The organism is Microbulbifer sp. MCCC 1A16149 (genome assembly GCF_050368945.1).
Lineage (GTDB): Bacteria > Pseudomonadota > Gammaproteobacteria > Pseudomonadales > Cellvibrionaceae > Microbulbifer.
Genome location: NZ_CP185959.1, coordinates 1,206,460 through 1,666,437 on the forward strand (window position 1 = coordinate 1,206,460; position 459,978 = coordinate 1,666,437).

At 57.7% G+C, this 459,978-nt stretch carries 417 protein-coding genes, 10 tRNA genes, 2 pseudogenes and 1 riboswitch (2 of these 430 cut by a window edge); of the genes and pseudogenes, 259 read left to right on the forward strand and 170 right to left on the reverse strand.

Annotated features, from left to right (window positions below; all coding sequences use genetic code 11):
- Positions 1-69, reverse strand: the beginning of a protein-coding gene (recQ, locus tag ACONT6_RS04960; protein WP_428820686.1) for a DNA helicase RecQ. The gene continues 1,812 nt to the left of window position 1, outside the view; 69 of the gene's 1,881 nt are visible here — the first part of the coding sequence; its start codon is at positions 67-69; its stop codon lies beyond the left edge, outside the window.
- A 142-nt stretch (positions 70-211) separates the two neighbouring features.
- Here recQ and ACONT6_RS04965 point away from each other — a divergent pair, with 142 nt between their 5' ends.
- Entirely contained in the window at positions 212-676 is a 465-nt protein-coding gene (locus ACONT6_RS04965; RefSeq protein WP_428820687.1) for a hypothetical protein, read from the forward strand.
- Between the two features lie 24 nt (positions 677-700).
- Here the strand turns inward: ACONT6_RS04965 and ACONT6_RS04970 are convergent, their stop codons facing one another.
- The gene (locus tag ACONT6_RS04970) at positions 701-1,468 is read right to left on the reverse strand and encodes a glutaminyl-peptide cyclotransferase (RefSeq protein WP_428820688.1); all 768 of its coding nucleotides are present in this window, start codon (positions 1,466-1,468) and stop codon (positions 701-703) included.
- 52 nt (positions 1,469-1,520) lie between these two features.
- Here ACONT6_RS04970 and ACONT6_RS04975 point away from each other — a divergent pair, with 52 nt between their 5' ends.
- Positions 1,521-2,135, forward strand: coding sequence for a DUF502 domain-containing protein (locus ACONT6_RS04975; protein WP_428820689.1), 615 nt, complete (start codon positions 1,521-1,523; stop codon positions 2,133-2,135).
- 35 nt (positions 2,136-2,170) lie between these two features.
- Here the strand turns inward: ACONT6_RS04975 and mnmC are convergent, their stop codons facing one another.
- From mnmC to ACONT6_RS04995, 4 genes are all read right to left on the reverse strand, one after another.
- Positions 2,171-4,204, reverse strand: a complete 2,034-nt coding sequence (gene mnmC, locus ACONT6_RS04980) for a bifunctional tRNA (5-methylaminomethyl-2-thiouridine)(34)-methyltransferase MnmD/FAD-dependent 5-carboxymethylaminomethyl-2-thiouridine(34) oxidoreductase MnmC (RefSeq protein WP_428820690.1) — start codon at positions 4,202-4,204, stop codon at positions 2,171-2,173.
- A gap of 9 nt (positions 4,205-4,213) precedes the next feature.
- Complete coding sequence (fldB, locus tag ACONT6_RS04985; RefSeq protein WP_428820691.1) at positions 4,214-4,735, reverse strand: flavodoxin FldB; 522 nt, start codon at positions 4,733-4,735, stop codon at positions 4,214-4,216.
- Positions 4,736-4,753: 18 nt separating this feature from the next.
- Positions 4,754-5,221: a tRNA (uridine(34)/cytosine(34)/5-carboxymethylaminomethyluridine(34)-2'-O)-methyltransferase TrmL gene (gene trmL / locus ACONT6_RS04990; RefSeq protein WP_078083954.1), complete on the reverse strand. Its 468-nt coding sequence runs from the start codon at positions 5,219-5,221 to the stop codon at positions 4,754-4,756.
- Between the two features lie 226 nt (positions 5,222-5,447).
- Entirely contained in the window at positions 5,448-5,978 is a 531-nt protein-coding gene (locus ACONT6_RS04995; protein WP_428820692.1) for a glycine cleavage system protein R, read from the reverse strand.
- A 207-nt stretch (positions 5,979-6,185) separates the two neighbouring features.
- On the opposite strand from ACONT6_RS04995, the gene ACONT6_RS05000 reads away from it, so the two are divergent.
- The 3 genes from ACONT6_RS05000 (at position 6,186) to ACONT6_RS05010 (ending at position 8,031) form a co-directional block, all read left to right on the forward strand.
- Positions 6,186-6,992 (forward strand): class I SAM-dependent methyltransferase, encoded by an 807-nt coding sequence (locus tag ACONT6_RS05000; RefSeq protein ID WP_428820693.1) that lies wholly within the window; start codon positions 6,186-6,188, stop codon positions 6,990-6,992.
- A 152-nt stretch (positions 6,993-7,144) separates the two neighbouring features.
- The gene (locus ACONT6_RS05005; protein ID WP_428820694.1) at positions 7,145-7,375 is read left to right on the forward strand and encodes a YheU family protein; all 231 of its coding nucleotides are present in this window, start codon (positions 7,145-7,147) and stop codon (positions 7,373-7,375) included.
- Positions 7,375-8,031 carry an alpha/beta fold hydrolase gene (locus ACONT6_RS05010; RefSeq protein ID WP_428820695.1) on the forward strand — a complete coding sequence of 219 codons (657 nt, stop codon included), beginning with the start codon at positions 7,375-7,377 and terminating at the stop codon, positions 8,029-8,031. Before ACONT6_RS05005 ends, ACONT6_RS05010 begins: the two co-directional genes overlap by 1 nt.
- On the opposite strand, the gene ACONT6_RS05015 is transcribed toward ACONT6_RS05010, so the two are convergent.
- A complete protein-coding gene (locus tag ACONT6_RS05015; RefSeq protein ID WP_181253755.1) occupies positions 8,009-8,293 on the reverse strand; it encodes an antibiotic biosynthesis monooxygenase family protein in 285 nt (94 codons plus the stop codon). The two genes, ACONT6_RS05010 and ACONT6_RS05015, sit on opposite strands and share 23 nt — an antisense overlap.
- A gap of 181 nt (positions 8,294-8,474) precedes the next feature.
- Between ACONT6_RS05015 and tusA the strand changes: the two genes are divergently transcribed.
- On the forward strand, positions 8,475-8,720 hold the full coding sequence (gene tusA, locus ACONT6_RS05020) for a sulfurtransferase TusA (protein ID WP_428820696.1): 246 nt from the start codon (positions 8,475-8,477) through the stop codon (positions 8,718-8,720).
- An 84-nt stretch (positions 8,721-8,804) separates the two neighbouring features.
- Here tusA and ACONT6_RS05025 read toward each other — a convergent pair whose 3' ends face one another.
- Positions 8,805-9,491 carry a hypothetical protein gene (locus ACONT6_RS05025; RefSeq protein ID WP_428820697.1) on the reverse strand — a complete coding sequence of 229 codons (687 nt, stop codon included), beginning with the start codon at positions 9,489-9,491 and terminating at the stop codon, positions 8,805-8,807.
- 547 nt (positions 9,492-10,038) lie between these two features.
- Between ACONT6_RS05025 and ACONT6_RS05030 the strand changes: the two genes are divergently transcribed.
- The 5 genes from ACONT6_RS05030 to ACONT6_RS05050 are packed head-to-tail and all read left to right on the forward strand — an operon-like array spanning position 10,039 to position 14,866.
- Positions 10,039-10,596 carry an elongation factor P hydroxylase gene (locus ACONT6_RS05030; RefSeq protein WP_428820698.1) on the forward strand — a complete coding sequence of 186 codons (558 nt, stop codon included), beginning with the start codon at positions 10,039-10,041 and terminating at the stop codon, positions 10,594-10,596.
- Positions 10,593-11,546 carry a 5'-3' exonuclease gene (locus ACONT6_RS05035; RefSeq protein ID WP_428820699.1) on the forward strand — a complete coding sequence of 318 codons (954 nt, stop codon included), beginning with the start codon at positions 10,593-10,595 and terminating at the stop codon, positions 11,544-11,546. The genes ACONT6_RS05030 and ACONT6_RS05035 overlap by 4 nt, the downstream gene beginning before the upstream one ends.
- Positions 11,543-12,694: a 4-phosphoerythronate dehydrogenase gene (locus ACONT6_RS05040; protein ID WP_428820700.1), complete on the forward strand. Its 1,152-nt coding sequence runs from the start codon at positions 11,543-11,545 to the stop codon at positions 12,692-12,694. Before ACONT6_RS05035 ends, ACONT6_RS05040 begins: the two co-directional genes overlap by 4 nt.
- A complete protein-coding gene (locus tag ACONT6_RS05045; RefSeq protein WP_428820701.1) occupies positions 12,691-13,896 on the forward strand; it encodes an ATP-NAD kinase family protein in 1,206 nt (401 codons plus the stop codon). The genes ACONT6_RS05040 and ACONT6_RS05045 overlap by 4 nt, the downstream gene beginning before the upstream one ends.
- A 19-nt stretch (positions 13,897-13,915) precedes the next feature.
- The gene (locus ACONT6_RS05050) at positions 13,916-14,866 is read left to right on the forward strand and encodes a class I SAM-dependent methyltransferase (protein WP_428820702.1); all 951 of its coding nucleotides are present in this window, start codon (positions 13,916-13,918) and stop codon (positions 14,864-14,866) included.
- On the opposite strand, the gene ACONT6_RS05055 is transcribed toward ACONT6_RS05050, so the two are convergent.
- Positions 14,863-15,258: a hypothetical protein gene (locus ACONT6_RS05055; RefSeq protein ID WP_428820703.1), complete on the reverse strand. Its 396-nt coding sequence runs from the start codon at positions 15,256-15,258 to the stop codon at positions 14,863-14,865. The genes ACONT6_RS05050 and ACONT6_RS05055 overlap by 4 nt on opposite strands.
- Positions 15,259-15,281: 23 nt before the next feature.
- Positions 15,282-16,496, reverse strand: coding sequence for a pyridoxal phosphate-dependent aminotransferase (locus tag ACONT6_RS05060; RefSeq protein ID WP_428820704.1), 1,215 nt, complete (start codon positions 16,494-16,496; stop codon positions 15,282-15,284).
- 261 nt (positions 16,497-16,757) lie between these two features.
- On the opposite strand from ACONT6_RS05060, the gene msrB reads away from it, so the two are divergent.
- From msrB to queF, 9 genes are all read left to right on the forward strand, one after another.
- Positions 16,758-17,159, forward strand: a complete 402-nt coding sequence (gene msrB, locus ACONT6_RS05065) for a peptide-methionine (R)-S-oxide reductase MsrB (protein ID WP_181253745.1) — start codon at positions 16,758-16,760, stop codon at positions 17,157-17,159.
- A gap of 85 nt (positions 17,160-17,244) precedes the next feature.
- Entirely contained in the window at positions 17,245-18,111 is an 867-nt protein-coding gene (locus tag ACONT6_RS05070) for a DUF1499 domain-containing protein (protein WP_428820705.1), read from the forward strand.
- Positions 18,112-18,318: 207 nt separating this feature from the next.
- Positions 18,319-18,394, forward strand: a tRNA-Glu gene (locus ACONT6_RS05075).
- A 2-nt stretch (positions 18,395-18,396) separates the two neighbouring features.
- A tRNA-Gly gene (locus ACONT6_RS05080) sits at positions 18,397-18,472 on the forward strand.
- Positions 18,473-18,480: 8 nt separating this feature from the next.
- A tRNA-Glu gene (locus ACONT6_RS05085) sits at positions 18,481-18,556 on the forward strand.
- Between the two features lie 76 nt (positions 18,557-18,632).
- Positions 18,633-18,708: transfer RNA gene (locus ACONT6_RS05090), tRNA-Gly, on the forward strand.
- A gap of 137 nt (positions 18,709-18,845) precedes the next feature.
- On the forward strand, positions 18,846-19,790 hold the full coding sequence (locus ACONT6_RS05095) for an ABC transporter ATP-binding protein (protein ID WP_428820706.1): 945 nt from the start codon (positions 18,846-18,848) through the stop codon (positions 19,788-19,790).
- Positions 19,791-19,792: 2 nt separating this feature from the next.
- Positions 19,793-20,566 (forward strand): ABC transporter permease, encoded by a 774-nt coding sequence (locus tag ACONT6_RS05100; protein WP_428820707.1) that lies wholly within the window; start codon positions 19,793-19,795, stop codon positions 20,564-20,566.
- 54 nt (positions 20,567-20,620) lie between these two features.
- A complete protein-coding gene (gene queF / locus ACONT6_RS05105) occupies positions 20,621-21,451 on the forward strand; it encodes an NADPH-dependent 7-cyano-7-deazaguanine reductase QueF (protein WP_428820708.1) in 831 nt (276 codons plus the stop codon).
- Positions 21,452-21,475: 24 nt separating this feature from the next.
- Here the strand turns inward: queF and ACONT6_RS05110 are convergent, their stop codons facing one another.
- Positions 21,476-22,870, reverse strand: coding sequence for an adenylate/guanylate cyclase domain-containing protein (locus tag ACONT6_RS05110; RefSeq protein WP_181253740.1), 1,395 nt, complete (start codon positions 22,868-22,870; stop codon positions 21,476-21,478).
- A 320-nt stretch (positions 22,871-23,190) separates the two neighbouring features.
- Here ACONT6_RS05110 and ACONT6_RS05115 point away from each other — a divergent pair, with 320 nt between their 5' ends.
- From ACONT6_RS05115 to ACONT6_RS05125, 3 genes are all read left to right on the forward strand, one after another.
- Entirely contained in the window at positions 23,191-23,751 is a 561-nt protein-coding gene (locus ACONT6_RS05115) for a nitroreductase family protein (RefSeq protein ID WP_428820709.1), read from the forward strand.
- Between the two features lie 190 nt (positions 23,752-23,941).
- Positions 23,942-24,029 (forward strand) — tRNA-Ser (locus ACONT6_RS05120).
- Positions 24,030-24,275: 246 nt separating this feature from the next.
- Complete coding sequence (locus ACONT6_RS05125; protein ID WP_428820710.1) at positions 24,276-25,442, forward strand: GGDEF domain-containing protein; 1,167 nt, start codon at positions 24,276-24,278, stop codon at positions 25,440-25,442.
- Here the strand turns inward: ACONT6_RS05125 and ACONT6_RS05130 are convergent.
- Both ACONT6_RS05130 and ACONT6_RS05135 read right to left on the reverse strand, forming a co-directional pair.
- Entirely contained in the window at positions 25,432-25,713 is a 282-nt protein-coding gene (locus tag ACONT6_RS05130) for a putative hemolysin (RefSeq protein WP_428820711.1), read from the reverse strand. The genes ACONT6_RS05125 and ACONT6_RS05130 overlap by 11 nt on opposite strands.
- 71 nt (positions 25,714-25,784) lie before the next feature.
- Entirely contained in the window at positions 25,785-26,171 is a 387-nt protein-coding gene (locus ACONT6_RS05135; protein ID WP_428820712.1) for a DUF2750 domain-containing protein, read from the reverse strand.
- A 241-nt stretch (positions 26,172-26,412) separates the two neighbouring features.
- Between ACONT6_RS05135 and ACONT6_RS05140 the strand changes: the two genes are divergently transcribed.
- Positions 26,413-28,254 carry a cation:proton antiporter gene (locus ACONT6_RS05140; protein ID WP_428820713.1) on the forward strand — a complete coding sequence of 614 codons (1,842 nt, stop codon included), beginning with the start codon at positions 26,413-26,415 and terminating at the stop codon, positions 28,252-28,254.
- A gap of 145 nt (positions 28,255-28,399) precedes the next feature.
- A complete protein-coding gene (locus ACONT6_RS05145; RefSeq protein WP_428820714.1) occupies positions 28,400-29,704 on the forward strand; it encodes a carbohydrate porin in 1,305 nt (434 codons plus the stop codon).
- A 12-nt stretch (positions 29,705-29,716) separates the two neighbouring features.
- On the opposite strand, the gene ACONT6_RS05150 is transcribed toward ACONT6_RS05145, so the two are convergent.
- Positions 29,717-30,271 (reverse strand): NlpC/P60 family protein, encoded by a 555-nt coding sequence (locus ACONT6_RS05150; protein ID WP_428820715.1) that lies wholly within the window; start codon positions 30,269-30,271, stop codon positions 29,717-29,719.
- A gap of 195 nt (positions 30,272-30,466) precedes the next feature.
- Positions 30,467-30,958 (reverse strand): arsinothricin resistance N-acetyltransferase ArsN1 family B, encoded by a 492-nt coding sequence (locus ACONT6_RS05155; RefSeq protein WP_428820716.1) that lies wholly within the window; start codon positions 30,956-30,958, stop codon positions 30,467-30,469.
- Between the two features lie 109 nt (positions 30,959-31,067).
- Here ACONT6_RS05155 and ACONT6_RS05160 point away from each other — a divergent pair, with 109 nt between their 5' ends.
- Positions 31,068-32,255 carry a PilT/PilU family type 4a pilus ATPase gene (locus tag ACONT6_RS05160; RefSeq protein ID WP_428820717.1) on the forward strand — a complete coding sequence of 396 codons (1,188 nt, stop codon included), beginning with the start codon at positions 31,068-31,070 and terminating at the stop codon, positions 32,253-32,255.
- A gap of 59 nt (positions 32,256-32,314) precedes the next feature.
- Here ACONT6_RS05160 and ACONT6_RS05165 read toward each other — a convergent pair whose 3' ends face one another.
- The 3 genes from ACONT6_RS05165 to ACONT6_RS05175 all read right to left on the reverse strand — a co-directional run bounded on the left by ACONT6_RS05165 (position 32,315) and on the right by ACONT6_RS05175 (position 34,264).
- A complete protein-coding gene (locus ACONT6_RS05165) occupies positions 32,315-32,644 on the reverse strand; it encodes a hypothetical protein (RefSeq protein ID WP_428820718.1) in 330 nt (109 codons plus the stop codon).
- A 110-nt stretch (positions 32,645-32,754) separates the two neighbouring features.
- Complete coding sequence (locus ACONT6_RS05170) at positions 32,755-33,702, reverse strand: glutathione S-transferase family protein (protein WP_428820719.1); 948 nt, start codon at positions 33,700-33,702, stop codon at positions 32,755-32,757.
- Between the two features lie 70 nt (positions 33,703-33,772).
- A complete protein-coding gene (locus ACONT6_RS05175) occupies positions 33,773-34,264 on the reverse strand; it encodes a DoxX family protein (protein WP_428820720.1) in 492 nt (163 codons plus the stop codon).
- A gap of 148 nt (positions 34,265-34,412) precedes the next feature.
- On the opposite strand from ACONT6_RS05175, the gene ACONT6_RS05180 reads away from it, so the two are divergent.
- Complete coding sequence (locus tag ACONT6_RS05180; protein WP_428820721.1) at positions 34,413-35,327, forward strand: LysR family transcriptional regulator; 915 nt, start codon at positions 34,413-34,415, stop codon at positions 35,325-35,327.
- A gap of 92 nt (positions 35,328-35,419) precedes the next feature.
- Positions 35,420-35,914 carry a BLUF domain-containing protein gene (locus tag ACONT6_RS05185; protein WP_428820722.1) on the forward strand — a complete coding sequence of 165 codons (495 nt, stop codon included), beginning with the start codon at positions 35,420-35,422 and terminating at the stop codon, positions 35,912-35,914.
- A 12-nt stretch (positions 35,915-35,926) separates the two neighbouring features.
- Here the strand turns inward: ACONT6_RS05185 and ACONT6_RS05190 are convergent, their stop codons facing one another.
- From ACONT6_RS05190 to ACONT6_RS05205, 4 genes are read right to left on the reverse strand one after another with little or no spacing between them, the layout of a single operon-like run.
- Positions 35,927-37,300, reverse strand: coding sequence for a hypothetical protein (locus ACONT6_RS05190; RefSeq protein WP_428820723.1), 1,374 nt, complete (start codon positions 37,298-37,300; stop codon positions 35,927-35,929).
- A 42-nt stretch (positions 37,301-37,342) separates the two neighbouring features.
- Positions 37,343-38,116 carry an SIMPL domain-containing protein gene (locus ACONT6_RS05195; RefSeq protein WP_428820724.1) on the reverse strand — a complete coding sequence of 258 codons (774 nt, stop codon included), beginning with the start codon at positions 38,114-38,116 and terminating at the stop codon, positions 37,343-37,345.
- Positions 38,117-38,165: 49 nt separating this feature from the next.
- Complete coding sequence (locus ACONT6_RS05200; protein WP_428820725.1) at positions 38,166-38,624, reverse strand: hypothetical protein; 459 nt, start codon at positions 38,622-38,624, stop codon at positions 38,166-38,168.
- 51 nt (positions 38,625-38,675) lie between these two features.
- Entirely contained in the window at positions 38,676-39,116 is a 441-nt protein-coding gene (locus ACONT6_RS05205; protein ID WP_428820726.1) for a GFA family protein, read from the reverse strand.
- Between the two features lie 333 nt (positions 39,117-39,449).
- Here ACONT6_RS05205 and ACONT6_RS05210 point away from each other — a divergent pair, with 333 nt between their 5' ends.
- Positions 39,450-40,379: an SGNH/GDSL hydrolase family protein gene (locus tag ACONT6_RS05210; RefSeq protein ID WP_428820727.1), complete on the forward strand. Its 930-nt coding sequence runs from the start codon at positions 39,450-39,452 to the stop codon at positions 40,377-40,379.
- An 87-nt stretch (positions 40,380-40,466) separates the two neighbouring features.
- Here the strand turns inward: ACONT6_RS05210 and ACONT6_RS05215 are convergent, their stop codons facing one another.
- Positions 40,467-42,122, reverse strand: a complete 1,656-nt coding sequence (locus ACONT6_RS05215; RefSeq protein WP_428820728.1) for a thioredoxin domain-containing protein — start codon at positions 42,120-42,122, stop codon at positions 40,467-40,469.
- A 647-nt stretch (positions 42,123-42,769) separates the two neighbouring features.
- On the opposite strand from ACONT6_RS05215, the gene ACONT6_RS05220 reads away from it, so the two are divergent.
- Positions 42,770-44,836: a hypothetical protein gene (locus ACONT6_RS05220; RefSeq protein ID WP_428820729.1), complete on the forward strand. Its 2,067-nt coding sequence runs from the start codon at positions 42,770-42,772 to the stop codon at positions 44,834-44,836.
- Between the two features lie 90 nt (positions 44,837-44,926).
- Here ACONT6_RS05220 and ACONT6_RS05225 read toward each other — a convergent pair whose 3' ends face one another.
- The 11 genes from ACONT6_RS05225 to ACONT6_RS05275 form a co-directional block, all read right to left on the reverse strand.
- Complete coding sequence (locus ACONT6_RS05225) at positions 44,927-45,400, reverse strand: YcxB family protein (protein ID WP_428820730.1); 474 nt, start codon at positions 45,398-45,400, stop codon at positions 44,927-44,929.
- Between the two features lie 77 nt (positions 45,401-45,477).
- Positions 45,478-46,527, reverse strand: coding sequence for an oxidoreductase (locus ACONT6_RS05230; protein ID WP_428820731.1), 1,050 nt, complete (start codon positions 46,525-46,527; stop codon positions 45,478-45,480).
- Positions 46,528-46,549: 22 nt separating this feature from the next.
- Entirely contained in the window at positions 46,550-47,230 is a 681-nt protein-coding gene (locus tag ACONT6_RS05235) for a zinc metallopeptidase (protein ID WP_428820732.1), read from the reverse strand.
- Between the two features lie 10 nt (positions 47,231-47,240).
- A complete protein-coding gene (locus ACONT6_RS05240) occupies positions 47,241-47,957 on the reverse strand; it encodes an NYN domain-containing protein (protein WP_428820733.1) in 717 nt (238 codons plus the stop codon).
- A 72-nt stretch (positions 47,958-48,029) separates the two neighbouring features.
- Positions 48,030-48,734: a methyltransferase family protein gene (locus ACONT6_RS05245; RefSeq protein ID WP_428820734.1), complete on the reverse strand. Its 705-nt coding sequence runs from the start codon at positions 48,732-48,734 to the stop codon at positions 48,030-48,032.
- Between the two features lie 208 nt (positions 48,735-48,942).
- Complete coding sequence (locus tag ACONT6_RS05250; protein ID WP_428820735.1) at positions 48,943-49,530, reverse strand: class I SAM-dependent DNA methyltransferase; 588 nt, start codon at positions 49,528-49,530, stop codon at positions 48,943-48,945.
- A 200-nt stretch (positions 49,531-49,730) separates the two neighbouring features.
- The gene (locus ACONT6_RS05255; protein WP_428820736.1) at positions 49,731-51,233 is read right to left on the reverse strand and encodes an AAA family ATPase; all 1,503 of its coding nucleotides are present in this window, start codon (positions 51,231-51,233) and stop codon (positions 49,731-49,733) included.
- A gap of 299 nt (positions 51,234-51,532) precedes the next feature.
- On the reverse strand, positions 51,533-52,804 hold the full coding sequence (locus ACONT6_RS05260; RefSeq protein ID WP_181253715.1) for a ribonucleotide-diphosphate reductase subunit beta: 1,272 nt from the start codon (positions 52,802-52,804) through the stop codon (positions 51,533-51,535).
- Positions 52,805-53,060: 256 nt separating this feature from the next.
- Positions 53,061-56,000, reverse strand: coding sequence for a ribonucleoside-diphosphate reductase subunit alpha (locus ACONT6_RS05265; protein ID WP_428820737.1), 2,940 nt, complete (start codon positions 55,998-56,000; stop codon positions 53,061-53,063).
- Positions 56,001-56,887: 887 nt separating this feature from the next.
- Entirely contained in the window at positions 56,888-57,802 is a 915-nt protein-coding gene (gene argF, locus ACONT6_RS05270; RefSeq protein WP_181253713.1) for an ornithine carbamoyltransferase, read from the reverse strand.
- 18 nt (positions 57,803-57,820) lie between these two features.
- On the reverse strand, positions 57,821-59,008 hold the full coding sequence (locus ACONT6_RS05275) for an aspartate aminotransferase family protein (RefSeq protein WP_428820738.1): 1,188 nt from the start codon (positions 59,006-59,008) through the stop codon (positions 57,821-57,823).
- Between the two features lie 247 nt (positions 59,009-59,255).
- Here ACONT6_RS05275 and grxD point away from each other — a divergent pair, with 247 nt between their 5' ends.
- Complete coding sequence (grxD, locus tag ACONT6_RS05280) at positions 59,256-59,588, forward strand: Grx4 family monothiol glutaredoxin (RefSeq protein ID WP_078085447.1); 333 nt, start codon at positions 59,256-59,258, stop codon at positions 59,586-59,588.
- 105 nt (positions 59,589-59,693) lie between these two features.
- Here the strand turns inward: grxD and bfr are convergent, their stop codons facing one another.
- The 3 genes from bfr to ACONT6_RS05295 all read right to left on the reverse strand — a co-directional run bounded on the left by bfr (position 59,694) and on the right by ACONT6_RS05295 (position 62,227).
- Complete coding sequence (gene bfr, locus ACONT6_RS05285; RefSeq protein WP_181253712.1) at positions 59,694-60,176, reverse strand: bacterioferritin; 483 nt, start codon at positions 60,174-60,176, stop codon at positions 59,694-59,696.
- 307 nt (positions 60,177-60,483) lie between these two features.
- Positions 60,484-61,800, reverse strand: a complete 1,317-nt coding sequence (locus ACONT6_RS05290) for a DUF2254 domain-containing protein (protein WP_428820739.1) — start codon at positions 61,798-61,800, stop codon at positions 60,484-60,486.
- A gap of 214 nt (positions 61,801-62,014) precedes the next feature.
- On the reverse strand, positions 62,015-62,227 hold the full coding sequence (locus ACONT6_RS05295) for a bacterioferritin-associated ferredoxin (protein WP_078085444.1): 213 nt from the start codon (positions 62,225-62,227) through the stop codon (positions 62,015-62,017).
- Positions 62,228-62,599: 372 nt separating this feature from the next.
- On the opposite strand from ACONT6_RS05295, the gene ACONT6_RS05300 reads away from it, so the two are divergent.
- The 8 genes from ACONT6_RS05300 to ACONT6_RS05335 all read left to right on the forward strand — a co-directional run bounded on the left by ACONT6_RS05300 (position 62,600) and on the right by ACONT6_RS05335 (position 70,726).
- Complete coding sequence (locus tag ACONT6_RS05300) at positions 62,600-63,202, forward strand: peroxiredoxin (protein ID WP_078085443.1); 603 nt, start codon at positions 62,600-62,602, stop codon at positions 63,200-63,202.
- A 451-nt stretch (positions 63,203-63,653) separates the two neighbouring features.
- Positions 63,654-64,850, forward strand: coding sequence for a serine hydrolase domain-containing protein (locus ACONT6_RS05305; protein WP_428820740.1), 1,197 nt, complete (start codon positions 63,654-63,656; stop codon positions 64,848-64,850).
- A 132-nt stretch (positions 64,851-64,982) separates the two neighbouring features.
- On the forward strand, positions 64,983-66,914 hold the full coding sequence (htpG, locus tag ACONT6_RS05310; RefSeq protein WP_428820741.1) for a molecular chaperone HtpG: 1,932 nt from the start codon (positions 64,983-64,985) through the stop codon (positions 66,912-66,914).
- A 270-nt stretch (positions 66,915-67,184) separates the two neighbouring features.
- A complete protein-coding gene (locus tag ACONT6_RS05315) occupies positions 67,185-68,234 on the forward strand; it encodes an NAD(P)H-dependent glycerol-3-phosphate dehydrogenase (protein ID WP_428820742.1) in 1,050 nt (349 codons plus the stop codon).
- Positions 68,235-68,271: 37 nt separating this feature from the next.
- Entirely contained in the window at positions 68,272-68,550 is a 279-nt protein-coding gene (locus tag ACONT6_RS05320) for a DUF4389 domain-containing protein (RefSeq protein WP_428820743.1), read from the forward strand.
- A gap of 102 nt (positions 68,551-68,652) precedes the next feature.
- Positions 68,653-69,264 (forward strand): DUF4389 domain-containing protein, encoded by a 612-nt coding sequence (locus tag ACONT6_RS05325; protein ID WP_428820744.1) that lies wholly within the window; start codon positions 68,653-68,655, stop codon positions 69,262-69,264.
- A gap of 46 nt (positions 69,265-69,310) precedes the next feature.
- Positions 69,311-69,769, forward strand: a complete 459-nt coding sequence (gene sixA / locus ACONT6_RS05330) for a phosphohistidine phosphatase SixA (RefSeq protein WP_428820745.1) — start codon at positions 69,311-69,313, stop codon at positions 69,767-69,769.
- A 93-nt stretch (positions 69,770-69,862) separates the two neighbouring features.
- A complete protein-coding gene (locus ACONT6_RS05335) occupies positions 69,863-70,726 on the forward strand; it encodes an alpha/beta fold hydrolase (protein ID WP_428820746.1) in 864 nt (287 codons plus the stop codon).
- Positions 70,727-70,755: 29 nt separating this feature from the next.
- On the opposite strand, the gene ACONT6_RS05340 is transcribed toward ACONT6_RS05335, so the two are convergent.
- Both ACONT6_RS05340 and folE read right to left on the reverse strand, forming a co-directional pair.
- Positions 70,756-71,112: a 5-carboxymethyl-2-hydroxymuconate Delta-isomerase gene (locus ACONT6_RS05340; protein WP_428820747.1), complete on the reverse strand. Its 357-nt coding sequence runs from the start codon at positions 71,110-71,112 to the stop codon at positions 70,756-70,758.
- A gap of 28 nt (positions 71,113-71,140) precedes the next feature.
- Positions 71,141-71,680, reverse strand: coding sequence for a GTP cyclohydrolase I FolE (gene folE / locus ACONT6_RS05345; RefSeq protein ID WP_078085435.1), 540 nt, complete (start codon positions 71,678-71,680; stop codon positions 71,141-71,143).
- A 199-nt stretch (positions 71,681-71,879) separates the two neighbouring features.
- Between folE and prmB the strand changes: the two genes are divergently transcribed.
- On the forward strand, positions 71,880-72,812 hold the full coding sequence (prmB, locus tag ACONT6_RS05350; protein ID WP_428820748.1) for a 50S ribosomal protein L3 N(5)-glutamine methyltransferase: 933 nt from the start codon (positions 71,880-71,882) through the stop codon (positions 72,810-72,812).
- A gap of 242 nt (positions 72,813-73,054) precedes the next feature.
- Entirely contained in the window at positions 73,055-74,155 is a 1,101-nt protein-coding gene (aroC, locus tag ACONT6_RS05355) for a chorismate synthase (protein ID WP_428820749.1), read from the forward strand.
- A gap of 90 nt (positions 74,156-74,245) precedes the next feature.
- Here the strand turns inward: aroC and ACONT6_RS05360 are convergent, their stop codons facing one another.
- Both ACONT6_RS05360 and ACONT6_RS05365 read right to left on the reverse strand, forming a co-directional pair.
- Positions 74,246-74,983, reverse strand: a complete 738-nt coding sequence (locus tag ACONT6_RS05360) for a TIGR04219 family outer membrane beta-barrel protein (RefSeq protein WP_428820750.1) — start codon at positions 74,981-74,983, stop codon at positions 74,246-74,248.
- A gap of 149 nt (positions 74,984-75,132) precedes the next feature.
- A complete protein-coding gene (locus ACONT6_RS05365; protein WP_181253695.1) occupies positions 75,133-76,011 on the reverse strand; it encodes a LysR family transcriptional regulator in 879 nt (292 codons plus the stop codon).
- Positions 76,012-76,138: 127 nt separating this feature from the next.
- Here ACONT6_RS05365 and leuC point away from each other — a divergent pair, with 127 nt between their 5' ends.
- The 21 genes from leuC (at position 76,139) to ACONT6_RS05470 (ending at position 102,818) form a co-directional block, all read left to right on the forward strand.
- On the forward strand, positions 76,139-77,587 hold the full coding sequence (leuC, locus tag ACONT6_RS05370; protein WP_428820751.1) for a 3-isopropylmalate dehydratase large subunit: 1,449 nt from the start codon (positions 76,139-76,141) through the stop codon (positions 77,585-77,587).
- A complete protein-coding gene (gene leuD, locus ACONT6_RS05375; protein WP_428820752.1) occupies positions 77,587-78,234 on the forward strand; it encodes a 3-isopropylmalate dehydratase small subunit in 648 nt (215 codons plus the stop codon). The genes leuC and leuD (ACONT6_RS05375) overlap by 1 nt, the downstream gene beginning before the upstream one ends.
- A gap of 27 nt (positions 78,235-78,261) precedes the next feature.
- On the forward strand, positions 78,262-79,335 hold the full coding sequence (gene leuB / locus ACONT6_RS05380) for a 3-isopropylmalate dehydrogenase (RefSeq protein ID WP_428820753.1): 1,074 nt from the start codon (positions 78,262-78,264) through the stop codon (positions 79,333-79,335).
- A 79-nt stretch (positions 79,336-79,414) separates the two neighbouring features.
- Positions 79,415-80,530, forward strand: a complete 1,116-nt coding sequence (gene asd / locus ACONT6_RS05385; RefSeq protein ID WP_428820754.1) for an aspartate-semialdehyde dehydrogenase — start codon at positions 79,415-79,417, stop codon at positions 80,528-80,530.
- 286 nt (positions 80,531-80,816) lie between these two features.
- Positions 80,817-81,821 (forward strand): Asd/ArgC dimerization domain-containing protein, encoded by a 1,005-nt coding sequence (locus ACONT6_RS05390; protein WP_428820755.1) that lies wholly within the window; start codon positions 80,817-80,819, stop codon positions 81,819-81,821.
- Between the two features lie 301 nt (positions 81,822-82,122).
- Entirely contained in the window at positions 82,123-85,293 is a 3,171-nt protein-coding gene (locus ACONT6_RS05395) for a FimV/HubP family polar landmark protein (RefSeq protein WP_428820756.1), read from the forward strand.
- A gap of 148 nt (positions 85,294-85,441) precedes the next feature.
- Complete coding sequence (gene truA, locus ACONT6_RS05400; protein WP_428820757.1) at positions 85,442-86,332, forward strand: tRNA pseudouridine(38-40) synthase TruA; 891 nt, start codon at positions 85,442-85,444, stop codon at positions 86,330-86,332.
- A 130-nt stretch (positions 86,333-86,462) separates the two neighbouring features.
- Positions 86,463-87,116, forward strand: coding sequence for a phosphoribosylanthranilate isomerase (locus tag ACONT6_RS05405; protein WP_428820758.1), 654 nt, complete (start codon positions 86,463-86,465; stop codon positions 87,114-87,116).
- A gap of 3 nt (positions 87,117-87,119) precedes the next feature.
- Positions 87,120-88,340 carry a tryptophan synthase subunit beta gene (gene trpB, locus ACONT6_RS05410; RefSeq protein ID WP_428820759.1) on the forward strand — a complete coding sequence of 407 codons (1,221 nt, stop codon included), beginning with the start codon at positions 87,120-87,122 and terminating at the stop codon, positions 88,338-88,340.
- Positions 88,341-88,351: 11 nt separating this feature from the next.
- Positions 88,352-89,164: a tryptophan synthase subunit alpha gene (gene trpA, locus ACONT6_RS05415; protein ID WP_428820760.1), complete on the forward strand. Its 813-nt coding sequence runs from the start codon at positions 88,352-88,354 to the stop codon at positions 89,162-89,164.
- A 178-nt stretch (positions 89,165-89,342) separates the two neighbouring features.
- Positions 89,343-90,197 (forward strand): acetyl-CoA carboxylase, carboxyltransferase subunit beta, encoded by an 855-nt coding sequence (gene accD, locus ACONT6_RS05420; protein ID WP_181253684.1) that lies wholly within the window; start codon positions 89,343-89,345, stop codon positions 90,195-90,197.
- Positions 90,198-90,357: 160 nt separating this feature from the next.
- On the forward strand, positions 90,358-91,626 hold the full coding sequence (gene folC, locus ACONT6_RS05425; RefSeq protein WP_428820761.1) for a bifunctional tetrahydrofolate synthase/dihydrofolate synthase: 1,269 nt from the start codon (positions 90,358-90,360) through the stop codon (positions 91,624-91,626).
- On the forward strand, positions 91,610-92,335 hold the full coding sequence (locus ACONT6_RS05430; protein ID WP_428820762.1) for an SPOR domain-containing protein: 726 nt from the start codon (positions 91,610-91,612) through the stop codon (positions 92,333-92,335). Before folC ends, ACONT6_RS05430 begins: the two co-directional genes overlap by 17 nt.
- Before the next feature lie 216 nt (positions 92,336-92,551).
- The gene (locus tag ACONT6_RS05435) at positions 92,552-93,049 is read left to right on the forward strand and encodes a CvpA family protein (protein ID WP_078083264.1); all 498 of its coding nucleotides are present in this window, start codon (positions 92,552-92,554) and stop codon (positions 93,047-93,049) included.
- Between the two features lie 68 nt (positions 93,050-93,117).
- Entirely contained in the window at positions 93,118-94,605 is a 1,488-nt protein-coding gene (gene purF / locus ACONT6_RS05440; protein WP_428820763.1) for an amidophosphoribosyltransferase, read from the forward strand.
- Between the two features lie 307 nt (positions 94,606-94,912).
- Complete coding sequence (locus tag ACONT6_RS05445) at positions 94,913-96,097, forward strand: O-succinylhomoserine sulfhydrylase (protein ID WP_428820764.1); 1,185 nt, start codon at positions 94,913-94,915, stop codon at positions 96,095-96,097.
- A gap of 104 nt (positions 96,098-96,201) precedes the next feature.
- Positions 96,202-97,113: an AAA family ATPase gene (locus tag ACONT6_RS05450; RefSeq protein ID WP_181255797.1), complete on the forward strand. Its 912-nt coding sequence runs from the start codon at positions 96,202-96,204 to the stop codon at positions 97,111-97,113.
- A 10-nt stretch (positions 97,114-97,123) separates the two neighbouring features.
- Positions 97,124-98,149, forward strand: coding sequence for a DUF58 domain-containing protein (locus ACONT6_RS05455; protein ID WP_428820765.1), 1,026 nt, complete (start codon positions 97,124-97,126; stop codon positions 98,147-98,149).
- On the forward strand, positions 98,146-100,245 hold the full coding sequence (locus tag ACONT6_RS05460; RefSeq protein WP_428820766.1) for a transglutaminase TgpA family protein: 2,100 nt from the start codon (positions 98,146-98,148) through the stop codon (positions 100,243-100,245). Before ACONT6_RS05455 ends, ACONT6_RS05460 begins: the two co-directional genes overlap by 4 nt.
- A gap of 120 nt (positions 100,246-100,365) precedes the next feature.
- Complete coding sequence (locus tag ACONT6_RS05465) at positions 100,366-101,619, forward strand: MFS transporter (protein WP_428820767.1); 1,254 nt, start codon at positions 100,366-100,368, stop codon at positions 101,617-101,619.
- Positions 101,620-101,624: 5 nt separating this feature from the next.
- Complete coding sequence (locus ACONT6_RS05470) at positions 101,625-102,818, forward strand: MFS transporter (protein WP_428820768.1); 1,194 nt, start codon at positions 101,625-101,627, stop codon at positions 102,816-102,818.
- A 61-nt stretch (positions 102,819-102,879) separates the two neighbouring features.
- Here the strand turns inward: ACONT6_RS05470 and ACONT6_RS05475 are convergent, their stop codons facing one another.
- From ACONT6_RS05475 to arsC, 7 genes are all read right to left on the reverse strand, one after another.
- Complete coding sequence (locus ACONT6_RS05475) at positions 102,880-104,634, reverse strand: sugar phosphorylase (protein WP_428820769.1); 1,755 nt, start codon at positions 104,632-104,634, stop codon at positions 102,880-102,882.
- Positions 104,635-104,692: 58 nt separating this feature from the next.
- Positions 104,693-105,916 carry a glycosyl transferase gene (locus ACONT6_RS05480; protein ID WP_078084604.1) on the reverse strand — a complete coding sequence of 408 codons (1,224 nt, stop codon included), beginning with the start codon at positions 105,914-105,916 and terminating at the stop codon, positions 104,693-104,695.
- Between the two features lie 27 nt (positions 105,917-105,943).
- Positions 105,944-106,822, reverse strand: coding sequence for an HAD-IIB family hydrolase (locus ACONT6_RS05485; RefSeq protein WP_428820770.1), 879 nt, complete (start codon positions 106,820-106,822; stop codon positions 105,944-105,946).
- Between the two features lie 326 nt (positions 106,823-107,148).
- Positions 107,149-109,017: a signal peptide peptidase SppA gene (gene sppA, locus ACONT6_RS05490; RefSeq protein ID WP_428820771.1), complete on the reverse strand. Its 1,869-nt coding sequence runs from the start codon at positions 109,015-109,017 to the stop codon at positions 107,149-107,151.
- 33 nt (positions 109,018-109,050) lie between these two features.
- Entirely contained in the window at positions 109,051-109,434 is a 384-nt protein-coding gene (locus tag ACONT6_RS05495) for a DUF2069 domain-containing protein (RefSeq protein ID WP_428820772.1), read from the reverse strand.
- Entirely contained in the window at positions 109,427-110,059 is a 633-nt protein-coding gene (gene wrbA / locus ACONT6_RS05500; RefSeq protein WP_428820773.1) for an NAD(P)H:quinone oxidoreductase, read from the reverse strand. The genes ACONT6_RS05495 and wrbA overlap by 8 nt, the downstream gene beginning before the upstream one ends.
- Entirely contained in the window at positions 110,059-110,403 is a 345-nt protein-coding gene (gene arsC, locus ACONT6_RS05505; RefSeq protein WP_428820774.1) for an arsenate reductase (glutaredoxin), read from the reverse strand. The genes wrbA and arsC overlap by 1 nt, the downstream gene beginning before the upstream one ends.
- 183 nt (positions 110,404-110,586) lie before the next feature.
- Between arsC and ACONT6_RS05510 the strand changes: the two genes are divergently transcribed.
- From ACONT6_RS05510 to ACONT6_RS05545, 8 genes are all read left to right on the forward strand, one after another.
- Positions 110,587-111,966 (forward strand): YihY family inner membrane protein, encoded by a 1,380-nt coding sequence (locus ACONT6_RS05510; RefSeq protein WP_428820775.1) that lies wholly within the window; start codon positions 110,587-110,589, stop codon positions 111,964-111,966.
- On the forward strand, positions 111,923-112,465 hold the full coding sequence (locus ACONT6_RS05515; protein ID WP_428820776.1) for a TlpA family protein disulfide reductase: 543 nt from the start codon (positions 111,923-111,925) through the stop codon (positions 112,463-112,465). The genes ACONT6_RS05510 and ACONT6_RS05515 overlap by 44 nt, the downstream gene beginning before the upstream one ends.
- A gap of 97 nt (positions 112,466-112,562) precedes the next feature.
- Positions 112,563-113,921: an L-cystine transporter gene (locus ACONT6_RS05520; RefSeq protein WP_428820777.1), complete on the forward strand. Its 1,359-nt coding sequence runs from the start codon at positions 112,563-112,565 to the stop codon at positions 113,919-113,921.
- A 164-nt stretch (positions 113,922-114,085) separates the two neighbouring features.
- Entirely contained in the window at positions 114,086-114,670 is a 585-nt protein-coding gene (locus ACONT6_RS05525) for a glycine zipper 2TM domain-containing protein (RefSeq protein ID WP_428820778.1), read from the forward strand.
- 41 nt (positions 114,671-114,711) lie between these two features.
- Positions 114,712-115,074 (forward strand): PepSY domain-containing protein, encoded by a 363-nt coding sequence (locus tag ACONT6_RS05530; protein ID WP_158078606.1) that lies wholly within the window; start codon positions 114,712-114,714, stop codon positions 115,072-115,074.
- A 36-nt stretch (positions 115,075-115,110) separates the two neighbouring features.
- Positions 115,111-115,788 carry a response regulator transcription factor gene (locus ACONT6_RS05535; RefSeq protein WP_181253665.1) on the forward strand — a complete coding sequence of 226 codons (678 nt, stop codon included), beginning with the start codon at positions 115,111-115,113 and terminating at the stop codon, positions 115,786-115,788.
- Between the two features lie 4 nt (positions 115,789-115,792).
- On the forward strand, positions 115,793-117,232 hold the full coding sequence (locus tag ACONT6_RS05540; RefSeq protein ID WP_428820779.1) for an ATP-binding protein: 1,440 nt from the start codon (positions 115,793-115,795) through the stop codon (positions 117,230-117,232).
- Positions 117,233-117,309: 77 nt separating this feature from the next.
- The gene (locus ACONT6_RS05545; RefSeq protein ID WP_428820780.1) at positions 117,310-118,125 is read left to right on the forward strand and encodes a polysaccharide deacetylase family protein; all 816 of its coding nucleotides are present in this window, start codon (positions 117,310-117,312) and stop codon (positions 118,123-118,125) included.
- A gap of 40 nt (positions 118,126-118,165) precedes the next feature.
- Here the strand turns inward: ACONT6_RS05545 and ACONT6_RS05550 are convergent, their stop codons facing one another.
- The 6 genes from ACONT6_RS05550 to ACONT6_RS05575 form a co-directional block, all read right to left on the reverse strand.
- Entirely contained in the window at positions 118,166-119,986 is a 1,821-nt protein-coding gene (locus ACONT6_RS05550; protein ID WP_428820781.1) for an acyl-CoA dehydrogenase, read from the reverse strand.
- A 144-nt stretch (positions 119,987-120,130) separates the two neighbouring features.
- Positions 120,131-121,252: an MJ1255/VC2487 family glycosyltransferase gene (locus ACONT6_RS05555; protein WP_428820782.1), complete on the reverse strand. Its 1,122-nt coding sequence runs from the start codon at positions 121,250-121,252 to the stop codon at positions 120,131-120,133.
- Positions 121,253-121,358: 106 nt separating this feature from the next.
- Complete coding sequence (locus tag ACONT6_RS05560) at positions 121,359-121,886, reverse strand: phosphatase PAP2 family protein (protein WP_428820783.1); 528 nt, start codon at positions 121,884-121,886, stop codon at positions 121,359-121,361.
- Positions 121,887-121,998: 112 nt separating this feature from the next.
- Entirely contained in the window at positions 121,999-123,066 is a 1,068-nt protein-coding gene (locus ACONT6_RS05565; RefSeq protein WP_428820784.1) for a saccharopine dehydrogenase family protein, read from the reverse strand.
- A gap of 69 nt (positions 123,067-123,135) precedes the next feature.
- On the reverse strand, positions 123,136-123,348 hold the full coding sequence (locus ACONT6_RS05570; RefSeq protein ID WP_078084587.1) for a DUF1653 domain-containing protein: 213 nt from the start codon (positions 123,346-123,348) through the stop codon (positions 123,136-123,138).
- Positions 123,349-123,382: 34 nt separating this feature from the next.
- On the reverse strand, positions 123,383-123,703 hold the full coding sequence (locus ACONT6_RS05575; RefSeq protein ID WP_181253658.1) for a DUF3301 domain-containing protein: 321 nt from the start codon (positions 123,701-123,703) through the stop codon (positions 123,383-123,385).
- A 57-nt stretch (positions 123,704-123,760) separates the two neighbouring features.
- Here ACONT6_RS05575 and ACONT6_RS05580 point away from each other — a divergent pair, with 57 nt between their 5' ends.
- The gene (locus ACONT6_RS05580) at positions 123,761-124,456 is read left to right on the forward strand and encodes an SDR family oxidoreductase (protein WP_428820785.1); all 696 of its coding nucleotides are present in this window, start codon (positions 123,761-123,763) and stop codon (positions 124,454-124,456) included.
- Here the strand turns inward: ACONT6_RS05580 and ACONT6_RS05585 are convergent.
- On the reverse strand, positions 124,429-124,740 hold the full coding sequence (locus ACONT6_RS05585) for a GIY-YIG nuclease family protein (protein WP_428820786.1): 312 nt from the start codon (positions 124,738-124,740) through the stop codon (positions 124,429-124,431). The two genes, ACONT6_RS05580 and ACONT6_RS05585, sit on opposite strands and share 28 nt — an antisense overlap.
- A gap of 14 nt (positions 124,741-124,754) precedes the next feature.
- Positions 124,755-125,843 (reverse strand): PA0069 family radical SAM protein, encoded by a 1,089-nt coding sequence (locus ACONT6_RS05590; RefSeq protein WP_428820787.1) that lies wholly within the window; start codon positions 125,841-125,843, stop codon positions 124,755-124,757.
- Positions 125,844-125,976: 133 nt separating this feature from the next.
- Here ACONT6_RS05590 and ACONT6_RS05595 point away from each other — a divergent pair, with 133 nt between their 5' ends.
- Both ACONT6_RS05595 and ACONT6_RS05600 read left to right on the forward strand, forming a co-directional pair.
- Entirely contained in the window at positions 125,977-127,521 is a 1,545-nt protein-coding gene (locus ACONT6_RS05595) for an FMN-binding glutamate synthase family protein (RefSeq protein ID WP_428820788.1), read from the forward strand.
- 20 nt (positions 127,522-127,541) lie between these two features.
- Positions 127,542-128,783 (forward strand): cation:proton antiporter, encoded by a 1,242-nt coding sequence (locus ACONT6_RS05600; protein ID WP_428820789.1) that lies wholly within the window; start codon positions 127,542-127,544, stop codon positions 128,781-128,783.
- Positions 128,784-129,120: 337 nt separating this feature from the next.
- On the opposite strand, the gene tdh is transcribed toward ACONT6_RS05600, so the two are convergent.
- Complete coding sequence (gene tdh, locus ACONT6_RS05605) at positions 129,121-130,146, reverse strand: L-threonine 3-dehydrogenase (RefSeq protein WP_428820790.1); 1,026 nt, start codon at positions 130,144-130,146, stop codon at positions 129,121-129,123.
- Positions 130,147-130,155: 9 nt separating this feature from the next.
- Entirely contained in the window at positions 130,156-131,355 is a 1,200-nt protein-coding gene (locus ACONT6_RS05610) for a glycine C-acetyltransferase (RefSeq protein WP_428820791.1), read from the reverse strand.
- 250 nt (positions 131,356-131,605) lie between these two features.
- Between ACONT6_RS05610 and ACONT6_RS05615 the strand changes: the two genes are divergently transcribed.
- A complete protein-coding gene (locus tag ACONT6_RS05615) occupies positions 131,606-131,905 on the forward strand; it encodes a hypothetical protein (protein ID WP_428820792.1) in 300 nt (99 codons plus the stop codon).
- A gap of 29 nt (positions 131,906-131,934) precedes the next feature.
- Positions 131,935-132,050: riboswitch (SAM-I-IV-variant riboswitch) on the reverse strand.
- 65 nt (positions 132,051-132,115) lie between these two features.
- Here ACONT6_RS05615 and ACONT6_RS05620 read toward each other — a convergent pair.
- Together ACONT6_RS05620 and ACONT6_RS05625 are read right to left on the reverse strand one after the other, a co-directional pair.
- Positions 132,116-133,546: an aldehyde dehydrogenase family protein gene (locus ACONT6_RS05620; RefSeq protein WP_428820793.1), complete on the reverse strand. Its 1,431-nt coding sequence runs from the start codon at positions 133,544-133,546 to the stop codon at positions 132,116-132,118.
- 101 nt (positions 133,547-133,647) lie between these two features.
- Positions 133,648-135,273 (reverse strand): 5-guanidino-2-oxopentanoate decarboxylase, encoded by a 1,626-nt coding sequence (locus ACONT6_RS05625; RefSeq protein WP_428820794.1) that lies wholly within the window; start codon positions 135,271-135,273, stop codon positions 133,648-133,650.
- Between the two features lie 269 nt (positions 135,274-135,542).
- Here ACONT6_RS05625 and pdxH point away from each other — a divergent pair, with 269 nt between their 5' ends.
- Positions 135,543-136,181, forward strand: coding sequence for a pyridoxamine 5'-phosphate oxidase (pdxH, locus tag ACONT6_RS05630; protein WP_428821477.1), 639 nt, complete (start codon positions 135,543-135,545; stop codon positions 136,179-136,181).
- A 91-nt stretch (positions 136,182-136,272) separates the two neighbouring features.
- Here pdxH and ACONT6_RS05635 read toward each other — a convergent pair whose 3' ends face one another.
- Both ACONT6_RS05635 and ACONT6_RS05640 read right to left on the reverse strand, forming a co-directional pair.
- Entirely contained in the window at positions 136,273-137,394 is a 1,122-nt protein-coding gene (locus tag ACONT6_RS05635) for an acyl-CoA dehydrogenase family protein (RefSeq protein ID WP_428820795.1), read from the reverse strand.
- Between the two features lie 15 nt (positions 137,395-137,409).
- Positions 137,410-138,609, reverse strand: a complete 1,200-nt coding sequence (locus tag ACONT6_RS05640) for an acyl-CoA dehydrogenase family protein (RefSeq protein WP_428820796.1) — start codon at positions 138,607-138,609, stop codon at positions 137,410-137,412.
- 649 nt (positions 138,610-139,258) lie between these two features.
- Between ACONT6_RS05640 and ACONT6_RS05645 the strand changes: the two genes are divergently transcribed.
- Together ACONT6_RS05645 and ACONT6_RS05650 are read left to right on the forward strand one after the other, a co-directional pair.
- Entirely contained in the window at positions 139,259-141,541 is a 2,283-nt protein-coding gene (locus ACONT6_RS05645; RefSeq protein WP_428820797.1) for a TonB-dependent receptor, read from the forward strand.
- A 104-nt stretch (positions 141,542-141,645) separates the two neighbouring features.
- Entirely contained in the window at positions 141,646-142,623 is a 978-nt protein-coding gene (locus tag ACONT6_RS05650; RefSeq protein ID WP_428820798.1) for an NAD(P)H-quinone oxidoreductase, read from the forward strand.
- A gap of 235 nt (positions 142,624-142,858) precedes the next feature.
- On the opposite strand, the pseudogene ACONT6_RS05655 reads toward ACONT6_RS05650, so the two are convergent.
- The 3 genes and pseudogenes from ACONT6_RS05655 to xseA form a co-directional block, all read right to left on the reverse strand.
- A pseudogene (locus ACONT6_RS05655) lies at positions 142,859-144,979 on the reverse strand (transporter substrate-binding domain-containing protein); the annotation flags it as partial.
- Complete coding sequence (locus ACONT6_RS05660; RefSeq protein ID WP_428820799.1) at positions 144,904-147,276, reverse strand: transporter substrate-binding domain-containing protein; 2,373 nt, start codon at positions 147,274-147,276, stop codon at positions 144,904-144,906. The gene ACONT6_RS05660 and the pseudogene ACONT6_RS05655, both read right to left, overlap by 76 nt.
- A 93-nt stretch (positions 147,277-147,369) precedes the next feature.
- Entirely contained in the window at positions 147,370-148,725 is a 1,356-nt protein-coding gene (gene xseA, locus ACONT6_RS05665; protein WP_428820800.1) for an exodeoxyribonuclease VII large subunit, read from the reverse strand.
- Between the two features lie 160 nt (positions 148,726-148,885).
- Between xseA and guaB the strand changes: the two genes are divergently transcribed.
- Positions 148,886-150,370, forward strand: a complete 1,485-nt coding sequence (gene guaB / locus ACONT6_RS05670) for an IMP dehydrogenase (protein WP_428820801.1) — start codon at positions 148,886-148,888, stop codon at positions 150,368-150,370.
- Between the two features lie 123 nt (positions 150,371-150,493).
- Positions 150,494-152,071 carry a glutamine-hydrolyzing GMP synthase gene (gene guaA, locus ACONT6_RS05675; protein WP_428820802.1) on the forward strand — a complete coding sequence of 526 codons (1,578 nt, stop codon included), beginning with the start codon at positions 150,494-150,496 and terminating at the stop codon, positions 152,069-152,071.
- A 170-nt stretch (positions 152,072-152,241) separates the two neighbouring features.
- Here guaA and ACONT6_RS05680 read toward each other — a convergent pair whose 3' ends face one another.
- Together ACONT6_RS05680 and ACONT6_RS05685 are read right to left on the reverse strand one after the other, a co-directional pair.
- Complete coding sequence (locus tag ACONT6_RS05680) at positions 152,242-153,273, reverse strand: hypothetical protein (RefSeq protein WP_428820803.1); 1,032 nt, start codon at positions 153,271-153,273, stop codon at positions 152,242-152,244.
- Between the two features lie 58 nt (positions 153,274-153,331).
- The gene (locus ACONT6_RS05685) at positions 153,332-154,855 is read right to left on the reverse strand and encodes an adenylate/guanylate cyclase domain-containing protein (protein ID WP_428820804.1); all 1,524 of its coding nucleotides are present in this window, start codon (positions 154,853-154,855) and stop codon (positions 153,332-153,334) included.
- 435 nt (positions 154,856-155,290) lie between these two features.
- Between ACONT6_RS05685 and ACONT6_RS05690 the strand changes: the two genes are divergently transcribed.
- The 5 genes from ACONT6_RS05690 to ACONT6_RS05710 all read left to right on the forward strand — a co-directional run bounded on the left by ACONT6_RS05690 (position 155,291) and on the right by ACONT6_RS05710 (position 161,740).
- On the forward strand, positions 155,291-157,081 hold the full coding sequence (locus ACONT6_RS05690) for a hypothetical protein (RefSeq protein WP_428820805.1): 1,791 nt from the start codon (positions 155,291-155,293) through the stop codon (positions 157,079-157,081).
- A gap of 215 nt (positions 157,082-157,296) precedes the next feature.
- Positions 157,297-158,118, forward strand: coding sequence for a hypothetical protein (locus tag ACONT6_RS05695; protein ID WP_428820806.1), 822 nt, complete (start codon positions 157,297-157,299; stop codon positions 158,116-158,118).
- A gap of 33 nt (positions 158,119-158,151) precedes the next feature.
- Entirely contained in the window at positions 158,152-159,189 is a 1,038-nt protein-coding gene (locus ACONT6_RS05700; RefSeq protein ID WP_428820807.1) for an extracellular solute-binding protein, read from the forward strand.
- Entirely contained in the window at positions 159,186-160,712 is a 1,527-nt protein-coding gene (locus tag ACONT6_RS05705; RefSeq protein WP_428820808.1) for an ABC transporter permease, read from the forward strand. The genes ACONT6_RS05700 and ACONT6_RS05705 overlap by 4 nt, the downstream gene beginning before the upstream one ends.
- Positions 160,713-160,720: 8 nt before the next feature.
- Positions 160,721-161,740 carry an ABC transporter ATP-binding protein gene (locus ACONT6_RS05710; protein WP_428820809.1) on the forward strand — a complete coding sequence of 340 codons (1,020 nt, stop codon included), beginning with the start codon at positions 160,721-160,723 and terminating at the stop codon, positions 161,738-161,740.
- 530 nt (positions 161,741-162,270) lie between these two features.
- Here the strand turns inward: ACONT6_RS05710 and ACONT6_RS05715 are convergent.
- From ACONT6_RS05715 to ACONT6_RS05750, 8 genes are all read right to left on the reverse strand, one after another.
- Positions 162,271-163,392, reverse strand: coding sequence for an OmpA family protein (locus ACONT6_RS05715; RefSeq protein ID WP_428820810.1), 1,122 nt, complete (start codon positions 163,390-163,392; stop codon positions 162,271-162,273).
- Positions 163,393-163,790: 398 nt separating this feature from the next.
- Positions 163,791-164,561, reverse strand: coding sequence for a TrmH family RNA methyltransferase (locus ACONT6_RS05720; protein ID WP_428820811.1), 771 nt, complete (start codon positions 164,559-164,561; stop codon positions 163,791-163,793).
- The gene (locus tag ACONT6_RS05725) at positions 164,558-165,475 is read right to left on the reverse strand and encodes a Rossmann-like and DUF2520 domain-containing protein (protein WP_428820812.1); all 918 of its coding nucleotides are present in this window, start codon (positions 165,473-165,475) and stop codon (positions 164,558-164,560) included. The genes ACONT6_RS05720 and ACONT6_RS05725 overlap by 4 nt, the downstream gene beginning before the upstream one ends.
- A complete protein-coding gene (locus tag ACONT6_RS05730; protein WP_428820813.1) occupies positions 165,476-166,231 on the reverse strand; it encodes a pyridoxine 5'-phosphate synthase in 756 nt (251 codons plus the stop codon).
- Positions 166,228-166,899, reverse strand: coding sequence for a peptidylprolyl isomerase (locus ACONT6_RS05735; protein ID WP_428820814.1), 672 nt, complete (start codon positions 166,897-166,899; stop codon positions 166,228-166,230). Before ACONT6_RS05735 ends, ACONT6_RS05730 begins: the two co-directional genes overlap by 4 nt.
- 123 nt (positions 166,900-167,022) lie before the next feature.
- On the reverse strand, positions 167,023-167,706 hold the full coding sequence (locus tag ACONT6_RS05740; RefSeq protein ID WP_428820815.1) for a TIGR04211 family SH3 domain-containing protein: 684 nt from the start codon (positions 167,704-167,706) through the stop codon (positions 167,023-167,025).
- Positions 167,707-167,774: 68 nt separating this feature from the next.
- Positions 167,775-168,074, reverse strand: coding sequence for a YciI family protein (locus tag ACONT6_RS05745; RefSeq protein WP_181253624.1), 300 nt, complete (start codon positions 168,072-168,074; stop codon positions 167,775-167,777).
- Between the two features lie 107 nt (positions 168,075-168,181).
- Positions 168,182-168,958, reverse strand: coding sequence for a VC0807 family protein (locus ACONT6_RS05750; protein ID WP_428820816.1), 777 nt, complete (start codon positions 168,956-168,958; stop codon positions 168,182-168,184).
- 353 nt (positions 168,959-169,311) lie between these two features.
- Between ACONT6_RS05750 and ACONT6_RS05755 the strand changes: the two genes are divergently transcribed.
- The 5 genes and pseudogenes from ACONT6_RS05755 (at position 169,312) to rluB (ending at position 174,266) form a co-directional block, all read left to right on the forward strand.
- Entirely contained in the window at positions 169,312-170,238 is a 927-nt protein-coding gene (locus ACONT6_RS05755) for a PHP domain-containing protein (protein WP_428820817.1), read from the forward strand.
- A gap of 37 nt (positions 170,239-170,275) precedes the next feature.
- Positions 170,276-170,899 (forward strand): L-threonylcarbamoyladenylate synthase, encoded by a 624-nt coding sequence (locus ACONT6_RS05760; RefSeq protein ID WP_428821478.1) that lies wholly within the window; start codon positions 170,276-170,278, stop codon positions 170,897-170,899.
- 222 nt (positions 170,900-171,121) lie between these two features.
- A pseudogene (locus tag ACONT6_RS05765) lies at positions 171,122-171,943 on the forward strand (segregation and condensation protein A); the annotation flags it as partial.
- 317 nt (positions 171,944-172,260) lie between these two features.
- Positions 172,261-173,295 carry an SMC-Scp complex subunit ScpB gene (gene scpB / locus ACONT6_RS05770; protein WP_428820818.1) on the forward strand — a complete coding sequence of 345 codons (1,035 nt, stop codon included), beginning with the start codon at positions 172,261-172,263 and terminating at the stop codon, positions 173,293-173,295.
- A complete protein-coding gene (gene rluB, locus ACONT6_RS05775) occupies positions 173,292-174,266 on the forward strand; it encodes a 23S rRNA pseudouridine(2605) synthase RluB (RefSeq protein WP_428820819.1) in 975 nt (324 codons plus the stop codon). Before scpB ends, rluB begins: the two co-directional genes overlap by 4 nt.
- A gap of 89 nt (positions 174,267-174,355) precedes the next feature.
- On the opposite strand, the gene ACONT6_RS05780 is transcribed toward rluB, so the two are convergent.
- From ACONT6_RS05780 to ACONT6_RS05790, 3 genes are all read right to left on the reverse strand, one after another.
- Positions 174,356-175,054: an SRPBCC family protein gene (locus tag ACONT6_RS05780; RefSeq protein WP_428820820.1), complete on the reverse strand. Its 699-nt coding sequence runs from the start codon at positions 175,052-175,054 to the stop codon at positions 174,356-174,358.
- A 208-nt stretch (positions 175,055-175,262) separates the two neighbouring features.
- Positions 175,263-176,636 carry an ATP-binding protein gene (locus ACONT6_RS05785; RefSeq protein WP_428820821.1) on the reverse strand — a complete coding sequence of 458 codons (1,374 nt, stop codon included), beginning with the start codon at positions 176,634-176,636 and terminating at the stop codon, positions 175,263-175,265.
- A gap of 5 nt (positions 176,637-176,641) precedes the next feature.
- The gene (locus ACONT6_RS05790) at positions 176,642-177,346 is read right to left on the reverse strand and encodes a response regulator (RefSeq protein ID WP_428820822.1); all 705 of its coding nucleotides are present in this window, start codon (positions 177,344-177,346) and stop codon (positions 176,642-176,644) included.
- Between the two features lie 243 nt (positions 177,347-177,589).
- On the opposite strand from ACONT6_RS05790, the gene ACONT6_RS05795 reads away from it, so the two are divergent.
- The 3 genes from ACONT6_RS05795 (at position 177,590) to ACONT6_RS05805 (ending at position 179,355) form a co-directional block, all read left to right on the forward strand.
- On the forward strand, positions 177,590-178,084 hold the full coding sequence (locus ACONT6_RS05795) for a Spy/CpxP family protein refolding chaperone (RefSeq protein ID WP_428820823.1): 495 nt from the start codon (positions 177,590-177,592) through the stop codon (positions 178,082-178,084).
- Positions 178,085-178,419: 335 nt separating this feature from the next.
- A complete protein-coding gene (locus ACONT6_RS05800) occupies positions 178,420-178,971 on the forward strand; it encodes a flavodoxin (RefSeq protein ID WP_428820824.1) in 552 nt (183 codons plus the stop codon).
- A 6-nt stretch (positions 178,972-178,977) separates the two neighbouring features.
- Complete coding sequence (locus tag ACONT6_RS05805) at positions 178,978-179,355, forward strand: hypothetical protein (RefSeq protein WP_428820825.1); 378 nt, start codon at positions 178,978-178,980, stop codon at positions 179,353-179,355.
- Positions 179,356-179,429: 74 nt separating this feature from the next.
- Here the strand turns inward: ACONT6_RS05805 and dapE are convergent, their stop codons facing one another.
- The 7 genes from dapE to map form a co-directional block, all read right to left on the reverse strand.
- Complete coding sequence (gene dapE / locus ACONT6_RS05810) at positions 179,430-180,560, reverse strand: succinyl-diaminopimelate desuccinylase (protein ID WP_428820826.1); 1,131 nt, start codon at positions 180,558-180,560, stop codon at positions 179,430-179,432.
- A gap of 415 nt (positions 180,561-180,975) precedes the next feature.
- Positions 180,976-182,007, reverse strand: coding sequence for a 2,3,4,5-tetrahydropyridine-2,6-dicarboxylate N-succinyltransferase (gene dapD, locus ACONT6_RS05815; RefSeq protein ID WP_428820827.1), 1,032 nt, complete (start codon positions 182,005-182,007; stop codon positions 180,976-180,978).
- Between the two features lie 73 nt (positions 182,008-182,080).
- Positions 182,081-182,425 (reverse strand): ArsC family reductase, encoded by a 345-nt coding sequence (locus ACONT6_RS05820; RefSeq protein ID WP_428820828.1) that lies wholly within the window; start codon positions 182,423-182,425, stop codon positions 182,081-182,083.
- Positions 182,426-182,465: 40 nt separating this feature from the next.
- Entirely contained in the window at positions 182,466-183,134 is a 669-nt protein-coding gene (gene nth, locus ACONT6_RS05825; protein ID WP_428820829.1) for an endonuclease III, read from the reverse strand.
- Positions 183,135-183,158: 24 nt separating this feature from the next.
- Complete coding sequence (dapC, locus tag ACONT6_RS05830; RefSeq protein ID WP_428820830.1) at positions 183,159-184,334, reverse strand: succinyldiaminopimelate transaminase; 1,176 nt, start codon at positions 184,332-184,334, stop codon at positions 183,159-183,161.
- Between the two features lie 53 nt (positions 184,335-184,387).
- Positions 184,388-187,123, reverse strand: a complete 2,736-nt coding sequence (locus ACONT6_RS05835; RefSeq protein WP_428820831.1) for a [protein-PII] uridylyltransferase — start codon at positions 187,121-187,123, stop codon at positions 184,388-184,390.
- Between the two features lie 134 nt (positions 187,124-187,257).
- A complete protein-coding gene (gene map / locus ACONT6_RS05840) occupies positions 187,258-188,028 on the reverse strand; it encodes a type I methionyl aminopeptidase (RefSeq protein WP_428820832.1) in 771 nt (256 codons plus the stop codon).
- Positions 188,029-188,611: 583 nt separating this feature from the next.
- On the opposite strand from map, the gene rpsB reads away from it, so the two are divergent.
- The 15 genes from rpsB to rnhB all read left to right on the forward strand — a co-directional run bounded on the left by rpsB (position 188,612) and on the right by rnhB (position 204,126).
- Positions 188,612-189,358 carry a 30S ribosomal protein S2 gene (gene rpsB / locus ACONT6_RS05845; protein WP_181253607.1) on the forward strand — a complete coding sequence of 249 codons (747 nt, stop codon included), beginning with the start codon at positions 188,612-188,614 and terminating at the stop codon, positions 189,356-189,358.
- A 133-nt stretch (positions 189,359-189,491) separates the two neighbouring features.
- Positions 189,492-190,355 (forward strand): translation elongation factor Ts, encoded by an 864-nt coding sequence (gene tsf, locus ACONT6_RS05850; protein ID WP_078084826.1) that lies wholly within the window; start codon positions 189,492-189,494, stop codon positions 190,353-190,355.
- A gap of 291 nt (positions 190,356-190,646) precedes the next feature.
- Positions 190,647-191,384: a UMP kinase gene (gene pyrH / locus ACONT6_RS05855; protein ID WP_078084825.1), complete on the forward strand. Its 738-nt coding sequence runs from the start codon at positions 190,647-190,649 to the stop codon at positions 191,382-191,384.
- Positions 191,381-191,938: a ribosome recycling factor gene (frr, locus tag ACONT6_RS05860; protein WP_428820833.1), complete on the forward strand. Its 558-nt coding sequence runs from the start codon at positions 191,381-191,383 to the stop codon at positions 191,936-191,938. The genes pyrH and frr overlap by 4 nt, the downstream gene beginning before the upstream one ends.
- On the forward strand, positions 191,938-192,699 hold the full coding sequence (gene uppS, locus ACONT6_RS05865) for a polyprenyl diphosphate synthase (RefSeq protein WP_428820834.1): 762 nt from the start codon (positions 191,938-191,940) through the stop codon (positions 192,697-192,699). The genes frr and uppS overlap by 1 nt, the downstream gene beginning before the upstream one ends.
- Before the next feature lie 87 nt (positions 192,700-192,786).
- The gene (locus ACONT6_RS05870) at positions 192,787-193,632 is read left to right on the forward strand and encodes a phosphatidate cytidylyltransferase (protein ID WP_428820835.1); all 846 of its coding nucleotides are present in this window, start codon (positions 192,787-192,789) and stop codon (positions 193,630-193,632) included.
- A 124-nt stretch (positions 193,633-193,756) separates the two neighbouring features.
- The gene (gene ispC / locus ACONT6_RS05875) at positions 193,757-194,989 is read left to right on the forward strand and encodes a 1-deoxy-D-xylulose-5-phosphate reductoisomerase (protein ID WP_428820836.1); all 1,233 of its coding nucleotides are present in this window, start codon (positions 193,757-193,759) and stop codon (positions 194,987-194,989) included.
- Between the two features lie 9 nt (positions 194,990-194,998).
- Positions 194,999-196,357, forward strand: a complete 1,359-nt coding sequence (rseP, locus tag ACONT6_RS05880) for an RIP metalloprotease RseP (protein WP_428820837.1) — start codon at positions 194,999-195,001, stop codon at positions 196,355-196,357.
- Positions 196,358-196,440: 83 nt separating this feature from the next.
- On the forward strand, positions 196,441-199,011 hold the full coding sequence (bamA, locus tag ACONT6_RS05885) for an outer membrane protein assembly factor BamA (RefSeq protein WP_428820838.1): 2,571 nt from the start codon (positions 196,441-196,443) through the stop codon (positions 199,009-199,011).
- Between the two features lie 182 nt (positions 199,012-199,193).
- On the forward strand, positions 199,194-199,709 hold the full coding sequence (locus ACONT6_RS05890) for an OmpH family outer membrane protein (protein WP_428820839.1): 516 nt from the start codon (positions 199,194-199,196) through the stop codon (positions 199,707-199,709).
- Between the two features lie 30 nt (positions 199,710-199,739).
- On the forward strand, positions 199,740-200,837 hold the full coding sequence (gene lpxD, locus ACONT6_RS05895) for a UDP-3-O-(3-hydroxymyristoyl)glucosamine N-acyltransferase (protein ID WP_428820840.1): 1,098 nt from the start codon (positions 199,740-199,742) through the stop codon (positions 200,835-200,837).
- A gap of 94 nt (positions 200,838-200,931) precedes the next feature.
- A complete protein-coding gene (gene fabZ, locus ACONT6_RS05900; protein ID WP_428820841.1) occupies positions 200,932-201,369 on the forward strand; it encodes a 3-hydroxyacyl-ACP dehydratase FabZ in 438 nt (145 codons plus the stop codon).
- Positions 201,370-201,543: 174 nt separating this feature from the next.
- Positions 201,544-202,323 (forward strand): acyl-ACP--UDP-N-acetylglucosamine O-acyltransferase, encoded by a 780-nt coding sequence (gene lpxA / locus ACONT6_RS05905; RefSeq protein ID WP_428820842.1) that lies wholly within the window; start codon positions 201,544-201,546, stop codon positions 202,321-202,323.
- 39 nt (positions 202,324-202,362) lie between these two features.
- Positions 202,363-203,490 carry a lipid-A-disaccharide synthase gene (lpxB, locus tag ACONT6_RS05910; RefSeq protein WP_428821479.1) on the forward strand — a complete coding sequence of 376 codons (1,128 nt, stop codon included), beginning with the start codon at positions 202,363-202,365 and terminating at the stop codon, positions 203,488-203,490.
- Positions 203,491-203,511: 21 nt separating this feature from the next.
- Complete coding sequence (gene rnhB, locus ACONT6_RS05915; RefSeq protein ID WP_428820843.1) at positions 203,512-204,126, forward strand: ribonuclease HII; 615 nt, start codon at positions 203,512-203,514, stop codon at positions 204,124-204,126.
- 48 nt (positions 204,127-204,174) lie between these two features.
- Here rnhB and ACONT6_RS05920 read toward each other — a convergent pair whose 3' ends face one another.
- On the reverse strand, positions 204,175-205,446 hold the full coding sequence (locus tag ACONT6_RS05920) for an HlyC/CorC family transporter (protein ID WP_428820844.1): 1,272 nt from the start codon (positions 205,444-205,446) through the stop codon (positions 204,175-204,177).
- Positions 205,447-205,514: 68 nt separating this feature from the next.
- A complete protein-coding gene (locus tag ACONT6_RS05925) occupies positions 205,515-206,345 on the reverse strand; it encodes a cytochrome C assembly family protein (protein WP_428820845.1) in 831 nt (276 codons plus the stop codon).
- A gap of 130 nt (positions 206,346-206,475) precedes the next feature.
- On the opposite strand from ACONT6_RS05925, the gene ffh reads away from it, so the two are divergent.
- The 14 genes from ffh to ACONT6_RS05995 all read left to right on the forward strand — a co-directional run bounded on the left by ffh (position 206,476) and on the right by ACONT6_RS05995 (position 219,651).
- The gene (ffh, locus tag ACONT6_RS05930; RefSeq protein ID WP_428820846.1) at positions 206,476-207,903 is read left to right on the forward strand and encodes a signal recognition particle protein; all 1,428 of its coding nucleotides are present in this window, start codon (positions 206,476-206,478) and stop codon (positions 207,901-207,903) included.
- Between the two features lie 214 nt (positions 207,904-208,117).
- On the forward strand, positions 208,118-208,357 hold the full coding sequence (gene rpsP / locus ACONT6_RS05935; RefSeq protein WP_078084810.1) for a 30S ribosomal protein S16: 240 nt from the start codon (positions 208,118-208,120) through the stop codon (positions 208,355-208,357).
- 34 nt (positions 208,358-208,391) lie between these two features.
- The gene (gene rimM / locus ACONT6_RS05940) at positions 208,392-208,952 is read left to right on the forward strand and encodes a ribosome maturation factor RimM (RefSeq protein WP_428820847.1); all 561 of its coding nucleotides are present in this window, start codon (positions 208,392-208,394) and stop codon (positions 208,950-208,952) included.
- The gene (trmD, locus tag ACONT6_RS05945; RefSeq protein WP_428820848.1) at positions 208,952-209,719 is read left to right on the forward strand and encodes a tRNA (guanosine(37)-N1)-methyltransferase TrmD; all 768 of its coding nucleotides are present in this window, start codon (positions 208,952-208,954) and stop codon (positions 209,717-209,719) included. Before rimM ends, trmD begins: the two co-directional genes overlap by 1 nt.
- A gap of 78 nt (positions 209,720-209,797) precedes the next feature.
- On the forward strand, positions 209,798-210,148 hold the full coding sequence (gene rplS / locus ACONT6_RS05950) for a 50S ribosomal protein L19 (protein WP_066965310.1): 351 nt from the start codon (positions 209,798-209,800) through the stop codon (positions 210,146-210,148).
- A 90-nt stretch (positions 210,149-210,238) separates the two neighbouring features.
- Positions 210,239-211,141, forward strand: a complete 903-nt coding sequence (xerD, locus tag ACONT6_RS05955; RefSeq protein ID WP_428821480.1) for a site-specific tyrosine recombinase XerD — start codon at positions 210,239-210,241, stop codon at positions 211,139-211,141.
- Between the two features lie 140 nt (positions 211,142-211,281).
- Positions 211,282-212,031 (forward strand): DsbC family protein, encoded by a 750-nt coding sequence (locus tag ACONT6_RS05960; protein ID WP_428820849.1) that lies wholly within the window; start codon positions 211,282-211,284, stop codon positions 212,029-212,031.
- A 286-nt stretch (positions 212,032-212,317) separates the two neighbouring features.
- On the forward strand, positions 212,318-213,625 hold the full coding sequence (locus ACONT6_RS05965; RefSeq protein ID WP_428821481.1) for a homoserine dehydrogenase: 1,308 nt from the start codon (positions 212,318-212,320) through the stop codon (positions 213,623-213,625).
- Positions 213,626-213,711: 86 nt separating this feature from the next.
- Positions 213,712-215,103 carry a threonine synthase gene (gene thrC, locus ACONT6_RS05970; RefSeq protein ID WP_428820850.1) on the forward strand — a complete coding sequence of 464 codons (1,392 nt, stop codon included), beginning with the start codon at positions 213,712-213,714 and terminating at the stop codon, positions 215,101-215,103.
- Positions 215,104-215,200: 97 nt separating this feature from the next.
- A complete protein-coding gene (gene recJ / locus ACONT6_RS05975; protein WP_428820851.1) occupies positions 215,201-216,931 on the forward strand; it encodes a single-stranded-DNA-specific exonuclease RecJ in 1,731 nt (576 codons plus the stop codon).
- A 73-nt stretch (positions 216,932-217,004) separates the two neighbouring features.
- The gene (locus tag ACONT6_RS05980; RefSeq protein ID WP_428820852.1) at positions 217,005-217,916 is read left to right on the forward strand and encodes a DMT family transporter; all 912 of its coding nucleotides are present in this window, start codon (positions 217,005-217,007) and stop codon (positions 217,914-217,916) included.
- A 25-nt stretch (positions 217,917-217,941) separates the two neighbouring features.
- Complete coding sequence (locus tag ACONT6_RS05985; RefSeq protein WP_428820853.1) at positions 217,942-218,568, forward strand: LysE family translocator; 627 nt, start codon at positions 217,942-217,944, stop codon at positions 218,566-218,568.
- 87 nt (positions 218,569-218,655) lie between these two features.
- Positions 218,656-219,180, forward strand: a complete 525-nt coding sequence (locus ACONT6_RS05990; protein ID WP_428820854.1) for a hypothetical protein — start codon at positions 218,656-218,658, stop codon at positions 219,178-219,180.
- 81 nt (positions 219,181-219,261) lie between these two features.
- Positions 219,262-219,651 (forward strand): MerR family DNA-binding protein, encoded by a 390-nt coding sequence (locus tag ACONT6_RS05995; protein ID WP_428820855.1) that lies wholly within the window; start codon positions 219,262-219,264, stop codon positions 219,649-219,651.
- 28 nt (positions 219,652-219,679) lie between these two features.
- On the opposite strand, the gene ACONT6_RS06000 is transcribed toward ACONT6_RS05995, so the two are convergent.
- Positions 219,680-220,867 (reverse strand): pectinesterase family protein, encoded by a 1,188-nt coding sequence (locus ACONT6_RS06000; protein WP_428820856.1) that lies wholly within the window; start codon positions 220,865-220,867, stop codon positions 219,680-219,682.
- A 230-nt stretch (positions 220,868-221,097) separates the two neighbouring features.
- Here ACONT6_RS06000 and prfB point away from each other — a divergent pair.
- A protein-coding gene (gene prfB, locus ACONT6_RS06005; RefSeq protein WP_428820857.1) for a peptide chain release factor 2 occupies positions 221,098-222,193 on the forward strand; the annotation gives its coding sequence in 2 pieces (ribosomal slippage) (positions 221,098-221,169 and positions 221,171-222,193; 1,095 coding nt in all).
- A gap of 257 nt (positions 222,194-222,450) precedes the next feature.
- The gene (gene lysS, locus ACONT6_RS06010) at positions 222,451-223,944 is read left to right on the forward strand and encodes a lysine--tRNA ligase (RefSeq protein WP_428820858.1); all 1,494 of its coding nucleotides are present in this window, start codon (positions 222,451-222,453) and stop codon (positions 223,942-223,944) included.
- A 107-nt stretch (positions 223,945-224,051) separates the two neighbouring features.
- Here the strand turns inward: lysS and ACONT6_RS06015 are convergent, their stop codons facing one another.
- From ACONT6_RS06015 to ACONT6_RS06030, 4 genes are read right to left on the reverse strand one after another with little or no spacing between them, the layout of a single operon-like run.
- The gene (locus ACONT6_RS06015) at positions 224,052-224,900 is read right to left on the reverse strand and encodes a PDZ domain-containing protein (protein WP_428820859.1); all 849 of its coding nucleotides are present in this window, start codon (positions 224,898-224,900) and stop codon (positions 224,052-224,054) included.
- Between the two features lie 39 nt (positions 224,901-224,939).
- Positions 224,940-225,548 carry a TPM domain-containing protein gene (locus tag ACONT6_RS06020; RefSeq protein ID WP_428820860.1) on the reverse strand — a complete coding sequence of 203 codons (609 nt, stop codon included), beginning with the start codon at positions 225,546-225,548 and terminating at the stop codon, positions 224,940-224,942.
- Positions 225,549-225,577: 29 nt separating this feature from the next.
- A complete protein-coding gene (locus ACONT6_RS06025) occupies positions 225,578-226,333 on the reverse strand; it encodes a TPM domain-containing protein (protein ID WP_428820861.1) in 756 nt (251 codons plus the stop codon).
- A gap of 15 nt (positions 226,334-226,348) precedes the next feature.
- Complete coding sequence (locus ACONT6_RS06030) at positions 226,349-226,978, reverse strand: LemA family protein (protein WP_428820862.1); 630 nt, start codon at positions 226,976-226,978, stop codon at positions 226,349-226,351.
- Positions 226,979-227,074: 96 nt separating this feature from the next.
- On the opposite strand from ACONT6_RS06030, the gene ACONT6_RS06035 reads away from it, so the two are divergent.
- The 5 genes from ACONT6_RS06035 to ung all read left to right on the forward strand — a co-directional run bounded on the left by ACONT6_RS06035 (position 227,075) and on the right by ung (position 230,637).
- On the forward strand, positions 227,075-227,611 hold the full coding sequence (locus ACONT6_RS06035; RefSeq protein WP_181253579.1) for a YaeQ family protein: 537 nt from the start codon (positions 227,075-227,077) through the stop codon (positions 227,609-227,611).
- A gap of 78 nt (positions 227,612-227,689) precedes the next feature.
- Positions 227,690-228,172: a YajQ family cyclic di-GMP-binding protein gene (locus ACONT6_RS06040; protein ID WP_428820863.1), complete on the forward strand. Its 483-nt coding sequence runs from the start codon at positions 227,690-227,692 to the stop codon at positions 228,170-228,172.
- Between the two features lie 98 nt (positions 228,173-228,270).
- Positions 228,271-229,230 carry a hypothetical protein gene (locus ACONT6_RS06045; protein WP_428820864.1) on the forward strand — a complete coding sequence of 320 codons (960 nt, stop codon included), beginning with the start codon at positions 228,271-228,273 and terminating at the stop codon, positions 229,228-229,230.
- A 37-nt stretch (positions 229,231-229,267) separates the two neighbouring features.
- Positions 229,268-229,852 carry a uracil-DNA glycosylase family protein gene (locus ACONT6_RS06050; protein ID WP_428820865.1) on the forward strand — a complete coding sequence of 195 codons (585 nt, stop codon included), beginning with the start codon at positions 229,268-229,270 and terminating at the stop codon, positions 229,850-229,852.
- 59 nt (positions 229,853-229,911) lie between these two features.
- Positions 229,912-230,637: a uracil-DNA glycosylase gene (gene ung, locus ACONT6_RS06055; RefSeq protein ID WP_428821482.1), complete on the forward strand. Its 726-nt coding sequence runs from the start codon at positions 229,912-229,914 to the stop codon at positions 230,635-230,637.
- A gap of 20 nt (positions 230,638-230,657) precedes the next feature.
- On the opposite strand, the gene ACONT6_RS06060 is transcribed toward ung, so the two are convergent.
- Positions 230,658-231,710, reverse strand: a complete 1,053-nt coding sequence (locus ACONT6_RS06060) for a YgfZ/GcvT domain-containing protein (protein WP_428820866.1) — start codon at positions 231,708-231,710, stop codon at positions 230,658-230,660.
- 116 nt (positions 231,711-231,826) lie between these two features.
- On the opposite strand from ACONT6_RS06060, the gene ACONT6_RS06065 reads away from it, so the two are divergent.
- Both ACONT6_RS06065 and ACONT6_RS06070 read left to right on the forward strand, forming a co-directional pair.
- Positions 231,827-232,072, forward strand: coding sequence for a succinate dehydrogenase assembly factor 2 (locus ACONT6_RS06065; protein WP_078084276.1), 246 nt, complete (start codon positions 231,827-231,829; stop codon positions 232,070-232,072).
- On the forward strand, positions 232,047-232,553 hold the full coding sequence (locus ACONT6_RS06070) for a protein YgfX (protein ID WP_428820867.1): 507 nt from the start codon (positions 232,047-232,049) through the stop codon (positions 232,551-232,553). The genes ACONT6_RS06065 and ACONT6_RS06070 overlap by 26 nt, the downstream gene beginning before the upstream one ends.
- 16 nt (positions 232,554-232,569) lie before the next feature.
- On the opposite strand, the gene nadB is transcribed toward ACONT6_RS06070, so the two are convergent.
- Positions 232,570-234,204, reverse strand: coding sequence for an L-aspartate oxidase (gene nadB / locus ACONT6_RS06075; protein ID WP_428821483.1), 1,635 nt, complete (start codon positions 234,202-234,204; stop codon positions 232,570-232,572).
- A 219-nt stretch (positions 234,205-234,423) separates the two neighbouring features.
- Between nadB and rpoE the strand changes: the two genes are divergently transcribed.
- From rpoE to ycjG, 5 genes are all read left to right on the forward strand, one after another.
- Complete coding sequence (gene rpoE / locus ACONT6_RS06080; RefSeq protein WP_428820868.1) at positions 234,424-235,038, forward strand: RNA polymerase sigma factor RpoE; 615 nt, start codon at positions 234,424-234,426, stop codon at positions 235,036-235,038.
- Between the two features lie 212 nt (positions 235,039-235,250).
- On the forward strand, positions 235,251-235,940 hold the full coding sequence (locus tag ACONT6_RS06085) for a sigma-E factor negative regulatory protein (RefSeq protein WP_078084273.1): 690 nt from the start codon (positions 235,251-235,253) through the stop codon (positions 235,938-235,940).
- An 84-nt stretch (positions 235,941-236,024) separates the two neighbouring features.
- On the forward strand, positions 236,025-237,074 hold the full coding sequence (locus tag ACONT6_RS06090) for a MucB/RseB C-terminal domain-containing protein (protein ID WP_428820869.1): 1,050 nt from the start codon (positions 236,025-236,027) through the stop codon (positions 237,072-237,074).
- 37 nt (positions 237,075-237,111) lie between these two features.
- Positions 237,112-237,597, forward strand: a complete 486-nt coding sequence (locus ACONT6_RS06095) for a SoxR reducing system RseC family protein (protein WP_428820870.1) — start codon at positions 237,112-237,114, stop codon at positions 237,595-237,597.
- Between the two features lie 170 nt (positions 237,598-237,767).
- Complete coding sequence (gene ycjG, locus ACONT6_RS06100; RefSeq protein ID WP_428820871.1) at positions 237,768-238,715, forward strand: L-Ala-D/L-Glu epimerase; 948 nt, start codon at positions 237,768-237,770, stop codon at positions 238,713-238,715.
- A 24-nt stretch (positions 238,716-238,739) separates the two neighbouring features.
- Here ycjG and mpaA read toward each other — a convergent pair whose 3' ends face one another.
- Positions 238,740-239,474, reverse strand: coding sequence for a murein tripeptide amidase MpaA (gene mpaA, locus ACONT6_RS06105; protein WP_428820872.1), 735 nt, complete (start codon positions 239,472-239,474; stop codon positions 238,740-238,742).
- Positions 239,475-239,684: 210 nt separating this feature from the next.
- On the opposite strand from mpaA, the gene ACONT6_RS06110 reads away from it, so the two are divergent.
- The 7 genes from ACONT6_RS06110 (at position 239,685) to recO (ending at position 246,905) form a co-directional block, all read left to right on the forward strand.
- Positions 239,685-241,085: a DegQ family serine endoprotease gene (locus tag ACONT6_RS06110; protein WP_428820873.1), complete on the forward strand. Its 1,401-nt coding sequence runs from the start codon at positions 239,685-239,687 to the stop codon at positions 241,083-241,085.
- A gap of 178 nt (positions 241,086-241,263) precedes the next feature.
- Positions 241,264-243,069 carry a translation elongation factor 4 gene (gene lepA, locus ACONT6_RS06115; RefSeq protein ID WP_428820874.1) on the forward strand — a complete coding sequence of 602 codons (1,806 nt, stop codon included), beginning with the start codon at positions 241,264-241,266 and terminating at the stop codon, positions 243,067-243,069.
- A gap of 80 nt (positions 243,070-243,149) precedes the next feature.
- Positions 243,150-243,926: a signal peptidase I gene (gene lepB / locus ACONT6_RS06120; protein WP_428820875.1), complete on the forward strand. Its 777-nt coding sequence runs from the start codon at positions 243,150-243,152 to the stop codon at positions 243,924-243,926.
- Positions 243,927-243,995: 69 nt separating this feature from the next.
- Positions 243,996-244,442 (forward strand): DUF4845 domain-containing protein, encoded by a 447-nt coding sequence (locus ACONT6_RS06125; protein ID WP_428820876.1) that lies wholly within the window; start codon positions 243,996-243,998, stop codon positions 244,440-244,442.
- A gap of 3 nt (positions 244,443-244,445) precedes the next feature.
- Entirely contained in the window at positions 244,446-245,126 is a 681-nt protein-coding gene (rnc, locus tag ACONT6_RS06130) for a ribonuclease III (protein WP_428820877.1), read from the forward strand.
- Positions 245,127-245,216: 90 nt separating this feature from the next.
- On the forward strand, positions 245,217-246,128 hold the full coding sequence (gene era, locus ACONT6_RS06135) for a GTPase Era (RefSeq protein WP_181253562.1): 912 nt from the start codon (positions 245,217-245,219) through the stop codon (positions 246,126-246,128).
- An 18-nt stretch (positions 246,129-246,146) separates the two neighbouring features.
- Entirely contained in the window at positions 246,147-246,905 is a 759-nt protein-coding gene (gene recO, locus ACONT6_RS06140; RefSeq protein WP_428820878.1) for a DNA repair protein RecO, read from the forward strand.
- An 18-nt stretch (positions 246,906-246,923) separates the two neighbouring features.
- On the opposite strand, the gene ACONT6_RS06145 is transcribed toward recO, so the two are convergent.
- On the reverse strand, positions 246,924-249,857 hold the full coding sequence (locus ACONT6_RS06145) for a response regulator (protein ID WP_428820879.1): 2,934 nt from the start codon (positions 249,855-249,857) through the stop codon (positions 246,924-246,926).
- A 189-nt stretch (positions 249,858-250,046) separates the two neighbouring features.
- Here ACONT6_RS06145 and cysM point away from each other — a divergent pair, with 189 nt between their 5' ends.
- From cysM to ACONT6_RS06200, 11 genes are all read left to right on the forward strand, one after another.
- The gene (gene cysM / locus ACONT6_RS06150) at positions 250,047-250,949 is read left to right on the forward strand and encodes a cysteine synthase CysM (RefSeq protein WP_428821484.1); all 903 of its coding nucleotides are present in this window, start codon (positions 250,047-250,049) and stop codon (positions 250,947-250,949) included.
- A 46-nt stretch (positions 250,950-250,995) separates the two neighbouring features.
- Positions 250,996-253,248: a GTP diphosphokinase gene (gene relA, locus ACONT6_RS06155; protein WP_428820880.1), complete on the forward strand. Its 2,253-nt coding sequence runs from the start codon at positions 250,996-250,998 to the stop codon at positions 253,246-253,248.
- A 21-nt stretch (positions 253,249-253,269) separates the two neighbouring features.
- Positions 253,270-254,073, forward strand: coding sequence for a nucleoside triphosphate pyrophosphohydrolase (gene mazG / locus ACONT6_RS06160; RefSeq protein ID WP_428821485.1), 804 nt, complete (start codon positions 253,270-253,272; stop codon positions 254,071-254,073).
- A gap of 219 nt (positions 254,074-254,292) precedes the next feature.
- Positions 254,293-254,946: an adenylate kinase gene (gene adk, locus ACONT6_RS06165; RefSeq protein ID WP_428820881.1), complete on the forward strand. Its 654-nt coding sequence runs from the start codon at positions 254,293-254,295 to the stop codon at positions 254,944-254,946.
- A gap of 352 nt (positions 254,947-255,298) precedes the next feature.
- A complete protein-coding gene (gene hemH, locus ACONT6_RS06170) occupies positions 255,299-256,306 on the forward strand; it encodes a ferrochelatase (protein WP_428820882.1) in 1,008 nt (335 codons plus the stop codon).
- A gap of 486 nt (positions 256,307-256,792) precedes the next feature.
- On the forward strand, positions 256,793-257,626 hold the full coding sequence (locus ACONT6_RS06175) for a hypothetical protein (RefSeq protein ID WP_428820883.1): 834 nt from the start codon (positions 256,793-256,795) through the stop codon (positions 257,624-257,626).
- Between the two features lie 283 nt (positions 257,627-257,909).
- Positions 257,910-258,629, forward strand: coding sequence for a tRNA (adenosine(37)-N6)-threonylcarbamoyltransferase complex dimerization subunit type 1 TsaB (tsaB, locus tag ACONT6_RS06180; protein ID WP_428820884.1), 720 nt, complete (start codon positions 257,910-257,912; stop codon positions 258,627-258,629).
- A gap of 69 nt (positions 258,630-258,698) precedes the next feature.
- Positions 258,699-259,499 (forward strand): undecaprenyl-diphosphate phosphatase, encoded by an 801-nt coding sequence (locus tag ACONT6_RS06185; RefSeq protein ID WP_428820885.1) that lies wholly within the window; start codon positions 258,699-258,701, stop codon positions 259,497-259,499.
- A gap of 72 nt (positions 259,500-259,571) precedes the next feature.
- The gene (locus tag ACONT6_RS06190) at positions 259,572-260,468 is read left to right on the forward strand and encodes an NAD(P)-dependent oxidoreductase (protein ID WP_428820886.1); all 897 of its coding nucleotides are present in this window, start codon (positions 259,572-259,574) and stop codon (positions 260,466-260,468) included.
- 69 nt (positions 260,469-260,537) lie between these two features.
- The gene (locus tag ACONT6_RS06195; protein WP_428820887.1) at positions 260,538-261,653 is read left to right on the forward strand and encodes a tRNA-queuosine alpha-mannosyltransferase domain-containing protein; all 1,116 of its coding nucleotides are present in this window, start codon (positions 260,538-260,540) and stop codon (positions 261,651-261,653) included.
- An 84-nt stretch (positions 261,654-261,737) separates the two neighbouring features.
- The gene (locus tag ACONT6_RS06200; RefSeq protein WP_428820888.1) at positions 261,738-262,745 is read left to right on the forward strand and encodes a tryptophan--tRNA ligase; all 1,008 of its coding nucleotides are present in this window, start codon (positions 261,738-261,740) and stop codon (positions 262,743-262,745) included.
- 45 nt (positions 262,746-262,790) lie between these two features.
- Here ACONT6_RS06200 and ACONT6_RS06205 read toward each other — a convergent pair whose 3' ends face one another.
- The 5 genes from ACONT6_RS06205 to ACONT6_RS06225 all read right to left on the reverse strand — a co-directional run bounded on the left by ACONT6_RS06205 (position 262,791) and on the right by ACONT6_RS06225 (position 266,650).
- Entirely contained in the window at positions 262,791-263,807 is a 1,017-nt protein-coding gene (locus ACONT6_RS06205; protein WP_428820889.1) for a mechanosensitive ion channel family protein, read from the reverse strand.
- Positions 263,808-263,834: 27 nt separating this feature from the next.
- The gene (locus ACONT6_RS06210) at positions 263,835-264,296 is read right to left on the reverse strand and encodes a hypothetical protein (RefSeq protein WP_428820890.1); all 462 of its coding nucleotides are present in this window, start codon (positions 264,294-264,296) and stop codon (positions 263,835-263,837) included.
- Between the two features lie 115 nt (positions 264,297-264,411).
- Positions 264,412-265,209 carry an esterase/lipase family protein gene (locus tag ACONT6_RS06215; protein ID WP_428820891.1) on the reverse strand — a complete coding sequence of 266 codons (798 nt, stop codon included), beginning with the start codon at positions 265,207-265,209 and terminating at the stop codon, positions 264,412-264,414.
- A 46-nt stretch (positions 265,210-265,255) separates the two neighbouring features.
- Positions 265,256-266,002 carry a PPC domain-containing protein gene (locus ACONT6_RS06220; RefSeq protein ID WP_428820892.1) on the reverse strand — a complete coding sequence of 249 codons (747 nt, stop codon included), beginning with the start codon at positions 266,000-266,002 and terminating at the stop codon, positions 265,256-265,258.
- Positions 266,003-266,122: 120 nt separating this feature from the next.
- Positions 266,123-266,650, reverse strand: coding sequence for a PH domain-containing protein (locus ACONT6_RS06225; protein ID WP_428820893.1), 528 nt, complete (start codon positions 266,648-266,650; stop codon positions 266,123-266,125).
- A gap of 165 nt (positions 266,651-266,815) precedes the next feature.
- On the opposite strand from ACONT6_RS06225, the gene gndA reads away from it, so the two are divergent.
- The gene (gene gndA / locus ACONT6_RS06230; RefSeq protein ID WP_428820894.1) at positions 266,816-268,336 is read left to right on the forward strand and encodes an NADP-dependent phosphogluconate dehydrogenase; all 1,521 of its coding nucleotides are present in this window, start codon (positions 266,816-266,818) and stop codon (positions 268,334-268,336) included.
- 16 nt (positions 268,337-268,352) lie between these two features.
- Here gndA and ACONT6_RS06235 read toward each other — a convergent pair whose 3' ends face one another.
- From ACONT6_RS06235 to ACONT6_RS06270, 8 genes are all read right to left on the reverse strand, one after another.
- Positions 268,353-270,275, reverse strand: a complete 1,923-nt coding sequence (locus ACONT6_RS06235; protein ID WP_428820895.1) for a DUF3857 domain-containing protein — start codon at positions 270,273-270,275, stop codon at positions 268,353-268,355.
- Entirely contained in the window at positions 270,272-271,426 is a 1,155-nt protein-coding gene (locus tag ACONT6_RS06240; RefSeq protein ID WP_428820896.1) for a hypothetical protein, read from the reverse strand. The genes ACONT6_RS06235 and ACONT6_RS06240 overlap by 4 nt, the downstream gene beginning before the upstream one ends.
- Before the next feature lie 172 nt (positions 271,427-271,598).
- Complete coding sequence (gene rdgC, locus ACONT6_RS06245; protein ID WP_428820897.1) at positions 271,599-272,591, reverse strand: recombination-associated protein RdgC; 993 nt, start codon at positions 272,589-272,591, stop codon at positions 271,599-271,601.
- A gap of 132 nt (positions 272,592-272,723) precedes the next feature.
- Positions 272,724-273,035 carry a YceK/YidQ family lipoprotein gene (locus ACONT6_RS06250; protein ID WP_428820898.1) on the reverse strand — a complete coding sequence of 104 codons (312 nt, stop codon included), beginning with the start codon at positions 273,033-273,035 and terminating at the stop codon, positions 272,724-272,726.
- Between the two features lie 43 nt (positions 273,036-273,078).
- Entirely contained in the window at positions 273,079-273,717 is a 639-nt protein-coding gene (locus ACONT6_RS06255; protein ID WP_428820899.1) for an HAD hydrolase-like protein, read from the reverse strand.
- Between the two features lie 29 nt (positions 273,718-273,746).
- A complete protein-coding gene (ybaK, locus tag ACONT6_RS06260; RefSeq protein ID WP_428820900.1) occupies positions 273,747-274,214 on the reverse strand; it encodes a Cys-tRNA(Pro) deacylase in 468 nt (155 codons plus the stop codon).
- Positions 274,215-274,315: 101 nt separating this feature from the next.
- On the reverse strand, positions 274,316-275,785 hold the full coding sequence (locus ACONT6_RS06265) for an aminoacyl-histidine dipeptidase (protein WP_428820901.1): 1,470 nt from the start codon (positions 275,783-275,785) through the stop codon (positions 274,316-274,318).
- A 136-nt stretch (positions 275,786-275,921) separates the two neighbouring features.
- Complete coding sequence (locus tag ACONT6_RS06270) at positions 275,922-277,871, reverse strand: VacB/RNase II family 3'-5' exoribonuclease (protein WP_428820902.1); 1,950 nt, start codon at positions 277,869-277,871, stop codon at positions 275,922-275,924.
- Between the two features lie 372 nt (positions 277,872-278,243).
- Between ACONT6_RS06270 and ACONT6_RS06275 the strand changes: the two genes are divergently transcribed.
- The 3 genes from ACONT6_RS06275 to ACONT6_RS06285 all read left to right on the forward strand — a co-directional run bounded on the left by ACONT6_RS06275 (position 278,244) and on the right by ACONT6_RS06285 (position 283,873).
- A complete protein-coding gene (locus ACONT6_RS06275) occupies positions 278,244-279,332 on the forward strand; it encodes a Glu/Leu/Phe/Val dehydrogenase (RefSeq protein WP_181253538.1) in 1,089 nt (362 codons plus the stop codon).
- A 201-nt stretch (positions 279,333-279,533) separates the two neighbouring features.
- Positions 279,534-282,380: a M16 family metallopeptidase gene (locus tag ACONT6_RS06280; RefSeq protein ID WP_428820903.1), complete on the forward strand. Its 2,847-nt coding sequence runs from the start codon at positions 279,534-279,536 to the stop codon at positions 282,378-282,380.
- 170 nt (positions 282,381-282,550) lie between these two features.
- Positions 282,551-283,873, forward strand: a complete 1,323-nt coding sequence (locus ACONT6_RS06285) for an amidohydrolase family protein (RefSeq protein WP_428820904.1) — start codon at positions 282,551-282,553, stop codon at positions 283,871-283,873.
- A gap of 98 nt (positions 283,874-283,971) precedes the next feature.
- Here ACONT6_RS06285 and ACONT6_RS06290 read toward each other — a convergent pair whose 3' ends face one another.
- Both ACONT6_RS06290 and ACONT6_RS06295 read right to left on the reverse strand, forming a co-directional pair.
- The gene (locus tag ACONT6_RS06290; RefSeq protein WP_428820905.1) at positions 283,972-284,694 is read right to left on the reverse strand and encodes an SIMPL domain-containing protein; all 723 of its coding nucleotides are present in this window, start codon (positions 284,692-284,694) and stop codon (positions 283,972-283,974) included.
- 100 nt (positions 284,695-284,794) lie between these two features.
- Complete coding sequence (locus ACONT6_RS06295; protein WP_428820906.1) at positions 284,795-285,895, reverse strand: hypothetical protein; 1,101 nt, start codon at positions 285,893-285,895, stop codon at positions 284,795-284,797.
- 168 nt (positions 285,896-286,063) lie between these two features.
- Between ACONT6_RS06295 and ACONT6_RS06300 the strand changes: the two genes are divergently transcribed.
- From ACONT6_RS06300 to ACONT6_RS06375, 16 genes are all read left to right on the forward strand, one after another.
- Positions 286,064-286,504, forward strand: a complete 441-nt coding sequence (locus ACONT6_RS06300) for a VOC family protein (protein ID WP_181253534.1) — start codon at positions 286,064-286,066, stop codon at positions 286,502-286,504.
- Between the two features lie 48 nt (positions 286,505-286,552).
- Complete coding sequence (locus ACONT6_RS06305) at positions 286,553-287,671, forward strand: hypothetical protein (RefSeq protein ID WP_428820907.1); 1,119 nt, start codon at positions 286,553-286,555, stop codon at positions 287,669-287,671.
- 53 nt (positions 287,672-287,724) lie between these two features.
- Complete coding sequence (locus ACONT6_RS06310) at positions 287,725-288,399, forward strand: GntR family transcriptional regulator (RefSeq protein ID WP_181253532.1); 675 nt, start codon at positions 287,725-287,727, stop codon at positions 288,397-288,399.
- Positions 288,399-288,707 (forward strand): DUF6122 family protein, encoded by a 309-nt coding sequence (locus ACONT6_RS06315; RefSeq protein ID WP_181253531.1) that lies wholly within the window; start codon positions 288,399-288,401, stop codon positions 288,705-288,707. The genes ACONT6_RS06310 and ACONT6_RS06315 overlap by 1 nt, the downstream gene beginning before the upstream one ends.
- A 136-nt stretch (positions 288,708-288,843) precedes the next feature.
- Complete coding sequence (locus ACONT6_RS06320; protein WP_428820908.1) at positions 288,844-290,259, forward strand: Type 1 glutamine amidotransferase-like domain-containing protein; 1,416 nt, start codon at positions 288,844-288,846, stop codon at positions 290,257-290,259.
- Positions 290,260-291,017: 758 nt separating this feature from the next.
- Complete coding sequence (locus tag ACONT6_RS06325) at positions 291,018-293,885, forward strand: TonB-dependent receptor plug domain-containing protein (RefSeq protein ID WP_428820909.1); 2,868 nt, start codon at positions 291,018-291,020, stop codon at positions 293,883-293,885.
- Between the two features lie 81 nt (positions 293,886-293,966).
- Positions 293,967-295,493: a putative basic amino acid antiporter YfcC gene (gene yfcC / locus ACONT6_RS06330; protein ID WP_428820910.1), complete on the forward strand. Its 1,527-nt coding sequence runs from the start codon at positions 293,967-293,969 to the stop codon at positions 295,491-295,493.
- A 16-nt stretch (positions 295,494-295,509) separates the two neighbouring features.
- Complete coding sequence (iadA, locus tag ACONT6_RS06335) at positions 295,510-296,682, forward strand: beta-aspartyl-peptidase (protein WP_428820911.1); 1,173 nt, start codon at positions 295,510-295,512, stop codon at positions 296,680-296,682.
- Between the two features lie 25 nt (positions 296,683-296,707).
- Entirely contained in the window at positions 296,708-297,109 is a 402-nt protein-coding gene (locus ACONT6_RS06340; RefSeq protein WP_428821486.1) for a helix-turn-helix domain-containing protein, read from the forward strand.
- Positions 297,106-298,446 (forward strand): cyanophycinase, encoded by a 1,341-nt coding sequence (locus ACONT6_RS06345; RefSeq protein ID WP_428820912.1) that lies wholly within the window; start codon positions 297,106-297,108, stop codon positions 298,444-298,446. Before ACONT6_RS06340 ends, ACONT6_RS06345 begins: the two co-directional genes overlap by 4 nt.
- Before the next feature lie 356 nt (positions 298,447-298,802).
- A complete protein-coding gene (locus tag ACONT6_RS06350) occupies positions 298,803-300,152 on the forward strand; it encodes an aspartate aminotransferase family protein (protein ID WP_428820913.1) in 1,350 nt (449 codons plus the stop codon).
- A 68-nt stretch (positions 300,153-300,220) separates the two neighbouring features.
- Positions 300,221-301,606, forward strand: a complete 1,386-nt coding sequence (locus ACONT6_RS06355) for a glutamine synthetase family protein (RefSeq protein WP_428820914.1) — start codon at positions 300,221-300,223, stop codon at positions 301,604-301,606.
- Positions 301,607-301,974: 368 nt separating this feature from the next.
- On the forward strand, positions 301,975-302,787 hold the full coding sequence (locus tag ACONT6_RS06360) for an OmpW/AlkL family protein (protein WP_428820915.1): 813 nt from the start codon (positions 301,975-301,977) through the stop codon (positions 302,785-302,787).
- Between the two features lie 244 nt (positions 302,788-303,031).
- Positions 303,032-304,453, forward strand: coding sequence for a glycosyltransferase family 4 protein (locus ACONT6_RS06365; protein WP_428820916.1), 1,422 nt, complete (start codon positions 303,032-303,034; stop codon positions 304,451-304,453).
- Positions 304,453-305,229: a methyltransferase domain-containing protein gene (locus ACONT6_RS06370; RefSeq protein WP_428820917.1), complete on the forward strand. Its 777-nt coding sequence runs from the start codon at positions 304,453-304,455 to the stop codon at positions 305,227-305,229. Before ACONT6_RS06365 ends, ACONT6_RS06370 begins: the two co-directional genes overlap by 1 nt.
- Positions 305,226-306,344, forward strand: coding sequence for a prenyltransferase (locus ACONT6_RS06375; protein ID WP_428820918.1), 1,119 nt, complete (start codon positions 305,226-305,228; stop codon positions 306,342-306,344). The genes ACONT6_RS06370 and ACONT6_RS06375 overlap by 4 nt, the downstream gene beginning before the upstream one ends.
- Here the strand turns inward: ACONT6_RS06375 and ACONT6_RS06380 are convergent.
- A complete protein-coding gene (locus tag ACONT6_RS06380; RefSeq protein WP_428820919.1) occupies positions 306,270-306,902 on the reverse strand; it encodes a class I SAM-dependent methyltransferase in 633 nt (210 codons plus the stop codon). The two genes, ACONT6_RS06375 and ACONT6_RS06380, sit on opposite strands and share 75 nt — an antisense overlap.
- A 164-nt stretch (positions 306,903-307,066) precedes the next feature.
- Between ACONT6_RS06380 and ACONT6_RS06385 the strand changes: the two genes are divergently transcribed.
- The gene (locus tag ACONT6_RS06385; RefSeq protein WP_428820920.1) at positions 307,067-307,789 is read left to right on the forward strand and encodes an acyltransferase; all 723 of its coding nucleotides are present in this window, start codon (positions 307,067-307,069) and stop codon (positions 307,787-307,789) included.
- Positions 307,790-307,843: 54 nt separating this feature from the next.
- Positions 307,844-308,353 carry a shikimate kinase gene (locus tag ACONT6_RS06390; RefSeq protein WP_428820921.1) on the forward strand — a complete coding sequence of 170 codons (510 nt, stop codon included), beginning with the start codon at positions 307,844-307,846 and terminating at the stop codon, positions 308,351-308,353.
- Between the two features lie 71 nt (positions 308,354-308,424).
- Here ACONT6_RS06390 and ACONT6_RS06395 read toward each other — a convergent pair whose 3' ends face one another.
- Positions 308,425-308,895 carry an Lrp/AsnC family transcriptional regulator gene (locus ACONT6_RS06395; RefSeq protein ID WP_078085981.1) on the reverse strand — a complete coding sequence of 157 codons (471 nt, stop codon included), beginning with the start codon at positions 308,893-308,895 and terminating at the stop codon, positions 308,425-308,427.
- 257 nt (positions 308,896-309,152) lie between these two features.
- On the opposite strand from ACONT6_RS06395, the gene ACONT6_RS06400 reads away from it, so the two are divergent.
- Positions 309,153-312,704, forward strand: coding sequence for an indolepyruvate ferredoxin oxidoreductase family protein (locus ACONT6_RS06400; protein WP_428820922.1), 3,552 nt, complete (start codon positions 309,153-309,155; stop codon positions 312,702-312,704).
- Between the two features lie 141 nt (positions 312,705-312,845).
- Here ACONT6_RS06400 and ACONT6_RS06405 read toward each other — a convergent pair whose 3' ends face one another.
- Together ACONT6_RS06405 and ACONT6_RS06410 are read right to left on the reverse strand one after the other, a co-directional pair.
- The gene (locus ACONT6_RS06405) at positions 312,846-314,087 is read right to left on the reverse strand and encodes an OprO/OprP family phosphate-selective porin (RefSeq protein ID WP_428820923.1); all 1,242 of its coding nucleotides are present in this window, start codon (positions 314,085-314,087) and stop codon (positions 312,846-312,848) included.
- A 330-nt stretch (positions 314,088-314,417) separates the two neighbouring features.
- Positions 314,418-315,338: a TraB/GumN family protein gene (locus ACONT6_RS06410; RefSeq protein WP_428820924.1), complete on the reverse strand. Its 921-nt coding sequence runs from the start codon at positions 315,336-315,338 to the stop codon at positions 314,418-314,420.
- A gap of 264 nt (positions 315,339-315,602) precedes the next feature.
- Here ACONT6_RS06410 and ACONT6_RS06415 point away from each other — a divergent pair, with 264 nt between their 5' ends.
- Positions 315,603-316,751, forward strand: coding sequence for a glycosyltransferase (locus tag ACONT6_RS06415; protein ID WP_428820925.1), 1,149 nt, complete (start codon positions 315,603-315,605; stop codon positions 316,749-316,751).
- On the opposite strand, the gene ACONT6_RS06420 is transcribed toward ACONT6_RS06415, so the two are convergent.
- The 4 genes from ACONT6_RS06420 to ACONT6_RS06435 form a co-directional block, all read right to left on the reverse strand.
- Positions 316,730-317,743 (reverse strand): glycosyltransferase family 4 protein, encoded by a 1,014-nt coding sequence (locus ACONT6_RS06420; RefSeq protein WP_428820926.1) that lies wholly within the window; start codon positions 317,741-317,743, stop codon positions 316,730-316,732. The two genes, ACONT6_RS06415 and ACONT6_RS06420, sit on opposite strands and share 22 nt — an antisense overlap.
- A gap of 217 nt (positions 317,744-317,960) precedes the next feature.
- A complete protein-coding gene (locus ACONT6_RS06425; RefSeq protein ID WP_428820927.1) occupies positions 317,961-318,566 on the reverse strand; it encodes an acyloxyacyl hydrolase in 606 nt (201 codons plus the stop codon).
- Between the two features lie 148 nt (positions 318,567-318,714).
- Positions 318,715-319,866 (reverse strand): sigma-70 family RNA polymerase sigma factor, encoded by a 1,152-nt coding sequence (locus tag ACONT6_RS06430; protein ID WP_428820928.1) that lies wholly within the window; start codon positions 319,864-319,866, stop codon positions 318,715-318,717.
- Between the two features lie 315 nt (positions 319,867-320,181).
- Complete coding sequence (locus ACONT6_RS06435; protein WP_428820929.1) at positions 320,182-320,643, reverse strand: hypothetical protein; 462 nt, start codon at positions 320,641-320,643, stop codon at positions 320,182-320,184.
- Between the two features lie 162 nt (positions 320,644-320,805).
- Here ACONT6_RS06435 and ACONT6_RS06440 point away from each other — a divergent pair, with 162 nt between their 5' ends.
- Positions 320,806-321,144 carry a hypothetical protein gene (locus tag ACONT6_RS06440; RefSeq protein WP_428820930.1) on the forward strand — a complete coding sequence of 113 codons (339 nt, stop codon included), beginning with the start codon at positions 320,806-320,808 and terminating at the stop codon, positions 321,142-321,144.
- A gap of 123 nt (positions 321,145-321,267) precedes the next feature.
- Here the strand turns inward: ACONT6_RS06440 and murQ are convergent, their stop codons facing one another.
- The 5 genes from murQ to ACONT6_RS06465 all read right to left on the reverse strand — a co-directional run bounded on the left by murQ (position 321,268) and on the right by ACONT6_RS06465 (position 326,088).
- On the reverse strand, positions 321,268-322,203 hold the full coding sequence (gene murQ / locus ACONT6_RS06445) for an N-acetylmuramic acid 6-phosphate etherase (RefSeq protein ID WP_428820931.1): 936 nt from the start codon (positions 322,201-322,203) through the stop codon (positions 321,268-321,270).
- A 185-nt stretch (positions 322,204-322,388) separates the two neighbouring features.
- Entirely contained in the window at positions 322,389-323,144 is a 756-nt protein-coding gene (locus tag ACONT6_RS06450; protein WP_181253505.1) for a YciK family oxidoreductase, read from the reverse strand.
- Between the two features lie 64 nt (positions 323,145-323,208).
- Complete coding sequence (locus ACONT6_RS06455) at positions 323,209-323,877, reverse strand: HAD family hydrolase (RefSeq protein ID WP_428820932.1); 669 nt, start codon at positions 323,875-323,877, stop codon at positions 323,209-323,211.
- Positions 323,878-323,895: 18 nt separating this feature from the next.
- A complete protein-coding gene (gene ubiG / locus ACONT6_RS06460; RefSeq protein ID WP_428820933.1) occupies positions 323,896-324,600 on the reverse strand; it encodes a bifunctional 2-polyprenyl-6-hydroxyphenol methylase/3-demethylubiquinol 3-O-methyltransferase UbiG in 705 nt (234 codons plus the stop codon).
- A 120-nt stretch (positions 324,601-324,720) separates the two neighbouring features.
- On the reverse strand, positions 324,721-326,088 hold the full coding sequence (locus tag ACONT6_RS06465) for a TRZ/ATZ family hydrolase (protein WP_428820934.1): 1,368 nt from the start codon (positions 326,086-326,088) through the stop codon (positions 324,721-324,723).
- 246 nt (positions 326,089-326,334) lie between these two features.
- Here ACONT6_RS06465 and gyrA point away from each other — a divergent pair, with 246 nt between their 5' ends.
- The 14 genes from gyrA (at position 326,335) to ACONT6_RS06535 (ending at position 343,557) form a co-directional block, all read left to right on the forward strand.
- Positions 326,335-328,914: a DNA gyrase subunit A gene (gene gyrA, locus ACONT6_RS06470; protein ID WP_428821487.1), complete on the forward strand. Its 2,580-nt coding sequence runs from the start codon at positions 326,335-326,337 to the stop codon at positions 328,912-328,914.
- Between the two features lie 220 nt (positions 328,915-329,134).
- Positions 329,135-330,214, forward strand: a complete 1,080-nt coding sequence (gene serC, locus ACONT6_RS06475; RefSeq protein WP_428820935.1) for a 3-phosphoserine/phosphohydroxythreonine transaminase — start codon at positions 329,135-329,137, stop codon at positions 330,212-330,214.
- 33 nt (positions 330,215-330,247) lie between these two features.
- Positions 330,248-331,351 carry a prephenate dehydratase gene (pheA, locus tag ACONT6_RS06480; RefSeq protein WP_428820936.1) on the forward strand — a complete coding sequence of 368 codons (1,104 nt, stop codon included), beginning with the start codon at positions 330,248-330,250 and terminating at the stop codon, positions 331,349-331,351.
- Complete coding sequence (locus ACONT6_RS06485) at positions 331,352-333,643, forward strand: bifunctional prephenate dehydrogenase/3-phosphoshikimate 1-carboxyvinyltransferase (RefSeq protein ID WP_428820937.1); 2,292 nt, start codon at positions 331,352-331,354, stop codon at positions 333,641-333,643. It abuts the gene before it with no gap.
- Between the two features lie 69 nt (positions 333,644-333,712).
- Positions 333,713-334,399 carry a (d)CMP kinase gene (cmk, locus tag ACONT6_RS06490; protein ID WP_428820938.1) on the forward strand — a complete coding sequence of 229 codons (687 nt, stop codon included), beginning with the start codon at positions 333,713-333,715 and terminating at the stop codon, positions 334,397-334,399.
- A 181-nt stretch (positions 334,400-334,580) separates the two neighbouring features.
- Positions 334,581-336,260: a 30S ribosomal protein S1 gene (gene rpsA, locus ACONT6_RS06495; RefSeq protein WP_078086000.1), complete on the forward strand. Its 1,680-nt coding sequence runs from the start codon at positions 334,581-334,583 to the stop codon at positions 336,258-336,260.
- Between the two features lie 140 nt (positions 336,261-336,400).
- Positions 336,401-336,709: an integration host factor subunit beta gene (ihfB, locus tag ACONT6_RS06500; RefSeq protein ID WP_181253496.1), complete on the forward strand. Its 309-nt coding sequence runs from the start codon at positions 336,401-336,403 to the stop codon at positions 336,707-336,709.
- 157 nt (positions 336,710-336,866) lie between these two features.
- Entirely contained in the window at positions 336,867-337,094 is a 228-nt protein-coding gene (locus ACONT6_RS06505; RefSeq protein WP_428820939.1) for a LapA family protein, read from the forward strand.
- A gap of 1 nt (position 337,095) precedes the next feature.
- Entirely contained in the window at positions 337,096-338,286 is a 1,191-nt protein-coding gene (gene lapB, locus ACONT6_RS06510; RefSeq protein WP_428820940.1) for a lipopolysaccharide assembly protein LapB, read from the forward strand.
- Positions 338,287-338,340: 54 nt separating this feature from the next.
- Positions 338,341-339,057, forward strand: coding sequence for an orotidine-5'-phosphate decarboxylase (pyrF, locus tag ACONT6_RS06515; protein ID WP_428820941.1), 717 nt, complete (start codon positions 338,341-338,343; stop codon positions 339,055-339,057).
- Between the two features lie 189 nt (positions 339,058-339,246).
- Entirely contained in the window at positions 339,247-339,549 is a 303-nt protein-coding gene (locus tag ACONT6_RS06520; protein WP_428820942.1) for a ComEA family DNA-binding protein, read from the forward strand.
- Between the two features lie 98 nt (positions 339,550-339,647).
- The gene (locus tag ACONT6_RS06525; RefSeq protein WP_428820943.1) at positions 339,648-340,580 is read left to right on the forward strand and encodes an NAD-dependent epimerase/dehydratase family protein; all 933 of its coding nucleotides are present in this window, start codon (positions 339,648-339,650) and stop codon (positions 340,578-340,580) included.
- Positions 340,580-341,473, forward strand: coding sequence for an MraY family glycosyltransferase (locus ACONT6_RS06530; protein ID WP_428820944.1), 894 nt, complete (start codon positions 340,580-340,582; stop codon positions 341,471-341,473). Before ACONT6_RS06525 ends, ACONT6_RS06530 begins: the two co-directional genes overlap by 1 nt.
- An 80-nt stretch (positions 341,474-341,553) precedes the next feature.
- Positions 341,554-343,557 carry a polysaccharide biosynthesis protein gene (locus ACONT6_RS06535; protein WP_428820945.1) on the forward strand — a complete coding sequence of 668 codons (2,004 nt, stop codon included), beginning with the start codon at positions 341,554-341,556 and terminating at the stop codon, positions 343,555-343,557.
- A 158-nt stretch (positions 343,558-343,715) separates the two neighbouring features.
- Here the strand turns inward: ACONT6_RS06535 and ACONT6_RS06540 are convergent.
- Positions 343,716-343,791: transfer RNA gene (locus ACONT6_RS06540), tRNA-Asn, on the reverse strand.
- A gap of 95 nt (positions 343,792-343,886) precedes the next feature.
- Positions 343,887-343,962 (reverse strand) — tRNA-Asn (locus ACONT6_RS06545).
- Positions 343,963-344,200: 238 nt separating this feature from the next.
- Between ACONT6_RS06545 and uvrB the strand changes: the two genes are divergently transcribed.
- From uvrB to ACONT6_RS06575, 6 genes are all read left to right on the forward strand, one after another.
- The gene (gene uvrB, locus ACONT6_RS06550; RefSeq protein ID WP_428820946.1) at positions 344,201-346,210 is read left to right on the forward strand and encodes an excinuclease ABC subunit UvrB; all 2,010 of its coding nucleotides are present in this window, start codon (positions 344,201-344,203) and stop codon (positions 346,208-346,210) included.
- A 103-nt stretch (positions 346,211-346,313) separates the two neighbouring features.
- Positions 346,314-346,997, forward strand: coding sequence for an ABC transporter ATP-binding protein (locus tag ACONT6_RS06555; RefSeq protein WP_428820947.1), 684 nt, complete (start codon positions 346,314-346,316; stop codon positions 346,995-346,997).
- Positions 346,985-347,941, forward strand: a complete 957-nt coding sequence (locus ACONT6_RS06560; protein ID WP_428820948.1) for an HlyD family secretion protein — start codon at positions 346,985-346,987, stop codon at positions 347,939-347,941. The genes ACONT6_RS06555 and ACONT6_RS06560 overlap by 13 nt, the downstream gene beginning before the upstream one ends.
- Positions 347,938-348,954, forward strand: a complete 1,017-nt coding sequence (locus tag ACONT6_RS06565; RefSeq protein ID WP_428820949.1) for an HlyD family secretion protein — start codon at positions 347,938-347,940, stop codon at positions 348,952-348,954. The genes ACONT6_RS06560 and ACONT6_RS06565 overlap by 4 nt, the downstream gene beginning before the upstream one ends.
- Entirely contained in the window at positions 348,951-350,174 is a 1,224-nt protein-coding gene (locus tag ACONT6_RS06570; RefSeq protein WP_428820950.1) for an efflux RND transporter periplasmic adaptor subunit, read from the forward strand. Before ACONT6_RS06565 ends, ACONT6_RS06570 begins: the two co-directional genes overlap by 4 nt.
- On the forward strand, positions 350,171-351,493 hold the full coding sequence (locus ACONT6_RS06575) for an ABC transporter permease (protein WP_428820951.1): 1,323 nt from the start codon (positions 350,171-350,173) through the stop codon (positions 351,491-351,493). Before ACONT6_RS06570 ends, ACONT6_RS06575 begins: the two co-directional genes overlap by 4 nt.
- A 54-nt stretch (positions 351,494-351,547) precedes the next feature.
- Here ACONT6_RS06575 and ACONT6_RS06580 read toward each other — a convergent pair whose 3' ends face one another.
- From ACONT6_RS06580 to ACONT6_RS06600, 5 genes are all read right to left on the reverse strand, one after another.
- Positions 351,548-352,258, reverse strand: a complete 711-nt coding sequence (locus tag ACONT6_RS06580; protein WP_428820952.1) for a peptidase — start codon at positions 352,256-352,258, stop codon at positions 351,548-351,550.
- Positions 352,259-352,325: 67 nt separating this feature from the next.
- Complete coding sequence (locus tag ACONT6_RS06585; protein WP_428820953.1) at positions 352,326-353,153, reverse strand: transglutaminase family protein; 828 nt, start codon at positions 353,151-353,153, stop codon at positions 352,326-352,328.
- The gene (locus tag ACONT6_RS06590) at positions 353,150-354,085 is read right to left on the reverse strand and encodes an alpha-E domain-containing protein (RefSeq protein WP_428820954.1); all 936 of its coding nucleotides are present in this window, start codon (positions 354,083-354,085) and stop codon (positions 353,150-353,152) included. The genes ACONT6_RS06585 and ACONT6_RS06590 overlap by 4 nt, the downstream gene beginning before the upstream one ends.
- On the reverse strand, positions 354,079-355,512 hold the full coding sequence (locus tag ACONT6_RS06595; RefSeq protein ID WP_428820955.1) for a circularly permuted type 2 ATP-grasp protein: 1,434 nt from the start codon (positions 355,510-355,512) through the stop codon (positions 354,079-354,081). Before ACONT6_RS06595 ends, ACONT6_RS06590 begins: the two co-directional genes overlap by 7 nt.
- A gap of 235 nt (positions 355,513-355,747) precedes the next feature.
- Entirely contained in the window at positions 355,748-356,740 is a 993-nt protein-coding gene (locus ACONT6_RS06600; protein WP_428820956.1) for a DMT family transporter, read from the reverse strand.
- A gap of 443 nt (positions 356,741-357,183) precedes the next feature.
- Between ACONT6_RS06600 and ACONT6_RS06605 the strand changes: the two genes are divergently transcribed.
- From ACONT6_RS06605 to ACONT6_RS06650, 10 genes are all read left to right on the forward strand, one after another.
- Positions 357,184-357,260 (forward strand) — tRNA-Val (locus ACONT6_RS06605).
- Between the two features lie 131 nt (positions 357,261-357,391).
- The gene (gene thrS / locus ACONT6_RS06610; protein ID WP_181253480.1) at positions 357,392-359,338 is read left to right on the forward strand and encodes a threonine--tRNA ligase; all 1,947 of its coding nucleotides are present in this window, start codon (positions 357,392-357,394) and stop codon (positions 359,336-359,338) included.
- Between the two features lie 55 nt (positions 359,339-359,393).
- Complete coding sequence (gene infC / locus ACONT6_RS06615; RefSeq protein ID WP_078086019.1) at positions 359,394-359,921, forward strand: translation initiation factor IF-3; 528 nt, start codon at positions 359,394-359,396, stop codon at positions 359,919-359,921.
- Between the two features lie 141 nt (positions 359,922-360,062).
- Positions 360,063-360,257 carry a 50S ribosomal protein L35 gene (gene rpmI, locus ACONT6_RS06620; protein WP_010131383.1) on the forward strand — a complete coding sequence of 65 codons (195 nt, stop codon included), beginning with the start codon at positions 360,063-360,065 and terminating at the stop codon, positions 360,255-360,257.
- 36 nt (positions 360,258-360,293) lie between these two features.
- Complete coding sequence (gene rplT, locus ACONT6_RS06625; RefSeq protein WP_010131381.1) at positions 360,294-360,653, forward strand: 50S ribosomal protein L20; 360 nt, start codon at positions 360,294-360,296, stop codon at positions 360,651-360,653.
- A 193-nt stretch (positions 360,654-360,846) separates the two neighbouring features.
- Complete coding sequence (pheS, locus tag ACONT6_RS06630) at positions 360,847-361,860, forward strand: phenylalanine--tRNA ligase subunit alpha (protein WP_181253479.1); 1,014 nt, start codon at positions 360,847-360,849, stop codon at positions 361,858-361,860.
- 80 nt (positions 361,861-361,940) lie between these two features.
- Positions 361,941-364,328 (forward strand): phenylalanine--tRNA ligase subunit beta, encoded by a 2,388-nt coding sequence (gene pheT, locus ACONT6_RS06635; protein ID WP_428820957.1) that lies wholly within the window; start codon positions 361,941-361,943, stop codon positions 364,326-364,328.
- Positions 364,329-364,458: 130 nt separating this feature from the next.
- The gene (ihfA, locus tag ACONT6_RS06640) at positions 364,459-364,764 is read left to right on the forward strand and encodes an integration host factor subunit alpha (protein WP_043315900.1); all 306 of its coding nucleotides are present in this window, start codon (positions 364,459-364,461) and stop codon (positions 364,762-364,764) included.
- The gene (locus tag ACONT6_RS06645; protein ID WP_428820958.1) at positions 364,745-365,110 is read left to right on the forward strand and encodes a MerR family transcriptional regulator; all 366 of its coding nucleotides are present in this window, start codon (positions 364,745-364,747) and stop codon (positions 365,108-365,110) included. The genes ihfA and ACONT6_RS06645 overlap by 20 nt, the downstream gene beginning before the upstream one ends.
- 137 nt (positions 365,111-365,247) lie before the next feature.
- Positions 365,248-365,324: transfer RNA gene (locus ACONT6_RS06650), tRNA-Pro, on the forward strand.
- 176 nt (positions 365,325-365,500) lie between these two features.
- On the opposite strand, the gene ACONT6_RS06655 is transcribed toward ACONT6_RS06650, so the two are convergent.
- From ACONT6_RS06655 to ACONT6_RS06725, 15 genes are all read right to left on the reverse strand, one after another.
- Positions 365,501-365,908 carry a hypothetical protein gene (locus ACONT6_RS06655; protein ID WP_428820959.1) on the reverse strand — a complete coding sequence of 136 codons (408 nt, stop codon included), beginning with the start codon at positions 365,906-365,908 and terminating at the stop codon, positions 365,501-365,503.
- A gap of 61 nt (positions 365,909-365,969) precedes the next feature.
- The gene (locus tag ACONT6_RS06660) at positions 365,970-366,749 is read right to left on the reverse strand and encodes an HNH endonuclease (protein WP_428820960.1); all 780 of its coding nucleotides are present in this window, start codon (positions 366,747-366,749) and stop codon (positions 365,970-365,972) included.
- A gap of 106 nt (positions 366,750-366,855) precedes the next feature.
- On the reverse strand, positions 366,856-367,596 hold the full coding sequence (locus tag ACONT6_RS06665) for a hypothetical protein (protein ID WP_428820961.1): 741 nt from the start codon (positions 367,594-367,596) through the stop codon (positions 366,856-366,858).
- Between the two features lie 41 nt (positions 367,597-367,637).
- Positions 367,638-369,335 (reverse strand): DUF2326 domain-containing protein, encoded by a 1,698-nt coding sequence (locus ACONT6_RS06670; RefSeq protein WP_428820962.1) that lies wholly within the window; start codon positions 369,333-369,335, stop codon positions 367,638-367,640.
- Positions 369,307-369,555 (reverse strand): ABC-three component system middle component 6, encoded by a 249-nt coding sequence (locus tag ACONT6_RS06675; RefSeq protein WP_428820963.1) that lies wholly within the window; start codon positions 369,553-369,555, stop codon positions 369,307-369,309. The genes ACONT6_RS06670 and ACONT6_RS06675 overlap by 29 nt, the downstream gene beginning before the upstream one ends.
- Entirely contained in the window at positions 369,542-370,090 is a 549-nt protein-coding gene (locus ACONT6_RS06680; RefSeq protein WP_428820964.1) for a hypothetical protein, read from the reverse strand. The genes ACONT6_RS06675 and ACONT6_RS06680 overlap by 14 nt, the downstream gene beginning before the upstream one ends.
- 1 nt (position 370,091) lies before the next feature.
- The gene (locus ACONT6_RS06685; RefSeq protein ID WP_428820965.1) at positions 370,092-370,379 is read right to left on the reverse strand and encodes a hypothetical protein; all 288 of its coding nucleotides are present in this window, start codon (positions 370,377-370,379) and stop codon (positions 370,092-370,094) included.
- A gap of 175 nt (positions 370,380-370,554) precedes the next feature.
- A complete protein-coding gene (locus ACONT6_RS06690) occupies positions 370,555-372,210 on the reverse strand; it encodes a replication endonuclease (RefSeq protein WP_428820966.1) in 1,656 nt (551 codons plus the stop codon).
- A gap of 617 nt (positions 372,211-372,827) precedes the next feature.
- On the reverse strand, positions 372,828-373,214 hold the full coding sequence (locus tag ACONT6_RS06695; protein ID WP_428821488.1) for a DUF6988 family protein: 387 nt from the start codon (positions 373,212-373,214) through the stop codon (positions 372,828-372,830).
- Positions 373,178-373,486, reverse strand: a complete 309-nt coding sequence (locus tag ACONT6_RS06700) for a DUF6988 family protein (RefSeq protein WP_428820967.1) — start codon at positions 373,484-373,486, stop codon at positions 373,178-373,180. The genes ACONT6_RS06695 and ACONT6_RS06700 overlap by 37 nt, the downstream gene beginning before the upstream one ends.
- A gap of 30 nt (positions 373,487-373,516) precedes the next feature.
- Complete coding sequence (locus ACONT6_RS06705) at positions 373,517-374,761, reverse strand: tyrosine-type recombinase/integrase (protein WP_428820968.1); 1,245 nt, start codon at positions 374,759-374,761, stop codon at positions 373,517-373,519.
- A gap of 375 nt (positions 374,762-375,136) precedes the next feature.
- On the reverse strand, positions 375,137-375,790 hold the full coding sequence (locus tag ACONT6_RS06710) for a hypothetical protein (protein ID WP_428820969.1): 654 nt from the start codon (positions 375,788-375,790) through the stop codon (positions 375,137-375,139).
- Between the two features lie 8 nt (positions 375,791-375,798).
- Positions 375,799-376,380, reverse strand: a complete 582-nt coding sequence (locus ACONT6_RS06715) for a hypothetical protein (protein WP_428820970.1) — start codon at positions 376,378-376,380, stop codon at positions 375,799-375,801.
- 369 nt (positions 376,381-376,749) lie between these two features.
- The gene (locus ACONT6_RS06720; protein ID WP_428820971.1) at positions 376,750-377,229 is read right to left on the reverse strand and encodes a hotdog fold domain-containing protein; all 480 of its coding nucleotides are present in this window, start codon (positions 377,227-377,229) and stop codon (positions 376,750-376,752) included.
- 368 nt (positions 377,230-377,597) lie between these two features.
- Positions 377,598-378,635, reverse strand: a complete 1,038-nt coding sequence (locus tag ACONT6_RS06725; RefSeq protein WP_428820972.1) for a fumarylacetoacetate hydrolase family protein — start codon at positions 378,633-378,635, stop codon at positions 377,598-377,600.
- A 286-nt stretch (positions 378,636-378,921) separates the two neighbouring features.
- Here ACONT6_RS06725 and ACONT6_RS06730 point away from each other — a divergent pair, with 286 nt between their 5' ends.
- The 8 genes from ACONT6_RS06730 (at position 378,922) to ACONT6_RS06765 (ending at position 390,097) form a co-directional block, all read left to right on the forward strand.
- A complete protein-coding gene (locus ACONT6_RS06730; protein WP_428820973.1) occupies positions 378,922-379,974 on the forward strand; it encodes an AraC family transcriptional regulator in 1,053 nt (350 codons plus the stop codon).
- Positions 379,975-380,548: 574 nt separating this feature from the next.
- On the forward strand, positions 380,549-381,541 hold the full coding sequence (locus tag ACONT6_RS06735; RefSeq protein ID WP_428820974.1) for an MBL fold metallo-hydrolase: 993 nt from the start codon (positions 380,549-380,551) through the stop codon (positions 381,539-381,541).
- A 206-nt stretch (positions 381,542-381,747) separates the two neighbouring features.
- Positions 381,748-384,075: a TonB-dependent receptor gene (locus tag ACONT6_RS06740; RefSeq protein WP_428820975.1), complete on the forward strand. Its 2,328-nt coding sequence runs from the start codon at positions 381,748-381,750 to the stop codon at positions 384,073-384,075.
- 231 nt (positions 384,076-384,306) lie between these two features.
- A complete protein-coding gene (locus tag ACONT6_RS06745; protein ID WP_428820976.1) occupies positions 384,307-385,134 on the forward strand; it encodes an alpha/beta fold hydrolase in 828 nt (275 codons plus the stop codon).
- Positions 385,135-385,139: 5 nt separating this feature from the next.
- Positions 385,140-386,084 carry an alpha/beta fold hydrolase gene (locus ACONT6_RS06750; RefSeq protein ID WP_428820977.1) on the forward strand — a complete coding sequence of 315 codons (945 nt, stop codon included), beginning with the start codon at positions 385,140-385,142 and terminating at the stop codon, positions 386,082-386,084.
- Between the two features lie 8 nt (positions 386,085-386,092).
- The gene (locus ACONT6_RS06755) at positions 386,093-387,682 is read left to right on the forward strand and encodes an FAD-dependent oxidoreductase (RefSeq protein WP_428820978.1); all 1,590 of its coding nucleotides are present in this window, start codon (positions 386,093-386,095) and stop codon (positions 387,680-387,682) included.
- Positions 387,672-388,610, forward strand: coding sequence for a DMT family transporter (locus ACONT6_RS06760; RefSeq protein WP_428820979.1), 939 nt, complete (start codon positions 387,672-387,674; stop codon positions 388,608-388,610). Before ACONT6_RS06755 ends, ACONT6_RS06760 begins: the two co-directional genes overlap by 11 nt.
- Before the next feature lie 125 nt (positions 388,611-388,735).
- Positions 388,736-390,097 (forward strand): MFS transporter, encoded by a 1,362-nt coding sequence (locus tag ACONT6_RS06765; protein WP_428820980.1) that lies wholly within the window; start codon positions 388,736-388,738, stop codon positions 390,095-390,097.
- Positions 390,098-390,424: 327 nt separating this feature from the next.
- Here ACONT6_RS06765 and ACONT6_RS06770 read toward each other — a convergent pair whose 3' ends face one another.
- Entirely contained in the window at positions 390,425-391,777 is a 1,353-nt protein-coding gene (locus ACONT6_RS06770; protein ID WP_428820981.1) for an amidohydrolase family protein, read from the reverse strand.
- Here ACONT6_RS06770 and ACONT6_RS06775 point away from each other — a divergent pair.
- From ACONT6_RS06775 to ACONT6_RS06795, 5 genes are all read left to right on the forward strand, one after another.
- Positions 391,763-392,851, forward strand: a complete 1,089-nt coding sequence (locus tag ACONT6_RS06775; RefSeq protein ID WP_428820982.1) for a LysR family transcriptional regulator — start codon at positions 391,763-391,765, stop codon at positions 392,849-392,851. The genes ACONT6_RS06770 and ACONT6_RS06775 overlap by 15 nt on opposite strands.
- Positions 392,852-393,955: 1,104 nt before the next feature.
- A tRNA-Gln gene (locus ACONT6_RS06780) sits at positions 393,956-394,033 on the forward strand.
- Positions 394,034-394,050: 17 nt separating this feature from the next.
- Complete coding sequence (locus ACONT6_RS06785; RefSeq protein WP_181253446.1) at positions 394,051-394,341, forward strand: hypothetical protein; 291 nt, start codon at positions 394,051-394,053, stop codon at positions 394,339-394,341.
- Positions 394,342-394,655: 314 nt separating this feature from the next.
- Entirely contained in the window at positions 394,656-395,864 is a 1,209-nt protein-coding gene (locus ACONT6_RS06790; protein ID WP_428820983.1) for an RtcB family protein, read from the forward strand.
- Between the two features lie 22 nt (positions 395,865-395,886).
- Complete coding sequence (locus tag ACONT6_RS06795) at positions 395,887-396,090, forward strand: hypothetical protein (protein WP_428820984.1); 204 nt, start codon at positions 395,887-395,889, stop codon at positions 396,088-396,090.
- Positions 396,091-396,111: 21 nt separating this feature from the next.
- On the opposite strand, the gene ACONT6_RS06800 is transcribed toward ACONT6_RS06795, so the two are convergent.
- Positions 396,112-397,086, reverse strand: a complete 975-nt coding sequence (locus tag ACONT6_RS06800; RefSeq protein ID WP_428820985.1) for an alpha/beta hydrolase family protein — start codon at positions 397,084-397,086, stop codon at positions 396,112-396,114.
- A gap of 200 nt (positions 397,087-397,286) precedes the next feature.
- On the opposite strand from ACONT6_RS06800, the gene ACONT6_RS06805 reads away from it, so the two are divergent.
- Positions 397,287-397,991: a hypothetical protein gene (locus ACONT6_RS06805; protein WP_428820986.1), complete on the forward strand. Its 705-nt coding sequence runs from the start codon at positions 397,287-397,289 to the stop codon at positions 397,989-397,991.
- 63 nt (positions 397,992-398,054) lie between these two features.
- Here the strand turns inward: ACONT6_RS06805 and ACONT6_RS06810 are convergent, their stop codons facing one another.
- From ACONT6_RS06810 to ACONT6_RS06825, 4 genes are all read right to left on the reverse strand, one after another.
- Positions 398,055-398,864 carry a hypothetical protein gene (locus ACONT6_RS06810; protein WP_428820987.1) on the reverse strand — a complete coding sequence of 270 codons (810 nt, stop codon included), beginning with the start codon at positions 398,862-398,864 and terminating at the stop codon, positions 398,055-398,057.
- Between the two features lie 63 nt (positions 398,865-398,927).
- On the reverse strand, positions 398,928-399,794 hold the full coding sequence (locus ACONT6_RS06815; RefSeq protein ID WP_428820988.1) for an NAD-dependent epimerase/dehydratase family protein: 867 nt from the start codon (positions 399,792-399,794) through the stop codon (positions 398,928-398,930).
- 98 nt (positions 399,795-399,892) lie between these two features.
- Complete coding sequence (locus tag ACONT6_RS06820) at positions 399,893-400,666, reverse strand: hypothetical protein (RefSeq protein ID WP_428820989.1); 774 nt, start codon at positions 400,664-400,666, stop codon at positions 399,893-399,895.
- A 66-nt stretch (positions 400,667-400,732) separates the two neighbouring features.
- The gene (locus ACONT6_RS06825; protein ID WP_428820990.1) at positions 400,733-401,617 is read right to left on the reverse strand and encodes a hypothetical protein; all 885 of its coding nucleotides are present in this window, start codon (positions 401,615-401,617) and stop codon (positions 400,733-400,735) included.
- 102 nt (positions 401,618-401,719) lie between these two features.
- Here ACONT6_RS06825 and ACONT6_RS06830 point away from each other — a divergent pair, with 102 nt between their 5' ends.
- The 7 genes from ACONT6_RS06830 to ACONT6_RS06860 all read left to right on the forward strand — a co-directional run bounded on the left by ACONT6_RS06830 (position 401,720) and on the right by ACONT6_RS06860 (position 410,262).
- Entirely contained in the window at positions 401,720-403,156 is a 1,437-nt protein-coding gene (locus ACONT6_RS06830; protein WP_428820991.1) for a 3-isopropylmalate dehydratase large subunit, read from the forward strand.
- Positions 403,153-403,803, forward strand: coding sequence for a 3-isopropylmalate dehydratase small subunit (leuD, locus tag ACONT6_RS06835; protein ID WP_428820992.1), 651 nt, complete (start codon positions 403,153-403,155; stop codon positions 403,801-403,803). The genes ACONT6_RS06830 and leuD (ACONT6_RS06835) overlap by 4 nt, the downstream gene beginning before the upstream one ends.
- Positions 403,800-405,161, forward strand: a complete 1,362-nt coding sequence (locus tag ACONT6_RS06840) for an MmgE/PrpD family protein (RefSeq protein WP_428820993.1) — start codon at positions 403,800-403,802, stop codon at positions 405,159-405,161. The genes leuD (ACONT6_RS06835) and ACONT6_RS06840 overlap by 4 nt, the downstream gene beginning before the upstream one ends.
- Positions 405,154-406,548 carry an MmgE/PrpD family protein gene (locus ACONT6_RS06845; RefSeq protein WP_428820994.1) on the forward strand — a complete coding sequence of 465 codons (1,395 nt, stop codon included), beginning with the start codon at positions 405,154-405,156 and terminating at the stop codon, positions 406,546-406,548. The genes ACONT6_RS06840 and ACONT6_RS06845 overlap by 8 nt, the downstream gene beginning before the upstream one ends.
- 76 nt (positions 406,549-406,624) lie before the next feature.
- Positions 406,625-408,025: a phenylacetate--CoA ligase family protein gene (locus tag ACONT6_RS06850; RefSeq protein ID WP_428820995.1), complete on the forward strand. Its 1,401-nt coding sequence runs from the start codon at positions 406,625-406,627 to the stop codon at positions 408,023-408,025.
- Positions 408,026-408,053: 28 nt separating this feature from the next.
- Positions 408,054-409,418 carry an amidase gene (locus ACONT6_RS06855; RefSeq protein ID WP_428820996.1) on the forward strand — a complete coding sequence of 455 codons (1,365 nt, stop codon included), beginning with the start codon at positions 408,054-408,056 and terminating at the stop codon, positions 409,416-409,418.
- A 22-nt stretch (positions 409,419-409,440) separates the two neighbouring features.
- Positions 409,441-410,262 (forward strand): enoyl-CoA hydratase/isomerase family protein, encoded by an 822-nt coding sequence (locus ACONT6_RS06860; RefSeq protein WP_428820997.1) that lies wholly within the window; start codon positions 409,441-409,443, stop codon positions 410,260-410,262.
- Between the two features lie 5 nt (positions 410,263-410,267).
- Here ACONT6_RS06860 and ACONT6_RS06865 read toward each other — a convergent pair whose 3' ends face one another.
- The 4 genes from ACONT6_RS06865 to ACONT6_RS06880 form a co-directional block, all read right to left on the reverse strand.
- On the reverse strand, positions 410,268-410,663 hold the full coding sequence (locus ACONT6_RS06865) for a hypothetical protein (RefSeq protein WP_428820998.1): 396 nt from the start codon (positions 410,661-410,663) through the stop codon (positions 410,268-410,270).
- Positions 410,664-410,701: 38 nt separating this feature from the next.
- Complete coding sequence (locus ACONT6_RS06870) at positions 410,702-411,889, reverse strand: class I SAM-dependent methyltransferase (RefSeq protein ID WP_428820999.1); 1,188 nt, start codon at positions 411,887-411,889, stop codon at positions 410,702-410,704.
- Between the two features lie 155 nt (positions 411,890-412,044).
- Complete coding sequence (locus ACONT6_RS06875) at positions 412,045-412,734, reverse strand: Crp/Fnr family transcriptional regulator (RefSeq protein ID WP_428821000.1); 690 nt, start codon at positions 412,732-412,734, stop codon at positions 412,045-412,047.
- Positions 412,735-412,807: 73 nt separating this feature from the next.
- Positions 412,808-414,019 (reverse strand): CaiB/BaiF CoA transferase family protein, encoded by a 1,212-nt coding sequence (locus tag ACONT6_RS06880; protein ID WP_428821001.1) that lies wholly within the window; start codon positions 414,017-414,019, stop codon positions 412,808-412,810.
- Between the two features lie 142 nt (positions 414,020-414,161).
- Between ACONT6_RS06880 and ACONT6_RS06885 the strand changes: the two genes are divergently transcribed.
- Positions 414,162-415,115: a hydroxymethylglutaryl-CoA lyase gene (locus ACONT6_RS06885; RefSeq protein ID WP_428821002.1), complete on the forward strand. Its 954-nt coding sequence runs from the start codon at positions 414,162-414,164 to the stop codon at positions 415,113-415,115.
- Positions 415,116-415,258: 143 nt separating this feature from the next.
- Here the strand turns inward: ACONT6_RS06885 and ACONT6_RS06890 are convergent, their stop codons facing one another.
- From ACONT6_RS06890 to ACONT6_RS06905, 4 genes are all read right to left on the reverse strand, one after another.
- Positions 415,259-415,792: a flavin reductase family protein gene (locus ACONT6_RS06890; protein ID WP_428821003.1), complete on the reverse strand. Its 534-nt coding sequence runs from the start codon at positions 415,790-415,792 to the stop codon at positions 415,259-415,261.
- Positions 415,782-416,753 carry a hypothetical protein gene (locus ACONT6_RS06895; RefSeq protein WP_181253425.1) on the reverse strand — a complete coding sequence of 324 codons (972 nt, stop codon included), beginning with the start codon at positions 416,751-416,753 and terminating at the stop codon, positions 415,782-415,784. Before ACONT6_RS06895 ends, ACONT6_RS06890 begins: the two co-directional genes overlap by 11 nt.
- Positions 416,754-416,865: 112 nt before the next feature.
- Positions 416,866-418,317, reverse strand: a complete 1,452-nt coding sequence (locus ACONT6_RS06900; protein ID WP_428821004.1) for an FAD-dependent oxidoreductase — start codon at positions 418,315-418,317, stop codon at positions 416,866-416,868.
- A 142-nt stretch (positions 418,318-418,459) separates the two neighbouring features.
- Positions 418,460-419,104 carry a hypothetical protein gene (locus ACONT6_RS06905; protein WP_428821005.1) on the reverse strand — a complete coding sequence of 215 codons (645 nt, stop codon included), beginning with the start codon at positions 419,102-419,104 and terminating at the stop codon, positions 418,460-418,462.
- Positions 419,105-419,215: 111 nt separating this feature from the next.
- Between ACONT6_RS06905 and ACONT6_RS06910 the strand changes: the two genes are divergently transcribed.
- Both ACONT6_RS06910 and ACONT6_RS06915 read left to right on the forward strand, forming a co-directional pair.
- Positions 419,216-420,022 carry an SDR family NAD(P)-dependent oxidoreductase gene (locus ACONT6_RS06910; protein ID WP_428821006.1) on the forward strand — a complete coding sequence of 269 codons (807 nt, stop codon included), beginning with the start codon at positions 419,216-419,218 and terminating at the stop codon, positions 420,020-420,022.
- 36 nt (positions 420,023-420,058) lie between these two features.
- Complete coding sequence (locus ACONT6_RS06915; RefSeq protein WP_428821007.1) at positions 420,059-420,730, forward strand: hypothetical protein; 672 nt, start codon at positions 420,059-420,061, stop codon at positions 420,728-420,730.
- Positions 420,731-420,812: 82 nt separating this feature from the next.
- Here ACONT6_RS06915 and ACONT6_RS06920 read toward each other — a convergent pair whose 3' ends face one another.
- A complete protein-coding gene (locus ACONT6_RS06920) occupies positions 420,813-422,138 on the reverse strand; it encodes an MFS transporter (RefSeq protein ID WP_428821008.1) in 1,326 nt (441 codons plus the stop codon).
- A gap of 199 nt (positions 422,139-422,337) precedes the next feature.
- Between ACONT6_RS06920 and ACONT6_RS06925 the strand changes: the two genes are divergently transcribed.
- From ACONT6_RS06925 to ACONT6_RS06995, 15 genes are all read left to right on the forward strand, one after another.
- Positions 422,338-424,059: a nitrilase-related carbon-nitrogen hydrolase gene (locus ACONT6_RS06925; RefSeq protein WP_428821009.1), complete on the forward strand. Its 1,722-nt coding sequence runs from the start codon at positions 422,338-422,340 to the stop codon at positions 424,057-424,059.
- A gap of 106 nt (positions 424,060-424,165) precedes the next feature.
- Positions 424,166-424,912: a hypothetical protein gene (locus ACONT6_RS06930; RefSeq protein WP_428821010.1), complete on the forward strand. Its 747-nt coding sequence runs from the start codon at positions 424,166-424,168 to the stop codon at positions 424,910-424,912.
- Positions 424,913-424,980: 68 nt separating this feature from the next.
- The gene (locus tag ACONT6_RS06935; protein ID WP_428821011.1) at positions 424,981-426,255 is read left to right on the forward strand and encodes an acyl-CoA dehydrogenase family protein; all 1,275 of its coding nucleotides are present in this window, start codon (positions 424,981-424,983) and stop codon (positions 426,253-426,255) included.
- A 6-nt stretch (positions 426,256-426,261) separates the two neighbouring features.
- Positions 426,262-427,704 (forward strand): aldehyde dehydrogenase family protein, encoded by a 1,443-nt coding sequence (locus ACONT6_RS06940; RefSeq protein WP_428821012.1) that lies wholly within the window; start codon positions 426,262-426,264, stop codon positions 427,702-427,704.
- The gene (locus ACONT6_RS06945) at positions 427,668-428,534 is read left to right on the forward strand and encodes an alpha/beta fold hydrolase (RefSeq protein ID WP_428821013.1); all 867 of its coding nucleotides are present in this window, start codon (positions 427,668-427,670) and stop codon (positions 428,532-428,534) included. Before ACONT6_RS06940 ends, ACONT6_RS06945 begins: the two co-directional genes overlap by 37 nt.
- Positions 428,535-428,584: 50 nt before the next feature.
- Positions 428,585-429,205: an isochorismatase family protein gene (locus tag ACONT6_RS06950; protein WP_181253416.1), complete on the forward strand. Its 621-nt coding sequence runs from the start codon at positions 428,585-428,587 to the stop codon at positions 429,203-429,205.
- Positions 429,206-429,251: 46 nt separating this feature from the next.
- A complete protein-coding gene (locus ACONT6_RS06955; protein WP_428821014.1) occupies positions 429,252-430,466 on the forward strand; it encodes an FAD-dependent oxidoreductase in 1,215 nt (404 codons plus the stop codon).
- Positions 430,467-430,534: 68 nt separating this feature from the next.
- A complete protein-coding gene (locus ACONT6_RS06960; RefSeq protein WP_181253414.1) occupies positions 430,535-431,368 on the forward strand; it encodes a maleate cis-trans isomerase family protein in 834 nt (277 codons plus the stop codon).
- 51 nt (positions 431,369-431,419) lie between these two features.
- Positions 431,420-432,628, forward strand: a complete 1,209-nt coding sequence (locus tag ACONT6_RS06965; protein ID WP_428821015.1) for an MFS transporter — start codon at positions 431,420-431,422, stop codon at positions 432,626-432,628.
- Positions 432,629-432,701: 73 nt separating this feature from the next.
- Positions 432,702-433,478 (forward strand): maleate cis-trans isomerase family protein, encoded by a 777-nt coding sequence (locus ACONT6_RS06970; RefSeq protein ID WP_428821016.1) that lies wholly within the window; start codon positions 432,702-432,704, stop codon positions 433,476-433,478.
- A gap of 236 nt (positions 433,479-433,714) precedes the next feature.
- Complete coding sequence (locus ACONT6_RS06975; RefSeq protein WP_428821017.1) at positions 433,715-436,318, forward strand: TonB-dependent receptor; 2,604 nt, start codon at positions 433,715-433,717, stop codon at positions 436,316-436,318.
- 176 nt (positions 436,319-436,494) lie between these two features.
- Positions 436,495-437,463 carry a hypothetical protein gene (locus ACONT6_RS06980; protein WP_428821018.1) on the forward strand — a complete coding sequence of 323 codons (969 nt, stop codon included), beginning with the start codon at positions 436,495-436,497 and terminating at the stop codon, positions 437,461-437,463.
- A gap of 185 nt (positions 437,464-437,648) precedes the next feature.
- Entirely contained in the window at positions 437,649-438,848 is a 1,200-nt protein-coding gene (locus ACONT6_RS06985) for a CaiB/BaiF CoA transferase family protein (protein WP_428821019.1), read from the forward strand.
- A gap of 54 nt (positions 438,849-438,902) precedes the next feature.
- Complete coding sequence (locus tag ACONT6_RS06990) at positions 438,903-439,820, forward strand: hydroxymethylglutaryl-CoA lyase (protein WP_428821020.1); 918 nt, start codon at positions 438,903-438,905, stop codon at positions 439,818-439,820.
- 62 nt (positions 439,821-439,882) lie between these two features.
- Positions 439,883-440,329 carry a DUF2141 domain-containing protein gene (locus ACONT6_RS06995; RefSeq protein WP_428821021.1) on the forward strand — a complete coding sequence of 149 codons (447 nt, stop codon included), beginning with the start codon at positions 439,883-439,885 and terminating at the stop codon, positions 440,327-440,329.
- Positions 440,330-440,356: 27 nt separating this feature from the next.
- Here the strand turns inward: ACONT6_RS06995 and ACONT6_RS07000 are convergent, their stop codons facing one another.
- From ACONT6_RS07000 to ACONT6_RS07020, 5 genes are read right to left on the reverse strand one after another with little or no spacing between them, the layout of a single operon-like run.
- Positions 440,357-441,829 carry an aldehyde dehydrogenase family protein gene (locus ACONT6_RS07000; RefSeq protein WP_428821022.1) on the reverse strand — a complete coding sequence of 491 codons (1,473 nt, stop codon included), beginning with the start codon at positions 441,827-441,829 and terminating at the stop codon, positions 440,357-440,359.
- 13 nt (positions 441,830-441,842) lie between these two features.
- Positions 441,843-442,709, reverse strand: a complete 867-nt coding sequence (locus tag ACONT6_RS07005) for an isocitrate lyase/PEP mutase family protein (RefSeq protein ID WP_428821023.1) — start codon at positions 442,707-442,709, stop codon at positions 441,843-441,845.
- Between the two features lie 33 nt (positions 442,710-442,742).
- Positions 442,743-443,555, reverse strand: coding sequence for a hypothetical protein (locus ACONT6_RS07010; RefSeq protein WP_428821024.1), 813 nt, complete (start codon positions 443,553-443,555; stop codon positions 442,743-442,745).
- A gap of 9 nt (positions 443,556-443,564) precedes the next feature.
- On the reverse strand, positions 443,565-444,899 hold the full coding sequence (locus ACONT6_RS07015; RefSeq protein WP_428821025.1) for an MFS transporter: 1,335 nt from the start codon (positions 444,897-444,899) through the stop codon (positions 443,565-443,567).
- 53 nt (positions 444,900-444,952) lie between these two features.
- Positions 444,953-445,750: an SDR family NAD(P)-dependent oxidoreductase gene (locus tag ACONT6_RS07020; RefSeq protein WP_181253397.1), complete on the reverse strand. Its 798-nt coding sequence runs from the start codon at positions 445,748-445,750 to the stop codon at positions 444,953-444,955.
- Positions 445,751-445,881: 131 nt separating this feature from the next.
- On the opposite strand from ACONT6_RS07020, the gene ACONT6_RS07025 reads away from it, so the two are divergent.
- Both ACONT6_RS07025 and ACONT6_RS07030 read left to right on the forward strand, forming a co-directional pair.
- Entirely contained in the window at positions 445,882-447,579 is a 1,698-nt protein-coding gene (locus ACONT6_RS07025; RefSeq protein WP_428821026.1) for a nitrilase-related carbon-nitrogen hydrolase, read from the forward strand.
- Complete coding sequence (locus ACONT6_RS07030) at positions 447,576-448,325, forward strand: hypothetical protein (protein WP_428821027.1); 750 nt, start codon at positions 447,576-447,578, stop codon at positions 448,323-448,325. The genes ACONT6_RS07025 and ACONT6_RS07030 overlap by 4 nt, the downstream gene beginning before the upstream one ends.
- A 6-nt stretch (positions 448,326-448,331) precedes the next feature.
- Here ACONT6_RS07030 and ACONT6_RS07035 read toward each other — a convergent pair whose 3' ends face one another.
- The 4 genes from ACONT6_RS07035 to ACONT6_RS07050 form a co-directional block, all read right to left on the reverse strand.
- Positions 448,332-449,114: a GntR family transcriptional regulator gene (locus tag ACONT6_RS07035; RefSeq protein ID WP_181253391.1), complete on the reverse strand. Its 783-nt coding sequence runs from the start codon at positions 449,112-449,114 to the stop codon at positions 448,332-448,334.
- A 70-nt stretch (positions 449,115-449,184) separates the two neighbouring features.
- Entirely contained in the window at positions 449,185-450,129 is a 945-nt protein-coding gene (locus ACONT6_RS07040; RefSeq protein WP_428821028.1) for a polysaccharide deacetylase family protein, read from the reverse strand.
- Positions 450,126-451,121: a polysaccharide deacetylase family protein gene (locus tag ACONT6_RS07045; protein WP_428821029.1), complete on the reverse strand. Its 996-nt coding sequence runs from the start codon at positions 451,119-451,121 to the stop codon at positions 450,126-450,128. Before ACONT6_RS07045 ends, ACONT6_RS07040 begins: the two co-directional genes overlap by 4 nt.
- Positions 451,121-451,786 (reverse strand): isochorismatase family protein, encoded by a 666-nt coding sequence (locus tag ACONT6_RS07050; RefSeq protein WP_181253387.1) that lies wholly within the window; start codon positions 451,784-451,786, stop codon positions 451,121-451,123. The genes ACONT6_RS07045 and ACONT6_RS07050 overlap by 1 nt, the downstream gene beginning before the upstream one ends.
- Positions 451,787-452,004: 218 nt before the next feature.
- On the opposite strand from ACONT6_RS07050, the gene ACONT6_RS07055 reads away from it, so the two are divergent.
- The 10 genes from ACONT6_RS07055 to ACONT6_RS07100 form a co-directional block, all read left to right on the forward strand.
- A complete protein-coding gene (locus ACONT6_RS07055; RefSeq protein ID WP_428821030.1) occupies positions 452,005-452,670 on the forward strand; it encodes a hypothetical protein in 666 nt (221 codons plus the stop codon).
- Between the two features lie 16 nt (positions 452,671-452,686).
- On the forward strand, positions 452,687-453,343 hold the full coding sequence (locus ACONT6_RS07060) for a glutathione S-transferase family protein (RefSeq protein WP_428821031.1): 657 nt from the start codon (positions 452,687-452,689) through the stop codon (positions 453,341-453,343).
- Positions 453,344-453,574: 231 nt separating this feature from the next.
- Positions 453,575-453,886 carry an REDY-like protein HapK gene (locus ACONT6_RS07065; RefSeq protein WP_181253381.1) on the forward strand — a complete coding sequence of 104 codons (312 nt, stop codon included), beginning with the start codon at positions 453,575-453,577 and terminating at the stop codon, positions 453,884-453,886.
- 26 nt (positions 453,887-453,912) lie between these two features.
- The gene (locus tag ACONT6_RS07070) at positions 453,913-454,767 is read left to right on the forward strand and encodes an SDR family NAD(P)-dependent oxidoreductase (protein WP_428821032.1); all 855 of its coding nucleotides are present in this window, start codon (positions 453,913-453,915) and stop codon (positions 454,765-454,767) included.
- Positions 454,768-454,792: 25 nt separating this feature from the next.
- Positions 454,793-455,692: a polysaccharide deacetylase family protein gene (locus tag ACONT6_RS07075; protein WP_428821033.1), complete on the forward strand. Its 900-nt coding sequence runs from the start codon at positions 454,793-454,795 to the stop codon at positions 455,690-455,692.
- A complete protein-coding gene (locus ACONT6_RS07080; RefSeq protein ID WP_428821034.1) occupies positions 455,692-456,525 on the forward strand; it encodes an HpcH/HpaI aldolase/citrate lyase family protein in 834 nt (277 codons plus the stop codon). Before ACONT6_RS07075 ends, ACONT6_RS07080 begins: the two co-directional genes overlap by 1 nt.
- 19 nt (positions 456,526-456,544) lie before the next feature.
- A complete protein-coding gene (locus ACONT6_RS07085) occupies positions 456,545-457,063 on the forward strand; it encodes a MaoC family dehydratase (RefSeq protein WP_428821035.1) in 519 nt (172 codons plus the stop codon).
- A 28-nt stretch (positions 457,064-457,091) separates the two neighbouring features.
- Positions 457,092-458,264, forward strand: coding sequence for an acyl-CoA dehydrogenase family protein (locus tag ACONT6_RS07090; protein ID WP_428821036.1), 1,173 nt, complete (start codon positions 457,092-457,094; stop codon positions 458,262-458,264).
- Positions 458,264-459,457, forward strand: a complete 1,194-nt coding sequence (locus ACONT6_RS07095) for a CaiB/BaiF CoA transferase family protein (protein WP_428821037.1) — start codon at positions 458,264-458,266, stop codon at positions 459,455-459,457. The genes ACONT6_RS07090 and ACONT6_RS07095 overlap by 1 nt, the downstream gene beginning before the upstream one ends.
- Positions 459,458-459,497: 40 nt before the next feature.
- Positions 459,498-459,978, forward strand: partial view of a CaiB/BaiF CoA transferase family protein gene (locus ACONT6_RS07100; protein WP_428821038.1) — the start only. 635 nt of this gene lie beyond the right edge of the window; the window shows 481 of its 1,116 coding nt (coding positions 1-481); the start codon lies at positions 459,498-459,500; the stop codon falls past the right edge of the window.

A 459,978-nucleotide genomic window follows, 5' to 3' on the forward strand; every position in this document is an offset into this window, starting at 1 on the left:
TTCGAGTATGTAGTGGGGTCTGCGGTCGTCTCGGGTATTGGCGACCGGGGATGCGGTTGTGTCTGTCATGGGCGGCAGTATACCCCCCGAGGCTCGCCAGCGGCGAACTGGTACGGGCAATCTGCTGTCCAATTCTTGGCGTATGATTCGTTATAAAGTCGTGACGATGATCTATAATCCCACCACCGCAGACATAGACAGGGATAAAGCTATGTGCGTAAAGACAATGAAGTCTGTGCTGATCTTCAATACGCTGCTATCCGGTGTATTGCTCTTGCTTGCGGGCTGCACTTCCCAAGCGCCGGAACCCATCAATCCCCGCAATCTCGCCCAGTCCGCCGTAGCGGACACCCACCTGGGGTGGAAGCCGGCGCCTGCCAACCAGCTCAATTATTCCCTCGCCACTTCCAGCGGCATCGCGCGTATGGAAATGCGGGAGTTGCCCGTCGATTTACAGGCAGTGACCATCGAGTTACCGGGTATGCGCAATATCGAGGGTATCCAGTGGCGTGGTACTGGCGGTGACAATGCCATGCTGTTCGATGGTGTGGAGGGCATGGACGGGGTAACGGTAGAGCGCCAGCACCGGGGCTATCTGTTGCAGGTCCGAGGGCGTGCCCTGGAGTCCATTCGCAGCGGCGGTTTTCTCACAGTGATCGATTACTATCGGAACTAGTGTGAATCACAGTGGGGCGGGGCGCTAAAACCCCAACCCCTCGGGGCGGATCAGGTAGAGTTTCGGCCAGAGCTTCCCGGTAACCCAGAGTCCATTGCGCGCCTCATCCCAGGCGATGCCATTGGCCACCGCATCCACATGCCGGCGCCCCTGCAGGCTGTCTCTGCGCAACTTTTCCAGGTCCAGTACCCCCTTCACCGCGCCACTCTCCGGGTCGATGGCGATGATCCTCGGATCCTGCCAGATATTGGCCCAGATGAGTCCGTGCACATATTCCAGTTCGTTCAGGCGCGACCATTGCTCGCCACCACCTGTGACGGTCAGCTGTCGGGTGACGGCGAAGGTGTCCGGGTCGCGAAAGGTCAGCGTGTCGCTGCCGTTGCTCATGATCAGCTGCTGCCCGTCACTGGTGAGTCCCCAGCCTTCTCCCCGGTAGCTCAACACCTTTTCCAGGGAGAATGCTTTGCGGTGGTAGATCTGGACCTCGCCCGCGCGATAGGTGAGCAGATACAGTTTGTCCCCCAGAACTGCGAGCCCTTCCGCAAAGCGGTCGCCCGCCAGCCATTTGCGCCTTACGGGATTGCCCCCGGGGTCGGTATACTCCGCGAGCCAGGAGCGGCCGTAGAGTCCGCTGCTTTCCAGCCAGCGTTCGCCGTCAAAATAGAGCCCTTGGGTAAAGTGGTCGGCGGGCCGGGCCTTGCTGTCCAACAGCTCGTACTCCACGGGGACTGTGGCACAGGCAGTACTGCAAGCCAGCAGTAGGGACAGGAAGGTAGTGATGGCAGTTTTCATGGCGGGTTAGCGGTATCCCTGTTCAACGCGAATAAGATCAGTGCAGTAATTTATGACCAGAATAAAAGCCTTTGTCACTCTGACACTACTCGGTGGCCTGGCAGTGGTGTTGCCCATCGTCATTTTTTTCTTGCTGTTTCAGTGGCTGTTTGGCCAGATCAGCGAGATGGTGGCGCCGGCGACCCAGTGGATGCAGGCACATACACAATTCAAGGATAACTTTGCGCGCCTTGTGGTGATAGCACTGATCCTCGGCTTGTGTTTCCTGATTGGTCTGCTGGTGAAAACCAGTGTTGGCCGCTGGGCGCACCGGCATCTGGATTATTGGCTGGGCAAGCTGGCGCCGGGCTACACCACGATCAAGGATCTGGTGCTGCAGTTTATCGGCGGCGCTGGCAGTGAGGGTGTATTGTCCGGACCGGTTGCCCGTGCGCGCATTCACGGAAAGGACAACCCGCTCTCGGTAACCGCGATTGTTACCTCCCAGCATGCCAACGGAGATTACACGGTGTACGTACCCACCGCGCCGGTACCGACCTCGGGCTTTGTTTACCACCTGCCACCGGATTGCGTTGAGATCCTCCCCCATGTGACCGTGGAAGCGGCGATGAAATCGATCGTGGCCTGTGGTTCCGGCAGCGGTCCGCTGTTGGCCGGGCCGGGCTGAAGGCTGGTTTATTCCTCAGCCGTTCTTCGACAGGATCAGTCCATTATTGCCCGGTTCTTGCCCAGTGCGCGGATGGCAAAGCGCATTGGGTGCAGCGCCTTCACCAATTCTTCCGAAACCGGCATCACCTCTCCGGCAATCCATCCCGCAAGTACTTCCGCGGCCAGCGGCGCATAGGTGAATCCCCGCGAGCCCAGCCCTGCGAGTACGTAGAGGTGTGGCTGATAGGGCGTGCGCCGGTCAATCCGTTGCTTACGGTTCTTGCGCAGCGCCTGATAGGTGCCTTCCAGCTGATCCCAATCCGCGACCGGGCCGGCCATGGGCAGATAGTCCGGCGTCGCCGCACGCAGGGCGGCACGCCCCTCGAGAGGCTGATCCTCGAACGACTGCGCGATCTCCGGGAGCAGGGAGGCCAGTGTGTGCAGGTTTTCCCGGTGTTCTTCTGCGCGAAGCTCTGTATCGGTCTGCTTCAGTTTGAAAGTGGCCCCGAAGCTGTGGCGCGGGCTGCCATCGCGCGCCGCGGCGGGGGCGATATAGCCTTCGCCGCACAGGGCCAATTTGAGCTTCCGTGATTCCTCGGTTGCTTGAGCAAAGGACACCTGGCCGCGTATGGGCTGCAGGGGCAGGGGCGAGGTCTGGGGGAAATGGCGATTGAAATTGGCGGTGCACATTATCAGCGCATCAAATGAAGCCGCTGCACTGCTTCCCGCGACTGCCAGTTGCCATTGATCGGCGGTATAGCGCGCGTCTTTTACCGGCGTGTTAAAGCGGGTTTCAATATTGGGGTGTTGCAGCAATGCAGAACAGACCTGCCTTGGTTGCAGCCAGCCCGCGCTGGGGAAAAACAGCCCGGGCGCCTGTAGTGGTACGCCGGCCAGTTCACTGGCCTGTGCGGCCGATACCGGTTGCGCAAGCGCGGCGTCCCCATCCAGCGAGAGCTGCTCGACTATCTGTTGTTGTAGTTGCTGTTCTTTTTCCGTCTGGGCCAGTTGCAGCAGTCCATCAAAGTGTACCGCCTCCGGACATGCCGCCGGGTAAAAACGCTGGGCAAACTGCAGCGCAAGCAGGTTGAAGTCTCCGTTAGGTCCCGGTTTGGGGGAGAGCTTCGCATAGAGGATGCCCTGGTCATTGCCGGAGGCGCCGCTGCCCGGGGCCTCGCCCTGTTCAAATACGGTAACGCGGATGTTCCGTTCCGCCAGCGCACGCGCGGCTGCGGCGCCGGCGATGCCCGCGCCGACAATCGCAACGGTGTCTGGTGTTTTGTGTGTGACGGGAGGCAGGTGCCACGGGGTGACACGATGTGTGTGCGGGTGGGCTACTGGCGAGGGGGTGAATTCGCCCCGCAGCATTTCCCGTTTGCGCCCAAACCCGGGCACTTTCTGTAAGGTAAAACCCGCGGATTTCAGGCCGCGCTTGACGATGCCCGCGCAGGTAAAGGTTGCGAAGGTCGCATTTGCAGCGCTCAGCCTGGCCATTGCCTGAAACAGGTCTTCGCTCCACATGTCCGGATTTTTCGACGGGGCGAATCCATCCAGAAACCACGCGTCGACCAGGCTGTCCCTATCTGGATCGTCGAGCTGCAACTGTTCGAAGCCGCGGCTGGCTTCATCGATCACCAGTGTCAGGTAAACGCCGGCGGAAAAGCGCAGCCTATGCACCCCGGGTGCCAGGTAGGAGGGGTACTGAGCGATCAGCTCGCGGCTCAGCTCGGCCAGTTCCGGCCACATCGCCAGGGCCCGGGCCAGGTCGCGAGGGTGCAGTGGGAATTTTTCTACGCTGATGAAATGCAGGCGGGCGTTTTCCGGGGCGCACTGCCGCCACAGTTGCCAGGCCGCGAGAAAGTTGAGTCCGGTACCAAAGCCGGTTTCGCCGATGGTAAAACAGGCGCCGGGCGACAGGCTGGCCCAGCGCTCTGGCAATCGGTTTTCGCCGAGAAATACGTGGCGCGTTTCCTCAAGGCCGGAGGCGGTGGAAAAGTAGATGTCGTCAAACGCACTGGAAACTGGCTGGCCGTTTTCGCGCCACTCCAGCTCGGCGTGATGAATCGATGACCTGTTCTGTTCAGGCATGGGCGCGGCTCACTGGAGCCCGAACTCGCGCATGATCTGTGCGCACCATTGGTCCAGGCGCTCGTCACTGCGGTCAAATTCGTTTTCTTCATCCAGGGCGAGGCCGACAAACTGGCTGCCATCTGGCGTCAGGCCTTTGGATTCCTCGAACTGGTAACCATCTGCGGACCAGTAGCCCACCGCTTTGGCGCCAACCGCGACCATCTGCGCGTGCAGGTAGCCAAGGGCATCCTGATACCACTGGGGATAACCTTCCTGGTCACCCAGGCCATACAGGGCGACGGTTTTTCCGCTCAGGTTCAGTTGCGCCAGCTGGTCCCAGCAGTTTTCCCAGTCCTCCTGCAGTTCGCCGTAGTCCCAGGTGGGGATGCCGAGGATCAGGAAATCGTATTCCTGCATCTGGGTGATATCGTCGTCGGCGACATTGTGCAGGTCTACCCATTCTTCTCCGAGACGATCGCGGATTTTTTCCGCCGCCATTTCGGTGTAACAGGTGCTGGATCCGTAGAAAAGTCCGATAGGTGCGCGCATAACGTATTGAGAGTTGATTCAGCCTTGGGCGTTGACATAGCCAAGCTGTCGCCAGGCTTCATAAATAACGATGGCCGCAGCATTGGAAAGATTGATGCTGCGGCTATTGGCGCACATGGGGATGCGCAGGGTGTGCTCCTGGCCCGTCCGGGCGAGAAATTCCGCGGGCAGGCCGCGGGTCTCGGGGCCAAAGACGATGGCGTCGTCGGCGCGGAATTCAATCTCCGAGTGCCTGCGACTGCCCTTGGTGGAAAGTGCCAGTACCCGCTTGGGCTGTTCCGTTTCCACAAACGCATCCCAGTCCCGGTGACGTACCACGCGGCTGTATTCCGCATAGTCCAGTCCCGCCCGGCGCAGGCGCTTGTCATCCATGGTGAACCCGAGGGGTTCAATCAGATGCAATTCGGCACCGGTATTGGCACATAGGCGGATGATATTGCCGGTGTTGGGGGCAATTTCCGGCTGGTAGAGCACGATTTTGAACATAGTTGTGGTAACTGAGCCATAGAAGGCGAACACATTGGTTTGCCTGCATAGGTTTGGGCGAAGGTGTCGATACCGGGTACTGCCTTGTGAGACCTTCTGCGAGAGGGACCTCGCTGAAGAGCCCCCATGGATGGGTGCACGGCGTGTCTCACAAGGCGGTACCCGGTAGCGGCACCGCCTCTGAACTGTCCGTGCCCAACCTCTCGGCTCGGCAAATTGGCGGGGATTATAGCGCGGAGGAGGTTTCTTCGCAGTCGATCTCGACTCCCAGTTCGTCGGCGATCTCATCCAGCTCGTCGTGCAGGCCGTCGATACTGACATCTTCGGAGACACTGATGGTGCACTCGGCAGTAAACAGGGGCTCCCCACTCCAGGGAGTGCTGCCGTAGCGGGTATCCAGGGTTTCCACGTTGATCCGGCGGGCGGCCAGGGCGCGGGAGATTTCCTTGACGATCCCGGGGCGGTCGTTGCCTACCAGTTTGAGTTGCAGGGTCTGGCGGCCGTCGGCAGCCACCGCGAGCGCATCCTCGATCTGAAGCTTGAAGTCGCTACCGGCAAGGCTTTGCAGGGCGTCCTTGAGGCGAGCACTGTCTTCTGCAGCCACGCTGAGACGCAGGATACCGGCGAACTTGCCGGCAAAATGTGCCATGCGGCTGTCTTCCCAGTTGCCACCATTTTCCGCTACTGCGGACGAGAGCATTTCCACCACACCGGGCTTGTCGTCGCTGATAATGGAGATGACGAGGTGCTGTTGCATGAGGGCTTCCTTACTGACGCTACTGAACCTGTTATAGGTCGGGGTGTGCTGAATTGTAGCCAGTGTGGTGCCCGCTGGGCAAAATTCTCGTTAATGGGATACGTGGAACCCAGATACCGTCGAGCTGTCTTTACAAGACGATTCTCGCGGTGTTGAATCAATGGTCGGAGAACATAATTCTAAGCAGTCTCTCATAAGGAGAAACCCATGAAATTGACCCATTGGCTGGCCGGTATGGCCTGCACTGTGGCCTTTGCCGGCGCGGTACAGGCGGATCCTTTGAAAAATGCCGTTGCGGACGAGCACCGCACCGAAGCTTACGCAGAGCGTGACCAGTATCGTCACCCTGCGGAAACCCTGGCATTTTTCCAGGTGCAGCCGGACATGACCGTGGTGGAAATCTGGCCGGGCGGTGGCTGGTATACCGAAATTCTGTCCCCGCTGCTGAAGGCTGAGGGCACCCTGTATGCGGCGCATTTCCCCAAGGACTCCGAGGTGGGCTATTTCAAGCGCTCCCGGGAAAACTTTGAAAAGTGGCTGAAGGAAGAGAAAGATACCTACGGCGGTATCAAACTGACCGAATTTGCACCGGGCAGTGACAGCGAAATTGCGCCGGAAGGTTCTGCGGATGCGGTACTGACTTTCCGCAATGTGCACAACTGGATGCGCGGGGAAAAAGAACAGGCGGCGTTCGAGACTTTTTACAAAGCGCTGAAGCCGGGCGGTGTGCTGGGGGTGGTAGAGCACCGGGCGAAGCCGGGCACCAGTCGCGAGGATATGATGAAGAGCGGTTATATGACCCAGGCCTACGTCATTGAGCTCGCCAAGAATGCGGGCTTCGAGCTGGAGGAAACCAGTGAGGTCAACGCTAACCCGAAAGACACTGCGGATCACCCAAAGGGTGTCTGGACCCTGCCGCCGTCCCTGGCGCTCGGTGAAGAAGATCGGGAAAAGTACAAGGCGATCGGCGAAAGCGACCGTATGACCTTGCGGTTCCGCAAACCCAAGTCCTGATATTTTCGCCCGAGCGAAGTTAGAATGCCCCGGAATTCCCGGGGCATTTTTTTTCGGGGGTTGAAAATTTATGCGCAGTGCTCGACTTTCGATTCAAGAGTTTGTGCTCTTTATACTAACGCTTAACCCGTAATTACTTGTTATAGGTCCCCATGATCATCCCTCATCGCCAAATAGATCCGGAAGCCCTGCAAAACCTGCTGGAAGAATACGCTACTCGCGACGGTACTGATTATGGTGAACGCGAGGTAAGCCTGGAGGACAAGGTGGCGAGCCTGCGCCGTCAGCTCGAAAACAAGACGGTGGTGATCTGGTTTGAGCCCGGCGAGGAATCGGTCAACCTGATTCTTTCGGAAGATATTCCCGCGGATGGCGAAGTCTGATGGGGGCCGGTCAGGACTGGATTGTCGACACCCCCGAGCAGGAGCCTGTCGCCTGGTTTCTGTTCGCCCACGGCGCCGGTGCGCCGATGGACAGTGACTTTATGCAGGCACTGGCAACTATGCTGTCGGGGCAGGGCATAGGTGTGGTGCGCTTCGAGTTTCCGTATATGGCGGAGCGGCGAGAGTCCGGCAAGCGGCGTCCGCCGAACAAGATGGACGTATTGCTGGCGTCGTTTCAGGAACAGATCGACCGAGTGCGTGCGGAATTACCTGAGGCTCCGCTGTTTATCGGCGGCAAGTCCATGGGCGGGCGGGTGGCGAGTATGCTCGCTGAGGAAAACTTTGCGCAGGGAAAGGTTGCCGGCGTCGTGTGTCTCGGGTACCCGTTCCATCCACCGGGCAAGTCGGAAAAGTTACGCACCGAACATCTGTTGTCCCTCGCCTGTCCCGCGCTCGTTGTGCAGGGTACGCGCGATAAACTGGGGGATGCAGATGAGGTGGCAGGGTACGGGCTGTCGTCGGCAATCCAGGTTTACTGGCTGGAGGACGGCGACCACGACTTCAAGCCGCGCAAGGCCAGCGGCTACAGCCAGCAGCAACACTGGCGCACCGCCGCTGACCAGATAGCGGCGTTTATGCGCGCTCGAGAATCGTGATGCGTTCTTCGTGCGCGAGCATGGGGGCCAGTTGCGCCATCTGATCGCGGCGTTCTTCGCTGTTGTACCACTGCTGCCAGTGCAGCACGGACTTCCACTTGGACAGGGTGAAGCGGCGGCGACGGTTGTCCAGTTCGGTATAGGTGTGGCCGTCCACAAATCCGGTGGTCTGGTAGGCGTTGGTCAAGAGCCTGCGGGCGGCTTCTTCGTAGGTGGTCTCCAGATCTTCAGCAACTTCTCTTTCGATCAATACGTAAATCATTACTGCTTTCTCGCTTCTACTCGATCGCAATCGCGGGTGCTACCCGTGTCTGCAGTTTAGTCTTTCCGTGGACGTCTGCGGTGGACCGAGCGCTTACCGGTGCCATTGCGGTGGCCGCATGGTCCACTTTAAAGATGACGAATCGTGACAAATCTCCGACAATGTCGACACTAAGAATCTCATGAAAGGTACTATGAAGTCACACCACACGCTCGATGCCCGCGGCCTGCTGTGCCCGGAGCCCGTCATGATGCTCCACGCTGCAGTGCGCAAGGTAGCTGCGGGAGAGGTATTGCAGATGTTTGCCACAGACCCCTCGACCCAGCGGGATGTACCGAAATTCTGTCAGTTTCTCGGTTACGAACTGGTGAAGCACGCGGAGGAGAACGATGAGTTTGTGTACTGGATCCGCAAGGCGGATGCCTGATTAGTGTGTGTGATTTTCACGGGCTGGAATGTAACAAGGGCGACCACTGGTCGCCCTTGTTGTGTGTGATATTGAAGGAAATATTCAGGGCGAAGTGACAAGCGCCGCGATCGCAGCGAGGGCCTCCGGGTCCTCAGATTTGATCTTGTTGGCGATGTGGTGTTGGAAGAAGTAACGGAAACATTCCGACTCCTGTGCCGGGTACAGGCAATCGTCCCCGGGAAGAACCGGTGTGGTCTCGACACTATTGTGATCAATCAGCATGCCGTGGATCTCACCGCTGGCAAAAAGGCGCCAGCTCACCACTTCGGTAAGGGTCAGGTTCTCCTTGCCAGCATCCATAAATACCGCGTGGGTACCAATGGTGTCGGGGATCTCCTGGACAACCTCATCCGCCTGATTGCTTTCGTACTCGAAATATTCCGCCGCAGTCTCCAGCTCGACGATTTTATGGATGGGGGCCTCGTGGAAAATTTCCTCGATACCCGGGTCATAGTAGCCTTCGAACCGTCCATCCAGGGGATCCTGGATATCCGGGCAGGCCACAATTGAGTTCAACCAGGGAACCAGTCCGACAATCTCACCGTTGGCACGGAGGCCCCAGCATAGGATTTTCAGACTGTAGAGGTCAGTTCCACTCGAATTGTTGGAGTAGAGCATTTCCAAGCCATCCAGCTCCGGAGACAGACGGATAAACCGCAGATTCTCTGAAGTTTCGATTGGCTTGCCGGTGAAGAGGTCAACCACGTTGCTGGTACTGTGGTCGGTCATGGAGCACCTCCTTGCAGGGCCGGTAGTAGGGCGGGAAGGTCTTGTACTACTTATGAAGTGCAACCGGCGTAGGGATGCCGAGCGAGGGCCGGGCGGCCAATCGCCGAATCCAGACTCCGGGAGCGCCTTTTTGCCTCCCTGGGAAGCCGGTACCGCAACCGAAAACAACCACTCACAGCTCTCGGGACGATGGCGCTGAGCGGCAGCTGGTTTCCGGTATCCCTATGTTCAAAGGTATATTCTGATCCGCAGAAATACAACCAGCGGAATAGGGTTCTTTGCCTGGAAGTTCCTCCTTATTGGTTGAGTTGGGTGAGATCAGCACAAACGCTGGCCACAACCTGTCGCAGCCGGCGCCGGGGCTGGTCTTGATCCCCCCGCGCCCGCTGTTATAGTCCGCGCCAGCCGGGCACCGGCGGCGAGTATCGCCTCCGGGTGCCAAACCCCGTTGCAGGAGCCTGTGGTGTCAGATACAGCGCCGATCTCATTTCAAGAAGAGCAAGTTCCGTACCATCTTGCTCGCGTCCACGTCGACTCAGGCAGTTCGGTGACTGAACGTATAGTCACGGTCTTCGAACGCTGCTTTTCTGATGCCGAGGGACTGAATACGCGCCTTGTCGGGGGGCACGAAGAGCCTTATTACCGCCCCGCAGACGACGCACCGGGCAGCGTTCACCAGATCGAGTTCACCCGCGACTATGCCGCCAGCGCCCTGCACGAGGCCGCACACTGGTGTGTGGCCGGAGCCGAGCGCCGCCGTCAGCCGGATTATGGCTACTGGTACGCTCCCGATGGCCGCAGCGCCGCCCAGCAGGTGGAGTTTGAACGGGTAGAGGTAAAACCCCAGGCGCTGGAGTGGATTTTCTCCGTCGCCTGCGGTCTGCGCTTCCGGGTGAGCGCGGACAACCTGGATGCCGGCCTCGGCCCCAGCCCGGCCTTCAAACGCAATATCTGGCAGCAGGTGCAGCGTTACTGTGAGTGTCCGGGAGTGGGGAAACCTGCAATCAACCACCGCGCCATCACCTTTGCGCGCGCGCTGGCCCGCGCCTTTGGCTCCCCCGATCCGCTGCGTGCAGAACGCTACCGTCTGGAGGACCTGGGATGAGCGATGTCTACCTGGTCGATGCCTCGGTCTATATTTTCCGCTACTACTTTGCCCTGCCTCCCAACTGGGAGAGCCGCTCCGGCTACAGTACCGAAGCGGTATACGGTTTCAGCAATTTCCTGCTGGACCTGCTCGCCCGCCAGCCGGGGCATATTGCCTGTGCTTTTGACGAGTCCCTCGGCAACTGTTTCCGTAACGACATCTATCCGGACTACAAATGCAGTCGTGCACTGCCTGATGAGCCCCTTGCCTACCAGCTCGCCGCTTGTCGTGAGATGGCCGAGGCGCTGGGGATAGCGAGTTACGCCAGTGATCGCTACGAGGCCGACGATATCCTTGCGACTCTGACCGCGCGTTGTGTGCGCAGTGGTCTGTCGCCGGTGATCGTCACCCGGGACAAAGACCTGGGGCAGTTACTGGATCGCGGCGCTACCAGCCTGTGGGATTTTGCCGCGGACCAGTATCTCGGGCGCGCCGAAATACAATACAAGTTTGGTGTGCGTCCTGCGCAGATTGCCGACTATCTGGCGCTGGTGGGGGATGCCATCGACGATATACCGGGCGTCCCCGGAATCGGCGCCAAGACGGCCGCGCGCCTGCTGGCTGAATTTGACAGTATCGAAGCGCTGATTGCCGGAGCAGGTGAGATAGCTGGCCTGAAAATCCGTGGCGCCGCCGGTATCGCTGCCAAGGTCACGACCCATGCCGAACAGATGCGCATGGCCCGCCGTCTTGCTGAGCTTGAATATGCGGTGCCGCTAGCAGGTGAGACCGGCGACGCGGCCATTCCCAGTGCGCTGGTGCGCAAACCGGTACAGCCCGAGCTGGCCATTGCCCTGGCGGAAGAATTCGGTATCGGCGGACTCGCCGGAAAAATTCGACGCACCCTGGAAATTGGCCAGAAAAATTCCCAGGAAAGTTCCGCAGAAGTGAGTATCGCGACCCCATGACAACCGACTCCGGTGTAACACCCCCTTTGAATATCGTTGCCGACGAAAATATCCCCGGGCTCGAAACCTGGTTTGCTGACCTGGGTACCATTACCCGGGTTCCCGGTCGCAACATGAATCGCGCACAACTGGCTCAGGCGGATATTTTGCTGGTGCGCTCGGTGACCGAAGTAAACCGGTCTCTGCTCGAAGACACACCGGTGCGTTTTGTGGGCAGCTGCACCATCGGTACCGATCACCTGGATATCCACTGGCTGGAGCAGCAGGGGATCTCCTGGAGCGCCGCGCCGGGCTGCAATGCGAATTCGGTGGTCGAGTACGTGTTCTGTGCGCTGGCGGCACTCAATGTGGACTGGCGGGATCGCAGTTTCGGTATCGTGGGGTGTGGCAACGTGGGCGGCTCACTTCAGCGGAAACTGCGTGCCCTGGATATTCCCTGCAAAATTTACGACCCGTGGCTGACGGATAATCCGGACGCGGCGGAACTGCACAGTGTCCTGCAGCAGGATGTGATCTGCCTGCACGCACCGCTGGTTAAGGGTGGGCCGCACCCGAGCCTGTATATGTTAGATAAAAACACGCTCGCGGCAATCAAGCCCGGCGCTGTACTTATCAGTGCCGGGCGCGGCTCGGTGATCGATAACGCTGCATTGTCAGAACTGCTCCATGACCCGAAACCGTTTACCACCGTGCTGGATGTGTGGGAAAACGAGCCCGACATCAATCTGGAACTGCTCGCAAAAACTGATCTGGGCAGTCCGCATATTGCCGGATACAGCCACGACGGCAAGCTCGCGGGAACCCGTATGATTCGCGAGGCGGTGGATACGGCGTTGTCATTGCCTGCAACAAACAAATCCGAAGCTGGGGAGGTCGCAGACACACAACCTCGCCATCTCACAACGGCAGCCACTGGCTACGCCGCCATACGCGAGCTGTTACTGGCTATGTACGATCCGCGGGCCGACGATCAGCGGCTGCGCACGGCGGCAGACGCTGCCCGCAGCGGCACACAAACCATGGCGGAATCATTCGATCTGCAGCGCAAGCGGTATCCCAAACGCCTCGAATTTTCGCACTACCGTATGCAGGCACCGCAACTGGATGCGGCGACGCGCAAGCAACTGGAGATACTGGGGCTCAAGTGAAACTCAAGAAACTTGGACTGATTATCAATCCCTGGGCGGGAATTGGCGGGCCGGCGGGGCTCAAGGGCAGCGACGGGGAAGAAACCGTCGAGCGCGCGTTAGAGGCGGGGATTCAGCCGCAGTCACACAAGCGCGCAGCGATTGCACTGCAGGCATTGATTCCGTTTGCCGGCGAACTGGAAATCGTCACCTTTGCTGGCGACATGGGCGAAGCGCTGGCGTGCGAGCTCGGCTTTACCGTCAGCGTGGTAGGTGCTGCGGCATCCGGACGCTCCACCCCGGCGGATACGGAGACTGCGGCGCAGTCTATCCGTGACGCAGGAGCAGATCTGATTGTATTCGCCGGAGGCGACGGTACCGCGCGCAACATGGTCAATGCACTGGGGGATACTTTCCCGGTTCTCGGAATTCCCGCCGGTGTCAAAATGCACTCCGCCTGTTTTGCCATTTCCCCGAAAGCCGGCGGCGAAGTGTTGCGCCGGCTGATGTCCGGTGAGCTGGTAGACCTGCATCAGCGCGAAGTGCGCGATATCGATGAAAAGTCCTTTCGCGAGGGGCGTGTGAGCACCCGCTACTACGGCGAATTGCTGGTGCCGGAAGAAGGGCACTTTCTGCAGGCGGTTAAAAATGCCGGTCGTGAAGTGGAAGAGCTGGCGGTGGCCGATATCGCGGCGCAGATTGTTGAAGACATTGAAGAGCAGGATCCGCAGACCCTGTATATTGTCGGCCCGGGTTCAACCACCCTGGCAGTACTGTCTGAGCTCGGCGCCGACGGCACGCTGCTCGGGGTGGACCTGTGGCAGGACGGTGAACTGCTAGCGGCGGATGTGAATGCGGTACAGATCGCTGAGGCGATTCAGCAGCATCGCAGCAAAACGCAGGATGTCCCGGTAAAAATTATCCTTACCGCGATTGGTGGCCAGGGCCATTTGATTGGCCGCGGCAATCAGCAGCTGACGCCGGATGTTCTGCGGGCAGTAGGGCGCGCACAACTGATGGTGGTGGCAACCAAAACCAAAATTACCGAGCTGGGTGGGCGGCCGTTACTGGTGGATAGTGGTGATCCTTCACTGGATGCCGCCTGGAGCGGGTTTATTCCCGTGGTCACCGGTTATCGCGATGAAATTCTTTACCCGCTGTCAGGGGATGGCAGTGGCGAATCCCCGGCACCCGTGACAGCAACCCCCGCGCCCTCAGCGTAGAAAACAGGCGAGCATTACATTGAATTGGGAATCCCTGCTGCAGGTTGTGCGCAGCAAAGTTGAAGAGGCGCATGCCGCGGAAAACTGGCTGGACAGCCGCCGTCTGTTCCATGGCCGCGGTAATTGTTATCCGGGGTTCGAGCGCGTCTGTGTGGATAGCTATCACCCGGCAATTCTGGTGACGCTGTTCGAAGAATACGAAGCGGAAGACGAGCTTGCACGGCAACTGTGGGCGTTGCTGCAGCCGTTCGGCTATACCGGGCTTGCGGTGCAGCGCCGATACCAGCCGCGCGCGCCCATTGTGTGGGAGTGTGGTGAGCTGGTGGAGGCGCCGGTTGCGCGCCGTGGCACACTGCAGTTTCCACTGACCTTTGATCGCCAGAATGTGGGTTTTTTCCTGGATATTGAATCCGGGCGGCGCTGGCTGGAGCAGCAGGTACGGGACAAGGCCGGGCAGCTGGATAACCTCAAGCTCCTTAACCTGTTCTCTTTTACCTGTGCGTTTTCGGTGGTCGCGCGGGCGGCGGGTGAGCTGGAGATCCTGAATATCGATCTCAACAAGGGCGTTCTGAAGCGCGGACAGGCGAACCATCAGTTTAATCAGTTGCCCATGAAGGGCGTCCGCTTTGTCGCCCGGGATGCATTGCGGGACTTCAAGCGATATGACCGCAGTGGTCCCTTCCAGCTGGCAGTGGTGGATCCGCCCACACGGCAGCGCGGTGCGTTTGAGGTCGAGACGAACTATGCCAAGTTGCTGGAAAAACTTCCGGCGTGTCTCGCCAATGAAGCAGACCTGTTATTGGTACTGAATTCACCGGCACACAGTGAGGCGTATTTCCGCGAAATGGTTGCTGCGGCCAACTCGGGGTATAGCGTGGTAGAGCGCCTGCCGCAGAATCCGGACTTCCCTGACAGTGACCCGGATGGGGCACTGAAGATGTTGCACGTGCGGTTTAACCGCAGCGGTTAATGTTCGAGGCGCTTCATCAGCGCCACCATCAGCTCTTCGAGTTGGGGCGACGAACCCTCACGTACTATCCGATCCAGTTTCTCCGCATTACTGACACCGTCCTCACCGCGGGTGACCATCAACAAAAAGCTGTGGTGGGAGAGGGCCGCCTCTTCCACCGCTTCCTGGCGAACCAGTTGGGAAAAACGGATATAACCGCACTCCTTGAGCCAGGTCATGGCGCCAAGGCAGGCGAGGTGGCGGGGGGAATGCAGGCCGAATTCATCCGGCGTGTCCGGCCCCGCGATATCCTCCACGTACAGCGTGGCAGGTGCGGGGAACTGCTGGAACAGCGCCAGCAGAATACGCCCCGCATCGCGGTAGAAGTCGTGGATATGTAAATCGTCCAGCATGCTCTCTTTTCGTCGCCTGGGGTTTACTGCGTGTAGCGCTCGAGGAAATTGCCGAGGCGATCGATCGCATGGGAGAGATCGTCGGCGCGGGGCAGGAATACGATCCGCAGGTGATCCGGGGCATCCCAGTGGAAGGCACTGCCCTGTACCAGCAGGATTTTTTCCTGGCGCAGGAAGTCGAGCACGAACCGTTCGTCGTTCTCGATCTTGTGCCGGTCCAGGTCAATGCGCGGGAACAGGTAAATGGCGCCCTGCGGTTTGACACAGCTCACCCCGGGAATCTCGTTCAGCATACGGTGTGCGAGATCGCGCTGCTGGCGCAGTCGGCCGCCGGGCAGTACCAGGTCGTTGATGCTCTGGTAGCCGCCGAGGGCGGTCTGTACCGCGAACATGGCCGGGACGTTGCCGCACAGGCGCATCGAGGAAAGAATATCCATGCCCTCGATAAAGCCCCGCGCGCGATGCTTTGCGCCGCTCACAACCATCCAGCCCGAGCGGAATCCGGCAAGGCGGTAGGACTTGGACAGGCCATTGAAGCTCAGGCAGAGCACATCTTCGGCGAGGGTGCCCATGGGGGTAAACACGGCGTCGTCGTACAGGATCTTGCTGTAGATCTCGTCGGCAAAAATGACCAGGTTGTGCTGGCGTGCGACTTCCACGATCTGTTGCAGCAGTTCCTTCGGATAGACTGCACCGGTGGGGTTGTTCGGGTTGATCACCACAATGCCGCGAGTACGGGGAGTGATCTTGGATTTGATATCTTCGATATCCGGCAGCCAGCCCGCCTGCTCGTCGCAGCGGTACAGTACCGGCTTGGCTCCGGTGAGATTGGTGGCCGCCATCCACAGGGGATAGTTGGGCATCGGCAACAGCATTTCATCGCCGGTGTTCAGCAGCGCCTGGGTGGACATGGAAATGAGTTCGGACACCCCGTTACCCAGGTAAATATCGTCGATATCCACTCCGGGAATACCCAGTGTCTGGCACTCCTGCATGATCGCCTTGCGCGCAGCAAACAGACCTTTGGATTCCACATAGCCCTGTGCCTGGGACAGGTTGTAGATCACGTCCTGCAGGATTTCATCGGGCGCGTCGAAGCCGAAGGGCGCCGGGTTGCCGATGTTCAGCTTCATGATCCGGTGGCCTTCTTCTTCCAGGCGGGTTGCCTGCTCCATGACGGGCCCGCGAATCTCGTAACAGACGCCGTGGAGTTTTTCCGACTTGTGAATATCCTTCATTGCTGTGTTCTTTAAATAGGCTTTCAACAGTAAACCGGATGTCTGTCTAGACAAACCAGTGGGCAAATTCTTCTAATTGGTGCCTGACTTTTAGTAGGCTTTGCTACCAGTCATGGAACCGGGTTGGCCAACGTCCGGTTTTTAGGGCCGGTCACGATGGGTATGACACCATGGGTAAGAGAAGGTGCTGCCGCTAAGCGTTGTGCCGGGCAGGGTAATGCCGCTGGATACTGACTTATCAGGCGAAAAAGGAGTCACAGTATGTCAAAAGAAAAAGACGATAACTACTGGCGCGAGCGCCTGACCGATGAAGAATTTCGTGTTTGTCGCGAGGCCGGTACCGAACGTCCGTTTAGTGGCGAGTACTGGGACCTGTTCGAGGATGGTACCTATCGCTGTCGCTGCTGCGGCGAGCCCCTGTTCCACTCCTCGACCAAATTTGATGCCGGCTGCGGCTGGCCGAGCTTTCACAGCGAGGTGGAGAAGGGAGCTATCGAAGAGCGGGTCGACAATAGCCTGGGAATGCGTCGTATCGAGATCCTCTGCGCCAATTGCGGCTCTCATCTGGGGCACGTGTTTCCGGACGGGCCGGCGCCCACCGGCTTGCGCTATTGTGTAAATTCCCTGTCGGTAAAACACGACCCGGACGAAGGCGCCGACTGAGAGGCGCAGCCGGGTCACAGAATGCCGGATACCGTCCGGCAGCTGCACGCTGACAGTTCCACTAACCCTAGCGTGGAGATCTGTAATGATTCGATCCGGGCGACCGCGCCACTGGAGCCGCTGGCTGTACCGTGTGCAGTGGCTGCTGCTGTCTCTCATCGGTCTCGGTGTGGTCGGTGTGCGGGTGGGGCTGCTGGACCTGGATTCCGCCTATGCGCTGTTTGGTGCGCTGGGGCTGGCAATGATCGCCGTGGCGCTTTTTTCTATGCTGGTATTCCTTTGGGGGCTAGTGCGACGGCACGGGGAGGCGCGCACAGCGGCCCTGTGGGCGATGGTGCTGGGGCTTGTGCCGGTGGCGCTGCCCCTGTTTACCGTGGGCCAGCACAACCTGAATTCCCCGGCGTTGTACGACATCACTACCGATACCGTCGATCCCCCCCAGTTCGACCTGTTGCTGTCCCTGCGCAGGGAGGGTGACCACAGCCCAGACTATCCGGGCCCCACCTCGGCGAAGGTGCAGCAGGCTACCCCGGCCTACAGCGACATCCAGCCGCTGATTCTGTCCTTGCCGGTGTCCGACGTACTGACCCATGCGGAGGCGGTGGCGCGGGAGCTGGGTTGGCGTGTCATTGCGGTCAAGGCGGGGCAGGGGCGCCTGGAAGCGGTGGACAGCACCCCGATCCTGGGGATTACCCAGGACATTGTGGTGCGGGTCAGGCCGGTAGGGGAGAGCACAAAGCCAGACTCCTCAGGCACGGGCACAGAGACCGGGGCCAAGGACGCAAAAGGCGCCGATGCGAAAGAGGCGGCGGCAGGGGAGGCCGGCAGCGCTGATGTGCGGGTGGATATGCGGTCTGCTTCCCGTATCGGCAACCGCGATCTGGGAAGCAATGCAGCCAGAATCCGCAAATTCATGCGGAGACTGGAGAGGCGTGCCGAAGGGGCGCGCTAATCTACGTCCGCATCGTCAGCTGGATTCCGGGGGCGCGAGCGGTCGTTTTGTCGGCGGCTTTGTAAGTGCCTGTATGCAAAGGAAAAATTTCTTAATATTTTTTCATTCGGGTGTTGACAGCCCCCCGGGGTCTCCATAGAATGCGCCCCACTTCGACGCAGTACTGACTTACGGAAACGTGGTTGGCAACGCTGAGAAGGATTCTGGGTCCCCATCGTCTAGAGGCCTAGGACACCGCCCTTTCACGGCGGTAACAGGGGTTCGACTCCCCTTGGGGATGCCATTGCGGGAATAGCTCAGTTGGTAGAGCGCAACCTTGCCAAGGTTGAGGTCGCCGGTTCGAACCCGGTTTCCCGCTCCAGTTCCTATGTCCCCATCGTCTAGAGGCCTAGGACACCGCCCTTTCACGGCGGTAACAGGGGTTCGACTCCCCTTGGGGATGCCAATACAGCAGGGTCGCAACGTAACGACGATCTTGCAAAACCGGGCCGGAAGATTTAACTTCTGGCTCGGTCAAATTCGCGGGAATAGCTCAGTTGGTAGAGCGCAACCTTGCCAAGGTTGAGGTCGCCGGTTCGAACCCGGTTTCCCGCTCCAAATAAAGAAAGCTGCTCAATTGAGCGGCTTTTTTTATGCCTGCTATTCGGCGCCGGGCAAATATCCCCAATTTCTGTGCGGTTGCAATATCTGGGGCGAGGGCGTTGAATAAGCGCCCTTACCGTCTGGAGGAAGTAATGACAGCTGCACTGTCCATTCGCAATCTCGAAAAAACCTACGATAACGGTTTCCAGGCACTGAAGGGCATTAGCTTTGATGTGCAGCCGGGAGACTTCTTTGCTCTGCTGGGGCCCAATGGCGCCGGCAAATCCACCACTATCGGCATCCTGTGTTCCCTGGTGCGCAAGACCGCCGGGGAGGTGTCGATCTTTGGGATCGATATCGACAAGGACTTCCCCAAGGCCAAGCAGATGCTCGGTGTTGTGCCTCAGGAGTTCAACTTCAGCCAGTTTGAGAAGGTCTTCGACATTGTCTGCACCCAGGGCGGCTTCTACGGTATGCCGCGCAGTCTGGCGGAAGAGCGTACGGAGAAGTACCTGCGCAAGCTGGGGCTGTGGGACAAGCGCAACACCCAGGCGCGGATGTTGTCCGGCGGTATGAAGCGGCGCCTGATGATTGCCCGCGCACTCATCCATGAGCCCAGGCTGTTGATTCTGGATGAGCCCACCGCAGGTGTGGATATCGAGCTGCGCCGCTCCATGTGGGAATTCCTGCAGGAGATCAACAAGCAGGGCACCACTATCATCCTCACCACCCATTATCTGGAAGAGGCGGAGAGCCTGTGTCGCAATATCGCCATCATTGACCAGGGCGATATTGTGGAAAACACCTCGATCAAGTCCCTGATCAAAACCCTCAGCCGGGAAGTATTTATTCTCGATGTGCGCGAGTCACTCGGCGAGGCGCCGGACTTCGGCGAGTTTGATGGGCGGCTGGTGGACGAGCACAGTCTGGAGGTGACTGTGGAAAAGGGGCAGTCACTGAGTGACCTGTTTACCCTGCTGAGCGCGCAGAACATTGCCGTGACCAGCATGCGCAACCGCGCCAACCGGCTGGAGGAGCTGTTTGTCTCCCTGCTCACTGAGAACAAGAAACAGAAAGCCGATGGAGAGGAGGGGTAGTTATGAGCCTGCAATTAATCTGGACCGCCTTCTCGACCATTTTTCGCCGGGAAGTGCGTCGTTTTATCCGTATCTGGCCGCAGACCCTGGTGCCGCCAGTCATCACCATGTCGCTGTATTTCGTGATATTCGGCTCCCTGATTGGCAGCCGTATCGGTGAAATGGGCGGTTATTCCTATATGGAGTTTGTGGTGCCCGGTCTGATCATGATGGCCGTGATTACCAACTCTTATGGCAATGTGGTGTCATCCTTCTACAGTGCCAAGTTTCAGCGCAGTGTGGAGGAATTGCTGGTATCACCCACGCCCAACTGGGTGGTGATGGCGGGCTATGTACTCGGCGGTGTTGCCCGCGGGCTGATCGTTGGGCTGGTGGTTACTCTGATCGCTCTGGTTTTCACTTCGCTGACGGTCCAGCATATCGGGCTGACGGTGCTGATCGTATTCCTGACCTCGGTGCTGTTCGCGCTGGCCGGGTTTATTAATGCGATTTTTGCCAACAGCTTTGACGATATCTCTATTATCCCCACCTTTGTACTGACGCCGCTGACCTATCTCGGTGGGGTGTTTTATTCCATCGAGCTGTTGTCGCCCTTCTGGCAGGGGCTGTCCAAGCTGAACCCCATTCTCTATATGGTCAACGCCTTCCGTTACGGTGTGCTCGGCGTGTCCGATATCAGCGTGGGCTGGGCATTCGCAGGTGTGCTGGTGTTTATCGCTGCACTGTCCGCCTGGGCGCTGCACTTGATGCGTCACGGCAAACGCCTGCGGCACTGATTGAATATTGATGGTTCGCCTGCATGGCAGGCGAACAAATGCGTGAGTCAACACATGAATCGAGAAGACTGGCAAAACCTGCCCCTGGGGCAGGAGACCCGCTACGAATCCAGCTATAACCCCTCCCTGTTGCATCCGATCCCGCGCTCGGTATCCCGGGCCCAGTTGGGGTTGGAGGAGGACGCGCTGCCGTTCAGTGGTGCGGATGAATGGTGGGGCTTTGAATTGTCGTGGCTGAACCCGAAAGGCGTGCCGCAGGTAGCGGTGGCGCGCTTCCGGTTCGCCGCCAGCAGTCCGTTCATGATCGAGTCAAAGTCCTTCAAGCTATACCTGAACTCCTTTAACCAGAGTCAGTTTGGTACTGCCGATGACGTGCGCGCAGTACTCGAGAAAGACCTCAGTGCCGCTGCGGGCAGCGACGTGGCAGTAACGTTATACGACGTTGAAGACGCAGCGCTGGATGTGCACAAGCCGGTCGGAACCTGTATTGACCAGCTGGATATCCAGGTGCAGACCTATCAGCCGGATGCGGAGCTGCTGAAGTTGCGCGAGGGCAATGACGTCGTAGAGGAGGTGCTCTACAGCCACCTCTTGCGCAGTAACTGCCCCGTCACCGGGCAGCCTGACTGGGCAACGGTTTCCATTGATTACCGGGGGCCGGCGCTGGAAAGGCAGGGGTTGCTCGCATACATCATTTCATTCCGCGAGCATCAGGATTTTCACGAGCACTGTGTGGAGCGGATGTATTGCGACCTGCAGAAGCTCGCGGACTTCGAGAAGCTGACGGTGTGCGCCCGCTATACCCGTCGCGGAGGGCTGGATATCAACCCGCTGCGGACGTCTGCGGGTGAGATTGAGTTTCCGGGAAGGTTTGCGCGGCAGTAAGCCGCGCCTTACTGTACCGGATATCTAGATGATGACCTTGCTCTTGAGGCGTGCCTGCGCCTTTTGCAGGGCCTGCAGCACTTTTTCCTTGTCGTAGTTGCGCACCTTGTCCAGATCCAGATGCATGGCGAATCCGGGAGCATGTTCTTCCAGGTAGCTCTGCTGGCCGCCGAGGTTCTTGCGCAGGTCGGTCACCGAGTACACCTTCACCGGAGTGCTGAATCCTTTCACGCTAACGTGGCCCTTGTCGCGGCACATGACCGTCTGTTTGATCATCGCCCAGGTTTCGTGGCTAATCAGTACCTCGCCCGGCTCCGCAGCGCTTTCCAGGCGGGCCGCCAGGTTCACGTGGGTACCCATCACCGTGTAAGTCTGGTGGTCTGCAGTGCCGAACACCCCGACCGTGCAGTAGCCGGTATTGATGCCCATACGGATCTGCAGCGGGTGGGAGATCCCCTGGTCGTACCATTCCTGCATCATCTCCCGCACGCGTTTGCGCATTGCCAGCGCCATGGCTACGCAGCGCAGCGCGTCGGATTTGGGGCCCTTGCTCTGGTCATCCCCGAATACCACCATCACCGCGTCGCCGATAAATTTGTCGATGGTTCCGCCGTAGTGGGCCACGATGCGCGACATTTCAGTGAGGTAGTTATTCAACAGGCCGGTGAGGGTTTCCGCCTCCATCTCTTCGGTGAGCTGGCTGAAGTCCTTGATGTCGGAGAAAAATACCGTGAGCAACTTGCGCTCGGTGACGATCTCTTTGTCCTTGCCTGTCGTCACCGCGCGCCACAGGCGTTTGGGCAGGTAGCGGGAGAGCTTGTAGCTGGCCAGGTTGGCTATGCGCTGTTCTTTTTCCAGCTTCTGGTTTTGCTCCCTAAGGCGCGCAAGCTGTTTGTGGGTGTAGAAGGCGTAACAGCAGAAGTAAGTAAACACCCCGATCAGGCTGGCAGCGCTGATATTGAGATCGGCATTGACCACCAACGCAGGGCGGTGCACTACATAGCCGAGGCCTACGCCCATTAGCATGGCGGTGTTGTGTTCAAACCAGCAGCGGCCGCCGCCCTGGGTGAGGGCATTGAACTGGATCATGGTCAAAAACAGCAGGCTGGGCAGCAGGCTGAAATTGGCCATGGCCATAGCCATGCCGATCAGGAGGGCGTCGGTAAAGGAGAGCCAGCGGCGAACCTGTTCAGCGGTTTCCGGTACGCTGCGGCGGGAAATCTGGTGTGCAACAGGGATGTACGCCAACAGCAGCGCTGCCATCGCCAGCTGCAACAAGGTGCTCTGGGTGATAAGCGCCGACCAGTTGATGCTGTTGAGCAGCGTGCCGGAAGCTGCAAAACAGATCAGGGCGCGGAAATAGAGCGGATACCGGGAATCTTGCTGGCGGCCGCGGGTTTCTTCTGGCTGATTCTGCATGAACGCGGGTCTTATCGATAACTGTATTGATCCGGGAGCATTTTGTTCTCATCTCGTCCCCGTCAATTACTGGCGGACATCAACTTCTATTGCCGTGCGAAGGGAAGTACCGCCAGAGCCTCAGCTTTTTTCATTATAACGAGGCCTGGATCACTGACAGGCGCAAAGTTTAACCTCTTGCCGCAGTGAAAGCGACGGCATTTGAGGATAAGGTTCTAAGTGGTACGTTCGTACAGCATTTGCAGCTAACACATTTGGGGTAGAATCCCCGTCCCCCTCGGGGGAGTTATTTCGTACCGTTCAATATCAGGAGGCAATGGATGGACGCGCTGGAGGCACTGCACAACCGGGTATCAATTGGGGTTTTGGGCGAACCAGCACCGAATAGTCAGCAGCGGGAGGCCATTTTCCGCTCAGCCCTGCGCGCCGCCGATCATGGCAACCTGCGCCCCTGGCGCTTTCTGGTGGTAGAGGGCGAGGCGCGCGCCCGCATGGGGGAGATTTATCTCGAGGCCAGTCAGTCTGGCGAGCCCCTCAGCGAAGCCCAGCGCGAACGCACCCTGGCCATGCCCCTGCGAGCACCGCTGGTGGTAGTTGCAATCACTCGCCTGCAAGAGCATCCCAAGGTACCTTACAACGAGCAGCGCATGTCTACCGCCGGTGCGGTACAGGCCATGCTGACCGCTGCCTTTGCCGAGGGCGTCGGCGCATACTGGCGCACCGGCGCGCTGGCCGAGAACCGGGCGGTCGCCGAAGGCCTCGGCCTCGCTGAAAATGAAGAGATCAGCGGCTTCATCTATATGGGCACCCCACAAAAGCCCCCGAGACCGGCACCAGACCTGGCTGTAGCGGACTTTTTTGCCGACTGGACCGGCGAGTGAGTCAAACCCGGATGTGCGGCTGGCGGGATTTTTTGCGAAATGCACTTGCACCCGCCGCTGCCTTTCTGTAAAGTTCGCGCTCGCTGATCGGGAGCTATGTTACTGATTAGCAAGGCAAAACGCCGACGAGCCCGCAGGCGTGCGGATGAGGCTCGCTAAACAATTCACAAACAACGCAACAATCAGTTTCGGTGAGGTGTCCGAGTGGCCGAAGGAGCACGCCTGGAAAGTGTGTATGTCGAAAGGCATCGAGGGTTCGAATCCCTCCCTCACCGCCATTAAACAAAAAAGCCCGGCTAAAAGCCGGGCTTTTTTGTTTAACGACGATGAGGTCGGGTGAGAACCCTCGCGGGGTTCGATCAACTCGCCAAAGCGAGTTGAGACCGAGGCGAAGCCGAGCCCGCAGGGGCAAAACATGCACTAGCGTGTTTTGAGTCAATCCCTCCCGGTTTTTGAATTAGCTTCACAAGTGCAACGAAGCCAACCCCTTCCTCATCTCCACCCCCTCCCAAAAAAATAAAAAAATGAACACGCAAAAGCCAACCCTCGCACAACAAGTCCGAGCCCAAAAAATTGCCAGTGTGTACCGACACACCTGGACACTTTCTATCAGCCACCCGATCGCCGGCGCCTTGCTGGTTGCCAATTTCTGGGACGTTGCCCACCCGTTACCGCTCCTGGTGTGGCTCGCGGCCGTGATTCTGGTGGCAGTAATACGGGTGCCGCTTTACTGTCACTACCGCAAGAACGAAAAAGATGTCGCCCAGTGCCGGCGTTGGGGGTATTACTTTGCCGCCATGTCGGCACTACAGGGACTGCTTTACGGGGTCGCCTGGGTTGCTTTTGTTCCAGCGGGAGACCCGTTTTATTTGTCAGTGGTATGCCTGTGGGTGATGGGGTTGAGCGCCTGTGCGGTCGTGGGGTATGCGGCGGAACCGAAGACGCTGCTGGCATTTTTTATCCCGGTGGTGGTGCCGGGCGCCGTGCTGCTGGTGCTCGATGGAAGTGAGCGCATGCAAATCCTCGCGGCCGCAATAGTACTGTACGGCGTGGTGATCTTGCTGGCGTCGGCACCGGTATATCGTTCCATCGTACGCTCGATAGAGTTGAATATCCGCCTGCGGGAACTTTCCGAGCAGGACGGTCTTACCGGCCTCGCTAACCGACGGCATTTCGATGAAACCCTGCAAAAAGAGCTCGACCGCGCTGCACGGCGCGATCAGCCGCTGTCACTGCTATTGCTGGATATCGATCACTTCAAGGCGTACAACGATCACTACGGGCATGTTGCCGGGGATCACTGCCTGCGCCTGGTGAGTGATGCCATTGCCGGATGCGTTCGCCGCAGCGGCGAACTGCTGGCGCGTTACGGTGGGGAGGAGTTCGCGCTGCTGTTACCGGGTACCGACAAGGCTGAACTTGCGGTTACCGTCGAGCGGCTGCAGCAGGCTATTCGGGAGTGTGCCATTCCTCACCAGGGTAGAAACGATGGGAAAGGTATTGTTACCGCCAGTATCGGCGGAACTACCGTGGAGGGCATACACGGGGGATATCCGGCGAGCCCGGAGCGCTTGATCGACAACGCCGATACGGCGCTGTACATGGCGAAAAATCACGGCCGCAACCAGTATCACTTTTTCTGCGGAAGATCCGGGCAATTGGCCGAGGCAGAGCCCGGTACTATTGCGTAGTGTCCACCGCTTCGCAGCGCTTTTCCTTCATCAGAATCCAGGCATCGCATTCTTCGCCATCCGGTGAGATACAGGTGGCGACCTGGTCTCCGGAGGGCAGTGTCCTGGTCTTTGGAATACCGCCCATTTCCGCACAGTGTTCCGCAGCGGGGTTTGGCATGTCGACGGGCTTGCCTTTGCCACTGCCGCCCTGTGGGATGCCATCGCACGCTACCAGACAGGAGAGTGCGAAGGCGGAGATTCCTACAATAATGTAGCTCTTTCTGTTCATACCAGCAGGCTTCCTTGCATCGCTTGGTAATACTCTAGTCCGCAGACCACCGGTGTCGGCAATGGGGTGGCTTAAAACCGGTCCAGTTCGTCGCGCAGATCCTGCTCGAGATCCTTTGAATCGGTGATCCACACGCTGTTGTCGGCTCCCGGAAACACGCCTACTTCGATTCCGTCTTTATCCAGTCCCGGCAGCCAGCGATTGAGGAACTGGGGCAGGGGAATACTGCGGGTGGTGAGATCGCTCTCTCCCTCGGCATAGGCCTCGGCGAATGCCTGTGACGGCCACAGGGGCAGGTACTCGAAGCCGCCCTGTTCGTCGGAATGCAGTTTCAGGAAGTGCTCATCGCTGTTGATCAGAATCCAGACTTCACGCTCTTCTCCGGTGACATCCAGAAAGTATTCGTAACGGGCTTCGCAATCCAGTTCGAGAATTGCCTGTAGTTCTTGTGCGCTCATGGTTTGCCCTTTTGGTAAATCTTGGCTGGTGGTGCAAGCGGCTGGCACGGAAGTGATTTGGCGCCATTGCTGCCTCCCGGGTTCCAGGGGGCTCTCTACACCGGTATTCACTTTATACGGGATTGTACAGAACCGATAGCCGTCCGTTCCCTCGTGTAATTATGAGTCATTGAATTCCGGAGACGATTCGTTAACTTAGCATCAGCGCTCGAATAATTATCTCAATCGGCAAGCCATCTCTATGCAAGAACTGATATCGAACCCAATGGCCCTGTTAGTAATGGTGGGGATCGTGTCGATTGCGTGCCAGTATCTGGCGTTTATGCTCAAGTTGCCGGCGATCCTGCCGCTGCTGCTGGCGGGGATTGTACTGGGGCCGATGACCGGGGTGCTCGATCCCGACGCGCTGTTTGGCGATCTACTGTTCCCGCTCGTATCGCTGGCGGTGGCCATCATCCTGTTTGAGGGGGCGCTTACCCTCAAGTTTTCCGATATCGCCGGGCACGGCACCATGGTGCGCAACCTGTGCACACTGGGCGCCCTGGTAACCTGGGTAATCGCCACACCGGCCGCTCATTATGTGCTCGGCATGCCCCTGCATCTCGCGGCGCTATTTGGCGCCATTGTCACCGTAACCGGGCCAACGGTGATCGTTCCCATGTTGCGCTCGGTGCGCCCCAACACCCGTATTTCCAATATTCTGCGCTGGGAAGGCATTGTTATTGATCCCATCGGAGCGCTGCTTGCGGTGCTGGTGTACGAGTACATCGTGGCGTCGCAAAATGCCGTCGAGCACACCCTGGTCATACTGCTGAAGGTTGTGGCCATCGGTTTTGGCCTGGGTTCGCTGATGGGCTACTTCCTTGGCACGCTGCTCCGGAACAACTGGGTACCGCACTACCTGCGCAATACCGCCGTCCTCACCCTGATGCTGGGCGCCTACGCCGCATCCGATCTGATGGCCCACGAATCCGGCCTGCTCACGGTAACCGTGATGGGTATCTGGATGGCCAATATGAAGAACCTGGACGTCGACGATATTCTCGAGTTCAAGGAAACCCTCAGCGTATTGCTGATTTCCGCGCTGTTTATTCTGTTGGCAGCGCGGGTGGAATTCTTCACCCTGGCACAGCTGGGGTGGGGCGCGCTGCTGGTGCTCGCGGCGATTATGTTTGTCGCCAGGCCGCTCTCTGTATTTCTGTCTTCTCCGGGTTCTGGTCTCAACTGGCGCGAGCTGGCAATGCTCAGCTGGATCGCCCCGCGGGGTATCGTTGCCGCTGCGGTATCCGCGCTGTTTGCCCTGAAACTGGAACCCTTCGGATTGCCAAAATCGGAACTGCTGGTACCGATGGTCTTTCTGGTGATCATTGCCACTGTCGTCCTGCAAAGCCTGACTTCCAAGCCGATCGCCAAGTTGCTCGGGGTGCGCGCCCCTTATCCCAATGGGTTCCTGATATTTGGGGGCAGTAAGTTTGCGCGCATGCTGGCGAAAGATCTGATGGAAAAGGATATTCCGGTCAGGATTGCCGATACCAACTGGGATGCCATAAGCGAGGCGCGCATGGAAAATATCCCCACTTATTACGGCAACCCGATCTCGGAACACGCGAGCCTGACCATGGACCTTTCAACCATTGGCAAGGTTCTCGTCCTGTCGCCTTACAAGCAGTTGAATCCGCTGGTCACTTATCACTTCGAACATGTGCTTGGCGAAGGGGCGGTGCTGGGGTTGAGCCATGGCGGCCAGGAGGGGCGGGCCAGCCACCGGGTTTCGGATGACTACGCGAAGAAGCTGGCGCTGTTTTCAGAGAATGCCACCTATAGCCGCATCGCCAGCCTGGTAGCGAGAGGCGCAACCATAAGGACAACACGCATTACCGAGGCTTTCACTTTTGACGATTACAAGGAAACCTACGGCAATCGTGCGACAAAGCTTTACGCCTTAGACCCCCAGGGCAGAGTGCATATTTACACCGTTTCACACGATATTGCGCTCAAGGAGGATTGGCAGATTGTCAGTCTGATTGCACCCGAAAAGGTGGTGGAGCAGGCAGCTGACAGCGCCCCACTGGCAATCAGTTAGCGGGCTCTGACGGACTGGCGCCGTCAGGTTCCAAGGTGCCCACCGCTGCGTCGAAACCCATAGCGCGAAAACTGACTACACTCTGTCCGGGATGCTACCAGTTAAGCTGTTGAGCTAATCAAGGGTAAGTGCGCGAGAGGCTGCTATGGGACGGAGTTTAAAGCGGGTAATTGCAGTAACCATGGTTACCTGCATTGTCTTTTTGCCGGAGGTTTTTGCGCAAAACGTTGACCAAGCCGACAACGGGACGTCTCTTTGCTCTCGTCCAGCCTTGTTCGACTGTCCCGGCGGGGCGAGGCAAACCTTGCGAGATCGCGGGGTAAACATCGATGCCAGGCTCACACAGTTTTCCCAGGGCGTCCTCGATGGTGATGGCAGTAAAAGTTGGCAGTACGGCGGCAAGGGAGACCTGATCGTAAATCTTGATATGTCGAAGCTGGGATTGTGGCGCGGCTTTTCTGTCAATGTGCACCAGGAATGGATTTACGGGGAAGATGCCAACAACCCGGGGAATGGAGAGCTGTTTCCGTTCAATACGGCGCTCGCCTATCCGCGACTGGGGGGGAGCGATAGTGAAACGGCACTTACGCTGAGACAGCAATTCGGGGACAGTACATCGTTAAGCTTTGGCAAGTTCAATATGTTGAGCTTCGCCGCCAAAAAACCTCTCGCCGGCGGTGGTGGCCTCGATACGTTCATGAATATCGGGCTCGCTGCTCCGATTAGTGGCGTGACGCCGCCATACCTATTTGGCTTTATTGGCGCGCACAAAACCGAGCACGCAGCCTTCACACTCATGGTCTACGATCCGCGCAATTCACAGGATCAGGAGGTCATCAAAAACCCTTTTTCGGAAGGCACAACCACCAGTATCTCGGCGACGTTCCCGGTGAAAGTCGCGGACAACAAGGGTTTCTACAGTGTGCGCGGCGTCTACAGCTCAAAATCGGGGTTTGACCTTAATTTGATACCGGCCCTGCTTGATCTTCCGCCCGAGTCTGAATCTCTGCTGGCGAAAAAAGGCTACTGGTATTTAAGCGCCGCTGCGCAGCAATATCTCTACCACACGCCAGGTAATCCGGATGCCGGTTGGGGGCTTTTTTTAGAAGCGGCTGCATCCGATGGCAATCCCAACCCGCTTAAATGGCATTTCCTGGTTGGTCTGGGCGGTCAGGGGCTGCATCCTGACCGACCGCAAGACCGGTGGGGAGTCGGTTATTTTAAATACGGTTTGAGCAAAAAACTGGTCGATGGGCTGGCAATCATCGGCAATACCATTCCATTCGATCCTACCTTTTTCATCCGTGACGAACAGGGCGTAGAAATTTTCTACAATCTGCACGTAACACCCTGGCTGCGTATTACCGCTGACCTGCAAAGGGTTAAGCCGCACGAGCAGGGACGCCCCGATGTAACTGTTGGTGCGGTGCGAGCGCAAATTCGCTTCTGACTGGGGCGGAGGTTAACTACGACCATCTATATCCAGCCTGCGCGCGCGCCAGTAGCGACTGTTCCAGTAGTGTTCCGATAAGTGGGAAATGGTCACGCCCCTGGAAACAGAGGCGTGAAGGAACTGCCCATTCTCGATATATATCCCCACATGCCGACCCCGGCGACCGGTCTTGAAGAACACCAGGTCTCCCGTGCGCAGCTGGTTGCGTTTGATGGCCTTGCCGGCCTGGGCCTGGTATCTGGTGGTACGGGGAAGCTGGATGCCCATGTGATCGCGGTAGGTGAGCAATACCAGTGCCGAGCAATCGATGCCGCGCTTGCTCATACCCCCGAATTGATACCGGGTGCCCTTCCACTCTTGATACTGCTTGTAGAGGCGTGTTTTGACTAACTCAGAGGGCGAGGGGGATGGTTTGGGCTTGGATTGAGGGCGTTTGGCTTGGGGGAGAGGGTGTTCTTGTGAGGCGCGGGGCGTGTCTTGCGGCGAATGCTGGTAGGGAGCCATGCTGCATCCGGCGGTGGTGATGATCGCAGTTATATGGAGTAATAGCAGTCTTCTTTTCATTGGGGGTACATCTGTGCGATCACGGCAATCGACGCGGAGGGGTGGCGCCCGGATTGAATTCTTCTAATGCACTATCGTACCAGTTGAAACTGAATAGACGCTGAACTCTGTTTTGGGTAAAAATTAACCAGTTTTGCTGTCTTGTTGAAGTGTCGACCAGGCCCGCATCGGGCCAAGCTGTTCGTGCAAACGACCTCAAGATTGCAGTAGGCACTGCCAGTAACCCACATCTACCCACTGATCGAACTTTCGCCCCACTTCTTTGAAGTGTGCCACTTTCTGCATACCAAATTTCTCGTGCAGCGCCACACTCGCTGCATTCGGCAGTGCGATACCGCAGATCACCGCGTGAATGCCGCGCGACTTTAGTTGTCCAAGTAACGCCTGATACAGTGCGGAACCCCAACCTTTAGCGGTAGCGTTCGGATCCAGGTAGACGGTGGCTTCCACTGAATATCTGTACGCGTTGCGGCTTTTCCATTTCGTTGCGTAGCAGTAACCAATTAACTGGCCATCGTTTTTGGCCACCAGCCACGGCAGTGCATTGCTGCCACATTCTTCGATACGGCGCGCTATCTCGTCAGCAGATACCGGCTCTATTTCGAAGGTAATACAGGTATGTTTGACATAGTGGTTGTATATCGACGCGATATTTTGAGCATCTTCTATATGCGCGTTTCGTATCATTCTTCGCTCCCTGCTCCGCTTCACATTCACAGTGTTTTTCTTTGCCGCATGTCACAGTTTTCGATAAGCTTTGCGCTCGATGATTTTCGCGCCAGCAGGAACTGTATCAATGGATTTTACCGGTTATCTCCGTGTACTCGCCAAAAATGATGGCTCTGATCTCTATTTGAGCACCGGCGCGCCGCCCTGTGCCAAGTTCCAGGGGGTACTGAAACCCCTTAGTAAAGAGCCCCTTGGCCCCGGGGAGATCGAAAAGATCGCCATGGATATCATGGATGACGAGCAGCGCGATGAGTTCAAGCGCGAGCTGGAAATGAATCTGGCGATGACCATCCCCAATGTGGGTCGCTTCCGGATCAATATTTTCTGGCAACGCAATCAGGTCTCCATTGTTGCGCGAAATATCGTCACCGAGATTCCCAAGTTTGATGACCTCAAGCTGCCGCCGATCCTAAAGGACGTGGTGATGGCCAAGCGTGGCCTGGTGCTGTTTGTGGGGGGGACCGGCTCCGGTAAATCCACCTCGCTGGCAGCGCTGATCGATCACCGCAATACCAACAGCGGTGGCCACATCATCACCATCGAAGACCCGGTGGAGTATGTGCACCGACACAAGAAGAGCGTGATCAACCAGCGCGAGGTAGGTGTGGACACCCGCAGCTTCCATGCCGCGCTGAAGAATACCCTGCGCCAGGCACCGGATGTGATACTGATCGGCGAGATCCGCGATCGCGAGACTATGGAGCACGCCATCGCCTTTGCCGAAACCGGCCACCTGGCAATTTCCACCCTGCATGCCAACAACGCCAACCAGGCCCTCGACCGGATCGTAAACTTTTTCCCTGAAGAGCGTCGCCCACAACTGCTGATGTCACTGTCGCAGAATATCCGCGCCTTCGTATCCCAGCGCCTGGTGCCCACGGTGGACGGCAAGCGCTGTGCCGCCGTCGAGATCCTGCTGGGAACACAGACCATCAACGAGCTGATCCTGAAAGGCGAGTTCCACAACATCAAAGAAATGATGGAAAAGTCAGAAAACCTCGGTATGCAGACGTTTGACGGCGCGCTGTTCAAACTCTACGTGGAAGGCCGTATCAGCCACGACGAGGCGATCAAGAACGCGGACTCTGCCAATAACCTGCGTTTGCGGATCAAGATGTATGAAGAAGGCAAGAAACCAAAAGTGGTGGCCGCGGAAGCAGAAGGGGAAAGCAGCGGCAGCACAAAATCCGGCGGCGGCCTGTCGTTGTCTCTGGAGTCCATAGAGGACGAAGAGGAAGAGGTGATGCAATTCTGAAGGGGCGAGGGATCCGGAGAGTGCAAAGCCGGTAGATCATAGTGCCCCGTGGCAGCGAATCAGATCGCTGCCACAACGCCACCGAGTAACAGGGTAAGTGCAATGGTGAGAAGGCCCTGAATAATTGCGATCAGAATGCCTTTAAGAAACCCGGTTCCCAGCACCAGCATATAGGCGATGGCGGCGAGGGGGATGGTGATCAGCAGGCCGAGCTCTTCAGTGACGCCGGGAATCATCCCTCCGACGAAATGTTGGATGATTACTGCCAGCAGCAGGGCAAACAGACAGGAGAAAACCCCAGTATTACGCGCTCCCAGCATGCCGGCGGCCATTTTCAGTGGCAGCACCAGGATTGCCACCACAACGATGAGGAGGATCAGAAATTCCATAGACTATCCCGCGGATGTTTAGGGTGAATGTGTCCTGACTATAGCGCGACAGTATCCCCTTAGCACCCGTTCTTCCGTGAAGTCCCTGCGGAACAGTTCTCCAGGTTCCATCAAATACGGCGCGGCCCCTCCGGAACAATCCCTGTGGGATTGAGCGCTTTGATCGAATAGTAGCCCGCCTTGATATGCGCCAGCTTCACCGTTTCCTGTACGCCCTCTAATTCGAGCACCCGGTGCATATAGCGGTGCAGGTTTGGCATTTCCTTGAGCGTATTGCGATTGCACTTGAACAGGCCGAAATACGCAGCATCAAATCGCACCAGCGTGACAAACAGGCGGATATCGGATTCGGTGAGGTCATCGCCGAACAAAAATTGTCGGCCGTCGGCGAGTCGCGATTCCAGCTCATCCAGTGTGGCGAATACACGGTTATACGCCTCTTTATAGGCAAATTGGGTAGTCGCAAAGCCGGCCTGGTAAACGCCGTTGTTCAGGTTTTCGTAAAGGTAACCGTTTAACGCGTCGATATCCTCTGCCAGTACGGCGGGGTAGAGGTCGGGTCCGTGGTTACCCAGATGGCTGAAGGCGCTGTTGAGCATACGCACGATATCAGCGGACTCATTGTTGACGATGGTCCCGGTGTGCTTGTCCCACAGCACCGGTACCGTGGCGCGCCCGGTAAAGTTGGGATCGGCGCGGGTGTAGAGTTGATGCATGTAGTGCGCGCCATTCAGTGTGTCCTCGTCGGCGCCACTAAAGCCGCCGAACGCCCAACCCTGATCGGTAAGCACCGGGTTGACCACCGACACACTGATGACCTCCGTCAGGCCCTTCAATTGACGCGCCATCAGGGCGCGGCTCGCCCAGGGGCAGATGTAGGCCACGTACAGATGGTAGCGGCCGGCCTCTGCCTTGAAGCCTGCTCGGCCCGTGACACCGGCTGAGCCGTCAGCGGTCACCCAGTTGCGAAAGGATGACGTCTGCCGAATAAAGCGGCCATCGTCGTCTTCCTGTTGCACCGGTTGCCAATTTTCCTGCCAAACGCCATTTACTAACATGCTGTCACCACTTCTCGATATGTGTGCGCCCCCGGCTGGGGGCGCAAGAGGGGATTGTCAACGTTTGCTATCAGGCAGTGTGGCCTGTGGCTTGCGCCACTTGCAGATCGCGATCGTCGGCCAGGAGGTTGCTCAGGCCGTTATCCACCGAGAAAGCGCCGCCACCCTGGATGGCCAGGGCCAAGGTCGCCCCGAACAGGGCCAGAGCATATTCATAGCCGTTGTTGGTCAGGAAGAAGCCGTTGCTGATATGGGCGCTGAAGATCGCCACCAGCATGGTGACGGCACTTACCGCAGCGGCCGGGCGGGTAAGCAGGCCGAGTATCAGGGCGAGGCCACCAAAGAATTCCGCACTGCCGGCCAGCAGGGCCATCAGGTATCCGGGCGCCAGGCCGATGCTTGCCATCCATTGGCCGGTGCCTTCCAGCCCGTATCCGCCGAACCAGCCAAACAGTTTCTGGGCGCCGTGGGCGGCGAGGATGATCCCCACCGGTAAACGCAGGGCGAGCGCGCCCAGTCCAGCGTTAGAGTTCAAAACCTTGTTGATCACTTGCGTAGTCATAACCGTTCTCCGAGTTGTTGGGTTTGGGCTTGGTGTACAAACCTCACCAGCTTGGAAATCAGTTTAATGGCAACGTGGTGGGGTATAAACGTGCAGTTTGTTGGTCTACTATCAACATATTGTTGGCAATATGGTTGGTTATGCTGCTATGGACCGGATTACCGCGCTGAACGCCTTTGTGGCGGTCGCTGACGAAGGGGGCTTTAAAAAGGCCGCAGACAAGTTGGAGCTGTCGAACCAGCTGGTCAGCAAGTACGTGTCACAGCTCGAAGAACACCTGAAGGTGCGCCTGTTCAACCGCACCACGCGGCGGGTGCATCTGACAGAGGAGGGAGAGCAGTGCTACCAGTTCGCCGCGCAGATCCTGGAAAGCCTCACAGACATGGAGAGCCAACTGGGACAGATGCAGAGCGAAGCCCAGGGACTGCTGCGCATCAGCGCCCCGGTCACTTTTGCCACACGCCACCTGGCACCGCTGATTGGGGAATTTAAACAAGACCACCCGTCAGTAGGCATCGAACTGCAGCTTAATGACCGCAAGGTAGATGTGGTGGAGGAGGGGTTTGATCTGGCGCTGCGTATCGGCAACTTGAAAAGCTCTTCGCTGATCGCCCGGCGGCTGGCGCCAATACGCCTGGTGGTATGTGCATCCCCTGAATACCTGGCGCGGGAGGGCGTACCGGAGACCCCGGAAGACTTAAATCCGGAACACTACCTGCGCTACAGCTATATGGAGTCGAGCCGGGGGGATTCCCGGCTGATGACCGCGCTGAAAAGAAGCCAGCCTGTTGGTGCGGCGGGTATCGCGTGCAATAACGGTGAAATCCTTATGCAGGCCGCTATTGCCGGACAGGGTTATGTATTACAGCCCACTTTTATTGCGGGCGAAGCGATCAAAGCGGGTAAGCTGCAAATCATCCTGCAGGAGTTTGAACCCGAGCCGCTGGCACTGTATGCGGTATATCCCCACAGGAAACTGCTGGCCACCAAGCTTCGGGTGTTTATCGATTTTATCAGCAGTTACTTTGGTGATCCGCCGTACTGGGATGGGTTTGATGGCTAGCCGCCCAAGCGCGGTCGGTATTTAAAACTGATCCAGGATCCAGTTGGCGGCGTAGTAAGGGCGAATACATCTCGAATAAATTGGGCCGAACTATGAGCGAACTTATCCGGCTGGTCTATGCCAGCCGTGCCGCCTTTGAACCTGTGCCGGTAAAGCAGGGCGTTGAACCTTCCGTGGGGCGTATCCTGATGCAGAGCCGCAGGAACAATGCACATGCCAATATTGGTGGCGTGCTGTATTTCGGCGATGGTTACTTCTTTCAGGCGCTGGAAGGCGAGCGCCAGGCCGTCAATCAGGCTTACCAGCGCATTGCGGCGGATTCGCGACATCGGGACGTGACGATTCTGTCATTGAAGACGGTATCGAAGCGGTTCTTTGCCGACTGGTCGATGAAGTATGTCCCGGCGGAAGACGCGGTAAAGCAGTTTATCCGCAGTAGTAACTACCAGCGCTTCGAGCCCCTAAAATTCCAGGAGGCTGAGGCCGAAGCGCTGATCGAACTTTTCCACGAGTATGGCGATGCTGGTGCCAAGACAAAGAAAAAGGGCAGTGGCTGGTTTGGCTGGCGAAGGCTGTTTGCGTCGTAAACCGAAGCCCGTTCACAGAATATCGTCAAGCACGGCCTGCATCACCAGATCCTCGCGGTTCAGGTAGGCTTCCCAGGTATTTTCCACCGGCAGGTCTACCTCGAACGAGCCGATCTCCTCCAGAAAAAGCTTGTTCGGTGGCCAGCAGTCGTCAAACCAACCGCATCCATCAGCGAGATCCGTCCACGCCTTGGTCAAATACAATTGAATGCCAGATTTTGGCAGCGTTGGATAGAAACCCTCGGCGCGAAAGCGCAGCGCGTCTCCGATTTCACTACCCACCACTGTCAGCCGCTCGGGCAGGTACCGCTTGAACTGGCTGGCGGCGATAATGCCAGCAGAAAAAGTATTGGGCCCCACCAGCAGATAGAGCCTGCCTTCTGCGGGCACCGCGGCGGATAGCGATCGGACGATAGGTAGAACCTTGGTGTAGTCACCGCCCCTGTTATAGCGAAAATCCACAATGATATTGCTCGGCCGCTCTTCGGCTACAAGATTGGCAATACGCTGCTCGAACTGATCGAGAGACTCCGATTTGTCGGCAAAGCTCGCATTCATGCGCACATAGACTGCCTCGTGCTCGGGGACTTTCCGCAGTATGTGGAGCTTCTCCGTTTCCTGCAGGTATAACGGCAGTTCCTGGTCACTATGTAACAGCGAAACCCACCCCTCGGTATTGAAGTGCTCGTCGTCCGGGAAAATATTGCGAAAGTCCCAGAAGGGATCGCCAGGCATGGTGTTCTCGTCTGCGGCAAGTTCGATGCTGGTTTTATTTCCCAGCGTATCCACGGTACGGATTTCGGTGGACTGAAGTTCCGCTTCCGCGCCCAGAAAGGAAAGAGCACTGGGGGCGGAAAACAGGAACTGACTGCGGTAGCGCTGCCAGCCCGGCGTACCGCCACCGGTCAATTTGACGGTATCTTCAAGCATGGTCTCGGGCGTCTTGCCGCCGAGGGAAAGCACCCGCTGGCCGAGAAGGTGGGCGTACTCCGGTCGTGACTTGATGACAATCAGGCCATCAGCGGTCCAGTGAAAGCGCAGCGGCAGCCGGTACATTCTGGTGGTCAGTACCGTCGTGTGGGCGTTGTCGAAAACCGCCAGCGCCTTTAGCGCGGTGAGCGTCAGGTCATCCTCGGTCGTTGGTGTGGGGGCAGTCTCGATAATACTGGAGAAGCGTGCCGCCTGCTCAGGGGTAATATCCTTTTCATTAGCGAGAACGACGTCGTGAAAAAATTCCAGGTCAGACTGCAGTGTTGGCTCGGAAGCCGTCGGTGGAATCTCCGGCTTTTGCAGCATTTGCCAGCCACCGACAGAAATAAAAACTGCGGCCAGTAGCAGGTTGAACAGAATATACCCGGCTAAAATTTTTACTAGGATACGCTTCATTTTCTGGCCGCTCTCTAAGATTGTCCGTGGGGGATCGAGTATTTATTGTTCTTTGATTCTAAAATCCACATACAGGTCTGCTTCGTACTTAACCTCATCGAATGAGGGTGTGGCGGTAGAGATGGCTGGTTCCGAAGCATAATCACTTTGTGGCTTTCGAATACCTGTCACCACGACTTCCTCAAGCATCATGGCGCCGCGGGTAGCGTGTTGACGGATTTCGGCAGTACGGATACCCACTGGAGTCAATTTGATCCCGAGAACCTGTTCATAGTCAGCCTTTTGCGCCATGACCTTGGCGAGGGCTTCCGCTTTGACTTTCTTGTTGAATTCCTCCTTTAACGAATGTTCGAAGGTGGTATCCGACAGGTTTACTTCCTCATTCTGATCCGCCAGTCGCGCAATGGTCTCGAGCTGGTCCTCATGCTCAATGGTGACCGCCACCCGGTTGATTACCTTGTAACTACTCGGCGTCTTTCCAAGCCAGCTGTACTGGGGGGAGGAGGAAAATTTCGAGTTCTTGATGTTGTCCTGGATGATCCCCGAGCTGTTCAGCGCTTTTGCGAGCTGATCCCGCAAGGCACTGTTTGAGGCAATGGCATCTGCCAGTTGATCTTCCTCTGTGGTCACAACCATGCTGACGATGGCACGATCGGAGTAGGCAGTTTCTTCGGCGCTGGCACGTATGGTGACGATCTTTTCTTCAGGATGCAGCAGGCTTCTCAGGTCTTGCGGGGTCCCCTTCAACTCAGGCAAAGCGAAACTAATACTGGAAAAAGCGAAGACAGATATGAATAAAAGTGAGCGTTTCATCATTGGGATCCTTGTCGTTATATTTATGTTGTTTTCGTGATAAGTCGTGGGCTCATCCTGTGCGAATTCGGTACAGGGCAACGCGGGCTTGAGTAAACTCCCCAGCCTCAATTCCGCCCTTGTTAAATTCCCTGGTCATTTCCGCCAGTAGCTCGTCTCGCGGCAGAGCAGAAAAGAGGTTGAAGATCACATGACGGTTCGCGGGGGTGGATTCCCGCAAGGCCAGATTGACGACCCAGGGGATATCGCTGCTGCTCAGGTGTGGCGAAAGGGCATCTACAGCAGCCGTGATGGCTCCCCAGCGGGCACGTAGCTTCGACAGGGTGGTGAGAAAAGTCTTCAGTTTCTCCTGTGACCGTGCATCTCCCCAGGCGCCGAGTGTCTTTGCGGCACAGACCTGTATCCCTTCGTATTTGGACTGTAGTGCCTCTTCGACCTCTTGAATATAAATAGTTTTCGGCTTCTTGGTGGAAAGTACACTCAGGCGGTAACTGGTTTTCTGCAAATCCATAGGCTAGGTAGACTCCAAAATCTTTCGCGTGCAGGCGCTGCTGACCGGATTTTACTCGTCGTGGCTGGTCTCTCTCACTTTCTCGTGAGAGCCAGGAAATTCGTCGTGCTGGGGAAGGGTATCGGGTATCTCATACCATGGCGATTTGGAGCCCACAAAGAAATGCCCCTCGACCTTGTTGCTCGGCGCCTGATCCAGGCCGCCCAGCGGGATGCCAATCTTGTCCGGGCTCTCGTCGTATGTACTGATCAGGCTGGAGCCACAGATCGAACAGAAAGTTTTGACGGTGTTTTCCGATGAATGGTAGCCGGATAAATACTCTTCGCCCTTGATCCATTTGAACTGGCTGGACTTGATGGTGGCCCTGGTTCGGAACGCGGCACCGTGCCAGCGGCGGCATTTCGAACAGTGGCAATTGAATATGGGGCCGAGCTCACCCGTAATTTCGTACTCAATTGCTTCGCACAGGCAGCGGCCGGTTAATTTCTGCATGTTCCCAATCCCTGGATGATAAGCGTCGTTTGGAAACGATTGAATTTACCACAAGTTCTGGTAAATCCGTTGAAGGTCTATTGTCAGCCTCACGGGAAGGCTCGATTCGCGATCAGTAACCGTGACGAGTTGTTCACGGGTTTTGAGTCCCTGATCACTGCGTGATCGCAGCTGTGTGAGGGGGCGCTTTGGGCGACAGGACTGAGATTTACATCTCAGACTGGATAAGACGGCATGTAACCCATCCGCGGATAATAGCGTGACCAACTAACCTGTCTCCGTTCACCGCATTAAAAAAATAAAGTCATAAATATGATGATCGGAGAAAACACAATGCATAAAGCCAGTCTTTTTGTTTCCCTCGCCATTACCTCTGCGCTGTGGTCCATGAGTACCCTGGCCGCGCCAGCCAAAGGCACGGCCGCGGGTGACAGCATCACCATGGGGTTTGCGGCCGACTGTACCGGCAATACGTTCTTTACTGGCGGTTTTTTCTGCCTGTTGGGCGGCGACCAGCCGGAGCACAGCTGGTTCGATGGTTGGGACGGTAGTGTCAACAGTGTCCACGACAAATACAAAGCCATAGACCCGAATGTTGCCGCCAACAAGAATGCCGCCCGTTCCGGTTCGGAGATGCGCGGCGGCAGTGACAATTTCAGTGTGCAGGCGGACCGGATCCTTGCGGATACGCTGGTTGCCGATCACGTGGAAGTGGTGCTCGGCGGCAATGATATCTGCAATCGCGACTGCGTCGATCCGGCCAACTGTTCGGACCCGCTGTTGACGGAAAACCAATGGCGCGGGGCGGTGAAAGCCGGGCTCGACAAACTGGTGGGTGGCCTGCCCAGCGGCTCGACGGTAGTGCTCGGTTCGGTACCCCGGGTGCAGGATCTGCGCGCGGCGGGTGTCGCCAAGCAGAGCGGTAACTGGCGGGTTAACTGTGAAAGCGTCTGGTCCACCTTCGGTATCTGCCGGATCGCCACCAACGGCGGCACCATGAACGGCGAATCCTTTGCCACACGTTACGCCGGCATCAATGCTGCACAGCGCCTGTATAACGAGGTCCTGCAGCAGGAGGCCGCGGCCTACAACGGCACCAATGGTGTGGAAGTGGTTGCGGAATACTCCGGGGCGAACCAGACCAATGTGGGCACCTTCACCTTCGGCAAAGATGATATTGATGGTGGGGACTGCTTCCATCCCAGCGTGCGCGGCCAGAACACGGTAGCGAACCTGATGTGGAACGGTAACCCGGACAAGTAAATCGCGGGCGGTGAACAGGGCTCCACACGGAGCCCTCAACATTTATCGCCGCAAGTTAGCCCGGCGTCAGGCCTCGGCCCGTCGACGCTAGTCGGAATCTTTATCTTCGCCGCTGTTGTCCTGGCCGTTGTCCTCGCTACTCTCCTGCTCGAAATAACTCTCTTCCTCGACAACGTATTGCACCCGCTCGGGTAATCCGTTGCGCATGAAGGTCACATCGACCACCTCGCCACTGGTCAGTGCATCCCAGAGCTGGTTCTGGCCGCTGTGAACCCAGGTGTCATTCACCCGCACCACCACATCGCCTTCCTCGAAGCCCAGTGCAGTGAAGAACTCGCTATCTGCGATGCCCTCGAGTCGCAACAGGTTGTGCCCGTCGACCACGTGCTCCGCGGGGACGAATTTCTTTTCCAGCTCGGCGCGGTTCTGCAGCTGCTCTTCCAGCCACGCCTGCCCCAGGGTCAATACGCCGGAAGGCGGGATCAGTTTGCGGGATTCACCGTCCGGTTGCTCAATGCGTCGCATGGTGGCCTCGTCCCGCTGTGCCGTGGTGGTCATGGGCACCCGCACATAATCGCCATCCTCTCCGCGCAGGGTCAATCGCTCCAGGTGGTCGCTGACCTGCAGGATGGCGTAGCGCTCGTGTACTCGCTTGAGGGTGACGCCGTCCATCAGTGTATCTCCGGGGGAGAATTGCCCGGCAGAGGCATCGCGGATGCGAATCAGGGCAGTGGACTGTTCGGGCTGGGAGGAGACACTGGTGCCGTTTAGCCGCAGCGGCAATTCGGTCTCGGCGATCCGCTCGCCGGACTGTCGCCAGCGGGCGGCATCGGCATGGACGCTCGCCGGATCGTGTCCCAGGCGTTGCAACTCCTGGTCAATCCACATGGCGTAGTGTTCCAGGGGCCGCGGGCCTTTGACGTAGAGCCCGTTCACAAACACCACCGGCACGCTCTGCAGGCCCAGGGAGCGGGCGAGGGTGGTATCGGCGGCAACCCGATCACTACCTTCGGGATCGTCGAGGCAGCGGTTGAACGCATCCTGTGACAATCCCTGCTGTGTCGCGAGCTGGCTGAAGGTCTCCCCGTCCATTGTTTTCGCCTGCGTGTAGAGACCATCCGCGTAGGCCCAGGGTGTATCCTGCAGGCCGGCGCAGTGCACTGCCGCTGCGGCCTGCGCGCCCTGCCGGTGGTAGTGCATGGGGAAGTCAAAAGGCACCACGGCAATCCAGCCGGCATAGCGATCCAGCAATTCCCGCAGCACCAGATTGGTGGTGGCGCAGTGCACCGACTGGTAGGAGCAGAATACCGCGAGGGTTACCGGGGCTTCGGGGTTGCCGCGCAGGCGGCGGTCGCCACTATCGATGTCCAGTCTGGGAGGTTGGGGATGGGGCAGCAGCCACTCCACCGTGGGTGCGTCTCCACCGGAGGCCTGCGACGGGCGCTGTGCTTCCACCATGGATTTGAGCGTATTGAAGCGCAGCTGGTACTCGGCCAGTGCCAGGTCGTGCCGTTCCAGGCGGATTTTTTGATCCACCTCTCGCAGGGTGATCGCGCTATCGCCGACGCGCGCCACTATTTTTTGGTCTTTTTGTTGTTGATCGTATTGTCGATCTTCCTGATGTTCGCCGCTGTCGGATCCGGGCTCCCTATCCGTATCAAAGCTGCAGGCGGAGAGTAGCGCGGCCAAGCATATCGGCAGCAGCCGGGCAGGGTGGTTATACCGCTTATCCAGTTCATCCATGGCGTTCGATCCACTCGTTATTATTCTGTGAGCATTTCTAGCACATGGGCTCTTGAGTCTCTACCAACCCCGTAGCGCACAGCGCATTGTGGCGGGGAAGATAACGCCGCCTATCTGGTGCCGGGTGAAAAAGATCCGCTTCTGCATACTTGTGTCGCGAGTACAGCGAGTGAAACGATAGTCCCACCTAATAATCGAATCGCGAACTCTATTGCATAAATAACCCGATATGAATCACTAATTTTTCAGGCCTAAAAAATATTCCGTTAAGACTAAATTCTAATGCCGTATTTACTGCCAGTATTTCCTCTGCGCGATAGAGAATAAAAACCGCGTGGACTATAAAAAGGGCTCGCATTTCCGTTTTTCAATTTTTCACCCACGGCATCAAAACCATAATCTGACTTGTGCTGGATAGCCGAGTCACCGGAGGGACGACAATGAATAAACACCTGGAAAATGTCTTACCACGCATTAACAAAACCTCGATATTCTCTCTTTTCTTATTTGTCGTAATTGGATTTTTTCCACTCAATAGCACGGCACTGGAAATCAATCTGGTATTTGATCCCGATGGGCCTGGTGCCGTTGATCCCTGTGATGATGGGCTTGCCGCATGTGGGCATACGGAAGAGCTTATTCAAATCGTGGGGTCAGTAGCGGATCATTTTGAGAGCATTATTCAAGATGAGCACGAGATGACCATCCGCTTCTGGTGGCTGGATCCCGCCCTGGGCGCCCCGGATGCGTTGATTATCGAGAGGGACGAAGACGGCAAACCGATTGAAGCGAGAATCCGGATTTCGGCGGACCTCGATTATTACTACGACACCTTTCCGGATTTCGACTCTGAATTCGTTATGCGCCCAAAGCTGGCCAGAACGGTACCGGATTTCGAGGTGGCGGAAGCCTTTTCCGGTGTGGCTCCGGAAATTTACGAGGTCGCGTATAACGGTAAGGAGATCGACCCGATAGGCGGCCTGGATCTGGTAACTGTTGTGTCACACGAAATGGCACACACCCTCGGTATCAGTTCGGACGTGAGTACCGCCTGCAACGAGGCAGACAATCCACCTTTTTACCTCGTCGATCCGGAATTTGACGGCAGTGCATCACTGGGCGTCAAGGCCTATGAATTTCTGAACGAGGGGGAAACAGACTTCGACTGTGCACATCTGGCACTCGGCGGCCTGAACATGTGTAAGCCGGCAGACCAGCAGGATCAATCGGTCGGTGAACTATTCGACGACCCCAGCACCGTTGAGGGCCTGACGGTCGGGGAATGCGCCTCCCACCAGGCGTTGAACTGGTTTGCGTTTTATCCGAAATCGCGCGCCCGGCCTTCCATCAACGGTATTCTTGTGATGCAACAGGGGGGGAACTGGGAGCAGATCAATCTGCCGCGCCTCTACAGTCTCACCGGCGGGGACTGGTCAACCCCATCCAATTGGCTGGGTAGTGAAGTGCCCAACGAAACGGACGAGGTGTTTATTGTCAATCAGTTGCCCCTGTTCTTCGTGACCGAGATAGAGGTCACCGACAGCCGCAATGCAAAGAGCCTGTATATCGCTGATGAAAATAAACTGACCATTCACGGCAGCTCGGAACTGGCGGTTGCTGGCCCCGTTACCGCTGCCGGCCCCAATTCCACCACCGGCCCCCTGAGGCCGATTATCCCGCCGATGGGCGGTGAGCCGCCCATCGGCACCGAGGGCCCCTTCACCACGGTTGAGGTGGAAGCTACCGGGGTGTTCAACGCATTCGATCTGAATATCGAACCCGAGGCCAGGTTCCTGGTAAATACCAGCAGCGAGACCAACCTCGGCAACCTGGAAAGCTTCGGCCTGATACGCGGGGCCGGTGTCATCAACGTGTTTGTCCTTGAAAACGCCAGAAGGATAACCGCTGACTCCGGTACGCTGATCTTCGCAATCCCGGAAGGAGATCCCGACGACACCGTCGTGGTCGGGCCGCCGCGGCTGGATCTTGACGGCCCCAGCTTTGTTGGCGATGCCGATGCCGCCTTGTCTGCTATCAATGGCGACCTGATTTTCGATGGCGCCATTGCAGACAGCGTACAGGCGCAAATTACTGTGGGCGCGGGGCGCTTTATCGAGTTTGTCGACGGATGGGAGCAGGGCTTTTCCGGAAATGGATTCCCCAAGCATGCGCTGATACTGGACGGCGGCCCCAGCGGAGCCGAAGTGCGCGGTGAAACCTCGCTCGGAGGGCGCGTACAGGTCAATGGCCTGGGTGTTTTCACTGACGATGCGACATTCGAATCCCTTTCAGAAACGGATTTGGATATCGGCGGCCTTGCTCCGGGGCTCGAGCACGACCAGCTGAATATGCAGAACGTCCAGTTCAATGGCACGCTCAACGTCGAGTTTAACGAGGGCTTCGCGCCCGGCTTCCAGGACAGCTTTGCGCTGATCACCTACGCGAGTCACCTGGGCGAATTCAGCAGCATCGAGGGAATCGATCTCGACATGGCGCTGGAGGGTGGGCTCAAGCTGTTTCTGGAATATGGCGACACCGAACTGTCTCTGCTTGTGGGACTCGATGGTGGTTCGCCCGGCGAACCCAATTGCTCAGGCCAGAGCATTGCCACACAGGCAGCCATACACGGTGGCATCGCGGCAGCGGCGGCCTTCCATGGCTTCGCCAGCGTAAAGGCCTTTAAAGACGCGATTAAGGATTTTTGCAATATGTAAGTGACCAGGTGCGCACGTGTCACCCGATGGATAGTCTAAGCGCAGATCCAGCCGTGGCGCTGGTCTGCGCAGGTTTTACGGAGCCTGAATCTATTGATTGCGTGCCACAATCTCGCTTACCAGCTCGGCAGGAAATAAGGATTTGGAAAGATACTGCTGGCCTCCGGACTTGGTGACCAGAATCAGCCCCAGATCGGTTTCAACAACTCGCTCGATTTCTGACCACGAGAGCGTTGTTTGTGTGTGGGTGCTCTTTGTGGTTATTCCATCGTCATCAATCGTTAATGCCACTTCCGTATTGGCACTTCTCCCCAACATCTGACGAGCCAGCCACCAGGCGCGCCGGAATCGAATATGCAGCAGCTCCAGAATGCCGAGGGCGACCAGCAGGTAGCCCAGGACTTTGGGTTGCTCGGTAAACATCAGTGACCCGGAGCCCGTTGCAAGTAATAGGGCCGGCAACAGGTAATTGGGCTTTGCTCCTTTGCCGTGGGGGAGAGACTGATCAAAACACTCGGCGAGGTATTCTCGAGATAGGGTGAACTGTGTCTTGAATGGATGCATAGAGACCGCTTGTTTGGGTGGTTACTTGTATGGCTGAGGCAAATCGGGTCGAGCTTTCAGCGGGAAGCGAGTGGCCGCTAACGATCGCTATCAATCTGAATGGTTTGTCCACTGGCCGCACTTTGCCGCGCCAGATGGATCAGGCGGATATTCCACAGGGCCTGCTCCGCGCTCACCGGTACTTCGCTACCGTCCAGAATGGCACCGGCCAGCTGATGATAGTAATGCTGATAGCCGCCGGTTTCCGTGGGGATTGTGGTCACTTCGTCGGCCGCGTACAACTCACCGTATTGTTCGGGGCGCTCTTGCGCCCAGTCGGCGGATAGCGGCAGCTCGCCGGATTTCAGGCGGTCTTCCTGCGGGTCCAGGCCGTGCTTGATAAAACTTCCGGCCTCGCCCTGTACCTCAAAGCGCAGGTTCAGCGCCGCGCAGAAAGGGCTGCTGCGCAGCACGGCTATATGCTCCGGGTAGTGCAGGGTCAGGTGGAAAAAATCATCCACTTCCGCCTGTGGGCGCAGCGTCTTAACCTGTGCGGTGATCGCCGTGGGTGGGCCAAACAGCTGCAGCGCCTGATCCAGCATATGCGGCCCCAGATCGAACAGGATGCCGCCACCCTCTACATCGGACTCGCGCCAGCGCTTGCGCACCTCGGGGCGGAAGCGGTCGAAGTGGCTTTCAAAATAGCGCACCGCGCCCAGGCGGTTTTCGGCAATCAGTTTCTGTACCGTGAGGAAGTCACCATCCCAGCGGCGGTTGTGGTAGACGCTCAGTACCCGCTGCTGCTGCCGCGCCAGCGCGATCAGCTCCTCGCCCTGTTCGACACGGGTAACAAAGGGCTTCTCCAGCACCACATGCTTGCCCTGCTGCAGGGCGAGCTTGGCCAGGGCAAAGTGCGCTTCATTGGGGGCGGTGATGATCACCAGGTCGGCATCGCACCGGGTTAGCAGTGTTTCCGCATCGGTATAGACCTCCACCTCCGGGTGCTGCTGTTGCACCTGCTCACCCTTGGAGGTGCTGACCGCGGTGAAGCGGAAGGGCGGCAGGTTGAGGATAAACGGCAGGTGGAAGGTGGTGGCGGAAAAACCGTAGCCGATGATGGCGGTTTTGATTCCGGTTGTGGTGGTCATGGGAAAGCGGGCTCCATGGTGCTTATCTGAGAAATCGTATCCAGCGCCACAGTCTCAGTACATCCAGCAGCGCGCCGGCCACGTAGGTGAGGGCGCAGGCCTTGAGTACACTGTGAGCCTTGCTCAACAGGTGTTCCGGCAGGTAGCCCTCCCTGAGTATCGGCAGGGCCTTGTTGAAGCTTGCATCGTACTCTTCCGGCAGTATCGCCACATACATCAGCGCGGACGCGAGCATGGTAATCACCGCCACCACGCCAATCCACAGGAATATCACCGGTGACTTGATCAGCAGGGTGAGAATAGGGGCGGCGATCAGGATAGAACCGCCTATTTTCTGGATTTGCCCGGCCCGGCTCAGATACTTGTCCCGCAGTTTGGAGATGGGCTCCCCGCGACAGAACTGCATCGCATGGCCCACTTCATGGGCGGCCACCGCCACTGCGGTTACCGACTTGCCGTGGTAGACCTCCGGGCTCAGCGCCACGATCTTCTCCGCCGGCGAGTAGTAATTCTGGTCCTTGCCGGCCTCGATCACCTTAACGCCGTCGAGCTGGTAGCGCTCGATCAGGTGCTTGGCCAGTTCCGCGCCGGAGCCGGGCATATCGCCGATTTCGGTGGAATGCCGCCACAGTACAAAGCGTACCCACAGTTGAGGGCCGACAATGAGGGCGACTATGGCCAGGGTGATCAGTACGTAAATCATGGGTTCTAAATCAGCTCTTTTTACTTCTTCGAATATCCCTGACCAAGTATGACTTACCCTGACCTCGCTTCAACTCGAACAGATCAATGGCTCGGAACAGGCTGCTCAGATTCTTGAAACCGTAGTTACGGCAGTCGAATGACGCCCGGTTGGAAATATTGGAGCCGACGGCACCGAGATCGGCCCAGCCGTCATCGTCCTCGGTGGCCTCAAGGGCCTGCCGCAGCAAGGTGATCAGTTTGGTGTCCGATTTGATGTTCTTGCGCTTTTCACCGTTAGTTTCCTTGACCGTTTCTTGCTGGTCGAGGAAGAGGAACTTGGAGCAGGCATTCACGAACGGCGGCGGTGTCTTGCGCTCGCCAAACCCGAGTACCACCTTGCCCTCCGCCAGCGCCCGGGTCACCATCGGGGTAAAGTCACAATCCGAGGAGATAAAGCACATCACGTCGATATCTTTGGTGTACATCACATCCATCGCATCGATGACCAGGGCGATATCGGAGGCGTTCTTACCCTTAGTCAGATCGTACTGCTGCACCGGCTGGATGGCGTGTTCGTGCAGCAGTTCTTCCCAGCCCCTGAGGGTGGGTGACTTCCAGTTGCCATAGGCCTTGCGAATGGTGACCACGCCGTATTTCGCGACCTCGCTCAGGACGTCCTCAAACTTCGCCGCCGGGGCATTGTCCGCGTCGATGAAAAGGGCAATCTTCTGCTTTATTTCGTCCATCTTACTTCCATGATTGTCCTGCAGTTAGGGCGACATATGTGTCAAAAATTTGATATGACCCCAATTATTTTCTCAGTATATCCCGGGGATCAACCGATAGCGCACGCGCCGTGCATAGTCCCGGTAGCCGGGCAATTCTTCCTGTAGCGTCTGGTCTTCAAGTGCGGTTCTAATCACCGTGATGATTGTTGCCACCGCCGCAGGAATCAGTGCCCACACCGAGCCCAGCGCAAGAACAATACCGAGCAGCGGAAAAATATTTCCAGCATAACCCGGGTGCCTCACAAACCGGTACGGGCCACTGTCACACACATCGTGCCCTCGATCTGCCCGAATGCACACCACGCTGAAGAAAAAGCGGTTCTCTGCCAGTGCCCATGCCGCGAACGCGTATCCGAGCAAGATTAACGTGAAGCCGATCACGATGAGCCATAGCGGGAATTCGGGGGACCAGTGATAGCGGTGGTCCAGCCCTGCCACTATGACCATAGGGAACACGAGACTCACCGCCATCAGCGGAGCAAGTACTTTGTCCCAGGCTTTTGCGTTGTGGAAATTTTCACTATTTTGCCGTTCGGCTATCAATCCGGGATGTCGCTGTTCCGCCCATATGCGCCCCCCTATACCAGCGGCAAAGATCAGTAGGGAATAGAGCCACGCCTGCCACCAACCGAGATCCCCACCGCATATCAGTAAAACCAGCGGGATAAGGAGGTACACCACAACCAATCTGACCCACTGGCGAGGGGATACTGTTTGCGCTGCCTCTTCATTCACTGTCTTCTCTGACATGTCATTCCCCAAAACTAAACGTGGGTAAGTCTTTCACCTAATGCCCATGGTAGGAGCAGCCGAGGCACAGTGTAGGCTGTCTCGCGGAGGCGGCGCTATTTTGCGGTCTGAGCGCAATAAGTGGGGAGCAATCTTTGCGGGATGTTGTTCTGGTTAGTGCACCGGAAAATTCTTGCTCAGAGCCCACATAGTCTTATGGGTAGGTCCCCGTGCCCATTACAACGTCCATCCGGTTTTCACCTGTTCCCATGGAGAAGGGTAGGGTTACCTGGATGTCGGACAGGCCTGCGGCCCTGAAAGCGGCTGCGATGTCCTCACGGGTAAATCCGGTATCTTCGTTACCGTCCTCCCTGAGCCAATCCCACTGAACCAGGCGCCCATTGCTATTCAGTAGCTCAGCCAGCAGTCGTACTGTGTCCGTGTAGTTCGGGACAAAAGCGAGTGCGGAGGAAGCGACGATCAGGTCGAACTTGTCCTGCAGGTGCCTGTTCTTGTCGATCAGCTCCCGAGTCAGGCTGGATTGTATGGTAGTCACATTGCCCAGTTGCTTGGCCTCCAGTACGGCAAGCATTTTCCCTGCTGGATCGAGGGCGACGATGCTGCTTGCCAGTGGAGCGAGACGTTCCGTCAGCAGGCCCGTGCCGCAGCCGAAATCCAGGATTCGGGCGCCTTTGCAGTCCAGGGTGTCGGTAAGGGACCGGAAGGCGCGCTCCGAATAGGTGATGACATCGCTATTACTGTCCCATCCTTCGGCATAACTATCCCAGCTGTTGTCGGTCATTGCGGGTTACTTCTCCAGTGAACAGTGCGAGCTCAGGGGCGTCGGTAGCCGGTCAAGTGTGGGCAGGTGAAGCTATTGGCACATCTTTGTATTGGGTGGTTCGATGCCAAAAGGTTGATCTGACCCCAATTATTCCTTTCCGTGAAGCTAATGCTTTGTTTCAGACGCTCGGCGTCGGAGCGTCGCTCTGTAGGCGCCTGTTAAGCACCACCTTCGGCCTCTCTCAAGACTTCGACCCTCGGCTCTAACCAATCCACCAATGGGCGCACAAAGTTCTCCCAATTCGCTGAATTTGAGAAAATCTCAGCGATGCGGGAGAGGCCGACTCGGTCATCTAGGCCAAGTCTAGTCAAAATTTCGCTTAGATAATGATGGTCGTTTGCAACAACTCCAACTTCCTGCGCGGCTTCAATAATTTCGTTGTGAGCCTCATTTTCTGTCGCAGGCTGTTGACAAAGCGAAGCGTGAAAGTACCTTTCTGGTTGCTGCCCCTCGGGAAGGTCAAAACTCAATATGAGAGCTTTGGCTGCGTGCCTGATTTCATCAATATTATCCCCATGTCCGGTAACGACACGGTTTACTTGGGCTTCTATATCTTCTTCGCTGCGATAGAGGTCGCCGTCTAATACGAAGCACACGTTTTGGCAGTTTTCACCTCTCAGGAGTAACCCTCCAGCCATACTAAAAGAGTTTATTGCAGCACCAAATTTCCCAACAGAAACCCATTTGTTCGCTTTCAATCTCCCTAGGATTACGCGAACGATTGCGGAAGCGAACTCATCTTCCACAAAGATTTCAATGGGCTTTGGTTGTGTGCCAGTCAGTCTTGCAATCGCGTCCGGTTTCGTCTGCTCGAAGCAATAGGTTTTTTGTGGTCCGGTAAACAGATGACGAATATTTACCTCTCCCTCAAAGTCAACCAAACTTTCACGGTGAGTTGAAAAGACAACTTGAAGATTCTTCGCTCTAGCCCGTTCATTTATGACAATTACGAGCCTTTTTAAAGATTTTTCATGCAATAGCAAATCTAGTTCATCAAGAAGTATCAGAGAATAGTTTGGCGCCTTAAAAACTTTCTCTAAAACATAGAAAACTTTCTGCTCACCTGCACTCATGCTAAGCGCAGAGTATTGAACACCTTCTAGACCTACACCGATGAATTCCTTCCCCTGGGCGTTGTGCCGGTTGAAAGCGGTGTAGTGTCGGTCGAGAACATAAGAAGCTTTTTCTAGGATGGCTATAACGATTGCTTCGGTGATTTGTGTCGTTTGATAGTTAATTCGCACTTGACGATTTTCTGATTCGATCATTGGGACACACTTATCAATACCAATATAGATCAAGTCTCTTTTTGGCCTGTTTGCATACCTCGGTGTCCAGCGATCACTCGCCTTAGAATATATTCGAGTGCTATTGTTATGGACAACTTGACCATCGCGATAAGAGTGCGTCAGGGTCATCTTGCTTCCTTCCCAAAGCGCGTCAGTGCTCGGAAGAAAAAAACTACTGAATTTGTACCCTTCTCCTTGATCTGTATTTGGTTCGAAAGCACAAGCTAACGCATGGAGTACCGTCGACTTGCCGCTACCATTTGGCCCCAATATCGCAGTTAGTGGGTGGTCGACAAATGAGATATTTACATCTTTCAGGACTTTAAGTTGCTCGATTTCTAGACTTATCAACCGTTGTTGTGTGATTGGCATTATTTTCTCAAATCTCCGACGGCTGTTCGTGGTGCATTACGTTTATATCTTGGGCCCGGAGACCGATATCATTGCGACTGATATCCTGGCCAGTTGTGGTCCTGATGATTGCGGCTGGCCAGCTGATTTTGTTGAGATCCTTGGCTATGTACCCATAGGGTTGGTAATGGCATTCTGCGGGGCGGTTTTCCTGACGGACAAACAAAAAAAGCGGGCTTTCGCCCGCTTCAATACCTCTCTTCCTGTGAGCGACTCTTTGTTGTAGTAAATCCTTTTCTACAGTCGATGTGTCTGGTGTTTTACCACTGCAGCGCACCGCCGGTCTGGTATTCGATAACCCGTGTTTCGAAGAAGTTCTTCTCCTTGCGCAGGTCCATGATCTCGGACATCCACGGGAAGGGGTTCTGGGCGCCCGGGAACTGTTCTTTCAGGCCCAGCTGGCTCAGGCGACGGTTGGCGATGAAGTGGAGGTATTCCTCCATCATGGCCGCGTTCATGCCGAGTACGCCGCGGGGCATGGTGTCGCGGGCGTAGGCCACTTCCAGTTCCATACCTTCCAGGATCATCTGGGTCACTTCCTGCTGGAACTTTTCGGTCCACAGGTGCGGGTTTTCCAGTTTGATCTGGTTGATGACGTCGATGCCGAAGTTCAGGTGCATGGACTCGTCGCGCAGGATGTACTGGAACTGCTCGGCAACGCCGGTCATCTTGTTGCGGCGGCCCATGGACAGGATCTGGGTGAAGCCACAGTAGAAGAAGATGCCTTCGGTAACCGCGTAGAAGGCGATCAGGTTGCGCAGCAGTTCCTGGTCGGTTTCCACGGTGCCGGTCTTGAAGTTGGGATCGCTGATGGAGCCGGTGTGCGCAAGGCTCCAGGCGGCTTTCTTGGCGACGCTCGGTACTTCGCGGTACATGTTGAAGACTTCGCCTTCGTCCATCCCTAAGGACTCTACACAGTACTGGTAGGCGTGGGTGTGGATGGCTTCTTCAAAGGACTGACGCAGGATGTACTGGCGGCATTCCGGGTTGGTGATGTGGCGGTAGATGGCCAGCACCAGGTTGTTGGCTACCAGGGAGTCGGCGGTGGAGAAGTAACCCAGGGAGTATTCCACGATGCGACGCTCGTCCTCGGTCAGACCGTTGGGGTCTTTCCACATGGACACGTCTTTGTTCATGTTGACTTCCTGCGGCATCCAGTGGTTGGCACAGCCGTCGAGGTATTTCTGCCAGGCCCAGTCGTACTTGAACGGTACCAGCTGGTTCAGGTCGGCGCGGCAGTTGATGATGCGCTTCTCGTCTACCTGGATACGGGCGGCGCCCATTTCCAGTTCTTCGAGGCCCGGGGCCGGGTCCAGATCGCTGACTGCGGCGCGCGCGGCTTCTACTGCAGAAGAGGAGCCCGCCTGGGCCGCGGTCGATGCCGGGGCACTGCTGGCGCTATCTACCTGGTAGTTAGCGCCGGGTTCGGTGACTGCCTGCTGCTCGGATTGCAGTGCGCCCGGCACCGGTTGCGGTTCGGCTTTTTTGGGTTCGGGTTTGGCTTGAGTGTCGATATCGTCCCAGCTCAGCATGAGTGCTCCCCTTGTCTTTTGTGCGATTCCCCGTCTAAACGGGCAATCCAGCGAGTGTTTGGTGTGCGGCCTGCACCCGGCGCGGACGTTTACTCTTGTTGGGAGTAATTCGCCCGGTACCGGGGCGGCGCTTATGGTCTTGGTTGCGTGGGGCCGCTGTTGTCGGCGGCTCCACGCGGTGCTCTCCCCCGAGAGTCTTTTCGAATCAATTCCGCGAGCTTGGCTCGCGGTTCGCCTGCAGGCAGGCTCGTACCTGTTACTGGCAGGCTTCGCAGTCCGGATCGTCCAGCGAGCAGGCCGCGGGTACGGCTGCAGGTGCTGGCTCGGCTTGCGGTGCCGGGGCTGCGCTGGCAGCCGGTGCGCCGCCGGCGCTCACTGCATTCAGGGTGCCACTGGTCACGGTGGATTTTTCCGTAGAGGTGGCGGCCAGTGCGCGCAGGTAGTAGGTGGTCTTCAAGCCGCGGTACCAGGCCATGCGGTAGGTCAGGTCCAGCTTCTTGCCGTTGGCGCCGGCGATGTAGAGGTTCAGGGACTGGGCCTGATCGATCCACTTCTGGCGGCGGCTGGCGGCGTCCACGATCCAGCGCGGCTCCACTTCAAATGCGGTGGCGTACTTGGCTTTCAGGTCTTCCGGGATACGGTCGATCTTCTGTACTGAACCTTCGTAGTACTTGAGGTCGTTGACCATTACCTTGTCCCACAGGCCGCGGGCTTTCAGGTCGTGTACCAGGTAGGGGTTCACCACGGTGAATTCGCCAGACAGGTTCGATTTCACGTACAGGTTCTGGTACGTGGGCTCGATGGACTGGGAAACGCCGGTAATGTTGGCGATGGTTGCCGTCGGGGCGATGGCCATCACGTTGGAGTTACGCATGCCCTGGCTGGAAACCTTCTTACGCACCACGTCCCAATCCAGGGTGCTGCTGGTGTCCTGGTCGATGAACTGCTCGCCGCGGTTCTTGGCCAGGATTTCGATGGAGTCGATCGGCAGGATGCCCTGGCTCCACAGGGAGCCTTCGTAACTGCCGTAGCTGCCGCGCTCTGCCGCCAGGTCACTGGAGGTGGAGATGGCGTAGTAGCTGATCGCTTCCATGGTGGTGTCGGCGAACTGTACGGCTTCATCGCTGGAGTAGGAGATGCCGGCCTTGTACAGCGCGTCCTGGAAGCCCATCAGGCCCAGGCCCACCGGACGGTGACGCATGTTGGACTGACGCGCGGTTTCCACGGAGTAGTAGTTGATGTCGATAACGTTATCGAGCATACGCACGGCGGTCTTCACGGTGCTTTCCAGCTTGCCCATGTCGAGCTTGCCGTCTTCGCCGATGTGCTGGGACAGGTTTACGGAGCCCAGGTTACATACCGCGATTTCGTCGTTCGCCTTGGTGTTCAGGGTGATCTCGGTGCACAGGTTGGAGCTGTGTACCACACCGGCGTGCTGCTGCGGGCTGCGCAGGTTACAGGCGTCCTTGAAGGTGATCCAGGGGTGGCCGGTTTCAAACAGCATGCCCAGCATCTTGCGCCACAGGTCGAGTGCGCGCACTTTCTTGAACAGCTTCAGCTTGCCTTCGGCAGCCAGTTTTTCGTAGTGGGTGAAGCGCTCTTCAAAGGCATCGCCGAACAGGTCGTGCAGGTCCGGGCAGTCTGCCGGGGAGAAGAGGGTCCACTCCTTGTCTTCGAATACGCGCTTCATGAACAGGTCCGGCACCCAGTTGGCGGTGTTCATGTCGTGGGTACGGCGACGGTCGTCACCGGTGTTCTTGCGCAGCTCGAGGAATTCCTCGATGTCCAGGTGCCAGGTTTCCAGGTACGCACACACGGCGCCCTTGCGCTTGCCGCCCTGGTTCACTGCTACCGCGGTGTCGTTGGCCACTTTCAGGAAGGGCACAACACCCTGGGATTTACCGTTGGTACCTTTAATGTAGGAACCGAGAGAGCGCACCGGCGTCCAGTCGTTACCCAGGCCTCCGGCCCACTTGGACAGCATGGCGTTGTCCTGGATGGCACCGTAGATGCCGTGCAGGTCGTCCGGCACGGTGGTCAGGTAGCAGGAGGACAGCTGCGGACGCAGGGTGCCGGCGTTGAACAGGGTCGGGGTGGAGCTCATGTAGTCGAAGGAACTCAGCAGGTTGTAGAACTCTACGGCGCGCTCGTTCGGCTTCTCTTCATTGATGGCGAGGCCCATGGCAACGCGCATGAAGAACAGCTGCGGCAGCTCGAAGCGGACTTCGTCGGAGTGCAGGAAGTAGCGGTCGTACAGGGTCTGCAGGCCGAGGTAGGTGAACTGGTGATCGCACTCGGGCTTGATCGCATCGCCGAGTTTTTCCAGGTCGAAGCTGGCCAGTGCCGGGTCCAGCAGTTCCAGTTCGATACCTTTTTCCACGTACGCGGCCAGTGCCGGCTTGTACAGGGTTTTCATTTCCTGCTGGGTGGCGGACTCGGCCACACCCAGGAAGCGCAGGGCTTCGGCGCGCAGCTTGTCCAGCAGCAGGAAAGCGGTGGCGTAGGTGTAGTTGGGCTCCTGCTCAACCAGGGTACGCGCGGTGATCACCAGTGCGGTATTGATGTCGGTTTCGGAAACGCCGTCGTACAGGTTCTTCAGCGCTTCGTTCAGGATCAGGCTGCCGTCTACGTCGGTCAGGCCTTCACAGGCTTCGCTGACGATGGTGCGCAGGCGCTCCATGTCCAGGGCGACCAGGCTGCCGTCTTCCATTTTCACGCGGATACTCGGGTGGGTATCGGCGGCAGGCTCGTCGGCGGCCGGCTTCTCTTTTTCTTTTTCTGCACGCAGGCGGGCGTGCTCTTCGCGGTAGAGCACGTAGTCGCGGGCAATCTTGTGCTCGCCGGCACGCATCAGTTCCAGTTCTACCTGGTCCTGGATTTCTTCAATATGGATGGTGCCGCCGGAAGGCATGCGACGCTTGAAGGTGGCGCTGATGTGGGACACCAGGTCGGCCACGCGTTCGTGGATGCGGCTGGAAGCAGCGGCGGTGCCGCCTTCTACCGCGAGGAACGCCTTGGTAACGGCCACGGAGATTTTGCTGTCCGCGTAAGGCACGACGGTGCCATTGCGCTTGATGACGCGGATCTGACCGGGGGCAGTGGCAGCCAGTGAAGTATTGCTGCTGGCCTGGTCTGTTACCGATTCCTTGGTAGTGCCGTTTGGCACAGACTTAGAGCGCCCTGTCTCTGTGTGCATGAATTTCTCCGTAAAGTTTGCGCGCGTGTCTGGTCGACTTGCTTTGGTTTTTGCTTTGGTTTTTTTGCGATCAATCGGCTTGTGGCCGTAAAACCTTTGTGCCGTACCGGAAGCATCGGTTCAGAGGTTCAGCAGGCGCAAGCGCTGACGGCGAAGCCTGGGCTCCGCTCGGATAACACTTGAGGGGTACTGCTTGATACTGCGTCTGAACATGGATGCCGTCCCGTCGCCGGATTGCCTCGCTGGGGAGGGCAGTTGGTGGATATGTGTACTGGCGACTGCATTCGCGCGAACTTATCCACCGTTCCGGCGCCAGCCTGTGGGCTGGCTTCAGCTTGAAGCTTGTTGGTACGGACGAGGGCAAACACAACATATTGTGGTTCGGTGGGGGCGCGGTGCGCCGGCTTCCCTGGGGATATTAGTCCCTTTTTTCTGCCAGAACCCTATATGTTGGGGTATGACCTCGGATGAGCAACAAGATAATGCGATTGAGGGGCTAATTCAAGGCGGATAACTTTGGGGTTACTTGTGGATAAAGTGTGGGTAGCAGGGGCGACGTGGATTTTTCCCCTCGCCAGCGCCCGCCATTACTGGCCGGGTATAAAAAGTGAACAGGGGGTAGGGGCTGTGGGCCGTTTTAAGAATATTTTTTAATAGTAAACAGGTCTCAAATTAAGCGGGGCAATAACAAAATGCGGTTGATTATTCCCTGATCAAACCGGCACCTGCTGGTCAATCCGGTTGCCGGAAAGTGGTGCATTTTCCCGCCTGCCGCGCGCCGTTTGTGGGCGCTCGCCTTTTACCGGTCTGGAAGTAAAAAAGGGCGCCAGAATGGTGGCTTCCGGCGCCCTTTGTGGATATCGCCCCGCCGCGCACGGGGCGCGATATCAGTTGCTGCTGTCCTGCAGGAACTCCATCAGGGCTTTCTGTGCGTGCAGGCGGTTTTCCGCCTCGTCCCAGACCACCGAGATCTTGTCGTCTTCCAGCAGCTCGCCGCTGACTTCCTCGCCGCGGTGGGCGGGCAGGCAGTGCATGAACACGGCGTCGCTGTTGGCGTGGCTCATCAGCTCGTGGTCGACGAGGAAGCCTTCAAATGCTTTCAGGCGAAGCTGCTGTTCGGTTTCCTGACCCATGGAGGCCCATACGTCGGTGGCAACCCAGTCAGAACCGCGCACCGCATCCACCGGGTTGCGCAAAATGGAAACGCGGTCGCCGGCGGCGGCCACAATGCTCTCGTCCGGGTCGTATCCTTCCGGGCAGGCAATGCGCAGCTCGAAGTCGTACTGACGTGCAGCATTAATATAGGAGTGACACATGTTGTTGCCGTCGCCGACCCAGGTCACCACTTTGCCTTCGGGGCTGCCGCGGTGCTCGACATAGGTCTGCAGGTCCGCCAGCAGCTGGCAGGGGTGGTAGCTGTCGGACAGCGCGTTGATCACCGGCACCTTGCTGTATTCGGCAAAGCGCTCCAGCACGTTGTGGCCGAAAGTGCGGATCATCACCATGTCCACCATGCGCGAGATGACCCGCGCACTGTCTTCGATGGGTTCGCCGCGGCCAAGCTGGGTGTCGCGGGGGGACAGGAACAGGGCGCTGCCGCCCATCTGTGCCATACCGGCTTCAAAGGAAACCCGGGTGCGGGTGGAGGATTTTTCGAAAATCATCCCCAGCACCTTGTTGCGGAACGGCTCGCTGGCCACACCCTGGTTGCGCAGGGCCTTGAGCTCGATCGCGCGCTCAATAATACCGTGCAGCTCTTCCTTGCTCAGGTCCAGGAGGGTAAGAAAATGTCTGACTGCCATGGGTTATTCCTCCGTAGGTCAGGCGGCCTGTTGGGCGAAGTCGCGCACCAGGGCGGCGACAGTGGTGGAGATCTGGCTGCACTCGGCGTCGGTCAGGGTCAGCGGCGGCAGCAGGCGTACTACATTGCCGGCGGTGACATTGATCAACAGGCCTTGCGCGCGCGCCAGATCCACCAGTTCGCCACAGGGGCGGTCGAGTTCAATACCGATCAGCAGGCCGAGGCCGCGGATCTCTTTTACGTGGGCGCAGCCCGCCAGTTCGCTACCCAGCTGGTCCAGCAGTTGGGTGCCCAGCTGTTGCGCGCGTTCGATCAGCCACTCGCTTTCCAGGGTATCCAGTACGGCGAGGGCGGCGCGGCAGGCCAGCGGGTTGCCACCAAAGGTGGAGCCGTGGCTGCCAGCGGAAAACAGTTCTGCGGCCTTGCCGCGCGCCAGGCAGGCGCCGATGGGCACGCCATTGCCCAGCCCCTTGGCGGTGGTGACCACATCCGGCAGCAGGCCGTCGCAGTGCTGGTAGGCGAACAGCTTGCCGCTGCGGCCGTTGGCGGTCTGGATTTCGTCCAGCATCAGCAGCCAGTCCTGTTGGTCACACAGTTTGCGCAGGCGCGGCAGGTAATCGGCATCGGGAATGCGGATACCGCCTTCGCCCTGCACCGGTTCTACCAGGATGGCGACGATGTCGTTGTGCGTGTCGATCAATTGCTCGATGGCCGCGACATCATTGTACGGGACGCGCAGGAAGCCTTCCGGCAGCGGCGCGAAGCCCTGTTGTACCTTGGGGTTGCCGGTGGCGGTGAGGGTGGCGAGGGTGCGACCGTGGAACGCACCTTCGGTCACAATAATCTTGGGGCAGGCCAGGCCGCGCTCGTTGCCGAGCTTGCGCGCCAGTTTGATGGCTGCCTCGTTGGCCTCTGCGCCGGAATTGGAGAAAAACACGTTGTCCATACCCGACAGGGATACCAGCTTTTCGGCCAGTTGCTCCTGGGGCGGGATGTTGTACAGATTGGACACGTGCAGCAGGGTGTTGGCCTGCTCCTGGATGGCCAGGGTGACTGCCGGGTGGCAGTGGCCGAGGCCGCACACGGCAATTCCGGAGAGGGCGTCGAGATAACGTCGGTCACTGTCGTCCCACAGGTAGTTGCCTTCACCTCTGACCAGGGTCAGGGTTCTGTTACCGTAGTTTTGCATTAATGCGGGACTGGCCACGTTAAATCTCCTCTGTAAGTGGGCCATGGATTGGGAAACCGCAGAAAATACGTCTTTGACGTAATCTGACCGCGCTTTTCCCGGGAAGCCGGCCAATATAGGGCCTGTTAATCCTAAAGTCGATAGGGGGTAGTACCACCTCCGAGGCGTGCGCGCGGGGCGGAATCGGGTACAATGCGCGCTTTCGAGACGGATTGGCGCCGAGCGCCTGTGCCGGAAATTTCCCAACCCGAGGTTTGCTTCCACTATGGATACTCTGGAAAACATCAAGCAGCAGATCGCCGACAACGACATTCTGCTTTATATGAAGGGCAGCCCGAACGCGCCCCAGTGCGGCTTTTCCATGCGCGCATCCCAGGCCGTGATGGCCTGCGGTCAGCGCTTCGCCTATGTGGATGTACTGTCCAACCCGGATATCCGCCAGGAACTGCCGAAGTACGCCAACTGGCCGACTTTCCCGCAGCTGTGGGTAAAGCAGGAGCTGGTCGGTGGCTGCGACATCATCATGGAAATGCATGAGAGCGGCGAGCTGAAGACCCTGATCGAAGAAGCGTCCAAGGGTGCTGGCGAAGGCGAGTGATTCACTCTCCCGGCCCACAAAAAAACCGCGGCATTGACCGCGGTTTTTTTATGCCCGGAATTTCTTCCGGGCTTTCGGTAGCAGGCTGGCTGCTGCAGCTCGGCGTTATTCTTCCGAGGCGCTGGCCATCTGGGTCTGCAGGTAATTCTGGATGCCCACCTTGTCGATCAGGCTCAGCTGGGTTTCCAGCCAGTCCACGTGCTCTTCTTCAGAATCGAGGATTTTTTCCAGCAGCTCGCGGCTGCCGTAGTCGCGTACGGATTCACAGTAGGCGATGCCGTCGCGCAGGTCTGGAATGGCTTTCTGCTCCAGCTTCAGGTCGCACTTGAGCATTTCCTCGGTGTTCTCACCGATAAGCAGCTTGCCCAGGTGTTGCAGGTTGGGAATGCCTTCCAGGAACAGGATACGCTCGATCAGCCAGTCGGCGTGTTTCATCTCATCGATGGACTCGTGATATTCCTTGTCGGCCAGTTCCTTGAGGCCCCAGTCTTTGAACATGCGCGAGTGCAGGAAGTACTGGTTGATGGCGATGAGTTCATTACCCAGTGCTTTGTTCAGATGTTCGATGACTTTGGGATCGCCCTTCATGGTTGTCTCCTTGAGCCGGATGGCTGTGTCCTGTGCGGGATTTTATTAATTGGTATTTGTCGGTAATCAATTAATCGGCCGCGAAAACTCGGTCGGTACCAATAGTTGGGCACCTTTGAAATTGTAGAGTCGCCGCGCGAGATTGGAGGGAGTTTGCGTTGCAGAAAACCACAAGTCAAGCGCCGAATGTCGGCGATCTTGCGTGAAAAAAGCGGGAAAATTAACGGGAAAAAGGCAGAAAACTACAACGAGAACGATTGCCGTTTAGATTGTTCGTGGAGTCGCAGGTCTTGAGGCAGTTGAGGCGTCAGCTCAGGTTTTTTCGCATGGCGGAAAGCTGTTTCTGCAGGGCGGTGTTATCGAATTTGTCATCGACGCTGTTTGCGCAGTCTTCCATCAACCGCTGGATCAGAAATTTCATTGCGTGGCGGTCCTCCCGTTGGGTGCAGAGCTCCGCCAGTGCATTGAGCGAGTTCAGCAGGTGGCGCATCACCACGCCGCTATCGCGACCGTACTCGCGGATTTCATCCAGTGCCGCCGCCAGCACATCGGCAAAATCCAGTTCGCTGGTCACCAGGCGCAAGGTTTCTTCATCGTCGTAGAAGCAGTTTGGCAGGGGCGGGCGCTGCAGGATGACGCCGATACCATCGATGAGCCTGTCGATACAGGTGTAAGCGGTAAACGGGTCGTTGATGCCGGGAGACAGGGCGCGCACCGCGATCTGTGCCAGCTGGCGTACGGAAAAAATGACATCCTGTTCCGCGGTTGGCTGCGGTCCCAGGGTGATGGCACCCTGAATGGCGTCGGAGATACGCTTGCTGTCGATCTCCCGCGGTGGATCAAAAACCCGTGCGACACAGCTCCAGTGAAAAAGGAAGGTACCCGGGTGGCATTCCATACGAATACTGCAATGGTGTTCCGTGGCCCAGTCGATCAGTTTCTGGCGATCGATACGTTGCACGTATCCCCCGCTTTTTGCTGGTACACAGATACAGTCCTCGCCTAGATTGACCTCGCGCAGATCCTTGCGGTGATTGCGCGGATCCCTGCACTCTTCCGTCGGGTAGATCGCGTCCAGCGCACTGCGGAACTCCTTATTGATCTGAAACGTAATGTTGTCGACCTGGATCGACTGGGCGACGTTGTGAATGAAGTAAATAAGGTAGGCGATACACGCCAGCGCCAGCAACAGGGCGAAGCTCACCACCAGGGTCTGGCGGTTGTCTGGTCCGCGGGCGTCGACACCGCGCATGACCAGCAGCGCGTACACAAAGGTCGAAAGGAATATCCCCAGCGAAACCTGAGTGCGGCGGTCGCGGATAAAGTTGCGTACCAGGCGGGGCCCAAACTGGTTGGAGGCGAGGGTCAGCGCCACGGTGGTGATGGAAAAAACCGTACCGGCGACGGTAATGGTGGAGCCGGCGATGGTGGAGAGCAGGGCGCGGGCACTGTCCGGGTCGCGCAGGCGCAGCCAGCTCAGGCCGGGAATATGGTGAATATCCCAGCGCTGGTCGATGGCGAGGAACGCCTGCGCCAGGATAATCGCGGCGATCATCATCAACGCCGGGATCACCCAGAAGCTGGCGCGCAGGCGTTCGGAAAGATGCAGCAGCTGTTGTCTCATGACGCCCCGGAACAATTGGCAAGCGATAGCCGGCAGTGACTTTGCGGCAGTGGCTTTAAAGATAGGTCAGGGCTGCGGGGTTGCCAGAGAGTTGCCAGAGACAGGCAGTGGGGATAAGTACGGTTTGGTTTGGAGAAAATAAAAAGGCACCGGAGAGATCGGTGCCTTCAGGGGCGCGTCGTGCGTTTCAGATCCGTGTCTGTACGGAAGCGACTTAGCCCGCGGAATAGAAGAGGGCGCTGTTGGCGCTCGCCATAACACCGGCGGTCATGGTCTCGTCGATGATTTCCTGGGTCAGCTCGGCACAGCGGCCACACTGAGAGGAAACACCGAGATGGCGGCGCAGGGCTTTCACGGAAGTAGATCCGTCGTAGACGGCTTCCTTAATCTGGCTGTCGGTGATGCCTTTACAGATACATACGTACATCGCGGGTAACCCTGGCGCAAAAATCAATGTTCAATGAAACGTGCGAGTGATCTTATTGTTAATGAGAATAAGTGTCAATAAGATTCTTCGGTTGTTCAGTAAATATTCTAGTTGTTGATCGCGCAGTCAGTAGTGGTTTGCCTGACTCGCTGGTCGATTGCATTTGTTGCGTGAAAACGGGGCTGAAATGGCGGTGTCTGCGGTGGGAGGGGGTGTGGCGCCTGCTATCGCCTTTATATAAAAATTTAATGGGACTGGCATAGGCGCCTGTGTATCATAGCGGCCCCCTATCAAGCTTTTATCAATCTATAGCCGAAGGTTATAAATTGAACAATTCCATAGTAAATCATATATCTCATTGAGGAGGTTCTCATGGCCGTATTAGTAGGCAAGCCCGCTCCGGATTTCACTGCAGCTGCAGTACTGGGCACCGGCGAGATCGTTGACACCTACAACCTGGCGGAAACCATCAAGGGCAAGAAAGCGGTTATCTTCTTCTACCCGCTGGACTTCACCTTTGTATGCCCGTCTGAGCTGATCGCCTTCGATCACCGCCTGGAAGAGTTCCAGAAGCGCGGTGTAGAGGTTATCGGTGTTTCCATCGATTCCCAGTTCTCCCACAACGCCTGGCGTAACACCCCGGTGAACGATGGCGGCATCGGTCCGGTCAAGTACACCCTGGTTGCCGACACCAAGCACGAAATCTGCCAGGCCTACGACGTTGAGTCCGAAGGCGGTGTTGCTTTCCGTGGTTCCTTCCTGATCGACGAAGAAGGTGTTGTTCGTCACCAGGTAGTAAACGATCTGCCGCTGGGCCGTAACGTTGACGAAATGCTGCGCATGGTTGACGCGCTGGCGTTCCACCAGGAGCACGGCGAAGTTTGCCCGGCTGGCTGGCAGGAAGGTGACAAAGGCATGAACGCTTCTCCGGAAGGCGTTGCTGCTTACCTGAGCGAGAACTCCGACAAGCTGTAAGGCCTGTTTGTGAAGGAGGGCAGTTGCTGCCCTCCAGCGCTCGAAAAACCGCCGCGAGGCGGTTTTTTTGTGCCCGCAGAATCTGCTGCAAGCGAGCCCTGTGGGGGGCGATGAGCATTGGCGTTTTGTGACGGGAGACGGGTACGAATTGCGTAACAGTGCGCGTTTGTGCCAGTTTTATTACAATGTGCGCGCAGCTGCGACAGGACCTGCGGGCGCCGGCGGCTGAGGTGTGGAATAAGTGGCGTTCGCGGGCCCGGCAAAAAGGTGCGATCGCCAAGAATTTTTTCCGGGGCTGCTAGTCTTAATACAAGTTCCACGACAAATATTCGGCAGGGCCGCTTCCTCTTAACGGGTAGCTGCCGCCGGGCAGTCTGCAGTACGGCACATGGTGTTTTTCACGGTGATTCAGGGTATATCCAGCAGTTTCCGGGTCCTCCGGGGTAGATTGATGCCGTTTCTGGCGATGTTGTCGCTGCTGGCTGCGGGCCAGGCGGTGGCAGATGCTGCGCGCCAGGAAAAAACCGCGCGCACCGCAGGCAAGGCGGTAAGCAAGGATGTTCAGGCCAGCGCCAAGGAGTTTGATCGCTACTTCCGCCAGTTGCTGGAGCAGCACGGGATTCCCGGTGCCGCCTACGTGATCGTCGATCATGACCAGGTGGTGGCGATGAATACCTACGGGGTGCGGGTAAAGGGCAAGCACGCCAAGGTCACTACCCACACGGTGTTCCGCCTGGCTTCGGTGTCCAAAACCTTTGCCGCCAGTATGGCTGCGGTGCTGGAGCACGAGCAGAAGTTCAGCTGGGGCGACAAGGTGGTGCGCTATGTGCCCAAGCTCAGCTTCAAGACGCCGGCGCTGTCCATGCAGCTGCAGGTGCAGCACCTGCTGAGCCATTCCTCCGGGTTGACGCCCAACGCCTACGACAATTACCTGGAAGACAATCGGCCGCTGTCCAAGATCCTGCCGATGTTTGCCACCATCGATCCCCACTGCAAGCCGGGCAAGTGCTACGGCTACCAGAATGTACTGTTCAGTCTGATTGAGGATGTGATCCAGAAGGCCACCGGGGTACCTTACAGTCGCCAGCTCAAGGATCGCTTCTTCACGCCGCTGGAAATGGAAGACGCCTCCCTGGGTTGGGAGAGCTTTATGGCGGCCAACAATCGCGCCGCCCCCCACGTGCAGACCGGGCGCGGCTGGCGCCCGGTGAAAGTGGAGAAGGAATACTATCTGGCAGCACCGGCCGCGGGTGTGAATGCCAGCATCAGCGATATGGGGCAGTGGCTGAAGGCGCAGATGGGCTACTACCCGGATGTGCTGTCCCACGACGTTATTGATGATCTCACCACCGAACGTGTGGAAACCCGCCGCCACCTGCGTCACCGGATCTGGCGTGACTATATCGACCACGCCGGTTACGGCCTCGGCTGGCGGCTTTACTCCGTGGGCGATGACCGCATCATCTTCCACGGCGGCTGGGTTGCTGGCTTCCGCGCCGCGGTGGCTTACTCCGAGAAGCGCAAGGTTGGTATCGCGATCCTGATGAACGCCGAGTCTCGCGTTATCTCAGACCTGACCGGCAATTTCATTGCCGATATCACCGGTCGTGGCAAGCTGGTCCAGGCGATCGCCGCGGCGAAAAAGTAGACGTCACCTCCCCAACGACTCCCTCCCCGACAGGTGGGCCGCAATCAGCGCTTGAATTGGCTGATTGTGGCCCAATATCACCTCTCCTGACCTGATCTGCTGTAGATGATTTAAATAGGGGAGAACCGATTCATGACAGTTGAGGCGCATAAAGAAAGCCACGGCTTCCAGACAGAAGCCAAACAGCTGCTGCACCTGATGATCCACTCGCTGTACTCCAACAAGGAGATTTTCCTGCGCGAGCTGGTTTCCAATGCATCCGACGCCGCGGACAAGCTGCGTTTTGAAGCCCTCTCCAAGCCGGAACTGCTGGCGGAAGATCCGGATCTGCGTATCCGCATCGAGTTCGACAAGGACGCCGGCACCCTCACCATCAGCGACAACGGTATCGGCATGAGCCGTGACGAGGTGATCGAAAACCTCGGCACAATCGCCCGTTCCGGCACCGCCAGCTTTATGCAGAACCTCACCGGCGACCAGAAAAAGGACGCCCACCTGATCGGCCAGTTCGGGGTTGGTTTCTACTCCGCATTTATCGTCGCCGACAAGGTGGACGTCTTCACCCGCCGCGCGGGCTCCGATGCCAGCCAGGGTGTGCACTGGGAGTGCAGCGGTGAAGCCGAGTACGCCGTCGAGAACGTCGAATGGCCAAACCGCGGTACCCGCGTGGTGCTGCACCTGAAAGATGAAGCCAAAGAGTTCGCCGACGACTGGCGCCTGCGCTCCATCATCAAGAAGTATTCCGATCACATCGCCATCCCGGTGGAGATGCTGAAGCAAGCGCCTGCGGCGAGTGAAGAGTCGCCGACCGGGGAAGACGACAGCAAAGAGGACAAGGCCCCTGAGTTTGAAGCGGTAAACGCCGCCCAGGCCCTGTGGACCCGCCCGCGCTCCGAGGTGAAATCCGAGGAGTACAAGGAGTTCTACAAGCACATCTCCCACGACTTCGACGATCCCCTGACCTGGAGCCACAACCGTGTGGAAGGCAAACTGGACTACACCAGCCTGCTGTACATCCCCGCGCGCGCGCCGTTCGACCTGTACCAGCGCGATGCCGCCCGCGGTCTCAAGCTGTACGTACAGCGCACTTTCATCATGGACGACGCCGAGCAGTTCCTGCCGCTGTACCTGCGCTTCGTCAAAGGGGTGCTGGACTCCAATGACCTGCCGCTGAACGTTTCCCGCGAGATCCTGCAGAAAGACCAGAACACCGATGCCATCAAGAGTGCGCTGACCAAGCGTGTGCTGGATATGCTGGACAAACTGGCGAAGAAAGACGCGGACCAGTACCAGCAGTTCTGGGACCTGTTCGGTTCGGTGATGAAAGAAGGGCCGGCGGAAGATTTTTCCAACAAGGAAAAAATCGCCAAGCTGCTGCGCTTCTCCACCACCCACACCGACAGCGACAAGCAGGACCAGTCCCTGGAAGATTACGTGGGCCGCATGAAGGACGGTCAGAAGCACATTTACTACGTGTGCGCGGATAATTTCGCTACCGCCAAATCTTCCCCCTACCTGGAAGTCTTCCGCAAGAAAGGTATCGAGGTACTGTTGCTGACCGACCAGGTGGATGAGTGGTTCGTCGGCCATATGCAGGAGTTTGACGGTAAGCAGTTCCAGGACGTGGCCAAGGGCGCGCTGGATCTGGGCGAAGCCGAAAACGAAGACGACAAGGCCGAGCGCGAAAAGGTAGAGAAGGAATCCGGTGCGCTGGTAGAGCGTGTGAAGGAAGTACTGGAAGCGCGCGTGGAAGACGTGCGTGCTACCACGCGCCTGGTGGACTCCCCGGCGTGTCTGGTGGCCAGCGACAACGATATGGGGCTGCAAATGCGCCGTATCCTGGAGCAGGCGGGCCAGTCCCTGCCGGATGCGAAGCCGATTTTCGAGCTGAACCCGAGCCACCCGCTGGTGCAGCGCCTGGACCAGGAGCAGGATGAGGATCGCTTTGCGGATCTCACCAATATCCTGATGGACCAGGCCAATCTGGCGGCCGGCAACCAGCTGGCGGATCCGGCGGATTACGTGCGTCGCCTGAACGCGCTGCTGCTGGAACTCAATCGCTAAGCGATACGTTAACGCCCGGCTGGCGCTGTCCGGCCGGGCGTTTTTCTGACTCTTCCCGTCTGTTTCCGGGTTCTTATACCCGCGCAGCCCGTGTACTCTGGGCTATATTTCCCTCATCAATTTCTTGCCGGTTTTTTGCACGAAATGGCCGTTATCAGGCGGTATTTGATGGTTAACTTGGCAAAAATGACCAATTTGTTACCGAGCCGTTGGGCCCCGCCGCGAGGCTCCGTATAATCCCCTGCTGCACAGCAAACAACACAGAGTGTTATGACCCAGAGAGACGTATCCTCGAGCGCCCCGGAATCTCGTAAATCCATCGCTATCCTCGGTGGCGGCAGCTTTGGTACTGCCATCGCGAATATCGTTGCCGGCAATGGCCACGATACCCGTCAGTGGATGCGCGACGCGGAGCGTGCGGCCACCTGTATGGCCCAGCGCGAGAACCAGTACTACCTGCCGGGCGTGGCCCTGCACCCGGACCTGAATGTAACGGCGGACCTGGAGCAGGCCGTCTGCGGCTGCCAGATTGTCTTTGTCGCAATCCCCAGTAAATCTTTCCGCGAAGTGGTGCACCGTGCCGCGCCGGTACTGGACCCGGGCACCATGCTGATTTCCCTTACCAAGGGCGTCGAGCACGACAGCTTTCACCTGATGAGCGATATCCTGCGCTCTGAAACCGAGGGCATGCGTGTGGGGGTGCTGAGTGGCCCCAACTTTGCCAAGGAAGTCGTCGCCGGCCACTACACCGCGACGGTGATTGCCAGTGAAGATGAATCCCTGTGCACCACCATTCAAAAGGTTCTGCATTCCGAGACTTTCCGCGTCTACTCCAGCAACGATGTATTCGGTGTAGAGCTGGCGGGTGCGCTGAAGAATATTTATGCCATCGTCACCGGTATGGCCGTGGCTCTGGGGCGGGGGCAGAACACCACCAGCCTGCTGATCACCCGCGCCCTGGCGGAAATGATGCGCTTTGCCGAGGCGGTGGGTGCGGACCCGATGACGTTTATCGGCCTGGCGGGGGTCGGCGACCTGATCCTCACATGCTCGTCCGATCTCAGCCGCAACTACCGGGTGGGTTACCTGGTGGGCAAGGGCAAAAAGCTCGACGAAGCCGTGTCTGAGATCGGCCAGGTAGCGGAAGGGGTAAACACCGTTCGTCTGATTAAGGCGAAAGCCGATGAATTAGGCGTCTACATGCCCTTGGTTTCTGCAATTCACGCCATATTATTTGAAGGTACCCCGATTCCTACGGTCATCCGCGAGCTGATGTCTGGCGAGCAGACGTTTGACGTGGCCTATTCGGCCAAGCCCTGAATCGCACAGCTCAAAATTTCTACTGATAGGACGTACCATGAATAACGAACAGCTGAAGCACAATCTCACCTCTGCCGACCACTGGCTGCGGTTGCTGTTTATGGTGTTGTTTGTGATCCTGCTGGAAGTCGCCGGGGTAGTGATGCTCGCCGCGATCGTACTGCAATTCCTGTTTTCGATCGTATCTGGCGGCCCGAACGACAACCTCCGACATCTCGGCAACCAGATTGCATCCTATATTTATCAGATCCTGCAATTCCTGATTTACAACACTGAAGAGAAGCCATTCCCGTTTGCGGAGTGGCCACAGCCCTGACATTTTTCCGATCTATGATCGGCCCTTTAACGTAGTACCCGCGGCCGGCAGCTGCCGGCCAATCCATTTTGTGGTGCCCAACAACGGACTGGTGATCGCCCAATGAGTAATGAAGAACTGAAACAGAACCTGACCTCCTCCAACCAGTGGATGCGCCTGCTTTATATGGTGCTGTTTGCCGTACTGCTGGAGATTGCCGGCTTTGTCATGCTGGCAGTGGTTATTGCGCAATTCCTGTTTGCCATCGTCTCCGGTGGTGCCAATGACAATCTGCGTCGCCTGGGTGACCAGATTGCCTCTTATATCTATCAGACCCTGCAATTCCTGATTTACAACTCCGAAGAGAAGCCGTTCCCGTTTTCCGAATGGCCCGAGTCTGAGGAAGAAGATCTTTCCACCTACGAAAGCGCCGAGGAGCTCGATGGCGAAGTCATCGCCGAGGAAGAGCAAGCGGAGGTTGCCGAAGAGGCAGCCGATGTAGCGGCGGAGGCAGAAGAGGCAACCGCGGAAGCGGAGTCCGTCGTGGAGTCGGAAAAGACAGAAGAAAAGCCCGCGAAGCGCAAATCCGCCAAAGCCAAAAAATCTGAGAAAGCCGAGAAAGCCGAAGATGAAACCGTGATCGAGCTGGGCGCTGACGCGTCAGAGGATACCGCCGAGGCAACCGAGACGGCATCTGCAGAGGGGGAAGACAAACCCTCCGGTGAGCGCAAGTAATCGGGTCGCTTTTGGTCCGCTGTATATGAATTGACGGGAGACGGTAGTGCTGTTGTTTGTCATGCGTCATGGCCATGCGGAGCCTTTGAGCAAAAGCGATGAAACCCGGGCGCTGACCGAAGAGGGGCGTGCGGAGGTCGCCGCGGTGTGTAAGGAGCGGGCATCGGAACTGGCGCAGGTGAAAACCATCTGGGCTAGCCCGTTTGTGCGTACCCGGCAGACCGCCAAGATAGTCGCCGAGACTTTCGGTCTCGAGATCGAGTTTCAGGAGCTGCTCACCAGCGAAACCCCGCTAAGTGCCTTGCTGGAAGCGCTCGGGCAAGCGGATGAATCCCTGTTCCCGATGATGCTTGTCAGTCACCAGCCTCTCGTCGGTAGCCTGGTTAACGGTCTCTGTGGCAGCGGCAATGAGCACCCCATGGGCACTGCCAGTCTCGCCTGCCTGAGGGCCGATGTCTGGGCGCGGGACTGCGCCGAGCTGGAATGGCTGCAACACCGGCCGTAAATCGCGGCCACTCAATCTGAACCCTGCGGCCATTGAGGTCGCGGGGCGCCGCTGTCAGCATTTATGCCAACGTCAGACAGTGCTGTATTCCCCATGAACCAGTCTCCGCGCGAAATCACTCTCGATATCCAGGGCAACACCATTGCCGGCCGCCAGTGGGGTAATCCCGACGGTGTGCCAGTACTGGCGCTGCACGGCTGGCTGGACAACTGCGCCAGCTTTGATGCCATGGCCCCGTATCTGGATCGCCTCAATCTGGTGGCGGTGGATCTCGCCGGCCACGGCCAGAGCTATCACCGTCACCGGGATGCCAATTACAACATCTGGACGGAAATCGAAGATGTTTTCGGTATTGCCGATGCCCTGCAGTGGGAGTCGTTCTCCGTACTGGCCCACTCTCGCGGTGCGGTTATTTCCACGATTGCCGCAGCGACTTTCCCGGAGCGCATACATCGCCTGGCACTGATCGATGGGCTGGTGCCACCTCCCACCACCGATGCCGAGGCGCCGGAGACGTTGCGCCGGGGTATTGAGCAGCGCGCGCGTTATCGGGGACGAAAGTCAAAGGTGTTCGAATCGCTGGAAGTGGCGGTGGCTGCGCGCAGAAACGGCCTGTTCAAGCTGACCGATGACGCTGCCCGGCGCCTGGTTGCGCGGGGCGTGTGTCAGTGTGAGGGGGGCTACACCTGGAGTAATGACCCGCAACTGATGGCCAGTTCACTGGCCAAATTGAATGAGGCGCAGGTGCGGGCCTTTCTGGAGCGGGCCACCATGCCAATTTATCTGGCATTGGGTGAGGACGGGATTCAGGGAATGATCGAGCGTATCCGTCCGCTGGCGGAGTTGCATGCGAATATCACGATCCGCGAATTTCCCGGCGGTCACCACCTGCATATGGAGGATGGGGCCGAGGCAATTGCACACTGGTTTCTGCCGTTCCTGGAGGGGACTGGTTAGCAGGTTAACCCGGTTAAAAGGGAACCTGGTTAAAAGGGAACCCGCTTGGAGTAGCTCGCCTTTTCCATCTCACGAATTTCCACTGAAATTTCCGGCACTTCCGGTGCCGCTTCGCACAGGTAGTTGAAGATGGCCGCACTCAGGTCTTCTTTCTGCTTCAATGTGCGTCCTTCCAGAATTCGCACTTCCGCGTGGATAAACAGGTCGCTGGAACCCTCGTGGCTCTTGCCGAGCACGAAATCCCGGTAGGGCAGGGCGCGGGTTTTGATCGCGCCCGCGTTGAAGAGTCCGGTATCGCTCATCGCCTGTTGGCCATTGCTGACCAGGGCGGGGATGGAAATGCTGTCTTCCAGTTTTTGCGAATACTCAATCACCAGATGTGGCATTGCCGGACTCTCCTTGCGTACGTGAAGGTTAGCGGATCAGGGACAGGAACTCGTTGCGGGTGGCCTGCTGGCTGCGGAAGGAGCCCAGCATGGCAGAGGTTTTCATCACCGAGTTCTGCTTTTCCACGCCGCGCATCATCATGCACATGTGTTTCGCTTCGATGATCACACCCACGCCGGCGGCACCGGTTACCTGCTGGATGGTTTGCGCAATTTGCACAGTCAGTTGCTCCTGAATCTGCAAACGGCGGGCAAACATGTCTACAATGCGCGCCACCTTGGACAGGCCCACTACTTTGCCATCGGGAATATAGGCCACATGGGCCTTGCCGATAAATGGCAGCAGGTGATGTTCACACAGTGAGTACAGTTCGATGTCTTTGACCAGTACCATCTCGCTGCAGTCAGAGGGGAAGAGGGCGTCATTAACGACCTCGTCCAGGGTCTGCTGATAACCGCGGGTGAGGTACTGCATGGCCTTGGCGGCGCGCAGGGGAGTGTCTTTCAGACCCGGACGATCGAGGTCTTCACCAATGGCTTCGATAATTTGCGCGTATTGTTCTTTCATGTCTGTCAGCTTCCAACGTCTCGCCCCGGGACTAACATAGCGTTGCCAGCTCGCCAGGCACACAGACACTGGAGATGATGGGGCGTCGATATCGCCGGTAACCCGGCGGCACAGAGGAGTCACGGAGACTCCGAAGGGTGCGCTACCCTAAGCCTTTGTGTAGCGGTAGTAAAGCGCCAAAATTCGAGGAATCAGGCTAATGATAGAGAAACGTGAGTCCAATCTGCACGAATTGTGCACCGTGTTGGACTATGTACGCTGGGGCGCCAGCCGCTTTAATGAGGAAAACCTGTGGTTTGGTCACGGAACCGACAACGCCTGGGACGAGGCAGTGTTGCTGGTTACCCATGCGCTGCACCTGCCGGTAGATAGCAAGCCGGAGATCCTGCAGGCACGCCTGACCATGGACGAGCGCCGTACAGTGATGGAATTGCTGGATAAACGGGTAGAGCAGCGCCTGCCGTCTCCCTATCTCACCAATGAGGCCTGGTTCTGTGACCTGCCGTTCTATGTGGATGAACGGGTGCTGGTGCCCCGTTCCCCCATCGGCGAGCTGATCCGCCATCGCTTCGAGCCGTGGTTGCAACAGGAGCCGCTGGCGATCCTCGATCTCTGCTGTGGCAGTGGCTGCATTGGCATCGCCTGTGCGGAGACATTCCCCGGCGCGCGGGTAGACCTCAGCGATATCTCTCCCGATGCCATTGAAGTGGCCCAGATCAATATCAACAACCATCAGCTGAATGATGAGGTGCGGGCGGTACAGTCGGATCTTTTTGCGGGCCTGAAGGACTGCAGCTACGACCTGATTGTCAGTAACCCTCCTTATGTGGATGCCCGGGATCTGGCGGAGATGCCGGCGGAATACCACGCGGAGCCTGGGTTGGCGCTGGGTTCCGGCGACGACGGCCTCGACTTCACCCGCCGCCTGTTGCTGGAGGCACCGGACTATCTGCAGCCGGAAGGTGTGCTGGTGTGCGAGGTGGGCAACAGCTGGGAAGCACTGGAGGAGGCCTATCCGCGAGTGCCGTTCTTCTGGCCGGAGTTGGAGGACGGAGGCCACGGGGTGTTTGTGCTGACGCGCGAAGATCTGCTGGCCTGTCGTGAAATGTTTGAGGCGGGTGCGTCTAGTTAGGTTGCTTCTCCAGCAAGATGGGTGGCGGTGATGCTACCGGGCGCAGCCTTGTGAGACACGCCGTGAACCCATCCCTGGGGGCTCTTCTAAAACATCCCTGTTTTAGAAGGTCTCACAAGGCTGCGCCCGGTATCATCACCTTCGTGTCCAGTTCTCTGTTTTACCCCAAGCCTAAGCCCACGGAATCCTCTATAATGCGCCCCCTTCAACGAATAATTGACTAGAGGTAGGGAATACCGGATATGTCGGGCAACACTTTTGGCAAGCTGTTTTGTGTAACCACGTTTGGCGAGAGCCACGGCCCTGCGCTGGGTTGTATTGTGGATGGTTGCCCTCCGGGACTGGAGATCACCGCCGAGGAAATCCAGCTGGAGCTGGATCGCCGCAAGCCGGGTACCTCTCGCTACACGACTCAGCGCCGCGAAGCCGACGAGGTCAAAATCCTTTCCGGTGTATTTGAAGGCAAAACCACAGGTACGCCCATCGGCCTGCTGATCGAGAACACCGATCAGCGCTCCAAAGACTACGCCAATATTGCCGAGCAGATCCGCCCGGCTCACGCCGATTACACCTACTGGGCCAAATACGGCCTGCGCGACTACCGCGGCGGCGGTCGCTCCTCCGCGCGGGAAACCGCCATGCGCGTCGCGGCCGGCGCGATTGCCAAGAAATGGCTGAAGCAGCAGTTTGGCATCGAAGTGCGTGGATACCTGTCCCAGCTGGGGCCGATCAAGGTTGAGAATCTCGACTGGTCCCAGGTAGATCAGAATCCTTTCTTCTGTCCGGATGCCGCCAAGGTGCCGGAGATGGAAGAATATATGCAGGCGCTGATCAAGGAAGGTGATTCCATCGGAGCGCGTATCTCCGTGCATGCCAGCGGCGTGCCCGCGGGTCTCGGCGAGCCGATCTTCGATCGCCTGGATGCCGACCTGGCCCACGCGCTGATGAGTATCAATGCGGTAAAAGGTGTAGAGATCGGTGCAGGCTTTGCCTCGGTGGAGCAGAAGGGCACCGAGCACCGCGATGAAATTACCCAGGAAGGTTTTCAGTCCAACAATGCCGGTGGCGTACTGGGCGGTATTTCCAGTGGTCAGGAGCTGATCGCACATATTGCACTCAAGCCTACCTCCAGCCTGCGTATCCCCGGCAAGAGCCTGGATACCAATGGCAACCCCATTGAGGTGGTCACCAAAGGGCGTCACGATCCCTGCGTTGGTATCCGCGCAACGCCGATCGCCGAGGCAATGATGGCACTGGTGCTGATCGACCATGTGATGCGTCAGCGCGCGCAGAACGGTGACGTGGATTTTGGTCTCAAGATTCCCGCTGGCCAACCCGAGTAAACAGCGTCTGATTGCGGAATTGCTTCCGACAAATAAAAAAGGCGGAGCGCCGAAAGCGCTCCGCCTTTTTTTGTATCTGCTCGTCTGTAATTACAGGTGCAGATTCAGGCCCAGGTAGGGACCTTTGATTTCCAGATCGCTCTGGAAGGAATCCAGTTCTTTCACATCCAGAGTCATGGAGCGATAGCCGGCTTCGATGGCGAAATCCAGTGCAGGAACAAAGTCCCAGCGCACTTTGGCGGTCAGATCAGTGTGGCTGTCGCCGTTGTAGCTGGTGCCGTTGCCCTGCGCGATGATGGACCAGCCGGTGAACGGCAGGTCGAAACGGGCCTGGCCGTAGACCATGGGCAGAACACCGGAAAGTTCGATGTCTTCAGACTGGAAGTCGCTGGTTACGGACATGTCACCACTGTACATACGGGCTGTCAGGCCGACATCCAGGTTTACCCAGTTGTCCAGGATCTCGTAGTAGAGGGTGGCGTCGGTGTGGGTGAGGTTGATATCACCATTGATTTCGGAGCCAACCAGAAAGGTCTCGTCGCCAAAGGTGACGCTCTCGCTCAGCATGGCCTCGCCGTTGGTTTCGATGCTGCTGTGGGCCACGAGGATATTCGGGACCAGCGGGATCGGATGTTCCAGGGCCGCCTGGATGAAGGTGACGTTGTCTTCAGCGAGGGTGAACTCGTCCACGTTGAAGTCGTCCACGCCCACGGCGCCACTGTAGGCGGGTTTCCAGGCGCCCAGGGTGGCGTCAAAGCCGAGGATGGTGTCAGCGCTGGCGGAAACGGAAGCCAGTGCGGTGCAGATAGCCAGGGTTATTTTTTTCATTTGGAGTCGCTCCGGTTGAATTCTGCGGCAGATTCTACAGGGATTTCATGAAATTTCCCTGAACCTGATGCGGTTTGGTCCTGTTTTGGGTCGATTTTGCGCACTGCTTGGCGTTCTGGCGGAACCTGAGGCCTCTTATCGATCGGTAATTAGAGGCCCCGCGCCTCTTTGAACAGCAGTTGCTGCAGGGCATTGGCGGCATTGCTGAGCGTGCGGTTGCGGTGGTAGATGATGCCCAGGTTGCGCACGATGCTCAGCTGCGGCATGGGCAGTTCGGCAAGGCTGTCGTCGATCAGGGTCTTCGGCAGCACGCTCCAGCCGAGGCCGACGCCGGCCATCATTTTGATGGTTTCGAGAAAGTTGGTGGCCAGTTTGGCGGTGAGTTTGAGGCCGTGGGCGTCGAACTCGCGCTTGATCAGACGCCCGGTATAGGTGTTCAGATCCGGCAGAATGGCCGGGTAGCGGGCGAGTGCGGGCAGGTCCAGTTCCGGCATCTGGGCCAGGGGGTGGTCCGGCGCGGCTACCACCACGCAGGGGTCGGGCCAGATGATCTGGGCATTGAGGTTGGGATAGTCCTTGAGGGCGAGGGTGACCACGGCGAGCTCGTATTCACCCGCCATCAGGGCCTCGTAGGCCTGCTCGGAATCGACAAAGTCGATATCCAGGGCGACGTCGGGGTAGAGGTTGCTGAATTCTCGCAGTACCGGCGGCAGGTGGTGCAGGCCGACGTGGTGACTGGTTGCGATACGCAGGCTGCCGCCGATGGTTTCCCCCAGGCTGCGCAGCTCGTGTTCGGCATCGCTCACCTCATTGAGGATGTGACGGGCGCGGGGCAGCAGGGCGCGGCCGGCGTTGGTCAGCTGCAGCTTGCGGCCGATGCGGTCGAACAGCGGTGTACCAAGTTGCTGCTCGAGGGAGGCGAGGCGTTTACTGACGGCGGGCTGGGTCAGGTGCAGCTGCTCGGCGGCCTCTGAAACGGAGCCCTGTTCGGAAATGGCAAGGAAGGCTCTGAGCCACTGGATTTCCATGATGCTTTCTCTGTAGCGCTGCTCTCAGGTATTCCAAAAGCGAATGCGCCATATAATAAATATAAATTGATGTTATTCAATGCCCCCCATAGACTCCGGCATGTTATCCATAGAGGAGATGGGGCTAATGGGCCAGCAAGAGCACAATAAACAGACGCTTTACGACAAGCTCTGGGAAGACCATTTGGTCAAGAGCCGCGATGACGGCACCGCACTGATTTATATCGATCGTCACCTGATTCACGAAGTGACCTCGCCCCAGGCCTTCGAGGGACTACGTCTGGCCGGCCGTAAGCCCTGGCGCACGGATTCCGTGGTTGCCACGCCGGACCACAACGTACCGTCCGACGCCGCCGAGCGTGCAGGTGGTATCGCTGGGATCCAGGATGAGGTTTCCCGTATCCAGGTGCAGACCCTGGACGAGAACTGCAATGAGTTCGGCATCGTCGAATTCGGTATCAACGATCCGGGGCAGGGCATCGTGCACGTGATCGGACCGGAGACCGGTGCGACTCTGCCGGGTATGACCGTGGTTTGTGGTGACTCCCACACTTCCACCCACGGCGCCCTGGGTGCGCTGGCACACGGTATCGGCACGTCCGAGGTGGAACACGTGATGGCCACCCAGTGCCTGATCCAGAAGAAAATGAAAAACATGCTGGTGCGCGTGGACGGTGAACTCGGTCCGGGCGTAACAGCGAAAGATGTGGTGCTGGCGATTATCGGCAAGATAGGCACCGCGGGCGGCACCGGCTATGCCATTGAGTTTGGTGGTGAGGTGATTCGCAATCTGTCCATGGAAGGTCGTATGACCGTCTGCAACATGGCCATCGAAGCCGGCGCGCGTGCGGGCATGGTGGCGGTGGACCAGATCACCCTGGACTATGTAAAGGGCAAGCCCTACGCGCCCAAAGGTGAGATGTGGGACAAGGCAGTGGAAAACTGGAGTCGTCTGCACTCAGACGATGGTGCCCAGTTTGATGAAGTTGTCGAGCTGCGCGGTGAAGAAATTGAACCGCAGGTGAGCTGGGGTACTTCCCCGGAGATGGTGGTGCCGGTCAGTGCGCTGGTGCCGAGCCCAGCGGACGAGGGCGATGCAACGAAAAAAGCCGGTATCGAACGCGCGCTCGAGTATATGGGCCTCAATGCCGGCCAGAAGATTACCGATATCAACCTGGATCGTGTGTTTATCGGTTCCTGCACCAACTCCCGTATCGAAGACTTGCGCGCGGCGGCAGCGGTGGCCAAGGGCCACAAAAAAGCTGACAGCGTAAAACAGGTACTGGTGGTGCCGGGTTCCCAGTCTGTAAAGGCGCAGGCGGAAAAAGAGGGGCTCGACAAGGTATTTATCGAAGCCGGTTTCGAATGGCGCGAGCCTTCCTGCTCCATGTGTCTGGCGATGAATGCCGACAAGCTGGGGGCTGGTGAGCACTGCGCTTCCACTTCAAACCGCAACTTTGAAGGGCGCCAGGGCTACGGCGGCCGTACGCATCTGGTGAGCCCGAGCATGGCGGCGGCTGCGGCGATTGCCGGTCATTTTGTGGATGTACGTGATTTTCAGAAGGAGGCGAGCTGATGAAAGCTTTTACCCAGCACAAAGGTATTGCCGCTCCGATGGACCGCGCCAATGTGGACACGGACCTGATTATTCCGAAGCAGTTCCTGAAGTCCATCAAGCGCTCCGGCTTCGGCCCCAATCTGTTTGATGAGCTGCGTTACCTCGACGAGGGCCAGCCGGGGCAGGATCACAGCAAGCGCCCGGTGAACCCGGAATTTCCGCTGAACCACCCCCGTTATCAGGGCGCGTCAGTGCTGCTGGCGCGCAAGAATTTCGGTTGCGGTTCCAGTCGTGAGCACGCCCCCTGGGCGCTGGACGATCATGGCTTCCGCGCCATCATCGCGCCGAGCTTTGCGGATATTTTCTTTAATAACTGTTTCAAGAACGGGCTTTTGCCGATCGTTCTGGAAGAAGAAATCGTCGAGCAGTTGTTCCAGGAGATGTATGCCGAGGAAGGCTATGAGCTGACGGTCGACCTGGAAGCGCAGGTGGTGATCAAGCCCAACGGCGAAACCCATGCCTTTGAGGTGGACACTTTCCGTAAGCACTGCCTGTTGAACGGCCTCGATGATATTGGCCTGACGCTGGAAGATGCAGACGATATTCGAGCCTACGAAGCCAAGCGCCGCGAGCAGGCACCCTGGCTGTTTGATGCAGTGAAATAAGCGGCCAACAGAATAACTGGAAGAACGATGAGCAAGAAAATCATGATCCTCCCGGGCGACGGTATTGGCCCGGAAATTGTCGAGCAGGCGGTTGCGGTACTGAAAACCGTCGACGAAAAATTTGGCCTCAACCTGGAGTTCAGCGAAGGCCTGATCGGTGGTGCGTCCATCGACGCCCACGGTGAACCCCTGACCGACGCGGAACTGGCCAAGGCCGGCGAGTGCGACGCGGTGCTGCTGGGTGCGGTGGGTGGCCCCAAGTGGGATACCCTGGATCGCGCCATTCGTCCCGAAAAAGGCCTGCTGAAAATTCGCAGTGGCCTGGGTCTGTACGCCAACCTGCGCCCCGCGATTCTGTATCCGCAACTGGCCGATGCCTCTTCCCTGAAGCCGGAAGTGGTATCCGGTCTCGACATTCTGATCGTGCGTGAACTTACCGGCGGTATCTATTTCGGTGAGCCGCGCGGTATCAAAACTCTGGAGAATGGCGAGAAGCAGGGCTACAACACCTACGTTTACAAAGAATCCGAAATCGAGCGCATTGCCCGCACCGCGTTCGAGGCTGCCCAGAAGCGCGGCGGCAAGTTGTGCTCCGTGGACAAGGCTAACGTACTCGAGGTCACCGTGCTGTGGCGCGAAGTACTGGACCGCCTGGCACCGGAATATCCGGATGTAGAGCTGTCTCACATGTACGTGGATAACGCAGCCATGCAGCTGGTACGTGCGCCCAAGCAGTTTGATGTCATGGTGACCGGCAACATGTTCGGCGACATCCTGTCTGACGCCGCCGCCATGCTCACCGGCTCCATCGGCATGTTGCCGTCCGCGTCCATGAACGAAAGTGGCTTTGGCCTGTACGAGCCCTGTCACGGTAGCGCACCGGATATTGCAGGGCAGGGTATTGCCAACCCGCTGGCCACCATTCTTTCTGCCGCCATGATGCTGCGCTATTCCCTCGACATGGGAGAGGCAGCCGAGGCGATCGAAGCAGCTGTCAGTAAAGTGCTGGATCAGGGACTGCGCACCGCGGACATCTACACTGAAGGCTCGAAGAAAGTCTCTACCGCAGAAATGGGCGCAGCAGTGGTGGCCGCTTTCTAGTAACTCTGCTTGCCACATCGCTGCATTTGCCCCCGGTTGTCCGGGGGCCAGAAACTCACAGATTTAACAGGGTAATGAAATGAACAAGGTAGGATTCGTAGGCTGGCGCGGTATGGTCGGCTCCGTTTTGATGGGCCGCATGCTGGAAGAAAACGACTTCGCACATATTGCCGAGCCGGTATTTTTCTCCACGTCCAACGCCGGTGGTAAAGCGCCGGAGATTGGAAAAGAGGTTGCGCCACTGAAAGACGCCTACGACCTCGACGCACTGGCCGAGCTGGATGCGGTCGTCAGCTGTCAGGGCGGTGACTACACCAAGGAAGTTTTCGGCAAGCTGCGTGAAAAAGGCTGGGACGGCTACTGGATCGACGCGGCCTCCAGCCTGCGTATGAATGACGACGCCATCATTGTGCTGGACCCGGTCAACCGCGACGTAATCGATCGCGGTATCGATGCCGGCGTGAAAAATTATATCGGCGGTAACTGCACCGTGAGCCTGATGCTGATGGGCCTGGGCGGCCTCTTCAAGGAAGGCCTGGTGGAGTGGGTTACTGCGCAGACCTACCAGGCAGCCAGCGGCTCCGGTGCCAAGCACATGCGCGAGCTGATCTCCCAGATGGGCAGCATCCGCGACGGCGTTGCTAGCGAACTGGCAGACCCGGCGAGCGCGATCCTTGAAATCGACCGCAAGGTGGCTGAAAACATGCGCAGTGCTGACTTCCCTACCGCGCAATTCGGCGAGCCGTTGGCGGGCAGCCTGCTGCCCTGGATCGATACCCAGCTGGAGTCCGGTCAGAGCCGTGAAGAGTGGAAGGCCCAGGTAGAGGCGAACAAGATCCTTTCTACCGAGAGCACCGTACCGGTCGATGGCACCTGTGTACGTATTGGCGCGATGCGTTGCCACAGCCAGGCGTTCACTGTGAAGCTGAAGAAGGATCTTCCTCTGGATGAGATCGAGAAGCTGATAGGTTCCGCCAACGACTGGGTGAAAGTAGTGCCCAACGACCGCGAAGTAACCCTGAAAGAGCTGACCCCGACCGCCGTTACCGGCAAGCTGGACATCCCGGTAGGCCGTCTGCGCAAGCTGAGTATGGGTGGTGAATATCTGAACGCATTCACCGTTGGTGACCAGCTGCTGTGGGGCGCCGCCGAGCCCCTGCGCCGTGTACTGCTGATTCTGCTGGGCAAACTGTAAGGCACCATTAAAGTCTACTGTGTGTGGGCCTGGCGGTGTCCGGCGGTGCTCGAAATGCTCATGTATTGCATATACATTGCGCTTTCTGTGCTCCGGCGGACGCCACCAGCCACCCGCTCGCTACAATTTTAAACGGTGCCTAAGCTTATTTTTGGGCCCAATTCGCCGCCCCGGTCCCGGGGTGGCTTCCCCCCGCACGCTCCCTGAGTATAATCCCCCGCATTTTCAGGCTGTTTATTCGCCGAACTGGCGCAGAAGCAACCGAATCAGCTCATGAGAACTCAATATGACAGAATCCACCCGGGAACTGGTGATCGTAGGTGTTGGCACTGCGCCGTTTGATGCGTTGCTGGAGATCCTGGAAGAGCGGGAGACAGTAACGCCCGCGCAGTTGAAGCTTATTACCGCGGATGAGGCCGAAGCGGATCCTCAGGTGTTCGCCAACCGCAGTGTGTCGGTGCAGTCACTGAAAGATTTTGTGTTTACCCCGGAGCAGATCGTCTTGTTACTGTCGGCGGGTGAAATTGCAACCGAGGCACTGGCCAAGGCAGAGAGTGCCGGTGCCTGGGTAGTGGACGCTGCGGGGATCACTCGCGGTGATGAGAGTGTTGACCTGGTGCATCCACTGCTCAATGCGACCTCGCTGACGGCGCGCGATGAGCAGGACCGCAAGGTGATCGCGGTGCCCGGGCCCGGTGCGGCGATGATCGCGGAGGCGCTGTTCCCGCTGAAGGACCAGCTGCAGTCTGTTGAAATCGTGCTGAATCAGCCGGTGTCGGCACTGGGCAAAAGCAGTGTGGACGCGGCGGCGGCGCAGACCGCTCGCCTGTTCAATGGGCAGGAGCCTGATGTGGATGAAGCGACTGGTCAGCGCCTCGCGTTCAATCTCCTCAGTTCTGCGGAAGCGTTGCTGGACAGTGGTCACAACTTCAGCGAGCTGGCACTGGTGCTGGAACTGCGTCGGTTATTGGGTGATCAGGTGGCGCTGGATGCCACCATCAATACCGCATCGGTGTTTCACGGTCAGCTGGCCAACCTGAGTGTACAGCTTAGTGCGGAGCAGCCACTGGACACCGTGCGCGGATTGCTCGCCAATGGTGCGCGTTTGGAAATGCGTGAGCGGCCCTCGGCGCAGGATGCGGTAGGCAGTGACAATACCTTGCTGGGACGGCTGCGCAGTGGCCTGATCAACCCGCGGCAGGTCGTTTTTTGTGCGGCATCCGACAATTTGCGCAAAGACGTCGCAATTAACTGTGTACTGATTGTCCACTTGTTGCTAAAAACCCATTGATATTTAATACTTAGCGGCCTTTCTGAAGGTTTCTTCTTAACTTTGCCCGCACTCGGGCACCGGTAATGCTTGGGGGCAAGCTCGGGAAAAGTGGGGAGGAGCCGGATGGGCCAAGTCTTTTTCGGGGGGCGACTCTTTCGTGGGAGAGTTTCGCTGGAGAGTAGAGCCTGGTGTCTCAGCACTGGTTCTTGTGAATAATTTTTGTGCAGAACGATGGCTGCACAGACCTGGTGCCTGCATGACCCTTTGGGTGTTTTTTATGCAGGTTCCGGTGAGATTCTAACAATAAAGGGAATCGGATATGCGTGTGCAAAAGCTGGCACTAGCGGTAGGTCTGGTCAGCGCACTGGGTGGCAACGGGGCTCTGGCGCTCGGTCTGGGTGAGATCAAACTGAACTCGACCCTCAACCAACCTCTCAATGCGGAAATCAAACTGCTGCAGACACGCGGCCTTGGTGAAAGTGAAATCAAGGTGCGCCTGGCCAGCTCGGAAGATTTTGACCGCGCTGGTGTCGATCGCGCCTACCTGCTTGACGAACTGCGCTTCGAAGTGGACTACTCCAGTGGCCAGCCCGTTGTCCGAATCTCCAGCCGCACGCCGATCCGCGAACCATTTCTGAATTTCCTGGTAGAGACCCGCTGGCCCAGTGGCCGACTGCTGCGGGAATATACCCTGTTGATGGATCTGCCCGCTTTCTCCACCAATACTGCCTCCCAGCCGGTGCGTGCCGCCGAGCGTGAGCGTCAGCAAGTGCGCCGTGAAGCGCCGGTACAGAAGCCGCTGCAGCCCATGGTACAGCGCACACCAGAGCCGGTGCAGGCGCCTGTCGAACAACCGGCAAGCGAACCCGAAGCGCCGCAAGAGACCGTTGCCGCTGAGCCGCAGCAGCCGACTTACGAGGCGCCGGCGGAAGAGCCGATTGAATTCCAGTCCGAGACCACTGCCGATAGCGGTAGCCGCGTTTACGGGCCGGTGGAAGCGAACAAAACCCTGTGGGAAATCGCCCGCGACAGCCGCGAGTCCCGCGATCTCTCCGTGCAGCAGACCATGCTGGCGATTCAGCGCCTCAACCCCGAAGCGTTTATTAACAACAATATCAATCTGCTGAAGAAAGGCTCGGTACTGCGCCTGCCTACCGCAGATGAAGTACGCAACCTGTCCCTGACCGAAGCGGTCTCCCAAGTAGCCACCCAGAACGACGCCTGGCGCGAGCGCGTGGGTACCGCAGATGTTACCGGCGCACCGTTGGATGGCCGCGCCGCAGCAGAAGAAACCGTTGAAAGCGATGTGCTGGAAGGGCGCGTATCCCTTGCCGCCCCAGGCGACAACGAATCCGTATTGTCCGGCTCCGGCAGCGGTACCGGTGAAAGCGAAGCCCTCGAGGGTGAGCTGGCGGTTACCGAGGAAGAACTCGACAAGTCCCGTCTGGAAAATACCGAGCTGCAGGACCGTATCGGTGAGCTGAACGAGCAGATCGATACCATGGAGCGCCTGGTAGAGGTCTCCAATGACGAGCTGCAGGCAGTGCAGGCTGCAGCAGAGCAGACGGCAGATGCATCTGAGTCCGGCGAAGCTGCTTCTGATCTTATCGGTGAAGAGGTAGACGCAGAGCTGGAAGGCTTTGCCGCCGAAACTGGTGAGCAGACCGGCGAAGATGTGCTGGGTGATGTTGCGGAAGAAACTGCCGATATTGACGCGGTAACCGAGTCCGAGCCGGATACTGTTGAGGCCCCTGTAGCCGCGGCCGAAGAAACCGCTGAAGAAGACGCTACCCGTAACCGTGTAGTGGTGCAGACCCGTCCCGAGCCCACTCTGATGGAGCGGGTGATGGATAATATTGTGGTGATCGGTATTGGCGCGGGTGCACTGCTGGCAGGCCTGTTTGGCTTCTTTACCTGGCGTCGTCGCAAGGAAGAAGAGGAGGCTATCCGCCAGGTCGAGGCAGAAATGGCTGCCGAGCGCGAGCTGGCGGCAGCACCGGAAATCGGCGAGATGGATGACAATCTCAGCGCCGTGGAAGAACTCGAATCCAACGAAAGCTTCGACCTGGACCAGCTGGGAGAAGTTGAAACCGACGATCCGGTAGCGGAAGCGGAAATCCACCTCTCCCTGGGTCAATACCAGGAGGCAGAATCCAAATTGCTGGCGGGCCTTAAGAGCGCGCCGGAAAATATCGATGCACGCCTGATGTTGCTGGAGGCTTATGCGCACCAGCAGAAAGGCGCAGAGTTCGATGATCACTATCGCCAGTTGCTCGGATATAGCGATGGACCGGCTGCGGACCGCGCCGCGCGTCTGCGTGAAACCATCGCCGGTATCGGTCCGTTTGAAGCGCCTGAAAACGACTTCTCCAGTGAGTCCCTGGAAGCGGCGCAGCTCGACGACATGGGTGCGGACTTCGGCAGCGAGGCGAGCTTCGGCGACCTCGAGGAGTTCTCTGCAGACCAGACCGTTGTCGCCGCGAACGTGGATGCCGGGGATGACGAAGACGATTTCGGCCTGCTCGACGATCTGTCTCTGGACCTGGATGACAGCAGTAGCAACCTGAATGCGGGCACTGAAGCTGCCGACGAAGACAACTTCTCCCTGGATCTCGACCTGGGTGATGACCTGGAAAGCGATCTGTCTGCGGCGCAGACCGAGACTGACACCGCTGCTGCGGAAGAGCCGACTTTTGATCTCGAACTGGATTCCGGGTTCGAGTCCGATACCAGCAGCGCGACCGAAGAGGACAACTTCGACCTCGACAACCTGATGGCCGATGGCGACCTGGATCTGGACAGCCTCGATAGTCTGGACCTGGATTCCGATTTCAGTGTGGATGCGTCTACCGAAACCGGTGCTCTGGAGCAGTCGGATTCCATCGCGGTTGACTCGCAGAATGCGACTGCGGAAGCGGTAGAAAACAGTGGTCTTGAATTCGACCTCGACCTGACGCCGATGGAAGACGGTGACGACCTCGATTCGGGTGAAACAGCTGTGCAGTCCACTGCTGCTGATGCATCTGAGGACGAGCTGGACAGTTTCTCGGATGACCTGGGCGGTGATAATGATTTTGACAGCCTGGACCTGGACTCCATCGATCTCGGTGAGCTGGATCTCGACAGTGGCGACCTGGATTTCGATAACGGTAACTTCGCCGCTGACGCGTCCACCGATTTCGAGCTGGAAGGTGATCTCGCTGTGGCCGAAGAGCCAGTAGCCAAGTCCGAGCCCGCCCAATCCGGCGCGCAAAGTTCTGCCGAAGACGCGGAGCTGGGTGATCTGAGCTTTAATCTGGAGAGCGATCTGGATTCCGAGCTCAACCTGCTAGAAGGGAGTGACGAGGTCACCACCAAGCTGGAGCTGGCCCAGGCCTATCTGGATATGGGAGACAAAGATGGCGCGCGTGAAATCCTCGGCGAGGTGGTAGAAGAGGCTGCCGGTGAGCACCAGCAGCGCGCCAAGGATATGCTCGAGCGTATTGGCTGAGCCCGCTGTCGATTTTTCACGCTATCTACAGCGACAACACTTTGACCCCGCCTCGCGCGGGGTCTTTCTTTTTCCGGGAAGACATACTGCCGGTAGCTGAGGGCGAATACGGGCGCCGCGGCTTGCCTGTGCGGAGTTCTGGTAAGCGATGAGCAGGATTTACGAATACAAGCCGAACGGAGAAGTACCGCCGGGGGAGTCCCTGCCGGAAGGATTGCGGCGGGTAGCCTTGGGTGTGGAGTATTGTGGTACCCGGCTGCGCGGCTTCCAGAAGCAGAAGCACGACCCGCAGACGGTGCAGGAAACCCTCGAGAAAGCGATATCCAAGGTGGCGGCGGAGCCGGTTACCCTGGTGTGTGCCGGGCGCACCGATGCCGGCGTACACGCCACCGGTCAGGTGATCCATTTCGATACCCGCGCCCAGCGCCCCACCAAAGCGTGGGTGCAGGGGGTGAACACCCAGATGCCATTTGATGTGCGTGTGCAGTGGGCGCAGGAAATGCCGCCCCAGTTTCACGCGCGGTTTTCCGCTCGCAACCGGACCTATCGCTACCTGATCCACAGTGCGCCCACCCGTTCCGCCCAGGCCGCCAGCGAGGTGACCTGGACCGAGCGTACCCAGGACCTCGCGGCCATGCGTGCCGGCGCCCGGCATCTTATCGGTGAGCACGACTTCAGCAGTTTCCGAGCGGCACAGTGCCAGGCCAAATCTCCCGTGCGCCGACTTACCCGGCTGGATATTGGCAGGGTGGGGCAGCTGATTGTTCTGGAGATCAGTGCTACGGCCTTCCTGCACCACATGGTGCGCAATATTGCCGGCGTCTTGATGGCTGTGGGAAGAGGGGATCGCGATCCCGCCTGGGTGCGCGATGTGCTCGAGGCGCGGGACAGGAGCGCCGCCGGGGTAACCGCGCCACCCCATGGCCTCTATCTGGTGGATGTGCGCTACCCGGATGAGTTTGCGATGCCGGTGCGCGAGCCTGGTCCGTTGCTGGTACCCTTGCCGTTGGGCACCATCGGTGCCGACGGATCCGCCTGAATTGGGCGACTGCCGCGTTTCGCCTAATCCCCTGATCTGCTAGTATCGCTGGCTCTCCGATATTTCTCTGCTGCCTGCGCCCCGGATAGATGGCGGTCTACACCATGGCAGTATCAGCGGTGTATGGATTATGCGCGTAAAGATCTGCGGAATTACCAGTGTCGAAGATGCCCGCCTCGCGGTAGATGCCGGCGCCGATGCGCTCGGCCTTGTCTTCTATCCGCCCAGTCCGCGCAATGTCACCCCGCAGCAGGCCGCAGAAATCGCTCGGGCCGTGTCCCCGTTTGCGGTGCTTACCGGCCTGTTTGTCGATGCCCACCCCGAGCAGGTGGAGGCCGTGCTGGAGCAGGTGCCGCTCAATCTGTTGCAGTTCCACGGCAGTGAAAACGCCCCCTATTGTCGCCAGTTCCACCGTCCCTATATCAAGGCGCTGCGGATGAAGCCTGAGCTGGACCCGGTGGAGGCGATGGCGGCCTTTCCCGATGCCCGCGGCATTCTGCTGGATGCCTATCGCAAGGGGGTCCCCGGCGGTACCGGAGATACGTTCGATTGGCAGCGCGTTCCCGCGGACAGTGGCCGTCAGATTATTCTCGCCGGCGGCCTGAATCCGGGCAATGTGGCCCAAGCGATTGCTGTCGCCAGTCCTCACGCGGTGGATGTCAGTGGTGGCGTCGAAGCGTCACCGGGACGAAAAGATGCCGCAAAAGTGCACGAATTTATCCGCGCCGCCCGCGCAGCCCAGAGTGGCAGCGCCCGCAGTACAGAATTGACACAAGGAGTTTGAGCAGTGAGTAAACCCGCATCCCCCGTCGATTATGGGGCTTTTCCGGATGCCAAAGGGCATTTCGGGGAATTTGGTGGGCGCTTTGTATCGGAAACCCTGATCAGCGCTCTCGATGAATTGCAGGAAATGTACCAGCGCCTGAAAAACGATCCCGAGTTTCAGGCCGCTTTTGACTACGACCTGGCCCACTATGTTGGACGTCCGTCCCCGCTGTATCTGGCGGAGCGGTTGACCGCGGAGGCGGGCGGTGCACGTATCTGGCTCAAGCGTGAAGACCTCAACCACACCGGTGCCCACAAGGTAAACAATACCGTAGGGCAGGCGCTGCTGGCCAAGCACAGCGGCAAACGCCGGGTGATTGCCGAGACCGGTGCCGGTCAGCACGGCGTGGCCACGGCCACCGTCGCAGCCCGTTTGGGTCTCAAGTGCGCGGTTTACATGGGGGCGGAAGACGTCAAGCGCCAGTCCCCGAATGTCTATCGCATGAAGCTACTGGGCGCAGAAGTGATTCCGGTGGAGTCTGGTTCCAAGACCCTGAAAGACGCCATGAACGAAGCCATGCGCGACTGGGTCACCAATGTGGACGATACCTTCTACATCATCGGCACCGTGGCTGGCCCGCATCCCTATCCGCAGCTGGTGCGGGATTTCAATTCCGTGATCGGTCGCGAGGCGCGCCGCCAGAGCCTGGAGCAATTTGGCCAGCTGCCGGACGCATTGGTAGCTTGTGTGGGTGGCGGTTCCAACGCCATCGGCCTGTTCCACCCGTTCCTCAGCGACGAATCGGTAAAAATGTACGGTGTTGAAGCTGGTGGTGATGGCCTGGAAACCGGGCGTCATGCGGCACCGCTGAATGACGGTGTTCCCGGAGTTCTGCACGGCAATCGCACCTACCTGATGGAAGACGAGGACGGCCAGATCATCGAGACCCATTCGGTCTCTGCGGGGCTGGACTACCCGGGTGTGGGACCTGAACACGCCTGGCTGCGGGACATTGGTCGTGTGGAATATGTGACGGCCAATGACGACGAGGCCCTGGCGGCATTCCGTACCCTGACCCGCAGCGAGGGTATCTTGCCCGCGCTGGAGTCGAGCCATGCGGTGGCCTATGCCCTTAAGCTGGCGGCAACCATGTCACCCGAGCAGAATATCGTCGTGAACCTGTCCGGTCGCGGCGACAAGGATATTTTCACTGTGGCCGCCATCGACGGCATCGAAGTGTAGGGAGTGACACGGTGACAGAAGAACAAAACAGAATTGACCGTCGCTTTGCCAAGCTGCGCAGTGAGGGCCGCAAGGCGCTGGTGACTTATATTGTTGCCGGTGATGGCGGCCTGGAAAACACCGTGGACCTGATGCATCAGCTGGTTGCCAGCGGCTCCGACCTGATTGAGCTGGGGGTGCCCTTTTCCGATCCCATGGCCGAAGGGCCGGTGATCCAGAAAGGTCACGAGCGCGCGCTGGAGCACAAGGCCTCCCTGCGTAAATGCCTGGCGCTGGTACAGGAGTTTCGCGCCAAGGACGCAGACACGCCGGTGATCCTGATGGGGTATGCCAATCCCATTGTCAAAATGGGCTTCGAGGCATTTGCCGACAACATGCGTGAGGGCGGTGTGGACGGCGCGCTTACCGTCGACCTGCCGGCGGAAGAGGCGGGACCTCTCAACGAGCTGCTCAAGGCGCGCAACCTGCGCAACATCTTCCTGCTTACACCCACTACCAGTGATCAGCGCATCGCCGAGATCACCCGTCTCGCCAGTGGTTTTGTCTACTATGTATCCCTGAAAGGCGTCACCGGGGCCGGCCATCTGGACCTGGATTCCGTGCGCGAAAACCTGGCGCGTATCCGTCGTCACACCGATCTGCCCTTGTGCGTCGGTTTTGGTATCAAGGACGGTGCCTCCGCCAAGGCGGTGAGCGCCGATGGCGACGGTGCGGTAGTCGGTAGTGTGCTGGTGTCTGCGGTGGGTGAGTCTGCCGATGGTGCGGGGGCCAAGGATCGCGTTGGCGCCCTGGTATCGGAAATGCGGACTGCGCTGGATAACTGAGGCGCCAGCGCAGATTGGCCAGAAAGCCTGATTCGGCGGCTTATCTGGCCAAGAGCAATTTTTTTGAAAGTGGTTTAATTCGCGGTTTTAGAATTGCCGGTCATTTAAGCTATGCCTCTATCCCGGGGCGGGCGTCCCGGCAAGTTAAATTCTGCAAGCATCGGATTTTGGAAACAGAATGAGCTGGTTAGAAAAAATTGTTCCCTCGGTCATTCGTACCGAGCGTCGTGCCGGTGCCAGCAAGGTGCCGGAAGGGGTGTGGAAAAAGTGCGTGAAGTGCGATTCCACCCTTTACCTGCCGGAGCTGGAGCGCAACCTGGACGTATGTCCGAAGTGCGAACACCATTTCCGTATCGGTGCCCGCCGTCGCCTGGATATGTTCCTGGATACGGAGCACCGTGAAGAGCTGGCTACCGATGTTGAGCCGGTGGATCGTCTGAAGTTCAAGGACGTCAAAAAGTACAAGGATCGCCTGACCCAGGCCCAGAAAGCGACCGGTGAAAAAGATGCACTGGTTGCCATGCAGGGCCTTCTCGAGGGCAAGCCGGTTGTTGCGGTTGCGTTTGAATTTGCTTTCCACGGTGGCTCTATGGGCTATGTGGTAGGAGAGAAGTTCACCCGTGCTGCGCAACGCGCGCTGGAAGAAAATATCCCGCTGGTGTGCTTCTCCGCTACCGGTGGTGCGCGCATGCAGGAGGCGCTGATCTCGCTGATGCAGATGGCGAAGACTTCGGCGGTGCTGGAAAAGATGCGCATGGCGGGCGTGCCCTACATCTCGATCATGACAGATCCGGTGTACGGTGGGGTTTCTGCCTCCCTGGCGCTACTCGGTGACATCAATGCCGCTGAGCCCGGTGCCCGCGCTGGCTTTGCTGGCCCAAACATCATCGAGCAAACCATTCGCCAGAAGCTGCCCAAAGGCTTCCAGCGCGCCGAGTTCCTGCTGGAGCACGGTGCCATCGACATGATTATTCCGCGCAAGGATATGCGCAACACGGTTGGTCGCCTGCTGGGTAAGCTCACCAATAACTGATCCCGGCCGCATCCATCCTGAGATCCCGGTAGCCGGTGTTGTTATAACGCTGCTACCGGGGTCGCTCCCCCAGCCCGTCCCCGGGCCTTGCAAATCATCTCTGTTTCCCTTTCTTCTTCCCGACTAAAATCCTCACACCAGACTAACAACCGGTGACCCGATGCGAGACCTTCAATCCTGGCTTTCACGCCTGGAGCAATTGCACCCCTCTGAAATTGAATTGGGACTGGAACGGGTTTCTTCCGTTGCCGGCGCGCTCGATGTGCAGGTGCCCGCGCGGCGCGTGTTTACCGTAGCCGGTACCAATGGCAAAGGCAGTTGCGTGCGCACCATGGAAGCGCTGTTGCGTGCTGTTGATCATTCGGTAGGGGCGTACAGCTCGCCTCATCTGCTGCGGTTTAACGAGCGGATTCGGATCGATGGGCATGAAGTAGACGATGTGCAATTGATCGCCGCATTCGAGGCGGTGGAGCAGGCCCGCGGCGAGACCAGCCTGACGTATTTCGAGTTCACCACGCTCGCGGCCTTCTGGCTGTTCAAGCAGGCGGATGTGGAGTTTGCGCTGCTGGAAGTGGGGCTCGGTGGCAGGCTGGATGCGGTGAATCTGGTGGACCCGGATGTCGCAATCATCACCAGTGTGGCGGTGGATCACGAAGCCTGGCTGGGGAGTGATCGGGAGGTGATCGGGCGCGAGAAAGCAGGGATTCTGCGGGCGGGCAAGACATTCGTATGCGCGGATCCGCGACCACCGGCCTCTGTCATCGATGTGTCGGGCAAGCTGGGGTGTGACAGTTATTTTATCGACCGGCATTTTTCGCTGGTGGATGGCGTCTATCGGCTGGAAGCCGAACCCGAACTGGTGCTCGGACTGCCCGAGTTGCGGCTGCCGCCGGCGAGTGTGGCAGCAGCGATTACCGCGCTTGCGGTGGCGGGTGCACTGCCCGGAGCGGACCAGGTATGCACAACCCTGGAGCAGCTGCACATGCCGGGGCGCTGTCAGGCGCTCATCATGCGTGGGCGTAACCTGGTGTTGGATGTCGGGCACAACCCGGCGGCGGCCGAGTATCTGGCCAGCTGGCTGAAACAGCATCCTGTGCCGGGACGGACGCTGGCCCTCTTCGCGGCCATGGCAGACAAGGACCTGGCAGGTCTGCTGGCGCCACTCAGGTCCTCCATTGACCACTGGTATCCGGCACTGTTGCCGGATAACCCCCGGGCCGCGGGCGCGGAGCAGGTCGAGGCGGCGCTGGCTGCTGCGGCTGTCCCGGCAGAGCAGGTTTCTACCCCGAGTATGGCGGTGAAGTCGCAACTGGAGCGTGCTTTTGGAGAGTTAGGTGAGGACGACAGGTTGCTTGTATTCGGTTCTTTCTTTACCGTTGCAGAGGTACTCCAGCTCACAAGAGAACAACAAGATGCCCAGCCGGAATAGTGATTCGGACTCTTATTCCCCGGAAAACCGGCGCGCTTCACGCCGTCTGAATGACGGGGTCAAGCAGCGCATTGTGGGGGCGCTGGTACTGGCTGCACTGGCGGTCATCTTTCTGCCGACCCTGTTTGACCGTGAGGGCGCGCGCTATATCGACGTGACCAGTCAGATCCCTCCCGCTCCGGATATCAAGCCGATTACCATTGCAGAGCCAGAGCCCGTTGCCGATGTGGAACCGGCCCCCCCGGTAAACGAGGTGTTTCAGCCGGAGTTTGTCGAGCCGAAATCCCCCGCGCCGGATCCGGAGTCCGTCTCCCTGAAGGCGGAGCCGGAAGGCGAGTCGCGAGCCCAGGTAAAAACCGAGACAAAAGTGGCTGCGGTTGAGCCCAAGCCCGAGCCGGAAGTGAAGTCGGAATCCGCGAGCGCGGTGCAGCTACCGGCGGAGAAGACCCAGCTGGACGACCAGGGCCTGCCGGAGGGTTGGGTGGTTCAGGTGGCCGCCTATAAAGAGGCTGCCGGAGCCGAGCGGATGCGGAAAAAACTGATGGATGCCGGTTTTCGCGCTTACACCCGTTCGGTGGACACTGCCAAAGGACGGTTTGTGCGGGTATTTGTCGGACCCAAGCTGAGCCGGGTGGACGCCCAGTCGGACAAGCAGAAACTCGACAAGCTGCTCAAGACAGAGACCCTGATTCTGCGCTATCGGGCGTGATACCGCGCCCCTGCTTACCACGCTACGCTATACCGTTCTGCATTCGAAGCCGGCCGCGAGGTGTCATTTGACGTGTTTGACCGGTCAGTTCAATAAGTTCCCGCCCCCTGTCCGCGGATTAACTTGGCGGGATTCGGTGAACTGCTTCACGGGCCCCGGTCGGTAAGTTAGAATGCGCGCTCTTCGCGGCAGCCGCCGCGTAGCAGGTAGGGTTGAATGAACTGGGCTGACTGGACCATTCTGGCAATCGTTGCCATCTCCACGCTGATCGGCTTGAGCCGAGGCTTCGTGCGCGAAGTCTTGTCGCTACTCACCTGGGTGGCTGCATTTGTGGTGGCAATGATGTTTCGCGACCAGCTGGCGCCACTGCTCTCCAACCTTGTCGATACACCTTCACTGCAGGCCATCGCCGCCTTTGCCATCCTGTTCATATTCACCCTGTTGGCCGGAGCCGGCCTGAACATGACCCTGTCCGCCTTTGTAGAGGCCACCGGCCTTTCCGGCACGGATCGGGTATTGGGGATGGTATTTGGATTGTTTCGCGGCTGCATCATTGTGATGGCGCTGTTGATCTTCGCCCCGGCGCTGGCGCCGGTCAACGAAGACAGCTGGTGGCAGGAATCGACCTTGATACCGCATTTTCTAGAATTTGAGGATCGCGCGCGCGAAGCGGCTGGCGCGATCAAGGATTTCTTCGCAGGGCAACTTGATTGATCGCTGGGCTGCAGGATGCGGCACAGGGGCACCATGACCATTTCGAAATGACTGGGGTTATCTGAAGTATGTGTGGCATCGTTGGAATCGTCGGTAAAAGTGACGTCAATCTGCAGTTGTACGACGCGCTTACCCTGTTGCAGCACCGGGGCCAGGATGCCGCGGGTATCGTCACCTGTGATGGTGACCGCCTGAATCAGCAGAAGGCAAATGGCTTGGTGCGCGACGTGTTCCGCGCGCGCCATATGCAGCGCCTGACAGGCAACTTTGGCATTGGCCATGTGCGCTATCCCACCGCCGGCAGCTCCGGCCCCGCACTGGCCCAGCCGTTTTACGTCAACTCCCCCTACGGCATCGCCATGGCCCACAATGGCAACCTCACCAACGTCAACGAGGTGAAGGAAGCGATCTTCCAGCAGGACCTGCGCCACATCAACACCGATTCGGATTCCGAAGTGCTGTTGAATGTGTTCGCTCACGAACTGCACAAGCAGCACAAGCTCCAGCCCAAGGCAGAAGACATCTTCACGGCCATGCGTGCAGTGCACAAGCGCGTGCGCGGTGGTTACGCCTGTGTGGCAATGATTGTCGGCTACGGTGTTGTTGCATTCCGTGATCCGAACGGCATCCGTCCGCTGGTTTACGGCAAGCGCGAAACCGACAAGGGCACCGAGTACATGGTGGCCTCTGAGTCTGTGGCACTGGATGTACTGGGTTACACTCTGGTGCGCGACGTGGCGCCGGGTGAATGTATCTATATCGAGCTGGACGGCACCGTGCACTCCGAGCAGTGTGCGGAAGATCCTCAGCTGCGTCCGTGTATTTTTGAGCACGTGTACTTCGCCCGCCCGGACTCCATCATGGATGGCGTTTCTGTTCACAAGGCGCGTCTGCGTCAGGGCGAGCACCTGGCGGAAAAGATTCTGCGCGAACGCCCGGACCACGATATCGACGTGGTAATCCCGATTCCAGACTCTTCCCGTTCTGCCGGCCAGATGGTTGCACACCGTCTGGGTGTGAAGTTCCGTGAGGGTATGGTGAAGAACCGCTATATCGGCCGCACTTTCATCATGCCGGGCCAGAAGCAGCGCAAGAAGTCTGTGCGCCAGAAGCTGAACCCGATCGAGCTGGAGTTCCGCGGCAAGAATGTGTTGCTGGTGGACGACTCTATTGTGCGCGGTACTACCTGTAAGCAGATTATCCAGATGGCCCGTGAGGCGGGTGCTGCGAAGGTGTACTTTGCGTCGGCGGCGCCGGCGGTGAAGTACCCGAATGTTTACGGTATCGATATGCCGTCTGCGACTGAGCTGGTTGCGCATAATCGTACTACTGAAGAAGTGTGCGAGGAAATTGGTGCGGACTGGCTGATTTATCAGGACCTTGATGAGCTGATCGTTTCGTCTTCCGACGGCAACCATGACATCAAGGAATTTGATTGCGCGGTATTCGATGGCAAGTACATCACTGGTGATGTCACTAAAGAATATCTCGACAGTCTGCATGCTGCGCGTAACGACAACGCGAAGACGGGCAAGGGCAACGAAAGCTCTTTGTAAAAAGTAGTTTTTCTGCAGTCTCATCGCTCCTTCGGCCCACCATAGTGTGGGCCGAAGTGTTTTTATCCGATGAGAAGGTGTCGATGCCGATGGTTGTTTGCGAGACCGTACGCGGCCTGGACGGCCGCGTCCGAGCCCCCAGGGATGGGTTCACGGCGTGTCTCGCAAACAACCATCGGTAGCGGCGCCGCCACCGAACTATCTACGAAGCTCCCTGATCCGTGCCTCTTGGTTTTCGGTCTGCCAAAACTGCCTTGATGGGGTAAGATTACCGGTCCAACTATTTCTAACCCGGGACGGTTAATCCATGTTTGAAGACGACGGCTACGCACTGGAAACTCTGGCGGTACGTGCAGGCCAGAGCCGGTCGGCAGAAGGCGAGCACTCCGAATCCATTTACGCCACCTCCAGTTACGTCTTTCCCTCAGCGGCAGAAGCCGCCGCGCGCTTTTCCGGGGAGTCACCCGGCAACGTCTACTCGCGCTACACCAACCCCACCGTGCGCATGTTCGAACAGCGCATCGCCGCCATGGAAGGAGGGGAGGCCGCCGTCGCGACATCCAGCGGCATGGCCGCCATCCTCAGCCTGTGTATGGCACTGCTGAAAAGCGGCGACAAAGTTATCTGCTCGCGCAGTGTGTTCGGTACCACCACCGCACTGTTCACCCGTTACATGATCAAATTCGGCGTCAAGGTCACCTTCGTCGACCTCACCGATTTCCAGGCCTGGAAAGACGCGCTGGACGGCGACACCAAGCTGCTGTTTATGGAAACGCCCTCCAACCCCCTGTGTGAAGTGGCTGATATCCGCGCCATGGCGGATCTCGCCCACAGCGCCGGCGCGCAACTGGTCGTCGACAACTGTTTCTGTACACCGGCGCTGCAGCGTCCGCTGGAACTGGGGGCAGACATCGTCGTGCACTCCGCCACCAAATTCCTCGATGGCCAGGGACGTTGTGTCGGCGGTGTGGTTGTTGGGAAAAAAGAAGTGATGGACGAGATTGTCATCTTCCTGCGCACCTGTGGGCCCAGTATGAGCCCGTTCAACGCGTGGGTTTTTCTCAAGGGGCTGGAAACTCTGAAGCTGCGTATGCAGGCCCACTGCACCAGCGCACTGGATGTGGCATGGTGGCTGAAAGAGCAGCCGCAGGTGGAGAAAGTCAACTACGTCGGTCTTCCCAGCCACCCCAATCACCAGCTGGCCGCGGCCCAGCAATCCTGTTTCGGCGCGGTATTCAGCTTTACCGTGAAAGGCGGGCGCGAGTCTGCGTGGCAGGTGATCGATGCGTGCAAAATCTTCTCGGTTACCGCCAACCTGGGTGACGCGAAAAGTACCATCGTCCATCCCGCTACCACGACACACGGTCGCCTGAGCGAAGAGGACAAGGCCCGGGCCGGCATCAGTGAAAACCTGATCCGGATCTCGGTAGGACTCGAGAATGTGGAAGATTTGAAAGCCGATCTGGCGCGAGGCTTGTCGACCCTCGCATAATACGGTCACAATGGCGCGGAATGTGACATGATGAATGGCCTCGTTAACTGCGAGGCCTATCATTAATGGCTAGTGAAGAAAAACTGAGCAGTAATGGATTTGCCGTGCAAAAAATCATTTCCGCGATTGTTGCCGATATCGGCAAGGTCCTTCTGGGTAAAGAGCATCAGGTAAAACTGGCTTTGGCCTGCTTGCTGGCCCGCGGGCATCTGTTGATCGAAGACCTGCCCGGTATGGGCAAAACCACATTGGCGCACGCGTTGGCACAGGTCCTCGGCCTCAGCTACAAGCGCGTCCAGTTCACCAGCGATATGCTGCCCGCCGATATTCTCGGCGTGAGTATTTTCGAGCGCGACTCCGGTCAGTTCCGCTTCCACGAAGGCCCTGTTTTCAGCCAGTTGCTGCTTGCTGATGAGATCAACCGCAGCTCTCCCAAAACCCAGAGTGCGCTGCTTGAAGCCATGGAAGAGCGTCAGGTCAGTATCGACGGCGAAACCCGTGCGTTGCCCGAGCCCTTTTTCGTCATCGCCACCCAGAATCCACTGCAGCAATCCGGTACTTTCGTATTGCCGGAATCCCAGCTCGACCGCTTTCTGATGCGTATCAGCCTCGGGTATCCCACCCGTGAGGCCGAGCGCGCGCTGTTTCAGGGTGTTGACCCGCGCGCACAACTTGCCCAGCTCGAACCCCGTATCAACAGCGAAGGGCTGCGCAAGCTGCAGTCCCTGGTGGGGCAGGTAAAGGCATCCGAGTCCCTGCTCGATTATCTGGAGCGCCTGGTGCTGCACAGTCGTCAGAGCCCCGAATGTGCGGTGGGCCTTTCCCCGCGTGGGGCCCTGGCCCTGCTGCATGCGGCCCGCGCCTGGGCCCTGATCCACAACCGCGGCCACCTGCTGCCGGAAGACCTTCAGGCCGTTTTGCCCGCCGTTGCAGGTCACCGCCTGCAGACGGATGGCACCGACGGCACACAGCTGGTGGAACGCATGATGCACCAGGTGGATATTATCGCCGCCTGAGGCCCTTGACGTGCTCGAAAAACGCTTTGCAAACAGCGGCGACGCACCCACGGAAACCGGCCAAACGGCAATTCGGCCGTTGTTCCGCGCGCGCTGGTTGCGCTGGCTGGACCGCCGACTGCCCGCCGCCCGCCAGGTTACTCTGGATCACCGCAAACTCTTCGTACTGCCCACCGGCGCCGGCATGGGATTCCTGCTGGTGATTTTCCTGCTGTGGCTGCTCGGCACCAATTACGAAAACAACCTGGTGTTTGCTGTCGCATTCCTGCTTGTTGGATTGTTTGTGGTACTGCCGGTACACACCTTTGCCAACCTGTCTGGCCTGAAACTGCAGTTGCTGGATACAGAGCCCGCGTTTGCCGGCGATTTCGGGCGGGCCAGGTTGGCTTTGCACAAGACCGGTAAGCGCAGCCACGAGCGCGTGCGCCTGGCATGGCCTCCGGAAGAAGGCATTATTACCGACGTTATTAAAAGCGATACCCGGGAGGTCCACCTCGATCTCCCGCTGGTACAGCGCGGGCGTGTGCGCGCACCGCGAATCTATGTGCACAGCCGTTTTCCGCTGGGGCTGTTCTCATGCTGGAGTTGGGTCGACCTGGATGTGGAGTTTCTGGTGTATCCACAACCCAAGTCCGCTGGACCACTGCCTTTTGGCGCCAGTGTTGGGGAGGGCGAGCAGCTGCAGGCCTTTGCCCGCGGTGGTGACGACTTTGCCGGACTGAAAAATTATCAGCCGGGGGACTCCCTGCGGCATGTGGCCTGGAAACAGTACGCCGGGGGGCGGGACCTCTACAGTAAGGAATACGCCTCCGGCAGTGATCAGCATCTGTGGCTGGACTGGGACCTGCTGGGAGGCCGAGATGTGGAAACCCGCCTCAGCAACCTCTGTGCCTGGGTGCTGGAGGCGGATCGCGCGCAGGTCCCCTACGGCTTGCGTATCCCCGGGCAGACCATAGCGCCCGACCTTGGCACCGCGCATCGGCAGCAGGTACTCACTCGCCTGGCGTTGTTCCCGGTTCAGGGGATCAGTCAATGAGCGGGGGGGGTAGTCAGCTGGAATCACTGCTGCCGCGGGAGAGCCTGCTGTGGATTTTTGCCGCGCAGCTGGTGGTACTCCTGCCGCATTCTGCACACTTGCCTCTTTGGCTGCTGGGTGGCTGGTGCCTTGCCGTTTACTGGCGCCTGGAGGTGTTTCGCGGGCGGCGCGAGATGCCCGGGCGGATGGTCAAGCTGCTGGCGGTTTCCCTGGCACTGGCCGGCCTGGTACTCACTTACCGGCGCTGGTTTGCCCTGGAGCCCATGGTGGCGCTTCTGGCGGTATCTTTTACCTTAAAAAATATCGAGCTGGTGAGTCGGCGGGACGCCCTGTTGAGCCTGCTGCTGGCGTATTTCCTCGCCGCCACCCTGTTCGTGTTTGAACAGACGATTCCCTATGCGCTGTACGGCATTCTGTGTGTTGTGATCATCACTGCTGCGCTGATCGCGCAGCAGGGCCTTGGCAGTGCGCGCCCGGGCAGGGCGTTAGGATTGTCGGCCAAGCTGCTGGCGCAGGCGATGCCGGTGATGCTGGTGCTGTTTGTAGTGGTGCCGCGCCTCGGCCCCCTGTGGGCGGTGCCTCAGAACAGTAACTCGGCGAGTACCGGCATCAGTGACTCCATGAGCCCCGGGGACCTGAGCGAATTGTCCAAGTCCGCCAAGCCGGCCCTGCGCATCAGTTTTGACGGTCCCGTGCCGCCACCGGAACAGCGCTACTGGCGTGGGTTGGTATATACCCACTTCGACGGCCGCAGCTGGAGTGAGCCCGACGCTGACAGGGGCGGGCTCTGGGGGCGTTCGTGGCAGGGTAACCGCGGTCATGGGCGCAGCCTCCGCGGCGAGGATACCGACGCCAGTGAGCGACCACTTCCCGCAGTGGGGCCGCGATACCGTTACCAGGTTATTCAGGAGCCCAGCAACTCTCCCTGGTTGTTCGCTCTTGCCCGGCCGCATTCTGAGACCCGCGGCGTGCGTGAGACCGGCGACGATACCCTGGTGTACAAGACACCGGTGGCAAGCAGGCTCGCCTACGATGTGCGCTCCTGGCCCCGCGACAACGCCGCTAGCGATATGCAGCTGGGCGCCCTGGAGCGACGCAGCCATCTGCAGTTGCCCGCGCGGGGTAATCCCCGGGCGCGGGCCTGGGCACGGGCGCGGCGCGACGAGGGGTTGAGTGCCGAGGCCATTTCCGACGCCTTGCTGAATCTCTACAACCGCCGCTTCACTTATACCTTGCGGCCACCCACCTTGGGTGACGACAGTGTGGATGAATTCCTGTTTGCCACCCGCGAGGGCTTCTGTGAGCACTTTGCCAGCAGTTACGTGTTTACCATGCGGGCGGCTGGGGTTCCGGCCCGTGTAGTCGCTGGCTATCAGGGCGGCGAGTGGGTTGAGCAGGAGGAATATTTGCTGGTGCGCCAGTACGATGCCCACGCCTGGGCGGAAATCTGGCTGCCGGCACGGGGCTGGGTGCGAGTGGATCCGACGGCGGCGGTCGCACCGGAGCGGATTCGCGATGGTCTGCAGAGTGCTGCCGCGGACGAATTTATGCAGGATTCGCTGGTTCCGCTGCACAAATTCGCGTTTGTCTCCCGGCTGCGGCTGCAGTGGGACATGGTCAACTATCGCTGGTACAAGGCGGTAGTGAGTTTCGATAGCGAGCGGCAGCAGGGATTACTGCGAAGAATACTGGGAGAGGTTTCTCCCCTGCGGATGGCGCTGTTTATCGGGTTGCCCATGCTGCTGGCGCTGGTGTGTTTATTCGTGTGGCTGAAGCTGTCCAGCCGCGGCCCGGCACTGCCTACTAGCAGCCGGCTGTATCTGCGTTTCTGCCAGCGCATGGCGGGTGCCGGGCTGGCGCGCAATTTCGGTGAAACTCCGGGGGACTACGCGCGCAGGATTGAGCGCGAATTGCCGCGCCTCGGTCCGATGGCTGCGCGCATTACCAGTGCATATGAAAAAGCTGCCTATGGGGATGACGAGCAGGCGGAAAAACAGTTGCGGCGTCTGTTGAGAACCTTCTGGCCTCTGCGTCTGGCCCGGGGGGGGCTGCGGCACACCGACAGCCCCACGGAAGGTCAATCTGTGGGACAATAGCGCCCCCTCGGGTGGGCGCTGGTGCCCGCCTGAACTGCGCCGGGAGCAGCGCAGGATTGCGGCTGGGAACGCAATCCAGTCCTCCGGTGGCAGCGCGCAAACGCATTTCCGGATTCTGTAATGGCATTTCCCGCACTGGCCGCACGGCTGCGAACATTTCTGCTGGGCTATAGCGGCACCTCCCTGGCCACCGGCCTGCAGGTGGTACTGCTGCCGTGGATCGCGGTGGCGCTGGTCGAACTGCCAGCCCTGCAGCTGGGTTGGGTCCAGGCATCGGTGCTGCTACCCAATCTGGTTTTTCTTCTGTTTGGCGGCGCACTCGCGGACCGCTTCGACTCGGCGCGTGTGGCGGCACTGTCCTGTATCGGCCTGGGCCTGTGTCATACGGCGCTGGCTTACTACCTGTTAGATCGGCTTCCCAGCCTTCACCTCCTATTGCTGTACGGCGTGAGCCTTGGCATCTGCACCGCATTCCTGCAGCCGGCCCGGGACAATCTGGTGCAGCGGTGCGCGCGCACACCTGAAGATGGCAGCTCACGTCTGAGCGAAGCGCGGGTTCAGCATACCGTGACTTGGATGATGCTGGCCCAGTACGGTGGCCAGGCGGTAGGAATGCTGCTGGCAAGCCGCTTCGATCAGTGGGGCGCGGAACTGTTGTTGATGATCCAGGTAGGCGTTCTGCTCGCCGCCGCACTGTTTTTCTTTTCCCTGCGTCATCTGGGGCCGGCACCACACGCGGCCCGTCAGAAGCTGCCGCGGGCATTGCTTGAGGGGTTTGCCGAGGTAAAAAACAGCCGTGCGATTTTCGAACTGGTACTGCTTGTGGGATTCAACGGCCTGGTACATATCGGCGTATTCCTGGTGGTGCTGCCACTGATGGCGGAAAGCTACGGTCGCGGAGCCAGTTATTACGCGACCCTGCAGATTGCATTTGTACTGGGAACCGTCGTGGCGACCGTGACCATGTTGCGCCGGGGGCAGGGTGATACGCCCGGGCGCGGTGTGCTGATGTGCCTGCTCTACAGCGCTGCATTACTGATCGCCATAAGTTTTGGCCCCACGGTCTATGGGCTGATGTTCCTGTGTGCTTGCTGGGGCGCGGTAGCTGCTGCCTCTGCGGCGCTGGGCAAGTCGATTGTGCAATTGCTGGCTCCAGAGCAGGTGCGCAGCCGGATCATTTCGATCTATCAATTGTCGCTGTTCGGGTGTGCGGCGATTGGCGCGCTGGTGGCGGGCGCTATCAGTGAGTTTTCCGCCCCGCTGACTACCCTGTGGTGGGCCGGTATTTTCAGCCTGGTGGCTTTTGTACTTGCCTGGCTCAGCGGTGCCCTCCGTCAACTGCGTATCCATCAATCTGATTCTGCAGAGAACTGATTTTCATGCTTTCCCAATTCAACTGGCGTCGCCCGGAAATTCTGTTACTGCTGCTGGCGCTGGCAATGCCGCTTTCCTTCGGTGTGTGGCAGGCGCTACTGAACAATTTTGTGATCGAGCGTGCGCAATTTAGCGGTGCGGAAATCGGTCTGCTGCAGAGTGTGCGGGAGATACCCGGATTCCTCGCGTTTACCGTGGTATTCGTGCTGTTTCTGGTCCGCGAGCAGCGCCTGGCTTTTATCTCATTGATCGCGACCGGGGTGGGGGTAGCGCTGACCGGCTATTTTCCTTCCACCCTCGGTCTGCTGTGCACTACCTTGTTGATGTCGGTGGGTTTCCATTATTACGAGGCCCTGAAAACGTCACTGGCCCTGCAGTGGCTGCCCAAAGAGACCTCGGCCATCTGGCTCGGGCGCATTGTGGCGGTCGGCTCTTTTGCGTCTCTCGTGGCGTACGGGCTGGTGTGGATTGCCTCGGACATGCTGCAACTGGATTACACCTGGATTTATTTGCTGGGTGGCGGGATCACTGTCGCGATTGTTGCTGCGCTTTGGCTGATGTTTCCTGCATTCGAACAACCCCATGTGCAGCATCGCAAGATTATTTTGCGTAAACGTTACTGGCTGTATTACGCGCTGACTTTTATGAGCGGTGCCCGCCGCCAGATATTTGTGGTGTTTGCCGGATTTCTGATGGTGGAGAAATTCGGCTACAGTGTGGCGGAGATAGCCCAGCTGTTTATCGCCAACCACCTGCTTAACCTGTATCTGGCGCCCAAGATCGGCCGATTTATTGTGCGTTTCGGCGAGCGTAGGGCCCTGACACTCGAATATATCGGACTGATTATTGTCTTCGGCGGTTACGCGATCGTGGAAACGGCCACTGCGGCCGCGGCGCTGTATATTATCGACCACCTGTTTTTCTCCATGGCCATCGCGATCAAAACCTATTTCCAGAAAATTGTGGATGACCGGGATATCGCCTCGTCTGCTGCGGTGAGCTTTACCATCAACCATATCGCAGCGGTGGTGATTCCGGTGATGTTCGGTTTGATGTGGTTGGCCTCGCCGGCCGCGGTGTTCTGGTGCGGTGCGGCCATGGCCGCGGGGTCTCTGCTGCTGGCTCAGAATATTCCGGCGTTACCGGCGGCGGGGAATGAAGTGCGCTGGGGGCGGGGAGCGACTTCCGCCGCGGTATAGAACCGCGGCGGTAGTGAGTTGGGCCCAGGAGAACCCTACTCTCCGGGGCGTCGCACACGGTTTACCAGCGGTTGCTGATCCACAGGGTCTGGTAGGGATCCAGGGTTAGCGTGGCCAGCATATCGTGGAAGGTGACATCACTGATCAGGTCTTTCCATTCGTCGGTGCCAATCAGGTTGATGGCGTTGAGCGAAATGGTCTGTGGTTGGTCGGAGATATTATTCAGGCAGAAAATACTCTGCCTGCGATCCAGGCTCTGGCGCCAGAAGGCAAATACCTGATCCCCCAGGTGCAAAGTGAACTGTGTGGCGTTGGGATGGAAGGCCGGCTGATCCCGTCGCAGCTGAATCAGTTTGCGCAGCTGGTGGAACACATGGTGGTGGTGGCTTTCCGGGTCCGCCAGCACTTCGTTCAGCTCATGTTCCTGCCACTGGCGGCGATTGATCGCACGGTTGTGGCCGTGCTCTTTCATTCGCTCGTAGTCGTTGGTGGTGCCCATCAGACTGTGCAGATAAAACGCGGGAATCCCCTCCAGAGCCAGCATAATGGCATGTGCGCAGATAAAGCGTCGCAATTGCCACTCGTCTTCACCCTCGGTGGTCCCTTTGAGGGCATCAATCAGCGAAATATTGATCTCGTAGGGCTTGTTACTGCCGTCATCCAGGGCGCGCCAGGAAATCTGGCCGCCAAAGTTTTCCATGGTCTGGATCAGTGCTTCCTGTTCACTGTCTTCGAGTAGCCCCTCTACCGGACGCAAGCCGATGCCATCATGGGAAGCGATGAAATTGAAATAGGTGGTGCCGTTCTGTGCCGGCGGCATGCTCATCAGCCAGTTTTTCAGGTACCGGCAGTTGCCGGTGACCAGTGTGTTGACCAGCAGGGGCGGCAGGGAGAAATTGTAGATACAGTGCGCTTCGTTGGCATTGCCGAAGTACGAAAGATTCTCCTGGTTGGGAATATTGGTTTCGGTGATGATCACCGCATTGGGGTTGGCGTGTTCGATCAGCGTGCGTAGCAGGCGCACGATCTCATGGGTTTCTGCCAGGTTCAGGCAGTTGGTGCCCAGTTCTTTCCAGATAAACGCCACCGCATCCAGCCGGAACACCCGTACGCCCATGTCCAGGTACAGGCGGATAATGTCGACGATTTTGGCCAGCACCTTGGGGTTGGCGAAGTTCAGGTCGATCTGGTCGTGGCCGAATGTGCACCACACGTGGCGGGTACCGCGGGGGGTAGTGGTGGCTCGCAGAAGTGGGGTGACCCGGGGCCGAACCACTTTGCTGAGATCTTCCTTCGGGTCCATCTCCACGAAGAAGTCACTGCCGGGTTCCTCTCCTTTCTGGTAGTTCAGGAACCAGTCGTGCTGCGCCGAGCAGTGGTTGATGACGAGGTCCGCCATCAGGTGGAAGTCCGTGCTGATACGCAGTATGTCGTTCCAGTCCCCGAGCGGAGGATCCACCTGCTTGTAAGCAGATACCGCAAAGCCATCGTCACTGGTGTAGGGGAAGAACGGCAGAATATGCACCGTATTGATCAGCATCGGGAAGTGCGTATGCAGAAAATGGTGCAGGGTCTTCAGTGGGGGCTGGTTGCCGTTGATGATGCTGTTGCCGTAGGTGATGACGGCAATATCCGTCTGGTCCCAGAGGTTTTTGTGGGCCAGGGGGCTCTGGCAGTCCTCATCCAGACGCATGGTGCGGATCAGATCCTGCGCAATGGGCTCGATCTCCAGCTGCGGATAGATAAAGGTCAGGTGGTCCACCACCTTCTGGTGGAGAACCTCCTTGATTGGAACTTGAGAGTTGGAATGGCTCACGATATCCCCCCGGTTTCCAGGTATTTTTTATTGGGCTGTTGGGTCGTCATTGACTGGATCAGACGTTGTACTCTTCGTAGTCCGTCTCCACAGCCTGTTTTAGCTGCTTCAGGAAGCCCGGCTCGGCGCTGGTAATCCGGTTCCAGCTGGGAATGAATGGCGTCTCCATCGGGTTATCGAGAAACGCCTGCCCGGCTTTCACCAGGTTGCTGGCGAAGAGTTCCACTGTCTGCTCTTCCTTATGGATATCAAAATTCAGGCCATTAATGATGGCGTCATTGCGATAGGTTTCCACAAAGTCCAGGGCCACACGAAAATAGGTGGCCTTGATGCTGCGGAAAGTCTCTGACGAGAACACGGTGCCCTGGGTGGCCAGCTTGCGGAAAAACGACTTGGCGATGTCGATGGACATTTTGGACAGGCCGCCGTGTTCATCGTCGAATGAAACATCCTGGTGCTTGTGATCGTAGGCGTGGGCAATATCCACCTGGCACAAGCGGTTGGTTGAGTAATTGCGGTGCATTTCCGAGAGCACGCCGATCTCCAGCCCCCAGTCACTGGGAATCCGCAGGTCATTGATTACGTCGCGGCGGAAAGAAAACTCACCGGCGAGGGAATAGCGGAAGCTGTCCATATATTCCAGGTAGGGCGTGTGTCCGTAGATCTTTTTCAGGGTACGGATCAGCGGGGTGACCAGCAGTCGACACACTCGGCCATTGATTTTGCCGTTGGCCACACGGGAGTAATACCCCTTGCAGAACTCGTAGTTGAAGTTGGGGTTTGCCACGGGGTAGAACAGGCGCGCGAGCATGGCGCGGTCGTAGGTGACGATATCGCAGTCGTGCAGTGCAATGGCTTCCCCCCGGCGCGACGCCAGTATGTATCCCAGGCAATACCATACATTGCGGCCCTTGCCAGCATCCTTGGGCGCCAGCCCGTCCCGCTGCAGCTGCGCGTCCAGTTCCCGCAGGCGCGGACCGTCGTTCCACAGTACCCGCACATGCTGGGGCAACACACTGAACTGCTTGAGTGCGTCGCGATACTGGGATTCGTCGGCGCGGTCCAGGCCAATGACGATTTCTGAGAGATAGGGTACTTCGGAGAGGATTTTCAGAATCTTTGGCAGGGCCTCGCCTTCCAGTTCCGAATAGAGCGAGGGCAGCAGCAGGGACATGGGGCGATGCTTGGAGAAGCGGATCAGGTCCGCCTCCATATCTTCCAGGCTGCGGTTGGAGAGGTTGTGCAGGGTCGTGATGTCGCCATTCTGAAAAAAGTCGGTCACGGTTCACTTCCTATTTTGCGTTCTGAATTAAGTGCGGGCCCGCTCTGTGGACGCGGAGTCCGGGGCGAAAATTTCTGCAATGGCCTCCGCCCAACCCCGGGGCCCGGTTTCGCGGGTGACGATCAGCGAGGGATGGTGGGAAAGGGTAGGGGGCTGGTGTGCGGGAGAGCGCACAATGATGGCGATATCTGCGACCTTGAGCATGTCCAGGTCATTGGGGCCGTCGCCACTGGCGATAAGTTTGCAATCTCGATCGGTGTATTGCTGATAGGTTTTTTTCAGCAGTTTGGTAGCCAGGCCTTTGTCCGTCTGGCCCAGTACATGCAGGAAGCGGCCCCCCTGCAGGGTGGCGAATCCGGAGGCATTGGCGCGCGCGGTAAAAGCGAGTTTCTGCTGCGTATCTCCCTGCCACAGCAGGGGTTCGGAATAGCCGCGCTGATTGGCCTTTTCCGCTTCCCCCTGGGAGAGGCCAGTGGCGGCCACAATCTCCGCGGTGGATGCAGCGGCGAAGTTTAAATAGGGAGCGCCGTGGGCCTCGCTATCCTGTTTCAGGAAGTCGAGGATACAGTCCCGGCGTGCACCGGGTTCCAACACCCAGTAGCCCGCTTCTTCACGGGCCCGTTCCGGCTTATGGGGAAAGTAGCCGCGGGGAATGAAAATCGCCGATCCATTTTCCACGATAAACGGATGCTGGTTGTTCAGCACCCGGCGCAGTTCTAGCATCTCATCGCGAGTCTTGCTGCTGTTGAGAATGACCGGGATCCCGCTGGCTTCGAGTTCGGCCAGGGTGGCATCCGCCGGTTGATGGGAGTAACTGAAGTGGTCCAGCAGGGTCCCATCCAGGTCACTGGCGATCAGCCACTGAATTTCGGTGGAAGGGTACGGCGCTTGCTGTTTGGCAGTCATTGAAATCCGGGCTGGTGGGAAATTTATCGATTAGTCATTTGCGTACTACCAATACCTCAATCCAAAAATAGTGCCAGTCGGCGAAAAGTGAGCTACGACGGTGCTTTCAGGCCATTGATTGGCGAAGAATTCATTATGTTGGGTCGGTGCCCCTGGGGATAGTGGCGAAACTGCGCCAAATTGGGGCGCTTCGTGCTCCGAGATATTTTGCGTGCGGCAAAGTGGTGCGACTGGTGTCGGGGGCGGTGTCGGAGCAGTATCGTGGGGATGAGAACAGCGCCAGCCCTCACCGGCAATACCGGCGGGGCGGACGTTCAGGGGGCTGCTCAGGGCGCGACGCAGCTCATGCAGCGTACATACAGTGCTCGGGGATCGCGGAAGGTTTTCAGTTCTGCCAGTGGTTGCAGCGCGGGTTGCAGGCTGCTGAACCAGGCTCCCAGCGGCAGGTTCTGCTCGACGCTGGCGGCAACTCTGGCGTCTACGTTATCGGCCAGCGCGCGCATCAGCTTTTCACTGGTGGTCAGTTCGCGCTGAATCTCCACGATTTCGTAGTCTTCCAGGTTGGCGACCTGTGCCGCGTCGGCAATGGCGTCCTTCAGGTTGCCAAGCTCATCCACCAGTCCCAGTTTATGGGCAGTGCGTCCGGTCCATACCTGGCCCTGGGCAATTTTATGGATTTCCTGCGGTGTACTGTTGCGGGCTTCCGCTACCAGTTGCAGGAACTGGCTGTAAGTATGCTCCACGCCCTGCTGCAGGATATCCGCGGCAGCTTCCGGCAGTGCGCGATCCAGGCGCATGGTGCCGGCCAGCTCGGTAGTGCCCACACCGTCGTTGTATACACCCAGGTGCTCCAGGGATTCCTCAAACGTGGGGAAGGCACCAAACACACCGATGGATCCGGTGATGGTGGACGGGGAAGCCCAGATGCGGTCGCCGCCGGCGGCGATCCAGTAGCCACCGGAAGCGGCGACACTGCCCATGGAAATGACTACCGGGATGCCCGCTTCACGGGTGGCGAGCAGTTCCTGGCGGATGGCCTCGGAGGCAAAGGCGGAGCCGCCGGGGCTGTCGATGCGCAGCACCAGGGCCTTGACCTTTTTCTCGCGGGCCTCGGCGATCAGGTCGCCCAGGGTGGCACTGCCGATCTGCCCGGCGGGTGCCTCACCGTCGACGATGGCGCCGGCGGCACTGATCAAACCGATCTTTTCTTTGTGCTGACGGGGATCCGGCAGGTTGGTCAGCTTCATATGCCGCAGGTAGTCCATGGCATTGATAGCCTTGTACTGGGATTTGTCGGCTTCGTTGACCCCAACCAGCTCCTGCAGCTCCGCCACTGCGGCGCGACGGGTGAGCAACTTGTCCACAAACTTGTTGGCGAGCGCTGCATCCGCCCAGCTACCGCCTTCAGCGCGCAGGTTTTGCGGCAGGTCGGCGATATAGGCGTCCACCGCATTGGGCGGCAGGTTGCGCAGGCCGGTGACCTGTTCCGTGTACTCGCTCCACAGCTGGTGCAGCCAGCGGGCGTTGTTTTCCCGCGATGCCGGGCTCATGTCGTCACGGGTGTACGGCTCAATAAAGTCTTTGTAATCGCCGACCCGAAACACGTGGAAATTGATTTTGAGCTTGTCCAGGGCACTTTTGTAGTAATTGCGATAGCTGCCGAAGCCGGTCAGCAACAGAGAGCCCATGGGATTCATGTAGACCTTGTCGGCGTGGCTGGCGAGGAAGTACTGGCCCTGGGTGAAGTTGTCGCCAATGGCGTAGACCGGCTTGTCGCTGGACTTGAAGCGGCGTACGGCCTCGCCCACCTCTTCGAGCTTGCTGAGGCTGGCGCCACCGAGGTGATCCAGTTCCAGCACCAGCGCGGCGATGCGGTTGTCGTTGGCAGCGCGGTCGATGGCGTCGACCAGGTCTTTTACCCGGGTCTCCGGGGGTGTAGCCGGGCCGCCAAAAAATGCGGGCACGCCACTGGGCTGGCTCACTTCGTCCACCAGGTAGCCACCCGGTGCGACTTTCAGCGCAGCCCCCTGGGGCACGGTGATGCGCTCTTCACCGCCAAATATGGCCATGCCAATGAACAGTAACAGCAAAAGGAACAGCAGGTTGGTGAATACCCGGCGCAGCCAGGTGATGGCGCCGCCAATGGCACCAAAAAAACTGCGGATGGGACCGCGGTGACGGGTTGCTTCGGTCAAACCTGAAACTCCTTGTGTCGGTCTGTTGTAGTTCTAGGTGTTCGCGTTGTGCAATTGCACCTGCCAGCGGCTGGTCATCATTGCAGATACAAACAGGATAAGGCTGAGGGCGGTTAATACGCCATGCTGCCAGCCGCGCCCAGGCATCATTACGTCGACGATTCCGGCGGTGATGTACAGCAGCAGGATAAAACACAGCCATAAGTAGCTGCGTTGACGCTGCTTGAGCAACCCCGGCAGCACCAGTAGCAGAGGCACCGTCTGTAGCAGCCACCACTTAATGGAGCCGCCGAGAAACAGGTTCCATACAGCGAACAGTAGCAGAAGGCCGCCATAGCAGACCCAGTTGAGTTTGCGGGCAATTTCCAGCTTGCGAGCAACGCGCACCGGGTCGATGGGTTTGGCTTTTTTAGCCATGGTGATCTCCCTGTTCCTGGCCGGGTTTCACCAGCAACTGCTGGGCGAGGGTGCCGATGCGCTGGCCGAGAGCGCGACACAGGATGGTTTCGTCTTCGCTCAGGTCGCTGGTGTCGCTACCGCTGGCCCAGTGGGATGCGCCGTATGGGGTGCCACCGGTGGTGGTGTGCATCAGCGCGGCTTCAGAGTAGGGGATACCGGCGATGACCATGCCGTGGTGCAGTAGGGGCAGCATCATCGAGATCAGCGTGCTCTCCTGTCCGCCGTGCAGGCTGCCGGTGGAAGTGAATACCGCGGCAGGCTTGCCGGTTAGGCTGCCATCGAGCCACATGTCACTGGTCTGGTCGAGAAAATAGCGCAGCGGGGCGGCCATATTGCCGAAGCGCGTCGGGCTGCCGAGCAGCAGGCCGGCGCACTGGCGCAGATCGTCCGTTGTGCAGTAGGGCGCGCCACTGTCGGGCACCGGCGCCAAGCTTGCTTCGGTATCCGGGGAGACCGGCGGCACGGTACGCAGGCGTGCGCTCATTCCCTGTTGCTCGACGCCGCGGGCGAGCTCGGCGGCCATTTTGGCGGTTGCGCCGCTGCGGCTGTAATAGAGGATCAGAATGTAGGGCGCTGTGGCCATCAGATCAGCTCCAGCACATTTTCCGGCGGACGGCCGAGAACAGCCTTGTCGCCTTTGACCACGATCGGGCGCTCGATTAGTTTGGGGTTCGTCACCATTGCCTCGATAAGGGCATCGTCGGCCAGGGCTGCATCTTTCAGGTTCAGTGCCTTGTAGGCGTCTTCGCCCTTGCGCAGCAGGTCGCGTGCGCCGATGCCCAGTTTACCCAGCAGGCTTTTGAGTGTGGCGGCATCCGGCGGTGTTTCCAGATACAGCACCACCTCCGGTTCGATATTGTTGTCCTGCAGCAATTGCAGGGTCTGGCGGGATTTTGAACAGCGCGGGTTGTGATAGATCGTCCACATTGAAGGGGTATCCTGTTAAGGTTTGGCGTATTCTAACAGGTGGTGGTGGGGCGTCCATGAACCCGCCGCATTCGTCGACTACGCTGAGGTATGGCGTACTTTTTAGACAGAATACACGGTTTTCTGCACGGAACCCGTACGCGGTTCCGGCAGTCGTGGCTATATAACAAACTGAGAAGACCCATGACTGAAATGGTGCATCGCTGGCGTCGCTTTTTTACTTCCCTGTGGACGGTATTCAACGAAAAAAACTGCCGACAGAATGCGGCGGCGCTCACCTACATGACGCTGTTTGCGATTGTTCCCCTGGTAACTGTTAGTTACGCCATGCTGTCGTTGTTTCCGGATTTTGCCGGTCTCGAAAGCAAGATCCAGCAGCAGATTTTTTCCCACTTCGTGCCGGAGAGCGGGCGTGATGTGCAGGAGTACATCAGCAGTTTTTCTTCCCAGGCCCAGCGCCTCACCGGTGCGGGTATCGGCCTGCTGTTGTTGACCGCCGGATTCATGTTGAAAAACATCGAGGCCACGTTCAATGCCATCTGGGATATTCCCAAGGGGCGTCGCGGGGTTTCCAGCTTTCTTTTGTACTGGGCAATTCTGAGCCTGGGGCCGATCCTGCTCGGGGCCGGGATGGCCGCAACCACTTATCTGTTTTCACAGAAAGTTCTCGCGCAAAACGACAGCCTGGGGCTGTTGCCTGTGGTATTGCGGATTCTGCCATGGGTGTTTACCGCAATTGCCTTCACCCTGCTGTTTGTCGCCGTGCCCAACTGCCGTGTTCCCCTGCGCCACGGTCTTGCCGGCGGTGTGATTACCGCCTTTGCGTTTGAAGCGGCCAAGTACCTGTTTGGTGCCATCGTCGCGCGTAGTTCGGTACAAGCGATTTACGGTGCCTTCGCATTCGTGCCGCTGTTTCTGATCTGGATTTACCTGATGTGGATGATCGTGCTGGCGGGCTGCGTGCTGGTACGGACCCTGTCTGCCTATCACGCTGCGGCCCAGGGGCGAAATTATTCTGATCTGGTGGCCACCCTGTCGTTGCTGTGGAAGTTCTTCAGCAATTATCAGAAGGGGATGCCGGTATGCGAGCAGGATATTTCCCGCGCGGGTATCCGGCCTTCACAGTGGCGGCATATCCGCGAGGTACTGCAATCCAACCGGGTGATTTCCCAGACCGACCGCAACGACTATGTACTGGTGCGCGACCTGGATTCCATCACCCTGCAGCAACTGGCAGACTGGCTGCATCCCACGCCGCTGCCGGAAAATGCCCACCGCGAACTGCAGCAGCGGCCCTGGTACCGGCAGGTGGATGCGCGTTTCCGCGAGGCGCGGGAATATTCCCGCAAGCAGTTCTCCCAGAGCCTGGGGGATCTGTTCCGGGAATCCATGGCTACGGAGATGCTGGAGAAATCCGTGGATACCGCGGATGCGGAGCCCGCGCTGCCGCCACCGGAAAGCAGTGCGGCGGCGGAGCAGAAGGACAGCAAGAAAACCAATAATAAAGGGAGTAGCCGCAATGCCCGCAGTGGCAAGTCGACAACTAAAACAGCCAAGTCCTGAGGTCCGCCGGCGCGCTGCGGGATTGCCATATGCCGCGCTGTTTTCAAAGGTGTGGGTAGCGTTGCTGGCGGTGTCGCTAATCGCCGGTTGCGGCAAGTCCCCGGGTGGAATGCAGGCACTCAGTGGCGAACCCCTGGCCGGCGAGGGCAAGATCCTGCTGGTGAACTATTGGGCAGAATGGTGCGCACCCTGTCGCGAGGAAATTCCCGAGTTGAATGCGTTCTACCGGGAGCACAGCGAGCAGGTGCTGGTGCTCGGTATCAACTTTGATCAGTTACCGGCAGAGCAGGTGCGCCAGCAGGCGGACAAGTTCGGTATCCAGTTCCCGCTGCTCGCGGCGGCTCCCCAGGGGCGTTGGGGGCAGCCCATGCCGCAGGTTTTACCGTCTACCCTGATTATCGGTCGCGACGGGGAGTGGCGGCGCACACTGGTGGGCCCGCAGACCGTTGAATCCATTGCCGAGGCGATTTTCGGCGTGGATCAGGGCGCAAACTTCTAGGGCTATAACTAAAGTGTCTTTAAAGGAAAACTGCGCCAGCTGTTAGGATGCGGTCAATTTTCTAACCGTAAAGTTTGTAAATTGGGACTCAAATTCCGTGCAGCTTAGTGCGTTTCTTCTCCTCGCGTTTTACCTCTTCCTTATCTGGCCACTGGCGCGCTGGCATCGCAGCCGCAATTCCCTGGCGCCGGCGGTGTTCGCCGGCCTGCTGCTGGGGGTGCTGTTTGGTGGCTTTATGCACCTGCTGCAGGGGTGGGGCGTAGACACGCCGTGGGTGCTCGACTGGGTGGGTCTGATTGGGGATGGCTACGTCAACCTGCTGCACCTGCTGGTAATGCCGCTGGTGCTGGTCTCGATTCTCAGTGCGGTGGTCAAAGTCAGTGACACCCGCTCTCTGGGTAAAATCAGTGGCTCGGTACTGGCGGTGCTACTGGGTACTACGGCTATTTCTGCATTCATCGGCGTGGTGATCGCTTGGCTGTTCGGGCTATCCGCTGAGGGGCTGGTGGAAGGTGCGCGGGAAGCGGCGCGTGTCGAGGTGCTGAACGAGCGTATCGGCCGTGTCAGCGACCTGAGTATCCCGGAGATCCTTACTTCTTTTATCCCGCGTAATATCTTTGCCGACCTTGCCGGTGCGCGCGACACTTCGGTGATTGCGGTGGTGGTGTTTGCGGTATTGCTCGGCCTCGCTGCACTGGGCGTGCGGCGGGAAAACCCGGAGCAGGGGGCGGCCATCGAGCATTTCGTGTCCGTGGCCCAGGCCTGGGTTATGAAGCTTGTCCGCCTGATCATGGCGTTCACCCCCTACGGGGTGATGGCGCTGGTCACTGCACTGATCGCGAAATCCAGCTGGGCGGATATCTTTAATCTGTTCAACTTCGTGATTGCCTCATTTGTCGCCATCGCCCTGATGTTTATCGTGCACGGGATACTGTTGCTGGTGAACGGTATCAGCCCGTTACACTATTTTGCCAAGGTATGGCCGGTGCTGGTGTTCGCATTCAGTTCCCGCTCCAGTGCCGCCACTATTCCGCTGAATGTGGAAACCCAGATCGACGAACTGAAAAACTCCCCGGCGATCGCCAACTTTTCTGCCTCCTTTGGTGCCACCATCGGCCAGAACGGCTGCGCGGGTATCTATCCGGCGATGCTCGCGGTGATGGTGGCGGTTCCCATGGGTATCAATATCTTTGATCCGGTATGGCTGACCTCGCTGATCGCAGTGATTGTGATCAGCTCCTTCGGTATTGCCGGGGTCGGTGGCGGGGCGACGTTTGCCGCGCTGGTGGTGTTGCCCACCATGGGGTTGCCTGTACAGATCGCAGCCCTGCTGATCTCCGTGGAGCCGCTGATCGATATGGCGCGCACCGCGCTCAATGTGAATGGTGCCATGACCGCAGGGACGCTCACCCAGCGCTGGCTGGGCCCGAAAAGCGTATCCGCCGAGGTAGCGTAAGCACTCCGTAAAAAGTTCCACCGAGTTCAGGAAGGATTCAGGCTACCGGGATTAAAGTGCTCCCATCGGCTGGAAAGGCCGTTTAACAGACGCGGATTGCCGTACCCGGAGCGGGCGGCGGCCGCCAGCGGGCATCACAGCCCGGGTCTCAGGGAGCACTGCACATGATCAATATTCAAAGACTTATCAAGCAACTGGCCTTTGCCGGCCTGACCGCGAGCCTGGTGGGTGTCAGTGCCCACAGCAACGCCGGTGAGAGCGGTTACTACGAGGGCCAGGACGGCTACGATTACGCCATCGTCACCGGCGTGACCCCCATCTACAACGATATCCAAGTGGTCGAACCGCGCACCCAGTGCTGGGACCAGACCGTTACCTACCAGCAACCTTCCCCTGCGGGCGCCATCATCGGTGGCCTGATCGGCGCCGCCGTCGGGCGCGATGCCGCCCGTGGCTATCGCCATGGGCGCGGCCGTCACGGTCATTACCATCGCGGCAACAAAGGTGCTGGTACAGTGGCGGGTGCGGCAGTGGGCGCAATGATTGGCAGCGCCGTCAGTCGCCACAATGCACCGGTGCAGTACGGCACCCAGCAGCGCTGCCAGGTTGTCGAAGAAGTCAGCACCCGTCGGGAATTGGTAGGATATGACGTAAACTACCGCTATAACGGTCAGGAATATCTAATTCGCACTGACCGGCATCCTGGAGATAGAATCCGGGTACGCGTAGACGTCACGCCGGTCCTTTGATGGAGTCCGACCGGTGTATTCAGAATAACAGGAGCTGCATTGTGAAATTTCCCGCTACCCCAAAAGCTGTGATGGTACTGGTGACCGGCCTGCTGGTCGCGCTGATTGCCTCTCCGCTCTATGCCGGGCAGCAGAAGGACTTGCGGGCTGCGGTTGCGGAGCCGACACAGCGCGGATTGCACTATCTCAATGTGCAGCCACTGGCCACCGTGCGAGTGCAAAAGCGCAGTATTTCCCGGGACCAGGCGGCAGCCATCGTGAAGAAGCGTTACGGTGGCAAGATCCTGGCGATCAGTGAAGTACAGCGCAATGGTCGCAGCATGTACCGGGTGAAGGGACTTTCTGACAAGAGTCAGGTCTATGTGGTGTATGTGGACAAAGCGAGCGGGCGTATTTCCCGCTGAGTGCCACACCGATAGATAACAGGCAGAGGATATTTTATGCGCGCACTGTTGGTGGAAGACGAGTACGCCCTGCGAGAACAATTGGCTTCATCCCTGCGCAGTGCAGGTTACACGGTAGATGATGCCCCGGACGGGGAGGAGGCCCTTTATCTGGGCCGCGAGTATCCCTATGACGTGGCCGTAATGGATCTCGGCCTGCCCAAGATCGACGGCATCCAGGTAATCGAAACCCTGCGCAAGGAAGGGCGGCATTTCCCGATCCTGATCCTTACTGCCCGCGGCCACTGGCAGGAGCGGGTGCGGGGACTCGAGGCCGGTGGTGACGACTATCTGACCAAGCCTTTCCACACCGAAGAATTACTGGCGCGCCTGAACGCGCTGGTGCGCCGCTCTGCCGGTTTTTCTTCCCCCACCATTAATGCCGGCCCCATCGAGCTGGATACCAGTGCCCAGCGAGTGAAAGTCTCCGGCAGTGAGCTGGAGCTCACTTCGTTCGAGTACAAGGTACTGGAATACCTGATGCTACACCCGGACGAGGTGGTGTCGAAAACCACCCTCACCGAGCATATTTACGAGCAGGACTGCGATCGCGACAGCAATGTGATCGAAGTGTTTATCGGCCGCTTGCGTAAAAAACTGGACGCGGCGGGCGGTGTAAAACCCATCGAAACCCTGCGCGGTCGCGGCTATCGATTCACCGCTGAAGCGGGCTGACTCCATGCTAGCGCGCGGGCTCCAGTCGCTTTCGCGACGTATCTCGTCGATGCCCCGCGCGCGTATATCCCTCTCGCGCTGGTGGCACTCCCTTTCCGGCCGGCTCTCCCTGGTAGCGACCTTGGTTTTGCTGGTGTTTCTGGCGGTACTGTCCGGCGTGCTGGAGCGCGCCTACCGGACCTCGCTGGACGAAGCCAAGGCGCGTGAATTACAGCTGCATATTTACACCCTGCTGGCAGTGGCGGAACCGGATGGAGACACCCTGCATCTGCCGCTAAACCTGCCGGAGCAGCGTTTCAACCAGCCGGATTCCGGTCTGATCGGTGCGGTGATGGATGCCCGGGGGCGGGTAATCTGGCGTTCCCAGTCGGCCCTCAGCCTGCCTAATTTTTCTGCACTGCCACTGCCGTTGCCCCTGCGTCAGGGGCAGCAGGTATTTGCCGAAGTCCAGCTGCCGGACCTGGATACGCCGTACACCAGTTTCCGCCAGGGCATTGCCTGGGGGCTGGAAAATGAACTGCAGTTTACGTTTGTGATTCTCGAGGACGCGGCGCCGCTCTACGCCCAGGTGAACCAGTTCAGTGGCACTTTGTGGCGCTGGCTGGGAATCGGCGCGCTGGCACTGATCGCGGTCCAGCTGCTGGTGTTGCGCTGGGGACTGGCGCCGTTGCGCGAGGTGGCGCGGGCACTGAAGGAAATGCAGCAGGGCGGTAGCGATACCCTGCAGGGGCGCTTTCCCCGCGAGCTGGTGCCGCTCACCGACAACCTCAACTTGCTGATCGAAAACGAGCGCCGCCAGCGGGAGAAGACCCGGCATACCCTCGGCGACCTGGCCCACAGCCTGAAGACGCCGCTGGCGGTATTGAAAGGGCTCGACACCAAAACCGATCCACAAAGTGCCCAGGCTGCGCTGGCCGAGCAGGTCCAGCGCATGGACAGTATTATCAGCTATCAGTTGAAACGCGCGGTAGCGACTTCACCCAAGTCGATTTTACGCGGGGTAAAGGTGCAGCCACTGGCGGAAAAGATTCTCTCGGCCCTGGACAAGGTCTACCGCGGCAAGTCTGTGGATGCGGAGCTGCTGTGCGATGATTCGGTACTGTTTTACGGGGATGAGGGGGATCTCATGGAGATGCTCGGCAACCTGCTGGACAACGGCTACAAGTACGGCGGTGGCAGCCTGCTGGTCAAGATCGAAAATACCGCGGATCAACGCGGTCTCGAGATTCTGGTATCCGACAACGGCCCCGGACTCAGTGAAACCCAGTGGCGGCAAGTGGTGCAGCGCGGGGTGCGCGCGGACCAGCAGCAACAGGGGCAGGGGATCGGACTTGCGGTGGTGGTGGATATTGTGGAGAGTTATCACGGTAAGATCGCCACGGTGCCTCCAGAGGATCGTGGTGATGCGGATCTCGGCGGCTTGACCCTGCGGATCAGCCTCTGACACGGCGCGGCCTGGACGGGGTGTTCCAGGGCCTGGTAAGGGAATTTATAAAAGGGAATTTAAAAAAGGGAATTTAGATGCAAACTCCACTCTTCGGGAAACTACTCGCTGCCACGCTTGCCCTGTGGTCAATAGCTGCTGGCGCAGAGCAAAACTCCCCGTGGCCCGGGGGCGCAGAAGTGGCCGTGGTGCTCACCTATGACGATGCCCTGGATTCCCATCTCGACGTCGCCATCCCGCAGTTGAACCAGCTCAACCTGCCCGGCACTTTCTACATCAGTGGGGCGCGCCCCTCCATCCGCTTGCGTATGCATGAGTGGCGGCGCGCGGCCGAGCGCGGTCACGAGCTGGGCAACCACATGCTGTACCATCCCTGTCGCAAATCCCTCTCCAACCGCAGCTGGGTAAAGCCCTGGCAGGATCTGGACAATTACTCCCTGGAACAGTTTGCTGAGGAAGTGCAGGCTACCAACAATATGCTGGAGGCGATCGATGGCAAAAAGCAGCGCACTTTTGCCTACCCCTGTGGTGACATGCTTGCTGGCGGTGAGAATGTGGTTCCGGCCCTGAAGAAGCTGGTCAGCGGCGCACGCCTGTATTCCGATGACGGCCAGCACCAGCGGGACAACACAGATCTATATCGTCTCGCGTCCTTCGACGGGGCGGACAAGAGCGCGGAAGAACTAATTGAAGTGGCAGAAGCGGCGCGCGATAACCACAGCCTGGTGGGCTATATGTTTCACGGGGTGGGCGGAGACTACATTGAGGTCACGTCCGAAGCGCACCAGCAGTTACTGGATCACCTGGCCGCGCACCCGGACCGCTACTGGGTCACCACCATGCGTGAGGCAGTGGCGCACCTGAAGCGGGAGCAGGCGCGCCACAACCTCTAACGCGGTGAATGGAGGGGGGCTGATTGACCGCGGCGGGTAATCAGAACCACTCCTGCTGCATGTCGAAAGGCACTGAATTGGCCGACTCCAGCAGCGCGATTTGGGGGGTGATCTCCGGCAATTCCCACTCGATATAAAAACGTGCCGCCTGCAGTTTACCCCGGTAAAAACCCTCATCCTCGGCACTGAGTGCAGGGTCTTGTGCGAGCTTTTCCGAGGCAATGGCGGCCTGTCTCAGCCAGATCCAGCTCACCACCACGCGCCCGAAAACATCCAGGTACAGCGTGGCATTGGCCAGGCCCCGGTCGGGGTCTGCAGACATCTGCAGTAACAGGTTTTCGGAAATACCATTCAGCTGATTCAGTCCCGAATTCAGCCCTTCCACCAGTGATTGCAGAGCCTTGTCTCCAGCACAGGCAGACAGGGTTTTGTGAATTTCCTGGGTCAGGATCTGGTATCCGGCCATTCCTTTTGCCGGCACTTTTCGCCCGAGCAGGTCCATTGCCTGGATGCCCTCAGTGCCCTCGTGGATGGGATTGAGGCGGTTGTCGCGGTAAAGCTGTTCCAGCGGATACTCGCGAATATAGCCGGAGCCCCCCAGTACCTGGATCGCGAGATCGTTGGCCTTGAGGCAGTATTTGGACGGCCAGGACTTTGCAATGGGGGTGAGCAGGTCGAGCAGCTCCGCTGCCCTTTCCCGCTCTACAGGCGTTGTGGCGCTGTGGGCGTCCTCCACCAGGGAAGAGGCGTAGAAACACAGTGCCAGGCCACCCTCCACATAACTTTTCTGCATCAGCAGCATACGCCGCACGTCGGCGTGCTGGATGATCGGAACCTGCCTGGACTGCGGATCGCGGTTGGACGGCATACGTCCCTGGGGGCGTTCCCTGGCGTATTGCAGGGCGTGCAGGTAACCGCGGTAACCCAGTACCGCCGCACCGCTGCCGACGCCAATACGGGCCTCGTTCATCATCTGGAACATGTAGTGCAGTCCGCGGTGGGGTTCGCCCACCAGATAGCCGACCGCGCCGCCTTCGCTACCCGCATCTTCGCCAAAACTCAGCACTGTTGAAGTGGTGTTGCGATAACCCATTTTGTGCAGCAGGCCGGCGAGTTTTACATCGTTGCGGGCATCCGCTTCGCCGTTTTTACCGGGAATGATTTTCGGCACCAGGAACAGGGAAATCCCCTTTACCCCGGGCGGGGCATCCTTGATGCGCGCCAGCACCATATGCACGATGTTTTCCGTAATTGACTGATCGCCGCCGGAGATAAACATCTTCTGGCCGCGCAGCCGGTAACTGCCGTCGTCGGCGGGGGTGGCGGTGGTGCGGATGTCTGCCAGGGCCGACCCCTGGTCCGGTTCGGTCAGCGCCATGGTGCCGGCGTAGCGGCCATCCATCATCGGTGGCAGGTAGGTGTCCCGCAGTTGTTCACTGGCGAAGCTGCGCACCAGATTGGCGGCGCCCAGGGTAAGGAACGGGTAGGCCGCGGTGCCGACATTTGCCGCGCTGATATGGGCCATTGCCGTGCGCAGGATCACTTCCGGCAACTGCATGCCGCCCTCGTCGAAATCATAGTGGGCGGCGAGAAATCCGGCTTCGGCAAAGGCGTCCCATGCCTTGCGGGTCTCTTCGATCAGGGTGACCTTTTCGCCATCAAACGTGGGTTCGTTGGCGTCCCCCTTGGTGTAGTGATCAGCGAAATACTTCCTGGCGATGGTCTGCGCGGTTTCCAGGGTCGCGTTGAACACCTCCCGGGAGTGCTCACTGTAGCGCGGGCGTTGCAGCAGCGCTTCGGTATCGAGAAATTCGTACAGCAGGAATTCGATATCCCGGTTGTTCAGCAGTTGCTCGCTCATCTTCACTACATCCTTCGCAATCATCAATTACTGTCGCTCAGGCCAGATTATGGAGTGGTGTAAAAACGGGCAATGACATTGCAGGTAATGGCTACTGGCATCTGTTGGTGGCAGGGCTATCTGGGACTGATCCATGGCGCCGGTTCACGTGCTTTCGCTACCCTTGATATCCCGTATAGCCTCCGTTCGCCCCGTGGCTTGGGGGCTTTGCGAGCCCGAAGAAGCCGTGGCCGCGTTGCCGGGAATTACGGCCTCCCACAAGCTTTCGGCAAGCTCCTGAGGGCTGTTGCGGCGTCCATTGGCCAACCAGTAGACAATCGCGCCGGCCACGTCTGGCCAGCAGATCCGCACGCCCACAGGGTGTTTCTCCAGCCAGTGACCGATTGTCGTGGCATCGAACTGGGGCACCACAGTGGCGAGCTGTAATTCTTCCAGCGCCAGCGCGTTGGCTTCCTGTTCAAACTGTCCCTTGAGTGGACGCGTCAGTATCGGCTTGCCTAGGGTCAGGGTCTCGGCGATCAGCTCGAAGCCGCTGTTGCAGATCACGGCTCTGGCGGTGGCCACGTCGTGGCGGAAGCCGTCCACGGACGGGGCTTTGAGCGTGATATTTTCGGCTTTTGGCAGGTCGGTGGGCAGTCCGTACACGATAAACCGCTGCGGTACCTGCGCCAGCTGTTGCAACAGCGGTTGCGCGTGCTCGAACGGCAGGTAGACCAGCACGTGCTCCTGCTGCGCGGGCGCGGGCTCCTCGTGCGCGTGGGCAATCGGCGGCAGGATCGGATGGCCGAAGTGGTGCCAGTGCATCCCCAGGCTTACCTGTACCGGTGCGAACATTTTCATGATCGCGCGCGCGGCCCAGCCAAAGGAAGGCGTGGGAATGGAGAAGTTGAACGCGTACTGGTGACCGAGGCCCAGGCTCGGGTGCTTGCGTTTCTTCGCCGCCCAGGCAGTGACCGGTTCGAAGTCGCTGATCACCAGATCGAAATCCTGCACCGGTAATTCGCGTATGTCTTTCAGCAGGCGGCTCAGGTTGAGCTGGCGGCCGGTGGCAAACTGGTCGATCTTGCCTTCTTTGTGCACAAAGGTGAGCCCCTCGCGCCACCAGTAATTACCGAATGCTTCCATGGCGAAGAATTTTTCCGGGGGACGGCCACTGAACAGCCACTGGACTTCCAGGTCGGGGAACTGGCGAAACGCCTCTGCCATGGCCCGGGCGCGGGACAGGTGCCCGTTACCGGTACCCTGAACGCCGTAGAGTATTTTCAAAGTTTTTCTCCGATTGAGCAGACAGGTTTTTGCATGTGGGTTGGGGGGCTGTTCGCGCAGCGAGATGTCGGCGTTAGATCGCCGTTACATCACCTTCAGATCGCATTCACACAAGAGTACCGCTGACCGCAAAGCCCACACAGGTTCCGAGGAGCGCGCCCGCGCACACATCGGTGGGGAAGTGGACACCGAGCCCCACCCGCGACATGCCCACACCGGCGGCCCAGAAGTAACCCAGGGCCCACAGGGGGTTAAGGCACTGGCTCAGCACGGTGACAAACAGAAAGGCGCCGGAGGTGTGGCCGGAAGGCAGGCTGAATCGATCATTGGCGACGATGATCGAGCGCAACCCGGGAATGGCTTCCGGCGGACGGTTGCGTCGGGTGGTGTTCTTGATGGTCCAGTAGAGTGAGCGTTCAATGGCGTAGGCCGCGGCGCATGCGTAAAAGAATCGCAGTGCAGCGTCGGTATCCACCAGCGCGATCAGCAGGGGGGAAAACAGATACAGCCAGCCGTCGGCAGAGCGGGAGAGCAGCAGGTAGTTCCTGCGGGAGGCCGGCCGTGTCGCCCGTTCCGCCATACGCAGGACCAGGGAGACATCTACCGTTTTCAGAGTGATAGGTAAGCTTCGCATACGGTAAAAGTACGAAGCATTTGTTGCGCTGGCTTGAACGAATTGTGTCAGGTCCGTGAAACCTGCCCGCTAGGGTGCAGGAGCCTGTAAGGCAGGCTCCTGCAAAGCGTGTTCAGTCGATGCCGATCTTGATCGCGCCGGATCCGGGCAGTTTTTCCACCAGCTCCTGGCCGCAAAGTTTAGACGGGGTGTAGTAGCCGCCAAGCCCCATATAGCCCAGCAGGTGTTGCGCCACGGCAATAGAGCCGTGCACGGTCACATCGTAACCATTGGCGGTAACGACACGGCCCACCCGGCGCTCGCCGCGGCGATCGTTGCGCACTTCGCCCCACACCCAGGTCTGTTGCTCCGCGCGCTTGTTCTCCGAGGGACCGCGCACTTTCTTGTCGACCTTGCCCTTGAGCCAGTTCTGTACCCAGTTCATACGCAGCAGCCAGCGGAACTTGTTCAGGTGGCCCATCTTTTTCGCCCGGCGCGGGCTCATCGGGATGTATACCTCGATATTGGGGATCTCGGTGGTGTAGTAGGCGGTTGCCACATCGCCCCACGGGATTGCCACCGCGAACTTCTCGCCGCGGCCAAAGTTGATCTTGCGAGTCAGCGCGGCGTGGGGAATCACCTCGATCTTGCCATTGCGGCGCACCGCGCCGCCCACACCCAGGCTCTCGATGGAGGTCTTGGCCGTGCCGGGACTCAGGCCGGAATCTGAATCAAATCCGAGGGTGAGGTGCGTTGCGCTGGTCATGGCCTTGTGCAGGGCTGCCGCCAGACAATCAGTGGGGATCACATCAAAGCCGGTACCGGGGCACAGCACGATACCCGCGGCTTTTGCCTCGGCTTCGAGGGCGTGGGCCTGCTGGTATACGGCCATTTCGCCGGTGATATCCTGATAGTGGGTGCCGCTGGCGATGCAGGCGCGCATCATCGGTTCTGCAGTGGCGGAGAAGGGGCCGGCACAGTGGATGACGACGGATACATCGCGCAGGGTACGCACCAGGGTTTCTTCGTCGTCGAGACTGACGGCAATGGCGGGCAGGTCCAGCTCGTTGGCCAAAGGCTGCAGCTTCGCCGCGCTGCGGCCGGAGAGAATGGGTTTCAGGCCCTGGGCCACCGCCTGGCGTGCGATCAGCTCGCCGGTATAGCCGTAGGCACCGTAAATCAGGATCTGCTTGTTGTTCACCGATTATCCTTATTGTGTCCGGTCTTGTGGACCTTGTTTTTCTGGTTTTGGAAGTGGTGTGGGGCCGGGTCAGTCCAGGGCTTTTTCCAGCGCAAAGCGCGGTATCGTCTGGCCGTCTTTCTCCACGGTTTCTGAAAACATCGCCAGGGGGCGTGCCCACACGCCGAATTCATCATACAGAGCCCGGTAGATGGCCAGTTGTTCCCCGGTTTCACTGTGGGTGGCGATTTCCATCAAATGGTAGAGATTGCCCTTGTAGTGGCGATAGATGCCTTTCTGCATATTGGTGTCTTCGTCTGTATCGGGTTGCGGGGCGTCAGCTCATGTGGAACGGAGACAGCTGGATCTGGCTCACGCGCTGGCCGTGCAGCACCGCGACACCACCATAGCGGCGCTCCCCGGTAGAGGTGAATTCAAATTCGTACTGTCGCTGCAGGCGCACCTGGCCACTGCGATCCCGCTTCAGGCGGGTGCGGGCGAGCATTACGGTATCGTCCAGCAGTTGTACACCGGTGTCCGCACAGTGGCTCTTGACGATGCGGCGCACGCGATCCTTTGCCGCCATGCCGGCCCAGAAGTACCAGGCCGCCAGGCCGATCAGGAATAGCCACACGAGGTCGCCGAGTGAGTAATACATAGGTACTTTGATTGCTATATCATCTGAACGCGCAAGAATACCACCAGAGGAGGGAGTATGCCCGGCACGATTCTCATCACCGGCTGTAATCGCGGTATCGGTCTGGAAATGACCCGGCAATTTGCCGCGGATGGCTGGCAGGTGGTCGCCACCTGCCGCAATCCTTCAGCTGCCTGGGAGCTCAGCGAGCTCGCCGAGGCCCACGACAATATCGAGATCCACGGCCTGGACGTGACCGATTACGCGCAAATGGCCGAGCTGGCAAAGGACCTGGAGGGCCGCTCCCTGGACGTCGTGGTCAGTAACGCCGGCTACTACGGCCCCAAAGGGGTAGGGCTGGGCAGTGTGGATGCGGAGGAGTGGCGCAAGGTACTGGAAGCCAACACCATCGCCCCCTACAAACTGGTGGAGACTTTTTACCCGCATATGGCGAACGGGCACTATAAGGTGGTGGGAATCCTCAGTAGCAAGGTAGGCAGTATCAGCGACAACGGTTCCGGTGGTGGTTATATCTACCGCTCCTCAAAAACCGCGGTAAACCAGGTGGCAAAAAGTCTCTCCATTGACCTCGCGGAGCAGGGTATCAAGGTACTGGCATTGCACCCCGGCTGGGTACAAACCGATATGGGTGGCCCGAATGCGCTGATATCCGTAGAGGACAGTGTGGCGGGATTGAAGAAAGTTTTGCTGGAAGCGGACGAGACTAGTAGTGGCCACTTCTATAATTACGATGGCACGACCATTCCCTGGTAACCCTCCCCCAAAACTTCTCTCAGGAAAGCTGGCCCGTTAGCGATCAACTGCTCTTTTTTGCGCTTGGGCCAGCGCTTGATTTCCACTTCCAGTTTTAAGGCATCGGATTTGCTGCGCATGGCGCAGTGAAAGGCGAGCGTCAGTGGTCCGCGCCCGCGCAGCGCCTTTGCGGCTTTCGGGCCACCGCTGTTGTGCTCCTCGAAGCGGCGTGCCACGTCCCGGGTAACACCGGTATACAGGCTGCCATTTTTGGTGCGGATCAGATAAACAAACCAGCCAGACAAAACAGTTTCCCAGATTAAAAAAGGCTCTGCTGATCGCCGGACTGAGGCGGCAGAGTGAACCGAGTGCAATCCAGATCCAACTTTCGTTCGTTCAGCCCCAGTTTGCGACAGGTTACCCGAAAGCGCTGCTGCAGTAACTGCGCGAATACTCCCGTGCCCCGTTGTCGTTGTCCAAACTCGCTCTGATTGTCCTTGCCGCCACGACTCTGCTGCACAATGCTCATGACGTGCTCCGCACGTTCCGGGTAATGCTCTTGCAGCCATTGTCGGAACAGTGGCGCCACTTCAAAAGGCAGCCGCAGCAGGATATACGCCGCGTGAATCGCGCCGGCACCGTGGGCGCTGTGTAGTATTTTTTCCAGCTCGGCGTCGTTCAGTGCGGGGATGATGGGGGCGGCCATAACTGCGGTGGGTATCCCGGCAGCGGCCAAAGCCTCGATGGTACGCAGGCGCGCCGCGGGCCCGGCGGTGCGGGGCTCCAGTTTGCGCTTTAACCCGTTATCCAGGGTGGTCACACTGATGCCCACATGCACAAGGTTGTCCTGGGCCATTTCCGCGAGTACCGGCAGATCGCGAAGAATCAGCTGGCTCTTGGTGACGATGGTCACGGGATGGCGGTAGCGTTGCAGGGTTTCCAGTATCTGGCGGGTGATCCGCTTGTCTTTTTCCAGTGGCTGGTAGGGGTCGGTATTGGTGCCCATGGCGATGGGACTGCACCGGTAGCCTTTTTTACGCAGCGCTTTTTCCAGCAATTCGGCTGCGTTGGGTTTGTAAAACAGGCGTGTTTCGAAATCCAGCCCCGGTGACAGGTCCATATAGGCGTGTGCCGGACGGGCATAACAGTACACGCAACCGTGTTCACATCCACGGTAGGCGTTGATGGACTGGGTAAAGGGGATATCCGGCGAGTTGTTGGTGGCTATGATCGACTTCGCCTTCTCCTCGATGGCCACGGTTTCGATCCGTTCCACAGGCTCCAGCGCCATTTCCCAGCCATCGCTCTCGCGGCTGCTCACCTGGTCCACAAAGCGACCGGCCAGGTTGCTGACGGCACCCCGGCCCTTGAGGGTACTGCGGGGATTACTTGGTGAATCGTTGGCCATGTCTTTCGTGGGGTGCTGTATGTTTGTACAGTTTATTGCCGGTCCCGGGACTGTGCAAGAGGGGCCGTGAACACATACAATGACCGAATAGTTTTGGGTTGTGTTCAAGTGGTTTCAATGTAGGGAACAGGGAATGGATCTTCAGGCTGTTGCGGCGATATACGCGTTTGCCGTCAAGGTATTGCAGGTGTTTGCGATGCTGTTTGCCTTCGGGCTGGTGGTGCTGGTGCTGTACGTGGTGTACCTGTATCTGTCGGATGTGAGCCAGACCAAGCAGGCCATCCGGCGCAATTTTCCGGTGCTGGGGCGGTTCCGCTATCAGTTTGAACACCTGGGCGAGTTTTTTCGACAGTACTTTTTTGCCCTCGACCGCGAAGAAATGCCGTTTAACCGCGCCCAGCGCAGCTGGGTGTATCGCGCGGCAAAAAACGTGGATTCCACACTCGCGTTTGGTTCCACCAGGCCCCTGAATCAGCCCGGGGATATCGTATTCCTCAATCACCCGTTTCCCACCCTGGCCAAGGATGCGGTGCCGCCCCGTGAAGTGACCGTCGGCGAGGGTGTGGCCCGACGGCCCTATACCACCCGCTCGATTTTCAATATTTCCGGTATGAGTTTTGGTGCGCTGTCGGTGCCGGCGGTCAGCGCGCTGTCCCGGGGGGCGGCCAAGGCGGGCATCTGGTTGAATACCGGTGAGGGTGGGCTTTCTCCGCATCATCTGGAAGGCGGTTGCGACATCGTATTTCAGATCGGTACCGCCAAATACGGTGTGCGCGATGAGGAGGGCAGGTTGTCCGATGACAAGTTGCGCGCGGTGGCGGCGCACGAACAGGTTCGGATGTTCGAGCTGAAACTCTCCCAGGGCGCCAAGCCCGGTAAGGGCGGGATTCTCCCAGGCATCAAGGTCACGCCGGAAATTGCCCATGTGCGCGGTATCCCGGTGGGTATGGATTCCATCAGTCCCAACGGGCACCCGGAGTTTCGGGATGTGGGCGGGCTGTTGGATATGATTGGCCACATCCGCGAGGTGACCGGCAAACCCACCGGGTTCAAGTGCGTGATCGGCAACAGCGACTGGTTGCACGAGCTGTGTGAAACGATTCAGAAGCGCGGACCGAATTCTGCGCCGGACTTTATCACCATCGACAGTGCCGATGGCGGCAGCGGCGCGGCCCCCCAGAGCCTGATGGATTATATGGGGCTCCCGATCAATCGCAGCCTGCCGATGGTGGTCGACCTGATTACCCAGTATGGATTGCGGGAACGCATCAAGATCATCTGCGCCGGTAAGCTGCTCACCCCATCCATGGTGGCCTGGGCGCTGGCCATGGGTGCGGATTTCGTCAATTGTGCACGGGGCTTCATGTTTGCGCTGGGTTGTATTCAGGCCATGCAGTGCAACAAGAATACCTGTCCCACGGGCGTTACTACCCACAACCCGGACCTGCAGCAGGGCCTGGATCCCATGGACAAGGCGGAGCGGGTCTACCATTACGCGCACAATATGGAACACGAGGTGGGTATGCTGGCCCACTCCTGCGGTGTGCCGGAACCGCGCCAGTTGCGACGCGCCCATGTAGAGGTCATCAACGAGCGCGGCACACCGGTACCTCTGTCCGACCTGGTACCGGAAGTGCCACCCAAATCCCTGATCGCCTCGGATCGCGGAACCCAGTAACCGTACAGCGGGAGAAGACCATGGAAGGGGTAACCACTCTGGTGGGGCAGGGCCTGTATATGGCGGTGGCCGCGGTAGTCGGTTTGGCCATTGCGCGGATACTGAAGCGCGGCAATACACTGGGCTGCCTGATTGCCGGTGTGCTCGCCGGTGTTCTGCTACCGGTACTCGATTACGACACCGGGCTGCGTGCTGAGAATATTCACCAGATGGTGTTTTTCGTGATCCTGCCGGTGCTGATTTTTGAATCCGCCTGGAAAATTGACCCGGATGTTCTGTTCCGCTGGCTAGGGCCGATTTTACTGTTCGCCACGCTGGGGGTGCTGATTTGCGGGCTGATCACGGCGGTGTTGGTGTACTACGGTGTCCATCACCCCACAGGCTTCCCCTGGATCGCGGCGTTGCTCACCGGTGCCATTCTCGCGGCTACCGATCCCGTTTCGATTATCGCGCGGATGCGCCAGAGCCATGCCAATGAGGAGTTGTTGACCCTGGTGGAAGGGGAGAGCCTGTTCAACGATGCGGTGGCAGTCGTACTGTTCTCTTTTATTCTGGGCATTGCCAGTCACAGTGTGATGGAAGGTGCGGTGGCAACCGGCGAGACGGTTGCCGGTGCCGGCAGTTTTGCGCTGTATTTCTCGGTACTGTTTTTTGGCGGCCTGGCGGTGGGCACACTGTGTGGCCTGCTCACTGCAATCGTCATTCTTTTTTTGGGGTCGGCAGGTGCGGCGTTGGTGGTGCTGGTGCTGGCCGCGTTCGGTAGCTTTTATCTGGCGGAGCACGTGGTGGGTGTTTCGGGGATTCTTTCGGTAATGGTCTGTGCGATTGTTTCCCGGGCCTGTTTACGCGAGCAGCAGGAAACCTATTTAACCCACGCGGCGCCGACCTGGGAGTGGCTTGGCCTTTTATTTAATGCGCTGATCTTTGTAATCATGGGCCTGGTGATTACCTTCAAGATGTTTAGCGATCAATGGTTGGCGATGATCATCGCGATTGTGGCGGCAATTGGTGCGCGGGGATTGGCGGTATTTATGCTGGCCCCACTGGCTCGCTTCGTAGGGCCGCCCATTCCGCAGAGTTGGCGCTTGATTTTAAGCTGGGGTGGTTTGCGCGGGGTGATTGCGGTGGCGCTGGTACTGTCGCTGCCAACAGAGTTGCCCTACTGGTGGACAGTACAGTCGATGGTGTTTGGTGTGGTGCTATTTTCCCTGTTGGTGCAGGGCACGACCAGCACGCGTCTGATCAGGAAGCTAGGGATTTAATGTCGCTTCCAGCAACATGATATTGCAAGTGAGGCTGGATATGACTGGTTTCTTCACGGCTTTTATTTTTGTAAAACAGGTGACCTGCCAGGCCGAGAAGGATTAGCGCGAAGATCAGTACACCGATGACTCTGAGCATGGTTGTGGCTCCACAAATTGGACTGATGTCAGATGCGAAGGGGGAGTGCTGGGTATTCGTTTTCAAAAGCGTCGGCGACAGGGATGTCGCCGACGCAGCGTACAGGGATGTACTCATAGCGGTTTTGAAAACGAATACCCAGTGCTCGCCCGTCACCGGGCTGTACCGGGGGTGCACCCGGAAAACCCGAACGTCGTTTTACTGCCAGTTAAGAATAACTTTGCCCGATTCACCCGAACCCATGGTGTCAAAACCAGTCTGGAACTCATCTACGGAAAACTGGTGAGTAATGATCGGGGAAAGGTCGAGGCCAGACTGAATCAGGCTGGCCATTTTGTACCAGGTCTCGAACATTTCCCGGCCGTAGATACCTTTCAGGATCAGGCCCTTGAAGATCACCTGGCTCCAGTCGATCGCCATTTCACCCGGGGGAATCCCCAGCATCGCGATCTTGCCACCGTGGTTCATGGCGGAGAGCATATCCCGGAAGGCCGCGGCAACGCCGGACATCTCCAGGCCAACATCAAAGCCCTCGGTCATGCCGATATCTTTCATCACATCGGTGAGCTTTTCTTTGCTGACATTGACGGTGCGGGTCGCGCCCATTTTCTTCGCCAGATCCAGGCGGTAATCGTTGATATCGGTAATCACTACATGGCGTGCACCCACATGACGGGCAACGGCTGCGGCCATAATACCGATAGGTCCGGCACCGGTAATCAGGACATCCTCACCCACCAGATCGAACGATAGTGCGGTGTGCACCGCGTTGCCGAACGGGTCGAAAATGGAGGCCAGTTCGTCGGAAATATTGTCCGGGATCTTGAATGCATTCAGTGCCGGAATCACCAGGTACTCAGCAAAGGCACCCTGGCGGTCCACGCCCACGCCGTAGGTGTTGCGGCACAGATGGCGGCGTCCGGCGCGGCAGTTACGACAGTGGCCACAGGTGATGTGGCCTTCGCCGGAAACGCGGTCGCCCACTTTGAAGCCGGCCACTTCCTGGCCCATACCGACCACTTCGCCCACGTATTCGTGGCCTACAACCATCGGAACCGGAATAGTCTTCTGTGACCACTCGTCCCAGTTATAGATGTGCATATCGGTACCGCAGATGGCGGTCTTGCGAATCTTGATCAGCAGGTCGTTGTGCCCGGGCTCCGGTACCTCGACATCGGTCATCCAGATGCCGGGTTCAGACTTGAGTTTGGATAATGCTTTCATAAATACCGCTTAGATAATCTCGAGTTCTTTGCCGACTTCAATAAATGCATCGATGCAGCGATCCAGCTGATCGCGGGTGTGCGCCGCGGACATCTGGGTGCGGATACGGGCCTGTCCCTTGGGCACAACGGGGTAGAAGAAGCCGACCACGTAGATACCTTTCTCCAGCATCTTGTCGGCCATTTTCTGGGCCAGGGCGGCGTCGCCGATCATCACCGGGATGATGGCGTGGTCGGCACCGGCGAGGGTGAAGCCCGCTTCGGTCATGCGCTTGCGGAAGTACTGGGAGTTTTCCTGCAGCTGGTCCCGTAGTTCTCCACCTTCCACCAGCATGTCCAGCACCTTCAGGGAGGCGGTGACGATAGCGGGCGCCACGGAATTGGAGAATAGGTAAGGGCGCGAACGCTGGCGCAGCAGGTCGATGATTTCCTTGCGGCCGGAGGTGAAGCCGCCGGAGGCGCCGCCCAGGGCTTTGCCGAGGGTGCCGGTAATGATGTCGACGCGCTCGACGACATCGCAGTATTCGTGGGTGCCGCGGCCGTGCTGGCCGAGGAAGCCGACGGCGTGGGAGTCATCGACCATGACCAGGGCGTTGTATTTATCCGCGAGGTCGCAGATGCCCTTGAGGTTGGCGATGACGCCGTCCATGGAGAAGACGCCGTCGGTGGCGATCAGCTTGGTTTTCGCGCCGGCGGCGTCGGCGGCTTTCAGTTGCTCTTCGAGATCTGCCAGGTCGTTGTTGGCATAGCGGAAGCGCTTGGCTTTACACAGGCGCACGCCGTCGATGATGGAGGCGTGGTTGAGGGCATCGGAGATGATCGCATCTTCCGGGCCCAGCAGGGTTTCGAAAAGGCCACCGTTGGCGTCGAAACAGGAGGTGTAAAGGATGGTGTCTTCGGTCTGCAAAAATTCCGACAGCTGGAATTCCAGAGCCTTGTGAATGTCCTGGGTGCCGCAGATAAAGCGCACGGAGGCCATGCCGAAGCCGTACTGGTCGAGGCCATCTTTGGCGGCCTGGATCAGGTCGGGGTGGTTGGCGAGCCCGAGGTAGTTGTTGGCGCAGAAGTTGAGTACCTGGCTGTCGTTGTTGACCTGGATCTCGGCACTCTGCTGGGAGGTAATAATGCGCTCGCGCTTGTAGAGACCGTCGGCTTCGATCTGCTTCAGTTCATCGCGCAGGTGCTGGAAAAATTGCTCGGGCTTGGACATGACGTTGTTATTGGCTCCTGTAGTGCTTTTGGCAAAAGGGCTATGTTCTGGGGAGGTCTTCCCAATTAACGACTGTTATGGCGGCGACGCTGGCGGGTACAGCTTTGTGAGACACGCCGTGAACCCATCCATGGGGGCTCGGCTGCGGCCGTCCTGGCCGCAGACGGTCTCACAAAGCTGTACCGGCCAGCGTCACCTTCGCGGAGAGTCCGCCGGTGAACTGCCGTAAGTGTAGGTTGGGGCGTCATCTATGACGATCACCCGCCTTTTTGACGAAAATAAGTTATCCAACCAGCTCACAGGCCTTGTGGGCCGTGACTGGTGCGTCGCTGGCTCGGCAATGGGTGGCGAAGGCCAGCGCATCTTCCGTCGAGTCGAACAGCAATTGCCACAACAGTTGTCGATCATTGCGTTTGACCGCCCGGACCGCTGTGCGACTGCGCTGCGGGGCAATCTGGATTTCGATAACGTCGGTGCTGGTAATCTGGAATTCGGACATGTTCCCTCCAAAAATTCTGGAGGGCTGACGGCGGAAGAGACGATTGAATAAATCGTATCCCGGTTGGATTGCACAGCTGGTCCGAACAAGTCGGTTACCAGCAAGAGCCCCATCCCCTGCACATTCTGTGAAGGGAAACCACCTTGCCCCGGTAGGCAGGTTGGCGTTGGCGTCAGCCACTCTCTTGATGTCGGGAGCAAAGATAGCGATGGCGGAACACTCAGTCAACCGCGCCGCCACTATGGGCGGCGCGTCAGAGCTTTATGCGGGAAGCTGCACGGATTTCAGTTCAATAAACTCGTCCAGGCCCGCTGCGCCAAATTCACGCCCATTGCCAGAACGCTTTACGCCGCCGAAGGGGGCGTCGTAATTGAATTCACCGCCGTTGACGAAGCAGAGGCCCGCTTCAATGCGGCGTACGACGGGCATGGCTGCCTCGGTGTCTTTTGCCCAGACGCCGCTGGAGAGGCCGTACTCGGTGTCGTTGGCAATGGCGATGGCTTCGTCCAAGTCCTTGTAGGGAATCATGCAGGTGACGGGGCCGAAGATTTCCTCGCGGGCGATGGCCATGTCGTTGGTGACGTCGGCAAATACCGTCGGTTTCACGTAGAAGCCGCTGGGGAAGTTTTCGGGGGTGTCACTGCCACCGGCCACCAGGCGGGCGCCTTCGGCGACACCTTTGTCGATATAGCCGCGCACGATGTCGCGCTGGCGGGCGGAGGAGAGGGGGCCCATAAAGTCGTCGCTGCCGGTACCCAGCGCGACTTCTTCGGCGACCTTCTTGGCGATACTTACTGCTTCCTCGTAACGCTCTGCGGGTACCAGCATGCGGGTCAGGGCGGTGCAGGTTTGCCCGGTATTGATGAAGACATCTTCACAGCCCCAGCGCACGGCGGCTTCCAGGTCCGCATCGGGGGTGATAATCAACGGTGACTTGCCGCCCAGTTCCTGGGTAACCCGCTTGACCGTGGGGGCCGCGGACTTGGCCACTTCGATACCGGCGCGGGTGGAGCCGGTGAAGGACACCATGTCGATATCCACATGGCTGGACAGCGCTGCGCCAACGATCGGCCCGGCACCGGGTACCAGGTTGAAAACACCTGCGGGCAGGCCGGCGGCGTCGATGATTTCTGCCATCACGTAATCCTGAAGCGGGGTGAGTTCCGAGGGCTTCTGGATCATGGTGCAGCCGGCGGCGAGGGCCGGGGCCACTTTGCCCACGAACTGGTGCAGCGGGTAGTTCCAGGGGGTGATAAATCCGCACACGCCTACCGGTTCTTTCAGTACCACGGAGTGGCCGGCTTTTTCGGTTTCTTCCATCAGTGCGGCGCGGTCGGCGTAGTAGCGCATAGCGTAGATGGGGCCATCGATATGCAGCCATTCGGTAATGTGTGGCGGGCAGCCAAGGGCCTGGGATACGGCGTCTATCAGGTCCTGTTTACGCGCTTCCATGCCGTCGGCGATGGCGTGCATCAGGGCCTGGCGCTTGGCGGCGCGGCTGTGGCGCCATTCCTTGAACGCCGCTTTGGCGGCGGCTACTGCATCATCCACATCTTCGAGCGTACCCTGGATTACCTCGCACAGGGCTTCTTCGGTGGCGGGGTTGATGACGGGATGCAGGCTGCCGCCCTTGGAATCGCGCCACTCGCCGTTGATGTAGAGCTGTTTCGTGTTGAGTTTTGATACGTCCATTGCGTCGTTTTCCGGTATTGAATTTTGGCTGAGCAGATGCCGCGGTGAAGCGCATATCGGCTCATTGAATAGTTTCTATCGCGATGCGCTGATCATCGCATTCAGGGCGCGGTGAGCTCGATCAATGTCGGGCCCTTGCGCGCGAATGCTTCCGCCACCGCTTCGCTCAATTGTTCCGGGCGATCAATGCGGCAGCCCTCGGCACCGAAAGCGCGGGCGAGGGTGACAAAATCCGGTGCGTGCAGATTGACGCCTTCCTGTTCAACCTCGGCTTCATCCATAAAGTCGCGGATCTCACCGTAGCCGCTGTTGTTCCATACCAGGATTGGCAGTGCCAGTTTCTGCTCCACCGCCGCAGCCAGTTCACCGAGGGTGAACATGATACCGCCGTCGCCAATCAGTCCGATCACCGGGCGCGGGCTCGCCAGGGCTGCGCCGATGGCGGCAGGCAGTGCGAAACCCAGCGTGCCGTAGCCGGTAGTGCAGGTGATGTGGCTGCGCGCCTGGTACAGGGGCAGGGCGTGGTTGGTGTTGTAGGCCAGCTGTGTGGAGTCGGTTACCAGAATGCCCTCTGCAGGCAGCGCATCGCGCAGGGCCTGTACCCAGGGTAAGCGCTCCTCGGATCCCGGCCACCACTCTGTGCGACACGCATGCAGCAGGGATTCCACTTCCGCCGCGGCCGACTGTCGGCGGGGTTCCCCGCTATCGGTGACCGCATCAGTGAGACTCGCGAGGGTGATACCCGCATCCGCGCAGATAGCGAGGTCTGGCTGCGCATTGCACACCAGTTGCGCGGGGTCGATATCCACCCGGATTAGTTTGCCGCGGAACTGGTAGTTTTCACGCACCAGATTGCGGTCGGTTTCCGCCAGCTCGGTGCCGACGGCGAGGACCACATCGGCAGATTCGATGCGCTCGCGCACGCAGGCAAAGCTCAGGTTGGCGCCGCCACACAGGGGATGGCGTTCGTCTACGATGCCTTTGGCAGCGAGGGATTCGAATACCGGTGCGGCGAGTTTTTCTGCCAGTTCAGTGGCGGCCTTGCCGCACCGCTGTGCGCCACCGCCAAGCAGGATCACCGGCTTTTCTGCAGAGCTGAGCCAATCGGCGGCGGTGGCAATCGTATTGCTTTCCGTGCCCGGCAGGCTCGGTGCCGGGGCGGCGCGGTAATCTGTCAGTTGCCCGGGCATGGGCGCCGGAAACAGGTCGATGGGGATTTCGATATGCACCGGGCCCGGTCGACCGCCGCGCATCAACTGGAAAGCACGCGCGAGCACTTCCGGCAGTTGCTGTGCACTGGTCAGTGCGTGCTGCCAGATGCAGAAACCGCGGCTCACGTCCTGCTGTCGCGGCAGTTCGTGCAGGCGACCGCGGCCCATGCCGAGGTCCTCGCGACGGTTGACGGCACTGATTACCAGCATGGGAATGGAGTCGGAGTAGGCCTGCGCCATGGCCGTTGCAGCATTGGTTACCCCCGGGCCGGTAATCAGGAAGCAAACCCCCGGGTTGCCGCTGGCACGCGCATATCCATCCGCCATAAAGGCTGCACCCTGTTCGTGGCGTGGCGTGATATGGGTCAAGCCACTGCCGGGCAGGCCCCGGTACAGTTCGATGGTGTGCACGCCGGGAATACCGAATACGGTATCGACGTCGTACTGGCGCAGCAGGTGCATCAGTACCTGGGCGCAGGAGGGGTTTTGTGGATCTTGATGTTCAGCCGTGTGCATGGACGATACCCCGACTCTCTTGTGGGTTTTTATCAGTTGGATGATCAGGTTTTCTATCAGATTTGCGCCGGAGCCTAGCGGGCCAACATGCACCCTGCAAGCGTCCGCAGACTCTGCGTTTCCGCCGGGGAATACGCCGGATAATTGAGTGTAGTCACAGCCTGTGACGGGGAAAATTGCGCAAATTGGGATTTGGCACACAACTGCGTAAACTTGCAGGCAGACTTTTCAGAAACAGCCAATGAACCAGTGGTAAGGATATGACAGCGATGGAAATTGATCAGTGGCGACGGGACTACCTGCGCGGCGGGCTGCAGCGAAGCGATCTGGCGGAGGATCCCATCAGCCAGTTTCGCGCCTGGCTAGAAGAGGTGGTGAAGGCCGATATTTCCGACCCGAGTGCAGTGTGCCTGAGTACCGCAGACGCGAGCGGCCAGCCGTCTCAGCGCATTGTCTTGTTGAAGGGATTCGGTGAGCACGGCTTCGTTTTCTATACCAATCTGAAAAGCCAGAAAGCGTGGGACATTACCGCCAATCCCAAGGTGTCGCTGCTGTTTCCCTGGCATTTTCTCGAGCGCCAGGTGATTGTGCGCGGCACCGCCGAGCTGTTGAGTGACGCTGAAGCGGATGCGTATTTCAGCAGCCGTCCGCGAGACAGCCAGATTGCCGCCTGGGCGTCACACCAGAGCGATGCCATTGTTTCGCGAAAATTGCTGGAGGAAAACTTTGAGGCCTGTCGCCAGAGATTCGATGGACAGGACGTACCGCGCCCCGAATTCTGGGGTGGCTACCGGGTACAACCCCATGCAGTGGAGTTCTGGCAGGGGCGTGCGTCGCGCTTGCACGACCGTTTTGTGTACCGTGCTTTGGACGGTGGCGAGTGGCAGATCGAGCGGTTGAGCCCCTGAGGCATCTAGTTTCGATCCTTCACGGATCAGAAGAAAGGCGGCCCCACAGGGAGCCGCCTTTTTTGTGGTTATCAACTTTGCTGAAAAAGCGTCAGGCTTTGATAAAGCGCTGGGTGTGAAAATCCGTGCTGCCGAACAGGTGCTGGATAGTGGTGAGGCGCTTGAACAGGTGTGCCACATCCAGCTCGTCGGTCACCCCGATACCCCCGTGTATCTGAACAGCTTCCTGTCCTACATGACGGGCGGCTTTACCAATGCGGCTTTTGGCTGCGGAGACCGCCTTTGGCGCAACCCCGTTGCCGGCGTCCAGTTCCATGGCCGCCATCATCAGGATAGAGCGGGCCTGCTGACATTCGATAAACATATCTGCCATGCGGTGCTGCAGGGCCTGAAAGCTTGAGATGCTGACGCCGAACTGCTTGCGGGTTTTGCTGTATTCCACGGTTTTTTCAAGCGCGCTCTCCATGGCACCGACCGCTTCGGCACAGATGGCGAAGGTGGCCCGATCGATGATCTTCTCGATAACGGGCAGCGCCTGGCCCTCGGTGCCCAAGAGATTGGCACGCGGAACCCGTACCTGATCGAAATAGATCTCTGCGGCGTTGTGGCCGTCCACCGTTTTGTAGTTATTGCGGGTGACGCCCGGCGTCTCCGCATCCACCAGCAGCAGGCTGACACCATTGTTTTCGGCCGTGCCTGTGCGGGCGGATACCACCAGGGTATCTGCGGCAGCGCCATTCAGTACCACGGTTTTGTGGCCGTTCAGGATCAGGTCATCGCCATCCGCTTGTGCGGTGGTGTCGAGTCGGTCCAGGTCAAAGCGGCTTCGCGATTCGGCAAAGGCAAACGCCAGCTGCAGATTGCCCTCCATCAGGGGCGTCAGCCAGTCGTTTTTCTGGGGCTCGCTGCCCGCTTCCGCGATCAACCCACCGGCGAGAATGGCGCTCGCCAGCAGCGGTTCAACCACCATGCCTTTGCCGAATTCTTCCATCACCACCATGAGGTCTACGGCCGAACCACCGAGGCCGCCTTCGTCTTCGGAGAAGGGCACCAGCAGCCAGCCCAGCTCTGCAAACGTCTGCCAGTATTCCCTGTTGAAAGGCGCGTTACTGGTAACCGTTTTCTGCCGGGTTTCAAACCCGTAGTCCTGGCGGATAAAGCGGGTGACGCTGTCGCGCAGTAGTTGTTGTTCTTCGCTCAATGAAAAATCCATATCTGCGTCCTCCGGTTACAGGCCCAGCACGGCCTTGCAGATGATATTTTTCTGGATCTCGTTACTGCCGCCGTAAATGGATGATTTGCGGTTGTTGAAGTAACGCAGCCAGCTGTTGATGGCGCTATCGGTGCCCACCCGCGCACCGTCGAAGTCATCCTCCAGCTGCCATGGGGCATAGGGCAGTCCGCCGTATGCGGCTATCTCTGCGTGCAGTTCGTCGATGGCCTGCGCCAGTTCGGTGCCTTTGATTTTCAGAATCGAGGATTCCGGGCCTGGTGCCTGCCCGGTGCGGATCGCGTCCAGGGTGCGCAGCTCGGTATATTCGAGTGCCAACAATTCAATTTCGATTTCTGCAAACTTGTGCGCAAAGATCGGGTTGTCGAGTAAGGTCGCGCTGCCGTCCGGGGTTTCACTGGCGAGTTCGCGGGCGCGCTGTAGCTGGCAGCGGGACTGGGCCACGCGGGCAATATTGGTGCGTTCATGGGTAAGCAGGACTTTGGCATAGGTCCAGCCTTTACCTTCTTCGCCGATCCGGTTTTCCACCGGTACCCGGACATTGTCGAAGTGCACTTCGTTGACTTCCCGATAGCCGTCCAGGGTGAGAATAGGGGACAGGCTGATACCCGGTGTTTGCATATCGATCAGCAGGAAGCTGATCGCGGTCTGGTTTTTTTCCTGCGGTCCGCCGGTGCGCACCAGACAGAAAATCCAGTCCGCGTGCTGCGCCAGGGTGGTCCAGGTCTTGGTGCCGTTCACCACATAGTGGTCACCGTCGCGGTGTGCCGTTGTTTTCAGGGAGGCGAGGTCGGAGCCGGCATTGGGTTCAGAGTAGCCCTGACACCACCATACGTTACTGGCCAGAATATCGGGCAGGAAGCGTTGTTGCTGCTCTTTACTGCCGAAGGTGAAAATAACCGGCGCCACCATTTTCATACCGAAGGGGACGACCTCGGGGGCACCCGCCAGGGCGCATTCGGTTTCGAAGATGTTCTTCTGGGTTGCGGTCCAGCCGGTTCCGCCGTGCTCTTCAGGCCAGTTCACCGCGGCCCAGCCCTGCTCGTGCAGAATCTTCTGCCAGCGCACGCAGTCTTCCTTTTCCAGATGCATGCCCAACAGTGTCTTTCGCTGGATATCCTGCGGTAGTTTGTCCTTGAGAAACTGCCGCACTTCACTGCGAAATGCCTGCTCTTCCGGCGTGTACTTATTGTTCACGTTCGGTATACCCCTGTAACTGTTTATCTTGACAGGGGCACAGGTTGACGTCGGCGGGGGATGCTTGCCACTACCGCCGGGGTAATGGAAGTCAGGGGTATTGCCGGGGAATATTCAGGGCAGGTGGTGAAGCCGGGCCCCATACCGGATCAGGCCAGGCAGTGCGCTGAGGCATTACCGGTGAGGTTATGGCGCACGGGGGTATCCCGGCACACACTCGGTAGTGTCAGCAAGCCATTAGTGAAACGGATACCTGATATTTGTTTACTTAATTTGGTACGGCTTGCGAAGTGTTACCGTTGGAATCAATTTGCTTTGGATCCGCCACGGTACCGGTGGTTTGGAGAATTTAGGGAACGAATTCTGACGTGACTCGAGTGTGACGCTGTAGTCATTTAGTTCTCGTTTATTTCTGTGGTTGTCATTTCAGGCCCTCGGGAATAAGTAGAATGAATTACTCAAAAAATAAACTTTTGTAACGGAAAAACCTCTTGTAGTCTTCTCCTGTCAGCCCCGGCACAGGGGCGGCAGAAGACAGCGCGGTTGCTGGCCGGGTCGCCTGAGCGTGTGGCGGCAAAGTGGTACCGGTCGCGGTAGTTCTGTTGCTGAAAAATACATAAAAATAACTCGGTGCAATGGAGAGAAAACAATGGGAAGCCAATCTGACGCTTTCAATAAACACCAATTTACCCTGAAAACGGTAAACAGCAGAGGCAAGAACCTGGTTCTGGCTTCAGCCTGTTCGTTTGCGGCCATGTCTCTGGCCTGCGGTGTGGGTTCGGCCCACGCGGCAGAGAATTCCATCAATACCCTGCTTGAAGAAGTGGAAGTCGTTGCGCGTAAACGCGGGGACGCCGAGCGTCTGCAGGACGTACCGGTTGCCGCGACTGCATACTCCGGCGACCAGCTGGAAGCACTGCAGACCCGCGACCTCGAAAGCCTCGCGTTCAAAATGCCCAACGTGCAGATGGACGATGCCGGCACCATTAAAAGCACCGCCAACTTCACCGTGCGCGGTCTTGGGGTAAACAGCTCCATTCCCTCCATTGACCCCACCGTAGGTGTGTTTGTCGATGGCATGTATATGGGGATCAATGCGGGCGTGATCCTGGACCTGTTCGACCTGGAAGGGATCGAAGTGCTGCGCGGCCCTCAGGGCCTGCTGTTCGGACGCAACGTGACTGGTGGCGCGGTGGTGGTTAAGACTGCCAAGCCTACCGAAGAGTTTATGAGTAAAGTGCGGTTCTCTACCACTGCACAGCAGGAAACCAATCTCGCCGGTACCGTATCCGGACAAATCAGTGAAAAGGTCAACGGCCGCCTCACTGCCTATTACAGCGATGACAAAGGCTGGTTTGAGAACAAGGCAAACGGCAACGATAACCTGGGTGCCTCCACCACTTGGTTTGTGCGCCCGAGTTTTACCGTGGACATCGGTGAATCCGCCGACCTGATCGTACGTCTCGAGTCAGGCCATGTAGATGCCGATGGTCCGATTGGTCAGAACCGTGGAGATTTCTCCCAGGCAATCGCGGCCTCGGTCGGTGTTACCGACTGGGATAACAGCGAAAACTCCTTTGAAGTGGCGATTGACAATGAGGGCTGGGCGGAAACCGACTGGAACCAGGCCATCGCCGAGTACAACCAGGATGTGGCTTTCGGTAACGGTACCATCACCAATATTCTTGCGTGGCGTGATTACGAGACTGCAGGCGAGGGGGACATCGACTCTCTGCCGGTACACCTGTTCCATTCCTACAGCCTGATCGATCAGGATCAGCTGAGTAATGAGTTGCGGTACTCCGGTCGTTTCGGCAATACCTCTGTGACCAGCGGTGTCTACTGGTTTACCCAGGACCTGAAATATATTGAAGAACGCAACCTGTTGGGCGGCGCCCTGGTTATGGCCGGCGGCGGTGTTCAGGACCATACGGCCAAGGGGGTATTCACTCAGGCAGATATCGACCTGAACGAATCCTGGGTGCTGACCCTGGGCGGTCGCTATTCAAGCGAGGAGAAGTCTGCGGATATTGCCTCCATCATCCCGGGCAATGGATGTGATCGGGACGCTTGTCCTGCCTACGACTTCAACGATACTGAATCGTGGAGTGCCTTTACCCCGAAACTGGGTATGCAGTGGTTGCTGAGTGATTCCGCCCAGGCCTACGCGGTGTGGACCAAAGGCTTCCGCAGCGGTGGTTACAACATGCGCAACACCGCATTTGGCGAGTCTCCGGGACCGACCGATCAGGAAGAGCAGAATAGCTTTGAGATTGGTGCCAAATCCCAGTGGTTGGGTGGTCGTGTGAAAACCAATATGGCCGTGTTCCACAACACCATCGACGATATGCAGCGTGAGGTTAACCTGCCCAGTGAAACTGCTGGCGTGGCCCAGCTCATTCGCAATACCGCGAACGCAACCATCCGTGGTGCTGAATTTGAAATGATGGCCGGTTTGACCGACTCACTGCTGATGACCATGAATCTGGGTTATGTAGATGGTGAATACGACGATATCTGGCTGGACCTGACCGGCGACGGTGTCGTAGACGGTGCCGATTACGATCTGGAGATTCCGCGACTGGCTCCCTGGACTTACGGTGTAGGCCTTGTCCACGACCTGCAGCTGGGCAGCTGGGGTGCGCTGACCTCCCGCATCAACTACAACCATCGCGACGCCTCTGCCTACACCGACAACAACGCCGGCATGCTGAGCGAAGTGGAAATGGTGGACTTCAGCATCGGCTTCAGCCCGGATTCCGGCAACTACCGCCTGGCGCTGTTCGGCAAGAACATGCTGGATGAAGTCAGTGAAGGTAACGATACCCAATTGCCAGGTATGCTCGGCCCGGTAACTCTGGGGCCGAACTCTACCTTTACCCCGATCAATCGCGGTCGCATTGTTGGTATCGAGCTCAATTACGAAATCTGATTTTCCTCACCTCCTTTCAGTCTTATCACTTGCCCGGCCCAGCGCCGGGCTTTTTTTGTTGTGGGAATCCGCTAAAGTCTTCTCTCAGGATAAGGAGATGACCTATGCGATTTATTGATCTGCCGGAACATGGTGGCCCCGAAAATCTGGTGGTTACCGAAGGCGACAAGCCCACTCCAGAGGCTGGAGAAATATTGATCCGTGTGGCTGCTGCCGGGGTCAATCGCCCGGATGTTGTTCAGCGCGCTGGCTTCTATCCACCACCGCCTGGTGCCTCGCCGATTCTCGGATTGGAGGTGGCGGGCGAGGTTGCTGCGGTCGGACCGGGCGTAGAACGCTACGTTGTTGGCGACAGGGTCTGTGCGCTGACCAATGGTGGCGGATATGCAGAGTATGCGCTGGCTCCGGAGGGGCAGTGTTTACCTGTGCCCAAGGGACTGACGATGGTGGAAGCGGGGGCATTGCCGGAAACTTTCTTCACCGTCTGGAGTAACCTGATCCACCGCGCGAAGCTGGCTACCGGTGAGACCCTGCTGGTCCACGGAGGCTCTTCCGGTATTGGCACTACAGCGATCCAGCTGGCCCATGCCATGGGGGTGAAGGTGCTTACCACCGCCGGTAGCGATGAAAAATGCCGAGCCTGTACACAACTCGGTGCTGATCTTGCAATTAATTACCGGGAAGTGGATTTTGTCGAGGCCGTGCAGCAGGCCACCGATGGTCGCGGTGCCGACGTCATTCTTGATATGGTCGGCGGGGATTATGTGGATCGAAATATCCGCGCAGCGGCGAAAGACGGGCGTATCGTCAATATCGCGTTTCTTGGTGGGGCGAAGGTCGAGGTCAACCTGTTACCGGTGATGCTGAAGCGGTTAACGCTTACTGGCTCGACCCTGCGCCCGCAGCCCCCGGAGGTGAAAGCGGAAATAGCCCGCGACCTGGAGGCAAAGGTATGGCCAATGATCGAGGCGGGCAAGATTCGCCCACTGATTGCCGCCACGTTTGCGCTGGACGACGTGGCGGACGCACACCGGCTGATGGAGTCGAGTAATCATATTGGCAAGATCGTATTGACGCCATGATGTTCGCCAGCGGTTTCCCGCGGAATGTCTGTGAGCCTTTGGCGATATCACCGCTGGCCACATTCGTGTAAGCCTGGTACAGATTGCTGATCTTGCGCACGTAGGCGACGGGCTCTGAGCCGCGTACATAGCCATAGCGCGCCTTTTCAAAGTAGCGCGGTTCAGAGAGCTTCAGCATCGCTACCTCGACGTTGTCAAACCACTTGTTGGGATCAAGGCCGAGTTTTTCCGCAAGACGCTGGGCATCCAGCAGGTGGCCGAGGCCGGCATTGTAAGACGCGAGTGTAAACCAGAGCTGCTCACTGACAGGCAGGGGGTCCTTGAAGCGATTGCGGACCCATCTCATGTATTTTGTGCCCGCCTGGATATTCTTTTCCGGATCGAACAGTGGCGGTGGATATCCCATGTCTTCACCGGTACGCGGCATGACCTGTAACAAACCCTGAGCACCGACAGGGGATACTGCTTTGGGGTTGAAGTTACTCTCCTGCCACATCTGCGCGACGATCAAGCGCCAGTCAAAGTTATTTTCGAGTGCCGATGCCTGAACCATCTTGTCGAAGGGAGACAGCGCTTGGCCGGGGATTACCCGAGCAGAGATTTTTTGCACCAGGTGTTTGTCGGGCTCGAAGTAAGCTACAAGTAGCTGGTCGAACTCCTTGCTTCGGCTAAACCGCTTTAAAAACCGGTTAACCTGTCGCAAGAGGTCTTTGTGCCCGTCTTTGATCATCCATCCCTGTTGTTGACCTTCGCTGACCTGTAGGCCGATCACCAGCTCTGGACGCAGGGCCGCCTGAATATCGGCAATATAGCCGTCCTCAATGGTTGCCTCAAACTCTCCTTCGGCGACTTTGTTTAACACCTCCTCAAACGACATTTCAGAAGGGGCTACCTGGATATCTATATCCACACCGTGATCGCGCAAGGTGCGTGCGGTTTGAATAAATGATGAGTATGCGCGCAAGGTAACGGTCCGTCCGTTCAGATCGGCGAGGGTTTCGATCTTGGGTAGTTTGCGGTTGCTGATGATTTTTTCGGTAGTTTCGATGAAAGGAGTGCTGAACGCGATTCCTCGGTCAATACGCTCCTGGGTTATCGTGGATGATGCCCCGGCAATATCGGCGCGGCCGTCTACTATCCAGTCCACCAGGTCGTCTTCGTTGGGTACTACGATAACCTGCAACTGCAGTTTGTGCTTGTCGGCGAAAGCTTTTGCCATTTCGTAGTCAAAGCCACGCAAGACACCTTTCCACAGATAGTAACTTGTAGGGCCGTTGTAGGTTGCAAAGCGCAGCACGCCGGACTTCTTGATTGCGTACCAGTGAGAGGTTCGCTCTGGTACTTCTGTGACCAGCGTTCGGGTTAGGAAGTTATTAATGCGGTTCTTTAGCCGTGTCGAGTCCCTGCGAATCGCCCAGGCAATATTTTCCGTGGTGCCCACTGTCGTACCTATCTTTAGATCATCACGGTACTTCAGGGTTTCCTCTGCCAGGTTTCTGTGCATGATCGTAACCGCATTTTCCACCTCGGAAACCATATCGAACAGCGTGTCCCGTTCGTCCATCAGGTACACTTCCCGAACCGATAGATTCGCATCGGGATGGTTGGCCACTAATTCCTGGGCGCGTTCGGCGTAAGTGCTACCCGCCAGGACAATAAATTCCGTACCCGTAAGGTTTTGGATATCGCTGATGTCCGGTCCATTTTTACCTGAAATCAAAACGTCCGAGGTCTGTAAAATGGGAATACTGAAGTCCACAATTTCCTGGCGTTCTGGGGTTATGCTCATATTTTCTGCGACGATATCTGCCTCGCCATCATTTACCATCTGGAGGGCTTGCTCGGGTGTTTGTGCAATGAACCAGCGCGTGGCAAGGCCGATTCTTTTGGCAAAATCTTCTGCCATTTGTCGGTGCGTTTGGTTGACGATTGCTTCGCGGGGCAGGATCGGCTGATTGTCACCAGTCATGCTGACGAACCGGATTACACCACGTTTTTTGATCGCTGCCAGATCCCCCGTTTCTATATAGTTTTCTACTTCAGAGGCTTCCTTTGCGGCCGGTTTCTCGGCTCTGGGATCTCCGCTGCCCCGGTCGTCCGTCAGTTTCAGATCTGGGGTAGCTGTTGACCCGTGAGGTGGTGCATCCTGGCGATCACATGCACTAAAGCAGAGTGTAAGAAAAAGCACACAGAAGAGAACTGTGTGGTAATTCAATCTGGTTATAAAGGTTGCGATTTCTTTAGCCATAGACACGCCTGAACGCCTCAGTGCCAGATAGTTTAAGGTCGCGGCGGGTAGATCAGCTGATCTACCAGCTTGGCACTTTCGGTGGTCACGTTGGTGGGGTAGGTCCATGGTCCGTTTGGGCCACAGCGGTGGGGCAGATTGAAATGTCCTCCCGCTGATAGGTTCCAGTGACCATGTTGACAAGGGTGACCTTTTCTTGATGGCTTGACTTGAGCGCGAGTGAAGTCTGGAAGATAGCGCAGTCGCAGCGCGATTTCTCCAGGAGTAATCGCTGTGTAGGCGCGATAGAGTTTGCTGATGTTACGTACGTATTGAACGGGCTCTGCGCCGCGTACATAGCCGTAGCGCGCTTTGTTAAAGTAGCGCGGCTCTGACAGCTTGAGCATTGCCTTTTCGACGTTGTCGAACCAGATATTGGGGTTAAGCTCCAGGGTTTTGGCAAGACGCTGTGCATCGTATAAGTGGCCGATACCAGCGTTGTAAGCGGCGAGGGAAAACCACACCTGGTTTTCAAGTGCAATGTCCTCGTCGAAGCGGTCTCGAATCCACCGCAGATATTTAACTCCAGCTTCGATCCCGCGCCCGGGCTCGAACAGAGGTGGGGGGTACCCAACCTCCTCGGCAGTGCGGGGCATAACCTGGAGGAGACCCTGTGCGCCCACTGGTGATTCAGCCTTGGGGTCGAAACTGCTCTCCTGCCACATCTGTGCCACGATAAGCCGCCAGTCGAACTCATACGCGCGCGCGGATTTTTTAGCGAGCTTGTCATAGGGAGAGAGATCTTCGCCAGGAATGATTCGACTCATCAGTTTTTTCCCAGCCTGCTTGTTTGGCTTGAAATAATAATTGACCTTTTTTTCGTATTTCTTGGATGCTTTGAATTCCTTGATAAATTCGTCAAGTTTTTTCTGCAGGGAATGGTTATCCTTCGTCACCATCCAACCTTGGGGAAGCGGGTCGCTTACCAGCGGGCCTGCCACCAGTTCATCTCGGAGTGCCGCACCGATTTCTGCGGCACTGGCATCGACAATAGTGGCATCGACTTCTCCTTCTGCGACCATGTTGATGATCTGCTCGTAACTCACTTGCGGATCGGCCAATTCAATCTTGACCTGAATGCCACTCTTCTGCAGTGACTTTGCGATCTCCTCAAAAACCGAAAATGCACGTAGGGTTAGAGTGCGCCCATTCAGGTCCTGCAGGCTCTTGATCGCGGGCTTGCTGCCGTTGCTTAAAATCTGCTCCCCCATTTCGATATAAGGGATAGTGAATGCCACTCCCTGTGCCTTGCGTTTGTCGGTAATGGTGATGGATGCGCCGGCGAAATCTCCTCGTCCCTCCTTAAGCCACTCGATCAGTTGCTGATCGTATGGAACGACGATGACCTCCATCTCCAAGTCGTGCTTTTCCGCAAATGCCTTGGCAAGATCGTAATCGAAACCCATCAGTGTACCTTTCCACATAAAGTAGCTGGTGGGACCGTTGTAGGTTAGGAAGCGGATCAGCCCGGATTTTTTGATCGCACCCCAGTCTGATGGCCTGTCGAGGGGTACGTCGATCAATTTTGTGGTAAGGAAGTTATTGATTCGCAGTTTTAGTTCGGGGGAACCCTTGCGCATTGCCCATACAATGTCCTCCTCATCGCTGACAAATACACCCGCTTTGAAGTCGTTCCGGTAGCTTTTAAGTCCATCAATAATCGTGCTGTCGACAATGGTCACCACATTTTTTCTGCGGTTGATATTGTCAACCAGGCGGTCGACTGTATCGTCTTTACGCAACTCGCGCATTTCAACTTTGGATCCAGGGATTTTCTTCTGCAGGGCGTTGGCAGTAGCAGCATATGTGCTGCCGGCCATAACCGAGATGATCACATCTTTGAGTTTGTCCGGGTGATTGACATCCGGCCCATCTTTACCGGTGACGAGCTGTTGGTGGGAGGTGGAAATAGCGTCCGAAAGATCAAAATTCTGAGCGCGTTCCTTGGTCTTTGCCAAATTGCCGGTGAAAACGTCGGCGCGCCCACTTTTGATCAACTGCAGTGCCTTTTCTGGCGATGCTGCGGCAATCCAGTGGGGGGTTAGCTTGAGTTGTCTGGCGAGATCTTTCGCCAGTTGATAGTGCAAGCGGGAGACAATCATTGCGCGGGGGAGCAGGTCGTCTTCGCTGCTGGCGAGGGTGACAAAGCGGATGGTGCCGCGTTTTCTCAATGCACTCAGATCCCCGGATTCGTTGTAGTTTTCGAAGCGGGTATCACTTTCCCGCTTGAACTCCTCGGGTGGAGTTTCCGGGGAAGGCTCCGGTGGGGCGGGCTTACTTGAGTTCCACTCGAACCCTAAAAATAACCCGCTCAGGACAAGCATCAGGAGTGGCAGCAGTAGCTGCTTGGAATTCTGGGGCGCCATGGATGACTCCGCTTTCCGCAAAACTACGAGCTGCCAATCGTAGAGTCGCCGCGGAGAAATTGTTACTGACGGGGAAGTCGGGTGCTGCAGCGGTTACTCAACCACTGCAGTAATTTCCCCTTCAGAAAGTCGGGCGTGGATTTTCTGTCCGCTGATCACATCCTGCGCACGACGAATGACCTGTTTTTGCTCATCCTGGACAATGGCGTAGCCACGGTCGAGTACCGCCAGCGGGCTGACGCTATTGAGCAGTTGCCCGGCATGGGTCACCAGTTCGCGCTTGTGCTGTAGCGTGCTATCGATCGATTTTTTCAGACGTTGAGCCAGCTGTGAAAGCTGGGTTTGTGCCAGAGCAATTCGCTGGCGCGGGTGCACATGGTTTAGTGCCCTCTCCACTTGCGCCAGACGCTGGGTGTTGGCAAGCGTGCGGCTGCGCACAGCAGTCTGTAGTCGCATTTCCAAGTGGTCGAGGCGTTGCGCGCGGTTTTGTAGCTGTTCCTTTGGATGGCGGATACGGTTGCTCACCAGCTGGACTTGCTGTCGCAAGTGGCGCAATTGCAACTCCATTGCGCGGGTCAGGCGCCAGCGGGCGCCGTCGACTTCCTCGCTGAGTGCCGCGGCATTGGCACTGGCGATTTCTGCCGCTGCCGATGGGGTTGGCGCGCGCACGTCCGCGACAAGGTCCGCAATCGTGGTATCGGTTTCATGACCGACCGCTGAGATGGTGGGGATTGGGCACGCCGCCAGCGCCCGCGCAACGATTTCCTCGTTGAAAGACCACAGATCCTCCAGGGAACCGCCGCCACGGCCGACGATCAGCAGGTCGTGACGTTGCAGTCGGCCGGCGAGGGCGATGGCATTGGCAATCTGCTGCGCCGCGCCTTGTCCCTGAACCGCGACCGGGATCAATTCGATTTTTGCCGCAGGATAGCGGCGCCCCAGTACCTGGATCATATCCCGCACCGCGGCGCCAGTGGGGGAGGTGATGATGCCGATGGTGGCAGGCAGATAGGGGAGGGGCTTTTTGCGTTCTAGCTCGAACAGCCCTTCCGCCTGTAGTTTCGCCTTGAGCATTTCCAGCTGGCGCATCAGGGCGCCAAATCCCGCTTCTTCGAGATGCTCGATGATTAGCTGGAACTCGCCGCGGCCCTCGTACAGGCTGACCCGGGCGCGCGCCAGCACTTCCCGGCCGTTACCGGGCTGGAAGCGCACACTGCGATTGCGGCCGCGGAACATGGCACAGCGCACCTGGGCGCGGGCGTCCTTGAGGGTGAAATACCAGTGTCCAGAGCTGGGGGCGGCGAAGTTGGAGATCTCCCCGCTGATCCACAGCAGCGGCACACTACCCTCCAGCAGGTGCTTGACCTCCCGATTGAGCTCGCTGACAGACAGCACAGGGCGGCCGTCGGTGGGCAGAGGGTTGGCTACGCCCGGGGGAGTATTTGGCATTTCGGCCTCAATTCGTTCGATTTGGGCGGCCAATATTGCAAGGATGCCCGCCGAGGTAAAGAGATTTGCCATTCTTCACGAAATAGGCTTTTGTTTCCGGGATCGTTGCGGCTATAATCGCGCCGATACCCAATCCCGCTCCCTAGAGGTTTGAGTGTCCATGTCTGAATCTCTGCGTATCGCACGCGAAGCCCTCACTTTTGACGACGTCCTCCTTGTGCCCGGTTATTCCGAGGTTACAGCCAAAGACGTTTCCCTGAAGACAAAACTGTCTCGCAATATCACCCTGAATATTCCGTTGGTGTCCGCCGCTATGGATACCGTGACCGAATCGCGTCTGGCCATTGCTCTGGCCCAGGAAGGCGGTATCGGCATTATTCACAAAAGCATGAGTATCGAAGAGCAGGCGCTCGCGGTACGTGCGGTGAAGAAATTTGAAGCCGGTGTCGTAAAAGACCCAATTACCATCGAAGCTGACGCCAGTGTGCGCGAGCTGATCGCCCTGACTACCCACCACAACATCTCCGGCGTGCCGGTGATGGATAAAGGTAACCTGGTCGGTATCGTCACCAGCCGTGACGTGCGCTTCCAGACTAACCTGGATATTCCGGTGGCGCAGATCATGACCTCGAAAGAGCGACTGGTGACCTGCGAAGAAGGCGCCGCACCGGAAATGGTGCGTGAGCTGTTGCACAAGCACCGCATTGAAAAGGTGCTGGTGGTCAACGACAGATTCGAACTGCGCGGCCTGATTACCGTCAAGGATTACAACAAGGCTGAGCAGTACCCCAACTCCTGTAAAGACAGCGACGGCCGTCTGCGCGTAGGTGCCTCCGTGGGTACCAGCCCGGATACCGATGACCGCGTGGCGGCACTGGTTGAAGCGGGCGTGGACGTGCTGGTAGTAGACACCGCGCACGGCCACAGCAAGAACGTGATCGATCGCGTGCGCCGTATTAAGGAGATGCACCCGCAGGTGGATGTGATCGGCGGCAACATCGCCACCGGCGAAGCAGCGACCGCGCTGATGGAAGCCGGTGCGGATGCGGTGAAAGTCGGTATTGGTCCCGGTTCTATCTGTACTACCCGTATCGTCACCGGCATCGGTGTACCGCAGATTTCTGCCATCGCAGAAGTGGCCAAGGCCCTGGAAGGTACCGGCGTGCCGCTGATTGCCGACGGTGGTATTCGCTTCTCCGGGGATATTTCCAAGGCCATTGTGGCCGGTGCCTATTCGGTCATGATGGGTTCCATGCTCGCGGGTACCGAGGAAGCACCCGGTGAAGTGGAGCTGTATCAGGGGCGTACCTACAAGTCCTACCGCGGTATGGGCTCCCTCGGTGCCATGTCGCGCACCCAGGGTTCCTCCGACCGCTATTTCCAGGACGCGAGCAAAGGCGCCGAAAAACTGGTGCCGGAAGGTATCGAAGGTCGAGTGCCGTATAAAGGCCCTATCTCTGTCATCGTGCACCAGATGATGGGTGGCCTGCGCTCTGCCATGGGCTACACCGGCAGTGTCGATATGGACACCATGCGCAGCAAGCCGGAGTTTGTCCGGGTGACCGCCGCAGGTATGGGTGAGTCTCACGTACACGACGTACAGATCACCAAGGAAGCGCCAAACTACCCGGTTGGCGGGCGTTAATAGCCGCGTCTGAGAAATTGCGCCCCGTCAGGGGCAACCAAAAACAGAAGTGCACTTTCAAGTGAACCGCAAACGGACCTCTCAGGGTCCGTTTGCCGTTTATAAAACTGTTACGAGTAAGCCATGAGCCAAGATATCCATTCCAGCCGAATTCTGATCCTCGACTTCGGTTCACAGTACACCCAGCTGATCGCCCGCCGTGTGCGCGAGCTGGGCGTATTCTCCGAGATTCGCGCGTTCGATATGAGCGACGAGGAAATTCGCGAGTACAACCCCCAGGGCATCATCCTCGCCGGTGGCCCGGAATCCGTGCCGGAAGAAGGTTCTCCACGTGCGCCCCAGGCCGTTTTCGAACTGGGTGTGCCAGTACTGGGTATCTGTTACGGCATGCAGACCATGGCGCACCAGCTGGGCGGCGCCGTGCAGGGCAGTGATGTACGTGAGTTCGGTTACGCACAGGTAAAAGTGGAAGGTAAGTCCGCGCTGCTGCACGACATCAGCGATCACCTCGACGAGAGCGGCAGTGCGCTGCTCGACGTGTGGATGAGCCACGGCGATAAAGTGGTAAAAATGCCGGAAGGCTTCGAGCTGATGGCCTCCACGCCGTCGTGCCCGATTGCTGGAATGTACAATGCGGAGAAAAATTTCTTCGGCGTGCAGTTCCACCCGGAAGTCACCCACACCCTGCAGGGCACCCGGATCTACGAGCACTTTGTGATCGAGCTGTGTGGCTGCGAGAAGCTGTGGACCCCGGCCAATATTATTGAAGACTCCATCGCCAAGGTGCGCGAGCAGGTCGGTGGTGCCAAGGTTCTGCTGGGTCTTTCCGGTGGTGTCGACAGCTCTGTGGTGGCGGCGTTGTTGCACAAGGCGATCGGCGACCAGCTGACCTGCGTATTTGTCGACAATGGCCTGTTGCGCAAGAACGAAGGCGACCAGGTAATGCAGATGTTCGCCGACAATATGGGGGTCAAGGTCATCCGCTCTGATGCGGAGGAAGAATTCCTGTCTCGTCTGGCTGGTGTCGATGAGCCGGAAGCCAAGCGCAAGATTATTGGCAATACCTTTATCGAGATCTTCGACAAGGAAGCCGCGACACTGCAGGATGTGAAGTTCCTGGCCCAGGGCACCATCTACCCGGATGTGATCGAGTCCGCCGCCGCCAAGACCGGCAAGGCTCACGTGATCAAGTCCCACCACAATGTGGGTGGCCTGCCGGAAGATATGGCGTTTGAGCTGGTGGAACCGCTGCGCGAACTGTTCAAGGACGAGGTGCGCAAGATCGGTCTGGAGCTGGGGCTGCCCTACGATATGGTCTACCGTCACCCCTTCCCGGGCCCGGGACTGGGCGTGCGTATCCTCGGTGAAGTGAAAAAAGAATACGCGGATATCCTGCGTGAGGCAGACGCGATTTTTATTGAGGAATTGCACAATGCCGACTGGTACCACAAAACCAGCCAGGCATTTGTGGTGTTCCTGCCGGTCAAGTCGGTGGGTGTAGTGGGTGATGGTCGTCGCTACGAATACGTGGTGGCACTGCGCGCGGTGGAAACCGTCGACTTCATGACCGCTCGCTGGGCGCACCTGCCCTACGAGCTGATCGAAAAGGTTTCCAACCGGATCATCAACGAGATCGAAAATATCTCGCGTGTCGCTTATGACGTATCCAGCAAGCCCCCGGCCACTATTGAGTGGGAGTAACCTGGCAACAGTTGCTGGCACTAGTGGCTGAAGGCCACAAACAAAAACCCGGCATTATTGCCGGGTTTTTTTCAATGGAACTTTTGCTTTACGCGGTAATTAACTCGGTTACTTCTGCCGCTCAACTGCCGATTGCCGCAAGGGTAGTCTGCGCTTCAAGGTATCCTTGCTTACGGTGTCGATAGGGCTCGCAGGTTCTGGAGCACTTTTTCGGCACGCGCAATATTGGACTGCAGTTCGAGATTGTTGGGGTCCAGTACTCTGGCGTCGTGCCATACATGCAGCGCGCGCTCGATATTGCCCTGACTGTACAGGTCATTACCCCGCTTTATGGCTGTTTCGACCCGGCTGTTTAACTGCGTCTGAAATTGCTTTTGCAGAGATGGTAGTTGGGGATGTTGCGGAGACATTTCCTGTATGTGGGCTAACTGATTTCGAGCATTGATCAGGTCGCCAGCCGCCAGCGCCTTTTCCAGATTGGCAATGGGGATCTGCAGGTCTTTTTTCTCGGCAGTTTGAGTTCTGGAATCTTTTTTCTGTGAGGCGATGGTTGTCTTTCGCTTGTGCTGGCGAAGTGCCTGATTGGCGCGGGCGAGATTGCGCGCTAGCTGTTCCCGTTGGTCTTCATCCTGCTGAAGGTCGTCCCCGTAAAGGCCTTTGGCTATCGTCAGCGCGTGTTGCGCCAGGGAGTAATCCTGTCGAGTCATTGCCAGTTCGGCGTGCTCTTGTAGAGACTCCGCAGATGCGCGGCGCTTGCGCTGAAAATTTTTCAGCTCCAGCCATGTGAGCACTCCGGGGCCTTTGAGTTGCCGTAAGCGTCGGTAAGTCTCGGTATCTTTCAGTAATTGCTCGCCGCGATGGATTTCCAGCTCCATGCGCACACGTGCTTCCCGCAAACGACGTCGCTCGGCTAGTTGTTGGCGCGCTGTTAGGAGAGCCTCGCTGGCAGGTAGTATGCGTGCTGCTCCAGTTAAAACCTGCTCTGCGCCGTGCCAGTCACCCTGCTGTTCCAGGCTGTTGGCTGTGCGGATTGCGCTGCGCTCGAACTGCTGCAGGTCGGTGCGCAATTGGTCAATGAGTCGTCGTTGGGTTGGGGTTTTGGTTTCTAGGGTCTGTAGCTTATCGAGGTTTGCCGACTGCTCTCGGGCCAGATCCACGGTCTCTGGGGAAAACCCCTCCAGGGTCTGTTGTTGACTAGGCATCAGGCTGCAGCTGGGCAGCAGGGGCAATAGCAGAAAGCAAAATAACGCTATCCGGCAATCAGGCATGTTCGGCGGTCCGCTCGCTCGGTTGGGTGGTTCTTGTATTCAGTACTTTGCTCAGGTTGGCCCTGAGCGCTGGCTGGTAGTCACGGTGTATATCCTGGACGGAGTAAACACCCACCGGGGTGGATTTACCGCGGATGGGTAGGGTCTTCCCGGCCTGCGCGACAATGCGTGGCTGCAGCATGCTGTACAGCTGTTCGCGGATGATGATCTGATCCGGTTGCGCTTCGCAACACAAACGGGATGCCAAGTTGACTGCATCGCCGACCACGGTGTATTCCATTCTTTCTTCAGATCCCAGGTTGCCCGCCAGCATGGCCCCGCAGTTTACACCAATGCGGAAATGGATCTCTGGTCGGCCGTCTGCTCGTCGTTCTTCGTTTAACTGCGCTGCCAATTGTTGAATCAGTACGGCACAGCTGACGGCGTTGAAGGCATGGTCGGTGTCGTCTTCCAACACGCCGAACACTAGCATCGCGCAATCGCCAATAAATTTGTCGACGACCCCACCGTACAGGGAGCAGGCGCGGGAGATAAAGGAGAAGTATTCATTGAGCAGTTCGGAAACCTGGCTGGGCTGCAGCTTTTCCGACATGGCGGTAAAGCCGGTGATATCTGCAAACAGGACCGTTGCTTCAATGGGGCGGTCGACCAACCGGACTTCATCCAGGTTCGCCAATACCTTGTCGGCGACGTTTTTTGATACATAGCGGGAGAAGACCTGTTCGACCTGGGACTTCTTCAGCAGCCCTGCCGCCATATTGTTGAATCCTTCGAATAAAAAGCCGATTTCATCATTGCGCTGCTGATCGATACGGATAGCCAGGTCGCCGCGGTCGATGGCGCGGGTCGCCTCCATCAGGTGGTGAATCGGCAGCGACAGGCGTCGGCTCAACCAGTAGGCCAGCAAAGACGCCAACACCGTCATGGCAAGGGTAGCGTAGATGATGGCATCGCGTGCCCGCACCGCTGCCTCATCCATCAGGGAGGCTGACAGGGTCACTACGACAGAGCCCACCTGCACGCCCTGATAGGTTGCAGGGGCGACAAAACTGATCATCCGCTCCCGGGACCCATCGGTCGCTTGTCGGAATAAGGGCTGGGAAGTGACGCTGTTCGATTGGAAATTGCGCTCGGCCAGATCTGGCTGAATGCCGGTGGCCGAGAGCAAGCTGCCGTCATGCCCGTATATCCCTGCACCGAGAATTTTTTCGTCCAGCCCCAGGTTGGTTGTCAACATACGCAGGTTCAGGCTGTTCTCAGACAGAATCGGCTCACTGGCCTGTTTGGCCAGCTGCAGCGCCATGCTGCTGCCGAAATCGTGCAGCTGGGTACGGATTAGGCGATTCTGGTTGTCACTGATAAACAGGCCGAGACTGGCCATACCCAGCACCAGCAATAGCGTCATGACCAGAGCCAGCTTGAATGCAATCGGCACATGGCGGGGCAGCAGTCGTGCAAGACGCAGCTGCAGACCGTCAGCGATGTGCCGCAAGGTGGCTTTGGTCTTTTTGATCAACAGGGGCTCTCCATTCACAGTCACTGGGCGTTGTCACCGGCGAGCGGGAAGGGGACTATACCAGCAATTGGGTAACGATTGACCGCCTTCTACACTGGGGCGGCCGTTTGGGGATGGGGGATTCGCTGAATAGTTTGTGCGCGGATCCTGATATCCCAACCTATTCGGCGCGGATCAGCACCTAAATACCGGTTTCATGATCGGTATGGAAAATTTATTGCATATAGGCCGGTATGTCGCCGTTTCGCGTGCCGCCTGCGGACTATGTTGACGCAGGGTTCACTTTTCCAGGGTGGGCCCGATAGCATTGGACTACTTCGGCGACTTTTTTCCCGATTCCATGCATCGAGGGGCATGTATCGGCGGCTTTGCACGCTTTTGTCCTGATAGGCTGCTTCAGCTCCCGGTCTGTGTCGCCCAGATGCCTGATAGCCGGTGAAGCGCTTGATGCTCCTCTATTTGAGACCGTTCAACTTGATATTCTTCAAAATGATCAGTCTGAGAACCTACTTGCTGGTTTTCACAGCCATAGTGATGTTAATAGTCACGAGCCTTTACTGTTTGGCGGGAAAATCAATTTGGAGCCCGGGCTTATCCAACCTGGATCTGCCGGAGAATTCGAATTACCTGAACGCTTCTCCCTGGGGAGTCGCGCCGTCCCACACCAGTGCGTGGAATATCAATCGTTGGAAAGATGCCATTTACAGTGCTGGTATCAAAAATGTCCGGGGGTTTCGTGTAGATCAACCGGATATTGTCGAAAGCCTGCGTGATACCGGTTTCGAGCTAAACGGCATTTTGCAGTGGAGCAGCACGAAGTCGCCGGGAAGTGTGCCTGCAGATGATCTGGATGGCTGGGAAGTATATATCAGAGAGACCGTTGCAAAGTTTCCCTACGTCACCCACTGGGAGGTTTGGAACGAGCCCCCAAATTTCACCCATGACAAAACGCCCGATTCATACGCCGCAATCGTGGCGAGAGCGTATGACGTTATTAAGACTATTGATCCGGGCTTACAGGTTGGCTTGGCTGCAAAAAGTACGCACCTGAACTACATGGCGCAGACCATTCACGCCGGGGCACGTAATAAATTTGATTATATAACACTGCATCCCTATGAAGTCCTGGATCTGGTTAAGACTGGGTACGACGCTCTGTATATGAATATTGCCCATGGAACCCGCAAGATGTTGCAGGAATTCAATCCCGAAAAGGTATCTGTGCCCATTCGATTTACAGAAGTGGGAACGGAGCTGGAAGATCCCTTAAATGGCGAAGATGCGCAGGCGCATCAGGCGGGCGTGCTGGTAAAGGCAATGACAATGTCCCTTGCCCAAGGTATCGAAAAAGTTTACTGGTTTGAGCCTATGGATACAGAGGGGCTCACACTGGGGTTGCTGGAAAGCCAGAGCACTCCGCGGAAAGCACTGCAGGCATTCGAAAACCTGGTGCACCTGATTGGAGATTACCCGGTTTACCTGGGTTGGCATCGCCCGCAACAGGGGGCGATGCAACTGTTCTTCAGGAATAAAGAACAGGTCGTATCCATCAGTTGGGCAGATTCCGATACTAGCTTCCGGCTCGCCATAGGAGAAAAAGGGGCAAAGGTGGTCGACCTTGTATCCGGTGAATCCCAAGCCCCGCCGGGGCCGGCTGTTGTCGTGGGGGCTGAGCCGGTTGCTGTGGTATACCCGATTACCACGACCGGCATCGTTGATACCGTTCGATCTGCTTTGGAGAATCGCCGCCGACCCTTGCTGCCATACAACGGGGGCTTTGGCGAAGTGGAAATGATCTCGATTACCCCCGACTCGGAAAACGGCATCCGGATTCTGGGCGATCCTCAGATCGTCAGCGCGGGTGTTGAGCGGGCTTTTGATCTCTCCCGACAAACATCCCTGATGGCAGTGCTATCCCCCAGTTTCTTTAATACATTCAAGGAAGATGTAGAAGTGACGCTGGAAGTCCGGGCCAAACCGGGGGCCACTGCGACACCGGGATTTAACCTAAAACTCGACTCCTATAGCACCGCTGAGGTTGTTGCCGGCGAAAACTCCAGCCCTGGCTGGAATTCTATCTCCAGCATCGAGTTCTATCGGAAAACCTGGAAGATTTATGATTTGACCAGTACCGGATCCTTTGGGTATCAGCTTCGCTTCGAGTCAGACTCAAGTGAGCTGTCCCAGTATGAGGTGAAAAAGCTTTCCGTGAGAAGGCTTCAATAGATCACCTCAGGATTGGATGTCCTCGAGCCTTCAGGAGTGTCCCTGGGTTGCTAGGTTGGAAAACGGGTGATACTGGTAGAGACCGAGAATTTCCGGGGGAAGTTCGGTAAGATCCACCACCCGACACACTTTACCTTTTATTACACCGGATCTGTTTGAGCTTGGCGTTGATAATAAGTATCATTTACCCAAAGTTTGAACACTGGGAATGTCCTATGCAATCTATCTCATTAGTATCCTTGGTACGGAAGCATCGCAGCCTGGCATTCGGCCTGTTTGCCATGCTGGCAGCCGGTCAGGTATCCGCCAACGGCGCCATTGGCGATCACGTCAACGATCTCAAGGGGCATCTGGAGCAGTACTCTGAAGAGGTAAACTGGCTGGTATCCAAGTACGACGAAGTCGTCGATACCTATGAGAAGCAGGGTAAGAAGGCGGCCAACTCCAATGTCATGGTGGAATACTGGGAAGAGGTGGATTTCCACTCCGCTATCGAAACCAATTATGTGCCGGTTTACGCGAATATCTGGCAGGGTATCTTCGGTGTTAAGCAGGCGATCGACGCCGGTGAACCCATCGCCAAGGTGCGCGAAGAGCAAGCCAAACTGAATCAGGCTCTGTGGCAGGCACTGGGAGCGGTAAAACTGGCTTCCCAATATCAGGAGAAAGGCCTGTTGGCCAAGGTGCAGACCACCGAAGCTGAGCCGACCTCCATGCCGGAGACCCTGGAAGACATCAAACACCGGCTGGATCGTGTTGTGGCAAAATACGCAGAGCAATTGCCAGAAGCCGCTACCTCCATTGTGCACGATACCTACTTGCACCGTTTCGAAGGTGTAGAGGGCGCGCTGATCGAGCAGGACGCAGCGCTGGTGGAAGATCTGGAAAAAGACTTCAACGTAACCTTGCCGCAGGCGCTGGATGGCAAGTCCAGTGTGGACGACGTACGCAAGGTGGTGGAATCCATGCAGGTCAAGCTGGATAAAGCCAAGTCGCTTCTCGAGGAAGCGGAGAAAAAACGCAAGGACGTTTTCTAAGTCTCTCTGAAGACGTCACAGTAAGGACAATAAGTGCAGCGCAGAGCTTTTCTACACAATCTGGCCGCGGTTGGGGCCATCAGCTGTTTACCGCTGTCGATCCAGCGCAGTTTGGCGGCGGAGGCCGGAGCGGTCTCTGTCGATCAGTTGCCGAAGCTGGAAGGGGATATCACCCTCTATCTCGGACGAGGTGAGGGCGGCCTTTACGAAAATGTGCTCGAAGCCATTCGTAAGCGCAATCCCAAGTTGAACCTGCAGATCCGCCGCGGTTCCAACGCGGCACTGGCCAACAGCATTGTGGCCGAGGCCAAGGCCGGTGTGCGGCGCGCAGATGTGTTCTGGGCCGTGGATTCCGGCGCAATTGGCCTGGTCAGCGATGCCGGTCTGGCACGGCCATTGCCCGCCGACCTTGTCGGCCAGCTGAAACCCGGATTTCAGTATCCCCAGTGGGCACCGGTTACCGGGCGTATTCGCACCCTGCCGTATAACACCGATCGCCTGACGCCGGCGCAGATCCCCGAGAGTGTGATGGCACTGGCGGACAGCGATCTCGCTATCGGTTGGGCGCCGGCCTATGCTTCATTCCAGTCGTTCGTCACTGCCATGCGCCTGCTCGAAGGCGAAAAGGCTACCGAGGAATGGCTGCGCGGTGTTAGTCGGCACGCTACCAGTTACGCGGGGGAACTCGGTGTGGTGATGGCAGTGGAGCGCGGCGAAGTGGACCTGGGCTTTGCTAACCATTACTACACCTTGCGCCTGAAATCCGGAAAGCCGGACGCGAAGGTTGATCTCGCCTTTACCAACAATGATGCCGGTTGCCTGGTGAATGCCTCGGGTATCATGGCGTTGACAGAAGGCGATCTGCCGATCAACTTTATCCGCTACCTGCTTTCCCGGGAAGTGCAGTCCTACCTCGCTGCCGAGGCGTATGAAATTCCGCTGGTGGACGGCGTCAAGCCGCCAGAAGGGCTGTCTGCGCTCAGCACAGTTTCTCCCCCTAAAGTGGACCTGACGGAACTCGCCGACCTTCGCCCCACGCTCAACCTGATGCGTCGTGTCGGGGTTCTATGAGCCTGTGGCCCGGTTCAAGGTGGCCTGCGTCCTACCCGCTGGCCCTGGTGATCGCGCTGCTGGCATTCGTGCCGGTAGGTGTGCTGGTGGGGCTCGCTTCTGACGGCGGTCAGCTTTTCGATGCGCACAACCTTAAGGTTCTCAGCAATACACTGTTGTTGATGCTGTTTACCGTTCTGGGGTCCGTCGCGATCGGTGTGCCACTCGCACTGATTACCGCCTACGTCCAGTTACCCTGGCGCAGGCTGTGGCTCGTTGTGCTAGCGGCTCCACTGGCCATTCCCAGCTATATCGGTGCCTTTACCCTGTATGCCGCGTTCGGGCGTGGCGGGGAGATCCAGCAAATGCTGGGGGTGCCGATGCCCGCGGTCAACGGACTTGCCGGCGCCACCCTGGTGATGACGCTCTATTCCTACCCCTTTGTAATGCTGACTACCCGGGCGTCCCTGTTGAGCCTGGATGCGAGTCTGGTTAATGCGGCACGCACATTGGGTATGACTATCGGTGCCAGTTTGTGGCGAGTGGTGTTGCCCCGTGTGGTGACGGGAATCGCCGCGGGAGCACTGCTGGTGGCCCTGTATACCCTGTCGGATTTCGGAACCCCCGCGATCATGCGCCTGGACACATTTACTCGGGTGATTTTTGTCGAGTACAACGCATTCGGTCTCAGCCAGGCGGCAATGCTCTCGCTGCAGTTGCTAGTGATTGTGGGGTTAGTCCTGTTTCTGGAGTCGCGCGTGCGCGGCAGCAAGGAAAAGCCTGGGCGTCACCTCACGCTCTGGCCATCCCGCGCGCAGAGATGTTTGATGGCGCTGGCGATAGCGCCGGTGACCGTGCTGGCCATTGTGTTACCGCTGCTGGTGTTCAGCATCTGGCTGGTGCGCGAAGGCACGGCAGGTTTCGAATTTACCTATGCATGGAATTCTGCCCACGCCTCTTTCCTCGCTGCGTTGGTGGCCGTTGTACTGGCGATTCCTGTTGCGCATGCGGCGATTGCCGGTCGCGCAGGTCGCTTTATGGAACGCCTGACTTACTTTGGTTTTGGCGTGCCGGGTATCGTTATGGGAACGGCGCTGGTGTATGTCGGTTTGAAGTTGCCCTTCCTGTATCAGACCCTGGGGTTGCTGGTACTGGCATATGTGCTGCGGTTTCTGCCGCTTGCCGTCAGTTCCGTGCGTTCCACTGCCGAGGGGCTGGATCCCAGTCTGGTGAAAGCGGCGCGTCTGTTGGGGGCCAGCCCGCGCGAGGCATTTCAGCGAATCACGCTGCCTCTGACCCTGCGCGGGATGGTGGCCGGTGCGGCGCTGGTATTCCTGGAGGCGATGCGGGAGTTGCCCGCCACGCTGATGCTCGGACCCACCGGGTTCGAAACCCTGGCGACCTATCTGTGGCGGGTTTACGAAGCGGGTTATTTTGGTCGGGCGGCGATTCCGGGCCTGCTGCTGGTATTGATGTCTGCGTTGGGGCTCGCCCTGATGTTATCCGGCGAACGCCGGGCCGAATTTGATGTTACTGGGAAATAAGCGCAGCCATGCTGAAAGTAAGTAACCTGTCTGTTAATTACGGTTCTACCCGCGTGGTGAAGAATCTGGATCTCGCCCTCGGGGACGATGAAGTCCTGATGCTGGTGGGCCCCACGGGTTGCGGTAAAACCACGATTCTGCAGGCGCTGGCCGGACTGATTCCGATTTCCGAGGGTGAGATACAGCTAGGTCCCTGGCGTTCGACGGCGAGCAAGTCTGTTCCGCCTGAAAAGCGCAACGTGGGAATGGTGTTTCAGGATTTTGCCCTGTTTCCGCACCTTACCGTGCAGCAAAACGTGTGCTTCCGGCTGACTGACACCGCGCTCGCGGACCACTGGCTAAAGCTGCTCGGCCTGGATAACTTCCGCCACGTTAAACCGGCAAGCCTGTCTGGTGGGCAGAAACAGCGTGTGGCGCTGGCGCGCACACTGGCTCATGAGCCCGCCTTTGTCCTACTGGATGAGCCTCTGTCCAACCTGGATGCGGCGCTCAAGGACAGTCTGCGCTGGGAGATTCGCGAGGCGCTTAAGGCGGCCGGAATTCCGGCGATCTGGGTGACCCACGATCAGGAAGAGGCGCTTTCCATTGGCGACCGCGTGGGGATTCTGAATGCCGGTCAGTTGGAGCAACTGGACACCCCGGAGCGCTGTTTCTCAGAGCCCGCCAGCCGCTTTGTGGCGCGGTTCCTCGGTGAGGCGAGCTTCCTGCCAGGGCAGCTTGAGTTGGCGAGGGTGGAAACCGAGTTGGGCCTGGCACCGGGTATCCCGATCGATGGCGCCAGCGGTGACGTCGATTTGTTGGTGCGGCCGGATGACCTCTCGCTGATGCCCGCCGAAAGTGGCAATGGTGTAATCGACTGGGTGCGCTATGAAGGCTGTTCCCGTCTCTACGCGGTGACTATTGGCAGTGGTTCACAGGTGCGCGTGCGCACCAGTCATGAGGTACACGCCGAGCCCGGCGATCGCGTACAGTTGGGGATTATTACCACTCACCCGCTGGCAGCTTTTTCTCGTGCTATTCAGGGCTGATAATCTGGTCTGACCAGGTTTTATCGGTTTCCTCTTGCCGATTGCATGGCGGGTCGATACGAGAGGTCGATGCGCCAATTTGGCCCCTTCGCCGATCCTTCCTGCAAACCGTGCTTCTCTGCTGTGCAAATCCCTCTTTCCCGTCACTTATCCCGTATTCGGCGTCAATTTCAGTAGCCCCAAAGGGCTAACGCAAAAAGCTTTCCACAGAGTAGGGTGAACGTTTTGGCGCATTCAGTTACAGCTGGAATTTGTCAATAGTGTTTTGAAGTTCTCTGTAACTTATTGATTTTAAAATGAAAATCTATTTGGTTAAATTTTCCTCACAAAGTGGTTACAACGGTGTAATGCGGGCTGGCGGCGTTTTCCCGAGTGTTGTTAACAGACATATCCACAGATTCTGTGGATTGTGAATAAAAAAACCGGCAGATGCCGGCTTTTGTGCTACCCGGGTAATTAGATACCCGGGGTTCTCAGATTGTTCGCAGCGCGAAGTGCGTTGACCATCTTCTCGCCGCTGTCATACCGGATCAGCGGAAGGTCAGTTCCACCCGGCGATTTTGTGCGCGGCCTGCTTCAGTCGCGTTGGAGGCAACGGGCTGTGTTTCCCCATAGCCTTTGGCAGTAATACGGCCGGCACTGATACCGCTCTGCACCAGATAGCGACGCACGGATTCGGCACGCAGTCCGGAGAGGCGCAGGTTGTAGCCATCGTTACCCTGGCTATCGGTGTGCCCGGCGACTTCTACCTGTGTATTGCTCTGGTCCCGCAGGGACTGCACCACGCTATTCAAGGCGGCTTCCGCTCTGGGAGTCAGTTTTGCGGAATTGAATTCAAACTGGATATTCTCCAGGGTGATGGTCTGATCCGCTACTACGCAGCCGAATTCATCCACTTCTGCCCCGGGCAGGGTATTGGGGCAGCGATCGTTCTGGTCCAGCACGCCGTCGCCATCGCTGTCCGTATTGATGATTTCCTGTTTGGGTTCCGGCGGTGGTGGCGCGACCACCGGGGTTGCCACTGGCGGGCAGTTGAGGGGAATGCTGAGCCCGATACCAAATTGCCAGTCATTCATATCGTCGGCGAAAAAGTCGCGGAAATAGCGGACTTCAGCGCGAACCTTGAGGCCGTGACGGCCGATGGCGCCACTGGTGATACCGGCACCGAAATTCACAAAAGCATTGGTTTCCTGGATGCCGTAGTCGAACTTGGTGTTGTTATGGGAGGCGCCGACACCACCCAGCAGGTAGGGGGAGTACCCATTGCGACCGTTGAAACTGTAAACGGCGTCCATACCGATACCTGACAGTTCCAGGTCTCCGGTGGGCGTTAGCTCGCCGGTGTAAACGTAGGGGGTGTTGGACGGAATGATGACTGGTTGCGGTGGGTTGGCAAAGTTATTGAAATTGTCGTCCAGCATGGCACCGAAAATCTGTACCTCGGTAAACCAGTTCCCCTGGGTCTGCCAGCCGTAGGCAGCGCGCATGCCCGCGCCCTGGCGCTCGGTATTGCGATCTTCATCGACGCGGGTAAGGAACGGCATGATGTCGATGTAGCGATCTTCCTGGGCCATCACCGGTGTACTGGCCGCCATGGCGGCAACCAGCGCAAGCCCCACAGTCATTTTCATCGGCTCGGGTGTGTAAGGCATAAAAGGCTTCCTTGTCTTGATGATCTTGTCTTTATGGTTCATTGGCTCTGTCTGGAGAGCAATTGTCAGAAGTCGGGTTGCGGCCAGTGTTCTGGCAGATAGTTCCCGGGTAAACCGCTGTGCTCAATTTATGACCGAATGCGGGATCACGGTTTATACCCGTTACTTATTAGTTGATCTTGGCGACTTTTCCAGTCTTGTCGCGGGTGGTTGGGAAATTAATGGCGGGAATCTGTTTATGTTGTGCAGGTGAGCCCAAATAGGGGGCCAGGATGGCAGAAGTTTGCCTGGAGCGCGGTGAGGAGAGGGGTGAGGAGAGGGGTGAGGAGAGTGGTGAGGGATTCGGGGAAAGGCTGCTCGCGAACACACCAAAAGACGGCCGGCTCGCGAGCCCTTGTTCAGTACTGGTGGCGGAAGCTGATCAGCGCTGCAGTGATGGCGACATTCAGGCTTTCCACGCCATTTTGCATGGGAATGCGCAGGCGGTGCGTGCAGGCTTTTGCCACTGCCGGGCTGACACCGTGGGTTTCGTTTCCGAGTACAAACACTGTCGGGGTCTTGTCATCAATGGTGCGCAGTGTGTCCTCCGCGTGGGAAGACAGGGCGCAAACCCGTGCGCCTTGTTCGGCAAACTCCTGCAGCACCGGTGCTAGCTGGTCGCAGCGGAGTATGCGGGTCTTGAACAGGGTGCCCACGCTGGCCTTGATCACCAGCGGGTCTACCTGTGCGCACCCCTTGCGCGGCAGGATAATGCCGTCGATACCGCCGGCACACGCGGAGCGAATGATCATACCCAGGTTTTGCGGGTTGGTGATGCCATCCAGTGCCAGCAGCTCAAAGGTACCATCGCCGGACTCGCGCAGAAAACGTTCCGCGGTGCCGTAGTGGGGTAGTGCGAGATCCAGTGCCACCCCCTGATCCTGGCGCGCGTTTTTTGAAATGCGCGAAAGGCCTTTGCGATCCCAGTGGGCGATCTCAATATTGCGTTCCGCGGCCAACTGTTCGATTCGGGAGATCAGCTGATCCTTGCGGTTGCTGTCGGCCAGGTGCAGTTTATGCACCGGCAGGCTGTCGTCTTCCAGTGCTTCCAGCACCGGCTTGCGCCCGTAAATGGTCAGCAGACTGTCAAAAAAAGCGCGTTTTTTCAGGTATTCAGGGGAGTCGGTCACGGTTTCTGTTCGTTGAAAAGAGTGTGGAGTTTTTGCGCACTTGCGGCGTCCAGTCCGGCCTTCTGGGCCAGCGGTAGGGCCGCATCGCCGAGCGTGCGGTAGACCGACGCCAGCGAGGTGCGCGCGGGATCGTGTTCCGCACTGGTGAGCGCCGAAAGCGCTTCCAGCTGGCGGGCCACGGTGCGGATATCCCCGCGTGCCAGGGGGCCGGTCAGTGCTTTTTGCGGTCCCAGGGTGAAGTTATTTTTTGCCGTCTGCATCACGATTGGCGCAAGCAGTGTGCGTGCAGTGCTCTCGTCGATACCGGCGGCGGCAAATGTCTGCAGGCTGAGATCCATCAGCACCGTCAGGTAATTGCAGGCCATCACCGAGCCGGTGTGATACAGCACCTTTTGCTCGGGGCTTAGTGTAATGCAGGCGCAGTCCAGCGCGTTGAAAGCATTGTCGAGTAGCTCTCGTCCGGCGGCGTCCCCTTCCAGGGCGACGACAGATCCCGGCAGGTCCTCGAGCGAGCGCACCGGATCAGCAAAACTGTGCACCGGGTGTGCACTGGCGAGAGCCGCGCCGGAGCATGCGGAGAGTGCACTGGCCGGTAACGCGCCGCTGCAGTGGAAAACCACGGGGCTGGGTTTGGCGGCGGACTCATGTGCAGATTGGGGTTGGAGGTGCAAAGCCAGCGCTGTGGCGGTGGCCTCGATGGCGTCATCCGCGACAGCAACCAGCCAGCAATCCGCCGGCGCCATGGAGGAAATATCGGCAACCGCTGTGCCGGCGCCGATAAACGCTGTGGCTTCAGTGGCGCTAGCGAGACTGCGGTTGCAGATATTGCCAATCCGGAACACCCCGCGCTCGGACCACAGTCGCGCCAGGGTGCGGCCGAGCTTGCCGCCGCCGATGACATTAAGTGTGAGCAATTACTTGCCTGCCAGACAATTGACGTAGGCTGCCACGGCATCAGCGAGCCCCATGCTGATTGCATCCACGGTCAGTGCGTGGCCAATGGACACTTCCTGCAGGCCGGGTAGGGTGCGATAGCGGGGCAGGTTAATCAGGTTGAGATCGTGCCCGGCATTGATACCGAGACCGAGGTGCAGGGCGTGTTCTGCGGCGGCGCAGTGTGCGGCAAAAATGCTTTCAAGGTCGCCGCTCTGGCGCGCAACCGCTTCCGCATAGGGGCCGGTATACAGTTCGATACGATCCGCGCCGACTTCCTTGGCGAGACCAATCTGGGTTTTATCCGGGTCCATAAACAGGCTGACACGAATACCCGCATCCCGCAGTTGCTGGATGATGGGCTCCAGTCGGGCGCCGTCCTTGTCCAGGTCGAAGCCGTGGTCCGAGGTAAGCTGGTCATTGCTGTCGGGAACCAGGGTGCACTGCTGTGGTTTGGTCTCCAGTACCAGCGGCAGCAGGCCGGGGTAGCTGCCCATGGGGCCAGCGAAGGGGTTGCCTTCTACATTGAATTCGATATCACGGGATGCGCACAATGCAGAAAGATCGCGCACGTCGTGGGGGCGAATATGACGCTGGTCCGGGCGCGGGTGCACGGTGATGCCATCCGCTCCGGCGTCCAGGCAAGTGCGCGCGTGGGCGACCACGTCCGGGTAGTTACCTTCGCGGGAGTTGCGAATCAGGGCGATCTTGTTGAGATTGACGCTGAGTGCAATCACTGGCTTTTGCCTCCGGTGGCGTTGGTTTGGGGGGCGGCCGGATTGTGTTCCCGGCTGTCGTCTTCGGCGTCTGGCTGCGGGTTGCTGCTGGAACCGGTGTCTTTGCGGGTGGCTTTCAGTATACGCACTGCCGTATTAGGTGCATCGCGAAAGGCTTTGTGCTGGCCGCGGGGTTCCGCGGCAATCTGCTGCACCACGCTCATTCCCAGAAGGACTTTGCCAAACACCGTGTAGCCGGGTTTATCGGCGCTGCCATCCAGGCGGCTGTTGTCTGCCAGGTTGATAAAAAACTGAGATGTTGCGCTGTTTGGCTCGCTGGTCCGCGCCATGGCGATGGTGCCGCGTTCATTGGAGAGGCCGTTGTCTGACTCGTTCACCACCGGGTCGTTGGTGTCCTTCTCCTGAAAATCGAAGGTAAAACCGCCGCCCTGAGCCATAAAGCCCGGGATCACACGGTGAAAAATCGTGCCGTTGTAGAAACCGCTATCGACATAGTTGAGGAAGTTCTTCACTGTTTCTGGGGCCTTGTCGGCGTACAGCACCAGCTCGATGGTGCCCAGGTCGGTTTCCAGTTCCACCCGCGGGTTATTGGTAATGGCCAGGGTGAGGCCGGAAAAGCACACCAGAGTGGCGGCGAGCAAGGCGCGGAACACGGTGGGGATCTTCATGCAGTAGTCACTTGTTTTGGTTCTTCGGTAACTGACACCGGAAATAAAAAAGCCCGGTCGGTGACCGGGCTTTGTGAGCCGGTTATGAAATTCTAACCGCTGCTCAGTGGTGTGGGAAAGGCGTTAATTGGCCCATCCCGTGTTGCGTTTACGCGGACGGAAGTGGGGCGCGATCATGGCGAGGATTGCGCCCATCAGTACCGAGATGGCGCCATACATATACCACTTCTGTGTTTCGCTGCTGGAGAGGCGCTGGATTTCCGCCTGGTTCATGGACTGCTTCTGCTTCAGTAGCTCGTGCTGGTTGAGCAGCTTCTGGTGGCGCTGGTTGAGTGCAACCGCGTCAGCAGACAGGGACTTGAGCTCCTTGAGCTCCTTGGAAAGGGCATCCGCGCGTTCTTTTTCCGCCTTCAGTGCAACGCTCAGCTTGCCGTTGTCTTCTTCGAGCCGGCGCACTTCGCCGCCCAGGTTTCCCTGTAGGCTTTCAATATGCTCCAGGCGGGCTTCCGCCTGAGCCAGTTTGATTCTGGCGACCGGCTCGGCCTCCAGGTACTGTCTGCGTACCCAGCCTTCCTCTCCGCCTGGGGTGCGTACCTGGGCCCAGCCGGTATCCGGGGAATCCTGCAGCAGGGTGAGTTTGGTTCCGCTGGGCAGGCCGCGGTGCAGAATACGGAACTCATTACCCTGGCCCGAGCGCATCGGAACATGGAGCTCGTCGGTGATGTAGCGTTCAGAGCTGATGGCCTGGCTGTGGCTGGCGCCGAGTGCGATCAGGCCGGCGGCGACGGTGTGCAAAAACTTTTTCATGGTCTGGAACAAATCGGGTACTGATGTACTTTTATCGTGACTGATGGTCTGCAATCCGGCTCTGCCGATCAGGGCAGAACCAGTTTGTAGGGCTTTACGGTTACCGCGGCGTAAACACCGGCTTCCACATAGGGGTCGGCATCTGCCCACGCTTTAGCTTCCTCGAGGGATGCAAATTCTGCAACTACGAGGCTGCCGGAAAAGCCGGCTTCACCCGGGTCTTCACTGTCGATGGCTGGGTGGGGGCCGGCGATCAGTAGACGTCCCTGGTCCTTGAGCGTGTTCAGGCGCGCAATATGTTGCGGGCGGGCAGACTGACGCAGGGGCAGGCTGTTTTCGACGTCTTGGCTGATAATGGCGTACCACATAATGAATTTCTGTTTCCTGAGTTCCGTTTTTATAAATTCGGGTTTTATGCCGCAGATTACTGCTCGACATTACCCGATGTTGTTGTCCTTTAATGGTGTCGCAGCGGTCACTGCTGCACCAGAATTTCTTCCAGCTTGAGCCCGGTCAGTTTGCCGATGCGGCGAAACAGGAATACCAGTACCAGCATCAGGATAATGGTTGCCGGAAGGGCTATTACCGGAAAGCTAAGCGCGGTCATCTTGCCCAGCTCCTCATTGAACGCCTCGGTGCCCGGAGGGCTCTTCAGGAGTACCTCGGCGAGGATGTAATTCAATGTGGAGGACAGGAAAAACGAGCCGGCAATCATCCACGATGCTTGTTGCAGCGTGCGATCGAAAGCAGACGCGTTACCGTTGGAGGACAAGGTGCGGGCAATCTTGTGGGTGTCGAGAATGCGATCGTTGTAGATCAGTGTGCGCACCAGCGGCCAGCGAGTATAGAGACTGGCGATGGTAGCGATGCCGAGCAGGCCGGGAATGGCTGCTTCCTTGATTGCGATATATTTCGCATCCAGCTCCAGCAGGCTCATGCTGCCGGTCAGCAGGATACTGGTGATGCCGAGAGCAGAAAAGAAGTTGACCTTGCCGGAACGCAACAGGTCGCGCAGGCCGTAACCGAGGGGGAACGCCAGGGCGACAACAATTGCCCACTTGGTACCCAGCCAGCTGTCGCCGGACAGCTTGGTGAGGATCACGGTGGGGATGACAATATTGAGTAGCAGATTGGCCAGCAGGCTCTCTTTCTGTGGTGCTTGCTGGGCAGTATCGGCCGGCAATGAGGCCTGTGCCGGGTCTGCGGCGGTGCCTGCCTGAGAGGCTGGATTGCTGTGATTACTATCGGTCATGGTCTGTTCCGGTGATAATGCCCGCTGGCTGACTGTACAGCTGTCAGTGGCGATAGTGGATCCCCGTTCGCGGGGCCTTATCCCTGAAACCGGTGAGCCGGTCTGGTGCGTCGAGCCATGTCATCTTGCCATGCCATGGGATGCCGAATGCCAAAGTACTGGGGCAGCTTGCTCAAGCTGCACTGGTATATGACGGCAATCCGGCGGGAAAGTTCCTTTCCATGCTGGCCCGCTTGAAATTGCGGCCGGGAACATTTCGAATACCCGGAGGAGTCAACAAGGTTGTTCTATAAATTGCGCACTATCCAGAACACGGTTTTAAAAACCAGCGGTAACCAAAATGAACACAGAGTATGGACCCTGAACATTCCCTTGGTCGTCCTTTGCTGACTGAGCAAGCGCTATCTGGTCAAATTGACCTGCACTGCCACAGTACCGCGTCTGACGGTATTTTAAGCCCTACGGCGCTGGTGTCGAGGGCCAAATCTGCAGGTGTGACACTGTTGGCGCTCACAGACCACGACACCGTTGCGGGAATTGATGAGGCGGAAGCGGAGGCGCGTGCGCAGGGACTGACCCTGTTGCCAGGCATTGAGCTGACTGCCCTCTGGGGGCGGCGGGTAGTGCACATCGTCGGGCTGAATGTAGACCGACGGGCCACGGCACTTGTCCAGGCGATCCGGCTGCGTGACCAGTTGCGCCGGGATCGGGCGCAGCAGATTGCCGAGCGACTGGAAAAACGCGGTTTTGCGGGCGCGCTCGCCGGTGCCCGGACATTTGCAGGGGAGGGGGTGATCGGGCGACCGCACTTTGCCCGCTGGATGGTCGAGGCAGGACATGTCAGTGACAGCGGGAAAGCATTCAAGCGCTATCTGGGCGCAGGCAAGATCGGTGATGTCGCCGTGCCCTGGCCGGATATGGCGGAAACCATTTCTGCGATCCGCAGCGCCGGCGGTGCCGCCGTGCTGGCGCACCCGCTCAAATACGGACTGACTCGCACCAAACTGCGGGCCCTGCTGGCGGACTTTTGCGCTGCCGCGGGAGATGCGGTGGAAGTGGTGTGCGGACAGCAGAACCCGGTACAGACCCGCGAAATTCTCAGCTTGCTGGATCAGGTGACAGTGCCCGCAGGGGAGCCACGCGGACCATTGCTTGCCTCTCTCGGCAGCGATTTCCATCAGCCCGACCAGCCGTGGCGGGCGCTGGGCTGTGTGCGCCTGCCAGCGGGCGTCGAGCCGGTCTGGAATCTGTGGCAAACTGGCGCCAATCAGATTCAGTAGCCTTGTGTCTTTTATAAAACGTCTTCAGGGGGTAAAAGTGGCGCAGTTCTTCCAGATACATCCGGAAAATCCTCAGGCTCGTCTGGTCACTCAGGCGGCGGATATTGTCTCCTCCGGAGGTGTAATCGTGTTTCCTACGGATTCCGCTTACGCCATCGGCTGCCGGCTGGGCGACAAGCTGGCTGTTGAGCGGATCCGCGCCTTGCGCCAGCTGGACAAGGACCACAATTTCACCCTGATGTGCCGGGACCTCTCCGAGCTCGCCAGCTACGCCAAGGTGGATAATCAGATGTTCCGCCTGTTGAAGAACCATACACCGGGTCCGTATACCTTTATTATGCCGGCCACTTCCGAGGTGCCGCGCCGACTATTGCACCCCAAGCGCAAGACCATTGGCCTGCGGGTACCGGATAACGCCATCGTGCAGAGCCTGATTTCCACCCTGGGCGAGCCGCTGATGAGCTGCAGTCTGATCATGCCCGGCGAGGAGCAGCCCCTCACCGACCCCTATGACATTCGCGATACCCTCGAGCATCAGGTTGAGCTGGTGATCGATGGCGGTTTCTGCGGCCTCGAGGCCACTACCGTGGTAGACCTGACCGGAGATGAAGCGGTTCTGGTACGCCAGGGCTGTGGTGCGATTGATGAAATTCTCGGCTGACACTGATGTATAATCGCCCGTTTGGTTGTGCCGAAGGACTGCAGTGTGTCCAGTGACGATATAGAAGAAGCGATCGCGGTCGCCCCCGGTGAAGCCGGCGGGGCGGAGCACCCTGTAGCCGATCCCGACGCCGAGATCGCTGCGCCACCCGTGGACGCGGTCGAAGCTGCTGCGGCGGAAGTGGACGCAGCCTTGAATGCCGAGACTGACGCTACTGCAGAGATTGCCGGCGTCGGTGAGCAGGCCGGCAGCAGCGGCCCCCGTCAGGGGGAAATGCCTTTTGCCATGGTTGAGGGCAAGGCATTTACCGACCTGCCCAGCGACCTGTATATCCCGCCGGACGCACTGGAAGTCATTCTTGAGGCCTTCGAAGGCCCTCTGGACCTGCTTCTCTACCTGATCCGCCGTCAGAACCTCGATATTCTCGAGATCAATGTCGCCGACATCACCCGCCAGTACATGGCCTATGTAGAGATGATGAGCGCGATACGCTTCGAGCTGGCGGCGGAATACCTGGTGATGGCTGCCATGCTGGCGGAGATCAAGTCGCGCATGCTGCTGCCGCGTCCGCCGGAAGCAGAGGAAGAAGAGGGTGAAGATCCACGCGCCGCGTTGATTCGCCGCCTGCAGGAATACGAGCGCTTCAAGACTGCGGCGGAAGACATGGACGAGCTGCCCCGTGTGGGACGCGAGATCCACCAGGCCAGCGCAACCGGTCCGGATCGCAAGCTCACGCGCCCGGAACCGGAAGTCGACCTGAAAGAGGTGCTGGTTGCTCTGGCGGATGTGCTGCGCCGCGCCGACATGTTCGAGAGTCACCAGGTGGAGAAGGAAAAACTCTCTACCCGTGAACGCATGACCCAGGTGCTGGATAAAATCCGCCACCGCCAGTTTGTGCCTTTTGTCAGCCTGTTCCGCGCCGAAGAGGGCCGCCTGGGAGTGGTTGTCACCTTCCTCGCGGTGATGGAACTGGTCAAAGAGTCACTGCTGGAACTGGTGCAGAACGAATCTTTCGGTCCCATTCACGTGCGCGCCCGCGGCGAGGTGGAAGAGTCCTCTGATGAGGGGCAGGGCGAGGATGAGAGCGAAATCGCTGACGGCGACGTAGCGGATGCGTTGGACTCCGAAGACTATGTTCCTGAGGTAAGTTTTTCTGAGGTAAGTTTTTCTGAGGTAAGTGTTTCTGAAGAACAGGTTTCTGAAGAGATTGCCGAGGAAGGCTTTGAATCGGCCGATGCGCCGGCTGTGCAGGGCGAACCGATCGCGGAAGCGAGCGACGTCGAGCCCGACAGCGAACAAGAACCCGATGCTGAGGCGACAACTCCGTCGCTGTTCAGCTGATAGCAAGTGAACGCCATTCAATGAGTATTGCCCCGGAATTATTGCGCCGGATCGTGGAAGGCGCTCTGCTGGCAGCGGCACAGCCGCTGTCGGAAGATCGTCTGCTGTCCCTGATCGATGAGGGTGAACGCCCCGAGAAAGCGGCTCTGCGCGAGGCCCTCGAACAGATCGCGGAAAGCTGTAGCGAGCGCGGTTTTGAACTGAAACAGGTCGCCAGTGGCTGGCGCTTCCAGGTGCCCGAAGATCTGGCGCCCTGGGTGAACAAGTTGTGGGAAGAGAAACCGCAGAAATACTCCCGTGCCACCCTCGAGACCCTCGCCATTATTGCCTATCGCCAGCCGATCACCCGCGGTGATATCGAGGAGATTCGCGGGGTTGCAGTGAGCTCGCATATTGTGAAAAGCCTGTCCGAGCGCGGCTGGATCAAGGTGGTGGGGCATCGCGATGTGCCGGGAAAACCGGCGCTTTACGCAACCACTCGTGAGTTCCTCGACTATTTCAATCTAAAGAGCCTGGATGATCTGCCAACCCTGGCCGAGATCCGGGATATCGAAAGCCTCAACGCAGCGCTGGATCTAGGTGAGGGCGGTGCGCCGTCACAGGCAGATAATGAGGCCGGCGCCGATGCGGAAAGCGGCGCGGATAATGACGCGCCAGCGGTGTCTGCAGTTGATGCAGACGAAGACGTTGCTGACAACACTACTGCCGAAGCCGAAGCCGAAGCCGAAGCCGAAGCCGAAGCCGAAGCCGAAGCCGAAGCCGAAGCCGAAGCCGAAGCCGAAGCCGAAGCCGAAGCCGAAAGTACCGAACAAACCGCGACCGAAGACTACGCTGTAGAAGCGGAAGAAGCGGAAGAAGCGGAAGAAGCGGAAGAAGCGGAAGAAGCGGAAGAAGCGGAAGAAGCGGAAGAAGCGGAAGACATTCAGTCCGCTTCGGACGAGGAGTCGTCGGATTCTGCCGACGGCCCAGAAGAATCACCGGCAGCTCGGGAAGAGCCCCAGGAGGAAACAACCAATGAAGACGAACACAAATCCCCGGAAAACCTCAATTCATGAGTAATGACGCGGCGCCAGCGGGCGAAAAACTGCAAAAAGTATTGGCCCGTGCGGGCATGGGTTCGCGCCGGGAAATGGAACGCGCCATTGAGGCTGGCCGTGTCACGGTGAACGGTGAAGTGGCCGGCCTGGGTGAGCGGGTAACCGAAGAAGACCAGATCGAATTTGACGGTAAACGCCTGTCTGGCGGTGAAGACAACCGCCTGCGGGTGATCCTGTACAACAAACCCATCGGGGAAATCTGCTCACGCCACGACCCGGAAGGTCGTCCCACTGTTTACGACCGGTTGCCGCGCCTGAAAAGCGGCCGCTGGATTTCCGTGGGGCGTCTGGACTTCAACACCAGCGGTCTGCTGTTGTTTACCAACAGCGGTGAACTGGCGAATAAGTTGATGCATCCATCATCGGTCATCGACCGTGAGTACCTGGTACGTATCCAGGGCCAGGTAGACGACGATATGAAAAAGCGCCTTACCAGCGGTGTATTGCTGGATGATGGACAGGCGCGTTTTACCGATATCGTAGAGAGTGGCGGCGAAGGTACCAACCGCTGGTTCTACTGTGTGGTGATGGAAGGGCGCAACCGCGAGGTGCGTCGCCTGTGGGAATCACAGGGCGTGCGGGTCAGCCGACTCAAGCGTGTGCGTTACGGCAGTGTGTTTATCCCGTCCCACGTGCGGGTTGGCCAGTGGATCGAGATGGAACCCAAAGAAATCGACGACCTGTGCATTACTGCCGGGCTGCCGAAGCTGGGCCAGCGACCACTGACGCAGGCTGAAAAAGAAACCCTGCAGCGTCAGCGCCGCAAGCTGCGCAAGTCCACGGCATCTCCGGGCGGGCGCACTCCGGTCAAGAGTGCGGCGCCCAAGGACGCCAAAGGCAGGGATTCCCGCGCAAAAGGCGCGAAAGAAGATACCCGCGGTCGCTCGGCACCGAGAAAAGGCGGCGCCAAACCCTCTCGTCGCGGGTAGGGCGCGGCGGGTCTCGTTGACCTAAAGCAGAAACGAAAAAGGCAGCCAGTGGCTGCCTTTTTTGTGCGCGAGTGGTTGTCTATTGCAGCTTATGGTTGCTCTTCCTCAAATTCCTCCAGCGCATCGCCATCGGTATCTGGCTCTTCAATTTCGTCACCCTCAATAATCTGGTTTTCCATACCGGGGTCGACATTCTCGGGCTCCAGTGTACCTGGCTCTGTGGGCGTGGGCGCTGCTGATGGGGCGTCGCTCGTTCCCTGTCCGGCACTTTCGGATTCCACCAGGGTTTTGAGTTTCTGCAGGCCGTCTTCGTAGGATTTTCCAACCATTCTCGAAACCAGTAACCCCATCCAGCGGGCGATGGGGCTGCCGCCCATCTCCGAAGCAAACGTCCAGGTCACATTGGTGCCGCTCCCCTGCGGCTGCAGTCTGAATTCGGCCTTGGCTTTGCCCTGTGGCCCGAAATCCAGAGCGGTGGCGATCCGCGAGTAGGGCTCGCTGGCGGTAATGGTCTGTGAGCCAGTGCCCACGTTGGGGTTTTCACTGGTCCACTTCATGACCGCACCGTTGCCTTCCGGAAAGCCCTCGTAGGTGTACTCGGTCTCCGGGTCTATCTGATACCAGGGCGACCACTTGTTGAAGTTGCGAAAGTTGTTCAAGTAGGGAAAGACCACTGCCGGTGGCTCGGCGATATACACACTGCGCTCGGTCGTCGCCACGCGCGGGAACAGGAAGCCTGCGAGCACCAGCAGGGCCAGAAAAATCAGAATGTAGAGTATCCAGCGCATGCGCTATCCCCCGATCGATTTCCCGCAAGCCTGTCTGGAGACGGCGTTAGCAGGTGGTTGTCGTTGTCGCACCCCCGCGGAGGCGGGGTTACTTTTGGTACAGCTGTTGGCTTGAAAGTGTACTGGCTGGCGCAGAGGTTCGCCAGTTACCCCGACATGGAGAATTTTGTTGCGCGTTTTTCGCTGCCGCTCTCGATTAGCTGATCAATTAAAAATTCGCATCAACACAGGGCAACTTGATGCGAATGGCAAGGCCCGCACCCGCTACATTGAAGGCTTCGATACTGCCATTGTGCTGTGCCACCGTGCGCTGCGCGATGGCGAGCCCGAGTCCAAAGCCACCGCTCTCCCGGCTGCGGGCCTCATCGGTGCGATAGAAGGGGCGGAAGATGGCCTGCAGTTCTGATTCCGGCACGCCGTTGCCTGAGTCGGTTACCTGTATCTGGCACTGGTCGCCGCTGTGCCCGATATCCACTGCCACCTGGCTGCCAGCGGGGCTGTACTTGATCGCGTTGCGCAGGATGTTTTCCAGTGCGGCGGTGAGCGAGCTTCCGCGTGTGGCTACCAGCAACTCGCGATCGTCGCTGCGGATATCGAAGCGCACCTGCTTGCTTGCTGCCTCGTCTTTCAGGTCGTCGCGCAGTGCCGCCAGCAGGCTGTTGATTTCCACCACATCATCCAGAGGTCGCTCATCGTTGCCGCTTACCGGCAGGGACAAGATGTCCGCAATGATATCTTCGAGGTAGTCGGCGGCCTTGCCGATTTTATCCAGCTCCGGGTCCAGCGCCTGCACATTTTTCTGGCGGGCAATGCCCAGAGCCACCTGCAGGCGGGCCAGGGGGGAGCGCAGTTCGTGGGAGACATCCTTGATCAGGCGTCGCTGTTCGGCCATGGATTCCTGGACCTGTGCGGTCATGGAGTCAAAATCCGCCGCCAGTTCCCCCAGCTCGCGGCTGTGCCCGCGCAGGGTGGGGGTTACCCGATAGCTGAGGTCGCCTGCGGCAACCCGCCGGGTGGCGGTGCGCAGGTTGTCCAGCGGTTTGCTCAGGTAGCGCGCCAGCCAGTAACAGGCGAGGCCGGAAGCGAGTGTGGCGAGCACCAGAATCGGCCAGAAGCTGCGCAATACAAAGCGCAACAACAGCTCTTCCTTACTTTTACCCGCAACAAATACCACGCTCAGGCTTTCACCGCCGCGCCGCGGGACGAAGAATGCCACGCTGGGCTTTTTGTCGACCAGCCCCCGGGCCTCGCGATTGCGGTAGCTGAGTGCGGCAAGCAGCGGTGCCATGGACTGGGGGACGGTACGCGCGAGTATCTCATTGCCATCGCGGTCGATGGCAAAGATCCGTTTCTGCACATCGGCGGGCTGGCGTTCCAGCCAGTGGCGGAAGTGCTCGATACCGTGCCGGCGGGTCATGCGCAGGTTGTGGGTGATTTCGCGGAATAGCTCGGGGCCTTCCCAGCGATCTTTCTGGGCCGGGTCGCCAAACTCGCGGATATGGGTGATGTATACCGCGGCCAGTACCATGATCACCGCCGTGAGCCAGGCGCCGAAAAACATCCGGCCGAAAAGACTGCTCATGGCGATTACCCCTGGCTGCCGGTGAGCATATACCCGGCGCCGCGGATATTGATGATCAGCTCGCGGCTCGCCCCCTGTTCTGCAAGTTTCTTGCGGATATTGCTTACATGGACATCAATGGAGCGGTCGTAGGGCATCAGTTTGCGGCCGAGGGCTTTCTCCGTGAGGACTTCCTTACTGACCACTTCGCCGGCATTTTCCACGAGCACCTTGAGCACCGAGAATTCGGCGCCGGTCAGGTTGACGCCCTGGTCTGCCCAGAAGCACTGGTGCTCCCGGGGCAGCAGGCGCAGGGGGCCACTGGTAAGGTTGTCGTCACCGGTCTCTACTTCCGAGCGTCCGCGACGCAGTATGGCCCTTAGGCGGGCGGCCAGCTCCCGCGGGTTGCAGGGTTTGGGGAGGTAGTCGTCGGCGCCCATTTCGAGGCCTACAATACGGTCCACGGTGTCGCCCTTGGCCGTCAGCATCACTACCGGCAGTGAATGTCCCGGGTTGCTGGCGTCCTCGCGCAATTTGCGCAGAACGTCGAAACCATTGTGTACCGGCAACATGACATCCAGTACCAGCGCATCGAATGGCTGGCTGCGAGCCAGCTCCAGGCCGCGGCCTCCATCGTTAGCGACAGTTACTGCAAACCCCTCTCCCACAAGAAACTCTTCCAGCAGCTCTGTCAGTTCGGTGTCGTCGTCGACCAGCAGGATATGGCTCATGAATCTCGAATGTCCCGTTTAATCTCTATTGTGCAATCAACTATGTGTGAAGGGATTATATGCCCAGCGGTAACCGCCCATGCGGGAAGGTATTGCGTGTTTTACCGTTCTTAACAAATGTTTACCGCAGTTATCCCCTGTTTACACTGGCTGAGCCTAGTATGCATCTACCGACTCGGGAATCACCAGACAACGGTTGTCGCCGACCGGTATCACCAACCAGCATCACTTGAGGATGAACCTATGAATAAATGGAAAGCACTTGCAGGTAGCCTGGTACTGGGCAGCGCACTGACCACCTCGGGCATGGTTCTGGCGTTCCCGGATGAAGACCAGGGACATCGCGGGCACAAGGGACACCACGGAGGTCACCACAAAGAACGCATGTTTGAGCATCTGGCAGAGAAGCTTGACCTGACCGAAGGCCAGAAGGCGCAACTGAAGGCCAATCGCGAAGCGGGTAAAGACGCGCGCAAGGCGCAACGCGAGGAATGGCATACACTGCGCAAACAGCTGCGCGAGGCTATTGAATCCGGCGCCGACCAGGCGACCCTGGACAGTCTGGGAGCCGAGCTGGGCAAACTGGAAGTACAAAAGATGCAGCGCATGCATGAGAAACAGGTCCAGTTCGAATCCATCCTTACCGATGAGCAGAAGGCCAAACTGGCGGAAATGAAGGCCGAGCGCATGGAGCGTCACGAGAAGCGCATGCAGCGCTGGAAGAAAGACGAAGGCTAATATGGCTCGCGGGTCACCATATGATGGGGCCACGCGCTTTCCTCTGAATCAGTCACTCACCCCGGGCTGCCGGCTCCCACCCCAACCGCCGGCAGACCATCCTCTTACGCCCCCGCCATATCCGGGGGCTTTTTTATATGCTCTTTGGCCTATGCACTGACTATTCCTGAGCTGTTGCGTTGTCGCTCTGCTCCTTGCCGTACCTGCCCTTTGTTGGGAGAATGCCCGCCCCGACCCGGTCCGTTGAAGTCCCGGCAATCTACTCGTCATTCCGCCACTGGTGTGGAGTCGGGGTAGTGAAGGGCGGGGCAGTATCTGGTATTTGAGGAGAGACAGTGAGCAAGATCGGCCTGTTTTACGGTAGTGATGAAGGTAACACCGAAAGTATCGCCCAGCGTATTGCCGCGCGGCTGGGGGAAGAGCGTGTGGATATCCACGATATTGCCGATGTTACCCAGGTCGAGATCGGGGACTATGATCAGTTGATTTTCGGGATTCCCACCTGGGACTTTGGCCAGATCCAGTCCGATTGGGAAGATTTCTGGGAAGATGTCCAGGAAATCGACTTTTCCGGCAAAACCGTGGCCCTGTTTGGCCTCGGTGACCAGTTTGGTTACGGGGATTACTTCCTCGACGCCATGGGCATGCTGCACGACGTGATTGTCGCCAACGGGGCGGCCATCATCGGTCACTGGCCGACCGCAGGCTATGAATTTGAAGCTTCGAAGGCGGAGGTCGCGGGACAGAATATTTTTGTCGGCTTGGCCATCGACGAAGACCAGCAGGAAGAAATGACCTGCGCGCGCCTCAACGACTGGTGCGAGCAAATTGCGGAAGAGTTCGGTCTGGAAGGCGGGGCTGAAAGTGTCGCCCGGCTAGAGGACTGATCACCTATGCCGCACGCAGACTCTCTGACACTGCAGGATTTCTGGCCCTGGCTGGCCGATCACTGCAACTGCATCCTACGCACCGGCACACCGGATTCCATCCTGTACGACGATGATGACTTCCACTGGCGTTTCACCCAGGAAAATGCCAATACGCTGCTGGTACAACTGGTGCGGGGCAAGCGTCTGATCGGGGAGGTCTTTATCGAGCCGGACCTGGTTAGCTCGGTGCGTATGACGCGAGGAGAAAAGGAAGAGGTGATTTTCGACCTGATGGCGGAGGCCGATGGTCAGGAGCAAGTGCTGTATTACTTCGTAATGGCACATGGTTTCGATGAACCCGAGCCCGAGGTGCCCGTCGCCCGCCACGGCAGACTGCACTGATTCCCGTGAAGGGAAAGTAAAAAAACGCGGCCAATGGCCGCGTTTTTTGTTTTCCAAGAGCTCGCTATATTTTCTTAGCGCGCTAATAGGCCCACGAGGATTTCCCGGTACATGTCCTTTACCAGATCGAGATCATCAGCTTTCACGCACTCATCCACCTTGTGGATGGTGGCGTTTACGGGGCCCAGTTCCACGACCTGTGCGCCCGTCGGGGCGATAAAGCGGCCATCGGAAGTGCCGCCGGCAGTGGACAGTTCGGTTTCGCGGCCGGTGATCTTGCGAATGGCGGCCTGTGCGGATTCCACCAGAGGCCCTTCGGCGGTGAGGAAGGGCTGGCCGGACAGGTTGAAGTTGGCTTCGTACTTCAGGCCGTGCTTGTCGAAAATCGCTCGGGCGCGGTTCTCCAGTTGTTCCGCAGTGGTCTCGGTGGAAAAGCGCCAGTTACATACGACTTTCACATCGCCGGGAATCACATTGGTGGCTCCGGTGCCGCCGTTGATGTTGGAAACCTGAAAGCTGGTGGCAGGGAAGAAATCATTGCCCTGGTCCCATTCCTCGGCGGCCAGCTCGGCCAGTGCCGGTGCCAGTTTGTGTACCGGGTTTTCTGCCAGGTGCGGGTAGGCAACATGGCCCTGGATGCCGAATACGGTAAGCTCCAGGCCCAGTGAGCCGCGGCGGCCGTTCTTGATGACGTCGCCGGCGAGGGTGGTGCTCGAAGGTTCACCCACCAGGCACCAGTCGATTTTTTCTCCCCGTTCTTCCAGCCATTCGACCACTTTTACGGTGCCGTGTTTTGCCGGACCTTCTTCGTCGCTTGTGATCAGCAGGGCGATACGACCTTTGTGGTCGGGGTGGGCGGCGACAAATTCTTCGCAAGCCACAACCATGGCGGCGAGGGAGCCTTTCATATCCGCGGCACCGCGGCCGTAGAGCATACCGTCGACGACTTGTGGCTCAAATGGCGGGTACTGCCAGTTTTCTTCGGGACCTGTGGGCACGACGTCGGTGTGGCCGGCAAAGGCGAACAGAGGGCCCTCTTCGCCGCGTACCGACCAGAAATTATCGGTATCACCGAAGCGCAGGTGCTCGGTTTTGAAGCCGATTTTTTCCAGGCGTTCGAGCATTAGTTCCATACACCCAGCATCTTCTGGGGTTACGGATTTTTTGCTGATCAGGTCGCAGGTAAGTTTTACAGTTGGAGTCATGGGAGTTTTTACCGGCTCCCTGGTTTTGGGGAGCACTAGTCCTGTTATGTGGCGGTCTGGCTGGCGGTGGCTTCTCGCGAGACACGAGCTAGGCGCCCCCCCGTTAACCCATCCATGGGGGCTCTTCCGCGAGGTCCCTCTCGAGGAAGGTCTCGCAAGGAGTCCCCGCCAGCTGGGCCTTCGTATCTACGTACAGAGTTTCATCGGAGCTAGATGGAGTTACCCATTACTCCGGGCGAAGCACATGAATATGGTTGAAGGCAAAGTACCTGGTGGAATATTTCGGAACCGTCGGTGCCAGGGATGGCACCGCCGGAGCGTACAGGGATGTATATACAGCGATTCCGAAATATTCCACCAGGTGCTTTGCCGCCACCGGGATACGATCAGGTGGACCCGGTAGCTACTCGCAACATTAGTTGCTATGCAGTTCCGCATTCAGCTCAACTGCACTTTTGTTGGTCAAACACTCAACCGCACCGGTGCTGGAGTTGCGACGGAACAGCAGGTCGGATTTGTTCGCGAGGTCGCGGGCTTTGACGGATTCGGCAACTTCACCCTTGTCATCCAGCACGGCAACCTTGGTGCCCGCGGTGATGTACAGGCCGGATTCCACAGTGCAGCGGTCGCCCAGAGGGATACCGGTACCGGAGTTTGCACCCAGTAGGCAGCCGTCGCCGAGCGCGATCACGATGTTGCCACCACCGGACAGGGTGCCCATGGTAGAGCTACCGCCGCCCAGGTCAGAGCCAGCGCCAACGAATACACCCGCAGAAATACGGCCTTCGATCATGCCCGGGCCTTCAGTGCCCGCGTTAAAGTTTACAAACCCTTCGTGCATGATGGTGGTGCCTTCGCCCAGGTATGCGCCGAGACGCACACGGGCAGTGTGTGCAATACGTACGCCTTTCGGTACCACGTAATTGGTCATTTTCGGGAATTTATCCACGCAGGAAACTTCCAGCAGCTCGCCTTTCAGGCGCGCTTCCAGTTGGCGCTGGGGAAGCTCTTCGAGATCGATCGCGCCCTGGTTGGTCCAGGCAACGTTTGCCAGCTGGCCAAAAATGCCGTCCAGCTTGGTGCCGTGGGGCTTTACCAGACGGTGTGACAGCAGGTGCAGTTTCAGGTAAGACTCCGGAACAGACTGCGGTGCATCGTCGCTATGCAGGACCACGGCCACCAGCGGACGCTGGCTGCCGGCGAACTGGCGCAGAATCTCCGCCTGCTCGTTGGCGCCTGCGTTTTCCAGCTGGTCTGCAAGCGGCTGCAGCTGCGCCTGCTCCAGCGCGACAGCAACATTGCCGTCCTCAATATTCAGGGTGCCGGTCACCGCGCTGGCAACTTCGTCTGCCGGGTTCAGCAGGGGTTGCGGGAAGTAGACTTCGAGCCATTCGCCCTTGCTGTTGCAGGTGCCGACGCCGAAGCCGATGCTGTATACGTTGCTCATGATGGTTTCCTTTTCCTGAGTCTGAATTTTTTCAAATGGTTTGATGTGCGGTAACTCGGTTGCTTCGCGTGCGTTACTTGACGAAGCTGGCGTAGCTATCGGCCTTGAAGCCAAACAGGGTGTTATCGCCTTTGGTCATTACCGGACGTTTGATTAGGGTGGGAGTTTCGCTGGCCAGTGACTCGGCGCTGCCGGTGTCCATTTCCGATTTTTGCGCGTCGCTCAGCGCGCGCCAACTGGTGGAGCGTCGATTCAATACCTGCTCCCAGCCGAATTCCTGTAGCCATTGGGTGAGGGGAACATCGCTCATGCCGTCTTCGCGGAAGTCGTGAAAGCGGTACGCCACATCGTTTTGCTCAAGCCACTTGCGGGCTTTTTTTACGGTGTCGCAATTCTTGATGCCGTAAAGCGTAATCATGGAATTTCCTGTATCAGTGCTCAATATCCTGAAACCGTGTTCAGGCTTTGTTGATTTTTTTCGGGTGCTTGCGTGCGGGATAGCAGGTGGTACAGATCTCGCAGACAGTGCCATCGCAACCGCGGGCAGAGCAGAACTCCCGGCCGTAGAAAATGATCTGCAGGTGCAACTTGTTCCACTTTTCTTTTGGGAACAGACGCTTCAGGTCGTTTTCTGTCTGCACCACGTTTTTACCCGAAGTTAGACCCCAGCGCTGGGCCAGGCGGTGGATGTGGGTGTCCACCGGAAAAGCGGGATGGCCGAAGGCCTGCGCCATCACCACGCTTGCGGTTTTGTGGCCCACACCGGGTAAGGTTTCCAGTGCTGCCATATTTTCCGGGACCTGGCCGTGGTATTCGTTGACCAGAATTTCCGAAAGCTTCTGAATCGCTTTCGATTTTTGTGGAGAAAGGCCACAGGGGCGGATGACCTCGCGGATTTTTTCCACCGGGACCTTCGCCATATCGTACGGATTGTCCGCCAGTGCCCACAGGCCGGGCGTGATCTGGTTGACCCGCTCATCGGTGCACTGTGCCGACAGCAGCACCGCCACCAGCAGGGAGTAGGCGTCAAAGTGGTCCAGCGGGACCGGCGTTTCCGGATAGAGCTCTTCCAGCCGGTTGAGCACATATTCCACGCGCTCTTTTTTCAATAGGTTCTTTGCGGTCATTGTCGATTCGTTTACAGCGTACGCTTATCGGCAGAACTGCTTGATGCGTTTTGCCCCTTCGATGCATTCATCCAGGGTGGCGACCAGGGCCATACGGACATATTCCGCACCGGGATTGACGCCGTTGGCTTCGCGGGCGAGGTAGGCGCCGGGAAGCACGGTGATATGTTGCTGGCGGAACAGCTCGCGGGCGAAGGTTTCGCCGTCGCCGACTCGCGGCCAAAGGTAGAAGCTGGCTTCTGGTTTCTGTACATCCAGGCAGCCATCGAGAATATCCAGTACTGCATCAAACTTCTGTCGGTACAGCGCGCGGTTCTCTTTTACGTGCTGTTCGTCCTGCCAGGCGGCAATAGACGCGTACTGGGTGGGCACGGGCATGGCGCAGCCGTGGTAGGTGCGATAGAGCAGGAATTTTTCCAGGATCTCCCCATCGCCGGCGACAAACCCGGAGCGCAGGCCGGGGAGGTTGGAGCGCTTCGACAGGCTGTGGAACACCACGCAGCGGCGGTAATCGTTGCGGCCCAGTTCCGCACACGCCTGTAGCAGGCCCACCGGCGGATTATCTTCGTCAAAGTACAGCTCGGAATAGCACTCGTCGGAAGCAATGGTGAAGTCGTATTTGTCTGCCAGTGCAATCAACTTCTTGAGGTCATCGATATCCAGCAGCGCACCGGTGGGGTTGCCCGGGGTGCACAGGTAGAGCAGGTCGCACTGCTGCCACACGGATTCGGATACCGCGTCGAAGTCCGGCTTGAATCCGGTCTCGACCCGGCAATTGATAAAGTGGGGTTCGGCGCCGGCGAGGAAAGCTGCCCCTTCGTAAATCTGGTAGAAGGGGTTGGGCATCAGGACCTTGGAACCTGGGGATACCACGGCCTGGGCGAAAGCGAACAGCGCCTCGCGGGTACCGTTCACCGGGATTACCTGGGAGTCTGCGTTCAGGGTATCCAGCTGGAAGCGCTCGCACAGCCAGCGGGCGATAGTTTCGCGCAGTGGATCCAGCCCTTTGGTTACCGGATAAGCGGCCAGCTTGTCGAGGTTGTCGATCAGTTCGTCCCGTACAAACGCCGGTGGTGTGTGTTTGGGTTCGCCAATCGACAGCGCAATATGCGCAAGCTCCCCGGGGGCTTCCACGCCCGCTTTCAGTTTGGCGAGCTTGGCGAAAGGGTAGGGCTGCAGCTGTTGCAAGTTAGGGTTCATGATTGTTCTGTTTGCCTGGCTGTTTATTCTGGGAGTCTGGTGCCATTACCCGGTCATGGCTGCGGGGGCAGTGTCGCCTGGTGGGCGTCCAGCTCCTGGCAGATGGCCTGTTCCAATGTTTCGATCAGTTGCTGGTCGTCCAGCGGTTTGTCGTCGGCGTCGGTGATATGAAAGATATCTTCGACGCGCTCCCCCAGGGTAGAAATCTTGGCGTTGTGCAGGCGCAGATCGTGGGTGATGAAAATGCGCGCGATACGGGCCAGCAGGCCGGGGCGGTCGGCACTGGTGATTTCCAGGGTGCTGTAAGTGTCTTCTGGTTCGGTGGAAATGTGGGCCTGGCTGGGCAGGTGGAACATCTTGAGGCGGCGCGGTGTGCGGCGCTGGATCACCTTGGAGTAGTCCTCCACCAGCTTCAGTTCCTGCTGCAGGGTGTTGCGGATCTGCTCCAGGCGGTGGGGCTCGTCCAGCAGCGGTTGGCCGGACTCGTCCAGCACGTAAAAGGTATCCAGGGTGTAGCCGCCAGCGGAACTGTACAGGCGTGCGTCGTGGATGTTCAGGTTGAGCATGTCGAGGCCGGTCACCACGGCAGCGAACACATTCGGGCGGTCCGGGGTGTAAATGAATACCTCGGTTGCGCCGTCGTGCTCGCCCGGGCCGGAATTGCGGGTAAGCACCACGGTATCGCTGTCGGCGTCCCGTTCAGGGTCCTTTTGTAGCTGGTAAATGGCGGCGGTGTGCCAGGTGATGCTGTCGGCGCTCTCGCGCACAAAGTAGTCCTCACCCATTTCCGACCAGATATCTTCCACTACATTGCTTGGCAGCCCCATGGCGCGCAGCATATTGCGCGCCTGTGCCTGGGTTTCCTCGTAGATTTCATCGCGGTCGATGGGGTTTTCCAGCCCCCGGCGCAGGGCGCGCTGGGTGTGCTGGTAGAGCTGGCGCATCAGGCTGGCGCGCCAGCTGTTCCACAGGTCCGGGTTGGTGGCATTGATGTCTGCCACGGTCAGTGCGTACAGGTAATCCAGGTGTTCGCGGTCGCCCACTTCCGCGGCGAAGGCGTGTACCACCTCCGGATCGGAAATATCCTGTTTTTGCGAAACCGCGCTCATCAGCAGGTGTTTTTCCACCAGCCAGCACACCAGTCGGCGATCCCGGGCTGAGAGACCGTGGCGACGACAGAAGGCATCCGCATCAGCGACCCCGAGTTTGGAGTGATCGCCGCCGCGCCCCTTGGCGATATCGTGATACAGGCCACCGATATACAGCAGTTCGGGTTTGCGCATGCGTGACAGAATCTCGGCTGCGAGCGGGAACTTCTCCCAGGCGTCTTCGCCGCGGAAGCTGCGCATATTGCGAACCACCTGCAGGGTATGGGCGTCCACGGTATAGATATGGAACAGGTCGTGCTGCATCTGCCCGGTGACGCGGCCGAACTCGGGCAAGTAGCGACCGAGAATGCCGTAGCGGGTCATGCGGGTGAGCTGGGTGGAAAGCCCGCGCGGGCTGCGCAGCAGTTGCATGAACAGCCGGGTGTTGGCCGGGTCTGCGCGGAACTCATCGTCGATCAGGTGGCGATGTTCGCGAATCAGGCGGATGGTGGAAGCCCGGACACCGTGGATTTCCGGGTTATTGGCCATCAGCACGAAGATTTCCAGCAGGGCCGGCGGGTGCTCAATGAAGGTGCGGGTGACCGCGGCCTCGATGGTGTTGCCGCGCAGCTGGAAGCGTTCATTGATTGGGGTGACCGGCAGGTGTTTGCCCCGTTGCAGGATCACTTCATCCAGGAACTGCAGCAGCACATCATTCAGCTCGCGCAGCGCCATCACGATCCGATAATAGGTGTGCATGAACTGCTCGACCGCCAGGTGGGTGTCGTTGTCTTTGTAGCCGAACTCCCGCGCCAGCTCGCGCTGGTAATCGAACAGCAGTCGCTCTTCAGGGCGGCCGGCCAGCAAGTGCAGGCCGTAGCGCACCCGCCACAGGAAATCCTCACCGGATTGCAGGATGGCGAACTCTTCCTCGGTAAAGAAACCCTTCCCCTGTAGCTGCTTGAGGGTGCGCACCTGAAAGTAGCGCTTGGCGACCCAGTTGATGGTCTGGATATCGCGCAGACCGCCAGGGGCGTTTTTGATGTTGGGTTCCAGGTTGTACTCAGCACCCTGCTGTTTGCTGTGACGGGCTTGCTGCTCGCTGTACTTGGCGCTGAAGAAGGCATCGGCCGCCCAGATCTTCTCCGGGGTCATACGCTCGTTGAGGGCTTCGCACAGGGCCGGATTGCCGACCACCGTGCGGCATTCGAGCAGGTTGGTGGCAACGGTAATGTCCTCGGCCGCCAACTCCATGCAGTGGTCGATGGTACGCACGGAGTGGCCGATATCCAGCTTCAGGTCCCACAGGAAGGCGACCAGCCGCTCGATATTGTCCACTGTGGCTGCGTTCGGCTTGTCCTCGCTAAGTATCAGCAGGTCGATATCCGACTTGGGGTGCAATTCCCCCCGTCCATAACCGCCGACGGCGAGCAGGCTGATGTTGTCGGGCCACTGGAACTGATGCCAGGCATAGTGGAGCAGGCAGTCCACAAACAGGGCGCGCTCGTACACCAGGGTGCGGACGTCTTCGCCCTCGCGAAAGCGGCGCGCCATATGGGTGTCGGCAGCGCCCACGGCGTCCTTGAAAATTTCCAGAGTAGGGCGCTTGCCCTCGTTCAGATCGCGCCGGAAGCGCGACTGATCGAAGAAGAATAGAGGCTTCTGAAAGTGCGGGATGTGGGCCAGCTGCATGGAATTCATCTGTGTAGATTCCGGTTCGGCACCGGGGAATGCCCGGTCCGGTTGTTCCTTCCCTGGCCGCTAGAGGCCATGTTCACGCGATTGTGCTGATCGCAGTGCGAGTCTGGGGGTAAAGCGCTTTGTCCAGGCTCGACTTAAAACGACTCTTCCTTGCGCGCGGTCAGGATTTCGACACCATCCGCAGTCACGGCCATGGTGTGTTCCCACTGGGCGGACAGACGGCGGTCGACGGTGACGGCGGTCCAGCCGTCCCGCAGTACCTTACTGCCGGGTTTGCCGGCGTTGATCATGGGCTCGATGGTAAAGGTCATGCCTTCTTCCAGCACCTGCCCGGTACCCGGCTTGCCGTAGTGCAGAATCTGGGGGTCCTCGTGAAACACGTCGCCGATGCCGTGGCCGCAAAAATCCTTGACCACGGAGTAGTAGTTCTTTTCCGCGTGTTGCTGGATCACGTGGCCGATATCTCCGAGGGTGGTACCGGGGCGGACGATCTCGATGGCCTTGTACAGGCACTCCTGGGTCACTTTGACCAGGCGTTCTGCATGGGGAACAGGTTTGCCGACAAAGTACATCTTGGAGGTGTCGCCATACCAGCCATCCTTGATGACTGTCACATCGATATTGATGATGTCGCCTTTCTTCAGCACCTTGGATTCGGAGGGAATGCCGTGGCAGATCACCTCATTGACCGAGGTGCAAATGGATTTGGGGAAGCCGCGATAGCCGAGGCAGGCGGGGATGGCCTTCTGCACATCAACGATGTACTCGTGACAGCGTCTGTCGAGCTCCTCGGTCGTGACCCCGGGGACCACATACTCGCCGATCATTTCCAGCACCTCTGCAGCCAGGCGGCCGGCGGTGCGCATTTTGGCGATCTGTTCAGGAGTCTTTACAGCGTTGGTCATGGATTTTCCCGGAAATTCTGAGCATTTATGGGCACATTTGGTGCGCGCCGAACGCGTCGGCGGCCCCGTGCGGCGCGGTATTGTAGCGGAATTGCCGCGTCCCGGCATTAATGTACGTGCCGCAGTATTTTTTGGGCTAGCCGCTGGTGTCATTCTCCGGGCGTCAAGCGGGCGTGGGGACGTTATAGTCGCAAAGACCTCCGGATTCGAAGGCGCTTGTCCGATTCCGTTGATCGCTTGCGGCTCTGTGCGACAACTTGCGGCTCTGTGCGGGAAGGGCTCCAGGTCATAAAGGCGTGGTAGTAGGCGTATTTGGGTGCTCGTCACACTTCCAGCCTCTCCGGGAATATGGTATAAAGCGCGCCGCTTTGGGCAGTGCCCAGGGTGAAACCAATCAACGGGGCGGGGTTTTCCCTTTGCTCTGAACAAACGCCGCACATACTACCGGCACATTCGCCTGGGTGTCTTCATGGTCATATTTATGATGGTGGGGATTGGTGAATGGGGGGTATGGAGGATGTAACCCGGGAATCGGTCGACATTATTAAGGCTCGCCGATTCCATGTGATAACTGAGGTTTATTATGCCGCAAGTCAGCATGCGCGATATGCTGCAGGCTGGTGTCCACTTTGGTCACCAGACTCGCTACTGGAACCCCAAGATGGGTCAATTCATCTTTGGTGCCCGCAACAAGATTCATATCATCAACCTGGAGCACACTGTTCCGGCCTTCAACGAAGCCCTGCAAATCATCAAAGGCATGGCTGCGCAGAAGAAGAAAGTTCTGTTTGTTGGTACCAAGCGCGCTGCGCAGAAGTCCATCAAGGAACAGGCCGAGCGTGCAGGTCAGCCTTACGTCAGCAACCGCTGGCTGGGTGGTATGCTCACCAACTACAAAACCATCCGCGCTTCCATCAAGCGTTACCGCGATCTCGAAGCCCAGTCTCAGGACGGTACCTTCGAGAAGCTGACCAAGAAAGAAGCCCTGATGCGTACCCGTACCATGGAGAAGCTCGAGCGCTCCATCGGTGGTATCAAGGACATGGGCGGCCTGCCCGACGCGCTGTTCGTGATCGACGTTGAACACGAGCGCATCGCCATCCAGGAAGCGAACAAGCTGGGTATCCCGGTAATTGGTATCGTTGATACCAACAGCAGCCCGGAAGGTGTTGACTACGTAATCCCCGGCAACGATGACGCGATTCGCGCTATCAAGCTGTACACCACTGCGGTGGCTGACGCTGTAGTAGCTGGTGCTGCCGAAGCCGGTGGTGCTGCTCAGAGCGAATACGTAGAAGCGAACGACGATCAGGCTGCAGCTGATTCCTGATCACGGAATCCTAGCCGCAGGCTACTGGCGGTGTAACACGAATGGGTTACGCTGCAGGGAAAAGGGGCCACTTATCCGGCCCCTTTTTTTCAAATCCATCAAAGAATTTGAATCTGAACCCGAGGATTGAATCATGGCGATTACCGCGTCAATGGTAAAAGAACTGCGCGAGCGTACCGGCCTGCCGATGATGGAGTGCAAAAAAGCACTGACCGAGGCCGATGGTGATATCGAAAAAGCGATTGAAGATCTGCGTAAGGCCTCCGGCCTGAAAGCGGCCAAGAAAGCTGGTCGTACCGCAGCTGACGGCGTTGTTGCCGCAAAAGTTGCCGAAGATGGCAGCTACGGTGTTCTGGTAGAAGTGAACTCCGAGACTGACTTTGTTGCCCGTGATGACAACTTCCAGGCGTTTGTTGCCAAGGTTGTCGACAAGGCATTTGCCGACCGTCAGGAAGACGTTGCTGCCCTGATGGCGGGTGAGCTGGAAGACGCCCGTGAAGCACTGGTTCAGAAGATCGGTGAAAACATCGGCGTACGTCGCATCCAGGTGGTAGAAGCGCCCAAAGTTGGTGCCTACGTACACTCCAACAACCGTATCGCAGCGATTGTTGCCCTGAGCGGTGGCGAAGTTGAAGTTGCACGCGATGTGGCCATGCACGTAACCGCGGTTAACCCGCAGGTTGTGAAGCCGGAAGATATGCCGGAAGACGTGCTGGAGAAAGAGAAGGAAATCATCAAGGCGCAGCCGGATATGGAAGGCAAGCCTGCCGAAATCGTTGAGAAGATGATGGGCGGCCGTATCAAGAAGTTCCTCAAGGAAAACAGCCTGGTGGAACAGCCTTTCGTTAAGAACCCGGACGTTACCATTGCCAAGCTGGTTAAAGATGCCGGTGCGGACGTGGTGAGCTTCGTGCGTTTCGAAGTTGGTGAGGGTATCGAGAAGGAAGAAGTGGATTTCGCAGCAGAAGTGGCTGCACAGGTAAAATCCAGCTCTTGATGCCTGAGATTGCCGGCGGCCTTTGTGCCGCTGGCGCCAGCGGGGTGCTCCCGGTGTGTTCATCAGAATACTGCCGGGGCGCCCCGTTGTGGTATCTGGCCTACCGCAATTTGTGCTTAGAATTTGAGCAGTTGGGCGCTCTGCGAGGCCCAATATAGAGTTTGAGGGGCTGCCGAAAGGGCAGGGCCATAGGTAAAGCGCCGAATTTGTTGTAATGTTCGGCGGGCGCCCGACGGAATGTCGGCTGCGTCTCAACACAGAATTTAGCCCGTGACAGTTGAGGAACAATGGATGCCAGGTATTAAAGACCGCAAGTACAAGCGAATCCTGTTAAAGCTCAGCGGAGAAGAGCTGATGGGCGAGCAGGGGTTTGGTATCAGCCCCAAGGTGCTGGACAAAATGGCACTGGAAATTGGCCAATTGGTCGGGATTGGTGTTCAGGTCGGCCTGGTTGTCGGAGGTGGCAACCTGTTTCGCGGCGCGGCCCTGAATGCGGCTGGTCTCGACCGGGTGACCGGCGACCACATGGGTATGCTGGCCACGGTAATGAACGCCCTCGCTCTGCGTGACGCGCTGGAGCGTTCGAATATTTCATCCCGCGTGATGTCGGCGATCCAGATGAGTGGAATCGTGGATCACTACGATCGCCGCGCGGCCATCCGCTATCTCGAGCGGGGTGAGGTTCTGATTTTCGCCGCCGGTACCGGCAATCCGTTTTTTACTACCGACTCTGCAGCCTGTCTGCGCGGTATTGAAATAGAAGCGGAAATGGTACTCAAGGCCACCAAGGTTGACGGTGTGTACTCCGCCGACCCGGTACTGGTGCCCGACGCTACGCGTTATGACCGTCTCACCTACGATGCGGTGCTCGACAAAAAGCTCGGGGTTATGGATTTAACTGCAATTTGCCTCTGCCGCGAACACAACATGCCAGTGCGGGTTTTCCGCATGGATAAAACCGGCGCACTGCTGAATATCGTTGTCGGCGGTGAAGAGGGCACACTTATTGAAGAGGACGTGAATCAGTGATTGAAGATATCAAGAAAGAAGCAGAAGGGCGCATGAAAAAAGCCCTGGAGGCCCTGGGCGGCAACTTCAACAAGATTCGTACTGGCCGTGCGCACCCGAGTATTCTCGACGGTATCCAGGTGTCCTACTACGGTTCTGACACCCCGCTGTCTCAGGTGGCCAATGTCACTGTGGAAGACGCGCGCACCCTGTCAGTGACGCCCTGGGAGAAGAATCTGGTGCCTGATATTGAAAAGGCCATCATGAAGTCTGATCTCGGTCTCAACCCGAGCACTGCCGGTGCGGTGATCCGCATCCCCATGCCGATGCTCACCGAGGAAACGCGTAAAAACTTCATCAAGCAGGCCAGGGGCGAAGCGGAAAGCGCGCGGGTATCCATCCGCAACAACCGCCGCGACGCGCTGGCGGAAGTGAAAGCGCTGGTCAAGGATAAGGAAATTTCCGAAGACGATGAGCGCCGTGCAGCGGATGAAATCCAGAAGCTGACCGACAAATACGTTGCTGAGGTTGAAAAAGCACTGGCAGCAAAAGAAAAAGACTTGATGGAAATCTGATGTCTACTGGCGGTACCGGTGTGGCAGCGCACGAGCAGTTGGGGCCGCGGCACGTCGCCATCATTATGGATGGCAACGGCCGTTGGGCGGCCCGTAGGGGGTTGTCCCCATCCGCCGGACATAAAGCGGGCGTCGAACGGATTCGCGATCTGATCGAGGCCTGCCAGGAGCGCCATATCGAGGTGCTCACGCTGTTTGCCTTTTCCAGCGAGAATTGGCAGCGTCCCCCCAAAGAGGTGGAGCTGCTGATGACCCTGTTCCACTCCTATCTGCGCCGCGAGGCGCGCAAAATGCAGGAGCAGGGTGTGCAATTGCGGGTGATGGGGCGCCGCGACCGGTTTTCCCCTCGTCTGCAGCGGGCGATTGCCGAGGCTGAAGAGCTGACCCGTGAGGGCGGTAATGGCACGCTGGTGATCGCTGCAGATTACGGTGGCCAGTGGGATATTGCGCAAGCCGCCCGTTCGCTGGCGGAAGAGGTTGCCCGTGGTGAGCGATCCCCCGAGTCGATTGACGATAAGGCGCTGGGGGAGCGTGTGCAGCTGGCGGACCTGCCGCCGGTGGATCTGTTGATCCGCTCCAGCGGCGAACAGCGAATCAGTAACTTCATTCTCTGGCAGGCTGCTTACAGTGAGTTCTATTTCACTGAAACACTGTGGCCTGATTTCGGGGTTGAGGAATTGGATAGTGCTCTGAATGCATACCGGCGGCGGGATCGCCGCTACGGTGGCCGGAGTGACGGTGGCCTGGAAGCGCACGCCTGAGGCCAAGGCAAGAAACTGGAATGTGCGCTGGATGACTGGGTGCCGTGCTCAGCCAGCCACCAGAATAAATAGATCAAGGGTTTAACGGTGCTAAAACAACGAATAATTACCGCGCTGGTGTTGGTCGCTTTTTTCCTCGGGCTGCTCTTCTGGGTGCCTCTGCAGTGGTTCTCCCTCGCCGTTGGCGCGATCATCGTGCTCGGTGGTTGGGAGTGGGCCAATCTCTCTAACCTGAATCGCGCATTGCGGTTCGTGTTCCTGGCAGCGCTGGGTGCAGCACTGGTTGCTACCGCGCGCTACGTTTTCAATTTTGATTTCTCCAGCCCCGATACCGATCGCGCCCGCCAGATTCTGGCTGTAGCGTGCGGTTGGTGGGCGCTGGCATTTTTGTGGGTGCAGGGGTACCCGGCCAGTGCCATGTTGTGGGGCAATCGCTGGGCTCGGGGTCTGATCGGGCTTGTGGTGCTGGTGCCGGCCTGGCTGTCTGTGGTCATTTTGCAGGGGCAGGATCACGGTGCCTGGCTAGTACTGTTCGTGGTGGCCATTGTAGTCGCTGCGGATGTGGGCGCCTATTTCGTGGGCCGCAAATTCGGTAAGCACAAGCTGGCGCGTGAGGTAAGCCCTGGGAAATCCTGGGAGGGTTTCTTCGGGGGGCTGGCGGCCTGTCTGGTGCTGGCGCTGGCAGTCTCATACGCCTTCGATCTGCCGACCAAAAACACCATATTGTTCACTTTTGGTGTGCTGGTGACCGCCTTGGCGTCGGTGATTGGCGATCTGGTCGAAAGTATGTTCAAGCGTCATCGCGGTATCAAGGACAGCAGTCGTATCCTGCCCGGGCACGGCGGTATTCTTGATCGGCTCGACAGCCTCACTGCAGCGCTGCCGGTATTTACCATGGCGGCGCTTGCCAGCGAACTGCCCAAATATCTGTGATAAGTATTCAGGCGTAGCGCATATTTTGCTTGTGATTGTCCCTGCTACTGCACCGTCGACGAAAATTGGCCCTGCGACCGGATCTGCCGGATTCGTGTGCAGGGCACTGAGGTAATTCGTTTCCATGCATTCCACCATTCCACAACCTGTTTGTGTTCTCGGGTCCACCGGGTCCATCGGCGTCAGTACGCTGGATGTGCTTGCGCGTCACCCGGATAAGTACTCGGTGTTTGCCCTTACTGCCCGTGATCGGGTGGAGGAACTGGCGCAGCAGTGCCGCAAGTACGCACCGCGCTATGCGGTGGTTCTCGAGAAACAGAAGGCCCAGCAGTTGCAGCTGGCATTGAGCAGCGAAGACCTGCCCACCGAAGTGCTGTGGGGCGTGGATGCCCTGTGCCGGGTGGCGTCCGACGCCGAAGTGGCTGTGGTAATGGCCGCTATTGTAGGTGCGGCGGGCCTGCAGCCGACCCTCGCCGCCGTGCGAGCAGGTAAAAAGGTGCTGTTGGCCAACAAGGAATCCCTGGTGATGGCGGGGCCGCTGTTTATGGCTGCGCTGGCGGAAAGTGACGCCCAGCTACTGCCCATCGACAGTGAGCACAATGCTATTTTCCAGTGCCTGCCGTATCCGTGCGGAGACCTGCAGCAGGCGGGTGTCGAACGCATACTGCTCACCGGGTCCGGTGGCCCTTTCCGCACCACCGCGCTCGAGGCACTGGACAGCGTCACGCCGGATGAGGCGTGTAACCATCCCAACTGGTCTATGGGTCGCAAAATCTCCGTAGATTCCGCGACAATGATGAACAAGGGGCTTGAATTCATCGAGGCCTGCTATCTTTTTCACGCCACCCCGGCGGATATCCAGGTGGTGGTGCATCCCCAGAGTATCGTCCATTCCATGGTGCAGTATCGCGATGGCTCCCTATTGGCACAGATGGGCAATCCGGATATGCGTACCCCTATTGCCCACGCGCTGGCTTTCCCTGAGCGTATCGACAGCGGGGTTTCGGCCCTGGACCTGATTGCCCAGGGGCGACTCGACTTTGAGGCGCCGGATGAGGCGCGTTTTCCCTGTCTGCGACTGGCGCGGGAAGCGATGGAGGCCGGGGGCAGTGCACCCACGGTACTAAACGCTGCCAATGAGGTCGCCGTCGATGCCTTTCTTGGGGGCGATTTACCCTTCCCGGGAATTGCCCGGGTAATTGAAAAGGTCATGAAAACCACCCCTGTGGTTGAACTGACAGACCTGAATGCAGTCGAACTCGCTGACCGGATCGCTCGCGAGCGGGCCTGCGAAGTGTTGGAAGAGCTGTACGGCACCCACAAGGGCATGCCGTGCCCGCAATCGAGATCAATGTAAACTGACCCCATGCTAGATTTTTTACAGACTGCAGTCTGGGCCCTGGTTGCCCTCGGTGTGCTGGTGAGCTTTCACGAGTTTGGCCACTTTATTGTGGCGCGCTGGTGTGGGGTCAAGGTGCTGCGCTTCTCCGTCGGTTTCGGCCGCCGTCTGGTGTCCCGTTACGACCGTCACGGCACCGAATTCACCATTTCCGCCATCCCGCTCGGCGGCTACGTCAAGATGCTTGATGAGCGCGAAGGCACCGTGGCGCCAGAAGAGTTGGACCAGGCGTTTAACCGCAAGAGTGTCTGGAAGCGGATGGCCATTGCGGCCGCGGGCCCCGTTGCCAACTTTCTGCTGGCGATTGTTCTGTTCTGGGGTGTTTTCCTTGGTGGAACTTCCGGGCCGGTCCCGATCGTGGATTCAGTAGAGCCGGGCAGCCTGGCGGCTGTGGCGGGTCTTGAATCCGGCCAGGAAATCCTTGCCATCGACGACCAGCCCACGCCGACGTGGCAGGCGCTCAACTGGCAGCTGGCCAACCGACTCGGCGACTCCGGGGATATCAAGTTTTCGGTGCGCTACCCGGACTCCTCGCTCGAGTACCACATGTACGCAGATATCGAGCGCTGGCTGGCGGGGCGCGAAGTGCCGGATCCGCTGGAAGAGATTGGCGTAAAGCTGTGGATACCCTCGGTGAGCATGAAGCTCGCCCGGGTAAACCCGGACACTCCTGCAGAACGCGGTGGTCTGCAGGCGGGCGACGAAGTGGTCGGCAGCGACGGGCGCAGCTTCGATACCTGGGAAGCCTGGACGGACTATATCAAGGCGCACCCTGAGCAGCCGGTGGAAGTGGCGGTAATGCGTGATGGTGCGGAGCAGCGGGTGTCGATTACCCCCGATGCAGTGAAACTCGACAATGGCGAGACCATAGGGCGCATAGGTGTGCTGCCAGTGGCGGCCTCCTGGCCGGAAGACAAGGTGCGCCGGTATCACTACAGCGTGTTCGGTGCGCTGAATAAAGGGCTTGAGGAAACCTGGGGTAAGACGGTCTTTACTCTCGAAAGCCTGAAAAAACTGCTGTTCGGGCAGCTCTCTACCCGTAACTTGAGCGGCCCAATCACCATTGCTAAAGTGGCCGGCACTTCAGCGGATGCAGGCTGGCAGTCTTTCCTGTCACTGTTGGCGCTGCTGAGTATCAGTCTCGGCGTGTTGAATCTTCTGCCTATCCCGGTTCTCGACGGTGGGCATCTCCTTTACTACGGTATTGAGGCCATCAAGGGCTCTCCGGTATCGGAGAGAGTGCAGATGATTGGACTGCAGGTAGGTATGGCGATGGTGCTCGGTATTATGGCGCTGGCGTTGTACAACGACATCTTGCGTCTTTAGGGTTCTGCCTCGATAGGTGAGGTGGAATAAGAACGGGCAATCTGGCCCGGCTGGAATTGCGAATAACAACTCGGAATTAGTAGATGAAGAATTTCCTGAAAGCGGCTTCGCTTGGCCTGGCACTGCCAATTGCTGCCTATGCCCAGTCGTTTGTGGTCAACGATATTCGCGTTGAGGGCCTGCAGCGGGTTTCTGCCGGTTCAGTCTTTGCCGCGCTGCCTGTACGGGTGGGTGACCAGATCGAAAGCCTGGATATCCAGAGCGCCACCCGCGCGCTGTTCCGTACCGGATACTTTCAGGATATCCAGATAGGTCGCGAAAGTGGCGTGCTGGTGATTACCGTGCGTGAGCGCCCGGCGATTTCAAAAATCGAAATTACCGGTAACAAGGCGATCAAGACCGAAGATCTGCTCAAAGGTATGAACGACAATGGCCTCGCGGAAGGCCAGATCTTCAAGCGCGCCACCCTCGAGGGTCTCGCTCAGGAACTGCAGCGCCAGTATGTTGCGCAGGGCCGCTACGGCGCCAGTGTGAAAACCGAGGTTAAAGAGCTGCCGCGCAACCAGGTTGAACTGAAGGTTGTGGTGGACGAAGGCTCTGTTGCCGCTATCAAGCACATTAATGTTGTCGGCAACCGCGCATTTTCCGACGATGAGCTGGCAGAGATTTTCGAGCTCCAGACCACCGGCTGGTTGTCCTGGCTGAACAGTGATGACAAATACTCTCGGGAAAAGCTGACCGGCGACCTGGAGCGGCTCGAGTCCTACTATCTCGACCGGGGCTACCTGGAATTCAAAATTGATTCCACCCAGGTTTCATTGAGCCCGGACAAGCAGAGTGTATTCATCACCGTGAACATTACCGAAGGCGATGTATACACGGTTTCTGATGTGGAGCTGGCCGGCGATCCAGTGGTTTCCGAAGAGGAGATCCGCCGCTTGCTTCTGGTGCGCAAAGGGCAGACTTTTTCTCAGGTGCTGATGACCACCACTTCCGATTACATTACCAAGCGTCTTGGTAATGAGGGTTATACCTTTGCCGAAGTTAACGGCATGCCGGAAGCGAATGAAGACGACAAAACCGTAAAAGTGACTTTCTTTATCGATCCGGGTAAGCGCGCTTATGTGCGCCGGATCAATTTCCGCGGCAACACGCGCACTTCTGACGATGTGCTGCGCCGTGAAATGCGCCAGATGGAGTCTGCATCGGCATCCTCTGCCCGTATCGAGCAGTCCAAGGTGCGTCTCGAGCGCCTGGGTTACTTCAAGGAAGTTCAGGTGGAAACCACCGAGGTTCCCGGTACTTCCGACCAGATCGACGTGGAGTACACCGTAGAGGAGCAGCCATCCGGTACCATCGGCGGTACTGTGGGTTACGCGCAGGGCAGTGGCCTGGTGCTGGGTGCCAATGTTCAGGAAAACAACTGGCTTGGTACCGGTAAATCCGTTGGTTTTGCGGTGAATACCTCCAGATACCAGTCGGTGGTGAACTTCTCCTATACGGATCCGTATTTCACGCCGGATGGAGTCAGCCGCGGTTTCAATGTGTTCTATCAGGAGCGTGATTACTCTGAGATCAACCTCTCCAGCTATAACACCACCACCTATGGTGCAGGTCTGAGCTTCGGTTATCCGATCTCTGAGATCTCCCGTGTCGGTCTGAATGTCGGGTTTAACCACCTGGAATTGAGCACCCATAGCAACTCCGTCCAGGAGATCGTGGCGTCACCGCGTCCGTTGAGTAACGTGACCGGCCAAATCGATCTTAGCGATCGCCAGGCAGTACTGGATGAGCTCGGTGTGGCCGTTGAAGATGGTGTTGCCCTGGATCTGAGTATGCCCGTTGAGCCAGGCCTGCTGAATACGGACTTCAATGGTTTTGTGGATCTCTACGGAGACGAGTTCGATTCCTGGTCCCTGACCACGTCCTATGCGCGTTCCACTCTGAACCGCGGGATTCTCGCGACCCGGGGTGCTTCACAGCGCGCCTCCATGGAAATAGCCCTTCCTGGTGGTGACCTCGAATATTACAAGTTTATTTATACCGCCCAGTATTTCCGTCCTCTTACCAAGGATCTGACCCTGCGTCTGCGTACGCGCCTCGGTTATGCGGAAGGGTATGGTGATACTGGTCAGCTGCCGTTTTTTGAGAACTTCTACGGCGGCGGTTTCGGCTCCGTGCGTGGATTTGAGCGGAACTCTCTGGGGCCGCGCTCAACCCCTGCCGAATCTTACCTGAGTGAGGCATGTGCGGTGGACGCCGAGGGCAACGTGAGCAAGCGTTGTTATCTGCTGAACACCGCAACCGATGAGCTGGCGACCCAGTCAACCGGTCGCAGACCGGATCCTTTTGGTGGCAATATCCTGGTCGAAGGCAGCGCGGAAGTCATCTTCCCGATCCCCTTTGTGAAAGACCAGCGCTCAATGCAGTCTGCGTTCTTTATCGATGCGGGTAACGTTTTCAGCTCGAACTGTGGCGTAACCCAGCTCAACTGTTACGATATTGACGCCAAATACCTCAATGTTTCAGCGGGTGTTGGCCTGACCTGGATCACCGGATTTGGTCCGCTGACCTTCAGCCTTTCCAAGGCGCTGGAGCAGAATGAGGATGATGAAATTGAAGTATTCCAGTTCTCACTGGGTAACAGCTTCTAATTTATGGATGTAGTCCCTGTTAATTTTCCCGGTTGCGCAAGTTGCTCAACCGGACGGGACAAACTCATGGAAACTAGCGCCAATTCTCGATAGGGTTGCAGCCCCGGGAAGCGGGTAGAGAAATTGATAATAATCTGCGCTCTGGTTAGCGCGGGAAACGGACAGAGATACGGAGAATAATCGTGTTCAAATTTGTAAAAGCAAGTGCAATTCTGCTGGCGGGCCTGTTGTTCACCGGTGCGGCGGTAGCGCAATCCAAAGTCGCGGTGGTGAATATTCAGGCTGCGATCATGAGCACTGAAAAAGCCTCGTCCAAAATCAACGCCCTGAAAACCAGCTCCGAATACTCGCAGCTGCAGAACAGTGCAGAGAGCATTCGCTCTGAAGTGCAGAAAATGGCCGAAGACGCCCAGAAAAATGGCGTTACCTGGTCTGAAGAAAAAAAGGCCGAGCACCAGCGCAAGATGAATTTCAAGCGCTCCGATTTTGAAACTGCGGTTAAGAAACTGCGTGCGATGGAAGGTCAGGCCGTTCAGGATCTGCAGAAGGACCAGCTGCCGAAAGCCAAAGCTGTTCTGGAAGAACTGATCAAAGAGCGCAAGCTGGACCTGGTTCTGGATGCGACCGCTGCGGTTTACGCCGGTACCAATGCCAACCTCACCGAAGAGTTGGTGAAGCGCCTGAACGCGGCAAAATAAGCCGTCCCAGTTAGCGTTTGGAGCTTTAACATGAGCGAGCAGCCAACACTGGCGCTGTTGGCTGAAAAGCTGGGCGCAGAATTGCGCCTGGCGGCGGGGGGCAGTGCAGATCTGGTTCCCACCGGGTTGAATACCCTGCAAGATGCCAATGAGAGCCAGGTCAGCTTCCTGGCTAGTGCCAACTACCGGCGCTTCCTGGCCGGAACCCGTGCCTGTGCGGTGCTGGTGACTGAAGAGCAGGCGGAATCCTGTCCGGTTTCGGCACTGATTGTTCCCAATCCCTATCACGCTTTCGCGCAGGCGACAGCCATCTACGATACTACTCCCGGCTATGCTGCCGGTATCGACTCCACTGCGCGGGTGGATGTCACCGCACAGGTGCATCCCAGTGTGTACGTGGGGGCCGGTGCGGTAATCGAGGCGCACGTTAGTGTCGCGGAAGGCTCGGTAATCGGTCCCGGTTGTGTGGTTGGCGAGGGAAGTACCATCGGCCCACGTACCCGCCTGTTTCCCGGTGTGGTGATCTATCACGGTTGTGCCATCGGCGCCGACTGTACCGTTCACAGCAATACCGTGATTGGTGCGGATGGCTTCGGGTTTGCCCCTAGTGACGGCAAGTGGACTAAAATCCACCAGTTGGGTGGGGTAGAGATCGGAGACGAAGTGGAGATCGGAGCCAACACTTGTATCGATCGTGGCGCCTTGGGCAATACACTGATCGGTCGCGGGGTCAAGATCGACAACATGGTACAAATCGCGCACAATGTGCAGATTGGTGACTACTCAGCCATGGCTGCATGCTCGGCGGTTGCCGGCAGTGCCATCATAGGCAAGCACTGTACGATCGCCGGCGGCGTGGGAATTGTCGGCCATGTGACCATTGCTGATCGCACACACGTCACTGCGCGCACCCTCGTCACCAAGTCCATCGAGGAAACTGGCTCCTATTCCAGTGGCATACCATTCTCCGATAGTCGTTCCTGGCGCCGCAATGCGGTGCGCTTCGGGCAACTTGACCAGATGGCACGCCGCCTCACTGGCGTTGAAAAAGCGCTGCAGGAGGCTGTACAGGAAAAGGCTTCTCGGGAAGACGTTTCAGACAGTACGCCGCAAGGTGGAGTGGACTGAGGTCGGTTTTTACCGGACTCGGTTCTTAAATAGATATTTATCAGTTAATTCGGGGCGTTTGGCGCCCCGAAGTGGTTTCTGGGGACAAATCGTCATGATGGACGTACAGGAAATTCGTCAATACCTGCCGCACCGCTATCCTTTTCTTCTGGTAGACCGTGTCGTCGAACTGGAAGAGGGCAAGTTGATCAAGGGCTATAAAAATATCTCAATTAATGAAGAGGTATTTAATGGCCACTTTCCGGAAGTGCCGATTTTCCCGGGGGTCATGATCGTTGAGGCCCTCGCACAGGTTTCTGGAATTCTTGGGTTCAAAACCCTCGGCCAGAAGCCCGAAGACGGCTATCTCTACCTGTTTGCGGGTATCGACAATGTGCGCTTCAAGCGCCAGGTAATACCGGGAGATCGCCTGCAACTGGAATCTGAGGTGGTTTCCGAGCGCCGCGGTATCTGGAAATTTGCCGGAAAGGCCAGTGTCGATGGCGAGCTGGCGGCGTCAGCGGACATCCTTTGCGCTGTTAAAAAGATCTGATTCCGCAGAAAACCCTGTCTGGTTGCGATGGGCCTGGCTCATTGTGACCAAATTGTTTTTTATATTCGCCGTTCGTGGGTAAAGTAGCAAAGTTGTCTGCGCTGCCGGTTTCGGGTCTTTCTCGACTGTAGGCCAGCGCACGCTTAACTGAGCCGGTGAGGAGAAGACCACAGAATGCAGACCAGTATTCACCCGACCGCCATCGTCGACGATTCGGCGAAAATTGGTGAGGGCGTGAAGATAGGCCCCTACAGCGTCATCGGGCCGGACGTGGAAATCGGCGATGGCTGTGAAATTGCCTCCCATGTTGTTCTCAGTGGACCGACTACGCTGGGGAAAAACAATCACATCTATCAGTTTGCCACCGTAGGGCAGGATACGCCGGACAAGAAATACCAGGGTGAGGCCACGACCCTGGTGATCGGCGATAACAACGTCATTCGTGAAGGTGTCACCATCCATCGCGGTACCGTGCAGGATCGCGGCGAGACCACTATTGGCAATGACAATCTGCTGATGGCTTACGCGCATATCGGTCATGATAGTGTCATTGGCAATCACACCATTCTGGTCAATAACGTGGCCCTGGCAGGTCATGTATTCGTGCGCGACTGGGCAATTCTGAGCGGTTACACCCTAGTGCACCAGCACTGCACCATCGGTGAACATGCATTTACCGGCATGGGTGCGGGTATCGGCAAGGATGTTCCCGCTTATGTGATGGTGGCTGGCAACCCGGCTGAGGCCAAGACCATCAATGCGGAAGGTCTGCGTCGCAGGGGCTTCAGCAGGGAAGAGATTTCCCTGATCAACAAGGCCTACAAAATCGTTTATCGCCGCGGTCTGACTACCGACGAAGCGCTGGAATCCCTGGCCAGCCTCCGGCAGGAGTCGGCGGTCATTCAGCCCTGGATCGATTCCCTGGAAAACTCCACCCGCGGCATCGTTCGCTGAGGTAACTGCGTGTCTGAGCGAGAAGTGTTGCGCATCGGTATGCTCGCCGGTGAGGCGTCGGGAGATATTCTCGGTGCGGGCCTGATAGCGGCGCTGCAAAAGCGTTTCCGCCAGATAGAAGTGGTGGGTATTGCGGGGCCCCGCATGCAAGCCCTCGGTGCCGAGTCTCTGTTTCCAATGGAGCGGTTGTCGGTTATGGGGCTGGTGGAACCGCTCAAGCGCCTTCCCGAGCTGCTGAAGATCCGTCGCTCACTGCGCCAGCACTTTATTGCCAATCCCCCTGACTTGTTTATCGGCATCGATTCGCCAGACTTTAACCTGGGTCTCGAAGAGGCGCTGCGCTCCGCGGGAATTCCCACCATGCACTACGTCAGCCCATCGGTATGGGCCTGGCGTCAGGGGCGGATAAAGAAAATCGCGCGGGCCGTCGACCATATGTTGACCCTGCTGCCTTTTGAGGCCGAGTTTTACCGGGAGCACGATGTTCCTGTGACATTTGTGGGCCACCCGCTGGCAGATGAAATTCCACTGGAAGTCGATGTTCAGGCGGCAAGGCGTGCCCTCGGGTTTGCCGAAGACGACCAGGTGGTGGCTCTGCTGCCGGGGAGTCGCGGAGGAGAGGTGCGATTACTGGGGCCGCTCTTTCTGCAGGCCGCGCAATGGTGTTACCAGCGCCGCCGCAATCTCCGTTTCGTGTTGCCCGCTGCCAGTGCCGAGCGCAAGGCGCAGTTACAGCAGCAGGTTGCCGATCTTCCAGGTGCGGAGGAGTTGCCGCTGACGATTCTCGATGGCCAGTCCCAGCAGGCGCTGGCGGCAGCAGATGCCGTGCTGATTGCATCGGGTACCGCCACCCTGGAAACCATGCTGATGAACAAGCCCATGGTGGTGGCCTACAAGATGGCGAGCCTGTCCTACGCCATTTTTTCCCGCATGTTACACACGCCCTGGGTATCCCTGCCCAACTTGTTGGCACAGCGCGAGTTGGTGCCTGAAATTCTTCAGGACGATGCCACCCCGGAGGCTCTGGGTGCGGCATTGCTGAATTATTTTGACGACCCATTACTTGGTGATCAGCTGCGCAGAACCTTCAGCGAGATGCACCAGGAGTTGCGCCGCGATGCGTCCGAAAAGGCCGCGGACGCGGTATGCAATCTCATCAAGCAATAATCCCTACAGAATCCAGCCATCATGAAAGCCAAATCTTCCCTGCCTCCCTATGTCTGCAGTTACACCGGTGATCTTCTGGCGGGTGTCGATGAGGTGGGGCGGGGCCCGCTTGCGGGTGATGTGGTGGCGGCAGCGGTCATCCTGGATCCTCAGAACCCGGTGGTGGGGCTGGCAGACTCCAAGAAATTGTCCGAGAAAAAGCGCGAGGCACTGTTTGACGAAATCCGCGAAAAGGCGCTGGCTTTTGCTGTTGCCCGCGCCACGGTGGCGGAAATTGATCAGCTCAACATTCTCCATGCCAGCATGTTGGCTATGAAGCGAGCGGTAGAGCAGTTGCCGGTGCAGCCCGAATACGTGCTGGTAGATGGCAACCGCAAGCCGCAGTGGCACTACGAGTGCGACACGGTGGTGAAGGGGGATGACAGGGTTGCTTCGATTGCGGCGGCGTCGATTCTGGCAAAAGTGACTCGGGATAGGGAAATGGTTGAGCTGGATCAGCAATATCCCGGCTACGGCCTGGCCGGCCACAAGGGGTACCCGACCAAGGTGCATATGGAAGCCCTGGCACGGCTGGGTGCAACGCCGGTGCACAGGAAAAGCTTTGCGCCGGTGCGGCGCCAGCTGGAGCTGATCTGAGTCCTGTCAGTTTCGGTCAGCTGACGGCGGTGCCCTCTGGCCGCACCTTCAGGTGCGGGCCTTTCTGATACGCGCGCTGGTAATCATCTTGTCGGACACTTCCACAATCTCGATCAGATAGTCCTGGATGTAGAGGCTGATATTGCCCTCCGGAATACTTTCGAGGTGTTCCATGATCAGTCCGTTAAATGTCTTGGGGCCGTCAGTGGGTAGGTGCCAGTGCAGGGTGCGGTTCATCTCCCGGATGGAGGTGCCGCCGTCTACCAGGTACCAGCCGTCTTCCTGTTTGACGATTTCTTCATCATCGCTGGGCACTGGGCTCGCGGTGAAGTCGCCCACGATCTCTTCCAGCAGATCTTCCAGGGTAACGATTCCCATCACCTCGCCATACTCGTCCACCACCAGGCCCATACGGCGCTTCTTCTGCTGGAAATTCATCAGCAGGGTGGGAAGGGGGGTTGCCTCGGGCACGAAGTAGGGCTCGTTGAGGTGGGACTTCAAAGTTTCCGCGGTAAGGTCTTCCGGCCCATCGCGCAGTATCTGAGCCGCGCGGCGGAGGTGCAGTATGCCGACTACCTGGTTGATGTCCCCGCGGTAAACCGGGAGGCGGGTGAAGCTGCTCTCGGCCAGCTGCTGCAGGATGGCTTCTGCGGAATTATCCAGGTCTACACCGATCACCTCGTTGCGCGGGATCATGATGTCTTCCACGGTCGCCTGGTCGAGGTCCAGAACGTTAAGCAGCATGCCTTTGTGTTTGGTCGGCAGCAGTGCGCCGGATTCAAACACCACTGAGCGCAGCTCTTCCGGTGCCAGGTGTTCTGCCTCAGACTCCTTGCCCGCTTCCACGCCCACCAGGCGGGCGAGGGCGTTGGATACGCTGCCCACGAGCCAAACGAAAGGTGAAAGTAAGAAGAGAAGTGGGCGCAGCAACAGGCTGGCGGGGAATGCGATCTTTTCCGGATGCAGGGCGGCGATGGTTTTCGGTGTGACTTCCGCGAAGATCAGTACAACTACGGTCAGCGCTGCGGTGGCGTACCAGACTCCGGCCTCGCCGTAGAGTTTGGTAAACACCGCGCCCGCGATTACTGAGGCGAGGATGTTGACCAGGTTGTTGCCAATCAGGATGACACCGATCAGTTTGTCGGGGCGTGCGAGCAGCTCCATGGCCCTTTTGGCGCCGCGGTGTCCACTTTTCGCTTGATGACGCAGGCGATAGCGATTCAGCGCCATCATGCTGGTTTCGGAGCTGGAAAAGAAAGCGGAAATAACAATCAGCAGGCCTATCAGTGCAAATAACAGGCCGGGCGGCAGGTCGTTCAAGGGGGAGCTCTTTCTGTTGAATCAGGGCGATATTGGATCAGAACGGCGCATGCCGCAAGTCAGGCGGCTCAGCCGCCGGAAAAAATGACTTCCAATGCCAGTTTGCTGCCGAAAAATGCCAGCAGCAGAACGGCAAATGCGGAGAGTGTCCAGCGTACCGCGGTGTTGCCGCGCCAGCCATTTTTCCAGTGTCCCCACAGCAAAATGCTGTACAGGATCCAAGCAAAAATCGACAGTGCGGTTTTGTGAACCAGGTGCTGAGCGAAGAGGTCATCAACGAACAGGGCGCCGGTTATCAGGGATGCGGTCAGTAACAGCTGTCCGAACGCGATCAGGCCGAACAGCAGGCTTTCCATGGTTTGCAGTGGTGGCAGCATCCGGCTCATACCAGCGGGGCGGTGGTTGTGCAATTGCTGGTTGAGCCAGTACAGGTAGATTGCCTGCAGGGTCGCCAGGGTGAGCAGTGCATAGGCCGAGATGGAAAGCAGCGCGTGGGCCGCAATCCCCGGTGAAATCTGCGAGCGCGGTATAGCAGTACCCCACGCGTGTACCGCAGCGAGCTCACTGAGGGCTGCTAGTGGCGCAATTGCGAGTATCAGCAGTGTGAGCTGGTGACGCAGGGAGAGGCACAGTAGAAGCAGGGCGACAGACCAGGTGATCAGCGACAGCATCGCCAGCAGGTCAAAGCGGAAGCCGTTGTCAGCCAGCAGGGTGAATTTCAGGGAGATGGCGTGGGCCACCACGGCGCCGGTGAACAGCCCGAGCAGCAGGGTGCGCCTGCGGGACTGGGATTGGCGAGACAGGGTGACAGCCGCTACTACTGTAGTGGCTATATAGAGTGCAATTGCCATCCAGTGGGCGAATGCCGCCATTAGGGTAAATCCGTCTTGCTGATTCATTATGTGTTCCGGGCAGGCAGTGTGTCACAGCGCGCCTGTGCTGGAAAGCCCGCCTGAGCTATACTGCCGCGTTTTTGGGGTACCGGCGGTAGGCCGGGCCACTACGGCATTTACGATTTGAGAAGGTGATATGTTCGATAACCTGAGCGACCGTCTGTCGTCGGCACTGAAAAAAGTCACAGGTAAGGCTCGCCTGACAGATGACAATATCCGCGACACCCTGCGCGAAGTGCGCAAGGCTCTGCTGGAGGCGGATGTGGCGCTGCCGGTGGTAAAAGCCTTTGTACAGCAGGTGCGTGCCGCGGCTGTGGGCCAGAAGGTCAGCAAGGCGCTGAACCCGGGCCAGCAGTTCGTCAAGATTGTCCAGGACGAGCTGGTCAAGGTCATGGGGGAGGCGGCCACGCCGTTGAACCTGGCGGTCAAGCCGCCGGCAGTCATCCTGATGGCTGGCCTGCAGGGTGCGGGTAAGACCACCAGTGTCGCCAAGCTTTCCAAGTACCTGCAGGAGCGGGAAAAGAAAAAGGTTATGGTGGTGAGTGCCGACGTCTATCGTCCGGCGGCTATCAAGCAGCTCGAAACCCTTGCGGGAGAGGTTGGGGCGATCTTCCACCCCTCCGAGCCGGATCAGAAGCCAGTGGATATCGCGCGCGGCGCGGTAGAGGCGGCGCGCAAGCAGTTCGCCGACGTGCTGATCGTGGATACCGCGGGTCGCCTGCATATCGATGACCAGCTGATGGACGAGATTCGCGAACTTCACGAGGTGCTGGACCCCGCGGAGACCCTGTTCGTGATCGACGCAATGATCGGTCAGGATGCGGTCAATACCGCCAGTGCTTTCAATGATGCGCTGCCGTTGACCGGTGTGGTGCTGACCAAGGCGGACGGTGACGCCCGCGGCGGTGCGGCCCTGTCCGTGCGCCATGTGACTGGCAAGCCGATCAAGTTCATCGGTGTCGGTGAAAAAACCGATGCGCTGGAGACCTTCCACCCGGATCGTATCGCCTCCCGGATTCTGGGGATGGGCGATATCCTCTCGCTGATTGAGCAGGCCGAGCAGAATATTGACCGTTCCAAGGCGGAAAAGCTGGTCAAGAAAGTGCAGAAGGGCAAGGGCTTTGACCTTGAGGACCTGCGCGACCAATTGCAGCAGATGCAGAACATGGGCGGACTTGGCGCCCTGATGGACAAGATGCCCGGTATGGGTGGTCTCGCCCAGGCCGCACAGCAGGCGGATATGGGTAAGGAATTCCGCCGCATGGACGCACTGATCAGTTCCATGACCCCGGACGAACGCCGCAACCCCGACTTGCTGAACGGTTCCCGCAAGCGGCGTATCACCGCCGGTTCCGGCACCCAGATCCAGGATCTGAACCGCCTGCTCAAGCAGCATAAGCAGATGGGCAAGATGATGAAGAAGCTCAAAGGCGGCGGCATGGGCAAAATGATGCGCGGACTGGGCGGATTGCCCGGCATGGGTGGTGGCGCCGGAGGTCTTGGTGGGTCCGGTGGTATGGGTGGAATGCCGGGCGGCCTGCCGCCGGGTTTCCGCAAGAAGTAAGCCGGAATCACCCACGATCCTGGCGGTGTTATTCGCTGCTATACAAACCGTAAAGGGTGCATTAGAATACGCCGCCTTTCAGCTGGCCCTTGGCCGCTGGGCATTGATTTAAAAGCAGATTTTTGTCTCGGCAAATGTCTGAAATACCGCCGTGAGGCGGGATATGCCGGTCATAAAGTGTGACCGGTGAGTGTTGAAACTACAGGATAGCTACATGGTAACCATTCGTTTGGCTCGTGGCGGTGCAAAGAAGCGCCCGTTTTATCACCTGACTGTGACTGACAGCCGCAAATCCCGCGACGGTCGTTTCATTGAGCGTGTTGGCTTCTTCAACCCGGTAGCCCGTGGTCAGGAAGAGCGTCTGCGCATCGACCGTGAGCGCGTTGAATTCTGGGTAGGCCAGGGCGCACAGGTTTCTGATCGCGTCAGCAAGCTGCTGAAAGAATCTGCCTGATCCCTGATTTTGCCCATTTGTCTGTATCCGGGGTATGGCTGTGGCTGAGCATTCGGTAAATAGCGAAGAACTGGTCACAGTCGGACGTATCACTTCGGTGTACGGCGTCCGGGGCTGGGTCAAGGTGCACTCCTTTACCGAGCCAATGGACAATATCCTGCATTTTTCCCGATTGTGGCTTCAGGCCGTCGGGGCGCAGGGTGAAGGGCAGTGGCAATCTCTTGATATCGAAGAAGGCAAGCGCCACGGCAAGGGCCTGATCGTACATATCAAGGGTGTGGACGACCGCGATCTCGCGGCGCAGTTCTGCCAGAGAGATATTGCAGTTGCCGGCAGTGAAATGCCGCAGCTGGAAGATGGCGAGTACTACTGGCACCAGTTGCAGGGGCTGCAGGTGGTGAGCCAGTTTGAAGGTCGTGAATACCGCTTCGGCGAAGTGGTGCGACTGATGGAAACCGGTGCCAACGATGTGATGGTGGTGCGGGGCGGTGACGACGGGCGCGAGCGCCTGATTCCGTATCTGCCCGGTGAATTCATCACAGGCGTCGATCTCGACGCGGGCCAGATTACCGTCGATTGGGACCCCGAGTTCTGATGGCGGCCAGGCGCGTGGCCCTGGTGAGCATCTTTCCGGAGATGTTCTCCGCACTGACCGACTACGGTATCAGTGGGCGGGCGGTCAAAGACGGCCTGCTGGAAGTGCGCTGCTGGAATCCCAGGGATTTCACCAGTGACCGGCATCGTACTGTGGACGATCGTCCTTACGGCGGTGGCCCCGGCATGGTTATGTTGGCTGAGCCGTTGTCCCAGGCGCTTTCCGAAGCGCGAGCCTGGGCAGAGGAGGCGGGTCCCGCGCGGTCGATTTATCTGTCACCCCAGGGGCGACAGCTGGATCAGGCCGGAGTCGAGCATCTTTCCCACAGCGGTAACCTGGTTCTTTTGGCCGGGCGCTACGAAGGGGTAGATGAGCGGTTAGTGGACGCCCTGATTGATGAAGAGTGGTCGATTGGCGACTACGTGCTCAGTGGTGGCGAGCTCGCTGCCATGGTGCTGGTGGACGCGGTTACGCGTTTGATACCTGGCGCCCTTGGGCACGACCAGTCGGCAGTGGAAGACTCTTTCGCTCAGGGGTTGCTTGATTGCCCGCACTATACTCGCCCGGAAGATTTTCGCGGCGAAAAGGTGCCGGAGGTTCTGCTTTCCGGTAACCATGAAAAGATACGCCGCTGGCGACTCAAGCAGGCCTTGGGTCGCACGCAGCAGCGCCGGCCAGACCTGTTGGAAAAGCTGGCGCTGACTCCGGAACAGGCGCAACTGCTGGATGAGTTCCTGCAGGAAATGCCGCCGGAGCAACAGAATTAATATCGAATTCGCCGGGAGGCGGGAGTAATTCGGTGATCTAGCCGTGAGGCTACACAAAACCCTTTTGGAGAACTCCAAATGACCAACAAAATCATCCAGCAGCTGGAAACTGAACAGCTCAAAGCCGAACTGCCTGAATTTGCCCCGGGCGACACCATTGTCGTTCAGGTAAAGGTAAAAGAAGGTAACCGCGAGCGTCTGCAGGCGTTTGAAGGCGTTGTGATTGGCAAGCGTAACCGCGGCCTGAACTCCTCTTTCACCGTGCGCAAGATCTCTCACGGTGTTGGTGTTGAGCGTACCTTCCAGACCCACAGCCCGCTGGTAGATAGCATTGCTGTGAAGCGTCGTGGTGACGTTCGCCAGGCCAAGTTGTACTACCTGCGCAACCTGACTGGTAAGGCAGCTCGCATCAAGGAAAAGCTCGGCTGAGTTTTCCTGCGACACGAAAAACCGGAGCTTGTCTCCGGTTTTTTTATGCCTGAAGAAACCGCACGGGGAGGCCTGTGCTTTAATGGCGCAATGAGCAACTTCCACAATCCACAAGGACTGATTACCGCCTGGCTCGATATGCTGTGGGCCGAGCGCGGGGTCAGTGAGCACACCCGTGCCGCTTATGGCCGCGACCTGAAGGCATTTGCCGAATACTGTACCAGCGTCGGCAAAGACCTTGGTCAGATTATTCGCGAGGATATCCTGACCTATCTCTGCGCTCGCCACGAGGCGGGGCAGTCAGCGCGCTCCAGCGCCAGGGCGCTGGCCGCACTGCGCAGCTTTTATCGCCACTGTTTGCGCCAGGGGATGATAGAGCACGACCCGGTGGCGCTGGTGGACAACCCCAAGATACCCAAGCCGCTGCCGAAATCGCTGTCTGAGAGTGATGTCGAGCTGCTGCTGGAGGCCCCGGATACCGAGACCCCGATTGGTCTGCGGGACAGGGCCATGCTTGAGTTGCTCTACGCATGCGGGCTGCGAGTCAGTGAGCTGGTAGGGCTTAGCCTGTCGCAACTGAATCTGCGTCAGGGCGTGGTGCGCGTGTATGGCAAGGGGCGCAAGGAGCGGCTGGTACCCATGGGGCGCGCGGCTGAGCGCTGGCTGGAGAGATACCTGGGTACGGCCCGCCCGCAGCTGCTGGCAATGGGTGAGAGCGACGCCTGTTTTCCCGGTCGCGGCGGGGACGCCATGACCCGTCAGACGTTCTGGTACCGTATCAAGCACTGGGCAAAGGTTGCCGGTATCGAGAAACCGCTGTCCCCGCATACCCTGCGTCACGCTTTTGCCACCCACCTGCTGAATCACGGCGCGGATCTGAGGGTTGTCCAGCTGCTGCTGGGGCACTCGGATCTGTCCACAACTCAGATCTACACCGCGGTGGCCCGGGCCAGATTGCAGGCTCTACACGGCGAGCACCACCCCCGCGGGTGATTGGTGCGTGGTAATTGTGTCCTGCATGTAGTAAAACGCGCACTAACTGCTCGAATACAAGAGACAGGTGCCATACTGGGCTGAACCCACGACCGCAAGCGCTGTCGAAAAATGACGAATAATCTGGAGCGAACCGAATCATGACCTTTCTTGCCAAGCCACTCTCTGCGCTCGTCGCTACCGCATCTTTATTGTTGGGGCAGGCTGCCGTTGCGGACGTGGACGCCGCTACAGCCAAGCAGATCAAGGCCAAGCTTGCTGCGGGGAATCCGCAAGCGAATTTCGGGGATGTCCGTGAGAGCCCGGTTCCCGGCCTGTACGAGGTGGATGTGAATGGCGGCAATGTGCTATTCGTTTCCAAGGATGGTGGTCATTTTATTGCTGGCGACCTGTTTGAGGTGGGTCCGCAGAAGGTGGTGAATCTGTCCGAGCAGCGTCGCGGTCGCCACCGTGCGGAGGTGATGGGAGAGCAGGACCTGAAAGATATGATCGTGTTTTCCCCCAAGGGAGAAACCAAGGCGCATATCTACGTGTTCACCGATGTAGACTGCGGTTATTGCCGCAAGCTGCACGACGATGTCCCCAAACTGAACCGCATGGGTATCGAGGTGCGCTATCTGGCGTTTCCCCGCGCGGGCCTGAATTCCGTGGGCTACCGCAAGATCGCCACCGCGTGGTGTGCTGACGATCCCAATCAGACGCTGACTGACCTGAAGAACCGCAAGAATGTGCCCCTGGATGTATGCAAGAACAATCCGGTGGCGGCCCAGTACAAAATGGGTAACGAGGTGATCGACGTGCGCGGAACGCCCACGATTGTGATGGAAGACGGTACCGTGGTGCCCGGCTACCTGCCGCCGGACACCCTGGCCAAGGCGCTGGGCATCTGAGCCCGGTGCCGACGGAAAGACCCTGAAAAGACCCTGAGAAGGCCGGCAATCGCCGGCCTTCTGCATTATGGGATACGGGTGGAGTAGCGCGGTGGTGGATATTTGACCGCTCTGCGCAATTTAATTGACAATTTCCCCCTGATCTCAGTAAGGTTGTCGACCTTTTTTTGATTTAAACGCCAGTTATTGCGCTGTGTTCCATTAGAGTCATGCGCGGAGGGATGTTGTGAGCGCATTTGCCGACGAAGCCACCAAGGTAGTAGAAAATTCAAATTCTGTGGGCAGCCTGCCCGCGGTACGTATCGGTATTTGTGGTCTCGGGACCGTAGGTAGCGGTACGGTCAATGTCATGGCGCGGAACTGTGAGGAAATCGCTGCGCGCTGTGGCCGCGCTGTAGAGATCGTCCAGATTGGCGCGCGGCGCGACAACCCGGATTGCGATACCAGTGGCCTGAACGTCACCCGCGAAATATTCGATGTGGTCAACAACCCCGATGTCGACGTTGTGGTTGAGCTGATCGGCGGCACCACCGTGGCCCGCGAGCTGGTGCTTACGGCCATCGCCAACGGCAAGCACGTGGTTACCGCCAACAAGGCTTTGATTGCCGAGCACGGCAATGAGTTGTTCGCTGCAGCCGCCGACAAGGGCGTCACCATTGCTTATGAAGCCGCTGTCGCCGGTGGCATCCCGATTATCAAATCCCTGCGCGAAGGTCTTGTCGGTAACCGCATCCAGTGGCTGGCGGGGATCATCAACGGAACCGGCAACTACATCCTGACCGAAATGCGCGAGAAGGGTCGCAGTTTTGACGAGGCGCTGGCCCAGGCCCAGGCACTGGGATACGCCGAGGCGGATCCGACTTTTGACGTGGAAGGTATCGACGCAGCGCACAAGCTGGTGATCATGGCGTCGCTGGCCTTCGGCGTACCGCTGGCCTTCGACAAGGTGTACACCGAGGGAATCAGCGGTGTTGCCAAAGAGGATATCCAGTACGCCGATGAACTGGGTTACCGCATCAAGCATCTGGGTATTGCCCGGCGCACCAACGATGGTGTGGAACTGCGCGTACACCCGACCCTGATTCCCCAGCGTCGCCTGATCGCCAATGTGAACGGTGTGATGAACGCGGTGCTGGTCAATGGCGATGCGGTGGGTCCGACCCTGTATTACGGTGCCGGCGCCGGTGCCGAGGCGACAGCCTCTGCAGTGATCGCGGATATTGTCGATGTGGCGCGCACCCTGAATGTACGTCCCGACCAGCGCGTACCGCTAGCGGGTGTGACCCAGGACAGCCAGGGTAATCTGGACGATGTTCTGCCCATGTCTGAGACCGAGACCAGCTATTACATGCGCATCTCTGCGTTTGACAAGCCGGGTGTCATGTCTCAGGTGGCAAAAATCTGCAGTGATCAGGGCATCAGTATCGAGGCGCTGATCCAGCACGAGCCGGCGGAAGATGAAGAGCTGGTGCCGGTGGTGCTGCTGACCAGCCGCGCGCGTGAAGCGCAGCTGCAAGAAGCGGTCAGCCAGATCGAGGCGCTGGACAGCATCCAGGGTCCTGTGGTCCGCATCCGCGTCGAGCCCCTTGGCTGATCCGATTCAGCACTTTATGTATTTGAGGTGGGCGCTGCGCCCACCTCATTCCCCCTATCAAGAATTATCCAGATCAGTACAACACCGTGAAATTTGTCAGCACCCGCGGCCGTGCGCCGTCTCTCAGCTTTGCCGATACCGTCCTCACTGGCCTCGCCAGCGATGGCGGGCTTTATGTTCCCGAAAAACTGCCCACCTTCAGCCGCGAAGAAATTGCGGAAATGGCGGGGCTGGATTATCGGGAGCTGGCGTTCCGCATCATGTGGCCGTTCGTCTCCGAAGATCTCACTGAAGACGAAATGCGTGGAATTATCGACCGCGCCTATGCCAATTTCCGCCACACTGCGATTGCGCCGCTGGTGCAGACCGATCACAACGAGTGGGTGATGGAGTTGTTCCAGGGGCCGACCCTGGCGTTCAAGGATTTCGCCTTGCAGTTCCTGGGGCAGTTGTTCGACCTGTTGCTGAAAAAGCGCGGCGAAAAAGTGGTAGTGCTGGGTGCGACGTCCGGGGATACCGGTTCTGCAGCGATCGAGGGTTGCCGTCACTGCGAGAACATCGACATCTTCATCCTGCATCCGCACAACCGGGTATCCGAGGTGCAGCGCAAGCAGATGACCACGGTGCTGTCGGACAACGTCTACAACATCGCGCTGGAGGGCAATTTCGACGATTGCCAGAATATGGTCAAGGCCAGCTTTGCGGATCAGTCCTTCCTGCCCGATGGCCGCCGCCTGGTTGCGGTGAACTCCATCAACTGGGCGCGGATCATGGCCCAGATCGTCTATTACTTCTACGCGTCGCTGAGTCTCGGTGGTCCGCACCGTCCGGTGAATTTCTCTGTGCCGACCGGCAACTTCGGGGATATTTTTGCCGGTTTCCTGGCGCGTGGTATGGGGCTGCCGATCAACCAGCTGGTGATCGCCACCAATGCCAACGATATTCTGCACCGTTGTATCAGTGCCAACGATCACTCCCCCAAGCCGCTGGTGCACAGCCTGTCGCCGAGTATGGATATCATGGTGTCCAGCAACTTCGAGCGCCTGCTGTTTGATCTCTACGATCGCAATGGCGAGTCGGTAGCGGAGCTGCTGGCAGATCGCAGCGCGCCGCTGAAGCTGGATGACAGTGTTCTGGAAAAAGCACGTACCCTGTTTGCCTCCGAGCGGGTAGGGGACGAGCGCACTGTGGAGGTGATTCGCGAGGTGTTCGAATCCACCGAATACCTGCTGGACCCGCATACCGCCATCGGCGTGGAAGCCGGGCGGCGCGCACGCAAGTCCAAGGCCGAGCCGATGGTGTGCCTGGCAACGGCGCACCCGGCCAAATTCAGCGAGGCCGTGGACAAGGCGCTGCCGGGTACCCAGGTTCCGCTGCCTCACCATATGCAGGACCTGCTGCAACGGGAGGAGCGGTTGCAAGTTCTGCAAAACGACCTTTCTGCGGTACACGATTTTATCTCAAGCGCTCTGGGCTAAGCGCTGCTTGAGCCGCAGCCGGTCGGCGGTAGAATGGCAGTTTGCCGGGGAATACCGGTAAACTCAGGAACCATAAAACCGACAGCGACCGGATGCGATGAACGCGATTATTCGAAGACGGCCAGTGGATTTGTCCTCTGGCCGTTTTACTTCCTCTACACCAGAGATTCTGCAGCGGGTATTGCTGGGGCGCGGCGTCGCCAGCGATGACGAGTTGGATCATCAACTGACACGATTGCACAGTCCCGTTTCCATGCGCGGGGTCGAGGCGGCGGTCAACCTGCTGGTGGACGCCGTGCGCGGTCAACAGAAAATCCTGATCGTCGGCGACTTCGATGCCGATGGGGCCACCAGCAGCACCCTGTCAGTACTGGCTCTGGGGGCGCTCGGTGCCGGACCGGTGGACTTCCTGGTGCCCAACCGCTTTGAGTTCGGCTATGGCCTGACCCCGGAAATTGTCGAGGTGGCGCGGGAATACAATCCAGACCTGTTGATCACCGTCGATAACGGCATCAGCAGCATTGATGGGGTGACCGCCGCGCGCGAAGCGGGCCTCAAGGTCATTGTCACCGACCACCATCTCCCCGGCAGTGAGCTTCCCGATGCGGATGCCATCGTCAATCCCAACCAACCCGATTGCGATTTCCCGAGCAAAAATCTCGCCGGGGTCGGTGTCATTTTCTACCTGTTGAGCAGGCTGAAAAGTGTATTGCAGGCCCGGGGCTGGTTCGAGGAAGCCGGTATCCCCGCGCCCAATATGGCGGAGTACCTGGATCTGGTGGCGCTGGGTACCGTGGCGGATCTGGTGCCTCTTGATCACAACAACCGTGTGCTGGTACATCAGGGGATCGCGCGAATCCGCGCCGGTCGCTGCCGTCCGGGTATCCAGGCGCTAATGGATGTGGCGGGGCGGGATCGCTCACGCCTGTCGACCACGGATATCGGGTTTATTCTGGGGCCGCGTATCAATGCGGCGGGTCGCCTGGATGATATCGGTACCGGCATCCGCTGCCTGTTGACCCGGGACCCGGAAGAAGCCCGCGAGCTGGCGGCGGAGCTCGACAGTCTCAATCGCGACCGCAAGGCCATCGAGGCGGGCATGCAGCGGGAGGCAATGGCGGCACTGGAAAAACTGCAGCTTGCCGAAGAGGGTTTGCCGTGGAGCCTGTGCCTGTATGACGGCGCCTGGCATCAGGGTGTGGTGGGGATTCTCGCCAGCCGTATCAAGGAAAAATTCCACCGTCCGGTGATCGCGTTTGCCGATGGTGACAACAACCTGATCAAGGGATCTGCACGTTCCATTCCCGGTTTGCATATTCGCGATGTGCTGAGTGACGTGGCGGCGACCCACCCGCAACTGATCAGTAAATTTGGCGGCCACGCCATGGCTGCCGGGCTGAGTTTGCCGGCGGAAAACCTGCCGGCGTTTACCGAGGCTTTTGAGCTGGCAGTGCGCCGGCGTCTCAGTGAATCGCAATTGCAGGCGGTAATAGAGACAGATGGCGAATTGCAGCCACAGGAATTCTCCATGGAGACCGCGGCGATACTGCGCGCCTGTGCACCCTGGGGGCAGGCGTTCCCGGAGCCGGAATTCGATGGCGAGTTTCTGCTGTTACAGCAGCGTATCGTCGGCGAGCGGCACCTGAAAATGGTGGTTGCACCCGTGGCCGCGCCTCAGCAGGCGCTCGATGCGATCGCATTCAACATCGATACGGATTTCTGGCCGGCGCAGGTGGAGAAAGTCCAGCTGGCATTCAAGCTCGATATCAATGAGTTTCGCGGCCGGCAGTCCCTGCAGCTGATGGTCAGCCATATCCATCCCCTCTGAACATCAGCGGGTTTTCCAAATTATTTCTTTCAGCGGGCGCGATGGGTGCGCCCGCTATTTTCCGGTGAGTGGTATGAATCCAAAACAGGCGAGAGCCGAGCTTCTGTTATTACTGGCCGCACTTTTCTGGGGCCTCGCGTTTGTGCCGCAGAAAATTGCCATGGAGCATATAGAGCCGTTGGCTTTCAATGCCTGGCGCTTCTTCCTGGGCGGGCTTTTGCTGATCCCCATCGTTTACTGGCTCTCTTCGCGCCGGGATGTCCAGCCTGGCGAGCAGGACGGCACGCCGGTAAACCATCGCTGGCGTAAATGTCTGCCGGGCGGCGCGGTGCTCGGTTTCTGGTTGTTTCTCGGTGCGGCATTGCAGCAGGTCAGCCTGTTGTATACCACGGCGGGAAGGGCCGGGTTTATTACCGGGTTTTACCTGTTGCTGGTGCCGGTTATCGGCTTGTCCCTCGGGCACAAGACCAACCGCTGGACCTGGGGTGGAGTGGCCCTGGCGCTGATGGGGCTGTACTGGCTCGCGGACTTTTCCGAAGAGGCGCAGTTGATCGGCGACCTGATGGTGTTTGCCAGTGCCTTTGTATTTGCGATACAGGTGCTCTCTGCGGATTATCTGGTACACCGCTACGATGCACTGCGACTGGCTGCGATCCAGTTTCTGGTGTGCGGGTTACTGTCTGCGTTGGCATCGCTTATGGTGGAGCAGCCTACCGTGCAGGCAGCCTGGGATGCCGCCTGGCCGATCGCGTACATGATGATCTTCTCCACTGCGATCGCCTTCACTTTCCAGCTGCTGGGGCAGCGCAATGCCGCTCCGTCCCACGCCACGGTGATCATGAGCCTGGAGTCTGTGTTTGCCGTGGCTGCGGGCTGGTTGTTCCTGAATGAAATGCTGAGCGGGCGCGAACTGATTGGTTGTGGCCTGATGCTCGCAGGCATGTTCGTCAGCCATTTTGGGAACCACCAGGGCACCCATCACTGAGCCGGATGCAATTGAGGAGTATCGAATGCTGGACTGGTCTCTGCTCGCATTGTTTGTGCCGACGTTTTTCTTTGTCTCCATAACCCCGGGAATGTGCATGACCCTGGCGCTTACCATGGGAATGGCGTTTGGTGTGCGTCGGACCTTGTGGATGATGCTCGGTGAATTGTGTGGTGTGGCGCTGGTGGCCATTGCCGCGGTGCTCGGTGTCGCCGGCTTCATGCTCAAGTACCCGGCGGCTTTTCAGGTGTTCAAATACTGTGGTGGCGCCTATCTGGCATACCTGGGCATCCAGATGTGGCGCGCGCGCGGGCGCATGGTTCTGGTAGAACCCTCGAGTGGTGAGCAGCCGGCAATTCCCCCGTGGTCCCTGGTTAGCCAGGGGTTTCTGACAGCGGTGGCAAACCCCAAGGGGTGGGCATTTTTTATCGCGTTGCTGCCACCATTTATCAATCAGGGGAAACCGCTGTTGCCGCAGATGGTGGTACTGTTGTGTATCATTCTGGCACTGGAGTTTATCTGTATGCTTATCTACGCCAGTGGCGGTCGCACTTTGAGTCGCTTGCTACACCAGGGTGAGAATGTGCGACTGATGAACCGGATTGCCGGCACTTTGATGCTCGGCGTCGGTGGCTGGCTCGCGCTAAGCTGAAACATGCAGGTTTCACGCACGGGCGGGAGAGCCTGAGAATTCGGTAAAGCGGGTTCAGAAATGGAAATTCGGCAAAAGGAGAGCTTTATGTGTCATACATGGCTAAGAGTCGCCATTGCGGCCGTGTGCTTGATGGCGATCGGTGGGTGTGATTCTTCGCAAAAGCCAGCGCCGGAAACTCAGTCTTCAAGTGAGTCTTCAAGCGGGTCTGCAGGTGAGCAAAAGCCCGAGGGCGGGGCGGAGCAGCCTGAACAGAGTGCGGCGGGCGCAGACGCTGGTGCCAGTCAGCCGGCGCAGGACAATCAGAGCCTGTGGGTGATGGAGGCGCGCGGTAACAAGCAGTGCGAAGGCGGCGGCAAAAGCCTCGCTGCCAGTGGTGCAGAGCTGGCGCAGAATGGCATAAGGGTGCAGGAGTCCCGCTGCGCAGTGCGAACCGATCGCATGTATCCCGCGGTATGTGGCGGTGCTACCGGCGACGTGCTGATGCATCGGATACCCGCCAGTTTCCTCGACGCGGCGCTGGAATTGGGTTTCGATCCGGCCAAGGAAGGCCAGTACCAGTTTACCGATTGCGCGCAGGCAACCTCGGGCAGTGCGCCGCAGCAGCGCTAGCCCGAGTGCCGTCTTGACCTTCCCCTTACGGTAACCTCCAGAATTTCTGCAAATGGACAGGATTGCTGTGAGGACTTCACCATGAATATTTCACAAGCGGCCCAGCGTGCGGGGCTTACGGCAAAAGCGTTGCGGTATTACGAGTCGATAGATCTGCTGGTACCGCAGCGCAATCCCAATGGTTACCGGGAGTACAGCCAATCCGATGTGGCTACGCTGCAGTTTATACAGCGCGCCCGGGCCTGTGGCTTTACGGTTGAGGAGGTGCGCGAACTGTTGGCGCTGTATCGAAACCCTGGTCGACGCAGTCACGACGCCAAAGTGCTGGTGGAAGAAAAACTGCTTCAGGTTGAGCAGCAGCTGGAAAGCCTCAGGGCGATGCGCAGTAGTCTGCGAGGGCTTGCAGACGCCTGTGCCGGAGACGATTCGCCCAAATGCGGCATTCTGGATCATCTCGCCAGCGGCGAATAAAGCGCTGGCGAGTTTGATATATGGCCATTCAGAAAGACGGTTGCCAGCCCGCCAGAATGCGATCGCGGGTATAGGCTTCCGCTTCCGCATCGCTTAACTGGCGTCGCAGAGGGTGTGACTTGGCGCCGGGGCCGTGGCTTTGATACTCGAAGAATCGCGCACTTTCCGGTGTGAATACCGTACTTTTACTGCCGTCTCTACTGGTTCCGCGCATAGACGCCCAGCCGCCTGCAGTGATGTGGTCATCCATGTAGGAATTGATAAACACCGCGGCACCAATGGCATTCGGGTCCGCATAGCGGCCATCGGGGAAGGTCGTCGTGGGGTGCCAGGGGCGCCCAAGCGGGGACGAGCTGGCAGGCACGCCGGGCGCCTTCAGTAGTCTGCAATTTAGAAATACCAGTCCAAACGCGTTGCTGATATCGGTGCTCGGTGCCGTCACGTAACCCACATTTTCCCGTTCTGTACCCCGCGGGCGCGTCACGATATCGCTGTCCTCAAACAGTGCCTGCCCGGCGCCAAAGATAAAATCCACGTTGCCTTCGATCACGCTGTCCACAAAGTAACTGCGCCCTCCCTGAACAAACAGCGTGTCCTGATAGCCCAGCAGGCGCACATTGCGAAACGCTGAGCGATCGCTGTTAAGGCCGGTTTCCAGTGCAACCGCCTGCGTGCCATTGACCTTGTCGGTGTGATCTTTGGGTAGGGCATCGGTGGCGAGGAAGTCGAAACTGTTTTCAATGGTCAGGTTTTCGGCGCGGAAGTCCTTGGCCTCCACCGTCAGCGTGGCGGTGGCAAAGGTCCCCATCTTTTCGCCAGAGCCCGGTTTGGCATCGGGGGCCGGCATGCCCGCGTAGTCGCCGTAACTGATGACCGTCTTGTCGCGGTCGGCGCCAATCAAATGCACGTTGGGTTTATCTACCAGTACTTTTTCCCGGTACTGCCCGGCAGGGAGATAAATTACGTACGGTTCATCGCCCTGCGCTGGAGCCTGCGCCAGGGCCTCCGCAATCGTGGGGTAGCTGGCCTGTGCGATATCCCCGGATGTGGCCGCGACTACTGCGTCGTACTTCCGCTGCTGGGCCTCCGTGCAGGCAGAGACCGCGAGGACTGCCAGTACCAGGCCCACAAGGCCGGTTCGCGCCCGGGATAGCGTGGAGGCGCGACTCGGCAAGCGAGGCATGAGGGGAGGGGTGGGGTGGGTATTCGTCGCCATGACATCAGCTCCGTTCAAAAATTGGTCTGATCGTTATCTTTTTTGGTCAGGCCATTCTAGCGCTGTCGCCGCCGGCGTCTCAAGATGTCATCGCGTCTACACTGGGCATCGGCCGGCGACTCGAAGACCGTTGTGGCCAATCACCTGCGCCGGTGGCTTGCCCCCTTATTTCTCGGGGCTGGCTGAGGTAGAATGCGCGCCCGATTTAACCGACAGAAGCCGACGCATCTATGGAAATCAATCCGCTTCTCAACCAGCTGAAAGACCTCGAAGAGCGCACCGACGTTCTTAGGGGGTATCTTTGACTACGCTGGCAAGAAAGAACGCCTGACCGAAGTCGAACTGGAACTGGCCGAGCCCAGTGTCTGGGACGACCCCGACCGCGCCCAGGACCTGGGTCGCGAACGCTCCTCCCTCGAAGCCGTGGTAAAGACCATCGATGACCTCGACAGTGGCATCAGCGACTGCCGCGAGCTGCTCGATATGGCCGTGGAAGAGGACGATGAAGATTCCGTAGCGGAAGTCGCCAGCGAACTCGAAGGACTGCAGGAACAGCTGGAAACCCTCGAATTCCGCCGCATGTTTTCCGGCGAAACCGACGCGAACAACGCCTATCTGGATATCCAGGCCGGCTCCGGCGGCACCGAAGCCCAGGACTGGGCCGAAATGCTGCTGCGCATGTACCTGCGCTGGGGCGAAGCCCACGGCTTCAAAACCACTCTGGAAGAGGCCTCCGCCGGTGAAGTCGCGGGCATCAAAAGTGCCACCATCCACTTCCAGGGCGAATACGCCTTCGGCTGGTTGCGCACCGAAACCGGTGTACACCGCCTGGTACGGAAATCCCCGTTCGACTCCGGCAACCGTCGCCACACCTCGTTCACCTCCGTTTTCGTCTCTCCCGAGATTGACGACAACATCGAGATCGAAGTGGACAAATCCCAGGTGCGTGAAGACACCTACCGCGCCTCCGGTGCCGGTGGTCAGCACGTGAACAAAACCGACTCTGCCGTGCGTTTGACCCATATCGAATCCGGCATCGTCGTTGCCTGTCAGAGTGAGCGCTCCCAGCACCAGAACCGCGACAAAGCGTGGAAGATGCTGCGGGCAAAACTCTACGAGCAGGAAATGCAGAAGCGCAACGCCGAAAAACAGGCGATGGAAGAGAGCAAGTCCGACATCGGCTGGGGCAGCCAGATCCGCTCCTACGTACTGGACGACCAGCGCATCAAAGACCTGCGCACCAGCGTTCAGACCAGCAACTGCCAGGCAGTGCTGGATGGGGACCTGGACCAGTTTATTGAAGCGAGCCTGAAGGCAGGCCTCTAAGGTCTAGTTTGCTTTCGTATCCTGCTAACGAAGTAATTTGGTAGGAAGCGAAGGGCAAGTGCCGGGGATTAAGTTTCGAAAGCGTCGGCGACAGGGACGTCGCCGACGCAGCGTACATGGATGTATTCATAGGGGGGCGCCTAGCTCGGTTTCGAAACCGAACCCCGGCCAGTGCTCCACCGCCACGGACTTCAAAGAACAGCTCCCCATAGCTGGCCGCGAAGTCCGCAACACACCCAAAAAACATGTGATAGATCATGAGCAACACACCAACTCAGCAAGACGAAAACAAACTGATCGCCGAGCGCCGCGCCAAACTGAGTGCCATGCGCGAGAAGGGCAATGCCTTCCCGAACAGCTTTCGCCGCGAAAACCTCGCCGCCGACCTGCAAAAAGAGTTTGGTGAAAAATCCAAGGAAGAACTGGAAACCGAAGGCAATACCGCCTGCGTTGCCGGCCGTATCCTCGCCAAGCGCGGCCCCTTCATGGTCATTCAGGATGTCACCGACCGCATCCAGCTGTACGCCGACAAAACCGCCCAGAAAGATATCAAAGAGCGCTGGGGCACCTGGGATATCGGCGACATCGTCGGTGTAAAAGGCCAGCTGCATAAATCCGGCAAGGGCGACCTCTACGTCAACTGCGAAGAATACAGCCTGCTCACCAAAGCCCTGCGCCCGCTGCCGGAGAAATTCCACGGCATCGCCGACCAGGAAATGCGCTACCGCCAGCGCTATGTAGACCTGATCGCCACCCCGGAATCCCGCGACGTATTCCGCATTCGTTCCGAAGTGATCAGCTATATCCGCAGCTACCTGAACAACAACCACTTCATGGAAGTGGAAACCCCCATGCTGCAGGTCATTCCCGGCGGTGCCACCGCGCGTCCGTTTGTGACCCACCACAACGCACTCGACATCGACATGTACCTGCGTATCGCGCCGGAACTCTACCTCAAGCGTCTGGTAGTCGGTGGCTTTGAACGCGTGTACGAAATCAACCGCAACTTCCGCAACGAAGGTCTCTCCACACGTCATAACCCCGAGTTCACCATGCTCGAGTTCTACCAGGCGTACGCGGACTACAACGACCTGATGGATCTCACCGAAAACATGATCCGCGGCATCTGCACCGATGTACTGGGTAGCACCACTGTCCAGTACCAGGACAGCAGCTACGACTTCGCCAAGCCGTTCGATCGTATCAGCGTGTTCGACTCGATCCTCAAGTACAACCCGGAACTGAAAGCCTCCGATATCGACAATATCGAGAGCGCGAAGAAGGTTGCGCAAAACCTGGAAATTCCGCTCAAGGACATCTGGGGGTTGGGTAAAATCCAGATCGAAATTTTCGAGAAAACCGTTGAGCACCGTCTCGACCAGCCGACCTTCATCACCGAATACCCGACCGAAGTATCGCCACTGGCGCGTCGCAACGACGATAACCCGTTCGTGACCGATCGCTTTGAATTCTTCGTCGGCGGCCGCGAAATCGCCAACGGGTTCTCCGAGTTGAATGACGCGGAAGACCAGGCCGAGCGCTTCAAAGCGCAGGTGGCTGAGAAGGATGCCGGTGACGACGAAGCCATGCACTACGATGCCGACTATATCCGCGCGCTGGAATACGGACTGCCGCCGACCGCTGGTGAAGGTATCGGTATCGATCGCCTGGTAATGCTGTTGACCAATTCTCCTTCCATTCGCGACGTACTGCTGTTCCCGCATATGCGCCCGGAAGTTTCTGCAGAGTAAATCTCGCGGAAAGCGCTGTTTAAGAAAGCAAGAGACAGCAAAAACAAAAAAGGCGATGGTCACTGACCATCGCCTTTTTTGTTGAAAGAGAGGGGGGGTGACTTACGCTAGCCGCGAATACCGAGCGGGCCCGCGGGGAGATAGATGGTTTCCGGAGCCGAGCTTCCCTTGCGCTGAATCTCCACCTCGACCGATGTCCCGGGCTTGGCCTGGTAGACCTGGGTGCGCAGGTCGCCCATATGGTAGATACGCTCGTTGTTGTAGCGGATGATCTTGTCGCCGGGTCGCAGGCCCGCCTCATACGCCGGCGTGCCGTCCAGCAGGTCGCCAATTTCCATTTCCGTGCGCCCGCCAAAGGCCTGCAGATACTGTTCGAATTCAGCGTCCGTCAGTTCATCCTCGAATACCCGGCGCGGGTTGCTGTAGGTCTGCATCTTTTCCTGCAGAGCCTTGGCCTCCGGCGAGCGCTTGTCTTTCATGTGGTGGTATTCGTAACTGAACTGCATCTGTTCGTACTGAATGCGCTCCTGCTTATCTACGATAAAAGCGGCGCGCTCGGGACTGAATCCCTCTTCGGTAAGCTGGCGGATCTGGTTTTCACGCATGCGGTCGTAGCGGTTCTGGTGATGGTTTTGCGGCGGTTCGCGGGAAACCATATCGTGCTGCGCGGGCGCGATGCCTGCATGGCGGGTCCCTTCTTCGCCCGCACCGGGCTCGAACCTGCTGTTCAGTTCATTGACCAGCTCCAGCAGCTGCCCCTGGATCTTCAGGGTCTGTTCGAGCGTCTTTTCCAGTTGTTGTACCCGCTCTCCCAGGTTTCCCTTGGGCGCGCCGGGCTGGCTAGCAAAAATTGCTGGTGTGGAGGGGGAGTCAGAACCTATCCACTGGCCTACGGCCGCGCCGACTGCAAGCAGGGAGAGGGCCGCCAGGGGGAGGGTATATTTGCGCAACATCATGGGGTCACCAATCGACTTCGGTTTGCCGTTAGTAGCAAATTATAGGAGTACCAGGTGATTGGGTAGTTCGTTCTTGATAGTCGTGGCGGGGGCGGCTTCCTCGAGTAGCTCGCCACATTTTTCTACACAGTGCACAAAGGCCTCGCCAGTTTTCCCCTTTTTGACCTCGTGAATAAAGTTCTCAACGATCTCCTGCCAGCTCTCATTGGTAATCTGTTCCGCGAGGCCGCGGTCGGCGAGAATTTCGACATAGTGCTCTGCCTGGGAGACAAAGATCAGTAGCCCCAGGCGGTGCTTGGTACTGTGGAGCTCGTGTTCGAGAAATTGTCTGCGGGCGAGATTGGAGGCGCGCCAGAAACGCACTTTTTTCGGCACCAGCTTCATGGTGAGCGGTCGCCAGCGGAACAGTACTGCAAGCACGATGAACAGGATCCACTGCAGGGTGAATGCCTGCTGGTATTCGATCCACCAGGGCAGGAACTGCATCAGGGGCGCGAGTAACAGAGACAAGAATGCGGCCCACAGGGTCGAGATATACAGGTAGTTGTCGGACTGGCGTGCGAGTACGGTAACCACCTCGGCATCGGTGCGCGACTCTACCTCCTTGATGGTATCGGTAAGTTTGCGTCTTTCGCTTGCATTGAGCATCGTCATATTCCGTGTGACCCGGGTCCGAATTACCAGCCGCCGGAAGCGCCGCCGCCGCCAAAGCCGCCTCCGCCTCCGCCGAAACCGCCGCCAAATCCGCCACCACCACCGTAGCCGCCGCCAAAACCGCCACCGCCATAGTAGCCGCCGTAGCGCCCACGGCGGTAATTGCTGCCCCCGGCGGGCGCGCCGAGCACTGACGCGCCAAATATCTGCAACATGACAAACAGCAGGAAAATACCGACCAGTAGTGCGAGCCGGCGGTTCTCATTCGTTTCCGTTGACTCTGCTACATATTCATTTTTGATTGCCGCGATAATGGACTCGACGCCCGCGGTCACGCCGCCATCAAAATTGCCATTGCGGAACTGGGGCAGGATTTTGGTGTGGATGATATTCGAAGACAGGGCATCGGTTAGCGCACCTTCCAGTCCGTAACCCACCTCGATGCGCACCTCGCGTTCCGCCGGTGCCACGATCAGCAGGGCGCCGTTGTCCTTGTCCTTCTGGCCGATTTTCCAGTGTCGGCCCAGCTGGTAGCCGTATTCTTCGATGGTCAGCCCCTGAAGGTCGGGAAGGGTGACCACGACGATCTGGTTGGAGGTATCCTTCTCCTGCTGTTGCAGCATCTCCGTAAGCTGGTAGCGGGTGCTCTGGCTCAGCAGGTTGGCATTGTCCACCACGCGCCCGCTGAGCGGCGGGAATTTGACTTCGGCGACCGCTAAGCCGGTCCACACGAGGGCCGGACAGAGGAACAGAAGTAGGGCGATCCGTCGGATCGTCATGCAGGGCCCCGCTGGTTACTGGAAGTCGACTTCAGGCGCCTTGTCAGCATCCTGGCTGGTAGCCTCAAAGGTATCGCGAATGGGCATGTCGCTGTACAGGATGCTGTGCCAGATACGTCCCGGGAAGGTGCGGATTTCGCGGTTGTAGCGTTCCACCGCGGCGATATAATCCCGGCGGGCCACACTGATGCGGTTTTCTGTGCCTTCCAACTGGGATTGCAGTGCGAGGAAGTTCTGGTTGGCCTTGAGATCCGGGTAGCGTTCCACCACCACCATCAGGCGCGACAGGGCGCTGCTGAGTTGGGATTGTGCTGCCTCAAATTGCTGCAGCTTGGCCGGATCGTTAATGATCCCGGAATCTACCTGCATCGAACTTACCTTGGCGCGCGCCTCGGTAACCGCTTCGAGGGTTTCCCGCTCGTGCGCGGCATAGGCTTTGACGGTTTTCACCAGGTTGGGAATCAGGTCTGCGCGGCGCTGGTACTGGTTCTGTACCTGGGCCCAGGCGGCCTTCACATTTTCATCGTAACTGGGAATATTGTTGATGCCACAGCCGCTCAGGCCGAAAACCAGTAGTGAGAGCAGCAGGGTTTGCCACAGCCGGCGCAGGGAAAAATTCGGTTTGCCTGAGAGTACAGAATTCATTCCATTCATCCATGTTGGTCCTGAACAAGACAATAATAGTCTCCAATCTGTCGGCATCCGGCAAGTTCGTCCTGCCAACCTAATCAGAGAGCAGTAATGGCATTAAAAGCTACCATATTCAAAGCCAGGCTTCAGATCGCCGATATGGATCGGGATTATTACGGGGAGCATCTGCTCACCGTGGCGCGGCATCCGTCCGAGACCGATGAGCGTATGATGATCCGCCTGCTGGCCTTTGCCCACAATGCCAGTGAGCAGCTGGAATTTACCCGCGGGCTGTCCAGTGACGACGAAGCGGACCTCTGGCAGCACAGCCTCAGCGGTGAAATTGAAACCTGGATTGAAGTCGGGGTGCCTGCGGAAGATCGGGTGCGCAAGGCCTGTGGCCGCGCGCAAAACGTCATGGTATATGCCTACGGGCAGCGCACCGCCCCGGTATGGTGGCAGAAGATGGAATCTGCTTGCGCCCGCTTCGACAATCTGCAGGTGTTTTTTCTGCCCGCCGAACAGTGCGCACAACTGGCGGCGCTGGCGGAGCGCAATATGGATTTGAGTGTCACCATCCAGGACGGGCACCTCTGGCTGGCCGCCGCCGACCAGAATGTAGAAGTCCTGCCCCAGCGCTGGAAATAAAATTTTCATACTGCCCGCACAGCTGCGGGTGCTTTGTCGTCCAATTTGAATTTAGTAATTTGTAAGTGGAGCCAGATAATGCCTTCTTTCGATATCGTATCCGAAGTAGATAAACACCAGTTGACCAATGCAGTGGACCAGGTGAATCGCACTATCACCAACCGTTTTGACTTCAAGGGCGTGGATGCCGAAGTGGAAATGTCGGACTTTGCGCTGACACTGCGCGCCGAGTCGGAAATGCAGGTGACCCAGATGGTGGACATGCTGCGCGCGGCCCTGATCAAGTGCGATATCGATCCGTTGGCTATGGACGTGGGCGACGAAGAGCAATCCGGCAAGCAGGTGAAAGTCGCGGTCACCCTGAAAAATGGCCTCGACAAAGAGTTGGCAAAAAAGATCGTCAAGATCATCAAGGAAGAAAAGCTCAAGGTGCAGGCGTCTGTTCAGGGCGACCAGGTCAGGGTCACCGGCAAGAAGCGAGACGACCTGCAGCAGGTGATTGCCATGTTGCGGGGTAAAGAGCTGGAGCAGCCGTTGCAGTTCAATAACTTCCGCGACTGAGTCATTTCCCGACCTCGACCAGATGCGATTGCGCGGGGGATAGTTTGCCAGTTCTTACCAGGTTCATACGCCGCTTGTGTAGCAGCGCAGTCGTGGGTATGGGCATATTGACGACGCTTGCTACCGGAGCCTCGGTAAGGGCATCGAAAGCTCCGGATATCGCACCGGTACCGGTGATGCCTGCGTACTTACTGCACGCCTGGTGGATCGATGGCAGCGAAGGGCTGGATGTCTCCGGCCTGAGTTTCTGTAACGGCGATCTGCTCGCGGTTGCGGACAAGTCGTCCGAGCGGATCTATCGGCTTTCTCCTGAGCCCGGACGCAGGTCTGTGCAACTCTTCTCTTTCGCGGACTTCTCCCGCCCGCCGCTGCCCGATGATCAGCCGGTTACGGCAAAAGCGCGGGCGCTGCATTACGCGAGCAAATCACTCAGCATGGATTTTGAAGGGATCACCTGTGATGACACGGGCATTTACCTGTTGAGTGAGCGGTACAATCGTATTGCCCGGCTTGATCTGAAGGATAACGCCGGGCACTGGTTGCCCGTGCGTTGGTCGGAGTCCGCGCGAAAGCGCGGCTTTCTGCAGCTGTTCAATGCCGAGAGCGAAGGTCTGGTCAAGGTTGCCGGCGATTTCTGGGTGGCGTTGGAGCGGGATCCGCGCGGGCTGTTAAAGCTTGCAGCGGGCGACCGTGTCGGGCAGCGATTTTATCCGGTGCCAGCGGTGCGCGGACTGGACTTTCGCGGTCGCTCGGAAGACCTGACTGGGCTGGCTCTTTACGACGGGTCGCTATTCACCCTGGAGCGCAATGCGTTTGCAGTGTGTCGGCGAGACATCGATACCCTCGAAGCGGACTGGTGTATTCAGTACCGGCATGTGGAAGAGGGGGAAGAATACGTCTATCGCAAGACCCGGTTCGGCAAGGGCGAAGGGCTTGCGGTAAACCGGGACGGGATTTTCGTGGTGCTCGACAATAACGGTGTGACGCGCGCGGCCGCGCCGCAGGATAGCCGCGGTCTGCTGATGCAGCTGGCGTTTCCTGCCGCGTCGGGCGAGTAGGGGGTGGCCCAGTGGCAGGATTAGTGGTGAGACACCAGTGAGCGAGCGCGACCTTGAACTGTTGCTGAAAGAGGTGCGCGGCTGTCGATTGTGCGAGGCTCACTTGCCCCTGGGCCCCCGGCCGGTTTTGAGTGCCGCGCGCTCGGCCAAGTTGTTGATTGTCGGGCAGGCGCCGGGAACGCGGGTCCACGAGACCGGCATCCCCTGGAATGACCCGTCCGGTGATCGCCTGCGCGACTGGTTGCAGGTAGACCGCGATACTTTCTACGATGAATCCCGCATCGCCATCATACCTATGGGGTTCTGCTATCCCGGGCGCGGCAAGGGCGGAGACCTGCCGCCACGACCGGAATGCGCAGCTGCGTGGCACCGCCAGTTACTGGAACAGTTGCCGAATATCCGGTTAACCCTGCTGATTGGTCAGTATGCCCAGCGCTACTATCTACCGCACTGGTATGGCAGCATTACCGAAAACGTGCGCCACTATGCGGATGCGCTGCCTCACGGCCTGTTTCCGCTGCCGCACCCCAGTCCTCGCAATACCCTGTGGTTGAAACGCCGCCCCTGGTTCGATGAGGAAGTGGTGCCGGCACTGCGCACGCAAATTCACAAATTTTTATAGAAGTTATCCGGCTGAAACCGTGCGCGGTGTTCCGTCGATTGAAACTGGACGATCAGGTTATGCAGGCTCCGGGCAATATCAAAATTCACCCCAGTTGGTTTTCTGTGTTGCAGCCGGAATTCAACAAGCCGTATATGGCAGAGTTGCGACAGTTTCTGCTGGAAGAGAAGCAGGCGGGGAAAAGCATTTTTCCCCCGGGCGGGCAGATTTTCAACGCCTTCAATTCAACGCCGTTTGATCAGGTGAAAGTGGTCATTCTGGGGCAGGATCCCTACCACGGTGCGGGCCAGGCACACGGGCTGTGTTTTTCGGTCATGCCGGGCGTGCGGGTTCCGCCGTCATTGAAAAATATTTACAAGGAACTGCAGTCGGATCTGGGTATTGAACCGCCCAATCACGGATGTCTGCAGCCCTGGGCGGAGCAGGGTGTACTGTTGTTGAATGCGACCCTGACCGTTGAGGAGAGCAGGGCGGGCGCCCATCAAGGGCGCGGATGGGAGCAGTTTACCGATGCCGCGGTACATGCGCTGGCGGAGCAGCGCGAGGGCGTGGTATTTATCCTCTGGGGTAGCTACGCGCAGAAAAAAGGCAGCTTCATCGATGGCCGCAAGCACCTGGTGTTGAAAGGGCCCCATCCATCTCCATTGTCCGCGCACCGGGGGTTTTTCGGTACCCGGCCATTCTCCCAGGCGAATACCTACCTCCAGCAGCGGGGCGATGTGCCGATCAACTGGGCGCTGCCAGCAGCCAGCGAACTGCACCGCGTTGCCGTGGAAATTGGATAGCGCGGTTTATATCGTTTGCGTCAGGTAAGCGGGTCGGCATCCGCGTCGTAGGGCAGTTCCTGTAGCTCGAGCACGCGTCCGTCTTCAAGCTGCAGCGGCTCGCCATCGGCCACTTTGCTTTTGGTGAGTACCGCCAGCACCTCGATATCGTCTCCAGAGCGACACGCCTGTACCAGATTGCCGATACTCGAGCTGCCACCCGGGACGAAAATCTCGTCGCCTGGTTGTGGCAGCGCCCCTCCATCAATCGTTGCAAGATACATACGCCGCTTGGCGGCGCCCAGGTATTGCATGCGCGCAACCACTTCCTGTCCCGTATAGCAGCCTTTTTTGAAGCTCACGCCGCCCAGCAAGTGCAGGTTCAGCATCTGCGGGATAAAACTTTCGCTGGTGGCCTGGTGTACCTGTGGCAGCCCGGATTCGATCAACTGCTGCTGCCAGTTGGTGTAGCTGCCGGCCACTGCGGGGCCTGCGGTCAGCTTCTGCCACAGGTCCGGCGCCTGTTCCGCGGGAAGCTGCACCACCACATTGCGCTCACTCACACAGGCTGCAAGAGCGCGATGGCCGTTGTGATCGAAGGTGCGTAATTGACCGGGTACCAGGTCGGTCTCGGTGCTGTTCGATAGATTGAGCAGCTGGCTGCAGGCCGGGCCGGCATCGCGGCCGACCAGGCCAAACCAGTGCTGCTGGTCGCTGATGTCGGTCAGTTCGGCCTTGAAGAAGACCGAGTATTTTTTAAGCGCGGCGAGGGCAATGGCCGTCAGGTCTCGAGGCAGGAGCAGGACAAACTCGCTCTGGTCGATTTTCAGCGCGTGGAAGGCACTGATCATGCGTCCCTTGGGATTGCAGTGACTGCCGAGTGTCAGGTGCTCGTCGGGCAGGTTTACCAAGTCACAGGTGAGTTGCCCCTGCAAAAACTTCTGGCTGTCGGGCCCGACAATGGAAATGGCGCCCATAGGGCTCAGGTCGATTAGCTGCAGGTCGGTACTGGCGCCGGTATCGAATTCCGCTGTGCCGTCAATCCATCGGGCTCCCTGGCTGCTGAGATAATCCTGCCACTGCTGTTGATCCATGCTGAACTTACTACCTTTGGCGCTGTTTCGTGTGGTGCAGTATCTGGGGTTTTGCCGCGGGATTTCAACTACCGGTATACTGCGCGCAATTCGCAAATTAGGTTTGAGAAAGAAGTATGGATCGCAACCGTCTGTTTTGGGCCAGCCGCCGCGGCATGTTAGAGCTGGATCTGGTGCTGCTGCCGTTTCTGGAAAATGTTTACGAGACGCTTTCCGAAGAGGACAAGCAGCGTTATATCAGGCTGCTGGATGAGCAGGACCAGGATCTGTTTGCATGGTTCCTGCGCCGGGAAGATCCCGAAGATCCGGAATTGAAGAAAATCGTGCAGATCATCCGTGACAACACCGGTCTGCAGGACTGATCCCTCTATTCGCAGCGCGGCCTCCAGCTTTCGGGTAAGGGATGGCGCTGCGAAACCCTCCCGATCACCTGGTGAACGCAGTGCCAGGCTGGCCTGTGATTTCACGCCTTCCCGCGTCCTACAGACGTCTCTGGTACTGCTCGTGATCCAGAGCTGCCTGTTAGTGTGTTTCTCGCGTCTTTCCTGGATGCTCGTTGCCCTGATGGTCCCCGCTATCCTGGCTTTTTCACTCTATGAATGGCGACGCCTGCTGCGCGGAGCCGGACGGCTGTCCACCGCCGAACGACGCTGGTACTGGCAGGCCAAGGGCGGAGCCAAGCGGGAGTTCAGGTTCACTGGTGAACTGACATTGTGGCGCTGGCTGATCGTAATCAACGGCCGCGATCTAGACGGCCGTCGAATACGACTGGTGTTGTGTCGGGATAGTGCCGACGCCGATGAATGGCGTCGGCTGCTGGTGGCACTGCGCTATTCCCGCTAGCGCGGGAGTAGGCGGATCAAGCCTGGCTGGGTACGTCGATAAATGGCCGCTGGTTGGCGAAGTTCTCCGGTACCAGAATGGTATCCATGGCCAGTTCCCGCAGGCTCGGATAGTCCAGGGAATAGTGCAATCCGCGACTCTCGCGCCGGTCGAGTGCGGAGCGAATGATCAATTCAGAAACCACCGCCAGGTTGCGCAGTTCAATAAGGTCACTGGTGATCTTGTAGTTGGCGTAGAACTCGAGGATCTCCTGTTGCAGTAGTTTCACCCGGTGTTCCGCCCGCAGCAGGCGTTTGCGTGTGCGCACGATGCCGACAAAGTCCCACATGAACCGCCGCAGCTCATCCCAGTTGTGTGAGATAACCACGTCTTCATCGGAGTCGGTGACACGGGAAGCGTCCCAGGCCAGTGCCGGTCTCGGGGCGGATATTTCACCCAGAGTCGCGTCGATATGCATGGCCGCGGAGCGTGCGTAGACCACGCACTCCAGCAGCGAATTACTGGCCAGGCGATTGGCGCCGTGCAAGCCGGTGAAGGTGGTTTCACCGATGGCGTAGAGCTGGTCCAGGTCTGTGCGACCGTTCTGGTCGACCATCACGCCGCCACAGGTGTAGTGGGCCGCAGGCACTACCGGGATAGGCTCCCTGGTGATGTCGATGCCGTACTCCAGGCACTTGCGGTATACCGTGGGGAAGTGCTCGCGCACGAAATCCGCATCCTTGTGGGAGATGTCCAGGTAAAGGCAGTCGGCCCCCAGGCGTTTCATCTCATGGTCAATCGCGCGCGCGACAATATCCCGCGGTGCCAGCTCGCCGCGTTTGTCGAAGCGGTGCATAAAGCGTTCGCCGTTGGGCAGCTTCAGCTGGGCACCTTCGCCGCGCAGCGCTTCGGTGATGAGCATCGACTTGGCTTTGGGGTGGTACAGGCAGGTGGGGTGGAACTGGTTGAATTCCATATTCGCCACCCGGCAGCCGGCGCGCCATGCCATGGCAATACCGTCGCCGCTGGCACCGTCCGGGTTGCTGGTGTACAGATAAGCCTTGGAAGCACCGCCGGTGGCGAGTACCACGGCGCGGCCCTGGAAGACTTCAACTTCCTCGGTTTTTTTGTTGTAGACATAGCTACCCGCACAGCGGAAACGGCCAGTGGCAGAATCCGGCTGACGGATCAGGTCGAGGGCAATATGGTGTTCGAAGCAGTCGATATTGGGTGTGTTGCGCACCCGCTCGATCAGGGTGCTGTGCACAGCACGGCCAGTGGCATCGGCACTGTGGATGATGCGTCGCTGGCTGTGTCCGCCTTCTTTGGTAAGGTGGTAATCGCCATCGTCCTCGCGGGTGAAGTCCACCCCCTGGTTGATCAGCCAGTGAATGGCGTCCCGGCTGTTTTCCACAGTAAAGCGCACCGCGTCCGGGTGGCAGAGTCCGGCACCTGCATCTAATGTATCGGCTATGTGGGCTTCGACTGAGTCCGACTCGTCCAGTACCCCGGCGATACCGCCCTGGGCAAACCAGGTGGAGCCATCGCGCAGGCGTTGTTTGGAGAGCAGGGCCACGCGGTGGCGCGCGGCCAAGTGCAGGGCCAGGGTGAGGCCTGCGGCGCCACTGCCGATAACCAGCACGTCGTAGTCATAGTGGTTCTTGTGGGCCATATCGCCGGTGCTGGTTTTGATGCTCTCGTCGGTGCTCAAGGGTAATTTCGCCTCTTCGCTCATGGAGTTTTATTCGTGTTGAGGGGCGCGTAGTATACGCCATCTTCAAAAATTACCGATTTGTCAGGAACTTATGACCAAATTTCGGTGTCTTGGACACAACAGAATAATCCTGGACTCCGGGCGGAATTGCCCCGGGGCCGCGGTTGGGAGTAGGGGATGACAGGGCAACAGGCGTCACCAAGTGACCGCCAGCTGGTAGAGCGGGTTCAAAAAGGTGACAAGCGCGCCTTCGACCTGCTGGTGCTGAAGTATCAGCACAAAATCATGGCCGTGGTCAGCCGGTATATCAATGATCATGCAGAAGTAAATGATGTGGTACAGGAGGCCTTTATCAAGGCCTACCGGGCGTTGGGTAATTTCCGTGGTGAAAGTGCCTTCTATACCTGGATGTACCGCATCGCTATCAATACCGCCAAGAATTACCTGGTTTCCCGCAGTCGCCGCCCGCCATCCACGGATGTGGACCTGGAGGATGCCGAGTTCTACTCCGGTGCCGACCTCCTGCGGGACAACGAAACCCCGGAAAACCAGCTTTTCCGCGACCAGCTTGAGGCTACCGTGCACCGGGCTATCCGCGAACTGCCGGAAGATCTCCGTTCCGCAGTGACCCTGCGCGAGATGGAGGGGTTGAGCTACGAGGAAATTGCCGAGGTAATGGGGTGCCCGGTAGGTACGGTGCGTTCCCGTATTTTCCGCGCCCGTGAGGCTATTGACCGGGCGGTTCAGGCCGCCATGGCAGGCGAGCCGGAGCCGGTGGATGGGCGCGGCTAATATTTAGTCAGTTTTGTTTTATCGAGGCCTCGTTTTCGAGGTAGTAGATCTAACTGGACGGTATGACCGGGACGACAGGTAGTATTTTCGACGAATTCACACAAATTTTGCCTGCTGGGTAAAACTTTTTCGTCAAAGCCCGGTCTCAGAAACCAACACACAGGGTGTGAATTTCGCGCCCACTGGATTGCACTTAAAGAGGGTTGACCCGTATGTCCCACGGGAATCATCAACAGCGTTTGAATGAGTCGCTATCTTCCCTGATGGATGGCGAGGCCTCCGAGCTGGAGATTCAGCGCCTGCTGAAGGAGAGCGATGCCTCTGGCGGCGATCTCCAGCAGCGCTGGTCGCGCTATCAGCTGGCGGCCAATGTCATGCGTGGTGAGCAGGTAGCACCGGTAGATCTCGGTCTCGCAGCCAGTATTTCTGCGGCAATCGCCGATGAGCCTTCGCTGGCTGAATCGGCGCAGCCCGCTTCTGCCAACGATGCCGGCAACAGCGCGGCACGCAGTCGCTGGTGGCGTCCGCTGTCTCGCGGTGCGGTGGCTGCTACGGTAGCGTTTGCCGCCGTGCTGGGGGTGCAGCAGATGCAGTCCCCGCAGCCTGCCGGAGAGCTGGTGGCTGAAGTGGAGCGCCCTGCGCAACAGCCGGTACAGTCTGTGCCGCTGCCCAGTGGATTCGCAATGCCCTCGCTGAATACCCGTGCAGTGAGTACTGCACCCCAGTTGGTTCCCGATCAGCGCATGGGCCCCTCGCCCCAGGTTCAGGTGATCCCTTCACCCGAGCTGATGCGTCACCTCAACCGGGTTATGATTGAACACTCTGAGGAGGCCGCCCGGGTGGGTAGCCAAGGGATGGTGCCCTTTGCGCGCGCCACTTACGGTGAGCGACCAGCAGAGTAAAGTGGAATAAGGTCGGAGTAGAGAAGTCGGGGCGGCATGATTGTTCGCCCCCAAGTTATTGAGCTCCCGGTATAAGAAATGAACATGGCGAAAGTTTTCAGTTATTCCGCCCCCAAAGCCAACAGCTCGCTGTTGGCTTTTTTGCTGTTGGCGATGTCTCTCCACGTACCTCTGACCAGTGCCCAAAGTACTGACCGGGGAGGGGAAAACCCCAACCCGCCTGAGAGCGCGCAGACCGAGTCATCGGCGCCAGGCGCGGAAGACCCGGTCTATGTATCGCCGGCAACGGAGCTGGAGACCCAGGCAATCCTGGCCAAACTCGCCACTGCAGTGACAAGCCTTGAGTACCGCGGTCTGGTTACCTTCGAGCATGTGGGGGTGATGGAAACCCTGGAAGTGGTACACGGTGTGCGCAACGGTGAGGAGGTGGAGCGGATTCGCTATCTCACAGGAGCGCCACGAGAGCTGGTGAGTCGTGGGCACGGCGCCCAGTGCCGGCGAGATGGTAGTCCGCTGTCTCGCGCGGGGCTCTGGAGTAGTAGCGGTCTGCAGAACGTACAGAGCAATTACCAATTTTTGATTCGCGGTGAAGAGCGCATCGCGGATCGTGAAGCGGTCGTGCTGCAGGCGCGTCCGCGGGATCCACATCGCTTTGGTGTTGTGATCAGCGTCGACAAGGAAACCGGGCTGCCGCTAAAGTCCATTCTGGTGGCGCCCGCGGGCCGCGTGCTGGAGCGCTTCCAGTTTGTCGAACTCGATCTGTCTCCCATTGAAGACAGTGATCTGCAGCCGCAGTCCGATTCAGCGCGCGAGAACGATGGTTCCGGGCACTGCGGGAGCCTGGTGAGCCGCTGGCAGCTGGGCTGGCTGCCGCCCGGTTTCAAGGCGGTTGCAGCGCGTGAACTCGCGGATGGTGAAATGCTGGTGTACAGCGATGGCCTCAGCGCCTTTACCGTGTTTGTGCAAAAGCTCGGGCCGGAAATGAATTACAAAGGGCGCGCAGTACGCGGAGCTACCGTCGCCTATATGGATCATATTGAAGTGAACGGTGATCGCTATACCATTACCGTGGTGGGCGAGATTCCTGACAATACTGCTCAGTTGGTCGCCCAGGCCGTGGCTACCAGAAATTGACCCGCGACTTAACGCGGATAATCAGCGAGCCAGAGCAATGATTGAAGAGCGAGGCAGGGTGGTGGCCCTGGACGAAAGCGGTATCTGGGTGGAAACCGTGCAGCGCAGCGGTTGCCACGGCTGTGCTGCCAAGTCCGGCTGTGGTACCGGGCTCCTCGGCGACTTCTGGGCAAAGGCGTCGCAAGTGCGCGTGTCTGCAGCGCCCGAGACTCTCTCCCGTGTCCAGCTGCACGATACTGTGGTCATCGGTATTGCCGAGAATACCCTGGCGAGCAGTGCACTGCTTGTCTATCTGGTGCCACTTGTGACGCTGGTTCTGGGCGCCCTGGCGGGGCAAGCGTTAGGCGGCGTGTCAGGTGGCGAGCTGTGGGCCATTCTCGGTGCCCTCGGTGGTCTCCTTCTGGGTGCAGTGTGCGTGCGTCTTTACAGCCATTTGCAGCGCGACAATCCGGCAATGGCGCCCCAGTTTTTGCGCCTGGAACAGGGCAAGCCCTGCGTAATTCCCGTTACTCCCGTGCTCTGACACGTCATTTGCCGCGCTCCCAGAGCGCCTTCATTTTCTCCCTCCCGGTTTCTTTATCGACCCGCAAGTGCCCCCGGTGGGCTTTTTCGCCATTCCTTCCCGCCGTATGCGGATAACTTTCTACACTGAATGCTGACCTGTGCGGCGTGATGCCGATGAGGAGCATATGGATGTTTGAAGGGCGTTGCTATGCCGAGAGCTGGCCCCTACGCACGGCTTTTGTTATTTCCCGCGGTGCGCGCACCGAAGCGGAGGTGGTGGTCGTAGAGCTGTCGGCTGAGGGGCTGACCGGTATAGGCGAGTGCACGCCCTATCCGCGCTACGGAGAAAGCGTTGAGTCGGTGCTGGCGGAGGTGTCGTCGGTGCTGCCGTCGCTGCGCGACGGGCTGACCCGCGAGCAGTTACAGGAAGTGATGCCTGCAGGGGCGGCGCGCAATGCTGTGGACTGCGCGCTGGAGGACTGGCAGCAACAAAAATCCGGACGCGGGTTTGGCGGTCCCACGTGGCTGCCCACGGTGCAGACGCTGGTGGTCGGGGATGCTCACGCCATGGCGGAGGCGGCGCGCGCGGCAGCGGATAGGGGTGTGTCGGTACTCAAGTTGAAGCTCGATCACGAGCGGGTGCTGGAGCGGGTAGCGGCGGTGCGCGCTGCCGCTCCGGAGTGTCAGCTGGTGATCGATGCCAATGAGTCCTGGTCGGAAGACGGCCTGCCAGCGCTGTGCGAATCCCTGGCGAAGCAGGGGGTGGCGATGCTCGAGCAGCCACTGCCCTCGGCCGAGGATCAGCTGTTGGCGCAGTTTGAGCACCCGCTGCCGATTTGTGCGGACGAAAGTTGCCACACCCGCGCGGACCTGCCGCGGCTGAAGGGCCGTTACGATATGGTGAATATCAAACTGGACAAGACTGGCGGGGTCCGGGAGGCGTTGTTGCTGGAGCAGGCGGCTTCGCAACAGGGGTTCCAGATAATGCTCGGCTGTATGCTGTGCACCTCCCGGGCGATCCGGGCTGCCTGGCCCCTGGGCAGCAGTGCGCGTTTTGTGGATTTCGACGGCCCTACCTGGTTGGCCAGGGATGTCGATCCACTGCGTTTTGCTGACGGTCGGGTCTACTGGACCTGAGCACTTGTGATAGTGCGTTGCCCGCTAGGGCTCAAGTCGCAGTAAGTCGGTCATGACTGCCAGATATTCCTCGCTGGCCACGTCTGCAGAGATGGGCGGATATTCCAGGGTGATACACGGGTACTGATGCTCTGCGCACCAGGTGCCGAAGGAGCCGGGCGTCTGGTAGCCGAGTTCGGTGACCAGCGGCAGCTCGAATTGCTCTGCCAGCCATTGCCCGAGCGGGCTTTGCAGGGGATCTTCGACACAGGCGAGTGGTTCGTGGATGGAGATCATCCACGCAGGCTCGAGTTCGGTCACCAGACGGCACAGGGCCTGGGTTTCCGGCTCCGAGCCGGCGCGGGTGCCCGTAGAGAGATACACATCGCGTTCCTCCGCGGCGCTGTTCCAGCGGTATACGGTGCCATCGGGTTTCCAGTTGATGGTGGCAAAGTTGCGGTTGAGGTCCACGCCGCGGGCATTGGAGCGGGTTCCCAGCTGGCAGCCGTCGGGATTGACCGCGAGTATTACATGATGGCGCAGTTGTCCGGCCTCCAGCGAGCGCAGGGCGCAGGACAGGGTGACCACTGCGGCGACTTCGTCGCCGTGGGTGCCGGCCATCACGATGCCGGTGTTTTCATCGCAGGTGTCCGCCGGGAAATAGAACAGCGGTGCGCCCAGTACCGACTGCCCATACTGGAGTCGTTGGGTGCGGAACAGCCCTCGCTGGGTGCGGGGGCGCAATATGGCGCTGGCGGGCGTTTGATGGGATTGTGTCATGAAATCCTTAACACTGTTTTACACTCGGTTGTGAGAACTTTTCCACGAAATTCCTAACTAACAGTGTGGTACTGGCCGACCGGTATTGCCCGGTAGCATAGGCCAGCAGAGATACCTGTCACGGATAACACCAAGTGATAACCGCGCAGGTGACCTTTCGGAATGCACTTTTTTGAATATTAGTAAAAGCGCTTATCAGGGGTAATAAAGATGGTTGCACGCTACTCGCAGTTTTTGCTTGCACTTTGTTTTCTTGTTTCAGCCGCCGCAAGCGCGCGCGGCCTGCCGGAACTGACGGACCTTATCGAGCAGAACTCCCCGGCAGTGGTAAAAATCAATACCGTGGAGCGCAGCCGCGTCTCACGCAACGCGATTCCTCCGCAATACGAACAGCAGATTCCGGATATCTTCCGTCACCTGCTGGAGCCCCGCCAACGGCAGCAGCGGCCTGTGGCCAGCATGGGGTCGGGATTCATCATCTCCAAAGATGGCTATGTGGTCACCAATAATCACGTGGTAGAGGGTGCCGACGAAGTGCGCGTTACCCTTACAGACCGCCGCGAGTACGACGCCAAGGTAGTGGGCACCGACCCGCGCTCCGACCTGGCACTGCTCAAGGTGGATGCGGATGGTCTGCCCACGGTGCGATGGGGAGATTCCGAGCGGGTCAAAGTGGGTGAGTGGGTAGTCGCGATCGGCTCGCCGTTTGGCCTGGATTACTCGGCCAGCGCGGGCATTATCAGTGCCATGGGGCGCAGTATTCCCAACGAGAGCCGCGAAAACTATGTGCCATTCATCCAGACCGACGTGGCTATCAACCCGGGTAACTCCGGCGGTCCACTGTTCAATCTGGATGGCGAAGTGGTAGGTATCAACTCCCAGATTTATACCCGCAGTGGCGGCTCCATCGGCTTGTCGTTCGCGATTCCCGCGAGCCTGGCCCAGGACGTGGTCGCGCAGCTGAAAGAGAAAGGGCGTGTCGATCGCGGTTGGCTGGGTGTAGGTATCCAGGACGTGGACCGCAAACTGGCCACCGCTATGGGGCTGGGTAAGCCGTCCGGTGCACTGGTGGGCCAGCTCGAGGCCGGATCTCCGGCGGACCAGGCTGGCATCAAGGTCGGTGACATCATTACCCACTTCGACGGTGAGAAAATCAATATGTCCGGCGACCTGCCGCATGTAGTAGGGCAGATCCGCCCGGGTTCCGAAGTGCCTGTGGTCCTGATGCGCGAAGGCGATCAGCGCAAACTGAAGGTGCGCGTGGGTGCGCTGCCCGGCGATGACGATGGCCAGCAGGCGTCAAGTGCGCCCGCCAGCTCCGATGTGGGCGGCCGCCTGGGGCTGGTGGTGGATGAGATTCCGGAGAGCCTCAAGCAGCGCCTCGGCGTGGAAAGTGGCGTGCTGGTCAAGCAGGTAGTCCCCGGCAAGGCTGGCGCCAATGCGGGCCTGCGCGGCGGCGATATCATCGCCCAGCTGGGTTTTGACCAGGTGGAATCTCTGGCGGACTACCAGAAAATCGTCAAGAAATTGCCCAAGGGTGAGCTGTTGCCGATCCGCTTCTTCCGCGGCGGCCAGCCCACTTTCCGCACTATCCAGATCGAGGAGGATTGAGACCGGTGAGCGGACGGGCCCCGCAGTACACGGGGCCCATTAATGGCCTGTAGCCCTTGAATTACCGGGGCTCCGCGCAGATCGGATGCACTTTTCCTGCAACCTGTTAGACTTGCGCCCACAGCGCGGCCCGGTCCGCTCATTAACTCACTGATTTTTAAAAGGTTTTATCCTCGCAGTGGCCACTGATCTCTCCCATATCCGCAACTTTTCCATCATCGCTCACATCGACCACGGAAAATCCACCCTCGCCGACCGTTTTATCCAGGTCTGCGGCGGCCTGACCGACCGCGAGATGGCCGCACAGGTGCTCGATAGCATGGATATCGAGCGGGAGCGGGGCATTACCATCAAGGCTCAGAGCGTGACTCTGGACTACACCGCTCGCGACGGTAAAACCTACCAGTTGAATTTCATCGACACGCCCGGACACGTGGACTTCTCCTATGAAGTATCCCGCTCTCTGGCCGCCTGTGAGGGCGCGCTGCTGGTGGTGGACGCGGCCCAGGGTGTTGAAGCGCAGTCCGTAGCCAACTGCTACACCGCCATCGAACAGGGCCTGGAAGTGATTCCGGTACTGAACAAGATGGACCTGCCTCAGGCGGAACCGGAAAAGGTGGCCGAGGAAATCGAAGACATCATCGGCATCGATGCCACCGACGCGACCCGCTGCAGTGCCAAATCCGGTATCGGTGTCGAGGACGTGCTGGAGGATCTGGTGCGTCTGGTACCGCCGCCGGAAGGTGACGTGGAAGCGCCGCTGCAGGCACTGATTATCGACTCCTGGTTCGATAGCTACCTCGGAGTGGTGTCGCTGGTGCGCGTGGTGCAGGGTACGCTCAAAACCAAAGACAAGATTGTTACCAAGTCCCTCGGCCGTCCCCATGTGGTGGACAACGTGGGCGTATTTACCCCCAAACGCAAAGAGACCGGCGTGCTGCGCGCCGGTGAAGTGGGTTTTGTGGTGGCGGGTATCAAGGATATTCATGGTGCCCCGGTAGGTGACACCCTGACCCACGCCAAGGGCGCCGAAGAGGTGCAGATGCTGCCGGGCTTCCAGAAGGTGAAGCCACAGGTCTACGCGGGCCTGTTCCCGGTGAGCTCTGACGATTACGAGGCGTTCCGCGATGCTCTGGACAAACTCTCACTGAACGACGCCTCGCTGTTTTATGAGCCGGAAACCTCCGATGCCCTGGGCTTTGGCTTCCGCTGTGGCTTCCTCGGCATGCTGCACATGGAGATCATTCAGGAGCGCCTGGAGCGCGAGTACGACCTGGATCTGATCACTACAGCGCCCACTGTGGTTTACGAGGTGCAGCTGACCAACGGTGATCTGGTCAATATGGACAACCCCTCGCGCATGCCGGACCTGGGCATGATCGAGGAAATGCGCGAGCCGATCGTCGAGGCAAATATCCTCGTGCCCCAGGAGTACCTGGGTAATGTGATCACCCTGTGTGTGGAAAAGCGCGGGATCCAGAAAGACATGCAGTATGTGGGTGGGCAGGTTTCCCTGCGCTATGAGCTGCCGATGAGCGAAGTGGTCATGGACTTCTTCGACCGGCTCAAGTCGGTAAGCCGTGGTTTCGCCTCTCTGGACTACAACTTTGTGCGTTTTGACCCGGCAAAACTGGTTCGTCTTGATATCCTCATCAACGGTGAGCGCGTGGATGCGCTGGCGGTGATTCTGCACCGGGACAATGCGCAGCAGCGTGGCCGCGCGCTCGCAGAAAAGATGAAAGAGCTGATTCCGCGTCAGATGTTTGACGTGGCCATCCAGGCCGCCATTGGTGGTCAGGTGATTGCGCGTACCACGGTAAAAGCGTTGCGTAAGAACGTAACTGCGAAGTGTTACGGTGGTGACGTCACCCGTAAGAAGAAGCTGCTGGAAAAGCAGAAAGCGGGTAAGCGCCGTATGAAACAACTGGGTAGGGTCGAAGTGCCGCAGGACGCATTCCTGGCCGTGCTCAAGGTTGATAACTGATTTCATAGTGCCGAGACGCCCCGGCAGGTGCCGGGGCCCGGAAAGCATTCGATAAAAACCAGTCAGAAAGAGACTTTTGAATGGATATCAATTTCCCCCTAATTTTGCTGTTGCTGGTGGTGGTGACAGGGGTAATCTGGCTGTTTGATGTGCTGTTTCTGGCGCGTGGGCGTAAAGCGTTGGCCGCGAAGGGACAGCAGCCGCAGGAGCCTGTGGTGGTGGAGTACGCCAAGTCCTTCTTCCCGGTGTTGGCGATTGTTTTTGTGCTGCGCTCCTTTCTGGTCGAGCCTTTCCAGATCCCGTCCGCTTCCATGGACCCCACTTTGCAGGTGGGCGACTTTATTCTGGTTAATAAATACGCTTATGGTCTGCGCCTGCCGGTTTCCCGCACCAAGGTGGTGGATATCGGCGAGCCCAAGCGTGGGGACGTGATGGTGTTCTTCCCGCCTCATGCCAATGAGACCTATTACATCAAGCGTGTTATCGGCCTGCCGGGGGATGAAATCAAGGTGGTTAACAACCAGCTGTTCATCAATGGCAAGCCCGCGCCTCAGGAGCTGATTCAGGCGTTGCCCCCGGGTAACCCGCAAAAAGAATTCCTGTGGGAGGACATCGATGGCCAGCGTCACCTGATGGCCAAGCAGGTCAATCCGAGCATTTACGGCAATATCCGCACGCTGGTCGTGCCCGAAGGCCACTATTTCATGATGGGTGACAACCGGGACAACAGCCTGGACAGCCGTAAGTGGGGATTCGTGCCGGAGAAGGACATTGTCGGCAAGGCCTTTGCAATCTGGATGCATTGGGACAAACTAATGAGCCTGCCCAGCTTTGACCGGGTGGGTGGCATCGAGTAGGACTCGATAAATACCACAAATACTTAAACCATGGACCGGCTTTAAATAACGATAAAACGGTACTACGCAATGACATTACAACAACATTCACCGCTGGCCGCACAACGGGGCATGAGTTACTGGGGCTGGCTGTTTGTGATTGCGGTGTTCGGTTTCGGCCTGACGATTGTGTCCAAGTTGGGACCGGCCTACATCGATGCGCACTTTGTGGAGGAGGGGTTGCACAGTCTGTCCCAGAACAGTGGTATCCGGGAGATGAGCAACACCGAGATCAAGCGGGAGCTCGACCGGTTCTTCACCATCAACAATGTGCGTGGTGAGCCGACCCAGTCGGTAAAAATTATCCGCGGTGCCGACAGCACCCTGGTCAGCATCAATTACGAGCTGCGTCAGCCGCTGTTCCAGAATGTGGACGTGGTGATGAAGTTTGATAAACAACTGAATACTGCCAAGCCCGAGCTCTGTTGCGAGCCACTGGTGGACCTTGAGCAGTTTCGCAAGCGAGACGATTACTAACCGGTGACAGACCTCCACCTGCAACGACTTGGCAACCGCCTGGGATATCAGTTTACCCGGGCGGATCTGCTCACTCTGGCGCTCACCCACCGATCCCACGGCAGCCGCAACAACGAGCGGCTGGAATTCCTGGGGGACTCGATCCTCGGGTTTACCATCAGCTCCGCCCTGTTTGAAAAATTCCCGGAAGGTCGCGAAGGCCAGATGAGTCGCCTGCGCGCGCAACTGGTCAGTGGCGAGACACTTGCCAAGCTGGCGCGGGAGCTCGAGCTCGGCGAGTGCCTGCGCCTGGGCGAGGGTGAGATGAAAAGTGGCGGACACCGCCGCGCCTCCATCCTTGCCGATGCGGTAGAGGCAATCATCGGCGCGATATACCTGGATGCGGGTCTGGAAGCGGCGCGTGAGCGAGTGCTGGCGTGGTTCGGGCCTCGTCTCGACCAGCTGTCACTGGAAACTGCCAAAGACCCCAAAACCCGCTTGCAGGAGTGGCTGCAGGCACGCCAGAAGCCGCTGCCGGCCTACAAGGTGGTGGAGATCGGTGGTGAGGAGCACTCCCAGCAGTTCGTGGTGGAGTGCAGTGTGCACGGGCTGGACAAGCCGGTGCGCGGTACCGCCGGCAACCGGCGCGCGGCAGAGAAGGCCGCCGCCAGCGAAGCCTACGCTCGACTGACCGGGCAGGGCTGACTCTATAATCGGCATCATTATCAATTGCCCACGTTTCAGGCTCGTTTAATGGCTTGCGGTGGGACGGCCCCAGGGCCCCGGAGAATTTCCTTGAGTGAATCAAACAACCCACCTTCCCGCTGTGGATACGTGGCCATTGTCGGCCGGCCTAACGTGGGTAAATCCACGCTGCTGAATCATGTGCTGGGGCAGAAAATCTGCATCACCTCGCGCAAACCCCAGACGACCCGCCACAACATGCTCGGTATCAAGACCGAGGGCAGTAACCAGATTATCTTCGTGGATACTCCCGGGCTGCACGCGGGCGAAGAAAAGGCGATCAACCGCTACATGAACCGCGCGGCCATCAGTTCCACCCGGGACGTGGACGTTGTGGTGTTCGTGGTGGAGCGGGCGCGCTGGACCGAAGGTGACGAACTGGTGGCGCAGAAGTTGCGCGGCCTCAAGTGCCCGCTGATCATTGCCGTCAACAAGGTGGATCAGCTTGAGGACAAGGCGGAACTGTTGCCGCAGTTGCAGGCCCTGTCCGAGCGCTTCCCGGATGCAGAGGTTGTACCGCTTTCCGCGTTGCGCGCGTCCAACCTGCAGGCGCTGGAAGACGTGATTATCGAACGTCTCCCCGAAGGTGTGCACTTTTTCGAGGAAGATCAGATCACCGACCGCAGTTCTCGCTTCCTGGCCGCGGAAATCATTCGCGAGAAGGTCATGCGTCAGCTGGGTGCGGAAATTCCCTATTCGGTGACCGTAGAGGTGGAAGAGTTCGAGCAGGAGGGCAAGATCCTGCATATCAGCGCGGCGATCCTGGTCGAGCGCGACGGGCAGAAGCGCATCCTGATCGGCACCAAGGGCGAGCGGATCAAGCAGATCGGCCAGCAGGCGCGGCTGGATATGGAGCGCCTGTTTGACAGCAAGGTCATGCTGAACCTGTGGGTGAAAGTGAAATCCGGCTGGTCCGACGACGAGCGTGCGCTGCGCAGCCTTGGCTACGTGGACAAGCGCTGAACTGAACCCTGAATCACCGTGCAGCAGCTGCCCCCGCAACCGGCTTATATTCTGCACTCGCGTCCCTTCCGGGATTCCAGCCTCATTCTTGAGTTGCTGACCCCGGATTACGGACGCATCTCCTGTATTGCCCGCGGGGCGCGCCGTGACAAACAGCGGCGACAGCGGGCTCTGCAGCCTTTCTCCCCTCTGCTGGTGACCCTGCTGGGGCGTCACAACCTGAAAACTCTTGGACCTCTGGAAAGCGCCGGGCAGTCCCTTTGGCTGAAGGGGAGGGCCGTGTATGCTGGCTTGTACGCCAATGAATTGCTGGTGCGCTTACTGCCGGAGGGGGAGAGCCTGGTGTCAGTATTCGCGGCCTATCAGCGACTGCTGGATGCGTTGGCGGCGGTGTCAGGTGACCACAGCTCGGAGCTTGAAATGCCGCTGCGCTGCTTTGAGTTGAGCCTGTTGCAGGCACTGGGCAGTTGTCCGGAGTTGGATTACTGTCCCATGGACCACGCGCCGATACGTGCCGACGCCGTGTACAGGTTGACCCAGGAAGAGGGGTTTATGCCAGTGGTTGTGCCTCCGGGGCGTCCACTGCGCACCGGGGAATTTCAAGGTGAGCAGTTGTTGCACATGGCACAACTGATGAACTTGGAAGCCACAGCGGCTCCGGATAGTGAAACCCTCTCCGCGACCAAGCGACTTACCCGCCTCCTGTTACAGCCGCTGCTCGGCAGTCGTCCACTCAGCAGCCGCGAGCTGTTTCGCCAGGTCTACAGCGAAAGCTAATAGCCTGGCTGTCATTTTTTACTTTGCTGCGGGCTCTGCTGCTTTGTTGGGCTCCTCCGAATCTTCCTCCGAGTCGTCCTCCAGTCCAAACAGGGCCTCCAGGTCCTGGTCGGCAGCCCAGTCGCGCAGGCTGCGAATCTCTTCTCTGACCTTGTCGTAAGCGCTCTGGTAAGCCTTCTCGTCGAACTGTGGCGTGTGCTGGTCTCGTACCGGGCGTAACAGCTCCTGTAGTTGTTCTGTTGCCGCGCGCAGGCGCGGTACACCGCAGTAGCAGCAGCCACCGTGCAGGCGGTGTACCCGCTCAAACAGGCCTTGATGGTCTTTTTCCCGATGCAAACGGGACAGCTCCTGCTCGTCGTCGTGCAGCCCCTTCAGCAGCATACCCAGCAGGTCGCGGGCCAGGCCGGAATCCTGGTTGGCAAGGTTCAGGCTGTCACTGATATCTACCAGTCTGGGTCCTTTGAGTGGGGACTGAGACTCCGCCGAAGCCGGTGGGGCGTAAACTTCCATCCAGCGTTTTACGGTGTGGGTGAGCTGGGCTTCGCTGACGGGTTTACTGAGGTAGTCGTCGAGTCCGGCACTGAGTAGGCGGGATTTTTCCTCGGTGCCCACGTGTGCGGTCAGTGCAATAATCGGTGTGCGTCGGCCGGATTCTTCCTCTCTGATTTTCGCGGTCGTGGCGATGCCGTCCATACCGGGCATCTGGATATCCATGAAAATCATATCGAAATGCTGTTCCCGCCAAAGCTGCAGTGCTTCCTCGCCGCTCGCAGCCACGGTCACCTCGACATGCTGGGCGCTGAGAAATTCGCTCATCAGCAGGCGATTCGCTTCGTAATCATCCACTGCCAGTACTCGCGGCTTGGCTGGCCAGGGAAGAACCGGGAAGCTGTCGTTCTGGGGGCGGGACTGGGCCTGATTGGGGACCGCACGCTTGAGCGCGCGTAATAGCCCTTCACGGCTCACCGGTTTGCCCAGGAAGGCGAGTACCCGCGAGCGCAGCGCATCGTAGCAGCGGCGCAAATCCACCGGAGAACCCTGGATGATTACGCGGCACTGATAGGTATCCACGAGCTGCTTCACGGTGCCAATAAATGCTTCGAAATCGTCTTCCGCCACCGAGGTATCGATAATCAGGGCGTCCGGCAGAGCGTCGTGTCGCCACATCTGCTCAACGGTGGGTACCAGATTACTGCTGTCGCTGTGCTCCAGAGGCTCCGCCTGCCAGTACGTCAATTGCTGATAAATCTGCTGGCGGGTCATGGGGTTGGGGTCTACAAGCAACAGGCGGCATCCGGGGAACTGTTCGCGGGTGACCGCCGAGCGGTTGCGGTCGATCGTCAGGGGCAGTTGCACCCAGTAGGAGCAGCCTCCCTGGTCGTTGTCTTCGATGGCCAGTTCTCCACCCATAGAGTGGACCAGGCTTCGGGCGATACTCAGGCCCATACCGTTGTTGGTCATCTGCTGCGGCGGATTATTGCCGAGTAACTGCTTGAGTTCGCGGCGCCCCTGTTCGTCACAGCGCGCACCGTTGTCGACGATGTTGATGCTCATCATCAACTCGGATTCCTTACCGCTCTGTACAGCAATGCGGACCGGGATGCTGCCGTTCTCCGAGCAGCGAATGGCAGTGCTGACCAGGTTGGTCAGGATCTGCTTGATTCGCAGCGGATCACCGATCTGCGATGGTGGTAATTGTGGATCGACAAAGGGCACCAGCTCCAGGTTGTGCTCGTAGCCATAGGGCGCGAGGATCTGCAGGGTTTCTTCCAGAACCTGACCGAGGTTCATGGGGCTGTGATCCAGCACCAGATTGCCGGACTCGATGCGTGAGAAGTCGAGAATGTCGTTGATGGTGGTAAGCAGGCTTTCCGCTGAGCGCAGGATGGTCTGCAGATAGTCCTGTTGCAGCTGGTCTACTTCGGTTTTCAACAGCAGGTTGGTAAACCCGATGATCCCGTTCAGTGGGGTGCGTATCTCGTGGCTGGTATTGGCCAGGAAGGTGGATTTCACCCGGCTGTTTTCCAATGCCTTTTTGCGCGCGAGTTCCAGCTCAATGTTCTGTTCTTCCATGGAATCCAGCGACTGGCGCAGGTCTTCCATGGACTGGTGCAGGCCGTCCTGGTAGTCCCGCAGGAACTCCGCCAGGTTGTCCGCCATCAGGTTGATTTCCTCTCCCAGCTGGGACATCTCCAGATTGCCGGACTTGGCCGCGCGCGCGGTAAATTTCCCCTGGCCGATTGCGCGCAGAGAGTCTTTGAAGTGCTCCAGGCTGCGGGATGCGCGTTCGGAAAGTGCCACGGCCCACACCAGTGCGATCAGTGCGCACACGATCAGCCCGAGCAGGCCAACCAGTGCCACCTGGTAGGTGCCCACGAGGAAGTAGGGGCGGTGTAACTCGATGGTTAGCCAGCAGTTGGTGTCCTCCCCACGCAGCGGGTGGAGCACCTGCAGGCTTTTCAGGTCTTCGTAAATATGGGCCTGCTTGCCCCGCAGCTCCTCTGCTTTAAATGCGGTGCGCGGACGCGGACCAACGCTGGATATCAGGGTGAATTCTTCCTCGCCGGCATCGTTGCGGTCGGCGCGGTACAGTTGAACCGAGCGGATCATATCCCGCTCCAGCATCAGTGCCAGCAGGCTTTTATCCAGCCACTTGATACGGTCTTCGAATGAATGACCGTCGCTGAGGTGAATGAGCTCCACCAGTTGCTCCGCGCTGGCCCGACCGTGACTCAATAACAGGTCACGGCGGTCGCTCATCTGCTGCAGGGTAAACAGCATGCTCAGCAGGACCGAAATGATCAGGGCTGGCGCCATGGTGTAGCGGAACATAATCGCCCGCAGCGACAGCGGGCGGTTGCCAGTGCGTCGCTTGTGGCTTCCCTCTTGCGACGACTTGGCCAGTGGTGGCTGAGGCGCGGAGCGGGAATGATTGGGGGGAGCGTAGGCCATGATTTCTGCGGCAGTTGTGTTATTTTTGTCCGATTCTACGCCTGCTGGCCACAGAAGCCACCCCAAAATAGTCGGTTTTTACGCGGAATCTACTGCCTTCCAGTGATGTGAAGTCGCAGCCGCGCCGCCTCGGGGGTAGAATGTGCGCCGCCATGTCCCTTGAATAGTCCGATGGATCAGATGTTGACTATGGAATACCCGACCATTGCCGATTGCATTGGCAACACCCCCCTGGTGCGGCTGCAGCGCCTTCAGGGAGAGACTTCCAATACCATCCTGCTCAAGCTGGAGGGTAATAACCCCGCGGGATCCGTAAAGGACCGCCCGGCGCTGTCGATGATCAGCCGCGCGGAGGCCCGAGGTCAGATCCAAGCGGGCGATACGCTGATCGAGGCCACCAGTGGCAATACCGGTATTGCGCTGGCCATGGCAGCGGCGATCAAGGGGTACCGTCTGATCCTGATCATGCCCGAAAGCGCTACGGAAGAGCGCAAGGCAGCAATGACCGCTTACGGAGCCGAACTCATTCTGGTGAGCGCGGAACAGGGTATGGAAGGTGCGCGAGATCTGGCATTACAAATGCAAGCGGAAGGGAAGGGACTGGTGCTGGATCAGTTCTCCAATATCGACAACCCTACCGCCCATATCGAAACGACCGGGCCTGAGATCTGGCGTCAGACCGGAGGCCGGATCACACATTTTGTGTCTTCCATGGGAACCACCGGAACCATCATGGGGTGCGGTCGCTACCTGAAACAGCAAAACTCGCAAGTCGAAATTATCGGTCTGCAACCCACAGAGGGCTCTGCCATCCCGGGTATTCGCCGCTGGCCTCAGGCTTATTTGCCGAAAATATTTGTACCGGATGAAGTTGACCGGGTCATGGATATCAGTCAGCAGGAGGCGGAGGAGATGACCCGTCGCCTGGCCCGGGAAGAAGGCATCTTCTGCGGGGTATCGTCCGGCGGTGCGGTTGCCGGCGCCCTGAAAATTTCCCGGGAAGTAGAGAATGCCACGATTGTGGCGATCATCTGCGATCGCGGTGACCGGTATCTTTCTTCCGGTCTGTTTAACGCCGAAGCTACGGCTTAAACGCCTAAGCACATTTTTCCGATCATTCTGACCGCGAGTTAATACATTGGTACAAGTCAGAAAAAATTACCCGCGACTGGCCGACGGCACTCTCGATAGGGAAGCCTGGCTGCGCCATATTCAGGCGTTGGCAAAGCTGGACGGCGGGACTCTGGTGACCCTCCGCAAGGCCATTGAAATCAGCGAAGAGGCAGAGCATCGCTCTATCGATGCGCAAAATATCTGGGCGGAAGGGACCAGCAGCTTTCTTACCGGCCTGGAAATGGTCGAAATTCTCGCGGACCTGCAGATTGATGGTGAAGCCTTGTGTGCGGCCATGCTGTACCGTGCGGTACGTGAAAATCGCCTGTCCCTTAAGGTTGTCTCCGAGGAAATGGGAGAAACCATCGCCAAACTGATCCGCGGTGTCCTGCAGATGGCGGTGATCCGCAATCGCAGTGCGGATACCGGCGAGGAAAACCAGAGTGGTGCGGTAGAAGAGCATTCGGAAAATATCCGACGCATGCTGGTAGCGCTGGTGGACGATGTGCGCGTGGCGCTGATCAAGCTGGCGGAGCGCACCTGTGCCATCCGCGCCGCGAAAAAGGCGGATGAATCCAAGCGGCGCCGGGTCGCGCGGGAAGTGGCTGACGTATATGCGCCGCTTGCCCACCGCCTGGGTATCGGACATATCAAGTGGGAGTTGGAAGACCTTTCCTTCCGCTATCTGGAGCCCGACGATTACATGCAGATCGCGCGGTTGCTGGATGAAAAACGTCTGGCGCGGCAGGACTATATCGACGATGTGCTGGACATGTTGCGCAACGAACTGTCCAAGGCGGAGATCGAAGGCGAAGTATTTGGACGGGCCAAACACATCTACAGCATCTGGCGGAAGATGCGGCGAAAAAATATCGGGTTTTCCCAAGTCTATGATATTCGCGCGGTGCGTATCCTGGTCCCCACGGTACGGGACTGTTATGCGGTGCTCGGAATCGTGCACAACCTTTGGCGCAACATTCCCAACGAATTTGACGATTACATCGCTTCGCCGAAAGAAAATGGCTACCGCTCCCTGCATACCGCGGTCATCGGTCCCGAGCGCAAAGTGCTGGAAGTGCAGATCCGTACCTTTGCCATGCACGAGGAAGCCGAGTACGGCGTGTGTGCGCACTGGCGATACAAGGGAACCGACAAAAAATCCGGCCAGCTGGATGGTCAGGACGGCTACGAGCAGAAAATATCCTGGCTGCGCCAGGTGCTCGACTGGCACGAAGAAGTGGGGGGCAACCCGCTACAGGACGATCTCCAGGCTAGCGACGTCGACACCCGAATTTATGTATTTACCCCGGATGGCCACGTGGTCGATCTTCCCCGCGGCGCCACCCCGCTGGATTTCGCGTACAGGATCCACACAGAAATCGGGCATCGCTGTCGGGGGGCCAAGGTAGACGGGCGCATTGTGCCCCTCAATCACGAGCTGCAAACCGCCAATCAGGTGGAAATCCTCACCGGCAAGCGGGAGTCGCCCAGCCGTGACTGGATTTCCCGGAGCATGGGTTACATCACCACCTCGCGGGCCCGGGCCAAAGTCATTCACTGGTTCAAGCAGCAGGCGCGGGATCAGAATATCGCGGAAGGACGCACCATTCTCGATGGCGAATTCAAACGACTGGCGCTAGCGGATTTCGATTTCGAGAAGCTCGCAAAAAAACTCAACATGCATTCCCTGGACGACCTCTACGCGGCGGTTGGCGCCGGCGATATTGGTGTCGGCCAGGTGCTCAACTCAGCTCAGCGCATGGTGAAAGTCGAGAGCGGAGAGCCGGTAGTTTCCCTGACGGCGCCGGTTGCCCGGGAAGGGCAGGCGGATGTCTATATCGACGGTGTGGGCAACCTGATGACGCAGATCGCCCGTTGCTGTAACCCGTTGCCGGGAGACGACATCATGGGCTACATCACCCAGGGGCGCGGCGTTTCCATCCACCGCAAGGACTGCGCCAATATGCTGCGCATGCAGTCTGATGAGCCGGAGCGCATCCTGCAGGTGGAGTGGGCGGAAAAACCCAGCGACCTCTATTCGGTGGAAATCATGGTGGAAGCATACGACCGTCACGGCCTGTTGCGGGATATCACCGCCATGCTGGATAGCCAGCGTATCAATATTACCGCCATGCAGACCCGCTCTAACAAGCACAAGCACACGGTAGATATGGTAATTACTGCCGAGATCCACAATTTCGAAGAGCTCAGTCAGGTGCTGCACCGCATCAACCAGCTGCCGAACGTTGCCTCGGCCAACCGGCGTATTCTTCACTGATTTTGTAACCTGATGGCAGACATGAAAGAAACCTATACCGTTGAAGACCTGCAGTTTCTGATGTCACAGCTGCGTGACCCGGATGGCGGTTGCCCCTGGGACCTGAAGCAGACGTTCTCATCCATTGTTCCCTCTACGATTGAAGAGGCGTACGAAGTGGCAGAGGCCATTGAGCTGGAAGATTTTGAGCACCTGCATGAAGAACTGGGTGACCTCCTGTTTCAGGTGATTTTTTATGCCCAGTTGGGACAGGAGCGGGGCCATTTCGATTTTCCCCGCATTGTCGACACCCTGGTGCGAAAACTCGTGCGACGCCATCCCCACGTGTTTCCTTCCGGCGATCTGCATGGGGACAACCAGGCCCGCGAGATCGACGAGCAGCAGGTGAAAGCCAACTGGGAGTCGATCAAGGCAGCGGAGCGGGAAGCCAAGGGAGAGAGGGGCACTCTGGACGGTGTGGCAGCGGGATTGCCGGCACTGACCAGGGCCGCCAAACTACAGAAACGTGCGTCTCAAGTGGGTTTTGACTGGCCCGAGATCGATGGCGTATTGGCCAAGGTCGAAGAGGAGTTGAGGGAATTGCGCGAAGCCATTGCCAGTGGAAATAGCGAACATTCCCGCGAAGAATTGGGAGACCTGCTGTTCTCTTGCGTCAATGTCGCCCGGCATCTGAATGAGGATCCGGAGGCGGCTCTGCGCCAGTGTAATCGCAAATTCCAGCAGCGTTTTGGCGCGGTGGAATCTGCACTGAAACAACGGGATTTACAGCCCTCAGACGTCACTCTGGAAGAGTTGGACCAGCTTTGGGAAGAGTCCAAGAAGTAGTTTTGAGGACCGGGCGGGGCCGGTCGCAGAACGGTAAGTGGCGCTAAACTCCTGAATCCGGAATAAAATGGCCGAGTTTTGTAAAAAAATTACCGAATTCGGCCAGGCCACATGCGGACTTGTTCTGGCATGGGGCAAAGTGTAAGGTAGCGCTCTTTTTACGGTGGCCCGCCGCAATGACTGCGCTGCGCCTCGGCATGATCTGGAGATTATCTCTTTATGCGAATCATACTTCTGGGCGCTCCGGGCGCTGGTAAGGGTACTCAGGCCCAGTTCATCACCGAGAAGTTTGGAATTCCTCAGATTTCAACCGGGGATATGCTCCGGGCGGCGGTCAAGGCGGGTACCCCGCTGGGGCTGCAGGCCAAAGACATCATGGCTGCCGGCAAATTGGTTTCCGATGACCTGATCATCGCTCTGGTCAAAGAGCGTATCGCAGAGCCGGATTGTGCTAATGGATTCCTGTTCGACGGCTTCCCTCGCACCATTCCCCAGGCCCAGGCCATGCTGGACGCTGAAGTAGCCATCGACCACGTGCTGGAAATTGCCGTGGACGACGAAGAAATCGTAAAGCGCCTGTCCGGCCGTCGTGTACACGAGGGTTCTGGTCGCGTTTACCATCTGGTGTACAACCCGCCCAAAACTGAAGGCGTGGACGACGTGACCGGAGAAGCGCTGGTACAGCGCACCGACGACAGTGAAGAGACCGTACGCAATCGTCTTTCCATCTATCACGAGCAGACCGAGCCTCTGGTCGGTTTTTACCGCGAGTTGGAACAGCGCCAGCCCGAGTCCGCACCCAAGTACAGCAAGGTAGAAGGTGTAGGCTCTATGGATGCTATCCGCGACCAGGTGATTGCAGCCCTGAGCTGAGCATCCCCTGAACGGGTCGAAGTCCTGCGATAGCGCGCGGGCAAGAAGCTTCTTATCATTGCTTCTTATCTAAAAAAGCTCCTTCGGGAGCTTTTTTGCGTTCTGGTAACGCGATTCTGGGCTGACGGTGAGCGGAACCATGTTTGTGTAATTGGCGCAGACTATCTGTGCGTATAAGCAGCCTGCTAAATACATTTCTGTCAGTTTCTGAAATACTCCTGCCCCACAACTCGACTTGATTCCGAAATGCCGACGGGGCAGGGCCGGGCTGGTTGTCCTCGCCGGGCGATTCCGGGTCAACCACTGATGCCTGTTGTTGGCCACTGATTACCAACTGGAGTGTGGAACGAATATGGCTCACGCGATCATTCTGATGAACCTTGGCACGCCTGCGGAACCGACGCCGGCGGCAGTACGGCAATTTCTCCGTGCGTTTCTGTCTGATCCCCGTGTGGTGGAAATACCGCGGCCATTGTGGCAATTGATCCTTAACCTCTTCGTGCTGCCCCTGAGGCCGAAGCGAATTGCGCCGGCCTACGAAGAAATCTGGAATCAGGGACTGGACGGAGAGGCGGTAACCGGGTCCCCGATTACCTATTACACGCAGCGGCAGGTGCAGCTGTTACAGCAGCGATTGGATGCTGTTTCCCCAGACCAGTTGCTGGTTGGCTATGCGATGACTTACGGTGCTCCCAGCCTCAAGGACACCATCTCGAGGCTGGCGCAGGAGGGGGCCACCAGTTTTACGGTGATCCCCCTTTATCCGCAGTACTCCGCCACGACCACTGGCGCCATATATGATCAGGTGGCGGATATCATCCGCAGTTCACGCAACGTGCCCGATATCACTGTGGTCCATGACTACTGGCAGCACCCTCTTTATATCGAGGCGCTGGCGAACTCGGTACGGGAACACTGGGAAAAGAACGGTGTGGCGGAGAAACTGATGATGTCATTCCACGGTATTCCCAAAGCGAATACCCGCAAGGGCGACCCCTATTACCTGCACTGTTGCGGTACCGCAGAGAAACTCGCAGAGGCGTTAAACCTGCCGCGGGAAAAATGGGAAATCACTTTCCAGTCCCGCTTCGGGAAGGCGGAATGGCTGCAGCCCTATACCGACAAAACCCTGCTTGAGTGGGGCCAGGGTGGCGTATCCAGTGTGGATGTGATCTGCCCGGCGTTTGCTGCTGATTGTCTGGAAACTATCGAGGAAATTGCGGTAGAGAATCGCGCTAATTTTATCGAGGCGGGCGGCCGGGAATATCGATATATACCTGCTTTGAATGCGCGCGAAGACCACATTCAGTTGCTGGAAGCGATTGCCCGGGAGCGAAGTCCGGGAATACCGGCGAAGTAATTTTTTCAGTCCGATTTGCCGCACAGCCGGGAAAAACCTTAAAACATCCACCGGCTATCAAAAAAAACCGATTTTCTTCCGAAAATTCGGTTTTTTTTGACCCTTTTTCTTGCAAACCCTATTTTTTTTATTAACTTTGATACAACCGTGTCATTTTGAATGGCTGGGTTGCCCGAATTTCTGTGAAATTAAGGCAGTCTTCCAGTCGATGATATCGGTCCAGGCACCACTGCCGGGTATCACTGTCAGGCACTACAGCGAGGAATCACAATTTCCCCTGGCCTATATCAGTGAGCGAGGTTCCGGCGGGGAGGCTCTCAGGGTTTTTGCCGCATTCGAGAGTGGCGGGACATTTCCGGAGTCCACGTGGTTGCCGGGAGCAAAACAGCTCCCGCAAGTAATCAAACTGGATTGATCTGGAATGTCGGTCAGCACGTAGTTCTGTGTTCAGGGTGACTTCTTTTACAGAGAAAGAGGAGACAAGGGATGGCACGAGTCGCAAAGAAAAAGGCCAAGGCAAAACGTGTAGCCAAAGCCAAGCCGGCAGCCAAGGCCGCCGCGAGCACTTCACCGGTGGTAGCCAAGGCGCAGAAAGCCGTGGATTCCGCTGCGAAAGCAATGGATGCACAACTGGATCGTGTGGGGAAAGCCCGCGCGAGGGTTCAGAAAACCGGTTCTGCTGCCGCCAAACAGTCACTGAGTTCTGCCAATAGCAAGTTGCGTGAGCAGCGTGCCAAGCTGGCTGAAGCCAAGGTCGGGCTGGCCAAGGCCAGCGCAATGGACGCAGTGCGTCAGGCCGAGGAGTCCGCCAAGCAGAAAGTGAAGGAAATGGCTGAAAAGCTTTCTGCCAAGGCGGATAAAGAGCTTGAGAAGGCGGTGAAAGCTTTCGAAAGCCGCTGGAAAAAAACCCGCGCCAAGGCCGATGCCAAGAAGGTGAAGGCAGCAGAGAAGAAGGCGACCGCAAAAGTGAAGGCTGCGGCGAAGAAGGCTGCAGCCAAAGCCAAGGCGCTGGAGAAAAAGGCCGCAGCCAAAGCCAAGGCTGAGGCAAAGAAAGCGTCCAAAGCGGCGAAAAAGAAGAAAGCTGTTAAGAAGTCGGCGGCCAAGAAGACCCCGGCGAAAAAGTCTGCAGCCAAGAAGCCTGCGGCCAAAAAGACAGCCGCCAAGAAATCGCCGGGCCGTCCCAAGAAGGCCGCGGCCAAAAAGGCTGCTACCAAGGCGGTCAAATCGGCCCCGAAAAAATCTGCTCGCCGCGGGCGTCCGCCCAAAGCTGCGGCCAAGAAAGCGGGCGTTCGCCGAGGTCGTCCACCGAAGAAGTCCTGATTCCGGGCGATATCAGCGTTTGCCCCGTGCAGTCCACTCAGCCCCGGCCACTATGGCCGGGGCTTTTGTTTTGGATGATTGGCAAAGCTGGAATGCCCATCTGGGCGCCTGTGATCCCAAAGGGGGTGTTCGGACCGCGCCAATGGAGCCAGTTGCGTTTGTCGCTGGGCATGCCACAATTCGCCCCTGATTTAGGCCTGGCTCCCTCCATGTCCTGTAAATTGCGGGTATTGGGGAGTGGAGGTGGGGCCGTCTCTCCGCTATTCACCACGGATTCCAAGCTTTGAAACTTTTGGCTGTTGATACCACGTCCGGCGCCTGCTCTGTGGCGCTGTACCAGGATGGCCGCGTCTGCGAGCAGTTTGTTCGCGCCGAGCGCGACCATACCCGTCGCCTGCTGCCCATGGTGGAGTCCGTGCTGGCACAAGCCCAGAGTTCCCTGGCGGAGGTAGACGCTCTCGCGGTCAGTCAGGGCCCTGGATCCTTTACCGGCCTGCGCATCGCCATCAGCTGCGTACAGGGCCTGGCTTTTGCATCGGACAAGCCCGTGGTTCAGGTTTCCAGTCTTGCGGCGATGGCTGCGGGGGCAGTGCGTACACAGTCGGACTGGAGCGGCGCTCCGGTACTGGCGGCGCTGGATGCGCGTATGCAGGAGGTATACTGGGGACTCTATTCGTCAGATCGCCCGGGGGAGGCAATTCTGGCGGATGCGGTATCCAGCCCGGAGCAGGTCGTTGCGGTCCTGGAGAAAGGCGGGTTTCTAGAGGCTGCTGGGGACGCATGCCCACTGTATGCAGCTGGGCCCGGCTGGCAATATCCGCAGCTTTCGGCGCTGAGCCCGCTGGGAATCTGGCAGGATGCAGCCATCCATGCGCAGGATATTGTCACGCTAGCGGCAGATCTGTGGCAAAAGGGTGAATATGTCACCGCCGATGCTCTGGAGCCGGCATACCTGCGCAACGAGGTGACCTGGAAAAAGCGCGAGCGTATTCGCGCGCGCTGACAGACCGCCGTATAACAATTAACAAATGCCAGCGCAGGGCACTTGCCGCTGGCGAATGTAGTAAACAGTATGGAAACCTTTCAGACCATTATTCTCGCCCTGATTCAGGGCATGACCGAATTCCTTCCCATTTCCAGCTCTGCGCATCTGATTCTGCCCAACCAGGTTCTGGGATGGCCGGATCAGGGGCTGGCGTTTGACGTAGCGGTGCATTTCGGCTCCCTGATTGCCGTGCTGGTGTATTTCCGCAAGGACGTCTGGCAACTGATAGTCGACGGGTTAGGCGGCTTCAAGACCGGCCAATTCAGCGACGAAGGGCGCCTCGCCTGGCTGATTGTGCTGGCAACCATCCCCGCCGGGCTCGCTGGGCTGATATTCAAGGACTTTATCGAAACCCACCTGCGTTCCTCGGCCGTGATTGCCGCCACGACCATCATCTTCGGTGCGCTGCTGTGGTGGTCGGATGTACACGGTGCCCGCCGGGACGAACTGGGCAAGCTGGATTGGAAAAAGGCGCTGATGATCGGTGCTGCGCAGGTGCTGGCACTGATTCCGGGGACCTCGCGCTCCGGTATTACCATGACCGCCGGCTTGATGCTCGGCATGAAGCGTGAAGCAGCCGCTCGCTTCTCTTTCCTGATGTCGATACCGGTAATCACCCTGAGCGCATTGCTGCTGACCCTCGATCTGCTCGATACAGATGTCGTGCCCTGGGGAAATATTATTCTCGGGGTGGTGCTTTCCGGAATCAGTGCCTACCTGTGTATCCACTTTTTCCTGCAGTTTATCAGTCGTATTGGCATGGGCCCGTTCGCCATTTACCGCTTCTTGCTTGGCGGCGCGCTGATCTGGTTGATCCTCTCCAGCTGACGCCTCAGACTCTAATGTGAATGCAGCAGTAACATATATACCGCTGAATGTTTTTTCTGATCGGGTATTTCTATGACAACCACAGTGGCGTTTATCGGACTCGGTGTAATGGGTTTCCCCATGGCGGGCTACCTGTCGCGCGCCGGCTACCGGGTACAGATCTACAACCGCACCGGTAGCCGGGCCAGTGAATGGCTGGAAACCTACGCTGGTGAAGCATTTGCGACACCCGCTAAAGCCGCCAGCGGGGCGGAATTTGTTTTTGCCTGCGTCGGAAACGACGATGACTTGCGACAGGTGACCACTGGCAGTGACGGTGCTTTTCACGGGATGGCATCCGGCAGTGTTTTTGTCGACCACACTACCGCATCAGCCAATGTTGCCCGTGAACTGGCAGCGGCGGCCGCTGAGCGGGGCATCGGGTTTCTCGATGCGCCGGTATCCGGCGGCCAGGCGGGGGCGGAGAACGGTGCCCTGACCATTATGGTGGGCGGCGATGAAGCCAATTATCAGCGTGTGACGCCGTTGTTAAATAGCTATGCGCGGGCACTCAATCTGATGGGCCCGGTAGGCAGTGGACAGCTGTGCAAGATGGTCAATCAGGTGTGTATTGCGGGGCTGGTGCAGGGGCTTTCCGAAGGGCTGCATTTTGCCCGCGCTGCCGGGTTGGATCCCGAGCAGGTGGTGGAGGTCATTTCCAAGGGCGCCGCCCAGAGCTGGCAGATGGAAAACCGCTATAAAACCATGCTGGCCGGTGACTATGAACACGGGTTTGCGGTGGACTGGATGCGCAAAGATCTGGGAATCGTACTCGATGAGGCCCAGCGCAACGGCGCATTACTCCCGGTTACCGCGCTGGTGGATCAGTTTTACAGTGAAGTGCAGGCACTTGGCGGTGGTCGTTGGGACACCTCCAGCCTGTTTGCACGTTTGACCAACCTGCGGGACTTTGAAAACAACGGGTCTTGATTTGCGTTTCCGCCGGTCGTTCGGCCGGCGCCGTTTCCCCATTCCACCCTTGAACCTTCAGGTAATTCCGTGAAAGTGCTTCTGCTTTCCGCTTACGATGCCGACAGTCACAAGCGCTGGCGGCGCGGTCTGGTGGCCGCCATTCCCGACTGGCAGTGGACGGTGCTCAGTCTACCGCCACGTTATTTCAGCTGGCGGGTGCGCGGCAACAGCCTCAGCTGGGGCAGGGGAGAAGCCCTGTCGGTCCTGCGCCAGCCCTGGGATTTGATTGTAGCCACGTCGATGACGGACCTCTCTTCCCTGCGCGGGCTGGTGCCAGAATTGGCCAGAGTGCCCACGGCGGTGTATTTCCATGAGAACCAGTTTGATTACCCGCGCAGTGAAGATGCGGTGTCCTCGGTAGAGCCCCAGCTGCTTAACATTTATACCGCGCTGAGCGGGGACCTGCTGTTGTTCAATTCTGAATACAACCGCAATACCCTGCTGCAGGGGGCGGAAGCACTGCTGCAAAAATTGCCCGACCATGTGCCCGCAGGTATCTGCCGGGAGATTGCGGACAAATCCAGGGTGCTTCCGGTACCGCTGGAGCGCGACGCCTTTATGGTCCCGCCGGACAAGCCGGCGCGCCCAACCTTCATCTGGAATCACCGCTGGGAGTACGACAAGGGCCCGGATATCCTGCTGGCCGCAGTGCGGCGTTTCGGGCGTCAGCAGATTCCATTTACCCTGCATGTGGTGGGGCAGCAATTCCGGCGGCAACCGTCGGAGTTCGCCCATATCCGGAAGTTGCTCGACAAGCTGGGAGCGCTGGGTGCCTGGGGGTATCGACAGAGCCTCGGGGAATATCGCCAGCTGCTGGGACAGAGCCACGCCGTGATTTCCACCGCACGGCACGATTTTCAGGGGCTGGCGGTACTGGAGGCGGTGGCGGCGGGGTGCCAGCCGCTGGTGCCGGATAATCTCGCCTACCCCGAGTGGTTCGGGCGGCGGGGCTGGCGCTTCTCCGACGATGTGGAGTCCTGTGCAGCCAACCTCAGCAGCGCCATGCTGCGCTGCGCGAAGGGGATCGAAGCCGGTGAGGTGGCGCCGGTACCGGATATCTCGGATTTCAGTTGGGACCAGATGAGGGTGCAGTACCACACGCTGCTGAGCGAGTGTGCCAGTGGACAGGTGAAATCGACCTGAACATACAACCCCTCGCGGGAAACGGGTATCATTCGGCCCTGATTCGCCGATTGACGATTAGCAAGAACGGAACCTCTAGGATTTATGAGCAAGCAGCGTGTACTTACCGGCATTACCACTACTGGCACTCCCCATCTGGGTAACTATGTGGGCGCGATTCGCCCGGCCATTGCCGCCAGCCAGGAAGAAAATAACCAGTCCTTTTATTTTCTGGCGGACTACCACGCGCTGATCAAGTGTCAGGATCCGGAACAGGTTCACCAGTCCACCCAGGAGATCGCCGCTACCTGGCTGGCCCTGGGGCTGAATACCGACAATGTGGTGTTCTACCGCCAGTCCGATATCGTCGAAATCCCCGAGCTGACCTGGCTGCTCACCTGTCAGACCGCCAAGGGCCTGATGAACCGCGCACACGCCTACAAGGCTGCGGTGGATGCCAACCGCGATGACGGTCAGGACTCAGACTTCGGAATCAATATGGGGCTGTACAGCTACCCGATCCTGATGGCCGCGGACATCCTGATGTTCAATGCCAACAAGGTGCCGGTAGGCAAGGACCAGATTCAGCATATCGAAATGGCGCGGGATATCGCTGCACGTTTCAACCACCACTACGGCGAGCACTTTGCGCTGCCCGAAGCGGTGGTCGATGAGCATGTTTCCGTATTGCAGGGCCTGGATGGCCGCAAGATGAGCAAGAGCTACGGCAATACCATTCCGTTGTTCCTGCCGGAAAAGAAACTGAAAAAGCACATCAACAAGATCAAGACCAACCTGCTGGAGCCGGGTGAGCCGAAAGATCCGGATACTTCTACGGTATTCCAGATCTGGCAGGCATTTGCCACACCCGAGCAGACCGCGGAAATGCGCCAGGCATTTGAAGAGGGAATCGCCTGGGGTGAGGCCAAGAAGCAGTTGTTTGAACTGATCAACGAACAGATTGGTGACGCGCGCGAGCGTTATGAAACCCTGCTGGCCAACCCGGCGCAGATCGAAGAGGAGCTGGAGAAGGGCGCTGAAAAGGCGCGCACTTATTCACGTCCTTTCCTCACCAAGCTGCGCGAAGCGGTGGGTATCCGCAAGATCGGCTGATACGTCGATCGCGCGCTGTACCCTTGAGCCCACTACCCAGTGGGCTCATTTATTTTGCGCGCCACCATTTTTGGATCCGCGCTCACTCTCCGTATTAGTGGCCTGTTTTTCTCTGCGGTTTGCCGGGGACGCAGGCCAGCCCTCCCTCTGTTCACCCGGTTTGCCATCAGATTCGTCGGTCTGGTCGTGGAACAGGTGTACCTGGGTCTCAAACGGCATGTCGATACCCGCTTCATCCAGCGCTTCTTTTACCGATTGAATGACCCGCGCCCGTATATGGGTGACGTCGGTCTGGGTGCTGCTGGTCCACCAGCGGGCGCGGATGGTCACCCAGCTGGCGGCGAGTTCCCACGGCAGTGCTTCCGGTGCCGGTGACTGCTGAACACCTTCCACTTGTGTCACTGCATTGCGGATAACGTCACACGCCTCGCCGATACTATCGCTGTAGCCAATCCCGATCTCGAAATCGCTGCGTCGTTTGGTGTGGGCGGTTTTTACCAATACGGCATTGGTGTAGATGTCGCTGTTGGGCATGACTACCCGCTGGCCGTCGTAGGTGTCGATGAGGGTCGCGCGGGTTTCTATACGGTGTACGGTGCCCTCGAAGTCCGCGACTTTAATCTGATCGCCGATTTCAAAAGGTTGCCGCACGAGAATCAGCAGGCCAGCGAGCCAGTTTTGCAGAATATCTTTGAATGCAAAGCCAATGGCCACAGAGCCCACGCCCAATCCGGCGATCAGGTCACCGGGTTTGAGGCTGGGCATGACAATGGTGGCGGCGAGGAGAAAGCCCACCAGTATCACGCACCACTTGACCAGGCTTCCCAGCACCTCTCCCAGATTACTCCGGTCTCTGCGGGTGAGATGCCGTCGCACAACAAGCCGCAAAATACTGCCAAGAATAAAGGCAATCAGTAAAACCAGCAGGGCGACGGTGAAGTTGGGTATCAGTTTGATCGCACCATCCACCCAGCTGTCGACCTGGTCTATGGCGGCGCTGTAGTCCGCAGAAACACTATCCTGCGGTCCGGCTTCGCTAGTTTGAGCACCTGTGTTCTGCATCGTGAAAGGTCTGCGGCAAATGGTAAATCAGCCTGGGTTACTCAGGCGTATATCCAGGGCAAACTCGGCACTCTCTCCGTTCTGAGCGGCGCTGCGCATCAGGTAAATCAGAACCTTGTAGGTACCGTCTCGCGGCAGGGTCACGGAAAAGCGCGAGTACTGGCCGTGGCCCCGGTGTAGTGCGCGAGGGGCCGCAGGTGCGGTAATGCGGTAGCCCGCCCGGGTATTGCTGCTGTGCACGTCAAGCTGTAACGATTGGCCAGTTTTGGCATCGATCAGGTATTCAATGGCCTGGTGGCCATTGATGGTCGCGGTAACCCGCGCAGTCTGGGTTTGGGGGACGGATGTGAGGGTGTCGCTATGCAGTTCCACTCTTTCCCGCAGGGCATGGCTGCCGCTGGTATCGGCACCTGCGGGCAGGGTGTACGACAGCAGCTGTAACAGCAGCGGTACGCAGAGTGAATATCGGAGCAGAAGGTTTATTTGCACTGGTAGCCCTGACAAAGGATCAAGCAAGGCAACCAGTGTAGGTTCGCGGAGGGGCTAATAGTCGTTCTGCCAGCCGTTCTGCGGCAGATTCATGCGCGAAACAGGCTTTTGCGGACTATACGTCGCTATGCTGCTCCGTCTCCCGCTGGAAACGGCCATGCTGGAGATAGTGGATTACCTGCTGGATGACCTTAGGGTTTTTCATCATGAAAACGTGAGTCACCGGCATTTCCAGGTGATCCTGCATTCCTTGCAGGCGCGTGCGTGCTACGGTGACCTTTCCGTCATCCTTGCCCGGAAGCATACCGGAGAGGATCGGGTTGATACTTTTGGTGCCGGCGATGATACCGACATCAAAATTCGCGTCCCCCAGCTTGTTCGGAACGCTCATTTTGCCACTGCCGAGCTGCAGCCCCGCATCGCCGAAGATAAAGTGGAATCCGGGGAAACTGCCCAGCTTGTCCACGACTTCACTGCCCTGATTGGGCGGGCCCAGCATGACCACCCGCCCCAGGTTTTCAATGTTCACCCGGCTTAGGTACTGACGCACCAGAATGCCACCCATCGAGTGGGTGACAAAGTGCACTTGCGACGCTGGCACATTGTCGTCGCCTGTCGCCCGGGCGCATTCGTCCAGGGCGGGGGCGATTGCTGGGCCGGCGAGCTTTTCGATGGGGAAATCGGTCGAAGGGTAATTCACATTGACCGCGATATACCCTGCCTTGTCGATGGCCTGTTCCAGCTTCTCCATCGAACTTTCGGACTTTGCCAGCCCGTGCAGCAGGATCACGCAGTCATTGATTTGGGAGGGGGCGCCCAGCGCGGGCTTGGCAAGCGCCGCCAGCAGGCCGCATAAAAACACCGCGGAGATTTTACCGATAGGGAAATACTGCGTTTTGAAGCGAGTAGCCATAAATGGAAACCGGTGTCTGAATGAATCAACACCGATTCTACCCGTTTCAACCACCATAAATCACGGCGTCTGGAATCAGGTAGTACTCCTGTTTCCCCGCTGCCAGCCACCAGTTGTCTCCCTGGCGCTGCCAGTTCAGCGGACTGCCGTCGTCGGTGCTGAAGCGGTCGTTGGCAAAGTAGAGCACCCGCTGGCCATGCTCTTCTATTGGTTTGCGGGTTCTGATTTCCGCCGCGCCGGACGCGCGTTTGACCTGCATTGGGCACTGACGGCGGAAGTTGGGTTCTCCCGCAGAGCAGGGCAGGTATCCGCTGGCGTCGTAATCCCAGGCGATGCGACTCCGACCGCGTTCGGAGCTGGAGTCGCTGCTGTTAGCGCTGTCGATATCCACACGCAGCTTGAAGTCCGCCGATTCATTGCGTCGCGCAGCGCTGCGCATCATGTAAACCTGGATGGTATAGGTCCCACTCTTGGGGAGTGTGGCAGCGTAGCGATCACCATTGGTGGAGCCGATAAATATTGCGGCATCACCGGGGCCACTACCCGGCGCATAAACATTGAAATAGGTCGCCGTATGGGAGGTAGAGAGCTTGACCACCATTTGCTGGCCCGCCTTGGCGGTCACCTTGTAATTTACCGTGTTGTAGCCGGTGATATTGCTGGAGACCGATGTTCCGGTGGCGCCCTTGGAAAAGCGCAGGACTTCGGTGCGGGCTTCATCGGCCCAGGTGAAGTTGCAGAGCAGGGCAAAAATTAGCGCACTCACGAGCTTCGATGGGGTCATAAACTGCATACTTCCTCCCGCCAGTGGCGCGGTCAGTCGAAATAACATCACTGGGTTTCAGTGTAGTTCAGCGCCAGCGAAACGCTGATTATTGGCAGTGCGCTGAAAGCCGGACTGTTATCTGAGGTATTAATTCGTGTCCGCGTCGCGAGCGAGCGGGTGCAGTAGATCCACAAACTTTTGCGGATTGTCCGGTGTGACCACTATGGTGCGGATGGGAAGTCGGATAACCACCGTGTGGGAAATGTCGGTAGCAAAGGCGCGGTAGCGCCCCAGTTTCTGATTGCGAAACAGGCCGGTAAAGCCAAACAGGCCACCGTTGCCAAAGATCCGGATGGATCCCCGGGTTGCATCCGGCTGATGTGAGACCGACTGCAAATCCTCCAGGTTGACCCGCGTGCGCCAGCCCGGCCTGTGCACAATAAGATAGTGATCCTGCAGACTGTAACCGCGCACGGAAAAAAGCGCACATAGGGCGAATATGGCCAGTGGCATCCAGGTACCCACCTGATACATCCAGGGGGGATTTTCCGGCGCTCGCGCCAGCAATACCGCGCTGATGCCAATCAGGATGACACCGCAAAGGGACGTGATCAGCACCAGATGGCGCCCCCAGGGAGCAGAGAATAGGTGCGGGGCGGTTGGCTGCGCAGTCATAGGCTGTATCCATCGGGATGAAAGTGGGTTTGCACCGATTGTAATCCCTGGCCGGGAGCGGAGAAACACCCGGTCACCCCAGCGGCAAAATCCGCCTCCCGGCGCGGGCTTCGGGTTGCTATACTCCGCCCGCTTCAAATTGGCACCATTTTTCTGGAGAGATTCATGTCAGATGCACTTTGCGATATCGGTTTTATTGGCGCGGGGGTCATGGGGAAAAACCTGATACTCAACCTCGTCGACAACGGATACCGCGTATGCGCGTTTGACCTGGACCACGGGCGGCTCGAGGCGTTGCTGGAGCAGGATGCCAAAGAGCGCGGCGACCAGCCGGCCCGGGTTGAAGTCTGCAATTCCTACACTGAGCTGCTGTCGCGGGTGAAAGCGCCACACCTGGTGATTCTCTCCGTTCCCGCCGGTGCGCCGGTAGATGACGTGTGCAACAAGCTGCTCGATGCCGGGCTGCAGGCGGACGACATCGTGATCGATACCGGCAATAGCCTGTGGACCGACTCCGTTGAACGCTGCAAGCGCTACGAAGGCAAGTTGATCTTCTTTACCACCGCCGTATCCGGCGGTGAAGTGGGCGCTCGTTTCGGGCCGTCGTTGATGCCCAGCGGCGACCGCTATGCCTGGGCGCGTATTGAGCCGGTCTGGCATGCCATTGCCGCCAAGGTGGATCCTGCAACCGGACAGCCCATCGAGCGTTTCGAGCCGGGCAACCCGGTGGTGGAGGGCGAACCCTGCGCTGCATACATCGGCCCCATCGGCTCCGGGCACTTTGTGAAAATGGTGCATAACGGTATCGAATATGCCGACATGCAGATGATCTGCGAAGTCTACGACGTGATGCGCAGTGCCCTGGAAATGAGCCCGCAGGAAATCGCTGCAGTATTCCGCGAGTGGAATAAAGGGGTGCTGAACAGTTACCTGATCGACATCAGTGCCGAAGTGCTGGACACCCTCGACTCTGAAACCGGTAAACCGCTGGTGGATGTGATTCTCGATCGCGCGGGGCAGAAGGGAACCGGCCTGTGGACCGCGGTTGGCGCACTGCAGGTGGGCTGCCCGGCGCCAAGTATTGCGGAAGCGGTGTTCGCCCGCTCCCTCTCTACGCGCAAGGTGTTGCGCACCCGTGCGGCCAAGAAGCTGGTGGGACCGGACGTAGCACCGTTGCCCCAGGAGAAACGCGAGGAAGTCATCGCGCAGCTGCACGACGCGCTGTATTGCGCGAAAATCTGCGTGTACGCACAGGGATTCGACCTGATGAAGCTCGCGGCTCGGGAGCAGGGCTGGGAGCTGAATTTTGCCGAGATCGCCAGAATCTGGCGGGCAGGCTGTATTATTCGCGCGGTATTCCTGCAGTCCATCAGCGATGCCTACGAGCGGGATACCAAGCTCTCGAACCTGCTTCTGGACGACTTCTTTATCGATCAGATCGCAAGCCATCAGGGCAACTGGCGCCGGGCCGTGGCCGATGCCACCATCGGCGGTATTCCTGTGCCGGCACTGTCTTCCGCGCTCAGTTATTACGATGCATTCCGTCGTGAATCGCTGCCGGCCAATCTGTTGCAGGCGCAGCGCGACTTCTTTGGCGCGCACACTTTCTCACGTGTGGATCGCCCGGAGCAGGAGAAGTACCACGTGCTGTGGAGTGAAACGGGAAGGCCGGTCAAAAAACTCTGAGTCCCGGCCTTCAATATCAATCTAGTTTTTCGGCTTCAAAGCGCAGCTTGGCCTCCCGTTTCAGGGTGGCCAGGAATTGGTTGAACGGTTCAATTTCCTCTACTGGAACATAGCGAGCGGGTATTTCCAGTCTGGAAATGACTTCGAGTTCCTTGGGGGATATTTCGTGAACGGACCGTGAAAGTGAACCGTACTTGTGTTTCAGGTCCAGTGTCTGCCCGGGGAAACTCAACGCCCAGAGTTTTCCCAGGTCAAACGCATAGCGGGATTCCACGCTGAGACCGGGAAACTGGTAGCCATAGTGCTCGTTGTCGATGACCAGGCTCTGCAGCTCGTCCCGCATCCAGCTGTCATATTCGGTATAGGCCAGATTCGCTTCCGGATCCGACAAGGGTTCGTATTGGACTTCGGACTGAATCAGTAGCTCTGGCGCGATCTGGTCGGAATGGGTAAATGAAAACTGCGGTTCCTTATCGGAGCTATAGACTTCCTGATACTGCTTCTGCGCCCATTCAATTCGTTCCTCCGGTGCTCGGGCAGAGAGTATCGAACGTATCGAGCCCGCATACTCCCCGGAGTACTTTCGCGTCGTCTTTTCTATTTGCCCGCCTTTCTCGTCGAATGCAATTTCCGTATTGGCATCCATCTTCCAGCGATACTTGTTCAGCGGCAGTGTCACTGGCTCCGTGACTGGTTTAATCGGTAGCGCAGCGCTGCCCTGAATCCAGGCGGGAAGCGCACTCCAGTCGGTGTCTGTATCGGTGGCGTCGATACAGAAATTCATTTCCGGCTGGTCATTACATACGATCACGTGGTCGAAGTAATTCGTTGCGGGAAGTGTCAGGTTTGCCAGGCTTTTGCGCTCGGTCGCCACAAGAACCGGAATGGGATTCAGTCCAAGTCTCTGCAATAGTTCCAGCAATAGTGCCGATTTGTCCTTACAGTCTCCGTAGCGATTGTGCAGGGTCTCGTGAATATTGTGCGGGGTGATCGCATTGCCGAGCCCGGACATGGAGTTGTAGCGGATTTCTCGGGAGACAAACTGGTGGATTGCAGAAATCTTTGCTTCCAGTGAGGGCTGCTCTTCTGTGAGCGTCGTAAAGAGCTTGTCGACCTCCGCCGAGGACACCCGGGCATCATCGAATTTGTTTTGCATCAATGTGGCGATATCTGTCCAGGGTAAATCCCCTTCGGTAACCACCAGCTGATTGATCACGTCCCGCCAATAGACGGTGTTATCTCGCTTGAGTGCCGCTATCTGTTTGGCTGCGCAGGTAATGGTGCCGGATTCGGCGCTGCAGTTAAGTGCATCACTGGTGTTCCGGTACTGCAGGTCGACTCCGGGGGCGCTGCTGACCTGAACGTGGTAGTTCTGGTACTCATAGGTGCCCCGGGGATAAAAAATTCTCGACCATGGCGCTTCCAATTGCGACTTGTCCGTGATGACTTCGTAATCGAGAAAGCTGAGGCCGCCGCTGGAAAGCCCCGGTATTGGAATCACCGCTATTTTTGTGTCGGTGAAGGTATTGTATTGATTCGATTCCACCACCTGGATATTGGCCGGGTCGAACACCTGGATGTTCCCATCCGGGGAAATGGACCCCGCGGAGTGGATGGTGACCTGCTCATTACCCCGGTTGAAGTAGATGAGCTCGTTTCCCTGGTCTTCAATTTCACTGGAAGTAGCATAGTAGGTGACGGTCTGGATTCTGGATCGGACTTCCGACTCGCCAACGTGGATATCCGCTCGGAACCCCGCCAATGTGTATCTGGATGGGACATCGCCAAGCAGATACTCCTTCGAGAAATCCATCAGCGCCTGATTAGTCTCCCCGGTCCAGCTGATGTTGTCTTTGGGGGATTCCGCAGCAGATACATCGGAGCTCACCGGCAATACGATTGCCAGCGGCAGCAAGAAGGTGGTTACGATCGATTTCATAGTGGGCGAAATCCTTTCTCCGTACTTTGATAGTCGGCAAGCGAGTGCGCGAAATCGGCTTTCGTGGCAATAAGTTGTCCGTAGAGTTCGTAAATTCCCTGATCTGTTTCGATGGATCTGCTGGTTACAAGCACCTTGTTACCCAGTAGTGACCCTTCGCAGGTGAGGGAAGCCATAATTTGGCTGCCGGTATGATCGCCACCATCGAGGAACTCGCGATTTTCCTTACAGCTTGTTTGCATAAACTCGGCAGAGGCCTCTTCGGTGCGAAATGCCGAGATCTGATCTAGCGATGATTCCTTTCCATGCGGGAAAACCACGAAGTAGGCGTCGGTATTTGCACCTTCCAATTCCATAAGTGCCGTCCCGTCTGAGTGGGAACCGATTTCTACGCGCGCCCAGTGGTCACCCTTAACTTCAATGGAAAACGGGTGTCCCTCTTGTGAAGCAATGTCCCCGTTGTTTAACTGCTGTAATTGGTTCCCGCCAAAGAGCTGTGTGTAGAACAGCAGAACGCACAGCAGTACGGTGGCAACCGGCAGGCAGACTACCGAGATGACCCACTCAATCGCATGGAAGCGTCGTGCAGGGATGGGATTTTCCGACAGCTGTTCCCAGTAGGCGCTGCGGATACGGTTTACCCGCGTGTGCAAGACCGAAAAGAGGACAGTACCGACGAAGAAAACAGCAACAAACCATTGATCGGAATTGGGTACTTTGTCGGCGATATTGATCAGCAGGGTTACTACCCACATACCGATCAGCCAGGCTTTTTGCCATCCGCCCCAGGCGGGCGGCAGTTGGCAGCGGGTTTCCGCATTCTCGAGCAACCGCAGTAGTCGGGGGTAGGCGAAGAATTGAGCCAGAAGGAAGTAGGGAGTGAGAATCCACCAGCCGGGAGAAACCGGTTCTCGATTGATCGTACGGCAGTCTTTCGTCAAGCGGTATAGATAGTAGGAGAAGTAAAGGCCGAAGGTGGCTATAAATAGCACAAGCTCCCAACCCACTGCTCTCGGCCTGGCGACACTTTGGGGATCGATATTGTCGAGCTCGGTTTGCGACAGGCCGCTGCGGTCAGCAACCTGCTTGGAAGCGTCCCAGCCGGATCCGGGGGGGACTTCTGGAGTGGAAGCCGAGGCATTGGTGGACATGAATAGTCTTCCTTCCCTGATTGTTATTTTTGGCTGTCCCCGAGTATCTCAAACCTCGATCTTTTTTGCGATTGGAGGGGCAAAAGCATAGCAGCCGAGACCAAACTAGCAGCCATCCATGGCCGTGTTGCGTTGCCGCAGTTGCTATGTAACCAGGTGGGAATGAGCCTACTTAGAGCACTTCTTCCACTTCCGCCGCCAGCTGTTGTTCGCTGTCTGCACGGGAGGCGCGGGCGACGATCTCGTCGACGCTGGCAGTGTCCGTATTGAGGCCGCCAAATGCGGTCAGCAGATCCTTGAGCAGGGCGGAGATCTCCAGGGTCATCACCGAGAATTCGATGTCAAAACGTTGGGCTGCGTTGTCTGCGTCCGCGTTGTCGGCCTTTTCGGTAACCGCGTCGCTGAACTTCAGGCGCTTGATGGAAAGTTGGTCATCCACCATCAGCTCGACACCTTCTCGCCATACCAGCCCGAGCTTGTGCACCTGCATGCCCGCCACCAGGTGGTTGTGGATCTCCTCTGCGCACAAATCCTGGTTTTTACAGCGGATCACGCTGCCGGATTCCTGCGGATCGCGCAGTTCACATTCGTGGCCGAACTCGAAATTGGGCGGCGCTTCCGGCGCAGTGAGCCAGTGGGTCATGGACTGCTGGGGAATATTCTTTGCCGCCAGTGGTACCACGGAGAGGCTGCTGATGGCTTCCCGCAGGTTCTCCAGCAGCTCTTCTGCGGCCTTGGCGGAAGAGGCGTTGACCACGATCCAGCCATCCTTGGGATCGATATAGGCAAATTGCAGACGGGAACGGGCGAAGGCCTTGGGGCGCATCTCCAGCAAAACCTCGTCTTTGAGGTTCTGGCGTTCCTTGCGGCCGACACTGCGGGCTTCTTTCTCCGAGATGGCCAGGGCCATCTCCTCTACCTTCTCATTGACCACCGCAGCGGGGATCACTTTTTCCTGCTTCTTGGCACATACCATCAGATAGCCGTTGGCGGCGTGTACCAGTTCGCTACCGTGACGCCCCAATGGCGGAACCCAGCCGTAGCGCGCCATGTCCTGGCTGCCGCAGGGAGTGAAGGTGTCGGGCTCCAGCAGTTCGTTCAATTTTTCAGCAGAAAGTGTGAATTCGCGGGTAAGTCGGTAGACGCGCAGGTTTTTAAACCACATACAGCAGGCCAATTGTCGGGTTGAAAATTTGGCCGCGCATTATGCGATGTATACAACGCGGGAACCAGTCAAAGTCGAGACCGGTGGTTCCCGGTCAGTCTCACGCAGCCGTATAAAATTTGAACGTTCTGATTACAGGTCCAGGCTGCCTTTCTGGCTTTGTGCGTAGACGGTATAGGGGAGCGCGACGGTGTCTGTGGCGGCCGAGAATACGCTGTCGACCAGATAAACCCCGACCATCGGCAGGAAATAAATGGAGCTGCCATTGGAATTCAACTTGCACATATTGTAGGCAACGCCGCTATAGACGCGGGGCACACTGACGCATCCAGAGTTTTGCTTTTTAAGGTTGCTGGCAATCTCGGCATCGGAGCTGCTCAGGGTGGTAACCGTACCGCAGCCAGACAGTACGATGAGGGACAAAGCAACAAGAAAATATTTCACAGGGCTTCCTTTTTTGTTGTTGTGGGTCTTCGGACATCAGCCGTCAAACAATGTTCAGAATTTCCGCGGGATGGGCGAACAGGTGCGCCGGGCCGTGCTCGTCGAGCTCCGCGCGGGAGCCATAGCCCCACAAAACCCCGGCACAGGGGAGCTGATTTTTTGCAGCGGCGGACAGGTCGAAATGGCGATCGCCAATCATCAGTGATCGGGTAGTGATCCTGTTCTCTGCGAGCAATCCCTGCAGCTGCTGCCACTTGGCGATTCCCACATCACCGCCGCTCACAAACTCGAAATAGTGATAAAGGTCGAATTGCTTGAGGATACGCTCTGCAAAGTCAGCGCGTTTGGAGGTGCACACCCCGAGTCGAATACCACCAGTCTGGCTGAGGCGTTCCAGCATCTCGGTGATACCGGGATACAGGGAGTTTTCTGCGTAACCGGTATCCGAATAACGTTCCCGGTATTTGTCTACCAGGGCCCGGATATGCGTGCTGTCTTCCGAGCCGGTGAGCTTGGCCAGGGTAACTTCCAGCGGCGGGCCGATATATGGCGTCAACTCGCTGGCAGTACGCGGCGCGTAATCGTGAGCGAGCAGCGCATGATTCATGGAATTCACAAAGCCTTCCGCCGGGTCACTCAGGGTTCCATCCAGGTCAAAAAGCAGCCATTGATAAGCAGGCATAAGTCTCCTTGCAGGTTTAGTGGGCGACGCTACTGGCAGAGGTTGGCAAAGGTGCCGCGCGTCAGTGCGAGCAGGTCTTGCGGTGCGAGTTCTATCTCGAGTCCCCGGCGGCCGGCGCTGACGAATAGGGAATCATGGGATTTTGCCGAATCGTGCAGGAAGGTTGGCAGGGGCTTTTTCTGTCCGAGGGGACTGACGCCGCCAAGTACATATCCGGTGGATCGCTGCACAAGCTGCTTGTCCGCCATTTCCGCTTTTTTGGCACCGGCGGCCCTGGCGATCAATTTCATGCTGAGTTGGGACTCGACCGGGATAATCCCTACGGCCAGCTGTAACCCATCAAGGCTGACTACCAACGTCTTGAAGACTTGTGCTGGATCTACTTTTAGCTTTGTCGCAGCTTCAAGTCCATATGACTCGGCGCCGGGATCGTGGGCGTATTCGTGAATACGGTGGCGAATTTTGGCCTTTTTGGCTCTGTTGATAGCAGGGGTCATATTACTTGCCCGTCAATTTTCTCCCATTTTGTCCGTATTTCTCGGTGAATACAAAAAGCCCGGCACTAATGGCCGGGCTATGAGTCACTTGCGATTCGCTATCAGCGCTGAGGAATGGCTTCAACCACCTTGAGGAAGTATTCCCAGAAGTTGCCCACGCTTTTGATATGTACCCGCTCTTCTGGAGAATGGGCGCGGCGGATGGTGGGGCCGAAGGAAACCATATCCCAGTGAGGGTAGGGTTTGGCCAGCAGGCCGCATTCCAGGCCAGCATGAATCACTTTTACTTTCGGATCTGCGCCTTCCATCTCTTTGTACACGTCTTTCATCAACGCCAGCAGCGGGGACTGCATATTCGGCGTCCAGCCCGGGTAGGCGTTGTCCAGAGACGCTGCGGCGCCGGCGAGTTCAAATGCCGCCGCAACGTTGAGGCCGTGCTGGTCGCGGGCGCTGTCGGAGAGGCTGCGCACCAGGCACTGGATACGCACGCGGCTGGCGCCGTCTTCGGTCTCGGTCACCACGCGTGCCAGGTTGTTGGAGGTGTCCGCAATGCCCTCCAGTGCGGTGCTCATCCGTTCGACTCCGTTGGGGCAGGCGCGCAGTGCGAGGATCAGCTTGCGCTGGCTGGCACTGTCCATAACGCTATCGGGTGCTTCGCACTCCTCCAGGGTGATATCCAGTTTGGCTTCGTTGTCGAGTTCTGCCTTGATGATCGCGATCTGCTGCAGGGCAATCTCCATCAGGCGGGCGGCATTGTCCACAGGTACGGTGATGACGGTAAAGGATTCGCGCGGAATCGCATTGCGCAGGCTGCCGCCGTCAAGGCTCGCAATGCGCAGGGCCGCCAGTTCGGTTTGTGCGGCGTCGATAATACGGTTGGCGATTTTGTTAGCGTTGCCGCGGCCCTTGTCGATATCCAGCCCGGAGTGGCCGCCGCGCAGGCCGCGCACGCTCAACTTGAAGGCTTTGTGGTCTGCAGGCACCGGCTCTGCGGTGTAGGGCAGGGCGACGTTGACGTCCACGCCGCCGGCGCAGCCCACGTAAAGCTCGCCTTCGTCTTCGGTGTCCAGGTTCAGTAGCAGTTCCGCTTCGAAATGGCCCGGCTGCAGGTTCTTGGCGCCGGTCATGCCCGCTTCTTCGTCGATGGTCAGCAGGGCCTCGAGCGGCGGGTGGGGAATATCAGTGGATTCCAGCAGTGCCAGAATGGCCGCGACACCGATGCCGTTGTCCGCGCCCAGGGTGGTGCCCTCGGCTGTCACCCACTCACCGTCGATGTAGGGCTTGATGGAATCTGTCAGGAAGTCGTGATCCGTGTCCGCATTTTTCTGCGGCACCATATCCACGTGGCTTTGCATCGCCAGTATTTTGCGATCTTCCATACCCGGTGTGGCGGGTTTCTTGATGATGATATTGCCGATCTTGTCCAGCTTTACATCGAGGCCGCGGGCATTGGCAAAGTCCAGGATATACGCCACCACCTTATCCTCGTGTTTGGACGGGCGCGGGATTTCACACAGCTTGGCAAAGTGTTTCCACAGGGGTTGCGGGTTGAGTTCGGCAATGGTCGACATGGTGGTTCCTTGATCTTGACCGTGGATAGGTAAATCCGGATGGTCCGGAGACGGCCGCGGAGCTTTTGGCTCCGCAGCTGGAAGTCTAGTCTGGGGGCGAGCGATACCGGTTACCCGGAATCATGGGCTAGCGAGATTACTCGGCACTGATACTTTCGTTAGCCAGGTCAAAAGCAATGCGACGCTTTTCGGTGTCGACCGCTGCTACTTTCACCTGAACCTGTTGATCCAGCTGGAATGTCTCTTCGCCGCGGGTGATACGCAGGCGTTTGCCATCGAACTCGAACGGGTTCTTTTTACTGTTGAAGCGGACAAAGCCATTGATGCCGAAGTCATCCAGGCGCACGCCGATACCGGCGCCGTTGACCAGGGTAATGGTGCCGGTGAACTCCTCGCCGGTTTTGCCTTCCAGGAACTGGCAGAACAGCCACTGCTGCAGGGCGCGATCTGCCTGGCGGCCTGTGCCGACACTTTGCTGCAGGGCTTCGCTTTGTTCATCGTTCAGGGCCGGCTGGGTCTCTCCCTGCTGGGCGGCGCGCAACACCCGGTGGTTGTGCAGGTCGTTGAATTTGCGGATCGGTGAGGTAACGGTCGCATAATGTGCCAGGCCGAGCCCCAGATGTGCGGCGGCACTATTGCTCAGTTCACCCGGGCGCAGCATGCGCTTCAGTACCGCGAGAACGTTGTGCATTTCCGCATCGGTGTGGGATTCAAGCTCCTTCACCAGCTTCAGATAGACGTCCAGCTGATGCAGGTCCTGCTCGGCGTACTCGGGCAGTGTTTCTTTCAGCAGTGCGCGGATCTCTGCCATACGCTCGTCGCGGAAACCCAGGTGGATGGAGAAGCAGCCACCCCCCAGCTCGGCGAGCTTTTCACCGGCACAGATATTCGCGGCCAGCATGGCTTCTTCCACCATGCGCTGGGCCGCAGTGCGTTGCTGCTTTTCAATGCGCTCGATTTTGCGCTGCTCATTAAGGATGAGGTCGTAATCCGGACGATCCTCCATTACCAGCGAGTGACCGGCGCGATAGGAAGCGCGGGCTTTGCTCAGGGCATCCAGGCGACGGAGGCTGTCGTGTTGCTCAGCGGGTACTGCAGACGCATCGCCCTCGATAAATTGCGCTACCTGGGCATAGCTCAGTTTGTGCTGCGAGCGGATGGCGGCAAACTCGTAGTCGAAGCCTTTCAGTGCGCCATCTTTCCCCACTTCAATACGCATCACCAATACCGGGCGCAGTTCACCGGCGATCAGGGAAAAACTGTTTTCGCACAGGTTTGCGGGCAGCATGGGCAGGGTTTCGCCTGTCAGATAAACGCTGTTGGCCCGCTTGCGGGCTTCTTTATCCAGCGCAGACCCTGCCTTGATCAGGCTGGAAGGGTCGGCCACTGCGATGTGCAGGGTCCAGCCGTCGTCGGATTCGGTGACGGCAAGGGCGTCATCCATATCTTTGGTGGTTTCCGCATCGATGGTGACGAAACCCAGTGCTGACAGGTCGTTGCGCTCGGCACAGAGTGCATCCAATTGTGCCGGGATGGATTCCGCCTGTTCCAGTGCTTCCTTTCCAAACTGGTTGGGCAGTCGATACTGGGCGACCACAAAGGCGTGCTCGATACCGGCGTTATCCGGCTTGCCGATTACGGTTTCCACTTTCGCCTGGGACTTTCCGTCCTTGAACGGGTGACGGGTGACCGAGCAGGCGATGAATTCACCCGGCTGTGCTTTGCCGCGGGCCTTTGGGGGCAGGAAAATCCAGCGCGACAGGCCGTGTTCGCTGGGCTGGATGAAGTGGCCTTGGCCGCGTTGGACGTACTGGCCCACCAGATATTTGAGGTTGGACTCGACCAGCTGATCAAGTTCTGCGGAAAGCTTGCCGTTGTCTTCTTCGGTCAGGCTGACCCTTACCCGATCCCCGGGAAATACCCGGTCCATCTCCGCCGGCGGCAGGAATGCCTCGCGCCCGTCGTCCAGCACCACAAACCCGAACTTGCCACTACTGCCACGTACGCGCCCTTCGGCAAATTCCTTGGTGGAACGGATGTCGGTCTTCAGCTGGGACAGCTGTTTCAGGGCGTCAGCGTTGAGCATGGAAGTTTCTCTGTTACTCGAGGTAGGTCTGTTAGGGCGCGGATTCTACCAGACGGGCGGTGACAGGCCAGCGCAGTCGCCGCTGGTTGGTGGTTGTGGGGAGCGAGGAGTGGTTCGCGGTGTGGGGCACCAATGTTGTGCGAGAAGTGACCAGTGCGCCGATTTGGTTTTCACGGGTATTCTCATCCCAAAAAATATGAAATATTAGGATGAGCTTGATACTTATTGGTCTGTGACTGCAAAGAATGCAATGCCCATAAGTGCCCAGTGGCTATATTCTAAGAGCCTACAATAAAACACGGTTGCGGACAGAGCTGACACAATTGGCCGCGTCTGGCGCCGACGTAAAACCGGCCTCCGGAGAGGATTGTTATGAGTATTTTTTCCCACCCCGCGTACGATAATCACGAAGAAGTCGCCTTTTATCACGATGCAAAAAGTGGTCTGAAAGCGATTATCGCGGTGCACAACACCAATCTGGGGCCGGCACTGGGTGGTTGTCGCATGTGGCCCTATGCGGACGACTCCGAAGCGCTGAATGATGTACTGCGTCTGTCACGCGGAATGACCTACAAATCTGCCATGGCCGGCCTGAAGCTGGGTGGCGGCAAGTCCGTCATCATCGGTGACCCCCGCAAAGAGAAAACCCCCGAACTGCTGCGCGCCATGGGCGACTTCCTCAATACCCTGGGTGGTCGCTACATCACCGCGGAAGACTCCGGCACCAGTGTTGAGGATATGAAAGTTATTGCCGAGCGCAGTAAGTTCGTTTCCGGCGTTATCGCGGGCCAGGAACACGGTGGCGACCCGTCCCCGTCCACCGCTTATGGCGTGTTCGTGGGCCTGAAAGCGGCTGTTGCACACCGCTGGAACCGTACCGACCTGAACGGTCTGAAAGTTTCCATCCAGGGTGTGGGCAACGTGGGTTTCCGTCTGGGTAAATTGCTGAAAGATGCGGGTGCGGAACTGTTCGTTACCGATATTTTCCAGGACAACATTGACCGTGCGGTAAACGAGCTGGGTGCCACCGCTGTTGGCGCCGATGAAATTTTCGACCTGGACGTTGACCTGTTCGCCCCCTGTGCCCTCGGCGCAATCCTCAATGACAACACCATCGACCGCCTGAAGGTCGGCGCCATCGCCGGCGCAGCCAACAACCAGCTGGCCGAAGAGCGCCACGCACAGGTGCTGAAGGATAAAGGCATCCTGTACGCGCCGGATTACGTGATCAATGCCGGTGGCATCATTGATGTGTACTACCAGCAGATGGGCCAGGAGCTTGGCGAATATAACGCGGCGCAGGTAAAGGCGCATATCGAGACCATTGGCACCACCATGGAAGAAGTTTTCCAGCGCGCCGATGAATCTGGTGAGACTACTGCCCATGTGGCCGACCGTATCGCTGAAGAGCGCTTCGGCCACAAAGATGCGCTGAATAAGGCAGACTCCGCGGCGGCCTGAAAGGGGCGTTGAACTCTGTGCTCTATAAAGCCAACTGTTAAAGGTTCAATACGTTTGACCGGTAAGGCCGCCTGGCGGCCGATCGAATCTCCCTGGCGATGACATCGTCTCTCTGTGAAGTATATTTCGGGCGCCACGGCGCCCGTTTTTTTTGCCTACACTTGCCTGCATTGAACGGATGCAAAATCAGGATAAGTGACAATGAAATTGCGAAGTGCCCTGGGACCGGTCGGCTTGTTCGTCTTATTGATGTCGGCCGGGATGGCCGGTTGTGACCGCGATGGGGAGGGCGGTGAGCGTTCCGAAAATGTGCACAAAGCCCTGCGCATGGATAAGGAAGCTGCTGCCAGTAGCAAAGCCGCAGCCAGTGGTAAAGGCGCTTTTGTACAGCCGCCAAAAATCGATTTGCCGTATCACAAAGAAAAGTTGAAAAACGGCCTAACCGTAATCGTGCACGAGGACGATAAGGCGCCGGTGGTGGCCGTCAATATCTGGTACAAGGTCGGCTCGAAAGACGAGGTCCGCGGCAAAACCGGTTTCGCTCATCTATTTGAACACCTGATGTTCAACGGCTCGGAGAATTTCCCCGGCGAGTACTTCGAACCCTTCCAACGCTCCGGTGCCACCGATATGAATGGCACGACCAGCAACGATCGCACCAATTACTTTGAAACCATGCCAGTGGGGGCACTGGACATGACGCTGTGGATGGAGTCTGACCGAATGGGTCACTTCAAAGGCGCCATCAGCCAGGAGAAACTCGACGAGCAGCGCGGGGTAGTGAAGAACGAAAAACGCCAGGGAGAGAACCGTCCCTACGGTCAGGCATTTGACTTGATCGCCGAGAATACCTTCCCATCTGACCATCCATACTCCTGGACCACCATCGGATCCATGGAAGACCTCGACCAGGCCAGCCTGGAGGACGTCAAACAGTGGTTTTCCGATTATTACCAGCCCGCCAATGCCATCCTCGTTATCGCCGGCGACATTACGGTCGAGGAGGCAATGAAGAAAGCGCGCGAGTATTTCGGCGATATCCCCAGCACCTCGGTCCCGGACGAACTGAAGAACTGGGAGCTGCCGATCCAGGTCAACAAGCGCCTGGTAACCACCGATCAGGTGCCGCAAACCCGCATTTACAAAGTGTGGAATGTACCGGCGATTGGCAGTGAGGAAGAAGACGCACTGGACCTGCTTACCTCCCTGATGGCCAATCGCAAAAATTCCCTGCTTTACCGCCGCCTGGTGCGTGACGAACAAGTGGCCACCAGTGTCAGTGCGTTTTACTACGCGCGTCAGCTCGCCGGCCAGATCATCGTGATGGTGGATGTGAAACCGGGTCAGTCCGTGGAAGAAGTCGAGAAACTCCTCAATGACGAGCTGCGCGAGTTTGCCAGGACGGGTGTGAGCGAGGAGGAGTTGCGCCGTATCAAGCAGAGTGAGTTTGCCAGTCTGGTGAAAGGGCTGGAGAAGATCGGTGGCTTTGGCGGCAAGACCGATCTGCTTGCGCGCTCGGAGTTTTATTACGATGACCCGGGAGCCCTCCTCAATGGGATCCAAGACTACGCCAAGGTGTCCGTGGATGATGTACAGGATGTGGCGCAGAGGTGGCTGAAGCCCAACCATTTCACCATGATCATCACGCCGAAAGAAAAGTTCGAAGTCACCGGTGAGGATGTGGATCGCAGTAAATTGCCGGCGGTAGACAAGACGGTCGAGCTGGATCTCCCGGAGCAGCAGTCCTTCACTCTGGATAACGGCCTCAAGGTGGTGCTGGCAGAGCGGCACGATACCCCGGTGGTGTTCATGCGCCTGCAATACCGCAGCGGTGCCTCTGCCGATGGCGAGCAGCCGGGACTGGCATCGGTGGTGGCGCGTATGTTGAGCGAAGGGGCGGGGGATTTTGACAGTCTCGCGTTCAGCGCACGCCAGGAAGAGCTGGGCGCGGCTATTGGTGCGAGCAGTGGTCTGGATTACAACTCGCTCAGTTTCAGCGCCCTTAAAACCCAGCTCGAGCCGTCGCTGGAACTGTTTCGGGATGTGATTTCCAGTCCCCTGTTCCCGGAGGAGGACCTGGCCCGGGTGAAATCCAACTGGCTTGACTCCATTCGTCAGGAAGAGGCGCAACCCCAGGGGCTGGCCATGCGCAAGCTGCCGCCGTTGCTGTTTGGGGAGAATCATCCTTACGGCGCGCCCCTTACCGGCTCCGGGACGCCGGAGGCTATCAAGTCGATTACCCGCGAAGACCTGGTGAAGTTTCACAAAACCTGGCTGAGACCAGATAACGCGCAACTGACGGTGGTGGGGGATGTCACCAGGGACGAGATCCAGAAACTGCTGAACGATACCCTCGGTGGTTGGGATGCTCCGAGCGACCCGCTACCGGCACTGGACATCCCTGTGGTGCAGCGCCCGGAAAAAGCGCGTATTTTCCTGCTCGACCGGCCAGGTGCGCAGCAGAGTTATATTATGGCCGGGCTGGTCATGCCGCCGTGGCAAGCGGAGGGAGCTGAGGCGTTTGATGCGATGGCCTCAGCCATAGCCGGCAAATTTACCTCGCGGATCAATATGAACCTGCGCGAAGACAAGCACTGGTCCTATGGTGCGCGCGCGGTGTCACTGGATGCCGAGGCGCAGCGGCCGTATATCGTGTTCGCGCCGGTGCAGACCGACAAGACGGCACCCGCGATGCAAGAGTTGCTCAAGGAATACAAGGCGTATCTGGGCAAGCGCCCGATAAAAGAGAGCGAACTGAAAGACTATCAGGACGATGAAGTCCTGAAGCAGAGTGCGCGCTTCCAGACCAAGGGGCAGTTGCTATCCAGTATCGCCTGGCAGATAGAGAAAGGATTGCCCGCGGAATATATCGCCAACTACCCGCAGCGGGTCAGCGCATTGACCCAGGAGCAGGTGGCGGCAGCGGCCAAAGAGTACCTTGCGCCGGGCCAATTCACCTGGATGGTGGTGGGTGACTTGAGCAAGATTCAGAAGCCCATCGAGGAGCTGGGAATCGGTGAGGTAGAGGTGCTCCCAGCAGCGGAATAGCGCTTCTTCGTGGAGTTGTAAAAGCCCGGCTCTTTGCGCCGGGCTTTTTTTATGGCCGTTGGATACGGTAAATTGTGTTGCCGCGGCGCTGTGACCTCATACCTGCCATAGCCTGCGAGCAATACAATAAACAGGGCTTGTCCCATTTCGCCCGAAAAACTGGATACTTCATGATCACACCCAAAATAATTTCAATGCGTGCGAAAGGTGTATTTCACGGCCTGCTGGGAATGTGCCTGGTGGCATTTGCGTCCCTGGTCCAGGCAGAGAATATTGCCGTTCACGCCGGCTGGTTGTTCGACAGCGAGGCTGGTCGCTTGCTCGAAAAGCGCACGGTACATGTGGTGGACGGCAAGGTGGAATCGGTAGAGCGGGGGTTTACCCAGCGCGATGGCGAGCGCGTGATTGACCTCAGTGGGTTTTCCGTATTGCCGGGGTTGATGGATATGCATACCCACCTGGCCTACGAATACGGCCCGCGTACCTATACCGAGACCTTTACCTGGAACCCGGCGGATTACACCCTGCGCGCGGTCAATACCGCTGAGCGGACGCTGATGGCCGGTTTTACCACGGTGCGGGATCTGGGTGACAACAGCAATGTCACGGTAAGCCTGCGCAATGCCATAAATCGGGGGGAGATAGCGGGGCCCAGGGTATTTACTGCGGGCAAGTCTATTGCGACTACCGGTGGTCATGCAGACCCTACCAACGGCTATCGCCATTCGTTGATGGGTAGCCCGGGGCCGGCGGAGGGCGTCGTCAACGGTGTAGCCAGTGCCCGGCAGGCGGTGCGACAGCGCTACAAGGACGGCGCGGACCTGATCAAGATTACCGCAACCGGCGGTGTACTGAGTGTGGCAAAAAGTGGCCAGAATCCGCAGTTCATGGAGGATGAGGTTGAAGCGATTGTCGCCACAGCAAAAGACTACGGGTTTACCGTAGCGGTACACGCCCACGGCAAAGAAGGAATGGAGCGGGCGATACGCGCGGGTGTTGATTCCATTGAGCACGGCACCTACATGGACAACAAAACCATGGCGCTGATGGTCGAACACGGCACCTGGTATGTGCCGACATTGATGGCCGGAGACTGGGTGACCCAGAAAGCGGCTATCGATGGATTCTTCCCGGAGATGGTACGCAGCAAGGCCGCGAAGATCGGTCCGCTGATTCAGGACACATTTTATCGCGCGCATCGCAAGGGGGTGAAAATCGCCTTTGGCACCGATACCGGTGTCAGCCGTCACGGAGACAATGCCAAGGAGTTTTCGCTGATGGTGCAGGGCGGGATGAGCCCGGCCGATGCCATCCGTGCGGCCACCTGGAATGCGGCGCAGCTGCTCAACGCCCAGGATGAGCTGGGCAGCGTGTCAGCGGGGAAATGGGCCGATATGGTGGCGGTCGTGGGCAACCCGCTGGAAGATATCTCTACCCTGGAGAAGGTGCGGTTTGTGATGAAGGGCGGGGTGGTTTACAAGCAGCCGGAATAGGCGGGAGTATTACGGTTTTCCAGATAGTACCCATGGCTAACACACAGAAATCCCGGCAATTGCCGGGATTTCTGTGTGTGAAACTGTCATCGCGGGATTTATTTTTCCAGCTCAAACACCAGTTCCATATTTACTGAAACACTGCTCTCACCCGGTGCGATGGGGGTACTGGCACTATCCTTGGCTGCGGCCATTTCCATGCGGGCCATCGGTCGCGGCATGCCGCCGTGGCTGCCCTCGGAAATACTGACGATTCTGCGCACCTTGGTGCCCAGGGACTCCGCATAGGACTCCGCGCGGGCCTGCGCCTGCTTCAGCGCTTTGTCGCGCGCCTTTGCCAGCAGGGGTTCTGGCTCGCCAATGGAAAAGCTGGGGCCGTGTATCTGGTTGGCGCCGGCGGCTGCCATTGCATCGATCACTGCGCTTAGCTCATCCAGCTTGTGCACGGTAATACTGACGGTGTTGCGCGCCTGGTACGCGATGATCTTGCGCTCACTGTTGGGTTGGTAATCGTAGCGCGGGTTGAGGCTGATGCCGCTGGTCTGAATATCTTTGTCCTCGATGCCGGCCTTTTTGATGGCTTGCATCAACGCTTCCATCTGCTTTGCATTGGCTTGCATTGCCGCATTGCTGTCATCGGCCTCGGTCACGACGCCCGCAGACAGGTTAGCGATATCCGGAGCCTGGCTCGCTTCTCCCTGCGCGGAAATGGAAATCAGGGTGCCGGAAGTGCGGTTTTTATCATCGCTGCCGCAGCCAGAGGTGAAAGCGACGAGTCCGGCCAGCAGGCCAGCGGAAAATAGTTTCAGGGTTCTTTGCATGGCGAATCCTTAATATTGCCAGAGATACTTCATAGCTGCTTCTTAGCTATGGAATCCATTGTTACGTTACGAAGATGAATATCAGGTGAACGGTGACAACTCATTCACAAAATATTCGCGCAAAAGTTTCCTCTTCCGGATGATAGAGGGCGAATCCGAGTCGCAACAGCTGCTGTCGGCGATCGCACAGTACATTTTTTTCACGCAGTTGCGATTGCAGTAATTCAGCGTTTTCCGCACTGCCACAGCGGAAGGTGAAAAAATGTCCATGCGCGTTGTCCAGATCGTGAGCAATCAGGTTGTCGCGGTTCAGCAACGGGTGCTCTGCTGCATCCATCGCGGCGAGGAAACGGCGCTGGTTTTGCAGCACATAAGCGTGGATGGAATCCACCGTAATACCTTCCTGCTGATACAGATCCAGTACCGCAAGCGCCTTGTAGAGCGGGGAGTAATCCATGGTCGCGCCAGCAAAACGCAGCCAGTCGTTGCCAAAGCCCACACCCTCCGTGCGATTTTCCAGCTCTGCCATTTCCGCGAACCAGCCGGTATTGAGCGGCCGCAATTGGCAGTTGCGCGGAATGCTCATAAAGCACATTCCCTCGCCTGCGCCCAGGTATTTATAGGAGCCTGCGGTATAGAACACCTTGTCGGCGATGGCGCTGAGGTCGGTGGGGCGGGCGAAGAAAGCGTGGTAACCATCAATCACCATCTCGGTACCTTCCGGCTTGCGCGCGGCCAGTTCCAGCAGGCCGGGGAAGGCTACCCCGGAATCGAAAAATACCTGGCTGGCGTAGGCCAGCTGGTAGTCTCCGCTGTGCAGTGCCTGCTCAAAGCGCTGGGGCAGGGTGTCGAAGGGTTTCGTGGGAATGCGTTCCACCTCCACATTGGGCAGTTCTTCAAGGCGCATCAGCTGGCGGGCAAAGCTGTAGAATTCGCCATCCGTGGTCAGGATGCGCAGTGGCTTGCTCAGGTCGAAAGCGCTGAGCAGCCGATAGATCAGCTCGTGGGTGTTGGGCGCCAGGGCAACCTGTGCCGGATCCGGGAGGTTCAGGGTGCTTGCTATACCGCGCTGGAAGGCCGGTATCTTTTCTCCAAAGATCTTGTCCCATTTGCTGTCTGCCATCTCGGCGGCGTCCTGCCAGTAGGCGTTGACGGCGTCGAGGGTCACGTCGGGCCAGTAGTGGTGGGAGTGGCACGCCATGTGCAAAACCGGTAAGTCGCAATCCGGAGAGGCCGCCTTTTGGGCAGCCTGTAAAAACTGTCGATAGTATTTTTGGTACATTTCGCTCTGGTAACTTTGTGGCGGGTGGCTAAAGTAGTCATCCTGATTGATGTACTGGGATTGTAATCCCCCAAAGGAGGCGATGCAGTGGAATATTTGCACACGATGGTGCGAGTCACCGACCTTGAGAAATCTCTGGAATTTTATTGCGACAAGCTGGGCCTGTACGAGGTCACCCGCAATGATTACGAAAAAGGGCGCTTCACCCTGGTATTTCTTGCCGCTCCGGGCGACGCAGACACTGCCAATGGCGACAAGCGCCCGTGCCTCGAACTCACCTACAACTGGGACCCGGAAACCTATACCGGCGGCCGCAACTTCGGCCACCTGGCATACCGCGTGGACAATATCTACGAAACCTGCCAGCGCCTGATGGATATGGGGGTGACCATTAATCGACCGCCCCGCGACGGTCATATGGCTTTCGTGCGCTCTCCGGACAATATCTCCATTGAGCTGCTGCAGAAGGGCGATGCGCTCGAGCCGCAGGAGCCGTGGGCTTCAATGGAAAACACCGGCGAGTGGTAATCACTGGCGAGCGGTAATCACGAAAGACAGTAGTTTGTGAGCGCAAAGATGGCGAAAGCGAAAAAATTCGAGAATTGTGTTGTGCTGGCCGGGGCCAGTGCCGCGCGCAGGGTGCGCGAGGAAGGTCTGCAGCAGCAGATGGTGTCCACCCTGGTGGGCGCCTCCGGCGGCCCCAAGTGGCTGTCCATTAGCCAGCTCGATCGCGTGTTGATCGGCGAATTTTTTCGCGGCCGCAAGGATCCCATCGCGACACTGGGGTCTTCCATCGGCAGTTTCCGCAATATGTGTTACGCCACCTCTGACCCCATGGCTTCCCTGGAAAAGCTGGAATACGGCTACGTAAACCAGGCCTATGCCAGTGAGCGACCCACGCCGGGTGAGATTACCGCTGCCGGCGAGAAGATCCTGCTCGATGTTCTGGGGGAGGAGGGTGCAGCCCAGGTGGCGGCCAATCCCGTATGGCGCAGCCATTTTGTCACCGTGCGGGGACGCGGCCCCCTTGGCAGCGATAACAAGGCCGTGCTGGCACCGGCGCTGCTGGCATCGGCACTGGCCAATGCCGTGAGCCGCCGCACCCTGCGAGCCTTCTGGGACCGGGTTGTGTTCCACTCCGGCGAGGCGCCATCTGTCGCCTTCCGCAACCTCTCTACGGTCAATACGCCACTCGTTGCGGAAAATGTATGTCCTGCGGTGCTGGCATCGGGCTCCATCCCGCTGGTAATGGCCGGCGTGCCCACCCCGACGGGGGCACCGGCGGGCAATTATCGGGACGGCGGCATCACCGACTACCATTTCGACCTCGGCTTCCAGCACCCGCAGGGGCTGGTGCTGTATCCGCACTTCTTCCCGTATATGGTGCCGGGCTGGTTCGACAAGAGTTTCCGCTGGCGCTGGGTGCGCGGTGGGGCCATGGACAATGTGATCCTGGTGGCACCCTCTCCCGCGTGGGTGGCCAAATTGCCCTTCGGCAAGATCCCTGATCGGGACGATTTTGTGAAGCTTTCGACCGAGGAGCGCCTCAAATACTGGAATGCGGTGACCGAGGCCGGCAAGCAGGTAGCGGAGGATTTCTTTGAAATGTGGCAAACTGGTGCCATTGCCGATGCACTGATTGCGGTCGGCAGCGATCAGGCGCCACACAAGTTGGCCCTGGCGATGTCTGCCTGAGGGGTGCGGCGAGCACTTCGGGGCACTTTTACACCAGTACTACGGGGCCGCCATTGAGAAACGCCGAGTTTACCGAGCCGCAGGAAGAGTTTCGCACCACCCAGGAGCGAGTCTACTATCAGGTGCGTGACGCCATACTGCGCGGCCAGTTCCTGCCGGGCAGGGCGATTACCATTCGCGGTCTCGCTGCGGATCTGGATTGCAGCCCGATGCCGGTGCGAGAGGCATTGCGCCGGTTGACCTCTGAGCGCGCGCTGGAGCTGTCGGATACCCGGCGTGTCACTGTGCCGACCATGACCCGCGAAAAGCTCGATGAAATCTGTGCGGCGCGGGTGGCACTGGAGTGTCAGGCCGCGGCCCAGGCATTGCCGTTCGTCGGTGAGGAAGAGCTGGCAGTATTGAAGGCCCTGGATGACCGGGTGACAGCCTCTCTCGATAAAAAAGATATCCAGGAATATGTCACTGCCAACCTCGAATTTCACTTTACTCTCTATCGTCTCGGCCGCCCGCACATCATTCTGTCGCTGATCGAAAGCCTGTGGCTGCAGACGGCGCCGCTGCAGCATCTGGTATTTCAGCGTTTTGGTGTACAGGAGCTGCCGGACCGACACCAGGACCTGATTGCCGCCATCGCCAGTGGCGATGAGCAGAAGGTCCGCACCGCCATACGCCAGGACATCGAAGAGGGCCTGGGTTCTATTTCCGCCGAAGAATTGATGCCGTCTTGATGTTCAGCTATATCCATATTGTTTTACATGTCCTGATTCCACTGGCTATCGCGTGGTTTTTCTTTCGCGACGACTGGAAAAAGGCGGCACTGGTGATGCTGGCTGCCAACCTGGTGGATCTCGACCATTTACTGGCTTCCCCGATTTACGATCCAGGCCGCTGCAGTATCAATTTTCACCCCCTGCATAAAATGTTTCCCATCTCTTTCTATGGGGCCATGATGTTTTTGCCCTGGAAGCCTATACGCTGGCTGGGTATCGGTCTGGTCACACATATGCTGCTGGATGCGCTCGACTGCGGTATTTGATTCCGCGCGGCAAACTGTTCTGTTTTTTCCCAAACTTGACTGTTTTTTCCCATCGGCCCCGAATTCGATGTTCGGGGTCGATCCCTTGGGTACCCTTGTTCGGCAATAAAAATAAACAAGCCTCAAGGAGCCAATCATGGGAAGTAAACTGATACCTGTATTGTTGTTTTCCGCGTTAAGTAACGGCGCATTTGCCTGTGTGTCTGCGGAAAGTGAATCAAATGACGCCGAGTCCGATGCCGATGGCCCGCTGTGTTCCGCCCAGGCGGTCGCGGGAAATATTGCCAATCGACGCGATCAGGACTGGTACTACTTCAATGTCGATTCCCCAGCGAATCTGGACATTTCCCTGGATCATTCCAGTGGCGATGACTTCGATTGGCACCTGTACGATGCCTCCCAGCGACTCTACAGCGCGGAAACCGGCGATCGACCGGAAGCTGCCAGTGTCTATGTCGATGGCAGCGGGCTGTATACGCTCAAGGTAACCCGCTACAGTGGCCGCGGTGATTACACCCTCACCGTCGACGGTATCCCCGATGCCGGTGGAAGTAGTGGGGGAGGAAGCAGCAGCGGTGGCAGTAGTGGCGGCAGCAGCGGTGGTGGTACCTGCGAGCTGGGTGCGCGTCCCGATAAACCCGGCGGCCTTACCCGTTATATGACCGGCAGCGAAGCGGATGTCTGTGTGGAGCAGGGCGCTGGCGGGCTTCTGGTAATGGGCGGTGGCAGCGATGTGGATGCGGCTTTTACGCGCAGGGTTGAGCCGTTGATTGGCGGTGGCGACGTTGTGGTGCTGCGCACCAGTGGCAGCGATGGCTACAACGATTACCTCATGGGGCTGCTGAATGCGGATTCCGTGGAAACCCTCATTGTCGATCGTCCTCAGCACGCCAATGATGATTATGTTACCTGGGCGGTGAGTTCTGCAGAATTTGTCTGGATCGCCGGTGGAGACCAGTCCGACTATCTCAATCAGTGGCAGGGCACTGCGCTGCAGCAGGCGTTGGATCAGGTGATGGCCCGTGGCGGCGTTCTTGGGGGCACATCGGCCGGTGCCGCGGTGCAGTCGGAATCCATCTACGATCCCGATGGCGTGCTCGGCGCTTATTCGTCGGAGGCTGTCACCGACTTGTGCCACGAATACGTCAATATTTCTTCAGGCTTTCTGAGTGCTGCCATCATGCAGGGCGTGATTGTGGATACCCATTTTACCGAGCGCGATCGCATGGGCCGGCTGATGGCATTTATGGCGGGCCTTCCCGCAGGTATTCAGGGGATCGGTGTAGATGAGGCGACCTCTATTTTCTTTACCCCGGATGGCAGCGGGGTAGTGGACGGGGCTGGTAACGTCTACGTTTTGCAGGAGGATGCGCAGACTTCCCGGACCCAGGCGCAATGTGGATTGCCAGTCGTTTATGAGGATGTGTTGCGCTATAAGCTCAGTGAGTTCGACCAATTCAATATATCCACTGGAGCGAGCAATGTTACGCCGAAGCGTGTCGGGATAGACGGTCGTTCGTCCAATTTTTATCTGAATCAGCCCTACCAGTAAGTCGCGACTTTCTCGAGTATTAAAGTGTGGGCAAACCTGAAGACCGGGAAGGCTATTCCTTCCCGGTCTTCTTTTGTGGCCTGAAATTCCTTTTGTCTCCGCGAAAGAAAGTGCTCCTTTGGCGCGGGTGTGTTGCAGTTAATTCGGCTGTCTCCGGGATCTATGTGCAGATAAAATTACTCAACGGAAATGCTTTACAGTATTTTTTCAGCGTGATAAAAATTAGATCAAGATTGGCTGGTAGGTGTAACAGCGGCTGATCGGGCTTCAACCATCAAGCGCAAAGTGCAAGGCATATAGAGCAAAATGAATAATATTGCTGCCATTGAGCGCTGCTCCTCCAACTACTACCTCAGCGAGTGGTTTGACGAGTAGCTTCCCCGCCTCGGTTTAACCGGGGGCTCCGCATTTTTTGAGCTTTCCTGTCTGGTTTCTCCTGCCTATTGTTGCGAATGTTCGTTGCGAACGTTTTCGTATTCAACAGCAAATCCAAGATAGCCATAGCCATTAAAAATGTATGCGGGCGCGAGGAAGCTATAAGTCGGATTTATCCGTTCTTAAATCTCCTACCCAAATTACTGTGTCAGTCCGTGGCGTATTTGCGTGCGTCGTTCGCGCTGTACGGTGACTGGGTTGCACTGCAATGCCGCCGGTTTTCTTCCTCAACGAAATCGCCAGGTGTCGATGAACGGCGCTGGTCAAAACGAAGATCACAGAGAACCAATAGAGACAGGAACCAGGTTCCTGGAGGGCATAAAATGGATAACAGAACCCAGCTGAAAAAATCTCCCCTAAGCAAGGCCGTAAAATTGGCTGTCGGTTGCTCCCTGATGGGCGGCAGCGCGCTTGTTATGGCGCAGGGAGTGGCGCAACCGGCGGAATCCGCCGTAGAAGAGGTGGTGGTTACCGGTACTCACATCAAAGGCCTGGATACCGAAGGCGCGGTACAGGTAGTACAGATCAACCGCGATGATATCGAAGCCTCCGGCGCTACGTCACCGATCGAAATTTTGCAGCAGTTGAGCCAGACTGGTGGCGGAAGCGGTACCTTTTCTACAGCAACCGGTGGGCCGCTATCCAGCAATACCCCGGTCGGCGCCGCCGGTGTTTCCCTGCGTGGCCTGGGTGCCAGTTCCACTCTGGTACTGGTCAACGGCCGCCGTGTATCCGTCAGTTCATTTGCCAAAGGGCAGGAGTCCTTCGTCGATGTGAACTCCATTCCCCTGTCTGCTATCGAGCGCGTGGAAGTGTTGCCCAGTGGCGCCGCTGCCACCTACGGCGCCGACGCAGTAGCGGGCGTGGTGAACTTTGTACTGCGTGAAGATTTTACGGGTAATGAAGTCACGCTGACCCACGGTAACTCCACTGCTGGGAGTGATGAAGGCAAGTACAACCTGAACTGGGTATGGGGCCGCGAGGGCGAACGCAGCCATACCATGGTGGTAGTGGACCTGTTTTCACGCAATGCGATGTACGATCGCGACCGTAAATTGACGGCGAACTCCGTGCGCCCGAGCCAGCAGGGTATTTACCCGAGCTTCAATGATTTCTATTCGATGTACTACGATCAAACCCAGTCTCCCGAAGAGGACGGCTGCCCTGCGGATCAGTTTGGTTTTGGTGATTTCGGTGAATACTGTGCGTTCAATACCAACGCGATTGCTGCGACTCAGGATGAGTACGAAAGTGCGAGCGTAGTTGGCACCTTCAATTACGATATTTCTGACAATCTCGAGTGGTTCAATACCTTGATGCTGCAGACAACGGCATCTCGCGGTACGTCTTCTCCTGCCAACTTTTCACGAGCGCCCTTTGATCCGGAGAGCCCACTTTGGCCAGAGCAATTGAAAGTGGATATCGTGGAAGAGGGTTCTTTCAGTCTTGACGCGCCTACCAGTGATTTTTCGGATTTCTATGGCTATCCGATTTTTGCTTACGGGAAGTTCCCGGACGCAAGGGCAGTTGAAGTCGAGTCGCAGTCGACTCGTCTGGTAACTGGCTTGCGTGGCGAAGTATCCAGTTGGAACTGGGAAGTGGCGGCCAACCTGGGACGCAGTGAATCGGAACAGCGTGGTATTTCTGGTCTTTACAACTCCGAAGCTTTTTACAACGCCAGCTTGGGCAACTTGTGTACTGACGGTACGGTCGTGAATCGTTGGGACCTGGATCTGGTGCGTCCTAGCGCGAGCTATGGGGCGGGCGAAACCTGTGAAGATGTTGGCAAAACCACCGCCTGGTACAACCCGTTCAATGGCCAATCTGAGCAGGTGGATGCGATTGACGAGTTTGTCCGCACCGATGCCAAGCGCAGTGGTAAATCCAGTCTTTACGCGATTGACGGAAATATTTCCGGAAGTTGGATAGAGCTTCCTGCCGGCGCGATTCAGGTGGCAATTGGTGGTGAATTCCGCCGCGAGACGGTTAACGATATGCCGGCTGCCGATGCAGTATCCACGACCTATAACCCTGAGCCGATTCTCGGATTCAGCTCCACTTCCGCCAATGCCTCGCGGAACCAGTGGGCAGTGTATACCGAGCAGATGATTCCATTGGCGGCAACTACCGAGCTCCAGTTAGCACTGCGATACGACTATTACGACAGTTTCGGTGGAGACGCCAACCCGAAGGTTGCGCTGCGCCACGCATTTAACGATGCAGTTATTTTCCGCAGTAACTGGTCTACTTCGTACCGAGCGCCTTCGCTGGCGCAGGTGGGTGCTGGCACCTTGCTGTCCAGCTATACCGTGGATTGTGAGGCAACGCCGGGTGCCTGTGATGGCGACTCCACTGCCGATGGTCAGTCCTTGCTGTCTGAAGATGTGAGCAATGACGATCTGAAGCCTGAAACCGCCACTACCTGGGGCGCAGGCTTCCTGCTGAAGCCGACGGAAGATACCGAGATCAGTATTGACTACTGGAATATCGAGCACGAAAACCTGATCGGCATTGAGCAAGACGACTTTATTTTACGCGCACTGGCTGGAGAGTATCCGATAGTGGAGGCCGGTGAGCTGTTGCCCGGTCAGCCAGGCCTGGAAGTGGTTGGAAATATTGTTGTGGATGCCCACTTCCAGTTGACCAATCTTGGCTGGCAGAAGACCAGCGGTGTTGACCTTGCCTTTACGCAACACCTGGATACCGAAAACTGGGGCAGCTTCCGTTTTACGCTGGACGGAACCTATATGGCGCAATTTGACAAGCTGCCGTCAGAAGTCTCCGGCGTGATTAGTGAAGCTGGTGAATACACCTATCCTCGCTGGCTGGCAAACAGCTCCCTGCGCTGGCGCTACGAGAACTGGTCTTCCACCCTGAGTGCCAGATACACCCACAGCTATGCCGATGATCCGTCTCAACGCACCCTGGATGCGTTGATGGAGCCGGGTGCTGAGTACTTCCTGTCAAAAGTAAACATGGATGAAAACGGCGGAGTGGAAGTCGACAGCTGGCTGACCTTCGACCTCAGCGTTAGCCGAGACTTCGACAGCGGTAGCTGGCTGAGCCTGCAGGTCAAAAACCTGCTGGACGAAGAGCCGCCTCTGGTGCTGGGTACCAGTGCTAACGTGGATAACTTTAACCATAACGCCATGGGACGGTTCTATACCCTGAGCTACGGCCACGCGTTCTGATCGGCGTCTCACAGGACCTGATCCCGGCGGGCGCGCAGTTTGCGCCCGCCACCCCTTTTTCTTTTACTGCGGTGTATTCCTATGCAGACAAGCGATACCCATTCCTCCTGCGCCGATGTTGCGGATGCAGAGGGACAATCGGTGAACAAAGCCTGGGCAATGCCAGATACTTATCTGATTTTGCTGGCGGTAGCACTGTTGGCTTTCGCTCTGAACTTCCTGATTCCCGCAGGTACCTTCGAAACCGTCACGCAGGTGGTCAACGGTGTCGAGCGCAGTGTAATTGACCCTCAAAGCTATCAGAGGGCATCGGATGAGCCGGCGGGTATGTCGCTGTTTGCCGAGGGCGGTGGTATCGGGTTTCTCAACTTTGCCTTCGAGGGCATGGTGTCCGGTAGCAAGTGGGGGGCATCCATCGGTGTATTTGCGTTTATTCTCCTTACCGGTGGCGCATTCGGTCTGATATTTGCCAGTGGCTCTGTAGAGCGCGGCCTGTTCCAGGTAATTGCGCGTAATCGTGATGCCGGGCACTGGTATCTCGCGATTCTGTGCTTTCTGTTTTCCCTGGGTGGCGCTGTCTTCGGAATGGGGGAAGAGGTTATTCCTTTTACCCTGATAGTGGTGCCACTTTTGGTCTCCATGGGGTATGACAGTATCACCGCGTTGCTGGTGACCTATGTTGCCACACAGGTGGGTTTTGCCACCTCGTGGATGAATCCGTTTGGTGTGAGTATTGCCCAGGGAATTGCCGGCGTGCCCCTGATGTCCGGTAGCGGCTTGCGTATGGCCCTGTGGCTGCTGGCGACCTGCGGGCTCGCGGGGTACACGATCTTTTACGCGCGCCGGGTGCAGCGGCAGCCCTCGCGGTCTCTGGCCTATGAGTCTGACCGCGTATTTCGGGATAAAGCGATTTCCGCAAACGCCCTACAGACTATGGTGCGTGGTGATGGCTTGGTGCTGTTGCTGTTCTGTGCCGGTATTGCCTGGATGATCTGGGGCGTGGTGGAGCGCAGCTATTTCCTGCCTGAAATTGCCAGCCAGTTTTTTACCCTGGGTATCGTTATCGCTGTGGTGGCCATCGGATTCGGCCTCAATGGTTTGACCGCGAACAAAGCGGCTGCAGCGTTCAAGGAGGGGGCTCAGCAATTGCTGCCCGCCGCCATGGTTGTGGCATTTGCCAAGGGTATTGTGCTGTTGCTGGGGGGGGATGATCCCCAGGGGGCAAGTATCCTGAATACGATTCTGCACACTGCGGGCAACAGCCTTGCGGATGTGTCTGGTGCTGTCTCAGCCTGGTTTATGTTGGCTTTTCAGACGGTATTCAATTTCTTTATTACTTCCGGATCCGGCCAGGCGGCGTTAACCATGCCGATCATGGCGCCGCTCGCCGATGTGGTGGGAGTCACGCGACAGACGGCGGTGCTCGCATTTCAGCTCGGCGATGGACTTACCAATATTGTGGTGCCCACCTCTGCGGCGCTGATGGGTTGCCTGGGTGCGGCGCGTTTGGACTGGGGCATATGGGTGCGCTTTGTGCTGCCCTTGCAGGGAATGTTATTCCTGTTTGCATCCCTCGCGGTGCTGATCGCCGCGGTATCCGGTTTTTAAATTTTAAGCAGTTTTTATGTCTCAAATCACTCTGATTAAAAATGCGGAAGTTTTCGCCCCGCGCAGCCTCGGCCGATGTGATGTCTTGGTGGCCGGAGATCGCGTGGCAAAGATCGACCAGCATTTGACCCTGCCGGAATCTGTCGGCCAGGTAGTAGATGCTGACGGTGCCTGGTTGATGCCGGGCCTTGTTGACACTCTGGTACATATCAGCGGCGGTGGTGGCGAGGGCGGATTCGGCTCACGTACACCGGAACTGGATGTGCGGGATGCGATTGCCGCGGGGGTAACCACCGTTGTGGGCGCTCTGGGTACCGATGCGACTACCCGTACCCTGAATGAACTGTTCGGCAAGGCCAAGGCCCTTGAGGCGCAGGGTATTACCTGCTTTATGCAAACCGGTTCCTACCAGGTGCCGGTGAATACGCTGACCGGCAGCGTACGCAGCGACATCATGCTGGTGGACAACATTATCGGTGTCGGCGAGCTCGCCATATCCGATCATCGATCTTCGCACCCCTCGCGGGATGAGCTGATCCGCATTGCGGCAGACGCTCGGGTTGCCGGCCTGCTGAGTGGGAAGGGCGGTGTGATCAGCGTGCATGTGGGCGATGGTTCGGGGCGTCTGCAGCCGCTGTTCGATGTGGTGGAACATTCTGAGATTCCCATTTCCCAGTTTTATCCCACACACATGAATCGCAATACTTCGCTACTGGAGCATGGTGTGGAGTTTGCCCGCGCCGGTGGTTTCATCGACTTCACAACGTCCACGACCGAGGAGATCCTGGCCAGTGGTGAAATGCGCGCGAGCCAGGCGCTGGCAATGGCGCTGGAGCAGGGCGCTCCAGTGGATCAGTTGACGTTTTCCTCCGATGCCCAGGGGTCCCTCACAAACTTTTGTGATCTCGGCGAGCTGCGCGATATGGAAGTGGGCGCCATCGCCAGTCTGTTTGACGAGTTTCGCAGTGCGGTACAGCGCGAAAAGGTAGAGATCCCCCGGGCACTGCAGGTGGTGACCAGTAACCCGGCGCGTGCCTTGGGTCTCAAGCGCAAAGGGCAGGTAGCTGCGGGTCGCGATGCCGATCTGATCCTGGTGGATCCGCAGCGCTTTCAGATTACGCACGTGATGGCAAAGGGGCGCTGGCAATTGTTTGATCGCCAGCCGCAGACAGCGGAGCGTTCCGACTAACGTCTGGGGAAATCCTGTGGCAGCAATGCAAGACCGACACCTGTTCGACGAGGCCCTGGCGCTGATGCGCAGTAACCTTTCCGAGCCCTTGCAAACCGGCGAGCTGGCGGCTTATCTCGATATCTCCGTCAAAAAACTCGAGCGGATATTCTGTCGACGGAGAGGTGTATTGCCAGCCCGCTTTTATCGTGAGCTGCGGTTGCAACAGGCGCGCAAGCTGTTGTTCGAGAGCAGTTTGAGTATTGATGCTATTGGGCAGCAATGCGGTTTTCGCTCCGCTTCCCATTTCAGTCGCTGTTTCAAAGAGTATTGCGGAAGAAGCCCGCGCGAGGAGCGGATGCTGGGCGAGCGAGAGGTGGTCACAACAGACCGGTTCCGCCTGAAAGTATCTGCATCTGATTTTTTTCGAGTGGAAAGCAGTTTATGAAATTTTCAACGATGGCAATGTCATTCCTGGGTATGTTGCTGTTCGCTACACTGGGTTGTGCCGGTGAAGATGACGAGGCATTAGCCAAAGAGACCACTGGCCGCGCACAGGAAGCGGGGCTTGAAGCGCTTGATGCGTCGCGACAGTCGGGTAGCCTGCTGATTGTCGGTGGTGCCTTGCGCAGTGACAACAGCCGGGTATACGGCGCATTTATCGATGCTATTCCCGCCGGATTTCCGAATGTGGCAATCGTGCCGGCGGCATCCGGAAGACCGGCTTATTACGCGCGGCAGTTTTCCGAGGATCTGCGCCGCTATGGTTTTGCCGGTGATATCCGTGTGCTGCCCATCGCGGTAAAAGATGACCCTTCCACGGGGTCCGTGGATGAAAGTCAGTGGCTGCAGGGTGGCAACGACCGGGCATTGGCAGAAAGCCTGGAAGACGTGGGTGGCATCTGGTTTGTGGGCGGTGACCAGATGCGGATTACCGGTACGTTGCTGGATGCGAAAGGCGAGGATACCCCTGTATTGAAGGCGATTCGTACCCAGTTGTCGCAGGGCGCAGTGGTCGGAGGTACCAGTGCCGGTGCGGCCATCATGAGTCATACCATGATTGCCGCCGGAGATTCACTCAGCGCACTGACCCTCCCCAGCGTGAGTGAGTATGCGGGGATGGAAAGCCAGGAGGCCGGCCAGTTGCTGCTCGCCCGCGGACTGGGATTCATGCCGGTAGGGATCGTCGATCAGCACTTTGATCGCAAGGCGCGTCTGGGGCGGCTGGTGCGTGCCCTGGGGCACAGAGCCGCAACGGGCGAGCGACTGGGGTTTGGTGTGGATGAGGACACCGGTGTGTTGGTGAACCTGGACGCGAAAACCCTGACCGTTGTGGGCGCCGGCAACCTGGTGATTGCCGACGGCCGCGCTGCGCAGTTTGCGTCCGGGGAAAGCGCATTTTCCGTGAACGGGGTGCAGCTCAGCGTGCTGAGTGATGGTGACAGCCTTGCCTGGGATAGCCTGGAAGTGTCGGCGAAAGGCAGCGCAACCGCGGGCAAAGAGGCATTTGGTTATCGTGCTACCCAAGGCGCCGGTATGGCCCTGGCGAACCAGCGACTGGATCAGATGCTCGGCTTCTCACTACTGGACAATAGTGAAATGCAGCTGCTGCGACGTTACACCTTTGACGACCAGACCGGTCGTGGCGTCATGTTTCGCTTTCGCCAGACTGATGATTCCAGGGGGTACTGGCACTACGGCTCCGGCACCAAGGACCAGTATTCCGTGGTTGGGGTGTTGCTCGATATTGAGCCGGTATCGGTATCGATCCAGGCGTCAGAATAGGGCCGTTACAGAGGCACTCGTATGGGAGTTCCTCGCAGGTAGGCACATTCAGGGCAGGGCCCACACCATGGTGACTCGCTGGTTCTCACTGTCCGTGGCGCCTTTCCACCATGCTTTTCACCACCTCGGGCCGGTTTCCGGCCCTTTCTCCTTTCCTTTAATTCCCCCGGTTCCCCTATGCCAACCCGCGCGACCACTCGCTCTCAATTGGCACTACGCTTGATTTATCCATGTGTCGATGCGCCTGTTGCGAATACCAGTTGCACCATCTCCGTTCTTACCCCTAAAATGTGATCACATTTTTGGCCCCGCTGCGCAGGGGCGTCTCTGACGCAATTTGATTCAGGAGTGAGTTCATGAACAAGAGCCAGCTACAACAGCATGACCGCGAGCACCTGCTGCACCCGTTTACCGATTTTCACGATCTGGGTAATCAGGGCACACGAGTGATCACCAGCGCCGAGGGCGCCTATATCACCGACATTGATGGCCACAAAATGCTCGACGGCATGTCGGGCCTGTGGTGCTGCAACCTCGGCTACAGCCGTCGTGAAATCAGCGAAGCCATTTACGAGCAGCTGAACAAGCTGCCGTTCTACAACAGCTTCTTCCAGTGCACCACGGTTCCGTCCATCGAGCTGGCGGACATGCTGGCAGAAGTGACCCCGGCTGGCATGAACAACGTGTTCTTCACCGGTTCCGGCAGTGAGGCCAACGATACCAACCTGCGTATTATCCGCCGCTACTGGGACCTCAAAGAGCAGCCCGAGAAGCGTATCGTTATTTCCCGCAAAAACGCCTATCACGGGTCCACCATCGGCGGCGCCAGCCTCGGTGGCATGAGCGGCATGCACAAGCAGTTCCAGAGCCTGGACTATATCGAGCACATCCAGCAGCCTTACTGGTTTGGCGAGGGTGGCGACATGTCCCCGGAAGAATTCGGTGTACATGCAGCGCGCTGTCTGGATGAAAAGATCCAGGAGCTGGGGCCGGAAAAGGTAGCTGCGTTTATTGCCGAACCAATCCAGGGTGCCGGTGGCGTGATCATCCCGCCGGAAACCTACTGGCCGGAAATCAAGAAAGTACTCGATCAGTACGACATTCTGCTGGTGATGGACGAAGTGATTTTCGGCTTCGGACGGACCGGTGAGTGGTTCGGTGCCGATTACTACGGTATGAAGCCGGATCTGATGACCTTTGCCAAGGCCGTGACCAACGGCTACTTCCCGCTGGGTGGCACCATGGTCAGTGACCGTGTTGCGGAAGTGATCAAGGCCAAGGGTGGCGAGTTCACCCACGGTTACACTTATTCCGCGCACCCTGCGGCCTGTATGGCAGGTATCGCTACCCTGAACATCCTGCGCGAAGAAAAAATCATCGAGACGGTTCGCGACACCACCGGCCCGTACCTGGCCAAGCGTTGGGCGGAACTGGCGGATCACCCGATCGTTGGCGAAGCTCGTACTCTGGGACTTGTAGGTGCGCTGGAGCTGGTGAAAGACAAAAACAGCCGCGCACGTTTTGACGACGATTGCACCGCGGGTGGCGTTTGTCGGGACATGAGTATCAAGAATGGCCTGGTGATGCGTGCCACTGGCGACACCATGATTATCGCTCCGCCGCTGATTCTCACGATCGAGCAGATTGACGAGCTGGTAGAAAAGGCGCACCGTGCGCTGGATGATACTGCTCGCGCCATGGCGTAAACTCGTCGCATAGGCCCCGAGCGTATTAAATCCTCGGGGCCGAACCTCCCACCAATGTGAATCTTTTTATGGCAGCACAAAAACAATATCAGCCGTCTTCTGAGTTGCTCGCGGATTCGGATGCATTTCTCGACGGACACCCCGATCTCAAATGGATCGAGGGCTTTGTGTTTGATATCAACGGTATCCCCCGGGGCAAATGGTTGCCGGCTGACTCAGCGAAAAAACTGCTGGCCGGTGGCCTGCAGATGCCGCGCAGCGCGGTAAGCCTGGATATCTGGGGGCGCGATATTGAGAACAGTCCGCTGGTGTTTGCCAGTGGTGATAGCGACGGTGTCTGTCAGCCGGTTTCCGCGATCTCGCTCGCGCCCTGGCATCGCGAGCCGACTGCACAGCTGCATATGCAGCTGTTCGAAGCCGATGGAACAACGCTCTACGCAGATCCACGTGCACAGCTGCAGAAGGTGGTCGAGCGCCTGGCTGGCCTGGGTTACAAGGCAGTATGTGCCACAGAGCTGGAGTTCTACCTGCTGCGGGAAGAAGCCGATGAGTTGGGGCGCCCGCGCCCGGTCAGTGACAATGACTCCGACCTGGTGCCTTCCACTGATGTGTACGACCTGGCGGAACTTGACGCCCAGCGGCACTTTTTTGCCGACGTGCGTGCGGCTTGTGAAGCGCAGGGGATCCCCGCCGACTCCATTTTGTCCGAGTGTGCGCCGGGGCAGTTCGAGATCAATCTGCTGCACTGTGATGATCCGGTAAAAGTCGCCGACCAGACCCTGTTGTTCAAACGCTTGCTGAAAGGGGTTGCCCGCAGCCACGGCCTGCGCGTGAGCGCGATGGCCAAGCCGTTTGGCGAGCTCGCGGGCAACGGCATGCACGTACATATGAGTCTGGTGGACAAAGACGGCAACAATGTCTTTGACGACGGCAGCGACATGGGCTCTGAGCTATTGCGCCACGCGGTAGCGGGCATGATGACCACGGCCAATGATGCCATGGCAATCTTTGCACCTCACTCAAACTCCTACCGCCGTTTTCAGGAAAGCAGCCACGCGCCGCTGAACCTGTGTTGGGGGTATGACAATCGCACAGTGACCTTCCGTATTCCGGCTAGTGAGGCCAAGGCGCGGCGGATCGAGCATCGCATTGCCGGTGCAGACGTCAACGCCCATCTGGTGCTGGCAGCGATTCTGGCCGGGGTTTGCCACGGCCTGGAGAATAAATTGCAGCCACCCAAACCTGTAGAAGGGGATGCCTACCAGGTCGAAAGTGAGCAGTTGATCAACACCTGGAATAGTGCGCTTGACCGCTTCGCGGAAAGCGCCTTGTGGCAGGAGTACTTTGATCCCGAGTTCGTTGACTTGTTCGTATTGCTCAAGCGGCAGGAACAGGCAGAAATTGCGGCTCGGGTAACCGATGTGGAATACCAGAGTTACCTGCAAAGGGTATAAAGGGATGCCGGTTTTTTTCCGGCGTGGATTGCGACCAGTAAGCAACGGCTTTGATGACAGGGTATGTAGCGGGTGGAAATGGTCTGCTATACCTAAGTCAGACAGCTGTGAACTTGCGTACACAGTGCGTCGCAAACTCTCCTCCTGAAAGTGTGTTCGAGAAAACTGGCCCGCCTTATGGCGGGCATTTTTTTTGAGCAAAATATTTTTGCAGAAATTTCTTCCTATATGCAGGTCAATGCATAGGCAGTACTTGCTGTTTTCCAGAAAACTCCGCCTATACTGAAACTAACCGCACGCACGGGTCACTTTTTAATGGACGACCCTCCTGCGGCTATGGAGCATTTCAGAGTTACAAGGAGTTACCCATGCGAACCAAGTCCCTTCTTCTGCCGTTGGCCGTTGCTGCCGCGGGTGCAACTTCGCCGGCCTTTGCCGACTTTAATGGCGGTGATCTTATCTTGCGCGTCGGTGCCGCCTATATGGAAACCGATGACTCCGTTTTTTCAGAGTCTACCGTCATTGATGTTCCGGATCCCGATGATCCCGACGTATTGATCCCCGTGCGAATCGGTGATTCTCTGAATCTGGATAGCGATACCACTTGGTTTGTTAACGGTACTTACTTTGTCGCCGACCACTGGGCCGTCGAGCTGTATCATATGAATGGCGCCAAGCTGGATGCGGACTACAACACCTACGCGGTTTCCGATGACTTTGATTTCTTCAGTTCCGATAGCCTGGGTAATTTTGAAACCAACGTAACCAGTTTTTTTGTCGACTGGTACCCGGTTTGTGTTGAGTCCTGGGTACAGCCCTATGTGGGACTCGGTGTGAACTATACCGACATCAAGCAGGACTTTTTGCGCCCGGTATTTGTTCAGGATGTGGTCAATGCCAATGGCGCAGTTGTTGACCGGGTGGATCGTGGTCTGATCAACTTTGGTAGCTCCTGGGGCTGGACTGCGCAGGTAGGTATCGATATTGAGTTCGGCCGCAATGCCAATTGGTTGTTTAATGCATCTGCCATGTATGTTGATGCAGACCCGGAAATCGAAGTGGGTGTTGATAATGTGGTGCTAAGTAACGGCATCGTAGTTGACTCCATTCGTTACAAAGACAAGCTGGAGTATGACTCCTGGATTTTCAATCTGGGCGTCGGTTACAAGTTCAGCTTCTGATCTGATTGATGCTCCAGACACCATTGCCCCGGTACTCGCATCTGTTGCGAGGCCGGGGTTTTGTGTTGCGGGTCCCATTCTGGCCATTCAACTGGGCTAATGCCTGACCCTTGCAAAACGGACTGAGTAGTCTGGCCTTGGTGGTGGACGGATTCTGTCTGGCAGTCATTTCTTTGCCGGTGTATTCTTCGCCTTTTCCGGCGCCCGATTTTGTGTTCGCCAAAACAATAACTACGGGGAAACTATGACCGCCTTGGGAAATCGTACAGACGGTCCACCGGCCGGTTCGCGGCCATTGAATATCTGCCTGCTGGGCTATCGCAGCCATCCCCACTGCGGCGGGCAGGGGATTTACCTTCATTATCTGAGCAAAGCGCTGGTAGAGGCCGGGCATCGAGTTGATGTGATTTCCGGTCAACCCTATCCAGAGCTGGATCCGCGTGTGCGCCTGATCAAGATGCCCGGGCTCAACCTGTATGAACACCCGCACCCCACACGCGCCCTGAAACCGAAACATCTGCTGAGCTGGGCAGATTTTTACGAGTGGTGGGGCAAGCTCACCGGTGGCTTTGTCGAACCCTATACCTTTGGCCGCAGGGTTGCGCACTACCTGCGCAAGAAGGGCAAGGACTACGACGTAGTGCACGACAACCAGTCTCTCTGCTATGGCCTGCTGGATATTGAAAAGCAGGGCTTGCCGGTGGTGGCGACGATTCACCACCCGATCACCCGCGACCGCCAACTGGCGATCGATGCGGCGCCGGACTGGTTCTATCGGCTCCTGGTGCGGCGTTGGCACAGCTTTCTGGGAATGCAGATCAAGGTATCCCGCCGCCTTAAGAATATTGTCACGGTATCCGCACAGTCATTGCAGGATATCGTCGAGCAATTCGGTGTCGCACCGTCCCAGCTGAAGTTGATCTACAACGGTATCGACACGGAAGTGTTTGCGCCTCAGCCGCAAATCATTCCAGACCCGTTTCAGATCATGACCACCGCCTCGGCCGATCAGCCGTTGAAAGGGCTGCGCTTTCTTTTGCAGGCACTGGCGTTGCTGCGTGCGCGTTACCCGCAACTCAAGTTACTGGTCGTTGGTCGACTGCAGAGTGGTGGCGCGACAGAGAAGTTGCTTGAGGAGCTGGATCTCGCGTCGGCGGTGCGGTTTGTATCCGGTATCTCCAATCGGGAGATGGTCGAGCATTACGCTGCTTCCGGTATGGTTGTCTGTCCCTCGCTCTATGAAGGCTTCGGCTTGCCTGCGGGAGAAGCTATGGCCTGCGGTGTGCCGGTTATTTCCAGTGATGGCGGTGCCTTGCCTGAAGTGGTGGGGGATGCGGGTATCGTGGTGCCAGCTGGTGACAGCGGTGCGCTGGCCCGGGCCATAGAGCAGCTGCTCGGCGACAACGCGCTGCGCGAGTCACTGGCAGCTGCCGGACGAAAACGCATCGAAGAACAGTTCTCCTGGCGGGTTGCCGCCTCTCACCTGGTGTCTTACTACCGCACTATTATCGGCGACGCGGACAGGGCGCGCCCCCCCGTTTCCGGGGAACATCCGCCGACGGTGATAACGGCACAAGAATCTGCCAATAGCGCAGCCGCCGGTGCGGCGGTGAGTGTGTCTGACAGCGCGTGCGCTGCGGGCAAGAACCGCGGAGAGGCAGCCTGATGATTACTGTAGATCCCGCGTTATTGAATCTGAAACCCGGACAGCGGGTACTGGATCTGGGGTGTGGCGAAGGTCGCCACGCCATTCATCTGATGTTGACCGATGCGGTGGATATTTTCGGTATTGATCTGAGTTTGCGGGATATCACTACTGCCAGTGAGCGCGCTCAACCCTTTATTGCTGCCGGGCAGCAGGCGGGGCGGGTGCAGTTCGGTGTAGGAAATGCGCTGCAACTGCCGTTTTCTGATGATTTTTTTGATGTGGTGATCTGTTCTGAGGTGCTGGAGCATATCGAGGATTACCAGGGCGTGCTCGGTGAGATCAATCGTGTGCTGAAACCTGCCGGCGTATTCGCGGCCACAGTTCCGGCGTTTTTCCCGGAGTGGGTGTGCTGGAAATTGTCCGATGCGTACCACGAGGTAGAGGGCGGACACATTCGGATATTCCGTGAAAAGCAGCTCCGCAGCACCATCGAGGCGTTGGGGCATCAGTTTTTTGCCCGTCACAAGGCCCATGCACTGCATGCGCCTTTCTGGTGGCTCAAGTGCCTGTTGTGGGGGCGCGATGCGCATCCGGCGATTGCTGCCTATCATCGGTTCCTGGTTTGGGACCTGATGCAGAAGCCGCGCTTGACCCGCTGGCTGGAAAAGCTGTTTAACCCGATTCTGGGTAAAAGTATCGCTCTGTATTTTGTGAAGCCTGGACAGTCTGAGACACAGGTGGCTCCGGTGCAGGCCACGGAGAAAGCATCTGCAGAGCGGGGGATTGCCGCATGAATAATGCCTCGGAACTACAGATTGTGGAGGAGGCGCCTGCACTATTTCCGGCGGACTTTGTCCGGCGCAGTGCGGATTACATTATTTCCCAGCAGCTGGAAGACGGTTGTATTCCCTGGTTCAGTGGTCACTATGCGGATCCCTGGGATCATGTAGAAGCGGCCATGGGGCTCAGTATTGCCGGTGAGTGCCGGGCGGCGGAAAGTGCCTACGCGTGGCTGGCCAGTATGCAGTTGCAAGATGGCAGCTGGTGGGCAGCCTACAAGAACGGGCAGGTGGACAATCGCGAGCGGCGTGAAAGTAATTTTGTTGCCTATGTCGCCACCGGTATCTGGCATCACTTTCTGATTACCGGCGACCGGGATTTCCTGTTGCGCTTCTGGCCGACGGTCAAAAAAGCGATCGATTTTGTTCTGGCGCTGCAATCTGAGCACGGTGAAATACAGTGGGCGGTAAATAGTCAGGGCGAGCCTTTGCAGGATGCTCTGATTACCGGCTGTTCCTCGATTTACAAAAGCCTGGAGTGCGCGATCAACATCGCTGCGGTGCTGGCATTTCCCCAGCCCAATTGGCGGCGAGCGCGCACGTTACTTGGCGAGGCATTACGGGAAAAGTCCCATCGTTTCGACCGTACCTGGGAGAGCAAAGCGCGCTTCTCCATGGACTGGTTTTACCCGGTGCTAACCGGGGTGTTCGATAGAGCCGGCGCACGCCTGCGCCTGCAGCAGAAGTGGGATGAGTTTGTAGTGGCCGGGCTCGGCTGCCGCTGTGTGAACGATGAGCCCTGGGTAACCGTGGCGGAATCCTGCGAGCTGACCATGGCTTTGCTGGCCGCGGGTGATACCGACAGGGCAGAAACGCTCTACCGCGGCTTGCACCGTTGGCAGGACGTGGACGGTGGTTACTGGACCGGATACGTTTACCGCGACAGCGCGGTCTGGCCGGAAGAAAAAACGACCTGGACGGTGGGAGCCATGCTGTTGGCGGCGGATGCGCTGGCGGGGCTTACTCCCGCCAGCGGTCTGTTTACGCAGGTGAACTTACTGGATTCGGCGCAGGATGCCGAGGGTCTTGACCATCTCCACCACTTCGAATTGACCGGAAGCCAGCGCTAACTTGTAGATTTCATAGGGCGCCTGACCGCCATCCTTCGGGTCGGGAAAAATGTCGTGGATCGCCAGGAATCCGCCGGGCACGATATGCCGGCTCCAGCTGCGGTAATCGGTGAGTGCGGCTTCCAGGGAGTGGCCGCCATCGATAAACACCAGCCCGAGCGGGGTGTTCCAGTGTCGCGCTGCGACTGACGATGGGGCCACAACCGGCACGACGTGATCTTCGAGCGCCGCCGCGCGCATATTGCTGCGGAAGTTATGGAAGCTGTCCATCAACTGGCTGCGATCGTCGAACAGGTCGCTATCGTGATACTCCTCACCGGGCTGGTGTTCCTCCGATCCGCGGTGATGGTCTACTGCAAACAGGGAGTTGTCCATCAGTTTGCATGCACTGCCAAGATAGACGGTGGACTTGCCGCAATAGCTGCCTACTTCCAGTACCGGGCCCCGATCGCTGGCTTCTGCGGCCAGACGGTACAGAGCTTCACCTTCTTGTGGGTCGAGAAAGCCTTTGACGGTTTCGATGTCCAGGGGTAAGTCGAACGGGATTGAGGTTTCCATTTTTCTGTTCTGTGATGACTGATAAAAGTGCGCTTGACAGTACCGGCGCGCACAACGCTTTGCAATGTGCTGGTAGCGCAGATCCCGTGACAAAATGATTGCGTGGCTGGGCCCCAATCCAATAACAAGATTTCAACCAACAACATGAGCGGCCTCGATAGACCATGCGCAAGGATCATAGACCATATTGGCTGAAGCGCTTGTTGCTCCGGTTTCGCAACTGGCGCAGTCGCCACTTCCTTTTGCCGCAATTTGATGCGGTCGGTCGCGAGCCGGAAATTATGCACCCTGCGTCGGTCAAGGTGTTTGGCAGCAATATCCGGCTCGGGAATTTCCCGCACCTGATCTCGACACCGGATAACTGTATCCGGCTTACTGCCATGGGGCATCGCGGTGGTGAGGCGCACATTACGATTGGTGATTACGTGCTCATCTCCCCCGGCGTGCGTATTTCTGCCGGCCTGTCTATTACCCTTGGCGACGCCTGTATGCTCGCTGCCAACGTTTACATTTCCGACTCTGACTGGCATGGCCTGTACAACCGCACCCGACCATTTCGCTGCACCGAGCCGGTCTCACTCGGTAACAACGTCTGGATCGGCGACAGTGCCATCATCTGTAAGGGCGTTACTATCGGCGACAATGCGGTGGTGGGGGCGGGCAGCGTGGTGACCCGGGATGTGCCAGCCAACGCTGTGGTTGCGGGCAATCCGGCGCGCGAGATCAAGCAGATCAATCCTCGGCGACGCATGATCACGCGCGAGGCACTGTTTGCCGACAGTTTCCGGCAGGCGCACAATCTGGATGAATTGGATAAAATGCTGCTCGCGGGCAATGGCCTGCTGGGTTGGCTGCGGTCGCTGGTGCTGCCGCGGCGAGGAGACTGAGGGGCACGCCCCGTATCGGGTCTCACAAAGCGTCTAATAGGAAGTCTAATAACAATGCATAAGCAGGGCAGTGTTGTACTGATCGGAATGCCGGGTGCCGGCAAAAGTACGCTGGGGGTTTTGTTGGCGAAGGAGCTCGCAAAAGATTTTGTGGATACGGATGTGTTGATCCAGCTGCGGGAAGACAAAACCCTGCAGGAAATCATGAATGAAAGCGATTACCTGAATCTTCGTCGTATCGAGGGGGAGGTGATTGCCGAGGCACAGCTGCCCAATCATATTATCGCCACCGGTGGCAGCGCCGTGTATAGCGAAGAAGGCATGCACAACCTGCTGAAATTCGGCCCCGCGGTTTTCCTGAATTGTTCCGCAGATGAATTGCGTCGCAGAATCCACAATTACGAGAGCCGCGGTATCGCCAAGGCGCCGGGGCAAAGCTTTGAGGAATTGTTCGAAGAGCGGCAGGCGCTGTATCGGCGATACGCGGATATCGTGATCGACTGCGATGAGCAGACTCTTGAGCAGGTGCTGGCTCAGGTGGTCAGCAAGCTGCAGTCTCGCTAATCGGTTCTTCAGACAAGACTGCTGTACAGGGTGCAACGAGGCACCCTGTACAGCTTTAGGTCGTGCGCCGGTTAAAGCGGCAGCTGGGTGGTGTACTTGACCTGTTTCAGGGCGAAGGTGGAATTCACCGACGCGACATTGGGCAGGTGTACCAGCGAGCGCTTCAGCAGCTGCTCATAGTGCTCTACGCTGTCTACTACCACGCGCAGCACGTAATCTTTGTCTCCACTGGTGGAGTAGCATTCCACCACTTCCTGCACATCCTGTACCGCCGACTCAAAACTGTTCAGGGATTCTTCGTCGTGGTTGTGGATGGTCACATAGCAGTATACTGTGACTCCGAGGTCAAGTTTTCGCGGATCCAGGAGGGTGACGCGGCCACGGATGATGCCTTCTGCCTCCAGGCGCTTGATGCGACGCCAGCACGGCGTGTGAGACAGGCCCACTTTGTCTCCGAGCTCAGCCATGGAATAATCGGCGTTCTCCTGCAGCGCCCGCAGAATCTTGCGGTCGAAATCATCCAGGTCGGTTGAGCGCTTCATATAAACTCCTGTCCTACAAATTCTTGTTTGGCCGAGATGGCTGTCATAATTTTACGTGCAAACTTGTAAATAAAGCAATGTTTCATTGAGCTTTAGGCTCTAGTATGACTTGACCACGCCGTCGCTATTTTGGGTTGCCACAGAATAAGTCGTTTAAATCAGCGCCTGAGACTGCGACGCGCGCCTCGAATCACAATAATTAGCGGACGTCCCTTTCAGTAGTGGACCACCACATACCAGCGAGTAGAAGTAGGCGTATGAGTGAGCAGAAAGTGAATACCGATTCTCAGGCAGTCACTACCAAAAAAGTCTCCCTGGACGACAGGTACACCATTCTCAAGGGCAAGGTACTGCTTTCGGGCATCCAGGCGCTGGTGCGCTTGCCAATTGATCAGATGCGTATCGACCAGGCGCGCGGCCTCAATACCGCCACTTTTATTTCCGGTTACCGCGGATCTCCCCTCGGTGGCTACGACCAGCAGTTGTCCCGTGCCAGCGGACTACTCGACGAATACAACATCCGCTTTGTGCCCGGTGTGAATGAAGAGCTGGCGGCGACTTCCGTATGGGGTTCCCAGCAGGTGGGCCTGTTTGAGGGCGCCGAAGTCGATGGGGTCTGCGGTATCTGGTACGGCAAAACCCCCGGCGTAGACCGCTCCTGCGATGCGTTTCGCCACGCCAACGCCGCGGGTTCTTCCCCCAAGGGCGGTGCACTGATCATTTCCGGGGATGACCACGGCTGTAAATCCTCGTCCTATCCCGGGCAATCCGAATTCGCTTTCGTCGATATGCATATCCCGGTGCTGAACCCGGCCACGGTCCAGGAAGTGCTGGATTACGGCCTGTATGGCCTGGAGCTATCTCGTTTCAGCGGCTGCTGGGTGGCGATGATTACCCTCGCAGAAAATATGGACAGCGCCTCCACCGTTGAAGTGGATCCGTCTGCGGTCTCATTCCAGTACCCGGAAATCGAGCGCCCCGAGGGCGGCCTCAATATCCGCAAGCAGGACAATCCCCTGGAGCAGGAAGAGCGCCTGTGGCGCTACAAGCGTCCCGCTGCGCTGGCGTTTGCCCGTGCCAACCAGCTGAACAAGCTGGTACTGGATAACCCGGAGGCAACACTGGGTATCGTCACTGCGGGCAAGGCGCACCTGGACCTGATGCAGGCCTTTGAGGATATGGGGATTGACGAGGACGGTGCCCGCGCGCTGGGAATCCGGATTCTCAAAGTGGGCATGACCTATCCGCTGGACGTACCCGGTATCCAGGAGTTTGCCCGCGGCCTCGATTCACTACTGGTGCTGGAAGAAAAGCGCAGCCTGATGGAAGTGCAGTTGAAAGAAGAGCTGTACAACGTCCACCTGCGCGACCCGCATTTCCCGCGCATCCTCGGCAAAGTCGACGAGCACGATAATCCGCTGCTCCCCATGTATGGCGAGCTCTCCCCGGCAGTGGTGGCCCAGGTGCTTGGCTACCTGCTGGGTGAGGACAACCTGAACGAGCGCGCCAAGCATCGCTTGATGCGGCTCGATGCACTGGCCGAGCGTATCTCGGCCCAGGCCGGCTCCAGTGTTGCGCGCCTGCCGATGTTCTGTGCCGGCTGCCCCCACAACCGCTCCACTCGCGTGCCCGAGGGCAGCCGAGCGCTGGCGGGGATTGGCTGTCACTACATGGCGCAGTGGCTCGACCGGGAAACCTACACCTTTACCCAGATGGGCGCTGAGGGGGTCAACTGGATCGGCCAGGCGGCCTTTACCAGTGAGCCCCATGTATTCGTCAATCTCGGTGACGGGACCTATTTCCACTCCGGGATTCTCGCGATTCGCGCCGCAGTGGCGGCGAAGGTGAATATCACCTACAAAATCCTGTTTAACGACGCCGTTGCCATGACCGGTGGCCAGCCCCACGACGGCGAACTGCTGCCGGACATGATCTGTCGTCAGGTTCTTGCCGAGGGCGTAAACAAGGTGGTGTTGGTGATGGACAACACCGACAAGTACAAAGGAAAACTGAGCTTCCCCGGTGAGGTGGAAATCCGCCACCGGGATCACATGCCCGCCGTGATGAAGGAATTGCGCGAGGCACCGGGCTGTACCGTTATTGTTTACGACCAGACCTGTGCCACGGAGCTGCGCCGCAAGCGCAAACGTGGTCTGTTGCCGAAAGCGGAAGGGCGCCCGTTTATCAACGAACTGGTGTGTGAGGGCTGTGGCGATTGTGTTACCCAGTCGAGCTGTATCGCCGTGGAAAAAGTCGATACCGCCCTGGGCGACAAGCGCCGTATTAACCAGACCACCTGCAACCAGGATATGTCCTGCGTAAACGGTTTCTGTCCGTCGTTTGTCACGGTGAAGGGTGGCAAGTTGAACAAGCGCGCCGGTGTCGGCGATACCCTGTGTCAGGAAGCGGACAAGCTGCCGGCACCGCAACTGCCGGACCTGAGTGAGCCATTCAACCTGCTGGTGACCGGCGTCGGTGGTACCGGTGTGGTGACCATTGGCGCGTTGCTGGCGATGGCGGCGCATATTGAAGACAAGGCCTGCAGCACCCTGGACCAGACCGGTCTCGCGCAGAAGGGCGGGGCGGTGTACTCCCATGTGCGTTTTGCCAATAGCCCTGAAGCGCTCAAGGCCGTACGCATTTCTGACGGTCGTGCCGACGGTCTGATGGCCTGCGACCTGATCGCTGCCGGTAACCTGTCTGCGAGTCTCGCCAAGCTGGATGAAACCCACAGCCGCGCAGTGGTGAATACCCATCTGAGCCCAACTGCGGCATCTGTGCTGGGGCGTGAGGACATTCATTCTCCACAGGCGGTACTCGATACCATCAAGGACGCGGTTGCGGAGCTGGAGGTTGTAGAGGGGCACGCACTGACCAAGGCGGCACTGGGAGACACCCTGGCGGCGAACATCTTCATGCTCGGTTACGCCTGGCAAAAAGGACTGATTCCGCTGGGGCTGGATGCGATCCGCGAAGCTATTCGCCTGAATGGTGTCGCCGTTGAGGGCAATCTGCAGGGGCTTGCCGCTGGACGATTGGCGGCCCAGGACCGCGCGGCGTTGGATCGTCTGCTTTCCCGCGACGAAGAAAAAACCTTGCCCCAAGGGCTGGAAGAAATTGTTGCCCATCGCACTGCCCATCTCACGGGCTATCAGAATGCGGCGCTGGCGCAGCGCTATCGGGCGCTGGTAGACAAGGTCAAGGGGGCGGAAATCCTCAAGGTGCCGGGTAGTGAAGCACTGGCCGAGGTGGTTGCACGCAACTACGCGAAATTACTCGCCTACAAGGACGAATACGAGGTTGCGCGCCTCTACAGCGATGGCCGTTTCGTGGAATCCCTGCGGGAAAACTTTGCCGGTGACTTTGAGCTGGAATTCAATTTGGCGCCGCCGCTGATCAGCCGGTTTGATAAAAACCTCGGGCGGCCGCGCAAAATCAAGTTCGGTGGCTGGATGCACAAGGCGTTCGGTGTACTGGCCAAATTCAAATTCCTGCGTGGCACCGCTCTGGATGTTTTCGGGTATACCGCCGAGCGCAAGATGGAGCGCTCACTGATTCGTGAATACGAAAAGCTTGTCGATGAAGTCGTTGGCCGTTTGAATGCGGAGAACCACGCTGCAGCCATCGAGCTGCTGGGATATGCGGATCAGATTCGCGGTTATGGCCCGGTCAAGGACCGCAATGTCGACCTGGCTCGGGAAGCGCGCGATCTGTCTCTACAACGATTCTACAACCCGAAGGAGACAGTGCAGGACACGCCCGCCCAAGTGGAAGTGTTTGACCCTGCCAAAGCCCAGCAAGTGGGTTGATGCCCTGGTTTCGCGGCGATAGTCGCGAAATTGAGTGGCACAAAAAAAGCGAGCCAATTGGCTCGCTTTTTTTGTGGATCACATTTCTTGGTGACCCTGTCGGCTTTCGGGGTTGGCTAGTGCCAGCCCCTATCAACCGTTTTACCAGCCCATTTGGACTCGCAATCCCAGCTGGTTGGTTTTGTCACCGGTAAACTCGTTGTCGCCAAAGATCAGGTTCAGCATCACGCGCACGTTGCGATTGGCATAGTAGTTCACACCAACCTGCGCACTGTTGGCTTTCAGGTCGCGAATGTCCCGGTTTTCCATGGTGTCGTAACGGGCGGTGAGTTCCCAGGCGCCGCCCCAGAGGCCATCACCTGACGGTCTGGCGGAATTGAAGGCGCCGCGCTTTTTATTGTACGTCTTGTGCTCTCCGGTCAGCATCCAGCTGCCCTGGACATACCAGGTGTGTACTGACTGATCCTGGATATAGCAGCCGAATTGCGGATCGCAATAAAAGGGTGCCGGTGCGCCAAACTCGTCTTCGAAATCGGCCTCACTCAGAAAGTAGTCGGCCTCAAAATCACCGATGACATATTCCGACTGTACATACAGGGGACCGTAGCTGCCTGCCAGCTCCAGTGCAGCAGTGGTTACATCTCCGCCAAGGTCGCCGGGGGTGAGCGCCATCAGCTGGGAGGGGCCGCGGCGGCCAGCGTAGTCAGCCTCGGCGGTGAGGTCGCTGGAGTTCTGGTTGGCGTTCTCGTAGTTGATGGACGTGCCCAGGTGGAACGTGGCCATATCGGTATTGATCGGGGCCCAGGCCAGGCGGCCAGCAGTGCCGATACCGGCGTTGCGAGGGGTGCTGGCGTCGCGCAGGTTGAACGCCATCAAGCCCATGGTGAAGCAGTCCATTACCCCGGTCCAGCCGATGCCCTGCTGGAACTGGTAGTCCTCGTAGAGGCCCGTGGCACTGGAGAAGGGGCGTTCCAACATGGTGATTTCGTTGGAGCTGGTCATCTCAGCCATGGAGCGGAAAGGCTTGAACTGCCCGATGCGCACTTCACCGTTCAGGAATTTGTGGGCGATAAATACATCGCGGAAGCCGCCGGGAGTGCTGCCGCCGGTAAAGTCCTGCTCCAGCACGTATTTCCAGTCGTAGATACTGCCCTTGAGGGTGATGCGCGCCCGGCGAAAATCCGTGGTGCTCACCGGATCTTCGATATCGGTATCGAACAGGTAGGTGTCAAAGTGAATGCGCCCACCCAACGAGGCGGAAAAGTTTCCGTCATCGGAGGTGATTTTCAGGCCGCCCTTGGATTCCGCTTCATCTGCCGCGGCAGCTCCAGAGAGCAGGCTGGTCATGGTTAAGGCCATCAGGCTCTTGTGGAAGGGTTGCATGTACAGTCCTATTTTTCTGCGAATTTATGGCCGCGGAGTGTATCAGCATCATCAAACTGTCAGAAATTAGAAACATTTCTGACATCTTAGGAATCCATAAAATGATTTATGACCAACTGTAATAATGTTGTAACAAACACAGGGTATAGGCTTGTCGGTCTGACACTTGTGGGCCTGGGGCGCAATTGGGCACTGAAAGGCAGCTGCGATAGCTTGCAGTCATTACTCGAGGGAGTATAGGCAGCTCGCACGTCAAGTGTGAGCTGCCCCGGGATAGGTGGGGTGTGAAAGGGTGTCTGAGATCGCTTGCGAAGGCAACCCCGAGATTGTTCAGATTTGTTTGATACTGAATCCGGACTTTTCCAGCAGCTCCGCAACGGACTTGTTTCCCACTAGGTGTCCGGCACCCACCACCACAAACAGGTTTTTGTAGCGCTGGCTGAGTTTGTCGATGTTCTCGGCCATTTCCCGGTTGCGCTGGTAGAACAGCAGCTCATAGAGCTGTGCAAATTCCGGGTGTTCGTCCAATCCTTCCTTGATTACCAGCTGGTAAAGGGCCTGTTGGTCTCCCGATTTCCAGGCCTTGGTCATGCGTGGAACAAAGGTGTCCATTTCCGATACCTGCTCCAGGGTCTGTTGTAGGAAGAGTTCTGGCTTTTTCAGGCTATTCAGCATGCGCAGCTGTTGCAGCACGCTCTCCAGTTCCAGGATCTGTTTTCCTTCCCGGTGTGCCTGATTCAGGAAGTGGCGGTCGATACCGGCCTTGGGGTCGAGACCGCGCATCTGCATTTCAATCAGGCTAAGAGTGATCATCGCGATGGCGGGACGCATGCGATTGAAGTTGGCCTCGGGTATCTGGCGTTTGTGTAACCACGCCTGCAGTTGTGCATACACTTCCGGGGAAATGTTGTCTTTCAGCTGTTGCCCGGGAGGATACAGGGATTCCAGCATGACTTTGCTCTGGAGCTCAGGATCAGACTCCATCGCAATGACATCTGCCTCTACTACCAGCGCGTCACTATTCCGGTATGCCCGCTCAATAGTCTCGCGCAGAGGATAAAAACTGTCGTCGGCGAGATGGATTGAGCCCAGCAAGTAGACAATGTTGGCGCCTTTTTTTGCCTGCAATAGCAGTCCGCGGTCGCTTGCTGCCAAGGCGGGGGTGCTGCACAGGGCCAGCATTAACGCTATGACAGTAAACAGTCCGCCTACATAGGTCTGGAGATTGTATGGAGAGTGGCTGGCTGCCATAGAAGTCCGGGCGTGCATAAAAGTTCCGTCGTATTGTAGTTATGAACTGCTCGCTTCGTGTTCATATGAGACGCCGAAAACGAGTCAGGCGGCACAAAATTCTACAGGATTCCGCGCGACTTGTGATTTACATCGCCAATGTGGAAATTGTGCGCCGTGGCGCAGAAATCAGCTGTACAATCGAGATTCTCTCAATGGCTGCACAAAGTCCAGTCTGCGAGAAAGAATTCGAATGATTTACAGGGATTTGAGGCGTTAGCAGTTATGCGGATTGTTCAACTGGTGCCATCTCTCGATGAGGGAGAACTCGCACAGGAAGCACTGGAATTTGCTGTTGAGCTCGCCCGTCTGGGGCATGAGTCTGCGGTGATATCCGCCGGCGGGACGTTAGTTTCTCGGCTCACGCTGCATAACTGCCAGCATTTCGAGTTGCCCCTGAATCAGCGGCGATGGCTGAACGGACGCTTGCATCGCAAGTTGCGCCAGCAGGTGCAGGCTTTGGATGCTGAGATCCTGCTATGCCGTGGTGCTCAGTGTGCCTGGCATGGCGCTCAGGCGTGGAAGCGCCTGCCTGCCGGAAGTCGTCCGCGGCTGGTCACCAGCGTGCACCAGTGGCCAACCACTGGGCTGTTCCGCAAGCGTCGTGCCAATGCTGCATTGGCACAGGGGGAGCTGGTTCTTTCGGCCTCGGATGATCTGGGGCAACAGTTTTCACAGCGTCTTACGGATACCGCCAAGGTCCGCACACTATATCGCGGCGTGAATACCCGCGAACTGGATAAAAATGCATCGGTTTCTGGTCACTGGCACCACCGCCTCCTGAATGATTTCCCCCAGCTGGAAGAGCGCAACTGGCTGCTGTTACCGGGGCCCATAGGACCGGGAAGAGGGCAGGAGCAATTTCTGGAATTACTCGCAGTACTCAAGCAAGAGCGACAGGATATTTTCGGGTTGATCGTGGGCGAGATTTTGCCGGGGCAGGAGAAGTTTGTCCGTGCCCTGGAGCGGCGTGCAGAGACCATGGGGTTATCGGAATATGTCCTGTTTCTTGGGCCGCGGCGGGATATGCGCGAGCTCTATGCCAGCGCGCGTATCACGTTTGATCTCTCTGGTGATCATGGGGCAGGGCAGCGCTCCAGTGGGCGGGTTGTGGCGGAATCCCTGGCCATGGGCTGCCCAGCCGTGGCACTTGGCGGCACTGGTGCTGAATTGCTGAAGCGCTGTTTCCCGCAAGGCGCTGTGGCCGATTCAGGTGCAGGTAATGCGAAAGACCGTGTGGAAGCACTGGCAACGGTTGCCGTGGATATTCTGCGGCGTTCCGGCCCGCTGAACTTTTCAGGCCTCAGCCTCACTGAGACAACATCCCGTGCGGTGGAGTGGTTTAACGACCTTCAGGCTGTCAGCGCTGAGTAGACTTGCCAGGTTGCCTTGGCCATGGAATCCAGAGTGAACTCTTCCGCGGCCTGTGCGAACAGCCCGGAAAATTCTTCTTCTATGCAGGCTTGCGATAGCGCCCGGTCAATTTTGTCTGCGATGTGTTGCGGCTCCAGGTTCTCGAGCAGATAGGCCTCAGGTAAATACTCGATTGCACTGCCGCTGCCATTGGCTATCACGGGTTTGCGATGTAGCAATGCTTCTAAAAGCGTATAAGGTGTTCCTTCTGCCGCAGCTGGAATGATGACGAGATCTGCCGCCTGCATGAAGTTGGCTACCGGGTTGTCGCCAGTAAAAAACGTTACGCGCTCTTCAATTCCAAGCTCTGAAACCTGTTTGCGCAGGTTGTCTTTTTCCGGGCCGTCCCCCAGAACCATCAAGCGATATCCCGCTAACAGCGGCATGGCGGCAATCAATAAATCCACATGACGTGCCTTGATCAGCCGGCTGGCCACCAGCAGCCTGGGCTTGTCATCCGGCAGCGATTGCATGAGCGGTGTATTTGCAGCGGGTGCGGCCAGCTCAATACCGTTGGGGATGATATTCCAGTCCAGTTTGGAGTTGGCGACGGTGGCGCGACTGATGGCGATACGTGCGTCGAATGCACTAGCCAGCTTGTCCCGCGGGTGCCGCACGTTGTGTCGGGTAATCACTTGCCGGGTTTCGGTATAGGGTTGCACTGCGGCCAGCAATTGTGCGGATTTGGAACCGTGGCCGTGTACGATCTGGTATTCGCCCTTGCGGATCAGGTTGGCGAGTCTCCAGACCAGATTGGGATGATGCCGACTGCGATCGGTATTGAGCGGAATAAATTGAATTCGGTCATCGAGGGTAGTGAAGTATCGGGGGTGGGCGATTACTGCTACCCGGGCGTCTGTATTGCGGGCCTGCCAGCGCGATAAATCGGCAACGTGCTTTTCCAGGCCACCGTGTTCCCGGCTGGCAATCAGGTGGCAGATAGTCTGAATCATGGGGCTACACGTCCGCTGTTTCTGGCGCGCCGCCCAAGAATTCCAGTCAATTCAGGCAGGATATTTATGAGGTCTTAATATCGGTACGGCGCCCGGCTAATCGCCCGCACTGGGCATTCGGTAAGGCATTATTCTCAACCACTGGTATGACAGGAGTTTTATTGATATATGACTGTTTTGTTGCGTTTTTAGCAGCGAGCAAGAGCAGCGAGCAAGTTTAAAACTTGGTGTGCCAGTTCAGTGATGCAAAGTCGAATCCGGGGTTGGGGGTGTTGGTATAGCCGTTGGAGAAATGGCTGTAGCGGAGAGATAGCGTGTTACCACTCTGCAGGGTATAGCCCGCGGCAAAGTGCAGGGAGAAATTGAGGTTGGTAGACAGCTCCACAGCGCCAAAGCTGCGCTCGTCCAAATAGGCCGCGCCCACACCGACTTCACCGAAAAATCCCTGCGCTTCTCTGCGTGGATACCAGCGGAGCACCGGTTTCAGTTCCCAGATATGCTGCTTTTGATCCCGTCCGCGATAGTCCCGCCACATATAGCTGTAGCTGACCTGGGCCCACCACTGAAAGTGGTGCTGGCTGGGGTAGTCGTAAAACAGATATGACCAGTTTGCGCCCACCAGATCTGCGCCGGCAGTGGAGTCCTGCTGGATCAGGGCACTGCCGATGCCTTTACCGCCGCTCAGGATCAGCTCCTGGGACCCTTCCTTGAGCCAGCCCTCGGCATGTGCAGAAGGGCAGGTGACTGCGCTGGCAATACCGGCAAAAAAAACACCCGGAAAAAGACGGAATGCCAGAATGGCCGCAGGTCGAGAGAGGGGCATAATCCAAATCGCCAGTTATCGCTGTTAGAGGCTGGTCATTGCAAGATTAGCCGGAAATACAACATTGGCAAGCCCGGGACCTCGGTGGGAGGAGGTCCCGGACTTACTCGGTTCTACCGGTTTTTACCGTTTTTGGATCCTGCGTGGGTCAGCGCCACTGTCGTTTCAGTTGCCTGAGTGCGTCTGAATGCAGCTGTCGAGCGCGTTCCTGGCTCAGGCCGAGCTGCTCGCCGATCACGCGGAAGGAGCAGTCGCGGTCGGAAATCAGGCCGTAGCGCAGGCTTAGAACCGTGCGTTGCCTGGGTGGTAATTTGGCTACGGCTTCGCGCAGGCGCTGCGCCAGTTCCTGATTGGATACCAGCTCATCGGTATTGAACAGTTCGTTGGCCGGTGCGTAGTCCAGTCTGGTGCTGCTCTGGTCATCGGAGATCGGGTCGTCCAGTGAGCCGGTTGGCCCCGGCAGTTTTAGCAGGCTCTGTACCCGTTCCAGATCCAGCCCAGTCTGCTTGGCGACGTTCTCGTCCGATGCTGGCAGCCCTTCGGCACGCACCTGGTTGATGGCCCGGTAAATGTTGCGCAGGTCATCCTGCACATTGGCGGGCTGGCGAACCAGGTCGTCATTGCGCCGCAGGGTGAGTTGGATTTCCTGCTGGATCCACCAGTAGGCGTAAGTTGAAAAACGGTATCCCATTTGCGGCTTGAAGCGCTCGATGGCCTTCATCAGCCCGACGTTACCCTCCTGAATCAGATCGATAAACGGAACCGACGGATTGCGGAAGCGCTTGGCGATAGCAATGACTAGCCGCAGGTTGCACTGGATGAGCTTTTTGCGCTGGGCCTTGAAGCGCTTCATCAGGTTTTGCAATGAGCTGCGGTCCCGCTGGGAGATTTTCCCGGTTTCCAGCAGCTCTGCCGTTTTGGCAATGATCAGGCCGTGATCGTAGGCACCGGTACTGCCGCGCTGTTCTACGCCCTCGCTGCGCAGGTCTACCAGGGTGACGCCGCGCTTTTGCAGTAGCGCGATAATTTTGTCCTCCAGTTCACGGAGCAGACAGGTGGTTGCGTTTTCCTCTTCCGGAGTCAGCAGATCGAGCCGATACAGGTGTTTGAGGTAATTCTGCATCGGCGTGCTGACACTTTCTGTCGTCGATTCGCCGGATGAGGATTCCTCTTCGCGAGGCTCCGCACGGGTTTGTATGGGTTGCACCGGATCTTCCTGAGAGAGGTCATCTCCGGCGAGATTGTTGCTATTTTCCTTCAGCCACTGGTCATCCCTTGAGTCGATGTTTACTCGGGACAAAGTCTGAACCTTATGCTTTTGGCAGGGCGGTGTAGCCTTTGTGACCGCCTGCCTGCCGTAAACCACCGGCGTCGTCCTTTCGCAGGATCGAGACATGGCGTACAAATTGCCATGTAGACAAGTTGAATATAGATGACGGTTGAATGTTGCGCCGGAAAAAGACCGACCAGCAGGTTTCCTGAGTGAAATAACCGGACTAAGACAGCGCTGACAGAGAAAATGGAAGTGAAGAAAGAAATCGGTAGTTGTTTTCGTTATAACCACGCCGCTCTGACGTGGTCATAAATGTCAGTTTAGTCATGTGGTGAAGGCTCGTTATTTGACCCGCTTTACCTTCATAGTGCGGCCGCCGGTAGTCTTGCGCATCCGGAAAGAGCCTAAAGCACCGCGTTCGACGGTAACCTGATCGCCATCCCTCAATATGGAACGTTTGGTATCCGTCTGGCGCCACACCTGGCCGTTATCGAGGGTGAAGATGAATTTGCCGTAGGCACCTTCTTCGGCTTTGGTAATGGTGGCGGTGATGGATTCAGGTGCTTCCTCAACTGCCTGCTTCTGCTCCTGGCCGAATTGTTGTTCCGCGTGTTCCTGTAGGCTGCCGGTGAGCTTGTCGTAACAGGCGAGACGCTTTTTGTCGTCGCTAAACTGGCTGCATTGCTGTAGCTGTGCCTGCAGGGAATCGGCGTTGGCAATGGGGGCGCAAGCGAGCGTGGCGATGGCCGCCGCACTCAGTATCAGGGAAGTGGAGAGAGTCTGGGTTTGTGTAATCTTTCGCATAATGTCAGTTGTGATCGTTGAGTTCTAATGATTCTGCCCCAGCGGCGGGCGTCGCACAATCCAATTTGAGCTGCTGGTCACATTCACACCTCGCGTGGCATGGAAAAATGGCTGTGCTGCAGTTTGAAAATAATCATAAATCAACACTTTCAGGGGTTGGAAATGAAAAAACTTGTCGTTCCCGCCATAGCCATTGCCGCCATCGGTGGTTACTTTTATTACGCGAATCTGGATAGCACTGCGCCAGAAGCGGTCACAACGGAAGAGACCATTGTCGAAGAAATGGAAGCGGCGGTCGCAGAGGCGGAAACCGCCGCTGCCGAGACAGCTAAGTCTTCCGAAGAGATGATGGCATCCGTCGAGGGGGATGTGTTTGCCGATGTGCCTGAAGCCATGGGGCATGCGCTCGACGAAACATCTGAAGCTGTTGAAGAGGCTGCGGATGATGTTGCAGATGAAGTTGCCGAAGTCGCCGATGATATTGAATCCGCCGCGGAGTAATCGGCGTCGCTCTTATTAGGCTCACTTCTGCTTTGCAGGCAATAAAAATACCCGGGTTTCCCCGGGTATTTTTATTTAGAGCGTTTTTAAGGTTTTGATTGAGCAAACTTTTAGAGAGTGCCGCTAGGGCGGCCCCCCGTTTGCTCCCAGGTTCTGTAGCGCCAGGCGAAGGAATCCATCTGCATTTTCAAGCGCAGTTTCTGCCGGCGCGCGTTCCAGTCCACTCAGGATCATCATGATCGCCACTTTGGCGTTGTGGTCGCACTGTTCCAGTATTTGGTCCGCTTCCTCATAGGAGACGCCGGTGGCCTCGGCGACGATGCGGCGGGTGCGATCCACCAGTTTCTGGTTAGTTGCCTTCACATCCACCATCAGATTGTAAAAACTTTTGCCGATGCGGATCATGCTGGCGGTTGTGATCATATTCAGCACCAGCTTCTGTGCTGTACCTGCCTTCATGCGGGTGGAGCCGGTGAGCACCTCGGGCCCGACTTCAGGCAATATCGCGATATCCGCGTCTTTGGCAATTACCGCCGATTTATTGCAGGCGAGGGCGATGGCAGTGCAGCCGAGACTGCGGGCATAGCGTAAACCGCCGGTAACGTATGGGGTGCGCCCACTTGCGGCGATGCCGATCACTACATCTTTGCTTTGCAGCTCGATGGCTTTCAGGTCTTCTTCGCCAAGCTCTTGACTGTCCTCTGCCCCTTCCTGGGCCCGGTGCACAGCGGCCTCACCACCGGCAATCAGCGGAATGACCATTCCTTCCGGCACGCCGTAGGTCGGCGGGCACTCCACGGCGTCCAGTAGCCCGATACGACCGCTGGTACCCGCGCCCATATAGATCAGGCGGCCGCCGTTTTTAAAGGCGGTGACCACGGCATCCACAGCGCGGGCGATATCGGGGAGGCATTGGCGGACGACAGCGGGCACGCCGCTGTCAGCATCATTGATTTTCTCGAGGATGCCCATGGTAGGCAGCAGGTCGATATCCTGCGTATCCGGATTGCGGGATTCGCTGGCCAGGGAACCGAGTTCGTTCGCGAGTGACGTGTTCATATCCCCCTCGCCGATTGGGCGCGATGATTAAATGGGGGCGCGGCGGGCAGGTAGGGATGCAGCCGGGCCTCGGAAAGTGTAATCACGGGGTTTCCGCGCCACCACCCGGGGCCCGATGGGATTGTGATAAGTGCGAACGGGGTCTCTTACCCATGTGTTGCCAGACCGCAGTCTGGCGCGTGGGGTCAGCCCTGCGCGTTGAACTGCTTGCCGTTGACACCGATGCTGTCGTCACCCATCAGGTAGAGGTAGGTGGGCATGATGTCTTCCGGGGTGGTTACACTTTGCGGGTCTTCGGCCGGGTAGGCTGCGGCGCGCATATTGGTGCGGGTGGCGCCGGGGTTGATGCTGTTGACGCGGATATTCGATACGCCTTCCACTTCATCTGCCAGCACCTGCATCATGCCTTCGGTGGCGAACTTGGATACGGAGTAGGCGCCCCAGTAGGCGCGGCCCTTCAGACCGACGCCGGAGCCGGTAAAGATCACCGATCCGGCCTTGGATTCCTCCAGCAGCGGCAGCATGGCTTTGGTGAGACCGAAGGCGGCGTTCACATTGATCTGCATTACCTGCTGCCAGGTGGCGTAGTGGTAGTTGGCAATTGGTGTGCGTTGGCCAAGTACGCCAGCATTGTGCAGCAGTCCGTCCAGGCGGCCGAATTCCTGGTCCACACCCTGTGCCAGGTACTCCAGTTCTTCCCATTTCACGCCGGCCAGGTCCACTGGCAGGATGGCGGGCTTGGCGCCGCCCGCGGCTTCAATTTCATCGTACACCGCTTCCAGCTTCGGCACGGTGCGCCCCAGCAGAATTACGGTGGCGCCGTGGGCTGCGTAGGTTTTCGCGGCGACACGGCCAATGCCGTCTCCGGCGCCGGTAACGAGGATGACCTTGTCTTTCAGCAGGTCTGCGGGTGCGGTGTAGTCGGTGATGGTTTCAGACATCAATGATCGAGCTCGTTTCTTTTATTGCGGATTTTGATGTTCACATGCCGGGAGGCGGCAGCGATCATGGCTTGTTCAGATAGTGTTGCTGGATCAGCGGCCAGATTTCGCTGGCATTATGAATCAGGTGGTCGGCGTTCCAGTTTTCCGGGTCGTCACCGCTGTCGACGTAGCCGTAGCTGCAGGCAACGGTAGGCATGCCCGCGGCGCGCCCGGCCTGGATGTCGCGCACATGGTCGCCCACATAGATTGCTTCAGACGGCTCGCAGCCGATCCGTTTGCAGGCAAGCAAAATGGGCTCAGGGTCCGGTTTCCGGTTGGTGACATCGTCCGGGCAGATAATCGCGCCGGGCGTGGGCAGGTGCGCAAATGCCTGCAGTAGCGGAATGGTGTAGGCGGAAGGCTTGTTGGTGACCACGCCCCAGGCAATTCCATATTCTGCCAGTTGGTTCAGCAGCTTTTCGATACCCGGGAAGGGCACGGTGTGCTTGGCGAGGTGTGCTAGATACAGGTCGAGGAGCCGCTCGCGCAGCTGGTCGAACCCGGTCTGGCCCTCGTCGACACCGAAACCCAGCCGCACCATGGCGCGGGCACCGTTGGACACCACCTCGCGAATGGTGGTGTCCGCCAGTGGTGGGAGTTGCTCCTGTTGGCGCAGCTCATTGAGCACCACCACGAAGTCCGGGGCGGTGTCGAATAGGGTGCCGTCGAGGTCGAACAGTACAGCTTTCATCAATAGGTACTTCTGGATTTATTCTGCGGGTCGGGTGGTGTGCATCAGGTAATTGACGTCTACGTCCCTCGGGTTGAGTTTGTACTGCTTGGTGAGGGGATTGTAGGTCATACCGGTGATGTCGCGGCTTTGCAGTCCGGCTTCGCGCACCCAGCGGCCGAGTTCTGACGGACGGATAAACTTGCCGTATTCGTGGGTGCCCTTGGGCAACAGGCGCAGCACATATTCGGCGCCAACCACGGCAAATAGCCAGCCTTTTGGGGTGCGGTTGATGGTGGAGAAGAACAGGTGGCCGCCGGGCTTGACCAGTTTGGCGCAGGCGCGGATAACGGAGGACGGGTCGGGCACGTGTTCGAGCATTTCCAGGCAGGTGACGATGTCGTAGCTACCGGGTTCCTTTTCGGCGAGCTCTTCTACCGGGATCCGCCGGTAGTCGATGCTGACGCCACTCTCCAGCGCATGCAGCTTGGCCACATTGAGAGGGGCTTCGCCCAAGTCGATGCCAGTGACTTCTGCGCCGCGCTGGGCCATGGCCTCAGTGAGGATGCCGCCGCCGCAGCCGACGTCGAGCAGTTTCTTGCCGGCGACGGGGGCGCGCTGGTCTATATAGTTGGCGCGCAGGGGGTTGATCTCGTGCAGGGGCTTGAATTCACCCTGCTGGTCCCACCAGCGGCTGGCCAGTTGTTCGAATTTGGCGATTTCTGCCGGATCTACGTTGGTCATTTGGGCCTTAATGTCTGTGTGGGATCCATTTCTCCCACCTTTGCTGGCGCTGCCGCTCCCGGAAACGGTTACCGGGACCACCAGCTTCGATTCTTATTGTCTGACTACGTCAGCACCTGCCTAGTTCAGGCGACCCGCGATTCTATCACGCCATACCCCGGCTCGTTGCCTGAGTTCCTCCTCGTTCAGGGTGGTCAGTTCGCGCTCTTTCAGGAGCTGCTTTCCCGCCACCCACACGTTGCGCACATTGTGCCCGTTGGCGGTGTAGATCAGCTGGGACAGCGGGTCGTGCAGCGGTTGCTGCTCCAGCGCGCTCAAATCCACCGCGCACAGGTCTGCGGCCTTGCCGGCTTCCAGGCTGCCGGTTACATGGTCGATACCCAGGGCGCGGGCGCCGTTGATGGTGGCCATGGCGAGGGCCTGATGGGCGGGAAGGGTGGCGGCGTCGCCAGCGACGGCCTTGGCCAGCAGGGCGGCGGTATTGGTTTCCAGCAGCATGTCGAGTCCGTTGTTACTGGCTGCGCCATCGGTGCCGATGGAGACGTTGATACCGGCCTCCAGCAGTTTGCCCACCGGGCTGAACCCGGAAGCGAGCTTGAGGTTGGAGCGCGGGCAGTGGGCGATGTGGGCGCCGGTTTTCTGCAGCAGGGTGATGTCGTCGTCGTTGAGTGCGGTCATGTGCACACACAGCATTTCCGGAGACAGCAGACCGAGGCGGTGCAGGCGCTGGGTAGGGCGCTCGCCGGTGTCGCTCACGGCGCGTTCCACCTCGCCGGCGGTTTCGTGCAGGTGCATTTGTACCGCCATGCCCAGCTCACCGGCGTATACGGCGATTTTCTCCAGGGTTTCGTCGCCTACGGTGTAGGGTGCGTGGGGGGCGAAGGCGAGGCCGATGCGCGGGTGGGAACGGTAGTCGTCGCGCAGGGCGAGCCCTTTTTCGATGGCATCGAAGCCGTTGCGCGACCAGGCGTTGGGGAAGTCGATCACCGGAAAGGCGATCTGCGCGCGCATGCCGGCGTCGCGGGCGGCCGCAGCGGTGGCTTCCGGGAAGAAGTACTGGTCGGAGAAGGTGGTGGTGCCGCTTTTCAGCATTTCGGCAATGGCGAGGCGGGTGCCGTCACCGACAAACTCCGGGGCAACCCATTGTTGTTCCGCTGGCCAGATATGTTTCTCCAGCCAGGTCATCAGCGGGTGGTCGTCGGCAAAGCCACGCAGCAGGCTCATGGCAGCGTGGTTGTGGGTGTTGATCAGCCCCGGTATGAGCACCTGTTCGTCCAGGAAATGCTCTTTCGAGGGGGCAAAACGGTGCTGCGCTTCCGTCCTGGGCAGGATGGCGACGATGACGCCGTCATCAATGGCTAGCGAGCAATTTTCATACACGCGCTGTTCGGGGATCACGGGGATAATCCAGCGGGCGTGTATCAGGGTGTCGATCGGTTGTTTTTTGTTCGCGCTGTGGGGCTGATCGGGGGTATTTGCGGTAGCCATTGTGTGTTTTTTGTTCCAGAGGAAAGTCGCAGACTTTAGCTGCGTAGCTCGGTGTGAACAAGTCTGCACAAGTCGTCCTACGCGGCGCCAGTTGTGGTAGAATCGCCCGCTTGATCGGGGCTGTGACCAGTGAGCCCCGCCTGTTTCTCAGCCTCTGGCTGTGCTACCCGATGTCGGGTACGCCGTCTGGGCATTGAGGGGGCCAGCCCTTGCTGGCGGCGTTAACGATAAGGAATGCCTGAAAATATGGGCGAAATAGCCAAAGAAATTTCTCCGATCAATATCGAAGAAGAGCTTAAGCAATCCTACCTCGACTACGCGATGAGCGTGATTGTGGGCCGTGCGTTGCCGGATGTGCGCGACGGACTCAAGCCGGTACACCGGCGCGTGCTCTTCGCCATGAACGAACTAAAAAACGACTGGAACAAGCCCTACAAAAAGTCTGCTCGTGTAGTGGGCGACGTGATCGGTAAGTATCACCCGCACGGCGATAGTGCGGTCTACGATACCATCGTGCGTATGGCCCAGCCGTTCTCCCTTCGCTATATGTTGGTCGACGGCCAGGGCAACTTCGGTTCCATCGACGGCGATAGCGCGGCGGCAATGCGTTATACCGAGATCCGTATGGATAAGCTCGCCCACGAGCTACTGTCGGATCTGGATAAAGAAACCGTCAACTTTGTCGATAACTACGATGGCTCCGAGCAGATGCCGGAAGTCCTGCCATCGCGGGTGCCCAATCTGCTGGTAAACGGTTCCTCCGGTATTGCGGTTGGTATGGCCACGAATATTCCGCCTCACAATATGAGTGAAGTGGTGCGCGGCTGCCTGGCGCTGATCGATAACAGTGAGCTGTCTATCGATGAGCTGATGGAATATATCCCCGGCCCGGATTTCCCCACGGGTGCGATCATCAATGGTCGCGCCGGTATCCTGATGGCCTACCGCACCGGTCGCGGACGAATCTATATCCGTGCCAAGGCGGAAGTGGTGCGGGACGAAAAGTCCGGCCGCGAAACCATCATCATCCACGAGATTCCCTATCAGCTGAACAAGGCGCGCCTGATTGAGCGTATTGCCGAGCTGGTAAAAGACAAGAAAATCGAAGGCATTTCCGAGCTGCGCGATGAGTCTGACAAAGACGGCCTGCGTGTGGTTATCGAGCTCAAGCGCGGTGAATTGGGTGATGTTGTCCTGAACAACCTCTATTCCCAGACGCAGCTTGAGAGCGTATTCGGTATCAACATGGTGGCGCTGGTAGACGGTCAGCCAAAACTGTTGAACCTCAAGCAGCTGCTGGAATACTTCATTCGCCATCGTCAGGAAGTGGTTACCCGACGCACTGTGTACCTGTTGCGCAAGGCGCGCGAGCGCGGGCACATCCTGGAAGGTTTGGCGATTGCCATTTCCAACATCGATCCGGTGATCGAGCTGATCAAAGCTTCCGCGACCCCGGCAGACGCCCGTGAGGCATTGCTGGCTAAGGGGTGGCCGGTAGGTGAGGTGCAGCAGTTCCTGGAGCGTGCCGGTGCCGATGCGTGTCGCCCCGACGACCTGCCGCAGGAGTTTGGCCTGCGCGACGGCAGTTACTACCTGTCTCCGGCACAGGCTCAGGCCATCCTTGAATTGCGCCTGCACCGCCTGACCGGTATGGAGCACGACAAGCTGCTGGCGGAATACAGCGAGCGTCTCGAGCAGATTGCCGAGTACCTGGAAATTCTGGGTAGCCCGGAGCGCCTGATGCAGGTGATCCGCGAAGAGCTGGAAGTGCTGGAAAAAGAGTACGGCGATGCCCGTCGCACCGATATCGTCGCTTCCCGTCAGGACCTTTCCGTAGAGGACCTGATCACCCCGGAAGACAAGGTGGTGACCATCTCTCATGGCGGTTACGCCAAGAGCCAGCCGCTGGCCGACTACCAGGCGCAGCGTCGTGGTGGCATGGGTAAATCTGCCACTCAGGTGAAGGACGAAGACTTTGTCGAACACCTGCTGATCGCAAATTCCCACGACACCATTCTGTGTTTCTCCAACCACGGCAAGGTGTACTGGCTGAAGGTCTACGAAGTACCTACTGCCGGGCGCGCGTCTCGCGGTCGTCCGATGGTGAATATGTTGCCGCTGGAAGAGGGTGAGCGCATCAGCAGTATGATGCCGGTATCCGAGTACGACGAAGACCACTTTATTTTCTTTGCCACCGCCAACGGCACGGTGAAGAAGACCCCGCTTACCGCTTTCTCCCGTCCACGCAGTGTTGGTTTGCGCGCGATCGAGCTGGAAGAGGGGGATCGCCTGGTAGCCACTGCGATTACCGATGGCAGCCGCGATGTACTGCTGCTGACCAGTGCCGGCAAGGCTGCGCGCTTCTCCGAGCAGAACGTGCGTTCCATGGGGCGTGTGTCCCGCGGTGTGCGCGGTATCCGCATGGCCGACGAGGTTTACGTCATCGCCATGGTGATCCCGGAAGAGGGCGGCTCGGTGATGATGGTTACCGAAAACGGCTACGGCAAGCGCACTGCAACTGCCGACTTCCCTACCAAGGGACGCGGCAACCAGGGTGTTATTGCCATCGCTGAGAGCGAGCGTAACGGTGCCCTGGTTGGCGCCTGTCAGGTTCACCCGGGCGAGGAAATTATGCTGATTTCCGACCAGGGTACTCTGGTGCGGACCCGTGTTGACGAAGTGTCGATCCTGGGTCGTAACACACAGGGTGTTCGGGTTATCCGCCTGAAGAGCGGTGAACACCTGGTGGGTCTGGCGCGGATTCAGGAAGCAGATGACCCCGAAGGTGAGGGTGAAGCGGCCGCTGACGGCGCCGCCGAGGAGTGATGACTGAATCTGCTTGACCCCAAAAAGGCTGCGAAATCTCGCGGCCTTTTTTGGCTTTGTGCGGTCAGTATTGTTTCCGAACGAAAGGCCTGTAACCCCCGGTGATATGTTTTGGGTTTGGGGGTTTCGACATTGGCCCATCTGGTGAATTTTTAATTCAGGGCGCCCCGGTTTGCTCCGGGGTGTACATATATTTGTTTTCTTCTGTGGAAGTACGTCGATGAGGAAGTTTAATTTCTGTGCGGGTCCTGCGGCGCTGCCGGAGCCAGTATTGCGGCAGGCGCAGGAAGAGTTGTTGGACTGGCAGGGTGTGGGTTGCTCGGTAATGGAGATCAGTCACCGCTCGCCAGAATTTACTGCGGTGGCGGAAGATGCTGAACAGGATCTGCGGGACCTGTTGAGTATTCCCGACAACTACAAAGTGCTGTTTTTGCAGGGCGGCGCCACGGGCCAGTTCAGTGCAATCCCCTGGAATCTGTTCGGTGCCGGCAGCAAAACCGCCGACTACATCCACACGGGGCAGTGGGCGGAAAAGGCCATCAAGGAGGCGCGACGCTACGGTGAGGTGAATATCGTGGCCTCGGCGGAAGATCGCAATTTTTCCTATGCACCAGCGGCGGATGCCTGGCAGGAGAGCAGCGACGCCGCTTACTTCCACTACACGCCCAATGAGACCATTGGTGGTGTCGAGTTTTCGTACATTCCGGAGGTGAAAAGTCCGCTGGTGGCAGATATGTCATCCACCATCCTGTCTCAGCCGCTTGCGGTAGAGAAGTTCGGATTTATTTACGCCGGAGCGCAGAAAAATATCGGTCCGTCGGGTATCGCCGTGGGTATTGTGCGCGATGACCTGTTGGATCGCGCGCTGCCGGATATTCCGCGCAGTCTAAGCTGGAAGGTTGCCGCAGATGGTCAGTCCATGGACAACACCCCGCCCACCTTTGCCTGGTACCTGTCCGGGTTGGTGTTCAAGTGGCTGAAGGCCCAGGGCGGTGTCGAGGCAATGGCGGAGCTGAGCCTGAAAAAATCCCAATTGCTGTACGGATTCCTCGATCGCAGTGATTTCTTCTCCAGTCCGGTGTCGGTGGAGAGTCGCTCGCGGATGAATGTGCCGTTTGTGCTTGCGGACGACAGCCTCGACAAGAAGTTCCTGGTGGAGTCCGAGGAGGCCGGCCTGCTGGCGCTCAAGGGGCACCGCTCCGTGGGCGGTATGCGCGCCTCCCTGTACAACGCAGTTCCGCTGGAAGCCGTGGAAGCGCTGGTGGCCTTTATGGCGGACTTCGAGCAGCGCAACGGTTAATTCGAGTTTTGAATCAGAATTTAGGCGAGAGATATGTCTGAACAAAAGCCGCCGCAGGACGAGCGTTTGCTCGAACTGCGCAATCGCATCGACAATATCGACAGTGATATCGCACGGCTGATTTCCGAGCGCGCCAATTGCGCGCTGGAAGTGGCAGAGGTGAAAAAGAGCAACGGCGAAGATGCGTTGTATTACCGCCCCGAGCGCGAGGCGCAGGTATTGCGTCGCGCTATGGAGCGGAATCCTGGGCCGCTGACCGGCGAAGAAATGGCGCGCCTGTTTCGCGAAATCATGTCTGCGTGCCTGGCCCTGGAGGAGCCCATTAAGGTGGCCTACCTCGGTCCCGAGGGCACGTTTACCCAGCAGGCGGCGCTGAAGCATTTCGGCCACTCTGCGGTATCCAAACCGCTGGCGGCCATCGATGAGGTGTTCCGTGAGGTGGAAGCCGGCGCGGTGAATTACGGCGTGGTGCCGGTTGAGAATTCCACCGAGGGCGTGGTGAACCACACCCTGGACAACTTCATGACCTCAAACCTGAAGATCTGTGGTGAGGTGGAGTTGCGGATTCACCAGCACCTGATGATTTCGGATATCACCCGCAAGGAATCCATCACCCGTATTTATTCCCACGCCCAGAGCCTGGCGCAGTGTCGCAAGTGGCTGGATTCCTACTACCCCAATGTGGAGCGGGTTGCAGTGGCGAGTAACGCGGAAGCGGCCAAGCGGGTGAAGGGCGAATGGAATGCAGCGGCCATTGCCGGCGATATGGCGGCGGAACTGTATGGCCTGAAAATCCTGAATGAAAAAATCGAGGACCGCCCGGACAACTCCACGCGGTTCCTGATTATCGGCTCCCAGGCCGTACCGGCCAGTGGCGATGACAAGACCTCCTTGATGGTTTCCATGCGCAATGAGCCGGGTGCACTGCACGACCTGCTGGTGCCGTTCCAGACCCACGGCATTGACTTGACCCGGGTGGAAACCCGCCCGGCGCAGACTGGCAACTGGACGTACGTGTTCTTTATTGATTTTGTCGGTCACCGTGAAAGCGACAATGTGGCGGCGGCGTTGAAAGATGTCGGTGCCTGCGCATCGGATATGAAAGTGCTCGGTTCCTACCCTCGCGGAGTGCTGTAAATGTCGCAGGTGGAGGAGTGGGGCAGGCAGGAAGCCTCGGGCGGCACAAGTGCGAATGGCCCTGTAGTGGGGCGCCTGGTCGTGGTTGGTATCGGCCTGATTGGCGGCAGTCTTGCGCTGGGCCTTAGAGCTGCCAGCGGTTGTCGTGAGGTCATTGGCGTGGCGCGTCGCGCACAGACCTGTGAGCAGGCTGTGGCGCTCGGTGTTGTGGACCGAGCGGTTACCGATATTGCCGAGGTGCTGCCGGAGCTGCAGGCGGGGGATGTGATTTTTGTCTCCGTGCCCACCCTCACCGTAGAGGCCGTTTTCGCCCAGCTGAAAGACCGCCTTCCTGCTGGTGTTACCGTCACCGACGGTGCCAGTGTAAAGGGCAGTGTGATTGCCGCAGCGGAAAAGGTGTGGGGTGCGGTGCCGGAGTTTCTGGTGCCTGGGCATCCGATTGCCGGTTCCGAGCAGAGCGGTGTTACCGCCGCACGCGATGATCTTTATATAGCCCACCGCATCATCCTCACCCCGGGGAAGAGTACCGGGGCAGAGCATGTCCTGCGGATTCAGGCGATGTGGCAAGCGGTAGGCGCCGAGGTGTTGAACATGCCGGTGTCGGAGCACGACGAAGTGTTGGCCGCCACCAGTCATCTGCCGCATGTGATTGCCTTCGGCCTGGTGGATACCCTGGCGCACGACGCGGAGAATGAAAATATCTTCCGTTACGCCGCCGGTGGCTTTCGCGACTTTACCCGTATCGCCTCCAGCGATCCGGTGATGTGGCGGGACATCATGCTCGCCAACCGGGATGCGATTTTAAAATCCGTCGATCTCTACACCTCCAATCTGGCGTCCCTGCGCAGTGCCATTGCCAGCGGCGACAGCGAACACCTGATGGGGGTTTTTACCCGTGCCAAGGCGGCGCGGGATCACTTTACAAAAATGCTGGCCAAAAAAGCGTATACAGAAACTATGGAAGCGAAGGAAGTAACTTTTATCGCCCAGCCGGGTGGTGCTGTGAATGGTGATCTGCGAGTGCCGGGCGACAAGTCTATGTCGCACCGCTCAATCATGCTGGGCTCCCTGGCGGAAGGGGTCACCGAAGTAGAAGGATTTCTTGAGGGCGAGGACGCACTGGCCACACTGCAATCTTTCCGCGATATGGGCGTAGTGATCGAAGGGCCGGTCAATGGTCGGGTCACTATCCACGGTGTTGGTATGCACGGTCTGCAGGCGCCGCCTGGACCGCTGTACGTCGGCAATTCCGGTACTTCCATGCGCCTGCTGGCTGGGCTGCTGGCTGGTCAGAAGTTTGATGTGACCCTGACCGGCGACGAGTCCCTTTCCAAGCGCCCCATGAATCGCGTGGCTAATCCGCTGCGTGAAATGGGTGCCGAGGTGGAAACCGGCGAGGGTGGCCGTCCTCCGCTCAAGATCAAGGGTGGCAAGGCGCTGAAGGCGATCGATTACGCTTTGCCCATGGCGAGTGCGCAGGTGAAATCCTGTGTGTTGCTGGCCGGCCTGTACGCCGATGGCGAAACCAGCACCACTGAGCCTGCTCCCACGCGGGATCATACCGAGCGAATGCTGGCGGGCTTTGGCTACGAGGTGCAGCGCGATGGCGCCCGCGCCAGTCTCGTGGGTGGCGGCAAGCTGTCCGCGTGCCAGATCGATGTGCCTGCAGATATTTCTTCCGCGACTTTCTTTATGGTGGCGGCCAGCATTGCGCCGGGCTCCGATGTGTTGCTGCAGCACGTGGGGATCAACCCGACACGCGACGGTGCCATCACAATCCTGCGGGAGATGGGTGCCGACATTACCCTGGAAAACCGTCGGGAAGTGGGTGGCGAGCCGGTTGCGGATATCCGCGTGCGCTACGCTCCCCTCAAAGGTATCAATATTCCGGAAGATCAGGTTCCTCTGGCGATCGATGAATTTCCGGCAATTTTTGTCGCCGCTGCCTGTGCTGAAGGTGAGACGATCCTGACCGGCGCTGAAGAGCTGCGGGTCAAGGAGAGCGACCGCATCCAGGCGATGGCGGACGGCCTCAAGATTCTCGGCATTGATGCCGAGCCGACCCCGGATGGCATTGTGATTCAGGGTAAGGGTGGTAGTGGTGACGGCGCTGTATTTGGCGGCGGTGAGGTAGACAGTCTGGGAGATCACCGCATCGCCATGTCGTTCGCTGTGGCGGCCCTGCGTGCCGGCGCGGATATTCGCATTCAGCACTGTGCCAACGTGGCGACCTCGTTCCCGAACTTCGCTGAACTGGCCACCAATGCGGGTATGAATCTGGAAGTGCGCTGAGCGCGCCTCCAGCCTATACCGCTAACTAGAACCCGATCCACAAGATTAACGCGAGCAGTACCGATCGTTATGACAGAAGCTACCATCAAGGCCCCAGTGGTCACCATCGACGGCCCCAGCGGCTCCGGCAAGGGCACCATCGCCAAGTTACTGGCGGACAAGCTGGGCTATGCGTTGCTGGACTCCGGCGCGCTGTACCGCCTGACCGCACTGGCGGCCCTTAATGCGGATGTGGATCTGGCAGACGAGGCGCGTGTGGCGCAGATTGCGGCGAACCTGGATATTCGCTTCGACATCGCGGGTGGAGAGGTCAGTGCAATGCTTTCGGGCAAGGATGTCAGCCGGGATATCCGTATGGAGCGGGTGAGTATGGCAGCGTCTCAGGTGGCGGCGATTCCGGCGGTGCGCTCGGCATTGTTGCAGCGCCAGCGGGACTTCCGCGCGGCCCCGGGTCTGGTGGCTGACGGTCGCGATATGGGCACCACGGTGTTTCCCGACGCGCCAGTCAAGATATTCCTGACCGCCAGTGCGGAAGAGCGCGCCCGCAGGCGTTTTGATCAGTTGCGGGGCAGGGGTGTTTCTGTTAGCCTCCGCGACCTGCTGGAGGACATCCGCGCCCGGGACGACCGGGATATGAACCGCGCAGCCTCCCCACTGGCACCGGCGGAAGACGCCACAGTGCTGGATAGCACGGACATCGACATAGACGGTGTTCTGCAAAAGGTGCTTGAGTTGGTACAAAAGCGTATCGCCTGAGCCGGACTGGCAAACAGTTCCTACAATCAGTTTTTTAACAACAGCGGCCGGGATCAGCCAGAATCGCCCGGCCGCTGTTGTAATCCGACCCGCGTGCTGGCAGCGCGGTGGGGTCTGAGCTGAAGATTGACTACCTTTTACAGTCATCCCCGGCCGGGCCTGCCCCATATAGGTATGAGTAATGACCGAGAACTTTGCTGAGTTATTTGAAGAGAGCTTGAAGAGTGTTGAGATGGCGCCTGGCGCTATCGTGACCGGTATGGTTATCGACATCGATAAAGACTGGGTAACCGTACACGCGGGCCTGAAGTCTGAAGGTGTTATTCCGGCAGAGCAGTTCAAAAACGAGAAAGGCGAAGTCGATCTGCAGATCGGCGACGAAGTACAGGTAGCTCTGGAAGCCGTTGAAGATGGCTTCGGTGAAACCCGTCTGTCCCGCGAAAAAGCCAAGCGCGCTGAAGCCTGGAAAATCCTCGACGCTGCACACGCTGCAGACGAAGTGGTTAAAGGTGTTATCAGCGGCAAGGTTAAAGGTGGCTTCACTGTTGACGTTGCCAACATCCGCGCGTTCCTGCCGGGCTCTCTGGTAGACGTACGTCCGGTTCGCGACACCGCGCACCTGGAAGGCAAAGAGCTCGACTTCAAAGTGATCAAGCTGGATGCCAAGCGCAACAACGTTGTTGTTTCCCGCCGTGCGGTAATGGAAGCAGCGAACAGCGAAGAGCGCGAAGCACTGCTGGCCAGCCTGCAAGAAGGTATGGCGATCAAGGGTATCGTGAAGAACCTGACCGACTACGGCGCGTTCGTAGATCTGGGCGGTATCGACGGCCTGCTGCACATCACCGATATGGCTTGGAAGCGCATCAAGCACCCGAGCGAGATCGTGAACGTTGGCGACGAGATCGAAGTAAAAGTCCTGAAGTTCGACCGCGAGCGCAGCCGCGTATCCCTGGGTCTGAAGCAGCTGGGCGAAGATCCTTGGGTCTCCATCAAGCAGCGTTACCCGGAAAACAGCCGCGTGAAGGCTGTTGTAACCAACCTGACCGACTACGGCTGCTTCGCAGAGCTGGAAGAAGGTGTGGAAGGTCTGGTACACGTTTCCGAAATGGATTGGACCAACAAGAACATTCACCCGTCCAAAGTTGTCAATGTTGGCGACGAGGTCGAGGTAATGATTCTGGACATCGACGAAGAGCGTCGTCGTATCTCCCTGGGCATCAAGCAGTGTCAAGAAAACCCGTGGGATGCCTTCGCGCGTAAATTCGCTAAGGGCGACAAGATCTCCGGTAAGATCAAGTCCATCACCGACTTCGGTATCTTCATCGGTCTGGACGGCAGCATCGACGGTCTGGTTCACCTGTCCGACATCTCCTGGAACGAAGCTGGCGAAGAAGCCGTACGCAAGTTCAAGAAAGGTGACGAGCTGGAAACCGTTATCCTGGGTATCGACTCCGACCGCGAGCGTATCTCCCTGGGTATCAAGCAGCTGGAATCCGATCCGTTCTCTGATTACGTAACCAACAACGATCGCGGCAGCATCGTAATGGGTACCATCAAAGAAGTGGACGCCAAGCAAGCCATCATCACCCTGGCGGACGAAGTTGAAGGCGTTCTGCGCGCTTCCGAAATCAGCCGCGATAAGGTTGAAGATGCCCGCAACGCTCTGAAAGAAGGCGAAGAAGTAGAGACCAAGATCACCAGCGTGGATCGCAAGAACCGCGTGATCAGCCTCTCCATCAAAGCCAAGGATCAGGACGACGAGAAGCAGGCGATCAAGGATCACAGCAAGAAGCAGGCTGAGCAGGTTCAGCCGGCGACTATCGGTGACCTGATCAAGGCTCAGATGAATAACAAAGACTAATAGATCCTTGCTATTCATGGCTTCGGCTCAATGAGCTGAAGCTATCCGAAAGCCGGACTGGGGTTGCCCAGTCCGGCTTTCTATTAGATGATTGCCGCTATTCCAGAATAATCAATGACTTAGAAAGGATTGCGGACTGCATGACCAAGTCTGAACTGATCGATAAGATAGCTCTGAGGTTGGATCAGCTGCCGGTAAAGGATGTGGAGCTGGCGGTCAAAGTCATGCTGGACACCATGTCGGGTGTGCTGGCGGAAGGTGAGCGGATAGAAATACGCGGATTTGGCAGTTTTTCCCTGCATTACCGCGCGCCGCGAACCGGGCGTAACCCCAAAACCGGGGATTCCGTCGAACTGGCCGGGAAGTATGTACCTCACTTCAAGCCGGGAAAAGAACTCAGGGACAGAGTAAATCAGCAGATGCAGCGCGACGAGTATGAAAACGCTTGATTGCTGAGCTGATTGCAGTGGGCTAACACTGTAACGGATTATAGATATTGCACTCCTTACGGAGTCGGAGGTTCATTTGTCATTTCTGCGCTGGATATCTCGATTACTGTTTGGGGTACTCGCTCTCGCCTGTATAGCATTGGGCGTTTATTTCGCCGTGGACAATCCGGAAAGCATTACCCCGAGATTCGCGGGATATGACCTGTTTCCGGGGAGCGTGGGGTTCTGGCTGATTGGCTTCTTGCTGATCGGTGCCTTGCTGGGCTTCCTGGCCAGCCTGTTACCTTACTGGACCGAGCGTCGCCGGGTAAAAGCATTGGAGCGTCAGTTGCTGCGTACCGAGCGCGAGCTGAATACGGTTCGACGCCAGGTTGCCGGAGAATGAGTTGAGCGACCTGACGTTTTTCATTTTCATTTTTGCCGCCATCGGTATCGGCTGGTATCTCGGTCGCAAGAGTGGCAAAAAGAAAGGTGCTAAAAACAATCAGCACCAGGCGCTGGCGCAGTCCTATGCGCAGGGCCTCAATTACCTTCTCAGTGAGCGCCACAACGATGCCATCGAAAAGTTTATCGATGCGTTGGAAGTCAGCAGCGCTACCTTCGAAACCCATCTGGCCCTGGGTAACCTGCTGCGCAAGCGCGGCGAGCACGACCAGGCCATCCGCGTACACCAGAACCTGCTTGCCCGTCCGAGCCTGAACCGGATCAGTCAGCAAAAGGCCCAGTTGGAACTGGCCCGGGACTATATTGCCGCGGGATGGTTGGATCGCGCCGAGCGCCTGTTGCAGGAGCTGGTAGAAACGTCTTCCGAATTGCGCAGCACCAGCCTGGAATACCTGGTTGAGGTATACCGGGATGAGCGGGAGTGGGCCAAGGCTATCCACGCGGTCAACTTGTTGCACAGCCGCCGGTTCAAGAAGTTGCCGGAAGAGTGGGCCCCGATCCAAGCGCATTTCTGTTGTGAACTGGCGGACGAAGCGATCAATGGGAAGGATTATCTGAGCGCGCGCAAGCATATCGATGCCGCGCTGGGGTACGACCGTCATTCGGTGCGTGCAAACCTGTTGCTCGGGCGCCTCGAATACCTGCTGGGGCGACCACAGAGTGCCATCAAGGTGCTGGAGCGGGTACCGAAGCAGAACCCAGACTATATTCCTGAAATCCTCGAGTTGCTGATTACCAGCTATGAAGCGGTGGGCGATGAGTCTGGCCTCGTGGATTACCTGGAGCGATTGCTCAAAGAGCATCCCTCCAACAGTGTGCTGATCGCTTTGACCGAACGTATACATCAGCAGAAAAGTGAGGCGGATGCGGCCGCTTTTATTGGCAAACAGCTGGCCCTGCGTCCATCTCTGCGCGGACTGGGACATTTTCTCAACCTGCACGTGGATAGCACCCAGGGCCGTGCGCGGGAAAACCTGTTCCTGCTGAAAAACCTGATTGACCAGCTTATCGCCAGCCGGCCCCATTACCGCTGTAATAACTGTGGTTTTTCCGGTAACCAGCTGCACTGGCTTTGCCCCAGCTGCAAACGCTGGGATAGCGTGCGCTCTGTGAAGGGCATCGAGGGCGAGTGACCTTCTGCCCGCAGCGCACACTCTTCAACGTGTTTTTGACTTTTGAGGTGTTCATTGACTGACTCAGTTTCCTCTCCGGTGATCGTGGCGCTGGATTACGACAATGCGGAAGCCGCACTGGCGATGGCCGCGCAACTTGATCCCTCGGTGTGTCGGGTAAAGGTCGGCAAAGAGCTGTTCACCATTGCGGGGCCGGACCTGGTGCGCAAGCTGGTTGAGTCCGGGTTTCAGGTATTCCTGGATCTGAAATTCCACGACATTCCCAATACTGTGGCGGCAGCGGTGCGTGCGGCGGCCAACCTTGGCGTATGGATGGTCAATGTGCATGCCAGCGGCGGCGAACGGATGATGCGCGCGGCTGCCGAAGTTCTGGCCCCGCTGGGGGACAAGCGCCCGCTGCTTATTGGAGTCACTGTGCTGACAAGTACCGCGGAAGATGAGCTGGCGCCGGTCGGTGTCGTCCGTCCTCTCGCCGATCAGGTGGTTGCGCTGGCCAAGCTCGCTCAGGGAAGTGGGCTGGACGGCGTGGTGTGTTCCGCGCAGGAAGCCGAAAAGCTGAAATCTGAATGCGGAGCGGATTTTGCCCTGGTGACACCCGGTATTCGCCCGGCGGGCTCTGACGCGGGTGATCAGCGGCGTATCGTGACTCCGGTACAGGCGCTGAAAAATGGTTCTGATTATCTGGTGATTGGCCGCCCGATTACCGGAGCGGACAAACCGGCAGAAGCGCTGGCAGCGATCGTGGAAGAAATTCAGAAATCGGAACGGTAAGGCCCCGGGGCTCGGGTTGGAACGGCTGTTCAAGTTTGAGATCGGGTGTGCCGCGCTGTAATAGTGTGTAATGGTGATTCGCTCAAAAATCCCCGTTGTAGATGGTAGAGTTTTGCGGGCCTTGGGGAGGTTTGTCGTCCCTCGGAATTAAAAGGAGTGTAAACCCAAAACTACCAAAAGGATTTTGCCATGAAATTTTTCCGTATCCCGCTGGCCGCAATTTTTGCTATTGCGCTGTTGGTCACTAACGCGCCGATGGTGAGTGCTGAAGAGGCTGTTTCTCAGGAGCAGGTGCAGACACTTGTCAACCTGAACACCGCCACCGTGGAGGAGTTGTCCGAGGTGCTTGAAGGCGTCGGCCCGGCAAAAGCGGCACTGATCGTGGAGTACCGCGAAGCGAACGGAAACTTTTCCAGCATGGAGCAGTTGCTGGAGGTGAAAGGGATCGGGCTTGCCACACTGGAAAAGAACAAGGATCGGATCCAGCTGTAATGATCTCGCCGAGACAGCGCCACAGGGCGCTGTCTTTTTTTGTGAGATTAGATCGAGCTGGGCTCAACCGAAAAACATAGAAGGTAGAAAACGTAAAAATGCGCTGGGTGGTAATAGGCAGCTCGGGATATATCGGTTCGGCCCTGTGTCGCTACCTGGTTGAGGACGGCAACGCGGTGCTCTCCGTATCTCGTGGTGCGGCCGGTCCGCAGGGGTGTAGCCACCTTCAGATTGGGGAGTTTATAGCGGGAGCGTTTGCTGGTGTATTTCAGCCGGGTGACATTGTGGTCTATGCGGCCGGGATGTCTTCCGCAAAAGATTGCCGTAAGAATCCCGCACTGGCGGACACGCTGAACAATCAGCTGCCATGCACATTGCTGTCCCTCGCTGACAGGGCGGGGGTGGATCAGTTTATATACCTCTCAAGTGTCAAGGCGGTGCGTGCGCCCGCTGGAGAAGTTGCCGGAGAAAGTGCCGGACAGCCAGCCACCGATCCCTATGGGCAGAGTAAGTGGCGCGCAGAGCAGGGGTTATTGGCCCAGCAGTGCAAGATGCGAGTGAATATTTTGCGTCCGGCGGCTGTTTACGGGCAGTTTTCCGGAGATGTGGGGGGAGGGCAGCCGACCCCGCGCAAGCGCGCGTTTGTATGGCGGAACCGGTTGAGACGGTGGTGTAAGCTGGTTCCCGTGGTGCCGGCAACCGGATACCGCAGTTTCGTAGCATTGGAAGATCTGCTGACCGCCATAGCGATACTGGCGGGTTCCAGCTGTAATCGTGAGGTGTTTATCGCCGCTGAGCCTCGGTATTACAACCTCGCGACGATCAGCGCGGCAGCCAGTGGGCGCAGTGTAAAAAGTGATCGCTTTTTCGCCGGGTTGCTGCTGTTGCCATTTCGGCTGCTTTCGGCTCTGGGAGTTAAGACTGGCGTCCTTGAAGTGGCGAGGAGCGAGCTTTATAGTGCTGGGCGCCTAAAATCGCGGCTCAACTGGCGGCCGGAAGGGCGTTACAGTCAATTCTTGAGGGGTGAATAATGGGGGCGGTAGTGGAAGTTTGGCTGACCCCGTTGTTGGTGTCTTGTGTAGTGACCGTGTGTATTCTGCGTGTGCTGCTTGCCCGTCTGGGGAACCTGGCGCTGGATACGCCAAATCATCGCTCCCTGCATGAGACGCCGGTGCCGCGTACCGGTGGCTGGGCACTGATTGCCGGTGTAACCTCCGGTATTGTGGTCAGTGGTATGACGCTCTCCATTGGCACCGTTTTTGCTTTTCTCCTGTTGTTTTTAGTGTCACTGGTAGACGATTTACGTCAGTTAGGCGCCGGCTTGCGCTTTGCTGTACAAACTTTGTCCGTATCGTTGCTATTGTATTCACTCGCGCCTCAGGTCGAACCCTGGCTTTTGTGGCCCGCTCTGATTTTTGCCGGTGTGTGGTGCATCAACCTGTACAACTTTATGGACGGCATGGACGGTTTTGCGGGCAGCATGACCGGTATCGGCTTTGCCACATTGGGCATTGTTTGCGCTTTGCAGGGGGCGACCGCCCTGGCGGGTATTTGTTTTCTGATTGCCATCTGTAGCGTCGCGTTTCTGTACTACAATTGGCCGCAGGCGCGTATCTTCCTCGGGGATGCGGGCTCTACCGTAATTGGCCTGGCGGCATTTGCGGTGAGTGTGTCGGGTTGGCGGCAAGGGGTATTCCACTGGCTGGTGCCGCTGTTGGTATTTTTGCCGTTCTGGCTAGATGCGACAGTGACCTTGATTATCCGGGTGTTGAAGAGAGAGCGCTGGTGGGAAGCGCACCGGCAACACCTGTACCAGCGAATGGCTTTGGGGTTTGGGGTAAAAACTTCACTTTTTATCGAGTTGTCCGTGATGCTCTGCACGTCCCTGGTGGCGTTGCTGCTGGTACTATCTGGAGTAGCTTGAATTATTCCATCGGAAGGTGAGATGTATTTGTTTAGGGAATGGATCGCTCCGATCCGGGACCGGATCATATTGGGGGAATAGTGAAGCGCTTTTACAAGGCTGCGCAAAAAAACTACAAGCCGGTTTTAATGCTGTCATACGATTTGCTGATGTTGACGGCGGCATTCCTGCTGGCGATGACCATCCGGTTCAATGGGGCCGGTCTGGTTACCGAGCCGGCAATGGCGCTGTGCCTCGGGATGACGCTGGTCTCCAGTAGTTTCATCTTTCTGCGGTTGGGCTTGTACCGCACAGTAATCCGCTACATGGGTCAGCAGGCGATCGTCGCTGTGCTCCAGGGGGTTACCGCCTCGGCGGTGGTGCTCGCCGTCGCTTCCTACCTTACTTACGCGGGTGTGCCGCGTTCAGTTCCTGTCATTTACTGGTGTTTCGCGCTGATTACCGTAGGTGGCTCCCGCTGGTTGGTGCGTATCTATTACCAGATGGCGCTGGAAATCCACAAAAACCGGGTGGCTATCTACGGCGCCGGCACCGCGGGTCTTCAGCTGTACAAGGGGCTGATCCACGGCGAGATGTACAAAACCGTCGCCTTCTTCGATGACAATGCCTCCAAGCAAAATACCCTGATCGATGGGGTACTCGTATACAGTCCCGCCAATATTCTGGAAGTCATTGCCGATCGGGATATTTCCGAGGTACTGCTGGCCATGCCCGGTGTGCCCAAGCGCCGGCGCCGGGAAATCACCCGCAGTCTGCGAGAGCGGGGCGTGGTGGTGAAAGTGATTCCGGGTATGGAAGAGCTGGTGGACAGCGCCGGACGCGTTTCCGATGTCTCCCAGATCTATGAAAACATCCTCGGCCGTGCGCCAGTAGAGCCCCAGAAAGAGCTGGTGTCCTCCTCCATTGCGGGCAAAGTCGTACTGGTGACCGGGGCGGGGGGGTCCATTGGATCCGAGCTCTGTCGGCAGATCATCCAGTGGGGGCCTGCGCAGCTCATCATGCTGGAGGCCTCGGAATTCTCCCTTTACCAGATCGAGCGGGAACTGCGCCAGCAGCAGCTGGATGAAAACCTTCAGGTGGAAGTGACAGCGCTGTTGGGCGATGTGCGCAATCGCACCCGGATGGCGGAGATTATCCAGTCGTTCAAAATTCACACGATCTATCACGCGGCGGCCTACAAGCATGTGCCGCTGGTAGAGCAGAACGTCGCAGTGGGCGCCGAGAACAACGTCCTGGGCACGCTGTCTGTACTGGAGGCTGCCGAGGCCTCAGGCGTTGAGCAGTTTGTGCTGGTCTCCACTGACAAGGCGGTGCGCCCCACCAACGTGATGGGGGCAACCAAGCGCCTGGCAGAACTGATCTGCCAGGATTTCGGGCGGCGCTTTGGCCGCACCCGGGTGTGCATGGTGCGCTTTGGCAATGTACTCGGCTCATCGGGTTCGGTTATCCCCCTGTTTACCGACCAGATCAATGCCGGTGGCCCGGTAACGGTGACCCACCCCAAAGTAACCCGATTCTTTATGACTATTCCGGAAGCTGCACAGCTGGTGCTGCAGGCGGGTAGCATGGGGCGCAAAGGCGAGGTTTTCGTCCTCGATATGGGAGAGCCGGTGCGTATTCTGGATATCGCCCGGCGCCTGATCCAGATTATGGGGCACACCGTACGCGACGACGCCAATCCGGATGGGGACATCGAAATCCAGATCACCGGATTGCGCCCCGGGGAAAAACTCTACGAAGAGTTGTTGCTGGGAGATAAGGTTGCGGGCACTGATCATCCGATGATCATGCGGGCAGAAGAAGAGCGCCTGTCCAGCGACCAGTTGCAGTTGTTTATTGGTGAGCTGCGTGAAGCCTGCGCCCGTCAGGACGCGGAAAGTGTCCATCGCATCCTGGTTGAGGCGGTGAAAGACTATGCGCCGAAACAGGAGCTGATCGACGTGGTCTGGAATCAGTCCATCGCCACGGCCGCAGAGCGGGGCCTGCCGACGATTGCGGCCGAGCGCGGTGCGGAAGTGAAGCAGCTGCCGACCGGTGGCCGCAGCAGAGTGCGTCGCCTGACCGGGGAGATGCCTGAGGTGTGATTCTGGCTGTGCGGGGTGATAGGTCTGAGCGCCCGGAAAGCTGACAGAAGCCCTGTGCGTCGCGCGGGGCTTTTTATTTTTTGGCGGTAAGCCCGCTGTGCAAGAAAATCGGGTAATAAAAAACCCCGCAACCTTTTCAGGTGCGGGGTTTCTTTATTTGGCTCCGCCTGCTGGGCTCGAACCAGCGACCCAATGATTAACAGTCATTTGCTCTACCAACTGAGCTAAGGCGGAATTTTGGGGTGGGGCCTGTTGGTGAGGACGCCCGAATAGAGCATAGCTCTAAATAAAAACCCCGTAGCCATTGCCGGCTGCGGGGTTTTTGAATTTGGCTCCGCCTGCTGGGCTCGAACCAGCGACCCAATGATTAACAGTCATTTGCTCTACCAACTGAGCTAAGGCGGAACTGTGTCTGATCGGTCCGGAAAAAGTCGTCCCGGTCAGATGGCGCGTATCTTATAGAGCACCCCAGAGTAGGTCAACCCCTTTATTTAAAAATAACTCTTTGATTTTGCAGTGTTTATTTTCTCGCCGATGCTTGTGACCGAGGTGGCGAGATTTGTCGCCGTGGTGGTCATCCGCCTACAATTTCCTTCTTGGATGCGCGCGCCGCGCGTGCAGAGCTTATGAGTGAGTAGGGTATATGGAATCGCGACCATTTGAAGTGGTGAGCAAGTACGAGCCGGCCGGTGACCAGCCAGCCGCAATCGAGGCGCTGGTAGAAGGCATCGGCGACGGTCTCGCGCACCAAACCCTGCTGGGTGTGACCGGGTCGGGCAAGACCTTCACCATGGCCAATGTCATTGCCCAGGTGCAGCGGCCCGCTATTGTCATGGCCCACAACAAGACCCTCGCGGCGCAGCTCTACGGCGAGCTCAAGGAGTTCTTCCCGCGCAACGCCGTGGAGTACTTTGTTTCCTACTACGACTACTACCAGCCGGAAGCCTATGTGCCGTCGTCGGATACCTTTATCGAGAAGGATGCCTCGGTCAACGAGCATATCGAGCAGATGCGTCTGTCCGCCACCAAGGCGCTGATCGAGCGCAAGGATGTGATCGTGGTGGCGACGGTGTCCGCCATCTATGGTCTCGGCGATCCGGACAAATACCTGAAAATGGTGCTGCACCTGGATCGCGGCGATATCGTCGATCAGCGCACCATCCTGCGCCGCCTGGCAGAGCTGCAGTACACCCGCAACGACGCCGATTTCCGCCGTGCGACCTACCGGGTACGCGGGGACATTATCGATATTTACCCCGCCGACTCGGATATGGAGGCGGTGCGTCTGTCCTTGTTCGATGAGGAAATAGAAGAGATCACCCTGTTCGACCCGTTGACCGGGGAGGTGCTACACAAGGTGCCGCGGATCACGATTTTCCCCAAGTCCCACTATGTGACGCCGCGGGAAACCATCGTCAAGGCCATCGACCAGATCAAGGACGAGCTCAAGGAGCGCCTCGAACAGCTGCGCGACAACAACAAACTGCTGGAAGCGCAGCGCCTTGAGCAGCGCACCCGTTACGACCTGGAGATGATGCAGGAGCTGGGCTACTGCAACGGGGTGGAAAACTATTCGCGCTATCTCTCCGGGCGCGACGTGGGCCAGCCACCGCCCACGCTGTTCGATTACCTGCCGCACGATGCCTTGCTGATCATCGACGAGAGTCACGTGACCGTGCCGCAGATCGGCGGTATGTACCGCGGCGACCGCTCGCGCAAAGAGACCCTGGTGGAGTACGGATTCCGCCTGCCGTCGGCACTGGATAATCGCCCGCTCAAGTTTGAGGAGTGGGAGAACCTGTCGCCGCAGACGATCTTTGTATCCGCGACGCCGGGCAAATACGAGGCGGAGCACGCCGGGGCTGTGGTTGAGCAGGTGGTGCGTCCCACCGGCCTGGTTGACCCCATCGTGGAGGTGCGTCCGGCGGCTACACAGGTGGACGATACACTTTCCGAAATCCATCGGTGTGTGGATGCGGGGCAGCGTGTATTGATTACCGTGCTGACCAAACGCATGGCGGAAGATTTGACCGAGTACCTGAGCGACAACGGCGTACGTGTGCGCTACCTGCACTCGGATATCGACACCGTAGAGCGGGTGGAAATCATCCGCGACCTGCGTATTGGTGAGTTCGATGTGCTGGTGGGGATCAACCTGTTGCGAGAGGGCCTGGATATGCCCGAGGTTTCCCTGGTCGCTATTTTCGATGCCGACAAGGAGGGCTTCCTCCGCTCGGACCGCTCCCTGATTCAGACCATTGGTCGCGCCGCCCGTAACCTTGAGGGCCGAGCAATCCTGTACGCGGACAAGATTACGGATTCCATGCAGCGGGCGCTGGATGAAACCCAGCGTCGTCGGGAAAAACAGCTGGAGCACAACAAGGAGCACGGTATTACCCCGAAAGGTATCTTTAAAAGCGTTGCCGATATTATGGAGGGCGCCATCGCTCCGGGCGTTCCGGGCCGTGGCCGTCGCAAAGTGGCGGAGAAAGGCGGTACCTATAAAGCCGACCAGAAGCCGCTCACCGATCAGCAGCGCTGGGCCAGGATCGAAGAGCTGGAAGAGCAGATGTACCAGCACGCCAAGAATCTCGAGTTTGAAGCTGCGGCGAAACTGCGCGACGAGATCACCCAGCTCAAGGAGCAGCAGTAGGTGGACACAGATTGCGTCGTCTGGGGGGATTCGGTAACCTGCAACGGTATGTAAATATCGTATTACATAAGCCGGCCTTTGCCGGCTGACAACGGACTGGCGCGTGATAAGAATAAAAGAGTTGCGCAGGGAGTATGGCGACGGCGATGCCAAAGTGACGGCGCTGCGCGATGTTTCCCTGCATATTGAAAAGAATGAATTTGTCGCTGTGATGGGTTCGTCCGGGTCCGGCAAGTCGACGCTGATGAACATCCTGGGCTGTCTGGATCAGCAGACCGCCGGCCAGTACTGGCTCGACGGCCGCGAAGTTTCCAGTTTCGACGACGAATCCCTCTCCGCTATCCGCAATCGCCATATCGGCTTTATCTTCCAGACCTTTCACCTGTTACCGCGTCTTACCGCTCAGCAGAATGTCATGTTGCCGCTGAGATTTGCCGACGCAAGCGGCGCTGAGGATGCCGGTACACGCGCCGCCGAAATGCTTACCCGGGTGGGGCTCGGCCACCGTATTGACCATCGTCCCTTTGAAATGTCCGGTGGTCAGCGTCAGCGTGTGGCCATCGCACGGGCGCTGATCAATCGTCCCAAGGTCATTTTTGCCGACGAACCCACCGGCAACCTCGACAGCAAAACCTCCGAAGAAATTCTCGAACTGCTTTGCGCCCTGCACAGCGAAGGCCAGACCATTGTGATGGTGACCCACGAGCAGGAAGTGGCTAGCCGCGCACAGCGCATTATCCGGATGAGCGATGGCGAAGTGGTGGAGGATTCAAAATGTACCGTATAGCGCTGCTTGGACTGCTGTTCGCGGCAAACCCGGTGATGGCCCTGCAAGCGCCGCTGCTGCTAAGCGGAGAGTTGCGGGCGGAAGAAAGCCAGTCGTTTATGTCGCCCATGACCGATAACTGGCGAGTGGAAGTACAGTGGTTGATGCCAGAGGGGCAGGTGGCAAAACCCGGCGAGATTGTTGCCGTGTTTGACGGCGCGACCATTCAGGGGGAAATCGATTCGGAAATGGTGGCCCTGGAAACTGCCGAGGAAAAGCTGAAGAAAGACGACAGCAAGTTCGAGCAGGACGTGCTGGAGAAGAAGTTTGCCTTAAAGCGTGCGGAGCTATTGCTGAAAAAGGCCGCTATCGATGCCGCGGTACCCGAGCAGTACCTGAGTGCCTACGAGTTCGAGTCCTACCAGGTGGCCAAGAAGGAAGCCGAGTCCGCGGTGCGCAAGGCGCGCAAGGAGTTGGCGCAGGCTGAGCTGACCCGCGAAGTGGCGGCGACAAAGCAGCGGGCCAAAATTGCCACTTCGCAGACCCGGCTCGAGCACAAGCGCGCACAGCTTGCGTCCATGTCCCTGCGTGCCGAGCGATCGGGTCCGGTTCTGTACGGCAAACATCCCTGGACCGGTGAGCGGGTATTTGTGGGGATGACGGCCCAACCGGGTTGGTTGATTGCGGAAATCCCTTCCCTGAGCGACCTGTACGTTGAAGCCTGGCTGCATGAGGTGGACGCAGACCGGGTACAAAGCGGGCAGGAAGCCGAGCTGGTATTTGATGCTTATCTGGAACGCCGTATTCCCACACGGCTTGCCGAAGTTTCTACGCAGCCGCAAAAACGACAGCAGTTGGGGCCGGGACTTTATTATCGCCTGGTATTCAAATTCATCGAAATGCCAGAGGTTGAACTGCTGCCGGGCATGGGTGCGCGCATTGAATTTGCGGGGGCAGCCCAATGAAAAAGATGGCCGCGTTACTCACCTTACTGCTCACCGCCTGTAGTGGCGAGGAAATCACGGAAACTACGCATCGGTCGGCGCGCACGTCGATACTGCCGATTGCAGGAGAGCTGGAATCGGCGCGCTCGGTCATGGTGGCGCCACCTGCGATCGACCGCATGTGGCAGTACAGCATCAAGCGCATGGCGCCCGAGAACAGTCATGTAGAAGAGGGTGAGGTAGTGGTCGCGTTCGATGACAAGGCGGTGCGCGAACGGCTGATCGAAAAGAAGTCCGAACTCAAGCAGTGGCGCAGTGAACTCAACAATACTCTGCTCAAGGAAAAGCAGACCGCAAAAGACGATATTCTGGCGATCGAGGAAAAGCGCGCGGAGTTCGAAAAAGCGGAGCGCCGAGCCAAGATCCTCGATCAGTCCATGTCGAGAATCGAACGGGAAAAAGCCGCAATTGATTTTGAAATTGCCCGCAACGACCTGACCCTGGCTCGCAAGCTCGCGGAAATGCACAAGCGCACGGGTGAGCTGCGTATCTCCATGGCCAGGCATAAGGTCGCGCGCTCCGAAGGGGAAGTGGCGGTGCTCGAGTCCGAAGTGGAAAAGCTCAAGGTCAAAGCGTCTATCTCGGGCCTGGTGCAGTATGTCGCCAACTGGAAGGGGGAAAAGCCCTCGGCGGGTGAATCGGTTCGATTTGGTCAGCCAGTGCTGCAGATTTCCGATCTCAGTCAGATGCGGGTACGCGCGCAGGCCGATGAGGTAGACAAGGCATACCTGAGTATCGGTACAGGCGTAGCCGTGGCCATCGATGGTGCGGAAGCGGTTACCTTGCGCGGCGAGATTCTGGAGCTTGGAAGGGTAGTGCGCGACCGCGCCACCGGTGACCGGCGCCGGGTAGTCGATCTGCTGGTGGGGCTTGAGGAAACTGGAGGCTCGTCATTGAAACCCGGCATGACTGCATCCCTGTCCCTTGGCGATCCCGCGGGGAAAAAGCTGGCGTCGGCGGAGGAGGTGCTGTGAAGTCAAAATCCTCGTTAAGTATCCTGCTTTTGTGTCTGTCCACGGTGCTTGGCGCCTGCGCAGAAAAACAGTCGGAACCGCTGCTTTTCGAAGTTCAGTACATCGAAAGGGCAGGGCTGGTGCCCGCGCGGGGTGAGCTGCAAGCGGAGTCCGCCACCGCCATTCAGGCACCGTCATCGGGGCCGCCGAAATTCATTGCCTGGCTTGCGCCGGAGTATTCGCTGGTGAAAAAGGGCGATGTGATTGCCCGTTTTGATGGCGAGTCGATGCGTCGCCGCCAGAGCTACGCGGCAAGTGAGTTGACCCAGGCAGAAGAAGACCTGCGGGAAAAGCGTGGCCTGCTGGATACCGAGCAGGTGGCGATTCTCGCGGATATTGACCAGGTGGCGGTCGAAAAGGGCTTTGCCGAGCGTTTTTCCGTGGACGATGATCGACTCAAGTCGCGCCTGGAGATCCTGGAGGAGCAGCTGGATACCCGCTACCTGCAATCGAAACTGGATTACCTGGACTGGAAAAGCGAGCGCTTCGCGACCGGTGCCGAGGGCGAGCTGGCCGTGCTCGCAGTGGCACAACAAAAGCACAGCGCGCAGATAGGGCGTTTGCAGGAGGGGCTGTCAGAGCTGGAAATTGTGGCGCCCCATGATGGCATCTTGACCTATGCCGCCAACTGGCGCGGGGACAAACCCAAGGTGGGTGGTCAAGTGTGGCCGGGGCACAAGGTTGCCGACCTGCCGGATACCAGCGTGATGCAGGCAAAGCTGCAGGTAGCAGAGCGCGAGGCGATTGGTCTCGCGGAAGGGCAGGCGGTGAGCGTGTGGTTCGAGACGGATCCCGCAAAGCGCTTCGCCGCCAAAGTGAAAACTGTCAGCGCGGCGCCCTCGACCATCGAGCGGGGCAATCCTCAAAAATACTATCAGGTAATGGCGGCGTTTGATGAGCAGTTTCCCCGGCAATTCAAACTCGATCGCGACGTGCGCGCGCAGATCCTGGTGGTGGATGCCAGTCCGCGCCTGGAAATCCCGGCGCAGAGTCTGTTCCGGGATGGCGCGGGTGCCTTTGTCTATCTCTACCGCGATGGGCGCTTCCAGCGTCGCAATGTCACCACAGGGCAGGTGACCCCCACGCACATTGAAATCACCGAAGGCCTCGAGCCCGGTGAACGGATTTCCCTCTACGAGGTATCTCCGGCAGGCCGGATGTCGCAGGAGGCAGATACATGAGCGCGCAAGACAACGCGGTAGGGGCGTTTGGTAGTTCCCGGTTTGCACAGTTTGTTGCGCTGTTCAAGCTGTCCCGTGGCCGCGGTGCGCTGCTGACCAGTTTTCGTGAAGCGTTGGCAGAACTTTCCCAGCACAAGCTGCGTACCCTGTTGACTCTGCTGGGCATGATCTTTGGCGTCGGTGCGGTAATCGCCATGCTCAATATCGGCAAGGGCGCCGAGCGCGAAGCCCTGCGCATGATCGAGACAATGGGTCTCAACAACCTGATTGTGCAGGGGCCGGAGCTGGAGAAGGAGGAGCTGTTCGAACAGCGCAAGCAGTCCGCGGGTCTCAGCCTGCGCGACGGCGAGGCGGTGCTGGCTACCCTGAATTTTGTCGAGGCCTTCGCGGCCCAGAAATCCCTGGAAACCTACGCTCTTTATAGCCGTTTTGGAAAAAGCGAGGCCGCGGCTACCGGCGTCAGTCCCGCGTATTTCCGCATGTCTCCGTTTGAGCTCGCTGCCGGTCGCTTGATTGAACCCGAAGATGAGCAGTATTTCGCCCAGGTGGCGGTGCTGGGGGAGTCGGTAGCGCGGCAACTGTTCCCCGGGCGCTCTGCGCTGGGGGAGCGGATCAAGATCAATCAGCTCTGGTTTACCGTCGTCGGTGTGCTCGACTCGCCGTTTGTGGCAGGTTCTGAATTTGAGGGGGTGCGTCTCGGCGCGGAGCAGGATCAGGTATTTATTCCCCTGTCCGCCGCGATGCAGCGCTTCCCCGGTGAACCGCTCGCCGCGGAAGTGACCGAATTGAAATTCAGGCTGGTGGACGGCACCGATGCCGGTGAGGCGGCGCGGGCCATTGCCCATCTGCTCAATCGCCGTCACAACAGCGTCAAGGATTTCACCATGGTGGTGCCGGCGGCACTGATGGCACAGAAGATGGAGACCCAGGCCATCTTCAATATCGTGATGTCCTGTGTTGCCGGCATCTCCCTGCTGGTCGGGGGTATCGGCATTATGAATATCATGCTCGCCACGGTTCTCGAGCGCACCAGCGAAATTGGCCTGCTGCGGGCCGTAGGTGCCACACGACGGGATATCCGCAGTCAGTACCTGATCGAAAGCTTCACCATTGCCATTCTCGGCGGCTTGCTGGGTATTCTGTTCGGCGTGTTGCTGTCGGAAGTGATCGCGCTTTATGCGGGATGGGCCGTGTCCTGGTCGCTGAGCGGGATACTGCTGTCATTCAGTGTATGTGCGGCCATCGGCCTGCTATTCGGGGTGTATCCGGCAATCAAGGCTTCGCGCCTCAATCCCATCGATGCGCTGCAGAGTGATTGAGAATCTGACTGGGCGGCAGGCGCATGCGCCTGCGCGTTCTGGTTTGGCCTGCACTCACGGCATATCGTCAAACAGCAGCTTGATGCCGGCACTCCATGACTGCCGCAGGCGGTTGAAATAATCATCGTCCGCTTCGATCCGCTCCATGCTGAGTTCCAGCGCGTCATTGCGATACACGGCAATATCCAGCGGCATACCCACCGATAAATTCGAGTGCATGGTCGAGTCGAAGGAGATCAGGGCGCATTTTACCGCCTGGTTCAGGCCGGTATCGTAGTGGATGATCCGGTCCAAGATGGGCTTGCCGTATTTGCTCTCGCCAATCTGCAGATAGGGGGTATCTTCGGTGGCCTCGATGAAGTTCCCCTCGGGGTAGATATGGAACAGGCGTGGCGCCTCGCCGCGAATCTGTCCGCCGAACAGGACGTGGCTGCCAAAGTCCACGCCGGCATTCTGCTGTCCCTGGGCATTGTGAGAAATAATCGACTTCACCTGTTCGCCGATGAGTTCCGCGGCGCGAAACAGGCTGCCGACGGTAAACAGGTTAGGCTCCTCCTTTTCTTCGATCTGGATCTGCAGGCGGCTGATCAGGTTCTGGGACGTGGCGAGGTTGCCGGAGGTAAGCAGGGTAAAGCAGCGTTCCCCCGACTGCTGGAAAAGGTGCATTTTGCGAAAGCTGGCAACCTGGTCGACACCGGCGTTGGTGCGGGTGTCTGAGGTAAAGACCAGTCCCTCGTTTAATCGCATGGCAATACAGTACGTCATGGCAATCCTGTGCGCGTGTTGTGCGCAGGAAAGGTAGCACCAGCCGGGGAGCTTGTCATGAGTCTGCTCACTGCTGCGCTTGCTCTTCCGCCGTGCGGCGATCCACCTGGTCTACCAGGGCATAGGCGCGCATGCTTTCCGCGCCGCCACCCCAGCGAATCCCGCGTACCGGTGACGCATCCAGATAATCGATGCCGTGGGCCAGTTTCAGGTGGTGGTTGGTGGCCGAAAGCCCGTTGCTCACATCAAAGCTGTACCAGGCATCTTGCACCCACGCCTCGGCCCAGGCGTGGCTGGCAATATGCTGGTCGTCTCCGGCGTGAACATAGCCACTGACATAGCGCGCGGGAATACCCAGCCAGCGACAGCAGGCGATAAAGATATGGCTGTGATCCTGGCACACCCCGAACCCCTGGGCGAAGGCGTCGGCCGCGCTGCTTTGAGCGTGGGTCATACCGCTGCGATAGGGGATGCGCTCCAGTAGCGCGGACATCAATTCAATCAGCTGGTGCCGGCCCGCTTGCGCCTGCGTGCCTGCAGGACGAAAGCCCCGCGCGAATTCCCGCATGGCATCGCTGGGTTCGGTGAGCGGGGAGGTGCGCAAGAAAACCTCCGGCGGTATCCGGTTTTCACGTTCCGGTTGCTCGTCTTCACCGATCTCCGCGGTGCCCTGGGCGCGAATGGTGATGCCCTGGTGTGGCTGGTCCACGGTGCATACGTGCAGAATGTTGCCGTAAGTATCCAGGGTGCGGTGCACGCTGCCCGGTGCGTCCAGGTGCCATTGCAGGATTTGCTGTCCGGCGGAGGGCTGGGGTGTCAGTCGCAGATACTGGATGCTGTGGGTGACTTCGGTGTCGTAGGTGAAGTCGGTGACATGGTCAATGCTGAGCTTCATGCGCCCTCCCAGTAACTGCGGTGAATCTCGTCGCCGATGGCGTGAATACGCCGCAGCAGGTCGTTCAGGTAGTCGTTCAGCCCGAATCGGATGATGAACTCCACCTCGCCATACTCCAGGCGTGCATGCAACTCGGCGCACAGACGTTTGGCTGCCTGGCCCTGATCCCCCTCAATGGCAATCAGCTGGCTCATCAGCGCACCAATGCAGTAGCGCAGGGAGCGCGGCAGTTCCGCGGAGAGAATTAGCAGCTCGGTAACATTGCGGGTGGTGAGCCCGCCGGTGTATTTATCGTGGTAGGCCTCGTAGGCACCGAGGCTCTGTAGCAGGGCATTCCACTGGTAGAAGTCGATGGCGTGATTGCTGTTGTGCTGCGATTCCATCACCTCGAGTTTTACCCGCAGGATGCGCGCGGTATTGTCCGCCCGTTCGATGAAGGTCCCCAGGCGCATGAAGTGGAAGACATTGTTATGCAGCATGGTGCCGTAGGCGGCGCCGCGGAATTCGTGGGAGCGCTGCTTGATCCAGTCGATCAGGCTTTTTACGCCCTCGTGGTTGATGCCGCGCTGGCGGCGGTGCCGCAGCTCCAGCCAGGTTGCATTGATACTTTCCCAGGCCTCTGAGGAAAGTTTGTCGCGCACGCTGTGGGCGTTGTCGCGGGCGGATCGAATGCTGCTGAATATGGAGCCGTCATTGCTTTCGTCGAACAGGAAGAATTCCAGCAATGCTTCGGCATTTAGCTGCGGATAGGTTTCGCGGAACTGATCCAGGCGGCCGGTGATGGTCAGCGGTGCCAGCAGCTCCTGTTGGCCGCCCTTGGAGTTCGGCATCAGCGACATGTTGTGGCTGACATCCAGCAGACGGGTGAGGTTTTCCGCGCGCTCCAGGCTGCGGGCCATCCAGTAAATACTGTTTGCGGTGCGGCTCAGCATGGGGCGCCCTCCAGTACCCAGGTGTCTTTGGTGCCGCCGCCCTGGGAGGAGTTGACCACCAGGGAGCCCTCGCGCAGCGCCACCCGGGTGAGCCCGCCGGGCACCAGTTTTATTTCATTGCCGCTCAACACAAATGGCCGCAGGTCGATATGTCGCGGTGCGATTCCCTCGTTCACCATGGTCGGGCAGGTGGACAGGCACAGGGTCGGTTGCGCGATGTAATTGGCCGGGTTGTTGCGCAACAGCTGGCGGAAAGTGTCCACTTCCTCTCGGTCTGCCTTGGGGCCGATCAGCATGCCGTAGCCGCCGGCGCCGTGCACTTCCTTCACCACCAGTTCCTCAAGGTGCTCCAGCACATAGGCCAGATCCTCTTCCTTGCGGCATACCCAGGTCGGTACATTATTGAGGATGGGTTCCTCGTCCAGATAAAAGCGGATCATGTCCGGCACGTAGGGGTAAATGGATTTGTCATCGGCGACCCCCGTGCCCAGGGCGTTGGCGAGAATGACATTGCCGTCGCGGTAGGCGGTGAGCAGTCCCGGTACGCCGAGCATGGAGCTGGGATCAAAGGCCAGTGGATCGAGAAACGCATCGTCGATGCGGCGGTAAATCACATGCACCTGACGCGGGCCGGTAGTGGTGCGCATGTAAACACAGCCGTTGCGCACGAACAGGTCTGCGCCCTCCACCAGGGGGACGCCCATCTGCTGCGCGAGAAAGGCGTGCTCAAAAAAGGCGCTGTTGTAACGTCCCGGGGTGAGTACCACCACGCAAGGATTGTCTGCATCGCTGGCGCCCTGCAGGGTTTCCAGCAGCAGGTTGGGGTAGTGTTCTACCGGTGCCACGCTTTGCGCCAGAAACAGTTCCGGGAACAGGCGCATCATCATCTTGCGGTTTTCCAGCATGTAGGAAACGCCGGACGGGGTACGCAGGTTGTCTTCCAGTACAAAGTACTCGCCGTTGTTGTCGCGAATCAGGTCGACGCCGGTGATGGGGATGTAATTGTGCCCGGGCAGGTCGACGCCGAGCATCGCCACCTGGAATTGCTGGTTGGTCAGAACCTGGTCGGCGGGAATGATGCCCGCGCGGAGAATTTCCTGGTCGTGGTAAATATCGTGCAGGAAACGGTTCAGGGCGGTAACCCGCTGGCGCAGCCCGAGTTCAAGATGGGTCCACTCGGAGGCGGGGATAATACGGGGGATCAGGTCGAAGGGAATCAGGCGTTCGGTACCTTCTTCTTCCCCGTAGACATTGAAGGTGATTCCGAATCGTCGGAACAGGGTATCGGCCTCGCGGCGTTTCTGTTCCAGGGTGGCGTCCGGCGTATTCTCGAGCCACTGCAGGTAGGCCTGGTAGTGCTCGTGAACGCCGTCGCTACACAGCATCTCATCGTAGAGGTGGGGTGCAGGTTGTTCAATTGCCGTCATCCATGGGTCCCCGTTTTATTTTTTGTCAATTTACCCCTATAAATTTGCAAGCACCGTGCCAGTGCCTGTGAGCCAGAGCGGGGCGCGGCTTTGCCCAAAACTGGGGTGTGCCGATGAGGGGTGTGGGGAATATTCCGGAATTGGCCGGGAGAGCGGGCGGAAATGGGGCGACCGCGCGCGGGGTTGCGTCGCGGTGCCCCAGAGCGGGGATGAATAAGGCGCTGGCGGTACTGGGCTAGCGGGACTGGGCTTCCGGTTTTTGCGGTATTTCCGCCGTCGCCACCGGTACGGTCTTTATCCCATTGACCTTTTTCATCGCCAGCAGGCTGCCGAGAATGATCGCCATTCCCGCAAAATGGTAAACGGAGAAGGGTTCGCCCAATACCAGTGCCGCCGCTATCAGGGTGATTACCGGGCCTGAGGTGCCGATTGCGCCGGTGCTGGCCGAGCCGATCTGTTGGATGGCTGCACTCATCATCAGTGACGGCACGACCGTGCACACGAAGGCGACCGTCAGCGCGTAGCCATAGACCGGCCACGGCTGATGGAGCCGGCCCCAGTCGGCCTGTACCGCAAAGTGCAATGCGATCGCTGCACTCGCTACCATCATCGCCAGCGCGGTAAATTGACGGCTGCCGAGCTGGCGGATCACACCCTCACTGAATGCCACATAAATGGAAAAGCTGAGTGCGCTGCCGAAGGTCAGCAGTGCGCCCCAGCTGATTGCATCCAGGTTGACCCAGGTCGGGGGCAGAGCGCCGGTGCTGAAATTCTGGTCCTGCCAGTAGATCAGCAAAATGCCCGCGTAGGCACCCAGGATGCACAGCAGCTGCGGGATGGATATCCGCTTACCGAGAAAACACCAGCCCAGGAACAGCACCAGGGTGGGGTAGAGGTAGATGATCAGGCGCTCAAAGTTGGCGCTGATGTAGCGCAATCCCTGCAGGTCGAGATAGCTCGCCAGGTAATAGCTACAGAGCCCCAGGATCACCGTGAGCAGAAGATTGCGGCGGCTGACCGGGCGCCACGCCTGCTGTCGCTTCAGCAACATAAGAATTGCCACGTAAAACGGCAGCGCCAGTGCCATACGTAGCAGGATGAATGTCTCCACGTCCACGCCGTGGCGGTAGGCCAGCTTAATAAAGATGGCTTTGATGGAGAAGAGGGCAGCTGCGCCGAGCGCGAGCAGGAAACCGTTAGTGTTCGTGGAGGATTGGGTATTTTCCATGGCCTTGTGCCTTACTACTTGATTGGCGCCTTAAGGCCGGAGGGTTTGACGAACAACCAGGGCCTTGCGGCGCGGCTGTTGTCGTTCGTGACTGGTGAAATTCAGGCAGGTGACAGCAGGCCGACGCGATGAGTGCGTAGCTTTAGCCAGACTGTTTTGACTGCCATTTGGGAGAGCATGAATCGCCTGCGGTTCATTCCGGGGGAAGCCACATTAAGCCATACGGGTGGACGGTCGGTCTACTCGGTACCCGCTGAGGCGGGTAATTGCGGCGCAAGAAACTTCGCCCTTATTACCTGCTCTGGAGGGATGCTCTCACAAGCGGGAAATGGCGGGAAAATAATTTCTTCAAAGCGTGTTGAAATGGCCAAAAGCTGGTGCTAAAGTTCGCGTCCTCTGCAGCGGGGCCTGTCTTATTGAATGTTCCCAGTCTGCCAGTCTTTAGACCCGTAGCTCAGTTGGTTAGAGCGCTGCCTTGACATGGCAGAGGTCAGCAGTTCAAATCTGCTCGGGTCTACCAATTTCCCGTGAGTCTTCTCTAATGCGCTAGTTCTGCTAGGCTGATTTGACTCGCTTCGGGCTTTCAGCCCGCCATCACCATAAGTCATGCGGTCTTTCGTAGGGATCGCCACTGATAGATAAGGAAGTGCAATGCCTGTTGTCACCCTCCCTGACGGTTCCCGTCGCGAATTTTCCGATTCCGTATCCGTATTCGACGTTGCCAATGATATTGGTCCCGGCCTGGCGAAAGCTGCCCTGGCAGGTGTGGTCGACGGTAAGGAAGTGGATACCAGTTTTGTTATCGATCACGACGCGGAACTCGCCATCGTGACCGATCGCCAGCCGGAAGGGCTGGAAATTATCCGTCACTCTACCGCGCACCTGCTGGCCCAAGCCGTCAAGCAGCTGTACCCCGGTGCCCAGGTCACTATTGGCCCGGTGATCGAAGACGGCTTCTATTACGACTTCGCTTACGAGCGTCAGTTTACGCCGGAAGATCTCGAGAAGATCGAAAAGCGTATGGAAGAGCTGGCCAAGGAAGATATTCCGGTCAGTCGTCGCCTGCTGCCGCGGGATGACGCGGTCAAGTATTTCCGCGAACTGGGCGAGGAATACAAAGCGGAGATTATCGCCAGTATTCCCACCAACGAAGATATCTCCCTGTACCGTCAGGGAGACTTCGAAGACCTGTGTCGTGGTCCGCACGTGCCGTCTACCGGCAAGTTGAAGGCGTTCAAGCTGACCAAAGTGGCCGGTGCCTACTGGCGCGGCGATGCCAACAACGAAATGCTGACCCGTGTTTACGGTACCGCCTGGTCCAACAAGAAAGAACTCAAGGCGTACCTGCACCGCATCGCCGAGGCAGAGAAGCGCGATCACCGCAAGCTGGCGAAGAAATTCGACCTGTTCCATATTCAGGAAGAAGCGCCGGGCATGGTGTTCTGGCACCCGAACGGCTGGACTGTATACAGCACCGTTGAGCAGTACATGCGCGAGCGCCAGCGCGAGCGCGGCTATAAAGAGATCAAGACCCCGCAGCTGGTGGACTTCTCCCTGTGGCAGAAATCCGGTCACGCCGACAAGTTCGGCGACGACATGTTCACCCTGACCAGCGAAGAGCGTCAGTTTGCCATCAAGCCCATGAACTGCCCCTGTCACGTACAGGTGTTCAACCAGGGCCTGCGCAGCTACCGCGATCTGCCCCTGCGTCTGGCGGAGTTCGGCTCCTGTCACCGCAGTGAGCCTTCCGGTTCCCTGCACGGCCTGATGCGCGTGCGCGGCTTTGTGCAGGACGATGGCCATATCTTCTGTACCGAAGATCAGATCCAGTCCGAAGTATCCGAATTCATGGACCTGCTGCACGCGGTCTATAAAGACTTCGGCTTCGAAGAGGTGATCTACCGTCTTTCCACCCGTCCGGAACAGCGCGTCGGTTCCGACGAAAGCTGGGACAAGGCAGAAAAAGCACTGGCAGACGCGCTGAACGCAGCGGACCTGCCGTGGGAAGAGCTGCCGGGTGAGGGCGCCTTCTACGGGCCCAAGATCGAATTCTCCCTGAAAGACTGCCTCGGCCGTGTATGGCAGTGCGGTACCATTCAGGTGGACTTCTCCATGCCGGGCCGCCTGGACGCCCAGTATGTGGCGGAAGATGGTTCCCGTCAGACCCCGGTGATGCTGCACCGCGCGACCCTCGGGTCCTTCGAGCGCTTTATCGGTATCCTGATCGAGAACTACGAAGGGGCCTTCCCGACCTGGCTGGCTCCCCAGCAGGTGGCAGTGCTGAATATCACTGACCGACAGGCCGATTACTGTCGTGATCTCGAGTCCAAGCTGGGGGCCGAAGGCTTCCGTGCTGCAGCTGACTTGAGAAACGAGAAGATCGGCTTTAAAATCCGCGAGCACACGCTTCAGCGTGTTCCTTATTTGCTGGTGATCGGCGATAAGGAAGTGGAAAATCAGACGGTCGCCGTGCGGACACGTAGCGGTGAGGACCTCGGAACCATGACTTACGAGTCATTCCTTGAGCTCCTCAGCCAAGATGTGGATCGCCGCGGCCGTTCGTCTATTGAGAGTGCTAACGAGAGCGCTGACGCCTGAGCCATCTCATAGACATTTTTATAAATCATCGGAGACGAGTGTTATTAAACGAGATATGAAAGGAAAGTCCAAGAAGGCCCGTATCAATGATCAGATCGAGGCGTCGCAACTGCGACTGATTGGTGCGGATGGTGAACAGGTAGGTATTGTTTCTCTGGAAGAGGCGCTGGAAGAAGCGCAAAAAGCCAGCCTGGATCTCGTTGAAATTGCCTCGGACTCCGATCCCATCGTCTGTAAGATCATGGACTACGGGAAGCACATTTTTGAGGCCAAAAAGGCCAAAAATGCGGCTAAAAAGAAACAAAAGCAGCAGCAGATCAAGGAAATGAAGTTCCGTCCCGGTACCGATATCGGCGACTACCAGATCAAGCTGCGCAACCTGACCCGCTTCCTGGAAGCCGGGGACAAGGCGAAAGTATCCCTGCGCTTCCGCGGCCGTGAAATGGCCCACCAGGAGCTGGGGATGGAAATGATGCAGCGCATCGAGAAAGATCTCGAGGAGCTGGGTACTGTGGAGCAGCGGCCAAAAATGGAAGGCCGTCAGATGATCATGGTCATCGCGCCCAGTAAAAAGAAAAAGTAAGGCGCAGGGGTAACCCTGCACCTTCTTTTCGGGAAGTGATCGGGCGACGGCTGCCTTCTCACTCCCGCACAGTCGCAGGCCCAGGCCTGTGGCCTATTAACAAAGCCCATTTATGGGCCATTATTCACTTTGGAGTACAAAATGCCGAAAGCAAAAGTACATTCTGGCGCTGCCAAGCGCTTCAAGAAGACCGCTTCGGGCTACAAGCACAAGCACGCTAACAAGAGCCACATCCTCACCAAGATGACCACCAAGCGTAAGCGTCAGCTGCGCGGCACCAACACTTTGAACAAGTCCGATGCCACCCTGGTCGATCGTATGTTGCGCGCCAAGTAATTGGCTGCAAACGCAAAGTTTTAAGAGGATATTGATATGGCCCGTGTAAAACGTGGTGTAGTGGCGCGTCGTAGTCACAAGAAAATTCTGAAGCAGGCTAAAGGTTATTACGGTGCGCGTTCTCGCGTATTCCGCGTAGCCAAGCAGGCAGTCATCAAAGCTGGTCAGTACGCTTACCGCGACCGTCGCGTTAAGAAGCGTAACTTCCGCGCTCTGTGGATCACGCGTATCAACGCCCAGTCCCGCGCTGAAGGCCTGAGCTACAGCCGACTGATTGCCGGCCTGAAAAAGGCGGATATCGCTCTGGATCGCCGTGTTCTGGCTGATCTGGCGGTATACGATAAAGCCGCTTTTGCTGCCGTAGTTGAAAAAGCCAAGGCAGCCCTGGCAGCTTAATTAGCGCCTGCAGAATAAATCGGCCCGCAAGGGCGGATTTGTGCTTTAAGAATAGGGAAGGGCTGTTTGGCTCTTCCCTATTTTTTTATCAGCTTTTGCTAAAAATAATTCTGTCGCACCCGGTGTGTACTATCGATACCGGGGCGGCCAAAACTTCCAATTGTCACTCATCGATCAGAACGAGAAGGTTTCAATGCAAGAATTGCAGTCCCTCACCGAGCAGGCGCTGGCACTCGTAGAAGACGCCAGCGACCTCGCGGCTCTGGACCAGGTGCGGGTAGATTACCTGGGGAAAAAAGGTCAGATTACCGCGCTGCTGAAAAGCCTGGGCAAACTGTCTGCGGAAGAGCGCCCGGCAGCGGGGGCCAAAATCAACGAAGCCAAGCAGCAGGTGCAGGCAGCGATCAACAGCCGCCGCGAAGCGATGGAAAAAGCTGCCATCGAAGAAAAGCTGGCCAAAGAGACCATCGACGTCACCTTGCCTGGCCGCGGTGAAGATCAGGGCAGCATGCACCCGATCACCCGCACCCTGCGCCGCATTGAGGAAATCTTCCAGCGCCTCGGATTCTCCGTAGAGCAGGGGCCGGAAGTGGAAGGGGACTACTACAACTTTGAAGCCCTGAATATTCCCGCGCACCATCCCGCGCGCGCGATGCACGACACCTTCTATATCGATCCCTCCACGGTACTGCGTACGCACACCTCTTCCGTGCAGATCCGCACCATGGAGAAGACCAATCCGCCGCTGCGCATCATCTGCCCGGGCCGTGTGTACCGTTGTGATTCCGATGTCACCCACTCGCCGATGTTCCATCAGGTAGAAGGCCTGGTGATCGACGAGGGCGTGAGCTTTGCGCACCTGAAAGGCTGTATCGACCAGTTCCTGAAAGCGTTCTTTGAAGCGGATGTGCCGGTGCGTTTCCGCCCGTCCTACTTCCCGTTCACCGAGCCCTCCGCCGAAGCGGACATCCAGTGCACCAACTGTGGCGGCGAAGGCTGTCGCGTGTGCTCCGGCACCGGCTGGCTGGAAATCCTCGGTTGCGGCATGGTGCACCCGAACGTATTCGCCTCCTGCGATATCGACAGCGAAAAGTACTCCGGCTTTGCCTTCGGCCTCGGGGTAGAGCGTATGGCCATGCTGCGCTACGGCGTGAACGACCTGCGCCTGTTCTTCGACAACGACCTGCGCTTCCTCAAGCAGTTCTAACGCGAATCCCATAGGTAGGAGCCTGCCTTGCAGGCGAACAGCGCAAAGCGCATAACAGAATTCAGAATTAGAGAACGATTATGAAATTCAGCAATGCCTGGTTGCGGGAGTGGGTAAACCCGGACCTGACAGCACAACAGCTGGCCGACCAGATCACCATGGCGGGCCTGGAAGTAGACGCCGTAGAGCCGGTCGCCGGTGCGTTTTCCGGTGTCGTGGTAGGTGAGATCGTCGCCTGTGAACAGCACCCGGACGCTGACAAGCTGCGCGTGTGTCAGGTGAAGGGCCACCCGGAAGGCGACATGCAGGTCGTCTGCGGTGCCCCGAATGCCCGCGTCGGCATCAAGATTCCATTTGCACTGGTCGGCGCCAAGCTGCCCGGTGATTTCAAAATCAAGAAAGCCAAGCTGCGCGGCGTCGAGAGCTTCGGCATGCTGTGCGCCCAGACCGAACTGGAACTCGGCGACGACAGTGACGGCATCTGGGAGCTGCCCAGCGATGCCCCCACCGGCACTGACCTGCGCGAATACCTGCTGCTGGACGACAGCGCCATCGAAGTGGACCTCACCCCGAACCGTTCCGACTGCCTCGGCGTGGCCGGTATTGCCCGCGAAGTGGGTGTGCTGAACCGCTGTGCGGTCACCGAACCGGCCATTGAGCCCGTCGCACCGGTGATCGAAGAGAGCTTCCCGGTATCCCTGATGGCCGAAGACGCCTGTCCGCGCTACGTGGGCCGCGTGATCCGCAACATCAACATCGATGCGGAAACCCCGCTGTGGATGCAGGAGCGCCTGCGTCGCAGTGGCCTGCGCAGCATCGATCCGGTGGTGGATGTCACCAACTACGTGTTGCTGGAGCTGGGTCAGCCCATGCACGCCTTCGACCTCGCCAAACTGACCGGCGGCATCAAGGTGCGCATGGCAGAGCAGGGCGAAAAGCTCACCCTGCTGGATGAGCAGGAAGTAGAGCTGAATGCCGATACTCTGCTGATTGCGGACGAGAAGGGCCCGCTGGCCATCGCCGGTGTAATGGGCGGCCTGGATTCCTCCGTCACCGATGCCACCAAAGACATCTTCTTGGAGAGCGCCTTCTTCAGCCCGCTGGCCATCGCCGGCAAGGCCCGTTCCTACGGCCTGCACACGGATTCCTCCCACCGCTTCGAGCGCGGCGTGGACTACCGCCTGCAGGAAAAGGCCATCGAGCGCGCCACCCAGCTGCTGCTGGATATCGTTGGCGGTGAGCCGGGCCCGGTACACCTGCGCGAAGTGACTGAAGCCATGCCCGCAGAGCGCAGAATCAACCTGCGTCGCGCGCGCGTACAGACCGGTCTCGGTATTGATATGCCGGACAGCGACATCGTCGAGATCATCACCCGCCTGGGCCTTGAGAAACTGTCTGAAGACGCCGAGGGCTGGACCTTCCTGGTGCCCAGCTTCCGCTTTGATATCGCCATCGAAGCCGACCTGCTGGAAGAGCTGGCCCGGGTATACGGCTACAACCGCATCCCCAGCGTGAGCATGAAAGCCTCCCTGGACATAGTGCCGCGCAACGAAGCCATCGTCGCCCAGTCACGCCTGGAGCAGACCCTGCTGGCGCGCGGTTACCAGGAAGCCATCACCTTCAGCTTTATCGATCGTGAAGCCTCCGCCAAATTCGATCCGGAAGTGGAGCCGGTGGCCCTGCAGAACCCGATCAGCGCGGAACTCTCCGTGATGCGCACCACCCTGATGGCAGGGCTGGTCAAGGCACTGCAGTACAACCTGAACCGCCAGCAGGACCGCCTGCGCCTGTTCGAGACCGGGCTGCGTTTCGTACCCGCCAGCGATGCCGGGGAAGCCCTCAAGCAGGAGCGCATGATTGCGGGCCTGATCTACGGCACCCGCCAGCCAGAAGGCTGGACCGGCAACAAGGACCTGGTGGACTTCTACGATATCAAGGCCGATGTAGAGGCGCTGCTGGCGCACTACGACGCCGATGCCGAATTCACCTTCGCGCCCGCCAAGCACCCCGCGCTGCACCCCGGCCAGTGTGCCCAGGTACTGCGTAACGGCGAACCGGTGGGAACACTGGGTGCACTGCACCCGCAGCTGCAGCAGGCGTTTGATTTGCCCAAGGCCGCGTTCCTGTTCGAGCTCAGCCTGGACGGATTGGGGCAGGCGGTAATCCCCGCATTTGCTCCGCTGTCCAAGTTCCCGGAAGTGCGCCGCGACCTCGCCATTCTGGCGGACGTTGAGACCCCGGTAGGCCAGTTGGCTGAATCGGCGGTCAAGGCTGCCGGCGAATATTTGACGGACTTCAACATTTTTGACGTCTATCAGGGCAAAGGCATTGATTTTAATAGAAAAAGTGTCGCCATGGGCTTGACCTTTCAGCATCCCTCGCGCACCCTTAATGACGAAGAAATCAATGCCGCTGTAGAAGCGGTTGTTTCTGAACTAGAACAAAAATACAACGCCAGCCTGCGCTAAACCGGTCCGCTCCGGGATACGCAAGTTGACGAGCGTATCCCGAGAGCGTCTGCCTCCGGGTTACAAGCCGCAGCGGTACCAGGCTTAAAAACCGGGAGTCGACGTCTCTGAATCTATTGGGCAGGAACCAATGACAGAGGCACTGACCAAGGCCGGGCTCGCCGAGAAGTTGTACGAAGAGCTGGGTTTCAACAAGCGCGAAGCTAAAGAAATCGTCGAATATTTCTTCGAGGAAATCCGCAACGCCCTTGAAAATAACGAGCAGGTCAAGCTGTCGGGGTTTGGCAATTTCGACCTGCGTGACAAAAGCCAGCGTCCGGGAAGGAACCCAAAGACTGGTGAAGAAATCCCCATTTCCGCGAGAAGGGTAGTCACCTTCAAGCCGGGGCAAAAACTCAAGGCACGAGTAGAAGAAGATGCTGGAAGCGAGTCATAACAGCGAACTCCCGGTTATCCCGGGAAAACGCTATTTCACCATCGGTGAAGTGAGTGAGCTTTGTGCAGTCAAACCGCATGTACTGCGCTACTGGGAACAGGAATTCCCTCAGCTCAGCCCGGTAAAACGTCGAGGAAACCGACGTTATTACCAGCACCAGGATGTCATCCTCATCCGCCAGATCCGCGCACTCCTGTACGAAGAGGGCTACACCATCGGCGGCGCACGCCTGCAGATGGAAAGTGGCAGCTCCGAAAAAGTACAGACCGTACAGCTGCAACAGGTGATCCCACAGATGATCGCCGAGCTGGAAGGGGTGCTGGATTTGCTGGAAATTGATGCCTGAGTCATCCAGAGTCAAAAAGGCGCAAAACGGGCTTGCATTCCCTCCGTACTTCGGTATGATTTGCGCCTCATCGCCAAGCGATGCCCCTTATAAATCAAGCACTTACGCGATTTTCCCGCAGCTTGATTTGCTCTTATCGGAGTGTAGCGCAGCCTGGTAGCGCACCACACTGGGGGTGTGGTGGTCGTCGGTTCAAATCCGGCCACTCCGACCATAAAACCGTTGTAAATCAACGGCTTAGAAGCCCGCCACTTGAGCGGGCTTTTTTGTGCCTGAAATTTAAGTCCGTATTAAGTCCAGAGAAAAAGATCACACTACTTGGGTGTGTTACCAGGCAACTGGGGTAGGGCATGTTGAAATGGTGCTCAGAAAGTCTCTGGTTCGCTCTGATTAGGAGTTCAAGTCTGCAGTAATTTGGCCTTGGCTATATAGGCGATCAAACTCCTGCCTTGCGCGTTTTTTGTGACTTACGCATTCCACCATGTGTTGGTCTGACTTGAAGGAGTGACAGCCTTCGGGAGCCTTATAGTAATGAAACCAGGCTTTAAGCCTAAGTGCGTTCTCTGTCGCTTTCTCCTTCGCGCGTTGAGCTGCTATTAACTCGCGTTGCTTTTTCAGCTGAGCCTGCTCTTTCCTCTGGCGTTCGAGCATTGCTCTTCTTTCTTTTTGCCTTTCGATCTGCTCCTGAATTGCTTGCTGGGCCATGTGTGCTGTGTAGTTTACATACGCTAGCCTTAAACCAAGGGAGATAAATCCGGCCAGCAGAATTCCAGCGGCAATTTTAAGTATTAGTCCCATTTCAATCTCTGAAATATCGTTTGCTTATGAGGAAGGCCCAAGTGGGAGCTCTATATACATCTTATCGGCTGCTCCCTTGCTTCTCTATCGATTCCCTGAGCACCTTGAGTTCTTCAATAGAGTATGCGGGCCTTCTTTTGTGCAGCATTGCGTGACAATTTGGGCACACAGGCCTTAGGTCTTCTACAGGGTTGAGCTCATACTCTTCACCGATTTCCGCGAGTGGAAGTAGATGATGGACGTGGATGAACCCTTTTCCAATTTCGCCGTATTCCCGCTCGAAATCAAAACTGCAAACTGAGCAAGTGGTGCCGTGGGCTTTTAGGCAATCTTTCCGCGCCTGTGGGTTTCGCTCGTAAACATTGATAGAGATAGTCTTCGTGCTGCCTTCGATGTATTTCTCTGGCTCAGAAACTTCCTCTGCTAAAATGTCAGGTCGAGTGTCGGTGCCACTTCTAAAGCCCCATGTGATTTGCACTGGAGTTTCGTCTTTGTACTCTTTTGCATAAGCCTGGCCGGCAAAAATAAACGGTGATCGATCTTCTTCTCGGTAAAAAATGTAGACGTTAGTTTCGTCGCTTAAAAGTGATTGGATTGATCCTTGCTCAATATGTGATTGATTCTTTCCATACCAAAAGAGGTCATCACCAACGAATTTATTCTTATAATCATGGCCCGTACGCCCGGCAACTCCCATATTGCAGAAAATAAACCAGTCTTCTTCATAATTTGTATAGCCAGTATTCCAGTTTCCTTTTTGTTTATTTGGCGGAACACTGCAGATTGAGTAGATCTCATTCTTTGTGTAATTTTCACCAATCTTGAAATCGTAAGTTTTCATGACTTTGGGTATTGTAATTTAAGTTTCTTGTGAGTCGTCTGAAAATGCCGGATTGATTTTAGAGTTTTCCCCAATTTCTTATGGTTTTCTAAATTTAAATTCTTGCTTAAATCTGATTCATTTTCTTGAGTCGAATAATGCTATAGGGGATGTCCAAAATATTTTTGAACGTACATATCCAATCCTTTTGTTTTTTAGTTATGGAGTCAGTGGTTTTTACCTCTACAAGATGAGCAATACTATCTCTTATGGCGACGATATCGGGCCAACCACCGAAAAAGCTCCCTTCGTTAGATGCCGCTTCAAAGATGTTCAAGAGTTTTTGCGTGCCTACTGCCTCAATGAAGCCATAGATCAAGTCAAGTTCATCTGGGTCAAAGCCGATAGTGTCTTTCCGGCGTAAAAGGTCGCCGAAGTCCTCTAGATACTCAATAATCGAATCAATCGAGGCTTCGCTAATGATCGAGCGGAAATGTTCTTTCGTGAATTCTGCAGTAGGCGACATCGCAAAGCATGGTCTTAATAGTATGGTTCTATTTCCTGACTTGCTGGTCCTCGTCATTGAGCCATTTTGATGTTCTTCATGAGCTACCAAGCACATTAAAGAATGAACCATTTTAATTAGTCGACCCTCTTCGCCCATTACGGTGTAACCATGATCTTCCAAGAAGCACGTCAGCGCTTCTTCTGGTCTCAAGTTTTTCTTACTCTGGTACATCCAGCCTGATTTTCCGGAATCTTTTGCCAATTCGAGCGAATATTCTGGAACGTTCAATCCTAGGGCGTTCTCCTTTGAAAGGAGTAGGTGCTCTAGCTCAGAGAAGCTATTTCTTTTCATAGGTGTCATAAAAATTTCTTTAGCCTGGAGGTCACTCAAATTTTCGGGGTCTATATTTTGAAGAACTTGTCGTCCTCGGATAGTTCGAGGATTACTGAATGATCTTTGAAGGCCTTGAATTTCTCGCCGGAAATTTTATCGTTGAGGACTGAGACAATATATTGACCCTCTATTTTTTCTGAGCTTTTAAAAATAGAATAAACTTGGTTGATGTCTACGTCTTCTATGCTGTCATGAATAACGAAGGTCGGTCGTTTCAGTTTGTTTTTTCTGATGAAATTTATGTACGCCATATCGAATGCGCTCAACTCCCCTTTCTTTTTTCCTCCGGTTGAGTTTGGCGTTACACACGCAATGTCGAATTCACATTTTTCTTTCTCGGCATCAAATATCAAGTCAAAAATATAACGCTCACCATAAAATGACTTACTTAGATCGCCAAAATATCCGTTGAAAATTTCAACATTTCGATCAAGTGTTTCTCTGTTGTTGTAAATCTCGTCTACGACTTCGGTTTTTCTGAATTCTAATTTGGTGATAATTTTTTTAGTTTCTTCAATTTTTTCAAGCAATACCTGAACCTTACCTATTTCTTCTCGAACTGTAGATAAATCATTATACATCTGGCCTATTGACTTTAAGGCGCTAGGTTCCCTTATGCCTCTAAATATGCTGGACTCAGATTTTTGAAGGAGGTTGATATCTGATTTAAATTGATTCAGTTTTTCTATCGAAGAATGTAGCTCTTTTTCAATGATTTTTATCTTGTTGGTCAGGATTTTATTGTGAAATACGACTAGTTCTTCATATGAACGCTTTAGGTTTTCGCTTACCGATACGCCTGCGTCAGCGTAGACCTCGGAGAGCTCTTTTCCATTTACGTTTGTAGCGCTGCCTTTTAGTTTTTCAATTGACTTTCTTAAGTAGTTGACTTTATTTGTGGCGGATGAGTATTCAATTGTCAGGTCAGATATTTCAGACTGAATTTTAACAAGTTCTTTTACATCTTTTTCTTGTGCATCCTTGAAGTCAAATAATGAAATCCGATTTTTAAGTTGAGCCTCTTCTTTCTCCAGGGGTTTAATCATTTTAACCAAAACGCTTTCCCTGTGCGGATTTCTATACGCGGCTAAATGTTTTTTCTTTGTTGATATCTTATTGTTTAACTCTCCTTTTTCCTTGAGCAAGCTAAGCCCTGAGAATCCAAATAGAAATAAATATAGTTGATCATATACATCTGGTTTTGTATTTCCGTGCAAAAACTTGGTGGTGTTTTGCATTTTTTCATGAGTATTACGAATAAACTTATGGCTTAGACTCCTGATTGAGGGCTTTTCACTATTCAAGCCGAAAACCTGGGAGGCAATTATTTTTGTATATTCCCTTTTCTCAACAATTTCATTATTTATTAAGTAGTTAGATTTTTGAGGCTTCGTTGTCAGGGTGCGTGCGACAGAGTACCGGCTTTGGTCGAATCCAATGAAGGTGAGCTCTGCAATAACTTCATTTTCATTGATAAACTGCGAGACTTCGGGGATGACTTTTTTGAATTCTTGTTCGGTATAAATATCTTCGCCAGAAGACAAGAATATGTAATCAATAATTCGTGAAAGCGTCGACTTGCCGACGCTGTTCCCGCTTTTTGATTGGCTTGAGTCGGAGTTTATTATTAGGTTTAAGCCCTTCTTAAAGTTTACTTCTCTTAATATTTTCTTGTTTTTATAAACTATCAACTTTATCAGTTGCATACTCTATGAACCCATTTTCATTTAAGTCAACGGCACCAATAATGTAAAGCCAGTCTAGTGAGTAGGTAAATACTTCATATGAGGCCTCAAACTCACATTTTATATCTTCATATAGGTCCTCGATGGCTACCTGTGTATAGTCACTTTCAGATAGCTTGATTAAAATTCGAGCTCCAATAAATATGGGATTTATTTTGGGGTCTGAGTCAATCGTGATCATTTGGGTTTTCCAAAACAATACATTCAATTATTGAATAGCTAACGATTAGCGCGACGCCAAAATTGATGTCCTCATCGAAGTACCCATCTTTTAAATCAGAGGATGATTTCACAAATTCTGTAGTTTGGTTAATTACTTCTCTGACGATGTCATCGGACTTTGACTTTAACTTAGGGAGATCGAATGGACTGGTGGATATATTGTAATTGGATAGGGCAGAAAAATAGAAAAGCTTCATCTGCCGCTTAAGTTTGGTACTACCGTTGTTGATTAACTTATTGAGTAGCGAAATTGATTCGTCAACCATAGATGAGTTGTCAACATACTCATCTATCAGCCAGCGATGATTATTGATGTCATTGAAACTGATTTTTACTTCAATCTCAGCTGGGTCTCTATCTAGGTCGATTCTCTCCGAATCACTTGTGGCAATTATTTCAATAAGTTTTCCTAGAATTGTTGCCCGGGCCACTTGGCTGTCATTTTTTACAGTAATTGGACCTTGGTTATTTTCGAAAACTACACCTGCACCCATATCAGCCTCTATTATCTATGTGCACTGGGCCGGAGTTATCTTGGAAATATTGCGATTTATCACCCTGAGAAATTTTATTTCTATTGTCAGGGTTGTTTGTCCTAACTTTCAGCTCATTGTGCTCATTGGATATGTGAATCAGTTGAGCTGAAAGTCGGTCAACTTCCTTATTTGCCTTAGATTTTCCCACGGCCTGAAAAATTGCAATCGCGCTTGCAACAGCTGAAAGTGTGAAACCCAACAGGCCAACTAATGGGTTCGCTAGGAACTCTGAAATACTTTGTAACATGGTATTTTCCCTGGAACTGGACTCATTTTTCTTATCGTGTGAGGAAGCTTTCCTAACAATGACTGTTTATACCATATTTTGTGACGCAGTTTGCGTTTTGATGCTGTTGGGATGGTTATTTGAACGGTATCTGCTGGTTTGCATTAGACCGTGGAGCACTTGCACCGACGTACAGTTATTGACAGAACTCCAAGGGAGGGGCGTTAGCCCCTCCTATAGCTCTCGCTTCCGCTCCGCAACTTTCGAATTCAGCAACCGGTCGAACTGTCCATTCGTGAAAGCGCGTGATAACCCTGGATTTGGCCTGAAATAGAAGGCCGATCAATTTTTGAGCCTCTTGGCCGTATTTGCTCAGGCCCTCTTTGGCAACGTGGAGTGCCCGTAATGGCAGGCTCGCTCGTTCTGGAGTGGGGCCACCAGATAGTTCGGTAAAGGTCTCCCAGTCTCCTTTATCTGCGGCCTCAATGAGTCCTTTTAAAAGCTCGCTATCTATGGAGTCCAAAGCAGCTTCCGCATGCTCACTATGGGCGAGCCTGCGGGACTCTCGCCAAGCGGTCACGCTAGGGCCGCCGATCTGCTGGAACTGGCGGATCTTCCAGGTAGACGCCCAGGCTCGGATACGGATGGCACTCTCAATCGCGTTATGCCCATATAGGTCTTCGCCGACTTGCTCACCGTCGATATTCTTGGCTATGTATTTAGCGATATAGCCGGCAGCGGTACCTTTGTTCGGATCTATGTATTTGACGGTGAAGCGTCGTTTCTGGGCTCCGGGTTCGCTGCCGTCTATCTCCAACGCGTAGTGGCGGAAGATACTGAGTGCCTCCTTGACCTGCTCGGGCGCAATGAACAAGAGCATGTGCCAGTGCGGGCAACCGTCGTGATGCGGTTCAACCACGCGGAAACCATATGGCTGGATCTGGCTTCGCTTCAGTTTCGCCCGGATCTTGCCCCACTGTTGGTTGAAGTACGCCTGGACTTCGGCTGGAGTGGCGCCGTTGTACCGTGGGTTTGGCTTACAGTTGGCGGACAGGTGACTGTGGTACTTGGAGGGGGCGGTAAGAGTAAGGAATACGCCTTGCTCACCACGCTTGCGGGAGATCGCTTCAAACCCAGCCATGCGGGTCATGAGTTCGCTTCGCCGGTTGGCCAAGTTCGCTACACTTCGCTTCGCCACATCGAGCAAGTTGAAGACTTCGCCTAGCTCGTTCACCGCTTCCAAAGCGGCCAGCACCGCTTCATTTCGCTTCCATTGAGCGAGTTTTCGGTTCACCCCGTGGTTACTGGCATAGATGCCTGATCGTTTGTTGACCAAACCGAGCTCGATATGGACTGCTTCCAGGTAAGTGTCTTGAAGCGCACGAACGCCTCGCCGCCACCAGTCGGGGCAGAATACACGGGCGAGCGCTGGCATTATCTCTTGTTGGCTTGCCTGGAGCGGATCGGGATGGGGAAAGGTCAGCTGGCAGTTCTCGACGCTCTTAATCGCCTTGCGAAGTCCATTCCTGTATCGCCCGGCCTTGTTCTCCCTAAAGAACATGGCTTTAAGCATCTTGGCCTTGTGCTCGGCGTAACGTCGGACGTCCTCATCTGGGGATGTCATATGTAGCCCTTCAAACGACTTCCCGAGTTTCAGGGTTCCGTGGATCTTCCGTAGGGCCTGATTCGCCTTTACGTGCCCGTCGGCGAGGGCAATACGCTTATAGTAATGCGCGAGGGCTAGGCAGATGAATTCATGTGTCTTGAATATCTGAGACCTGAATGCGCGGCACTCGTGAGTCCCGAAGCCTTCAGTGATAGCAAGCGCCTCATCGACGTCGGAGATGGCCATGGCGAGACCCTAGGCCTGTCCCAGGTGTTCCAGCTTTGAAAAGCTGTTGAGCCATGTATCCAGGTCTTCGCGCAAGTACCGGACGGCACGTCCTATCTTGATAAAGGGTGGGGCAGGGGTGCGGTTATCCCGCCGCCCGTCCATGCGAGCTTGGGCGAGGTAAGAGCGGCTCATGCCAATGTATTTGGCAGCCTCAATCTCGGTAAATGCTCGATTGCTGTTTTGTGTCTCCATGGGCATTGCTATCCATCTGTGTTTGTCACGATGGACACACCCTATAGAGCGGTTCGCTTCACTGTGAAGAGGCTGTTTGGTCGCCGTTCGCTTAGTTCGGTTAAGATATTTTTAGATCAAAAAATGCTCAATGCGTCGAACTTCGCCGAATTCGGTTGCCGTTTTCGCTTCATCTTCGGCGATTAGACCGAAACTTTGATTTGGCAATTCTCGTAGAAAAAATTTTAAATTTTTTCAAAAAATATTGGCAGGTGATACGAAACTCTATGATTACTGAGCCTTTATCCGAGATGAAGGGGCGATCGCCCTCTCTCTTGGGGGGCGACTAAACATCAGATGCTGGCTATAAAAGAGGGGCGCGACGGGCTTCCAGGTGAATGCGGTTATGCCGTCTCCGGCAAAATGAGGCAGTCAGGAAAGGACATATGCAGTTTAGCGGTGTAGTCATCAAAAGCCCTATCTGAAGTGATAGCCGTCAGTAAATTCGCGGTAAGGCAGGAAACCGCGTTAGAGTGCTTTATGGCAATTTCAAGCTTCTTATCTGGAAACTCAACAGCGTGAGTGTGTAGTGCCAATGCGCCTCCATGTACCATTGAGCAGAGGGGCTTCCAAGAGGTGTCCTTAAATCCATATAGGTTCTGCAGTACATGTTCTGGTAGTTGTCCATGGGGCTGTTCCGAGGAAGGCGCTGCCAAGTCTTCAAGCATCTGGCTAAGAGAGGGCTGTTCCTTATTTAATCGGCTAAAGTTTGTTTGTGTGGGGGGGCAGATAGGGCGTCGACTTTAGATTCAGGTGCTGCGTGAAGTATCCATATGGCTTTCACTAGTGCCTCGTATTGCAGTCGAAATAAGCTTACTCCAGACGTTTTATTGCCGATTCCAATAAGTGATTTCGCCGAGGAAGCATGTTCGATAGCAACGCTGCACATTATTTTCGACAAGATTATACGATTAGAGTCTGCTGGAATGGGGAGGTCGAGTAAGCGAGCAATCTCTGTTTCGAGATGAAAAGAACGTTGTAGTAGTTGTTCCATAGTTTTCATATTTACTATCAGTTTCTCAATTTTTGTATCTCACCCAATTAGGGCTACTGCATCTGCCTTATGGTCGGGAGCAAGGTGCGCATATCGGAGTGTGGTATCGAGGCCTGAGTGGCCACAAAGCTCCCTGACTGTATTTAAGGGAACACCCTTCATTACTAGCTTCGAGGCAAAGTCATGCCGCATGTCATGCCAGCGAAAGCTGCTGATGTCGGCTGCTTTCAGAAGGTTACGCCAGGCTGTATTCACGTTATCGAGTCTACCGCCATCATCTGCCGGAAATACTCTACCAGTTCGAAGGGAGGCCTGCTGCCTCCATGCGAGAAGGCACTTTAGGGCTGTTGGTCCCAGTGGAATATGCCGAGTGCGCCGCGATTTCGCGGTTTCGGCTGTAACAGTGATGACTTTGGTCTCGAAGTTAACGTTCTCCCACGTCAGGTCAAACAATTCGCCCCGGCGCATCCCGGTTTTGAGGCTCAGGGTTACCAAGGGTGTCAGCCGATCTCCGTATGTAAATGGGAAAAGGTCGCTCATCAGCTCATAGCCACGAATAGCCCGGTGCTCATTCGCTCGCGCTCGGGCTTCCTTGAGCTTAAGGTCGCGTTCTTCCAGAGCGCTATAGAGGCGCTCTTCTTCGTCGCTGTTCAGATAGCGGACTTTGGGGGCGCTATCGACATGGAGTGCTTTGAGTTTGCGGAGAGGGTGCTCTTCAATGGCTTCCCACTCTACGGCCTTGGTGAGAATTGAGCGTAATGCGTTGACCAGGCGGTTGAGAGTGGCCGGTTTATTGCCATCCTTCAATCGCTGGACCCGCCAGCGCTCAATCCAGGCAACAGAGATATCTGCCATAGGGGTATCGAGGAGGTCGGGAAAACTGGCGTAGACACTCTGAATGGTCCTATCTGAGCTTTTCAGGTTGGTCTGGGCCCAGGGTCGGTAATGGTTCTCGGTGAATCGCTTTAGCGTCTTTTCCGAGGCTGCGCGGGCGGCCTTACGGGAGGACTGCTTTTCTTCCTGGATATCTTTGCCTTCGGCCACCTGGCCCGCATAGCGGGTAGCGAGATCTCGGGCTTGTTGGACTGTCAGTTGGGCACCGTGAGAGCCGATCTTGATGCGTTTCTTGCTCCCGCTTGCGGTGCGGTAGGCATAGTAGTAGGTCATGCGGCCGGTGGGCTGGACCCGGAGTAGGAAGCCCTTCACGTCTGTATCGACGACCTCATACGCCTTTTCGGCTGGCGCGAGATCCTTGATTGTCCTGCTGGTGAGTTTGGCCTTCATTACTACCCCCGTTTTGATGGGATAGTAAATTTAAGTCCATATTAAGTCCAATTGGAGTGAACTCGTGGGAAGGGTGGTAGGTTGCAGTGAACAATGGTGAACTTTATAAGGTGTTGATTTATATGGGTTTATTGGTGTTTCGGTATTCTTTCTTGTTCACTGGGGTTCATTGAAATTCACGCCAATTTCCCCCCGGGGGTGTGGTGGTCGTCGGTTCAAATCCGGCCACTCCGACCATATATAAAAAGCCCGCTTTATGCGGGCTTTTTTGTTTCCAAAACTATCTACTCTGCGCTGTCTATCCGATGCTGCTCCATGTGGCAGCTATAGGGGGCGCGAGCCTTCTCGCAGCTGGCGCGCGGTAAAAGCTGCCATTCACCAGCGTTTGGTTATCCGCATTATTTTCTCATCTGCCTCGATTAACAAAAGGTCGTAACCTTTCCCATATGCTGTTGTCATTGTCCAGTCAAGTCGCAGCAAGAGGTCCTCAATCCCATCACCATTGAAATCGCCCTTTGCCAGTGTGGTGAAATTGATATCCATGTCATCGAGTTGTACTTGTAATACTGAGGGGCTTATCTCTTGGGTTTTCAGGTTAGGGTAGGCCTTTTCCATCGTCTCATTACTTTCGGTAGGTTTTTCTCCACCTAGGTAGGGGATAGATGTGGCGGGGAGATTGCGAATGAACTCCGATGAGAGCATGTTTGGTAAGAAGGTTGCGGATGAATTCTGGCCTTTGAAGAATAAGTTTAGTGCTTGGCAATTCCGCACTAGCATTATAAAAAGTGGAAACTGATCCTCTTTTACGGATTCCTTATGCGTGTTTTCGACATCTGAACAAGATGTAAAATTTATTAGTGAACCGTCCTTTGCGTCCAATTCATAGTTTAGCGCGGTGGATTCATAGCTATTCCCTATAGTTTCCAATCCCGCAAATTCTTCTTCATTTAAAGACTTATTGATGTCTGGAGCATTTCGGGGGGAGCATGCGGCCAGAAAAATCGTAGCTAGCAGAGCTAAATATTTCATATTGTTTTTCAGGGTTGTGTAGTCGCTGATTTAGAGTTGGCGCTAAGAAATAGTTGATTCACATAGTTGTTTCGACTTGGGCTTACGTGAGGGCGATAGGATTCTATTCCGGCAGTTTTCCAATCTTCACTTTTAATAGCAGCGTTGAATTTAATAAATTGCCCTTTAAGTTTCGTGGCGCCCAGATTGAAGATCATATCAAAAAGCGCTATTTGGGCTGCTGCTGGGAACTGGTCGAACTCTTTCTGGAACCCTCTCCTGGTACTGTACAGTGCGATCAGCTCTTTGTAGAACGAGTCTATGTGGTGATCTCTTTGCCGATCGATATCGGCTTCTTGCATAACAAGCTTGCAGAACTGTTTGTACCAGCCGGCGCGATAGTTGCGCTTTTGTTTTGCGATCTGGTCAAACTCTGCTTGTTTCTGTGCGGCAGTGGCCGGGGTGGCAGGCAGGTTGTTTAAAACAGTAAATAGCGGCACTGAGCTAATGGCAAATTTGTTTGGGATCATGTGCCCAATACCTACGGTAACCTTACCCACGGTGTCTAGGTATAGGTGGTTATATCGCCCTTCGTATTCTTCTAGTTTCATTGCGACAGCGCTTTTGATTGCTGGGGCTAACGGCATTTTATATGTCCATTTCTGTCCGTTTGGGTGCCTTTGTCTTATAGAGGTGGCTATATATCGTGGCAAGGGAATTGATTCTACCGCGTAGAATTTTGGTTTGAAAATGAAGGTTGAAGTACGTTAGTACTATGTTTCTTCGGTAGTTCTTGGTGCTGCGAGTTTTGTCGAAAGGTTATGGCTGCTGCGTGCCAATCGGACTTTGATCACTGTGTGAGAGAAAGCCTGGTTGGGGAATTCCGTCACCGGGCTTTTTTATGGTGGGTTCGATCTGAAGCTCGCCATATAGGTATAGGGCCGTGCCTGCCCAAGGCAGACATGCCCATTCGGCAAGGCTTATTTATTCTTGGGAGAAATCCGCATGGTGATGTCCGCATGGAAGACCTCCTCGCCATTGGTATCAAACACACTAACGGGCATCACCACATCCTGCGCAGAATCCCATTGGAAGTCATCGACCCTGCACACTGCACGCAAGTCGGTCTTGGCCATCTTCAGGTATTGCACGGTCATGCCCACCGGAATCCAGCGGAAGTTGGCGTCTAGGGATACATCCAGGCACACGCCGCCCGCCAGTTCCGCGGCGTTGCACATGGCGATGGCGTGCACGGTTTTGATGTGGTTTTGCACTGCGCGGCGTTTTTTCAGTTTTACCTCAACCAGGCCCGGCTTTATCTGGGTGAAGCGCGGTTTGATCGAGCTGAAGTAGGGTGCATTGAAGCAGACAATCTTGCTCACCAGCCAGCGGCCAAAACCATTGCCACCGAGGGTTTTCCAGAGTTTCAGGATCGGACTTTTGGAGGGTACGTAGGTCATTTGCTATCTCGTGCCTGGCCGCATCAGTAAGACCCTCATTTTTGCACCTCTGTCGCGCGCAGATTAAGTATCAAACTGCCCGATAGGCTTGTCCGTATCGCTTATTGTTCCGCTGGCGGTATGTACTGAACCCACTATTGCTTTCACTTCCGCTCCGCTACTTCCGCGATCCCAGGCGGCGATCATGGCCCGTGTGTCGGTCAGCAGGAGGCCCAGAACCGCCGGCCTTGAACTTCGCCCCTGATACCAGTGTTGCTCAGGACAACTACAGCTTCAAACTGCAGAGCAGCGGCGTCGGCGGCAACAGCATCGCCTTGCCTGACATGCAGAAGGGCGCCAGTCTTGGACAACAAGGTACTCTAGAAGCGTTATTCGATATGGTTTTCCAAGTGCCCGAGAAAGGTGGCTCTGGTGACCACCTGGTCGCCGCGCTGCAAATAAAAGCCCTGATTCCACACATTCGCAGGTTTGAATAGCACGCCGGCAGCTGTGCCGGTAAGAATCAATGTCCCGCGGGGTATGACATGTTTTGGGAGTAGCTCCACCTGTTCATCGCCATCAAAAAATGTACGTGCTGCCTGAGCGAAAGCTTGGTGCACTATTTCATCCACATTCAGGATCATTTGGTCTGCCGTAAAGCGCTGTCGCGCCTCTCCGTTTACAGCGAGTTCAAGGGAAATCGTTTGGTAGAACGAAGCCGACTTCGGGATCACGAACAGGTAGCCAGTGGGGAGGAAAGAGGGGCGTCCTTTGCCAGCTGCGAAACCCGTGGTGCCCATTGGCGCGCGGAGATCAAGCTGCCGAAGTAGGGTCCAGCGATCAGTGAAGTCATTACAGAGTATGAGAGCGTACTCTACCTGGTCTTCAGGAGAGCCAATGTCGGAAAGAGGAACCATGGCGAGTTCTGCCTCGAAGTCGAGGCGCGGGTGGAAGTCTACTGGGTGGTTCCATGCGCTTGCTTGGGACAATTTGGGGAACAAGAACGGCGGATCGTCCAGATATACCTCTTTAGCGTGCTCATAGTAATTCGTACCAGCCGCAACATGAGGGTAGTGAAAGTCCGCAGGTACTGTTAATTCGGTAACCGGGACGACTACCTCGGGCCCCGTGACCTTTTCGAGCCCCTCGTACCCTAGTTGGGCATAGGCTTCGATCAAATCGCGGGCGTCGCCGAGCTCGGCTGTAATATCTATTCCTTCGATAGTGTCACCGTTGTGGCGCATGACCCTGATCAGCGACGAGCCAGTACGCGCAAATGTCAGGGCTGCTGCTGGATCTGCGATGACCTGAGGGCGTGTGGGTTCCCAAGCAGTATCCACGGCGGGGCGCGAGACATAGAAACTATAGGCGACAAAGCATAATGACACAGTGATGAGCACTATTACGGTGCGGGCAAGAAATTTCATGCATTTTCCTCAGTGTCGATGGTCGATCCTTGAGCTCGATGTCAGCTGAAGGCGTGATAGCCAAAGGTATCTCAGCAGAGAGGCGATGTCTGCTGTTGCTTGATTGCGGCCATTCGAAGTGAGGTCGATTGATCGCCAAATGTACAGCCGGGTAAAACTGTTATTCCTGCCCGTTTAGCATTGATCCCCGTGTATCGAGTCGGGCATACTTAAACGGTTCTGTTATACCTCCAAGGGCATCAAGGCTCTAACTCATTGATTTTTATAATAATACTGAGAGGTGTGTGTGGGGAAAGGGCAACAACCGGACATAGGTTCAAACCAAGATTCGTTCAAGCCGCGATCTACTGCCGTAATCACCCGATACCTTTACCGGATGTATGGGCAGGAAGGGCTCGATACTGCCCAGATTCTGGAGCGCTCAGGCATTGATCCCAAGCAACTCGCTGACCCTGTAGCGCGTATTCCCCATGAAAAACTGATTAAAATGTGGGAGGTTGCTGGTGAGCTGAGTGGCGATCCCCATTTTGGGCTTCACCTCGCCGAAAAAGTCCCTGTCATTCCATTTAATGCCGGCGACTATGCGGCAATGACAAGTAAAAACCTCCGCGAATCCCTCTACAATCTGTCTCGCTATATAAGAATTAGTAGCGATGCAGTAAAAATTGACATTCAATTTGATTCTGATTTAACCCATGTCTTCGCTGACTTGTCAGGTGGTGCAAAACCAAATAAACACCATACCGATTTCTGGGTTCTTTATTTGGTTCGCTATATCAAAGGATTGCTTGGTCTCTCCGTGCCGTTAGCGTCGGTTGGTTTTAATCATGAAGAGCCAGACGATACATCTGCGTATCAATCTGTTTTTAATTCAAAAATAAAATTTAACGAAAGAAATAGCTATATTTGTTATGAAAGCAAATATTTGGATGCTACTTCGGTGTGCGCAGATTTATCAATACACAAGCTTCATGAGTCGATGGCGCTTAAAGAGTTGCAAGCGCTCAATGATGTGGGGATTTTTCCCAGAGTCAAAAGAGCGATTAGCGACGCATTACCAGCAAAGGTCGTTGATATAAATGCTGTGGCAAGTGCTTTGAACGTAGCTCCGAGAACCGTTCAACGACAGCTTGCGAATGAAGGCGTAACCTTCAAGAAGTTAGTGGATATGGCAAGGAAGGAATATGCGATTTCAGAAATGGAGAATACAAGCCTATCTATTTCAGAGGTGGCATATCGATTGGGCTATCAGGATATGGGGTCTATTTATCGTGCATTTAAACGATGGACGGGGATGACTCCAGTTGAATACAGAGAGAACTTAAGAAGCGGAGAGTAGATTGAGTGCTTCACTTTCGAGTGCAAAGTAGTCTGTATGAATGGCTAAATAGCTTGGTATTTCTCAGCGTTTTAACGCAGTTAATTGAATGATTAAGTTTTGCAAGGCCCCAGCAAAGCGAAAAATCATTTTATCTTTCCATACAAAATATTAGCCCGGAGAATTTTTTCTGGGGTGATTCCTCTCTAAGAGCGCTGATCTGCGCTGTACAAATTTCCACAAATTATTCCCATTTGCCGTTCGTAGTCTGATTGAAATCGGGCCTGTGGCTCCGCGGCCAAAACCCACTGTCGACTGCGTATCACAGTGGCGTCTGCCGTCATAAGTTTGGCGTGTGGCGCCAGTCAATGGGCTTCTGGTTGTTGGTAGAGTGTTTCTCGAGTTACATAACTATGCACATGTGCGACCAGGCTGAAAACCGGTGCCAGAGAGGCTGTCTCGAGTCAGAAAAAGGTCATATAGGGTGGCGGGAGTCTCAGCATTACAGCTCTGATTAGGGATAGGGCAGTATTCTCCTCGAAATTCAGTGCATAGCTTTGGAACCATAAAACTAATAAAAAGAGAGAAAACAAACATGTTCAAACGCTTTCCAGCAAAGTGGGTGATAACCCTAATGGTGGCGGTTTCACTGCATTCATTTGCCGAGCAGAGAAAGCCGCCGCAGGCCTTCATCGAAAAAATGGCGAGCCACAAGTGGGGCGAAAATCGAACAATTACCCAGGTTTCTGACCACGTCTATATGTGGGGCTCAGACGATCAAAATGGTGCCTATATCGCAACGAAAGATGGCATTCTCGTAGTCGATGGCCATCACTGCCCGTCCGGCACGGTTCCCTGGTTGAAAAATGAGCTTTCCAGGCGTTACGAAGCTCCAATCAAATATCTCGTCCTTTCCCATGATCACCCGGACCATATCTGTAATTCAGATGTATTGGGTGAAGGGGCTGTGACCGTCTCTCACTCAAAACTCAGGGATAACCTTCTGGCCTACCAGCGAAAAGCGGCAATACCCGATGTAACCTTTGACGAAAATCTGACGCTCCATCTTGGTGACCTCGAGGTGAACCTTATCTACCTGGGGCCCACCCATAGCAATAACCTGATTCAGGTTCATATCCCAAAGGAAAAAGTCCTGATCGCGATTGACTTCGCTAAAGGGAAGAAACCTTTCCCAGATCTCCGGGATATGGATATAGACAATTCGATACGGGCCCTGAAAACACTCGCTGATATGGCGGATGTTGAGAATGTTATACCTGGCCACGGGCCCGTTACAACGCAAGAGAGCTTTCTGCAAAGCCGTGATTACCTGAAAGCGCTGAGAGATGAGGTTCGGTCGCTGATGGTGGAAGGTAAGAACCTTAAGGAGATTCGCAACCAGGTAACAATGGAAAATTTCAGTGACTATGAAAATATCGGGATAGTTCTGGATTGGAATATTGTGACCATGTACGACTACCTGTACCGCCAATTGGAACCGAATAATCCAACTACTCCATGGGAAGCGGCCGATTGCATTGAATTTGGGGTGCAGTGCAGGACTAACGATCGTATGGCTTCTCATTAGTGCTTTAAGTTGTCAGGAGTAGTGGTGATTTTTCATTACGGACTGAGATAACTGGAAGTGAAGTTGATGTTGGGTAATCGGTGGCGATTACAGCGCTCACCGGGTGGTATGGCTGATCGAAAATATTGTTTTGGGCTGGTTTGTAATAACTTTCGATTATCTGCGTCCAATTTTTAAAAAATAAATAATGAGAGAAGATAATAATAATGAAATTTAAAAAAACGTACCTCGCTATCTGTATCGCATCTCAGTGTGTAGTAAGTGCTGTTGCGGATACATCGGAATCAAACAATCAAGGCCGCACTATTGAAGAGGTAATGGTCACGGCCCAGAAAAGGTCGCAATCGTTACAGGATGTACCCATTTCAATAGCGGCAATATCGGGTGACACACTCGATTCACAAGTGATTCTTTCGTTCGATGAGCTGGCAGCTGACTTGCCCAATGTCGAGTTTGTAGCAAGTCCTGGATTGGACGGCGCAATTGGTATGAGAGGGGTATATACCTCCACAGGGAATCCGGCATTTGAACAGTCAGTAGGTGTATATTCCGACGGCATTTACATTTCCAGGGGGCGCCTATACAACCTTGCTTTTTTGGACCTTGAGAACGTAGAAATACTACGAGGACCGCAAGGCGTTCTACAGGGAAAAAATAGTGTGGCGGGTGCAGTCAACTTTATCTCAAGGAAGCCGACAGACACCTTTGAAGGTCGTTTGTCCGGGCACTATGAGCTTGAGCATGGGAGCTATTCGGGAGAGGCAGTTATTTCCGGCCCGCTTTCTGACCGCCTGAGGGGACGTATAGCACTGCAGGAACAATATACCGGTGGATATCTGGATTTCCCTCGTATGGGTGAAAAGGACCAGAACGAGACGGAATCAAGAGGAGTTCGAGTAAGTGTCGAATATGATTTATCGGAAAATTCTGAGCTTCTTGTTCGCTATGATCACCAAGAGACTGAAGCCTCGGGCGCGTCTTTTGGGCCGTATAAGTTTCAAGAGGGTGTGCGTGAAGCATATGAAACGCTCTATGAGTCGGTCGATCCGGACTTCGGCTATGTAACCAGCGGCGTGATTTCTAATGGGAAGCTGCTCAGTGTAGATGATGCCGGGAATATCAGTGCCACAAATAAGCTCCCTAGCCAGGGTGCAACAGTGGATATGCTTTCAGCCACGTATAACTTGCAGCTGCAGAATAGGGCAGAGATTACGTCTATCAGTAGCTATACCGATTATTCTACCCATAGTGTATTGGTAAATACGTTTAACGGCATCGACTGGCTGACGCAGGGTGATGATGATGAGGATGAGGCGTTTGATCAGTTTACCCAGGAGATTCGCTATGCGTCCCCTGGAGGTGAAACTCTAGACTACGTCGTCGGACTGTATTACCTCGCGCAATCCCTTGATGCAAGTACGGACGGAACCATAATCGACGCTACTGCACTAGGATATCCGGCGATGGCTTCGTTCGTACAAGATATCGGATTTGTGCAAAACACAGAGTCAATTTCTGCGTTTGGCCAGGTTACGTGGAATGTAAGTGATGTTTTCCGAGCGAATCTGGGGTTGCGGGAAACTTATGAGTCGAAAGAGGCGGATGGCTTCTTAACCTCTTTTACCCCGGACAGGAACGTTGTATTAGATCCAGGGTTTAATCCGCTCGTAGATCAATTTTCGACAAACTGGGAAAATAAAGACAAGCGTGTAGAGCGGAGCCTTGATCCGTCATTTTCAGTACAGTGGGATTTCTCTGAAGATGGGATGCTATATGCCAGCTGGACCAGTGCGACGAAAGCGGGTGGCTTTAATGCCGCGGACAGTCGCGGAGATAACTTCGAGTACGAAGAGGAGTCCGCCACCAGCTACGAAGTCGGCGCAAAACTATCTCTGCTAGAAAATAAAATGCAGGTAAATGTTGCAATTTTCCAGTCTGATTATAGTGATCTTCAAGTAAATGCCTGGGATGCAAGTGCCAGCTCTTTCAAGACTGGTAATGCGGCCGAGGCAACCATTGTTGGTGTTGAGGCTGATTTCATCTATCTGGTTACAAATAGCTTAAAGATCGGTAGTACCTTTGCCTATCTCGATGCCACTTATGATGACTACCCTGGTGCCTCCTGTTCTGTAGGTGAAAGTGAGGAGAGCGATTGTATTGACGGCAATCGTAATGCTTCAGGTGACGCGCTCAGGCAAGCGCCAGAATGGTCTGCGAATGTCTTTGCTGAATTATCAATCGACCTTTCCGACAGTCTGGAATTGATGTCCAGAATATCGGCTAACTCCACCGACTCCTACTTCATGTCTGCCACTAACGATCCATATCTGTTAGTAGATTCTTATAGCAAGGTAGATGGTCAGGTGTCACTGATCAGTACTGATTCGACCTGGTCCGTTTCTTTGCTGGCTAAGAACCTAACCAATGAAAAAGTTCCTTTTTTCGCCAATAGCACTCCGCTATTTGAAGATGCCTATTTTTCTTCTGTCGAGGTTGGGCGAGAAGTGTTTTTAAAGTTTGATTATGGCTTTTGACAGAGGGTTTGTGCTAGCGGAGTAGCGGAGGCGTTTATTGAAGGTTAGCCATTCCAGCACTGCCAGTAGTGTGTAAATAATCAATTGCCCTGCTGGAGTGCTTTCCCCTGATTTTTGCACTGGGTCGATTCGTTGTGATATCGGAGAAAGGGGAAGAATGGTAGATGGTTTTTTAGAAGTAATTTGCGGGTTAGTTGTGCGTATTTGCTACCCGTTAAATGGAGGTAATTAGTGAGAAATGCCGAAGAGTACATAAATAAAACGTCCAAGTTTATATCAGTTGATGGTATGCATGTGCACTATAGGCGTGAAGGTAGTGGCCCAGTGATTTTATTGCTGCATGGGAGTGGATCATCACTGCATTGCTTTGACCAACTCGCTGACTCTCTGGTGGAAACCTTTGAGGTTGTAAGGCTGGATCTTCCTGGGTTCGGATTGACGGGGCCTCGTCGGGATCGGGACTACAGGATTCAGACATTCTCAACTTTTACCGCTAGATTCATGTCTGCGCTATTAATCGAACGATTCAGTGTGGCCGGCAACTCGCTTGGAGGTAACGTCGCATGGAACATGGCTCTTGATTACCCGGACCGCGTGGAGTCACTGATACTGATGAACGCAACAGGATACCCGGAAAAATCAATGCCTTCAGCAATGCGCCTTGCACGTAATCCACTGCTGAAGCCTCTACTGCGGCGCTGGGCGCCTCGGAAGGCCACTGAAGATAGTGTCCGTAAACTAGTCGGCTCGAAGATGGCTAGTATCGATGATGCTTTGGTGGATCGCATACATGCGATGATGAGCCGTAAAGGAAACCGCGCAGCATTTGTCGATCTCGCCAATACACAGCAGGCAGATCGCACGGGAGATATACCTGGAATCAAAGTACCTACTCTCGTACTTAGCGGTGAAGGTATCGATGGCCAACATTTCGCACGTGATATTGCCAATAGCCGGGAGATTACCTTCGGTGGTGTCGGTCATTTGCTTCCGGAAGAAGCACCGGTATTAGCCGCCGAGGCCATACGTTCTCACCTGAATAATGTAGTGCGACGGTAAAAATCATGATTTCTTATTTCACTGCTCGCGGCGAAAGTAACCGCCTCGATGATTCGAGCCGTAAGAGTCTTAGAGGCAGCTTTGTGCAGCTATCGGATGGGGTGACTCATTTCGAGCTAAAAGGGCCAGCCGGTGGCCAGCTTGTGGTTCTGGTGCCAGGGTTGACAGTGCCCCTTTTTTACTGGGATAGCCTCGTACGAGAATTGAACGGATACGGGTTTCGCACGCTGGCATACAGCGCATATGGAAGAGGGTACTCCGACCGGGTCGAGGCATCATACGATTACGCTCTGTTCGTGCGCCAGTTACGTGACCTGATACATACGCTCGAATTGGACGGCCCTCGCCATGTTGTAGGCGCCTCAATGGGGGCCTTGATCGCCATGGCATGGGTGCAAGAGCAACCCTCTCTTGCGACATCGCTGACGCTGGTTGGCCCTGCCGGGCTGGAACATCAACTGCCACCTCTTGTTCGCTTACTGCGTTTTAACACCTTCGCGCACTATTTTGGCCGGTTCTTGGGTCAACGCTTGTTGCGGGCGCATTTGGCCAATGAGGTTGAGTCTAGCGAGCGCGCTGAGGTGCTTAGCGAGATGGTGCTAGATGCTTATACATACGAGGGGTCGATTTATGCGCTGTTCTCAACTCTGCAGTCATTTAACCTGACACGGCAACACGATTTGTATCGTAAAACTCGCTTGTCTTCAGTCCCAGTTCATCTCTTATGGGGGAGTGGAGATCGTGTGACACCGATTGATAAATTCGATGAAGCCCGGGCGTTACTCCAACCCGCAAAATCCTTTTCCTTTGCAGACTGTGGACATATGCCCCCGTTCGAGCTGCCTGAAGAAGTCGGGAAGCACATGGTTTCATTCTTTCACGATTTTGCAACCGACTCTAACATTATGAAAGTGGTCGACTCGGCTGCCGCACTACCGGAAGTACAGTAGGATTGAATATGCAAAATGAGCCAGAAGTAATCATTGTAGGTGCCGGCCCAACGGGTCTCACCTTAGCCTGTGATCTAGCCAGACGGGGCATTCGCTTCAGAATATTTGATAAGTCTGAACAAGCCTTTTCCGGCTCCCGCGCGAAGGGTGTACAGCCCAGAACCCAGGAAGTGCTTGACGACTTAGGCGTTATTGACGCCCTGAAATCAGCCGGTGCTCCTTATCCTCCAATGTGCGCACATTTGTGGAAATTTCGCTTTCGATGGCACATGCAAAAAGTGACCGATGTCACGCCTGATGTGCCTTTTCCCAACATCCTGCTAGTCCCCCAATGGCAGACAGAAAAGGTCCTTGGCGATGAATTGGAACGCAGAGGTCATAGCGTTGAGCGAGGGCTAGAAATTATTGCCCTGGACCAGGGCTCGGAGCGGGTTAGTATTCATTTGCAGGGTAAGAATGGCATAGAAAATGTGACCGCGCGTTATCTCGTCGCCGCTGACGGCGGTCGCAGTTTTGTCAGAAAGGCTCTGGACGTTGGCTTTGAGGGATTCAGCAGGGAAGAAGGGCGAATGATTGTTGGAGATGTCCGTGTTGAGGGCCTCTCGAGAGACGCCTGGCATGTGTGGCCAAAAGCCAAGGGTGGGCTTATCGGTTTGTGTCCACTGCCTCACACCGACTTGTTTCAGTTGATGATGCGGCTGAAACCGGGGGATGAACCGGAATTGTCAGAAGACGAGGTGCAAAAGCGCTGGTTGGCAGGTACGGGGCTCAAGTCTGTACGCCTACATTCACCCACCTGGCTTTCCGTATTCCGTCCCAATGTGCGTATGGTTAAGAAATACCGTGTCGGGCGAGTCTTCCTTGCCGGAGATGCTGCGCATGTGCATACCCCGGCCGGTGCTCAGGGGCTCAATACCGGGGTCCAGGATGCATACAATCTGGGATGGAAGCTGGCGATGTCGTTACGCGGAGCGCCGGATACCTTACTTGACAGCTATGAAGAAGAGCGGCTGCCAGTAGCTGCTGCTGTGCTCCAAATTTCAACAAAACTATATGGCACAGATAAGAAGCGCAGTGTACCAAAGATGAAGCGTGGTGATGCTGAGAGGCAGTTGGCGCTCAACTATCGTGGAAGCTCCCTCGCCATTGAAAATGGATCAGAACCTGGGGTTCTCCAGGCGGGCGATCGCGCCCCTGATGCACCATGTGAGGGCCAACCTGGAAAGTTGCGATTCTTCGATGTCTTCCGTGGCCCACACTTCACCCTGCTTGCTTTTGGAGAAAAGGCGGCTGTGGCGGTAAAACAGATAGAGCTGCCGACCCCGGAAATATTGCGCAGCTTTGTTGTGCTCCGTACAGGTCCGGCTCTGGACCGCAGCATGCTGATTGATGCCAGCGGGACGGCACATACGATTTATGGTGTTGGGGATCTGGGCGAGACGATTGTGCTCGTACGTCCCGATGGGTATATCGGGCTGATTGCCAGACGGAATTGGAAACAAGCCTTGGCAGATTATTTCAATAACCTGATTGGTATTGGAACCAGTGACAGAGACACGCTACAGGAAAGCAGTATGGAGATTTCTCTTGATCAATAGCAATACCGAAGTGCGTGTAAATCAAGGCTCTAATAGTACGCCCTTGATAGGTCTGATTGTACTTGTGATTATTTGGGGCGTTAACTGGCCGATCATGAAGGTCGGTATTGCTGGGATCGGCGCAGCGGAATTTGCTTTGCTTCGGGCGGTGTTAGGTGCAGTGACAATGTTCGTGATTACCGCCGCGTTGGGCGTATTGCGCTGGCCCCCCAAAGAGGATCGTCTGCTCATCCTGCATCTCGGGCTTATGCAGACTGGTGCTTTCTTGCTTCTTATAAGCTTGGGGGTCGATGCTGTTGGTGCGGGCAAGTCAGCCATCCTGGCCTATACGACTCCGATCTGGGTGGCGCCGTTATCTGTGCTGTTCCTTAAAGAGCGTCCATCAGGTGCGGCTATAGCCGGATCTGTGTTGGCATTGCTCGGCTTGTTCGTGCTTCTCGGCCCTGCTGAGATTGACTGGAATGACAAACAGGCGGTCACCGGAAATTTATTTCTTGTCGCAGCGGCGCTGGTTTGGTCATTAGCAATTGTGCATGTTCGTGGACACAGCTGGAAAAGTAGCCCGCTTCAGGCCGTGCCATGGCAGCTCAGTATCGCTTCATTGTTCCTGTTTGTTTGGTGGCTCGTCGTAGAGCCTGCGAGCGAGAGGCATTGGTCACCTGAGGTAATAAGTTCTTTGGTATTCAACGGCATAGTCGCCACGGGCTTGGCATTCTGGCTGATGACTGCTGCGAGCAAGAGGCTACCGGCACTGCTCACTTCACTAGTCTCACTCGCCGTCCCAGTAATTGGTGTGACAACATCTGCCTGGACACTTCAGGAGCCTGTGTCCGAATCAATGCTTATTGGAGGTTCTCTGGTTTTGGCCGGGTTGATGGCGCCGATATTTAATCTGATTATGCGCGAAACACGGCAACCCGCTACTTGATTTGATGGTGATGTGGAGGTTTGTTGAGTTAATAAACATGTCTTCTGGTAGCAGGGTAGATCCTGTGCATTTAACCGCTGTTGATTATTGCGGATTATGAATAATAAAAGACACAGGAATATGTGATGTCTGAAAATAAAGAAATACGCTTGAGCAATGCCAGGCTCATGGCCTTCGTTTCTCCCGAAGCCCCTCTTGCGGCATTTATCATGGTTTTTTTTGTCTTCGTGCCCCCATTTTATGCCAGCACTTTGGGGCTCGGACTGACAACCGTGGGGATCATCTTTGCAGTAACTAAACTCTGGGATGTCGTCACTGATCCCATATTCGGCTCCTTCTCCGATAAATGGTCTACACGATGGGGGCGCCGCAGACCATGGCTTGTAGTTGCGGTTCCGCTATTGCTTGTAAGTATATACATGGTTTTTATTCCCTCTGGAGACTCAGTCACCTGGATGTATCTAACCTTCTGGTTAGTGATTCTCTATATTGGTTGGACACTGGGCTCTGTTTCGCATGTTGCGTGGGCGGCCGAACTTTCTGCGGATTATCACGAACGCTCCAGAATCTCGGGTGTTAAGCAAGGTGCTGCTCTTATCGGGTCCGTGGCCTTGATGCTGATTATCGCGCTGATGGATGGAACGGGTGAGGCGAGCGAGTTTGATCGCCTGAAGCTAATTGGGTCAACGGTTATGATCGCTTTGCCGCTTTGTGTAGTGGCTGCGTTATGGGCTGCCAGAGAGCCGCCTGCACGATCAGTAAGGTTTACGGATAGCAGAAAAACTCTAGGCATTCTCTTGCGAAATAAACCCCTGCGCCGAGTTTTGGCTGCTAATACTTTGCTGACTATGTCCGCTGGTAGTATCGCAGTAATGTTCCTGTTTTATGTGGAAGATGTACTTTCGCTAGGTAAATGGGCATCTTTTGCCCTCATACCATGGATGCTTTCTGGATTGTTGTTTCTTCCTCTTTGTATGAGGCTGACTCGAAAGCTAAACAAGCATAGATCGCTCTGTGTTGTTTTGTGCTATCAATTGATTGTCAGCTTTTTATTTCTGGTTCTTCCTGAAGGTAATGTGATGCTGGCTTGCATCGCGTTTCTGGCAATGGGCGCTGTTCAAGCTGTTTTAACTTATATTCCAGCGGCGATCATGGCTGATGTTGTTGACGTTGATGTGGCGGAGTCCGGAAAGCAGAGGACAGGGCTGTATATGTCGATGTTGCAGACAAGTAGCAAAGTTGCATCAGCATTGGCTGTCGGTGTGAGTTATCCAATTCTGAGTGCTGTTGGTTTTGATGGAGGAAGTGTTGCCAATTATTCAGATTATGTGCTAGATAACGTCCGATGGGTAATGACACTTTTACCTGGATTTATGTTTATTTTGGTTGTTTTCATTATGTGGAATTTTCCACTTTGTGAAAAACGCCAGATCGCGCTAAGAAGACAAATCGATACTGCTCAAAGTAACGTTGGAGATTTTGTATAACAGGCTCTTCACGCCAATTTTGGTTGAGTTAAGGGGAAAATTGTTCGCACTATCCGATGTTGAATGCGTCAAATTGCCACGCGTTTCAAACCTAATAGATTGCGTCGCCCCACGGGGGCCGGGGATGCTGGCGTGGTTTGATTGCGTGGATAAATATCTGTTCTGACAGACTTTTGTATCCCGGGGGCGCCAGCCCTTCGGAATCGCTCTTCAATAGCCCCCGTAGGTTCACCGCCGGGGGCTTTTTATTTTTGGTCTCTGATAGAAATAATTCGGGCCAGACTAAAGTATTGCTTTTAGAAGCTTGCCATCAACCTCCTATTGCTCTCACTTTCGCTCTGCAGCTTTCGCGTCCCAGGCGGCAACCTTGGCCCGTGTATCGGCCAACAGGCGGTCCAGCGCCGTGCGGTCCTGAACCTGGCCGCGCAAGAGCACAGAGTGGATCGCGCGTGTGGCCTCAATATCCTCCAGCGGGTTGCGCTCCAGCAGCACCAGGTCCGCGACTTTACCTTCATCAATAGAGCCGTATTGGTCCAGCTGGCCGAACCACGCGGGTCCCGCGCGGGTTGCGGCGGACAGCGCCTGCGCCGGGGTCAGTCCCAGCTCGACAAACAGTGCCAGCTCATCGTGCAGGCCGACGCCCGGATAGTTAAACGAGTTCAGGAAGCCGGCATCGGTACCGGCCATGATGGTGACGCCCGCTTGCTGGAGCATAGGGATAACGGACGCGACGCGCTGGTAGCGGGCGTGTCTCTGTTCAATCTGTGCCGGCGTAACGCCGGCGGCACGCTGCACGCGCCATTCGTAGGTTTTTCTCAGCCCCGGGCCGATATAGGCCAGATACTCGTCGTCCTTGTGGTCGTCCTGGTCGAGATAGGCGATTACCCGTGAGCCATTCAGTGTCGGGGTAACGAAGACACCTTGTTGCGCCAGATGGCGATACGCGGCCATGGCGGTGTCGCGGTCGAAGCCGGTGTTCAGTCGCGCGCGGGCTTCTTCGCGGGTGAGGCGACCTGCGGCGAATTCGGCGGCGATGGTGGCTTCATCTTTTACCCCGGCGTTGTAGGCGTAGCCCAGGTGCTCAATGGAACTGAGGCCCGCATCCACCACCTGGCGCATGGGGATCTCCAGCGGAATATGGCCGGATGTGCGCAGTCCGGCGGCTCGTGCCTGCTTTACCGCGTAAAGGAAGAGTTCCGGGGTAAGGGTGCTGTCCGTGATCTTCACGAAGTCGACGTCGAGGGACTGTAACTGCGCAATTGCCTTGTCGACGTCGGCCTCCGAGCCGGCCTCGATGGTGCCTTTCCACACCGGCTTGATGCCTTCGATCTTCGGCCCTGAACTCAGCAGCCGGGGGCCGAACAGGGATCCCTCGGCGATTTCACGGCGCCAGTTCAGCACGTCCAGGGGGAGATCACCCGAGGCGTCGCGGATCGTGGTGACGCCGTTGGCTACGTACAGCGGCAGTAGCGCCCGGTTTTCTTCGATCAGGGCCTCGCCGCCGCCGAAGTGTACGTGCATGTCCCACAGGCCGGGGATCAGGTAGCGGTTGTGGCCGTTTACCGTCTGCTCGGCGTGCCAGTGCTTGGCTACATCCGCGTCATGCCCCACCGCAACGATACGGTTGCCGCGGGTGGCTACAGCCTGGTCGGGGAGTAGCTGCCCATGTTCGACGTCCACGATGGTGGCGTGGCGGATGATGACATCGGCCTGGTCCCGGGTGGCAGCCTGCAGAGGGCTGAAGGAAACGGCCGTAAGCACGGCCAAGGCGGCATTGAGCAGTGTTTTCATCGTGGGACATCCCTGATTAATTGGGGGCAGGGATGTATATCGCGCTGGCAGGTCATTATCAAATTAGATATCGTTATTCAAATTATCCATTTTCTTAATGGCTTTATGCTCGATCCCCGACTTCTCCGCGCCTTTGTCACCATCGTCGACGTTGGCAGTTTCACCGCGGCGGCCGACCGGCTGCACATGACGCAATCCACCATCAGCCAGCAACTCAGCCGGCTTGAGCAGGCCGTGGGGCGGGAGCTTATCGATCGCGCCGCGCGTCCGGTGGAGCCGACCGCATCCGGCGAGCGGCTCCTCGGCCATGCGCGGCGGATTCTTGCCCTGGAGGCGGAAGCTGTGGCGCTGCTCTCCGACCCGGCCGGAACTTCCGCCATCCGTATCGGGCTGCCGGACGATATTGCGACTTCGCGGTTGAGCCGGGAGTTTGCCACCTTCTCCGAACAGCATCGTGAGGTGCGGCTGGATGTGACAACCGGGTTGAGTCGCGATCTCAGCAAACGCTTTCGCGCCGGTGAATTCGATGTGGTGGTGGTAAAAGAGTCGACCGCCAGCGTTGATTGCCACGCGAGCTTTCCCGAAGCCGTTGGCTGGTTTGAAGGCGCGGATACCAGCGGGGAATGGCCGGACCCGATGCCCCTGGTGACTTTTCCGGTCGGCGGGCTCTACCGCGAGACCATGTTTGAGCGAATCGAGCGCGAACGGCGGAACTGGTATATCGCGTTTACCGGCAGTAGCCTGAACAGCGTGCTGGTCGCGGTAGAAGCCGGGCTGGGTCTTTCGCTGCTACCGCTGGGTGCAGTGGGCAATTCCCGGGTTCGGCTAAATGCGTCCCTTGGCCTGGAGCCCGCAATGGTGTTGTCGGTCTATGCCTGGGAGGGTAGGGGCTATGTGGGGGAGCTGGTCGAGCAAATCACGGAGGTTCTCGCGGACCGGTTCGAATCACAGGGGCGGCGGTAAAACCCATGTTCCCGCGTGTGCCCAGCCTGAGGCAAGACGAAGTTATCTACGACATATTTTTCTTCCCCTGCAAATTGGCGGTTGCAAAGTTTATTCGGCCCCCTAAAATTCCCCAATCACTCAGGAGAGTACCGTGACCAGATTACCCAGCGTTTCAAACCTCATAGATTGCGCCGCCCCACAGGGGACGCGGGCGTGGTTTGTTCGTGTGGAGAAAAATCTGTCCTGACTGCCTCCTGAGACCGGGAGGCGCGAGCCTTTCGGAAATGGCCTTCAACAGCCCCCGCAGGTTCGCCTCCGGGGGTTTTTTATTTCCGGTCTCTCCGGATTGTGGCTGATGAGTGTGCCCAGGAACTGTTTGTGAGACTTCATTTCGAGGCCATTTCTGATAGATCACAAGGAAGGACGATGAGCAAAAGATTGAATACGAGAAAGCACTAAGCGTATGAATTTGCGCTGCGACCGGCTTCCATACCCAGCTTTTTATGCCGAATTCACGGTAGGTAATCGATCGTCTGGAATATGTTTAAGTCATTGAAAAATATAGGAAAAATATAAATTTTAATCTTGCAAATAGAGTTTTTCGTGATAGCTTTAAATAAGAATTTGATGAGTAAGTTCGCTGAATTTTTTGAGAGCACTTGTGCCGCACTGCGGCACCAACGATTGGTAACGGAAATGTTAAACCTCAACCGCCACAAGGCCGCGATCGGGACACCCAAGAGCATTGGGTGCGAGCGGGGTGCCTGTGCCTTGCTGATGAGTGCCTTGCGTTGGCCGTCGTTGGATCTGCAGATACATGCAGATAAAAATTTTGGTGAGTACATGAAAACGTAGTTCGGCCTGTCCGGTCGGCTGCGTGCCAATCGGACTTTGAACACTGCGTGTGAGAAAACCCGGTTGGCGAATTCCGCCTTCCGGGTTTTTTTATGGCGGTAGCCATGTCTATGTCACCAACCAGATAGAGGGCTGCGTCTCTTCAACGCGGATCTGGCGATTAGGATTGCCTGCTCTAGTGGTGGCAGCGTGCCGGGCAGGTCCCGATCGGGGTGCGGAGTGAGTGCCCCGACGGTTCCACGCTGTAATCGCCTTTTTATTTAACAGGATTCCGTAGCTCGACAGGACCAGGGTGCAGGCGTTTGAAGCTTGTAGTTACCGGTTCAGACCCGGCCGGGATCACCACATAGCGAGGTGCCTTTATGCGCTTGATTATCGGTGCCCGTGACCACGGTGCGGGCCTTTCTGTAACGAATTATGTGAATGCAAAACGCTTTATGCGCGAATACCCGATTTCCATCCTGCAGGTGATACAGCCGGCGCCCAGCCGCGAGAACCTGATTGGGTTTCTGGCGTGGTGCAATGGCCGTCACCGCTTGCCGATGCAGGTAGTCATCAATCAGGTGGCGCCCATGGAGAGACAGCTGGCGATGCATTACCTGCTCGCCCGCGGGTATCGCACGGCCGATCGTGTGACATTTATGAAAATGTAATGCGCCGGTAGCGCAATGGGCGGACAAGGTAAAGCCCTGCTTAAATAAGTCAGAAACAGTTGACACAGAAAATTAAGACAATATCCTTTGCAGCAATTCATTCACACACAGAACAGGAGCCATGAAATGCTAAATCGGAGTTACAAACCAAGTTCTTACTGAACGGCCTTTCATGTGCTCGCGCTTGAAAGGTGATACCGCCTTTCAAGCCAGATCTCTCTGAAGCCCTGGCTATTGCCGGGGCTTTTTATTTTTCTTCCCGGCTATTCTGAAAGGCAATTGAAAAACTATGTGGAGAAATCCAGGGACGAGTTATGCCTGTAAAAATGGTACTCAACAGCAATGCGAGCGCCGGCACGGTGCCGGTAAAGATTTACACGCAGGACGTGGAAAATGCCGCATTGCAACAACTTAAAAACATTGCCCAGCTGCCCATCATTCACTCCCATGTGGCGGCGATGCCGGATGTGCATATGGGAATTGGTGCCACTGTGGGGTCTGTTATCCCGACGGTGGGCGCGATTATCCCGGCGGCGGTGGGAGTCGATATCGGCTGTGGTATGAATGCGGTGCGTACCTCCCTGCATGCCAATCAGCTGCCGGATAACCTCAAGCCACTGCGGGATGCCATCGAGCGTCGCGTGCCGGTGGGGTTTGGTCGTCACAAGCGGGTCAGTGCGCGGGAGGCGGCGGCCAGGAAACTGGCATCCGGGGCGGATCTGTTGTTCGCGAAGCACCCGCAGCTGCTGAAAAAGCTGCGCAGTCCGCAGGAAACCTGGGTCACCCAGCTGGGTACCCTGGGCGGGGGCAACCACTTTATCGAGATCTGTCTCGATGAGAACAACCGGGTATGGATCATGTTGCACTCCGGTAGCCGGGGTATCGGCAATGCCATCGGGCAACACTTTATCCAGTTGGCGAAGCGGGATATGGAAGGGCATATGCATAATCTTCCGGACCGCGACCTGGCGTACTTCAGTGAAGGCAATGGACACTTCGATGATTATATCGAAGCCGTGCACTGGGCCCAGGAATACGCGCGGGTGAACCGGCAAGAGATGATGAAGCTGGTTGTCGGTGTGCTGCAGCAAGAGTTGCCGCCGTTTACGCTGGAGTCCGAGGCGATCAACTGCCACCACAACTATGTGGTGCGGGAGCAGCACTTTGGTCGCGATGTATTCGTTACCCGCAAGGGGGCGATCAGCGCGCAGAAAGACCAGCTGGGTATTATTCCCGGGTCCATGGGCGCGCGCTCCTATATCGTGCGTGGCCTCGGCAATGCGGAATCTTTCTGCTCCTGTGCCCACGGGGCAGGGCGACGCATGAGCCGTACTGCGGCGCGCAAGCGCTTTACCCGCGACGATCTGGAGGCCCAGACCCGCGGTGTGCAGTGCCGCAAGGACAAGGGCGTGATCGACGAGATTCCTGCGGCCTATAAAGATATCGATCAGGTCATGGAGAACCAGCGCGACCTGGTGGATGTGGTACACACCCTGAAGCAGGTGATCTGTATCAAGGGCTGAAGATGGATTTAAGGAGAGTTTATTGAAGAGAAAATCTGAGCGGAAAATTTCTATCAAAATTTCCGCAAAAGAACAGCGCGCGCCGGGCAACCCGGTCGCGCAAAATCCGCTGTTGCGCAAAGGCGGCGCCCATGTGCGGGCAAAGTCCGCCGATCGCTTTGACAGCAAACAACAAACCAGAAAGGCAGCGCGGGAGTGGGACAGCTCCCGCAGCTGTAGTTTCTGAAATTCTATATAATTCCCTCGATTACTTGCGCAGCAATTTGCTGATCTGCTCGTGGTTTGCGCCACTCAGCTCCTGAAAGGCCGTTCTGGCCTCCTGATCATCACAGAGAAACCCCTTGAGAAAACTGCCAATGGCCTGGCCGGCAGTATCGCGCCCTTGCCCGGATTCCGCGGGAAGGTCAATGTAGCTGCGCCCGCAGGTATCGTCTGCGGGGGAACAGATCGAAAAGTGATTGGCATCATTCAGCAGCAGCAGGGTATTGTTGCCGCTGTTTTCGGGAACCGCCTGGTCAAAAGTCTGTTCGATGCGGGCGGTGGCGCTGGCATTGCTGGAGCCATAGCGGTGAGCACTGTGGGCGATACAGCCGTCCTGCTCGCCGCCAATCAACAATACCGGGATGTCTTCGCTCACAGGCAGCAGGGTTTCTTCCGGCCAGCCGAGCAGGGTTGAGGCACCGGTGTGGGCGCCATAGGAGAATACCGCCCGCAACGCGGGGAACCACTGGGGGTTGGCATTCAGCAGGGCGAGGGTGCCGCCGGCGCTGTGGCCGCCAAAGGCCAGGCGATCCAGGTCGAGCTTGCCCGCCAGTAACCCGCTGCCGTTGAGGCGTTCCAGCATGGTCAGGATGGCGGGCATGGCGAGTGCCGAGGGCTGCTTGCCAAACTGGTCTGGGGTCAGTGATTGCAGTTCGATCCCGGGCGTAGCGGCTACGTAGCCGGGCATTTCTTCGGCGACCAGCTGGTAGGTGACCGTGACAATGCCGGAGGCTGCCAGGGATTCCGCCAGCCACCGGTAGCCGGCGGGATCGATATTGATACCGTGAAACAGGATCAGTACCGGGCAGGGTGCCAGCGATTCATCCACGGGTACGGCACCGGTATTGCGCTCTTCGAAGGAGTCCCCGTACTGGGCTGGGTAGTAAATCCTGGCGATGCCCGTATCGTATGGGGGCTTCAGGGAATCTACTTTGAAAGCATCGAAAAGACAGCGGGTCATGTACATGGAGACTTGCCTGGTATTGTTATCTGAAAATGCGGGATGGCATTCCAAATTGAGGTTAGCGAGCCGCTCGGGGCCGCGGATTGATAATTGTCAATTCATGCGGTCAGCAGTTGGGGTATCCATGATCTGGAACTTCTGACCATGCGTACCGTGTAAGCATGATAAATTTAACCCCCTGTCTGGGAGTATAAAGAGTGAGAGCATTTCCTACCCTTGCGATTGTCCCGCTGCTGTTCGGGATGGCCGCCACCGTGCAATCGGCTGCAACCGATGCCTATCCGCTGTCCACCGACGACGCCTTCTGCGGACGTGTTCAGCAGTTTATCGCCGGTACCGATCTGGCCGTAGACAATGTGCTGTACGAGGAAGGCAGTTACTGGAACGCCTTCAAAAAATCCAAGGCGCTGGCGCAACCGCTGACCACACACCAGTATGTTGGCTACCAGTTTTCCGATGGCGAGCGTGCCGAATTTCCGGTATCCGTGGCCTGCAAAATGAAAACCGCCGAGCGTATCCGCACCGCCCATGCGTCCACCAGTGAACTTACTATTGCCGAGGAAGACCGCGAATGCCAGAAGTGGCAGGCGCGTATGCTGGATGATGTCTACCGGGCGCTGGAAGAGCAGGGGGCGACAACTCTGCCTCGGGAGCGCGTTGCCCTGGCCGAGGAGGAAAGCGTATTTATCGGGCCTTTCTGGCTGCGTCCAGAATTTTATCAGGTGGCCTACAGTGAGGATGAAACCCTGAAGCTGCGCACCAAGTCACTGCACGTGGAGTACCGCCGTTTTATGCCGGTACCGGGCAGTTTTATGGGTACCCACTACTGCACCATGATTGCACCGGAATATCTGGCCAAACTCCTGCAGGGAGAGGCGCAAGCGCCATCGCTACAGGAGTAAGCCGGGATAGGTCTTCAGGCCTGGGAGCCAGGCCTGAAGTTACTTCTCACCAGATACTTCAACTCACACTTCTAACGCGCGGCGCATCTGATCCTCACCCATACGCAGGGTCAGCATCTGCTGCACACCTTCTTCCCCGAATACCTTGGTTGCCAGTTTGTTCATTGGGTCGCGCTCGTAGCACAGGCGGCGCAGTTGGTGGTCGTCGCGCTGCAGGGTGGCGCGCTCGCTTTCTGCCAGCGGTTCGGCTTCGTCGTACCAGCGCAGCCAGTGATTGAGCATGCTGCGGGCATAGTTTTCCAGGATGTCGATATTCTCGTCGTTCAGGTCGCCCATCAGGCTCTGGGTGGACGGGTTGATCAGTGCGCGCATGTACGGACCGTGGCTCACGGACCACTGGAAGTTCTTGTGACCGCGCAGGGCCAGGTATTCGTCATTGATGGGCGCGTAATACTTGTCGAGGTAGTTACTGTCCACCAGCAGGTTGCGGCGCGGCATAAAGTCGAAATAGAAAAACAGCTTGGGGATGGTGCCGAAGACCATTACGAAGTGCGGTACATCGGTCTTCTGGCCCAGGTACGCGGTGGCGTTCATATCGAGGATGCTGGCCTTGCGATTGCCCAGCCAGGAGTTCACCAGCCACTCGCAGTCACCGCCGCTCCAGGCCTGGAAGGAGCCCTCAAATTCGCCGTTGGGAGAGGTGTAGTACTCGCGGTCGTGGCAGGACGGTTCCAGCTCCAGTCCGGTAAAGCGGCTGGCAATGGTCTGCTTAACATTGGTGAGGATACCCCAGCAGCGCTCCCAAGCTTTGCTGACATCCACATTGGGGTTCTCTGACAGAAACTGGTCGATGGTTTTCGTATCGGAATGCATAACTCGCCTCGTTAATCACTCAGGTGACTGTTGGTTATTGTTGTTGGAGTTGTCGTTCGTGCGTCAGGCGGGTTCGCCCTGTTGCAGGTAAGTAGCATTGGGATCGCCGTGGGCCACGCGGTAACCGGTGTTGTAGATCTTGTCTGCCGAGATCCTGCGGTTGGGTGCCTTGATCTGGTTGAGGAATTCCAGCCGGGTCAGGCCTTCCGCATCGCAGATGGCGTCGAACACGCGCGCGTTGGTGGCGGGGATACGTTCGTTGTCACACACATTGAAGGTGCCGCTGAGGTCGTGTTCGATGGCGTGGGCCACAGCGCTGACCACGTCTTCGAAGTGAATTGCGTAGAGCAGGGCATCGGCACCGAACAGCGCCTTGCCACCGAAATAGGAGTGCGCCAGCTTTACCCGCTCGGGGAAACTCAGGTCACCCGGCGCGCCGTACATATCGGGGAAGCGCAATACACAGCCACCGCTGCGGGAAAGAATTTCCTTTTCCGCCTGCTGGTAGTACAGGGAGGAGGGTTCCTCGTGGTTGCTGGTGGGGGTTTCTTCCGAGATGGGGGCTTCGCCTTCACCACCGTCGCCGTACACAGAGAAAGACGACAGGAAAATTAGTCGCTCACAGCTGGCGGCCGCGCTTGCGCAGGTTTCGACTAAAGCCTGGCGGTAGTGCTGGTGGCGCTCTTCCGGGGTGCGGGTATTTTTTACGTTGGGTGCGACGGTGACCACGATCAGGTCGGCCCCTTGTGCGGCCGCCGCGACCTTGTCGGATTCGTGGCCTTTCAGTACCACGACTTCATCGGCAAATGGTTTCAGTGCGTCGACTTTTTCCGGGGTGGTGGTGGTGCCGATGACCTGGTGGCCTTGTTCGCGCAGCCGGCTGCTGAGGGCTTTGCCCACATGGCCCATGCCCAGTATCAGTATTTTCATTATTGTCTCCCGCCGGGTGGTTTGGTTATCCCATCCGATACTAGGCGAGGCGGGAGGGGCCGCATTGACCATTGTCAATTCCGGCCCCGGGGTTGGCGTCAGATAGCCGCTTCCGTCGTCGGCTGTTGTGCACTGGTAACCCCATCGCGGGATTCGAAATACTGTACTTCCGCCAGTTCGTAGCGGGTCAGCATATATCCCTCTACCTCGGCGCGCAGCAGCAGGTAGTCGTCATCGGCGGTGCACCACACGTTGTAGGGCGGGTGTTCTTCCGGCAGGTCGGCGGCGGTGTCGGTCACTTGGAAATGGCGCGCGCGGAAGGTGCCGGCCTCGACGGTAATATCTGTTTCGCCCACATACACCAGGGAAAACCCCATTTTGAACAGCAGCGGGCCGGTGGCACCGCGGTGATCCGGTGACGACAGCATCATGTGCGGGAAATGCTGTTTGCCGGGGCCTTTTGAGAGATCGTATAGCCGCATCAGCAGGCCGTCGCCGGCGATCGGGTGGCACTGCATCCACTGCACCGGTGCGTCCAGTTCGATGCGCTGGCTGATGCGCCCGTCGCGATGGTTGAAGGTTTCACACTCCGCCACTTTGTCGGTAAAGCGGAACCAGCCGGTGCCCTCGAAGCGGTCGCCCACGGTGAGGCGCACCGAGCAGTCCAGCGGCGCCGAATCCGAGTGTCGCAGTGCCTGCACAATATCGCGGGTGACGCTGGGGGCGTCGTCGATTTCGCAGTGGGCCTGTAATACGTCATTGCCGTCCGCCTGCTGGGTAATACTGAAAAACTCGCGACCGCGCTCCTGACCCAGGCGGTCGGGTTTGCGGCTGGTATAGCGGATTTGTCCTCGGATAGTGCGGTAGGGCATAGGAATCTCTTTTTTACAGTCTTATTGTTTGTTCGGGCGCGATAGGTATTCGCGAGTGCGCGTTAATCAGCGCTCGATCAGTTCGATGCGTTCGCCGTCGTGGCCGTAAACCGTGCAGCTGCGCCGCCCCTGATAGGGCGCTTCACCATGGCAGTGCGCCTTCGCTCCCGTTGGCAGTTGATCAATCTCAAAGCTGACCATAGCGATACCACCACCCAGGGAATTGTCCTGACGAGGTGCCTCGGCAAGGTCGCCGAGCTGGTCGATTTCGATGAGGGTGTTGTCTGCCAGTTGCAGGGTGGCGAGAGGGTGCTGTTGTTCCAGTGGCAGTCCGCGCAGCTGGTTGATCACCGTTACCTTGGTGTCGAAGCTGAGACCGTGGTGCTGCGCCAGCTCCTCGTAAAGGGTGAGGGCAGCGCTGCGGTCGCGGCTCGCCAGCACCGGGATAAACAGGTGGTCGACGGCGCACTGCGCCTGTGGCAGCTGGAACGGCGGCACTTCGTCGGCGATCCGGGTCAGATACAGCAGTTCGCCGCAGGGGCCCCGTACTTGCACCGCACGGATCTTGTCGCTGAGCTCCAGGTCGGCGGCAGGGCGCAGTACCTCGAAGGGGGACGACGCGAGGGTGTCCGCCAGCGCATCGGGATCTTCCACCAGCACTTCCAGCGACATCCAGCCCGCGCGGGAAAGGGGCGCGATTGGCTGCGCTTGCGCGTCTTCAACAATACGCAACCACGGGCGCCCGCGGATATTGCCGAGCAGCCAGTAGCGTGTGCCGGCGAGGCCGGGGCAGCCCCATTGCTCGGCTGCCGCCGCGGTAAGCGTTTCGCTGGCCAGCACCTGGCACTGCAGGTGGCTGCAGTACTGGTCCACCAGTGCCGCTGCGTCGGGGCTGGCCAGGGTGGCGATGGTGCAGGGGCCAAGTGCGATTTTTGTCTCGGTAATGCTCATTGTTGGCAAATCACTGTTCTCAAAGATCTAATGTTATAATAATATATCAATTGATGAGATAAAAGATCTGGCCTGATCGCAGGGTACAGGAGGGCAGGAATTATGGCGATATCCGGTGCAAGTACGCTGTTCGACAAGTTGTGGTCGGATCACACCGTGTGTGATCTCGACAGTGGCGAAACTCTGATCTATCTCGACCGGGTCTTTCTGCACGAGAGAACCGGGTCGATTGCGCTGCAGAGTCTGCACTCTGCCGGTTACGCGGTGAGGGATGCGCGCCGGGTGTTCTGCACCATGGATCATATTGTCGATACCTTCCCCGGTCGCGGCGACAAAACACTGATGCCCTCCGGTACCGACTTTATTGTCGCCACCCGCAGTGAGACCCGCGCCGCGAATATCCGCCTGTTCGACGTGGATGACGAAGACCAGGGGATTGTCCATGTGATTTCTCCCGAGCAGGGGCTGGTGCTACCTGGTCTGTCCCTGGTGTGCCCGGACAGCCACACCTGCAGCCTTGGTGGCATTGGTGCCTTGGCCTGGGGGATCGGGTCCAGTGAGGCCGAACACGCCCTCGCCACCGGCACGCTGCGGGTGCGCAAGCCGAAGAACATGCGCGTGGTTGTCGATGGTCGACTGCGCCCCGGTGTGACGGCCAAGGACCTGATACTGCACCTGATTGCCCGCTTTGGCACCAATGGCGGGGCGGGGTTTGCAGTGGAGTTCAGCGGTTCGGTCATCAGCGAGTTGTCCGCCGAGGCCCGGTTGACCCTGTGCAATATGGCGGTGGAGTTTTCTGCGTTCACCGCGATCATCGCCCCGGATGAAAAAGTCGAATCCTATTTCGCCGGTCGGGATTTTGCGCCCAAAGGCCAGCACTGGGAGGACGCGTGCAGCTACTGGCGCACACTGCGCAGTGATGACGACGCGGAATTTGACCGCGAACTGATTATCGACGGCAGCGCCATTGAGCCCATGGTGACCTGGGGCACCAGCCCGGAACAGGTGGCCGGACTGCATCAGCGTGTCCCCGACCCCGCGGCTTTTACCGAACCCCACCGCCGGGAAGCCGCACAGCGCGCGCTCGATTACCAGGCGCTGGAGCCCGGGCAGGCGATTGCGGATATTGCGGTGAATGCGGCATTTATCGGCTCCTGCACCAACAGCCGTATCAGTGACCTGCGTGCCGCCGCGGCGGTGGTGCGCGGGCGACATATTGCGCCCGGCGTGCGCGGTGTGGTGGTGCCCGGGTCTCGCCGGGTAAAACGGCAGGCGGAGCAAGAAGGGCTGGATCGGATTTTTACCGATGCGGGTTTTGAATGGCGGGACTCCGGCTGCTCCATGTGCTTTTACGCGGGGGGCGAAACCTTCGGTGAATACCAGCGCGTGATTTCCAGCACCAATCGCAACTTCGAGGGGCGTCAGGGTCCCAATACCCGTACCCATCTGGCCAGCCCGGCCACCGTGGCGGCGTCGGCAGTCGCCGGGTATATCACTTCCGCCGAGACACTGGTCAACAGCGAGTCACTGATTGCATGAAGCCCTTTGTAAAACACACCGGTATCGCGGCGCCGCTGCTGCGACGCAACATCGACACCGATGCGATTATTCCGTCGCGGGAAATGAAGCGGGTCTCCAAGCGCGGCCTCGGTGAAGGCCTGTTTGCCGGCTGGCGCTACACCTTGCCTGGCAGCCGTGAAATCAATTCCGCCTTTGTGTTGAATCATCCTGAATACCAGGGTGCATCCGTCATTCTCGCACTCGACAATTTCGGTTGCGGCTCCTCCCGGGAGCACGCGGTGTGGGCGTTGGCGGAGTACGGTATTCGCGCGGTCATTGCCAGTGGCTTCGGGGCCATCTTTCACACCAACTGTATCCGCAATGGCGTGCTGCCGGTTCGCCTCGATGAGGGCGACATTGCGCTACTGGCGGAGCGTGTGCAGCAGGACCCACAGAAAAACAGGATCACCATCGATTTACAGGCATGTCTGGTGCAGTGCGGAGACCTGCAGTGGTCGTTTTCGCTGGATGAGAGCGCGCGCTACCTGCTGTTGAATGGCCTCGACTCCATCGCGCTGACCCTGCAGCAGCACAAGGAAATCAATGCATTCGAGCAAAAACGGCGCGAAGAGTACCGCTGGGCCTATGCACCGTTGGAAGAAAGTGTGGAAGGAGTTTTACCGTGAAGTTTCCCCCGACGCTGCTGCAACAGCTGGTGACCCTGCTGGAGCGTGATATTGATGGCGCAACCCTGGAGCGGGCGCAACAGCATCTGCTCGACTGGCTCGGCTGCGCGGTTTATGGCACGCGCAGCGATGTGGCGGCAAAACTGCGTAATTACCTGGTGCAGTGGAGTGGGGCCGGTGAAAGCTGGAGCCTAAACGGGATTGACCGCAACTGGCAGGACGCACTGCAGTACCACGGCGCGCTGGGCAGTATTGCCGAGATGGATGACCTGCACCGCACGTCAACACTGCACCCGGGTCCGGTGATTATCCCGGCGGCGTTGGCGACCGCGGAAATGGTACAGGCAACACCTCAGGCCTTGCTCGAAGCCATTGTGGTGGGCTACGAGGCAATGATCCGCATTGGTCGCGCCCTGGGACGGGATCATTACGCGCTGTATCACAACACTTCAAGTTGCGGCAGCTTTGGCGCTGCTGCAGCCGCGGCAAAACTGCTCGCCCTCGATCCGGAGCAGACCGTATGGGCGCTGGCCAACGCTGGTAGCCGCACCGGTGGCTTCTGGCAAATGCGGCACGAGGCAGTAGATACCAAGCATCTGCACAACGCCGCTGCAGGCCACGCTGGGGTGCAGGCGGCACTGCTTGCAGCCAGTAACCTGCGTGGGCCGTCGACCCTGCTGGAAGGTACCCAGGGCTTTTTTGCCGCGACATCGCCGCGGGCAATGCCGCTGGCGGTGATCGACAACGCCGCCGACAACTGGCTGATTTTCCAATGCAGCTTCAAACCCTGGCCGGCCTGCCGCCACACCCATCCGGCGATCGATGCTGTGCGTGCACTGGGTGATATCTCCGCTGCCGACGTTCGCACCCTGCAGATTGGCAGCTACTCCGATGCATTGCTGTTCTGCGACCGGCCGCATCCGGAATCACCGGCGGAGGCGCGTTTCAGCGTACAGCATTGTGTTGCGGTTACGGTGTTGTATGGCAAGCCGGAGATCGCGCACTTTGAGGAAGCGTACCTGCACAAGCCGGAAGTGGTGGCACTGCGCAACAAAGTTGTATTGCAGGAAGACGACGAGCACCAGCGTGCCTATCCCGGCCATTTTGGTGCCAGCGCCCAGGTCACTTTTCAGGATGACAGTGCGCGTGAAGTGGCGCTGCGAAACGCGTGGGGTGACCCGGAATGGCCGCTGTCGCAGGCGGATATTATCGACAAGGCGCGCACCCTGTTTGTCGCCGGCGGCGTCACTGCGGAGTCTGCGGAAGATGTGATTGAGATCGGGTTGAACCTGGTCAAGGAAAAAGATCTCGGCAACCTTTTTAACGCGCTGCGCGCACTGGGGATGCACCGTGTCTGAGTATGAATGGCAGCTGGTGGAGCATGTCGCCGGGACAGAATTTCATCATCTCGATGACGCGGCCGTAGAAGCCTGCAAAACATTCATTCTCGATTCCATTGGTGTTGGTATCAGCGGTTCGCGCCTGGAGTTATCGCAAGCGCTATTGGCGTCCGCCAGAGAGTGGGGCACCGCAGACGGCCAGCGTACCGCCAGTGTGTGGGGAACCGAGGCGCGCCTGCCGGTAGCCCACGCTGCGATGGTGAACGCCTATCAGATTCACAGCCAGGAATTCGACTGTGTGCACGAGCGCGCGGTGGTCCACCCGATGGCGGTGATCCTGTCCGCACTGCTGGCGGAAGCCGAAGCGCGCAGGTCCGATGGCCGCTCGCTGATACTCGCGGTCGCTCTGGCGGTAGACGTGGCCACGGTGCTCGGTATGAGTGCCAGTAAGCCCATGCGTTTTTTCCGCCCCGGTACCGCGGGCTGTATCGGTGCGGCCGCCGGTCTCGCCAGGTTGCGTGGTTACGACCGCGAGCAAATCCTGCAGGCCATGTCCATCGCCTACAGCCAGACCGGCGGCACCATGCAGGCGCACACCGAGGGGGTGGCGGTACTGCCCATGCAGGTGGCCTTCAATGCGCGCAATGCCATTACCGCGGCGGATATGGCCGGGTTCGGCCTGACCGGGCCGCGCGCATTTTTGCGCGGTGAATTTGGCTACTTCTCAATCATGGAATCGGACGGCAACGCCGCCGATGCGTTTTCCCGGCTTGGTCGCGAGTGGCAGATCGGTCGGGTCAGTCACAAGCCATTCCCCACCGGGCGGGCCGCGCACGGCACCCTGGATGCGCTGATGCAGCTGCGCAGTACGCACGGCTTTGCAGCCTCTGATATCGAGTGGGTACGCATCGAGGCGCCGCCACTGGTGCGGCGCCTGGTGGACAGACCCGTGCAGCCGGAGATGAGCGTGAATTATGCGCGGCTGTGTATCGGTTATGTGGCGGCGACCCTGCTGTTACACGGGGATGTGGGGGTGGAGGATTTCGATCCCGCCGCGCTGGCGGACCCGCAGCGTCGGGCCCTGGCTGCGTGTATCAGCATGGCGCCGTCGGACTGTGACGATCCCAATGCACTGGCGCCGCAAACTGTCAGCGTGCGTCTCAAGTGCGGCACCGAGTACCGCCAGGTGCTGACCGCGATTCTCGGCCATCCCGACAATCCGTTGGCGCGGCCGAGACAGCTGGTCAAATTCCAGCGCTGTCTCGCCTCTGCATGGACACCATTCGACGGCGAATCATCGCGCGCGATCATTGCCCGCGTCGAGGGTCTAGAAAGACTCGAATCCATTACCGAACTAACCGCGCTGTTGGTTGCCAAGCCGCAGGCGATCGAGGCTGTGACCTGAAATGAAAACGGCCCAACAACAATAAAGCATTAATCCAATTTATTTTTGATAGCCACAGTAAGCGAGCGCAGTTTTCATGCCTTACCCAAGTTATTTCGAGAGTTTTGATGTGCAGCAGGCGCTGGCGGATTACCCGCTGGGGGACGCATTTCTGGAAACCTACGCCGGTATGTCGCGGGACGCACTGAGAGAGCTGCAAAACCAGCGTTTTCTCAAGTTGATGGCGCGCGGCTGGCAGATCCCTTTCTACCAGCGTTTGTGGGGCGAGGCCGGGATTGAACCCGGAGATATTCGCAGTCTCGACGACATCGAAAAACTGCCGGTATTTTCCAAGTCTGACATCATGAGCAGCGTGGAACAGTTTCCACCGATTGGCGATTTCAGCGGGCTCGAAGGATTGGCGCCGGAGCAGCGGCCGCCGGTGGTGTTCCATACCACCAGTGGCACTACCGGCAGACCGCAGCCGATTATCTTCGGCCCGCGTGGACGCGAGATCCAGGCCATGCTGGTGGCGCGGGCCTACCGCTTTATGGGGCTCAAGCCCGGAGCAACGGTGCAGTCCACCTACGGCCACGGCATGATCAACGGCGGCCACTATATTCGCGAGGCGGTTACCCGCTATACCAATGCGATGTTCCTGTCTGCCGGCACTGGCCTTGAAACCCGCTCCGCCCAGCAGGTGCAGCTGATGCGGGATTTCGGTGTGAATGTGCTGGTGGGTTTTGCGGACTACATCAAGAAGCTCGCCAGTGTCGCCCGGGAGCAGGGCATGACACCGGGCGAGGACTTGCAGATCGATATGATCATCGGCCACCTGGGGCAGGAAACCCGCGCTGCATTGAGCGAGGCCTGGGGTGGTGTAAAGCTTTACGACTGGTACGGCGTGGCGGATACCGGCTGCATCGCCGCCGAGGGGCCGGACCAGAATGGTCTGTATGTGTGGGAAGACGCCCACTATCTGGAATTGCTCGACGTCGACAGCGGGCAACCGGTGGCCGCGGGGGATAGCGGCAACATGGTGGTTACCTGCCTGTACAAAGACGATATCTACCCGGTGATTCGATTCAATACCTGTGACATCACGGCGGAAATTCCCGGAGAAAATCCGTTTGGCCTGCCGTTCAAGCGTATTCGCGGATTTCTCGGCCGCTCCGACAACATGGTCAAGCTGCGCGGGATCAATGTGTACCCCCATGGTATCGGCGACATGCTGGCGGAACTGGACAGTTTTACCGGTGAGTACGTGTGTATCGCCGAGCGCGATGATGCTGGCCGCGAGACCATGACGGTACTGGTGGAATTCGGGGCGGCCGTGGATGAGCATCCTGCAATTGCCGCGCGCTGTGCGGACCTGCTCAAGCGCAAGCTGGGTATCGAGGTGGGGGTAGAGCCGGTGGCCGCGGGAGCGACCGCCAAGTGGACCGAAATAGACCGGCGCCAGAAACCCCTGCGCCTGATCGACCGACGTTTCGATTGAACTGGCGGTAATTTCCGGGAGATTTCTCATGCTTAAGCTCAGCGACAGCCATGTGCACGAGGATGCCACCGCTCTGGCGCAACGTTTACAGTGCGGTGAGTGCTCCAGCGAGCAACTCACGGCGCACACCCTGGCCGCCATCGAACAGACCCATAGCAGGTTGAATGCCTATGTGTTCGTCGATCGTGAGTCTGCGATGCGCGCAGCGCGTGCGTCCGATGCGCGTCGCAAAGCAGGCAACCTGTTGTCCAGCTTTGATGGTCTCACCTTTGCGGTAAAGGACAATATTGCGGTAAAGGGGATGCCCACATCCAATGGGCTTGGCTATCGCGGCGATGCCCCTACTTCCGAAGGGGATGCGGAGGCGGTGGCTCGGTTACGCAGCGCCGGGCTGATCCCGCTGGGTAAACTGAACATGCACGAGATCGCCCTCGGCGCCACCAACGACAACCCCCACTGGGGGCGTTGTGAAAACCCGTTGCGCGAAGGCTATACCCCCGGAGGCTCCAGTGGTGGCTCTGCGGCGGCGGTGGCTGCGGGGCTCTGTGCCTTTTCGTTGGGAACCGACACCATGGGCTCGGTGCGTATACCGGCCAGTTACTGTGGCGTCAGTGGGCTCAAACCGGGGCGGGGTTCAGTAAGCGCCCAGGGTGTCACCCGATTGTCCCGGCGGCTGGACACTCTCGGGCCGCTGGCGCGCTCGAGTCGGGATCTGCGCGGCCTGTGGCCTCTGCTGCGGCAGACGGCTCGCGAAGACCGCCTTGTTGGGCCCGCGGACCTGGCATCGACACGCTGGGCACTTGTAGCCGATTGCGAGCCACTGGGTGTGGATGCCGACATTGCTACCGCATTCCAGCAGTTTGTCGCGACACTACCCGGTTCAATCCAGCTTCAGCGAAAATTTGCCGATGCGGATTTTTCGGCCATCCGCCGCGCCGGGCTATTGATGTGCGAAGCCGAGGCCAATGTGACTTTCGCTGGAAAATTGTCCCGGCGCCCGGCACTTTTTTCCGAAGAATTACAGCGCCTGCTGAAATGGGGCGCAGCGCGCAGCGCACCGGATCTGGTACGAGCCGAGGATGTAGTGGAAGCGGCGGCCAGCTGGCTAAATACGCAGTTGCAGGGCGCGGACTTTTTACTGACACCGACCACATCGCAGACCGCATTTCCGTTTAGCCAGGCGGCCCCGGTCAATCAGGCCAATCTCACCGCGTGTGTGAATATGGCGGGGCTGGCGGCGGTGAGTATCCCGCTGGGAATATCCAGCGAGGGCTTGCCGTTCGGGGTGCAGATCATTGCCAGGGCTGGTGCCGAAACCACCTTGCTGGATACCTGTGTTGCGCTTGAAGCGTGGCTGCTCAGTAAATCCAATTCGAGCCATGAAATGGCGTGATGATGGACGGGGAGAAAACAGTATGACAACGGAAGCAGCTCAGGCAGCGACAGCGCATATCGGCTTTGCCGTTGAAGGCGGACTGGCCCGGATCACTATCGACAATCCCGCGCAGCGCAACGCCATGACCGTAGCCATGTGGGAACAGTTGTCGGATACGCTGGATCGCGTGGCGACCGACAACAGTATCCGCGCGGTGTTGCTCACCGGTGCTGGCGAGCGGGCATTCTGTGCCGGTGCCAATATCGATGAACTGGCGGCTGCAATGGAAGATCCGGCAGAAATGCGCCGGCAGAATACACTGATTCGCGATGTGCAGTTGCAACTGGAGCAGTTGCCGCGCCCAACGTTGGCGGTCATTCGCGGTGCCTGTTATGGGGGCGGTTGTGGCCTGGCGCTGGCCTGTGATATTCGCCTAGCAGACAGTGCGGCGACCTTTGCCATTACACCGGCAAAGCTCGGAATTCTCTACAGCCTGCTGGACACCCGGCGGTTGGTCAATGTGGTTGGCGCGGCCAATGCACGGGATTTGTTACTGACGGGTTTACCGGTATCTGCAGTGCGGGCGCAACAGATCGGACTGGTGCAGCACCTTGCCGAAGGGGCGGATGTGGAAGCGGTGCAGGGTGAGCTGGTGCAGAGCCTGATGCAAAACTCCCAGTACTCCCTGCGCTGGACCAAGGCCACGCTGAATTATCTCGGCGGGAACGGGGCGGAACTGGAATCGGGTGTAGAGACGTTGCAGCAGGCGTTTGACGATGCATTCTCTGGCGACGACTTCAAAGAGGGCAGTGCAGCTTTTCTGGAGCGGCGCCGCCCGGGATTTCGCTGGCCCGAAAAGTAACGGGCTCAGCTGGTCGCCAACTCCTCAATAAGCTCCTCAAGCTCGGTGGTCGCACTGACATTTTCCTTGCGTGCCTGTTGCCGTGCCTCGCGATCCTCGTCGAACTGTTCAATTTCCTGCTGGATCACTCGCAAAATGCGCGCGATAAATTCCTGGTGCCAGAGCCCGCGCTCGCGCGCGGCAGCGGTGTCTGGTTCGTAGCCTTCAATCTCAGCGCGCTCAAGAATGCCACGGGCTTCCAGCAAGCGCTCCAGGGTGTCGACGCGCTCGCGGGCGACCGCCAGTTCCCCGGCAACGGCCATCAGGATCGACAGCAGTCGGTCGGTATCCGTATCCTTGAAAAAGGCCGGGCGTTTGCCCCGGGCCTTGTTGCCCGCCATGTCGATCGGGTCAAATGTCATGGCATATCTCCGCTTGATGCTTGCGTTGCGGTTAACCGCTATTTACTGGCGATGTAGGTGTGCCAGGCTGGTTTACGTCCGTAGTCTTCGCTGTCCTCGGCGGCTTTCGCGGCACTGGGGAACAGGGTTTCATCCACCACTGCAAACAGGCCGCGGGTGGTAATGTTTTCCCGCGCAAATCCCGCTTTTTCCATCGCCTCGAAAAGATCCAGGTCGTGCAGCGTGCCCCAGAAAGGCTCGTTGTTGTTGCGGGTATCCCAGTCGCGCATGAACTGTTCGTAGGGGGGCATTTCCGGGGTGAACTGGGGTTGTTCGATGTGTATCGCCTTGCCGCCATCGGCGAGGAGACGATGGGTTTCCGCGAGAATGCGTGGCAGTGCGCGGCTCGAGGTTTCGTGCAGAAACATGGAGGTGATGATCAGGTCGAAACTACCGTCTTCCGCGGCAATGGCTTCGGCGTTTTCCTGGCGGAAGGTGATATTGTCGATGCCCAGCGAACGCGCCCGCGCATGGGCGTAACGCAGTACCGGTGCGGAAACATCGATGGCGAGGATCTCGGACTCCGGGAAGGCCTGCGCCAGCGGTACGATGTTGTGGCCGACGGTACAGCCAATATCCAGAATGCGCTTGGGGCGGAAGCCGGATTTGGCTTCTTCCCGCAGCCACTCCACCAGTGCCTGGCCGCCGCCGTCACTGTAGCGGCCGAGCATACCGGCGGTGGTGACAAAAATACCGCTGTCGTAGTTGGCGCCCGCGGCGATGTCGTCCTCGCAGTATTCGGTATGGTAGCTGCCAGGCATGCAATGGGTATCCACGGCACTGACATAGCGGGGGATTTCCACGGAGGAATCCAGCTGAAGACTGTTGCTGTCGCGGTTCAGTTGCCGGGCTTTTTCCACCAATTCTGGCAGCTGGCGAAAGACCATGGCGCGGCTGTTCTGCTGACGCATTTCCATGGTGTTGCGGCGCAGGCTGCTCCACAGCTGGTAGGTGGGCTCGCGCTTAAGCAGCTCGCCGACTTCGCGGCGGTTGGCGGGCGCGGAACCGTTTTCCACGCGACTGTCATAGGCCTTGCGCACGCCGGGGAGGACCCGGGATGCCAGGTGCATATTCAGGTTGGTGAGAAAATTGAAGCGCGCGATATCATCGTGATTGGCTTCCGGGAATACACCGTGGCGCCCAACCGCGTTCCAGGCGGGCGGTACCTGCCGATCTGTATCTGCCATGGCTAGCTCCGCAAATTGCGAGAATTTTCGCTAGTCTAGCGGCGCGGCATAAAGTGCCCATGATAATTGTCAACTTGCGCGGCACCCGTACAGGTGCGGACCTGTACGGGGCGGAAGCAGGGGAGGTTGGAGAGGTTTTGCGGAGCAGCCAGCGATCAGTGCACGCTGGCCAGTTCCTCGAGTACGCTGCGGTCGAGCACGCGGATACGATGGGCGCTCACAATTTCGATCAGCTGCATGGACTTCAAGCGCGCAAAGGCGCGGCTTACGGTCTCAATGGTCAGCCCCAGGTAGTCGGCGATATCCTGACGGCTCATGATCAGTTCGATGTCGGCGTTCTGCGCGCCGCACTGGCGGCGACCGATCTGGGCGAGCAGGAAGCACAGGCGCTCGTGGGCCTTTTTCTGACCGAGGGCAAACAGCTGGTCCAGGGTCTGGGCCAGTACATTGCCTCCCACCTGGCGCGCGTTGGCCTTGAGGGCAGGGAAGCGGTCCACCAGGGTCAGGAATTCCCGGCGCGGGAACACCTGTAACTCAGCCTCGCGGAGGCAGACCACGCTGTACTCATAGTCCTCGGTATTGGTGAAGCCGATATAGTCACCGGGGTAGGAAAACGCGATGACCTGGCGGCGACCAGAGCGCGACAGGCGCTCGATCATCAGGGTGCCGGCGACCACCACATACACATGCTGCGCCGCACTGTACTGGCGGATCAGCTGCTCGCCGGACGGCAGGCGGCGACGCTGGCAGATGGTGGTCAGCTCTGCCAGCTCCGCATTGCCGAGGCCGCGAAACAGCTTGGAATGGAAAAACGTTTCCGGAGGTTTCAGCGCAGGGCTGTTCACTGGGGCCTGTCCTCAGAATTTGATCTTCCAGCAGACTAATCGCAAAGGTGCCGGCTGTCTATGTCGGTCGGGGTCAGCTTTCTGTCGCTTCAACGCGGCTGCCCCGCAGCACCCCGTGTTCCATCAGGGCGTCGATCTGGGCCTCGCTGAGACCCAGTGAACGTGCCACCTCAGCACTGTGTTCCCCGGCCTTCGGCAGGTCCCGGCGCAGGCCGGGGCGGTGCCCGTCGAACTCCACGGGTAGTGCTGGCAGGCGTGCGCGCGCACCGTTCTCCAGGGTCACTTCCACCAGGCCGCCGGCGGCGTTCAGGTGGGGGTCGTCGAACAGGTCAGCGGGTTTGTTGATCGGGGCAAAGGGAATGCCGGCGCGATCCAGCCGCGATTCCAGCTCGTCTTTTGGCAAACTGGCGAACAGCGCATTGATCTGCGGCAGAATGCGGTCCCTGGCGGCGACGCGCCCGGCATTGCTGTCGAGGCTCGAGTCGGCGGCGAATTCGGTCAGCTCAAACTCCGTGCAAAAGGCCCGCCACAGGGTGTCGCTGACAACACCGACGAAAATGCGGTCACCTTCGGCGCTGTGGAAGATGTCGTATACCGACCAGGCGCTGCGGCGCACGGACATGGGGGGCGGTTCCTCTCCGGTCACGGCTTGCTGCGCCATGTGCTGGCCGACCAGGAATGCGGTCGTCTCGAACAGGGAGCTGGTTACGTGCTGGCCGCGCCCGGTATTGTGGCGCTGCTGCAGTGCAGAGAGAATTGCAATGACTCCGAACATGCCCCCGGTGATATCAATGACTGAAGATCCGGCGCGCAGTGGGCGGTCCGGCAGGCCGGTCATATAGGCGAGGCCGCCCATCATCTGGGTCACTTCATCCAGCGCGGTGCGGTGCTCGTAGGGGCCGCTGAGAAATCCTTTGAGGGAGCAGTAGATCAGGCCCGGGTTGCGCGCGCTTAGCGCCGGGTAACCGAAGCCAAGCTTATCCATGGCGCCGTGGCGGAAATTCTCGATCACCACATCCGCTTCACTCACCAGCTGCAGGGCGAGATCGCGGCCCTCCGGGGATTTCAGGTCCAGTGCCAGGCTGCGCTTGTTGCGGTTGTACATGGCAAAGTAGCCCGCGCCCGAGCCCTGTAGACGGCGGGTGTTGTCCCCCTGAAAGGGCTCGACCTTGGTGACCTCTGCGCCCAGGTCGGCGAGGATGCCGCCGGCGGCGGGCCCCATGACCATATGGGTGAATTCGACAACCTTGATGCCGGCGAGCGGCAATACTTCCTGATGCGCCATTGACTGGGCTCTCCACTGAAATGCTTTATCCGTGCAGCTACTGGTTGATATGATATAATAATATAACAATAGGTCAAGCTGGCGAGTTCGCTCGCCGGGCTGGCCAAGGTGAATCCAAGCGCAAACAGAAGAGGGTGTGCGAGTGAGTGATATCGATATCGAGATCAGTGAGGTAGGCCCTCGGGACGGCCTGCAGAGTATCAGCCGTATCATGCCGACCGCGGACAAGAAGCGCTGGATCGCGGCGCTTGCCGCCGCCGGTCTGCAGGAAGTTGAAGTCGGTTCGTTTGTGCCGGCAAAAGTACTGCCGCAGCTGGCGGACACCGCGGAGATCGTGCAGTTTGCGCGCACCATCCCCGGGCTCGCGGTAGCGGTGCTGGTGCCCAATTTGCGCGGTGCACAGAATGCAGTGGCGGCCGGTGCGCACAAACTGACGATTCCTCTGTCGGTCAGTGAAACCCACAGCCTGAAGAACCTGCGCCGGACCCACCAGCAGGTGCTGGAAGAGGTGCGCGGAATCCGTGCTTTGCTGAACGAGTTGCCGGCGGCGCAGCGGCCAAGTTTTGAGGGCAGTCTCTCCACCTGTTTCGGCTGCACCCTGGAAGGTCCGGTAGCGGAAGATGCGGTGCTGCGACTGGGAGAGGCGTTGCTGGAAGCCGGCTGCGATGAGATCGGCCTGTCGGATACCACCGGTTACGGCAATCCGGTACAGGTGCGACGGGTGATTCGTCGGGTCTGGGAGCACCTGGGGCGCGACGCGCTGCACGGAATACACCTGCACAACACCCGCGGTCAGGGGCTGGCCAATGTTCTGGCGGCGGTAGAGGAGGGCATTACAACGGTGGATGCCTCCATGGGCGGAATAGGCGGTTGTCCGTTTGCCCCGGGTGCCAGCGGCAATATTGTTACCGAAGACCTGGTATTTTTGCTGGAAGCCATGGGCTACCGCACCGGGGTGGATTTCGACAAGTTGATTGCAGCGCGCGAGATTCTCGCTTCAGCACTGCCGGACGAGCCGCTTTACGGTTTTGTGCCGGATGCGGGACTGCCCAAGGGGTTTCAGCGCGCAAAGGTTGCGCAGCCGGAAATGGCCTGATGTTTTTCTGAATTACTGCCTGTTGCCGCGCGATTTTGAAGACACTGGTCTTCGGTAAATTGCGTGGCATTTTTTTTGTCTGTGAAAAATAAAAAAACCGGCGGTTATGGCGCCGGTAAGGTTTCACATCAAGAGAAAAAAGTTTATGCAATACGCGCGTAACGGCCGCGATGAAAAATAAGCGGGGTGCGATCCTGTGTGTGCATGTTTTCGACTCTGCCGACCATGATCAGGTGATCGCCGCCATCGTAGCGCGCGGCAACGCTGCATTGCAGGCGTGCGCAGAACTCGTGCAGTAACGGAACGCCGTTGCTGTTTGTCTGGTAATCCACGCCCGCGAAACGGTCAACGCCGCGCTTGGCGAACAGCGTTGAGAGCGCTTCCTGATCTTCACTCAACACATGGATTGCGAAATTTTCACAGCGATTGAAGGCGTCGAAGCAACCGGTATTTTTTCCGATACACCAGAGAATCAGCGGTGGCTCGAGGGAAACCGTATTAAAACTGCTTGCGGTCATGCCCACCGGCTCACCGCTTTCGCTGCCAGTGGTGATAATGGTTACGCCGGTGGCGAACTGACCGAAGACCTGGCGCAACTGCATGGGCTCAAGAGCGTGCTGATGCGTACTTGGTACGGTAGTTAGAGGGGTTCTAAGCAGTTCCGCTTCAATCGACATGGTTTGCTCCCAGTATCAGGTCACCCTGTTCCCAGCGCAGCACGCCGAAGGTGGTGTATTTTTCTTTCTGTGACTGCATGAACTGCCAGGCGCACACCAGGGTGTAATCCTCGTCCACCTGGGTTTCCCGCGACCAGAGTTTGAAGGCTTCGCCGAAGACGTGACGCACGGAGTAGAGGTAGCGTCCGTAGGACATGCCATTGCCGAACATGTCCGGGCCGTGGTACTGGTGGTGGTTGCCGGTGCGGGTGCGCATCGCGGTCCACTTGGCATTCACCACACCGCTGATCTCGATGGTCTGCTCCGAGTGCAGCAGGTTGAGAGGCTTGTGATGAATAACCACATCGTTGTGGCCAACCAGTTCCTGTTTGTCGTTGTACACCTCGAAACGCCCGGAGAAGGTGCCCGCGTGTTTGACCGGCAGGTTGAACGGGCGCTTGGCATCCTGCTTTTCTTTTTCCAGGAAGGCTTCGACGCGCTTCTTGGTGGCCGGGTTGGTTTCGTGGTCCTGGGTGACAACATAGAGACCATTGAAAACGCCCACCAGTGTGTCCGCCTCAAACAGCTGCGAGGAATACACCTGAATACCCAGCTCCGGTACCACGTGGTTCATGGTGCGCAGGTTGACGTTCCAGCCCGGCGAGAAATAGTTGGAGTCCACCAGCAGACCGTAAGGGCGACCGCTGCCGATAAAGTCCGGCCCGGTATAGATGCGGTCCTGGTCCGAATCGATGACACCAAAGCGGAACGGGGTACCGATTTCGAAGCGGTCGTTCAGCGGGCCGGTGGCATCGAAGCGGGTGTTCATCCAGTAGGTGGTGCGACCATCTTCGAATTCGCTGGCACGGCTGACTTTGTTGTACCCCACGTGGGTGCCGTCGGCCTCGAACAGGGACGGGATACCGTGCCATTCGCCTTCAATCGCTTTTTGCCAGTTACTGGGTTTTTTATCGTTGCTCATACATGTTCTACCGGTTCTGCGTCATGCGCCGTCGTATCGCTGCACATGGACATTATTCGACGATATCTGCTGGTCATCCTAACCTGCAGATACCTGCGTGCCTTGCCAAATATCAATTCTCCATGACAGGCACGGTCTGTTCGCTAAGCGCGGCGGCCTGTTTGCTGGCGTCCCCTGCAAGGGAGAAGCCCAGCAGCCGCCCGTTGCGGTCAGTAAAGCGGGCGGCAACGCCCTGGGTATCGTTGCGTTCATACTGCCATTCGCCCTCTGCATCCCGCGGAGGGGGCGAGGTGGTCACCGGGCACAGGGTGGTCTTGATGCTGACCGGCATATTGCCGTAACGCACCGGGGTTGGGCTACCCGCCAGGGTTTGTGCCAGTGCCCGTGCGCCGGCCAGCAGTGGTGCCACATAACACAGATTGTGCCCGTCTACTTCCGCGCAGTCTCCAAGGGCATAAATCGATTCGGCGCTGGTGGCCAGGTACCGGTCGGTCACAATGCCGCGGGCGGTGTGGATGCCATTGCGCGATGCTAGTGCGATGCGCGGGCGCACGCCAATGGCACTGATGACCCGGTCTACCTGGATCTCGCGGCCGTCGGCCAAGCTGGCACGGATGCCGCCGTCCGCATAGTCCAGGCGCTCCACGGTCGTTCCCAGATGGAACTGCACCCCCGCGTCCGCCAGGGATTTTTCTACCAAACGGCCCGCGGCCTCTGGTACCAGGTTGCCGAGCACCTGTGCCTGCGGTTCGACCACATGCACCTCGAATCCCGACTGGATCAGGTCGTTCGCGTATTCACAGCCGATCAGGCCGCCGCCGATCACCAGCACGGAGCGCGCACCGGGCAGTGCGGTGTAAAAGCGCTGGAAGTCCTGCAGGTCATTGATGCTGAAGGCGCACCCCTGTGCCGCACCCGCGACCGGTACTTCGATGGGGTCGGAGCCCAGGGCCAGTACCAGCTTGCCGTAAGGCAGCCTCTGTTCGCGCGCGCCGGTTTGCAGGGTCAGTGTATTGGCGGCGCTGTCGATGGCCGTGACCTGGGTAAAGGTAAGAATCTGTGCACCGAGGGACTCGGCCATTTCCCGCGCGCTGTTGCCAACCAGCTGCTCGGGTGAGCGCTGTTTGTGGAACGCCGTACTCAGTTGTGGCTTGGAGTAGTGCGCGCCATCGTCGGCGGAAACCATGATCAGGGGTGTTTGCTGGTCCAGCTTGCGGAACTCTCTGGCCAGATGGTAGCCGGCGAGACCGGTACCGACGATAACCACCGGTGCGCGCGCGTGATCCACTGCCAGTGATGCCGCAATGGGAGAGGGCACTGATTGCTCTTCCGTTGCTGGCTCTTCCGCTGCCGGGGAAGCCGCGCCTTCATCAGTCTCTGCGGCAATGCGGCGAACCTCGATCATCTCGAAGTCGTCCTTGCCCACACCGCACTCCGGGCACTGCCAGTCTTTGGGAATGTCTTCCCAGCGTGTGCCCGGTGGAATGCCATCTTCCGGTGCACCTTTCGACTCGTCGTAAACCCAGCCGCAAACCAGGCATTCCCAGATTCGATACTCCTGCATGTGTCGCTTCCCGATCGTTATTACTTTGTTGTCGGTTAGCCCCGGCAGTTTGCCGGGGGTGAGGCGTACAGCATAAAAAGGTGCATTTCAGCAGTGGATGACAATTATCAAGCGGGTATCAAAGTAAGCATCGAGCTCGGCATCATTCTGCGGGGGACTGCACAAGATGCTGCCAGATGGAGGCGCTGAACGGAGCTTCATGCACCGGGCCCTCCGGGCCGCGGGGGTCCAGTGCATGGCGCCGGTCGCAGGTCGGCGACAGTCGCACACCGCGGGCAGTCAGGGTGCGCGTGGCGACGCCATCGCGGTAAAGCACGGTATGCCGCACCCGCTGGCCGGGTGCGGTGAGCATAATGAAGTCCGGCTCCATGTACACGTTGCAGGCTTCGTTCAGGCGCAGCGCGTTGAAGGTGAGAATGCCGACACCGCCGGAGACGCCGACGTTTTCATAGGCGCCCGGTCCCAGCGGATCAAATACCAGCAGGTTGTCGCGCAGCTGGCCGGTAAACGTTTTTGCGGTGGGTGTGCGGCCGCGAAAGTGCACGTTGGTCAGTTGCAGCCGGTGGCCGTCGAAATCCAGGTAGACCAGATTGTCGAACGGGCTCGGGCCCGGTGTGCCACTGCCCGCGGCAGTATCGTCTTCCAGGGGGCGGCCATCGAGGTGGAACAGCTCTACCTGGTCGTGCCAGGTCCCGCGCATCATCATCAGGTTGTAGCCCACGGAGCCGATGGGGAAGGTGGGGTAGCTGTCGGTGGAAACGGGGTTGTCGGCAAGGGTTTCGGGCATTTGGGGTATCGTCTTGCAATAAAAGTGTCAATGTTATAACAATAGCTCAAAATTGCGGGGGCAGCTAGTGCTGTCGCTCGATATCCAGCTTTGCAAAGAGGAGGGGATTTGATGAAAACGGTTGTGATTACAGGAAGTACCCGCGGCATAGGCCGCGGACTGGCTGAAAATTTTCTGGCCAGTGGCTGTCGGGTCATTGTCAGTGCGCGCTCGCAGGACAAGGTGGATGAAGCCGTTGTGGGGCTGCAGGCGAAATACGGTACCGACGCGGTGGCGGGGCTGCGCTGTGACATCACGTCGGAGCAGGAGCTGTCTGAATTGTGGGCATTTGCCAGCGAACGCGGGCCGGTGGATTACTGGATCAATAATGCGGGTATGAGTATTGTGCGCAAGCCGCTGGCAGAGCAGTCTGCCGATGACCTGCGTCGTATCGTCGACACCAACCTCACCGGGCTGCTGCTGGCCTGCAAGGTGGCCCTGGCGGGCATGCAGCAACAGGGTCACGGCCAGATCTGGAATATGGAAGGGTTCGGCAGTACGGGCCAGACCGCACCGGGCATGGCAGCTTACGGAGCCACCAAGCGCGCGCTCAATTATCTCAACAAGGCGCTGCAGAAAGAGGTGAAGGGGACGGCGGTGCAGGTCAACACGCTGAGCCCGGGCATCGTGGTGACGGATCTTCTGATCGGTGATTACGATCTCACGTCGAGCGAGTGGCAGAAGACCCGCAAGATTCTCAATATCCTCGGGGACACCGTCGACACCGTAACCCCGTATCTTGTGCGCGGTGTGCTGAGTGCGCAAAAAAGCGGTAGCCGCGTTGCCTGGTTGACCGGGCGCAAGGCCTTATGGCGATTCCTCACGGCAGGCTTCAACAAGCGCGACTTGTTTTCGGCTTACGACTCGAGCCCTGCCTGAAGATAACGCGCGGTCATGTAAAGAAACGGAGGCCACATGCTCGGTTCTGTATTTTTCGTATTTTCCCTGGCCCATCTGGGGTTGTTGATATGGAGTCTGCGGCAACCCGGTGCGGGTTTTCCTGTGGGGGTTCTGCGCTGCCTGCTGTTGGCGTTGGCATTCGATAACCTGGTGATTGCGCTGGGTCCACTGATGATAGAGCTGCCTCTATATCAGTTGATGAGTGCGCTGCGTTTCTGGGTGCATGCGATCCTGCTTCCGTTGCTGCTGGTATTTATTGCGCATGTACTGAAGGAGCATGTAAGCGGCGAACGTTTGCGAACCTGGCTGCCGCGTCTCGGTTGGGCTCTGGCGGGTATTGCCATTGGCTATGGCTATGTCACCGACCTCGCTGTACTCGATCTGGTGGCGGCCGATTACTACCCCCGACTGGTCGCTGCTGATGCGCAGCTTCCGCTCGCTACCATTGCGGTTAATATCGTTGTGGTTGTCGCCGGTATCTGGTTGTGGCGGATAGCGCAGTGGCCCTGGTTATTCCTTGGGGCCCTGCAGATTTTTCTGCTCAATGGTTTCAGTGCGGGGCGCGAGTGGGGTTTTGTGGTGGGTAACAGTGCTGAGCTGCTTTTTGTGTTCAGCCTGTGGGTTACCCTCAACGCGGTTGGGAAACCCGGCGATATTGAACGGCCGGAGTCGTTAACAGCGGTTTGATCGCTTCGCCGGTTTCCAGCTCAAACAAAAAAGCCCGCGGTTGCGGGCTTTTTTTTGCGTCGGATATGGCTCTCGGTACCGCTTACGCGACATCGACCACGAGTGGTGATTGCGCTTCCCGGCCTGCGGTACGTCGTTCGAGGATGATCGCCCACACCAGAACGAGGGCGGCGACGATGCTGAAAAAGACGAAGGGGCCGGATGCGCGCCAGGCATCGAACAGATAACCGCCCACCACGCTCGCCACCAGAATGCCCACCGCACCAGACAGGGTGAAGAAGCCGATGACCGCACCGCGGTGAGATTCGGGTGCCTGCTGTGCTACCAGCACGCCGCTGGTGATGATGCAGCCGATTTCTCCGAGGCCGATCAGCACCGCGCACAGAATCATGCCGGGGGTAAAGGGGTCGGTGATAAAGATGGTCGAGCCGTAGCCAATGGCGGAAATCAGTAGCGCGATGATCAGCGCGCGCACGCGGGTGATCTTGTCAGCCATGATGCCGAACAGGGGGGCGCCCAGCAGTGCGCAGCCCTGGGCAATGCCCACGATCATACCTGCGCGGGCCAGCGCGTCGGCACGGCTCATTCCCATTTCCGCAGTGCCGTAGTTGGTCACCCACAGGGTAAAGAAGGTGCCGACGATCATCAGGTTGCCGCGGGCTACAAACGAGGCGCCGTAAGCGAGTGCGATGCGCGGATCCCGTGCAGCGTGCAGGCCGTTGCGGGCGATGACCAGCAGGCTCTCACTATGTTCGCTTGGCGCGCGGGCGCCAGGCTTGAGGCCGATAAGCATCAGCAGGCCGGTGACGAAGGAGATTGCGGCAACCAGGCTGTAAGTCTGGATGCCCGCTTCGTGGGCAGTGGCACCACCGCGCTGGAGTATCGCTGGCAACTGCAGAAGCAGGAACACACAGATCATTGCACCTACACCGTTCATCACCCCCTGCAGGCCGGTGGCGCGGCCCCGGCTTTCATCCTGCACGTAATCGGCGACCAGGGCGACGATGGTGGTGGTGACTGCGGCAAGCCCCACCGCATAGGCAAGGCGCATCGCCAGTAGCTCACCAATAGTGGTGGCATGGGGGTAGAGCGCGATCCCCGCTGACATCAGCAGGAAGCCAAGCCCGGTGACCGGGCGGCGGCCAAAACGGTCCGAAAGCGGGCCGAAAATTGCGACCGCAATGATGATGGCAATTTCTGCCCAGAAGTTCAGTAGCCCGCTGACCATCCCGTGCCGCTCCTGCGGAATACCGAGGAATTCTGTCAGCAGAAACGGCTGGCTCTGGGGAATGAACGAGGCGAACATGATGGCGGCGAGGCAGGCGAAATAAAAAGTCAGCACATTCGGGCCGCTGACGTTCTCTGCGAGATTCAGGCCGAGAAACCTACGTTCCTGTTGACTGGCCATGGCTGTGTCTCCCTGGTGCGCAATAAATGCGTTTTTGTTATCTGAGATGAGCGTTGAGTCTGGTATTACGATGCAGGATCTTATTTGGATTATTGTCGAAATGATATAATGATAGTAGTTTATATCAAATGCATGAGAATAACTGGGCGGTGCTTCCGCATTGGGCGGGGAGCAGCTAGTCCTGGAGGTGGATTACAAAATGAGCAATAGAAGCATCCGCGTGGCCGCGGCGCAGTTTCACATTGGTACCGACGTTGATGAAAACCTCGCGACGGTGTTGCGCATGCTGGACCGGGCGGCGGAGGGAAGCCCGGACCTGGTCGTGCTTCCGGAATTCTGTAACCACCTCTCCTGGTACGAAAATCAGGAACACTGCGCGGCCGTGTCGGTGACCCTTGATGGCCCCTTTCTGGCGGCGGTTGCCGCCAAAGCCAAAGCGCTGAACCTGCACGTGGTGGTTAACTGTACCGTGTTGCGGGACGACGGCTCCATCACCGGTTCCAGTCTGCTGTATTCCCCGCAAGGGCAGCTGCTCGCGGACAATACCAAGCAAATCTATATCGGTCACGAGAATGATTTCCTGGAGCCCGCGCGTACTCCGGGACCGGTGGTGGAAACATCACTCGGCCGATTGGGTCTCTATTCCTGTATGGATGGGGTGATCAATGAGCCTCCCCGCACCCTGGCAATGCGCGGCGCACAGGTGCTCTGCAACAGCCTGAATTCCTTTGCCAGTGACGAGGGGTCACTGCACGTTCCTGTACGCGCGCCGGAAAGCCGGGTGTTCATCGTTGCGGCCAACAAGGTAGGGCCACTGGTGCCAGAACCGATTCTGGTACCGATCAGTGAGGCAACCGGGATTCCACTGAAGTTTCTCAATGGCGCGGGTGAGAGCCAGATCGTCGCCCCCGACGGCACTGTATTGGCCTGCGCCTCTTCGGATAAGGAGGAGGTGGTCTATGCGGATATCGATCCCTCTGCAGCCGATGACAAGCATCGCGCCGACGGTACCGATGTGATTGCCAGCCGCCGTCCGGAACTCTACCGGGCGATCGCCGAGGATCCCGCGAGCCAGTCTTACCCTGTATGGAAGGGCGCATCCGAGCTTGCCGCAGCGGTGGTCGATCCGCAGTCGAGTGGGCGGGATGGGTTGCGCGAGGCGCGCTCCCTGGTAGCGGAGGCCATCTCTGGTGGCGCTGTGTTGGTCGCGGTGCCGCCGTTGCTGGATGCGCAAGCCATTGCGGCAGACCTGCCCGCCGCGCTGGACTTTGCCGGTGAAGCCATCGAAACCCTGCGTGAGTGCTGCACGGCAGTCAGTTTCGTGGTCACCTCACTGCCGGTGCGCGGCGAGGACGGAGAGTCCCGTTACTCTGCGCTGGTGATTGGTGCAGAGGGTGTGCTGCTGTCCCAGGGGCAGGTGCACACCAGCGCGCGCTTTGCCTGGTCGGCGCCAGCGGCAGGGTTTCAGAATGTAGAGCTGCCGTTTGGTCGTCTCGCGGTAATGACCTCCGACGACAGTATCTATCCCGAGAGCTTCCGTTTGCTGGCGATGGCGGGCGTTGATACCGCGGTAGTGCCGCTGGAGCCGGTGGAAGCCTGGGAGCTGCGTACCGGGCTTCTGGAGCGCTCCGCGGAAAATCGCATCAACCTGCTGGTTGCCGCTATCGGCTCGCCGCTGGGGCAAGGTTTTGCCACGGCATTGCAGCGTGATTTTACCGTGATGACACCGTGGCAGGAGCGGCCGTTCGATGGACTGCTGAGCCAGCCCGAGTTACATCGTTTGACTGCGGGCGACAAGTTGCTGGAGGTGACCCTGTATCCGGCGGCAGCGCAAAACAAGGAGGTTTCCCGCAATACCGACCTTGTGACCAATCGGCCTTGGAAATTGTGCGGGGCAATCAGCGCGGTATCTCCAGAATAGTTTTCGCGGAATTTTTGGATACTGCCTTATTGAGAATTATCAATGTGGCATCGGCGCGACTTGCCGACAATCAAACTCAACAGAATAACAACGTCCGGAGTCCTTCATGAGCGCAGCTTCACGGCCGCAGGCGCTGGCACAGAAAACACGCGATCGGGTCATCGAAAAACTCGGGCTGACCGAGCTGCCCGGAGACGATGGCGGGCCTTATATGACACTCGAAAGCCATGCGCCCATGGCGCAGGGCAAGGTGGGTGAGGTTCGTGTTTATACCGGTGGTCCGCTGCAGCAGATGATCACCTGTGCGATCGTGGTGCCGCAGATTGGTCTCGACTCGCACATGCTCTTTGCCTTTACCCCCGGTGAAAGCCCGGTGCCGCACTTCACCCTGGACTCGGTGGGTGCAGGCGGTCACTGGGCATTTCATCTCGATTTGATTCCGCGCGTGGATCTCGGTGCGAACCTCGCCTACATGGATGAGGTGTTCACACCATTGACCGAAGCCTGCAAGTCTGGCCGCGCGATCGAGGGCCTCAGTGAGGCACAGCTCGATCCCCGCCAGCTGGCAGTAATGTCGCCGTGGATGCTGGCACACCGCGCCACTGAAGAAGCATTTGCCAATATCGATGGCACCGTCGATGCCTATCTCGAACACTGGTTCTCCTTGCTGGAAAAAGGTGTGAGTGAGGCGGCGCTGGATGATGTCGACAGTGTGCGGCTGGCAGAGCGCGACCGGCGCAACAGGGCGATTATTTTCGACCCGCTGGTAGACAAGGTCTGGAACCAGATTGGTGGTCTTATCGGCGCTGAAAGCGGCAGCGCACTGCGGACACTACTGAAAAATAATGCGTGAAAGATTCCGCTCCCAGGGGGCGGAATATTCGCAACAAAAAGACAGGGATCAACAGGTAGGGGATGGCGATGAAACTGACCGGTGAAATACTGCTTGAAGACATGAACGAGGCCGAGCGCGCTCGTGCGGAAGTGGTGGAGTCGGTTCTGCCGGCGGTGCGGGAGGCGGCGCGCGACGTCGACGCCAATGCCCAGTTTCATATGCCGCACGTACGTCAATTCAGTGAGGCGGGTCTGCTCGGTCTGATTATCCCCACACAGTATGGCGGTCTCGGCGGTGGGCTGCGCGATCTCGCAGCGGCCTGTTTTGCTATTGGTTCCGCCTGTCCGTCGACCGCACTGGCGTTCTTTTTCCATTGCAGTGCTGCATCGCGCGGTTTGCTCGCCATGGAGGCGCTGGAAGCGGGCCTGTTTGACGAAGAAGAGGCCCCGGTTGTTCGGCGGTTTGCGGAGCAGGTGCTGTACGGCATGGGCCGCGATGGTTTCTGGTTTGCCAACTTTGCCAGCGAATCGGTCAAGTCAGAAAAGTCCGCAGTCACCATCAGCACCGAGGCGCGCAAGGTCGAAGGCGGTTACCTGCTGAACGGGGTCAAGTCTTTCGGTACTGGCACCGGCGTTGCGGACAAGTATCTGGTGACCGCCAGTCTTGCCGGTTACGACACGGCAGAAGGGCTGTGCACCTTTTTTGTGGATCGCGATGGCGACGGCGTGCGTCCGCGCGTACCCTGGGATGCGATTGGTATGCGCGGTACCAGCTCCGGCGGTATTGTGCTGGAAAATTATTTTGTGCCGGATGAACTGGCGCTGGCAATTCCCGGCGCGTTTACCCGTTGCATGCAGATGAGTCGCGGCAGTTTTGTCGGCAACCAGATGGCCGCGGTTTGTGGCTATGCGGGTTCCGCCCACACCGCCTACCAGACCGTGTTGCAACACCTGACCGAGAAAAAGTTTGCGGATACCGGCAAGCCCATCGGTACTGCACCTTACCAGCAGGAACTGATCGGCAAAATGATGGTGGACCTGCAGACGTCGATCCTGTGGTTGCGCCGCCAGTTGCAGTTGGAAACCAGCGAGCCGCCCATTGCCTCCAAACAGGAAGTGGTCAAGCAGTGGCGTCTGTGCAAAGGCGTGGTGGCCGAATGCGGTTTCAGTATCGCCACCAACGCACTCAAGGCCAGTGGTACTTCCGGCACCATGGGTGATCCGGCGCGCTATCTGCGGGAATTGGCCATGGGAATTGTGCAAGCCTTCCCGGCGGAGCGCGGTCGCCTGATGGCGGCACAGATGGAAGTGGAAGGCGCGGAACAGAACCTGTTTGGCGTTGCAGAAAAACAGCCGGGCTGAACCATCATGGAAAACGCAAAAATGTTGATCGGCGGCGAGCTGGTATCCGCGGAGAGCGGTACCCGATTTGCGGTCACGGCACCGGCAACGGGCGCAGTGTTGGCAGAAGTTCCCCGCGCCGGCGCGATCGATGTGAACCGCGCGGTAAACGCGGCGGCCCGCGGTTTCGAAGACTGGTACCGGTTGCGTCCGGCAGAGCGGGAAGCCGCGCTGTTGCGTGCGGCAGAGCTGGTGGCCCGGGAAGGTCACGCGCGATTCCTGGATACCCTGATCGACGAGAGCGGTTCCACCATTAGCAAGGCCCGGGGTGAGATCGCCTACACGGTCGACCTTCTGCGCACCGCCGCTGGCGAGGCTCGTCGCCTCTACGGGGAAACCTTTCCCAACGACGATCCCCAGCGGATTTCCATGGTGTTTCGCGAGCCCCTCGGCGTGGTTGCGGTGGTTTCTCCCTACAACGCACCGCTTTCCCTACTCACGAAAATGTGTGCTTTCCCATTGGCGGCGGGCAACAGCCTGGTAATCAAACCTTCGGAAGAAACACCGCTGACGGCGCTGGCGTTTGGCCAGTTGTTACTGGATGCGGGCGTGCCACCGGCGGCGGTGAGTGTGGTCACCGGATACGGCGCCGAATGCGGTGCCGAACTGATCAATCATCCCCGCGTGCGCTGTATTGCGCTGACCGGCTCCACGCAGACCGGTATTGCGGTGGGGCAGTCGGCGCTGGGTAAGATGCGGCGTATGCAGCTGGAGCTCGGTGGCAAGAGTGCGCTGCTGGTACTGCGGGACGCAGACCCTCGGCAGGCCGCGAAGATCGCTGCCCAGGGGATATTTACCCATGCCGGCCAGATTTGTATGGCGAACTCGCGCATTGTGGTCGAGCGGGAAATTTACCAGCCATTTATCACTGCGCTAAAAGCGGAGGCGGAATCCCTGTATCTCGGGGATCTGCGCGATGAGCGAACCGTTTACGGACCGCTGATCAATGCACGTGCGGTGGAAAAAGTGCTGGAGCATGTGCGCGAGGCCATCGACGGCGGCGCTGAGTTGCTCACCGGTGGCGAGCAGCTGGCCGGATTGGTGGTAAAGCCGACGGTGCTGCTTGAGCCGCCGCGCAACAGTCGCGCATGGCGAGAGGAAAGTTTCGGCCCGGTCACCAGCGTGGTGGCCGCAGACGATCTTGATCAGGCGATCGAGTTCGCCAACGACAGCGAATACGGTCTTTCCGCGGCAGTGCTGACGCACAACCTGCAATGGGGATTGCACGCGGCCCGACGCATCGCTTCCGGTGCCGTTCATGTCGGAATGCATACATTTCAAAGCAACGCTCTGGCGCCCATCGGTGGCGTTGGGTTGTCTGGGATGGGGCGCAGCGGTGGCCACTACAGTACCGAGGAATTTACCGAGGTGAAGTGGATCAGCGCGGATGTCGGGAGCCTGCCGCGGTGAATGCGGTGCAGCGCGGCACCATTCGCCGCGGCTATCTCGATGCGGAAGTGGACGGCGAATCCATCCAGTTGCATTTTCGCAGCTGCGGTGATGAAGCCCGACCACTCTTACTGTTACTGCACCAGACGCCCAGTTGCTCTGCAATGTACGTTCGGTTGATGCCGCTGCTTGCGCGGGATTTCTTTGTACTGGCGGTGGACACCCCCGGATTTGGCAGCAGTGATCCGCTGCCGGGTGTGGTGTCCATTGCCGGCTTTGCAAAAGCCATCTACACCGCAGTAAGCGGGCAATTCGATCGCCCGGCACTGGTTTTTGGTCATCACACCGGTGCCGCAATCGCGGTGCAGCTTGCGTATGACCAGCCCGCATTTGTGCGTGCGCTGGCGCTCAGTGGCCCAACCCTGTTGAGCGATGAACAGAAAGCCGCGCTGCCCAAGGCTGCGGCAACCATACCGGCGGATGCAGATGGCAATCACTGGCTTCTCATGTGGCAGCGATTGCGGGGCAAAGACCCGGAAGCGGAGCTTGCCCTCAGCTTGCGGGAGACACTTTCCGCCTTTGCCTGCGGCGATTATTACGAGGCGTCCTATCGCGCCGTGGTCGAGCAGGATGTTGCCGGACAGATGGCGGTAATTCATTGTCCTGCACTGGTGTTTGCTGGTGGTCAGGATGTTTTGCGCTCGGCGGTTTCCCCGTCGGTGCGACTGTTGTCGGAGGGCAGGGCGGCAACACTCCCGCAGGAGTCGGGCACTTACGTATGCGATCGCCAGCCCGCCGCGGTAGCCGACTTGCTGCGCCCATTTTTTCTCGACGTCGCCAAAGCAGGCTGACGGAGACACCGGCCTCCAATAAACCCAATAAAAAAAGGTGCGAGCGGAACATGGATCTTGAGCGAAACAGTCTCGGTCTCGGCCAGCGCCCGGCGCTGCTGCTGGTGGATATGGTCGTGGGTTTTACCAGCAGTCGCTGTCCACTCGGTACAGATTGCCCTGATGTGGTTGAGGCCAACCGGGTTTTGCTGGATCGCTTCCGCGCCCTGGGATTGCCGGTGGTGTATACCACGGTGGTGTACCACCACGATCGCGAGGCGCGGGTATTTCGCGACAGGATCGAACACCTCAACCTGCTCACGCCAGATTCGGAGTGGGTACAGATCGACCCGCGTTTGGCGCCGCGCGACGGCGAGCCGGTGATCAGCAAGCAGTGGGCGAGCAGTTTCCACCGCACCAACCTCGACAGCTGGTTGCGGGAGCAGGGCGTGGACTCGCTGGTGGTCACCGGCCTCACTACCAGTGGCTGTGTGCGCGCAACGGTGGTGGACGGCCTGCAGTACGACTTTCCGGTAGTGGTGCCAGAAGAAGCGGTGGGTGACCGCAATGCAGAAGCGCACCGGGCAAATTTATTCGATATGCATGCCAAGTACGCCGACGTAATGGCGCTATCGGACGTGTTGGGACTGTTAGCAGAATTCCAGCCTGAAAACCGGGCTGAAACTGTCTGACGAAACCGTCAGTCAGTGAAATACTATTGAAGATAGGCGAGTCGTTATGTCTACACAGCAACCTGTGATTATCGCTGGTGCCGGCCCCAGTGGCTGCGTGCTGGCTCTGTCGCTTGCCAAGCAGGGTATTCCTGTGCGGCTGTTGGAAAAATGCGAAAGTCTCCCCATCGATCTGCGCGCCTCAACCTTTCACCCGCCGTCGTTGGAAATGATCGCGGATCTGGGTGATGGAATTATCGAAAAAATGCTCGCGCGCGGGCTCCATGCCGACCGCTACCAGTATCGGGATCGCGCTACCGGAGACGTGGCCACTTTCGATATGGCACAGATTGCCGACGAAACCCGGTTTCCTTTCCGCCTGCAACTGGAGCAGTACGAGCTTACCCGCTTTGTGTGTGAGGCATTGCAAGACTACGACTGCGCGGAAGTGCGCTTCGGCTGCGAGCTGCTGCGTTATGAGCAGGACGCCGACGGCGTCACCGCAACCGTAAGCAGTGAAGGCGCGGAACAGCAGTTGCGCGGTAGCTACCTGATTGGCGCCGAGGGTGCGCGCAGCGTGGTGCGCAAAAGTTCCGGCATCGGCTTTATGGGGTTTACCTACGATGAAAAATTCCTCGTGGTCAGCACCAGCTTTCCATTCGAGGAAGTATTCGAGGATTTCTCCTACGTAAACTATGTGTCGGACCCGGAAGAGTGGTGCGTAATCCTTCGCACCGACAAGCTCTGGCGGGTACTGGTGCCGGTGTTTCCGGCCAGCGCCGAAGAGGAAGCCTACTACCTTTCCGACGAATTTGTGCAGTCGCGGCTTAAGCGCTTACATGACCACGGTGCCGACTACGACGTCCACCACCGCAGTATTTACGCGGTCAACCAGCGTGTGGCCGAGACCTATGTGCAGGGGCGCGCGCTGCTGGTGGGGGATGCCTGTCATATCAACAATCCGCTGGGCGGCATGGGGATGAACGGTGGACTGCACGATGCGTTCAACCTGGCTGAAAAACTGCGCACAGTCATTCAGGAAGGCGCCGATCCGCAAGCGGCTTTTGCCCTGTATGACCGGCAGCGCCGCGAGCTCGCGGTGCAGTTTGTGCAGCGCCATACCATCGAAAACAAAAAACTGATGGAGGCGCGCGATCCCGATATCCAGCGCAAGCGTCAGCAGATGCTGATGGAAACCGCCGCGGACCCGGAGCGGGCGCGGGCCTTCCTGTTGGAGCGGTCAATGATCAATTGCGTGCGCGAGAGTCTGGCGGTCCAGTGAGACGCCAGGAAACCCTGAATACCAGCGGAATATTCCGCTGTTCTGTCTTCGGCCCGGAGAGTGTGTGAATGTCATTTCCAACCCAGATTGATCTGTCAAAAACCCGCGAGCGTTCGCAGCTGACCAATGGACATCGCGATAACTATATCGGCCACCGTGCCAAGATCGGTGTAGTGATCCCTTCCACCAATACCTCGGTGGAGTATGACTGCCAGCGCCTGTTGCCGCGTGGGGTTACCTGGCATACGACCCGTTTCATGATCGACCACCCCGATCTCAGCGACGATGCCAACTTTATGCGCTTCCTGGAACGGCTGCGCGAGACCATCGGCGACTCGATCGAGAGCCTGATGACCTGTAAACCCGATCACGTGATGATGGGGATGTCCGCGGAAACCTTCTGGGGCGGGATTCAGGGCAATGACGGCTTTGTGGACCGCATCCAGCAACTGGTGGGTGAAGACACCGGGCTGACCACCGGAGCCAATGCAGTGATTGCGGCCCTCGATGCACTGGGCCTGCCCGAGGGCTCGGGCAAGACGCTTTCCATTCTGACGCCTTACCAGCCGGTAGGGGACAAGAACGTGCGCCTGTTTTTCGAGGATGCGGGCTACCGCATCAAGCACCTGGTCGGCCTGCGCTGTGCCAACGCCCACGACGCCATCGCGCTGGTACCGGAACCGCAGGTGCTGGATATCGTGCGCGAAATCGATGGCGACGATGTGGATGCCATCGTGCAGGTGGGGACCAATCTCTCCACGCTGGGGGTATTTCCGGCGATGGAAAAGATGCTGCAGAAACCGGTGCTGCCGATCAATGTGGCCACCTGCTGGCACGCCCTGCGCAGCTGCGGTATTCACGATCGCTTCGACAATATGGGCTGGTTGCTGGAAGAGCACTGAGCCGAACCTGCATTGACCCCGTATTAACCATCGCCAGGAGGCGAAGCGACCATGATGATCGCCGTGTTTATCGTTCTGCTCGACATGATCGGCTTTGCCATCATGTTGCCGATCCTGGCGTATTACGCGCTGCAACTGGGGGCGAGCCCCGGTATGGCGACCTTCTGTATGGCGCTGTATGTGATAGGGATGTTTTTTTCCACCCCGGTGTGGGGGCGTCTCAGTGACCGTTACGGGCGCAAGCCGATCCTGATGATCAGCCTTGCCGGCGCTGTATTCGGCTACGTCCTGTTGGGGTTTGCCACCGCCGTATGGATGGTGGCGATATCCAGGCTGTTCAGTGGCTTGATGGCCGGAAACCTGTCGGTGGCCCAGGCCTATGTGGCCGACGTGACCACCGAGCAGGATCGCGCCAAGGCCATGGGTATGTTGGGGGCGGCGTTCGGGATCAGTTTCATCGTCGGCCCGGCCCTGGGGGGCTACCTCGCGGGTGACAGCTTCGCCGATGCCAATCTGCAATTGCCGGCGATGGTGTCCGGCTGTTTGTCCCTGGCTGCACTGCTGGTGGTGATATTTTTTCTGAAGGAAAGCCTGCCTGACGGTGGTGATCAACCTCGCTCTGCGCCGTCCTCGAAGGAAGTGCTGTCATGGATTGGGGGCCGGCGCAGTCTCTGCCTGTTGCTGGCGGCGGTGCTGGTGTACAACCTGGCCGCGGGGTTTGTCGAGTCGGTGTTCCCCATCTGGGCGGATGCCACGGACATCGCCCATGGGCCCAAGGACCTGGTGCCGGTACTGCTGGCCGCAGGTATTGCCATGGTGATCGTGCAGGGCGGGCTTATCGGGCCGCTGACCCGGGCCTTCGGTGAGCGCCGCCTGATGCGGGCCGGCGCCGTGGTATTTGGTATATCCGTGATTCTGGTGACCCTGGCGGGCTCAATCGCGAGCGTGCCCGCGGTAGCGGCAGCGCTGGTGGCGCAGGCGGTGGGTGCGGCGCTGGTGTTGACCTCGATGCAGTCACTGACCTCGAAGGAAGCGGTGGCCGGCAATCGGGGGGCCGTGATGGGGGTTTACAATGCACTGGGCACCCTGGGGCGGGGGTTGGGTACGGCGCTGACCGGCGCAGCCTTTGCGGGTATTGGTGTCCATTCCCCTTACTACCTTGGCGCAGCCCTGATGGGGTTGCTGCTGTTGATCGCCTTTATGTTGCGCACTCCGCGGGCAGAGACTGCAGAGCCTGTCTCTTCGCAAGCAGTCACCTGAGATTCTTGATAATTGTCATCCCGGCCCCCCTGAGGGGCCGGTATAACTTCTGGAAGTACATCCGGGAGTCAATATGGATAATTATCAGATCGCCCGCCGAGCGCAGATCGGCGTCATCATTCCCTCCACCAACACCGGGGTCGAGTACGACCTGCAGCAGCTACGCCTCGACGGCGTAACCTGGCATCCCTCTCGTTTCTGGATCGAATTACGCAACTGGTCAGACGAAGTTTCCCGCAGCGGAGATGACGAAAACACCGTGTTCGAGCGCTTCCTCGACATCATGCGAGGCGAGATTCCTGTATCAATTCGTAACATTCTTTCGGCCAAGGTATCCCACATCATGTTGGGTATGTCGGCGGAAACTTTCTGGGGCGGGCTGGAAGGGAATATCGCGTTCGAGCGGGAGATTCGCGACCAGATTGGTGACCTGGGGCTGACTACCGGCGCCGGGGCTACCAAGGATGCGCTGAACTGCTTCGGTGCCAAGCGCATTTCGGTGATCACGCCGTACCCCCAGGTCGGGGACGATAATGTCCGCCGTTTCTTCTCCGATATCGGTTTCGAGGTGGTCAAGGTCAAGGGAATGAACCGGCCGTCCGCTACCGCAATTGCAGAAACCTCGATCCCGAACGTCATAGATGCTGTGAAGGAAGTTGATGGCGATGATGTTGACGCGATCATTCAATGCGGTACCAACCTCTCTACCCTCGATCTATTCCCGACGCTGGAGCACTGCCTCCAGAAACCCCTGATCCCGATCAATATTGCAACAGTCTGGCATGCGCTGCGGGCCTGTGGCATTGAAGACCGGATCACGGGGAAGGGCCGTTTATTGGAAGAATTCTAAAAATCATGCGCGAAATTGGTGAATTAAGTCTGAAAATTAGGCCATAACGGGGCAACGTACGCGGCAGATTCTTATTTGGATCAGCATTTTTAAAAAATTGTTGAAAAGATATAAAAGTATAACATAATGTCTTTTCAGTGATCGCCATCCGGCGCTCGCGAATGGATGGCCGATCGAAGCTGTATCCGATTTGCCAGGTGACTAGCGGTAATCGAATAAAAACTATTGGAGGGGCCATGTTTACCAAGAACCAACTCTCTCTCGCTGTCGCCACCTGCGTTGCTGTGCAGGGCGCTGTGGCACAAAGTGATAATGATCGGGAAGTCGAAGCGCTACGCGGCGATAACTTTGCGATTGAAGAAGTCGTAGTGACGGCGCGTAAGCGCGAAGAGTCATTGCAAACCGTACCAGTGGCTGTGGACGTTCTGACCGCAGTGCAGCTGGAAGAAAAGGGCATAGCGGCACTGGAAGACGTTGCGCGCTACACTGCCGGGCTAGATTTCGAAACCGGCCTGATGCCCAACGATACCCGGATATCCCTGCGCGGACTTTCCAGTACCCGCGGTCGTTCCAACGTGGCGCTGCTGGTCGACGGTGTGGACGTGTCGTCGGAATCCCTGACCACGGGCGGTAGCGGCAATGGGCCGAATATGGACCTGTTCGACCTTGAGCGGGTCGAGGTGGTCAAGGGGCCGCAAAGTGCGGTCTACGGCCGCTCTGCTTTTGCCGGTGCGGTCAATTACATCACTAAGCGTCCTGGCGATACGGTGGAAACCCGCTTGTCCATGGACGTTACCGATGCCGGCTATAACAAATTCCAGGCCAGTGGCAGTCTGCCGATCGTGCCTGGGGTACTCGCCGCGTCAATGAATGTGGCCAGAACCGAGTTCGACGGCTTCTACCAGAACCCCAATACCGGCGGTGACCTGGGCTCGGTTGATTCTGACGGGATTGCTGCGGCGGTTTACTGGACGCCGAATAATGATTTCTCAGCCTACTGGCGCAGTGAGTACAGTGAGGCCGAATATTCCCAGCGCCCAGTGGTACAGCGCCACGCTGTCCTGCACACCGGCTCCTCTCCTGGTGATTTTGCATTACTGGGCTCTGTTGGTCCCAATGCGGAAGTTCGTCCGCTGGCAGGCACCGGGACCACTGCAGCAGATTGCGCATCCGCACCGGCTTACGGCTATTTGATTGGACAGCCTGCGGCCTGTGGTGCCGTGCTCGTGGGCGAGCTGGGTAGCGCGAGCGAAAGTGAGATCGATCTCTCTCCCAATCCCCTGACCGGCAAAGACTTTGCGGGTACCGAAGTGCGCGCTGTGAGTTCTACGCTGGAGCTGAAATACAATCTCAGCAACATTGAATTCCTGTCACTGACCGGCATTCATTACAACGACTCCCAGACGGAGTCGGACTTTGATCGCACCAATTTCACGGTTGAGACGCTGGGGCCGGGTTCCGGGATGTTTATTCCCCCGGGCTTTCCTGGTGACTACACCCAGTACGGTGTGAACGCCAACAGTAACACCAGCTTCGACGTCGAGCAGTTCAGTCAGGAATTTCGTTTGACCGGCACTGCGGGCAAGGTGGATTGGCTTGCCAGTGCGCTTTACTGGACAGAGACCATGGACGCCGTCATGGATCAGCAGTGGTGGCTGCGCGACGGTGTCAGTAAGGAGTTCTGGGATGCGTATCTGGACCAGTGGATGGGGGGCTTTGGCCTGGTGAATCACCAGACGGGTCCTACACCTCTGCCCATTCCCATGACTCGTGACACAGACCATGTGTCCCTTGCGTTCTCGCTGAACTACAACTTTGCGGACAACTGGCGTTTGACGGCGGAAGGGCGCTACCTTGAAGAGGATATTGAATACGTCAGCTTGCCGCTGAGTACCCAGTTTAATGGCCTGATGGGTATTCCGGTGCTGGACCCGATGACGTTCATGCCGACGACGGCTGAGTACCAGACTTACGCCCGCACAGACACTTCCTTTGTGCCGCGGGTAGGCCTTGACTGGCAGATGATGGACAGCCTGATGGTGTACGCCTCCTATTCGGAAGGCTTTAAGCCCGGCGGTATGTCCACAGCCGATGGCAATGGCGACATCACAAGTGGTGAATACAAGCCTGAGGAACTGTCGGTATACGAGACGGGCTTCAAGAGTAATCTGCTGAACAACCGCCTGCAGTTGAACGGAGCCTTCTACCTCTACGATTACAGCAATCAGCAGATCTCCCATTTTGTGACGGATCCGCAGACCGGTACTACCAATGCCGCGGTGGCCAACGCAGGGGAGAGTGAGCTGCGCGGTATGGAGCTGAGTGCGATCTACCGTCCGTCCGCCAACTGGACCTTCGGCGCCAGCTACGTGTTGAGTGATACCGAGGTCCAGGACTTCACCGTAGGGGATGTGGGTAACGTCAGTTCGTTCGACAAGCTGTGGACTCAGACCGCCGATGGTGACTATTCCGGGATGCAGTTCCTGAACTCTGCCGAACACGCCGGGCTGCTGTCCATCCGCTACGACGGTGAATTTGCCAGTGGCGCGGGCTACTTCACCGAGCTGATCGGCAGTTATGAATCCAAGCGTTACCTGGATCGCGGCAACAACGCCTGGCTGCCTTCCTATTGGCTGGTGGATTTCCAGGGTGGGGTGCGGTTCGACAGCCTCGACCTGGTGTTCTACGTCGATAACCTGCTGGATGACGACAAGGTCAAGTTCGGTCTGAGCAACGTGGATTACGGCTTCCTGCCGGGTGGGGCCATCACACCGCAGACTGTTGAGCTCTTCTTGCCGGAACCGCGCACCGCGGGCCTGCGGGTCAGCTATAACTTCTGATGAAAATGGCCGCCCGCGACCTTGTGTCGCGGGCGTTTCACGTATAAAAAGACAGTGCGCTTTAGCGGCTTTGGCTCATTGAGATACTGCGCAAAATAAAAACACAAGCAGTGGCTATGACCTGATAGTGCTAAGAAAAATTAGAAAATAAGTAAAAAGATAAAGAGGTAACGACAATGGCCGTCGCCGCGATTGAATATCCCTCCGGAATAAAATCCCGAATTTACAGTGCTCCCTATCTTGGCCTTCTGGCATTGACATGGATCGTGCTGGAAAAAATGATCGCCCATATCTATCTGGTGACGCTTATCTATGCGGGCATTCCCATGGCAATCTCTTACGCCGTGGCGTTTGTGATCGGTCTGCTGGGGTTGGTCATTGTGTGGAAGGGGTTGAAACACAACGAGGTCCGGGGCACCTGGATGGGGTTTGTGGGTGGATCACTGATCTGGGTGTTCTGGTTTGAGATGTACCTGCACTTTATTGGTGCTGAGAATAATTTTGCGCTGGCGCAGACGGACACTGGCATTCAGTATCTGGGTAAAGCGGAAGTCACAGCATTATTTTCCGGTGATACCTCGATTCCCCGGCCCTATTTTATGGGGGCGCATGTATTCCTGCAGAGTAGTACGCTGTTCTGCTTTATGTTGATGATCTACATGGGTCTGAACCAGGATGTACGTTGCCGCTTGATTCTGTGGGTGCGTAAATTGTTTGGCTTGCGACCGGGTAAGCCGACCAAGGGTTACAAGCCCCAGTACGCCCGCGTGGCGGCAGTCGAGCTGTTTTTTGTCAACTGGTTTATGTACACCCTGATGCTGATCGTGAACGACGAGCGGATTCTCGGCCTGCACCATATCGCCAACTATATTGCGTTTGGCGCTGTCGTCATCTGGTCGGCAATCATTATCGCCAAACAGCTTAAGCAGAAAGAGGCCGGTCTGGCGATCCGCTATGCGATCGCGGTAGGTGGGGTTTTCTGGTATCTGCCCGAGCAGGCGGTGCTGTGGGGCTGGTTCCGGGAACCGTGGGTGTTTTATCTGGAATATCCCATTACGGCAACAGCCATCCTGGTGGGATACTTTGCACTCATGTATCTGTTCTGGAAGACCCCGGTCAACCCGGAAACCGGCAAGTCCATCTGATTGCCAACGTCGATTTTCTCTCGCTGACCCGTGCCGGCTTTTGCCGCCGCGGGTCTTTTTGTTTTCAGATGCTGATTTCCGCTGTGAATCGCGCCGCTGACTCTATCCGAGCAGGCCGTAAAGTATTAAAATTATAACAATATACTTTATTGTGGTCTGATCGCTGATTTAGGAAGGAGTGGCCAATGAACAAGGCGCTGAATGGCATTCGAATACTGGACCTTACCCATATGTTGTCCGGGCCCTATGGGGCGATGATTCTCGCTGACCTCGGGGCGGATCTGATCAAGGTCGAACCGCTGGCCGGAGAGGGGACACGCAAGTTACTTGCGAATGATCCGGAGAACTCCATCGACGGCTTCGGTGCCTATTACCTGACCCTCAACCGCAACAAGCGCAGTGTGGCACTGAACCTGAAAAGCGAGCGCGGCCAGCAGGTATTTTACGATCTGGTAAAACAGGCGGATGTGGTGATCAGCAATTTTGGCCCCGGTGTTCCCGAGCGCCTGGGTATTGATTACGACACATTGAGTGAGATCAACCCGCGCATTATTACCTGCTGTGTTTCCGGCTTTGGTTCAGATGGACCCGGTGCCAAGCGCCCGGCATTCGATCAGGTGGCCCAGGCATACGGCGGCGGCATGTCGATTACCGGTGACGATCCCTCCAACCCGGTGCGTGCGGGTATTCCCATCGGGGACCTTGGCGGTGGCATGTTTGCGGTGATGGGGATTCTCGCGGCGATTGCCGAACGCGCTACCAGCAATCGCGGCCAGCACGTCGATATCTCCATGGTGGACTGCCAGATTTCCATGCTGAACTACATGGCGACCATGCATTTTCTCAGTGGTAAAAACCCGTACCCCATCGGCAACGCGCACTTTGTGCATGTGCCCTACAACAGCTACGCGACTTCCGATGGTTTCATCATCATCGCGGTGATAACCGACAACTTCTGGCAGAACCTGAAGCCGGTAGTGAATGTGCCGGAGTTTGATGATCCCAAGTACGACGGACAGCCCGGGCGGTTCGCGGACAAGGACCTTATCGACAGCAAGCTGGCGGAGGTTTTCGCCACCGACACCACCGATGCCTGGCTGGCACAGCTTGAAGCCCAGCGTATTCCCTGCGCGCCGATCAATAATCTGGAGCAGGCACTGCGCGATCCGCAGGTGCTGCACCGCAACATGGTGGTGGATATTGCCCACCCGAACGGGAAGACCACCAAGGCTCCGGGGAATCCTATCAAACTGTCCCGTACCCACGAGGATTCCTTCTCGCCGGCGCCGCATATTGGTCAGCATACCGATCAGGTTCTGAGTGAGCTCTGCGGTTATACACCCGCGGATATCGAGGCGCTCAAACAAGACGGCGACGCGGCGTGATGGTAAATGGCTTTTGAAGTGCGCAGGTAACGGGCGCAAGATAGGGATTACGGTATGCGTGAAAAGATACTGATCAATGATGTGGGCCCGCGCGACGGGCTGCAGAATCAAACCCGAATACTGTCTGTGGACCAGCGCGTACAACTGATTCGCGCACTGCTCAAGGCAGGTGTGCGATCGGTGGAGGCGGGCGCTTTTGTGTCGCCAAAGGCAGTGCCGGCAATGGCTGGCACCGATGCGGTACTCGCCGGTTTGTCGGCGGATGCCGGGGTGGACTTTCAGGTGCTCATTCCCAACCTCAAAGGGTACACATTGGCACGCGATGCGGGTGCCGGCACCGCTGTGCTGGTGGTATGCGCCAGTGAAACCATGAACCAGCGCAACGTGCGCATGTCGATCGAGGAATCACTGGCGCAGGCACAGGAAATTTGCGCCGCCGCCAGAACCGACGGCGTGCGTGTGGTGGCCTGCATTGCGGTAGCATGGTGTTGTCCTTTTGAGGGGGCGACCGAACCGGGCCGGGTGCTGGACCTGGCGGGGCGCTTGTTCGCCATGGGGGCGGACGATGTGAACATTGCCGATACCATCGGTGCTGCGAACCCGATGGCAGTGGGGCGATTGATGGGCGCACTGGCGCAGGAGTACGGCGCTGGAAAGCTGGCCTGTCATTTCCATGATACCCGTGCGTTTGGCTTGACGAATGTGTATGCGGCGCTCGAGTCGGGCATCCGCAAATTCGATAGTTCTATTGGCGGTATCGGCGGTTGCCCCTTTGCCCCGGGAGCCACGGGTAACGTAGCCAGTGAAGATGTGGTGATGTTGCTCGAGCAGATGGGGTTCGATACCGGAATTGATCTGCCCGCACTGATGGCGGCAGGCCAGCTGGTGGGCGAAATGCTGGGTGTTACCACCGGTGGCCGCGCGGATACCTGGCGTCGCTTGCAGCTTGAAAAAGAGTCGCCGCTCATCTGAGTACACCCGATGTACGTATCAACAAAAATGGCGCTGTTTCGGCCTGAAAGGAGAGCTGACCGATGAATTATCCAATACTGCGTTTCTTCCGTGCTGTACTTGTGGTGTTCACCTGCGGGCCGGTGTTTGCCAGTGCCGAAACGGCGAATATCAAACTGACCGTTTCGAATATTCAATCCCAGGTCGGGAAACTGTATATCGCTGTATACGACTCAAAAGATACGTTTCTCGGTGAGACCAAGTTCTACGCGCAGGAGGTGGGGCTTGAGAGTCTCGTGGATGGAAAGCTGGCCGTGGATCTGAGCCTGCCGTACGGTCAATACGCCATTAGTGTGCATCATGACAACAACGCCAATGGCGAAATGGATCGCAACTTTATCGGCATTCCGAAGGAGCCGGTGGGCCTCTCCAATGGCCATGTTCCCCGCTTCGGTCCACCGAAATTTTCCAAGGCGGTGATCCAGATTGCACAGCCTCAGCAGTTGGAAGAGATCTCGCTGGTCGATTAAATCAAGCGGCGCACCAGGGGAGACGCCTTAGCGTCCCCCGAGTGCATCCTGTGGCGATACGCCGATTACCCGTGCCCCGGTAAAGAACTCGATCGACTGGGCATGACCTTCCTCTCCGAGCCCTGACAGGCCCCAGGCACCGCGCGGGGTACCCTGGCCAATACTCAGCAGGCTGTAGCCGTTAATCTTCACACCACCCGTGCGCATGCGCCGGGCGAAAGCGAAGGCGCGCTCCGTATTTTCGCTGTACACATAGCCCGCCAGTCCCAGGTCGGTACCGTTTGCCAGCGTCAGGGCTTCCTCGTCGTTACGGAAGGTGTGTACCGCTGCCACGGGGCCGAAAATTTCCTCGCGGGTATCCGCTGGCTGGCACCCATCCACCAGGGTCGGGGCAATAAAATTGCCTTTCAGGTCCGGCAGCGGGGTGGAGCAAAGCAGTTGTCCGCCTTTCGCCTGTAGCCGCTCAATGTCGGCCTGTACCTGCTCGAAGTGTCCGCGGTGCACCAGTGGCCCCATATCGCTTTGTTCGTCGAGAGAGTGGCCGAGGCGCAAGCTGGATAGCAGGCTCAGTACCTTGTCGAGCAGGGCGTCCTTTACGGATTCATGCACCAGTAGCCGCCCCAGTGCGCGGCACCACTGACCATTGAGGTTGGTGAGGCCGTAGGCGATGCCGGTTGCGGCCTTATCCAGGTCCGCATCTTCAAACACCACCAGCTGATTGTTGCCGCCGAGTTCCAGTTGCGTGGGAATAAAGTCGTCGGCACAGGCGCGGGCAATAGCGCGACCGCCGGCCAGTCCGCCAGTGAACGACACAGCCTTGATGCGCGGATCCTCCACCATGGTTGCGCCCACTGTGCGATCCCCCAGTACCAGCTGAAATGTGCCTGCGGGTAGTCCGGCGCGATGTGCGGCCCGTGCCATCATCACTGCGGAGTGGGGAGTAAATTCCGATGGCTTCAGAATACAGGGAGCACCCGCTGCCAGGGCACTGGCAATCTTGTGGGAGGCGATGGCAGTGGGGCCATTCCAGGGAGCGATCAGCAGGGCAGGCCCCCAGGGGCGTCGCAGATACTCCACTTCACCACAGGGGCCGGGTACCTTTTGCTCCAGGTGTCCTTCGCGCAGATAGGCTGCAGCGCCCCGAAATACCATCGGGAGAATTTTGGCCATTTTGCGTGTGGTGCGGATGATGGCGCCGGAGGTAAGGCTATCGGCGGTACTGATGGTGTCCGCATAAGTCTCACCGCTGAGCTCTTCCGCGATGTTTTCCAGGACTGTAGCGCGTTCATGGGCTGGCGTTTCTTCCCAGGTGGCTTCGGCGTGGATCCGGTCTGCCGCTTCCAGCGCATTCGACACCTGGCCAGCGTCGCTGTTACGCCGCTCCTGCAGGGGTTCGCCGGAATTGGCATCGCACAGGTAATGTCCGCGGCTTGTGGTGGGCGCGCTGAATACACCGTCGATGTAATTGGTGAGTTCGGGCAAAGAGTAGTCACGGTTCATAAATCGGTACCGTTTATTCGTATTGGTATTCTTCGCTGGCTGCCAGCAGTTCATCGGCGCCAAGGAGATTGTTCACGGCCGCCAGGTCGATCATCTGCTTGCGCCTGGCCTGCAGGTGCCCGCTGTGGCGCAGTTCCGCCAGCATGTCCTGTGCAGCCGGAATGAACAGGTGCAGCAGGGAGGCGGGGTAAAGGGCGATGCGATAGTTCAGCGCGCGCAACTCTTCCAGGGTCTGTACCGGAGAGTTCCCCCCCTCGACCAGATTGTGAATCAGCGGCGTGCGCCCGCCGAGCTGCTCGCCGATAGCCTGCATCTGTTCCACGGTTTTGGGCGCCTCGATGAAGATGGCATCAGCGCCGGCTTCCAGATAGCGTTCGGCCCTTTCCAGCGCGTCGTCGAAGCCGTTGACGCCAAGGGCGTCGGTACGCGCGAAAATTAGCGTATTGGTGCTGCGCCGTGCATCCAGGGCGGCGTGAATCTTGCCGACCATTTCTCCACAGCTGATCACCTGCTTGCCCTGCATGTGCCCGCAGCGTTTGGGCATCAGCTGGTCTTCCATCTGCAGAGCGGATGCGCCGGCGCGCTCAAACGTTGCAACGGTGCGCTTTACATTGAGCGCATTGCCGAAGCCGGTGTCCATATCCACGATCAGTGGCAGCTCCGTGCGCTCGCGGATGACGGCCACGGTGTCCGCCACCTCTGACGCACTGACCAGTCCCATATCCGGGCGCCCGAAGCGTGCAAACGACAGGCAGGCACCGGACAGGAAGGCAGCCTCAAAGCCCGCCAGCTCCACCAGCCGGGCGCTGAGCCCATCGTAGATACCGGGCACCGACAGTACGGTGCCTTTCGCGACTAACTGGGGCAGCGTATCAGGCATTTTGCAGGTCCCGCCGTGGTGGAAAAAATTGCATCAAGTGCGCTCTTCTGCACACAGGATACGCACCAGGCGGTCGGCCAGGGGTTTGCCGACGAGACGTTCGGCGATCGGGTTGGCCGGGTCGAGGTGTACGATATTACGGCGGATCAGCTGGTCCCGTTGCTTCAGCTGCGCGCGTACTTCTGCGGACTCAACAGGCTTGGCTGCGTGCACCAGGCCCAGCCAGTGCTCAACATAGGCAAAAATCTTTGGTTCTACCTTTTCACGATAGAAATCCAGCGGCACGACACCGGCCAGCGCTACCGGCGACAGGGACGAGCGGATAAACGGCATGGCGGCGTTGAATGGCTTGACGCCGGCCTCGAACAGATCGTTCTGCAGTTCCATGTAAATGCTGTTGAGCGGCGCGAGGTATTTCTGCAGATAGTCCGGGTAGGACAGCGGCTCATAGCGCGGCATGGGGTCAATGTAGAAAAACGCATCGGGCAGGGTGCCGAAGGCCATTCCCAGATGGGGAATATCCACGCTGTCATCCATATAGATTGTCAGGTGAATATTGGTGAACGTTTTCTGCGGTGTGCCGATATTGGAGTGAATCACCCAGTCCACCGGTGAGGCATCACCGGTAAAGGTGCGTACGCGGCCGACATGTTCACCGTTCAGATCGTCAAAATTGTGCAGGTCCTGGCAGCGCAGGTCCTCTTTTAATGACAGGCTGTTCTGGATCATTTCCCAGATGGCGTCGCGGGTCGCCATGACTGTGTTGAAAATTTCACTGGTATCGATATGCGTATCACCGCCCAGATGCGCGGCGAATTCTTTGGTGAGATTTTGTGCGTTTTCCATATCAATAACTCATATTTGGCTGGTTGATATTGCTGATGCGGGAGCCTGGGTAGGTTCCGCTGTTTTATTGTTCAGTCTTTTGCGAAGCCACATGCTCCATACAAATACCGCAAAATTGAGTGCACCGAATAGTACAAAAGGGGCACTTGGAGAAATTTTTGCAAACAGCACACCGCCGCCAGAGGTGCCCAACAGAATCCCGAAGGCGCCGGCAACGCCGAAGAAGCCAATGGTTGCCCCGCGGTAAGCTTCCGGTGCCTGTTGGCCAACCAGGGCCTGGCTGCTGACAAAGGCGCTGATCTCGGCAATACCCATGACAAATAGCAGGCCGATTACCCAGTCTGCGGAAGGGTCGGAAATCAGGAACACGGCGCTGTACACTGCGGCGGCGAGCCCCGACGCCATGGCCACAGCGGTCACGCGGGAGGTGCGATCGGCGATGCGTCCCATGATCAGGGAGCCGAGCAGGGCGCCGGCTACGGTTGCCAGTACCCGCGGTACCGCCAGCTGGAACATCGCCTCGCTGGCGGTGAGTCCCAGTTCGCGGGTGCCGTATTGCACCAGCCATAAAGAGATGAACGCGCCGGTCACAGCGAGGTCGCCGCGGGATATAAACGCCGCGCCGTAAGAAAGAGCAGTTTGGGGATCGCGCGCAGCCCGCAGACCACCGAGTATTGTGTTTTTGAAGGACTCCCGTGCTGTGGTCGTTGCTTGTACAACTTTCGGAGCCAGACCGGCGAGGACCACAGCTGCGGCAACCAGGCCCAGCGCACCGCCCACCGCAAAGGTCCACTGCTGCGCGGCGAGTTCATCCAGTCCCTGGCTGCTGAATACTTTCGGCAAGCTTGCGAGCACCGGCGGGATAAAGGCCCCGAGGGTGGCTGCCAACGCCTGTTGCCCGTTGGCGCGCCCGCGGGAGCGCTCGGCAGCGTAGTCCGCTACCACTGTCACCATCATGCCGATCATGGCGGCACTACCGACCGCCACGAGCAGGCGGAACGCGACAAGCTGTGTAATGGAACTGGCGTGGGGGTACAGCGTGAAACCGATACCGGTAACGGCGAGGCCAAAAACGTAAACCGGGCGGCGGCCAATGCGATCGGAAAGCGCACCTGCGGCGCCGAGCAAAAGAATGAATACCAGCTCTTGCAGTGCCCCCAGATAACCAGTGAGCATGGCCTGGGTATCTGCCGCGATCCCCATGACATGTAATAGCCCGGGCTGCAGTACCGAGAGTGCGCCGGCATACCCCGAGGAAATGAATACAGCAAACAGGTAGGTGGCAAAGTTGCCGCGGGAAACCCCCGACGCTAGTTGGATACCAAGCCAGTGCGGTTGAGCCATCGTCGATTGCCTCATGTGTGCGGGATGCTGCCCGAGTGTTATTTTTTGCCGGTTTACAGTCCGTGCCGCGCGAACTGGTCTTCGCGCTTGCGTACCATACCTACCAACATGCGTGCGGCCATTTTCCCACCGGTCAGCCAGCGGATCTTTTCACCACTCTTGTTGCAGTCGAGTATTTTCCCAGCCAGATAGGCCGCAACGGTATCTACCTGATCCACCAGGTTGTTCATAAATTTCCGCGAGCGGGCAAACCGTTCCGGATTGGCCTTGGCTTCCCGGATGATCGCTTCGGTGACGACCATTCCCGGGCGTATTTTCCCTACCAGTATGCCACTGGGTTTCAGCTCCTTGGCGAGGGCATCGGTAAAATAGTCCAGGCCGCGCTTGGTACTACCGTAAATGCCCATTCCCGGGAAATATTCCCCGTCACTGCCGCCGCCAAGCATATTGAAAATCTTGCCGTGCCCCTGTTGCTGCATGCCGGTTGCCGCTACACGACAACCGTTGATGGTTCCCATCAGATTGGTGTGGACCATTGCCGAAATTTCTTCCTGGGGAATATCCAGGATTGACCAGCCAGTTCGCGCAAGGCCTGCATTGTTGACCCAGATATCCACGCTGCCGAGGGATGTGTGTGCAAACTGCCACAAAGCGTTTACCTGCTCCGGGTCACTGGTGTCACAGGCGAACCCCTGACACTTGCAGGCCGGTGTTTGCAGGCGCTCGAGGGCATCGCGCACGCTCTTTTCGCTGCGACCGCTGATAACAACTTTGTGACCGGTTGCGAGGAAGGCCTTGGCCAGGCCGAAACCGATACCCTTGGTACTGCCAGTGATGACGATGTTTGCCATATTGCGGGTTCCCGATGCCGTAGTGGAGGGGTGTGTTTTCGCTAGTGTAATAAAGATATAACAATAGTACAATTGTTGGGTTGATAGTAAATATCGCGGTTCCTTTACGCAATCATCGAATGGGGGAAACTATGCCAAGGGTTGCTGCATTGCAGTTCGCGACGGGTACGGATATCACCGACAACCTCAACACCTGTTTGCGTATGATCGATGTCGCCGCTGCAGGAGGTGCGCGCCTGATGGTGTTGCCGGAATTCTGTAATCACATTTCGTGGTATCGCGACCAGGAGCAGGCGTGGGACTGTGCCCTGCACCTGGAGGGTGATTTTCTAACCGCTATTGCCGAGCGCGCGCAGCGCTACCGCTGCTACATACTGATCAACGTTTCCCTGCGGCGTGAGGCACCGGCAATCACCGTTACCTCTCTGTTGTACGGTCCCGACGGGAGCCTGCTTGGCGAGGCGGACAAGCAGAGTTTGATGGGGCATGAAAATGACTTTTTTGTGCCGGCAACCCGTGCAGGCGGGCTGGTAGATACCGAGCTTGGAAAGATCGGCTTTATTGCCTGTCGCGATGGCATCAGCTTTGAGCCCGCGCGACGTCTGGCACTGGCGGGGGCAGACCTGCTGTGCAACTCCCTGAATTCTTTTGCTTTCGACGAAGCCAGTCTGCATGTGCGGGCCCGGGCTGCTGAAAATCGCCTGTTCCTGGTGGCGGCCAACAAGGTGGGGCCGCTGGTTCCCGCCGAGGAGATTCCATCAGTGAGTGCAATGACGGCGATCCCCGAGGCATTGCTGTACGGCGCAGGCGAGAGTCAGGTGGTCGGGCCCGACGGCAATGCGCTGGCAGCGGGTGCGCGCGGTCAGGAGGCAGTGGTATATGCAGATCTGCCCGAACGCGCTGAACGTCAACAGTTGAGCCTGGGGGCTTTGGCTCGCCGCAGGCCGTTGCTCTACGGGCCGCTCGCAGGGCAGGCCTGTGATCCGGCTTCTGATGCCGCCGAGCGTATTGAGATTGCCCTGCTGGACCCTGAGGGCGAGGGGCTTGGGGCCATTGTACGCGCGACAGACCTGTTGCGTGCGCTACCGCAAACCGTCGAGCTGGCTTTGCTGCCCGCGATATTCCCGGTGCGCAACGCTGCGCACGACTGGCCCCTGACAGCGGCACTGTGCCGTGAGGCGGAAGCGCAGATCGTGGAAGTCTGCCGGGAAAACGACATCCAGGTATGCACCACCATTATCGAGCGGGGGGAAAGTGGCTGGCAGCATACCGGGGTGTTGCTGGATGGTGGTGGCCGGCGCATGGCGCAGCCGCAGATTCATCGATGTCCGCTCGGGTTGCGACCGGCGGGCCGCGAGCTTCAGGTGGTGGATTTGTCCTGGGGACGCGTGGCGATCCTGGTGGGTAACGACAGTCTTTATCCGGAGCTGGCGCGTATGGCGGCCCTTGCAGGGGCACACTGTTTACTGGCGCCACTGTCGCCAGAGGCTGCGGGTCGCGCAGGATGCCTGCGTGATTTACCGTTACTGTTTTCCGCGCGCGCTGCGGAAAATCGCGTCTGCCTGGCTTCCTCGGCTCTCAGTGGTAGGGGGGGAATGCTTGCCAGTCTGGAGCGGGAATTTACCCTGATGACACCGTGGCCGGAGCGCCGCTTCGATGGCAATATCAACAAGCCGCTGGTCACTTTGCAGGCCGGCGAAGTCACCATCGGGAGCCTGCATCCGCAGGCAGCCGCCAACAAAATGATCTCCGCTAATACGCACCTGCTGCGCAGTCGCGCGCACCAATCTACCGCACGCCTGCTGGTGACAGAGGAAGCGACGCTTTGAATCGTTGCGGCGGGGAAGGTGATGTGCTGGCCCGGGGGGAATATGAATACCTGTGCGATGGTGTGCCTGTGCCGATTAGTGAATCCTGGGCGCTGTCTCGCAAGGCCGGCGGGTTCCGGCTTAGCAGTCAGCGCGAGATACCGGCCCTGTCGGTGGTGATATCCGCGCATGCTGAGGTGGCTGGTGGGGAGATCAAGCGCTGCGTGTTGCGCTGGCTTGATGTTGGGCGTAAGGCGTGTGTCGCTATGGCTTGCTACCGTGCCGGGGAAGGGTGCCATAACGATGGCGTCTACCGTTTTCGCAGTGCCGGAAGCCCGTCTAGAAGTATTGCGATTGCGGGGGCGCTGTATTTCCCGCTGCTGCGTATTTTTGCGGGGCAGTTACTGGGAAAAATGATGGCACAGGACGGCGGCGAGGCACGTATTCTGGTTCCCTGGATCCGGGAGCCTGCACAGACCGAAAAAATATTTACACCTGAGTTCTCCGGGCGTCGTGTGCGCTATTTAAACACTGAAGCCGGTGAGTACGCTGGCGGGTCACTGGACTGTTTCGAATACTCGGGCGGTCGCTATGAAGACGGTGTGATTTATCGCTTGCGACAGGGGCTTTTGCGGGAGTACTGCTGGCGGCAGGGGAGCAGTGAATGGACTGTCCGTCTGAAAAAACTGGAGGGGATTTGGCCGGGTGAGCAGCTCTGGCCACACGCCATTGCTTCCTCACCCTCAACGGTAGGTACTGTTACCTGACCGGAATCAGATTTCGTCTGCCTTCAGATCCATCTGGTATTTGAAGCGGTCGGGGTGGTAGAGCACATGAAGGAGATCCACCAGTTGCTCTTTGCCGTCGACCTTGCTGTAAGAGCGGCGGGTCAGGCTGAGTAACGGTGCCCCCACTGTGGTCGCCAGTTCGCGTGCGCTTTCACTGGTGGCCGCCTCGGCGCTGAGAGTCTGGGTGACGTGGGTGATTTGCAGGCCCTGCTTGCGGAAAATTTCCAGTCGCGGCGTTTTGGCAAATTGTTTGGCAGATACCTTGCGGGTCAACCCTGCCGTCCAGCTCACGTAGTAACCGAAGGGGGCACCATCGCGGGAACGGGTACGTTCCAGCAGCAGCGCAGTCTCGCCTGTGCCGAGGCCGAGTTCCTCGCGAATTTCTGCCGGAGGCTGCAACATTTCGCAGGAGCGGACATCCACGTCGGAGTGCCGCGCCATACTTTCGATTTCCTGCAGCATGCCTACCAGCGGAGCCTTTACCGGCTGCTGCTTGTACTCATAAATAACGTGAGTACCTTTGCCGCGGCGTCGCTCCACCAGGCTCTCTCCCGCCAGCTCATCCATGGCGCGCTTGGCGGTGATGCGGGAAACACCGAAAGCTTCAGCAAGTTGTAACTCGGTCGGCATCTGATCGCCACGCTCGAGCGTGCCGTTCAGAATGGCATTTTTCAGCAGGGCATACAGTTGATAGTAGAGTGGCGCGTGCGACTCTTCTGTCAGTGATTCCAGCTGCTGTTTACTGAACAGTGTTTTTACCGCATCCATAGCATTGTGTCCTTCGCCCGGTCGAAAGCGCATAATGATATATCATTCTATGTCAAATGCCAGTGGCACGTTATGCGGGCTCGAGTTCCGGCTGTGAACACTGTTGTAGCAGTGTGCTCGCAGGTGCGCTGAACACATCGTGCTGTGCGGTGATGAACTCCAGCACGCGCTCGAAATATTTGATCCGGTGCGGTTGCCCCAGCATCCACGGATGGACGTTGAGCGCGAGGATCCGTCCTCCCTGCTGGCGCGCCTCCGCGAGCAGGAATCGACAGGCATCTTCTATCTGCTCCGCGTAGGACGTTTCCGAATGGAGGTTGTTGCGCAGGATGAACTGGTCCTCCAGCTCGGTGGACAGCGGCATGGCCCAGAGGTCTCCACTGCCGGTGTGGAAGCGGTAGGGCATATCGTCATTGACCCAGTCACAGAAGTACTCGACCCCATTTTCTGCAAGCAGGGCTGGTGTATTTTCACTGTGAACCTTGCCGGGACTCAGCCAGCCGGTAACGGCTTGTCCGCTTTCCTTTCGCAGTGCGTCCAGGGTTTTACCCATCAGGTTTTTTTCTTCATCGAGGGGCTGGCCGCCGTAGTGGGGGCAGTCCATGTTCCAGCCGTGTGCAATGATCTCGTCGCCGCGCTCGCGCAGCATGTGCATCAGGTACGGGCTGCGCTGTGCGAGCTCCCCGTTGACCGCAAACGTCGGGCGCACGCCGTACCGATCCAGCGCACGCAAAATGCGATAGATGCCCACCCGGTTGCCATAGTCCCGCAGGGAAAAGTGGCGTAAATCCGGGTAGGGCATGGTCATGCCGCCGGGTGGAGGAAAGGGTTTGCCACGCTGGTTGAGCGGGAAAAACTGCAGGCTGACATTCACCCAAAGGGCGAGCTTTCCCTCGGCCCACTGTACCGGTTGCCGCTGCGTGAGCATCTGCCATGGATAGTGGTCGTGATCCATGCCGTAGTGGCGTTGCGGATATTCCAGATGTTCGGCCCCCAGGCCTTTCTGTTTGCTCATGGGCAGGTTACCTCCGGGCTGGCCGGTTCCCTCTGGGTGCTTTGGTTCTTTGTTTGAATATCCGCACGCGCGGTATCGTAATAGTGTTGGAGATAGTATTCGGCGATTTCACGGCCGGTGGTCACCCAGACATCGGAGTGGCCGGTAATGTATTCCAGCGCTTCTTCGAACGCGCGCATTCGATGCGGGCAGCTCACCTGGTAGTTATGGGTGGGGATGCACATCACGGTGCCGCTCTCTGCCCCCTCCTGGTAAAGCCGGTCGAAATTCTCTTTCAGCATCTGTCCGTAGCGGCGCGGCTCGACCTTGTTCACCACATAGGCGATGGTGTCGTTCATTTCCAGCGAGTAAGGCACCGAAACAAAGCGCTTGCCGCTGCGCAGGTTGATGGGAGTGGGTTGGTCATCGTGGAACAGGTCGCAGGTATAAAACCCGGCGTCATTCCCGAACAGCTCGGTGCCCACCTCCGCAAACAGGTCCAGGGTCTCTTCCGAGTGAGACAGTGCCGGCGCGAGATAGCCGGCACACTTCTGCCCGGTATGACGATAAATGGTTTCCATGGAGTCGCGGATCATGCTGCGCTCCTGTTCGGCAGACATGCCGTAGGTGTAGCGCGTGTTGTAAATCCCGTGACTGAAAAACTCCCACTGGCGCTCGCGACACAGCTCAATGATTTCCGGATGGTGGTCGCACAGGGCGGTGGACAGGGAGATGGAGCCGCGCACGCCGTATTTTTCCAGCAATGCCATCTGGCGCATGTGGCCGACGCGGTTGCCGTAATCGCGAATACTGTATCCCGGCACCGCCGGGCTCGGCTGTGGCCAGGCTTTGCGGTGGGGGTTGGCCGGCGGGTTCAGTTCGTAAAACTCGATATTGGGCGCGACCCAGAAAGCCACTTTGGCACCGTTTGGCCAGGTCAGCTTGGGGCGCTGGTGATAGGGCCAGTAGTCGTAGAAACCGGGGTCGGGCTTATGGGGGGTATCCGCTGTCATTATTCGCCTCGCTCCAGCCACTGGAAGACTTCGGCCACATCGACGACGTCGGCATATTTCAGTGACAGGTCGGTCAGGTTGGCGTAGTGGTAGCTTTCGTGCTTATCGGCCACGCACTCCTCGGGAACGATGGTTCGGTAGCCCCGGGAGAGGCTGTCCACGGCTGTCGCGCGGATGCAGCCGGAAGTAGAGCCACCGGTCAGAATGACCGTGTCCACCTGATGCCAGACAAGCAGGGATTGCAACTGGGTTTCAAAAAATGCACTGGGCATTTTCTTGCAGTAAATGACATCGCGCTTGCGGTCGATCTCCAGGCGATCGTCGAACTCGCTGCGCGTGGAGTCAAACTTGATGTTCTGGAGGGAGTCCGGTGTATCGGTGCGGGTTCCCCAGATACCGGCATCCTCCCCGGAATCCATGTACGCGACATGGGTCCAAACCACCGGCCAGCCCCGGGCGCGGAAGCCCTTGGCCAGCTCGTTGACATAGTGCAGCTGGTTGGGGTCGGTCTCGTAGGCAGTTTTGAACAGATCGGTACGGGTGTAGGCCTTTTGCGGGTCGATATTGACCAGTACGGCCTTGCGGCCGAATCCAAACCGCTTGCGCGCCGGATTGGCTTTGATTTCCAGGTAGAGTTCTTTGGCTGTTTTTGTTGTTGTTTCCATTGGGGCTCCCGAGCAATGACTGGCGGTGCTTGCTATTGTATTTGTTGTTCTAATGGTATATCAATATAACTAATGCGGCAATGTGGCTCCAGCGAGGCTTTTGCTTCCGACCACTTCGGGTGATTTTGTGGTCGGTGCGTTGGGCGCCTTTTGCCGGTATCGTTAACGCAATACCGTCTGTTCGATATTGTTACCTCAACTGATAAGAATTAACCAGCATGAGTACGTATCTGTTTGTAAAGCTCCTGCACAATCTGTGCTTTGTCTACTGGCTGGGGGGAGATCTCGGCACCTTTTATGCAAGTCGCTATGTGACCCGTTCCGACCTCTCGCCGCAGGCGCGCAATACCGCGCTCACGATCATGATGGGGTGTGACCAGGGGCCACGTTTTTGTATGCCATTGATACTGCCGCTGGGATTGCAGATGGCACATATGAGCGGGCAGTTCACGGTGGCCGCGGGATGGCTGTGGTTGGCGTGGGCCTTTTCTCTGGGGTGGCTGCTCATGGTGGCAACCTTGCATTTCGCCCATGGAAAGTCGTTTGTGCCGGCGCTGACCCGGTTCGATTTCTACTTTCGTGTAGGTATTATCGTCCTGTTGCTGTCGCTGGCAGTCTACGCGCTGATCAGCAACGTCATCTTCCCGTCGGACTGGCTGGCCATCAAACTCGGAATCTTTGCGCTGCTGGTGTTGTGCGGGCTGATGATCCGGATGAGGCTGAAATCGTTTGGTGCGGCCTGGGGGAAACTGATGTCCGGTGACGAAAGTGATTCGGTGAATCGATCCATTCGCAGTTCCATCGCCTCCTGTCGCCCCTTTGTCTACACCATCTGGGTGGGGCTGTTGGCCAATGCGGCTTACGGACTGCACCTGATTTACTGACTGTGGGAGAGAGCCCTTGAAACTGTATAGCCTTCCTCATTCCCCGTATGCCGCGCGGGTTCGAATCCAGGCCCGTCTCGAGGGGCTGCCGCTGGAAATTCTGCCGCCGCCGGTACCGCTGCGTACCGAGGCGTTTATGCAGCGTTTTCCTCTGGGCAAGGTGCCGGTGCTGGAGCTTTCCGGCGGGGAAACCATTGCCGAGAGTTGGGCAATCATGGAATACCTTTCTGAGGCGGGGATCGCAAACGGCGGTTCACTGGTTCCGGAGAGTGCGCTGGGCCGTGCGCAGATGCGTATGCTGGGCCGATACGCCGACCTTCATCTTGCAACAAATGCGCTTTTCCCTCTGTTCCGTGTTGCCATCGGGGCTGCAGGAAATACTGCGGAGATCGCCCAAAGCCTGCGTGCCGAGCTGCTCAAAGGCGAGCGGTTGCTGGCCAGTTTTGGTGGTGGCGAGCGTCCGCTGAACCTGGGGGATATCGCTCTGGCGCCCACGATGCTGTACTTGCAGGAGCTGGCGCCGCTGGTGGAGATGGCGGAGCCACTGGCGGAGTTTCCCGGTCTAGGGGCCTGGTGGACCTGGGTCAACAGCTTTGCTCCAGTGCAGGACGTGTTGCAGGAGGTGCGCACTGCCTACCACGCTTTTGTCGAGGGGCTTGCCGCCAAGGCCTGAAGCTCCCGTTTTCTTCCCTGTTCTCTCAACGCCGGTGCGCTCTCGGGCGCACACGGCTGCGTTTCCCCTTGCGGATTCCTTCCCTTCTTCAGCTGTCTGCGGGTATGCCCGCAGTAACCGGTCTCTCGTTGAACATCCAGGATGTGCGTGTCGCGTTAAATGTTATATTGACATAACATTAGCTCAAGAATAGGATGGTTACATCAATGACCATCAGGCGGAGGCGCTATCGTGACTACCACTATTGTTGTGCTGTTCAACCTCAAGCCGGGCGTTAGCCCTTCTGACTACGAGGAGTGGGCGAAGACCACCGACCTTCCTACCGTGCGCAAGCTCAACTCCATCGACGATTTTTCCGTACTGCGTACCACCGGTCTCCTGGGCGTGGAGGCGCCGGCGCCATACCAGTACGTCGAGTTGCTGGTGGTGAAGGATATGCAGCAGTTGGGTGCGGATGTGTCCAGCGAGACCATGCAAAAGGTTGCGTCGGAGTTTCAGCAGTTTGCGGATAACCCGCAATTCATGCTGACCGAAGCCATCTAACCAGACCCGTTTCAAGGAGGCGCAGCATGACAGAAGTGCAGGGCAAGTATCCGGAGCTGGCTGGCAAGGCGGCGGTGATCACCGGCGCCGGACGACGCAAGGGATTGGGAGAAGCCATGGCGAAACGCCTGGCACAGGAAGGCGTAAAAGTAGTGCTGACCGATATCGGTCACGCCGCCGGCGAGAACCTGCCGGAGCAGGCGGTGGGTACATCTGCCGAGATGGAAGAGATCGCCGCGGAAATCCGCGCAGTCGGTGGCGATGTTGCCACGGTTGCCTGCAATGTACTCGATGCGCAGGAGGTCCAGGCTGCGGCGGAATTCGCCCTCGGACATTTCGGTAGCCTGGATATCTGGGTCAACAATGCCGGAATCGGTTACCTGATGGATCCGGTCGTGGATATGGGCGTTGATAAGTGGGATGCGGTGTTGGGGGTCAACCTCCGCGGTGCCTTCCTTGGTATCAAGTACGCCGCCGAGATCATGCTGCGCCAGGGGTGCGGTGGTCGCATCATCAACATCGGCAGCCAGGCATCCAAATCCGGTTTTGCCCATGCATCTGCTTATACCGCATCCAAGCACGGGCTCATCGGCCTGACCCGCTCTGCAGCACAAGAGCTGGGGCCTGCGGGTATCACCGTCAATACCATCTGCCCGAACCACGTGACCACGGGCCTGGGAGCCTGGCAGAACGCGCACTTTTCCGAGGTAACCGGTAAGGGCCACGATCGCTATATGGAAGACATGCGTGCGCGCATTCCGCTCGGGCGCCCGGGGTTGCAGGAAGATACCGCCAAGGCCTGCGCCTTTCTCTGTTCCGATGAAGCTTCTTACATCACCGGCGAGGCGATGAATGTCTCGGGCGGTGAGGAATATCACTGAGCCAGTAAACGGAGTAATACCGGGCATGAGTAAAAGCGTTAACTGGCCGGGAGATGCCCGGCTTGCACTCTCGGTTGTGGTGAATGTGGAAGAGGGTTCCGAGAGCACACTGCTCGACGGGGATCGCGGCCCGGAGCCCGTGGACGAGCTGGGTGTGGCGCCGCGCAAGCCGATCCGCGCCCACGCTAACGAAAGCAATTACGAATACGGTATTCGCGAGGGCTGGCCGCGTATTCAGGTGTTGCTGGAGCGCTATCAGGTGCCGACCACTTTCTGCGCGGCAGCAGTGGCCCTGGAGCGGGCTCCGCAGATCGCACGCTTTATTGCCGAGGGTGAGCACGAAGTGTGCAGCCACGGTTATCGCTGGCAACACCAGTTCTCCATGAATGAAGAGCAAGAGCGGAAATTTATCCGCGATGCCATTGCGTCGATCAAGCAAACCACCGGGCAGCGCCCCCGTGGCTGGCTCAGCCGCTACCTGCATACGGACAATACCCGCCGGTTGTTGCAGGAGGAGGGCTTTGATTACCACATGGACGACTACAGTGCAGATGAGCCCTTCTGGGCCCCGGTGCTGGGATCGGATAAACCCATGCTGGTGCTTCCGTACGCGATCGACTCCAACGATATGAAATTCTGGACAGCGCCATCGCTGACCCCGCAGGCCTGGCTCGATTACGCCTGCCGCACACTGGATACGCTGTTGGCGGAGGGCGCAAGCCGCACGCGCATGATGTCGCTGGGCCTGCACCTGCGCATTATCGGTCGCCCGGGGAGGATCGGTGCGCTGGATGAATTCCTGCGTTACGCCGCCGCTCAGGATGGTGTCTGGTTTACCACGCGCGCGAGTATCGCCGACGCCTTTGCCGAGCAGGTGCCGCAACGTCAGGTGCGCGAACCATTGCGCGGCTGGGAGCACTTCTGATGTTTAACGCACGCAGCCTGTTGTTCGTTCCCGGGCACCGTCCCGACCGGTTTGAGAAGGCATTGGACAGCGATGCCGACCTGGTGTGCATTGATCTGGAAGATGCTGTACCAGTGGCACAGAAAGCGGATGCGCGCAGCATGGTGTGCGACTTTCTCGAAGGGTGTGATCCGTCTCTGCTTCAGCGCATTGTGATTCGTGTCAGCGCTGCAGAGAGTGATGAGGGTAGGGTAGATCTATACGCGCTTTCCAAGGCCCGATTGCCCGCGAGATTGATGTTGGCGAAAACCGAAAGCGCTGGCGATGTCGCCACCGCAGCAACCTTGCTGGACCAGCCCGTGGGGTGGATCGCGCTAGTGGAAAGTGCATCGGGACTGCTGGCTATGGAAGCGATCTGCCGCGATAGCACCCTCGATGCGGTGATGTTTGGCGGCGGTGATTTCGCCGCACAGCTGGGCGCGGAATTCGCTTGGGAGCCTCTGTTGTGGGCGCGTTCGCAGATGGCTGTGATTGCCGCTGCCTACCGCCTGCCGCTAATTGATGTGCCGTTCCTGGATGTGCGGGACTCTCTGGGGCTGGAGGCTGAAACGCGCCGTGTCGCCGCGCTGGGCTATGCCGCCAAGGCCGCCATTCACCCCGCGCAGATTGACGGGATTCATCGGGGTTTTGCCCCAACCGCCGAGGCCCTGCGCCAGGCCCGGGATATTGTCGATGCCTTTGAACAGGCCCGTGGCGGCGCCGTGGTGGTGAACGGCCGCATGGTGGATCAGCCCATCGTGGACAGCGCGCGCAGGCTGATTGCCCGTGGAAATACTGAAAAAGAATTTGTGTAAACCGCAGTGGAAAATTGCTATGGCTGGAGAAGTAAAGCAGGTTGGTGAAAACCGCTACCGTGAGACCTTTGGACGTTTCTTTGAGGATTTCAAAGTGGGCGATACCTATGAGCATCGCCCGGGGCGGACCATCACCGAAACCGATAACACCTGGTTCACCCTGTTGACCATGAATACCCATCCCGCGCACTTCGACAAGGTATATGCGGAGGGCACCGAGTTCGGCAAGCCGTTGGTGTGCAGCCCGTTCACTGTGGCCCTGATGGTCGGTATGAGTGTGACGGATATCAGCCAGAAAGCGATCGCCAACCTGGGGTGGGACGATATCCGCATGACCGCGCCGCTGTTTGTGGGGGATACCCTGTACGCCGAGTCTGAGGTTTTGGACAAGCGGGAATCCAAGTCGCGTCCCAACCAGGGCATCGTCACCGTGCGCACACGTGGCACCAAGCAGGATGGCACCGAAGTATGTTCCTTCCTGCGCAAGGTCCTGGTGTGGAAGCGCGGGTCGGAAATGGAAGACAAGGTGAACTATTGATCCAGGCGAGCAGTAACAGGAGACAGTAATGAGCTGGACTGCAGAAGATGAGGCCGCGATCCTCGATACCATAGACCGCTTTGTGGCCAACGATGTTGCGCCGATCGCGCGGGAAAAGGATCTCGCCGACGAGTATCCCCACGAGCTGGTGGAAACCATGAAGTCCCTGGGGCTGTTTGGTGCCACCATCGGTGAAAATTATGGCGGACTGGCCCTGTCTGCCAGCACCTATGCGCGTATTGTGCAGAAAATCTCTGCGGTGTGGATGGCCCCGGGTGGCATTTTCAATTCCCACCTGATCATGGCCGCTGCAGTGGAGCGCTTTGGCACCGAAGAGCAGAAGCAGCGCTTTCTGCCACTGATGGCTGAGGGCGCATTGCGCGGTGGTATCGCATTGACGGAACCCAATGCCGGTTCCGATTTGCAGGCGATCCGCTGCGTGGCAAAACGCGATGGCGACAGCTACGTGATCAATGGCAGCAAGATGTGGATCACCAACGCGGTCAATGGCAATTGTCTCGGCCTGCTGGTCAAAACCAATCCCAATGCTGAGCCCCGACATCGCGGTATGTCGCTGTTTGCCATCCGCACCAAAGATGATGCCGGTAACCTGTTGCAGGGTATCACTATCAACAAGATCAAGAAGACCTGTTATCGCGCTATTGATACGGCGGAGGTGGTATTCGAGGATTTCCGCGTTTCCGCTGATGACCTGATAGGTGGCGAAGAAGGCCGTGGATTCCATATGTCGGTGGGCGGCCTGGAACTCGGTCGTATCAATGTTGCCGCTCGCGGTGCCGGTATAGCTCAGGGCGCATTGAAGCTGGCCGTGCGTTATGCATCGGAACGGGAAACCTTTGGCAAGCCGATCATCCAGCACCAGGCAATCCAGCTGAAACTTGGCGAAATGGCAGCGAAAGTCGAGGCGGCCAAACTGCTGGTAGATCAGGCCGCACGCATGTATGACAGCGGTGAGCGCTGCGATATGGAAGCGGGCATGGCCAAGTATTTCGCCAGTGAGGCCGGTGTTTTCTGTGCCCAGGAAGCCATGCGTATCTTTGGCGGCTACGGATTTTCCACCGAGTATGAAATTGAACGCTACTATCGCGATGCCATGTTGATGTGCGTGGGTGAGGGTACCAATGAAATGCAGCGCATCATCATCGCCAAGCAGCTGGCAGCGCGCGAGGCGAATCTGTAATGCAGGATAAGCCACTGGCGGGAATCCGCGTTATCGCTGTGGAGCAGTACGGGGCCGGACCTTTCGGCTCCATGCAGCTTGCGGATATGGGGGCTGAGGTCATCAAAATAGAGAACCCGGCTACTGGTGGCGATATTGCCCGAAAGTCCGGTCCCTATTTTCTGGGGGATAACGACAGCGATTTTTTCCAGACTTTCAATCGCAGCAAGAAGAGCCTGACGCTGGACCTCAAGAGCGCGCAAGGTCGGAAAATCTTCGAGCGGCTTGTGCAGAGCGCAGACATCGTGATGAATAACCTGCGCGGCGACCAGCCCGCCAAACTGGGCCTGGACTACGACAGTCTCGGCGCGGTAAAGCGGGAAATTATCTGCGGGCACCTTTCCGCCTACGGCCGCGACAATGATCGCGCCACCTGGCCTGGATACGATTATCTGATGCAGGCCGAGATGGGTTTTATGGACCTCACCGGAGAGCCGGGCACACCACCCGCACGCTTTGGCCTGTCGATGGTGGACTTCATGAGCGGGGTGACGCTTGCCATGGCCGTGCTCGGTACGCTTGTCGGCGTTTTGCGCGGCGGTGCCGGTCGCGATGTGGATGTGAACCTGTTCGATGTGGCGGCTACCCAGCTGACATACCCGGCTACCTGGTACCTGAATCGCGATCACGAGACCACCCGTGTTCCCCGTTCCGGCCATCCGTCAACGGTACCCTGCCAGATTTATCGCAGTGCCGATGGTTGGGTGTTTGTGATGGCCATGACGGAGAAGTTCTGGCAGATCCTTGCCGAAGGCCTGGGGCGAGTGGACCTGCTTGACGATACGCGCTTCAGGACGGTCGCATCGCGCCGTGAGAACCGGGAGGTGCTTACGGAAATCCTGGATGCCGAGTTCTCCAAACATCCGAACACCCACTGGGTGAGTGTATTTGCCGGACGTCTGCCGCTGGCCCCGGTGAACAGCTTCGCCCAGGCCATGCAGAATCCCTGGCTGGCCCAGACCGGCATGCTGCAGTCACTGCCACATGTTGACAATAGTCAATTCAGGCTGCTCGCAAGCCCGTTAAAATTTGACGGAAACAGGCCCACTGGAACTGGCTGTTCTGCGCTTGGTGCGGACAGCGAGGACCTGCTACTCGGGCTCGGTTATTCCGCGGCAGAAATTGCCGCGTGGAGAAGCGGGCAGGTTATCTAAGCTGGGCGTCACTCTGTTCTGACCGGAGGCAATTCGCCCAATGAAGCTGCAAGGCATACGTGTCGTCGACCTTTCACTGTTCCTGCCCGGTCCGCACCTGACCATGATGATGGCGGACCACGGCGCGGAGGTGATCAAGGTCGAGCCTCCCTCCGGAGAGCCTACCCGCAACATCGGCTTGCGCAAAAATGGCGAGGCCGTCTGGTTTCGCAATACCCATCGGGGCAAGAAGAGCCTCTGCCTGAATCTTAAAGATGGGGAACAGAAGGCCCAGCTACTGGCCCTGATTGATGAGGCCGATGTGTTTGTCGAGGGCTTCCGTCCCGGCGCCATGGCCCGTCTCGGTTTGGACTACGCCACCCTCAGCGCCCGTAATCCCCGCCTTGTTTACTGTTCCATTTCCGCATTCGGCCAGTCTGGCCCCAAGAGTCAGAAGCCCGCCCATGATCTCAGTATCCAGGCTGAATCCGGAACGGTGTTTCTTAATGAGGGCGCCGATGGGGAACCCTGTTCTCCCGCGA

What these genes read in the sequence shown, in the direction of transcription:
- ACONT6_RS06950 (WP_181253416.1), top strand. Translation starts at nt 428,585, where the DNA reads ATGGATCTTGAGCGAAACAGTCTCGGTCTCGGCCAGCGCCCGGCGCTG.
- pyrH (WP_078084825.1), top strand. Translation starts at nt 190,647, where the DNA reads ATGCCAGGTATTAAAGACCGCAAGTACAAGCGAATCCTGTTAAAGCTC.
- ACONT6_RS06235 (WP_428820895.1), bottom strand. Translation starts at nt 270,275, where the DNA reads ATGAAATCGATCGTAACCACCTTCTTGCTGCCGCTGGCAATCGTATTG.
- ACONT6_RS05315 (WP_428820742.1), top strand. Translation starts at nt 67,185, where the DNA reads ATGACCCAGAGAGACGTATCCTCGAGCGCCCCGGAATCTCGTAAATCC.
- ACONT6_RS05205 (WP_428820726.1), bottom strand. Translation starts at nt 39,116, where the DNA reads ATGCAGAAATTAACCGGCCGCTGCCTGTGCGAAGCAATTGAGTACGAA.
- ACONT6_RS06995 (WP_428821021.1), top strand. Translation starts at nt 439,883, where the DNA reads ATGAATTATCCAATACTGCGTTTCTTCCGTGCTGTACTTGTGGTGTTC.
- ACONT6_RS06715 (WP_428820970.1), bottom strand. Translation starts at nt 376,380, where the DNA reads ATGAAACTAGAAGAATACGAAGGGCGATATAACCACCTATACCTAGAC.
- guaB (WP_428820801.1), top strand. Translation starts at nt 148,886, where the DNA reads ATGTCTGAATCTCTGCGTATCGCACGCGAAGCCCTCACTTTTGACGAC.
- ACONT6_RS05805 (WP_428820825.1), top strand. Translation starts at nt 178,978, where the DNA reads ATGCCGCACGCAGACTCTCTGACACTGCAGGATTTCTGGCCCTGGCTG.
- ACONT6_RS06910 (WP_428821006.1), top strand. Translation starts at nt 419,216, where the DNA reads ATGAAAACGGTTGTGATTACAGGAAGTACCCGCGGCATAGGCCGCGGA.
- rplT (WP_010131381.1), top strand. Translation starts at nt 360,294, where the DNA reads ATGGCCCGTGTAAAACGTGGTGTAGTGGCGCGTCGTAGTCACAAGAAA.
- recJ (WP_428820851.1), top strand. Translation starts at nt 215,201, where the DNA reads ATGAACGCGATTATTCGAAGACGGCCAGTGGATTTGTCCTCTGGCCGT.
- rnhB (WP_428820843.1), top strand. Translation starts at nt 203,512, where the DNA reads ATGAAAGCCAAATCTTCCCTGCCTCCCTATGTCTGCAGTTACACCGGT.
- scpB (WP_428820818.1), top strand. Translation starts at nt 172,261, where the DNA reads ATGAGTATTGCCCCGGAATTATTGCGCCGGATCGTGGAAGGCGCTCTG.
- ACONT6_RS06855 (WP_428820996.1), top strand. Translation starts at nt 408,054, where the DNA reads ATGCTTAAGCTCAGCGACAGCCATGTGCACGAGGATGCCACCGCTCTG.
- argF (WP_181253713.1), bottom strand. Translation starts at nt 57,802, where the DNA reads ATGGCAGTCAGACATTTTCTTACCCTCCTGGACCTGAGCAAGGAAGAG.
- ACONT6_RS06275 (WP_181253538.1), top strand. Translation starts at nt 278,244, where the DNA reads ATGAGTATTTTTTCCCACCCCGCGTACGATAATCACGAAGAAGTCGCC.
- ACONT6_RS05575 (WP_181253658.1), bottom strand. Translation starts at nt 123,703, where the DNA reads ATGTATTACTCACTCGGCGACCTCGTGTGGCTATTCCTGATCGGCCTG.
- ACONT6_RS06325 (WP_428820909.1), top strand. Translation starts at nt 291,018, where the DNA reads ATGGATAACAGAACCCAGCTGAAAAAATCTCCCCTAAGCAAGGCCGTA.
- rdgC (WP_428820897.1), bottom strand. Translation starts at nt 272,591, where the DNA reads ATGTGGTTTAAAAACCTGCGCGTCTACCGACTTACCCGCGAATTCACA.
- ACONT6_RS06435 (WP_428820929.1), bottom strand. Translation starts at nt 320,643, where the DNA reads ATGCGAAAGATTACACAAACCCAGACTCTCTCCACTTCCCTGATACTG.
- pheA (WP_428820936.1), top strand. Translation starts at nt 330,248, where the DNA reads ATGTCTGAACAAAAGCCGCCGCAGGACGAGCGTTTGCTCGAACTGCGC.
- ACONT6_RS06940 (WP_428821012.1), top strand. Translation starts at nt 426,262, where the DNA reads ATGGAAAACGCAAAAATGTTGATCGGCGGCGAGCTGGTATCCGCGGAG.
- ACONT6_RS05660 (WP_428820799.1), bottom strand. Translation starts at nt 147,276, where the DNA reads ATGGCGCCCCAGAATTCCAAGCAGCTACTGCTGCCACTCCTGATGCTT.
- leuC (WP_428820751.1), top strand. Translation starts at nt 76,139, where the DNA reads ATGGGCCAGCAAGAGCACAATAAACAGACGCTTTACGACAAGCTCTGG.
- ACONT6_RS05620 (WP_428820793.1), bottom strand. Translation starts at nt 133,546, where the DNA reads ATGGACGTATCAAAACTCAACACGAAACAGCTCTACATCAACGGCGAG.
- ACONT6_RS06065 (WP_078084276.1), top strand. Translation starts at nt 231,827, where the DNA reads ATGGATCGCAACCGTCTGTTTTGGGCCAGCCGCCGCGGCATGTTAGAG.
- ACONT6_RS07045 (WP_428821029.1), bottom strand. Translation starts at nt 451,121, where the DNA reads ATGACAGCGGATACCCCCCATAAGCCCGACCCCGGTTTCTACGACTAC.
- ACONT6_RS06225 (WP_428820893.1), bottom strand. Translation starts at nt 266,650, where the DNA reads ATGACTGCGCAGCCAACCGCCCCGCACCTATTCTCTGCTCCCTGGGGG.
- ACONT6_RS05735 (WP_428820814.1), bottom strand. Translation starts at nt 166,899, where the DNA reads ATGAAGATCCCCACCGTGTTCCGCGCCTTGCTCGCCGCCACTCTGGTG.
- ACONT6_RS06405 (WP_428820923.1), bottom strand. Translation starts at nt 314,087, where the DNA reads ATGCAACCCTTCCACAAGAGCCTGATGGCCTTAACCATGACCAGCCTG.
- ACONT6_RS06700 (WP_428820967.1), bottom strand. Translation starts at nt 373,486, where the DNA reads ATGAAAACTATGGAACAACTACTACAACGTTCTTTTCATCTCGAAACA.
- ACONT6_RS05295 (WP_078085444.1), bottom strand. Translation starts at nt 62,227, where the DNA reads ATGTACGTATGTATCTGTAAAGGCATCACCGACAGCCAGATTAAGGAA.
- ACONT6_RS06660 (WP_428820960.1), bottom strand. Translation starts at nt 366,749, where the DNA reads ATGAAAACTTACGATTTCAAGATTGGTGAAAATTACACAAAGAATGAG.
- lpxB (WP_428821479.1), top strand. Translation starts at nt 202,363, where the DNA reads ATGCTCGCCGGTGAGGCGTCGGGAGATATTCTCGGTGCGGGCCTGATA.
- ACONT6_RS06930 (WP_428821010.1), top strand. Translation starts at nt 424,166, where the DNA reads ATGAGCGCAGCTTCACGGCCGCAGGCGCTGGCACAGAAAACACGCGAT.
- ACONT6_RS05250 (WP_428820735.1), bottom strand. Translation starts at nt 49,530, where the DNA reads ATGACCGACAACAGCTGGGATAGTTATGCCGAAGGATGGGACAGTAAT.
- rluB (WP_428820819.1), top strand. Translation starts at nt 173,292, where the DNA reads ATGAGTAATGACGCGGCGCCAGCGGGCGAAAAACTGCAAAAAGTATTG.
- ACONT6_RS06265 (WP_428820901.1), bottom strand. Translation starts at nt 275,785, where the DNA reads ATGTCGACCATTGCCGAACTCAACCCGCAACCCCTGTGGAAACACTTT.
- ACONT6_RS05470 (WP_428820768.1), top strand. Translation starts at nt 101,625, where the DNA reads ATGCTTTCCCAATTCAACTGGCGTCGCCCGGAAATTCTGTTACTGCTG.
- ACONT6_RS06530 (WP_428820944.1), top strand. Translation starts at nt 340,580, where the DNA reads ATGGGGGCGGTAGTGGAAGTTTGGCTGACCCCGTTGTTGGTGTCTTGT.
- wrbA (WP_428820773.1), bottom strand. Translation starts at nt 110,059, where the DNA reads ATGGCCACAGCGCCCTACATTCTGATCCTCTATTACAGCCGCAGCGGC.
- ACONT6_RS06755 (WP_428820978.1), top strand. Translation starts at nt 386,093, where the DNA reads ATGCAAAATGAGCCAGAAGTAATCATTGTAGGTGCCGGCCCAACGGGT.
- folE (WP_078085435.1), bottom strand. Translation starts at nt 71,680, where the DNA reads ATGAAAGAACAATACGCGCAAATTATCGAAGCCATTGGTGAAGACCTC.
- lysS (WP_428820858.1), top strand. Translation starts at nt 222,451, where the DNA reads ATGAGCAACACACCAACTCAGCAAGACGAAAACAAACTGATCGCCGAG.
- ACONT6_RS06395 (WP_078085981.1), bottom strand. Translation starts at nt 308,895, where the DNA reads ATGAAGCGCTCAACCGACCTGGATGATTTCGACCGCAAGATTCTGCGG.
- ACONT6_RS05600 (WP_428820789.1), top strand. Translation starts at nt 127,542, where the DNA reads ATGGAAGGGGTAACCACTCTGGTGGGGCAGGGCCTGTATATGGCGGTG.
- ispC (WP_428820836.1), top strand. Translation starts at nt 193,757, where the DNA reads ATGCATTCCACCATTCCACAACCTGTTTGTGTTCTCGGGTCCACCGGG.
- ffh (WP_428820846.1), top strand. Translation starts at nt 206,476, where the DNA reads ATGTTCGATAACCTGAGCGACCGTCTGTCGTCGGCACTGAAAAAAGTC.
- xerD (WP_428821480.1), top strand. Translation starts at nt 210,239, where the DNA reads ATGAGCAACTTCCACAATCCACAAGGACTGATTACCGCCTGGCTCGAT.
- ACONT6_RS05635 (WP_428820795.1), bottom strand. Translation starts at nt 137,394, where the DNA reads ATGGATTTTTCATTGAGCGAAGAACAACAACTACTGCGCGACAGCGTC.
- ACONT6_RS05515 (WP_428820776.1), top strand. Translation starts at nt 111,923, where the DNA reads ATGCCCGCAGTGGCAAGTCGACAACTAAAACAGCCAAGTCCTGAGGTC.
- serC (WP_428820935.1), top strand. Translation starts at nt 329,135, where the DNA reads ATGAGGAAGTTTAATTTCTGTGCGGGTCCTGCGGCGCTGCCGGAGCCA.
- ACONT6_RS05320 (WP_428820743.1), top strand. Translation starts at nt 68,272, where the DNA reads ATGAATAACGAACAGCTGAAGCACAATCTCACCTCTGCCGACCACTGG.
- ACONT6_RS05785 (WP_428820821.1), bottom strand. Translation starts at nt 176,636, where the DNA reads ATGAGCAGTCTTTTCGGCCGGATGTTTTTCGGCGCCTGGCTCACGGCG.
- ACONT6_RS06205 (WP_428820889.1), bottom strand. Translation starts at nt 263,807, where the DNA reads ATGCAGAACACAGGTGCTCAAACTAGCGAAGCCGGACCGCAGGATAGT.
- ACONT6_RS06685 (WP_428820965.1), bottom strand. Translation starts at nt 370,379, where the DNA reads ATGTTACAAAGTATTTCAGAGTTCCTAGCGAACCCATTAGTTGGCCTG.
- ACONT6_RS05165 (WP_428820718.1), bottom strand. Translation starts at nt 32,644, where the DNA reads ATGGAATTTCTGATCCTCCTCATCGTTGTGGTGGCAATCCTGGTGCTG.
- leuD (WP_428820752.1), top strand. Translation starts at nt 77,587, where the DNA reads ATGAAAGCTTTTACCCAGCACAAAGGTATTGCCGCTCCGATGGACCGC.
- ACONT6_RS06585 (WP_428820953.1), bottom strand. Translation starts at nt 353,153, where the DNA reads ATGAAGCTCAGCATTGACCATGTCACCGACTTCACCTACGACACCGAA.
- ACONT6_RS05300 (WP_078085443.1), top strand. Translation starts at nt 62,600, where the DNA reads ATGGCCGTATTAGTAGGCAAGCCCGCTCCGGATTTCACTGCAGCTGCA.
- ACONT6_RS06665 (WP_428820961.1), bottom strand. Translation starts at nt 367,596, where the DNA reads ATGACACCTATGAAAAGAAATAGCTTCTCTGAGCTAGAGCACCTACTC.
- ACONT6_RS05040 (WP_428820700.1), top strand. Translation starts at nt 11,543, where the DNA reads ATGACAACCGACTCCGGTGTAACACCCCCTTTGAATATCGTTGCCGAC.
- ACONT6_RS06415 (WP_428820925.1), top strand. Translation starts at nt 315,603, where the DNA reads ATGCGGATTGTTCAACTGGTGCCATCTCTCGATGAGGGAGAACTCGCA.
- ACONT6_RS05395 (WP_428820756.1), top strand. Translation starts at nt 82,123, where the DNA reads ATGCGTGTGCAAAAGCTGGCACTAGCGGTAGGTCTGGTCAGCGCACTG.
- ACONT6_RS07080 (WP_428821034.1), top strand. Translation starts at nt 455,692, where the DNA reads ATGTTTAACGCACGCAGCCTGTTGTTCGTTCCCGGGCACCGTCCCGAC.
- tsf (WP_078084826.1), top strand. Translation starts at nt 189,492, where the DNA reads ATGGCGATTACCGCGTCAATGGTAAAAGAACTGCGCGAGCGTACCGGC.
- ACONT6_RS06185 (WP_428820885.1), top strand. Translation starts at nt 258,699, where the DNA reads ATGGAAACCTTTCAGACCATTATTCTCGCCCTGATTCAGGGCATGACC.
- ACONT6_RS05740 (WP_428820815.1), bottom strand. Translation starts at nt 167,706, where the DNA reads ATGAAAAAGTTTTTGCACACCGTCGCCGCCGGCCTGATCGCACTCGGC.
- leuD (WP_428820992.1), top strand. Translation starts at nt 403,153, where the DNA reads ATGAAGCCCTTTGTAAAACACACCGGTATCGCGGCGCCGCTGCTGCGA.
- ACONT6_RS06740 (WP_428820975.1), top strand. Translation starts at nt 381,748, where the DNA reads ATGAAATTTAAAAAAACGTACCTCGCTATCTGTATCGCATCTCAGTGT.
- ACONT6_RS05560 (WP_428820783.1), bottom strand. Translation starts at nt 121,886, where the DNA reads ATGCGAAGCTTACCTATCACTCTGAAAACGGTAGATGTCTCCCTGGTC.
- cmk (WP_428820938.1), top strand. Translation starts at nt 333,713, where the DNA reads ATGACAGAAGCTACCATCAAGGCCCCAGTGGTCACCATCGACGGCCCC.
- ACONT6_RS05140 (WP_428820713.1), top strand. Translation starts at nt 26,413, where the DNA reads ATGCAAGAACTGATATCGAACCCAATGGCCCTGTTAGTAATGGTGGGG.
- ACONT6_RS06825 (WP_428820990.1), bottom strand. Translation starts at nt 401,617, where the DNA reads ATGAGCATTACCGAGACAAAAATCGCACTTGGCCCCTGCACCATCGCC.
- ihfA (WP_043315900.1), top strand. Translation starts at nt 364,459, where the DNA reads ATGACAGAGGCACTGACCAAGGCCGGGCTCGCCGAGAAGTTGTACGAA.
- ACONT6_RS05170 (WP_428820719.1), bottom strand. Translation starts at nt 33,702, where the DNA reads ATGTTAGTAAATGGCGTTTGGCAGGAAAATTGGCAACCGGTGCAACAG.
- ACONT6_RS05570 (WP_078084587.1), bottom strand. Translation starts at nt 123,348, where the DNA reads ATGCAGAAAGGCATCTATCGCCACTACAAGGGCAATCTCTACCATTTG.
- ACONT6_RS05235 (WP_428820732.1), bottom strand. Translation starts at nt 47,230, where the DNA reads ATGATTTACGTACTGATCACCCTGGCCATAGTCGCCCTCATTGTCGGC.
- ACONT6_RS06110 (WP_428820873.1), top strand. Translation starts at nt 239,685, where the DNA reads ATGGTTGCACGCTACTCGCAGTTTTTGCTTGCACTTTGTTTTCTTGTT.
- xseA (WP_428820800.1), bottom strand. Translation starts at nt 148,725, where the DNA reads ATGCCAAATACTCCCCCGGGCGTAGCCAACCCTCTGCCCACCGACGGC.
- dapE (WP_428820826.1), bottom strand. Translation starts at nt 180,560, where the DNA reads ATGACTCCAACTGTAAAACTTACCTGCGACCTGATCAGCAAAAAATCC.
- ACONT6_RS06285 (WP_428820904.1), top strand. Translation starts at nt 282,551, where the DNA reads ATGATCACACCCAAAATAATTTCAATGCGTGCGAAAGGTGTATTTCAC.
- ACONT6_RS07025 (WP_428821026.1), top strand. Translation starts at nt 445,882, where the DNA reads ATGCCAAGGGTTGCTGCATTGCAGTTCGCGACGGGTACGGATATCACC.
- ACONT6_RS07040 (WP_428821028.1), bottom strand. Translation starts at nt 450,129, where the DNA reads ATGAGCAAACAGAAAGGCCTGGGGGCCGAACATCTGGAATATCCGCAA.
- ACONT6_RS05005 (WP_428820694.1), top strand. Translation starts at nt 7,145, where the DNA reads ATGATCATCCCTCATCGCCAAATAGATCCGGAAGCCCTGCAAAACCTG.
- rpmI (WP_010131383.1), top strand. Translation starts at nt 360,063, where the DNA reads ATGCCGAAAGCAAAAGTACATTCTGGCGCTGCCAAGCGCTTCAAGAAG.
- ACONT6_RS06560 (WP_428820948.1), top strand. Translation starts at nt 346,985, where the DNA reads ATGTACCGTATAGCGCTGCTTGGACTGCTGTTCGCGGCAAACCCGGTG.
- ACONT6_RS06680 (WP_428820964.1), bottom strand. Translation starts at nt 370,090, where the DNA reads ATGGGTGCAGGTGTAGTTTTCGAAAATAACCAAGGTCCAATTACTGTA.
- ACONT6_RS06000 (WP_428820856.1), bottom strand. Translation starts at nt 220,867, where the DNA reads ATGGCGACGAATACCCACCCCACCCCTCCCCTCATGCCTCGCTTGCCG.
- ACONT6_RS06955 (WP_428821014.1), top strand. Translation starts at nt 429,252, where the DNA reads ATGTCTACACAGCAACCTGTGATTATCGCTGGTGCCGGCCCCAGTGGC.
- ACONT6_RS05435 (WP_078083264.1), top strand. Translation starts at nt 92,552, where the DNA reads ATGAACTGGGCTGACTGGACCATTCTGGCAATCGTTGCCATCTCCACG.
- ACONT6_RS04965 (WP_428820687.1), top strand. Translation starts at nt 212, where the DNA reads ATGTGCGTAAAGACAATGAAGTCTGTGCTGATCTTCAATACGCTGCTA.
- ACONT6_RS06830 (WP_428820991.1), top strand. Translation starts at nt 401,720, where the DNA reads ATGGCGATATCCGGTGCAAGTACGCTGTTCGACAAGTTGTGGTCGGAT.
- ACONT6_RS06670 (WP_428820962.1), bottom strand. Translation starts at nt 369,335, where the DNA reads ATGCAACTGATAAAGTTGATAGTTTATAAAAACAAGAAAATATTAAGA.
- ACONT6_RS05550 (WP_428820781.1), bottom strand. Translation starts at nt 119,986, where the DNA reads ATGAGCGAGCAACTGCTGAACAACCGGGATATCGAATTCCTGCTGTAC.
- rpoE (WP_428820868.1), top strand. Translation starts at nt 234,424, where the DNA reads ATGACAGGGCAACAGGCGTCACCAAGTGACCGCCAGCTGGTAGAGCGG.
- ACONT6_RS05780 (WP_428820820.1), bottom strand. Translation starts at nt 175,054, where the DNA reads ATGCGCTGGATACTCTACATTCTGATTTTTCTGGCCCTGCTGGTGCTC.
- ACONT6_RS06915 (WP_428821007.1), top strand. Translation starts at nt 420,059, where the DNA reads ATGCTCGGTTCTGTATTTTTCGTATTTTCCCTGGCCCATCTGGGGTTG.
- ACONT6_RS05405 (WP_428820758.1), top strand. Translation starts at nt 86,463, where the DNA reads ATGCGCGTAAAGATCTGCGGAATTACCAGTGTCGAAGATGCCCGCCTC.
- ACONT6_RS06800 (WP_428820985.1), bottom strand. Translation starts at nt 397,086, where the DNA reads ATGACCCGCTGTCTTTTCGATGCTTTCAAAGTAGATTCCCTGAAGCCC.
- ACONT6_RS06025 (WP_428820861.1), bottom strand. Translation starts at nt 226,333, where the DNA reads ATGACGATCCGACGGATCGCCCTACTTCTGTTCCTCTGTCCGGCCCTC.
- ACONT6_RS06270 (WP_428820902.1), bottom strand. Translation starts at nt 277,871, where the DNA reads ATGCTCAACGCTGACGCCCTGAAACAGCTGTCCCAGCTGAAGACCGAC.
- ACONT6_RS06880 (WP_428821001.1), bottom strand. Translation starts at nt 414,019, where the DNA reads ATGGCGCATCAGGAAGTATTGCCGCTCGCCGGCATCAAGGTTGTCGAA.
- ACONT6_RS06340 (WP_428821486.1), top strand. Translation starts at nt 296,708, where the DNA reads ATGCAAGACCGACACCTGTTCGACGAGGCCCTGGCGCTGATGCGCAGT.
- ACONT6_RS06765 (WP_428820980.1), top strand. Translation starts at nt 388,736, where the DNA reads ATGTCTGAAAATAAAGAAATACGCTTGAGCAATGCCAGGCTCATGGCC.
- ACONT6_RS06645 (WP_428820958.1), top strand. Translation starts at nt 364,745, where the DNA reads ATGCTGGAAGCGAGTCATAACAGCGAACTCCCGGTTATCCCGGGAAAA.
- ACONT6_RS06385 (WP_428820920.1), top strand. Translation starts at nt 307,067, where the DNA reads ATGCGCAAGGATCATAGACCATATTGGCTGAAGCGCTTGTTGCTCCGG.
- ACONT6_RS06365 (WP_428820916.1), top strand. Translation starts at nt 303,032, where the DNA reads ATGACCGCCTTGGGAAATCGTACAGACGGTCCACCGGCCGGTTCGCGG.
- ACONT6_RS05255 (WP_428820736.1), bottom strand. Translation starts at nt 51,233, where the DNA reads ATGCCAATCACACAACAACGGTTGATAAGTCTAGAAATCGAGCAACTT.
- ACONT6_RS05645 (WP_428820797.1), top strand. Translation starts at nt 139,259, where the DNA reads ATGGGAAGCCAATCTGACGCTTTCAATAAACACCAATTTACCCTGAAA.
- ACONT6_RS04970 (WP_428820688.1), bottom strand. Translation starts at nt 1,468, where the DNA reads ATGAAAACTGCCATCACTACCTTCCTGTCCCTACTGCTGGCTTGCAGT.
- lpxA (WP_428820842.1), top strand. Translation starts at nt 201,544, where the DNA reads ATGCAGACCAGTATTCACCCGACCGCCATCGTCGACGATTCGGCGAAA.
- ubiG (WP_428820933.1), bottom strand. Translation starts at nt 324,600, where the DNA reads ATGACCAACGTAGATCCGGCAGAAATCGCCAAATTCGAACAACTGGCC.
- ACONT6_RS06485 (WP_428820937.1), top strand. Translation starts at nt 331,352, where the DNA reads ATGTCGCAGGTGGAGGAGTGGGGCAGGCAGGAAGCCTCGGGCGGCACA.
- ACONT6_RS06705 (WP_428820968.1), bottom strand. Translation starts at nt 374,761, where the DNA reads ATGAAGGCCAAACTCACCAGCAGGACAATCAAGGATCTCGCGCCAGCC.
- map (WP_428820832.1), bottom strand. Translation starts at nt 188,028, where the DNA reads ATGACCAACGCTGTAAAGACTCCTGAACAGATCGCCAAAATGCGCACC.
- lpxD (WP_428820840.1), top strand. Translation starts at nt 199,740, where the DNA reads ATGAGCGAGCAGCCAACACTGGCGCTGTTGGCTGAAAAGCTGGGCGCA.
- ACONT6_RS07050 (WP_181253387.1), bottom strand. Translation starts at nt 451,786, where the DNA reads ATGGAAACAACAACAAAAACAGCCAAAGAACTCTACCTGGAAATCAAA.
- ihfB (WP_181253496.1), top strand. Translation starts at nt 336,401, where the DNA reads ATGACCAAGTCTGAACTGATCGATAAGATAGCTCTGAGGTTGGATCAG.
- ACONT6_RS05610 (WP_428820791.1), bottom strand. Translation starts at nt 131,355, where the DNA reads ATGTCCAAGCCCGAGCAATTTTTCCAGCACCTGCGCGATGAACTGAAG.
- uppS (WP_428820834.1), top strand. Translation starts at nt 191,938, where the DNA reads ATGTCTACTGGCGGTACCGGTGTGGCAGCGCACGAGCAGTTGGGGCCG.
- ACONT6_RS06085 (WP_078084273.1), top strand. Translation starts at nt 235,251, where the DNA reads ATGTCCCACGGGAATCATCAACAGCGTTTGAATGAGTCGCTATCTTCC.
- ACONT6_RS05160 (WP_428820717.1), top strand. Translation starts at nt 31,068, where the DNA reads ATGGATTTTACCGGTTATCTCCGTGTACTCGCCAAAAATGATGGCTCT.
- ACONT6_RS05060 (WP_428820704.1), bottom strand. Translation starts at nt 16,496, where the DNA reads ATGAAGGATATTCACAAGTCGGAAAAACTCCACGGCGTCTGTTACGAG.
- ACONT6_RS05590 (WP_428820787.1), bottom strand. Translation starts at nt 125,843, where the DNA reads ATGGCCAACGATTCACCAAGTAATCCCCGCAGTACCCTCAAGGGCCGG.
- ACONT6_RS06015 (WP_428820859.1), bottom strand. Translation starts at nt 224,900, where the DNA reads ATGATGTTGCGCAAATATACCCTCCCCCTGGCGGCCCTCTCCCTGCTT.
- ACONT6_RS05755 (WP_428820817.1), top strand. Translation starts at nt 169,312, where the DNA reads ATGGACCCTGAACATTCCCTTGGTCGTCCTTTGCTGACTGAGCAAGCG.
- murQ (WP_428820931.1), bottom strand. Translation starts at nt 322,203, where the DNA reads ATGAACACGTCACTCGCGAACGAACTCGGTTCCCTGGCCAGCGAATCC.
- infC (WP_078086019.1), top strand. Translation starts at nt 359,394, where the DNA reads ATGAAAGGAAAGTCCAAGAAGGCCCGTATCAATGATCAGATCGAGGCG.
- ACONT6_RS06425 (WP_428820927.1), bottom strand. Translation starts at nt 318,566, where the DNA reads ATGCCCCTCTCTCGACCTGCGGCCATTCTGGCATTCCGTCTTTTTCCG.
- trmD (WP_428820848.1), top strand. Translation starts at nt 208,952, where the DNA reads ATGGCGGCCAGGCGCGTGGCCCTGGTGAGCATCTTTCCGGAGATGTTC.
- ACONT6_RS05365 (WP_181253695.1), bottom strand. Translation starts at nt 76,011, where the DNA reads ATGGAAATCCAGTGGCTCAGAGCCTTCCTTGCCATTTCCGAACAGGGC.
- ACONT6_RS06190 (WP_428820886.1), top strand. Translation starts at nt 259,572, where the DNA reads ATGACAACCACAGTGGCGTTTATCGGACTCGGTGTAATGGGTTTCCCC.
- ACONT6_RS05055 (WP_428820703.1), bottom strand. Translation starts at nt 15,258, where the DNA reads ATGCTGGACGATTTACATATCCACGACTTCTACCGCGATGCGGGGCGT.
- ACONT6_RS05835 (WP_428820831.1), bottom strand. Translation starts at nt 187,123, where the DNA reads ATGAATTCCATGCAGCTGGCCCACATCCCGCACTTTCAGAAGCCTCTA.
- ACONT6_RS06785 (WP_181253446.1), top strand. Translation starts at nt 394,051, where the DNA reads ATGCGCTTGATTATCGGTGCCCGTGACCACGGTGCGGGCCTTTCTGTA.
- ACONT6_RS05595 (WP_428820788.1), top strand. Translation starts at nt 125,977, where the DNA reads ATGGATCTTCAGGCTGTTGCGGCGATATACGCGTTTGCCGTCAAGGTA.
- ACONT6_RS07000 (WP_428821022.1), bottom strand. Translation starts at nt 441,829, where the DNA reads ATGAACCGTGACTACTCTTTGCCCGAACTCACCAATTACATCGACGGT.
- ACONT6_RS06450 (WP_181253505.1), bottom strand. Translation starts at nt 323,144, where the DNA reads ATGTCTGAAACCATCACCGACTACACCGCACCCGCAGACCTGCTGAAA.
- ACONT6_RS06400 (WP_428820922.1), top strand. Translation starts at nt 309,153, where the DNA reads ATGAGTGAGCAGAAAGTGAATACCGATTCTCAGGCAGTCACTACCAAA.
- cysM (WP_428821484.1), top strand. Translation starts at nt 250,047, where the DNA reads ATGGAATACCCGACCATTGCCGATTGCATTGGCAACACCCCCCTGGTG.
- ACONT6_RS06290 (WP_428820905.1), bottom strand. Translation starts at nt 284,694, where the DNA reads ATGCAAAGAACCCTGAAACTATTTTCCGCTGGCCTGCTGGCCGGACTC.
- ACONT6_RS06815 (WP_428820988.1), bottom strand. Translation starts at nt 399,794, where the DNA reads ATGAAAATACTGATACTGGGCATGGGCCATGTGGGCAAAGCCCTCAGC.
- ACONT6_RS06390 (WP_428820921.1), top strand. Translation starts at nt 307,844, where the DNA reads ATGCATAAGCAGGGCAGTGTTGTACTGATCGGAATGCCGGGTGCCGGC.
- ACONT6_RS05650 (WP_428820798.1), top strand. Translation starts at nt 141,646, where the DNA reads ATGCGATTTATTGATCTGCCGGAACATGGTGGCCCCGAAAATCTGGTG.
- rpsP (WP_078084810.1), top strand. Translation starts at nt 208,118, where the DNA reads ATGGTAACCATTCGTTTGGCTCGTGGCGGTGCAAAGAAGCGCCCGTTT.
- ACONT6_RS05180 (WP_428820721.1), top strand. Translation starts at nt 34,413, where the DNA reads ATGGACCGGATTACCGCGCTGAACGCCTTTGTGGCGGTCGCTGACGAA.
- nth (WP_428820829.1), bottom strand. Translation starts at nt 183,134, where the DNA reads ATGACCGCAAAGAACCTATTGAAAAAAGAGCGCGTGGAATATGTGCTC.
- ACONT6_RS05215 (WP_428820728.1), bottom strand. Translation starts at nt 42,122, where the DNA reads ATGGATGAACTGGATAAGCGGTATAACCACCCTGCCCGGCTGCTGCCG.
- ACONT6_RS06895 (WP_181253425.1), bottom strand. Translation starts at nt 416,753, where the DNA reads ATGAGCAACGATAAAAAACCCAGTAACTGGCAAAAAGCGATTGAAGGC.
- prmB (WP_428820748.1), top strand. Translation starts at nt 71,880, where the DNA reads ATGATAGAGAAACGTGAGTCCAATCTGCACGAATTGTGCACCGTGTTG.
- ACONT6_RS07005 (WP_428821023.1), bottom strand. Translation starts at nt 442,709, where the DNA reads ATGCCTGATACGCTGCCCCAGTTAGTCGCGAAAGGCACCGTACTGTCG.
- ACONT6_RS06905 (WP_428821005.1), bottom strand. Translation starts at nt 419,104, where the DNA reads ATGCCCGAAACCCTTGCCGACAACCCCGTTTCCACCGACAGCTACCCC.
- hemH (WP_428820882.1), top strand. Translation starts at nt 255,299, where the DNA reads ATGGCTCACGCGATCATTCTGATGAACCTTGGCACGCCTGCGGAACCG.
- ACONT6_RS06095 (WP_428820870.1), top strand. Translation starts at nt 237,112, where the DNA reads ATGATTGAAGAGCGAGGCAGGGTGGTGGCCCTGGACGAAAGCGGTATC.
- tusA (WP_428820696.1), top strand. Translation starts at nt 8,475, where the DNA reads ATGAAAGGTACTATGAAGTCACACCACACGCTCGATGCCCGCGGCCTG.
- ACONT6_RS05925 (WP_428820845.1), bottom strand. Translation starts at nt 206,345, where the DNA reads ATGAATCAGCAAGACGGATTTACCCTAATGGCGGCATTCGCCCACTGG.
- ACONT6_RS06975 (WP_428821017.1), top strand. Translation starts at nt 433,715, where the DNA reads ATGTTTACCAAGAACCAACTCTCTCTCGCTGTCGCCACCTGCGTTGCT.
- lepB (WP_428820875.1), top strand. Translation starts at nt 243,150, where the DNA reads ATGGATATCAATTTCCCCCTAATTTTGCTGTTGCTGGTGGTGGTGACA.
- ACONT6_RS06775 (WP_428820982.1), top strand. Translation starts at nt 391,763, where the DNA reads ATGTTCGACGTCCACGATGGTGGCGTGGCGGATGATGACATCGGCCTG.
- ACONT6_RS05750 (WP_428820816.1), bottom strand. Translation starts at nt 168,958, where the DNA reads ATGACCGATAGTAATCACAGCAATCCAGCCTCTCAGGCAGGCACCGCC.
- ACONT6_RS05360 (WP_428820750.1), bottom strand. Translation starts at nt 74,983, where the DNA reads ATGAAAAAAATAACCCTGGCTATCTGCACCGCACTGGCTTCCGTTTCC.
- rpsB (WP_181253607.1), top strand. Translation starts at nt 188,612, where the DNA reads ATGCCGCAAGTCAGCATGCGCGATATGCTGCAGGCTGGTGTCCACTTT.
- asd (WP_428820754.1), top strand. Translation starts at nt 79,415, where the DNA reads ATGAACAAGGTAGGATTCGTAGGCTGGCGCGGTATGGTCGGCTCCGTT.
- ACONT6_RS05715 (WP_428820810.1), bottom strand. Translation starts at nt 163,392, where the DNA reads ATGCCTTACACACCCGAGCCGATGAAAATGACTGTGGGGCTTGCGCTG.
- ACONT6_RS05230 (WP_428820731.1), bottom strand. Translation starts at nt 46,527, where the DNA reads ATGACCACCACAACCGGAATCAAAACCGCCATCATCGGCTACGGTTTT.
- ACONT6_RS06675 (WP_428820963.1), bottom strand. Translation starts at nt 369,555, where the DNA reads ATGATCACGATTGACTCAGACCCCAAAATAAATCCCATATTTATTGGA.
- ACONT6_RS06255 (WP_428820899.1), bottom strand. Translation starts at nt 273,717, where the DNA reads ATGCCTGCTTATCAATGGCTGCTTTTTGACCTGGATGGAACCCTGAGT.
- ACONT6_RS07020 (WP_181253397.1), bottom strand. Translation starts at nt 445,750, where the DNA reads ATGGCAAACATCGTCATCACTGGCAGTACCAAGGGTATCGGTTTCGGC.
- ACONT6_RS06790 (WP_428820983.1), top strand. Translation starts at nt 394,656, where the DNA reads ATGCCTGTAAAAATGGTACTCAACAGCAATGCGAGCGCCGGCACGGTG.
- trmL (WP_078083954.1), bottom strand. Translation starts at nt 5,221, where the DNA reads ATGTTCAAAATCGTGCTCTACCAGCCGGAAATTGCCCCCAACACCGGC.
- ACONT6_RS06350 (WP_428820913.1), top strand. Translation starts at nt 298,803, where the DNA reads ATGAACAAGAGCCAGCTACAACAGCATGACCGCGAGCACCTGCTGCAC.
- ACONT6_RS06455 (WP_428820932.1), bottom strand. Translation starts at nt 323,877, where the DNA reads ATGAAAGCTGTACTGTTCGACCTCGACGGCACCCTATTCGACACCGCC.
- ACONT6_RS06590 (WP_428820954.1), bottom strand. Translation starts at nt 354,085, where the DNA reads ATGCTGAGCCGCACCGCAAACAGTATTTACTGGATGGCCCGCAGCCTG.
- ACONT6_RS06965 (WP_428821015.1), top strand. Translation starts at nt 431,420, where the DNA reads ATGATGATCGCCGTGTTTATCGTTCTGCTCGACATGATCGGCTTTGCC.
- ACONT6_RS06240 (WP_428820896.1), bottom strand. Translation starts at nt 271,426, where the DNA reads ATGTCCACCAATGCCTCGGCTTCCACTCCAGAAGTCCCCCCCGGATCC.
- ACONT6_RS05070 (WP_428820705.1), top strand. Translation starts at nt 17,245, where the DNA reads ATGATTCGATCCGGGCGACCGCGCCACTGGAGCCGCTGGCTGTACCGT.
- ACONT6_RS06710 (WP_428820969.1), bottom strand. Translation starts at nt 375,790, where the DNA reads ATGAAATATTTAGCTCTGCTAGCTACGATTTTTCTGGCCGCATGCTCC.
- bfr (WP_181253712.1), bottom strand. Translation starts at nt 60,176, where the DNA reads ATGAAGGGCGATCCCAAAGTCATCGAACATCTGAACAAAGCACTGGGT.
- ACONT6_RS06020 (WP_428820860.1), bottom strand. Translation starts at nt 225,548, where the DNA reads ATGCTCAATGCAAGCGAAAGACGCAAACTTACCGATACCATCAAGGAG.
- ACONT6_RS05095 (WP_428820706.1), top strand. Translation starts at nt 18,846, where the DNA reads ATGACAGCTGCACTGTCCATTCGCAATCTCGAAAAAACCTACGATAAC.
- ACONT6_RS07070 (WP_428821032.1), top strand. Translation starts at nt 453,913, where the DNA reads ATGACAGAAGTGCAGGGCAAGTATCCGGAGCTGGCTGGCAAGGCGGCG.
- ung (WP_428821482.1), top strand. Translation starts at nt 229,912, where the DNA reads ATGCAGGCTCCGGGCAATATCAAAATTCACCCCAGTTGGTTTTCTGTG.
- ACONT6_RS07075 (WP_428821033.1), top strand. Translation starts at nt 454,793, where the DNA reads ATGAGTAAAAGCGTTAACTGGCCGGGAGATGCCCGGCTTGCACTCTCG.
- ACONT6_RS05535 (WP_181253665.1), top strand. Translation starts at nt 115,111, where the DNA reads ATGCGCGCACTGTTGGTGGAAGACGAGTACGCCCTGCGAGAACAATTG.
- ACONT6_RS06520 (WP_428820942.1), top strand. Translation starts at nt 339,247, where the DNA reads ATGAAATTTTTCCGTATCCCGCTGGCCGCAATTTTTGCTATTGCGCTG.
- ACONT6_RS05035 (WP_428820699.1), top strand. Translation starts at nt 10,593, where the DNA reads ATGAGCGATGTCTACCTGGTCGATGCCTCGGTCTATATTTTCCGCTAC.
- ACONT6_RS06060 (WP_428820866.1), bottom strand. Translation starts at nt 231,710, where the DNA reads ATGGATCAACAGCAGTGGCAGGATTATCTCAGCAGCCAGGGAGCCCGA.
- dapD (WP_428820827.1), bottom strand. Translation starts at nt 182,007, where the DNA reads ATGAGCAACGTATACAGCATCGGCTTCGGCGTCGGCACCTGCAACAGC.
- ACONT6_RS06900 (WP_428821004.1), bottom strand. Translation starts at nt 418,317, where the DNA reads ATGCAGGAGTATCGAATCTGGGAATGCCTGGTTTGCGGCTGGGTTTAC.
- ACONT6_RS06595 (WP_428820955.1), bottom strand. Translation starts at nt 355,512, where the DNA reads ATGACGGCAATTGAACAACCTGCACCCCACCTCTACGATGAGATGCTG.
- ACONT6_RS05795 (WP_428820823.1), top strand. Translation starts at nt 177,590, where the DNA reads ATGAATAAATGGAAAGCACTTGCAGGTAGCCTGGTACTGGGCAGCGCA.
- ACONT6_RS05695 (WP_428820806.1), top strand. Translation starts at nt 157,297, where the DNA reads ATGCAATCTATCTCATTAGTATCCTTGGTACGGAAGCATCGCAGCCTG.
- ACONT6_RS05745 (WP_181253624.1), bottom strand. Translation starts at nt 168,074, where the DNA reads ATGTGGTACGCCATTATCAGCCAAGACGTCGAAAACAGCCTGCCCCTG.
- ACONT6_RS05705 (WP_428820808.1), top strand. Translation starts at nt 159,186, where the DNA reads ATGAGCCTGTGGCCCGGTTCAAGGTGGCCTGCGTCCTACCCGCTGGCC.
- ACONT6_RS05820 (WP_428820828.1), bottom strand. Translation starts at nt 182,425, where the DNA reads ATGATTACGCTTTACGGCATCAAGAATTGCGACACCGTAAAAAAAGCC.
- ACONT6_RS06690 (WP_428820966.1), bottom strand. Translation starts at nt 372,210, where the DNA reads ATGGCCATCTCCGACGTCGATGAGGCGCTTGCTATCACTGAAGGCTTC.
- ACONT6_RS06465 (WP_428820934.1), bottom strand. Translation starts at nt 326,088, where the DNA reads ATGGCTACCGCAAATACCCCCGATCAGCCCCACAGCGCGAACAAAAAA.
- ACONT6_RS05790 (WP_428820822.1), bottom strand. Translation starts at nt 177,346, where the DNA reads ATGAGCCATATCCTGCTGGTCGACGACGACACCGAACTGACAGAGCTG.
- ACONT6_RS05615 (WP_428820792.1), top strand. Translation starts at nt 131,606, where the DNA reads ATGACGATCACCCGCCTTTTTGACGAAAATAAGTTATCCAACCAGCTC.
- accD (WP_181253684.1), top strand. Translation starts at nt 89,343, where the DNA reads ATGAGCTGGTTAGAAAAAATTGTTCCCTCGGTCATTCGTACCGAGCGT.
- ACONT6_RS05485 (WP_428820770.1), bottom strand. Translation starts at nt 106,822, where the DNA reads ATGACTGCCAAACAGCAAGCGCCGTACCCTTCCACCGAAATTCAGTGG.
- ACONT6_RS05225 (WP_428820730.1), bottom strand. Translation starts at nt 45,400, where the DNA reads ATGCATCCATTCAAGACACAGTTCACCCTATCTCGAGAATACCTCGCC.
- ACONT6_RS06125 (WP_428820876.1), top strand. Translation starts at nt 243,996, where the DNA reads ATGACATTACAACAACATTCACCGCTGGCCGCACAACGGGGCATGAGT.
- ACONT6_RS05260 (WP_181253715.1), bottom strand. Translation starts at nt 52,804, where the DNA reads ATGCTGAGCTGGGACGATATCGACACTCAAGCCAAACCCGAACCCAAA.
- ACONT6_RS05335 (WP_428820746.1), top strand. Translation starts at nt 69,863, where the DNA reads ATGAACCAGTCTCCGCGCGAAATCACTCTCGATATCCAGGGCAACACC.
- ACONT6_RS06360 (WP_428820915.1), top strand. Translation starts at nt 301,975, where the DNA reads ATGCGAACCAAGTCCCTTCTTCTGCCGTTGGCCGTTGCTGCCGCGGGT.
- dapC (WP_428820830.1), bottom strand. Translation starts at nt 184,334, where the DNA reads ATGAACCCTAACTTGCAACAGCTGCAGCCCTACCCTTTCGCCAAGCTC.
- ACONT6_RS06920 (WP_428821008.1), bottom strand. Translation starts at nt 422,138, where the DNA reads ATGGCCAGTCAACAGGAACGTAGGTTTCTCGGCCTGAATCTCGCAGAG.
- ACONT6_RS06380 (WP_428820919.1), bottom strand. Translation starts at nt 306,902, where the DNA reads ATGGAAACCTCAATCCCGTTCGACTTACCCCTGGACATCGAAACCGTC.
- ACONT6_RS06725 (WP_428820972.1), bottom strand. Translation starts at nt 378,635, where the DNA reads ATGAAATTTCTTGCCCGCACCGTAATAGTGCTCATCACTGTGTCATTA.
- ACONT6_RS05460 (WP_428820766.1), top strand. Translation starts at nt 98,146, where the DNA reads ATGAGCGGGGGGGGTAGTCAGCTGGAATCACTGCTGCCGCGGGAGAGC.
- ACONT6_RS06565 (WP_428820949.1), top strand. Translation starts at nt 347,938, where the DNA reads ATGAAAAAGATGGCCGCGTTACTCACCTTACTGCTCACCGCCTGTAGT.
- ACONT6_RS05305 (WP_428820740.1), top strand. Translation starts at nt 63,654, where the DNA reads ATGCCGTTTCTGGCGATGTTGTCGCTGCTGGCTGCGGGCCAGGCGGTG.
- leuB (WP_428820753.1), top strand. Translation starts at nt 78,262, where the DNA reads ATGAGCAAGAAAATCATGATCCTCCCGGGCGACGGTATTGGCCCGGAA.
- ACONT6_RS05115 (WP_428820709.1), top strand. Translation starts at nt 23,191, where the DNA reads ATGGACGCGCTGGAGGCACTGCACAACCGGGTATCAATTGGGGTTTTG.
- ACONT6_RS06925 (WP_428821009.1), top strand. Translation starts at nt 422,338, where the DNA reads ATGAGCAATAGAAGCATCCGCGTGGCCGCGGCGCAGTTTCACATTGGT.
- ACONT6_RS07010 (WP_428821024.1), bottom strand. Translation starts at nt 443,555, where the DNA reads ATGGAAAACGCACAAAATCTCACCAAAGAATTCGCCGCGCATCTGGGC.
- ACONT6_RS05130 (WP_428820711.1), bottom strand. Translation starts at nt 25,713, where the DNA reads ATGAACAGAAAGAGCTACATTATTGTAGGAATCTCCGCCTTCGCACTC.
- gndA (WP_428820894.1), top strand. Translation starts at nt 266,816, where the DNA reads ATGTCAGATGCACTTTGCGATATCGGTTTTATTGGCGCGGGGGTCATG.
- queF (WP_428820708.1), top strand. Translation starts at nt 20,621, where the DNA reads ATGAATCGAGAAGACTGGCAAAACCTGCCCCTGGGGCAGGAGACCCGC.
- rpsA (WP_078086000.1), top strand. Translation starts at nt 334,581, where the DNA reads ATGACCGAGAACTTTGCTGAGTTATTTGAAGAGAGCTTGAAGAGTGTT.
- ACONT6_RS07090 (WP_428821036.1), top strand. Translation starts at nt 457,092, where the DNA reads ATGAGCTGGACTGCAGAAGATGAGGCCGCGATCCTCGATACCATAGAC.
- ACONT6_RS06655 (WP_428820959.1), bottom strand. Translation starts at nt 365,908, where the DNA reads ATGGGACTAATACTTAAAATTGCCGCTGGAATTCTGCTGGCCGGATTT.
- ACONT6_RS06175 (WP_428820883.1), top strand. Translation starts at nt 256,793, where the DNA reads ATGGCACGAGTCGCAAAGAAAAAGGCCAAGGCAAAACGTGTAGCCAAA.
- ACONT6_RS06345 (WP_428820912.1), top strand. Translation starts at nt 297,106, where the DNA reads ATGAAATTTTCAACGATGGCAATGTCATTCCTGGGTATGTTGCTGTTC.
- adk (WP_428820881.1), top strand. Translation starts at nt 254,293, where the DNA reads ATGCGAATCATACTTCTGGGCGCTCCGGGCGCTGGTAAGGGTACTCAG.
- ACONT6_RS06865 (WP_428820998.1), bottom strand. Translation starts at nt 410,663, where the DNA reads ATGACATTTGACCCGATCGACATGGCGGGCAACAAGGCCCGGGGCAAA.
- ACONT6_RS06220 (WP_428820892.1), bottom strand. Translation starts at nt 266,002, where the DNA reads ATGCAGTTTATGACCCCATCGAAGCTCGTGAGTGCGCTAATTTTTGCC.
- ACONT6_RS05015 (WP_181253755.1), bottom strand. Translation starts at nt 8,293, where the DNA reads ATGATTTACGTATTGATCGAAAGAGAAGTTGCTGAAGATCTGGAGACC.
- rplS (WP_066965310.1), top strand. Translation starts at nt 209,798, where the DNA reads ATGACCAACAAAATCATCCAGCAGCTGGAAACTGAACAGCTCAAAGCC.
- ACONT6_RS05495 (WP_428820772.1), bottom strand. Translation starts at nt 109,434, where the DNA reads ATGGCTAAAAAAGCCAAACCCATCGACCCGGTGCGCGTTGCTCGCAAG.
- ACONT6_RS05195 (WP_428820724.1), bottom strand. Translation starts at nt 38,116, where the DNA reads ATGATGAAACGCTCACTTTTATTCATATCTGTCTTCGCTTTTTCCAGT.
- ACONT6_RS05985 (WP_428820853.1), top strand. Translation starts at nt 217,942, where the DNA reads ATGCTGGACTGGTCTCTGCTCGCATTGTTTGTGCCGACGTTTTTCTTT.
- guaA (WP_428820802.1), top strand. Translation starts at nt 150,494, where the DNA reads ATGAGCCAAGATATCCATTCCAGCCGAATTCTGATCCTCGACTTCGGT.
- ACONT6_RS05025 (WP_428820697.1), bottom strand. Translation starts at nt 9,491, where the DNA reads ATGACCGACCACAGTACCAGCAACGTGGTTGACCTCTTCACCGGCAAG.
- ACONT6_RS07095 (WP_428821037.1), top strand. Translation starts at nt 458,264, where the DNA reads ATGCAGGATAAGCCACTGGCGGGAATCCGCGTTATCGCTGTGGAGCAG.
- ACONT6_RS06035 (WP_181253579.1), top strand. Translation starts at nt 227,075, where the DNA reads ATGGCATTAAAAGCTACCATATTCAAAGCCAGGCTTCAGATCGCCGAT.
- ACONT6_RS07035 (WP_181253391.1), bottom strand. Translation starts at nt 449,114, where the DNA reads ATGGATGCGGTAAAAACACTGTTCAGTAAACAGCAGCTGGAATCACTG.
- ACONT6_RS07055 (WP_428821030.1), top strand. Translation starts at nt 452,005, where the DNA reads ATGAGTACGTATCTGTTTGTAAAGCTCCTGCACAATCTGTGCTTTGTC.
- ACONT6_RS05545 (WP_428820780.1), top strand. Translation starts at nt 117,310, where the DNA reads ATGCAAACTCCACTCTTCGGGAAACTACTCGCTGCCACGCTTGCCCTG.
- ACONT6_RS06215 (WP_428820891.1), bottom strand. Translation starts at nt 265,209, where the DNA reads ATGGCTACTCGCTTCAAAACGCAGTATTTCCCTATCGGTAAAATCTCC.
- pheS (WP_181253479.1), top strand. Translation starts at nt 360,847, where the DNA reads ATGCAAGAATTGCAGTCCCTCACCGAGCAGGCGCTGGCACTCGTAGAA.
- ACONT6_RS06040 (WP_428820863.1), top strand. Translation starts at nt 227,690, where the DNA reads ATGCCTTCTTTCGATATCGTATCCGAAGTAGATAAACACCAGTTGACC.
- ACONT6_RS05240 (WP_428820733.1), bottom strand. Translation starts at nt 47,957, where the DNA reads ATGGACGAAATAAAGCAGAAGATTGCCCTTTTCATCGACGCGGACAAT.
- rseP (WP_428820837.1), top strand. Translation starts at nt 194,999, where the DNA reads ATGCTAGATTTTTTACAGACTGCAGTCTGGGCCCTGGTTGCCCTCGGT.
- ACONT6_RS05150 (WP_428820715.1), bottom strand. Translation starts at nt 30,271, where the DNA reads ATGAAAAGAAGACTGCTATTACTCCATATAACTGCGATCATCACCACC.
- ACONT6_RS06090 (WP_428820869.1), top strand. Translation starts at nt 236,025, where the DNA reads ATGGCGAAAGTTTTCAGTTATTCCGCCCCCAAAGCCAACAGCTCGCTG.
- ACONT6_RS06720 (WP_428820971.1), bottom strand. Translation starts at nt 377,229, where the DNA reads ATGACCTACGTACCCTCCAAAAGTCCGATCCTGAAACTCTGGAAAACC.
- ACONT6_RS06750 (WP_428820977.1), top strand. Translation starts at nt 385,140, where the DNA reads ATGATTTCTTATTTCACTGCTCGCGGCGAAAGTAACCGCCTCGATGAT.
- ACONT6_RS05135 (WP_428820712.1), bottom strand. Translation starts at nt 26,171, where the DNA reads ATGAGCGCACAAGAACTACAGGCAATTCTCGAACTGGATTGCGAAGCC.
- ACONT6_RS04975 (WP_428820689.1), top strand. Translation starts at nt 1,521, where the DNA reads ATGACCAGAATAAAAGCCTTTGTCACTCTGACACTACTCGGTGGCCTG.
- ACONT6_RS06355 (WP_428820914.1), top strand. Translation starts at nt 300,221, where the DNA reads ATGGCAGCACAAAAACAATATCAGCCGTCTTCTGAGTTGCTCGCGGAT.
- purF (WP_428820763.1), top strand. Translation starts at nt 93,118, where the DNA reads ATGTGTGGCATCGTTGGAATCGTCGGTAAAAGTGACGTCAATCTGCAG.
- ACONT6_RS06045 (WP_428820864.1), top strand. Translation starts at nt 228,271, where the DNA reads ATGGGCATATTGACGACGCTTGCTACCGGAGCCTCGGTAAGGGCATCG.
- ACONT6_RS05465 (WP_428820767.1), top strand. Translation starts at nt 100,366, where the DNA reads ATGGCATTTCCCGCACTGGCCGCACGGCTGCGAACATTTCTGCTGGGC.
- ACONT6_RS06600 (WP_428820956.1), bottom strand. Translation starts at nt 356,740, where the DNA reads ATGGAAAATACCCAATCCTCCACGAACACTAACGGTTTCCTGCTCGCG.
- ACONT6_RS05000 (WP_428820693.1), top strand. Translation starts at nt 6,186, where the DNA reads ATGAAATTGACCCATTGGCTGGCCGGTATGGCCTGCACTGTGGCCTTT.
- ACONT6_RS05680 (WP_428820803.1), bottom strand. Translation starts at nt 153,273, where the DNA reads ATGCCTAGTCAACAACAGACCCTGGAGGGGTTTTCCCCAGAGACCGTG.
- ACONT6_RS05990 (WP_428820854.1), top strand. Translation starts at nt 218,656, where the DNA reads ATGTGTCATACATGGCTAAGAGTCGCCATTGCGGCCGTGTGCTTGATG.
- tdh (WP_428820790.1), bottom strand. Translation starts at nt 130,146, where the DNA reads ATGAAAGCATTATCCAAACTCAAGTCTGAACCCGGCATCTGGATGACC.
- ACONT6_RS05980 (WP_428820852.1), top strand. Translation starts at nt 217,005, where the DNA reads ATGAATCCAAAACAGGCGAGAGCCGAGCTTCTGTTATTACTGGCCGCA.
- ACONT6_RS05290 (WP_428820739.1), bottom strand. Translation starts at nt 61,800, where the DNA reads ATGAGACAACAGCTGCTGCATCTTTCCGAACGCCTGCGCGCCAGCTTC.
- ACONT6_RS06280 (WP_428820903.1), top strand. Translation starts at nt 279,534, where the DNA reads ATGAAATTGCGAAGTGCCCTGGGACCGGTCGGCTTGTTCGTCTTATTG.
- ACONT6_RS05125 (WP_428820710.1), top strand. Translation starts at nt 24,276, where the DNA reads ATGAACACGCAAAAGCCAACCCTCGCACAACAAGTCCGAGCCCAAAAA.
- ACONT6_RS06960 (WP_181253414.1), top strand. Translation starts at nt 430,535, where the DNA reads ATGTCATTTCCAACCCAGATTGATCTGTCAAAAACCCGCGAGCGTTCG.
- ACONT6_RS05175 (WP_428820720.1), bottom strand. Translation starts at nt 34,264, where the DNA reads ATGACTACGCAAGTGATCAACAAGGTTTTGAACTCTAACGCTGGACTG.
- ACONT6_RS06980 (WP_428821018.1), top strand. Translation starts at nt 436,495, where the DNA reads ATGGCCGTCGCCGCGATTGAATATCCCTCCGGAATAAAATCCCGAATT.
- ACONT6_RS05265 (WP_428820737.1), bottom strand. Translation starts at nt 56,000, where the DNA reads ATGCACACAGAGACAGGGCGCTCTAAGTCTGTGCCAAACGGCACTACC.
- fabZ (WP_428820841.1), top strand. Translation starts at nt 200,932, where the DNA reads ATGATGGACGTACAGGAAATTCGTCAATACCTGCCGCACCGCTATCCT.
- ACONT6_RS05340 (WP_428820747.1), bottom strand. Translation starts at nt 71,112, where the DNA reads ATGCCACATCTGGTGATTGAGTATTCGCAAAAACTGGAAGACAGCATT.
- ACONT6_RS05145 (WP_428820714.1), top strand. Translation starts at nt 28,400, where the DNA reads ATGGGACGGAGTTTAAAGCGGGTAATTGCAGTAACCATGGTTACCTGC.
- ACONT6_RS05445 (WP_428820764.1), top strand. Translation starts at nt 94,913, where the DNA reads ATGTTTGAAGACGACGGCTACGCACTGGAAACTCTGGCGGTACGTGCA.
- ACONT6_RS06295 (WP_428820906.1), bottom strand. Translation starts at nt 285,895, where the DNA reads ATGGCGTGCCACTCCCACCACTACTGGCCCGACGTGACCCTCGACGCC.
- ACONT6_RS06820 (WP_428820989.1), bottom strand. Translation starts at nt 400,666, where the DNA reads ATGCCCTACCGCACTATCCGAGGACAAATCCGCTATACCAGCCGCAAA.
- ACONT6_RS05430 (WP_428820762.1), top strand. Translation starts at nt 91,610, where the DNA reads ATGCCCAGCCGGAATAGTGATTCGGACTCTTATTCCCCGGAAAACCGG.
- ycjG (WP_428820871.1), top strand. Translation starts at nt 237,768, where the DNA reads ATGTTTGAAGGGCGTTGCTATGCCGAGAGCTGGCCCCTACGCACGGCT.
- ACONT6_RS06890 (WP_428821003.1), bottom strand. Translation starts at nt 415,792, where the DNA reads ATGTCGATTGAAGCGGAACTGCTTAGAACCCCTCTAACTACCGTACCA.
- ACONT6_RS05390 (WP_428820755.1), top strand. Translation starts at nt 80,817, where the DNA reads ATGACAGAATCCACCCGGGAACTGGTGATCGTAGGTGTTGGCACTGCG.
- grxD (WP_078085447.1), top strand. Translation starts at nt 59,256, where the DNA reads ATGGATACTCTGGAAAACATCAAGCAGCAGATCGCCGACAACGACATT.
- bamA (WP_428820838.1), top strand. Translation starts at nt 196,441, where the DNA reads ATGAAGAATTTCCTGAAAGCGGCTTCGCTTGGCCTGGCACTGCCAATT.
- ACONT6_RS05210 (WP_428820727.1), top strand. Translation starts at nt 39,450, where the DNA reads ATGCATAAAGCCAGTCTTTTTGTTTCCCTCGCCATTACCTCTGCGCTG.
- mazG (WP_428821485.1), top strand. Translation starts at nt 253,270, where the DNA reads ATGAAAGAAACCTATACCGTTGAAGACCTGCAGTTTCTGATGTCACAG.
- ACONT6_RS05540 (WP_428820779.1), top strand. Translation starts at nt 115,793, where the DNA reads ATGCTAGCGCGCGGGCTCCAGTCGCTTTCGCGACGTATCTCGTCGATG.
- ACONT6_RS05155 (WP_428820716.1), bottom strand. Translation starts at nt 30,958, where the DNA reads ATGATACGAAACGCGCATATAGAAGATGCTCAAAATATCGCGTCGATA.
- ACONT6_RS06860 (WP_428820997.1), top strand. Translation starts at nt 409,441, where the DNA reads ATGACAACGGAAGCAGCTCAGGCAGCGACAGCGCATATCGGCTTTGCC.
- uvrB (WP_428820946.1), top strand. Translation starts at nt 344,201, where the DNA reads ATGGAATCGCGACCATTTGAAGTGGTGAGCAAGTACGAGCCGGCCGGT.
- ACONT6_RS06580 (WP_428820952.1), bottom strand. Translation starts at nt 352,258, where the DNA reads ATGACGTACTGTATTGCCATGCGATTAAACGAGGGACTGGTCTTTACC.
- ACONT6_RS06030 (WP_428820862.1), bottom strand. Translation starts at nt 226,978, where the DNA reads ATGAATTCTGTACTCTCAGGCAAACCGAATTTTTCCCTGCGCCGGCTG.
- ACONT6_RS05110 (WP_181253740.1), bottom strand. Translation starts at nt 22,870, where the DNA reads ATGCAGAATCAGCCAGAAGAAACCCGCGGCCGCCAGCAAGATTCCCGG.
- ACONT6_RS05100 (WP_428820707.1), top strand. Translation starts at nt 19,793, where the DNA reads ATGAGCCTGCAATTAATCTGGACCGCCTTCTCGACCATTTTTCGCCGG.
- nadB (WP_428821483.1), bottom strand. Translation starts at nt 234,204, where the DNA reads ATGGCCCACAAGAACCACTATGACTACGACGTGCTGGTTATCGGCAGT.
- ACONT6_RS05580 (WP_428820785.1), top strand. Translation starts at nt 123,761, where the DNA reads ATGCCCGGCACGATTCTCATCACCGGCTGTAATCGCGGTATCGGTCTG.
- pdxH (WP_428821477.1), top strand. Translation starts at nt 135,543, where the DNA reads ATGGAAATTGATCAGTGGCGACGGGACTACCTGCGCGGCGGGCTGCAG.
- ybaK (WP_428820900.1), bottom strand. Translation starts at nt 274,214, where the DNA reads ATGACCCCTGCTATCAACAGAGCCAAAAAGGCCAAAATTCGCCACCGT.
- ACONT6_RS05710 (WP_428820809.1), top strand. Translation starts at nt 160,721, where the DNA reads ATGCTGAAAGTAAGTAACCTGTCTGTTAATTACGGTTCTACCCGCGTG.
- ACONT6_RS06305 (WP_428820907.1), top strand. Translation starts at nt 286,553, where the DNA reads ATGGCGAAAGCGAAAAAATTCGAGAATTGTGTTGTGCTGGCCGGGGCC.
- ACONT6_RS06200 (WP_428820888.1), top strand. Translation starts at nt 261,738, where the DNA reads ATGAGCAAGCAGCGTGTACTTACCGGCATTACCACTACTGGCACTCCC.
- ACONT6_RS05525 (WP_428820778.1), top strand. Translation starts at nt 114,086, where the DNA reads ATGATCAATATTCAAAGACTTATCAAGCAACTGGCCTTTGCCGGCCTG.
- thrS (WP_181253480.1), top strand. Translation starts at nt 357,392, where the DNA reads ATGCCTGTTGTCACCCTCCCTGACGGTTCCCGTCGCGAATTTTCCGAT.
- ACONT6_RS05010 (WP_428820695.1), top strand. Translation starts at nt 7,375, where the DNA reads ATGGGGGCCGGTCAGGACTGGATTGTCGACACCCCCGAGCAGGAGCCT.
- ACONT6_RS06145 (WP_428820879.1), bottom strand. Translation starts at nt 249,857, where the DNA reads ATGGCCTACGCTCCCCCCAATCATTCCCGCTCCGCGCCTCAGCCACCA.
- ACONT6_RS04995 (WP_428820692.1), bottom strand. Translation starts at nt 5,978, where the DNA reads ATGCAACAGCACCTCGTCATCTCCATTATCAGCGACGACAAGCCCGGT.
- ACONT6_RS06420 (WP_428820926.1), bottom strand. Translation starts at nt 317,743, where the DNA reads ATGATTCAGACTATCTGCCACCTGATTGCCAGCCGGGAACACGGTGGC.
- ACONT6_RS05200 (WP_428820725.1), bottom strand. Translation starts at nt 38,624, where the DNA reads ATGGATTTGCAGAAAACCAGTTACCGCCTGAGTGTACTTTCCACCAAG.
- ACONT6_RS07085 (WP_428821035.1), top strand. Translation starts at nt 456,545, where the DNA reads ATGGCTGGAGAAGTAAAGCAGGTTGGTGAAAACCGCTACCGTGAGACC.
- ACONT6_RS05510 (WP_428820775.1), top strand. Translation starts at nt 110,587, where the DNA reads ATGACTGAAATGGTGCATCGCTGGCGTCGCTTTTTTACTTCCCTGTGG.
- ACONT6_RS05325 (WP_428820744.1), top strand. Translation starts at nt 68,653, where the DNA reads ATGAGTAATGAAGAACTGAAACAGAACCTGACCTCCTCCAACCAGTGG.
- ACONT6_RS06935 (WP_428821011.1), top strand. Translation starts at nt 424,981, where the DNA reads ATGAAACTGACCGGTGAAATACTGCTTGAAGACATGAACGAGGCCGAG.
- msrB (WP_181253745.1), top strand. Translation starts at nt 16,758, where the DNA reads ATGTCAAAAGAAAAAGACGATAACTACTGGCGCGAGCGCCTGACCGAT.
- ACONT6_RS06370 (WP_428820917.1), top strand. Translation starts at nt 304,453, where the DNA reads ATGATTACTGTAGATCCCGCGTTATTGAATCTGAAACCCGGACAGCGG.
- ACONT6_RS06315 (WP_181253531.1), top strand. Translation starts at nt 288,399, where the DNA reads ATGTTCAGCTATATCCATATTGTTTTACATGTCCTGATTCCACTGGCT.
- ACONT6_RS05190 (WP_428820723.1), bottom strand. Translation starts at nt 37,300, where the DNA reads ATGAAGCGTATCCTAGTAAAAATTTTAGCCGGGTATATTCTGTTCAAC.
- ACONT6_RS05625 (WP_428820794.1), bottom strand. Translation starts at nt 135,273, where the DNA reads ATGCACACGGCTGAACATCAAGATCCACAAAACCCCTCCTGCGCCCAG.
- ACONT6_RS06990 (WP_428821020.1), top strand. Translation starts at nt 438,903, where the DNA reads ATGCGTGAAAAGATACTGATCAATGATGTGGGCCCGCGCGACGGGCTG.
- ACONT6_RS06735 (WP_428820974.1), top strand. Translation starts at nt 380,549, where the DNA reads ATGTTCAAACGCTTTCCAGCAAAGTGGGTGATAACCCTAATGGTGGCG.
- ACONT6_RS06375 (WP_428820918.1), top strand. Translation starts at nt 305,226, where the DNA reads ATGAATAATGCCTCGGAACTACAGATTGTGGAGGAGGCGCCTGCACTA.
- ACONT6_RS06810 (WP_428820987.1), bottom strand. Translation starts at nt 398,864, where the DNA reads ATGCATTCCGATACGAAAACCATCGACCAGTTTCTGTCAGAGAACCCC.
- truA (WP_428820757.1), top strand. Translation starts at nt 85,442, where the DNA reads ATGAGCAGGATTTACGAATACAAGCCGAACGGAGAAGTACCGCCGGGG.
- arsC (WP_428820774.1), bottom strand. Translation starts at nt 110,403, where the DNA reads ATGTGGACGATCTATCACAACCCGCGCTGTTCAAAATCCCGCCAGACC.
- ACONT6_RS06970 (WP_428821016.1), top strand. Translation starts at nt 432,702, where the DNA reads ATGGATAATTATCAGATCGCCCGCCGAGCGCAGATCGGCGTCATCATT.
- mnmC (WP_428820690.1), bottom strand. Translation starts at nt 4,204, where the DNA reads ATGCCTGAACAGAACAGGTCATCGATTCATCACGCCGAGCTGGAGTGG.
- ACONT6_RS07015 (WP_428821025.1), bottom strand. Translation starts at nt 444,899, where the DNA reads ATGGCTCAACCGCACTGGCTTGGTATCCAACTAGCGTCGGGGGTTTCC.
- htpG (WP_428820741.1), top strand. Translation starts at nt 64,983, where the DNA reads ATGACAGTTGAGGCGCATAAAGAAAGCCACGGCTTCCAGACAGAAGCC.
- ACONT6_RS05995 (WP_428820855.1), top strand. Translation starts at nt 219,262, where the DNA reads ATGAATATTTCACAAGCGGCCCAGCGTGCGGGGCTTACGGCAAAAGCG.
- mpaA (WP_428820872.1), bottom strand. Translation starts at nt 239,474, where the DNA reads ATGACACAATCCCATCAAACGCCCGCCAGCGCCATATTGCGCCCCCGC.
- ACONT6_RS06525 (WP_428820943.1), top strand. Translation starts at nt 339,648, where the DNA reads ATGCGCTGGGTGGTAATAGGCAGCTCGGGATATATCGGTTCGGCCCTG.
- ACONT6_RS06410 (WP_428820924.1), bottom strand. Translation starts at nt 315,338, where the DNA reads ATGGCAGCCAGCCACTCTCCATACAATCTCCAGACCTATGTAGGCGGA.
- folC (WP_428820761.1), top strand. Translation starts at nt 90,358, where the DNA reads ATGCGAGACCTTCAATCCTGGCTTTCACGCCTGGAGCAATTGCACCCC.
- ACONT6_RS06985 (WP_428821019.1), top strand. Translation starts at nt 437,649, where the DNA reads ATGAACAAGGCGCTGAATGGCATTCGAATACTGGACCTTACCCATATG.
- ACONT6_RS05960 (WP_428820849.1), top strand. Translation starts at nt 211,282, where the DNA reads ATGACCTTTCTTGCCAAGCCACTCTCTGCGCTCGTCGCTACCGCATCT.
- ACONT6_RS05185 (WP_428820722.1), top strand. Translation starts at nt 35,420, where the DNA reads ATGAGCGAACTTATCCGGCTGGTCTATGCCAGCCGTGCCGCCTTTGAA.
- ACONT6_RS06850 (WP_428820995.1), top strand. Translation starts at nt 406,625, where the DNA reads ATGCCTTACCCAAGTTATTTCGAGAGTTTTGATGTGCAGCAGGCGCTG.
- ACONT6_RS06320 (WP_428820908.1), top strand. Translation starts at nt 288,844, where the DNA reads ATGGGAAGTAAACTGATACCTGTATTGTTGTTTTCCGCGTTAAGTAAC.
- rimM (WP_428820847.1), top strand. Translation starts at nt 208,392, where the DNA reads ATGGCTGTGGCTGAGCATTCGGTAAATAGCGAAGAACTGGTCACAGTC.
- iadA (WP_428820911.1), top strand. Translation starts at nt 295,510, where the DNA reads ATGTCTCAAATCACTCTGATTAAAAATGCGGAAGTTTTCGCCCCGCGC.
- aroC (WP_428820749.1), top strand. Translation starts at nt 73,055, where the DNA reads ATGTCGGGCAACACTTTTGGCAAGCTGTTTTGTGTAACCACGTTTGGC.
- fldB (WP_428820691.1), bottom strand. Translation starts at nt 4,735, where the DNA reads ATGCGCGCACCTATCGGACTTTTCTACGGATCCAGCACCTGTTACACC.
- ACONT6_RS06575 (WP_428820951.1), top strand. Translation starts at nt 350,171, where the DNA reads ATGAGCGCGCAAGACAACGCGGTAGGGGCGTTTGGTAGTTCCCGGTTT.
- ACONT6_RS06440 (WP_428820930.1), top strand. Translation starts at nt 320,806, where the DNA reads ATGAAAAAACTTGTCGTTCCCGCCATAGCCATTGCCGCCATCGGTGGT.
- ACONT6_RS06870 (WP_428820999.1), bottom strand. Translation starts at nt 411,889, where the DNA reads ATGGCAGATACAGATCGGCAGGTACCGCCCGCCTGGAACGCGGTTGGG.
- pheT (WP_428820957.1), top strand. Translation starts at nt 361,941, where the DNA reads ATGAAATTCAGCAATGCCTGGTTGCGGGAGTGGGTAAACCCGGACCTG.
- gyrA (WP_428821487.1), top strand. Translation starts at nt 326,335, where the DNA reads ATGGGCGAAATAGCCAAAGAAATTTCTCCGATCAATATCGAAGAAGAG.
- yfcC (WP_428820910.1), top strand. Translation starts at nt 293,967, where the DNA reads ATGCAGACAAGCGATACCCATTCCTCCTGCGCCGATGTTGCGGATGCA.